At 72.9% G+C, this 461,373-nt stretch carries 386 protein-coding genes, 3 pseudogenes and 1 riboswitch (2 of these 390 only partly in view); of the genes and pseudogenes, 184 read left to right on the top strand and 205 right to left on the bottom strand.

Annotation, left to right across the window (positions count from 1 at the left end):
* Positions 1–75, top strand: the final stretch of a protein-coding gene (locus ACBJ32_RS07815; RefSeq protein WP_375126132.1) for a BTAD domain-containing putative transcriptional regulator. 777 nt of this gene lie to the left of the window's left edge; 75 of the gene's 852 nt are visible here — the last part of the coding sequence; its start codon lies beyond the left edge, outside the window; its stop codon occupies positions 73–75.
* Between the two features lie 92 nt (positions 76–167).
* Positions 168–617: a hypothetical protein gene (locus tag ACBJ32_RS07820; RefSeq protein ID WP_375126133.1), complete on the top strand. Its 450-nt coding sequence runs from the start codon at positions 168–170 to the stop codon at positions 615–617.
* Between the two features lie 12 nt (positions 618–629).
* On the opposite strand, the gene ACBJ32_RS07825 is transcribed toward ACBJ32_RS07820, so the two are convergent.
* Positions 630–1,514: a hypothetical protein gene (locus tag ACBJ32_RS07825; RefSeq protein WP_375126134.1), complete on the bottom strand. Its 885-nt coding sequence runs from the start codon at positions 1,512–1,514 to the stop codon at positions 630–632.
* A 162-nt stretch (positions 1,515–1,676) separates the two neighbouring features.
* Here ACBJ32_RS07825 and ACBJ32_RS07830 point away from each other — a divergent pair, with 162 nt between their 5' ends.
* On the top strand, positions 1,677–2,936 hold the full coding sequence (locus ACBJ32_RS07830; RefSeq protein WP_375126135.1) for an NAD(P)/FAD-dependent oxidoreductase: 1,260 nt from the start codon (positions 1,677–1,679) through the stop codon (positions 2,934–2,936).
* Between the two features lie 170 nt (positions 2,937–3,106).
* On the top strand, positions 3,107–3,832 hold the full coding sequence (locus ACBJ32_RS07835) for a DUF3152 domain-containing protein (RefSeq protein WP_375126136.1): 726 nt from the start codon (positions 3,107–3,109) through the stop codon (positions 3,830–3,832).
* Positions 3,833–3,849: 17 nt separating this feature from the next.
* On the opposite strand, the gene ACBJ32_RS07840 is transcribed toward ACBJ32_RS07835, so the two are convergent.
* Entirely contained in the window at positions 3,850–4,425 is a 576-nt protein-coding gene (locus tag ACBJ32_RS07840) for a TetR/AcrR family transcriptional regulator (protein ID WP_375126137.1), read from the bottom strand.
* 111 nt (positions 4,426–4,536) lie between these two features.
* Between ACBJ32_RS07840 and ACBJ32_RS07845 the strand changes: the two genes are divergently transcribed.
* From ACBJ32_RS07845 to ACBJ32_RS07855, 3 genes are all read left to right on the top strand, one after another.
* Complete coding sequence (locus ACBJ32_RS07845) at positions 4,537–5,325, top strand: oxidoreductase (protein ID WP_375126138.1); 789 nt, start codon at positions 4,537–4,539, stop codon at positions 5,323–5,325.
* An 89-nt stretch (positions 5,326–5,414) separates the two neighbouring features.
* Positions 5,415–6,536 carry an MBL fold metallo-hydrolase gene (locus tag ACBJ32_RS07850; RefSeq protein ID WP_375126139.1) on the top strand — a complete coding sequence of 374 codons (1,122 nt, stop codon included), beginning with the start codon at positions 5,415–5,417 and terminating at the stop codon, positions 6,534–6,536.
* Positions 6,537–6,561: 25 nt separating this feature from the next.
* Positions 6,562–7,476 carry a pirin family protein gene (locus tag ACBJ32_RS07855; RefSeq protein ID WP_375126140.1) on the top strand — a complete coding sequence of 305 codons (915 nt, stop codon included), beginning with the start codon at positions 6,562–6,564 and terminating at the stop codon, positions 7,474–7,476.
* A gap of 50 nt (positions 7,477–7,526) precedes the next feature.
* Here ACBJ32_RS07855 and ACBJ32_RS07860 read toward each other — a convergent pair whose 3' ends face one another.
* The 5 genes from ACBJ32_RS07860 to ACBJ32_RS07880 all read right to left on the bottom strand — a co-directional run bounded on the left by ACBJ32_RS07860 (position 7,527) and on the right by ACBJ32_RS07880 (position 14,632).
* A complete protein-coding gene (locus ACBJ32_RS07860) occupies positions 7,527–8,480 on the bottom strand; it encodes an ABC transporter permease (RefSeq protein WP_375126141.1) in 954 nt (317 codons plus the stop codon).
* The gene (locus ACBJ32_RS07865) at positions 8,477–9,448 is read right to left on the bottom strand and encodes an ABC transporter permease (RefSeq protein WP_375126142.1); all 972 of its coding nucleotides are present in this window, start codon (positions 9,446–9,448) and stop codon (positions 8,477–8,479) included. The genes ACBJ32_RS07860 and ACBJ32_RS07865 overlap by 4 nt, the downstream gene beginning before the upstream one ends.
* Positions 9,441–10,985, bottom strand: coding sequence for a sugar ABC transporter ATP-binding protein (locus ACBJ32_RS07870; protein WP_375126143.1), 1,545 nt, complete (start codon positions 10,983–10,985; stop codon positions 9,441–9,443). The genes ACBJ32_RS07865 and ACBJ32_RS07870 overlap by 8 nt, the downstream gene beginning before the upstream one ends.
* Before the next feature lies 1 nt (position 10,986).
* Complete coding sequence (locus ACBJ32_RS07875) at positions 10,987–12,054, bottom strand: ABC transporter substrate-binding protein (protein WP_375126144.1); 1,068 nt, start codon at positions 12,052–12,054, stop codon at positions 10,987–10,989.
* Positions 12,055–12,115: 61 nt separating this feature from the next.
* Positions 12,116–14,632 (bottom strand): PA14 domain-containing protein, encoded by a 2,517-nt coding sequence (locus ACBJ32_RS07880; RefSeq protein WP_375126145.1) that lies wholly within the window; start codon positions 14,630–14,632, stop codon positions 12,116–12,118.
* 276 nt (positions 14,633–14,908) lie between these two features.
* Between ACBJ32_RS07880 and ACBJ32_RS07885 the strand changes: the two genes are divergently transcribed.
* Positions 14,909–16,930 (top strand): hypothetical protein, encoded by a 2,022-nt coding sequence (locus ACBJ32_RS07885; protein WP_375126146.1) that lies wholly within the window; start codon positions 14,909–14,911, stop codon positions 16,928–16,930.
* 51 nt (positions 16,931–16,981) lie between these two features.
* Here ACBJ32_RS07885 and ACBJ32_RS07890 read toward each other — a convergent pair whose 3' ends face one another.
* Positions 16,982–18,946 carry a hypothetical protein gene (locus ACBJ32_RS07890; RefSeq protein WP_375126147.1) on the bottom strand — a complete coding sequence of 655 codons (1,965 nt, stop codon included), beginning with the start codon at positions 18,944–18,946 and terminating at the stop codon, positions 16,982–16,984.
* Between the two features lie 163 nt (positions 18,947–19,109).
* Here ACBJ32_RS07890 and ACBJ32_RS07895 point away from each other — a divergent pair, with 163 nt between their 5' ends.
* The 3 genes from ACBJ32_RS07895 (at position 19,110) to ACBJ32_RS07905 (ending at position 22,698) form a co-directional block, all read left to right on the top strand.
* Positions 19,110–19,910, top strand: a complete 801-nt coding sequence (locus tag ACBJ32_RS07895) for a DeoR/GlpR family DNA-binding transcription regulator (protein ID WP_375126148.1) — start codon at positions 19,110–19,112, stop codon at positions 19,908–19,910.
* Positions 19,911–19,975: 65 nt separating this feature from the next.
* Positions 19,976–21,466 carry a sugar ABC transporter ATP-binding protein gene (locus tag ACBJ32_RS07900; protein ID WP_375126149.1) on the top strand — a complete coding sequence of 497 codons (1,491 nt, stop codon included), beginning with the start codon at positions 19,976–19,978 and terminating at the stop codon, positions 21,464–21,466.
* 167 nt (positions 21,467–21,633) lie between these two features.
* Entirely contained in the window at positions 21,634–22,698 is a 1,065-nt protein-coding gene (locus ACBJ32_RS07905; protein WP_375126150.1) for a glycosyltransferase, read from the top strand.
* On the opposite strand, the pseudogene ACBJ32_RS07910 reads toward ACBJ32_RS07905, so the two are convergent.
* A pseudogene (locus tag ACBJ32_RS07910) lies at positions 22,662–22,784 on the bottom strand (hypothetical protein); the annotation flags it as partial. The gene ACBJ32_RS07905 and the pseudogene ACBJ32_RS07910 overlap by 37 nt on opposite strands.
* A 152-nt stretch (positions 22,785–22,936) precedes the next feature.
* On the opposite strand from ACBJ32_RS07910, the gene ACBJ32_RS07915 reads away from it, so the two are divergent.
* On the top strand, positions 22,937–23,677 hold the full coding sequence (locus ACBJ32_RS07915) for a class I SAM-dependent DNA methyltransferase (protein ID WP_375126151.1): 741 nt from the start codon (positions 22,937–22,939) through the stop codon (positions 23,675–23,677).
* 31 nt (positions 23,678–23,708) lie between these two features.
* Here ACBJ32_RS07915 and ACBJ32_RS07920 read toward each other — a convergent pair whose 3' ends face one another.
* The 6 genes from ACBJ32_RS07920 to ACBJ32_RS07945 form a co-directional block, all read right to left on the bottom strand.
* Positions 23,709–24,959: an iron-containing redox enzyme family protein gene (locus ACBJ32_RS07920; protein WP_375126152.1), complete on the bottom strand. Its 1,251-nt coding sequence runs from the start codon at positions 24,957–24,959 to the stop codon at positions 23,709–23,711.
* A 143-nt stretch (positions 24,960–25,102) separates the two neighbouring features.
* Complete coding sequence (locus tag ACBJ32_RS07925) at positions 25,103–26,119, bottom strand: coiled-coil domain-containing protein (RefSeq protein ID WP_375126153.1); 1,017 nt, start codon at positions 26,117–26,119, stop codon at positions 25,103–25,105.
* A 92-nt stretch (positions 26,120–26,211) separates the two neighbouring features.
* Entirely contained in the window at positions 26,212–27,933 is a 1,722-nt protein-coding gene (locus tag ACBJ32_RS07930; protein WP_375126154.1) for a protein kinase, read from the bottom strand.
* Between the two features lie 163 nt (positions 27,934–28,096).
* A complete protein-coding gene (locus tag ACBJ32_RS07935) occupies positions 28,097–29,155 on the bottom strand; it encodes an FAD-dependent oxidoreductase (RefSeq protein ID WP_375126155.1) in 1,059 nt (352 codons plus the stop codon).
* Between the two features lie 81 nt (positions 29,156–29,236).
* Complete coding sequence (locus tag ACBJ32_RS07940) at positions 29,237–30,259, bottom strand: LacI family DNA-binding transcriptional regulator (protein ID WP_375126156.1); 1,023 nt, start codon at positions 30,257–30,259, stop codon at positions 29,237–29,239.
* Positions 30,243–32,777 carry a glycoside hydrolase family 3 N-terminal domain-containing protein gene (locus ACBJ32_RS07945; protein WP_375126157.1) on the bottom strand — a complete coding sequence of 845 codons (2,535 nt, stop codon included), beginning with the start codon at positions 32,775–32,777 and terminating at the stop codon, positions 30,243–30,245. Before ACBJ32_RS07945 ends, ACBJ32_RS07940 begins: the two co-directional genes overlap by 17 nt.
* Before the next feature lie 411 nt (positions 32,778–33,188).
* Here ACBJ32_RS07945 and ACBJ32_RS07950 point away from each other — a divergent pair, with 411 nt between their 5' ends.
* The 3 genes from ACBJ32_RS07950 (at position 33,189) to ACBJ32_RS07960 (ending at position 36,325) form a co-directional block, all read left to right on the top strand.
* The gene (locus tag ACBJ32_RS07950) at positions 33,189–34,511 is read left to right on the top strand and encodes an extracellular solute-binding protein (RefSeq protein ID WP_375126158.1); all 1,323 of its coding nucleotides are present in this window, start codon (positions 33,189–33,191) and stop codon (positions 34,509–34,511) included.
* Positions 34,512–34,573: 62 nt separating this feature from the next.
* On the top strand, positions 34,574–35,419 hold the full coding sequence (locus tag ACBJ32_RS07955) for a sugar ABC transporter permease (RefSeq protein ID WP_357883343.1): 846 nt from the start codon (positions 34,574–34,576) through the stop codon (positions 35,417–35,419).
* Between the two features lie 3 nt (positions 35,420–35,422).
* Positions 35,423–36,325: a carbohydrate ABC transporter permease gene (locus tag ACBJ32_RS07960; RefSeq protein WP_357882743.1), complete on the top strand. Its 903-nt coding sequence runs from the start codon at positions 35,423–35,425 to the stop codon at positions 36,323–36,325.
* Here ACBJ32_RS07960 and ACBJ32_RS07965 read toward each other — a convergent pair.
* The 4 genes from ACBJ32_RS07965 to ACBJ32_RS07980 all read right to left on the bottom strand — a co-directional run bounded on the left by ACBJ32_RS07965 (position 36,294) and on the right by ACBJ32_RS07980 (position 39,109).
* Positions 36,294–37,076, bottom strand: coding sequence for a phosphotransferase enzyme family protein (locus ACBJ32_RS07965; protein ID WP_375126159.1), 783 nt, complete (start codon positions 37,074–37,076; stop codon positions 36,294–36,296). The two genes, ACBJ32_RS07960 and ACBJ32_RS07965, sit on opposite strands and share 32 nt — an antisense overlap.
* Positions 37,077–37,145: 69 nt before the next feature.
* Positions 37,146–37,844, bottom strand: coding sequence for a hypothetical protein (locus ACBJ32_RS07970; RefSeq protein ID WP_375126160.1), 699 nt, complete (start codon positions 37,842–37,844; stop codon positions 37,146–37,148).
* Positions 37,845–37,846: 2 nt separating this feature from the next.
* The gene (locus tag ACBJ32_RS07975; protein ID WP_357882752.1) at positions 37,847–38,614 is read right to left on the bottom strand and encodes a hypothetical protein; all 768 of its coding nucleotides are present in this window, start codon (positions 38,612–38,614) and stop codon (positions 37,847–37,849) included.
* A 354-nt stretch (positions 38,615–38,968) separates the two neighbouring features.
* Positions 38,969–39,109, bottom strand: coding sequence for a hypothetical protein (locus tag ACBJ32_RS07980; protein ID WP_375126161.1), 141 nt, complete (start codon positions 39,107–39,109; stop codon positions 38,969–38,971).
* Positions 39,110–39,273: 164 nt separating this feature from the next.
* Here ACBJ32_RS07980 and ACBJ32_RS07985 point away from each other — a divergent pair, with 164 nt between their 5' ends.
* The 5 genes from ACBJ32_RS07985 (at position 39,274) to menC (ending at position 46,303) form a co-directional block, all read left to right on the top strand.
* Positions 39,274–42,021, top strand: coding sequence for an AAA family ATPase (locus ACBJ32_RS07985; protein ID WP_375126162.1), 2,748 nt, complete (start codon positions 39,274–39,276; stop codon positions 42,019–42,021).
* Between the two features lie 79 nt (positions 42,022–42,100).
* The gene (locus ACBJ32_RS07990; protein ID WP_375126163.1) at positions 42,101–43,681 is read left to right on the top strand and encodes a Na+/H+ antiporter; all 1,581 of its coding nucleotides are present in this window, start codon (positions 42,101–42,103) and stop codon (positions 43,679–43,681) included.
* Between the two features lie 89 nt (positions 43,682–43,770).
* Positions 43,771–44,322 (top strand): acyclic terpene utilization AtuA family protein, encoded by a 552-nt coding sequence (locus ACBJ32_RS07995; RefSeq protein WP_375126164.1) that lies wholly within the window; start codon positions 43,771–43,773, stop codon positions 44,320–44,322.
* 116 nt (positions 44,323–44,438) lie between these two features.
* Positions 44,439–45,206 (top strand): GNAT family N-acetyltransferase, encoded by a 768-nt coding sequence (locus ACBJ32_RS08000; RefSeq protein WP_375126165.1) that lies wholly within the window; start codon positions 44,439–44,441, stop codon positions 45,204–45,206.
* Positions 45,203–46,303, top strand: a complete 1,101-nt coding sequence (gene menC / locus ACBJ32_RS08005; RefSeq protein WP_375126166.1) for an o-succinylbenzoate synthase — start codon at positions 45,203–45,205, stop codon at positions 46,301–46,303. The genes ACBJ32_RS08000 and menC overlap by 4 nt, the downstream gene beginning before the upstream one ends.
* Here the strand turns inward: menC and ACBJ32_RS08010 are convergent.
* Positions 46,293–48,170 carry a S9 family peptidase gene (locus ACBJ32_RS08010; RefSeq protein WP_375126167.1) on the bottom strand — a complete coding sequence of 626 codons (1,878 nt, stop codon included), beginning with the start codon at positions 48,168–48,170 and terminating at the stop codon, positions 46,293–46,295. The two genes, menC and ACBJ32_RS08010, sit on opposite strands and share 11 nt — an antisense overlap.
* Before the next feature lie 204 nt (positions 48,171–48,374).
* Here ACBJ32_RS08010 and ACBJ32_RS08015 point away from each other — a divergent pair, with 204 nt between their 5' ends.
* Positions 48,375–49,670, top strand: coding sequence for a UDP-glucose dehydrogenase family protein (locus tag ACBJ32_RS08015; RefSeq protein WP_375126168.1), 1,296 nt, complete (start codon positions 48,375–48,377; stop codon positions 49,668–49,670).
* Between the two features lie 223 nt (positions 49,671–49,893).
* The gene (tuf, locus tag ACBJ32_RS08020; protein WP_375126169.1) at positions 49,894–51,069 is read left to right on the top strand and encodes an elongation factor Tu; all 1,176 of its coding nucleotides are present in this window, start codon (positions 49,894–49,896) and stop codon (positions 51,067–51,069) included.
* 111 nt (positions 51,070–51,180) lie between these two features.
* Here the strand turns inward: tuf and ACBJ32_RS08025 are convergent, their stop codons facing one another.
* The 9 genes from ACBJ32_RS08025 to ACBJ32_RS08065 all read right to left on the bottom strand — a co-directional run bounded on the left by ACBJ32_RS08025 (position 51,181) and on the right by ACBJ32_RS08065 (position 68,459).
* Entirely contained in the window at positions 51,181–53,991 is a 2,811-nt protein-coding gene (locus tag ACBJ32_RS08025) for a glycoside hydrolase family 2 TIM barrel-domain containing protein (protein WP_375126170.1), read from the bottom strand.
* Positions 53,992–54,156: 165 nt separating this feature from the next.
* A complete protein-coding gene (locus tag ACBJ32_RS08030; protein WP_375126171.1) occupies positions 54,157–55,524 on the bottom strand; it encodes a M20 family metallopeptidase in 1,368 nt (455 codons plus the stop codon).
* Positions 55,525–55,628: 104 nt separating this feature from the next.
* Positions 55,629–56,774, bottom strand: a complete 1,146-nt coding sequence (locus ACBJ32_RS08035) for an amidohydrolase family protein (protein ID WP_375126172.1) — start codon at positions 56,772–56,774, stop codon at positions 55,629–55,631.
* 98 nt (positions 56,775–56,872) lie between these two features.
* Positions 56,873–60,283: a phosphodiester glycosidase family protein gene (locus ACBJ32_RS08040; RefSeq protein ID WP_375126173.1), complete on the bottom strand. Its 3,411-nt coding sequence runs from the start codon at positions 60,281–60,283 to the stop codon at positions 56,873–56,875.
* 185 nt (positions 60,284–60,468) lie between these two features.
* Positions 60,469–62,964 carry a hypothetical protein gene (locus tag ACBJ32_RS08045; RefSeq protein WP_375126174.1) on the bottom strand — a complete coding sequence of 832 codons (2,496 nt, stop codon included), beginning with the start codon at positions 62,962–62,964 and terminating at the stop codon, positions 60,469–60,471.
* A gap of 66 nt (positions 62,965–63,030) precedes the next feature.
* Positions 63,031–65,271, bottom strand: a complete 2,241-nt coding sequence (locus ACBJ32_RS08050) for a hypothetical protein (RefSeq protein ID WP_375126175.1) — start codon at positions 65,269–65,271, stop codon at positions 63,031–63,033.
* A 63-nt stretch (positions 65,272–65,334) separates the two neighbouring features.
* Positions 65,335–66,186, bottom strand: coding sequence for a carbohydrate ABC transporter permease (locus ACBJ32_RS08055; protein WP_357882797.1), 852 nt, complete (start codon positions 66,184–66,186; stop codon positions 65,335–65,337).
* Positions 66,183–67,166 carry a carbohydrate ABC transporter permease gene (locus ACBJ32_RS08060; RefSeq protein WP_375126176.1) on the bottom strand — a complete coding sequence of 328 codons (984 nt, stop codon included), beginning with the start codon at positions 67,164–67,166 and terminating at the stop codon, positions 66,183–66,185. The genes ACBJ32_RS08055 and ACBJ32_RS08060 overlap by 4 nt, the downstream gene beginning before the upstream one ends.
* A 3-nt stretch (positions 67,167–67,169) precedes the next feature.
* Positions 67,170–68,459, bottom strand: coding sequence for an extracellular solute-binding protein (locus ACBJ32_RS08065; RefSeq protein WP_375126177.1), 1,290 nt, complete (start codon positions 68,457–68,459; stop codon positions 67,170–67,172).
* A 380-nt stretch (positions 68,460–68,839) separates the two neighbouring features.
* Between ACBJ32_RS08065 and pulA the strand changes: the two genes are divergently transcribed.
* The 3 genes from pulA to ACBJ32_RS08080 all read left to right on the top strand — a co-directional run bounded on the left by pulA (position 68,840) and on the right by ACBJ32_RS08080 (position 73,580).
* Positions 68,840–71,665, top strand: coding sequence for a pullulanase-type alpha-1,6-glucosidase (gene pulA / locus ACBJ32_RS08070; RefSeq protein WP_375126178.1), 2,826 nt, complete (start codon positions 68,840–68,842; stop codon positions 71,663–71,665).
* A 151-nt stretch (positions 71,666–71,816) separates the two neighbouring features.
* Positions 71,817–72,464, top strand: coding sequence for a hypothetical protein (locus tag ACBJ32_RS08075; protein WP_375126179.1), 648 nt, complete (start codon positions 71,817–71,819; stop codon positions 72,462–72,464).
* Positions 72,465–72,857: 393 nt separating this feature from the next.
* Entirely contained in the window at positions 72,858–73,580 is a 723-nt protein-coding gene (locus ACBJ32_RS08080; protein ID WP_375126180.1) for a VIT1/CCC1 transporter family protein, read from the top strand.
* An 86-nt stretch (positions 73,581–73,666) separates the two neighbouring features.
* On the opposite strand, the gene ACBJ32_RS08085 is transcribed toward ACBJ32_RS08080, so the two are convergent.
* The 6 genes from ACBJ32_RS08085 to ACBJ32_RS08110 all read right to left on the bottom strand — a co-directional run bounded on the left by ACBJ32_RS08085 (position 73,667) and on the right by ACBJ32_RS08110 (position 80,064).
* Positions 73,667–74,293 carry a LysE family translocator gene (locus tag ACBJ32_RS08085; RefSeq protein ID WP_375126181.1) on the bottom strand — a complete coding sequence of 209 codons (627 nt, stop codon included), beginning with the start codon at positions 74,291–74,293 and terminating at the stop codon, positions 73,667–73,669.
* Complete coding sequence (locus tag ACBJ32_RS08090) at positions 74,290–74,829, bottom strand: hypothetical protein (RefSeq protein WP_375126182.1); 540 nt, start codon at positions 74,827–74,829, stop codon at positions 74,290–74,292. Before ACBJ32_RS08090 ends, ACBJ32_RS08085 begins: the two co-directional genes overlap by 4 nt.
* A 7-nt stretch (positions 74,830–74,836) precedes the next feature.
* The gene (locus tag ACBJ32_RS08095; RefSeq protein ID WP_357882824.1) at positions 74,837–75,190 is read right to left on the bottom strand and encodes a spore germination protein GerW family protein; all 354 of its coding nucleotides are present in this window, start codon (positions 75,188–75,190) and stop codon (positions 74,837–74,839) included.
* Between the two features lie 58 nt (positions 75,191–75,248).
* Positions 75,249–76,616 carry a glucose-6-phosphate dehydrogenase gene (gene zwf / locus ACBJ32_RS08100; RefSeq protein ID WP_375126183.1) on the bottom strand — a complete coding sequence of 456 codons (1,368 nt, stop codon included), beginning with the start codon at positions 76,614–76,616 and terminating at the stop codon, positions 75,249–75,251.
* A gap of 1 nt (position 76,617) precedes the next feature.
* Positions 76,618–78,249 (bottom strand): glucose-6-phosphate isomerase, encoded by a 1,632-nt coding sequence (gene pgi / locus ACBJ32_RS08105; RefSeq protein ID WP_375126184.1) that lies wholly within the window; start codon positions 78,247–78,249, stop codon positions 76,618–76,620.
* 108 nt (positions 78,250–78,357) lie between these two features.
* Positions 78,358–80,064, bottom strand: coding sequence for an IlvD/Edd family dehydratase (locus tag ACBJ32_RS08110; RefSeq protein ID WP_375126185.1), 1,707 nt, complete (start codon positions 80,062–80,064; stop codon positions 78,358–78,360).
* A gap of 53 nt (positions 80,065–80,117) precedes the next feature.
* On the opposite strand from ACBJ32_RS08110, the gene ACBJ32_RS08115 reads away from it, so the two are divergent.
* Positions 80,118–82,415, top strand: coding sequence for a phosphoketolase (locus tag ACBJ32_RS08115; RefSeq protein WP_375126186.1), 2,298 nt, complete (start codon positions 80,118–80,120; stop codon positions 82,413–82,415).
* A 26-nt stretch (positions 82,416–82,441) separates the two neighbouring features.
* Here the strand turns inward: ACBJ32_RS08115 and ACBJ32_RS08120 are convergent, their stop codons facing one another.
* From ACBJ32_RS08120 to ACBJ32_RS08130, 3 genes are all read right to left on the bottom strand, one after another.
* Positions 82,442–83,440: a PAS domain S-box protein gene (locus tag ACBJ32_RS08120; RefSeq protein ID WP_375126187.1), complete on the bottom strand. Its 999-nt coding sequence runs from the start codon at positions 83,438–83,440 to the stop codon at positions 82,442–82,444.
* A 140-nt stretch (positions 83,441–83,580) separates the two neighbouring features.
* On the bottom strand, positions 83,581–84,000 hold the full coding sequence (locus ACBJ32_RS08125; protein WP_375126188.1) for an ATP-binding protein: 420 nt from the start codon (positions 83,998–84,000) through the stop codon (positions 83,581–83,583).
* 94 nt (positions 84,001–84,094) lie between these two features.
* A complete protein-coding gene (locus ACBJ32_RS08130; RefSeq protein WP_375126189.1) occupies positions 84,095–84,739 on the bottom strand; it encodes a response regulator in 645 nt (214 codons plus the stop codon).
* A gap of 347 nt (positions 84,740–85,086) precedes the next feature.
* On the opposite strand from ACBJ32_RS08130, the gene ACBJ32_RS08135 reads away from it, so the two are divergent.
* From ACBJ32_RS08135 to ACBJ32_RS08150, 4 genes are all read left to right on the top strand, one after another.
* Positions 85,087–85,569, top strand: coding sequence for a cation:proton antiporter regulatory subunit (locus ACBJ32_RS08135; RefSeq protein WP_375126190.1), 483 nt, complete (start codon positions 85,087–85,089; stop codon positions 85,567–85,569).
* Between the two features lie 8 nt (positions 85,570–85,577).
* A complete protein-coding gene (locus ACBJ32_RS08140) occupies positions 85,578–86,741 on the top strand; it encodes a cation:proton antiporter (RefSeq protein ID WP_375126191.1) in 1,164 nt (387 codons plus the stop codon).
* A gap of 29 nt (positions 86,742–86,770) precedes the next feature.
* Positions 86,771–87,388: a pentapeptide repeat-containing protein gene (locus ACBJ32_RS08145; RefSeq protein WP_375126192.1), complete on the top strand. Its 618-nt coding sequence runs from the start codon at positions 86,771–86,773 to the stop codon at positions 87,386–87,388.
* 167 nt (positions 87,389–87,555) lie between these two features.
* Positions 87,556–89,460 (top strand): hypothetical protein, encoded by a 1,905-nt coding sequence (locus ACBJ32_RS08150; protein ID WP_375126193.1) that lies wholly within the window; start codon positions 87,556–87,558, stop codon positions 89,458–89,460.
* Positions 89,461–89,746: 286 nt separating this feature from the next.
* Here ACBJ32_RS08150 and ACBJ32_RS08155 read toward each other — a convergent pair whose 3' ends face one another.
* The gene (locus ACBJ32_RS08155; protein ID WP_375126194.1) at positions 89,747–90,604 is read right to left on the bottom strand and encodes a helix-turn-helix domain-containing protein; all 858 of its coding nucleotides are present in this window, start codon (positions 90,602–90,604) and stop codon (positions 89,747–89,749) included.
* 102 nt (positions 90,605–90,706) lie between these two features.
* On the opposite strand from ACBJ32_RS08155, the gene ACBJ32_RS08160 reads away from it, so the two are divergent.
* Positions 90,707–91,309, top strand: coding sequence for an NAD(P)H-dependent oxidoreductase (locus tag ACBJ32_RS08160; RefSeq protein WP_357882862.1), 603 nt, complete (start codon positions 90,707–90,709; stop codon positions 91,307–91,309).
* Positions 91,309–92,301 carry an aldo/keto reductase gene (locus ACBJ32_RS08165; protein ID WP_375126938.1) on the top strand — a complete coding sequence of 331 codons (993 nt, stop codon included), beginning with the start codon at positions 91,309–91,311 and terminating at the stop codon, positions 92,299–92,301. Before ACBJ32_RS08160 ends, ACBJ32_RS08165 begins: the two co-directional genes overlap by 1 nt.
* A 27-nt stretch (positions 92,302–92,328) precedes the next feature.
* Here ACBJ32_RS08165 and ACBJ32_RS08170 read toward each other — a convergent pair whose 3' ends face one another.
* The 3 genes from ACBJ32_RS08170 to ACBJ32_RS08180 form a co-directional block, all read right to left on the bottom strand.
* The gene (locus ACBJ32_RS08170) at positions 92,329–93,330 is read right to left on the bottom strand and encodes a hypothetical protein (RefSeq protein ID WP_375126195.1); all 1,002 of its coding nucleotides are present in this window, start codon (positions 93,328–93,330) and stop codon (positions 92,329–92,331) included.
* Positions 93,320–93,907 carry a copper resistance protein CopC gene (locus ACBJ32_RS08175; protein WP_375126196.1) on the bottom strand — a complete coding sequence of 196 codons (588 nt, stop codon included), beginning with the start codon at positions 93,905–93,907 and terminating at the stop codon, positions 93,320–93,322. Before ACBJ32_RS08175 ends, ACBJ32_RS08170 begins: the two co-directional genes overlap by 11 nt.
* Positions 93,908–94,118: 211 nt before the next feature.
* Positions 94,119–94,670, bottom strand: a complete 552-nt coding sequence (locus tag ACBJ32_RS08180; protein ID WP_375126197.1) for a hypothetical protein — start codon at positions 94,668–94,670, stop codon at positions 94,119–94,121.
* Between the two features lie 149 nt (positions 94,671–94,819).
* Between ACBJ32_RS08180 and ACBJ32_RS08185 the strand changes: the two genes are divergently transcribed.
* On the top strand, positions 94,820–95,110 hold the full coding sequence (locus tag ACBJ32_RS08185) for a hypothetical protein (protein WP_375126198.1): 291 nt from the start codon (positions 94,820–94,822) through the stop codon (positions 95,108–95,110).
* Here the strand turns inward: ACBJ32_RS08185 and ACBJ32_RS08190 are convergent.
* The 6 genes from ACBJ32_RS08190 to ACBJ32_RS08215 form a co-directional block, all read right to left on the bottom strand.
* Entirely contained in the window at positions 95,100–96,149 is a 1,050-nt protein-coding gene (locus tag ACBJ32_RS08190) for a fatty acid desaturase family protein (RefSeq protein ID WP_375126199.1), read from the bottom strand. The genes ACBJ32_RS08185 and ACBJ32_RS08190 overlap by 11 nt on opposite strands.
* Before the next feature lie 263 nt (positions 96,150–96,412).
* Positions 96,413–97,552: an FAD-dependent monooxygenase gene (locus ACBJ32_RS08195; protein WP_375126200.1), complete on the bottom strand. Its 1,140-nt coding sequence runs from the start codon at positions 97,550–97,552 to the stop codon at positions 96,413–96,415.
* A 26-nt stretch (positions 97,553–97,578) separates the two neighbouring features.
* Entirely contained in the window at positions 97,579–99,171 is a 1,593-nt protein-coding gene (locus tag ACBJ32_RS08200) for an MFS transporter (RefSeq protein ID WP_375126201.1), read from the bottom strand.
* A 103-nt stretch (positions 99,172–99,274) separates the two neighbouring features.
* Complete coding sequence (locus ACBJ32_RS08205; protein WP_375126202.1) at positions 99,275–100,675, bottom strand: FAD-binding oxidoreductase; 1,401 nt, start codon at positions 100,673–100,675, stop codon at positions 99,275–99,277.
* Between the two features lie 67 nt (positions 100,676–100,742).
* Positions 100,743–100,997: a hypothetical protein gene (locus ACBJ32_RS08210; protein WP_357882890.1), complete on the bottom strand. Its 255-nt coding sequence runs from the start codon at positions 100,995–100,997 to the stop codon at positions 100,743–100,745.
* Positions 100,998–101,062: 65 nt separating this feature from the next.
* Entirely contained in the window at positions 101,063–101,980 is a 918-nt protein-coding gene (locus ACBJ32_RS08215; RefSeq protein ID WP_375126203.1) for a hypothetical protein, read from the bottom strand.
* A 241-nt stretch (positions 101,981–102,221) separates the two neighbouring features.
* Between ACBJ32_RS08215 and ACBJ32_RS08220 the strand changes: the two genes are divergently transcribed.
* Positions 102,222–103,919, top strand: coding sequence for an exo-alpha-sialidase (locus ACBJ32_RS08220; protein ID WP_375126204.1), 1,698 nt, complete (start codon positions 102,222–102,224; stop codon positions 103,917–103,919).
* A gap of 121 nt (positions 103,920–104,040) precedes the next feature.
* Here ACBJ32_RS08220 and ACBJ32_RS08225 read toward each other — a convergent pair whose 3' ends face one another.
* The 4 genes from ACBJ32_RS08225 to ACBJ32_RS08240 all read right to left on the bottom strand — a co-directional run bounded on the left by ACBJ32_RS08225 (position 104,041) and on the right by ACBJ32_RS08240 (position 107,664).
* Positions 104,041–104,949: a DUF2382 domain-containing protein gene (locus ACBJ32_RS08225; protein ID WP_375126205.1), complete on the bottom strand. Its 909-nt coding sequence runs from the start codon at positions 104,947–104,949 to the stop codon at positions 104,041–104,043.
* Between the two features lie 137 nt (positions 104,950–105,086).
* Positions 105,087–105,629, bottom strand: a complete 543-nt coding sequence (locus ACBJ32_RS08230; RefSeq protein WP_357882902.1) for a DUF4142 domain-containing protein — start codon at positions 105,627–105,629, stop codon at positions 105,087–105,089.
* Positions 105,630–105,792: 163 nt separating this feature from the next.
* Positions 105,793–107,007: an alpha/beta fold hydrolase gene (locus ACBJ32_RS08235; RefSeq protein WP_375126206.1), complete on the bottom strand. Its 1,215-nt coding sequence runs from the start codon at positions 107,005–107,007 to the stop codon at positions 105,793–105,795.
* A gap of 381 nt (positions 107,008–107,388) precedes the next feature.
* Positions 107,389–107,664, bottom strand: coding sequence for a hypothetical protein (locus tag ACBJ32_RS08240; protein ID WP_375126207.1), 276 nt, complete (start codon positions 107,662–107,664; stop codon positions 107,389–107,391).
* Positions 107,665–107,777: 113 nt separating this feature from the next.
* Between ACBJ32_RS08240 and ACBJ32_RS08245 the strand changes: the two genes are divergently transcribed.
* Positions 107,778–108,764 carry an acetylxylan esterase gene (locus ACBJ32_RS08245; RefSeq protein WP_375126208.1) on the top strand — a complete coding sequence of 329 codons (987 nt, stop codon included), beginning with the start codon at positions 107,778–107,780 and terminating at the stop codon, positions 108,762–108,764.
* Positions 108,765–108,866: 102 nt separating this feature from the next.
* On the opposite strand, the gene ACBJ32_RS08250 is transcribed toward ACBJ32_RS08245, so the two are convergent.
* The gene (locus ACBJ32_RS08250; RefSeq protein WP_357882911.1) at positions 108,867–109,154 is read right to left on the bottom strand and encodes an iron-sulfur cluster biosynthesis family protein; all 288 of its coding nucleotides are present in this window, start codon (positions 109,152–109,154) and stop codon (positions 108,867–108,869) included.
* A 139-nt stretch (positions 109,155–109,293) separates the two neighbouring features.
* On the opposite strand from ACBJ32_RS08250, the gene ACBJ32_RS08255 reads away from it, so the two are divergent.
* A complete protein-coding gene (locus tag ACBJ32_RS08255; protein ID WP_375126209.1) occupies positions 109,294–110,547 on the top strand; it encodes a methyltransferase domain-containing protein in 1,254 nt (417 codons plus the stop codon).
* On the opposite strand, the gene ACBJ32_RS08260 is transcribed toward ACBJ32_RS08255, so the two are convergent.
* The 4 genes from ACBJ32_RS08260 to ACBJ32_RS08275 all read right to left on the bottom strand — a co-directional run bounded on the left by ACBJ32_RS08260 (position 110,544) and on the right by ACBJ32_RS08275 (position 116,760).
* Positions 110,544–110,999 (bottom strand): pyridoxamine 5'-phosphate oxidase family protein, encoded by a 456-nt coding sequence (locus ACBJ32_RS08260; protein ID WP_375126210.1) that lies wholly within the window; start codon positions 110,997–110,999, stop codon positions 110,544–110,546. The two genes, ACBJ32_RS08255 and ACBJ32_RS08260, sit on opposite strands and share 4 nt — an antisense overlap.
* An 87-nt stretch (positions 111,000–111,086) precedes the next feature.
* A complete protein-coding gene (locus tag ACBJ32_RS08265) occupies positions 111,087–115,097 on the bottom strand; it encodes a hypothetical protein (RefSeq protein ID WP_375126211.1) in 4,011 nt (1,336 codons plus the stop codon).
* A gap of 115 nt (positions 115,098–115,212) precedes the next feature.
* Positions 115,213–115,719 (bottom strand): isoprenylcysteine carboxylmethyltransferase family protein, encoded by a 507-nt coding sequence (locus ACBJ32_RS08270; RefSeq protein WP_357882923.1) that lies wholly within the window; start codon positions 115,717–115,719, stop codon positions 115,213–115,215.
* Positions 115,720–115,791: 72 nt separating this feature from the next.
* Complete coding sequence (locus tag ACBJ32_RS08275) at positions 115,792–116,760, bottom strand: NAD(P)-dependent alcohol dehydrogenase (RefSeq protein ID WP_375126212.1); 969 nt, start codon at positions 116,758–116,760, stop codon at positions 115,792–115,794.
* A gap of 59 nt (positions 116,761–116,819) precedes the next feature.
* On the opposite strand from ACBJ32_RS08275, the gene ACBJ32_RS08280 reads away from it, so the two are divergent.
* Both ACBJ32_RS08280 and ACBJ32_RS08285 read left to right on the top strand, forming a co-directional pair.
* Positions 116,820–117,473 carry a helix-turn-helix domain-containing protein gene (locus tag ACBJ32_RS08280; RefSeq protein ID WP_357882929.1) on the top strand — a complete coding sequence of 218 codons (654 nt, stop codon included), beginning with the start codon at positions 116,820–116,822 and terminating at the stop codon, positions 117,471–117,473.
* Between the two features lie 168 nt (positions 117,474–117,641).
* Positions 117,642–117,833, top strand: a complete 192-nt coding sequence (locus ACBJ32_RS08285) for a DUF1918 domain-containing protein (RefSeq protein WP_357882932.1) — start codon at positions 117,642–117,644, stop codon at positions 117,831–117,833.
* A gap of 2 nt (positions 117,834–117,835) precedes the next feature.
* On the opposite strand, the gene ACBJ32_RS08290 is transcribed toward ACBJ32_RS08285, so the two are convergent.
* Complete coding sequence (locus tag ACBJ32_RS08290; protein WP_375126213.1) at positions 117,836–118,360, bottom strand: hypothetical protein; 525 nt, start codon at positions 118,358–118,360, stop codon at positions 117,836–117,838.
* A gap of 159 nt (positions 118,361–118,519) precedes the next feature.
* On the opposite strand from ACBJ32_RS08290, the gene ACBJ32_RS08295 reads away from it, so the two are divergent.
* The 3 genes from ACBJ32_RS08295 (at position 118,520) to ACBJ32_RS08305 (ending at position 120,535) form a co-directional block, all read left to right on the top strand.
* The gene (locus tag ACBJ32_RS08295) at positions 118,520–119,065 is read left to right on the top strand and encodes a GNAT family N-acetyltransferase (protein ID WP_375126214.1); all 546 of its coding nucleotides are present in this window, start codon (positions 118,520–118,522) and stop codon (positions 119,063–119,065) included.
* Positions 119,066–119,127: 62 nt separating this feature from the next.
* Complete coding sequence (locus ACBJ32_RS08300) at positions 119,128–119,889, top strand: SDR family NAD(P)-dependent oxidoreductase (RefSeq protein ID WP_375126215.1); 762 nt, start codon at positions 119,128–119,130, stop codon at positions 119,887–119,889.
* Positions 119,890–119,947: 58 nt separating this feature from the next.
* Positions 119,948–120,535 carry a DUF4142 domain-containing protein gene (locus ACBJ32_RS08305; RefSeq protein WP_375126216.1) on the top strand — a complete coding sequence of 196 codons (588 nt, stop codon included), beginning with the start codon at positions 119,948–119,950 and terminating at the stop codon, positions 120,533–120,535.
* A gap of 190 nt (positions 120,536–120,725) precedes the next feature.
* Here ACBJ32_RS08305 and ACBJ32_RS08310 read toward each other — a convergent pair whose 3' ends face one another.
* Genes ACBJ32_RS08310 through ACBJ32_RS08345 form a run of 8 tightly spaced genes read right to left on the bottom strand, consistent with a single transcriptional unit; the run spans position 120,726 to position 129,448 of the window.
* Positions 120,726–122,147, bottom strand: coding sequence for an aldehyde dehydrogenase family protein (locus tag ACBJ32_RS08310; RefSeq protein WP_375126217.1), 1,422 nt, complete (start codon positions 122,145–122,147; stop codon positions 120,726–120,728).
* Complete coding sequence (locus ACBJ32_RS08315; RefSeq protein WP_375126218.1) at positions 122,144–123,328, bottom strand: P1 family peptidase; 1,185 nt, start codon at positions 123,326–123,328, stop codon at positions 122,144–122,146. The genes ACBJ32_RS08310 and ACBJ32_RS08315 overlap by 4 nt, the downstream gene beginning before the upstream one ends.
* 13 nt (positions 123,329–123,341) lie before the next feature.
* The gene (locus tag ACBJ32_RS08320) at positions 123,342–124,520 is read right to left on the bottom strand and encodes a M20 family metallopeptidase (RefSeq protein ID WP_375126219.1); all 1,179 of its coding nucleotides are present in this window, start codon (positions 124,518–124,520) and stop codon (positions 123,342–123,344) included.
* Positions 124,517–125,317 carry an ATP-binding cassette domain-containing protein gene (locus tag ACBJ32_RS08325; RefSeq protein WP_357882956.1) on the bottom strand — a complete coding sequence of 267 codons (801 nt, stop codon included), beginning with the start codon at positions 125,315–125,317 and terminating at the stop codon, positions 124,517–124,519. The genes ACBJ32_RS08320 and ACBJ32_RS08325 overlap by 4 nt, the downstream gene beginning before the upstream one ends.
* On the bottom strand, positions 125,286–126,200 hold the full coding sequence (locus ACBJ32_RS08330; protein WP_375126220.1) for an ABC transporter ATP-binding protein: 915 nt from the start codon (positions 126,198–126,200) through the stop codon (positions 125,286–125,288). The genes ACBJ32_RS08325 and ACBJ32_RS08330 overlap by 32 nt, the downstream gene beginning before the upstream one ends.
* Complete coding sequence (locus tag ACBJ32_RS08335) at positions 126,187–127,020, bottom strand: ABC transporter permease (RefSeq protein WP_375126221.1); 834 nt, start codon at positions 127,018–127,020, stop codon at positions 126,187–126,189. Before ACBJ32_RS08335 ends, ACBJ32_RS08330 begins: the two co-directional genes overlap by 14 nt.
* On the bottom strand, positions 127,017–127,955 hold the full coding sequence (locus ACBJ32_RS08340; RefSeq protein ID WP_375126222.1) for an ABC transporter permease: 939 nt from the start codon (positions 127,953–127,955) through the stop codon (positions 127,017–127,019). Before ACBJ32_RS08340 ends, ACBJ32_RS08335 begins: the two co-directional genes overlap by 4 nt.
* On the bottom strand, positions 127,952–129,448 hold the full coding sequence (locus tag ACBJ32_RS08345) for an ABC transporter substrate-binding protein (protein ID WP_375126223.1): 1,497 nt from the start codon (positions 129,446–129,448) through the stop codon (positions 127,952–127,954). Before ACBJ32_RS08345 ends, ACBJ32_RS08340 begins: the two co-directional genes overlap by 4 nt.
* An 88-nt stretch (positions 129,449–129,536) precedes the next feature.
* Here ACBJ32_RS08345 and ACBJ32_RS08350 point away from each other — a divergent pair, with 88 nt between their 5' ends.
* The 8 genes from ACBJ32_RS08350 to ACBJ32_RS08385 all read left to right on the top strand — a co-directional run bounded on the left by ACBJ32_RS08350 (position 129,537) and on the right by ACBJ32_RS08385 (position 136,949).
* A complete protein-coding gene (locus ACBJ32_RS08350) occupies positions 129,537–130,289 on the top strand; it encodes a FadR/GntR family transcriptional regulator (protein WP_375126224.1) in 753 nt (250 codons plus the stop codon).
* A 29-nt stretch (positions 130,290–130,318) separates the two neighbouring features.
* A complete protein-coding gene (locus tag ACBJ32_RS08355) occupies positions 130,319–131,284 on the top strand; it encodes an adenylate/guanylate cyclase domain-containing protein (RefSeq protein WP_357882975.1) in 966 nt (321 codons plus the stop codon).
* 104 nt (positions 131,285–131,388) lie between these two features.
* A complete protein-coding gene (locus tag ACBJ32_RS08360; RefSeq protein ID WP_375126225.1) occupies positions 131,389–131,868 on the top strand; it encodes a SigE family RNA polymerase sigma factor in 480 nt (159 codons plus the stop codon).
* Positions 131,868–132,854: a hypothetical protein gene (locus ACBJ32_RS08365; RefSeq protein WP_375126226.1), complete on the top strand. Its 987-nt coding sequence runs from the start codon at positions 131,868–131,870 to the stop codon at positions 132,852–132,854. Before ACBJ32_RS08360 ends, ACBJ32_RS08365 begins: the two co-directional genes overlap by 1 nt.
* Before the next feature lie 6 nt (positions 132,855–132,860).
* Positions 132,861–133,619, top strand: a complete 759-nt coding sequence (locus ACBJ32_RS08370; protein ID WP_375126227.1) for an aminotransferase class IV — start codon at positions 132,861–132,863, stop codon at positions 133,617–133,619.
* 29 nt (positions 133,620–133,648) lie between these two features.
* Positions 133,649–134,626 (top strand): MsnO8 family LLM class oxidoreductase, encoded by a 978-nt coding sequence (locus tag ACBJ32_RS08375; protein ID WP_375126228.1) that lies wholly within the window; start codon positions 133,649–133,651, stop codon positions 134,624–134,626.
* 33 nt (positions 134,627–134,659) lie between these two features.
* The gene (locus ACBJ32_RS08380; RefSeq protein WP_375126229.1) at positions 134,660–136,180 is read left to right on the top strand and encodes an acyl-CoA synthetase; all 1,521 of its coding nucleotides are present in this window, start codon (positions 134,660–134,662) and stop codon (positions 136,178–136,180) included.
* Positions 136,181–136,304: 124 nt separating this feature from the next.
* Positions 136,305–136,949: a class I SAM-dependent methyltransferase gene (locus tag ACBJ32_RS08385; protein ID WP_375126230.1), complete on the top strand. Its 645-nt coding sequence runs from the start codon at positions 136,305–136,307 to the stop codon at positions 136,947–136,949.
* Here the strand turns inward: ACBJ32_RS08385 and ACBJ32_RS08390 are convergent.
* Both ACBJ32_RS08390 and ACBJ32_RS08395 read right to left on the bottom strand, forming a co-directional pair.
* On the bottom strand, positions 136,928–137,056 hold the full coding sequence (locus tag ACBJ32_RS08390) for a hypothetical protein (RefSeq protein WP_375126231.1): 129 nt from the start codon (positions 137,054–137,056) through the stop codon (positions 136,928–136,930). The two genes, ACBJ32_RS08385 and ACBJ32_RS08390, sit on opposite strands and share 22 nt — an antisense overlap.
* Positions 137,053–138,069 (bottom strand): LysR substrate-binding domain-containing protein, encoded by a 1,017-nt coding sequence (locus tag ACBJ32_RS08395; RefSeq protein WP_375126939.1) that lies wholly within the window; start codon positions 138,067–138,069, stop codon positions 137,053–137,055. The genes ACBJ32_RS08390 and ACBJ32_RS08395 overlap by 4 nt, the downstream gene beginning before the upstream one ends.
* 66 nt (positions 138,070–138,135) lie before the next feature.
* Here ACBJ32_RS08395 and ACBJ32_RS08400 point away from each other — a divergent pair, with 66 nt between their 5' ends.
* Together ACBJ32_RS08400 and ACBJ32_RS08405 are read left to right on the top strand one after the other, a co-directional pair.
* Positions 138,136–139,401, top strand: coding sequence for an MFS transporter (locus ACBJ32_RS08400; RefSeq protein ID WP_375126232.1), 1,266 nt, complete (start codon positions 138,136–138,138; stop codon positions 139,399–139,401).
* 21 nt (positions 139,402–139,422) lie between these two features.
* A pseudogene (locus ACBJ32_RS08405) lies at positions 139,423–139,689 on the top strand (maleylpyruvate isomerase N-terminal domain-containing protein); the annotation flags it as partial.
* Here ACBJ32_RS08405 and ACBJ32_RS08410 read toward each other — a convergent pair.
* Positions 139,690–140,814: an acyl-CoA dehydrogenase family protein gene (locus tag ACBJ32_RS08410; protein WP_375126233.1), complete on the bottom strand. Its 1,125-nt coding sequence runs from the start codon at positions 140,812–140,814 to the stop codon at positions 139,690–139,692.
* A gap of 84 nt (positions 140,815–140,898) precedes the next feature.
* The gene (locus tag ACBJ32_RS08415) at positions 140,899–141,720 is read right to left on the bottom strand and encodes an aldo/keto reductase (RefSeq protein WP_375126234.1); all 822 of its coding nucleotides are present in this window, start codon (positions 141,718–141,720) and stop codon (positions 140,899–140,901) included.
* Between the two features lie 136 nt (positions 141,721–141,856).
* Here ACBJ32_RS08415 and ACBJ32_RS08420 point away from each other — a divergent pair, with 136 nt between their 5' ends.
* A complete protein-coding gene (locus ACBJ32_RS08420) occupies positions 141,857–142,564 on the top strand; it encodes a sulfotransferase family protein (protein WP_375126940.1) in 708 nt (235 codons plus the stop codon).
* Positions 142,565–142,571: 7 nt separating this feature from the next.
* Here ACBJ32_RS08420 and ACBJ32_RS08425 read toward each other — a convergent pair whose 3' ends face one another.
* The 8 genes from ACBJ32_RS08425 to ACBJ32_RS08460 form a co-directional block, all read right to left on the bottom strand.
* Positions 142,572–143,216 (bottom strand): response regulator transcription factor, encoded by a 645-nt coding sequence (locus ACBJ32_RS08425; protein WP_357883009.1) that lies wholly within the window; start codon positions 143,214–143,216, stop codon positions 142,572–142,574.
* Positions 143,207–144,409, bottom strand: coding sequence for a sensor histidine kinase (locus tag ACBJ32_RS08430; RefSeq protein ID WP_375126235.1), 1,203 nt, complete (start codon positions 144,407–144,409; stop codon positions 143,207–143,209). Before ACBJ32_RS08430 ends, ACBJ32_RS08425 begins: the two co-directional genes overlap by 10 nt.
* 77 nt (positions 144,410–144,486) lie before the next feature.
* On the bottom strand, positions 144,487–145,278 hold the full coding sequence (locus ACBJ32_RS08435) for an ABC transporter permease (protein ID WP_375126236.1): 792 nt from the start codon (positions 145,276–145,278) through the stop codon (positions 144,487–144,489).
* Between the two features lie 29 nt (positions 145,279–145,307).
* Positions 145,308–146,213 carry an ATP-binding cassette domain-containing protein gene (locus tag ACBJ32_RS08440; RefSeq protein WP_375126237.1) on the bottom strand — a complete coding sequence of 302 codons (906 nt, stop codon included), beginning with the start codon at positions 146,211–146,213 and terminating at the stop codon, positions 145,308–145,310.
* A gap of 147 nt (positions 146,214–146,360) precedes the next feature.
* On the bottom strand, positions 146,361–146,672 hold the full coding sequence (locus ACBJ32_RS08445; RefSeq protein WP_375126238.1) for a YbaB/EbfC family nucleoid-associated protein: 312 nt from the start codon (positions 146,670–146,672) through the stop codon (positions 146,361–146,363).
* A gap of 30 nt (positions 146,673–146,702) precedes the next feature.
* A complete protein-coding gene (locus ACBJ32_RS08450; RefSeq protein ID WP_375126239.1) occupies positions 146,703–147,581 on the bottom strand; it encodes a hypothetical protein in 879 nt (292 codons plus the stop codon).
* Positions 147,581–147,976, bottom strand: coding sequence for a hypothetical protein (locus ACBJ32_RS08455; RefSeq protein WP_375126240.1), 396 nt, complete (start codon positions 147,974–147,976; stop codon positions 147,581–147,583). The genes ACBJ32_RS08450 and ACBJ32_RS08455 overlap by 1 nt, the downstream gene beginning before the upstream one ends.
* 80 nt (positions 147,977–148,056) lie before the next feature.
* Positions 148,057–150,912 (bottom strand): response regulator, encoded by a 2,856-nt coding sequence (locus ACBJ32_RS08460; protein ID WP_375126241.1) that lies wholly within the window; start codon positions 150,910–150,912, stop codon positions 148,057–148,059.
* 155 nt (positions 150,913–151,067) lie between these two features.
* On the opposite strand from ACBJ32_RS08460, the gene ACBJ32_RS08465 reads away from it, so the two are divergent.
* The 7 genes from ACBJ32_RS08465 (at position 151,068) to ACBJ32_RS08495 (ending at position 157,147) form a co-directional block, all read left to right on the top strand.
* Positions 151,068–151,751 (top strand): response regulator, encoded by a 684-nt coding sequence (locus ACBJ32_RS08465; RefSeq protein ID WP_357883032.1) that lies wholly within the window; start codon positions 151,068–151,070, stop codon positions 151,749–151,751.
* 2 nt (positions 151,752–151,753) lie between these two features.
* The gene (locus tag ACBJ32_RS08470) at positions 151,754–152,590 is read left to right on the top strand and encodes a glutamate ABC transporter substrate-binding protein (RefSeq protein ID WP_357883035.1); all 837 of its coding nucleotides are present in this window, start codon (positions 151,754–151,756) and stop codon (positions 152,588–152,590) included.
* Positions 152,591–152,671: 81 nt separating this feature from the next.
* A complete protein-coding gene (locus ACBJ32_RS08475) occupies positions 152,672–153,415 on the top strand; it encodes an amino acid ABC transporter ATP-binding protein (RefSeq protein WP_357883038.1) in 744 nt (247 codons plus the stop codon).
* A 9-nt stretch (positions 153,416–153,424) separates the two neighbouring features.
* Positions 153,425–154,252: a glutamate ABC transporter substrate-binding protein gene (locus tag ACBJ32_RS08480; RefSeq protein WP_357883041.1), complete on the top strand. Its 828-nt coding sequence runs from the start codon at positions 153,425–153,427 to the stop codon at positions 154,250–154,252.
* A complete protein-coding gene (locus ACBJ32_RS08485) occupies positions 154,252–154,920 on the top strand; it encodes an amino acid ABC transporter permease (RefSeq protein ID WP_357883044.1) in 669 nt (222 codons plus the stop codon). The genes ACBJ32_RS08480 and ACBJ32_RS08485 overlap by 1 nt, the downstream gene beginning before the upstream one ends.
* Positions 154,917–155,744, top strand: a complete 828-nt coding sequence (locus ACBJ32_RS08490) for an amino acid ABC transporter permease (RefSeq protein ID WP_357883047.1) — start codon at positions 154,917–154,919, stop codon at positions 155,742–155,744. The genes ACBJ32_RS08485 and ACBJ32_RS08490 overlap by 4 nt, the downstream gene beginning before the upstream one ends.
* 35 nt (positions 155,745–155,779) lie before the next feature.
* Entirely contained in the window at positions 155,780–157,147 is a 1,368-nt protein-coding gene (locus tag ACBJ32_RS08495) for an amidase (protein ID WP_375126242.1), read from the top strand.
* Between the two features lie 4 nt (positions 157,148–157,151).
* Here the strand turns inward: ACBJ32_RS08495 and ACBJ32_RS08500 are convergent, their stop codons facing one another.
* Positions 157,152–159,260 (bottom strand): ATPase, encoded by a 2,109-nt coding sequence (locus ACBJ32_RS08500; RefSeq protein WP_375126243.1) that lies wholly within the window; start codon positions 159,258–159,260, stop codon positions 157,152–157,154.
* A 239-nt stretch (positions 159,261–159,499) separates the two neighbouring features.
* Between ACBJ32_RS08500 and ACBJ32_RS08505 the strand changes: the two genes are divergently transcribed.
* The 4 genes from ACBJ32_RS08505 to ACBJ32_RS08520 all read left to right on the top strand — a co-directional run bounded on the left by ACBJ32_RS08505 (position 159,500) and on the right by ACBJ32_RS08520 (position 163,981).
* Entirely contained in the window at positions 159,500–160,579 is a 1,080-nt protein-coding gene (locus tag ACBJ32_RS08505; RefSeq protein WP_375126244.1) for a dihydrodipicolinate reductase, read from the top strand.
* The gene (locus ACBJ32_RS08510; protein WP_375126245.1) at positions 160,576–161,082 is read left to right on the top strand and encodes a carboxymuconolactone decarboxylase family protein; all 507 of its coding nucleotides are present in this window, start codon (positions 160,576–160,578) and stop codon (positions 161,080–161,082) included. Before ACBJ32_RS08505 ends, ACBJ32_RS08510 begins: the two co-directional genes overlap by 4 nt.
* A complete protein-coding gene (locus ACBJ32_RS08515) occupies positions 161,079–162,686 on the top strand; it encodes a GMC oxidoreductase (RefSeq protein ID WP_375126246.1) in 1,608 nt (535 codons plus the stop codon). The genes ACBJ32_RS08510 and ACBJ32_RS08515 overlap by 4 nt, the downstream gene beginning before the upstream one ends.
* Positions 162,687–162,886: 200 nt before the next feature.
* Positions 162,887–163,981 (top strand): glycerophosphodiester phosphodiesterase, encoded by a 1,095-nt coding sequence (locus ACBJ32_RS08520; protein ID WP_375126247.1) that lies wholly within the window; start codon positions 162,887–162,889, stop codon positions 163,979–163,981.
* Between the two features lie 3 nt (positions 163,982–163,984).
* Here the strand turns inward: ACBJ32_RS08520 and ACBJ32_RS08525 are convergent, their stop codons facing one another.
* On the bottom strand, positions 163,985–164,806 hold the full coding sequence (locus ACBJ32_RS08525; RefSeq protein ID WP_375126248.1) for a DUF1206 domain-containing protein: 822 nt from the start codon (positions 164,804–164,806) through the stop codon (positions 163,985–163,987).
* Between the two features lie 108 nt (positions 164,807–164,914).
* Between ACBJ32_RS08525 and ACBJ32_RS08530 the strand changes: the two genes are divergently transcribed.
* From ACBJ32_RS08530 to ACBJ32_RS08540, 3 genes are all read left to right on the top strand, one after another.
* A complete protein-coding gene (locus ACBJ32_RS08530; protein ID WP_375126249.1) occupies positions 164,915–166,345 on the top strand; it encodes a tetratricopeptide repeat protein in 1,431 nt (476 codons plus the stop codon).
* Positions 166,346–166,356: 11 nt separating this feature from the next.
* The gene (locus ACBJ32_RS08535; RefSeq protein ID WP_357883073.1) at positions 166,357–167,184 is read left to right on the top strand and encodes a PIG-L family deacetylase; all 828 of its coding nucleotides are present in this window, start codon (positions 166,357–166,359) and stop codon (positions 167,182–167,184) included.
* 161 nt (positions 167,185–167,345) lie between these two features.
* Positions 167,346–169,037, top strand: a complete 1,692-nt coding sequence (locus ACBJ32_RS08540; protein WP_375126250.1) for a PQQ-dependent sugar dehydrogenase — start codon at positions 167,346–167,348, stop codon at positions 169,035–169,037.
* Positions 169,038–169,070: 33 nt separating this feature from the next.
* Here ACBJ32_RS08540 and ACBJ32_RS08545 read toward each other — a convergent pair whose 3' ends face one another.
* Positions 169,071–170,069, bottom strand: a complete 999-nt coding sequence (locus tag ACBJ32_RS08545; RefSeq protein ID WP_357883079.1) for a helix-turn-helix domain-containing protein — start codon at positions 170,067–170,069, stop codon at positions 169,071–169,073.
* A gap of 109 nt (positions 170,070–170,178) precedes the next feature.
* Here ACBJ32_RS08545 and ACBJ32_RS08550 point away from each other — a divergent pair, with 109 nt between their 5' ends.
* A complete protein-coding gene (locus ACBJ32_RS08550) occupies positions 170,179–173,586 on the top strand; it encodes a S8 family serine peptidase (RefSeq protein WP_375126251.1) in 3,408 nt (1,135 codons plus the stop codon).
* 136 nt (positions 173,587–173,722) lie between these two features.
* On the opposite strand, the gene ACBJ32_RS08555 is transcribed toward ACBJ32_RS08550, so the two are convergent.
* Genes ACBJ32_RS08555 through ACBJ32_RS08570 form a run of 4 tightly spaced genes read right to left on the bottom strand, consistent with a single transcriptional unit; the run spans position 173,723 to position 177,527 of the window.
* Entirely contained in the window at positions 173,723–174,721 is a 999-nt protein-coding gene (locus ACBJ32_RS08555) for a LacI family DNA-binding transcriptional regulator (RefSeq protein WP_375126252.1), read from the bottom strand.
* Positions 174,722–174,766: 45 nt separating this feature from the next.
* Positions 174,767–175,573, bottom strand: coding sequence for an ATP-binding cassette domain-containing protein (locus ACBJ32_RS08560; protein WP_375126253.1), 807 nt, complete (start codon positions 175,571–175,573; stop codon positions 174,767–174,769).
* Positions 175,570–176,532: an ABC transporter permease gene (locus tag ACBJ32_RS08565; protein WP_375126254.1), complete on the bottom strand. Its 963-nt coding sequence runs from the start codon at positions 176,530–176,532 to the stop codon at positions 175,570–175,572. The genes ACBJ32_RS08560 and ACBJ32_RS08565 overlap by 4 nt, the downstream gene beginning before the upstream one ends.
* Before the next feature lie 11 nt (positions 176,533–176,543).
* Entirely contained in the window at positions 176,544–177,527 is a 984-nt protein-coding gene (locus tag ACBJ32_RS08570; RefSeq protein WP_375126255.1) for a sugar ABC transporter substrate-binding protein, read from the bottom strand.
* A gap of 124 nt (positions 177,528–177,651) precedes the next feature.
* Between ACBJ32_RS08570 and ACBJ32_RS08575 the strand changes: the two genes are divergently transcribed.
* Positions 177,652–178,572 (top strand): carbohydrate kinase, encoded by a 921-nt coding sequence (locus ACBJ32_RS08575; RefSeq protein ID WP_375126256.1) that lies wholly within the window; start codon positions 177,652–177,654, stop codon positions 178,570–178,572.
* 23 nt (positions 178,573–178,595) lie between these two features.
* Here the strand turns inward: ACBJ32_RS08575 and rhaS are convergent, their stop codons facing one another.
* From rhaS to ACBJ32_RS08610, 7 genes are all read right to left on the bottom strand, one after another.
* Positions 178,596–179,660 carry a rhamnose ABC transporter substrate-binding protein gene (gene rhaS / locus ACBJ32_RS08580; protein ID WP_375126257.1) on the bottom strand — a complete coding sequence of 355 codons (1,065 nt, stop codon included), beginning with the start codon at positions 179,658–179,660 and terminating at the stop codon, positions 178,596–178,598.
* A 9-nt stretch (positions 179,661–179,669) separates the two neighbouring features.
* Entirely contained in the window at positions 179,670–180,701 is a 1,032-nt protein-coding gene (locus ACBJ32_RS08585) for an ABC transporter permease (protein ID WP_375126258.1), read from the bottom strand.
* Complete coding sequence (locus ACBJ32_RS08590; RefSeq protein WP_375126259.1) at positions 180,694–181,719, bottom strand: ABC transporter permease; 1,026 nt, start codon at positions 181,717–181,719, stop codon at positions 180,694–180,696. The genes ACBJ32_RS08585 and ACBJ32_RS08590 overlap by 8 nt, the downstream gene beginning before the upstream one ends.
* Positions 181,716–183,224: a sugar ABC transporter ATP-binding protein gene (locus ACBJ32_RS08595; RefSeq protein WP_375126260.1), complete on the bottom strand. Its 1,509-nt coding sequence runs from the start codon at positions 183,222–183,224 to the stop codon at positions 181,716–181,718. The genes ACBJ32_RS08590 and ACBJ32_RS08595 overlap by 4 nt, the downstream gene beginning before the upstream one ends.
* 157 nt (positions 183,225–183,381) lie before the next feature.
* Positions 183,382–187,560 (bottom strand): TIGR02680 family protein, encoded by a 4,179-nt coding sequence (locus ACBJ32_RS08600; RefSeq protein ID WP_375126261.1) that lies wholly within the window; start codon positions 187,558–187,560, stop codon positions 183,382–183,384.
* Positions 187,557–188,822, bottom strand: a complete 1,266-nt coding sequence (locus ACBJ32_RS08605; RefSeq protein WP_375126262.1) for a TIGR02678 family protein — start codon at positions 188,820–188,822, stop codon at positions 187,557–187,559. Before ACBJ32_RS08605 ends, ACBJ32_RS08600 begins: the two co-directional genes overlap by 4 nt.
* Complete coding sequence (locus ACBJ32_RS08610; protein WP_375126263.1) at positions 188,819–190,366, bottom strand: TIGR02677 family protein; 1,548 nt, start codon at positions 190,364–190,366, stop codon at positions 188,819–188,821. The genes ACBJ32_RS08605 and ACBJ32_RS08610 overlap by 4 nt, the downstream gene beginning before the upstream one ends.
* A gap of 141 nt (positions 190,367–190,507) precedes the next feature.
* Between ACBJ32_RS08610 and ACBJ32_RS08615 the strand changes: the two genes are divergently transcribed.
* The gene (locus tag ACBJ32_RS08615) at positions 190,508–190,927 is read left to right on the top strand and encodes an SRPBCC family protein (RefSeq protein WP_357883119.1); all 420 of its coding nucleotides are present in this window, start codon (positions 190,508–190,510) and stop codon (positions 190,925–190,927) included.
* A 189-nt stretch (positions 190,928–191,116) separates the two neighbouring features.
* Here the strand turns inward: ACBJ32_RS08615 and ACBJ32_RS08620 are convergent, their stop codons facing one another.
* Complete coding sequence (locus tag ACBJ32_RS08620) at positions 191,117–191,485, bottom strand: hypothetical protein (protein ID WP_375126264.1); 369 nt, start codon at positions 191,483–191,485, stop codon at positions 191,117–191,119.
* A 197-nt stretch (positions 191,486–191,682) separates the two neighbouring features.
* On the opposite strand from ACBJ32_RS08620, the gene ACBJ32_RS08625 reads away from it, so the two are divergent.
* The 7 genes from ACBJ32_RS08625 to ACBJ32_RS08655 all read left to right on the top strand — a co-directional run bounded on the left by ACBJ32_RS08625 (position 191,683) and on the right by ACBJ32_RS08655 (position 199,610).
* Entirely contained in the window at positions 191,683–193,053 is a 1,371-nt protein-coding gene (locus ACBJ32_RS08625) for an alpha/beta hydrolase (protein WP_375126265.1), read from the top strand.
* Positions 193,054–193,228: 175 nt separating this feature from the next.
* Complete coding sequence (locus ACBJ32_RS08630; RefSeq protein WP_375126266.1) at positions 193,229–195,985, top strand: Na+/H+ antiporter subunit A; 2,757 nt, start codon at positions 193,229–193,231, stop codon at positions 195,983–195,985.
* Positions 195,982–196,797, top strand: a complete 816-nt coding sequence (locus tag ACBJ32_RS08635) for a Na(+)/H(+) antiporter subunit C (protein WP_357883131.1) — start codon at positions 195,982–195,984, stop codon at positions 196,795–196,797. The genes ACBJ32_RS08630 and ACBJ32_RS08635 overlap by 4 nt, the downstream gene beginning before the upstream one ends.
* 38 nt (positions 196,798–196,835) lie before the next feature.
* Positions 196,836–198,416: a Na+/H+ antiporter subunit D gene (locus ACBJ32_RS08640; RefSeq protein ID WP_375126941.1), complete on the top strand. Its 1,581-nt coding sequence runs from the start codon at positions 196,836–196,838 to the stop codon at positions 198,414–198,416.
* A 54-nt stretch (positions 198,417–198,470) separates the two neighbouring features.
* Positions 198,471–199,004, top strand: a complete 534-nt coding sequence (locus ACBJ32_RS08645; protein ID WP_375126267.1) for a Na+/H+ antiporter subunit E — start codon at positions 198,471–198,473, stop codon at positions 199,002–199,004.
* Entirely contained in the window at positions 199,001–199,261 is a 261-nt protein-coding gene (locus ACBJ32_RS08650; protein WP_185106192.1) for a monovalent cation/H+ antiporter complex subunit F, read from the top strand. The genes ACBJ32_RS08645 and ACBJ32_RS08650 overlap by 4 nt, the downstream gene beginning before the upstream one ends.
* Before the next feature lie 25 nt (positions 199,262–199,286).
* On the top strand, positions 199,287–199,610 hold the full coding sequence (locus ACBJ32_RS08655; protein ID WP_357883140.1) for a monovalent cation/H(+) antiporter subunit G: 324 nt from the start codon (positions 199,287–199,289) through the stop codon (positions 199,608–199,610).
* Here the strand turns inward: ACBJ32_RS08655 and ACBJ32_RS08660 are convergent.
* The 4 genes from ACBJ32_RS08660 to ACBJ32_RS08675 are packed head-to-tail and all read right to left on the bottom strand — an operon-like array spanning position 199,553 to position 203,613.
* Positions 199,553–200,080, bottom strand: coding sequence for a DUF6328 family protein (locus ACBJ32_RS08660; protein ID WP_375126268.1), 528 nt, complete (start codon positions 200,078–200,080; stop codon positions 199,553–199,555). The genes ACBJ32_RS08655 and ACBJ32_RS08660 overlap by 58 nt on opposite strands.
* 49 nt (positions 200,081–200,129) lie before the next feature.
* Complete coding sequence (locus ACBJ32_RS08665) at positions 200,130–202,160, bottom strand: xanthine dehydrogenase family protein molybdopterin-binding subunit (RefSeq protein ID WP_375126269.1); 2,031 nt, start codon at positions 202,158–202,160, stop codon at positions 200,130–200,132.
* Entirely contained in the window at positions 202,157–203,128 is a 972-nt protein-coding gene (locus ACBJ32_RS08670) for a xanthine dehydrogenase family protein subunit M (protein ID WP_357883149.1), read from the bottom strand. The genes ACBJ32_RS08665 and ACBJ32_RS08670 overlap by 4 nt, the downstream gene beginning before the upstream one ends.
* Positions 203,125–203,613, bottom strand: a complete 489-nt coding sequence (locus ACBJ32_RS08675; protein ID WP_357883152.1) for a 2Fe-2S iron-sulfur cluster-binding protein — start codon at positions 203,611–203,613, stop codon at positions 203,125–203,127. Before ACBJ32_RS08675 ends, ACBJ32_RS08670 begins: the two co-directional genes overlap by 4 nt.
* Positions 203,614–203,709: 96 nt before the next feature.
* Here ACBJ32_RS08675 and ACBJ32_RS08680 point away from each other — a divergent pair, with 96 nt between their 5' ends.
* The 3 genes from ACBJ32_RS08680 to ACBJ32_RS08690 all read left to right on the top strand — a co-directional run bounded on the left by ACBJ32_RS08680 (position 203,710) and on the right by ACBJ32_RS08690 (position 208,329).
* Positions 203,710–204,843, top strand: coding sequence for an acetate/propionate family kinase (locus ACBJ32_RS08680; RefSeq protein ID WP_375126270.1), 1,134 nt, complete (start codon positions 203,710–203,712; stop codon positions 204,841–204,843).
* Between the two features lie 37 nt (positions 204,844–204,880).
* Positions 204,881–206,128 carry an erythromycin esterase family protein gene (locus ACBJ32_RS08685; protein WP_375126271.1) on the top strand — a complete coding sequence of 416 codons (1,248 nt, stop codon included), beginning with the start codon at positions 204,881–204,883 and terminating at the stop codon, positions 206,126–206,128.
* Positions 206,129–206,199: 71 nt separating this feature from the next.
* Positions 206,200–208,329, top strand: a complete 2,130-nt coding sequence (locus tag ACBJ32_RS08690; RefSeq protein ID WP_375126272.1) for an ATP-dependent RecD-like DNA helicase — start codon at positions 206,200–206,202, stop codon at positions 208,327–208,329.
* 9 nt (positions 208,330–208,338) lie between these two features.
* On the opposite strand, the gene ACBJ32_RS08695 is transcribed toward ACBJ32_RS08690, so the two are convergent.
* The gene (locus ACBJ32_RS08695) at positions 208,339–211,272 is read right to left on the bottom strand and encodes an FAD-binding and (Fe-S)-binding domain-containing protein (protein WP_375126273.1); all 2,934 of its coding nucleotides are present in this window, start codon (positions 211,270–211,272) and stop codon (positions 208,339–208,341) included.
* 124 nt (positions 211,273–211,396) lie between these two features.
* On the opposite strand from ACBJ32_RS08695, the gene ACBJ32_RS08700 reads away from it, so the two are divergent.
* Positions 211,397–211,939 carry an RNA 2'-phosphotransferase gene (locus ACBJ32_RS08700; RefSeq protein ID WP_375126274.1) on the top strand — a complete coding sequence of 181 codons (543 nt, stop codon included), beginning with the start codon at positions 211,397–211,399 and terminating at the stop codon, positions 211,937–211,939.
* Here the strand turns inward: ACBJ32_RS08700 and ACBJ32_RS08705 are convergent.
* Positions 211,918–212,490 (bottom strand): NADAR family protein, encoded by a 573-nt coding sequence (locus ACBJ32_RS08705; RefSeq protein ID WP_375126275.1) that lies wholly within the window; start codon positions 212,488–212,490, stop codon positions 211,918–211,920. The two genes, ACBJ32_RS08700 and ACBJ32_RS08705, sit on opposite strands and share 22 nt — an antisense overlap.
* Before the next feature lie 255 nt (positions 212,491–212,745).
* On the opposite strand from ACBJ32_RS08705, the gene ACBJ32_RS08710 reads away from it, so the two are divergent.
* From ACBJ32_RS08710 to ACBJ32_RS08735, 6 genes are all read left to right on the top strand, one after another.
* Positions 212,746–212,973: a DUF2945 domain-containing protein gene (locus ACBJ32_RS08710; protein WP_375126276.1), complete on the top strand. Its 228-nt coding sequence runs from the start codon at positions 212,746–212,748 to the stop codon at positions 212,971–212,973.
* Positions 212,970–213,305 carry a DUF3140 domain-containing protein gene (locus ACBJ32_RS08715; RefSeq protein ID WP_375126277.1) on the top strand — a complete coding sequence of 112 codons (336 nt, stop codon included), beginning with the start codon at positions 212,970–212,972 and terminating at the stop codon, positions 213,303–213,305. The genes ACBJ32_RS08710 and ACBJ32_RS08715 overlap by 4 nt, the downstream gene beginning before the upstream one ends.
* Before the next feature lie 201 nt (positions 213,306–213,506).
* Entirely contained in the window at positions 213,507–214,856 is a 1,350-nt protein-coding gene (locus ACBJ32_RS08720) for a TrkH family potassium uptake protein (RefSeq protein WP_375126278.1), read from the top strand.
* Entirely contained in the window at positions 214,840–215,511 is a 672-nt protein-coding gene (locus tag ACBJ32_RS08725) for a potassium channel family protein (RefSeq protein ID WP_375126279.1), read from the top strand. Before ACBJ32_RS08720 ends, ACBJ32_RS08725 begins: the two co-directional genes overlap by 17 nt.
* Positions 215,512–215,546: 35 nt before the next feature.
* The gene (locus ACBJ32_RS08730; RefSeq protein WP_375126280.1) at positions 215,547–215,990 is read left to right on the top strand and encodes a CBS domain-containing protein; all 444 of its coding nucleotides are present in this window, start codon (positions 215,547–215,549) and stop codon (positions 215,988–215,990) included.
* 84 nt (positions 215,991–216,074) lie between these two features.
* Entirely contained in the window at positions 216,075–216,680 is a 606-nt protein-coding gene (locus ACBJ32_RS08735; RefSeq protein ID WP_375126281.1) for a TetR/AcrR family transcriptional regulator, read from the top strand.
* A gap of 69 nt (positions 216,681–216,749) precedes the next feature.
* On the opposite strand, the gene ACBJ32_RS08740 is transcribed toward ACBJ32_RS08735, so the two are convergent.
* Complete coding sequence (locus ACBJ32_RS08740; protein WP_375126282.1) at positions 216,750–217,193, bottom strand: hypothetical protein; 444 nt, start codon at positions 217,191–217,193, stop codon at positions 216,750–216,752.
* A gap of 140 nt (positions 217,194–217,333) precedes the next feature.
* Here ACBJ32_RS08740 and ACBJ32_RS08745 point away from each other — a divergent pair, with 140 nt between their 5' ends.
* Positions 217,334–218,779, top strand: coding sequence for an MFS transporter (locus ACBJ32_RS08745; RefSeq protein ID WP_375126283.1), 1,446 nt, complete (start codon positions 217,334–217,336; stop codon positions 218,777–218,779).
* A 98-nt stretch (positions 218,780–218,877) separates the two neighbouring features.
* Positions 218,878–219,243, top strand: coding sequence for an STAS domain-containing protein (locus ACBJ32_RS08750; protein ID WP_375126284.1), 366 nt, complete (start codon positions 218,878–218,880; stop codon positions 219,241–219,243).
* A gap of 49 nt (positions 219,244–219,292) precedes the next feature.
* Here ACBJ32_RS08750 and ACBJ32_RS08755 read toward each other — a convergent pair whose 3' ends face one another.
* Positions 219,293–219,862, bottom strand: coding sequence for a TetR/AcrR family transcriptional regulator (locus ACBJ32_RS08755; RefSeq protein ID WP_375126285.1), 570 nt, complete (start codon positions 219,860–219,862; stop codon positions 219,293–219,295).
* A gap of 104 nt (positions 219,863–219,966) precedes the next feature.
* Between ACBJ32_RS08755 and ACBJ32_RS08760 the strand changes: the two genes are divergently transcribed.
* The 5 genes from ACBJ32_RS08760 to ACBJ32_RS08780 all read left to right on the top strand — a co-directional run bounded on the left by ACBJ32_RS08760 (position 219,967) and on the right by ACBJ32_RS08780 (position 226,869).
* Entirely contained in the window at positions 219,967–220,887 is a 921-nt protein-coding gene (locus tag ACBJ32_RS08760) for an NmrA family NAD(P)-binding protein (RefSeq protein ID WP_375126286.1), read from the top strand.
* A 106-nt stretch (positions 220,888–220,993) separates the two neighbouring features.
* Positions 220,994–221,521: a PadR family transcriptional regulator gene (locus ACBJ32_RS08765; RefSeq protein ID WP_375126287.1), complete on the top strand. Its 528-nt coding sequence runs from the start codon at positions 220,994–220,996 to the stop codon at positions 221,519–221,521.
* Complete coding sequence (locus ACBJ32_RS08770; RefSeq protein WP_357883205.1) at positions 221,518–222,246, top strand: ABC transporter ATP-binding protein; 729 nt, start codon at positions 221,518–221,520, stop codon at positions 222,244–222,246. Before ACBJ32_RS08765 ends, ACBJ32_RS08770 begins: the two co-directional genes overlap by 4 nt.
* Entirely contained in the window at positions 222,243–224,588 is a 2,346-nt protein-coding gene (locus ACBJ32_RS08775; RefSeq protein WP_375126288.1) for an FtsX-like permease family protein, read from the top strand. Before ACBJ32_RS08770 ends, ACBJ32_RS08775 begins: the two co-directional genes overlap by 4 nt.
* 7 nt (positions 224,589–224,595) lie before the next feature.
* Positions 224,596–226,869, top strand: coding sequence for a penicillin acylase family protein (locus ACBJ32_RS08780; protein ID WP_375126289.1), 2,274 nt, complete (start codon positions 224,596–224,598; stop codon positions 226,867–226,869).
* Positions 226,870–226,898: 29 nt separating this feature from the next.
* Here ACBJ32_RS08780 and ACBJ32_RS08785 read toward each other — a convergent pair whose 3' ends face one another.
* A complete protein-coding gene (locus ACBJ32_RS08785) occupies positions 226,899–227,666 on the bottom strand; it encodes a MerR family transcriptional regulator (protein ID WP_375126290.1) in 768 nt (255 codons plus the stop codon).
* 175 nt (positions 227,667–227,841) lie between these two features.
* Between ACBJ32_RS08785 and ACBJ32_RS08790 the strand changes: the two genes are divergently transcribed.
* Complete coding sequence (locus ACBJ32_RS08790) at positions 227,842–228,900, top strand: LLM class flavin-dependent oxidoreductase (protein ID WP_375126291.1); 1,059 nt, start codon at positions 227,842–227,844, stop codon at positions 228,898–228,900.
* Positions 228,901–228,949: 49 nt separating this feature from the next.
* The gene (locus tag ACBJ32_RS08795) at positions 228,950–229,102 is read left to right on the top strand and encodes a hypothetical protein (RefSeq protein WP_357883217.1); all 153 of its coding nucleotides are present in this window, start codon (positions 228,950–228,952) and stop codon (positions 229,100–229,102) included.
* Between the two features lie 8 nt (positions 229,103–229,110).
* Here ACBJ32_RS08795 and ACBJ32_RS08800 read toward each other — a convergent pair whose 3' ends face one another.
* Entirely contained in the window at positions 229,111–230,541 is a 1,431-nt protein-coding gene (locus ACBJ32_RS08800; protein WP_375126292.1) for an APC family permease, read from the bottom strand.
* A 49-nt stretch (positions 230,542–230,590) separates the two neighbouring features.
* Positions 230,591–231,223: a pyridoxamine 5'-phosphate oxidase family protein gene (locus ACBJ32_RS08805; RefSeq protein WP_375126293.1), complete on the bottom strand. Its 633-nt coding sequence runs from the start codon at positions 231,221–231,223 to the stop codon at positions 230,591–230,593.
* A gap of 179 nt (positions 231,224–231,402) precedes the next feature.
* On the opposite strand from ACBJ32_RS08805, the gene ACBJ32_RS08810 reads away from it, so the two are divergent.
* The 5 genes from ACBJ32_RS08810 (at position 231,403) to ACBJ32_RS08830 (ending at position 242,530) form a co-directional block, all read left to right on the top strand.
* On the top strand, positions 231,403–232,008 hold the full coding sequence (locus tag ACBJ32_RS08810; RefSeq protein ID WP_357883226.1) for a TetR family transcriptional regulator: 606 nt from the start codon (positions 231,403–231,405) through the stop codon (positions 232,006–232,008).
* Positions 232,009–232,123: 115 nt separating this feature from the next.
* On the top strand, positions 232,124–233,701 hold the full coding sequence (locus ACBJ32_RS08815; protein WP_375126294.1) for an MDR family MFS transporter: 1,578 nt from the start codon (positions 232,124–232,126) through the stop codon (positions 233,699–233,701).
* Positions 233,702–233,915: 214 nt separating this feature from the next.
* Entirely contained in the window at positions 233,916–237,866 is a 3,951-nt protein-coding gene (locus ACBJ32_RS08820) for a HAMP domain-containing protein (RefSeq protein ID WP_375126295.1), read from the top strand.
* A 22-nt stretch (positions 237,867–237,888) separates the two neighbouring features.
* On the top strand, positions 237,889–240,309 hold the full coding sequence (locus ACBJ32_RS08825) for a SpoIIE family protein phosphatase (protein ID WP_375126296.1): 2,421 nt from the start codon (positions 237,889–237,891) through the stop codon (positions 240,307–240,309).
* A gap of 94 nt (positions 240,310–240,403) precedes the next feature.
* Entirely contained in the window at positions 240,404–242,530 is a 2,127-nt protein-coding gene (locus ACBJ32_RS08830; protein ID WP_375126297.1) for a DEAD/DEAH box helicase, read from the top strand.
* 30 nt (positions 242,531–242,560) lie between these two features.
* On the opposite strand, the gene ACBJ32_RS08835 is transcribed toward ACBJ32_RS08830, so the two are convergent.
* From ACBJ32_RS08835 to ACBJ32_RS08865, 7 genes are all read right to left on the bottom strand, one after another.
* Positions 242,561–245,248 carry a CHAT domain-containing protein gene (locus ACBJ32_RS08835; protein ID WP_375126298.1) on the bottom strand — a complete coding sequence of 896 codons (2,688 nt, stop codon included), beginning with the start codon at positions 245,246–245,248 and terminating at the stop codon, positions 242,561–242,563.
* 15 nt (positions 245,249–245,263) lie between these two features.
* Entirely contained in the window at positions 245,264–245,758 is a 495-nt protein-coding gene (locus ACBJ32_RS08840) for a hypothetical protein (RefSeq protein ID WP_357883255.1), read from the bottom strand.
* The gene (locus ACBJ32_RS08845; protein ID WP_357883258.1) at positions 245,758–246,363 is read right to left on the bottom strand and encodes a sigma-70 family RNA polymerase sigma factor; all 606 of its coding nucleotides are present in this window, start codon (positions 246,361–246,363) and stop codon (positions 245,758–245,760) included. Before ACBJ32_RS08845 ends, ACBJ32_RS08840 begins: the two co-directional genes overlap by 1 nt.
* Complete coding sequence (locus ACBJ32_RS08850) at positions 246,363–247,958, bottom strand: S8 family serine peptidase (RefSeq protein WP_375126299.1); 1,596 nt, start codon at positions 247,956–247,958, stop codon at positions 246,363–246,365. The genes ACBJ32_RS08845 and ACBJ32_RS08850 overlap by 1 nt, the downstream gene beginning before the upstream one ends.
* Before the next feature lie 159 nt (positions 247,959–248,117).
* The gene (locus ACBJ32_RS08855) at positions 248,118–249,044 is read right to left on the bottom strand and encodes an alpha/beta hydrolase (protein WP_375126300.1); all 927 of its coding nucleotides are present in this window, start codon (positions 249,042–249,044) and stop codon (positions 248,118–248,120) included.
* Positions 249,041–249,781 (bottom strand): phytanoyl-CoA dioxygenase family protein, encoded by a 741-nt coding sequence (locus ACBJ32_RS08860; protein ID WP_375126301.1) that lies wholly within the window; start codon positions 249,779–249,781, stop codon positions 249,041–249,043. The genes ACBJ32_RS08855 and ACBJ32_RS08860 overlap by 4 nt, the downstream gene beginning before the upstream one ends.
* A 93-nt stretch (positions 249,782–249,874) precedes the next feature.
* A complete protein-coding gene (locus ACBJ32_RS08865; protein ID WP_375126302.1) occupies positions 249,875–251,674 on the bottom strand; it encodes a hypothetical protein in 1,800 nt (599 codons plus the stop codon).
* A 299-nt stretch (positions 251,675–251,973) separates the two neighbouring features.
* On the opposite strand from ACBJ32_RS08865, the gene ACBJ32_RS08870 reads away from it, so the two are divergent.
* Positions 251,974–252,948 (top strand): aldo/keto reductase, encoded by a 975-nt coding sequence (locus ACBJ32_RS08870; RefSeq protein WP_375126303.1) that lies wholly within the window; start codon positions 251,974–251,976, stop codon positions 252,946–252,948.
* A 24-nt stretch (positions 252,949–252,972) separates the two neighbouring features.
* Here the strand turns inward: ACBJ32_RS08870 and ACBJ32_RS08875 are convergent, their stop codons facing one another.
* Positions 252,973–253,449: a nucleoside 2-deoxyribosyltransferase domain-containing protein gene (locus tag ACBJ32_RS08875; RefSeq protein WP_375126304.1), complete on the bottom strand. Its 477-nt coding sequence runs from the start codon at positions 253,447–253,449 to the stop codon at positions 252,973–252,975.
* Positions 253,450–253,563: 114 nt separating this feature from the next.
* Between ACBJ32_RS08875 and ACBJ32_RS08880 the strand changes: the two genes are divergently transcribed.
* The 3 genes from ACBJ32_RS08880 (at position 253,564) to ACBJ32_RS08890 (ending at position 255,717) form a co-directional block, all read left to right on the top strand.
* Positions 253,564–254,688: a DUF418 domain-containing protein gene (locus tag ACBJ32_RS08880; RefSeq protein ID WP_375126305.1), complete on the top strand. Its 1,125-nt coding sequence runs from the start codon at positions 253,564–253,566 to the stop codon at positions 254,686–254,688.
* Between the two features lie 126 nt (positions 254,689–254,814).
* Complete coding sequence (locus tag ACBJ32_RS08885) at positions 254,815–255,276, top strand: DMT family transporter (RefSeq protein ID WP_375126306.1); 462 nt, start codon at positions 254,815–254,817, stop codon at positions 255,274–255,276.
* 3 nt (positions 255,277–255,279) lie between these two features.
* Positions 255,280–255,717 carry a DMT family transporter gene (locus ACBJ32_RS08890; RefSeq protein ID WP_375126307.1) on the top strand — a complete coding sequence of 146 codons (438 nt, stop codon included), beginning with the start codon at positions 255,280–255,282 and terminating at the stop codon, positions 255,715–255,717.
* A gap of 10 nt (positions 255,718–255,727) precedes the next feature.
* On the opposite strand, the gene ACBJ32_RS08895 is transcribed toward ACBJ32_RS08890, so the two are convergent.
* From ACBJ32_RS08895 to ACBJ32_RS08915, 5 genes are all read right to left on the bottom strand, one after another.
* Entirely contained in the window at positions 255,728–256,393 is a 666-nt protein-coding gene (locus ACBJ32_RS08895; RefSeq protein ID WP_375126308.1) for a hypothetical protein, read from the bottom strand.
* Between the two features lie 42 nt (positions 256,394–256,435).
* Positions 256,436–257,680, bottom strand: a complete 1,245-nt coding sequence (locus tag ACBJ32_RS08900) for an NAD(P)/FAD-dependent oxidoreductase (protein ID WP_375126309.1) — start codon at positions 257,678–257,680, stop codon at positions 256,436–256,438.
* A gap of 119 nt (positions 257,681–257,799) precedes the next feature.
* Positions 257,800–259,395: a PucR family transcriptional regulator gene (locus ACBJ32_RS08905; protein WP_375126310.1), complete on the bottom strand. Its 1,596-nt coding sequence runs from the start codon at positions 259,393–259,395 to the stop codon at positions 257,800–257,802.
* Positions 259,392–260,144: a rod shape-determining protein gene (locus ACBJ32_RS08910; RefSeq protein ID WP_375126311.1), complete on the bottom strand. Its 753-nt coding sequence runs from the start codon at positions 260,142–260,144 to the stop codon at positions 259,392–259,394. Before ACBJ32_RS08910 ends, ACBJ32_RS08905 begins: the two co-directional genes overlap by 4 nt.
* A gap of 190 nt (positions 260,145–260,334) precedes the next feature.
* Entirely contained in the window at positions 260,335–260,547 is a 213-nt protein-coding gene (locus tag ACBJ32_RS08915) for a hypothetical protein (protein ID WP_375126312.1), read from the bottom strand.
* Between the two features lie 271 nt (positions 260,548–260,818).
* On the opposite strand from ACBJ32_RS08915, the gene ACBJ32_RS08920 reads away from it, so the two are divergent.
* The gene (locus ACBJ32_RS08920; protein WP_357883305.1) at positions 260,819–261,859 is read left to right on the top strand and encodes an endo-1,4-beta-xylanase; all 1,041 of its coding nucleotides are present in this window, start codon (positions 260,819–260,821) and stop codon (positions 261,857–261,859) included.
* A 253-nt stretch (positions 261,860–262,112) separates the two neighbouring features.
* Here the strand turns inward: ACBJ32_RS08920 and ACBJ32_RS08925 are convergent, their stop codons facing one another.
* The 6 genes from ACBJ32_RS08925 to ACBJ32_RS08950 all read right to left on the bottom strand — a co-directional run bounded on the left by ACBJ32_RS08925 (position 262,113) and on the right by ACBJ32_RS08950 (position 267,466).
* Complete coding sequence (locus ACBJ32_RS08925) at positions 262,113–262,667, bottom strand: hypothetical protein (protein WP_375126313.1); 555 nt, start codon at positions 262,665–262,667, stop codon at positions 262,113–262,115.
* A 20-nt stretch (positions 262,668–262,687) separates the two neighbouring features.
* Positions 262,688–263,281 carry an Rrf2 family transcriptional regulator gene (locus tag ACBJ32_RS08930; RefSeq protein ID WP_375126314.1) on the bottom strand — a complete coding sequence of 198 codons (594 nt, stop codon included), beginning with the start codon at positions 263,279–263,281 and terminating at the stop codon, positions 262,688–262,690.
* Positions 263,282–263,289: 8 nt separating this feature from the next.
* On the bottom strand, positions 263,290–264,231 hold the full coding sequence (locus ACBJ32_RS08935) for a sulfite exporter TauE/SafE family protein (RefSeq protein ID WP_357883313.1): 942 nt from the start codon (positions 264,229–264,231) through the stop codon (positions 263,290–263,292).
* A gap of 387 nt (positions 264,232–264,618) precedes the next feature.
* Entirely contained in the window at positions 264,619–265,014 is a 396-nt protein-coding gene (locus ACBJ32_RS08940; RefSeq protein WP_375126315.1) for a hypothetical protein, read from the bottom strand.
* The gene (locus ACBJ32_RS08945) at positions 265,011–266,372 is read right to left on the bottom strand and encodes a hypothetical protein (protein ID WP_375126316.1); all 1,362 of its coding nucleotides are present in this window, start codon (positions 266,370–266,372) and stop codon (positions 265,011–265,013) included. The genes ACBJ32_RS08940 and ACBJ32_RS08945 overlap by 4 nt, the downstream gene beginning before the upstream one ends.
* Positions 266,369–267,466 (bottom strand): hypothetical protein, encoded by a 1,098-nt coding sequence (locus tag ACBJ32_RS08950; RefSeq protein WP_357883322.1) that lies wholly within the window; start codon positions 267,464–267,466, stop codon positions 266,369–266,371. The genes ACBJ32_RS08945 and ACBJ32_RS08950 overlap by 4 nt, the downstream gene beginning before the upstream one ends.
* Positions 267,467–267,716: 250 nt before the next feature.
* Here ACBJ32_RS08950 and ACBJ32_RS08955 point away from each other — a divergent pair, with 250 nt between their 5' ends.
* Positions 267,717–268,757: a PP2C family protein-serine/threonine phosphatase gene (locus ACBJ32_RS08955; protein WP_375126317.1), complete on the top strand. Its 1,041-nt coding sequence runs from the start codon at positions 267,717–267,719 to the stop codon at positions 268,755–268,757.
* A gap of 14 nt (positions 268,758–268,771) precedes the next feature.
* Here the strand turns inward: ACBJ32_RS08955 and ACBJ32_RS08960 are convergent, their stop codons facing one another.
* The 5 genes from ACBJ32_RS08960 to ACBJ32_RS08980 form a co-directional block, all read right to left on the bottom strand.
* Positions 268,772–270,103 (bottom strand): mannitol dehydrogenase family protein, encoded by a 1,332-nt coding sequence (locus ACBJ32_RS08960; protein ID WP_375126318.1) that lies wholly within the window; start codon positions 270,101–270,103, stop codon positions 268,772–268,774.
* Between the two features lie 41 nt (positions 270,104–270,144).
* Positions 270,145–271,173 (bottom strand): LacI family DNA-binding transcriptional regulator, encoded by a 1,029-nt coding sequence (locus ACBJ32_RS08965; protein ID WP_375126319.1) that lies wholly within the window; start codon positions 271,171–271,173, stop codon positions 270,145–270,147.
* 134 nt (positions 271,174–271,307) lie between these two features.
* Complete coding sequence (locus ACBJ32_RS08970; RefSeq protein ID WP_375126320.1) at positions 271,308–271,661, bottom strand: hypothetical protein; 354 nt, start codon at positions 271,659–271,661, stop codon at positions 271,308–271,310.
* Positions 271,559–271,831: an ATP-binding cassette domain-containing protein gene (locus ACBJ32_RS08975; RefSeq protein WP_375126321.1), complete on the bottom strand. Its 273-nt coding sequence runs from the start codon at positions 271,829–271,831 to the stop codon at positions 271,559–271,561. The genes ACBJ32_RS08970 and ACBJ32_RS08975 overlap by 103 nt, the downstream gene beginning before the upstream one ends.
* 29 nt (positions 271,832–271,860) lie before the next feature.
* Entirely contained in the window at positions 271,861–272,778 is a 918-nt protein-coding gene (locus ACBJ32_RS08980) for a DUF6282 family protein (RefSeq protein ID WP_375126322.1), read from the bottom strand.
* A gap of 341 nt (positions 272,779–273,119) precedes the next feature.
* Between ACBJ32_RS08980 and ACBJ32_RS08985 the strand changes: the two genes are divergently transcribed.
* On the top strand, positions 273,120–273,329 hold the full coding sequence (locus ACBJ32_RS08985) for a hypothetical protein (protein WP_375126323.1): 210 nt from the start codon (positions 273,120–273,122) through the stop codon (positions 273,327–273,329).
* Between the two features lie 150 nt (positions 273,330–273,479).
* On the opposite strand, the gene ACBJ32_RS08990 is transcribed toward ACBJ32_RS08985, so the two are convergent.
* Positions 273,480–274,688, bottom strand: coding sequence for an acyl-CoA dehydrogenase family protein (locus tag ACBJ32_RS08990; protein ID WP_375126324.1), 1,209 nt, complete (start codon positions 274,686–274,688; stop codon positions 273,480–273,482).
* Positions 274,689–274,791: 103 nt separating this feature from the next.
* Entirely contained in the window at positions 274,792–276,102 is a 1,311-nt protein-coding gene (locus tag ACBJ32_RS08995) for an MFS transporter (RefSeq protein WP_375126325.1), read from the bottom strand.
* Positions 276,103–276,187: 85 nt separating this feature from the next.
* On the opposite strand from ACBJ32_RS08995, the gene ACBJ32_RS09000 reads away from it, so the two are divergent.
* A complete protein-coding gene (locus ACBJ32_RS09000) occupies positions 276,188–276,763 on the top strand; it encodes a TetR family transcriptional regulator (RefSeq protein WP_357866938.1) in 576 nt (191 codons plus the stop codon).
* A gap of 184 nt (positions 276,764–276,947) precedes the next feature.
* Here the strand turns inward: ACBJ32_RS09000 and ACBJ32_RS09005 are convergent, their stop codons facing one another.
* Together ACBJ32_RS09005 and ACBJ32_RS09010 are read right to left on the bottom strand one after the other, a co-directional pair.
* A complete protein-coding gene (locus tag ACBJ32_RS09005) occupies positions 276,948–277,409 on the bottom strand; it encodes a class I SAM-dependent methyltransferase (RefSeq protein WP_375126326.1) in 462 nt (153 codons plus the stop codon).
* On the bottom strand, positions 277,345–277,656 hold the full coding sequence (locus ACBJ32_RS09010) for a hypothetical protein (protein WP_375126327.1): 312 nt from the start codon (positions 277,654–277,656) through the stop codon (positions 277,345–277,347). Before ACBJ32_RS09010 ends, ACBJ32_RS09005 begins: the two co-directional genes overlap by 65 nt.
* A 34-nt stretch (positions 277,657–277,690) precedes the next feature.
* Between ACBJ32_RS09010 and ACBJ32_RS09015 the strand changes: the two genes are divergently transcribed.
* Complete coding sequence (locus ACBJ32_RS09015) at positions 277,691–278,080, top strand: LysR family transcriptional regulator substrate-binding protein (RefSeq protein WP_375126328.1); 390 nt, start codon at positions 277,691–277,693, stop codon at positions 278,078–278,080.
* Between the two features lie 7 nt (positions 278,081–278,087).
* On the opposite strand, the gene ACBJ32_RS09020 is transcribed toward ACBJ32_RS09015, so the two are convergent.
* The 6 genes from ACBJ32_RS09020 to ACBJ32_RS09045 form a co-directional block, all read right to left on the bottom strand.
* On the bottom strand, positions 278,088–279,014 hold the full coding sequence (locus ACBJ32_RS09020; protein ID WP_357866927.1) for a glucosyl-3-phosphoglycerate synthase: 927 nt from the start codon (positions 279,012–279,014) through the stop codon (positions 278,088–278,090).
* Between the two features lie 116 nt (positions 279,015–279,130).
* The gene (locus ACBJ32_RS09025) at positions 279,131–280,036 is read right to left on the bottom strand and encodes a cation diffusion facilitator family transporter (RefSeq protein ID WP_375126329.1); all 906 of its coding nucleotides are present in this window, start codon (positions 280,034–280,036) and stop codon (positions 279,131–279,133) included.
* Positions 280,036–280,416 (bottom strand): metalloregulator ArsR/SmtB family transcription factor, encoded by a 381-nt coding sequence (locus tag ACBJ32_RS09030; protein WP_357866921.1) that lies wholly within the window; start codon positions 280,414–280,416, stop codon positions 280,036–280,038. Before ACBJ32_RS09030 ends, ACBJ32_RS09025 begins: the two co-directional genes overlap by 1 nt.
* Before the next feature lie 122 nt (positions 280,417–280,538).
* The gene (locus tag ACBJ32_RS09035; RefSeq protein WP_375126330.1) at positions 280,539–281,315 is read right to left on the bottom strand and encodes a DeoR/GlpR family DNA-binding transcription regulator; all 777 of its coding nucleotides are present in this window, start codon (positions 281,313–281,315) and stop codon (positions 280,539–280,541) included.
* Between the two features lie 17 nt (positions 281,316–281,332).
* Positions 281,333–282,331 (bottom strand): 4-hydroxythreonine-4-phosphate dehydrogenase PdxA, encoded by a 999-nt coding sequence (gene pdxA, locus ACBJ32_RS09040; RefSeq protein ID WP_375126331.1) that lies wholly within the window; start codon positions 282,329–282,331, stop codon positions 281,333–281,335.
* Complete coding sequence (locus ACBJ32_RS09045) at positions 282,328–283,686, bottom strand: four-carbon acid sugar kinase family protein (protein ID WP_375126332.1); 1,359 nt, start codon at positions 283,684–283,686, stop codon at positions 282,328–282,330. Before ACBJ32_RS09045 ends, pdxA begins: the two co-directional genes overlap by 4 nt.
* A gap of 133 nt (positions 283,687–283,819) precedes the next feature.
* Between ACBJ32_RS09045 and ACBJ32_RS09050 the strand changes: the two genes are divergently transcribed.
* From ACBJ32_RS09050 to ACBJ32_RS09065, 4 genes are all read left to right on the top strand, one after another.
* The gene (locus ACBJ32_RS09050; protein ID WP_375126333.1) at positions 283,820–284,740 is read left to right on the top strand and encodes an aldo/keto reductase; all 921 of its coding nucleotides are present in this window, start codon (positions 283,820–283,822) and stop codon (positions 284,738–284,740) included.
* 28 nt (positions 284,741–284,768) lie between these two features.
* A complete protein-coding gene (locus ACBJ32_RS09055; RefSeq protein ID WP_375126334.1) occupies positions 284,769–285,533 on the top strand; it encodes an HpcH/HpaI aldolase/citrate lyase family protein in 765 nt (254 codons plus the stop codon).
* Positions 285,534–285,730: 197 nt separating this feature from the next.
* Positions 285,731–286,762, top strand: coding sequence for a trypsin-like serine peptidase (locus ACBJ32_RS09060; protein WP_375126335.1), 1,032 nt, complete (start codon positions 285,731–285,733; stop codon positions 286,760–286,762).
* Between the two features lie 207 nt (positions 286,763–286,969).
* Positions 286,970–287,476: a hypothetical protein gene (locus tag ACBJ32_RS09065; RefSeq protein ID WP_375126336.1), complete on the top strand. Its 507-nt coding sequence runs from the start codon at positions 286,970–286,972 to the stop codon at positions 287,474–287,476.
* A gap of 22 nt (positions 287,477–287,498) precedes the next feature.
* On the opposite strand, the gene ACBJ32_RS09070 is transcribed toward ACBJ32_RS09065, so the two are convergent.
* The 5 genes from ACBJ32_RS09070 to ACBJ32_RS09090 all read right to left on the bottom strand — a co-directional run bounded on the left by ACBJ32_RS09070 (position 287,499) and on the right by ACBJ32_RS09090 (position 294,185).
* Positions 287,499–288,926, bottom strand: a complete 1,428-nt coding sequence (locus tag ACBJ32_RS09070) for a DHA2 family efflux MFS transporter permease subunit (RefSeq protein ID WP_375126337.1) — start codon at positions 288,924–288,926, stop codon at positions 287,499–287,501.
* Between the two features lie 40 nt (positions 288,927–288,966).
* Positions 288,967–289,596 (bottom strand): response regulator transcription factor, encoded by a 630-nt coding sequence (locus ACBJ32_RS09075; protein ID WP_357866898.1) that lies wholly within the window; start codon positions 289,594–289,596, stop codon positions 288,967–288,969.
* A 284-nt stretch (positions 289,597–289,880) separates the two neighbouring features.
* A complete protein-coding gene (locus ACBJ32_RS09080) occupies positions 289,881–292,076 on the bottom strand; it encodes an MMPL family transporter (RefSeq protein WP_375126338.1) in 2,196 nt (731 codons plus the stop codon).
* 46 nt (positions 292,077–292,122) lie between these two features.
* On the bottom strand, positions 292,123–293,181 hold the full coding sequence (locus tag ACBJ32_RS09085; protein ID WP_375126339.1) for a hypothetical protein: 1,059 nt from the start codon (positions 293,179–293,181) through the stop codon (positions 292,123–292,125).
* Between the two features lie 5 nt (positions 293,182–293,186).
* A complete protein-coding gene (locus tag ACBJ32_RS09090; protein ID WP_357866889.1) occupies positions 293,187–294,185 on the bottom strand; it encodes an aldo/keto reductase in 999 nt (332 codons plus the stop codon).
* A gap of 147 nt (positions 294,186–294,332) precedes the next feature.
* On the opposite strand from ACBJ32_RS09090, the gene ACBJ32_RS09095 reads away from it, so the two are divergent.
* Positions 294,333–294,962 carry a MerR family transcriptional regulator gene (locus ACBJ32_RS09095; RefSeq protein ID WP_357866886.1) on the top strand — a complete coding sequence of 210 codons (630 nt, stop codon included), beginning with the start codon at positions 294,333–294,335 and terminating at the stop codon, positions 294,960–294,962.
* A 124-nt stretch (positions 294,963–295,086) separates the two neighbouring features.
* Here the strand turns inward: ACBJ32_RS09095 and ACBJ32_RS09100 are convergent, their stop codons facing one another.
* Positions 295,087–295,743, bottom strand: a complete 657-nt coding sequence (locus ACBJ32_RS09100) for an HAD family hydrolase (protein WP_375126340.1) — start codon at positions 295,741–295,743, stop codon at positions 295,087–295,089.
* Positions 295,744–295,855: 112 nt separating this feature from the next.
* On the opposite strand from ACBJ32_RS09100, the gene ACBJ32_RS09105 reads away from it, so the two are divergent.
* From ACBJ32_RS09105 to ACBJ32_RS09145, 9 genes are read left to right on the top strand one after another with little or no spacing between them, the layout of a single operon-like run.
* Positions 295,856–297,565: a fatty acyl-AMP ligase gene (locus tag ACBJ32_RS09105; protein ID WP_375126341.1), complete on the top strand. Its 1,710-nt coding sequence runs from the start codon at positions 295,856–295,858 to the stop codon at positions 297,563–297,565.
* The gene (locus ACBJ32_RS09110) at positions 297,562–303,774 is read left to right on the top strand and encodes an SDR family NAD(P)-dependent oxidoreductase (protein WP_375126342.1); all 6,213 of its coding nucleotides are present in this window, start codon (positions 297,562–297,564) and stop codon (positions 303,772–303,774) included. The genes ACBJ32_RS09105 and ACBJ32_RS09110 overlap by 4 nt, the downstream gene beginning before the upstream one ends.
* Positions 303,767–306,754: a type I polyketide synthase gene (locus tag ACBJ32_RS09115; RefSeq protein WP_375126343.1), complete on the top strand. Its 2,988-nt coding sequence runs from the start codon at positions 303,767–303,769 to the stop codon at positions 306,752–306,754. The genes ACBJ32_RS09110 and ACBJ32_RS09115 overlap by 8 nt, the downstream gene beginning before the upstream one ends.
* Before the next feature lie 4 nt (positions 306,755–306,758).
* The gene (locus ACBJ32_RS09120) at positions 306,759–307,511 is read left to right on the top strand and encodes a thioesterase II family protein (protein WP_375126344.1); all 753 of its coding nucleotides are present in this window, start codon (positions 306,759–306,761) and stop codon (positions 307,509–307,511) included.
* Positions 307,508–308,446: an AfsA-related hotdog domain-containing protein gene (locus ACBJ32_RS09125; protein WP_375126345.1), complete on the top strand. Its 939-nt coding sequence runs from the start codon at positions 307,508–307,510 to the stop codon at positions 308,444–308,446. The genes ACBJ32_RS09120 and ACBJ32_RS09125 overlap by 4 nt, the downstream gene beginning before the upstream one ends.
* On the top strand, positions 308,443–309,810 hold the full coding sequence (locus ACBJ32_RS09130) for an MFS transporter (protein WP_375126346.1): 1,368 nt from the start codon (positions 308,443–308,445) through the stop codon (positions 309,808–309,810). Before ACBJ32_RS09125 ends, ACBJ32_RS09130 begins: the two co-directional genes overlap by 4 nt.
* Entirely contained in the window at positions 309,783–310,283 is a 501-nt protein-coding gene (locus ACBJ32_RS09135; RefSeq protein WP_357866865.1) for a thioesterase family protein, read from the top strand. Before ACBJ32_RS09130 ends, ACBJ32_RS09135 begins: the two co-directional genes overlap by 28 nt.
* Positions 310,283–311,704: a hypothetical protein gene (locus ACBJ32_RS09140; protein WP_375126347.1), complete on the top strand. Its 1,422-nt coding sequence runs from the start codon at positions 310,283–310,285 to the stop codon at positions 311,702–311,704. Before ACBJ32_RS09135 ends, ACBJ32_RS09140 begins: the two co-directional genes overlap by 1 nt.
* Positions 311,705–311,727: 23 nt before the next feature.
* Positions 311,728–312,102 (top strand): hypothetical protein, encoded by a 375-nt coding sequence (locus ACBJ32_RS09145; protein ID WP_375126348.1) that lies wholly within the window; start codon positions 311,728–311,730, stop codon positions 312,100–312,102.
* Between the two features lie 42 nt (positions 312,103–312,144).
* Here ACBJ32_RS09145 and ACBJ32_RS09150 read toward each other — a convergent pair whose 3' ends face one another.
* Positions 312,145–313,071: a cyclase family protein gene (locus ACBJ32_RS09150; protein ID WP_375126349.1), complete on the bottom strand. Its 927-nt coding sequence runs from the start codon at positions 313,069–313,071 to the stop codon at positions 312,145–312,147.
* Positions 313,058–314,653, bottom strand: a complete 1,596-nt coding sequence (locus tag ACBJ32_RS09155) for an FAD-dependent monooxygenase (protein WP_375126350.1) — start codon at positions 314,651–314,653, stop codon at positions 313,058–313,060. The genes ACBJ32_RS09150 and ACBJ32_RS09155 overlap by 14 nt, the downstream gene beginning before the upstream one ends.
* A 218-nt stretch (positions 314,654–314,871) precedes the next feature.
* On the opposite strand from ACBJ32_RS09155, the gene ACBJ32_RS09160 reads away from it, so the two are divergent.
* Positions 314,872–315,741 carry a BTAD domain-containing putative transcriptional regulator gene (locus tag ACBJ32_RS09160; protein ID WP_375126351.1) on the top strand — a complete coding sequence of 290 codons (870 nt, stop codon included), beginning with the start codon at positions 314,872–314,874 and terminating at the stop codon, positions 315,739–315,741.
* Here the strand turns inward: ACBJ32_RS09160 and ACBJ32_RS09165 are convergent.
* Genes ACBJ32_RS09165 through ACBJ32_RS09175 form a run of 3 tightly spaced genes read right to left on the bottom strand, consistent with a single transcriptional unit; the run spans position 315,636 to position 318,386 of the window.
* Positions 315,636–316,826, bottom strand: coding sequence for a ferric reductase-like transmembrane domain-containing protein (locus ACBJ32_RS09165; RefSeq protein WP_375126352.1), 1,191 nt, complete (start codon positions 316,824–316,826; stop codon positions 315,636–315,638). The genes ACBJ32_RS09160 and ACBJ32_RS09165 overlap by 106 nt on opposite strands.
* Positions 316,823–317,707, bottom strand: coding sequence for an FAD:protein FMN transferase (locus tag ACBJ32_RS09170; RefSeq protein ID WP_375126353.1), 885 nt, complete (start codon positions 317,705–317,707; stop codon positions 316,823–316,825). The genes ACBJ32_RS09165 and ACBJ32_RS09170 overlap by 4 nt, the downstream gene beginning before the upstream one ends.
* 1 nt (position 317,708) lies before the next feature.
* Positions 317,709–318,386, bottom strand: coding sequence for a DUF2271 domain-containing protein (locus ACBJ32_RS09175; RefSeq protein WP_375126354.1), 678 nt, complete (start codon positions 318,384–318,386; stop codon positions 317,709–317,711).
* A gap of 106 nt (positions 318,387–318,492) precedes the next feature.
* On the opposite strand from ACBJ32_RS09175, the gene ACBJ32_RS09180 reads away from it, so the two are divergent.
* On the top strand, positions 318,493–319,374 hold the full coding sequence (locus ACBJ32_RS09180) for a diacylglycerol/lipid kinase family protein (protein WP_375126355.1): 882 nt from the start codon (positions 318,493–318,495) through the stop codon (positions 319,372–319,374).
* A gap of 2 nt (positions 319,375–319,376) precedes the next feature.
* Here ACBJ32_RS09180 and ACBJ32_RS09185 read toward each other — a convergent pair whose 3' ends face one another.
* A complete protein-coding gene (locus tag ACBJ32_RS09185) occupies positions 319,377–320,849 on the bottom strand; it encodes a helix-turn-helix domain-containing protein (RefSeq protein ID WP_375126356.1) in 1,473 nt (490 codons plus the stop codon).
* A gap of 256 nt (positions 320,850–321,105) precedes the next feature.
* Here ACBJ32_RS09185 and aceA point away from each other — a divergent pair, with 256 nt between their 5' ends.
* Positions 321,106–322,392 carry an isocitrate lyase gene (gene aceA / locus ACBJ32_RS09190; RefSeq protein WP_357866836.1) on the top strand — a complete coding sequence of 429 codons (1,287 nt, stop codon included), beginning with the start codon at positions 321,106–321,108 and terminating at the stop codon, positions 322,390–322,392.
* A 501-nt stretch (positions 322,393–322,893) separates the two neighbouring features.
* Here the strand turns inward: aceA and ACBJ32_RS09195 are convergent.
* The 3 genes from ACBJ32_RS09195 to ACBJ32_RS09205 all read right to left on the bottom strand — a co-directional run bounded on the left by ACBJ32_RS09195 (position 322,894) and on the right by ACBJ32_RS09205 (position 326,570).
* Entirely contained in the window at positions 322,894–324,480 is a 1,587-nt protein-coding gene (locus tag ACBJ32_RS09195; protein WP_375126357.1) for a serine/threonine-protein kinase, read from the bottom strand.
* Positions 324,481–324,664: 184 nt separating this feature from the next.
* Entirely contained in the window at positions 324,665–325,501 is an 837-nt protein-coding gene (locus ACBJ32_RS09200) for a siderophore-interacting protein (protein ID WP_375126358.1), read from the bottom strand.
* Between the two features lie 91 nt (positions 325,502–325,592).
* Positions 325,593–326,570, bottom strand: a complete 978-nt coding sequence (locus tag ACBJ32_RS09205) for an alpha/beta hydrolase (protein WP_357866829.1) — start codon at positions 326,568–326,570, stop codon at positions 325,593–325,595.
* A gap of 200 nt (positions 326,571–326,770) precedes the next feature.
* Here ACBJ32_RS09205 and ACBJ32_RS09210 point away from each other — a divergent pair, with 200 nt between their 5' ends.
* The 3 genes from ACBJ32_RS09210 to ACBJ32_RS09220 are packed head-to-tail and all read left to right on the top strand — an operon-like array spanning position 326,771 to position 329,128.
* Entirely contained in the window at positions 326,771–327,595 is an 825-nt protein-coding gene (locus ACBJ32_RS09210) for an ABC transporter permease (RefSeq protein WP_375126359.1), read from the top strand.
* Positions 327,588–328,376, top strand: coding sequence for an ABC transporter permease (locus ACBJ32_RS09215; protein WP_375126360.1), 789 nt, complete (start codon positions 327,588–327,590; stop codon positions 328,374–328,376). Before ACBJ32_RS09210 ends, ACBJ32_RS09215 begins: the two co-directional genes overlap by 8 nt.
* 5 nt (positions 328,377–328,381) lie before the next feature.
* Complete coding sequence (locus ACBJ32_RS09220) at positions 328,382–329,128, top strand: ATP-binding cassette domain-containing protein (RefSeq protein ID WP_375126361.1); 747 nt, start codon at positions 328,382–328,384, stop codon at positions 329,126–329,128.
* A gap of 21 nt (positions 329,129–329,149) precedes the next feature.
* On the opposite strand, the gene ACBJ32_RS09225 is transcribed toward ACBJ32_RS09220, so the two are convergent.
* The 3 genes from ACBJ32_RS09225 to ACBJ32_RS09235 form a co-directional block, all read right to left on the bottom strand.
* Positions 329,150–330,127 (bottom strand): CU044_5270 family protein, encoded by a 978-nt coding sequence (locus tag ACBJ32_RS09225; RefSeq protein ID WP_375126362.1) that lies wholly within the window; start codon positions 330,125–330,127, stop codon positions 329,150–329,152.
* Positions 330,120–330,710, bottom strand: a complete 591-nt coding sequence (locus ACBJ32_RS09230) for an RNA polymerase sigma factor (protein ID WP_375126363.1) — start codon at positions 330,708–330,710, stop codon at positions 330,120–330,122. The genes ACBJ32_RS09225 and ACBJ32_RS09230 overlap by 8 nt, the downstream gene beginning before the upstream one ends.
* Before the next feature lie 142 nt (positions 330,711–330,852).
* Positions 330,853–331,326 (bottom strand): hypothetical protein, encoded by a 474-nt coding sequence (locus ACBJ32_RS09235; protein ID WP_375126364.1) that lies wholly within the window; start codon positions 331,324–331,326, stop codon positions 330,853–330,855.
* Between the two features lie 129 nt (positions 331,327–331,455).
* Between ACBJ32_RS09235 and ACBJ32_RS09240 the strand changes: the two genes are divergently transcribed.
* Both ACBJ32_RS09240 and ACBJ32_RS09245 read left to right on the top strand, forming a co-directional pair.
* On the top strand, positions 331,456–331,995 hold the full coding sequence (locus ACBJ32_RS09240; protein ID WP_375126365.1) for an MFS transporter: 540 nt from the start codon (positions 331,456–331,458) through the stop codon (positions 331,993–331,995).
* 47 nt (positions 331,996–332,042) lie between these two features.
* Positions 332,043–332,762 carry a YcnI family protein gene (locus tag ACBJ32_RS09245; protein WP_375126366.1) on the top strand — a complete coding sequence of 240 codons (720 nt, stop codon included), beginning with the start codon at positions 332,043–332,045 and terminating at the stop codon, positions 332,760–332,762.
* A gap of 67 nt (positions 332,763–332,829) precedes the next feature.
* On the opposite strand, the gene ACBJ32_RS09250 is transcribed toward ACBJ32_RS09245, so the two are convergent.
* Genes ACBJ32_RS09250 through ACBJ32_RS09260 form a run of 3 tightly spaced genes read right to left on the bottom strand, consistent with a single transcriptional unit; the run spans position 332,830 to position 335,955 of the window.
* Positions 332,830–333,807: an ABC transporter permease gene (locus ACBJ32_RS09250; RefSeq protein ID WP_375126367.1), complete on the bottom strand. Its 978-nt coding sequence runs from the start codon at positions 333,805–333,807 to the stop codon at positions 332,830–332,832.
* On the bottom strand, positions 333,794–334,780 hold the full coding sequence (locus ACBJ32_RS09255) for an ATP-binding cassette domain-containing protein (protein ID WP_375126368.1): 987 nt from the start codon (positions 334,778–334,780) through the stop codon (positions 333,794–333,796). Before ACBJ32_RS09255 ends, ACBJ32_RS09250 begins: the two co-directional genes overlap by 14 nt.
* Positions 334,777–335,955, bottom strand: coding sequence for an outer membrane lipoprotein carrier protein LolA (locus ACBJ32_RS09260; RefSeq protein ID WP_375126369.1), 1,179 nt, complete (start codon positions 335,953–335,955; stop codon positions 334,777–334,779). The genes ACBJ32_RS09255 and ACBJ32_RS09260 overlap by 4 nt, the downstream gene beginning before the upstream one ends.
* 127 nt (positions 335,956–336,082) lie before the next feature.
* Here ACBJ32_RS09260 and ACBJ32_RS09265 point away from each other — a divergent pair, with 127 nt between their 5' ends.
* Together ACBJ32_RS09265 and ACBJ32_RS09270 are read left to right on the top strand one after the other, a co-directional pair.
* Complete coding sequence (locus tag ACBJ32_RS09265) at positions 336,083–336,757, top strand: response regulator transcription factor (protein WP_357866796.1); 675 nt, start codon at positions 336,083–336,085, stop codon at positions 336,755–336,757.
* Positions 336,750–338,096: a sensor histidine kinase gene (locus tag ACBJ32_RS09270; protein ID WP_375126370.1), complete on the top strand. Its 1,347-nt coding sequence runs from the start codon at positions 336,750–336,752 to the stop codon at positions 338,094–338,096. The genes ACBJ32_RS09265 and ACBJ32_RS09270 overlap by 8 nt, the downstream gene beginning before the upstream one ends.
* 448 nt (positions 338,097–338,544) lie before the next feature.
* Here the strand turns inward: ACBJ32_RS09270 and ACBJ32_RS09275 are convergent, their stop codons facing one another.
* A complete protein-coding gene (locus ACBJ32_RS09275; protein WP_357866790.1) occupies positions 338,545–339,414 on the bottom strand; it encodes a LysR family transcriptional regulator in 870 nt (289 codons plus the stop codon).
* A gap of 538 nt (positions 339,415–339,952) precedes the next feature.
* Between ACBJ32_RS09275 and ACBJ32_RS09280 the strand changes: the two genes are divergently transcribed.
* A complete protein-coding gene (locus ACBJ32_RS09280; protein ID WP_375126371.1) occupies positions 339,953–341,011 on the top strand; it encodes a neutral zinc metallopeptidase in 1,059 nt (352 codons plus the stop codon).
* A gap of 134 nt (positions 341,012–341,145) precedes the next feature.
* Positions 341,146–342,993 carry an LCP family protein gene (locus ACBJ32_RS09285; RefSeq protein WP_375126372.1) on the top strand — a complete coding sequence of 616 codons (1,848 nt, stop codon included), beginning with the start codon at positions 341,146–341,148 and terminating at the stop codon, positions 342,991–342,993.
* Between the two features lie 65 nt (positions 342,994–343,058).
* On the opposite strand, the gene ACBJ32_RS09290 is transcribed toward ACBJ32_RS09285, so the two are convergent.
* The 3 genes from ACBJ32_RS09290 to ACBJ32_RS09300 form a co-directional block, all read right to left on the bottom strand.
* A complete protein-coding gene (locus tag ACBJ32_RS09290; RefSeq protein ID WP_375126373.1) occupies positions 343,059–344,255 on the bottom strand; it encodes a cytochrome P450 in 1,197 nt (398 codons plus the stop codon).
* 54 nt (positions 344,256–344,309) lie between these two features.
* A complete protein-coding gene (locus ACBJ32_RS09295) occupies positions 344,310–345,650 on the bottom strand; it encodes a hypothetical protein (protein WP_375126374.1) in 1,341 nt (446 codons plus the stop codon).
* 239 nt (positions 345,651–345,889) lie between these two features.
* Positions 345,890–347,839, bottom strand: coding sequence for a spermidine synthase (locus ACBJ32_RS09300; protein ID WP_375126375.1), 1,950 nt, complete (start codon positions 347,837–347,839; stop codon positions 345,890–345,892).
* 277 nt (positions 347,840–348,116) lie between these two features.
* On the opposite strand from ACBJ32_RS09300, the gene ACBJ32_RS09305 reads away from it, so the two are divergent.
* Positions 348,117–349,475, top strand: coding sequence for a S8 family serine peptidase (locus tag ACBJ32_RS09305; RefSeq protein WP_357866774.1), 1,359 nt, complete (start codon positions 348,117–348,119; stop codon positions 349,473–349,475).
* A 30-nt stretch (positions 349,476–349,505) separates the two neighbouring features.
* Here the strand turns inward: ACBJ32_RS09305 and ACBJ32_RS09310 are convergent, their stop codons facing one another.
* Positions 349,506–349,817, bottom strand: a complete 312-nt coding sequence (locus tag ACBJ32_RS09310) for a DUF4190 domain-containing protein (protein ID WP_357866771.1) — start codon at positions 349,815–349,817, stop codon at positions 349,506–349,508.
* Positions 349,818–349,932: 115 nt separating this feature from the next.
* On the opposite strand from ACBJ32_RS09310, the gene ACBJ32_RS09315 reads away from it, so the two are divergent.
* Positions 349,933–350,802, top strand: coding sequence for an ion transporter (locus tag ACBJ32_RS09315; RefSeq protein ID WP_375126376.1), 870 nt, complete (start codon positions 349,933–349,935; stop codon positions 350,800–350,802).
* 94 nt (positions 350,803–350,896) lie between these two features.
* On the opposite strand, the gene rpsD is transcribed toward ACBJ32_RS09315, so the two are convergent.
* Positions 350,897–351,511, bottom strand: a complete 615-nt coding sequence (gene rpsD / locus ACBJ32_RS09320; protein ID WP_357867078.1) for a 30S ribosomal protein S4 — start codon at positions 351,509–351,511, stop codon at positions 350,897–350,899.
* Positions 351,512–351,589: 78 nt separating this feature from the next.
* Between rpsD and ACBJ32_RS09325 the strand changes: the two genes are divergently transcribed.
* Positions 351,590–352,291, top strand: coding sequence for a DUF2470 domain-containing protein (locus ACBJ32_RS09325; RefSeq protein ID WP_375126377.1), 702 nt, complete (start codon positions 351,590–351,592; stop codon positions 352,289–352,291).
* A 105-nt stretch (positions 352,292–352,396) separates the two neighbouring features.
* Positions 352,397–352,933, top strand: coding sequence for a hypothetical protein (locus tag ACBJ32_RS09330; protein WP_375126378.1), 537 nt, complete (start codon positions 352,397–352,399; stop codon positions 352,931–352,933).
* A 36-nt stretch (positions 352,934–352,969) separates the two neighbouring features.
* On the opposite strand, the gene ACBJ32_RS09335 is transcribed toward ACBJ32_RS09330, so the two are convergent.
* From ACBJ32_RS09335 to ACBJ32_RS09350, 4 genes are all read right to left on the bottom strand, one after another.
* Positions 352,970–354,424 carry a multicopper oxidase family protein gene (locus ACBJ32_RS09335; protein ID WP_375126379.1) on the bottom strand — a complete coding sequence of 485 codons (1,455 nt, stop codon included), beginning with the start codon at positions 354,422–354,424 and terminating at the stop codon, positions 352,970–352,972.
* 78 nt (positions 354,425–354,502) lie between these two features.
* Complete coding sequence (locus ACBJ32_RS09340) at positions 354,503–356,578, bottom strand: sensor histidine kinase (RefSeq protein WP_375126380.1); 2,076 nt, start codon at positions 356,576–356,578, stop codon at positions 354,503–354,505.
* Complete coding sequence (locus ACBJ32_RS09345) at positions 356,569–357,174, bottom strand: DNA-binding response regulator (protein ID WP_375126381.1); 606 nt, start codon at positions 357,172–357,174, stop codon at positions 356,569–356,571. The genes ACBJ32_RS09340 and ACBJ32_RS09345 overlap by 10 nt, the downstream gene beginning before the upstream one ends.
* A 106-nt stretch (positions 357,175–357,280) precedes the next feature.
* Positions 357,281–358,054, bottom strand: a complete 774-nt coding sequence (locus ACBJ32_RS09350) for a TetR/AcrR family transcriptional regulator (RefSeq protein ID WP_375126382.1) — start codon at positions 358,052–358,054, stop codon at positions 357,281–357,283.
* Positions 358,055–358,173: 119 nt separating this feature from the next.
* Here ACBJ32_RS09350 and ACBJ32_RS09355 point away from each other — a divergent pair, with 119 nt between their 5' ends.
* Positions 358,174–359,748, top strand: coding sequence for an ABC-F family ATP-binding cassette domain-containing protein (locus ACBJ32_RS09355; protein WP_375126383.1), 1,575 nt, complete (start codon positions 358,174–358,176; stop codon positions 359,746–359,748).
* A 312-nt stretch (positions 359,749–360,060) separates the two neighbouring features.
* On the opposite strand, the gene ACBJ32_RS09360 is transcribed toward ACBJ32_RS09355, so the two are convergent.
* Entirely contained in the window at positions 360,061–360,804 is a 744-nt protein-coding gene (locus ACBJ32_RS09360; RefSeq protein ID WP_375126384.1) for a VOC family protein, read from the bottom strand.
* Between the two features lie 170 nt (positions 360,805–360,974).
* Complete coding sequence (locus tag ACBJ32_RS09365; protein ID WP_375126385.1) at positions 360,975–362,189, bottom strand: ROK family protein; 1,215 nt, start codon at positions 362,187–362,189, stop codon at positions 360,975–360,977.
* Between the two features lie 223 nt (positions 362,190–362,412).
* On the opposite strand from ACBJ32_RS09365, the gene zwf (ACBJ32_RS09370) reads away from it, so the two are divergent.
* The 6 genes from zwf (ACBJ32_RS09370) (at position 362,413) to ACBJ32_RS09395 (ending at position 372,595) form a co-directional block, all read left to right on the top strand.
* Positions 362,413–363,813: a glucose-6-phosphate dehydrogenase gene (gene zwf / locus ACBJ32_RS09370; protein WP_375126942.1), complete on the top strand. Its 1,401-nt coding sequence runs from the start codon at positions 362,413–362,415 to the stop codon at positions 363,811–363,813.
* Positions 363,813–365,744, top strand: coding sequence for a phosphogluconate dehydratase (edd, locus tag ACBJ32_RS09375; RefSeq protein ID WP_375126386.1), 1,932 nt, complete (start codon positions 363,813–363,815; stop codon positions 365,742–365,744). The genes zwf (ACBJ32_RS09370) and edd overlap by 1 nt, the downstream gene beginning before the upstream one ends.
* A 162-nt stretch (positions 365,745–365,906) precedes the next feature.
* Complete coding sequence (gene glk, locus ACBJ32_RS09380) at positions 365,907–366,872, top strand: glucokinase (protein ID WP_375126387.1); 966 nt, start codon at positions 365,907–365,909, stop codon at positions 366,870–366,872.
* Between the two features lie 82 nt (positions 366,873–366,954).
* Positions 366,955–367,566: a bifunctional 4-hydroxy-2-oxoglutarate aldolase/2-dehydro-3-deoxy-phosphogluconate aldolase gene (gene eda, locus ACBJ32_RS09385; protein ID WP_357866733.1), complete on the top strand. Its 612-nt coding sequence runs from the start codon at positions 366,955–366,957 to the stop codon at positions 367,564–367,566.
* 103 nt (positions 367,567–367,669) lie between these two features.
* Positions 367,670–369,268, top strand: coding sequence for an ATP-binding protein (locus ACBJ32_RS09390; protein ID WP_375126388.1), 1,599 nt, complete (start codon positions 367,670–367,672; stop codon positions 369,266–369,268).
* Positions 369,269–369,367: 99 nt separating this feature from the next.
* Positions 369,368–372,595: an NACHT domain-containing protein gene (locus ACBJ32_RS09395; protein ID WP_375126389.1), complete on the top strand. Its 3,228-nt coding sequence runs from the start codon at positions 369,368–369,370 to the stop codon at positions 372,593–372,595.
* On the opposite strand, the gene ACBJ32_RS09400 is transcribed toward ACBJ32_RS09395, so the two are convergent.
* The gene (locus ACBJ32_RS09400) at positions 372,592–373,500 is read right to left on the bottom strand and encodes a LysR family transcriptional regulator (protein WP_375126390.1); all 909 of its coding nucleotides are present in this window, start codon (positions 373,498–373,500) and stop codon (positions 372,592–372,594) included. The two genes, ACBJ32_RS09395 and ACBJ32_RS09400, sit on opposite strands and share 4 nt — an antisense overlap.
* A gap of 87 nt (positions 373,501–373,587) precedes the next feature.
* Between ACBJ32_RS09400 and ACBJ32_RS09405 the strand changes: the two genes are divergently transcribed.
* From ACBJ32_RS09405 to ACBJ32_RS09435, 7 genes are all read left to right on the top strand, one after another.
* Complete coding sequence (locus ACBJ32_RS09405) at positions 373,588–374,451, top strand: FAD binding domain-containing protein (protein ID WP_375126391.1); 864 nt, start codon at positions 373,588–373,590, stop codon at positions 374,449–374,451.
* 1 nt (position 374,452) lies between these two features.
* The gene (locus tag ACBJ32_RS09410; protein WP_375126392.1) at positions 374,453–374,914 is read left to right on the top strand and encodes a (2Fe-2S)-binding protein; all 462 of its coding nucleotides are present in this window, start codon (positions 374,453–374,455) and stop codon (positions 374,912–374,914) included.
* Between the two features lie 11 nt (positions 374,915–374,925).
* Positions 374,926–377,259 carry an aerobic carbon-monoxide dehydrogenase large subunit gene (locus ACBJ32_RS09415; protein ID WP_375126393.1) on the top strand — a complete coding sequence of 778 codons (2,334 nt, stop codon included), beginning with the start codon at positions 374,926–374,928 and terminating at the stop codon, positions 377,257–377,259.
* Positions 377,256–377,981: an XdhC family protein gene (locus ACBJ32_RS09420; RefSeq protein WP_375126394.1), complete on the top strand. Its 726-nt coding sequence runs from the start codon at positions 377,256–377,258 to the stop codon at positions 377,979–377,981. Before ACBJ32_RS09415 ends, ACBJ32_RS09420 begins: the two co-directional genes overlap by 4 nt.
* Before the next feature lie 100 nt (positions 377,982–378,081).
* A complete protein-coding gene (locus ACBJ32_RS09425) occupies positions 378,082–378,873 on the top strand; it encodes an IclR family transcriptional regulator (protein WP_357866715.1) in 792 nt (263 codons plus the stop codon).
* Between the two features lie 127 nt (positions 378,874–379,000).
* Positions 379,001–380,143, top strand: coding sequence for a cytochrome P450 (locus ACBJ32_RS09430; protein ID WP_357866712.1), 1,143 nt, complete (start codon positions 379,001–379,003; stop codon positions 380,141–380,143).
* A gap of 159 nt (positions 380,144–380,302) precedes the next feature.
* Positions 380,303–382,252 carry a protein kinase gene (locus ACBJ32_RS09435; protein WP_375126395.1) on the top strand — a complete coding sequence of 650 codons (1,950 nt, stop codon included), beginning with the start codon at positions 380,303–380,305 and terminating at the stop codon, positions 382,250–382,252.
* Here the strand turns inward: ACBJ32_RS09435 and ACBJ32_RS09440 are convergent.
* From ACBJ32_RS09440 to ACBJ32_RS09450, 3 genes are all read right to left on the bottom strand, one after another.
* The gene (locus tag ACBJ32_RS09440) at positions 382,249–383,154 is read right to left on the bottom strand and encodes a D-isomer specific 2-hydroxyacid dehydrogenase family protein (protein WP_357866707.1); all 906 of its coding nucleotides are present in this window, start codon (positions 383,152–383,154) and stop codon (positions 382,249–382,251) included. The genes ACBJ32_RS09435 and ACBJ32_RS09440 overlap by 4 nt on opposite strands.
* A gap of 210 nt (positions 383,155–383,364) precedes the next feature.
* Entirely contained in the window at positions 383,365–384,084 is a 720-nt protein-coding gene (locus ACBJ32_RS09445) for a FadR/GntR family transcriptional regulator (RefSeq protein ID WP_375126396.1), read from the bottom strand.
* Positions 384,085–384,089: 5 nt separating this feature from the next.
* Positions 384,090–384,710: a bifunctional 4-hydroxy-2-oxoglutarate aldolase/2-dehydro-3-deoxy-phosphogluconate aldolase gene (locus ACBJ32_RS09450; RefSeq protein WP_375126397.1), complete on the bottom strand. Its 621-nt coding sequence runs from the start codon at positions 384,708–384,710 to the stop codon at positions 384,090–384,092.
* Positions 384,711–384,916: 206 nt separating this feature from the next.
* Here ACBJ32_RS09450 and ACBJ32_RS09455 point away from each other — a divergent pair, with 206 nt between their 5' ends.
* On the top strand, positions 384,917–386,128 hold the full coding sequence (locus ACBJ32_RS09455) for an MFS transporter (RefSeq protein WP_375126398.1): 1,212 nt from the start codon (positions 384,917–384,919) through the stop codon (positions 386,126–386,128).
* On the opposite strand, the gene ACBJ32_RS09460 is transcribed toward ACBJ32_RS09455, so the two are convergent.
* From ACBJ32_RS09460 to ACBJ32_RS09470, 3 genes are read right to left on the bottom strand one after another with little or no spacing between them, the layout of a single operon-like run.
* Positions 386,110–386,994, bottom strand: a complete 885-nt coding sequence (locus ACBJ32_RS09460; protein ID WP_375126399.1) for a carbohydrate kinase family protein — start codon at positions 386,992–386,994, stop codon at positions 386,110–386,112. The two genes, ACBJ32_RS09455 and ACBJ32_RS09460, sit on opposite strands and share 19 nt — an antisense overlap.
* Entirely contained in the window at positions 386,991–388,016 is a 1,026-nt protein-coding gene (locus ACBJ32_RS09465) for a LacI family DNA-binding transcriptional regulator (RefSeq protein ID WP_357866692.1), read from the bottom strand. The genes ACBJ32_RS09460 and ACBJ32_RS09465 overlap by 4 nt, the downstream gene beginning before the upstream one ends.
* 5 nt (positions 388,017–388,021) lie before the next feature.
* Positions 388,022–389,482: a glycoside hydrolase family 13 protein gene (locus ACBJ32_RS09470; RefSeq protein WP_375126400.1), complete on the bottom strand. Its 1,461-nt coding sequence runs from the start codon at positions 389,480–389,482 to the stop codon at positions 388,022–388,024.
* A 240-nt stretch (positions 389,483–389,722) separates the two neighbouring features.
* Between ACBJ32_RS09470 and ACBJ32_RS09475 the strand changes: the two genes are divergently transcribed.
* The gene (locus ACBJ32_RS09475; protein WP_375126401.1) at positions 389,723–391,009 is read left to right on the top strand and encodes an ABC transporter ATP-binding protein; all 1,287 of its coding nucleotides are present in this window, start codon (positions 389,723–389,725) and stop codon (positions 391,007–391,009) included.
* 143 nt (positions 391,010–391,152) lie between these two features.
* The gene (locus tag ACBJ32_RS09480) at positions 391,153–391,776 is read left to right on the top strand and encodes an FMN-dependent NADH-azoreductase (RefSeq protein ID WP_375126402.1); all 624 of its coding nucleotides are present in this window, start codon (positions 391,153–391,155) and stop codon (positions 391,774–391,776) included.
* A gap of 53 nt (positions 391,777–391,829) precedes the next feature.
* Here the strand turns inward: ACBJ32_RS09480 and ACBJ32_RS09485 are convergent, their stop codons facing one another.
* From ACBJ32_RS09485 to ACBJ32_RS09515, 7 genes are all read right to left on the bottom strand, one after another.
* Positions 391,830–393,023, bottom strand: a complete 1,194-nt coding sequence (locus ACBJ32_RS09485; RefSeq protein WP_375126403.1) for a hypothetical protein — start codon at positions 393,021–393,023, stop codon at positions 391,830–391,832.
* Between the two features lie 426 nt (positions 393,024–393,449).
* A complete protein-coding gene (locus ACBJ32_RS09490; RefSeq protein ID WP_375126404.1) occupies positions 393,450–394,763 on the bottom strand; it encodes an acyltransferase family protein in 1,314 nt (437 codons plus the stop codon).
* 72 nt (positions 394,764–394,835) lie between these two features.
* Entirely contained in the window at positions 394,836–395,915 is a 1,080-nt protein-coding gene (locus tag ACBJ32_RS09495) for a cation diffusion facilitator family transporter (protein WP_375126405.1), read from the bottom strand.
* Between the two features lie 60 nt (positions 395,916–395,975).
* Positions 395,976–397,139 (bottom strand): acyl-CoA dehydrogenase family protein, encoded by a 1,164-nt coding sequence (locus tag ACBJ32_RS09500; RefSeq protein ID WP_375126406.1) that lies wholly within the window; start codon positions 397,137–397,139, stop codon positions 395,976–395,978.
* A 10-nt stretch (positions 397,140–397,149) separates the two neighbouring features.
* On the bottom strand, positions 397,150–397,662 hold the full coding sequence (locus ACBJ32_RS09505; protein WP_375126407.1) for a MaoC family dehydratase: 513 nt from the start codon (positions 397,660–397,662) through the stop codon (positions 397,150–397,152).
* Positions 397,663–397,731: 69 nt separating this feature from the next.
* A complete protein-coding gene (locus ACBJ32_RS09510; RefSeq protein WP_375126408.1) occupies positions 397,732–398,337 on the bottom strand; it encodes an ACT domain-containing protein in 606 nt (201 codons plus the stop codon).
* Between the two features lie 233 nt (positions 398,338–398,570).
* The gene (locus ACBJ32_RS09515) at positions 398,571–401,687 is read right to left on the bottom strand and encodes a bifunctional cytochrome P450/NADPH--P450 reductase (RefSeq protein ID WP_375126409.1); all 3,117 of its coding nucleotides are present in this window, start codon (positions 401,685–401,687) and stop codon (positions 398,571–398,573) included.
* Positions 401,688–401,740: 53 nt separating this feature from the next.
* Between ACBJ32_RS09515 and ACBJ32_RS09520 the strand changes: the two genes are divergently transcribed.
* Positions 401,741–402,352: a TetR/AcrR family transcriptional regulator gene (locus tag ACBJ32_RS09520; RefSeq protein WP_375126410.1), complete on the top strand. Its 612-nt coding sequence runs from the start codon at positions 401,741–401,743 to the stop codon at positions 402,350–402,352.
* Here ACBJ32_RS09520 and ACBJ32_RS09525 read toward each other — a convergent pair.
* Entirely contained in the window at positions 402,267–402,947 is a 681-nt protein-coding gene (locus ACBJ32_RS09525) for a DUF998 domain-containing protein (RefSeq protein ID WP_375126411.1), read from the bottom strand. The two genes, ACBJ32_RS09520 and ACBJ32_RS09525, sit on opposite strands and share 86 nt — an antisense overlap.
* A gap of 267 nt (positions 402,948–403,214) precedes the next feature.
* On the opposite strand from ACBJ32_RS09525, the gene ACBJ32_RS09530 reads away from it, so the two are divergent.
* Entirely contained in the window at positions 403,215–404,543 is a 1,329-nt protein-coding gene (locus ACBJ32_RS09530; protein WP_375126412.1) for a sensor histidine kinase, read from the top strand.
* A gap of 22 nt (positions 404,544–404,565) precedes the next feature.
* Positions 404,566–405,243 (top strand): response regulator, encoded by a 678-nt coding sequence (locus ACBJ32_RS09535; RefSeq protein ID WP_375126413.1) that lies wholly within the window; start codon positions 404,566–404,568, stop codon positions 405,241–405,243.
* A gap of 184 nt (positions 405,244–405,427) precedes the next feature.
* Here the strand turns inward: ACBJ32_RS09535 and ACBJ32_RS09540 are convergent, their stop codons facing one another.
* From ACBJ32_RS09540 to ACBJ32_RS09575, 8 genes are all read right to left on the bottom strand, one after another.
* Positions 405,428–405,730, bottom strand: coding sequence for a hypothetical protein (locus tag ACBJ32_RS09540; protein WP_375126414.1), 303 nt, complete (start codon positions 405,728–405,730; stop codon positions 405,428–405,430).
* 77 nt (positions 405,731–405,807) lie between these two features.
* The gene (locus ACBJ32_RS09545; protein ID WP_375126415.1) at positions 405,808–407,895 is read right to left on the bottom strand and encodes a protein kinase; all 2,088 of its coding nucleotides are present in this window, start codon (positions 407,893–407,895) and stop codon (positions 405,808–405,810) included.
* Positions 407,896–407,900: 5 nt separating this feature from the next.
* Positions 407,901–409,877 (bottom strand): protein kinase, encoded by a 1,977-nt coding sequence (locus tag ACBJ32_RS09550; protein WP_375126416.1) that lies wholly within the window; start codon positions 409,875–409,877, stop codon positions 407,901–407,903.
* A gap of 198 nt (positions 409,878–410,075) precedes the next feature.
* Entirely contained in the window at positions 410,076–411,332 is a 1,257-nt protein-coding gene (locus tag ACBJ32_RS09555) for a right-handed parallel beta-helix repeat-containing protein (protein WP_375126417.1), read from the bottom strand.
* A 58-nt stretch (positions 411,333–411,390) separates the two neighbouring features.
* Positions 411,391–413,169 carry a glycoside hydrolase family 13 protein gene (locus tag ACBJ32_RS09560; protein ID WP_357866647.1) on the bottom strand — a complete coding sequence of 593 codons (1,779 nt, stop codon included), beginning with the start codon at positions 413,167–413,169 and terminating at the stop codon, positions 411,391–411,393.
* A gap of 5 nt (positions 413,170–413,174) precedes the next feature.
* Positions 413,175–414,008 carry a sugar ABC transporter permease gene (locus tag ACBJ32_RS09565; RefSeq protein ID WP_375126943.1) on the bottom strand — a complete coding sequence of 278 codons (834 nt, stop codon included), beginning with the start codon at positions 414,006–414,008 and terminating at the stop codon, positions 413,175–413,177.
* Positions 414,009–414,010: 2 nt separating this feature from the next.
* Positions 414,011–415,579, bottom strand: a complete 1,569-nt coding sequence (locus tag ACBJ32_RS09570; RefSeq protein ID WP_375126418.1) for an ABC transporter permease subunit — start codon at positions 415,577–415,579, stop codon at positions 414,011–414,013.
* Between the two features lie 4 nt (positions 415,580–415,583).
* Positions 415,584–416,855 carry a maltose ABC transporter substrate-binding protein gene (locus ACBJ32_RS09575; RefSeq protein ID WP_357866641.1) on the bottom strand — a complete coding sequence of 424 codons (1,272 nt, stop codon included), beginning with the start codon at positions 416,853–416,855 and terminating at the stop codon, positions 415,584–415,586.
* A 297-nt stretch (positions 416,856–417,152) separates the two neighbouring features.
* On the opposite strand from ACBJ32_RS09575, the gene ACBJ32_RS09580 reads away from it, so the two are divergent.
* The 3 genes from ACBJ32_RS09580 to ACBJ32_RS09590 all read left to right on the top strand — a co-directional run bounded on the left by ACBJ32_RS09580 (position 417,153) and on the right by ACBJ32_RS09590 (position 420,913).
* Positions 417,153–418,646, top strand: a complete 1,494-nt coding sequence (locus ACBJ32_RS09580; protein ID WP_375126419.1) for a glycoside hydrolase family 13 protein — start codon at positions 417,153–417,155, stop codon at positions 418,644–418,646.
* A 64-nt stretch (positions 418,647–418,710) separates the two neighbouring features.
* A complete protein-coding gene (locus ACBJ32_RS09585) occupies positions 418,711–420,060 on the top strand; it encodes a sensor histidine kinase (RefSeq protein WP_375126420.1) in 1,350 nt (449 codons plus the stop codon).
* Between the two features lie 34 nt (positions 420,061–420,094).
* Entirely contained in the window at positions 420,095–420,913 is an 819-nt protein-coding gene (locus ACBJ32_RS09590; protein WP_375126421.1) for an SAM-dependent methyltransferase, read from the top strand.
* 54 nt (positions 420,914–420,967) lie between these two features.
* Here ACBJ32_RS09590 and ACBJ32_RS09595 read toward each other — a convergent pair whose 3' ends face one another.
* Positions 420,968–422,311, bottom strand: coding sequence for a cation:dicarboxylate symporter family transporter (locus ACBJ32_RS09595; protein WP_375126422.1), 1,344 nt, complete (start codon positions 422,309–422,311; stop codon positions 420,968–420,970).
* A 93-nt stretch (positions 422,312–422,404) separates the two neighbouring features.
* Between ACBJ32_RS09595 and ACBJ32_RS09600 the strand changes: the two genes are divergently transcribed.
* From ACBJ32_RS09600 to ACBJ32_RS09620, 5 genes are all read left to right on the top strand, one after another.
* A complete protein-coding gene (locus ACBJ32_RS09600; protein WP_375126423.1) occupies positions 422,405–423,901 on the top strand; it encodes an ATP-binding protein in 1,497 nt (498 codons plus the stop codon).
* Positions 423,898–424,563, top strand: a complete 666-nt coding sequence (locus tag ACBJ32_RS09605; RefSeq protein ID WP_375126424.1) for a response regulator — start codon at positions 423,898–423,900, stop codon at positions 424,561–424,563. The genes ACBJ32_RS09600 and ACBJ32_RS09605 overlap by 4 nt, the downstream gene beginning before the upstream one ends.
* Positions 424,564–424,634: 71 nt before the next feature.
* On the top strand, positions 424,635–426,677 hold the full coding sequence (locus ACBJ32_RS09610) for an N-acetylneuraminate synthase family protein (protein ID WP_375126425.1): 2,043 nt from the start codon (positions 424,635–424,637) through the stop codon (positions 426,675–426,677).
* Positions 426,678–426,705: 28 nt separating this feature from the next.
* Entirely contained in the window at positions 426,706–427,689 is a 984-nt protein-coding gene (locus ACBJ32_RS09615; protein WP_375126426.1) for a glycosyltransferase family 2 protein, read from the top strand.
* Between the two features lie 2 nt (positions 427,690–427,691).
* On the top strand, positions 427,692–428,933 hold the full coding sequence (locus ACBJ32_RS09620) for a polysialyltransferase family glycosyltransferase (RefSeq protein WP_375126427.1): 1,242 nt from the start codon (positions 427,692–427,694) through the stop codon (positions 428,931–428,933).
* Here the strand turns inward: ACBJ32_RS09620 and ACBJ32_RS09625 are convergent.
* Positions 428,917–430,083 carry a DUF6716 putative glycosyltransferase gene (locus ACBJ32_RS09625; RefSeq protein WP_375126944.1) on the bottom strand — a complete coding sequence of 389 codons (1,167 nt, stop codon included), beginning with the start codon at positions 430,081–430,083 and terminating at the stop codon, positions 428,917–428,919. The genes ACBJ32_RS09620 and ACBJ32_RS09625 overlap by 17 nt on opposite strands.
* 2 nt (positions 430,084–430,085) lie before the next feature.
* Positions 430,086–431,030: a hypothetical protein gene (locus tag ACBJ32_RS09630; RefSeq protein WP_357866615.1), complete on the bottom strand. Its 945-nt coding sequence runs from the start codon at positions 431,028–431,030 to the stop codon at positions 430,086–430,088.
* Positions 431,031–431,128: 98 nt separating this feature from the next.
* Here ACBJ32_RS09630 and ACBJ32_RS09635 point away from each other — a divergent pair, with 98 nt between their 5' ends.
* The 5 genes and pseudogenes from ACBJ32_RS09635 to ACBJ32_RS09655 all read left to right on the top strand — a co-directional run bounded on the left by ACBJ32_RS09635 (position 431,129) and on the right by ACBJ32_RS09655 (position 434,725).
* Entirely contained in the window at positions 431,129–431,950 is an 822-nt protein-coding gene (locus tag ACBJ32_RS09635; RefSeq protein ID WP_357866613.1) for an aldo/keto reductase, read from the top strand.
* A gap of 87 nt (positions 431,951–432,037) precedes the next feature.
* Complete coding sequence (locus tag ACBJ32_RS09640) at positions 432,038–432,991, top strand: Gfo/Idh/MocA family oxidoreductase (RefSeq protein ID WP_357866610.1); 954 nt, start codon at positions 432,038–432,040, stop codon at positions 432,989–432,991.
* Between the two features lie 117 nt (positions 432,992–433,108).
* Positions 433,109–433,245, top strand: a riboswitch (cyclic di-AMP (ydaO/yuaA leader).
* A gap of 12 nt (positions 433,246–433,257) precedes the next feature.
* Positions 433,258–433,968: a CHAP domain-containing protein gene (locus tag ACBJ32_RS09645; RefSeq protein ID WP_375126428.1), complete on the top strand. Its 711-nt coding sequence runs from the start codon at positions 433,258–433,260 to the stop codon at positions 433,966–433,968.
* Between the two features lie 159 nt (positions 433,969–434,127).
* Positions 434,128–434,217 (top strand): annotated as a pseudogene (locus ACBJ32_RS09650) (hypothetical protein); the annotation flags it as partial.
* Positions 434,213–434,725, top strand: coding sequence for a hypothetical protein (locus tag ACBJ32_RS09655; protein WP_375126945.1), 513 nt, complete (start codon positions 434,213–434,215; stop codon positions 434,723–434,725). The pseudogene ACBJ32_RS09650 and the gene ACBJ32_RS09655, both read left to right, overlap by 5 nt.
* Before the next feature lie 8 nt (positions 434,726–434,733).
* On the opposite strand, the gene ACBJ32_RS09660 is transcribed toward ACBJ32_RS09655, so the two are convergent.
* On the bottom strand, positions 434,734–435,627 hold the full coding sequence (locus tag ACBJ32_RS09660; RefSeq protein ID WP_375126429.1) for an alpha/beta fold hydrolase: 894 nt from the start codon (positions 435,625–435,627) through the stop codon (positions 434,734–434,736).
* 85 nt (positions 435,628–435,712) lie between these two features.
* Here ACBJ32_RS09660 and ACBJ32_RS09665 point away from each other — a divergent pair, with 85 nt between their 5' ends.
* A complete protein-coding gene (locus ACBJ32_RS09665) occupies positions 435,713–436,270 on the top strand; it encodes a CGNR zinc finger domain-containing protein (RefSeq protein WP_375126430.1) in 558 nt (185 codons plus the stop codon).
* Positions 436,271–436,338: 68 nt separating this feature from the next.
* Here the strand turns inward: ACBJ32_RS09665 and ACBJ32_RS09670 are convergent, their stop codons facing one another.
* From ACBJ32_RS09670 to ACBJ32_RS09680, 3 genes are all read right to left on the bottom strand, one after another.
* On the bottom strand, positions 436,339–438,354 hold the full coding sequence (locus ACBJ32_RS09670) for an ATP-binding cassette domain-containing protein (protein ID WP_375126431.1): 2,016 nt from the start codon (positions 438,352–438,354) through the stop codon (positions 436,339–436,341).
* Positions 438,351–440,036 (bottom strand): ATP-binding cassette domain-containing protein, encoded by a 1,686-nt coding sequence (locus tag ACBJ32_RS09675; RefSeq protein WP_375126432.1) that lies wholly within the window; start codon positions 440,034–440,036, stop codon positions 438,351–438,353. Before ACBJ32_RS09675 ends, ACBJ32_RS09670 begins: the two co-directional genes overlap by 4 nt.
* A gap of 490 nt (positions 440,037–440,526) precedes the next feature.
* Positions 440,527–441,153 (bottom strand): RNA polymerase sigma factor, encoded by a 627-nt coding sequence (locus tag ACBJ32_RS09680; RefSeq protein ID WP_375126433.1) that lies wholly within the window; start codon positions 441,151–441,153, stop codon positions 440,527–440,529.
* Here ACBJ32_RS09680 and ACBJ32_RS09685 point away from each other — a divergent pair.
* Positions 441,122–441,754, top strand: coding sequence for a response regulator transcription factor (locus ACBJ32_RS09685; RefSeq protein WP_357866589.1), 633 nt, complete (start codon positions 441,122–441,124; stop codon positions 441,752–441,754). The two genes, ACBJ32_RS09680 and ACBJ32_RS09685, sit on opposite strands and share 32 nt — an antisense overlap.
* A 51-nt stretch (positions 441,755–441,805) precedes the next feature.
* On the opposite strand, the gene ACBJ32_RS09690 is transcribed toward ACBJ32_RS09685, so the two are convergent.
* Both ACBJ32_RS09690 and ACBJ32_RS09695 read right to left on the bottom strand, forming a co-directional pair.
* On the bottom strand, positions 441,806–442,339 hold the full coding sequence (locus ACBJ32_RS09690) for a FixH family protein (RefSeq protein WP_375126434.1): 534 nt from the start codon (positions 442,337–442,339) through the stop codon (positions 441,806–441,808).
* A gap of 9 nt (positions 442,340–442,348) precedes the next feature.
* The gene (locus tag ACBJ32_RS09695) at positions 442,349–447,073 is read right to left on the bottom strand and encodes a hypothetical protein (protein ID WP_375126435.1); all 4,725 of its coding nucleotides are present in this window, start codon (positions 447,071–447,073) and stop codon (positions 442,349–442,351) included.
* A 327-nt stretch (positions 447,074–447,400) separates the two neighbouring features.
* Between ACBJ32_RS09695 and ACBJ32_RS09700 the strand changes: the two genes are divergently transcribed.
* The 8 genes from ACBJ32_RS09700 to ACBJ32_RS09735 all read left to right on the top strand — a co-directional run bounded on the left by ACBJ32_RS09700 (position 447,401) and on the right by ACBJ32_RS09735 (position 456,119).
* Positions 447,401–447,841: a YciI family protein gene (locus ACBJ32_RS09700; protein WP_375126436.1), complete on the top strand. Its 441-nt coding sequence runs from the start codon at positions 447,401–447,403 to the stop codon at positions 447,839–447,841.
* A 90-nt stretch (positions 447,842–447,931) separates the two neighbouring features.
* Positions 447,932–449,176 (top strand): RNA polymerase sigma factor, encoded by a 1,245-nt coding sequence (locus ACBJ32_RS09705; RefSeq protein ID WP_375126437.1) that lies wholly within the window; start codon positions 447,932–447,934, stop codon positions 449,174–449,176.
* 387 nt (positions 449,177–449,563) lie between these two features.
* The gene (locus ACBJ32_RS09710) at positions 449,564–450,901 is read left to right on the top strand and encodes an extracellular solute-binding protein (RefSeq protein WP_357866577.1); all 1,338 of its coding nucleotides are present in this window, start codon (positions 449,564–449,566) and stop codon (positions 450,899–450,901) included.
* 58 nt (positions 450,902–450,959) lie between these two features.
* Entirely contained in the window at positions 450,960–451,916 is a 957-nt protein-coding gene (locus ACBJ32_RS09715; RefSeq protein ID WP_375126438.1) for a carbohydrate ABC transporter permease, read from the top strand.
* Positions 451,913–452,743 carry a carbohydrate ABC transporter permease gene (locus ACBJ32_RS09720; RefSeq protein WP_375126439.1) on the top strand — a complete coding sequence of 277 codons (831 nt, stop codon included), beginning with the start codon at positions 451,913–451,915 and terminating at the stop codon, positions 452,741–452,743. The genes ACBJ32_RS09715 and ACBJ32_RS09720 overlap by 4 nt, the downstream gene beginning before the upstream one ends.
* Complete coding sequence (locus ACBJ32_RS09725; RefSeq protein ID WP_375126440.1) at positions 452,740–454,149, top strand: GH1 family beta-glucosidase; 1,410 nt, start codon at positions 452,740–452,742, stop codon at positions 454,147–454,149. The genes ACBJ32_RS09720 and ACBJ32_RS09725 overlap by 4 nt, the downstream gene beginning before the upstream one ends.
* Positions 454,130–455,128 carry a LacI family DNA-binding transcriptional regulator gene (locus ACBJ32_RS09730; RefSeq protein WP_357866570.1) on the top strand — a complete coding sequence of 333 codons (999 nt, stop codon included), beginning with the start codon at positions 454,130–454,132 and terminating at the stop codon, positions 455,126–455,128. Before ACBJ32_RS09725 ends, ACBJ32_RS09730 begins: the two co-directional genes overlap by 20 nt.
* 10 nt (positions 455,129–455,138) lie before the next feature.
* Positions 455,139–456,119: a phosphotransferase family protein gene (locus ACBJ32_RS09735; RefSeq protein ID WP_375126441.1), complete on the top strand. Its 981-nt coding sequence runs from the start codon at positions 455,139–455,141 to the stop codon at positions 456,117–456,119.
* A gap of 5 nt (positions 456,120–456,124) precedes the next feature.
* Here the strand turns inward: ACBJ32_RS09735 and ACBJ32_RS09740 are convergent, their stop codons facing one another.
* Complete coding sequence (locus ACBJ32_RS09740) at positions 456,125–458,347, bottom strand: M64 family metallopeptidase (protein ID WP_375126442.1); 2,223 nt, start codon at positions 458,345–458,347, stop codon at positions 456,125–456,127.
* Between the two features lie 47 nt (positions 458,348–458,394).
* Complete coding sequence (locus ACBJ32_RS09745) at positions 458,395–459,285, bottom strand: anti-sigma factor domain-containing protein (RefSeq protein ID WP_375126443.1); 891 nt, start codon at positions 459,283–459,285, stop codon at positions 458,395–458,397.
* 121 nt (positions 459,286–459,406) lie between these two features.
* Here ACBJ32_RS09745 and ACBJ32_RS09750 point away from each other — a divergent pair, with 121 nt between their 5' ends.
* Both ACBJ32_RS09750 and ACBJ32_RS09755 read left to right on the top strand, forming a co-directional pair.
* On the top strand, positions 459,407–460,603 hold the full coding sequence (locus ACBJ32_RS09750) for an FAD-dependent oxidoreductase (protein WP_375126444.1): 1,197 nt from the start codon (positions 459,407–459,409) through the stop codon (positions 460,601–460,603).
* A 91-nt stretch (positions 460,604–460,694) separates the two neighbouring features.
* On the top strand, positions 460,695–461,373 hold the 5' portion of the coding sequence (locus tag ACBJ32_RS09755; RefSeq protein ID WP_357866558.1) for a class II 3-deoxy-7-phosphoheptulonate synthase. 659 nt of this gene lie beyond the right edge of the window; 679 of the gene's 1,338 nt are visible here — the first part of the coding sequence; the start codon lies at positions 460,695–460,697; its stop codon lies beyond the right edge, outside the window.

The following is a 461,373-nucleotide window of genomic DNA, read 5'->3' on the forward strand; positions in this document are numbered from 1 at the left end:
GCGGGGGTGTGCGTGATCTCAGGGAGGGGCGAGGGGGACCGCAGGTTCCTGGCGTTCGTGTGGAGCCCGGGGTAATGGAGCCCGGTGTAACGGCGGGCACAGGCAGGGCGGCGGGCGCCGTCCAGGATGGGTGATCGGATTCCCCTCACACAACGGAAGGTGATGTCGTGCGTCTGCTCGCTGGGTTGACGATGACCGCCGTGCTCGCCGCCGGGCTGATGGCCGCCCCGCCCGCCATGGCCGCCGAGGCCGTGAAGTTCGCCGCGGACTCGGGCGACACGTGCCGCCGCGGGGCCGCGGAGGGCACGCTCGAACGGTACGACGGGCCGGTCATCCATCCCGTCGTCAACGTGGAAGGCTTACTGTCCGACGAGGCGCTCCCGACCGTCTGCTTCCCCGACGACCTGCACTCCACGGTCACGTTCCGCGGCTACCGGGGCGCCGATCTCGTGGACTCCGAGACGTACAAGGCGGACGACGAGCAGGTCAAGTTCGCCTTCGAGCTGAGCAACGGGCTGCTGAGCATCGACCGGGTGGTCGTGCAGGTGTGCCGGTTCAGCAACTCGCCCATCGGGATCAGCTACTGCGGGACGGCGCAGGAGTACAAGATCCCCTGAGGAGCCCGGGGATCAGGGTGACGGCGTCACGATGAGGGCGCCGGGCTGCCCCTCGGGGAACACCCAGACGTGCCTGCCCGCGGCGATCACCAGCGCGGGCGGCGCGTCCAGCCCCAGCTTGATCACGCGGAGCGGGGTGCCGGCGGCCGGGGCGAGCGCGAACAGGTCGCGGCCGCCGCCCGTCAGCACCCCGTTCGCGCACACCAGGAACGGCACGGGCCCCTCCGGCGCCCGCACGAGCCGTCCCGGCTCGCCCGACCACGCCGACACCCGCAGCAGCCCGCCGGTCACGCTGATCCATAACGATCCGGCGCACACGGTCATGGCGCCGCGCTCGCGCCGCCCGAGTTCCACCTCCTTGGGGCCGCCGCGCAGCACGTCGTCGCGCTTCGACGTCCACCACAGCCGCTCGCCCTCCACGGCGCACGCGTCCAGCGCGGGCAGCTCCAGCGGCTCGCCCAGCCGTCCCGGCTCGTCCAGCCGGCGCGCCACGCCGTCGCCGACGGCCCAGATCGCCCCGCCGCCGGCGACCACCCGGCCCTCGAAGCGGGCGCCCGCGATGGGGACACCCGACGGGTCGAGCCAGTGGACGCGGCCGGGCGCGGTGCCCGCGAGCGTGCCGTCCGGGAGCGAGTCGGCCGCCGGCGGCCCCGCGAACGCCCTGGGCACCAGCACGGTCTCCGCCAGCGTGCCCGGCACCGCGCCCGTGGCGGTCACCGTGCCCGGCACCGCCGCCAGGGAACGCAGCTCCGGCGCCGTGCCGCCGCCCTCCAAGGGGCGGCCTGCCGGCGTGTACACGCGTACCCCGTCGTCCGTGGCGCACCAGACGGTCGACCCGTCGGACGCGGCCGCGCGGACGGGGCGCGGCAGCTCGATCCTGGTGACCGCGACGTCCATGCGCTGAGACTAGACCCGCGCGGCACGGGCCGGACAGTCGTGATCGGGCCCCGCTCTCACGCCCCGGCCCAGGCACGGAGTAGACCGTGACGGGGTATACCGCGCGGCAAGTGCGCCATCCGGTCGTCGGCCCAGGTCACCCTGGCTGCGATCATTGTGACCATGCGTGTTGTGGTGATCGGGAGCGGCATCGTGGGGGCGGGCGCGGCGTACCACCTGAGCCGCCGGGGCGCGGCGGTGACCGTGGTGGACGCCGGCTGCCAGGGCGGGGCGACGCGGGCGGGCGCGGGCATCGTGTGCCCGTGGGTGGACCATCCGGAGGACGACGACTGGTACCGCCTGACCCGCGAGGGCGCCCGCGCCTACCCGGCGCTGGTGGAGGAGCTGGGCGAGGACATCGGGTACGCCAAGGTGGGCGCCCTGCTGGTGGCCGAGGACCCGGTGGACCTGGAGCCGGTGCGCACGCTGCTGCGCCGCCGCCACGCCGGGGCGCCCGAGATGGGCGACGTGGTGGACGTGGACACGCCGACGGAGCTGTTCCCGCCGCTGTCCGACGACCTGAGCGCGCTGCTCGTGCCGGGCGCGGCCCGGGTGGACGGCTGCTCGGTGCGCGACGCGCTCCTGCGGGCCGCCATGGCCAGGGGCGCGCAGGTGCGTACGGGCATCGCCACGCTCACCCGGGACGGCCAGGTGCTGCTGCACCAGGCGGACACCGGGGCCGGCACGCGGTGGAGCCCGGCGGTCGCGGCCACGCCCGCGGGCGAGGGCGAACCCGGGGGCGAGGGCGGGCTCGCGGGCGAGCACACGTCGTGGCGGCAGGCCGCGCCGCTGAGCGCCACCCCGGGCCCCGCCGCGCCCGCGAGCCCGGAGGCGATGCGGGTGACGGGTGAGGGCGTCCCGGTCGAGGCCGACGTGGTGATCGTGGCCGCCGGCGCGTGGACCGGTGAGGTGTGCCGGCCGCTGGGGGTCGAGCTGCCGGTCTTCCCCAGGCGCGGCCAGATCCTGCACGCCACCATGGAGGGCGTGGACACCGCGTGGTGGCCGATCATCCTGCCCAGGACCGGGCCGTACCTGCTGGGGTTCCCCGACTCCCGCGTGGTGGTCGGGGCGACGGTCGAGGACGTGGGGTTCTCCCCGCGGGTCACGATGGGCGGCCTGGACGAGGTGATCGAGGCGGGGTTGCGGGTGGCGCCCGGGCTGTTCAACGCGACGGTGACGGAGACCAGGGTCGGCCTGCGGCCCGTGTACGCCCCTGGGCGGGCGCTGATCGGGCCGCTGACCGACCGGGTGGTGGTGGCGACGGGGCTGAGCGCGTACGGGCTGACGGCGGGGCCGTTCACCGGCGAGATCGCCGCGGCGCTCGCTCTCGGCGAGGCGCCGCCGCTCGACATCGCGCCGTACGCTCCCGCGCAAACCGGCTGACCGGCGCCGCCCCCACGCGAGCTGGGTGACCGGCGCCCACCCCCATGCGAACCGGCTGATCGGCGCGCGGCCCAGGCGAATCGGACTATAGGCACCCCTGATCCTCAAGCAGGACAAGCGGCAACGTAGCATCGGATACCTCCCCACCGTGACGATGTGGGGAGGCCGCCTTGCCGTTGCTCGCACTGCTCCTGCTGCTGCTCGTGGCGGCCGCCGGCTGCGCGGCCGAGCCGTCGGCGCCGCCCCCGGCCCCGCCCAGGACCGTGCCACCGCCCAAGCCGATCGCCCCCGTCCCCGCCCCCGTCCCCGCCCCCGTCCCCGCTCCCGTCCCCGCTCCCGTCCCCGCTCCCGAGAAGGTGCGGGTCCCGCACTCGGCCTCCGGCCGCTACGCGGTCGTCCGGGGCGGCGCGCCCGCCAGGCGGGGCCGCGGACGGGTGGTGCGGTACCTCGTCGAGGTGGAGCGCGGCCTGCCGTTCGACCCGGCGCGGTTCGCCGCCGAGGTGCACCGCACGCTCAACGACGTGCGCGGCTGGGGCCGCTTCCAGCGGGTGGACCGCGGCCCGGTGCGGCTGCGGGTCGCGCTGTCCAGCCCCCGCCTGACCATCCGCCAGTGCCTGCCGCTGCGCACGGGAGGCGAGCTGTCCTGCTGGAACGGCCGCCGCTCGGTCATCAACGCCCTGCGCTGGGCCGAGGGCGTCCCGCAGTACGGCGGCGACCTGGCCGCCTACCGCCGCTACCTGATCAGCCACGAGGTCGGCCACGGCCTGGGCCACCACCACCGGCGTTGCCCCGGCCCGGGACGGCCGGCCCCGGTCATGGTGCAGCAGTCGAAGTCGCTGGGCCGCTGCCGGCCCAACCCGTGGCCCTTCCCCCACCGCGGCTCCGACGAGCGCTAGCAGGCGGCCACCGGCCCTCAGGCGAGGCCCTGCCCCGTGCCGACCCCGCGCAGCAGCGTGTCGATCAGGCGTGCCGCCAGGGCGTCGGGCTCGCCGTCGCGGGTCTGCGCCGCCTCGTGGCACAGCGCGTAGTAGACCCGCCTGGCCCACAGCGGGTCCACGTCGGCACGCAGCACGCCCGCCTCCCGCGCCCTGCGGAACAGCCGCTCGCAGCGGGCGTCGACCTCGGCGTGCACCCTGGCCACCTCCGGGTCGTCCGACAACATGCGGCTCATCGCGAAGCCCCAGTCGATCTTCACCCGCAGCACGTTGACGGTGGCCTGGTAGAGCGCGACGAGCGGCGGGGCGGTCTCGGGGTGGGCTGCGTCGATGGCCTCGGCGAAGCGCTGGTTGGCCCACGCCGCCATCGCGTCCACCAGCGCCTCGCGCGAGGCGAAGCGCCGGTGCACGGTGGTCCGCGCCACCCCGGCCGCCTCGGCGATCTGCTCCATGCTGGCCGCCGGGTTCTTGCTGAGCACGCGCTCGGCGGCCTCCAGGATCGTGCGCACCGTGCGCTCGGCGTCGGACCGCAGGGCTCGCGTCGTCTCACTCACACCGGACAGGGTACGGCATCGTCACCGTTCACCCAGAACTTGCATCATCGGTGTTGCAAGTTTTAGATTGAGCGCGTCAGAACTGATGCGATTTCTGGGGAGTATTCGATCATGGACATGCGACTGACCGGCAGGACCGCCGTGGTGACCGGCGCGAGCAGGGGCATCGGCCTCGCCATCGTGCGGGCGCTGACCGCCGAGGGCGTGCGGGTCGCGGCCGCCGCGCGGACCGCTTCTCCCGAACTGAAGGAGACCGGCGCCGTCATCCTGACGGCCGACCTGTCCACCCCCGAGGGGCCCGCCGGGATGATCGACCGGGCCACGGCCGAGCTGGGCGAGATCGATCTGCTGGTCAACAACGTGGGCGGCGGCGACTCTGACGTGGCCGTGGCCGGCGGGTTCCTGACCGTGAGCGACGAGGTGTGGCACCAGGTCCACGAGCTGAACCTGCTCAGCGCCGTGCGCGCCACCCGCGCCGCCCTGCCGAGCCTCCTGCGCCGCCGCGGCACAGTCATCAACATCTCCTCCAACAGCGCCCGGCTGCCGAGCGCGGGGCCGATCGCGTACACGACGGCCAAGGCCGCGCTGACCGCCTTCGGCAAGGCCCTGGCGGAGGAGTTCGGCCCGCAGGGCGTGCGGGTCAACACGGTCTCCCCCGGCGCCGTGCTCACCTCGATGTGGCAGGCCCCCGACGGGTACGGCGCCGCGCTGGCGCAGGCGCACGGCGTGGACCAGGAACAGTTCCTGGCGGGGCTGCCGTCGAACGCCGGGATGACGACCGGTAGGTTCGTCGAACCGGACGAGGTCGCCGCTCTGGTGACATGGCTGGCATCGCCGCACGCCGGAAGCGTCAGCGGCGCCGACTACGTCATCGACGGGGGGACGATCAAGACCGTCTGACCTATCGCGATATATCGTTGATGTAGGGAACACCGGGGAGTCCCGCCCGGCCGGAGCGGGACGGACGAAGATCCAGGGGAGAGTGGGCGATGGCAGGGATGCGGACGGCACGGCGGATCCTGGTGGGCGGCGCGGCCCTGGCCGCGGCCGGGTGGGCACTGCGCGAGGTGCCCGCCGAGCTGGGCGTGCGGCCGCTGACGTCGGGGCCGGACCGGGCGGCGCGGATACGGCGCTCGCCGCAGTTCAGGGACGGCTCGTTCGTGAACACGATGCCCGAGCAGACCACCCTCGTGACCGCGCCGCCGGTCGGGCTGCTCGGCGAGCTGGCCAGGGACAGGGAGCAGCGCCACCCCGCCGGCCTGGTCCCGCTGCGCGTCCCGCCCGCCGACCCGCCGCCCGCCGACGGGGTGCGTGCCATCTGGTACGGCCACGCCTCCACGCTCGTGGAGATCGAGGGCAAGCGGGTGCTGTTCGACCCGGTGTGGAGCAGGCGCCCCTCCCCCTCGCGGTTCGTCGGCCCCAAGCGGCACCACCCCGTGCCCGTGGAGCTGGGCGAGCTGCCCCAGGTGGACGCGATCGCGATCTCGCACGACCACTACGACCACCTCGACATGGCCACGGTGCGCTCGCTGACCCGCACGCAGAGGGCGCCGTTCCTGGTGCCGCTGGGCATCGGGGCGCACCTGGAGCGGTGGGGCGTGCCCGCGTACCGGATCATCGAGCTGGACTGGGACGAGGAGGCCCAGGTCGCCGGCCTGCGCTTCGTGGCGACCGCCGCCCGCCACTTCTCCGGCCGGTCCCTGACCCGCAACGACACGCTGTGGGGCTCCTGGGTCGTCGCCGGGCAGGCCAGGCGGGTCTTCTACGCGGGCGACTCCGGCTACTTCGAGGGATACCGCGGCATCGGGTCGGCCCACGGGCCCTTCGACCTGACGCTGATGCCGATCGGCGCCTACAGCCCGGCCTGGCCGGACATCCACATGAACCCGGAAGAGGCCGTCAACGCCCACCTCGACCTGGGCGGGAAGCTGCTGCTGCCGGTGCACTGGGCCACGTTCACCCTCGCGCTGCACCCGTGGGCCGAGCCGGTGGAGCGGCTGTGGCGGGAGGCCAAGGCCCGCGACGTGAAGATCGCCGTGCCGCGGCCCGGCGAGGCCGTGGACGCCTCGGCCGCTCCGGCCGTGGAGGGCTGGTGGGAGATGCTGCACTGACCGTCCCGGGACGTACAGTTCTGCCGTGAGCAACCTGGAGATTGACCCGCGGGAGATCCGCTGCGGCGCCGACGAGGGCGCCGGCCGCGAAGTGCTGGAGGGGCGCGAGGTGCCGCTGGGCGGGCCGCGCGCGATGGCCGTGAGCAGGACGCTGCCGGGCGTGCACCGGCGCATGATCGGCGCCTGGTGCTTCGTGGACGCCTACGGGCCGCAGCGGGCCACCATGCGGGTGCCGCCGCATCCGCACACCGGGCTGCAGACGGTGAGCTGGCTGGTCGCGGGCGAGGTGCTGCACCGCGACAGCCTGGGCACGCTGCAGGAGATCCGCCCCGGCCAGCTCAACCTGATGACCGCCGGGCGGGGCATCTCCCACTCGGAGGAGTCGCCCGAGACGGTGCTGCACGGGGTGCAGCTCTGGGTGGCGCTGCCGGGCGCGGCGCGGCACGTGGAGCCGGGCTTCGAGCACCACCCAGAGCTGCCGGTGCTGTCCGGGCCCGGCTACGCGGCGACCGTCGTCATGGGGACGCTCGGCGGGGTGACCTCGCCCGCCACCGCCTACACCCCGCTGGTGGGGGCCGAGGTCGCGGTGGACGGGGACTGCGAGGTGCCGGTGGACCCGGCGTTCGAGCACGGGCTGCTGCTGCTCGACGGCGAGGTCGCGGAGGTCGGGCGGGGGCCGCTGGTGTACCTGCCGCCGGGGCGGTCCGCGGTGCGGCTGTCGGGGCGCGGGCGGGTGCTGCTGATCGGCGGGGAGCCGTTCGGCGAGGAGATCGTCATGTGGTGGAACTTCGTCGGGCGCTCCCACGACGAGATCGCCGCCTTTCGCAAGGAGTGGATGGAGGGCGAGGGGTTCGGCGCCGTCGAGGGGTTCGACGGCGCGCCGCTCCCCGCGCCCGTCCTGCCCGGCACCCGCCTCAAGCCGCGGGGCCGGGTCCGCTGATCCGGCTCTCCCGCGCCCGCCATGGTGCGGTGGGAGCGGGCGGGCGCGGGTCACGTGAGCCGCTGGGCCTTGCTCAGCAGCCGCTGCGCCACCACCACGAGCGCCAGGAACGCCCCGCTGACCACCTGCTGGAACGCCGAGGTGAGGCTGCCCACCTGGTTGATCAGGCTCTGGATGACGCCGAGCAGCAGCACCCCGGCCACCGATCCGGTGATGCCGCCGGCCCCGCCGGTCAGCAGGGTGCCGCCGATCACGACGGCGGCGATGGCGTCGAGCTCCAGCCCGATGCCGAGGATGGTCACGCCGGAGGAGAGCCGGGCGGCGTTGAGCGCGCCCGCCAGGCCCGCCAGCAGGCCCGACATGACGTACACGAGCACCTTGGTGCGCGCGACGGGCACGCCCATCAGGGCCGCGGCCTGCTCGTTGCCGCCGATGGCGTAGACGTGCTGGCCGAAGCCGGTGCGCTGCAGGAGGACCATCGCGACCAGGGCCAGGGCGATCGTGACGTACACGGGGTAGGACAGGCCGAGGAGTTCGCCCTGGCCAAGAGCGGCGAATGCCTGGTCTTTCACGAGATAGGTGGTGGCGCCTTCGTCCGAGATGGCGAGCATCAGGCCCCGGACGCCCAGGAGCCCGGCCAGGGTGACGATGAACGGCGCCATGCCCGTCCGCGCGATCACCAGGCCCTGGAGCAGGCCGACGACACCGCAGGCCGCCAGGGGCAGTAGCAGCGCCATCAGCATGCCGTACCGGGAGCCGTAGGCCGCCAGCACCCCGCCGAGCACGAACAGCGACCCCACGGACAGGTCGATGCCGCCGCTGATGATCACGAACGTCATCCCGATCGCGATGATCGCCAGGAACGACGAGGACACGACCACGCTGGCCGCGTTCGCCGGGGTGGCGAAGGAGTCGAAGGCCAGGCTGCCCACGATCACCAGCAGCCCCAGCACCATGACGGCGCCGTGCTGCTGGAGCAGCCGGCTGGTCTGCTCCCGGTTCATCGGGTTCCCCGCTTCCTGGTGGCGTAGACGGCGGCCAGGATGATGACCGCCTGGACCATCTGGGTCCACGACTGCGGGAGGTTGTGCTTGATCAGCGTGGCCGCGAGGAGCTGCATGAGCAGCGCGCCCATGACCGTGCTGAGCACCCTGATCCGGCCGCCCGTCAGCGGGGTGCCGCCGACCACCACGGCGGTGATCGCCGACAGCTCGATGAACAGGCCGAGCGAGGTCGGGTCACTGGCCTGCAGGCGGGCCGTGGCGAGCACTCCGGCCAGGGCCGCGAGCAGGCCGGAGATCACGTACACGGTGAGCAGCACCCGCTTGACCGGCAGGCCGGACAGCTCGCTGGCCGGCCGGTTGCCGCCGATGGCGACGACCTGCCGCCCGAACGTGGTGCGGCGCACCACGAACAGCACGATCACGGTCAGCGCCGCCGCGATGAGCACGATGACCGGGACGCCGGCGACCGAGCTGCTGCCCAGCGCGATCAGGCCGGGGTTGCGGAACTCGACGAGCTGCGGCACCAGCACGTTCGCCAGGCCGCGCACGCCGACCAGCAGCGCGAGTGTCGCCACGATGGGCTGCACCCCGACGTACGCCACCAGCGCCCCGCCCGCGGCCCCCACGACCGCGCCGCCGATCACGGCCACGACGAGCGCGGGCAGCCAGCCGTAGCCGAGGTAGAGCACGGTCAGCGCGGCGGCCAGCGCCATCACCGAGCCGACCGACAGGTCGATGCCCTGGGTGCCGATCACCAGCGCCATGCCCAGCGAGACGATCACGATGGGGGTGACCTGGACGAGCTGGGTGCGGAAGTTGGCGGCGTCCAGGAAGTGCGGGGTGAACAGCACGTTGAACAGCAGCAGCGCCAGCACGGCCGCGTACACGCCGTAGTCCTGCACCCAGGCGTACACCTGCGGTCTGCGCACGGCGGCCGGGCCCGCCGGCCTGGATGTCAGCTCAGCCATCGGACTGCTCCGTGCCCGTCTGCTCGGCGATCGTGGCCATGATCCTCTCTTCGGTCACCTCGTCACCCGACAGCTCGCCCACGACCGCGCCCTCGCGCAGCACGAGGATCCTGTCGGCGCCCTCGACCAGCTCCTCCAGGTCGGAGGAGATCAGCAGCACGCCCAGGCCCTCCTCGGCCAGCTCGTCGATCAGCGCCTGCACCTCGGCCTTGGCGCCGACGTCGATGCCCCGGGTGGGCTCGTCCAGCAGCAGCACCTTGGGCCGCACGGCCAGCCAGCGGGCCAGCAGCACCTTCTGCTGGTTGCCGCCGGACAGCTCCGAGACGAGCTGGTGCGGCGAGGCGGCCTTGATCCTCAGCCTCCGCATGAAGATCTCGACCACCCGGTCGATCTTCGCCTCGGACACCACTCCGGCCCTGCCGAGGGCGGGCAGGGCGGCCAGGGCGATGTTCTCGCGGACGGACAGGGTGGGGATGATGCCCTCGGCCTTGCGGTCCTCGGGCAGCAGGCTGACGCCGGCCCTGATCGCCGCCGCGGTGGAGCCGCCGCGCAGGGGCGCGCCGGCCACGAGCACCTGGCCGCCGTCCAGCGGCAGCGCGCCGACGATGGCCTTGGCGGTCTCGGTACGCCCGGCGCCCAGCAGGCCGCCCAGCCCGACGACCTCGCCCGGCCTGACGCTCACGTCCACGCCGTCGAGCACGTGCCGCCGGGTCAGTCCGCGCGCCTCGACGACCGGGGCCTGCCCGTTCCGGTGCGGCTGCGCGGCCTGCTCGCGGGAGAAGCTGGTCAGTCCCTGGGAGCGGACCTCGTTCAGGTCGCGGCCGAGCATGAGCGAGATGAGCTCGATCCGCTCCAGCCCGGCCAGCGGCCCGGTGTGGGCCAGGCGGCCGTCCCGCAGCACCGTCACCTGGTCGCACACCTGGTAGAGCTCGTCGAGGCGGTGGCTGACGTACATGACGGCGATGCCGCTGTCGCGCAGCTTCCTGATCACCCCGAACAGCGTCTCGACCTCGCGCGGCTCCAGCGACGAGGTGGGCTCGTCCATGATGACCACCCGGGCGTCCACGGACACGGCGCGCGCCAGGGCGACCATCTGCTGCGCGCCGACGCCGAGCGTGCGCAGCGGGCGGCGGACGTCGGTCTCGACGCCGTAGCCGGACAGCACGCGCTCGGCCTCGCCGTACATGGCGGCGGCGTCGATCACCCCGAACCTGCCGCGCGGCTCGCGGCCGAGCAGCAGGTTACGGGCCACCGACATCATGGGGACGAGGTTGACCTCCTGGTAGATCGTCTGGATGCCGGCGCGCTGCGCCTCCATGGGGGTGGCGAAGGCGGCGGGGCCGCCGCGGTAGCGCAGCTCGCCGCCGTCCGGCTGGTGGACGCCGGTGAAGACCTTGATCAGGGTGGACTTGCCCGCGCCGTTCTCGCCGACCAGCGCGTGCGCCTCGCCCGGGCGCAGGGCGAGGGACACGCCGTCGAGGGCGAGCACGCCGGGGAAGCGCTTGCTGATCCCCTTGGCCTCGAGTACCGCTTCCAACTCAGTACGCCTCACCGAGGGAGTCCTTGGCGTTCTCCGTGGTGTAGTCCCGGTCGGAGATGATCACCTTGTCGGGGATGGCCTCGCCGTTCAGGAACTTCTGGGCGGTCTCGAACGCGAGCGGGCCGAAGCGCGGGTTCGACTCGATGACCGCGTACAGCCAGCCGTCGGCGATGCCCTGGACGGCGCTGCGGGTGCCGTCGACCGACACGATCTTGATGTCGCCCGGCTCCTTGCCGGCGCCCTTCAGCGCGGTGACCGCGCCCAGCGCCATCTCGTCGTTCTCGGCGTAGATGCCGTTGATGTCGGGGTTGGACTGGATGAGCTGCTCGGTGACCTGCTGGCCCTTCTCGCGGGCGAACTCGCCGGTCTGCTCGAAGGAGATCGTGATGCCGGGGGCCTTCTCCTTGACGCGGTCCTTGAAGCCGTTCGTGCGCTCGGTGGTGACGTTGTTGCCGGGCGCGCCGAGCAGGATGGCCACCTTGCCCTGGCCGTTCAGAGCCTCGATCATCCGGTCGGCGGCGCGCTTGCCCTGCTCGTAGAAGTCGGAGCCGATGAACGTCAGGTAGTCGCTGCACGCCTTGGCGTTGATCTTGCGGTCGACCGTGATGATGGGGATCTTCTTGGCGGCGGCCTGCTGGAGCACCGGCTCCCAGCCGTCGGAGTTGAGCGGCGCGATGACCAGGAGCTGCACGCCCTGGGCGATGAGCTGCTGCACGTCGGTGATCTGCTTGGAGAACTGCGACTGGGCGTTGGTGACCTTGAGGTTGGTGATGCCGAGCTTGGCGGCCTCGTCCTTGATCGACTTGGTCTCGGCGATCCGGAACGGGTTGGCCTCCTTCTCCGACTGCGAGAAGCCGACGGTGGCGGTCTTGAGGTCGAACTTCGTGCCGCCGAACTGCTGCAGCGTGCACGTCGGGCCGGCCGTGCCGGCCGGGCTCTGGACGACCTGCTGCCCGGCGGTGCTGCCGGCGGCGGGCGCGGCCTGCGGCTCCTCCGCCTTGGCACAGGCCGCCGCGGTGAGGAGGACGGCCAGCGCCAGGGCGGCCGTCCGGATGTGGGGGGTCATCGCGGTTCCTTTCCTATCAGGTGCCGCGCCCGGGGCACGAGGCCCCGGGCGCGGCGGTGGATCAGCTGCAGGTGGGGTTGATCGCGCCCGTCAGCGCCTTGTGGGCGTCGTGGACGCGCTTGACGTCCGGCTTGGTGATCGCCCGGTCGTACGTCATGAGGCCGTTGATCTCGGTCTCGACGTCGGTGGTCTGGGTGTAGATGGCGGCGCTGAGCTGCTCGCAGGCGTGCAGCTTCGCCAGTTCCCCGGCCATGCTCACGTAGCGGGTGGTGAGGGCCTCCGGGTCGGGCTCGACCGCGTAGCCCCAGCCGCCGCCGGACCAGGTGTGGCCGACGACGGGCAGGGCCAGGCCGCCGTACTCGCCGATCACGTTCGCCCTGCTGCCGGACGGCTTGCCGGGGTTGCCGGGGCCCGGGTAGATGTGGAAGTCCTTGACGTCGCCGTTGCCGCCGTCCACGGCGCCGCAGCAGTTGATCCCGCTCATGTTGTTGACCAGGCGCGAGGGGTCCCAGCTCTTGACCAGGTTGGCGACGCGCGCCTGGTCGTACTGGCCCCAGCCCTCGTTGAAGGGCACCCACATGATGATCGACGGGCTGCTGCGGTGCTGGTCGACCAGCTCCTTCAGCTCGGCCTCGAACTGCGGCCTGTCGGTGGTGCGGAAGGCCGACGGCATGTCCTGCCAGACCAGCAGGCCGAGCTTGTCGGCGTGGTGGTACCAGCGGTCGGACTCGACCTTGACGTGCTTGCGCACCGCGTTGAAGCCGAGGGCCTTGGTCTGCTCCAGGTCGTAGCGCAGCGCCTCGTCGGTGGGCGGGGTGTAGATGCCGTCGGGCCAGAAGCCCTGGTCGAGCGGGCCTATCTGGAAGACCGGCTGCCCGTTGAGCATCATGCGCCAGCCGGCGACGGAGATGGAGCGCATCCCGAAGTACGACTCCACCTTGTCGTTGTTGAGCCTGACCTCCAGGTCGTACAGGTGGGGGTCGTCGGGCGACCAGAGCTTGGGGTTCGGCACGGGCAGGCGCAGCTCCCTGCCGGTCTCGCCGCGGACGGTGCCGACGACCTTGCGGCCGTCCCTGGCGATCACGGTGGCGGTGCCGGGCGCGCCGTGGACGGTCACGTACAGGGCCTGGCCGCGCAGGTCGGGCTCGGTGTCCACGCGCTCGATGTGGTCCCTGGCGACCGGCTCGATCCAGACGGTCTGCCAGATGCCGGACACGGAGGTGTACCAGATGCCGCCCGGGTTGAGGCGCTGCTTGCCGATGGCCTGGGCGCCGTTGTCGGTCGGGTCGGTGACGCCGACCACCAGCTCCTGCTCGCCGGAGCCCTTGAGCGCGCCGGTGACGTCCACGCTGATCCGGTCGTAGCCGCCCTTGTGGGTGGCGACCCGCCTGCCGTTGACGTAGATCGTGGCGTCCCAGTCCACGGCGTCGAGGTGCAGCATCAGCCGCTCGCCGCGCCAGCCGCGCGGCACCTCGAACGTCCTGCGGTACCACATGCGCTCCTCGTGCCGGCCGATGCCGGAAAGCTGCGACTCCACCGGGTACGGCACGACGATCTTCTCGGCCAGGTCCTTGCCGATGGGCGCGGCCTCGCCCTCCTTGGCCGGCGCGAACTGCCAGATGCCGTTGAGGCTGCGCCAGCGCTCGCGGGCGAGCTGCGGCCTGGGGTACTCGGGCAGCGGGTTGTCCTTGTCCACCTGGTCGGCCCACTTGGTCCTGAGGACGTAGGTGGAGGCGTTGACCACGTGCGCGAACGGGTAGGCGGCCAGCGGGGTGCCGTCGGCGTGGGCGATGCCGCCGCTGCCGTCGTAGGAGGTGCGCACGGTGCTGCCGGCCTTGGAGGGGACCTGGGCGCCCAGCTTGAGCTCCACGGTCTCCGGGCTCTTCAGCGTCGCCGAGGTGACGGGCCAGGCGGCGGCGCCGACCGTGACGGCCAGCTTCTGCGCCGCGTTCGCGGGCAGCGCGGCGAGCGGCTTGGCGAAGGTCAGCGTGGCGACGTCGCCGGCGGCGTTCAGCCTGGCGTCGTACGGCCCGTCGGGCTGGAAGCCGGCCGGCACCGTGAGCGCGTCCATGGGCACGACGGCCTTCGGCTGGCTGGGGCTCTGCCAGCGCAGGCGCAGGTGGGCTCCGCCGAAGTGCTCGAAGTACTCGACCTTGATGTCGTACTTCTTGTTCGCCTCAAGGGCGATCGGGGTGCCGGCCTGCTCCTTGTCCCAGTCGTCCACCCAGTGGTCGATGATCGGCTGCCCGTTGACCCACAGGCGGAAGCCGTTGTCGCCGATCATCGAGAAGGTGTAGGTCTCGGAGTACTTGGGGGTGATCTGTCCCGTCCACCGGACGGTGACGTCGTCCTCCCTGCCGGTCAGCAACTTGAACGTGGGGTTCAGGTCGGCCAGCTCCAGGTTGGGATCGATGATGCTCGCCTTGAGCTCGGCGAAGTCGAACGTGCCCGCCGCCGAGGCGAGGTAGTAGTCGCCGCGCAGCCCGTTCCGCTCGGGAAGGGCCGCCGAGGCGGGTGCCGGCACCTGCCATAACACGGACATCAGTACGGCCAGCAGCAACGCGAGGCGCTTAAGCACGGGGGGTCCTTTCGCAACGCAGCCGATCAGGTTCGGACAGCTTTTGACCCTGACAGGCTCCAAAGTAAGCACCGGCGGCCCGAGATGGTCAAGATTTTCGATCAGATTCGCTCTTATTCGGTCAGAGCCGAACCGGCCGGGGCTCACGTGAGGCGCCGCCATCGCTTCGCGCGTCCGTTGCGGGCGCGAACCCGCCATGGACGGCCATCGCGGCATTAGTTCCATTGCCGTAATCGTCTATTGCCAGGACCGCTCGCACTTCCTTAGGTTTCGGTCATGACCCTAATCAAACGCTTAGCGGCGTGCGGCATGGCCGCCGCCCTCGCCGTGCTCGGCGGCGGCGCCACTCCGGCGGTCGCGGGAGCACCGCACGTGGTGGATCTCGGCGTCCCCCTGCAGGACGTCCTGCTGGTCGGCGGCGTGGTGGCCCCCGGACCCGGCGGCCGGACGGTGCTGTGGGGCGCGTCCTCGGGCGCCCCCGCCCACCTCAACGCCCTCGATCCCGTGACCGGAGCCGAGGTCGCCAGGTACGACCTGCCGGGCGCCGGCGGCTCCTGGGCCGTGGACGCCGCTCCGGACGGCAGCGTCTACGTCGGCACGTACGGCGACACCACCCCCGGCGGCCGCCTCTACCGCTGGACCGATCAGGGCGGCGTCCAGGACCTCGGCAAGCCCGTGGCCTCGGAGACCTTCGTCTGGTCCGTGGCCGCCGGCGAGGGCGCCACGGTGTACGGCGGCACGTCACCTGGCGGCCGGCTGTTCTCCTACGATCCCGCGACAGGCGTGCGCGACTACGGCAGGCTCTCGCCCGCCCACTCCTACGTCCGCAGCGTCTCCTACGCCGGCGGCAAGATCTACGCCGGCACCGAGGCCCCCGCCGCCGTCTTCGAGATCGACGCGGCCACCGGCGCGACCAGGCAGCTCCCCGTACCCGAGGGCCTGGACCCTGCCGACAAGTGGGCCTACGACGTGAACGCCGCGGGCGGCTACCTCTACGTCCGCTACGGCGGCGCGAGCCCCGGCCCGCTGCGCGTCTGGGACATCGCCGCCGGCCGGTGGACCGGCGCGCTGGAGTCCGTCCACGGCCTGGACGTCTCGCCCCCGGACGCCGACGGCGCCGTCTACCTGGTCAGGAGCGGCGAGCTGGTCCGCTACGACCCCCGGACCGGGGCCGTCACGGGCACCGGCATGCCGTTCACGGGCCGGGTGGCCAACACGCGCGGCATCGGCTGGGCCGAGCTGGGCCTGCCCGACTACCCGGGCAGGAGCGTCGTCGGCCTGCTCTGGCGCGGCCTGATGTTCCGCTACAACCCGCAGACCGGCGCGAAGTCGTTCGTGCAGACGGCGGTCAAGGGCGAGCCCATCGACGTGACGGCGCTCGCGCAGGGCCCCGACGGCCGCATGTACGCCGGCGGCTTCCTCAACGGCGGCTTCGCCGCCCTGGACCCGCGGACGGGGCAGCGGGAGGAGTTCCACACCTTCTCCCAGAGCGAGGACATGGTCGCCCACGACGGCAGGCTCTACGTCGGCGCCTACCCGGATGCCAGGGTCTACGCCTACGACCCCGCGCTGCCGTGGAACAGCACCGAGTACTCGCCCAGCCCCGAGCCGGGCCAGGCGCCGAACCCGGCCCGGCTGTTCGACCTCGCCGCCGACAAGCAGATCAGGCCGCGGGCGCTGGTCTCGGCGGGCCGCTACCTGGCCGCGGGCACCATGCCTGACCTCGGCCATCTCGGCGGCGTCCTGGCTGTCTGGGACCCGCGTACGGGAACGCTCAAGCACGCGGAGCGCAACGTCGTCCAGGACCAGAGCATCGTCTCCCTCGCCTACCGCGACGGCGTGCTGTACGGCGGCACGTCCATCTACAGCGGCCAGTCGGCCACGCCGCCGACGCAGCCGGAGGCCAAGCTGTTCGCGTGGTCGGTGAAGGAGGACCGGCTGCTGTGGGAGATCGTCCCCGCTCCGGGCAAGCCCGCCGTCCCGGCGCTGGCGTTCGACGGCCGGGGGCGGCTGTGGGGGATCGCCGGCGGCGAGGTCTTCGCGGTGAGCACGGCCGCCCGCAAGGTCGTCGAGCGCGTCACGCTGTCGGGCAGCAAGAGCGCCGGCGGGCAGCTCGCCTACAACGAGCGCGACCGCAAGCTGTACGGCGCGCACGCCGGCCAGGACCTCTTCTCCCTCGACCCGCGGACCGGGCGGCACACCGTGCTGCGGCAAGGGCCCGTGCAGCACCTCGCGGTGCACGGGTCCGGTGACGTCTACTTCGCCGAGGGGCCCCGGCTGTTCCGCCTGACCCGCTAGCCCCGCGGACGGCGGCGCCCCCTCCCCTCGCTGGAGGAGGGGGCGCCCCGGTCACGCGCAGATCCGGTAGGTGAAGAAGTTCTCGTAGCGCGACAGGTAGAGGTGCCCGTCGGGGCCGAGCGCCATCGTCGAGACCGGGCGGACGATGCGCGCGAACGCCATCGTCGCCGGATCGATCCGGTACGCCTTGCCCTGCACCTTGCCCCACAGGGAGCCCTGGTGGAAGACGAGGTGCGTGTCCAGCCAGACCTGGGTGGCGCCGGCCCAGGGATAGGACTCGTGCCGGACGGACCTGACGGTCCGCCCGGTGGCCGGGTCCAGCTCGAACAGCGTGTCCGGGCTCAGCCCCCACAGCCGCCCGGCACCGTCGAAGGTGATCGAGCCGAGCGCCAGGTCGCCGGCGACGGGGGTGGTCCGCCACAGCACCGAGTCCGTGGCGATGTCGTACGCGAACGCCGCGGCCTCGCCCGCCGGCGTGCTGGTGCCGCCGAAGGCCGAGGTGGCCCCGTAGACGATCCCGTCGCGGTAGGCCAGCCCGATGACGCTGTGGCCGGGCACGATGTCCCGCTTGATCACGCTGCGCCCGGTGGCGGGGTCGAGCAGCCCGAGCGCGCCGCCGTGGGTGCCTGCCCTGGGCACGGTGCCGACCGCCAGCCAGTCGCCCGCGGAGATCATCGCGAACGGGCGGTCCTGCTCCTGGGCGCCGAGGTCGAGCAGGAGCTCGGGCGCGGAGCCGGTCCACTCGTAGATGCGGGCCCCGGGGTAGACGCCGAGGTAGAGCCTGCCCTTGTGGGTGACCATGCCCTCGCTCTGGCCGACCTCCGGCCAGAACTCCGCCTCGCCGGTGGCCGGGTCGTAGGCGGCCAGGCCACCGGTGAAGAAGCCGCCCGCGTACAGGCGGCCGTCGGGGCCCGCGCCCATGGAACGGATGGTGACGTGCAGGGGGGTCAGCGTGCTCTCGATCAGCCGGCCCTGCCCGGTCCTGCGGTCGAAGTGCCAGATGTGGCCGGTGGAGCTGGTGCCGACGAGCACGGGCCCGAGCCAGCCGAGCGGGCGGGCGGCTCCCTTGCCGTAGCCGGTGAAGCCCAGCCGGGTGACCTTTCCGGAGCGCAGGTCGTACCTGACGAGCTCGTCGTCCTGGAACAGGTGGAGGTCGTGGCCGTGCCGGCCGCCGCCCACGGTGAGGTTGTCCACGTCGGGCACGACGTCCTTCCACCTGCGTGTGCGCAGGTCGTACACGCCCATGGGGTTGGTGCCCGTGGAGGTGGCGTAGCGGACCAGGAGGTAGCGGCCGGAGACGTGCACGTCGTAGGCGTAGCCGGTGCCCTCGATGGGCGGGTCGATCACCTGCCGCACCGTGCCGCCGCCGGGGGCGAGCACGGCGACCTTCATGCTGCGGGCGCCGACGCCGGCGTACACGGTGCCGTCCCCGCCCACGGCCAGGTCCCTGACGAGCTGGTCGCCCGGCACCGGGGTGCCCAGGTCGGCGTACGTCCCGGTGGCGGTGTCGTAGCGGAAGAGCTTGCCCGTGGGCGAGGTGCCTCCGTACACGGCCGAGCCGTCGGGCGACGTGGCCACCGTCCAGACGAAGGACTCGCCGGGGATGGCGATGCCCAGCTCGCTCACCCGGTCGGTGAACGGGTCGTAGCGGAACAGGCGGCCCATCGCGCCGGCGGTGCCGTTGTAGCTGCCCACGTACACCGAGTGGTCCGGGGCGACGGTGACGGCCCAGGAGCCCAGCGCGAGCGGCAGCGGCCGCTCGCCGATCAGGCGGCCGTCCCGGGCGTCCCTGATCCCGAGCAGCGCCTCGCGGGAGGCGGCTGAGGTGACGGAGTAGATCCGCGGGCCCCGCGGGTGACCGGCGTCCAGTGCGGTGCCCGCCGTGGTGATGCCCTTCAGCGGGAGCGTGCCGAGATTGCCGAAGCCGCAGCCCGTGGGCGGGGCCGCCGCGGATTCGGCCTGGGCCGGTGCGGTGAGACATAAGGCGACGAGGAGTATTGCGGCGATGACGCGCATGCAGACCTCCAAGGGGGATATAACGGTCTTGACCGTAATTTGCCGAGCGCATCATGTCCAGAGACCGGCCGGCTGGGCCGTGGCCGGGCCGGGGTCGATCGGCTTCGTTCTCGATCGATCACACGTGAACCCCGCCGGTTGCCCGATCGACTATGATCGGGCCGTGAGCGACACGCACAGTGACGGACGCAGGCCCGTGTTCGCCGCCGAGCGCCGGCAGCGCATCCTCGAGCTGGTGCGTGCCAACGGCGCCGTGTCGCTGCGCGAGCTGGCCCAGGCGGTGCACTCCTCCGAGGTCACCGTCCGCCGCGACCTGCGGGCGCTGGAGTCGGAAGGCCTGCTCAACCGCCACCACGGCGGCGCCACCCTGCCCGGCGAGCTGTCCCGCGAGGCCGGCTACGCGCACAAGGTCTCGCTGGAGGCGGCCGAGAAGGCCGCCATCGCCGACCTGGCCGGCGCGCTCGTCGAGGACGGCGACGCGATCGTGATCGGCCCCGGCACCACCACCCAGGAGTTCGCCCGCCGCCTGACCAGGCACTCCGAGCTGGCGGTGGTCACCAACTCGCTGCTGGTCGCGCAGGTGCTGGCCGGCTCGCCGCGCATCGAGGTGATGCTGACCGGCGGCTCGCTGCGCGGCCCGATCCTGGCCCTGGTGGGCAGCGCGGCCGAGCAGTCGCTGGCCGGGCTGCGCGTGCGCCGGGCCTTCGTCTCGGGCAACGGCCTGACCGCCGAGCGCGGCCTGTCCACGCCGAACATGCAGGTGGCGGGCGTCGACCGGGCGCTGGCGGCGGCGGCCGAGGAGGTCGTCGTGCTGGCCGACCACACCAAGGTCGGCGTCGACACGATGGTGCAGACCGTGCCGCCCGACCGCATCGACCACCTGGTCACCGACGACTCCGCGCCGCGCGACGTGCTCGACGAGCTGAGCGCGCGCGGGGTCCGGCTCCACGTCGCCCAGTTCTGATCGAATGTGACAATCCCGTTACGAAAATGTTTCCTTCCTCGACCACGATCGAGGCGGAGGCAACCGTGCTGCAGGTCGCTGGCGTTCTCAAGGCGTTCCAGGGTGTCACCGCCCTCGACCACGTCACCATGTCCGTGCGCACCGGCGAGGTGCACGCCCTGGTCGGGGGCAACGGCGCGGGCAAGTCCACTCTCGTGAAGGTGCTGTCGGGCGTGCACCAGCCCGACGCGGGCGAGCTGCGCCTGCTCGGCGAGCCGGTCAGGTTCGCCGGGCCCGCCGACGCCAGGCGGGCCGGGATCGCCACGATCCACCAGGAGACGAACCTCGTGCCGACCATGAGCGTGGCCCGCAACCTGCTGCTCGGCAGGGAGCCGCGGGGCCGGTTCGGGCTGATCGACGCGGCGGCCGTGCACGCCCGCGCCGAGGAGGTGCTGGCCGCGTACGGGCTGGAGGTGGACGTGCGCCGCCCGCTGGGGTCGCTGGGCGAGGGCGCCTGCCAGATCGTGGCGCTGGCGCGGGCCGCCTCCGCCGACGCCCGCCTGGTCATCATGGACGAGCCCACCACGGCGCTGGACCACGCCGAGCTGCGGACCCTGTTCGCCGCCGTCGCCCGGCTGCGCGAGCAGGGCCGCTCGGTCATCTACGTCACGCACCGCATGGAGGAGCTGTACGGGATCTGCGACCGCGTCACGGTGCTGCGCGAGGGCCGCGTCGTGCACACGGGCCCGCTGGCCGGGCTCGACCGGCTGCGGCTGGTCTCGCTCATGCTCGGCCGCCCCTTCCACCCGGTGGAGGCCGCGCCGCAGGCGGGCGAGCCGGACGTGCCCGCCGACGCGCCGGTCCTGGAGGCCAAGGGCCTGACCCGCCACCACGTGCTGGACGGGGTGTCGCTGGAGATGCGGGCCGGCGAGGTCGTCGGCCTGGGCGGCCTGCTCGGCGCCGGGCGCAGCGAGACCGCGCGCGCCATCGCGGGCGCGCTGCCGGTGGACGCCGGCCAGGTCACGGTGGCCGGGACGCAGGCGCGCAAGTGGTCGATCAGGAGCGCCGTGCGCGCCGGGATCGGCCTGGTGCCGGAGAACAGGAAGACCGAGGGCATCGTGCCGACCCTGTCGGTGCGCGACAACATCGCCCTGGCCGCGCTGCCCCGCCTGTCGCGCGCGGGGATCGTGTCGGACACGCAGGTGGACAGCATCGTGGCGACGTTCATGCGGCGGCTGGGCATCAAGGCGGTCTCGCCCCGCCAGCCGGCCGGCGAGCTGTCGGGCGGCAACCAGCAGAAGGTGCTGCTGGCCAGGTGGCTGGCCATGCACCCGAAGGTGCTGCTGCTGGACGAGCCCACCAGGGGCGTGGACGTGGCGACCAAGCTGGAGATGCAGGCGCTGCTCGACGAGCTGGCCGTGGACGGCCTGGCCATCCTGCTGATCTCGTCGGACGTGGCCGAGCTGGTCGAGAACTGCGACAGCGTGGTCGTGCTCAGGGACGGCGCCATCACCGAGCAGCTCACCGGCCCCGAGGTCACCGAGGACCGCCTGCTGGCCGCCCTCGCCAAGGACTGACGGCCCGCCGGCCGGTGGAGCCGCCGAGCCCGTGAACGGCCGGCACGCCCCAGCACGCCGCCCGCCAGGGCTTCGACGATGTTCCAGCTCCGCCATCATGATTACTCTTTGCAATCATCAGGTAGTTCTCTGTTACCGATCACGGATTCGAGAACGGAGGCCGGCCGATGGACTACGTGCTGCCCCTGCGCTGGGAGGACGACTCCGGCCTCGAGGAGCTGACCGCCTACCTGCGCGCGGTCCGCCGTCACGTGCGGGTCATCGTCGTGGACGGCTCGCCCCAGGAGCTGTTCGAACGGCACGCCGCCGCCTGGCGCGGGCTGGCGGCGCACGTCCGGCCGGCCGGCGACCTCCGCTTCGCCAACGGCAAGGTCAACGGGGTGATCACCGGCATGCGCCTGGCCACGGCCGAGCACGTCGTCATCGCCGACGACGACGTCCGCTACGACGAGCGCGCTCTGGCCAGGATGGACGCCCTCCTCGCCGGCGCCGACCTGGTCCGCCCGCAGAACCACTTCACCCGGTCCCCGTGGCACGCCCGCTGGGACACCGCCAGGACCCTGCTCAACCGCGCCTTCGGCGCCGACTATCCCGGCACGCTGGGCGTGCGCCGCTCGTTCTTCGCCCGGATGGGCGGCTACGACGGTGACGTGCTGTTCGAGAACCTGGAGCTCATCCGCACCGTCCGCGCGCACGGCGGCAGGGAGCTGCGGCCCCTCGACCTCTACGTGCCGCGCCTGCCGCCCGGCGCCGCGCGCTTCTGGGGCCAGCGCGTCCGCCAGGCCTACGACGACCTGGCGCAGCCCGCGCGCATGGCGCTGTTCCTGTCCGTGCTGCCCGCGGTGGCCGCGTGCGTGCTACGCCGCAGGTACGGTCCGGTGGCCGCCGGCGCGGGCGTGGCCGTGGCACTGGCGGAGATCGGGCGGCGCAGGGCGGGCGGCGCGCGGGTCTTCCCCCGTACGGCCGTGCTGTTCGCGCCGGTCTGGGTGCTGGAGCGGGCCACCTGCAGCTGGCTGGCCCTGGGGGCGGCGCTGTGCGGCGGCGTGCCGTACGCCGGGCGCAGGCTCCGGCGGGCGGCTCACTCCGTCCGGTGGCTGCGCCGGTCCGGCTCGCTGGCCGCCCGGAACCCGGCCGCCTTGTGCGAGCCGTCGCAGAAGGGCTTGGCCGACGAGAGCCCGCAGCGGCACAGCGCGACGGTGGCCCGGTCCGCGGGGATCGGCTCGCCGTCCTGAGTCACCAGCTCGAACGGTCCCCGCACCAGCAGCGGGCCGTCCTCGCACGGCGTCACCGTCACCCTGTCATCCCCCCGATGCGACATGCTCCTCCCCTTCCCCGCGGGAACACCCGTTCACCTGCGGGGTTGGCTCGCGAGCCGTCCGGGTACCAGAATCCGTGGCCCCCGCCGCCAACGCGAGGAGCCGCCGTGCGCCGATCATCCGTTCCGTCCCGCTCCGGCGAAGGGGGGCGGTGATGGCGTCCGCGTTCGACCCGTCGGCCTACGGGCGGAGCATCTCCGACATCTACGACGCGACCGTGGAGGACCTGCCCACCGACGCTGCCGTGGAGCAGCTCCACCGGCTGGCAGGCGACGGGCCCGTGCTGGAGTTCGGCATCGGCACGGGGCGGCTGGCGCTGCCGCTGGCCGCGCGCGGGGTCAGGGTGGCCGGCATCGACGGCTCCCCCGACATGGTGGCCGTCCTGCGCGCCAAGCCCGGCGGCGAGCACCTCCAGGTGGCCGTGGGCGACTTCGCCACCACCAGGGTCGGCGGGCTGTTCAGCCTGGTGGCGCTCACCACGAACACGATCTTCGCGCTGCCCTCGCAGGACGCGCAGGTCGCCTGCTTCCGCAACGCGGCCGCGCACCTGCGGCCGGGCGGGAGGTTCGTGGTGGAGGCGTGGGTGCCCGACCTGACGGCCTTCCACCGGGGCGCCTCCCTGCGGCTGCTGGCGCTCGGCCAGGACGTGGTGGTCGCGGAGGCGGCCAGGATCTCGCCCGCCGAGCAGCTCATGGCGACCACCAAGGTACGGCTGACCGGCGAGGGGGTGCGGCTGCTGCCCGCCAACCACCGCTACGCCTGGCCCGCGGAGCTCGACCTGATGGGGCGGTTGGCGGGGATGGAGCGCGAGCACCGGTGGTCCGACTGGAACAGGACCCCCTTCGGGGACGACAGCCGGGCCCACGTCACCGTCTACCGCGTCCCACCGGACTGACCGTCTCCCCGGCAGCCCGGCCGTCCTCCTGCTACCAGCCGCTCCGGGCGGCTGCGGGCCGGTCGGACGCGGATGCGGGCGGGGCGGGGTGCGCCTCGGCGTGCCTTCCGTTCCTTCCGTCAGGTGGCTCGGCCAGCGAGGTGGCTTCGCGTTCCCAGCAGGCCAGCACGTGCCCCGCCCACCGGCGCTCCAGCTCCAGCGCGCACGCGGCGCCGTACAGGACGTCTCCCGCGAGGGACGGGTGGGCGGTGGCGAAGCCGGCGCACAGGTCGTGCGCCGCGATCTGCTCGTGCACGGCGTCGGCCTGCACGTGCTCGTCGTAGAAGCGGACGGCGTCGGCGTCGCCGCCGAGCCGGCGCAGCGCGTCACCGTAGCGGCGGTTCGGCAGGGAGGAGGTCATCTCCAGCGCGGCCAGGTGCCCGGCCAGGGCGCCGCGCAGCCGCCGGTGCAGGCCGAACAGGGACATGACGTTGGAGATCGCGAGCGTGACGCCCGGCACCCGGTCCAGGTAGGCCCCGTAGGAGTCGTCCAGGCCGAGGCCGCGCATGGTGGCGCGGAACAGCTCGGAGTGCATGCGCTCGCGGCGTCCCCCGCCGTACTCGTCGGCCTGGATCTCCACCAGCGCGGCCTTCGGGCCGCCCGTCAGCCGGGGGATCGCCCAGGTGTGCGGGTCGGCCTCCTTCAGGTGGTAGATCGACCGGTGGATGACGAACTCCCGGAACTGGCGGCGGTCGGCCCGGCGTGCCAGGAACCCGGACAGCGACGGGCCGTCGTCCGCGGCGACCAGCTCGTTGAGCGCCCGCCGCACCCCCTGCGGCCCGTCGAGAGCCGGGCGCGGCACGGCCCGCGCGAGCGCCTCCTCGAAGCGCCGCTCCAGCACCGCCCGCGCGGCCAGCAGCGCCGGCTCCCACTCCCAGCGGTCGTCCACGTCGTCGAAGCCCTGGTAGTGCAGCTCGTAACAGGCGAACAAGGCGAGCTGGAAGTCGGAGCCGGCCAGGACGGCCCCAGCGCCGTCCGCGGTCAAGGCGTCCGGCGGCCTGACGTCCGGCCGCGTCACGTCCGGCGACCTGACATCCAGGCGCGTCACATCCGGCCGGGTCACGTTCGGCCGCGTCATCTCCGGCCGTGTCGCCTCCGGCGGCACGGGGTCCTGTCGCGTCAGGTCCAGCAGCGATGCGTCAAGCAGGCTCCCGTCCAGCGGGGACGGCCGGTGCTCCGGCGGGCGGGTCAGGTGGGCGAAGAGCATCGCGGTGATGGGCCCGCGCGCCGCCGGGAGCCTCATCGCGGGCTCCCGCCCGCCGCCGCCTCCCCGGCGCGGTCGCGTCCGTCCCCGGCAGCAGCCGTTCTCACGAGTGGCCCCCCTTCTCGCACCCAGCGAGTGCCCGCGATCAGGCGGTGCAAACCCGCTGGTCAGGCGGAGCGGGGCTAGTAGACCGAGATGTGCGGGTGATCGTAGTGGTTGGCCGTCGCGCCGCCGCGGTCGGACATGGTCCGCCACGAGCCGGTCCTGACGTGCCAGATGCGCTGCCGGTAGATCACGTACATGATCCCCAGCCGCTTGGCGTTCTTGATCGCCCAGGCGGAGATCTCGTCGCCGCGCTTCTGCTCGGCCACCGACGGGAACGCGCCGCCCCGGCTCAGCATGAAGTCGCAGGCCCGCCCGAGCGGGTGCTCGCCGCCGTCCTGGATCGCGCGGTAGCACCCGATCCCGTACGGCACCTCGAACCTCTCCTGGATGAGCTTCTTGACCAGCGCCATCCGGGGCGTGATGTTGTCGGGCCCCTGAGGCAGCTGCGGGACCCAGGTGCCGTCGGGCCGCCGGATCCCGGGAGCCGTGTAGAGCTGGTCGATCCTGTCCTTGATCTTCTCGATCTGCTTCTCGGCCTTCTTCTTGCCCTCCTCCAGGTCGCCGACGGTACGCTCCAGTTCCTCGGCGCGGTCGGCGGCCTCCTCCTCGGCCCGCGCGCGGGCGTCCCTGACCTCGGCGTAGCCGCGGAGCATGGCCTCTTCCTCGTCGATCACGTGCTGGGTCAGCGCCATCCGGCTGAGCAGCGTGGCGGGGTCCTGGCCGCCGGCGAGCAGGGCCATCGGGCCGGGGTCTCCGCCGACGTAGCGGGCGACGGCCATGGCGCGCAGTTCGGTGGAGTGCCGGTCGTAGACCTCCTGGGCGGCGGCCAGCTTCTCCTTGGCCGCCTTCTCGGCCCGCTCCGCCTTCTGGTGGGCGATGCGGCTGTTGTAGTACTCGGTGATGAGCTTGTCCGAGTCCTTCTGCAGCGTCGCCAGCTCCTTCTTGAGCTGCTTGACGGTGGGCTTGGGCTCGGCCTGCGCCGGAGCGGCGGCGAGCAGCAGCAGCACGGTGGCCGCGACGGCACAGCCGCGGCGCAGCCCGGGGGCGGAGGCCCAGGCAGGGTGCAACCGGACGGCGGAGGACGCAACCGCCACGCTTCTCCTTAGCCCGAGCCGCAGGGCAGATTCCGGTCATGAATTAATCAAGCCGGCGGAACGCCCTCTATTCGACGCACGATAGTAGAGGATCACCCATCCCTGCGCGCAACTTCTCCTATTTCCGCTTCACGGCTTCTGCGTACTCTGCGGGCCACGATCTGCCTGCCGACCAGCACCGAGCCCGGCACCACGATCAGGCCCAGCAGGCTGGAGCCGACGCCCAGGCCGACGTCGGCGTCCACCAGCCCGTCGCCGTCGCCGCCGAGCAGCGGCAGGCCCAGCGACACGCTGATCGAGAGCGAGACGAGCGGTCCCTTCGGCCGGGTGGGGGCGGGCTCCGGGTCGGGGGCGCGGGTCGTGGGGGCCTGGGTGGTGGCGGGCGGGTTCTCGCCGTTGCCCGGAGGATTGCGGGGCGGGTCGTCGTCCGGGGGTGAGGTGGCGGGCGGGCGGGTGCTCGGCGCCGGCGCGCCGGTCCTGGTCGGCTGGCCCGTCGGGTCCCGGGTCGGCTCGCGCGTGGGCCCCCGGGTGGGCTCCCGGGTGGTCGGCCCGCCGGTGGGCTGCCCGGTCCCCTGGGGCGGCCCTGCGCCGGTGGGCGCGGAGGTCGGCAGCCCGCCGTACGTGATGGGCGGCGTCACCACGATCGGCCCGCCCGACGTGGGGACCGGCTCCGCCGGGGTCTCCTCCGGCGACGGCGAGCCCGGCGCCTCGGTGGACGGCAGGCCGGACGGCAGCTCGGACGGCAGGGTGGACGGCCCGGCAGACGGCGGGGCGGAGGCGGCGGGCGGCAGCGCCGTGCCGCTCTCCGGCCCGGGCCCGCCGCCCAGGATCGCGAACGCCGACACCACCGCCGCCGCGGTCGCCATGACCAGCCCGCCGGTCACCGCCAGCTTGCCCACGGGCGAGAGCGCGTTGTGGAACATGCTCGTGGCGCCACTCCCGTCGGCGGCCGCCTGCGGCCTGGGCAGCAACGCGGCCAGCGGCAGGGTCAGGAGGCCGAGCGCGGTCCGCCCGCGCAGCTCCCAGCCCTCCCCGTACGCGCCGCGCGCGGCCTCTTCCAGCTCCTCCAGGAACGCCTCCGCCGACTCGGGGCGGTCCGCGGGGTCCTTGGCCAGGCCGTGCTCGACCAGCGGGCGCAGCGGCTCCTCGACGTCGGCCATCGGGGGCGGCACGTGCTGGTGCTGGTAGGCCAGGGCGGCCACGTTCTCGGCGTGGAAGGCGCGGTGGCCGGTCAGGCACTCGTAGAAGACCAGGGCGGCGGCGTAGACGTCGGTCTGCGGCCCGGCGGGGGCGTCGTCCCACTGCTCGGGCGCCATGTAGGAGGGGGTGCCCGACAGCTCGGCGGTCTCGCCGACGTGCGCGGCCACGCCGAAGTCGACGAGCTTGCTGTCGCCGTCCTCGGTGATCATGACGTTCTCGGGCTTGAAGTCGCGGTGCACGACGCCGTGCCGGTGCGCCTCGGCCAGGCCGAGCAGCGCCCCCTTCAGCACGGTGAGCGCGGCCTCCGCGCCGGTCGCGCCCTCGTGCTCCAGCAGCCGCCGCAGCGTGACGCCCTCCACCAGCTCCATGACGATGACGGCGTCGTCGCCGGACTCCACGTAGTCCAGCACGCGGGCGGTGTGCGGGCTGTCGATCTCCCGGATGACCAGGGCCTCGGAGCGGAACCTGGCGACGAAGGCGGCGTCTTCGCGTAACGGGTCGGACAAGTGCTTGATCGCGACGGCCATGCCGTCGGATTCGCGCACGGCGAGCATCACCCGGCCGGTCCCACCGTGGCCGAGTTCCCGGATCTCCGTGTAACCGGGAACCTCCATGAGGGGGACCTCCTGAGCCGATAAAGATCCTTATGTCAGGACGTTACCCCGGCGTCACGGCCCGTGTCGAGGCCCTTCGCGCGAGTCACCGGCGCACTACCGCAATCGGTATTTTTACTACCGCCGATAGTAGGTTTGCGCCTCCCAGGAACCACGGGTCCCGTCAGGCGGCGAGGCGGGCGGACAGCAGGGCGCGCACGTTGCGGGCGGCCGTGCGTCCGGCCCGGTTGGCGCCGATCGTGCTGGCCGTGGGGCCGTAGCCGACGAGCTGGAGGCGGGGCTCCTTGACGACCTGGGTGCCGTCCACGCGGATGCCGCCCCCGGGCTCGCGCAGGCGCAGCGGGGCGAGGTGGTCGAGGGCCGCGCGGAAGCCGGTCGCCCAGACGATGGTGTCGGCGGGCAGGTGCGTGCCGTCGTCCCACGACACGCCGTCCTCCGCGATGCGGTCGAACATCGGCAGCCGGTTCAGCACGCCCTTCGCCATCGACTCGCGGACGACCGCGCTGTAGGTGAGGCCGGTCACGCTGACGACGCTCTGCGGCGGCAGGCCCGCGCGCACGCGGGACTCCACCCTGGCCACGGCCTCGCGCCGCGCCTCCAGGCCGAAGTCGTCGTCCCTGAAGACGGGCGGCCTGCGGGTGACCCACGCCGTGGCGGCGGCCACCCCGGCCAGCTCGGACAGCACGTGCATCGCCGACGCTCCGCCGCCCACCACGACCACGCGATGGCCGGCGAACCCCGCCGGCCCCCGGTATCCCGCGTAGTGCAGCTGCCGGCCCGCGAAGCGGGCGGCACCGGGGTAGTACGGCCAGTACGGCCGGGTCCAGGTGCCGGTCGCGTTGACCACGGCGTCGGCCGCCCACTCCCCCGCGTCCGTCTCGATCGCCAGGCGGCCCCGCGGCCCTTCCCGGACGGCCGTCACCCGGACGGGGCGGACCACGCGCAGGCCGGTCGTGCTCTCGTAGGCGGCGTAGTAGGCGGGCACCACCTCGGCGGCGGGCCGCCCGCCGTCCCCGTCGCCCTCCTGCTGCGGCACGCCCGGCAGGTCGAAGACGCCGTGCACCTTGGCCATCGTCAGCGTGGGCGACCGGTGCCGCCAGGCCCCTCCGGCGCTCCGGCCGGCGTCCAGCACGACCGGCTCGATGCCGTACCGGCGCAGGAAGTACGCGCTCGACAGCCCCGCCTGCCCAGCGCCGATGACCACGACCTCGCTGTGCTCCACGACAGGCTGCAACCGTGATCGGCCGCCGCGTCTTCCCGCCTGGTGGCGGCGCGCGATCCCGGTGACGCCCGGCCGCCAGGCTCAGGCGCGGCGCGGGACCGGGGCGGTGGAGCCGCGGACGACCAGCTCCGTGGCCAGCTCCACGTGGTGGGAGTCGACCCTCTCCCCGGCCGCCAGCCGCAGCGCCGTGCGCAGGGCGACCCCGCCCATCTCCCGCAGCGGCTGCCGGACGGTCGTCAGCGGCGGCGAGGTGAGCTGGGCGATCTGCGTGTCGTCGAACCCCACGATGCTCAGGTCCTCGGGAATGCGCAGCCCACGCGCCCGGGCGGCCTCCATGATCCCCACGGCCACCTCGTCGCAGCCGGCGAAGATGGCCGTCGGGGCGTGCGGCAGGTCGAGCACCGCCGCCCCGCCGGTCATCCCGTCGTGGTAGCGGAAGTGCCCCGAGCGCACGAACCCGGGCAGCACCGGCGCCCCCTCCGACTCCATGGCCGCGCGGTAACCGTGCAGCCGCGCCTGGTTGCAGCCCGCGGTGGCCGGCCCGCCGATGTAGGCGATGCGCCGGTGCCCGAGCGAGAGCAGGTGCTGGGTGGCGGCCAGGCCGCCGGCGAAGTTGGTGGAGCCGATGCTGGTGACCCGGGCGCGCGGCAGGTTGAGCGGGTCGATGAGGACGAGCGGCAGCCGCGCCCTGGCCAGCGCCGCCGGTTGCCCGGAGGTGAGCTCCCCGGTGACGGCGATCAGCGCGCGCCGGCCGGCCGCGACGAGCCCGCGGGCCCAGGCGGTGGTGCGGGCGGCCCCGCTCCTGATGCTGACGACGATCCCGACTCCGGCCTCCGCGCCGGCGGCCACCGCGCCCTGGATGATCTCGGTGGAGTACGCGTTCAGGTCGGCGTCGAACTGCAGCTCGACCGTGGCCAGGCCGGGCGGCTCGCGGCGCGGGGCCGGCGCGACGTAGTCGTGCTGCTGCAGCAGCGACTGCACGAGCGAGCGGGTGGCGGGCGAGACGTCGCTGCGGCCGTTGAGCACCTTGGAGACGGTCGCGACCGACACCCCGGCCGAGGCCGCGACCGTGGCCAGCGTGGCGCGTCTAGGACTGGATGGCATCCGCACCCCCTCGCCCCCGCACCTCGGCGGGGGTGACGAGCCGCCGGTCGTGGCCGACGTGCCTGGACGGGCCGGTCAATCGTACGACGCCGCGGCACGGCAGGTCCGCCGCGGACGTGCCGGCCAGCACCTCGACGTCGCCGGGCTCGACGACGCGGCGCAGGTCGCGGCCGGTGAAGGCGGTGCGGTCGGCGTGCACGTGGAAGCGCACCTCGGCGCTCTCGCCCGGCTCCAGCCGCACCCTCGCGTAGCCGGTGAGCTGCCGCACCGGCCTGGTGACCTGGGCGAGGACGTCGTGCAGGTAGAGCTGGACGACCTCCTCCCCGGCCCGGCCGCCGGTGTTGCGGACGGTGACCGTCGCCGTGAACTCGCCGTCCGTGGGCACCTCCTCGTGGCTCAGGCGCAGGTCCGTGACCTCGAAGGTGGTGTAGGAGGCGCCGTACCCGAAGGGGAACAGCGGCGTCGGGTCGAGGTTGCTGATGCCGTGGCTGTCGGTGCCCAGCGGGGGTTGCAGGTAGGTGCCGGGCTGGCCGCCGGGGCCGCGCGGGATCTGCACGGGCAGCCGGCCCACGGGCTGGATGCGGCCGGACAGCACACCGGCGATGGCGGCGCCGCCCTCCTCGCCCGGCATGAACGCCTGGACCAGCGCGGCGGCGTGGGCGTGCGCCTCGCCGAGCGCGTACGGCCGGCCCGAGACGACGACCACGACCAGCGGCGTGCCGGTGGCGGCCAGCTCGGCGAGCAGGTCGGCCTGCACGCCGGGCAGCCGCAGGTCGTCGGCGTCGCAGCCCTCCCCCGACGTGCCCTGGCCGAACAGGCCCGCCAGGTCGCCCACCACGGCCACGCACACGTCCGCGTCGCGGGCGGCGGCCACCGCGCCGGCGAAGCCCGAGCGGTCCTCGCCCCGGACCTCGCAGCCCTTGGCGTAGCGGATCTCCGCTCCGGGCAGCTCGGCGGTGAGCGCGTCGAGCACGGTGGGCGCCTCGATGCCGAGGCCGAGGCCGGGGTGGCGGGGCAGCACGTGGTTGGGGAAGGCGTAACAGCCCATGAACGTGCGCGCGTCGTGCGCGGCGGGCCCGACCACGGCCACGCGGCGCGGCGGCGTGCGCTCCCCACCCGCGCTCGCACTCGCTCCGGCGCGCGCGCTCGCGCTCGTCTCCACGCCCGCGCCTGCGCCAGCGCCTCCTCCCGCACCGGCGTCCGCACCGGCACCGGCGTCCTCGCCGAGCAGGGGGAGCACGCTCCCGGCGTCCAGCAGGATGATCGACCGCTCGGCCAGCTCCCTGGCCAGGGCCCGGTTGGCGGGCGAGTCGAGGTCCACGGTCCCGGCTCCGGCGACCGAGCCCTCCGGCGTCCAGCCGGGGTCGAGCAGCCCGAGCTGCGCCTTCTGGGTGAGCAGGCGGCGTGCCGCCCGGTCCACCAGGGCCTCGGGGAGCTCGCCGCGCCGCACCCGCTCGGCCAGGTGCTGCCCGAACCCGAGCGTGTCGGGCAGCTCGACGTCGATGCCGGCGCCGAGCGCCAGCACGCCGGCCTCCTCCGCGCCGGCGGCGATCAGGTGCATGGTGGCCAGGAACGGCACGGCCCAGTAGTCGGAGACGACGGTCCCGGTGAACCCCCACTCCTCGCGCAGCACCTCGGTCAGCAGCCACGGGTCGGCCCCCGCCGGGACGCCGTCCACGTCGGCGTAGGAGTTCATCACCGAGCGGGCCCCGCCCAGCGCGATGGCGGTCTCGAAGGGCGGCAGGATCATGTCCATCAGCTCGCGCCTGCCCATCGGCACGGGGCCGTGGTTGCGCGCGGCGCGCGAGGCGGAGTAGCCGGCGAAGTGCTTGAGCGTGGCGATGACCCCGGCGCTCTCCAGCCCGCGCACGTAGGCGGCACCGAGCGTGGCGACGAGGTACGGGTCCTCGCCCATGGTCTCCTCGACCCGCCCCCACCGGTAGTCGCGCACCACGTCCAGCACGGGAGACAGCCCCTGGTGGACGCCCACGGCCCGCATGTCGCGGCCGATCGCGGCGGCCATCCGCTCGACCAGCCCGGGGTCGAACGTGGCGGCCCAGGCGATGGCCGCCGGGTAGACGGTGGCGCCGTAGGCGGTGAAGCCGGTCAGGCACTCCTCGTGCACGATCGCGGGGATGCCGAGCCTGGACGCCGCGACGACGGCGCGCTGCTGGCGGACCACCTCGGCCGCACCCTCGGCCGGGGTGACGGGGGCGCTGCCGTGCACGCGGGTCAGGTGCCCGAGCCCGTGGCGGACGGCCTCCTCCAGCGGCACGGTCCCCGAGGCGGCGAACACGTCCTGCATCGGCGCCACGTTCAGCGGCTCGGCGCCGGGCTCAGGCTCGGACGCGTCGTGGCTCATGTCGTTGCCGAGCCACCGGCTGCCGAGCTGGCCGATCTTCTCCTCCAGGGTCATCTCCGCAAGGAGGGCTTCGACTCGGTCGGCCACGGCGAGCGCCGGGTCCTGCCACGGGCGGACTGCCCGCTCCGCCGTCGGGGTCCGATCAAGAGCCGTCATCTACTGCGCTCCTTAAAGAGGTGCTGTCCTGCCGTAAGTTTTCGAAATGTTTCGACACCGATGGGCGACCTCCGCGCGGGCCTTCCACCGTGCCGCGGACCTGGTGAAGGCAGGCGCGAAGTTACCTTACACGTGGGCTCCAGGAAATCCAGTGGTTTCCTGATCGACAAGGTCTTGACACCTTTATTGCCGAAACCTAGATTGGCGAACCCCGCGGTCATGTCGAAAATGTTTCGATGAGCTGACTTTAGGAGGAGTGGAAAGTGGCATCGCGACGATGCCGATCCACGGCCGCCGGCCATCGCATGCAGTGATCAACGAGCCGCGAACCCCAGCCCGCGGCATACAAGTACGGAGATCAGCGTGGAGTCCAGGACAACCTCTCGCCGCAATTTCCTCAGCCTCGTCTCCATGGGTGTCCCCCTAGGAGCAGCACTCGCCGCCTGCGGCGGCACAGGACCCACCCAGACCGGCGCCGGTGGCGGGGGCGGCAACGCCACCACCGGCGGTGGCGGCGGCGGCAACAGTGCCACCTACTGGTACCTGTCGACGCAGCCCCAGGAGGGCGTGCGCACCAGGACCATGGAGCGGCACAACAAGGCCAACCCCAATGCCACGATCCAGGGCACGACCTTCCAGAACGACGCGTTCAAGACGAAGATCAAGACTGCCATCGGCGCCGGCCAGGCGCCCACCCTGATCTGGGGCTGGGGCGGCGGCACGCTGCGCAGTTACGTGCAGGCGGGCCAGGTCGAGGACCTGACCTCGTGGTTCGACCAGAACCCCGCCGTGAAGGACAAGGTGTTCCCCTCGGCCTTCGGCGCGGCCACGATCGACGGCAAGATCTACGCGATGCCGTGCGAGACCCTGCAGCCCATCGTCCTGTACTACGACAAGCGGGCCTTCGACAAGATCGGCGCCCAGCCGCCCCAGACGTGGGGCGACATCCTGGACCTGGTGCCCAAGTTCAACGCCAAGGGCATCGCGCCGTTCTCCCTCGGCGGCCAGTCCCGCTGGACGAACATGATGTGGCTGGAGTTCCTCTTCGACCGCCTCGGCGGCCCCGAGGTCTTCCAGGCCGTCTTCGACGGCGAGAAGGACGCCTGGAACAACCCGCTCGCGATCCAGGCCCTGGGCGAGGTGCAGAAGCTGGTCAAGGCCGACGGGTTCGTCAAGGGCTTCTCCTCGATCACCGCCGACTCCAACGCCGACCAGGCGCTGCTGTACACCGGCAAGGCCGCGATGATGCTGCACGGCGGCTGGACGTACGGCAGCATGTCCACCGACGGCGGCGACTTCGTCTCCGGCGGCAACCTCGGTTACATGAACTTCCCGCCGATCGACGGCGGCAAGGGCGACCCCGGCAACACGGTCGGCAACCCCGGCCAGTACATGTCCATCTCCTCCAAGGCCACGCCCGAGCAGAAGGAGATCGCCAAGAAGTTCTTCTCCGGCGCGCTGATCGACGACACGTCGATCAAGGAGTGGGTGGGGACCGGCGCCGTCCCGATCCTCAAGGGCGCGGACGCGCAGTTCGCCACCTCCAAGGACAAGGACTTCCTGACCTTCGTCTACAACATCGCCGTCAACGCCAAGTCCTTCGCCCAGTCGTGGGACCAGGCGCTCAGCCCGACGGCCGCCGAGGTGCTGCTGGACAACATCTCCAAGCTGTTCCAGCTGTCGATCTCGCCGCAGGAGTTCGCCACGAACATGAACGCGGTCATCGGCAAGTGAGCGCGGTCACGACAGCCGCCAGGCCCGCCTCCCGGGCGGGCCGTGGCGGCTCCCTCACGTGGATGACCGTCCCGGCGCTGGTGTTCTTCCTCGGTTTCGCCGTGGTCCCGCTGGTCGGAGTGCTCGCGCTGAGCTTCGTGCACTGGGACGGGCTCGGGGCGATGAGCGCCGCCGGCCTCAGCAACTGGGCCTCGATCCTGAGCGACCCCAGCCTGCCGCACGCGCTGTGGATCACGTTCCTCATCATGGCCGTGTCATGGCTGGTCCAGACGCCGGCGAGCATCCTGATGGGCGCGTTCCTGGCCGGGCACCAGCGGTACCGGGCGGTCCTGTCGGTGGTGTTCTTCGTCCCGCTGCTGCTCAGCTCGGCCGCCCTGGCGATCACGTACAAGGCGCTGCTCGACCCGAACTTCGGGCTGGGCGCGGGCCTGGGGATCGACATCCTGATCCAGGACTGGCTGGGTGACCCGGTGCTCGCCTTCAGCGTGGTGATCTTCGTGGTGTCGTGGCAGTACATCCCCTTCCATTCGCTGATCTACCAGGGCGCCATCCGCCAGATCCCGCGCTCGATGTACGAGGCCGCGGAGCTGGACGGCGCGGGCCGGGTGCGCAGGTTCTTCAGCATCACGCTGCCGCAGCTCAAGTACACGGTCATCACGTCCTCGACGCTGATGGTGGTCGGGTCGCTGACGCTCTTCGACCTGATCTTCGTGCTGACGGCGGGCGGCCCCGGCGACGCCACCCGGGTGCTCGCGGTCGACATGTACAAGCGCGGCTTCATGGCCAACCTCATGGGCCCGGCCAGCGTGATCGCGATCATCCTCGTTCTCGTCGGCCTCGCCCTGTCACTGCTGCTGCGCAGGCTCGGCGGCCGCGACTCCAGCCACAGCCAGCTAGAAGGGGCCTGACGCATGACGACCGTCCCCACCAGGGCCCCGGAGCACCTCGGCACCGCCAAGGCCGACCCGCGCCACCGCCGCGTCATCTCGCGCGGCAAGGAGCGCCCCAATTACCTGGCCGGGCTGACCAGCCTCCTGTGGCTGGTGGTCGTGATCGTGCCGATCTACTGGATCGTCATCACGAGCTTCAAGTCCCAGTCGAGGTACTACCTGGAGAACCCGTTCGCCCCGCCGTCGGAGCCGACGCTGGCGAACTACCGGCTGGTCATCGAGTCGGACTTCGTGCAGTACTTCATCAACAGCGTCATCGTCACGATCGGCGCCGTGGTGCCGGCCGTGGGGGTCAGCTTCATGGCGGCGTACGCGATCGTGCGCGGCGGCAGGAGCAGGCTGCTGCGCTGGACGAACTCGCTGTTCCTCATGGGGCTGGCCATCCCGCTGCAGGCCACGATCATCCCGGTCTACCTGATCATCATCCAGCTCGGCCTGTACGACTCGCTGATGGCGATGATCCTGCCGTCGATCGCGTTCGCGATCCCCCTGTCGGTGCTGGTCCTGTCGAACTTCATCAGGGACGTGCCGAAGGAGCTGTTCGAGTCGATGCGGATCGACGGCGCGACCGAGCGCGGGATGCTCTGGCGGCTGGCGTTCCCGCTGGTCCGCCCGGCCGTGGTGACCGTGACGATCTACAACGCGCTGCACATCTGGAACGGTTTCCTGCTGCCGCTGGTGCTCACCCAGACCCCGGACAAGCGCACGCTGCCGCTGGCACTGTGGTCCTTCCAGGAGGAGTACAGCATCAACGTGCCCGCCGTGCTGGCCTCGGTCGTGCTGACCACGCTGCCCATCCTCATCCTGTACGTGGTCGGCCGCCGCCAGCTCCTCAGCGGTCTGACCGCGGGCTTCGGCAAGTAGTGAGAGCGCTCTCGTGCCGGCGCAGGTGCTCGATGTTCAGCTCGTAGAAGCGGTCGTCCCCGCGGGCGACGTGGCCGGCGAAGGCCGCGTCGCCCGCGGCGGCGCGTTCGCGCATGAAGCCCACCAGATGTTCCAGGCGCTTGATCGCGGTCTCCACCAGCGCCTGCCTGCCGGCCTCGTCGAGCTCGTACGCGTCGGCGAACAGCCGTAGCCGGCGCGCCTGCTCCGCCACCGGGATCCCGTCGCCGTCGCCCGGATGGTGCAGCGGCACGAACCGGTAGGCCGCGTACGCCACGTCCCAGACGCGCGGCCCCGGGTGCGCCGTGTCGAAGTCGATGAACGCGACCGGCCCGCCCTGCCTGAACACGCAGTTGTACGGGGCCACGTCCCCGTGACAGATCACCTCGGCCGGTTCGACCGGCGGGAAGTACCAGGCGCCCTCGTGGGAGAGCCCCGCCGTGGCGTCGTGGTAGTCGCGCAGCAGCCGGGCCACGGCGACCAGCGCCTCGTCCGTGCGCACCCAGCCGGGCAGCGGGTAGTCGGCGGTCCGGCCCGGCACGAAGTCGAGGATCTCCCGCCCCCGCTCGTCGATGCCGTGGCTCCTCGGCGCGCCGGTGAACCCGCGGGCCGCCAGGTGCCGCAGCAGCGCGTGCACGGCCGGGGTCCAGGGGCCCGACGGCCGGCGTACGGTGTCACCGGCCCGGACCACGTGGTTGACGCCGCCACCCGTGAGCACCTCTTCCTCGGGCACCGCACCTCCTCGATCGCCGGGTCAGTGTGCCATGAGGCCTTCGGACTCCGCTCCCCATTTATCCCGGATTCACCGGCGCGCCCGGAACGCCACGGCGGTCGTGGAGGTGATCGCCGTCACCAGCACGACGGTGAGCAGGACGGTGTTCATCGGGTTGCGCCGGCGGCCGGGCGGCTCGGCCTGCCGGACGTGCCGCCGGGCCGAGGGTGTGGGGCTCGGGGTGCGGGTCGGGGTCGGGGTCGGCGTGGGCGGCGGCAGCACGCGGACCGGCACCACGGGCGGGGCGACGGCCCTGGGCGCCGCCGCCCGTGGCCGGTCGCGCGGGCAGTCCCCCAGCACGACCCCGCCCGCGCACACGCCGTCGGGGAAGATCGTCACCTGCGGCACCGTCACCTCGGGCGCCGCCCGCCGCTTCCCGCGCGGCATGGAGACCGACACCTTGGGGTCGGGCGATCGCCGCGTGAGCACCCGCGGCACCTTCACGGTCGGCCCGACGGTGACCCTCTTGGGCGGCGCGGGCCTGCGTACGGACACGCGGGGCACCGGCCGCGGCGAGGGCACCCTGGCGATCTTCGGCACCGGCCGCGGCGACGGCACCCGCCCCGCCATCGGCACAGATCGTGCAGCCGCCCCCCGCTCGTTCACCGGCGCCAGGCCGGCCCGCGCTTCAAGGACGGTGCGTGGTTCGAGGGCGGCCGCCGCCGGTCCTGCCGCGGCGGCCAGGGCGAGGGTGGCGGCGAGCAGGAGGGGCGCGCGCCTGACGCCCACGGTCACATCCCCCCGCTGATCCGCGCGAACTCCTCCAGCGCCCCCCGGAACGCCTCCGGCCCGACGGCCAGCGGCCCGTCGAAGGCGCGGGAGATGTCCCACGTCAGGTAGGTGCCGAACCCGATCAGCGCCGCCGTCGCCACCAGCGGCAGCATGGCCAGCCCGCGCGGCCTGGCCCCGGCCAGGAACGGGAAGACGACGACCAGCACCCCGGTGAGTACCGTCAGGATCAGCAGCCCGTCGGGCGGCCTGGCGCCGGCGTCGGCGGTCCGCTGCGCGCGTGCCGTGGAGATGGCGCTGACGTGCTCCAGCACGGTCGCCTTGGCGTCCTCCTCCTCGTCGTCGCGCGGCTGGAGCGCGTTGACCCGCCCGCGCAGGTCGTCCATGCGCTCGTCGCCGACGGGATGCATGTGCCCGCCGGCCATGAGCGGCCACTCGTCCTTCACCACGAAGGCGACGTAGTCACGCAGCGACCTGCGCACCTCCTCCGGCGCGGACCCGGGCAGCCCCGAGGCGGCCCAGTAGGCGTCCACCGAGGCCTGGCTCTCGGCGTGGGTGTTGAGCCTGGCGGCGTCGGCCGTGGTCCAGGGGACGATGATCGCGATGGCGAACACGAGCAGGAACATGGCCGACAACATCGCGCCGGCGTGCGCGGCCGACGGACCGTTGGGGTCGCGGTCCTCGCCGGCCGTCTTCACCCGCCTGAACAGCAACGCGGTGAGCGCCACCGCGCCCACCGCCGCCAGGATCGAGAGGATGTACGCCACCATGAAGATCTCCCGGATATCTTCGGATACGCAGTGTCACATTACTATCACACAGCGCAATGATGGCGTGAGGCCCTGAAAGGTAAAGTCCCGGGCAAGCACCACGGCCGTGAACGGGCCCGCGGCGGACTGCCGGGGAGCCGCCGCCGCGGGCGCGTGCGGGCGTGCGAGCACCGGTCCGATCACCGGCGTGGCAGCCGCTCCACGGTGGCCGGCGGGCACCTCCCTTGCGCGGCGAAGACCTTGGCCGTCCCTCCGCGAACGGCCGGAAGGTCTTCACCTGCGCCCCTCCCGAAGGGGGACGCCTCACATGTTCGGGCTTTCCCGCTCGCGGCGCTTCAGGGACCGCCCCAGGGATTACCCCTGGAGTGTGGGCGCTTCTAGCACGCGCAGCAGGTCCAGCCATCCGTGGAAGGGCTCGGGCCGGTCGCCGTCCTCCCGCGTCACCAGCCCGTGGACCCCGTCCGCGCCGTACTCCAGATCGACGATGAACCGCATCAGGCCTCCCGGCTCACCGCGAGCCTAGGAACGCGAGCCCCGGGAGGGCACCTGGGGATAACCCCTGATTTTCGCGCGGGTTCTGGACACGCGGACACGCAAGTCTTACTTGAGGGGGCCGCCGTGGCGCGCGAACGTGGGATACCCAGGATGCGGAGGCCGCCATGGCTGAGCCGATCGCGATGTTCGTCGGGAGAGATCACGAGCTCCGGTGCCTGGGAGAGGAGCTCGGGCGTGCCCGTGCCGGGCTGCCCAGGCTCGTGGTGGTGGAGGGGCCCGCGGGGATCGGGAAGACGAGCCTGGTCCGCCGGTTCCTGGAGACGTGCGGGCCGGCGGACGTGCTGTTCACCGATGGGGACGAGGGCGAGCAGCTGCTCCCGTACGGGACGCTGACGAGGCTGTTCTGCGCGCCGCACGGGCTGCCGCCGCGGCTGGCCGGGCTGGGGCTGGACGATCGCGCCCGGTTGCCCGACCCGCTGGCGGTCGGGGCGGCGCTGCTGGACGTGGTGAGCGAGCGGCCGCGCAGCGAGCCGCTCTGCCTGATCGTGGACGACGTGCACTGGGCGGACGAGCCGACGTTGCGGGCGCTGACGTTCTGCCTGCGCAGGTTGCGGGTGGACCGGGTGCTGGCGGTGCTGATGCTGCGTGACGCGGCTGCGCTGGCGGGCCCCGAGGGGCTGCTGCGGCTGGTCACCGCGGGCACGACGCGCAGGTTGCGGCTGTCCGGGCTGCGCGCGCCCGAGGTGGGGGCGATGGCCGGCGGGCTGGGCGCGGGGCCGGTGTCGCAGCGCGGGCTGGCGCGGCTGGTCGCGCACACCGAGGGCGTGCCGCTGCACCTGCGCGCGCTGCTGGAGGAGGTGCCGGCGGCGGCGCTGGACGACCTGGGGCAGCCGCTGCCGGCGCCGCGCTCGTACGGGCTGCTGGTGCTGGGCAAGGTGACCAGGTGCGCGCCGCCCGTGCGGGAGCTGGTCAGCGCGGTGAGCGTGCTCGGCCTGTCGTGCCCGCTGCACCTGGCGGCGGGGGTGGCGGGGGTGGAGCGGCCGTTGCAGGCGCTGGAGGAGGCGGTGCGCGAGGGGGTGCTGCTGGAACGCTCCTCCCCGCGCGGCCCGGTGGCGGCGTTCGCGCATCCGCTGGACCGCGCGGCCGTCTACCGCGACCTCGGCCCGGCGCACCGCTCGGCGCTGCACGCGCGGGCCGCGCTGGCGGCGGAGGGCGAGCAGGCGCGGCTGCGGCACCGCATCGAGGCGGTGGCCGGTCCGAGCCCGGAGCTGGCGGCCGAGCTGGCGGAGCTGGGCCGGGCCCAGGTACGGCTGGGCGCGTTCGGCAGCGCGGCCGCGCACCTGAAGGCGGCGGCGGAGCTGTCCGGCGATCCGGCTCCGCTGGCCGCGGAGGCGGTGGAGGCGCTGCTGCTCGACGGGCGGGTGGAGGAGGCGGCCCGGCTGACGGCGAGCCTGCCGGAGCGGGCCCATCCGGCGGTGCGCGGCTACGCGCTGGGGCACCTGGCGATGGTGCGCGGCCAGGTCGAGGAGGCACGCGCGCACCTCGTCACCGCCTGGGAACGCGCGGGCGCGCCCGAGTCGGGGCTGGCCGCGCGGGCGGCGCAGCAGCTCGCGCTGCTCTGCCTGGTCAAGGCGGAGGGCAGGCAGGCGGCCCGCTGGGCGGAGTGCGCCAGGAACTCCCCCGGCCACCGCTTCAGCATCGACTACAACCGGTACACGCTGCTGGCCGGGCTGGGCGTCTCCGGCCAGATCGACGCCGCCCTGGCCGCCACGACCGGCCTGCCCTCGCCCTCGTCGGCGTCGATCGCCGAGCTGGACGCGCTGCTCGGCCGCGGGGTGCTGCGCACGTGCAGCGACGACCTGCCGGGCGGGCTGGCCGACCTGTCGGGCGCGGTCGCGGCGTGCGGCGAGCGCTCGGTGCCCTTCCGCATGCTGGCCATGGCGATGCTGGGGCAGGCCGAGTACCGGGCGGGCCGCTGGGACGACGCGGGCCTGCACGCCGAGACCGCGGCCTCCGTGGCCGACGACGCCGACCAGCGATGGCTCTCGCCGGTCTGCCACGCGCTGGCCGCGCTGGTGCCGTCCGCCCGCGGCGACTGGCCGGCGGCGCAGGCGCACGTGGCGGCGGCCCTGTCGGCCAGCAGGGGCGCGAGCGTGGACGCGGTGGCCTCGCTGGCGTACGCGTGCAGCGCCGCCGCCCACCTGGCCGCCGCGCGCGGCGACCACGCCCGCACCGTGGAGGCGCTGGATCCGCTGCTGGCGGTGAAGGTGCACGACGTCGTCTACGAGCCCGGCATCGTGCAATGGCTGGACCTGCTGGTGGACGCCCTGGTGGCGCTGGGCGAGCTGGACCGGGCCGAGGTGCAGCTCGCCGGGATGGAGCGGCTGGCCGGGCGGCGCGGCAGGCGTTCGGCGCTGGCGGCGGCGGCCCGCTGCCGGGGCGCCCTGCACGCGGCCCGGCGCGAGAACGACCCGGCCGAGGCCGCCTTCATCGCCGGTCTGGCGCAGGCGGGGGTGGCGGGGCTGCCGTTCGACGAGGCGCGGCTGCGGCTGGCGTACGGGCGGTTCCTGCGCAGGCTGGGCCGGCGCAGGCAGGCGCAGACGCAGCTCGACCTGGGGCTGGCGCTGTTCGCCCGGCTGGGCGCGCTGCCGTACATGGACCGGTGCGAGCGGGAGCTGAGCGCGTGCGGGCTGCTGCGGGCGGAGCCGGGGGCCGCGCCGCTGCTGCGGCTGACGCCCCAGGAGCAGGCCGTGGCGCGCCTGGTGGCGACCGGGATGACGAACAGGCAGGTGGCCAGGGAGCTGGTGCTGAGCGTGAAGACGATCGAGTACCACCTGGGGAACGCGTTCGCGAAACTGGGCGTCAGCTCGCGGGTGGCGCTCACCACGAAGATCCAGGCGGGCGGCGGCTGACCGGGGTTTCCGGCCTCCTGCCCGCGGTTATGACGAGTGAGCTCGGTCACGCGGGTGCCGGCGATCGTCTGGGGGTGTCGTGGACCAGTTCGTGCTGCTCATGCTGGTGTTGCTGGGCGCCCTGGTCACGGTCCCGCTGGGCGAGCGGCTGGGCCTGCCGTCGCCGGTGCTGATGACGCTGCTGGGCATCCTGCTGGCCGTCCTGCCCTTCGTCCCGGACGTGGACGTCCCGCCGGGCATCGTGCTGCCCCTGCTGCTGCCGCCGCTGCTGTACGCGGCCGTGCAGCGCACGTCGTGGCGGCAGTTCGCGGCCAACTGGCAGCCGATCTTCCTGCTGGCCGTGGCGCTGGTGTTCGTGACGACGGCGGCCGTGGCGGGGGCGGCGCACGCGCTCGTGCCGGGGCTGCCGCTGGCGGCGGCCGTGGCGCTGGGCGCGCTGGTGGCGCCGCCGGACCCGGTCGCGGCCACGGCGGTGGCGGGCCGGCTGGGGCTGCCCCGGCGCCTGGTGTCGCTGCTCGAAGGCGAGGGATTGTTCAACGATGTGACCGCGATCGTGCTCTACCACGTGGCGGTCGCGGCCGCGGTGACGGGCACGTTCTCCTGGCCGGGGGCGCTGGCCGAGTTCGTGCTGTCGGCCGTGGTGGCCGTGCTGGTGGGGCTGGCGCTGGGCTGGCTGGGCGGGCGGCTGATGGCGCTGCTGGGCGACGCGACGCTGCAGGTGGGGCTGTCGCTGCTGGTGCCGTTCGCGGCGTACGCGCTGGCCGACGAGTGGCACGGCTCCGGGGTGCTGGCGGTGCTGACCAGCGCGTTCTACCTGAGCGACCGCATGTTCGAGGCCGACGACGTGTTCGGCAGGTTCGCCTCGACGACGTTCTGGCAGGTCGTGGACACGCTCGTGACGGGGGTCGCGTTCGGGCTGATCGGGCTGGAGCTGCATGCCGTGCTCGGCACCGTGCACGGCCGGCTCGGGACCCTGCTCGGCTGGAGCGCCGTCGTGGTCGGGGTCGTGGTGCTCGTCCGGCTGCTGTGGCTGCTGCCGGCCGCGTGGCTGGCGAAGCGGGTGGGCCGCGGCGACGACACCGAGATCCCGCTGAGCTGGCGCGAGACCGTGGTCATGTGGTGGGCGGGCATGCGCGGGGTGGCGTCGGTGGCGCTCGCGCTGGCCATGCCGCTGCGGACGGAGGACGGCACGCCGTTCCCCGAGCGTCCGGTCATCGTGTTCGTGGCGTTCGCCGTCATCCTGACGACGCTGATCGCGCAGGGGCTGACGCTGCCGTGGCTGGTGACGCGGCTCGGGGTCAAGGCCGACACCGCGGCCGAGCGGGAGCTGGAGAAGCGGCTGGCCATCGCCGCCGCCAAGGCGGCCAGGCGGCGGCTGCGGGAGATCGACGAGGCCGAGGAGCTGCCGGAGGACGTCGTCGAGGTGCTGAGCAGGCGGATGCTGGACATCGGGCTGCGGATCAGCCCGGAGGTGGCCGACGAGGAGCGGCGGGAGGCGTACGAGCAGCGGGCGCGGCGGGTCAGGCTGATGCGGCGGGTGCAGGCCGAGATGATGTCGGCCGCCAGGCAGGTGGTGCTGGAGGCGCGGCGCGACCCGGGCGCGGACCCGGTGGTGGTGTCGCGGGTGCTGCGGCAGCTCGATGCCAGGAGCCTGCGGTGATCGGCCTGTCAATGCTTCACGGCACAACCCCGGAAGCCTCAAGCGTGTAACGGTGTGTGACGGTTCGCGGCAAAGGGTAGTCAATAGACATGCTGCGTATCGGCACGTGGAGGTCGCCCGAGTCGGTCGATGTCATCGCCTGCGGCTGGCACGACGGCGGCCCCGGCCCTCTCGGGACGGGCGTCAAGCTCATCTACGGCACGCCCGGCCCCGCGCCGCACCTCCCCGGCCTCCAGGTCGGCGAGCTGATCGCGCGGAGCGCGGAGGAGATCGCCGAGCTGCTGGTGCAGGGCATGGACGTGGTCCGCACCGCGCCGGGCGGCTGCCCGGCCGCGCCGGTGGTGGCGGCGGGCATCTGGCACTACGGCTGGACGCGCCGCGACCGGGGAGCCCTGGCGGGGGCGACCGTGGCCGGGCTGGCGCTGGCGGCGCAGCCGGGCCCGTGCATGGTGGAGATCTGGCGCGACGGGCGCAGCTCGCTCGACGGCGACGTGACGGCGGCGGCGGTCCGCGCCGACCTGGCCGATCGCTTCGCGGGCGGCCGCTACCGCACGCCCGAGGTCACGGTCCCGCTGGAGTCGGTGCGGCTGAGCCAGGAGGCGCCCAGCCGGATCCGCATCGCCCTGGCCGCCGCCCACTGATCCGGCGCGGTTGGGCGGCGCGACGAAAAGGGCGCGCCCTGTTGGTGGTCCACGACGAACCGCACGCCCCCGCGATGGCATACCGTCGCAGGGGATCGTGACGGAAGGGTGGATCGTTGATCGAGGTCAGGGAACTCCACGAGATGGTGGAGCTCGAACGCGTCGACGCGCTGTTCGACGACATCTGGCATTTCGGCCCCGGCGCGCCGCCCATCACGATCGAGCTGATGCGGGCGCTGTCGCACGCGGGCGGCTACGTCGCGGGCGCGTTCGACGGCGACGTGCTCGTCGGCGGCTCGGTGGGCTTCCTCGCGGCGGACCGCACGCTGCACTCGCACGTCACGGGCGCGACCCGGCGCGGCGTCGGCCTCGACCTCAAGCTGCACCAGCGCCGCTGGGCCCTGGAGCGCGGGCTGGAGCGCATCACCTGGACCTACGACCCCCTGGTGCGCCGCAACGCGCACTTCAACCTGGCCAAGCTGGGCGCCAGGCCGGTGGAGTACCTGCCGTGCTTCTACGGGATCCTGGACGACGCGATCAACCAGGGCGACGAGTCGGACCGGCTGCTCGCCTCGTGGCCGCTGACCGCGCCGCACGTGGAGACGCCGGCACGGCGGGAGCCGTACGATCAGCCCGGCCCGGGGGACGCGGTGGTGGCGCTGGCCGACGAGGGCGGACGGCCGGTGGCCGCGCCGGTGGGCGGCGCCGATCGCAGGGTGCTGGTCGCGGTCCCCGAGGACATCGAGGGGCTGCGCCAGGCCGACCCGGGCGCGGGCAAGGCGTGGCGGCACGCCGTACGCGAGGTGCTCGGGGGTCTGATGGCGGAGGGCCACGCGGTCACGGGGTTCTCCGGGAAGCGGTACTACGTAGTGGAGAAAGCGTGAAGATCACTGGAGTTGAGCTACGGCGGATCGCGATGCCGCTGGTGGCGCCGTTCCGCACCTCGTTCGGCACCGAGACCGCCCGGGACGTCCTGCTGGTGCGGGTCGTGACGCCCGACGCGGAGGGCTGGGGCGAGTGCGTGGCCATGTCCGAGCCGCTCTACTCGGCCGAGTACGTGGACGGCGCCGCCGAGGTGATCCGCCGCTTCCTGCTGCCCGCGCTGCCGAAGAACCTCGGCGCGAACGACGTCGCCCGCGCCCTGGAGCCGGTCAAGGGCCACCGCATGGCCAAGGCGGCGCTGGAGACGGCGGTGCTCGACGCGCAGCTCAGAGCGGCGGGCGAGTCGTTCGGCCACTTCCTCGGCGCGGCCAGGACGCGGGTGCCGTGCGGGGTGTCGGTCGGCATCATGGACTCGGTCCCGCAGCTCCTCGACGCCGTCGCGGGCTACCTGGACGAGGGGTACGTGCGGATCAAGCTGAAGATCGAGCCCGGCTGGGACGTCGAGCCGGTCCGTGCCGTGCGCGAGCGGTTCGGCGACGACGTGCTGCTCCAGGTGGACGCGAACGCCGCCTACTCGCTGGCGGACGCCCCCCGCCTGGCCAGGCTGGACGCGTTCGACCTGCTGCTGATCGAGCAGCCCCTGGCCAACGACGACCTGGTCCAGCACGCCAGGCTGGCGCAGCGGCTCAGGACGCCGATCTGCCTGGACGAGTCGATCGAGTCGGCCGAGCACGCCGCCGCCGCGATCGCGCTCGGCTCCTGCTCGATCATCAACATCAAGCCGGGCCGGATCGGCGGTTACCTGGAGGCGCGGCGCATCCACGACCTGTGCCGGGCCAACGGCGTGGCCGTGTGGTGCGGCGGCATGCTGGAGACGGGCCTCGGCCGGGCGGCGAACGTGGCGCTGGCCGCGCTGCCCGGCTTCACCCTGCCCGGCGACACCTCCGGCTCGCGCCGCTACTTCGCCACCGACGTGACCGAGCCGTTCGAGCTGGTGGACGGCCATCTGGAGGTGCCCACGGGGCCGGGGCTCGGGGTGGAGCCCATCCCGTCGGTGCTGGACGAGGTGACGACGTCCACGGAGTGGATCACCCTCTGAGCCCGGGCGAAGCGCCGCTGACCCACCGCTCCAGCCACGCGATCATCCTCTCGTTGTAGTCGTAGCGGTGCGAGGGCCGGCCGCCGCCCTGGAACAGGTGGCTGGCCCCGGGGTAGCGCACGAGCGTCACGGGCACCCGCCGCTCGCGCAGCGCGGCGAACCACTGCTCGGACTGGCCGATGGGGCAGCGGTCGTCGCTCTCGCCGTGCAGGAGGAGGGTGGGCGCGGCGACCCGGCCCACGTGGGTGAGCGGCGACTGGGCGGCCAGGTCGCCGGGGCACTCGTGCTCCTTGAGCGCGAGCCCCATGTCGGACGTGCCGCTCATGCTGGTCAGGTCGGTGACGGCGCCACCGGCCACGGCCGCCTTGAACCGGTCCGTCGTGCCGGTCAGCCAGCACGTCATGTAGCCGCCGTAGCTGTAGCCGGTGACCGCCAGCCGCTCGGGGTCGGCGATCCCCTCGGCGACCAGGGCGTCCACGGCGGCGAGGAAGTCCTGAGTGTCGGCCAGGCCCCAGGCGCCGACGGCGGCGGTGTAGAACGCCTCGCCGTAGCCGTCGCTGGCGCGCGGGTTGATCGCCAGCACGGTCCAGCCGCGGGCGGCCAGGATCTGGCGGTAGACGCGGAAGCCGTCGAGCACGGGGGCCCAGGCGTTGTGCGGGCCGCCGTGGATGTCGAGCAGGAGCGGCCCGGGGGTGGCGGCGTTCCCGTCGCGCCAGACGAAGCCCTCGACGACGGTGCCGTCGGGGGCGGTGAACGTGCGGCGTTCCGGCACGTACAGGTCGGCGTCGCCGGGCGCGTGGGCGGTGAGCCGCCGCGCCTCCGGCTCGCCGGGTTCCAGCAGGTAGATCTCGCCGGCGCTGTGCGGGGTGGCGGCCACGTACGCGATGCGGCCGGCCGCGGTGCTCGCCCCGGCGACGCTGACCTCCTCGGGCACGATCTTGGTGGCGAGCTCGCCGCCGGGGATGCGGTAGAGGTGCGTGCAGCCGCCGTCGCGCGCGCAGAACACGAGGTCGTCGCCGAGCAGCGCCGGGGAGGCGCCGGGGTAGCCGGGGTGGCCGGTCATCACGTTGCGGTCGAGGCCGGTCTCGATCTCGGCCGCCCCGCCGGGGCCCAGCTCGTAGAGGCGGACGTGCCCGACGGGGCCGCCCTTCAGCGCGGCGGTGATCAGCCGCTCGCCGAGCCACCACACGCCGCCGCAGAGAAGTTCGGGGCCGGTCAGCCGCTCGGGCCGGCCGCCGGAGACCCGCACGGTCCAGGCGGCGCCGCCCGGCCGCAGGTCGCGGTCGGCGTCCAGGTCGGCCGCGAACGCCAGCCGCGTCCCGTCCGGCGACCAGGAGGGCTCGCCCGCGTGGAAGTCGCCGTCGGTGACCTGGGTGCTCTCCCCCGAGGCGACGTCGACCACGAACAGGTGCGTGGTGATCCCGCGCAGCAGCCCGGCCCCGTCGGCCTTGTAGTCCAGCCGGTCGGTGACGACGGGCGCGTCCGGGTCGGGTTCCGGGCCGGCCGGTCCCGCGTAGGCGATCCGGGTCCCGTCCGGCGACCAGCGCGCGGGCCCGGCGCCGAGCGGGGCCCGCGTCAGCGCGTACGGCTCGCCGCCGTCCATGGGCAGCAGGTGGAGCTGCGCCTTGCCGTCCACCGGCCGCAGGAACGCCAGCGTGCGCCCGTCGGGCGACCACCGGGGCGCGCTGCCCCGGGCCAGGCGGCGCGGCTCGGCCTCCGGGGCGGCGAGCCAGATCTCCGTGTGGTTCTCGTCGGCCTCCGGGTCTGCGGTGGTGAGCGTGTACGCGACCGCGCCGCCGTCGGGGCGCAGCGCCGGGTCGGAGGGCACGGCGAAACGATGGATGTCGTCGAGACCGATACGTGACATATCCGCACGGTAGGGCATCATCGCCCGCTCTGCTTCGGTCTGCCCGACGAACGGCGGGGCCCCGCGTTGTGCCACCCGCCAACCGGGTCGAGGACAATGTGGGGGAGGACGTTAAGGTGTGATGATCCTCCGCCGGTTTCGGCACCTCACTTCCCGAGCAGCGGGCCCGCCTGTCGCGGCGTTCGCGAGATTGGATGGTCAACGATGGTTGGCAAGCCGGAACGGCAGGTGGCCGTGTTCGGTGCCGGGTACATCGGTCTGGTGACCGGTGCCTGCCTCGCCGAGCTGGGGCACCGGGTGGTGGTCCGGGACATCGACCCCGACAAGGTCGCCCTGCTTCGCTCCGGCGACGTGCCGATCTACGAGCCGGGCCTCGGCGACATGATCGTCAGGAACAAGGAGCGGCTGACCTTCACGCTGGATCTCGCCGAGACGCTCGACGGCGCCGAGATCGCTTACGTGTGCGTGGACACGCCGCCCTCGGCCTCCGGCGACGCGGACCTGTCCCGGATCTGGTCGGTGGTGAAGTCGCTGGAGGGTGCCACGCACCTGAAGGCCGTGGTGGTCAAGTCGACCGTGCCGGTCGGCACCGGCGCCCGGGTGCGGGCCGCGCTCGACGCGGCGGGCCTGGCCCACGTCGGCTACGCCGCCAACCCGGAGTTCACCGCCGAGGGCCGCGCGGTCGCCGACTTCATGCGCCCCGACCGCATCGTCATCGGCGCGGGCGACGAGGCCACCGCGCAGCTCATCGCCGACCTGCACCACGGCGTGGAAGGCCCGGTCGTGGTGATGGACGTGCGCTCGGCCGAGATGGTCAAGCTCGCCTCCAACGCGCTGCTCGCCACGAAGATCAGCTTCATCAACGAGATCGCCACGCTGTGCGAGAAGACCGGCGCGGACGTCGAGGAGGTGGCCCGCGCCGTCGGCCTCGACCACCGCCTCGGCCCCCACTTCCTGCGGCCCGGCATCGGCTGGGGCGGCTCCTGCTTCCCGAAGGACTCCGAGGCGCTGCGCCAGCTCGCCAGCAACACCGGCTACCACCTGCAGCTCCTTTCGGCCGTGATCGAGGTCAACAACCTGCAGAAGCGCCGGGCGATCCAGAAGCTGAAGGACGAGCTGGGCACGCTGGCGGGCATGCGGGTGGCGCTGCTCGGGCTGACGTTCAAGCCGGGCACCGACGACATGCGCGAGGCGACCAGCACGGTGCTGGCCTCCCGGCTGCTGGCCGAGGGCGCCGAGGTGCGCTGCTGGGACCCGATGGCCCGGCCGGGCGAGGTGGAGCCGTGGATCTCGACGACCCGGCACGCGACCCCGGAGGAGGCCATGGCGGGCGCCGACGCGGCGGTCGTGGTGACCGAGTGGCCGCAGCTCAAGGAGGTCGACTGGGCGCAGACGGCCGCGGCCATGCGGCGGCCGGTGCTCTTCGACGGCCGCAACCTGCTGGACCCGGCGGGGATGCGCGCGCTCGGCTACACGTACATGGGCGTCGGAAGGCCGTAGCCCCCGCGGAATAATCCGTTGCGGTGCGGTGCTGATGCCCGCACTATGTTCCTCATGTTCCCGTACGCGCGCCTCGCGACCCCCGCAGCATCGCTGCCGGGCTCGTTCGCGTGCGACGGCCTGGAGCGCTGACCTCTTCCCGTTAGTTCCGGAGTGACCCGGCGGGGGGAGGTTGCCGACCCTGACGGGTCACCGAGGATCCAGGTTCTGGGAAAGGGAACCCATGGCCAAGCAGGCCTACGTACGGAACAAGCCGCATCTCAACATCGGCACGATGGGGCACGTCGACCACGGCAAGACCACGCTGACCGCCGCCATCACCAAGGTGCTGGCGCAGCGCGGGCAGGCCACGTACACGCCGTTCGAGCGGATCGACCGGACGCCGGAGGAGGCGTCCAGGGGGATCACGATCAACATCTCGCACGTCGAGTACGAGACCGCGACCCGCCACTACGCGCACGTGGACATGCCGGGGCACGCCGACTACGTGAAGAACATGATCACGGGGGCGGCGCAGCTCGACGGCGCGATCCTCGTCGTGTCCGCGCACGACGGGATCATGCCGCAGACCAGGGAGCACGTGCTGCTCGCCAAGCGGGTCGGCGTCGAGCACCTGGTCGTGGCCGTCAACAAGGCCGACGGCGCCGACCCGGAGCTGACCGACCTGGTCGAGCTGGAGCTGCAGGACCTGCTCGCCGAGCACGGCTACCAGGGCGTCCCGATGGTCCGGGTGTCCGGGCTGCGGGCGCTGGAGGGCGACCCGGTCTGGACGGCGTCGGTCGAGGCGCTGCTCGACGCGGTGGACTCGCACATCCCCGTGCCGGTGCGGTACGTGGACGCGCCGTTCCTGATGCCGGTCGAGAACGTGCTGACGGTCACCGGCCGCGGCACGGTCGTCACCGGGGCCATCGAGCGGGGCACGGTGCGGATCGGCGACACGGTCGAGGTGGTCGGCTTCGGTGACGGGTTCTCCGCCGTCGTGACGGGCGTGGAGACGTTCGGCAAGACGATGGAGCGGGGCGAGGCCGGCGACAACGCCGCCGTGCTGCTGCGGGGGGTGCGCCGCGAGCAGGTGCGGCGGGGCATGGTGCTGGCGGCGCCCGGCACCCAGCACGCCCGTGGCCGGTTCACCGCCCGCGTCTACCTCCTGACGCCGGAGGAGGGCGGGCGGCGGCGGCCCGTCACGTCGGGGTACCGGCCGCAGTTCTACCTGCGGACGACGGACGTGCCGGGCGAGCTCGTCCTGCCTGACGGCTCCGGTGCCCTGCCGGGGGAGACCGTGGAGGTGACGGTCGAGCTGGGCAAGGCGGTGGCGGTCGAGCCGGGGCTCGGCTTCGCCATCCGCGAGGGCGGCCTCACGGTCGGCGCGGGCACGGTCCTCGCCGTCCCGGACGCCTGACCCCCACGGTGCGGGACCGGCCCCCCGGTCCCGCACCGCCCAGCCGCCACCGCGCACTGCGCTCCGGCGAAGGCCGGGCCCCAGCACGCCGGGGTCCGGCCTTGGCAGGGGTCAGAGCTCGTCGAAGCGGACGCGGAGGGTGGCGCGGCGGGCCCTCAGGTCGTAGGCCGGCAGCGGGCCTGGACCGCAGGTGGCCGTGCCGATGCCCTGGTGGGCGAGGTCCAGGTGGACGTACGCCCGCTCCCCCGCCACCAGATCGGGCCGGTGGCGGGCGGCGGCCAGCTCCAGGGCGCTCCACCGCCGCACGGTCAGCCCGAACACCGGCTCGCCCGACACCCGGAAGCCGCCCAGCTCGGCCCACCGCACGTCGGCGCGGTGCCCGTTCTCCTGCGGGTACACGTACGGCGTCTGCATCGACTCCACCGTGGCCGACCACCGCCCCACCCGGGCGGCCATGCCCGTGTCCGGGTACACCTCCCCCGGCCCGAGCCCGAACCACGTCACCCGGTCCACCGCCGAGCCCGGCAGCGACATCGTGACCCCGAGCCGCGGGATCGGGTCGCGCCAGTCGCCCTTCGGCTCGATGTCCAGCAGCAGCCGCAGCCCGCCGTCGAAGCTCCACCGGTACGTCGCCACCATCCCGAGGTCGGTGTCCGCCGGCGCGACCCGCGTCCGCACGGTCAGCCCGTCGCCGAGCGAGATGTCGTCCACCCGGTGGGTGAGCCGGTGCAGGCCGAGCTCGCGCCACCGGGCCTCGAGGCCGGCGGCCCTGTCGTTGTCGGTCGGAGCCCGCCACAGGTCGAGCCTCGGGCCCTCCACCCGCGTGCCGAACAGCCGGACCAGCCGCCCGGTCGTCGCGTCGAACGCGCACCCGCCGACCGTCAGCTCGCCGCCGTCGCGAGTGCCGTCCCAGATGCCGCCGCGCGCGCCGTCACGCGTGAACGCCACGGTCGCCACGTGCTCCCAGGGCTCGTGCCGTGCCAGCAGCGCCTGCCCCCAGGCCACCTCGTGCCCGGCCGGCCCCCACGGCAGGTCCTCGGCCAGCACCGCGCGCACCGTGAGCCAGCGCTCGCCGTCCGGCCCGTCGGCCACCTCGGGCAGCTTGCACTCGCCGCCCGCCGCGGGCACGTCGAGCGGGTGCTCGGCGACCGTCTCCCCCTCGACCTGCACGGTGGCCGTGAACCGCAGGTGCGACAGGTCCGTGAAGCCGTAGTGGTTGACGACCCGCACCACCCCGTCACCGAACTCGAACCGGACCGGCTCGAACACCTTCTTCAGGTCGATCAGCCCGGGCGACGGCGTCCGGTCGGGGAACACGAGCCCGTCGATGACGAAGTTCCCGTCGTGCACGGGCTCGCCGTAGTCGCCGCCGTACGCGTACTCGTACGCGGGATGCGCCAGCCCGTGATCGATCCACTCCCAGATGAACCCGCCGGCCAGCCGCGGATACCGCTCGAACAGCTCCTGGTACTCGGCCAGCCCGCCGGGCCCGTTGCCCATGGCGTGGGCGTACTCGCACTGCATGAACGGCATCGCCCGCCGCCGCGCGTCCAGCTCGGGGTCGTCGAGCGGGTCCTCCTCGTGCCTGCCGATGGCCTCGACCTCGGCGTGGGAGGCGTACATGCGGGAGTAGACGTCCGTGTGCTCGCACGACCGGTCGCCCTCGTAGTGCAGCGGCCTGGACGGGTCGCGCTCGCGGGTCCAGGCGGCCATGACGGCCAGGTTGCGGCCCACGCCGGCCTCGTTGCCGAGGGACCACATGATGATGCTGGGGTGGTTCTTGTCCCGTTCGACCATGCGGCGCATGCGGTCGAGCAGCGCGTCGGCGTAGCGGGGGTCGTCGGTGGGGTTGGCGCGCCAGCCGACCTGGCCGAAGCCGTGGGTCTCCAGGTCGCACTCGTCGATCACCCACAGGCCCAGCTCGTCGCACAGGTCGAGGAAGTCCGGGTGGGGCGGGTAGTGGCTGGTCCTGACGGCGTTGACGTTGTGCCGCTTCATGAGCAGCACGTCCTCGCGCATCGTCTCGTACGGCACCGCCCGCCCGTGCTCCGGATGGAACTCGTGCCTGTTGACGCCCTTGAGCAGCAGCGGGCGGCCGTTGGCCATCAGCACGCCGTCCACGATGGAGATCGTGCGGAAGCCGACGCGCACCCGTACCGTCTCGCCGGGGCAGGTCACCACGGCCTCGTACAGGCGCGGGGTCTCCGCCGTCCACGGCTCGACCTCGACGGTGACCTCGGCGCCGGGCTCCAGGCCGTCGATGCCGAGCTCGGGGACGCTGAGCGTGCCGGCGCCCTCGAAGCTGAGCGTGCCGCGGCCGTCCTCGTAGGAGGCGTGCACGAAGACGTCGGCGGTGGATCGGGTGAGCGTGACGCCGCGGAAGATGCCGGGCAGCCACCACATGTCCTGGTCCTCCAGGTACGTGGCGGCCGACCACTGGTGCACGCGCACGGCCAGCACGTTGCGGCCGGGGCGCAGGTACGGGGCGGCGTCGTACTCGGCGGGCAGCCGGCTGCCGGTCGAGAAGCCCAGCTCGTGCCCGTTGAGCCAGACCCGGGCGAACGACTCCACCCCCTCGAACCGCAGCCGCCCGCCCGTCCAGCCCTCGGGCAGGTCGAAGGCGCGGCGGTAGTCGCCGGTCGGGTTCTCGTCGGGGACGTGGGGCGGGTCGATGGGGATGGGGAAGGAGACGTTGGTGTAGGCGGGGGCGCCGTGCCCCTGCAGGACCCAGTGCGACGGGACCGGCAGGTCGTCCCAGCCGGTGTCGTCGTAGTCGGGCCGGGCGAAGTCGTCGGGGACGCCGGCGGTGGGTGAGAGGCGGAAGCGCCACGTGCCGTTGAGGTCGAGGCACGGGGCGTCGGAGCGCAGTGCCGCCCTGGGTTCCAGCCGGCCGGAAGCGGGGGAGAAAGTTTCGAGGTCCATCTCCGCCGAGCCTAGAGGTTCGGGACGAATCAGTCAGCGATGGGGTCGGTGTCCGTCCCGGGCGCTCGCGCGAGCGGGCCGGAACGGAGCAATGCCGGAACGAAGCAGAGCCTGAACGGAGCAGGACCTGAACGGAGGCGCCGCCCCCGGCTCGCGAGGGGCGCGTCAGCCCCCGGGCGCCCGATGGCGGCAGGGCCGGATGGCCGCGGTGCTCGACGCGGCGGCCAGGTAGCCGGCCAGCAGCGCCTCCGCGACCGCGCCCACGGCGGCGTCGCCGGGCAGGAAGGCGGGGCTGTGCAGGCCGCTCTCGGTGTCCACGCCCACGAACATCATCAGTGACGCCGCCACGTCGCCGTAGCGGGCGAAGTCGTCGGCCCCGCACGAGCGCAGCTCGTCGTTCACCGACCACCCGAGCTCCCGCAGCCGCTCCCCCGTTCTGGCGGCCAGCGACCGGTCGTTGACCAGGACAGGCTCGCCGGGCATGATCTCGACCACGGCGTTGCATCCGTACGCCCTGGCCGTGTCCTCGGCGACCTGCTTGAACCTGCGGTGCAGCCGCCCGCGCCACTCCTGCGACATGGTCCTGAGCGTGCCCCGCGCCACCGCCTCGCCGGGGACGGCGTTGGGCGCGCTGCCCGCGTTCACCGTGCCGAACGTCACCACCGTCGGCGCCATCGGGTCGGCGACGCGGCTGACCAGCTGCTGCGCCGCCACGATCACCTGCGCCATGGCGAGCACGGGGTCGCGGGTGAGATGCGGGTACGCGGCATGCCCCTCACCTCCCTTGACGGTCACCCTGAACTCGTCGGAGGCGGCGTTCACCGGGCCGGGGGCGCAGGCGATCGTGCCTTCGGGCAGCACGGGCTGCACATGGGCGCCGATCATGGCCCGCACGTCGTGCCTGCGGAGCACGCCGGAGCTGACGACGTCGAGCGCGCCGGAGGGGAAGGTCTCCTCGCGCGGCTGCAGCACGGCGAGCAGCGGCACGAGCCCGCCCCCTGCCGCGGCCCGCGCCGCCCCCTCGGCCGCCGCCCCCTCTGCCACCGCCCCTGCCGCCGCCCCCTCGGCCGCCGCCAGCACGGCCTCGACGGCTTGCGCCGCGTCCGCGGCGGCCGTTCGGGGATCGGCGCCGGCGACGTCCCCCGAGGTGACGGCCGCGACGGCGCGGGCGAGCGCGACCACGGCGGCCAGGTGCACGTCGTGGCCGCAGGCGTGCATGGCGCCGTTGACGGCGGCCCATGGCACGTCGGTGCGCTCGGCGATCGGCAGCGCGTCCAGCTCGCCCCGCACTCCCACCGCCGGCCCCGGCCCGCCGACCCGCAGCACCGCGCCCGTGCCCGCCACGTGCTCGGCCACGCCGCCGGGCAAGGCCGCGAGCACCCGCCGCAGCGTCGGCCCTTCCTCCCCCGACACGCACGGCGCGGCGTGCAGCTCCCGCCGCAGCGCCACGGCTGCGGGCAGCTCGCGGCGCAGCGCCGTCCGCAACGCCACCTCCACGCCCACCTTGCGACCGTCGACGAACGTCCCCGCCATGAACCCCCCAAAATCGCAGCAGCTTCCTCCGGTCGAACCCGTCGAACCGGCCCAAATCCTTACCGCTTCCCCCGCCAGCGGCACTCAAGCCCCGAAATCACCTTTCAGCCCAGCCCGTAAACCCGCCGCGCGTTCTCCACCCCCACCATGGTGGCCACCCGCACCGCCTGGGCCGCCGACCACTCGCCGTCGGTCACGAAGCCGCCCAGCACCCGCGCCATCGCCCGCCGCCACAGCACCGACCCCAGATGGTGCAGCTCGGCCGGCCCCCACGCGTCGGAGGAGTAGAGCAGCTTCGCGAACGGCGCCACCTCCAGGCTCTCGGCCACCAGCGCCGCGCTGCGCGCCCCCGTGTAGTTGACGCCGAGCCCCACGTCGAAGAAGACGTTCGGGTACGCCTGCGCCAGGAACCCCGCGTGCCGCTGGTACGGGTAGCAGTGCAGCAGCAGCAGCGGCACCCCGGTCGGCTCGGCCAGCTCGATCAGCCCGCGCAGCAGCAGCGGGTCGGCCCGCCGCAGGTCCAGGTCCGGATCCCCGAAACCGGCGTGGAACTGCAGCGGCAGCCCGAGCTCCAGCCCCGCCCAGATGAGATGCCGTACCAGCACGGGGTCCGACAGCCGCCCGCCCCCGGCGGCCAGCCACCGCCCGGCGGCCTCGGCGACCTCGGCCCGCGACGGGGGCGCGGGGTCGAAGTCGAGCCCGCACCGGTAGGCGGCCACGCTCTTGAGCCCGCGCGCCGTCCCCGCCCGCTCCCGTAGCGCCTCGGCGAACCGCCCGGCGAACGCGTCGGCCGCGCACCCGGTGGCGGCCACCTGCTCGGCCACGCTCTCCAGGCGTACCACCTCGTCGGCGGGCGCCCCGCCGGCCTCCGCCATGCCCGAGGGCCCGAGCAGTTCCTCGCCCCGGTAGCCGGTCTCGACCAGCAGGTGCCCGAGCCCGGCGGCGCCGAGCAGCAGCCGGTTGACCTCGTCGGCGCCGAGCCTGGCCCGCCTGGCGAGGTACTCCTCGGGCGCGCAGAAGGGTTCGAGCCCGAGCACGGGCGCGCAGTGGCGCAGGATGGCGAAGCCGAGCTGGGAGTCGAACGGGGTCGTCCAGTCGGGCACGGGCCGGTCGGACTCGCTGATCATCTCCTCGAACGCCGTGCGCGACAGGTCGTGCGCCACCGCCCCGTGCGTGTGGTGGTCCACCAGCGGCAGTTCCTCGATGGCGCGGGCCAGCCCGGCGGGCACGAGGTCGAACTCCATGGTCATCGGCGAACCTCCCCCGCTGTCGTACCCGCGGCCCAGGGAGCGGACACGCGAAGGGCCCCGCGGGACGATCACCGTCCCGCGGGGCCCCGGAGCGGACGTCAGGCGGCCGCCTTGGCGGTCAGCGCCACCTGGGCCTGCTTGGTGACGCCGCTGACCGTGACGGCCACCGTCACCTGTCCCGGCCGCAGCGCCGTCAGCGTGCCGGACCGGGGGTCGAGCACGGCGACGTGCCACGGCTTGGCGGTCTTGCGGGTGCCGACGTGCAGGTTCGGCGAGCCGGACCAGGTGACCGACACCGGGTAGGCGGCGGGCACCGTACGGGAGGCCTGCTCGACCGCCGCCGTCACCGGGGCGGGCACGCCGACCGCGACCGTGGCCGGGGCGGTGAGCGTGAGGCCGTCCACGTGCGGCCGCACCTGCGTACCGATCCAGTCGGGCGCGTCGGCGAACCAGTTCCGCTTGACGTGCTCGGCCTCGGCCCGCGTCACGGGGTCCACGCCCCACAGCGACCATCCGGTGAACCCGCCGTCCTCGGGGGCGGTGGCGGGGTTCTTGCCGGAGTTGCCGTTGATGAAGTACGGCACCGCGTCCACGCGCTCGGCGTGGAAGGTCCCCACGTGCGCCCCGATGAACGCGGCGCCCTTGCCGGTGGCGCGCTGGAAGTCGGCCAGCCAGCCCTCGACGAGCGCGGCCTCCTTGCGGTCGCCGAGCTGGCTGCCCTTGCCGGGCGTGGGGTCGCGCGGCGGCACGTGGAACAGGACGGCGACGGACCCGATCGAGCCGTCCTCGGCCGCCGCGTCCAGCAGGGACCGCAACCGGGCCACCTGGTCGTAGCCGCCGCCCCTGAGGGTGAGGCGGGAGGTGTCCAGGGTGATGAAGCGGGTGCCCTTGTGGTCGAAGGTCTGGTAGGTGTCCCCGAAGACGGCCTTGAAGTTGTCGATCTTGCCGCCCATGACCTCATGGTTGCCCGGAATGTAGTGATATTTCACCGTTCCGCCGAGCTCCTCGTCGAGGATCTTCTTCGCCAGCGCGAAGTCCTCCGGCGACGCCTCGTCCACCAGGTCACCGTTGATCACCAGGAAGTCCGGCCGGGCCGCCCTGATCTCCTGAAGGGTGCGGCGCGCGTTCCTGACCAGGTCGCTGTCCGGGTTCCTGGCCACGAACTGCGCGTCCGACATGACCGCGAACCGCCACGGCATCGTGGAGACCTCGCTCCTGACCACGGGGTCGGCCTTCCTGGGCGCCGCCGGGGCCGAGACCGACGGCGGCACCTTGGCGACCAGCCCGTCGATGAGGATCTCGTTGGTGTACTTCACGTCGGCCTTCGTCTCGGCCACGTAGAAGCGCCGCAGCTTGAGCGGGTAGTTGACGCCCGGCGGCACGGTGAACTCGACGTACTTCCAGCCGGTCCACGTCAGGTAGGGGCCGCGCAGGATCTGCGACTGCCCGAGCGCGTCGTAGAACTCCAGGCTCGGCCACTCCCCCTTGCCGGTGGAGTTGATCCACAGCCCGAACGCCTGCGGCTGCCCCTCGACCACGATCTGCTGGGGCGGGCTGGCGTACGCGGCCCGGGTGGCGGTGGAGGTGGTGAAGTCGTACGACAGCTTGAGCCCGCCCCCGCTCTGCCCGGGCGCGGCCGACAGCGAGCCGGTGGCGCGGGCGGCGGCGAACGTCCACCCTGCCGCGTCCTCGAAGTCGGCGACCGGCTTGGACTCGAACCCGACGGTCACCGGCACCGCGGTGCTGATCCTGCCGACCTTGGCGGTGATCAGGCCGGAGCCGGTGGCCTGCCTGGCCTTGACGGTGAAGGAGCCGTGCTCGGTCGCGGTGACCTCGAACAGGTTTCGGTCGTAGTCGAGCGTGAGGTCGCCGGGCTCGATGGGCGCGGAGTTGCCGTTACGGTCGTAGCCGACCACGCCGAACGTGGCGGTGCCGCCCTCGCCGGCCATGCCGAGGCGGTCGGCGGTGGCGCCGAGCCGCTCCAGCGGCTGCAGCACGGTCAGCTCGATGGTGCCCTTGGCCTTGCCGCGCGAGGCGGTGACCGTGGTCGTGCCGGGCACCAGGGCGTGGAACCTGCCGTCGCGGATGACGCCGTGCACGGCCGGGTTCGCCCGCCAGGCCGGGGTGCCGGCGGCGGGACCGTACGTCTCGTCGTAGCCGGCGGCGGTCAGCCGCCTGGTCAGGCCGGGGAAGACCCGCTCGGGACGGCCACCGGCGACGGGCCCGACGCCGGGCGCCTTGGCGGGGTCGCTGGCGGTCTCCAGCCAGAAGCCCTTCAGCTTGCCGCTGCCCTCGGGCGCGTAGAGCGCCAGGCCGTTGGGGACGTGACGCTCGCCGCCGTCGGAGGGGCTGTTCTCCACCTGCACGTCGGCGGAGCCGGGCTCGCGGGCCAGCATGGTGGAGGAGCCGCCGCCGTCGAGGTTGAGCGCGTTGGCGGCGCCGAGCTCCTTCATCATGGCGGCCAGCTCGTTCAGCGTGACGCCGCGGCTGTCGACCTGGCGGCCGTCCACGGTCAGCAGGTACATCTTCCTGCCGTCCGCCGAGAACCCGACGGCGGTGCGCGGGTGCGCGGCCGGGTCGGTCGAGTTCTGCACGACGCCGTCCTTGACCAGCACCCAGTTGCCGCCCACGGCGGCCTTCACCGAGCTGCCGTCGGAGGGCTTCGGCTGGTACGCCACGTCCACCTTGTCGCCGGCCTTGAGCGCGGACAGGGCGGCGGCCCCCGCGTCCCGGCCAAGCAGGATCGTGGTGCCGGCGGGGATCGGGCCGGTGCCGGCGGAGCCGCGTACCTCGGAGACGACCCCGTCCACCAGCACGACCTCGGCGACGGAGGTGGCGCCCTCGACCGCGCGGGCCCGGTTGTAGGACCCCCACAGCGGCGTGAACAGGCCCACGCCGTCCCGCTGGATGATCTGGTTGAACTGGGTGAGCTTGACCGGCGCGCCACCGGACGGGGTGGCGGTGCCCTCGAAGTACATCTTGAGCACGCGACCGACCCCGTCGCCGGTGACCGCGACGGCGTTCTCGTGGCCGGCGACCGGCGACTGGATCAGCGTGCCGTTCTGCACGCCGATGCCCTGCGCGGCGCCGGAGTTGTTGATGTCGAAGAAGTCGCCGTTGACGGCCGCGACGGCCCGCGAGCGCTTGGCGGGCCCGGACAGCGGCTCGGTCTTGGACACCTCACCGGAGAAGACGTAGTCCGCCCTGTTCGCCGAGCCGTCACCGCCCAGATCGGCGGTGACGGCGTCCGCGCGCAGCCAGCCGAGCGCGTCGTAGGTGTCGAACGAGGTCAGCGAGATGCCCGGCGCCACCGGCCGGGTCTTCTTGGCGGTCTCCAGCCGTTGAGGTGCCGCGGCGGTGGGGGCGAGCAGCGTGGAGGAGGCCTGATAGGACGACGCCGTCTCCAGCGCGTCCTCTGCGGGAGGGGTGGGATCGGCCTGCGCGGGCGCGCTGAGGGCCACGGGGCCTAACACGAGCGCGGCGGCGGCCAGCAATCGGAGGGTCTGCACGACCGAACTCAATCGCTCGTGGATATAACTTTCAAGACATAAGGATGAACTAAAAGAAAATTTCAGATCTTGTACGCCTCCCACCTCGCCTTTCAGGATGGTTCGTAGCTCGACAGGCGCTCCACCGCGAGCTCGCGCCGGCCGCGATGGCGGGGCTGGAGCCGCTCGTCCGCGAGCTGCACGGCCTACACCTCGCCCGCGAGGACGTCGTCATGGCGGCCACGCTCGTCCACCGCGCGCCCGAGCGGCTCGTCCTCACCTGGAAGGCGCACCCCGGCGTGCAGCACCAGCGGCACGGCCAGCGCCACCGCCATGGACAGCACGGCCGTGCCGGAGTCGTTGACCAGCATGCCGACGACGCCGCTGGCCAGCGCGCCGACCAGCCCGGCCCGCAGCATGGGCGCCCGCGCGAACGCCCTGGGCACCAGGCCCGCGCTCACCTGCCCGGGCCGCAGCACCGCGAACACCAGGAACACCAGCCCGGCCAGCACGATCGGCATGAGGTTGGGCGAGAGCAGCGTGTGCAGCATGGCGCCGAGCTTGCGGCCGATCATGGGCCAGAACGTCCCGTCGAGCACCTGCCCCACGAACCTGCCCAGGTGCGTCTGCGACTGCGGCGGCCGCAGCCAGTCCAGCACCGCGATCACCGACACGGCGACCCCGCCGAGCGCGCTGAAACCCACCAGTTTCAGCAGCGACACCTTCCTGCCCGCCACCAGCAGCGCGGTCACGGCGATCCCGGGCGCGAACGCGATCACGCCGCCGAAGTCGCTGCCCACGCCCGGCCAGCCGGCCAGCAGCGTCGCGATCACGCCCAGGCCGGTCACCCCGGCCACGGCCAGGCGCCTGCGCCCGGCGCGCACCAGATGCTCGGCGGCCACGGCGGCGCCCATCAGCACGGACGTCGCCAGCAGCGCGAACGGGATGTTCGCCAGCCCGTAGTACCGCCCGCCGACCACGGCGGTGTATCCCATGAGCGCGTTGAACTGCAGGTGCGTCCCGGTCAGCAGGTCGCCGACGAGCACCGCGAAGTTGATCATGCAGACGGCCGCCGGCGGGCCGAGCGGGTCGCGCCGCCACGGGCCCAGCAGGGCGATCGCGCTGAGCGCCGCCGTCACCGCCAGCACGCAGCCGATCAGGGTCGGCGGGATGTTCGGGCTGTGGTCCCAGGGCAGCAGGTTCACCACGTACGTCGAGACGGGCAGGCAGGCCATCGCGATGGCGGCCACGCCGACGAATCCGAGCCTGCGCCGGCGGGAGAGCAGGAGGTAGGACGCGACGTAGAAGGCGACCGTGAGGGTGGCGAAACCGGTGAAGAAGTAGCCGGTCATCCCGCGCACGGTGGTGCCGGCCAGGTCGGCCCGCACGAGGTCGGCGGAGCTGATCGGCTCGCCGAGCCGCCACGGCAGCCCGATCACCTCCGGCGGGGTGGCGATGCCGGCGGCGGTCAGGACGGTCGGGGTGACGTCGGGCAGCAGCACGATGTCGTCCCGCCGCGCCGAGTTCCCCCCGATCCGCGGCCCCACCACCTCGCCACCGGCATCCCGCACACTCACATCCGCACCACCACCGGCCCACGCCCTCGCATCCGCGCCACCACCGGCCTGCATGCTCGCATCCACGCCACCACCGGCCCGCACCTCCGCATCGACGCCATCGCCGGCCCGTGTGCTCACATCGGCATCGGAGCGCATGCCCTCGTCGCCGCCGGAGCGCACGTGCGCATCGCTCCCGGAAGCGCCGTCGGGCCGCGCGGCCGGGGTGGCGCCGGAGCCGCTGCCACCGGGTGTCGTGGTCCCTGCGCGCTTCCAGATGGCCACGCGCAGGTGCGGCGTGGAGCCGTGGTCGCTGATGCCGGCCAGCACGATCTCGGTGCCGGCGGGCAACCGGTCCAGCGCCGCGCCGACCTCGGCGTCGGCCTGGCGGGCCAGATCGCGCCGCCGCTCGGGCGAGAGCACCTCGGGCTCCTGCGGCAGCCTGCCGTCCACCAGGTACGGCTCGATGAGCGCGGCCACGTCCACGGCGAGCACCCGGCAGCGCGACCAGTCGCTCAGCCCGGCGGGCGTGGCGGCGTACAGATCGACCTCGCCCTCCTTGTCGGCCAGCGCGAGCGCCGCGCCCCTGCCGACGGCGGCCGTGCAGTGGCCGGCGGCGTGCACGGCCGCGCCGAGCGTGCCCGCGTTGGCGCCGTCCCGCGTGGCGTGCAGCTCGCGCATCCCGGGGACGACCGCGCCCTGCCCTCGGACGATCGGCTCGGGGGAGAGCCCGCAGCGCCGCCCCACGGCCGCGCGCACGCCCGACGACACGCTCAGCCACCCGTCGTACGGGCAGGTCACGGTGCCGACGGCCTTGACCGACAGGGATCCGAGCCCGCTCTGCCCGGCCAGCTCCCACAGCCGCGGCGTGTCACGCGGATCGAGATCGTCCCACAACAGCCCCGGCACCCCGATGAACGCCACCCGCCCACCGGCCCCCTCGCCCGCCCCAGCCCCATGACCGGCCCCGGTCTCCTGGCCGGCCCCGGCCACCCGGCTCACCCCGGCGCCCTGACCGGCCCCGGCGTCCTGGCCCGCTCCGGCTCTCTGACCGTTCCCGGCCTCCTGGCCCGTCCCGGCGACGGCGACGGCCGGGCCCGACCACCACATCGTCCCGACCACCAGCAGCAGCAGTACCCACCTCACCGTCGAGCCCCCATCCGGATGCGGCGATCGATTCGGAACGCGGGCCACCCTACCCGTGCCGAGGGCTCAGGCGGCGGGTTTGACGGTGATCAGCCGATCCAGTGCCGCGTCGTAGGAGGGATCGAGCCAGTAGCCGGAGTGCCACCGCGTCTCGGGCAGCGGCTCCCCCGGCCCTGGCCGGAGCGGATCCCAGCAGAACCGGTCCACCGCGTCCCGCTGCCCGCCGGCGAGGGGATCGACGCGGCGGAAGGCGGGACCGCCGATGGGGTCGCTCAGCCGGTAGAGGTTGCACCAGCTCACGCGCTCCCGTACGGCGCTCAGGCCGGCGCCGCCGAAGTAGGCGGGGAAGAACGGCGCGTACAGGCGGCGCAGCGGCGACCCGTGCGTCAGCAGCCGGACGCGCGCCCGCTGCCCCGGATCGAGCTGCAGCACCAGGGCGGCCACGATGACGCTGCCCTGGCTGTGCCCGGACAGCACGACCTGGTCGCGGTCGGTGGGGGCGAGCCGGCCGACGCGCGTCATCAGCTCGGGGATGACCCGCTCGGTGTAGCAGGGCGGCGACAGGGGGTGGATGGCGCGCGGCCAGAACGTGCAGATGTCCCACAGGATCCCGACCGTCCTGCGCAGCCGGGTGTCACGGTACGTGCGCCGCCCGATCACCACCAGCGCCACCACGACGGCCACCATGGCCCAGCTCCCGATCGAGGCGAGCAGCCCGGCGATCCCGCCGTCCGGCGTGAACAGCCGCAGCCGGTGGATCACGGTCACGGCGGCGGAGCCCGCGACCCCGATCCCGGTGAGCACGCCCAGCACGAGCCCGGCGCGGTCGGTGAGCGCCGCCAGCGCCCACGTGCGCGCGACCACCCGGGCGTCGTCGCGTTCGAGGTAGTACGGCTTGAGCTCCGGCGCCAGCCGCCCCGCCTCCGCCCGGCGGCTCAGCCACAACCCGGCGGCCACGACGACGAGCCCGGCCAGCAGCAGCGGCACGAGCGCCGCCGTCCACCAGACGGCTTCGTCCAGGAACAGCTTCCCGCCGACGGGCTGCGGCGAGGCGGGATGCGCGGGGACGCCGAAGTACGCGGCCGTCCAGAACAGCAGCCCGAGCGCCATGACGTTCGCGCTGCCCACGGCCACCATCAGCACCACCCACGCGGCCATCCCGCCCAGCGCCCGTCCCTCCCCCCGCCCGCCGGGCTCGCCCTGCCGATCCATGCGGGCCAGCACGGCCGTGGCGACCAGGATGAACAGCGCCAGCCCGACCGTCACCGCGTACTGGAACGTTCCAATACCGACGCCGGGCAGCCACCACGCGCTCGTCCCCGCCACGCGGGCCGGCATTCCCGCCAGCGCCGCCCCGGCCGTGGCCAGGAACGCCACCGGCGCGGCCACCCGCAGCGCGTGGCACGCGAACGTCAGCCACGCGGGCGGCCGCTGCCCGGTGTGCGGATCCAGCCGCCGCGCGATGGACGGCAGCGCGGCCAGCACGGCGGCGGCGAGCATCACGCCCGCGTTGGCCACGGTCAGCGCGAGGCCGGTGGCCGTGCCCGCGAACGGCGCCGACACGGCCACCGCGATGGAGCCGATCGAGAAGGCCACGTGCACGACCCGCAGCCGCCACACCGGCGCGGCCCCGTGCCACAGCCTCGGCCTGGCCAGCAGCACCCCGTCCTGGAAGGCGGTCTCGGGCGGCACCGTGCGCTCGTCGCGCAGCCAGGTGCGCCGCGCGATCCACCACAGCAGCACCACGACCAGCAGCGGCACCAGCGCGGTGACGGCCAGCCGCCTGGACGGCTCGTCGCCCCACAACACGCCGAGCCAGCGCACCCACCCCGGCGCCGTGTCGTAGGTGCAGGCCCGCCCGGCGGCCGTGCACTGCCAGCCGACGAGGTCGACGCTGGCCCGGGTGACGGCGCCGACGAGCGTCCCGGTGAGCAGCAGCGCGAACAGCCGCTGCGCCGCCTCCGTCACGTGCCGCAGCCGCACGCCCCGCGCGGGCCTGGGCAGCATGAAGTAGGACAGGTTCGCCAGCGAGAACGGCAGCAGGAGCAGCCACAGCGCGATCGTGCGGCCCCCGGAGGTGAGATTCCCCCACGCGTACGCCTCGCGGCGGCGCACGCCGGGCACGTCCGGATGGTCGCCGGACGGCCGCCCGCCCTCCCACCACCGCCGGTAGAACCCGGTGGTGCCGTCGCCCGCGACGAGCCGGGGGTGAGGGTGGCCGAGCGTGCCGGCCGGGGGCGTGCCGGAGACGCCGTGCACGCGGAGCTCGGTCACGCCCCCGCAGGTCTCGTCGAGGAAACCGTCCATGTGACCAGGATCCAGCCAAGACCACGATTACGCAAAGTGATTGTTCGATTACCCGAAGGTCTGTCACGCCTTCGTGGCACCGGCCGTGAGACCGGTGATCAGATGCCGCTGGACCAGCAGGAACACCACGCCCGCCGGGATGGCGATGAGCACCGCCGAGGCCGTCATCAACCCCCAGTCGGACCAGTGCTGGCCGATGAACTGCTGCAGCCCCACGCCCAGCGTGCGCTTGTCCTCCTGCGACATGAACACCGTGGCGTACCCGACCTCGCCCCAGGCGGTCATGAAGCAGTAGAACGCGGTCACCGCGATGCCGGGCCGCGACAGCGGCAGCACCACCCGCCAGAACGTGCCGAACGGCGTCAGCCCGTCGACCATCCCGGCCTGGTCGATCTCGATCGGCACGGTGTCGAAGTAGCTCTTCATCATCCAGGCGCAGAACGGCACCGCGATCGTCATGTACGCGATCACCAGGCCCGGGATCTGGTTCAGCAGCCCGAGCCCGGCCATCAGGTTGTACAGCGGGACGATGAGGATGGCCACCGGGAACATCTGGGTGATCAGCAGCAGCCACATCACCGACCGGTGCCCGGGGAAGCGGAACCGGCTGACCGCGTACCCGGTGGTGGCCGCCAGGAACACGCCCAGCACCATGGTCAGCCCGGCCGTCAGCACGCTGTTGAGCAGCCACTGCGGGAACGCGGTCTCCGTCAGCACGCGCGCGTAGTTGTCCAGCGAGGAGTCGTTGAAGAACTGCAGCTCCGTCGACAGCCAGCCGTCGCGCGGCTTGAGCGAGGTCAGCACCAGCCAGACGACGGGGAACAGGGAGACGGCGACGGCCAGCAGCAGCCCGGCGTGCAGGCCGATGGAGGCCAGCGGGCCGCGCTCGCCGCGCCGCCGCGTTCTCGTGCTCACCACGGATCTCCTTGACTGCGCAGGGTACGGCGGTAGCCGACGGCCAGCACGACCAGCATGGCCAGGATGATCACGCCCCAGGCCGCCGACCCCGAGTAGTTGCGGATCCCGGTGAACGCCTCGCGGAAGGCGTAGGTGACCAGGATCTCCGTCTCGCTGCCCGGCCCGCCCCGCGTGACCAGGAAGATGATGGGGAACATGTTGAACGTCCAGATCGTGCCCAGCAGCACGACCGTGCTCGACACCTGGCGCAGCCCGGGCAGCGTGATCGCCGTGAACCGCTGCCAGGCGCTCGCCCCGTCCACCTCGGCCGCCTCGTACAGTTCGGCCGGGATCGACTGCAGCCCGCCGAGCAGGGCGACCATCATGAACGGCACGCCGATCCAGACGTTCACAACGATCACCGCGATCTTCGCCGTGGTCGGGTCGTCCAGCCAGCCGACGCCGCCCAGCCCGGCCATCTTGAGGAAGCCGTTGATCACGCCGTAGTCGCTGTTGTAGAGGTAACGCCAGATGAAGGCGGCCACGAACGCGGGCACGGCCCACGGCAGGATCAGCAGCACCCGGTAGACCGAGCGGAAGCTCAGGCGGCGGTTGAGCATCACGGCCAGGCCCAGGCCGATGCCGTAGTGCAGGGCGACGCAGGCGGCCGTCCAGACCACGGTCCACACCAGCTTGTCCCAGAACACGCCGCTGGTCAGGATGCGCGCGTAGTTCTCCAGGCCGACGAACTCGTAGCTCGCCGGGATGACGTTCACGCCGATGGTGCGGCCGATGTTGGCCTCGGTGGCGTCCGTCAGCGACAGGTGGACGCCGCGTGCCAGCGGCCAGCCGATCAGCACCAGCATCACCACGAGCACGGGCGTGACCATCGCCCACGCGTACCAGTGGGTGCCGAACGAGCGCCGCAGCGGCCCCGGTCGTTCACGGCCGCGGGCGGACTCGCCCGCGGCCGTCACCTTTCCGGTGGAGACCGTCACCGGTCAGCTCCAGTCCTTCATGATCCCGCGGTACTGCTCGTCGACGGTCTTGAGCATGTCCGCGGGCCCCGACTTGCCGCCCACGAGCGACTGGTAGCCCTCCAGCAGCGGCTGGAAGAGCTGCCCGCCCTCCGGGATCCACGGGCGCGGCACGGCGGTGTCCATGATCGGCTTGAACACCGCGACGTCCGGGTTGCCCTGCACGTCGGGGTCGCTGTAGGCGGAGGTACGGGTGGGCAGCAGGCTGATCTCCTTGGCGATCTTCGCCTGCGCCTCGGCCGTGGTCATGAACCGGACGAACTCGTAGGCGGCCGGGATGTTCTTGGAGCCGGCGTAGATGGCCAGGTTCCAGCCGCCCGTCGGAGCCGCCGCCTTGACCGAGCCGGCCGGGACCGGCGCGATGCCCAGGTTCTTCTTGTCCTGGAACTCCTTGCCCTGGTAGATCTCCGACAGCGCCCACGGCCCGTTGTAGATCATGGCCGCCTTGCCCTCCTTGAGGGCGGTCATGGCGTTGGCGTAGCTCTCGGTGGTGGCGGGCTTGGGCGCGGCGCCCGAGCTGATCAGGTCGGCCACGGTCTCCATGGCCTTCACGTTCGCCGGGGAGTTGACCACGATCTTCTTGTTGGCCACGTCGAGCAGGTCGCCGCCCTCGCCGTACATGAAGGGCAGCAGGAAGTAGGAGTCGACGTTCAGCGCCAGGCCGGCGGCGCCGGTCTTGGCCTTGACGTCGAGCGCGGTCTGCTTCAGCTCGGCGATGGTCTTCGGCGGCTCCTCGTGCCCGGCCTCCTTCAGCAGCCGCTTGTTGTAGATCAGCGCGAGCGTGTCGGTGACCTGCGGCACGGCGTACGTCTTGCCGTTGTACTCGGTGCTGCTCAGCGGCCCGGGCAGGAAGTCGTCAGGCCGGTCCACCGCGCGGGTGCCGTCCAGCGGCTGCAGGTAGCCCAGCGACGCGAACTGCGACGTCCACGCCACCTCGGACCTGATCACATCCGGCGCGCCGGCCCCCGCCTGGGCGGCCGTCTGGAACTGGTTCTGCGCCTGGTCCGAGGGCACGTTCACATAGTTGACCTTGACCTGCGGGTACTTCGCCTGGAACTCCTTGATCAACGCCTGGAACGTCGGCCCCTCGCTGTCGGGGCGCGTCGTGTCCCACCACGTCACTTCACCGCTCACCTTCGACGGGTCGGAGACCTGGGCGGGCGGAGCGGCGGTCTCACCGCCGCCGCCTCCACAGGCGGAAACCGTCAGGACGAGTGCCGCAACGGCCGCCGCGGACGGTAAGAGTCGTCGCATGTCCTTCTCCTCACAGCTCGGTCGGAGGTCGGAGTAAGCCGGAGGTTACGCCGACGTGACGCCGATCTCCAGATGGCGGCGCAAGGATTCTGCAAGTTGTTACACGAGGCCTTCCACGCCGGGATCCCCGCGCTGGCCGGCGTTTGCGCTGGTGGCAGAGTTCCGTTCGAAGGGCCGCCCTCCATGGTGAACGCGGGGCCGCCGTGCGTCAGCTCGCCCGCCCGTCAGCATGGGCTTACCTCATTTCAGTAATTTCCTGAAAGAGTTGCAAAGATCGGATCGGATGAGGATCTTCCAGGCGAACATGGCGCGGGCCGCCGACGAGAGCAGGCCTGCATCACCGCCGCCCGGACGGGAACCATGACGGCGGGGGGCTGCACGTGTGGGCAGGCGCCGCCGAGCCCACCGGCGGGTCCCCACCGCTGCCGCCGGCGCGTGCCGGCGGCTTCGGGGCCGTGTTCGAGGTGCCGCTCGCCGAGGGGGCGAAGAGCCTGAGTCACATCATCCACCAGGGCGACGACAAGGATCTGCCCGCCGGCCAGTCGCTCGACGTGTCCGCGCCGGGCCACGAGGGGTGGCGGCCGGCCGGCGCCGAGGGGCTCCCGCTGCCTCGGCCCGCCGCCACGGCCGCGGACGCCGACCTGAGCAAGGCCAGGGCGCACTGGATCGACCGCGACACGGTGGCCTGGCAGGCCGAGCCGTCGCTGCGGCACTCCCTGGCCTTCAGCGCCGCGGGCGGCATCGCGTACGGGAACGGCGACCTGACCGGCGACCCGCGGCTCATCCGGCTCGTGCCCGGCACGCTGAGCGAGGAGCAGCGGCGCGAGCGGCCGCACCTGGCCGCGTACCCGGCGCTGAAGGTGGACCCGCGCGACGCCGGCCTCGTCCGCGACGCGCTGCGCGGCCAGGTCGCGGCCGTGGCGCGGGACGCCGCCGGCACGCTGGTGGCCGCGACCGGCGTGCAGCTCCCGGGGGTGCTGGACGACCTGTACGCCAAGGCCGCCACCGCCACGCTCGGCCCGTCCGGTCAGGTCGTCCCGAGGCTCGCGCTGTGGGCGCCGACCGCGCGGAAGGTCGAGCTGGCCCTGTACGGCTCCGGCGGGCGTACGGAACGGCCGGTGGTGCACCGGATGCGGCGCGACGACGAGAGCGGCGTGTGGTCGGTGCGCGGGCTGCGGTCGTGGCTGGGGCGGGAGTACACGTACCTGGTCACGGTCTACTCGCCCAGGGCCGGCAAGGTCGTCACGAACGAGGTCACCGACCCGTACAGCCTGGACGTCACCGCCGACGGGGAGCGCAGCAGGCTCGTCAGCCTCGACGCCGCCGCGCACCGGCCGCCCGGCTGGGACCGGCTGGCCAAGCCCGCCGCGGTGCCGCTGGACAGGGCCTCGATCTACGAGCTGCACGTGCGCGACTTCTCCGCCTCCGACGCCACCGTCCCGGCCGCCCTGCGCGGCACGTACGCGGCCTTCCAGTGCGACGGCGCCGGCCTGCGCGAGCTGCGGGCGCTGGCCGCCGACGGCCTGACGCACGTGCACCTGCTGCCCGCGTTCGACTTCGCCACGGTGCCCGAGCGCGCGGCCGACCGGACGGAGCCGTCCTGCGACCTGGCCGCGCTGCCGCCCGACTCCGAGCTGCAGCAGGAGTGCGTGGCGCGCACGGCCGCGAAGGACTCCTTCAACTGGGGGTACGACCCGCTGCACTACACGGTGCCGGAGGGCTCGTACGCGACCCGGCCCGACGGGCGGATCAAGGAGTTCCGCGGCATGGTCGCCGGGCTCAACCGGGCGGGGCTGCGCGTGGTCATGGACGTGGTCTACAACCACACGCACTCCACCGACGTGCTCGACCCGATCGTGCCCGGCTACTACCACCGGCTCCTCGACGACGGCTCCGTGGCCACCTCCACCTGCTGCGCCAACACCGCGCCCGAGCACCTGATGATGGGCAAGCTCGTGGTGGACTCGGTCGTCACGTGGGCGAAGCAGTACAAGATCGACGGCTTCCGCTTCGACCTCATGGGGCACCACCCGAAGGCGAACCTGCTCGCCGTCCGCCGGGCCCTGGACGAGCTGACCCTGGCCGGCGACGGCGTGGACGGCACGTCGATCATCCTGTACGGCGAGGGCTGGAACTTCGGCGAGGTGGCCGACGGCGCCCGGTTCGAGCAGGCCACGCAGGCGAACCTGGCCGGCACCGGCATCGGCACGTTCACCGACCGGCTGCGTGACGCGGTGCGCGGCGGTACCCCGTTCGACGCCGACCCGCGCGTGCAGGGCTTCGGCTCCGGGCTGGCCGGGGCGCCCAACGGCTCCCCCGCCAACGGCACGGCCGAGCAGCAGCGGGCACGCCTGGCGAGCTACTGCGACCTGATCAGGATCGGCCTGACCGGGAACCTGCGCGACTACGTGCTGCCGTCCGGCAGGAAGGGCTCGGAGCTCGACTACAACGGCTCGCCCGCCGGGTACACCGCCGCGCCGGGCGAGGCGGTGACGTACGTGGACGCGCACGACAACGAGACGCTGTTCGACGCGCTGGCGTACAAGCTGCCGCAGGACACGCCGATGGCGGACCGGGTGCGCATGCACGCGTTGTCGCTGGCCACGGCGGTGCTGTCGCAGGGGACGGCGTTCGTGCACGCGGGCACCGAGCGGCTGCGCTCCAAGTCGTTCGACCGCAACTCCTACGACTCGGGCGACTGGTTCAACCGGCTGCTGTGGGACTGCGCGCAGGGCAACGGCTTCGGCGCGGGCCTGCCGCCCCGAGGCGACAACGGGGCCAGGTGGCCCTACGCCCGCCCGCTGCTCGCCGACCCGGCGCTGAGGCCGGGCTGCGCGGACATCGAAGCCGCCCGCGCGCGGTACGGGGAGCTGCTGCGGATCAGGGCGTCGTCACCGGCGTTCGCGCTGGGGTCGCTGGAGGAGGTGCAGCGGCGGCTGTCGTTCCCGGCCTCGGCGGAGGGCGTGATCGCCATGCACGTGGACACCGAAGGGCTCGACCCGCGCTGGTCGTCGGTGACGGTCGTGTTCAACGCGACCCCGTCGGAGCACACGCAGGCGATGCCGTCGCTGGCGGGGCGGCAGGTGGCGTTGCACCCCGTACAGGCGGGCTCGGCCGACGCGGTCGTCCGCACGGCGTCCGCCGACCGCGCCACGGGCACGCTGACCGTGCCGGCCCGCACGGTCGCGGTCTTCGTGGGCGTGTGAGTGTGACGCGGGCGGGTAGGGGGAACGCTCATCGAGAACACCCCGCATCACTGGCATTGAGCCGCACTCCGGCGCAGACTGGTTGGACGGCGCTGGAGCGACGGCGATCGCGTGGAGCAGTGGAGCACCCGTGGACAATCACCTTGATCACATGCCGGTCCTTTCCCGCGGCAGGCATCGCAACCCGAAGCGCGGCGCGTGTTTCATGGAGCTGGCCTCCTACCTGGCCGGGGAGCGCTGGAGCGACCATCCGGCCTGCACCCACCCGCTGCTGGCCGCACTCGCCCGCCTGGTGAACGACAACACCAGTGACGAGAGCCGGGCCAAGCTCGTCCGGCTGGTGCCCTCCATCATCGGCCTGGCCAGCGACGACCTGCGCGTGGACGCGCACATCGCGCTGCGCTGCGCCACCACGGCCCTGCCGGTGGCGGCGGCCGAGCGGCAGCTCGCGCTCGCGGTCTCGGTGCTGGCGGCCGAGGAGATGCTGGCCCGCCTCGACGGCGCCCCGTCGGGGCGGATGAGCGAGCGCAGCCGGCAGGCGATGGAGGAGGTGCCGCACGCGGCCGAGCAGGCCAGGCGCTTCAGCCGGGCCGCCAGGATCACGGAGAAGGGCTTCCGCCGGTACGCGGCGCCGAACGCGGTGCAGCTCGCGGTGGTGGGGATCGTGCAGGCCTGCATCGCCGATCCGGACGCGTTGCTGCGCAGGCTGCTGGAGGAGACGATCGCGGAGTGCGACGCGTTGATCCGCGGCGAGCGGAGCGCCGAAGCCCCTTCGGCTACCACCCCGGTCCACGCCTGACCAGGTCCGTGTCCCTGTAGCGCTGCTCAGCCGGCGCTACAGGGCAGACCCGCTACGGGACGGGCTCAGAGCAGCAGCTCAGCCGGATCGAAGGAGATGGGGAAGGGCTCGGGCAACGCCAGGTGCTCTCCGGCTCGTGCCTGGCCCATGTCCTCGCCACCTTCCATGAAGCCGAGTCTCGCACGCCGCGCCCCGTCACGGCCATATGCGTTCGCGCGATCACACGGAGTGACAGAGCGAGATTACCGGCGCATGACCCCCCTCGACACCTCTCCGAACACGACCGTTCACCCTCTGCGACACTGCGCAGGTCAGGCAAGCCTTTCCTTCGTTGCGAACCCATGTTCGCATATGTCAGATTTAAGGAAAGAGATCCGTATTTTGGAGGATTTGATGACCATCGAGCTTGTCCGGCCGGAATCCCCGGAGCAGCACCACAGCCACCGCGACGTGACCGGCGGCTGGCTGCGGCCGGCGGTGTTCGGGGCGATGGACGGGCTCGTGTCGAACTTCGCGCTGATCGCCGGTGTCGTGGGCGCCGCCGGGGCCGGGCAGGGGGCGGTGCTGGCGGGGTTCGCCGGGCTGATCGCCGGCGCCTGCTCCATGGCCGCCGGCGAGTACACCTCCGTGAAGTCGCAGACCGAGCTGATGCGCGCCGAGATCGCCGTCGAGCGGCGCGAGCTGGCCAGGAACCCGGCGGGCGAGCAGGCCGAGCTGGCGGCGCTGTACCGGTCGCGCGGGCTGGACCCGGAGCTGGCCGAGCGGGTGGCCGCGGGGTTGTCGGCCGATCCCGAGCAGGCGTTGCGGGTGCACGTGCGCGAGGAACTGGGCGTGGACGTCGACGACCTGCCCTCCCCCTACGTGGCCGCCGCGTCGTCGTTCGGCGCGTTCGCGGCCGGGGCGCTGGTGCCGCTGGCGCCGTTCCTGTTCGGGGCGTCCGGGCTGATGGTGGCGGTGGTGCTGAGCGTGGTGGCGCTGTTCGGGTTCGGGGCCGCCGTGGCGGTGATGACCGCCCGGCCGTGGTGGCTGGGCGGGCTGCGCCAGCTCGCCCTGGGCGTGGGGGCGGCCACCGTCACGTTCGGCCTGGGGCACCTGCTGGGGGTCACCGTCTCCTAGTCACGCCGGTTCGGGCACCCGCTGGCGGGCGCGGTTCCCTCGTCACGTTCGGCCCGGGGCACCTGCTGGGGTTTACCGTATCCCGGTCACGGGCGGGTGGAGGTGGCCAGCTTGACGCCGAGGCCGATCAGGGCGGCGCCCGTCAGGCCGTCCACCGTCCGCCGGACGGCGGGCCTGGCGAACACCTTGCGCAGGACACCCACCACGTTCGCCACCACCAGGAACCACGCGACCGTGCCCGCCAGCGCCACCCCGCCGAGCGCCGCCACCGAGACTCCCGCCCCGAGGAACTGCGGCACCAGCGCCACGAAGAACAGCGCCGCCTTCGGGTTGAGCACGTTCGTCAGCAGCCCCTCGGTGAACGCCGCCCACGAGCCGCGCCCGCCCGGGTCCGGGACGTCCAGCCGCAGCGCCCCGCTCCCGCGCCAGGCCGCCCGCAACGACCTGACCCCGAGGTAGAGCAGGTACGCGGCCCCGGCCACCTTCACCACCGTGAACGCCACGGCCGAGGCGGCCAGGAGCGCCGCGACGCCGGTGGCGGCGGCCACCACCCAGGCGAACACCCCCACCGCGATCCCCGCCGCGGCCGCCATGCCGTGCGCGCGGCCCGAGACGACCGAGCGCCGCACCACCACCGCGAAGTCAGGGCCGGGCGACATCGCCCCGAGCAGTACAACTCCACCGAAAGCCGCGATCTGCGCCATAACTGTCATGGCGTCCACCTTACGAGCACCCGGCCCTCCGGGATCAAGGCGGACCGCTCCCACGTCCAGGTCGGCACCGTGATCACCTCGGCGTCGCGCTCCAGCGGGATCGGCGTGTCGAGCAGCGCGGAGTGCGGCGTGAGCGGGAGGCCGCCGCGCGGGATGACGACGCTCTCCAGGGGCGTGCGCAGGGCCGGGCCGTCGGGTTCGTCCCGGTCGCTGCGCACCCAGGTGGCCTGGCCCGAGAAGGAGGTGAACGCCAGCGCGCCGTGCGGGGCGGCGCTCGAGTGGCGCAGCATGCCGGCGGGCAGCCAGCCGTGCTGCCCCGGCAGGTACGTGATGCCCGAGACGTGCAGCTCGCCCGCCAGCAGCACGAACTCCTCCCCGGCCAGGTAGTGGCCGCGCTCGGGCCGTGCCCAGCCGGGCGGGAAGCGGACGAGGGTGGCCGAGCCGCCCAGCCTCGCCAGCCGTACCGGCAGGTTGGAGCCGGGGACCAGGAAGGAGTGTCCGGGCAGCTCGGCGTCGTCGAGCAGATCGATCAGCACGGTCGCGTCAGCGCCTGCGGCGGCGCTTCTTGAAGATGGTCCGCAGGGTCAGCAGCAGCACGACCGCCACGAGCTGACCTCCGATGACGATGCGGTTGACGTCGACGGCGGGCCGCCACAGGGCGTCGCCGTTCTTGAGCACGAACACGCCGGCCGGCGTGGCGCCGAAGCCGAAGCCGCCGCCGCTGCCTCCTCCCTCCTCACCTTTCTCGCCCTTGCCCTGGCCCTGACCTCCGCCGCCGCCCTGGGCGACCCTGGCGACGGGGATGACGACGATGTCGCCGTGCTGGATCGGCTCGCCGAAGACGCGCTTGACGGTCGCGGCGTCCTTCGACTGTTCCACCAGTCCCATGATGTCCATCCCCCCATCGTCACCCCGGGACGCCGCCCCGTCTAACGCCCCGGTGAGGGGCCTGCGGTCAGTCGAACGTCGTGGAGATCTCGTGCCAGCCGCCCGGCGCGATCTCCGCCGCCGCCTCCGGCCCCCACGACCCCTTCTCGTACGGCATCGGCGCCTCGTCGAGGCCGAGCACCGGCTGCACGATCCGCCACGACTCCTCCACCAGGTCGAACCTGGCGAACCTGCGCGGATCGCCGCTGACGGCGTCGAGCAGGATGCGCTCGTAGGCCGCCTCCATGGGCCCGAGCACCTTGGTGAAGTCGACGCTGACCGGCACCGGCCGGGCGTGCTGCTTGCCCGGCTCCTTGGCCAGCAGGTCGAACGTCACCCCGGCGTCGGGCTGCAGCCGGAACCGGATGAGGTTGGGGCTCTCGGGCGCGCCGCCGTCGCTGAACATGGTCACCGGCGGCCGGCGCAGCTCGGCGACGACCTCCAGGTCGGTGGTCGGCAGGGCCTTGCCGGAGCGGATGCACCAGGGCACCCCGGCCCAGCGCCAGTTGTCGATGTAGGCGCGCAGGGCGACGAACGTCTCGGTGGTGGAGCCGGGGCGCACGCCGTCGGTGTCGAGGTAGCCGGTGTACTGGCCGCGTACGACGTCGGCGGGGTCGATGGCCTGGACCGCGCGCAGCACCCGCCACTTCTCGTCGAGCTGGGCCCGGGCGTCGGTGGACGGCGGCGGGTCCATCGCGAGGATGGCCAGCAGCTGCAGCAGGTGGTTCTGCACCACGTCGCGGACGGTGCCGTTGGCGTCGTAGAAGGCGCCGCGGTCGCGTATGTCGAAGTCCTCCGCCATGGTGATCTGCACGCTGCGGATGTGGGACCGGTTCCAGATGGGCTCCAGCAGCATGTTGGCGAACCGGAACACCATCAGGTCCTCGACCGGCTCCTTGCCCAGGAAGTGGTCGACGCGGCGCAGGTGGTCCTCGTCGAAGTGGCGCAGCAGCTCGCCGTTGAGCTCGCGCGCCGAGCCGAGGTCGTGCCCGAACGGCTTCTCCACCACCAGCCGCGCGTCGCGGTTGAGGCCGACCCCGGCCAGCCCCTCGGCGACGGCGGCGAACAGCACCGGCGGCACGGCGAGGTAGTGCACGAGGAAGCCCTTGCCCGAGGTCTCCTCGCGCAGCCGCTCGAACGTGGCGGGGTCGCGGTAGTCGCCCGTCACCAGCCGCAGGTTGCCCGCCAGCTTCTCGAACGCCGCGTCGCGCACGCCGCCGCAGGCCTCGCGGGCGTGCTCGCGCAGCCCGTCGAGGTCCAGGTCGGTCTTGGCCACGCCGATGACCGGCAGGTCGAGCCGGCTGTCGGCGGTCAGGCGGTAGAGCGCGGGCAGCAACATCTTGCGCGCCAGGTCGCCCGTGATGCCGAACAGGACGAGCGCGCCCGCCTGCTCCATCTCAGACGCGCCTTCCGCGCAGCTCCCGGTACCTGCGGATGAGCTGCTCGGTGGAGGTGTCGGGGAACGTGGCCGGCGGCTCGTCGGAGGTCAGCGCGGGCGCCAGGTCGAGCGCCATCTTCTTGCCCAGCTCGACGCCCCACTGGTCGAAGGAGTCGACGCCCCAGATCGTGCCCTCGACGAACACGATGTGCTCGTAGAGCGCGACGAGCTGGCCCAGCGTGGACGGGGTGAGCTTGGGCGCGAGGATCGTGGAGGTGGGGCGGTTGCCCGGCATCACCTTGTGCGGCACGATCTCGGGCGCGGTGCCCTCGGCGGCGATCTCCTCGGCGGTCTTGCCGAACGCCAGCGCCGTGGTCTGGGCGAAGAGGTTGGCGGTGAGCTGGTCGTGCATGCCCTCGCGGTCGTCGTGGGGCTCGGCGAAGCCGATGAAGTCGGCCGGCACGAGCCGGGTGCCCTGGTGCAGGAGCTGGTAGAAGGCGTGCTGGCCGTTGGTGCCCGGCTCGCCCCAGAAGATCTCGCCGGTCCTGGCCGTGACGGGGGTGCCGTCGGCGCGTACGGACTTGCCGTTGGACTCCATCGTGAGCTGCTGCAGGTAGGCGGGGAAGCGGTGCAGCCGCTGGCTGTAGGGCAGGACGGCGCGGGTCTCGGCGTCGAAGAAGTCGGTGTACCAGATCCCGAGCAGGGCCATCAGCACCGGCATGTTGGCCTCGAACGGGGCCGTGCGGAAGTGCTCGTCGATGGTGTGGAAGCCGGCCAGCATCTCGCGGAACCGCTCGGGCCCGATGGCGATCATCAGGGACAGGCCGATGGCGCCGTCGTAGGAGTAGCGGCCGCCCACCCAGTCCCAGAAGCCGAACATGTTGTCGGTGTCGATGCCGAACTCGGCGACCTTGGCGGCGTTGGTGGAGACGGCCACGAAGTGCTTGGAGACGGCGTCCTCGCCGAGCGCCTCGACCAGCCAGCGGCGCGCGACCCTGGCGTTGGTGAGCGTCTCCAGCGTGGTGAAGGTCTTGGAGCTGACCACGAACAGCGTGGTCGCGGGGTCGAGGCCGGCGAGGTTGCCGGTGATGTCGGCCGGGTCGATGTTGGAGACGAACCTGGCCGCGATGCCGGCGTCGGCGTAGTCGCGCAGCGCCTCGTAGGCCATGGCGGGGCCGAGGTCGGAGCCGCCGATGCCGATGTTGACGACGGTCTCGATCGGCTTGCCGGTGGCGCCCTTCCACTCCTTGGAGCGCACCCGGTCGGAGAAGGCGCTCATCTTGTCGAGCACGGCGTGCACGTCGGCCACGACGTCCTGGCCGTCCACGACCAGCTCGGCCTCGCGCGGCAGGCGCAGCGCGACGTGCAGGACGGCGCGGTCCTCGCTGACGTTGATGTGCTCGCCGGAGAACATGGCCGCGATGCGCTCGCGCAGCCCCGCCCGCTCGGCCAGCGCGGTGAGCAGGCCGACGGTCTCCTGCGTGGCGCGGTGCTTGGCGTAGTCGAGGTAGAGGTCGCCGGCGGACACCGACATGCGCCGCGCCCGGCCCGGATCCTCCGCGAACAGCTCACGCAGATGCCTGCCCGCCAGCTCCTCGTGGTGCTTGCCCAGGGCCGCCCACTCCTGGCTCTGGGTGATGTCGCCGTTCACGCGTTTCCTCCTCGCGTCGCCAAACCGATCATGCCTGGTTCCATCGTCCCGTAACTGCCTACCCCCCGCGGTTGATTCCGCGCATGGCGGAGCGGACTCTTTAGCCGCTCAGTGGGATTCGCGGCCCACGTGGTCACCGCTGGAGCCGGCGAGGAAGTCCAGGTCGGCCCCGCGGTCGGCCTGCAGGACGTGCTCGGTGTAGAGGCGCTCCCAGCCGCGCACGGGCCTGGCGTGCCCGGTCATGACCGGCTCGCGCGCGTTCAGCTCCGCGTCGGGGACGTCCACGTCCAGGCGGCGGGCCGCGACGTCGAGCACGATCGGGTCGCCGGTGCGCACCCTGGCCAGCGGCCCGCCGGCCGCGGCCTCGGGCGCGGTGTGCAGGACGACCGTGCCGTACGCGGTGCCGCTCATGCGGGCGTCGCTGATGCGCACCATGTCGCGTACGCCCTTCTCCAGCAGCTTGGCGGGCAGCGGCAGGTTGCCGACCTCCGGCATGCCGGGATAGCCCTTGGGCCCGCAGCCGCGCAGGACCAGCACCGAGGTCTCGTCCACGTCCAGGTCGGGCGAGTCGAGCCGGGCGTAGACGTCCTCGACGCTGTCGAAGACGACGGCGCGGCCGCGGTGGCGCAGCAGCTCCGGTGAGGCTGCGGCGGGCTTGATCACGGCGCCGGAGGGGGCGAGGTTGCCGCGCAGCACGGCGATGCCCGCGTCGGGCAGCAGCGGGTTCGAGCGGCGCCTGATGACGTCCTCGTCCCAGATCTCGGCGCCGTCGAGGTGCTCGACGAGCGGGCGCCCGGTGACGGTGATCGCGCCGGGGTCGAGCAGGTCCTCGACCTCCTTCAGCACGGCGGCCAGGCCGCCCGCCCTGAACAGGTCGTCCATGAGGTGACGGCCGGCCGGCTGGAGGTCCACCAGCAGCGGCACTCCGGAGCCGGTGCGGTCGAAGTCGTCCAGGCTCAGCTCGACGCCGAGCCGCCCGGCGATGGCCAGCAGGTGGACGACGGCGTTGGTGGAGCCGCCGACGGCTGCCAGGGTGACGATGGCGTTGAGGAAGGAGCCCCTGGTCATCACCTGGCTGGGGCGGCGGCCCTGCTCGACCAGCTCGACGGCCAGGCGGCCGGTCTCGTGGGAGCGTTCGAGCAGGCGGCTGTCGGGGGCGGGGGTGCCGGCGGTGCCGGGCAGGGTCATGCCGAGCGCCTCGGCCATGCAGGCCATGGTGGAGGCGGTGCCCATGGTGTTGCAGTGGCCGCGGCTGCGGATCATGGACGACTCCGACCGCAGGAACGCCTCGCGGGAGAGGGTGCCCGCGCGCACCTCCTCGCTGAGCCGCCACACGTCGGTGCCGCAGCCCAGCGGGGCGCCCCGGAAGTGGCCGGTCAGCATGGGGCCGCCGGGCACCACGACGGCGGGCAGGTCCACGGAGGCGGCCGCCATGAGCAGCGACGGGATCGTCTTGTCGCAGCCGCCGAGCAGCACCACCCCGTCGATGGGGTTGGCGCGCAGCATCTCCTCGGTGGCCATGGCGGCCAGGTTGCGCCAGAGCATGGCGGTGGGGCGCACGTTCGTCTCGCCGAGGGAGACGACGGGCAGGTTGAGCGGCACTCCCCCGGCCTCCCACACGCCGTGCATGACGCTCTGGGCCACCTCGTTCAGGTGGGAGTTGCAGGGGGTGAGGTCGGAGGCGGTGTTGGCGATGGCGATGTGCGGCTTGCCGCCCTCGAACGCCTCGGGCGGCAGGCCGCGCCGCATCCAGGCTCTGTGGATGTAGGAGTTCCGGTCGTTTCCTGCGTACCAGCGTGAACTCCTGAACTCCATGTTCGGCACCCTATCGGGGATTCATCCCGCCCTGGGGAGGAATCAGCAGGGGCATGGACCATATAGACGCGTACTGGCGGGCGGCGAACTACCTGTCCGTCGGGCAGATCTACCTGCTGGACAACCCCTTGCTCACCGAGCCGCTGCGGCCGGAGCACATCAAGCCGCGCCTGCTCGGCCACTGGGGTACGACGCCGGGCCTGAACTTCTGCTTCGCGCACCTCAACCGGGTGATCCGCGAGCGGGACCAGGACATGATCTACATCGCGGGCCCGGGTCACGGCGGCCCGGCGGCGGTGGCCCACGCGTGGCTGGAGGGGTCGTACTCCGAGCGGTATCCGGACGTGTCGCAGGACGTGGAGGGCATGCGGCGGCTGTTTCGCCAGTTCTCCTTCCCCGGCGGCGTGCCGAGCCACGTCGCGCCGGAGACCCCGGGCTCCATTCACGAGGGCGGCGAGCTGGGGTACGCGCTGGCGCACGCGTACGGGGCCGCCTTCGACAACCCCGACCTGGTCGTGGCGTGCATCATCGGCGACGGCGAGGCCGAGACCGGCCCCCTGGCCGCGAGCTGGCACTCCAACAAGTTCCTGGACCGCCGCCGCGACGGGATGGTGCTGCCCATCCTGCACCTGAACGGCTACAAGATCGCCAACCCGACCGTCCTGGCCCGCATCCCCACCGACGAGCTGATCAAGCTGATGGAGGGGTACGGATACCGCCCCCACCTGGTCGGCGCCGATCACGAGGAGATGGCGGGCACGCTGGACACCGCGTTCGAGGAGATGGCCGCGTACAAGGCGGGCGACGCCGACCGCCTGCCGATGATCATCCTGCGCACGCCGAAGGGCTGGACCGGGCCGAAGGAGGTGGACGGGAAGCCGGTCGAGGGCACGTGGCGCGCGCACCAGGTGCCGCTGGCCACGGTCAGGGAGAACGCCGGCCACCTGGCGATGCTGGAGGAGTGGATGCGCTCGTACCGGCCGGAGGAGCTGTTCGGCTCGGACGGCAGGCCGGTCGAGGACGTGCTCGCCACGGTGCCGCGCGGCGAGCGCAGAATGAGCGCCAACCCGCACACCAACGGCGGTGAGCTGCTGGAGCCGCTGCGGCTGCCGGACTTCCGCCGGCTCGCGGTGGAGGTCAAGGCGCCGGCCGAGCAGGCGAGCGAGCCGACGCGGGTGCTGGGCGGGTTCCTGCGGGACGTGATCGCCGCCAACCCCCGGACGTTCCGGCTGATGGGGCCGGACGAGACGGCCTCGAACCGGCTGTCGGAGGTGTTCGAGGTCACCGACAGGGCCTGGGACGCCGAGATCCTGCCGACGGACGAGAACCTGGGCGCGGGCGGCCGGGTCATGGAGGTGCTGAGCGAGCACCTGTGCCAGGGCTGGCTGGAGGGCTACCTGCTGACCGGGCGGCACGGGCTGTTCAACTGCTACGAGGCGTTCATCCACATCGTGGACGCCATGTTCAACCAGCACGCCAAGTGGCTGGAGTCGTCGCAGAAGATCCCGTGGCGGCGGCCGGTGGCGTCGCTGACGTACCTGCTGTCGTCGCACGTGTGGCGGCAGGACCACAACGGGTTCAGCCACCAGGACCCGGGCTTCCTCGACGTGGTGGTGAACAAGAAGGCCTCGGTGGTGCGGGTCTACCTGCCGCCGGACGCGAACACGCTGCTGTCGGTGGGCGACCACTGCCTGCGCTCCAGGGACTACGTGAACGTGATCGTGGCCGGCAAGCAGCCGGTGCTCGACCTGTTCACGATGGACGAGGCCATCGCGCACAACACGCGCGGGCTCGGCATCCTGCCGTGGGCCTCCACCGACGAGGGCACCGAGCCGGACGTGGTGCTGGCCTGCGCCGGGGACGTGCCGACCCTGGAGACGCTGGCCGCCGCCGCGCTGCTGCGCGAGCACCTGCCCGAGCTGAAGGTCCGCGTCGTGAACGTGGTCGACCTGATGCGGCTGCAACCGCCGTCCGAGCATCCGCACGGCATGCCGGACGCCGAGTTCGACACGCTGTTCACCACGGACAGGCCGATCGTCTTCAACTTCCACGGCTACCCGTCGCTCATCCACCAGCTCACCTACCGGCGGCACGGCCACGCCAACATCCACGTGCGCGGCTACAAGGAGGAGGGCACCACGACGACGCCGTTCGACATGTGCATGCTCAACGACATCGACCGCTTCCACCTGGTCATGGACGTGATCGACCGCGTTCCCGGGCTCGGCAGCAAGGCCGCGCACCTGCGCCAGCGCATGAGCGACGAGCGGCTGCGCGCCCGCGCGTACACGCGGGACCACGGGGAGGACCCCGCCGACATCAGGTCGTGGACCTGGCCGGGCACGTCCTGAACACCGGCCGGGGCCCGGGCGGCCGGCTAGGCCCGGGGCACGGCGGGAACCCAGAACTCCACCGTCGTGCCCGCGCCAGGCGGGCCGTCGATGGTCCACCAGCCGCCCGCCGCCTCGGCACGCTCGCGCATCTCGACCAGCCCGTAGTGCATCGCCTCGCCGTCCTTCGAGGTCAGGCCGGCGCCGTCGTCCCTGACGCGGACGTGCACGCCCCGGCCGAGCGAGACCAGCTCCACGCTGACCCGGCCGGCCCCGGCGTGCTTGCGCACGTTCGTCAGCGCCTCCTGGCAGATGCGGTAGACGGTCACCACGGCCTCGTACGGCGGCTCGGCGTCCAGGCGGTGACTCAGGTCGAAGGCCACGCCGCCGCCCTGCATCGTCTCCCGCAGGTAGGCGTCCAGGCTGGCCACCAGGCCGTCGCCCGGCGGGTGCAGGTCGAAGGCCAGCTCGCGCAGGCGGCGCACGGCGGCGTCCACGGCGTCGTGGAGCGCCCCCACCGCGCCGGCGTGCTCCTCGGGCAGCTCCTGCTGCCACATCCGCAGCCGCATGCCGACGCCGACCATGGCCTGGATCGTGTCGTCGTGCACGTCGGAGGCGATGCGCCTGCGCTCCCGCTCCTGCGCCTGCACCAGGCGGGACAGCAGCATGCCGCGCTCGTCCAGGGCTCTGGCCATGCTGCGCCGCTCGGTCAGGTCGCGCGTCACCTTGCCGAAACCGCGCAGGTCGCCGCTCTCGTCGAACAGGGCGGTGATGACCACGCTGGCCCAGAAGCGGGTGCCGTCCTTGCGCACCCGCCAGCCCTCCTCCTCCCACCGGCCTTCGGTGGCGGCCTCCTGCAGGCCCCTGGCGGGTTTGCCCTCCGCCACGGCCTCAGGCGGGTAGAAAACGGAGAAGTGGGTGCCGATGATCTCCTCGGCGGTGTATCCCTTGATACGTTCGGCCCCGATGTTCCAGCTCACGATCACGCCGCGAGGATCGAGCATGAAGATGGCGTAGTCACGGATGCTCTGGACGAGCAGCCGCATATCCTCCTGCGATTGGTCATGCGCGGGCATACCGCAGCCTTGCACGACATGACCGTAGCGCCAAACCCGATCAGAGCGATCGAGTCCGGCTCCTGCCTCGTCAAGCCCCTTGCGACCTTTTCACGCCTCTTCAGGCCTGTTCAGGCTTCGGAGGGGCTCGCCTGCACCGGAGCGAACCGCGCGGCCAGCTCGCACCACACCACCTTGCCGCTCTCGCCGGGCGAGATGCCCCAGCCGGTGGACAGCAGCCTGACGACGTGCAGCCCCCAGCCGCTCACCGGGCCGGGCTCGCGGGTCTCCGGGAGCGCCACCCCGGTGTCGCCCACCTCGATCCGCACCCGTGACGTGCTCGCTCTCACCCTCAGCACCGGCGGGCCGTCTCCATGGACGAGCGCGTTCGTCACCAATTCGGAGACCACCAGCAGGACGTCCTCGTGACGCCCCTGATAGCCGCTCTCCCGTAGGACCGTTCCCGCCAGGCGGCGTGCCACCGTGATGCTGCCCATCTCCTCCGGCAGATGAGTGTCCACCTGGTAACGCTCGGCCTCCTCACTTTCCACGCATCTACTCTCGGGGAGCCGCGTGGCTGGTCACGAGACGCAAGCGCTCCAGGCCACCTGGTGCACCTGTGGGACCTGGACTAGTGCAAATACGTCAATCCAACAGCCCGTCCCTCCGGGCCAGCGCCACCGCCTCCAGCTTGGAGCGGGCGCCCAGCTTCTCCAGCACGTGCTGGACGTGGTTGCGCGCCGTGTTGCGGGCCACGCCCAGACGGTCGCTGATCTCGTACGTGCTGGCGCCCTCGGCCAGGAGCAGCAGAGTCTCGCGCTCGCGGGCGGTCAGCGCGGACCCCATGTGCCCGGCGCGGCCGGTCAGCCGGTCGAGCACGCCGGGCAGCAGCCCGGGCGCGAACACCACGCCCCCGGCGGCCACCTCCCGCACGGCCGACTCCAGCTCGCCCAGCCGCGACGACTTCACCACCAGCCCGGCCCCTCCGGCCGCCACCACCCGGGCGGCCACGGACGCGGTCGCCTCCCCGGTCAGCACGAGCACCCGCGCCTTGGGCGCCACCGCCGCCAGCCGCCCGATCGCGGCCACGCCGTCGCCGTCGGGCAGCCTGCGGTCGAGCACCACGACGTCGGGCTGGCACCTGCCGGTGTCGGCCAGCGCGGCCGCGACGGTGCCCGACTGGGCGACCACCTCGATGTCGGGCGCCCTGCCCAGGGCCAGGCCGATGGCCTCCGCGACCATGGCGTGATCTTCCACGAGAACCAGCCGGATCGGAGGGGCGGTCGGCATGGTGCGTTGTCCCTTGTGGTGTTGCCTGCTTGCCGGAGGGTGCCTGCGCCGCGACCTCACCGGTCCGGGCAGCCAGGGGCAGTCTTGCACGTATGCGACTCCCCTCGCAGGGGAGCATGGCACGCCGGTCGCGTCCGAGGCGTCCGGGAGTGAAGTGCCGCAAGTGTCCGGCCGGGGCCGTCCGGAGCGGCCGGCCCGCCCGATCCGGGGCCCGGCGGAACGGGCGGGGCGAGGGGTGTGCCGTGCGGATCGAAGATGCAGCATGGCGGGCAATTGACCCAGAACAGACCGGGGTATGACGTTGGTAGGGTTATCCGGAAATGTGCGGATTGGGACGGGTGGGATAGGTGGAGGTCGAACAAACAGCACTGCCGGGTATCGGGCTACGACACGATTTCACCACCCGAAAAGGACAACGGGTAGGCGTCGTGTCCCACCGCACCGGCCGCCGGGACCTGGTCATCTACGACAAGGAAGACCCCGACGCCGTCTGCCAGACGGTCAAGCTCAACGACGAGGAGGCCGACGCCCTCGCCGAGCTCCTGGGCGCCCCTCGGATCGTGGCCCGGCTCAACCAGCTGCACCAGCAGGTCGAGGGGCTGGTCAGCGTGCAGCTCCCGATCCCGGCCGGCTCCCCCTACGCGGGCCGCCCCATGGGTGACGCCCGCGTGCGGACCCGTACGAGCGCCTCCATCGTCGCGGTGGTGCGCAGCGGCCAGGTGTTCGCCAGCCCCGGGCCCGACTTCCTCTTCAGCGCCGGCGACATCGTGGTCGTCGTGGGCGGCGAGGAGAGCACCGCAGAGGTCGCCGACATCCTGGCGAACGGGTAGGGCCGCGGGTGCACCATACCGCGATCATTTTCCTCGAGTTCGGTGCTGTCCTTCTTGGCCTGGGGATCCTGGGCGCGCTGGCGCTGCGCGTGGGCATCTCCCCCATCCCGCTCTACCTGATCGCCGGCCTGGCCTTCGGCACCGGCGGCGTGCTTCCGCTGGCCACCAGCACGGACTTCCTCGAGATCGGCTCCGAGCTGGGCGTGATCCTGCTGCTGCTCACGCTCGGCCTCGAATACAACGCCGACGAGCTGGTCACGAGCCTGACGGGCAACGCCCGCGCGGGCATCGTGGACCTGGTGCTCAACGCCGCCCCCGGCGCCATCTGCGCGTTACTGCTCGGGTGGGGCCCCGTCGCGGCCGTGGCGATGGCGGGCGTCACCTACGCCACCTCGTCCGGCATCACCGCCAAGGTGCTGTCCGACCTGGGGTGGCTCGGTAACAGGGAGACGCCGACGGTCCTGTCGCTGCTGGTGTTCGAGGACCTGACGATGGCGGTCTACCTGCCGGTCCTGACCACCCTGCTGGCCGGGCTCAGCTTCGTGCAGGGGGCGGTCTCGGTGGGCATCGCGCTGCTGACGGTGAGCGTGGTGCTGGTCGTGGCACTGCGGTTCGGGCGGGTCATCGAGGCGTTCGTGCGCAGCCCGAACTCCGAGGTGCTGCTGCTCAAGGTGGTCGGGCTGGCCCTGCTGGTGGCCGGTCTGGCGCAGCAGCTGCAGGTCTCGGCGGCGGTGGGCGCGTTCCTGGTGGGCATCGCGCTGTCGGGCCAGCTCGCCGAGGACGCGCACGCGTTGCTGGCGCCGCTGCGCGACCTGTTCGCGGCGGTGTTCTTCGTCTTCTTCGGCCTGCAGACCGACCCTGCGAAGATCCTGCCGGTGGCCGGGCTGGCCGCGCTGCTGGCCCTGGTCAGCATGATCACCAAGCTGCTGACCGGCATGTACGCGGCCAGGCGCGCGGGCATCGCCAAGGCGGGCCAGGCGCGGGCGGGCATCGCGCTCATCCCGCGCGGCGAGTTCAACATCGTCATCGCGGGCCTGGCGGTGGGCGCGGGCGTGCATCCCGACCTGGGCGCGCTGGCGGCGGCGTACGTGCTCATCCTGGCGGCGTTCGGCCCGCTGGCGGCCAAGCTGGTGCAGCCCTTCATCACCGCCATCGCCAAGCGTGCCGCCTAGGGGGCGGCCGGATCCGCTAGTTTGTTCGCATGGCAGAGCGCAGGCACGGAATCCAGGCGCCCCCTACGGAGACCACGATCAGGTCCGCCGACTGGGACGGCCGCGAGATCGACGGCGAGAGCCACCACCGGGTCCTGTTCCAGGACGTGGACATGACCGAGCTGGTCGACCACGGCTCCTCGTTCGAGGAGTGCCAGTTCAGGAACGTGCGGTTCAACGTGTCCGTGCACGAGGACGCGCGCTTCGTCAACTGCACGTTCTCGCGCTGCTCGTTCTTCGACGCCACCTTCAGCGGCTGCAAGCTGACGGGCAGCATGTTCGACGGCTGCACGTTCGGGCTGCTGAAGGTGACGGGCGGCGACTGGTCGTACGTCGGGCTGCCCGGCGCCGACCTGCGCGGCAGCGCCTTCCACGGCACCCGGCTGCGCGAGGCCGACCTGACCGGGGCCCGGCTGGAGGGCGCCGAGCTGCGGCGGGCCGACCTGTCGGGGGCGTGGCTGCACGGGGCCGACCTGACGAGATGCGACCTGCGGGGCAGCGATCTGAGCACGCTCGACCCGCGCGAGGTGACGCTCAAGGACGCGGTCATCGACGCGTTCCAGGCGACGGTGGTGGCGGGCGCGCTGGGCTTCGACGTGCGGGAGTGACGGCACCGCGAGCGTGCCCGGCCTCGACGCGCGGGAACGACGGCAACGCGGGCATGCTCGGCTCCGACACGCGGGAGCGACGGCAACGCGGGCACGCCCGGCCTCGACGTACAGGATGGACGACCTCGCAGGTTCGCGGAGGGGTGCGATTGCAGCAGGATGTGCGTGTGCCGAACGCCGAACTCACCGCCGCCGAGCAGGCCGTGGCCGCCGCCGTCCGCCGCGGTCACGACGTGGACCTGCGCTCCGGCGATCCCGCCCGCGACTGCCCCGACAACGCCGCCGCCTGGGGCGCCGACCGCACCGTACGGGCGGAGGTGCTGGCGGAGCTGCTGCTCGGCGAGTACACCGACCCGTCCGACAAGCCGGCCCTGCGCCTGTCGGGGGCCCGCATCACCGGCCTGTTACACCTGGCGTTCGGCGAGATCGACCTGCCGGTCACGTTCCGCGACTGCGCCTTCGACGAGACCCCCGACCTGTACCAGGCCCGCACCCGCTTCCTCAGCTTCGCCGGCTCCACCCTGCCCGGCCTGATCGCCTCCAACCTCCAGGTCGAGGGCGACCTGCGGCTCACCGGCTGCCACGTCACCGGTGAGCTGCGCCTGCGCAGCGCCCGCGTCAGCAGCAACTTCTCGCTGAACGGCGCGCGCCTGGAGCCCGCCGCCGGCGCCGCGCTCACCGCCGAGCACCTCGACGTCGGCAGCAACCTGCTGGCCCGCGACGGCTTCACCTGCGACGGCGAGATCATCCTCACCGCGGCCCGGATCGGCGCCGCGGTGAACCTCGAAGGCGCCCGCCTGCGGGCCCCGGGCGGCCTGGCGTTCGGCGGGTCGAACCTGGTCGTCCAGGTGGGCCTGTTCGCGCGGGAGGTGCACGCGGAGGGCGAGTTCTCGCTGCGGTTCGCCCGCGTCTCCGGCCCGCTCACCCTGCGGCGCTCGGTGCTGCGCAACCCGGGCGGCCTGGCCCTGCACGGCGGCGGGCTGAACGCCGAGAGCGGCCTGTACCTGTCGCTGATCGAGACCGAGGGCACCGTCTGGCTGGAGGGCGCCGCCGTCGGCCGCGCGCTCAACCTGGACGGCGCGTGCCTGCGCGCCCCCGGCGGCGTGGCCCTGCGGGGCGACCGTATCGCCGTGGACGGCGCGCTGCTGGCCCGCGAGGGCATGTCGGCCGAGGGGGAGATCAGCCTGACCGACTCCTCGGTGACCGGCCCCGCGCACTTCAAGGGCGCCACGCTGGTCAACCCCGGCGGGACGGCCCTGTCGGCGAACGGCATCACGGTCGGCAAGGTGCTCAACCTGTGCGAGGGCTTCTCGGCGCGCGGCCGGATCCGGCTGACGTACGCGCAGGTCGGCAGCCGCCTGTGCTTCGACGACGCCACGCTGGAGGCGCCGGGCGGCAAGGCGCTCACCTGCCGCCGGCTGGAGGCGCGGGAGCTGGCGATGCGGACGGCCACGCCGGTGCGGGGCGCGGTCGACCTGCGGCACGCCCGCATCGGGGTGCTGCAGGACGACGCCGCGGTGTGGCCGGACGAGCTGTGCATGGACGGGCTGTCGTACGAGGTGCTGGAGCCCATGCTGCCGGCCGCCGAGCGGCTGGGCTGGCTGCGCCGGGACCCTGACGGTTACCTGCCGAACGCCTACGAGCAGCTCGCCGCGATGTACCGGCGGCTGGGCAGCGAGGCCGACGCCCGCGACACGCTCCTGGCCGGGCAGCAGCAGCGCCGCGACACTCTGCCGGGCTACGCCAGGTTCTGGGGGCTGCTGCAGGACGTCACCGTAGGGTACGGCTTCCGCCCGCTGCGGGCGGCCGGCTGGCTGGTGGCGCTGCTGGCGGTGGGCACCGTGGTGTTCGGGATGGCCGAGCCGCCGCCGTTGAAGCGCGGGGAGGCGCCGGAGTTCGACCCGTTCGTCTACAGCCTCGACCTGCTGCTGCCGATCATCGACTTCGGGCAGGAGAAGGCGTTCAACCCCGGCGGGGGCACGCAGTGGCTGGCGTACGGGCTGATCGCGGCGGGCTGGGTGCTGGCCACGACGATCGCCGCCGGGCTGACGCGCACGCTACGGCGCGCCTGAGCCGATCACCGGCGGCCTGACGCGCACCCTGCGGCGCGCCCGAGCCGATCGCCGCCGGGCGGCACGTACGCCGCACCGGGCCGATCGCCGCCGGACGCGACCGCTCCCCCTCTGCGCGGGCACGCTCAGAGCAGCAGGTTGATGACGACCGTCAGCACCACCGACAGGACCAGCGATATGAGGATCATCGCCAGGCAGCCCATCCAGCCGCCCAGCGGTCTGACCTCCCAGTTCCCCCGCCTCATGCCGGTCCGCTACCCGGGCGGGCGCCGCTCAAGCAGCGGGCTCAGGCGCTGACCGCGCGCAGGGCCCCCGGATGGCGGCCGGTGAGACGGTCGAGGGCGGCCGCGGTCTCGGCGTCGGCCGGCAGGTAGACGAGGATCCGCTGGTCGTCGCCGAGCAGGTCGAGCGGCTCCCTGGCCAGCCGCAGCTCACCGGCCCGCGGGTGCGCCATGCGCTGCACGGGCGCCATGCGCGGCGGCCCGGCGGCGGCGGCCAGGCGCCCGGTGAACGCCTCGCCCGCCGCGAACGAGAGCACGTCGACCAGCTCCCCCGCCCACGGGTCGTCGGGCCCGGCCTCGTACTTGAGCGCGGTGGCCTGCTCGTCGGCCACCTTGTCCCAGTCGGGGAAGGCGATCCTGGCCCGCACGTCGGCGAACACGTACCGGGTCAGGCTCGGCGGCTCGTCGTCCAGCAGCCCGATGGGGCCGAAGAGCCGCTCGAACCCGGTGGTGCGGGCGATCACCTCGCCCAGCCGGTTGAACAGCGCGGCGGGCGCGGGCTCCAGCCGTTCCAGCAGCGCGCGCACGGCCGGGCGCACGGTGCGGGCGGGCGCCTGCGAGGCGGCCGGGCACAGCGCGATGCCGCCGCTGGTCACCTTGGCCAGGTGGCGCAGGTGGATGCGCTCGTCGGGCGTCATGCGCAGGGCGTCGGCCAGCGACACCAGCACCTGCACCGACGGGTTGCGGTCGCGGCCCTGCTCCAGCCTGGTCAGGTACTCGACGCTCACCCCCGCCACCGTGGCCAGCTCCGACCTGCGCAGGCCGGGTGTGCGCCGCCGGCCGCCGTCGGGCAGGCCGACGTCGGCCGGCTTGAGTGCTTCGCGGCGGGCGCGCAGGTAGGCGCCGAGCTCGTTCTCGCTCACGGCCCGAGTCTACGGATCGTGCCCGCGCTTATCGTGGCCCTGCCGGGGCCAGTCTGACGGCGGCCTTCCTCGGCGCGCGGCGGGGCGGCAAGGTTGGTGCCCATGACGCAGATGACATTGGCGGTGATCACGGGCAGCGTCCGCGAAGGACGGTTCGGCCCCACGGTCACCCGGTGGTTCACGGAGCAGGCGAGCGCGCACGGGCTGTTCGGCCTGGACGTCATCGACCTGGCCGGCACTCCGCTGCCGGCCGAGCTGCCGTCCTCCTTCGAGGCGCTGGCCGACGTGGACGGGCGCGCTCCCGAGCTGCGGCGGCTGGCCGGGCGGCTGGCGGCGGCCGACGCGTTCGCCGTGGTGACACCCGAGTACAACCACAGCTTCCCCGCCTCGATCAAGCACGCCATCGACTGGCATCCGACGCAGTGGCAGGCCAAGCCCGTCGCGCTCGTCTCGTACGGCGGCTACGGCGGCGGGCTGCGCGCCGCGGAGCACCTGCGGCAGGTCTTCAACGAGATGCACGCGGTGACGATCCGCGACTGGATCAGCTTCGACCAGCACTGGACGCGCTTCGACGCCGACGGCCGGCTGACCCGCGACCCCGAGGGCGCGCAGGCCGCCGCCAAGGTGCTGCTCGACCGGCTCGGCTGGTGGAGCGGCGCGCTGCGCCAGGCCAGGCTGGCCGTTCCCTACCAGGCGGCGGCATGATGCGGTACCGGCTGCTGGGCCGTACGGGGCTGCGGGTCTCGGAGCTGTTCCTCGGCGCGATGACCTACCGCGAGGTCTCGCCCGAGGTGCGGCGCGTCTTCGACCTGTACGCCGAGTCGGGCGGCAACGTCGTGGACACGGCCTCGATGTACGGCGAGAGCGAGAGCGTGGTCGGCGAGCTCCTCCAGGGCCACCGTGACCGCTTCGTCCTGGCCACGAAGTACACGCCCACCCGTGACCGCACCGACCTCAACGCCGCCGGCAACCACCGCAAGAACCTCGTCCTGTCGCTGGAGCAGAGCCTGCGGCGGCTGCGTACCGACTACATCGACCTGTTCTGGGTGCACGTGTGGGACCGGCACACCCCGATCGAGGAGACGATGCGGGCGCTGGACGACGTGGTCCGGTCGGGGAAGGTGCTCTACGTGGGCATCTCCGACGCGCCGGCGTGGGTGGTGAGCCGGGCCGACATGCTGGCGGAGTGGCGGGGGTGGACGCCGTTCGCGGGGCTGCAGGTGCCGTACAGCCTGCTCAAGCGCGACATCGAGCGGGAGCTGCTGCCGATGGCGCGGGCGCTCGGCATCAGCGTGGCGGCGTGGGGGGTGCTCGCGCACGGCGTGCTGTCCGGCCGGTACGCCGAGCCGGGGGCGGCGGCCTCGCGCGTGTCCCCCGAGTCGATCAGCGAGCGGGACCGGGCCGGGGTCCGCGCCGTGCTGGAGGTGGCGGGCGAGCTGGGCGTCACGGCCTCGCAGGTCGCGATCGCCTGGGCGCTGCGGCGCGGCGTGCATCCGATCCTCGGGACGAGCAGCGCCGAGCAGCTCAAGGACAACCTGGGGGCCTCGGACGCGGCCAGGGCGCTGCCGGAGGAGGCGATGCGGCGGCTGGAGTCGGCGGTGGAGTTCGAGCTGGGCTTCCCCGGCGACTTCGTCGGCGAGGTGGACCGCAGCCCGGACATCTACGGCGACGCCCTCCCCCGCCTCGACGGCCGCTGACCCCGGCCCTCTCTGTCCCGCCCGGGGTCAGCAGAGGGCCATGGCCGTCTGCCACAGGCCCGGCAGTGCCGCGAGGACCCGGTCGCCGCGGCGCCGCCGGGCGGTGAACGTCTCCGCCCCCAGGTCGGCCAGCAGCTCGTGGAACTCGTCCGCGTACTCCGGGGAGAGCCCGGCCGCCGCCCGCTTGGCCAGGCATCGCGCGTACGTGGCCACCAGCCAGAAGACCGCCTCCCTGTGCAGGCCGCGCTCGATGAGCTCCATGCTGCCGTCGATCGCGGCCGGCCGGGCGGCGGGGGAGATGTCGGAGTCGAACCGGTAGCCGGGGGCCCGCACCGAGGCGGTCGCGTCGAACGCCTTGGCCAGCGCCGCCAGGTGCCGCCGTACCCGGCCGGCGTCGAGGCGGGCGCAGCCGAGCAGGTCGAGCAGGTGCTCGTGGAAGTCGAGCCGGCCGTGCTCGGCGAGCAGCTCGCGGACGGCCGCGTACCGGCGGCGGACGGTGGGGTTGCGCAACCCGGCCACGAGCAGCACGTGCGCGGTCACCCCCGTGCCGAACAGCCAGGCGGCGACCTGGTCGGGCAGCGGCGCGGACTCGTCCATGCCGTTGATCCACCCCCGCACCCGGTCCATGGCGTTGGTGCAGCGGGCGAGGATCCAGGGGCGTTCGGCGAAGTCGCGGGAGACGACCTGCTGGAGCTCGGTCAGCTGCCCGGACGGGTCGGCCAGCACGCACGGCAGGTGGAAGCTGCCCGCCAGGTGGTAGTCGCTCAGCACCTCGTGCGAGGAGCCGAGGGGAGCCGTGGAGGAGACCTCCAGCAGCACCCCCTTATACGGAAATTTCCCGATGTGCCCGATGCGATCGGCCGGCTCCGCGACCACCATGACGTCCACGTCGGACGTGGGCGCCAGCTCCTCCCCCGGGTCGGCCCACAACGCCGACCCGGTCAGGAACGCCCCGCGGAACCCGGGCAACCCGGCGCCCTCTTCCCGCACCCACTCCCGCGCGACCTGCCTGGCCTGCTCAATCCGCATCCACTTCCTCCCGATCGGGCCTCCGGCGCGAGCTCCTGAACAGCACGAACGCGCCCAGCACCACCAGCACCGCCAGCGCGCCCCAGATCCAGCCGGGAACCCCGGCCGGCTCCGCGGCCGCCGCGGAAGGCTGCGCCGCCCCCGTGCCGGGAGCCGCGCTGGACGGTGTGACCGCCGCCGAACCGGCGGGCGAGGCCGATGCCGATGCCGAAGATGATCCTTTCACGCTGAAGGGAATTTCGCCCTCAATGGGATGTCCGTCGGAGGAAACGACACGCCAGGCGATCACGTACGAGCCGGGCGCGGGCGGCTCCGGCACGTCGGCGGACACCAGCGGCCCGTCGAGCCGAGGCTTGCCGAGCGCGACCTCCTTGCCGGTGGCGTCGTGCAGCACGACGAACGGGAACTTCACGCTCGCGCTGTACTCGAGCTCGATCTCCTCGGCCGAGGAGACCTCCGCGTTCTTGGCCGGCGAGCTGCGCTTGAGCGTGTCGTGGGCAAAGGCGGGCGAAGCGGGCAGAGTGAGCAGCAGGGCGCAGGCGAGCGCGGCTGTTGCGGCCTTGCGGAAAAGTGCCATGACGGGTCTCCAGAATGATTGTCCGGACGACCGCGCCCGTGGCGCCGGACGTCCGGACACAGGCAAGGGCGAAGGGAACGGCGGGCGTCGAAGCCGCCCAGAAGGGCAACGGCACCGCCCGAAGGGCGACGGCGCCGCTCAACGGGCCACGACGCCGCTCGAAGGGCCCTGGTGATGCCGGCCGTAGCGCGACAGCGACGCCGGCAGGGCGTCAGTGACGCGCCGCCGAGGGTGGCCCTCGCCTGCTGATCGTGCCGGAGACCGTCCGGCCGGTGCCCGTGGGAGCGCCGGGCGTCAGCGGCCGCCACCTGAGGGGCGGCACCCCGGCCCCCTCCTCCACGGGAGCGGTGACGAGCAGCCGGACGGCCGGGCGCGGCGCCCCGTACAGGCGGATCATCAGCCACAGCGCGCTCTCACCGCGATGCAGCCACCACGCCGTCAGCCCCGCCAAAACGAGGTGGACCAGCACCATGCCGGGCGCGGGATGCCCATGCGCGGGATCGAGCGCAGGGCCGGGCGCGAGCCGTTCGAAGAGCTGGTGCAGCACCGTCTGGGTGAAGACGGTCGCGGCGAGCACGGCCGCGAGCCCGCGCTCGCGCCCGTCGATCAGGTACGCGAGACCGAGCGCGGCCAGCACCCCGGCCAGGTAGCCGCCGAACGGCACGAGACCCCCGCCGCCCAGCGCGTGCCCGCCCGCCGACACGGCGCCGCAGACCGTCGCGAACACGACGGCCCGCGACAGCCTCAGCCCCGCGGACGCCACCGGCGACACCACCGGGGACGCCGCTGCTGGCGCCCCCGACGCTGCCGGGCGCGGCGCGAAAGACGACGGGGTGGACACAGCCGACATCTTTTCACAAGGTTCCCGGCCCGCCGAGGTTCGAAGGGCGCGTGTGAGGGCAGCGGACTTCGATGGACATCGCCACGAGCGCCGGCCAGGACCTGGAACGAACGGTCCGCCGGGAGCTGATGGACGCGGGCTTCACCGTCGAGCCGTCGCTGATGTCCGCCGACGGCGGGCTCGGAGTCTGGCACGACCCCACACGCGGGGTGATCGTCACCTGGGGTACCTCAGCCGACCAGCTCGTCCGGCACGCGACCATCCGCTTCGCGGTCCTGCTCGCGCTGCGGACGGTCCTGGTCGAGGCGGGCCATCAGGTCAAGGAGGACTTCAACGGTCTGGAGCTGGTCGTCACGGCCTGACCTCGCGCAGCGGCCGGCCCACCTCGTGCAGGTGGCGCAGGGCCTGCCCCCATGACTCCAGCAGGCCGCACTCGACGTAGTCGACGCCGAGCGAGGCGCAGTAGTCGCGCACGATGGGCTGCGCCCTGCGCAGGTTCGCGGTGGGCATGCTGGGGAACAGGTGGTGCTCGATCTGGAAGTTCAGGCCGCCGAGCGCGGTGTTGACCAGGCGCCCGCCGCGCACGTTGCGGGAGGTGAGCACCTGCTTGCGCAGGAAGTCCAGCTCGTCCTCGGCGGTGAGCACCGGCATGCCCTTGTGGTTGGGCGCGAACGTGCAGCCGAGGTAGACGCCGTAGCAGGCCTGGTGCACGGCCAGGAACAGCAGCGCCATGGGCAGCGGCAGCACGACGAACACCGCCGCCAGGTACGCCACCACGTGCGCGGCCAGCAGCGCGCCCTCGATCCCCCGGTTCTTCAGCGACGGGCGGCGCAGCGCGCGGAAGCTCGACACCTTGAGGTTCACGCCTTCGAGCGTGAGCAGGGGGAAGAACAGGAACGCCTGCCAGCGCCCCATGAACCTGGGTAGCCCCCGGCTGGCCTCGGCCTGCCGCTGCGACCAGATGAGGACGTCGGGCGATACGTCGGGGTCGTGCTCCTCGTGGTTGGGGTTGGCGTGGTGGCGGGTGTGCTTGTCCATCCACCAGCCGTAGCTGAGCCCGACGGCCAGGTTGCCCACGATCAGCCCGGCGATCCTGCTGACGCGCCGGGAGCGGGAGATCTGCCCGTGCGCCAGGTCGTGGGCCAGCAGCGTGACCTGGGCGAAGGCCACCGCCATCAGCACCGCGACGCCGAGCTGCCACCAGGAGTCGCCGACCGCGGCGAACAGTGCCCACGTGCCTCCGAACAGGGCGGCCACCAGGCCGATCCGCATGGCGTAGTAGCCGGGCCGTTTGTCGAGCAGCCCGGCTTCGGCGATGCGCCGCGAGAGCCGAGCGAAGTCGCTCCCCCGTTGCGCTCCTCGCTGTTCCGGGGCCGGGTAGGAGGTCTCTGCCACAGTCACGTTTCGTCTCCGATGCCGAGGAGGGGATGATCCCTTCTCAGCATCGCGGGAAACGGCGGCCTCGCGAACCCCGCTGTCACCCTTCCTCGCGGTAGTGCACGCCCTACCAACCGCTGCCGCGGCGGGGTGGTGCACGCCCTACCGACCGCTGCCGCGCAGTGGCGTCCCCGCCGCCTGGGGGTCGGGCCGGCCCATCGCACTCAGCGTGGCACTGGACGACGGCTCTCACCTGGTGGGGAATGGCGGGCGGCGGGGGCGCCGGCTCAGGCGAGTTGCAGGGCGGGCATCGGCCCTGGCGCCGCGGCCTCGCCGTGGACGTGCAACTCCGGGCGGAAGGCCGCCAGGTACGCCTCGCGGTCGCGGAAGGTCGCGGCCAGCGCGTCACCGTAGTCGATGAGCTGCCGGTGGGCGTGCCTGCGCGGCTCGTACCGGGCGTGGAGCAGCCGGTCGAGCAGCGTCACGTCGTCGCCTGCCGCGCAGATGACGTCCGCCAGGATCTCGGCGTCGTGCAGCGTGTAGCTCATGCCCATGCCGGTCATCGGGTGGCAGGCGAAGGCCGCCGAGCCGAGCAGGGCGGCGTTGCCCTTGTGGTACGCCTCCACGCGCAGCGACGACACCTTGATCCGCTGCCAGGTGGCGGGCTGCAGGAAGTTGAACGCGTCCGAGCTCTCGGTCACGAACTTCTTCAGCTCGTCGAGCAGCGCGGGGATGCCGTCCTGGAAGATCTCCTTGTCGTCCTCGGGCGGTAGGCCGACGAACACGCGGGCCTCGTCCCTGTTGATCGGATAGAGGTAGGTGAGCCAGCCCTCGGAGCTGAAGTAGAGCCGGTTGAGCTGGGCGACGCTGGCGCTCAGCGGAACGGTCGCCACCCTCATGAGCAGCCGCTCGTACGGCACCGTCCGCTGCTCGATGCCCAGCGCCTGGCGCACGGCGGACTTGGTGCCGTCGGCGCCGATCACCACCCCGGCCCGCAACCGCCGCCCGTCGTGGAGCATGAGCTCGTCAACGCGGTCCTCGCCCACCGCGATGTCGGCGATGCTGGCGTCGAACCAGAACTCGACGCCCTGCATCGCGCAGGAGGTGTAGATGAGCTCGACCAGTTCCCGGTAGGGACGGATGAGGAAGCCGCCGTCGGGGAAGCGGCACTCCTTGATGGGGTCGCCGTCGTGGTAGTAGCGGATGATGTCGCGTCGCAGGCCATGGCGTTCGACGAGGTCGGTCAGCCCGTGCCGGGCCAGCACCCGCAAGCCGGGGGGCTTGAGGAAGTCGGCGCCCGCGCTCGGGACGGAGGGTCCCTGCTCGATGACGACGACGTGCAGGCCGCGGCGGCCCAGCAGCAAGGCCAGGAAGCAGCCGCCGAGCCCGGCGCCGACGATGGCTACGTCGCAGGATGTGGTTGCCATGACGAGAGCCCTTCTGAATGGTTGAACTAGTTCGTGTGCCCGCGGGTGCCGGCGAGGGGGCCGGGTTCGGCCGTTCGCGGCCGCGGGACCGGGTCCATGTAGGGGTCTGCGGGGGGTGTGCGGGTCTCGACTGGCAGCAGCGCGTCGGCCTCCGCCGCCACGGTGGCGAGGGTCATGCGCAGCTCGAGCAGCAGCCGGCGGGGCACCTTGACCATGACGTCGTCCGGGTCCGGCCGCAGCCGGGTGATCTTGGTCAGGGCCAGCGCTCCGATCAGCACAGAGATGGCCACGCACAGGGCGAGTGCGCCGGCCAGGCCCGCGAAGGGGCCGGTCATGAACGGGTGGTCGATCACGACGGACACGACGGCGATGCCGACGGCGCCGCCGACCATGCGGGCCATGGTGGCCGCGCCGACGGCGGAGGCGTACTGGTGGGGGCGGGCGGCCAGGGTGGTGGCGACGGAGGTGCCGGGCGCGAGCGCGCCGACCCCCACGCCGACCACGACGCTGGCGACCAGGCCCCACACGGTGGGTCCCGCCTGCGTCAGCACGAGCACGCAGGCGCCGCCGCACAGCAGCGAGCCGGCGTAGATGAGGCCGTACGCGCCGACCCGCTTGACGATCTTTCCGGCCAGGAAGCTCGTCACGACGACGGCCACCGACGTGGGGGTCAGCCACATGGCCACTTCGAGCATGGGGTAGCCGAGGTGCAGCAGGTACAGCGGCTGCACGGTGAGCAGCCCGTACGACAGCGCGCCGAACCCCCAGGTGGCCAGCCAGCCCCAGACGAACCGGGGCCGCCGCCACAGGGCCAGGTCGATCGCGGGCAGGCGGTGGTGCCTGGCCTGCGCGAACGCGCCGCCGAGCAGGGCCAGCGCGGCCAGCGCGAGCCACACCACGTCCATGCCCCAGGCCATGGCCTTGGAGATGGCCAGGACCACGACGGCGATGCCGGCTGCCAGCAGCCAGGCGCCGAGCACGTCCGGCATGCCCTTGGCGGGGGTGCGCCGGCCGGACGGGAGCGCCACGCAGGCGACGAGCAGCGCCACGCCCATGATGACGTCGGGGACGAACAGGGCCCGCCAGCCGACGGTGGCGGCCAGCCAGCCGCCGCCCGCCTGCATGAGCAGGCAGCCCAGCCCGGAGGCGGAGCTCCACAGTGCGATCGCGCCGCGGCGCTGCGACTCCGGCAGCTCGCCGAGCAGCAGCCCGAGGCTGGCCGGGATCATCGCCGCGGCTCCGGCGCCCTGGACGGCCCGCGCGGCCAGCACGTACGACCACGGCTCCACGGTGACGGTGGCGATGCCGCCCAGCACGAACACCACGAGTCCGACCGCGAGCACGCGGCGGCGGCCGAACAGGTCGGCCCAGCGGCCGGCGGTGGCCAGCAGGGCGGCGATCGGGATGAACGCGGCGCTGGTCAGCCAGACCAGGTCGCCCAGCGGCATGGCGGCGCCGGCGGGCGTGTACCGCAGCACCCCCACTGCCAGGGTGGTGGCCGTGGTGTCGGCCATCACCGTCAACATGACACCCGCACCGACCAGGCGCAGCATCACACCGTGACGCCGGTCCGCGCCGGTCGTGCCCGTCCCCCGGACGGCCGCTGGTGACGAACGCACGTGTCCTCCTATGTGAGCTATGTGAGCGTCGGCTCGTCTCCGCTCCGCGCACACTCCGGCGGTGCGAGGGGCGGAGCTGACGTGAGTCTCCGAGGTAACGGGGTCAGGCGCCGTAGCGGCCGGGCGAGATCATGCCGTCCGGGTCGAGCGCCGTCTTGAGCCTGTGCAGCATGCCGAGGCCGGCGGTGCTGGTCTCGGACCAGACGTCGGCGGCGGCGTGATCGATGTCGGAACGGTAGATGGCGCAGCCGTGCCCGCGCAGCACGCAGTTGCCGTCGTTGCGGAGCTGGTGGGCGCGGTAGGGGGCGTCGGGCGCGCCGCGTTCGAAGAAGATCTGGATGACGCCGTTGGCCAGGTGCTTGCCGACCAGGTTCCACTCCACCATGAGGGCGGTGGTGTGGCGGTTCACGGCGGTCTGCATGGCGGCGAGGATCTGGTCGGTCCTGCGGGCGTGCATGGGCATCAGCGGCAGCAGCGCCAGGAAGCCCATCGCGCCCTCGTCGATCCGGTCGCACGACGTCACGCCGAGCGCGTTGTGCACGCCGCGGCAGGTGGGGATGCCCTGGGCCATGAGCGCCCGGGGGTAGAGCGGGTCGTCGGGGCCGACCTCGGCCGCGTCCACCACGCGCAGCGCCTCGGCGCCCTCGACCTCGATGAGCGCCTTGCGCAGCAGCTCCTCGGCCAGCTCGACCGTGGCGTCGCTGCCCATGAGCGGCCCGAGGATGGTGAACAGGCTCGGGTCCACGCCGGCGGGCAGCATCCAGTCGCCGTGGTCGGGCACGAGCGACAGCTCGCGCACGCGCAGCAGCCCGTCGGCCGGGTTGCCGCGGCGCAGGAAGTCGGTGACCGCGCCGAGCGCCACGCCGACCTGGTCGCGCGGGATCCGGCCGTGCACCAGCCCGATGGTCTCCGGGCGCGGCACCAGCGACACGGCCATGGCGGTGACGATGCCCAGGTTGTGCTGCACGAACGTCTGCGTCAGGTCGGGCCCGGCGACCCGCCCGTGATAGCGCCCCGCCGGGTCCAGCCCGCCGGTGGTGACCACGCTGCCGTCGGCCAGCACGGCCTCCAGCCCCGCCACGTCGTGGACGCGGGAGCGGACGCAGCCATCGCCGCGGTCGAGGGCGTTGCCGACGACCGAGGTGTCGGCGCACGAGGCGGTGACGTTCAGCATCCACGGGGTGTCGCGCAGCACCGCGGCGAGCTGCCGCTGGGTGACGCCCGGCTCGACGACCGCGAAGCCGGCCTCCAGGTCGAGGCCGCGGATGCGGTTCATGCCGCCGAGGTCCACGACCACGTTGTCGTCGGTGACCGGCATGGCCGAGCCCATGCCCCAGTTCCTGCCCGTGCTGATCGGGTAGAGGCGGCGGCGGCCGGCCATGGCCTGCCGTACGAGTGTGCGGACCTCGTCCAGGCTGCGTGGCGTCTCGACGCCCGCCACGGAACGCGGCTGGTGGCCCCCGACGTCACGCGACCTCAGCTCCGGTCGCGATAGTCCTTGCATGACTCTCCTCAAGGGGTGAGATTCGCTCTTCTGGCTCCCTGCGTCGGAGCCGCTGTGGGGGCACACGTCAGACGGTGTGCTGGAGCAGGTCGTCGATCGAGCCGATGGCCTGGTTGGACAGCTCCCTGATGCCGAGCAGGCGCTGCTCGACGTGGACGTTCTCCTCCGGGGGCGCCTCGGGGAGCGGGGCGGTGCCGGGGAAGTCGAGCGTGCCGCGGGGGGCGGTCTGCGCGGGCACCTCGTGCAGGCTGTACGGGTGGCGCCGGACGTGGTCGGTGTGCTCGCGACGGGAGCGGGCGGGCAGGTGCGGGGGGGTTCGCATGGAGCTCTCCTACCGGGCTCGAACGGGGTTTTCCTGGCGACCGCTCGCCGTTGAGCGGCTGGTGGTCAGCGCGCGCCCTCCTCGGTCTCCTCGAAGCCGGGGTAGCCGGCCCGTGGAGCGACGGCCGCGGGGGTGGCCGCAGGGGTGATTCGTGGCACGCCGTGGTTGATGACGCTCGCGGCGATGCGGCGCTCCGCCAGCCCCATGTGGGGACGGCCTGCACCGGTGGAGCCCGGCCGGGCGCCGGCCGAGCCTGTGATCATGGAGCTGGCGTGCACCCAGCGGCGCGACTCCGCCAGTACCTCACGCTGCGCGCGGCCCAGGTCCGAGTGCCGCGCGTAGTGCTCGCAGACGGCCCGCGCCAGCACCCGTGCCATCACGAGGTGCTCCTGGCAGGCGCCCGCGATCTTCGCTTCCAGGCCGGCGACCTGGGCGAGGAGCAGTTGCAGGTGCGGCAGGGCCGAGCTGCGCTCGAACCCGTCGATCTCGGCCAGCCGCTCCGGCCAGCGCAGCCGGCGCTCGATCGAGGCGCACACGGCGCTCACCACCTGGGCGGCGGGCTCGTCGTCCGGAGCGCGGCCGTCGAGCTGGACGGCGCGCTGTGCGGTCGGCTCGAAGTCGGTGAGCCGGCGCAGCCCGCTCTGCAGCAGGCGGATCCGGTTGTGCAGGCACGCGGCGCTCCAGCCGAGCACCAGCAGGCGGTCGGCGTCCGCCTCGCAGTGCCAGCCGACCAGCGCCACCTCGCGGGCCATGCGGTGGTGCAGCACCCATGACTCCTGCTCGCCCACCGGCACCGGCGTGTCGATCCATACTTGCAGGCCGCCGGGGGGCAGCTCCGCGACCCCGACGTCCATGCCCTCGGGCGCGACCCTGGCACAGATCCGCCGTACGACGCGTTGCTGGGCGGCTGCCTCCGGCGCCATGGGCGCCGGGCCTGGCAGCACGCGTTCCTGGGCCACTCTCGCCCTCGGCTCGATGCTCATCTGGGCCACCTCCTGACCCGACCTACGTAAATTGACACTTAATAGTGCCGTCCCGATCGTCGTTATGCGGGGGTTTCCTGTCAACTGCCACTTAACCGAGATGGCATGGATCACCGGCCGCCCGAGAAGGTCGAGTCGTGAACCCACGACTTCCCGCAGGTGAATACGCGGTTACGGGGCGTGGATGATCTAGAGTCCGTACGGTGCGGCAGATCGCGGACGACGGGCGAGGAGCGGGCCGATGGCGGTGACCAGAGCCATGGTCGCGGCCCTGTCGGTGGCCGCCGGGCTGCCCGCCTACCACGGCCCGGCGCAGGCCGGGGGCGGTTACTGCGTGCTACCTGATCGCCCCATTCAGTCCGGCCCTTACCTCGTGGCCACTGCTTCCTTCCTAGACTGGATTCATCCCAATCCGCCGCCGGCCGAGCCCGAGCCGGAGGGCGCGGAGCGGCTCGACTTCGCCGGGTTCCCGAACGTGTCGGCCCTCGACGTGACCGGCCCCCGCGGCCGTCCCGAGACGAAGGTGATCGCCACCTTCACCACGAACGTGGACAAGGTCGTCACCCTCACCAACGCCGCCGCCGTCTCGGAGGACGGCGGGCGCACCTTCGGCCCGGCCGGCCAGACGCCACTGCGGGAGTCGCCGATCGAGCTGCACGACGGCCGGTTCTTCGCCACGGAGTACTACCTGGCCAGGACAGGCCCGCACACGGCGCTCCTGGGCGTGCTCACCTCGTCCGCGCTGGAGGACGGCGAGAGCTGGCTGCGCTCGGAGGCCGTCCTGACCACGCCCGGCGACCTGCTGCCCGGCGGGGCCGCGCACGGGGCGCCGATCCAGCTCGCCGACGGGACGATCCTGATCACGGCGTACGCGCGCTACAGCGGCACCGGGGCGTACCAGTCGGAGGTGTACGCCAGCCGCGACGGCGGGCGCACGTTCGAGCGGCGCGGGGTGATCGCCGAGCCCGAGCCCGGGTTCGCCTACAACGAGGCGGCGATCGAGCAGGCGGTGGACGGCAGCCTGGTGGCGGTGCTGCGCCGCGACGGCGGCAGGTACTCCACGCTGCACCAGAGCCGTTCCACCGACGGCGGGCACACCTGGGAGCCCGTGCGGGAGCTGCGCCTGGCCGGCTACGACTGCGTGGTGCGCGGGGTGGCGCCCCGGCTGCTGCTGATGCCCGGCGGCGCGCTCGTGCTGAGCGCGGGGCGCCCGGACAACTGGCTCACGGTCTCGCCCGACGGCCTCGGTCGGGAATGGCTGGAGCCGCGGGTGACCTACCACAACCGCGACGGCATCGTGGACGTGCGCGGCTCCTCCGGCTACACCGGGCTGGCCGCCGTCGGGCCGCACCGGTTCATCCAGGTGTTCGACAACTGCAAGCTGGCCGGGGTGCGGCCGGACGGGCTGCTCGACGAGACGGCGTGCCCGGCCCACGGGCGGTTCGAGTACGGCGGCCGGTACGCGGTCAAGCGCCTGCTGTTCGACGTCGCCACCCCCGGCGTCCGCCTGGACCTGGCCGCGCTGCGCCGCCGCGGCGCCCTGCGCGTCTCCACCGACATGCGCTGGACGAGCCCCCGGCGGCCGAGGACGCGTCCCGGCGGCGCGCTGGACGGCAGCACGGGCTACTGGTCGAGCGCCGTCGCCCGGGGCAGCGGCCACTACGTGCTGCACCTGGACCGGCCTTACCCGCTGGCCAGGATCGGCCTGAGCCTGCGTCCCGGGCATCCGGCGAGCGCGCGCGTGTACGTGTCGGGAAACGGGCGCTCCTGGGGCGAGCCGGTCGTGACGATCAAGGACAGGATCGACCACGCGCTGCGCTACGACGAGATCGGCCGCACCGCCCGGCACGTCAAGATCGTCACCGAGCCCTCGGCGGGTTGCGATCCGGAAATAGGCCGCGAGTGCGCCGTGCTGAACGAGGTCGAGCTCTATTCATGAATGCCCCTGGCGGCCCGGACGGCAAAGTTTTCTGCCAGTCGGGGAACGCGGTCAGGCCGGGGAAATTCGAATACGCCCGCGGGGGCCCGATCCGGTGCCCCCGCGTGACTCCTGCGAACCCTTACCGCCCCGGCGGCATGTCGCCGCGACGGCCGTAGGGCATGTCCTTGTCGTCCCTGTTCATGTCCTCCTCGTCGATCTCCACCCGCTCCTTGCGGATCTTGCCCTCGACGATCTCCTCGTGCTGGACGTCCTGCTTGCGCACGTGGATGCGCTCGACCGGCTTGGTCTCCTTGCCGACGACGGCGCGCTCCTCGTGCAGGATCATCTCGCGGTCCTCGGCCTGGATCTCGTGCGTGCCGGTGGTCTGGCCGTCGCGGATGGGCTCGCGCTCGACCACGACCTCCTCGTGCGAGAGCGGGATCGTCTGCTGGACGTCCTCGGTCTCGACGTACTTGTGCAGGCGTACGCGGCCCGTCTCCCTGCTCTCCTTGCCGACGTGCAGCTGCTCCTCCGACCGGGTCATCTCGATGTCGCGCTCGTCGGTGACGCCGCCCATCCCGCCGGCCATGCCGGCACGTTCGCCGGTCAGCCCGGCCCGCTCACCGGCCATGCCGGTGCGCTCGCCGGCCAGGCCGGTGGGCTCGCCGATCAGGCCCTCCCGCTCACCCGTGACCGGGCCCCGCGTACGGGCCTCGCCGGCGCGCTGGCGCGGGATGTCGGTCGGCTGCATGCCGTAGTAGCGGTAGAGGTCGGCCTCCTCCTTCAGGGACAGGCGGTCGTCCACGTCGATGTTCGGCGCGCCCTTGATCATCTCCTTGTCGAAGGGGACCCGGATCTCGTCGCCCGAGCGGCGGGAGTTGGCCAGCGGGACGAAGGTCTGCTTCATCCCGAAGAACCCCGTGCGTACGGTCACCCACTCCGGCTCGCCCGAGCGATCGTTGAGGTAGATCTGGCCCACCTTCCCGATCGACTGTCCGTCCGACCCCACCACATGGCATTCGAGTAGGTGGCGGATCTCTGTTTGCATAGCCACGACGATCCCCCCGATGTGTCCGTCCTGGTTCAAAAGGGACAAATACCCTAAATCGCCACATAACCACACACGGGTAGGGAACGTTTCGCTCTATTTCCTGGAAACGGCTGGGGATCTGCCTGGCCGGCGGATCAGCTCTCCTGAGCTTTCTCCAGGGCGTCCAGATGTTGCTGCAAGGACTGCTGAGCCGTGCCGGCCAGCGCCTTCACCGTCTGGTTGGAGCCCTTGGAGACCTCGGTCCTGGTGGCCGCCAGCGCCTCCTTGTGCGCCTTGATCATGCCGGACAGGAAGTCCTGGTCGAAGTCCTGCCCCGTGGAGTGGCGCAGCCGCACCACCTCGGCCCGCTGCGCCTTGGACGGGGAGGTGGGCAGCTCGATGCCGAGCTGCGTGGCCGCCTGGGTGACCTTGGACCCCAGCTTGGTGTGGTCCTGGACGAGCATCTTGCCGACGGCCTTGACCTGCTTGGTGGTGCCCTTGCCCATCGCCAGCCGGCCCGCCTGCACCTCGGACAGGTTGCCCTGGTGGATGGTCCGCATCCAGGTCTTGTCCTGCTCGGACGGCTGGGTGTCGGTCCGCGCGGGCACCGCCGCGGTGTTCGGCGCCACGTCGGCGGCGCAACCGGTGAGAACGGCCAGCGTCGCGGCGGCCAGCGGCAGGGTCAGACTCGTGCGCATGAGGATTCCTAGGACAAGGTGATACGACTCCGATACAGAGAGTAACCATCATGGAGCCGATGACCTGGCATTCGCCCTGCTCAGGCGCGTCAGAGGACCGGCCCGCCGTTCCAGGACCGCCGATACGGGACCGCAGATACGGGACCGCGCCAGGAGACCGCCGTCATGGGGTCGCGGTTACGGGGCCGCGGTAGCCGGGCGGCGGGTCGTCGGCCGCGTAGGCGTTCGGCTCGCCGCCCGTGAGGAACGTGCGCAGCACCGCGAGGTAGGCGTCGGTGCGGCCGGGAGGGGCGCCGTCGCCGACGTAGGCGAGGCCGGCGTTCGGGAGCGCGCGGCGGTAGGCGATGGCGTCCGACCAGGGCTCGGCGTCACAGGCGCCCTTGACGATCAGCACGGGCACGGTGATCCGCACCAGGTCGTTCCTGAGCGAGGCGGGCGTGACGCGCCCGGCCAGGGCGACGTACCCCCCGTAGCCGGGGCCGGGCGGGGAGGCGGGACACGCAGGTGCGGCCTGGCGGCGGAGGAGAAGCGCGAGGTGGGCGTCCAGTTCGCGGTCGCCGGCGAAGGTACGGGCGGTGGCCGGATCCACCCGCAGCAGCGCCGAGACCGCCAGCGTGCGGGGGTGCGGCAGCGCGGCGGGCCCCAGGGGGACGGCCGAGGTGGCGAGACGGGACGAGGCGCGTGCGGGGGCGAGGCCGGTCGGCGAGTACAGGACCGCTCTGGCCACCCGGCCGGGATGCGCCGCCAGGTACGCGGCGGCGAGCTGGGCCCCGTGGTCGCGGGCGACGAGGTTGAGGCGCTCGGCGCGTACGGTCCGGCGGATCGCCTCCAGGTCGGCCACGTCCCGCGCCAGGCCGTACCCCTGGGGGTCGGCCAACCGGGCCGAGCGCCCGGCGCCGAGCTGGTCGTACACGAACACCCGGAAGCCCGCGGACGCGAGCCGCCCGTAGAACGCCGAGTCCCCCTCCAGGTCCCCCACGCCCGGGCCGCCGTGCAGGAAGACCACCGGCTCGGGCCGGGTGACCCGCTCGGGCACGATCCGCACGTACGCCAGCCGCGACCCCGTGGGCAGCCGCCACTCGCGCTGCCCCGCCACCGCGGCCGGGGCGGGCGGCACGGGGAGAGGGCTCAGCGTGACGGCGGAGACCTGCCACACCACCGCCGCCTCCACCCCGAGCACCACCGCCGCCCGCGACCAGCGCCCCCACGCCACCTGCGGCCTGGGCACGCACAGCAGCAGCCCAAGGAAGAGCACCGACGCGAACACCGCCAGCCCCACCACGGCGAACACCTCGGGACCGGCGCCCACCAGCGCCACCCCCGCCAGCGCGGCCAGCCCCGCGACCGGCGACAGCGCCACCACCAGCCCGCCCGCCACCACCCGCCCGGCCAGCCGCCGAACCCTACGCCCGATCCCACGCCCGATCCCACGCCCGGCCCTGCGCTCGGCCCCGCGCGCAGTCCCGTGCTCAACCCTGGGTCCGGTCCCGCGCTCGCCCCCGCCCTCGACCCTGGGACCGGCCGCCTGCCCGGGCGGGCGCTCGGCGGGGGTGCGGGCGGAAGGTTCCGCGGAGGACGATGTCCCGCCGGACGAGGCCGTCCGGGCGCGCGACGCCCCGGCGGTCGGGGGCGCAGCGGCGGGCGCCCGGTCCGATGGGGCCCGGTCCGAAGGGGCCCGGGCGGGTGAGGGGCGGCGGCCGGAGGGAGGCTTGGCGTTGGAAGCCACGAAAGGGACGTTAGTGCACACTTCCCTCCCAAGTCAGGGAAGTGACCGACCCAGGCGCAACCGGATGCGATCGCCCCGCCGTACGGACTCGCGCACGGTCCACACGCGCTCGTCGATGACCGTGCCCCTGGCCGTCATGTAGCCGCCCATCCTGAGCACCGGCCGTCCCGTGTCGTCGCGCAGCAGTTGCGCCCGCGACTCGGAGTCGTCGCCGAACAGCACGAGGAAGTCGTGCGCGCCGGCGGGGGCGTCGAGGATCAGGCCGGGATACAGGTGCGAGTGGGGGACCTCGATGACATGCTCGCTCACGCGTCAACGTCTACCCAGATTTCACGCTTCAAGCTTAAGCCGGGGCCGGGATAGCGCTTTCCGCCGACATGAGGTGAAATATCAGCAACCTTTCTACAGGCTGGAGTACCACTGTGCCACTGTTCGACCTGCCGCTCGATCAACTCCGCGAGTACCGCCCCGACCGTGACGAGCCCTCCGACTTCGACGCGTTCTGGTCCGCCACCCTGGCCGAGGCCGGGGAGTTCGACCTCGCGGCCGAGTACGTCCCCTACGACCTGCCGCTGGCGGGCGTGGACGTGTTCGACGTGTCGTTCGCCGGGTGGGGCGGGCACCGGATCAACGGCTGGTTCCTGCTGCCGCGCGGCGTCGACGGGCCGGTCCCGTGCGTGGTGCACTACATCGGCTACAGCGGCGGGCGCGGGTTCCCCAAGGACCACCTGCTGTGGCCCGCCGCGGGGTACGCGGTGTTCGTGATGGAGACGCGCGGCCACGGCGGCGCGAACGTCGGCAGCCCCGGCACCACCGGCGACCCGCACGGCAGCTCGGGACCGCAGGCGCCGGGCATGATGACCAGGGGCATCCTCGACCCCGCCGACTACTACTACCGGCGCGTGTTCACCGACGCCGTCCGCGCGGTGGACGCGGCGGCGGCGCATCCGGCCGTGGACGCGGAGCGCGTCGTGGTCGCGGGCGGCAGCCAGGGCGGCGCCATCGCCCAGGCCGCGGCGGCGCTGCACCCGGGCGTGCGGGCGGCGCTGATCGACGTGCCGTTCCTGTCGCACTTCCGGCGGGCCGTGGAGATCACCGGGCGGGATCCGTACCAGGAGCTGGTCAGGTTCCTGGCCACCCGGCGGGACGCCGCCGAGCAGGTGTTCCGCACGCTGGCCTACTTCGACGGGCTGAACTTCGCGGCCCGCGCCACGGTGCCAGCGCTCTACTCGGTGGCGCTGATGGACGACGTCTGCCCGCCGTCCACGGTGTTCGCCGCCTACAACCACTGGCAGGGCCCGAAGGAGATCACCGTCTGGCCGTGGAACAACCACGAGGGCGGTGGCGGCTACCAGTCGGAGGAGCAGGTGCGTTACCTGCACAAGCTCCTCGGCGAGGGCCAACGCTAGGAAGGGCTGACGGCTGAGGAAGAGCCCAGCCCGCGACAGGGCGAGGGCTGGGAGCGGGCCGCCGCGCCGGAGTGCCCATCGGCTCCGGCGCGGCGGCGTGCGTCAAACGGTCTGCTCGGTGACCAGGAACGACACGCTCCCCTGGTCATCGGCTCCGGCGTCCAGGGACTTGTCGTCCAGCACAGTCGCAGCCACCGGGTCGAGGTAGACCCTCGCCCCCTCGTTCTCGACCACCGCGTCCGCCGGTTCGGGGGCGGTGGCCAGGGTGAGGGTGAGCGAGCTGGCGCCCTCTCCCTGAGACGAGATGCGAATCCCGCTCTGAGTCGGCTCGGGCGCATTCGCGGTCAGGTCGCGAATGGCCTGGGCTGCGTTGGCTGTCAGGGTGAGCACTACGGCTCCTCCTCACGGTCGACGTTCAGGAGTTGGCTGCCCTTCCCTCCGCTTTCGGCCTCAACCCTCCTTGGCGTTTTCTTTACCAAGAATTCCCGGCCGGCCGTCTCCGGCCTCCGCCTGCGGGAACAATGGACCCATGGAGTTCGCGGCGCAGAGGCAGGCCCTGGTGGCGCACCTCAGGACGGCCCAGGACGTCAGCGAGCCCGTGGCCGAGGCCATGCTCGCGGTGCCTCGCCACCTCTTCGTGCCCGGCGTCGAGCCGGAGGCGGCCTACCGCGACGAGCCCATCGTGACCAAGCGCGACGCCGAGGGCCGGCCGATCAGCTCGTCCTCGCAGCCGGCCATCATGGCGACCATGCTCGGCCAGCTCGGCGTGGAGCCGGGGCACCGGGTGCTGGAGATCGGCGCGGGCACCGGCTACAACGCGGCGCTCCTGGCCCACCTGGCGGGGCCCGGCGGGCGCGTGGTGGCCCTGGACATCGACGAGGACACCGTGGAGCAGGCCAGGCGGCATCTGGCCGCGGCCGGGGTGACGGGGGTCGAGGTGCTGTGCCGCGACGGGGCCGGCGGCCATCCCGCCCTGGCCCCGTACGACCGGCTGATCGCCACGGTCGGCGTGTGGGACCTGGCGCCCGCCTGGCTGGCGCAGCTCGGGCCCGGCGGGCGGCTGGTGGCACCGCTCGACCTGCGGGGTGTGCAGGTGTCGGCGGCCATGGAGCGCGACGGCGAGCGGTGGGTGAGCCGGTCGGTGGCGCCGTGCGGGTTCATGCGGATGCGCGGATCGCTGACGGGGACCGAGACGCTCGAGGTGCTGCGCCGGGATCCCGAGCTGCTGCTGATGCTGCCCGAGGCGCGCGAGGTCGGCGACGTGCCCGCGGCGCTGGACGCGGCGCCCACCGAGATCACGGTGCGGCGCGAGGAGGCGGCGCCGCCGTTCACCGTCGCCATGGGGGTGGCGCTGTGGCTGGCGCTGCACGAGCCGCGCTGGTGCGTCGTGAGCGGCGACCTCGGCGGCGGTCCCGGCCTCACCCCCGGCATCGTGCAGCCCGACGGCATCGCGGTGCTCGCCGCGCAGGGCTCGCTGGTCGCGCGCGGCCACGGCGCGGGCGGGGCCAGGCTGGCGGCGGAGCTGGCCGCGCACGTCAGAGCCTGGGACGCGGCCGGCCGCCCCGAGGCGAGCGCCCTGCGCATCGAGGCCTACCCCGGCGACCCGGCCTCCCGCCGGAAGGCGGGCGGCCCGGCCACCGGCGGCACGGCGGGCGGCCAGGGCGGCCGCGACGCGACGCCCGCCGGCGAGCCCGAGCGCGGCGCGGTCACCAGCGGCGCGGTCACCAGCGGCACGGTCGTCATCGGCAAGCGGCACACCACCCTGGTGGTGGGCTTCGGCTAGACGGTCCAGGCTCCGTCGCGGATGAGGTCGCGCCCGGCGAGCTCGTTCGACTCGCGCCAGGCCTGCAGCCGCCGCGGCGTGATGTGGAAGTAGTGGTAGCCGTCCGCCTCCTTGCGCGGGTCGAAGCCCGCCTTCTCCGCGAACGCGTCACCGAGCTCGTCGGAGATCTCGGTCGCGGGCGTGGCCCTGGCCGTGCCCTCGATGAGCACGACGTCGCGCACCAGCCCGATCGCCACCCGCGTCCGGCCGCCGGCCAGCAGGTTGCGGGCGGTGGGGCTGGCGCTGGCCGTGGAGATGACCAGCGCGGCACCGTCCCACAGGAACGACAGCGGCACCATGTACGGCACCCCGTCGGCCCCCGCGGTGGCCACCCAGGCGTCCACGTCGTGCTCCAGGCGGTGCAGGGTGTCCTGCTTGCGCTGCTCGGCGGTGCGCGGGGTGGGCTGGGACATCGGGCCTCGCTTTCGAAGGTCACACGGCTCGTCGCCCTCGTCATTATCGAGGGTGATCAGGGGACGCATGTGACACGCGGTTCCGGACTACCGGTCGTCCGGGCGCGGCGGGCCGCCGCCGGCCGCGCAGGAGCCCGCCTTGGCGCCGGCCACCTTCCACTCCGCCCCGGGGAACGGGCTCATGAAGTGCGTCAGCAGGTCCACCGCGTAGTCCGGCACCTGCCCGCCGGGGTCCAGCAGGGAGAGCATCTGCGGCCCGTCGGCGCCGCGCAGCGTGATGGTGCCGCGCTCGGCGCCGGCGGCGAAGCCGGGTTTGGCGTCCACCGTGACGCAGGCCAGGCTGATCCCGGCCGCCCTGATCTCCTGCTTGGCTCCGATCCGGCGCATCCGCTGGTCGTAGCGGCGCAGGGCGAGGGAGGTGGTGGGGCCGATCCTGACCGATTCGCGGAAGACGTCCTCGCCGATCTCCCTGCTCAGCCTGACGTCGAGCCTGACGTCGGGCCGCAGGTTCACGCCCTTGGCGGCGACCTTCACGGTGCCGTAGTTCCCCTCGAAGCCGGGCGCGACGTAGCCGAGCGCCGGGGGCGCCTTCATGCCGAACGGGACCTTGCCGGGCCGGATCCGCAACCACGACATGCGGGCGATGGACAGGGAGAGCTGCTCGATCGAGCTCTGCCCGAGCCCGAACTGCCCGCCGACGTGGTAGGCGAGGAAGCCGGTCGTGTACGGGACCTCCTTGCTCACCGCCATCTTCTGGGCGGCCACGGGGTCCACCCTGAGCCCGGCGCGCAGGGCGATGCGGCCGGTGGGCACCGGCCGCGAGACCAGGTCGAGCGACTGGTCGGGGTTGAACCGGATCGTGGTGTCGGCGGCCAGGTCCCTGACCGTCACCGACACGTCCCCGAGCCGCCCCGACGGGTCCACCAGGCCGCCCTCCACGCCGAGGTGCCCGTCGAGGGTGCTGGCGCCGCCGGGCGCCTTGTAGGTGACGGCCGGCACGCTCAGCCCGGCGGCCGAGGCGTCGGCGTCCACGCCGAAGACGGCGGGCACGTCGGAGAAGCGCAGCTCGCCGGTGCCCTTGCCGGGGAGCGTGACCTTGGCGGTGAGGTGCTTGACGGCCGCGGAGTTGTTCACGCGGATGCGCGTCCTGGCCCCGTACGTGCCCTGGACGGTCACCGCCGCGGGCACCGGGTCGATCGCGACGTGCCCGCGCAGCCCGCCTGCCTCGGCCCGCACGTCGAGCGCGCCCAGCGTGGCGGCCGGCTCGATCCGGTACGAGGCCTGCACCGCGTTCCCCTGCCCCACCCCGAAGGGCCCCACCGACATGCTGGTGATCTTGGAGGGCAGGCCGGTCAGCGTGGCCCTGGCCTTGATCGGCACGGGCGACAGGACGCTGCTGGCCAGGTACACGCCGAGGCTGCGGCGTTTCGGGCGGAACCCGGAGAACGCGAACGTCTTGCCGGTCAGGTCCACCGTCACCTGGTCGGGCAGGCCCGTCACGTCCAGGTATCCCTGCAGGCCGAAGCAGCCGCGCTGCGGCACGCAGAAGGGGCCGGACACGCAGCCCGGCGTGCCGGCCGCGCACCCGCCGTCCACCAGCGACACGCCGCCGGCGATCGCGGGCGCGGCCCGCATGCGGTCCAGCGCGGCTGCCGTGCCGAGCCAGGCGCGGGCGCGCACGTCCAGGCGCGAGCCGGAGTAGGTGAGCTTGCCGCCGGCCGAGGTGACGGCCAGCCGTCCCGGCACGGGCCCGACCGTGCCGGCGATCCCGAAGCGGGTGTCGCCCTGCCGGACGTCGGCGTCCACGGCGAGGGTCTGCGTGGCCGAGCGGAAGTCGGCGGTGAAGCCCTGCGCGGCAGGGGTGAACTCGACGTGCGAGAGCCGGTTGACCAGCACGCTGGCGTCCAGGTCGCCGGTGGCCTGGTCGTAGTGGGCCGCCAGGTGCGGCCCTGAGGGGGCCTTGGCGCCGTCGTGGTTGGTGAAGGCCAGCGCGGCCGTCCGCACGGGGCCCGACAGGCCGCGGAAGCGGTACGAGGCCGCGTTCCACGAGGCGTCGAACTTCGCGGGCACGCCGGTGACCTCGGCGGCGGCTCTGGCGTACCGGTCGCCGAGCTTGGCTCTGGCCAGCGCGGACACCCGCTCGACCGGCCCGTCGGAGACCCAGCTCAGGGTCCTGGCCCCGGTGTCGGCGACGAGCTCGGCCCGCTTGCGCACGCCCTTGACGGTGGCGCGCAGGTCCTCGCCGGTCGCCCGGGTGACGTGCGCTGTATTGGCATAAATCCGCACCTCCTCGAGCGCGGAGGACGTGGCGACCTTGACCGTCGAGCGCTCGCCCAGCTCCCACGACGCCTTCACGTCGTCGTGCACGCCGAGCACGGTGCCGTCCACGGTGGGGCCCGACCTGAGGTTGGTGTAGGCGGCCCGCAGTTTCTCGATCACGCCGCTGGCCTGGTAGACGGCCTTCCGCGCGGCGGGGTCGAGCGTGACGTCCACGGTGGCGGGCGTGTTGGAGATCTCCATGCGGGCCACGTGGGTGCGGTCGATGCTGGCCGCGCCCACGAACGAGCGGCCGCCGGCGCCGACGGCGAGGTGGACGCGCGGCGCGGCCCCGTAGGTGACGTCGAACCCGGACAGCCCCGTCAGCAGCGCGGAGACCCCCACGGCGGCGCCGTCCTTGATCATGGTGACGTGGCCGCCGCGCGGGGTGGAGACGGCGCCCCCGTCGCGTTGCAGGACGACGGCGAACCTGCCGATGGGCGAGCTGGTCGAGTGCGTGACGCGGTGCGCGGCCAGGTCGTTGACCAGGCGTACCCTGGCGGGCAGCGCGCTGAGCTCGGCCTTGAGCACGGTCTTGGCCGCGGCCCGGTCGAAGTAGCGCAGGCTCGCCTCGCCCGCCCGGCCCGAGCCGGTGGCGACGGAGAGGGTCTGCTTGCCGTTCGCGGTGCCGTATCTCGCGGTGAAGGACGGCGGGAGGCGCCGGAGCGCGACCTCGGTCACCCTCGACAGGCTGCCGTCGCGGTAGGAGAGGTCGAGCACCTGGGCGCGGGCGACGGAGGACGGCCCGGAGAAGCGCACCTCGCCGCCCGACAGCCGCACCTCGGCGCGGGTGGGCATGCGGTCGAGCACGGCCCGGGTGAACCGGCGGCCCGTCACGGCCACCGCCTCCACCTCGGCGGGGGCGGAGGCGCTGACGTTCAGGGTGGGGGTGTCGAGCGCGGCGCTGACGGCGAGCTCGCTCGTGGCCGGCGTCTGGCGCAGGCTCACGGCGCTGCGCCCGGTCAGCCCGGCCACGACGGCGGCGCTCTGCCCCGGCTCCTTGCGCTCGACGACGGCCTTGATCCGCTTGCCCGCCAGGTCGACGGTGAACGTGCCCCGGTCGGCGGCCGACAGCGACGAGCCGCGGCGCAGGCCGTCGAAGCCGACCGAGACCTTGTCGTCGTACTCGGCCCAGACCTGCGCCTTGACGCTCTGCCTGGACAGCCGCTTGACCGCGAACGTGATCCCGGCCGAACCTGCACCGGGGTCGGCGGCGGGTACCAGGTCGGCGGCCAGGTCGGGCCTGGCGTCGCCGGTCACGTCGGCGGCCACCGGCACGCCGACCGGCTGCCGGATCGAGCAGGCGACCGGCACGGCGTCGCTCTCGACGCAGAGCCGGTACGTCAGCCCCGGCACGGCCTTGCCGAGCCCCTCGAACGTCCTGGCGATCGCGGCGAGCGGCTTGCTCAGGTTGAGGGGCTCGGCCTGCGACGTGTCCGGCAGCACGTCCCGCACGTCGGGCGCCTGCCTGCCGAACCCCTGCGCCTGCTGGACGGCGGTGGCCGCGGAGGTGATCTCGTCGCTCAGCTCCGGGCCCGCGGGCGTGGTGACCTCGGGCGCCTCCGGCCCGACCCGCTCGTTCCCCGCGGGCCGGAGGGCCAGCGAGGCGCGCTGCGGCACGGTGACGGTGGCGGCCGGCGGCTCCTGCACCGCGGGCACGGGCCGCACCTGTACGCGCGGATGAACGGGCTGGGCCTGGGCCCCGGCTGCGGACGGCACGCCGGCGAGGACCGTGCCGGCGATGGCCGTCGAAGTGAGCACGCGCATGAGGGCGTGCGGCATGAAACGTTCTCCCCCGGACCTGTCTATTTCATCCCATCAGAAACATAGGTCACGAGACGACCATATTTCCTCACTGGGCGTCAAACAGGATCCGACATGGGGCCCCAATTTTCTGTCAAGGACGGTACGGGCGCAGCCGCGGCCACCACCCCGGCACGTGGGCGCGATAGGCCTCGTAGTCGGCGCCGAACTTCCTGCGCAGGTGCGGCTCCTCGTACCAGTGCACGAAGGAGTAGACCGGGATCGCCAGGACGGCGGCGTAGACCAGCAGCCAGGCATCCCCGAAGAGCATGGCCTGGCCGATGACGGCCGCGAAGATCGCGACGTACATGGGGTTGCGGACGTACCGGTAGAAACCGCCGACCACCAGCCGGTCGGGCGGCGCGACCGGGATCGGCGTGCCGAACCCCTCGACCACGAACCTGACGAAGGCGTTGACCACCACGGCCAGCCCCGCGAGCACCAGGAGCGCGCCGAGCGCCCTGAGCGGGATCATGACCGGATCCGGGAAGGGGGCGCGCGAGCGCCATCCGCCGATCCAGTACGGGACGAGCACGGCGACGACTCCTGGACCGGCGGCGAAGAAGGTGGCGCTGACGGCGGCTGCGGGCGTTCTGCGCATGGCATCGCTCCTAATTCATTGTGTGATGAGTTTAGGAGGCGCAACGCGGCCGTGTCAACGCCTGTTGGCATTTCAGGCGATCCGGATGACGACCTTGCCCCGGACGCCGCCCGCCTCCAGCGCCCGGTGCGCCTTGGCGACGTCGTCCAGGGGGAACACCGTGTCCACGACCGGGCGGACGGCGCCGCTCTCGACGTACCGGGCAAGGTCGGCGAAGAGCCGGTGGGAGGGGTTGCCGCTGAAGGCCCGCACGCGTCGCCCGCCGTGGACGGCGGAGGCGGCGATGTACGCCAGGGACGCGGCGACCCTGGTGGTGTCGAAGGCGATCGCCACCATGCGGCCGGACCGCGTCAGCAGGCGGCGGTAGGCGGGGTGATCGGTGCCGACGGTGTCCATCACCACGTCGAAGGTCCCGAGGTCCGCCGGGGAGGTGGTGGCGTAGTCGTGGGCCTCGTCGGCGCCGAGGTCGCGTACCAGGTCGAGGTTGCGCGCGCCGGCGAGCGCGGTGACGTGGGCGCCGAGGGCCTTGCCCAGCTGCACCGCCACGACGCCCACGCCGCCGCTGCCGCCGCGTACCAGCAGCCGCTCGCCGGGCCGGAGCCGCGCCTTGTCGCGCAGCGCCGTGATCGCCGTCGTGCCCACGGGCAGCGCGGCGGCCTCCACCAGGTCGAGCCCCGCCGGGGCCAGGGACAGGTGGCGGGGCCTGACCGTCAGGTACTCGGCGTTGCTGCCGAACGTGCGGCCCAGCACGCCCCACACGCGGTCGCCGACCCGCGGGCCCGCCGTCCCCTGGCCGAGGGCGGCGACCTCGCCGGTGAAGTCCAGGCCCATGCGCTTGGGCCAGCCGCGCTGCATCAGCCCCGTCACCGGCCGCACCTTGCCGGCCCGGCCGTGCAGCTCGCCGCCGTTGACGCTGGCGGCGTGCACGCGCACCAGCACCTCACCGGGGGCGGGGACCGGCCTGGGCACCGTGCCCACGTACAGGACCTCCGGGGGGCCGTACCGGTCGAACAGGGCCGCGCGCATCTCGTTCGTCTCCATGCGAGTGAAGCTAGCGCGCTAAACGGAGGATGCCGTCCACTTAGGTTAATGTGAGAAACATGCCTGCTCATCCCTCTCAGATGGAGCCCGCCGAGGCGATGCGCGCCGACGCGCGGCACAACCGCGCGCGCATCCTGGACGCCGCCCGCGAGGCGTTCGCCACGCGCGGGCTGGACGTGCCGATGGCCGCCATCGCGCGGCGCGCCGGGGTGGGCGTGGCCACGCTCTACCGGCGCTTCCCCTCCCGGGAGTCGCTGATCACGGAGGTGTTCGGCGACGAGCTGGCGGCGTGCGCGTCGGTCGTGGACGAGGCGCTGGCCGATCCGGACCCGTGGCGGGGGTTCTGCGCGGCGATCGAGAAGGTGTGCGCGATGCAGGTCGCCGACCGGGGGTTCACCGACGCGTTCCTGACGGCGTTCCCCGACGCGATCGACTACGAGCGGACGCGGGCGCGGGCCGAGCGGGGCTTCGCCGAGGTGGTCCGGCGGGCCAAGGCCGCCGGGCGGCTGCGTGCCGACTTCGACCTGGCCGATCTGACACTGCTGCTCAAGGCCAACTGCGGCGCCGCCACCGGCACGGCGCAGACCGCGGCGGCGGCGTCACGTCGGCTGGTGGCGTACCTGCTGCAGTCGTTCCGCGCCGAGCACGCCGAGCCGCTGCCGCCACCGCCGCCCCTCACCCTCGGCCACCTGCACGCCCCGGCCGCCCGCTGACCGCGCGGGCGCGGATCGACGCGGCTCTCGGGGGCGCTCCCCCTTCCGGGCGACGCCGCCATCAGCGCCGCCGGCAGGCCGATCCGCCGCGCTTCCCGGAGCGGCCGGTCTGGTGCAAGGTGGGAGGGAACCTCGCGGTTGCCAGAGCCCAGCCTGAGAGGAATCCACATGCACGCGAACGCCGGTGACCTGCTGATCATCCACGGTCACGTGGTCGGCCAGGGAGACAGGAAGGCCGAGATCGTCGAGGTACGGGGCCCTGACGGCACTCCCCCGTACCTCGTGCGCTACGACGACGGCCACGAGCAGCTCGTCTACCCCGGGCCCGACTCCTTCGTGGAGCCGGCCGAACCGGAGTAGGTTCAGTGCGCCAGCGACCGCAGGGCCGCGGCGGCGTCCCGGCCTGAGCCGGCCGCGATCTCCTTGCCGTCCCGGTCGCGGGCGATGGCGGTGATCCCGTCCACCGGGCCGCGGGCCAGCGTGATCGTGTGCCCCCGGGCCAGCAGCTCGTCCGCGTCGGGCCCGCGCCGGGCGCCGGGCCGGTCCAGCAGGCGCGGGGCCGCGATCAGGGCGGCGACCGAGGTGCGGTGGCGGGTCAGCAGCACGGGCCCCTCGTCGTACGGGCCGGCGGTCTGGCGTACGAGGTCGCCGAGCCTGGCGCGGGCCGTCGAGAGCGAGACCACCGGCAGGCCGCTGAGCAGGCCGTACACCTCCGACAGGGGGATCAGCGCGGCCCACTCGTAGCGCTCGCGGGTGATCAGCGTGGTGGTGCCGCTCCTGGCGGCCCTGACGAGCGAGCCCCACTGGGCGCGCGCCTCCTCCACGCCGACGGGGGCGCCGTAGCGGTCACGCAGTGCTTCGTAGGCGGCCGGATCCGTGTTGATCATGGCAGAATCGTAAGCCGCCTTACAAAACTTCGGCAACCCGTTCCACGGATCCGGCGACACGGGCGGCCTTGATCGCGTCGACCAGCATGCGGGGGCCGGCCGGGCACGCGGGCGAAAAACCGGTCGAAGGGGCCCGGCGCCACCCACTAGGGTGCCCCGGTGCACACCTACCTGGAGACCGAGCGGCTGACCCTGCGCCGCTTCGCCGAGTCCGACGCGGACGACCTGTTCCACCTGCACAACGACCCCGAGGTGATGCGGTACCTCAACGGCGGCAAGCCCACCCCGCGCCAGGAGATCCTGGACAGGACCGTGCCCAGGCTCGTCAACGGCGGCTTCTTCGCCGCCGTTGAGCGGCGGTCGGGCGAGTTCCTCGGCTGGTTCCACCTGCGCCCGGCCGAGGGCGGGCCCGAGGAGGAGCCCGAGCTGGGATACCGGCTGCACAAGGCGGCCTGGGGCCGGGGGTACGCCACCGAGGGCTCCCTCGCGCTGATCGACAAGGCGTTCGCCGAGCTGGGCGCCCGGCGGGTGTTCGCCCAGACGATGGCGGTGAACCTCGGCTCGCGGCGGGTGATGGAGAAGTGCGGGCTGCGGTTCGTGCGCACCTTCCACCCGGACTGGCCGGAGCCCATCGAGGGCTCCGAGCATGGCGAGGTCGAGTACGAGCTGCTGCGCGCCGACTGGGAGGCCGCCCGCCGGCGCTGAGCCGGCTCGCCGGTCGAGCACAGCCTGGTGCACTGGTCGGACCAGTGGCTAGGGTGCGTCGTATGGGATATGACGCGCTGTTCCGCCTGGACGGGCGGCGGGCCGTGGTGATCGGCGCAGGAAGCGGGATCGGCAGGGAGGCCGCACTGGCGCTGGCCGCGCACGGCGCCTCGGTGGTGTGCGCCGACCGCGACCTGCCCGCCGCCCGGGAGACCGCCGCGGGCTGCGGCGGCGACGCCCGGCTGGTCGACGTGCTGGACACGGGGGCGGTGCGCGCGCTGGCCGCGGACGAGCCGGCCGACGTGCTGGTGTTCACCGCGGCCACGAACGTGCGCAAGCGGCTGCTCGACTACTCCGGCGAGGAGTTCGACCGGGTGGTGGGGCTGAACCTGCGGGCCTCCTTCGACGTGGTACGCGCGTTCGGCGCGGGCATGGTCGAGCGGGGCCGCGGCTCGATCATCGGGTTCGCCTCCATCAGGGCCTCGGTCACCGAGCCGGGGCAGGGCGTGTACTCGGCCACGAAGGCCGGGCTGGTGCAGCTCCTGCGCACGGCCGCCGCCGAGTTCGGCCCGCAGGGGGTGCGGGTGAACGCCATCGCGCCCGGCGTGGTGGAGACGCCTCTGACCAAGCAGATCACGGAAAATCCCGGCTGGTACGCCGCCTACGCCGCCAAGAGCGCCCTCGGCCGGTGGGCCACGGCGGACGAGCTGGCCGGGGCGGTGGTCTACCTGGCAGGCGACGCGGCGAGCTTCGTGACCGGCTCCGTGTTGTACGTGGACGGCGGCTGGACCGCCGTGGACGGCCGATTCGATCCGCCGAATTGAGCCGAATACTTCCGTCCGAATAGGGCAGCGGGCACGGGTCCCAGGAAAGGAGGGACCCATGAGAACAGCACGGAAGTTAGCACCCGCGGGCCTCGCGGCCGTGCTGGCACTGACCATGACCCCGACCGCCGCCCAGGCCCAGGCCCAGGCGGCAGCCCAGGACGTCTCCCGGACGGCCGGGCGTACCGTCGCCGACGTCAGCGCGTCGAGCGCGGCGCTGCACGCCTCGCCCCAGGACATCGCGTACCTGAGGGCGGCGCACCGCGGCCACCTCGCCGAGATCGAGGCGGGCAAGGCCGCGTTGCGCAAGTCCCGTGACCGGGACGTCCGCGGCATCGCCTGGCGGCTGATCCGCGACCACCGCAGGCTGGACGCACGCCTGCGCGGGGTCGCCGACCGGCTCGACGTCCGTATCCCGAGTTCCCCCACTGCCGAGCAGCGCCGCGACCTTCGTGCGGTGCTCTCCAGGTCCGGTCACCGCTTCGACCGCGCCTGGCTGCGGCTCCAGGAGGACGCGCACGAGCGTGCGCTCTGGCTGGGGCAGCGGGAGCTGCGGCGCGGGCACTCCCAGTGGGTGGAGGACCTGGCGCGCGACAGCGCCCCGGTGATCCGCCACCATCTCCGCATGGTTCGTGCCGAGATGTAGCCCACGTCCCCTGATCTGACCGGTCCAGCCGGTCGGCAGCCGTGCCCGGACCCGGTGCCGCCGAGAGAGGTCTCCCCGACCCGGGCGGCCCGGGCTCCGGGCACCGGGCGTCACGGGCTTCGAGCGTCACAGGCTTCGGGCGTCACAGGCTTCGGGCATCACGGGCTTCGGGCGTCACAGGCTTCGGGCATCACGGGCGGATGATCGCCATCCTGGTGACGGTCAGCTCCTCGATCGCGAACCGCGGCCCCTCCCGTCCCGCCCCCGAGTCCTTCACCCCTCCGTACGGCATGTTGTCGGCCCTGAACCCCGGCACGTCGTTGACCACCACCCCACCCGCCTCGATCCGCTCGATCGCCGCGAACGCCGTGGCCAGCGAGCGCGTGAACACCGCCGCGTGCAGGCCGTACCTGGACCTGTTGACCGCGGCGAAGGCGGCGTCGAGGCCGGGCACCTGGCGCACGCACACGACCGGCCCGAAGATCTCCTCGTCCCAGGCGGCGGCCCCGTCCGGCACGCCGGCCAGCACCGTCGGCGCGATGGCGCGCCCGTCGCGGTGCCCGCCCGTGACCACGTCGGCCCCGGAGGCGGCGATCCACTCCAGCACGCGGTCCGCGGCGGCCTGGTCGATCAGCGGGGCGACCCGCGTCCCCGGCAGCCGGGGATCGCCGACGGCGACGTCCTTGACCCGCTCGGCCAGCAGCGGCAGGAACTCCGCCGCCGCGGGCTCCTCGACCAGCACCCGCTGCACGGAGATGCACGCCTGGCCGGAGGCGTAGTAGCCGCCGCGCACCACCGCGTCGGCGGCGGCCTCGAGGTCGGCGTCGGCCGCCACCACGAGGGCCGCGTTCGAGCCCAGCTCCAGCAGCACCTTCGTCGGGGCGGCGGCCCGCGCGATGGCGTGGCCGGCGGCGGCGGAGCCGGTGAACGACACCGCGCCGATCCGCCGGTCCTCCACCAGCGTGCGGCCGACCTCGACGCCGCCGGTGACGACCTGCACGGCGGCGGGGGGCAGCGCGTCCCTGAGCAGGTGGACGAGCCAGAGCGTGGCCAGCGGGGTCGCGGGCGCCGGCTTGACGATCACCGGGCAACCGGCCGCCACCGCCGGGGCGATCTTGTGGGCGGCGAGGAGGAGCGGATAGTTGAAGCCGGTGATGCCGACGACGACGCCGATCGGCCGGCGCGTCCAGAACCCGATCAGGCCCTCGCCGGACGGCAGCAGGTCGAGCGGCACGGTCTCGCCGTGCAGCCGGGCGACCTCCTCGGCGGCGGTGGCGAGCGTCAGGAGCGTCCTGGCCACCTCGACCCGGCAGTCCACCAGCGGCTTGCCGGTCTCGAGCACGAGCAGCCGCTCGAACTCCTCCCGCTTGTCGCGCAGGGCGTCGTGGGCGCCCATGAGGGCGGCGCGGCGGGCGTGCGAGGGCAGCGCGGCCACGGCGGGGGCCGCGGCGAGCGCCTCGTCCACGGCCCTGGCGGCGTGCGCGGCCGTCCCGAGCGGGGCGGCGGCCACCGTGGAGCCGTCGTAGGGGAAGATCACGTCGGTGGTACCGGCGCTCTCCACCCAGCCGGCGCCGATGGGCAGGCCGGTGGGCCAGCTCTGGTCGAAGGTCATGGTCGGCTCCGCAGTGCGCTCGGGAAGACGTCGAGGTAGGCCGGTGCGCCCGGGCGCCCGGTGGCGGCCAGGACGGCGTGCGCCACGGCACGGCTGAACGCGTCCGCCGCGGCGGCGAGGATGTCCTGCAGCTCGTCGTGGCCGGGGGCGGGACGGGCGCAGGTGGCCAGGCCGAAGACGGTGTCGCCGTCGGTCATGGTGTGGGCCGGCCTGATGGCCCTGGCCAGGCCGTCGTGGGCGACCGCGGCCAGCTTGCCGCACTGGGCCTTGGTGAGGGTGCGATCGGTGGCCACGACGCCGATCGTGGTGTTGAAGGAGGGCGTGCCGGCGGGGCTCCAGGCGCCGGCCTCCTCCGGGGCCGGGGGGACGAGGTGGTCGAACTCGCCCGGCAGGCCGTATCTGGCGCCCGCGAGGGTGGCGTCGCGGTGGTCGAGGACGGATCCGACGGCGTTCACCACGGCGAGGGCGGCCACGGTGGTGCCGTCGGGGAGCACGGCGCTCGCGGTGCCCGTCCCGCCGGCCAGCCCGCCCGCCATGGCTCCGGTCCCGGCCCCGACCGACCCTCTCGCCGGTCCCGCGTGACACCCGACGCCGCCGTCCGGGGCCGTGGTCCCTTCGGTGAGAAGGGGGAGAGAAGCGGAGGCACCACCGCCCGCGGCTGCCTCGCCGTCGGAGGCTGAGGTTCCTTCGGGGAGGGCGGGAGAAGCGGCGGTGTGCGGGCCGGGGGCCGGGCCGCCGGAGGTGGCGGCGTCGTAGGCGGCGGCGCCCAGGGCGGCGTCCGGGACGGCGCGGAAGGCGCCGCCGCGGCCCAGGTCGAAGATGACCGCCGCCGGGACGATCGGCACCACGCCGCCCTCCACCGGGAACCCCACGCCCGCGTCCGCCAGCCGCGACATCACCCCGCAGGCGGCCCCCAGCCCGAACGCGCTCCCGCCCGACAGCACCACGGCGTGCACCCGCTCCACCAGGTTCCGCGGATCCAGCAGCTCCGTCTCCCGCGTCCCGGGTGCGGCGCCCCGCACGTCCACCCCCGCCACCGCGCCGCCGGCGGGCGCGAGGACGACGGTGGTCCCGGTGCGGAAGCCGCCCCCGACGAGCCGGGCGTGCCCCACCCGCAGCCCCGCCACGTCCACCAGCGAGTTCGTCGCCCCGGCCCGCACGGGAAGGTCCCTTCGCGTCACGAGCCCCGCCGCATCAGTAGTCCCCGTTCAGGAAGCGCCTGGCGGCCTCCGCGAACACCCGCGTGCACCGCACGATCTCCGCCACCTCCACGAACTCGTCGGCCTGGTGCGCGATCCACTTCCCGCCCGGCCCGTACACCACCGACGGCACCCCGCCCCAGTGGGTGAGCACGGTCCCGTCCGTCGTGCCCGGCACCCCGCCGTACACCGGCTCCTCGCCCGTCACGGCGCGATGGGCGGCGGCCAGCGCGGCGACGACCGGGTCCGAGCGCGGCACGTCCACCGGCGGCCGGTCCACCAGCACCGACACCTCCACCGAGATCCCCTCGGCGCGGGCCAGCGCGGCCACCCGGTCGGCGATCTCCTTGTGGTCGGCGCCCGGCACGGTGCGCACGTCCACGAAGACGGAGGCGACGGCCGGGATCACGTTGACCTGCTCCTCGGAGCCGGCCCGCAGCACGGTCGGCGTCACGTACACCTCGCCGAGGTGCTCGTGCGCCGGATGGCGCCGCTGCAGCTCCTCCTGCAGCGACCGCAGCCCGGTCAGCAGGGTGCCGGCGGCGGCGATGGGGTTGCGGCCGTGCTGGGGCATCGCGCCGTGGGCCATCCTGCCGGTGAGGTCCACGCGCAGCCGCAGCGCGCCCTTGGCCACGGCGCAGATCTCGCCCGCCTCGGGCTCGGCGACGATCGCCCCGTCCACGTCCGAGGCGAGCCCGGAGGAGACGAAGTGGTGCGCGCCGAGCATCAGGCCCTCCTCGTCGGCCAGCGCGCACACCTTGACGCGGCCCGGGAACGTTCCCGCGAGCTGCAGGGCGCGGGTGGCGTAGAGGGTGGCGGCCAGGCCGGACTTCATGTCGGCGCTGCCCCGCCCCCACAGCTTGCCGTCGCGGATCTCCCCGCCGAACGGGTCCACGGTCCACGAGGACAGGTCGCCCTCGGTGACGACGTCCGTGTGGCCCTCGAACATGAGCGTCGGCCCCGGCCCGCCGCCGCCCTCGACGACGGCGACCACGTTCGGCCGGCCGGGCGCGGCCTCGTACACGACGGGGTCCCAGCCCCACTCCCGCATCCGCGCCTCGACGAGCTCGGCCGCGGGCCGCTCGCAGCGGCCGCGCGCCGGGTCGTTGGTGCTGGGGATGCGGACCAGCGCCTGCGTGAACTCCACCACTCCATCGGCGTCGACTTCGATCACAGCAGTCCCTCCAGTGTCGGTACGGCCGCCAGCAGCGCCTGCGTGTACGGGTGGGCGGGCGCGGCCCAGACGTCGTCCACGGGCCCGGTCTCCACGATCTCGCCCTGGCTCATCACCGCGACCGTCTCGCACACGTGCCGCACCACGGACAGGTCGTGCGAGACGAACACGAGCGTGAGCCCCAGCTCGTCCACGAGGTCGGCCAGCAGGTTGAGTATCTGCCCTCGCACGGAGACGTCCAGAGCGCTGACGGGCTCGTCGGCGACCAGCACCTTCGGCCGCGGCGCGAGCGCGCGGGCGATGGCGATGCGCTGCCGCTGCCCGCCGGAGAACTGGTGCGGGAACCGGTCGGCGGCCGTGGCGGGCAGCCCGACCGCGTCGAGCAGCTCCGCCACCCGGTCGCCGGCGGGCAGGCCGAGGGCGGCTAGCGGCTCGGCGACGAGGTCGCGCACCCGCATGCGCGGGTCGAGCGAGCTCATCGGGTCCTGGAAGACGATCTGGAGGTTCTCGCGCAGGAAGCGCAGCCGGCGCTCCGGCCTGCCGGTGATCTCCTGGCCGTCGAAGCGGATGGTGCCGCTGGTCGGCTGGTCGAGGGCGCAGAGCAGGCGCAGCAGGGTGGACTTGCCGGAGCCGGACTCGCCGACGATGCCGTAGCGCTCGCCGCGCCGCACGGTCAGGGAGACGTCGCGCAGGGCGTGCACGGCGGCTCCCGGCCTGGTGAGCGAGGTGCGGGGGCGGCGGTAGACCCGGTTCAGCCCGCTCGCCTCAATCAGCGGGGTGCCAGCATGCGTAGGCATGGCCGTCTCCTGTCAGCGCCGGAGTCGTCTCGCAGGTGGGGGTGGCGTGCGGGCAGCGGTTGCGGAAGACGCAGCCGCCGGGGAAGCGGCCCGCCGGTGGCACGCTGCCGGCGATGGTGGGCAGGCGGGTGCCGCGCGGGGTGAGCCTGGAGGCGGCCAGCAGGCCCTGCGTGTAGCGGTGGCGGGGCCGGGTGAAGACCTCGCGGAGCGGGCCCGACTCGACGACGCGGCCGCCGTACATGACCAGGACCCGCTCGCACATGGAGGCGACCACGGCCAGGTCGTGGGTGATGAACAGCAGCGCGGGCGCGACCTCGGCGATCAGGTCGAGCATCTGCTTCTGCACGGTGACGTCGAGCGCGGTGGTGGGCTCGTCGCAGATGAGCAGCTCGGGGCCGTTGGCCAGGGCGATGGCGAGCATGACGCGCTGGCGCTGGCCGCCGGAGAGCTGGTGCGGGTACGCGCGGGCGATCTGGCCGGGCTCGGGCAGCCGTACGCGCTCCAGCAGCTCGATCGACCGCTCGCGGGCCTCCTGGCGGGAGCGGCCGTGCAGGGTCATGACCTCTGCGACCTGGGCGCCGATCCGCATGAGCGGGTTGAGCGCGGTCATCGGCTCCTGGAAGACCATGGACAGCTCGCGGCCACGCAGGCTCTTGAGCCGGCTCTCGGGCACGCCGACGAGGTCGCGGTCGCCCAGCCTGGCCCGGCCGGTCGCGGTGACGCCCTCGGGGAGCAGGCCCATGAGCGACAGCGCGGTGAGCGACTTGCCGGAGCCGGACTCGCCGATCAGCCCGACCCGCTCGCCGGGCTCGATGGTGAACGACACGTCGCGGACCAGTTCGACGGTGTCCGCGCGCACCCCGAGGCTCTCAACCTTCAGCACGGATCCTCCTGAGCCTGGGGTCGAGGTGGTCGCGCAGGCCGTCGCCGAGGAGGTTGAAGCCGAGCACGGCCACGGCGATCGCGATCCCCGGCCACAGCGCCAGGCGGGGGGTGGAGAAGAGCAGTTCCTGCGACTCCTGCAGCATGCGCCCCCACGACGGGATCGGCGGGCGGGTGCCGAAGCCGAGGAACGACAGCGCCGCCTCGGCCAGGATGGCGATCGCGAACGACACCGACGCCTGCACGATCAGCACGGAGCCGATGTTCGGCAGCACGTGCCGTACGGCGATGGCGGGCCGGCGCCGCCCGGCGGCCCTGGCGGCCAGGATGTAGTCGGTCACCATGACCTGGAGCGTGGCGGCGCGGGCCACGCGGGCGAACGCGGGCACGGTGGCCACCCCGATGGCGATCATCGCGGTGAGCGTGCCGGGCCCGTACACCGCGCCGAGCATGACGGCCAGCAGCAGCGCGGGGAAGGCGAACACGAGGTCGTTGACCCGCATGATCAGCTCCGACAGCCAGCCGCGCGGCGTCATCCCGGCGACCACGCCGAGCGGGGTGCCGATGACGGCGGCGATGCCGACCGCGACGACGCCGACGTAGAGGGTGGTGCGGGCGCCGACCATGAGCTGGCTGAAGGTGTCGCGGCCGAACTTGTCGGCGCCGAGCAGGTAGCCGTCGCCGGGCTCGCGCAGCTTGCGGGCGGCGTCCACGAGCGTGGGGTCGTGCGGCGTCCAGAAGAACGAGACGACGGCGGCGAGGGCGACGAGCCCGACGAGGGCGCCGCCGGCCAGCAGCGCGAGGTTCGGCCTGCCTCTCATCGCAGCCTCGGGTCGAGCAGGTGGTAGGTCACGTCGACCACGAAGTTGATCAGCAGCACGGCGGCCACCAGCACCATCACCACGCCTTGGACGAGCAGCAGGTCACGCCCGGCGACGCCGTTGAGCAGCAGGTCGCCGAGCCCGGGGATGACGAAGACCCGCTCGACCACGACCGCGCCGATGAGCAGCGTGGCCAGTTGCAGGCCGAGCACGGTGACGACGGGGACGGAGGCGTTGCGCAGCCCGTGCCGCCACAGCGCGCCGGTGCTGCCGCGGCCCTTGGCGCGGGCGGTGCGCAGGTAGTCCTCGCGCATGACGTCGAGCACGGCGCTGCGCACGTAGCGGGTGAGCACGGCGCCCTGCACCAGGCCGAGCGACAGCCACGGCAGCAGCAGGCTGCGCAGCCACTCCCCCGGGTCGTCGGCGATGGGCACGTAGCCGCCGGACGGCAGCACCTGGGCCTGCACCGCGAACACGAACACCAGCAGGATCCCGGCCAGGAACGCGGGGACCGCGATGCCGAGCTGGCTGACCGCGCTGATCGCCGCGCCCAGGGGATCGCGGTGGTGCACGGCGGCGAACGTGCCCAGCGGCACGGCCAGCACCAGGGCCACGGCCATGCCGCCGAGCACGAGCACGGCCGTGACGCCGAGCCGGTCGGAGATCTGCGGGCCGATGGGGGCGCTGGTCACGTACGAGGTGCCGAAGTCGCCCTGCGCCAGCCCGCCGAACCAGTCGAGGAACTGCACGCCGGGCGGCCGGTCGGTGCCGAACTGGCGGCGCAGCTCGGCCACCGCCTCGGGGGTGGCGTTGACGCCGAGCGCGATCTCGGCCGGGTCGCCGGGCAGCAGCGCCATGAAGGCGAACACCGCCACGGCGGCCACGACGGTGCTCGCGAGCAGCACCGCCAGCCGCTTGACGAGGTACAGGATCACTGCTTGGCGAGTCCGGTGAAGTCGAAGGACTCCGCGATGGCGTTCTTCGGCAGCCCGGTGACGCCCTTCTTCGCCACGATCAGGTTGGGGAACAGGAAGAGCCAGTCGGCCGCGGCGTCCTGCGACAGCAGCTTGGCGGCCTGCTTGAGGTCGCCGGCCTGCTCCTGCTCGGTGCCCGCGTCGGCGGAGGCGAGCAGCTCGCCGAACTCGGGATTGTCGTACCGGAAGTAGTACGACTTATCGGCGAATATGCCCATGTCGCGGGGCTCGACGTGGTTGATGATGGACAGGTCGTAGTCGCCCTTGGTGAACACCTGGTCCAGCCAGCGCGCGGGGAACTCCAGCGGCTCGATCTCGGCGTTGATGCCCACCTGGGCGAGCTGCGACTTGACGACCTGGGCGCTGTTGACCGCGTACGGCAGGTTGGGGATGCGCATCTTGACGTTGTACGTCTTCCCGCCCAGCAGTTCCTTGGCCTTGGCCGGGTCGTACGGGTAGTCGCCGGTGCGGTCCTCGTACCAGGGGTCGGTGGGCGGCACCATCGAGCCGATGAGCTGCCCGCGCCCGGCCCAGGCGGTGTCGAGCAGCGCCTTGTGGTCGATGGCGTGCCGCACGGCCTGCCTGACCTTCTTGTCGTCGAACGGCGGGCGCCCGTTGTTCATCGACAGCACGACCTCGCCGTTGGTGGTGCCCTCGATGGTCTCGAACCGGTTGGGGTCGGCGAACTGCTGCAGCGACTCGGGCGCCTGCACGCTGGAGATGACGTCGATGCCGCCGGTCAGCAGCGCGTTGTTCATCGCCGTGGCGTCCTTGAAGTACTTCAGCGTGACCGACGACAGCGCCGGCTTGGCGCCCCAGTAGGAGGGGTTGGTGTCCAGGCGGAGGGAGTCGCCGCGCCGCCAGGAGCCCAGCACGTACGGGCCGGTGCCGACGGGCTTGTTGGCCAGGTCGGCCACGCCGGTGCGGCTGAACATGGCGCCGAGCCTGCTGGTCATCGCGTACAGGAAGCCGTTGCTGGGCCGCTTGAGCGTGACGACGGCGGTGGAGTCGTCCTTCTTCTCGACCTTGTCGACGACGTCGAGCTGCGCCTTGATCTTGAGCTTCCAGTCGGTCCGCACCCGGTCGAGGGAGAAGACCACGTCGTCGGCCGTGAACGGCGCGCCGCTGCTGAACTTCACGTTCCGGCGCAGCGTGAAGGTGTAGGTCTTCCGGTCGCCGGAGACGTCCCACTTCTCGGCGAGCAGCGGCACGATCTCGCCGTTCTGGTCGAGCTTGACCAGGCCCTCGTAGACGTTGACGAGCAGGGCCTGCGGGATGGCGGCGCCCTCGGTGGAGGTGAAGTCGAGGTTGGCGGGCTCGGCCACCGCGCCGACCGACAGCGTCCGGGTCTTGGCCGGGCCCGCGGCCCCGCCGTTGCCGTCGCCACCGCCTCCGCAGGCTGCCGTGGCCAGCAGGAGACCGCCGGCGGCGATCCAGATCCCGATTCGCCTCATGTCCTACAGCCTCCTGGCTAGTGTACTGGTCGGACCAGTAGGCTACGCACATTGCCAGCCGGTGACGGCTCGGGTCAAGGGGGCTTGCATGGGTGGTCCGCGCTTCGAGCCGGTGCGTACCGTGCGCGCTTACGAGCGGGTCGTGGAGCAGATCGAGGAGGCCGTCGAGAGCGGCGCGCTGTCTCCTGGCGCGCGGCTGCCGAGCGAGCGCGAGCTGATGGTGCAGTTCTCCGTCAGCCGGTCCACCGTACGCGAGGCGCTGCGGGTGCTGCAGGCGCGCGGCCTGGTGCGCTCGCGGCCGGGGGATCCGCACGGGGCGGAGGTGCTGCCGTTCTCGCCCGCCGCATTACACAAGTCCATGACCACCCTGGCCAGGATGGCGGAGCTGTCGCTCGGCGAGCTGGTGCAGTTCAGGATGGTGCTGGACGGGTCGGCCGTGCTGCTGGCCGCGCGCCTGCGCACCGAGGAGCAGCTCGCCGAGATGTGCGAGGCGGTGGCCGCCATGCGGGCCGCCGTGGGCCGGGACGCGGAGGCGTTCGGGGCCGCGGACGTGGCCTTCCACGACGCGGTGGCGCGGGCCGGCGGCAACAAGCTGATCCAGGTCTGCACGGACGTGGTGCGCTCGATCGTGCTGAAGCTGATCGCGGAACGGATCGCCGCGGCGCCGGACCGCGAGGAGCTGATGCGGCGGAGCATCCGCCACCACGAGGAGGTCATCGCCGCCATCCGGGCCGGGGACGGCCCACTGGCAGCCCAATTGTCCAGAAAAGCGATGTATGACTATTACGCCGGGTATGTAGATGAAGGTGAGCGGAGTGCCCTGAGGGCACTCTTGGAGTGATCTGGCCCACAGGGTGTTATGTTGCCGAGGTGGCGCGGGTGGACGGGGACGGGCTGGCGGAAGCCTTTCTGCGCGAGCCGCGCCGATACACCAGTCACCAGGTCGCCGAGATGGCGGGGGTGCCGGTCTATCGTGCGCGGCGCTTCTGGCGTGCCCTGGGGTTCGCCAACGTGCCCGACGACGCCGTCGAGTTCACCGACTCCGACGTCGAGGCGCTCAAGACGCTGCTCGGCATGGTGACCTCGGGCGTCTACGACGAGGAGCACGTGCTGCTCATCGCCCGCTCGCTGGGCCGGGCCACGACCAGGCTGGCCGAGTCGCAGGCGGAGCTGGGCGCCGAGGCGCTGGACAACGCGGGCGTGCCGCTGGCCGAGCGGCCTCGGGCCTGGCGCAGGCGGGCCGAGCGGGTCGTGCCCGACCTGGCGCGGCTGCTGGTCTACGCCTGGCAGCGCCAGCTCGCCGCCGCGGCCGGGCGCCTGGCCGAGCAGGACATGAGCGCCGTACGGCTGGCCGTCGGCTTCGCCGACCTGGTCGCCTTCACCCGGCTCAGCAGGCAGATCACCGGCGGCGAGCTGGCCAGGCTGATCGACAGGTTCGAGGGGCGCTCGGCCGACATCGTGACGTCCTCGGGCGGCCGGGTGGTCAAGACGCTGGGCGACTCGGTGCTGTTCGTGAGCGACAAGGCGCACGTGGCGGCGGAGATCGCGCTGCGGCTGGTGGAGACGCACGCGCGCGGCAAGGACATGCCGGAGCTGCGGGTGGGGCTGGCCTCCGGACCGGTGATCTGGCGCATGGGCGACGTGTTCGGCACCACGGTGAACCTGGCCAGCAGGCTGACCGCGTTGTCCCTGCCGGGAACGATCCTGGCCGATCCGCAGCTGGCCGAGGAGCTCGAGGGCGATCGGGCCTTCCGGCTGCGTGAGGTCAACCGGCTGTCGGTGCGAGGGCTGGGCGAGCTGGCGCCGTACACGGTCATGCGGGCCGGGAGCGCCTGAGCCGTCCGGGCCGGCGCGCGCGAGTTCTCGCCCCCGGGCAACCTGACCGGGACGACGACGCGTCACCAGCGTCAGCTAGCCGCTCGCACAGAAGGAGCGCCGAGTTGGCAGATAGGGCGATTTTTCAGGACTTCGTGGTGGCGAGGTCGGACCGGCTGTTACGCACGGCGTACCTGCTGGCCCGCGACTGGGGCCTCGCGGAGGACCTGCTGCAGGAGTCGCTGGCCAAGGCGTGGTTCGCCTGGCCGGGCATCGACGAGCCCGAGGCGTACGTGCGCAAGGTGCTGGTCACCACGTACGTCTCCTGGTGGCGGCGGCGCTGGCGCGGGGAGGTGCCCAGCGGCGACGACCTGCCGGAGAGGCCGGCCCACGACGCGGCCGGCGACGACGAGGAGCTGTGGCGGGCGGTGGGGCGGCTGCCGGCCAGGCAGCGCGCGGTGATCGTGCTGCGCTTCTACGAGGACCTGCCGGTCGGCGAGGTGGCCAGGCTGCTGGGCTGCCAGGAGGGCACGGTCAAGAGCCAGACCGCCAAGGCGCTGGCCAAGCTGCGAGTGGACGAGTCGATCGTGAAGGAGAGGCGCTGATGAGCGTGCGGGAGTTGCGTGACGTCCTGCGGGAGCGGGCCGAGGGCCCGTCGCCCGCCAACCCGCACCGCCACGACCAGGTACGCGCCCGCATCCGCCGGACCCGCCTGCGCAGGAGGGCGTCCGCGGGTGCGGTGACGCTGGCGGCCGTGGCGGTGGCGGCCTACCTGGTCCCCGGCCAGGCCGGGCTGGTCGTCCCCGGGGAGACGCCGCCCGCCGCGTCGCGACAGGAGCTGCCCGAGCGGTTCACCTCCCCCGACGGCACCGAGTACCGCCGGGTGGGCCTGGTCACCCTCACGGGGACCGAGGCGTCGATCGACGTCCCGGTCTCGGGGAAGCCGCTGGAGGTGGCCACGCCGTGCGACGGGGACCGCAACCGCATGCCGGTGGTCCACGTCGACTCCCGCCGCGTCCACGTCCCCAGGTACGGCTGCGGCGACGGCCTGCCGTACCTGCTGCCGGTGGACGTGCCGCAGGGGTCCACCCGGGCCAGGCTGACGTTCGACAGGAGCGAGGAGGGCTGCGTCATCCCGGTCGAGGACGGGCCGTGCGTGCCGGAGCAGCCCGACACCGCGGTCCGCGACATCGGCGTCTACGAGTGGACGCCACCGGCCATGACCATCGAGCCCGCGCGGATCGGGGCCCTGCCCGGGCAGCTCGACGGCCGGCGGCTGGCCGACAGCGCGTCGGGAAGGTGGCCGGGGGCCTCCTCCGTCACGCTGACGGGCAGCGGCGCGGGCCCGGTCAGCGTCAGCCTGCTCTGCTCGGGCGACCTGGCCCAGCGGATGTGGTTCAAGTTCTGGATCAACGGCAAGGAGGGCCGCACGACGGTGGGCTGCCCCTGGGCGGAGGGCTCCTCCCCGAGCGCGGGCCTGGAGCTCGATGCGCCGGAGGGCGAGCGGGTGACGGTGACCGTTCAGACGGGCATGTGGGGCGAGTACACCAACCGCCCGGTTCGCTGGTCGGCCGGCCTGTACGTAAGGTAGATCGTCATGACGGGACGCACCGCCGTGGACGGCGAGCTGGTCGGCGCCGAGGCGCGCCTCATGCTGGACGCCCGCTATGGGCACTTCACCGCCATGCAGGTCAGGGACCGGCGCGTGCGCGGGCTCGACCGGCACTTCGAGCGGCTCGAAGGGGCCAGCAGGGAGCTGTTCGGGGCGGAGCTCGACCGGGCGGCGGTGCTGGCCTCGATCAGGGCCGTGCTGGGCGGCGGCGTGCGCGACGCCGGGGTGCGGGTGAACGTCGTGGAGCACGGCGGCCGGCCGCGCGTCGTGGCCGCCGCGTACCCGCCGCATCCGCCGCTGAGCGGCCCGCTGCACGTCAAACCGGTCGTCTACCAGCGGTACCTGCCGCACATCAAGCAGGCCTTCGGCTTCCAGCAGGCCCACATCGTGCGGCTGGCCGCCCGCGAGGGCTTCGACGAGGCGCTGCTCACCACCGAGGACGGCCTGATCAGCGAGGGCGCGATCACGAACCTGGGCGGCTTCGCGGACGGCCGGCTGGTGTGGCCGGACGCGCCGATGCTGCGCGGGATCACGATGAGCCTGCTGCAGGACCTGGACGTGCCGCAGGAGCAGCGGCCGGTCAAGGTGGCCGACCTGACCGGCTTCGACCTGGTGTTCCTCTGCAACTCCTGGGGGGTGATGCCGGTCGGCAGGGTCGACGGCGTGCCGCTGCGCCAGGACGCCGGGCTGCTGGCGCGGCTGGTCGAGCACTACGAGAGCGTGCCGGCCGATCCGGTGGATTGATCCGGCGGGCGGGCGTGTTGCACCCGTACATGACCGCCTACTCGATTCTCGACCGCTCACTCGTCCGCCGCGGCTCGACCCCGGCCGCCGCGCTGCGCGAGACCGTGGAGTTCGCGCGGCAGGCCGAGGAGCTCGGCTACCACCGGTTCTGGGTGTCGGAGCACCACAGCGTGCCCGGGGTGGCGGGGTCGGCGCCGACCGTGCTGGCGGCGGCCGTGGCCGCGGCCACCTCGCGGATCCGGGTGGGCACCGGCGGCGTGATGCTGCCCAACCATCGGCCGCTGGTCGTGGCCGAGCAGTTCGGCGTGCTGGAGTCGCTGCATCCCGGCCGCGTGGACATGGGTCTGGGGCGTTCCGTGGGTTTCACCGGGGGCATCCGCCGGGCGCTCGGGCACGGCAAGGACGACGCGGACCGGTTCGGCGACCAGCTCGCCGAGCTGCTCGGTTACTTCACCGGCGAGCAGAGCGCGCATCCGGGGGTGCACGCGCTGCCCGCGGAGGGGCTGCGGCCGCAGGTGTTCGTGCTGGCCATGGGGGCGGGGGCGGACATCGCGGCCGAGCACGGGCTGCCGATGGTGATCGGCGGCGGGGCGCGGATGCATGACGCCGTGGCGCGGTACCGGGCCGCGTTCCGGCCGTCGGCGTGGGCGGCGCGGCCGTACGTGATCGTCGCGGCGGACGTCGCGGTCGCCGCGAGCGCGCAGGAGGCGGCGCTGCTGCAGCTCCCGGAGGCGTGGGCCACCGTGCGCTCGCGCACCGGCGGCTCCTTCCCGCCGCTCGTGCCCGCCGGGGAGATCGCGGGGATGGAGCTGGCCGGGCGGGAGCGGGCGTACCTGGACGAGGCGCTCAAGGGCAAGATCCACGGCACGGAGCGCGAGGTCGCGGTGGCGCTCGGCACGCTGGTCGGGACGAGCGGGGCCGACGAGGTGCTGGTCACGATGAACACCTACGACCTGGACCGGCGGCTGGACTCCTACCGGCGGCTCGCGACCGTCTTCACGGGTTAGGATCGCCCGAACATCGTTCTGAAGGGTGTTCGCATGATCCGTCAGCACGCCATCGGTGACCTCCTGCGGCGCACGGCCGCCCGGCATCCCTCCAAGACCGCCGTCGTCTACGGCGACCTGCGGCAGAGCTACGCCGACCTCGACCGGGCGGTGAACAGGACCGCCAACGCCCTGGCCGCGCGCGGCGTGGGCAAGGGCGACCGGTTCGCCGTCTTCAGCCACAACAACCACGCGTTCGTGGTGGCGTACTTCGCGCTGGCGCGGCTGGGGGCGATCTCCGTGCCGGTGAACTTCATGCTGGGGGCCGAGGAGGTGGCGTACATCCTCCGGCATTCCGGCGCCACCGGGATGCTCGCCGAGGAGGCGCTGCTGCCGGTGGCCGAGGCGGCGCTCACGCCCGATGTCACGGTGCGCGGCGTGATCGGCGCCGGCCGGGACGGGTGGGAGCCGTTCACCGCGTGGTCGGCCTTCGAGGACGACTGCGAGCCCCGGGTGGAGATCGCCGACGACGACCCGATCCAGCTCATGTACACCAGCGGCACCGAGTCCCGCCCCAAGGGCGCCACGCTGTCGAGCAGGAGCCTGATCGCGCAGTACGTGACGTGCGTGGTGGACGGCGAGATGAGCGCCGACGACGTCGAGGTGCACGCCCTGCCCCTCTACCACTGCGCGCAGCTCCACTGCTTCCTGACGCCGGGCGTCTACCTGGGCGCCACCAACATCATCCTGCCCGGCCCCAGCGCGGCGGCGATCCTGGCCACGATCGAGGGCGAGCGGGCCACCAAGCTGTTCTGCCCGCCCACGGTGTGGATCTCGCTGCTGCGCCACCCGGACTTCGACCGCCGCGACCTGTCGTCGCTGCGCAAGGGGTACTACGGCGCCTCCATCATGCCGGTGGAGGTGCTGAAGGAGATCGCCGCGCGGCTGCCGGACGTGCGCCTGTTCAACTTCTACGGCCAGACCGAGATGGCGCCCGTCGCCACCATCCTCGGCCCCGAGGAGCAGCTCACCCGGCTGGGCTCGGCCGGGCGGCCCGCGCTGAACGTCGAGACCAGGATCGTGGACGACGCCGGGGAGCCGGTGCCGCCCGGCGTGGTCGGCGAGATCGTGCACCGCAGCCCGCACGCCATGCTCGGCTACTGGAACGACCCGGACAAGACCGCCGAGGCGTTCCGCGGCGGCTGGTTCCACAGCGGCGACCTGGGCGTGCTGGACGAGGACGGTTACCTGGCGGTGGTCGACAGGAAGAAGGACATGATCAAGACGGGTGGCGAGAACGTCGCCAGCCGCGAGGTCGAGGAGGCCCTCTACCAGCATCCGGCGGTCGCGGAGGCGGCGGTGTTCGGGGTGCCGGACGCGAAGTGGATCGAGGCGGTGACAGCCGCGGTCGTGCTGCGCGAGGGTGCCGGGGTGACGGAGCAGGAGCTGATCGTGTTCCTGCGGGAGCGGCTGGCGCCGTTCAAGACCCCCAAACGAGTTGTTTTTCTGGAATCGCTTCCTAAAAACGCCTCGGGGAAAGTACTCAAGCGCGAGTTGAGAAGCAACATTTCCTAATTTCATTCATGGTTACGGGCACGATTGGGCATTGCCCGCTCGTTTAGCGGGCATTCCCTTTCGACGACGACCGCACCTCAAGTCCCGGACGACCCCCCTTGTCCCCGACCGAGAGAGTCCGCACGTGCCCAACCTGCCCGAGCTCGCGCATCGTACGTTCTTCCGGACGCTTTCCCTGCTCTCCCCCAAGGGGCAGGGCGTGATCCTGCGCCGCTACTTCGACTGGTGGCATCGCACCCCCGATCCCTGGAAGCTGGCGACCGACGGCTACGAGCAGCACAAGTACCGGTCCACGCTCGACCACGTGCCGGCCCGGCCGTACCGGCGCATCGTGGAGGTCGGCTGCGCGGAAGGCGTCTTCACCCACGCGCTCGCCGCCACCTACCCGGAGGCCGAGATCACCGGGATGGACGTGTCGGGACGGGCGCTGGCGCGGGCCCGGGAGCGCGTGCCGGAGGAGCGCGGGCGGGTGCGGTTCGTCCAGGCCGACCTGCTCACGCATCCGGCGGAGCGGCGCTTCGACCTGGCGTTCTGCTCCGAGACGCTCTACTACCTGGGGCGGCACGAGCGGCTGCAGCGGGCTGCAGAGCAGCTCAGCGGGCTGCTGGTGCCCGACGGGGTGCTGGTGGCCGTCCATCCGTGGCCCGAGGCCAACCGGTTGCACGGATACCTGGACGCGCACGAGTCGCTGAAGCGGCTCGGCGAGGAGGTCTACACGGCCTCGGCCCGGCCGTTCGCGGTCACCGTCTACGGCGCGAAACCCTCCTGAGGCCAGCCCTTGTCCAGGCGGCCGGCGGCCGAGCGGCGCACCACCACGCGCCGGATCTCGCCGGTCGCCGTCACGTGTCGCGGGGACTGGGTCTCGCGCAACGTCACGCCTGCCCGGACGGCACCGCGCGGGGCGGGCGGAAGGCGGGGCCCAGGCCGGCGGGACGGGAGCAGACGTGGTCGCGGAAGGCGCGGACCGCCGGCGTCAGCCGCTCCCCAGCGGGCCAGCTCGCCCCGACCGTCCTGAACACGGGCGGCGACAGCGGGATCTCCACCACCATCGGCAACGCCGAGCCGGCGCCGCCGCCGTACCCGCCGCCATGCCCGCCGTCTGGCCTGCCTCCCGCGGGCGGCTGATCCGACCGCGGCAGTACGGCCACCCCCAGCCCCGCCGCCACCAGCCCGCGCACGGTCTCCGACTCCTGCCCCTCGAACGCGATCCGCGGCACGAACCCCGCCGCCGCGCACAGGTCGTCGGTGATCTGCCGCAGCCCGTACCCGTGCTCCAGCGTCACCAGCTCCTCCCCCTCCAGATCCGCCGCCCGCACCCGCGCCCTGGCGGCGAGGCGGTGCGACGGCGGCGCGCACAGCACGAGCTCCTGGTCGGCGAGCGGGCGGCTGACGAGGCCGGGGTCGTCGAGCGGCATGGGCGCGACGAACACCAGGTCGATCTCGCCCTCGTGCAGGGCGTCGAGCATGTCCTGCCGCGACCCCTGCGCCAGGCTGAAGCGGATGCCCGGATTGCGCTCCCGGAACCCGCCGATGAGCGAGGGCACCAGCGTGCGGCCGAGCAGGTGCAGGAAGCCGAGAACGATGCGCCCGCTGCCCGGGTCGATCTCCTCGCGCACCTCCCGGGCGGCTGCGGTCATGGTGGCCAGCGCGCGGGTGGAGGCGGCGGCCAGCGTGCGGCCCGCCCTGGTCAGGCGGATGCCACGGCCGGACGGGAGGACGAGCGGGGCGCCCACGAGCTCGGCCAGCGCGGCGAGGCGGCGGCTGGCGGTGGGCTGGGGGACGCCGAGCAGCTCGGCCGCGCGCGTCACGTGCCCCGTCTCGCCTACGGCGGCCAGCAGCGCGAGGGCCGGGGCCAGGCGGGCGGCCAGGCGATCGTCGGAATCATCCATCACGGTATGAATTATCCCCTATATGCGTATTAGACGTATTTATCAGCCTTGCTTAGCGTTTGGGGGGTGGTGGTTCTCCAGACTTCCGAGCCGGTCGTCGACACGCGGCGGGTGAGCGCCGCCGTGGCCGCGGCGGGGCTGTCGTCCTTCGCCCTGCTGTACGCGCCCCAGCCGGTGCTGCCCCAGCTCGCGGCCGCGTACCGGCTGGACCCGGGCAGCGCCTCCCTGGCGATCGGGGTGGCGACCGCCTGCCTGGCCGTCGCGGTGCTGCCCCTGGCCTGGCTGGCCGGGGTGGCCGGGCGGCGGCGGGTGATCCTCTGGTCCGTGGTGGTGTCGGCGGTGATCGGCCTGCTGCTGCCGCTGGCACCCTCCTTCCCGGCGTTCCTCGTGATGCGCGGGGTGCAGGGGGTCGCGATCGCCGGCTTCGCCGGGGTGGCGGCGGCGTACCTGGCCGACCAGGTCGGCACGGCGAGGCTGGCCGGGGCCGTGGGGGCGATGATCGCGGGCAACTCGGTCGGGGGGATGCTGGGGCGGCTCGGGGCCGGGTTCGCCGCCGGACCGCTGGGGTGGCACGGCGCGATGGTCGCGGTGGCGGGAGTGGCGCTGCTGTGCGCGCTGTTCACCGTCGCGACGCTGCCCGCAGGGGCGGCTGACGGCCACCGGGCGCCCTCCCGCAAGGCGGGCGCGCAGACCGGAGCCGGAACACAGGCCGGGGCCGGAACAGGGGCCGGAGCCGGAACAGGGGCCGGAGCCGGAACACAGGACGGCAGGGCGCGGCTCGGCGTGGGGCTGGTGGCGCCGTTCGCCGTGGGGGCGCTGGCCATGGGGGCGTTCGTGGCGCTGTACAACGCGGCCGGGTTCCGGCTGGCCGCGCCGCCGCTCTCGCTGAGCCCGGCCGCCGCCTCCCTGGTGTTCCTGTCGTACGCCATGGGCACCGCGTCCTCGGCCGCCGCAGGACGGTTGGCGGGTCGCATGGGACGGACGGGCGCGCTCGTGACGGCGCTGGCCGTGACGGTGGCCGGGGCGGCGCTGACCGCGCACCCGTCGCTGCCCGTCATCGCGATCGGCTTCGCCGTCCTGACCGCCGGGTTCTTCGCGGCGCACGCCATCGCCAACGCCTGGGTGACCGCCGACGCGCCCCCGGCCGCCCGGGGCAGGGCCGCCGGCATCTACACGCTCTGCTACTACTTCGGCAGCGGCGCCGGCGGCACGGCGGGCGCCGTCGTGTACGGCCACGCGGGCTGGGCGTGGCTGATCGTCATGACGTCGGCCTGGCTGCTGCTCGCCGCCCTCGCCGTCCTCCTGACGCACCGCCGGCGCACGGCTTCCTGACCGGAGCGCGAAGCTCACGCCGCCGCGGCCCGCACACCGCCCCGCCACGCGGTGTGGTCGTTCGTGGGCGTGGTGCCCGCCTCGTTCTGGCTGCGCAGGATGTGCTGCGAGGCCGCGATCCACCACTACGACGCGGCGGTGACGACCGGCGCCGCGTACGAGATCGCCGGCGAGCTGGCGGCGGAGGTCATCACCGAGGGCATGGAGCTGATGTCGCATTCGCGGGCGGAGACGTTCAAGCCGGAGCCGGCGCTGCTGGAGCACTGGCTCGCGCACAGCGCCTACTGATCAGCGGAAGGCCGGGACCGTGGGCGGCAGGCCCATGAGGACCGCGCCCGCGGCGTCGTACATCGCCGGGCTGAGGAAGGCGTGCTCCTGCGGCACCAGCGCGTCGCCGAGCAGCGCCTGCAGGGGGTGGTCGCGGTAGATCGCGGCGGTGCCCGACAGCGAGACGACCTTGGCCACCACCTCCGCCGCGGTCCTGGCCAGGTGGGCGGCGGACAGGCGCAGGTGCGCGTTCTGCTCGTCGCCGACCTGGCCGCCGGCGGCGAGCGCCTGCCACGCCTCCTGCGCGGCCTCGTAGAAGTAGGCGCGGGCGGAGCGGAGCGCGGCCTCGGCCTCGGCGATGCCGGCGCGGTAGTAGGGCCGGTCGGCCGGCCGCGGCGCGCCGGTGATGCTGCCCCGGCCGCTTCCCTCCCCCTCGGCGAGGTCGAGGGCGGCGCGGGCCACGCCGGCGGAGACGACCGACAGCGACTGGGCGGCGTAGGTGATGGCGGGATAGCGGTAGAGCGGCTCGTCGATCACCGGGGGGCCGCCGCGGATGAACGTCCACTCCCTGCCGATCTCGACGTCGTGGGCGACCAGGTCGAAGGAGCCGGTGCCCTGCATGCCGACGACGTCCCACTCGCGTACGATCTCCAGGCGCTCGGGCCGCACCAGCGCCCCCCGCGGCTTGCCGGAGGTGGAGTCGTCGCCTGGGATGCCGACGACGAGCACGTCGGCGGCCATGCAGCCGCTGGCGAACTTCCACCGGCCGTTGAGCAGGAAGCCCCGCTCGGTGGGGGTGGCCTCCTGGACCGGGAACAGGCCGCCGGCCAGGACGACGTCGGGGCCGTCGGCGTACAGGGCGGCCTGGGTCTCCAGCGGCAGCGAGCCCAGGTAGACGAGCTGGGAGCCGAAGCCGGCGACCCAGCCGGTGGAGCCGTCCACGGCGGAGATGCGCTCGATCTTCCGCAGGAACTCCGCGGGCGGCATCGGCTCGCCGCCGAACCGCATCGGCGTGGAGACCCGGTAGAGGCCGAGCCGTTTGAGCCGGTCGATGAAGTCCTTGGGGACGTAGCGCAGCTCGCGGAACTCCTCGCGGCGGCGGGCCAGCTCCGTAAGCATCTCCTCGAACGAGTCCTCGTCGCGCATCTGCGCCGCTCCTCGCAGCTCCGTCCGGCAGGAAGGGCGTTCCCGTTGTGGCGAGCGCTCCCCCCAGGCTAAGCGCGCACCGGCTCAGAGCTCGACATGGGTGTCGGGATCTCCGCCGAGGCGGTCGCCGGTGTCGAGGGTGCCGAGGCGGGCCAGGTCCTCCGGCGACAGGCTGAAGTCGAACACCTCGAAGTTCTGCCGCATGCGCTCGGGATCGGCCGACTTGGGGATGGGCACGGCGCCGAGCTGCACGTGCCAGCGCAGCACCACCTGGGCCGGCGTACGGCCGTACGCGGCGGCCAGGTCGGTGACGACGGGCTCGTCGAGCAGCTTGGAGCCGCGGCCGAGCGGGCTCCACGACTCGGTCTCGATGTCGTGCTCGGCGTGCCAGGACCGCAGCTCGCCCTGAGCGAAGCCGGGGTGCATCTCCACCTGGTTCACCGCCGGCCAGACGCCGGTCTCCGCCGCCAGCCGCCGGATCTGCTCCGGGGTGAAGTTGGAGACGCCGATGGAGCGCGCCAGGCCCTGCTCGCGCAGGTGCACGAAGGCGCGCCAGGTGTCGGCGTAGAGCCCGCGGCCGGGCAGCGGCCAGTGGATGAGGTAGAGGTCGACGTAGTCGAGGCCGAGCCGGGCCCGGCTCTCCTCGAAGCCGCGCATGGCGGCGTCGTAGCCGTGGTGGGAGCCGCGCAGCTTCGTGGTGACGAACAGTTCCTCGCGGGCCACCGGCGCGTCCGCCACGGCGGCGCCGACGCCGGCCTCGTTGCCGTAGCTCGCGGCCGTGTCGATGAGCCGGTAGCCGAGCGAGACGGCGTGGGTGACGGCCTGGCGGGCCTCCTCGTCGTTCATCGGCCAGGTGCCCAGGCCCAGGCGCGGCATCGGGCGGCCGTCGGCGAGCAGGACAGTCATGATCGTTCCCCCTTGGTGACGCGGACACTCCCCTTACCCCCGCGCCACACCGGCCAATCCGCCGCACCCTGTCACACTGGCGCCCGGGTTTCCGACTAGTACGGTAGACAACTCGTGGAGGTGCGATGTGCTGACCGTGATAGGCGCGGGGTTCCCGCGTACCGGAACCAGCTCCATGAAGGCCGCGCTGGAGCGGCTCGGATTCGGACCCTGTTTTCACATGTTCAACATCCTGACCGAGCCGGCTCGCGCCGGCGACTGGGCACCGCTGGCGGAGGGCGCGGAGGCCGACTGGGAGAAGCTGTTCGACGGGTTCCGTTCGACGCAGGACTGGCCGGCCTCCTACTTCTGGCGGGAGCTGGCGCAGGCGTACCCGGAGGCCAAGGTCGTGCTGACCGTACGCGACCCGCGCGCCTGGTACGCGAGCATGATGACGCTGATCGACAACGGGCCCCGGACCATCATGACCCAGGGCGCCCAGGCGGACCTGCCCCCGGCGGCGCGGGCCGTCTTCGAGGGGATGAACCGGATGCAGCCCGTGCTCAACCGCATGGCCGCCGGCACGTTCGGCCCCGGCAGGACGATGTCCGACGGGCCGGCCGACGAGGAGAGCGCCGTGGCGGCGTTCGAGCGGCACACGGCCACGGTGCGGGCGAGCCTGCCGCCCGAGCGGCTGCTGGTCTTCGACGTGCGCGAGGGGTGGGAGCCGCTGTGCCGGTTCCTCGGCGTGGACGTGCCCGACGAGCCGTTCCCGCATCTCAACGACGGCAAGTCCATGCAGGAGTTCCTGGGACGGCTGATGAAGGGCGACGTCTCCCGCCCGTCGTTCTTCCCCGGCGCGTAGGCGCCGCTCAGCTCTCCAGGTAACGCAGGATCGCCAGCACGCGCCGGCTGTAGCCCGGGTCGCGCGGCAGGTCGAGCTTGTCCATGATGGCGTTGACGTGCTTCTCGACCGTGCTGAGCGACACGTGCAGGCGCTCGGCGATGGCGGCGTTCACGAACCCCTGGGCGAGGTGCCGCAGCACCTCGCCCTCCCGGGGGCTGAGCCTGCTCAGCGGGTCCGTACGGGTGGTGCGGGCCAGGAGCTGGCGCACCACCTCCGGGTCGAACGCCGTGCCGCCCGCGCGCACCCGCTCCAGCGACTCCAGGAACTCGGCCACCTCCGAGACCCGGTCCTTGAGCAGGTAGCCGAGCCCCTCGGTGGATCCGGCCAGGAGCCTGGCGGCGTAGTGCGGCTCGACGTACTGCGACAGGACGAGCACGCCGACGCCCGGCAGCCGTTCGCGGATCTCCAGCGCGGCCCGCAGCCCGTCGTCCTTGTGCCCGGGCGGCATGCGCACGTCGACGACGGCCACGTCGGGGCGGTGCCGGGCGGCCGCGTCGAGCAGCGCGGGCGCGTCGCCGACGGCGGCGGCGACCTCGTGGCCGGCGTCTTCGAGCAGCCGGGTCAGGCCCTCGCGCAGCAGCACGGAGTCGTCGGCCAGGATCACCCGCACGGCGGCGCCTTCGGCAGCGTGGCGGCGATCCTGGTGGGGCCGCCGGGCGGGCTGTCGACGGTGAAGGTGCCGTCGAGCGCCAGGACCCGCCTGGCCAGCCCGGACAGGCCGCCGCCTGACGGGTCGGCGCCGCCCTTGCCGTCGTCCGATATCGCCACGCTCACCGTCCGCTCGTCCTCGGTCAGGACCACCAGGATGTCACGCGCGCCGGCGTGCTTGACCGCGTTGGTGATGGCCTCGCGGGCCACGAAGTACAGGGCGGTCTCGATCTCGGAGGCGGGGCGGGTGGCCAGGCCGTGGTGCACGGTGACGGGCACGCCCGCGCGCTCGGCGACGCCGGCCAGCGCGGCGCGCAGGCCGAGCTCGTCCAGCGCGGTGGGGTAGATCCGCCAGGCGACGCTGCGCAGCTCGTCGAGGAGCTGGCGGGACTCGGTGTACGCCTGGGCCACCAGGTCGGCGATCCCGTCGGGACCCCTCCCCTCCCCACCGGCCCTGTCAGACCTGTCAGCGGTCTTGGCGGCGAGGTCGATGCTGTGCCGGGCCCGGCCGAGCAGCATGGCCAGGGCGACGCCGCGCTGCTGCACCCCGTCGTGCAGGTCGCGCTCGATCCTGCGCCGCTCGTCGTCCACGGCCTTGACGATGCCGGAGCGGGTCTCGGTCAGCTCGGCGATGCGCCGGCGCATCATCGCCTCGCCGGTGGGGCCGAGGAAGTGCGCGGCCAGGCGGCGGTCGAGCGCGGCGACGGCCGCGACCATGAGCACCAGCGTGCCCGCCAGCGCCAGGCCGGCGGTGACGCCCACCGCGCCGCCGCTGGTGACGATCTTCACGCCGGGCAGCTCCAGCGGGACCGTCTCCGAGTCGCCCCAGATCAGGTCCCACGCGCCACCGAACAGCAGCAGGACGGTGAGGAACAGGGTGCTCGCGCAGGTGTACCCGCCGAGCACGCCCAGGGCGGCGCGGGCGGCCAGGAAGGCGTACCCGCCGTCGTGCCGCGCCGGCTCGTGCCCGAGCCACCGGGACAGGCGGGCACGTTCCAGCGCGGTCAGCCGGGCCCGCCCGCGCGCGGCGGCGGGCCGCAGCGCGGGGATCAGCGCGGCGGGCGCCGCCACGGCCAGGAAGATCAGCTCGGCCAGGCCGAGAGCCGTCCCGAGGAGGACTCCGGCCAGGAGGCGGGCGATGCGGGTGCCTGACACGGGCGTGAATTCTAGGCGTCCCGCGACGCGGCGGAACGACCGGCGGCTCGCGGCACGCCACGCCGCCCGGCCGCCCATCAGGCGTCGCGGCGGCGCAGGACGGCGTGGCCCGCCACCACGGCGGCCGCCGTCCAGGCCAGCAGCCACACCAGCCCCTCCCCCGGCGAGTACGGCATGGGCCCGCCGGTGAGGTTCTCCGTGCTGTCCATGAACGCCAGCCCGGCGAACATCGGCATCCGCAGCGAGGCGTCGAGCAGCGCCGGCAGCCCGGTCATGAGGATCACCAGCGGCAGCCCCATGAGCAGCATGAACATCACGGTCAGGGTGCCCGCCGCGCTGCGCATCGCCGCGCCGACCCCCACGGTCATCACCGACACCAGCGCGTAGAACACCCCCATGTCGAGCAGGTCCACCACGATGTCGCCGATCGGCAGCACCACGAGCCCGCCGAACACGTCGATCGACAGCAGCAGGTACACGGCCACCGTCGCCACCGCGCCCGTGACCACCCCCACCGCGAACATCACCGGCCCGACCACCAGTGCCTTGGCCGCCAGCACCACCCCTCGCACGGGCGTGGCCTGCAGCGTGACCCGGATGCCGCCGGAGGCGTACTCGGAGGTGATCACCAGCATGGCCATCGCCACCAGCGCGAACTGCACGAACGACGTACCGGAGATCACGGCCTCGCTGGGCACGATCCGCACGCCGTCCGCGCCGTCGCGCAGCGCCTCGGTGGCGGCCCCGCCGCCCAGGGTGACGGAGGTGAGCACGGTGAGCACGAGCGCGCCGGCCAGGCACCACCACGTGGACCTGACCGACCACAGCTTCGCCCACTCGGCCCCGACCGCCTGCCACAGCATCCTCATGAACCCTCCCCGCGTGCCCTCCCGCGTCCTCACCTGGTCGCCCCGTACTCGACGCTGCCCGCGGTCAGCTCCTGGTAGGCCTGCTCCAGCGAGGCCTCCTTGGCGCGCAGCTCGTGCAGCCGGATCCCGGCCTCGTACGCCAGGTCGCCGACCCGTTCGATCGCGGCCCCGGTGACCTCCAGCTCGTTCTCGCCGGACCGGTCCACCGTCATCCCGGCCCCGCGCAGCAGCGCCGCGAGGTCGCCGGCGTGCGGGCTGCGGACCAGCACGGCCGTCAGCGAGCTGCCCGCCAGGACGTCCGCGAGCGGCGCGTCCATGATGAGCCGCCCCTTGCCGATCACCACGAGGTGGTCGGCGGTGAGCTGCATCTCGCTCATCAGGTGGCTGGAGACGAACACCGTCCGCCCCTCGGCGGCCAGCGACCGCATGAGCCCGCGCACCCACCGCACGCCGTCCGGGTCCAGCCCGTTGACGGGCTCGTCGAACATCAGCACCTCGGGGTCGCCCAGCAGCGCCGCCGCGATCCCGAGCCGCTGGCTCATCCCGAGTGACAGCGTCCCGGCCCGCTTGCCCGCCGCGCCCGCCATGCCCACGGTCTCCAGCACCTCCTCCACGCGCCGCCGCGGGATGCCGTTGCTGCGGGCCAGCGCCACCAGGTGGGCCCGGCCGCTGCGGCCCGGGTGCACGGCGCGCGCGTCGAGCAGCGCGCCGACGGTGCGCAGCGGGTTCGTGATGCGGCGGTACGGCACGCCGCCGACGAGCGCGGTGCCGGAGGTGGGGTGGTCGAGGCCGAGGACGAGGCGCATCGTGGTCGACTTGCCTGCGCCGTTCGGGCCGAGGAACCCGGTGACGGTGCCCGGTCTCAGGTCCAGTGTCAGGTCGTCGACCGCGAGCCGGTCGCCGTACCGTTTGGTCAAACCCTTCAGACTGATCACGTCAGCTCACGCTAGGGACCTGCGGTCCCGGCGGCCATGGGGGCAGCCCGCCGACCTCGATGGCGGGAAACCGTAAATCGGCCGGCCGTTCCCTGGCACGTGTCGCGCCTCCCGAGGCGGGTCCGCCGCTTGCGGGCCCGGCGGGTGTCAGGTCTCGAAGGCGGTCCTGGCGAGGTCGTGGGAGCGGCCGGCGACGTCCTCCTCCGCCCGCCTGAACGCCTCCATGATGGCCTCGGCCAGCGCCTGCGAGCCGAGCCGCAGCGCGCGGGGGTCGAGGTGCAGCCCCGCCAGCGATCCCGTGGCCGACAGCTCGACGGCGACCTGGCCGCCGGCGCTCTCGCCACGCCCGGTCGTCTCCCGCAGCAGGCGGCTCACCTCCTCCAGGCGGGCCGTGCCGGCGGCCAGTTCGGCCAGGGCGCGGTCGAGCTCGGGGTCTCCGGTTCGCGGCGGTGTCGTCATGGCGGGCTCCTGGCGTACTGCGGGCTTGGGTCAGCGTTTGAACAGGAACGCCCTGGGCGCGTGGGCCAGCGCCGAGCGCAGGGCGCCCTCGTCGGACAGGTCCCCACTGGCGACGAGGGGGTAGACGGTGGCGGCCGACAGGGTGCGGCGGAAGAACTTGCCGGCGGGCCCGGTGCCGAGCAGCGTCTCGGTGATCCGCGCCGGGGGGAGGAACCTGCGGACGTCGCTCAGGCCCTTGATGCCGCCGTTGTAGGCCATCTCGGCGACGAAGTGCCTGCCCGCGTACTCCCAGAGGTTGCCCATGGGCTGCCCGGTGGCGGCCGAGCTCGCCGCGTGCACGCCGGTCTTGAGCCCGGCCCACAGCACGGAGTCCGCCAGCGCGTCGAGCCCCTCGCGCACCAGGTAGGTGCCGACGCGCCGGTTGCCGGCGCGCTGCTCCAGGATCGCCTTGGTGATCTTCTGGAAGATCGTGCGTTCCAGCCTGGCCCGGGCCACGAGCCACTTGAACGCCTGCTCCGCCGCGATCCTGGCGGCCGGGTAGAGGAAGCCGAACAGCATGGTGAAGGCCATGGCGGCGAGCTGGGTGCCGATGATCAGGAGCTGCTCGCGGTGCTGCTCGACGGCCTCGGCGTACTCGTCGCAGCCGGCCGCCAGGTCCTCCAGCTCCTCCTGGAGGGCGGCGTAGCGGGGGCCCAGCTCGTACGGCCACACGTCGGCGAAGCGGGAGACCGTCCGGCTGTCGTTGGCCTTGCGGGCCTCGGCGACGGCGGTCCCGGTGTCGCGGGCGAGCGCGCCGATGCCGGTGGCGAGCTCGCGCAGCGCGGTGGCCCTGGCCCGCAGGCTGGTGACGTCGGCCGCCGGCACGTGCACGCCGGCGAACCAGGCCAGCGCCTGGAAGGGGTCGAACATCAGGCGCCCTCCTGCCGGGGCGGGGCCTGCGGGACCGGTGGCTCGGGGAGGTCGGGGATCGCGGGCAGGGTGCCGATGATGTGCAGCTCCAGGTAGTCCCACAGGGCGTCGAGGTCGCGCAGTCCCGCGGCGGAGGTGAAGCTCTTGTCGGCGATGCGCCGCATGGCGTCGGCGAGGGAGTCGTAGCCGTCGGCGTACCACTCGGCGAACGCGCGCCCCTCGTCGTCGCCGCCGACCAGGCCGGAGGTGGTGGCCAGGGGCGAGGAGGCGCGCAGCAGGGCCGTCACGTCGTCGCCGGTCCGGTCGAAGCGCCGGGCGAGCTTGCGGATGGACGTCCAGTCGATGAGGACCCCGTCGCCGCTCGCGGCGGCCGACTCGCCGGACAAATCCGCCATTAACCCTCCATGCGGGAAGAAATAACTACTTACGCACATTAACGGCCGTAAATTTCCGCGGTGTTAAGGGTTGCGTTCATTCAGGAACAAGCGGCGTTCATCCACTCCGGCGCGGCGCTGAGCAGCGCGCCCAGCTCTTCCATGAGGTCGCCGTCCGCGGCGTCCCCCACCCTGGCCAGGTCCTCGATGCGCTGGCACAGCTCCGCCTCGCGGGTCGCGCCGACCGTCGCGCAGGCCCCCTTGAGCCGGTGCGCGAGCCCGGCCGCCGCCGCCTGGTCGCCGTCCCGCACGGCCTGCCTGAGCTCCTCGAACGTGCGGGTGGCGGTCGCCAGGTACGCCCGCGCCACGTCGGCCAGCGCCTCCTGCGACAGCCCGGCCAGCTCGGGCGGCAGCCCGGCGGAGGCCGCCCACTCCGGGATCCTGGCCAGCACGCGCGGCCAGTCGACCGGCTTGGCCAGGTGGTCGTCCATGCCCGCCTCCAGGCACCGGATCCGGTCGTCCGGCATGGCCGCGGCGGTCATCGCGATGATCGGGGTGTGCGCCTCCTCGCGCTCCCTGATCTCCTCGGTCGCGGCCAGTCCGTCGAGCACGGGGAGCTGGCAGTCCATGAACACCAGGTCGTATCGGCCGGCCAGCACGGCTCGCACGGCCTGCCTGCCGTCGTCCACCACGTCGACCTCGTGCCCGGCCTGGCTCAGCACGAGCATCGCCACCTGGCGGCTCACCTCGTCGTCCTCGGCCACCAGGATGCGCGCGCCCTCGGTCAGGCCGGTGGCCTGGGCGCTCTCGCGCTGCTCGCCGTCGCACTCCGCGATGCCCAGGGCGTTCTCCACGGCGGCGAGCAGGCGGCGGCGGCTGAGCGGCCGGGTGATCGACTGCACGGCCCGCTCCCCCGCCGCGCCCGGCCAGGCGAACCCGGCGCGGCCCGGAGTGACGACCACGATCACGCTGGTGGCCTGGAGCGACGGGTCGTTGAGGATGGCGTCGGCGAGCGAGTGCGGCGCGCTGAGGTCGGCGGGGTGCCCCGCACCCAGGTCGAGGGCGACGACGGCCAGCTCGTACGGCCGCCCGTCCGCGGCGGCGGCACGCAGGCGGGCCAGCGCCGTCACCTCGTCCCTGGTCTCCTCCACCTCGGCCCCGGCCTGCTCCAGGCAGCGCGCGGCCAGCGTGCGGTCCTCGGGCCGCGGGTCGGCGACCAGCGCGCGCCGCCCCTCCAGCGCTCCGGCGCCCGGCTCCGACCAGGTGAGCACGTCCACCGGCAGCGTGGCCCAGAACCGGCTGCCCACGCCCTCCACGCTGTCGAGCCCGATCTGCCCGCCCATGAGCTCGACGAGCTGCCTGCTGATGGCCAGCCCCAGCCCGCTGCCGCCGGTCCTGCGCGTGATGGGCGAGTCCACCTGGCGGAAGACGCCGAAGACCCGCTCCCGGTCCTGCGGCCCGACCCCGATGCCCGTGTCGGCCACCGCGAACCTGAGCACCACCCGCTCCTGGCCCGGCTCGCCCTCGTCGAGCGCCACGTGCAGGTCCACGCCGCCCTGGACGGTGAACTTCAGCGCGTTGCCGACCAGGTTCGTCAGCACCTGGCGCAGCCGCGCCGGGTCGCCCGCCACCTGGCGGGGCACGTTCTCGTCGAGCCGCAGCGTGAGCCAGAGCCCCTGCTCGTACGCGTGCGGCGCGAACGGCGCCACGACCTCGTCGCACAGCCGCGGCAGGTCGAACGGCACGGCCTCCACCTGCAGGTGCCCGGCCTCGATCCTGGACAGGTCGAGGAAGTCGTCGAGCAGGCGCAGCACGTTCTGCGCCGACTCCTGGGCGGTGCTGGCGTAGTAACGCTGCTCCTCGTCCAGGCGGGTGCCCATGAGCAGGGAGTTCATGCCGAGCACGCCGTTGATGGGGGTGCGGATCTCGTGGCTGATCTTGGCCACGAACTCCGACTTGGCGCTGGAGGCGCTGATCGCCTCGTCCCTGGCCGCGGCCAGCTCGGCGGCGTACGTGGAGAGCTGGGCCTGCGCCCGGCGGCGGCCACGGGTGCTGTGGATCTGCAGGCCGAGGCCGATGAGGATGAGCAGGGCGAGCAGGAGCGCGACGGTGAGCACGTTCGTGCGCAGCTTGTCGGCGGAGGCCAGCGCCTCGCCGGCGGAGACCTCGGCGGTGACCGTCCAGCCGATGCCGGGGATGGGCTCGGAGGCCGACAGGACCGTGCCGTCGATGCCGCGGAACTCGCCGCTCCACGCCCGCCCGGCCAGTGCGGCGTCCACCCGGGGGTCCTCGCGCAGGGACGTGAGCGCGAACAGCTTCCTGCCGGGGTCGGCGACCAGCACGCCCGCCCTGTCGGTGATGAGCAGCCGGATGTCCTGCGCCTCGGCGGCGTCCTCGGCGAACTCCTGGATGGCGTCGAGGCTGTAGACGACGGTGAGCATGCCGAGCATGCGGGTGCCGTCGGCGCTGGGGATGGGCGCGGCCACCGCGACGGCCCTGGACACGCCTACCATGGTGGGTGTGTACGCCTGCGAGACGTGCGCCTGGCGCCGGTCGCGCACCGCGCGGTACCAGTCGGTGGTGGTGATGTCCTGCGGGAGCACGGTCGGCGGCTCCGCGCCTCTGATCTTGCCCTCGGGGGAGTTCACGATCAGGCCGCTGACCCCGTCGCGCAGCCGCTCCAGCTCGCCGAGCCAGTCCCGCATCGTGGCGCTGGTGACCTCGTCCACCGCCTCGCGCACCTGGGGCCGCTGGGCGAAGGCGGTGACGAGCTGCTTGAGGGAGTCCATCTGCTGCTCCACCACGACCCGGCTGACGGACGCGGTGGTCCTGACACGCTCGCGGACCTCGTCGCTCATCGCGTTCTCCGACAGCGAGATGCTGGACGAGGTGAGCAGCGCCAGGGGCAGCAGGCCGAGCAACGTCCACAGGGCCGTCACCGCGAGCAACCATCGCACGGGCGTCCGTCCCTCCCCCCACTCGCTCGCGTACAGATTAGGAGGAAACCGGCCTGCGCGCCGGTTCCCGGTGAGCAGAACGAGCAAAAGGTGATCTTTTTTATTAAAACCCGCTTAAGCTGCAGTGATCTACCTGATTGACGAGGAGCGTGGCGGTGCCTGAGCTCAGGGACATCACCGTTCTCATCGTGGACGACGACCCGGTCGTCACGGCGGCCCTGCACGCGCAGGTCAACCGGGTGCTCGGGTTCAGGGTCGTGGGCATCGCGCACACCGGGCACGCGGCGCTGGCCGCGGCCGGGCGGTTCGCGCCGCGCCTGGTCCTGCTCGATCTGCACCTGCCTGACATGCCCGGTCTGGAGGTGGCGCACCGGCTGCGCCGCCCGGACCAGCCGCCCGCCGACGTCATCGTGATCTCCGGGCGCAAGGAGTCGGCCACGGTACGCGCCGCCATCCAGCGCGGCGCGCTCAACTACCTGGTCAAGCCGACCAGGGCGGGCACGCTGGAGCAGGCCCTGCTGCGCTACGCCGCCACCGTCAAGCAGCTCGAGTCCGAGTCCCGCTTCACCGACCAGCAGGAGATCGACAACCTCTTCCGCTCGCTCCACCTCGACGTGGGCACCCGCCCCAAGAGCATCTCCGCCTCCACCGAGCAGGCGGTGCTGGACGCGCTGTCGGAGGTCGAGGACGCCTCGGCCGACGAGCTGGCGGCCAAGGTCGGCGTCAGCCGGGCCACCGCCCGCCGCTACCTGGAGCACCTGTCCGAACGAGGGCTGGTCGAGGGCCGGCCGAAGTACGGGACCACGGGACGGCCCCAGCACCGGTACCGCATCCGATGAGGGTGCTCCGGGCGTTAGCCGTGGCCGTGCTGGTCGGCCTGCTGCCCGCCGCCTGCGGCGAGGCGAGCGCCTTCCCCGAGGACACCACGATGTCCCGCATCAGGGAGCGCGGCATCCTCACCGTGGGCATCAAGTTCGACCAGCCGATCTTCGGCTACAAGGACCCCGCCAGCGGGCGGATCACCGGGTTCGACGCCGAGATGGCGCGGCTGGTGGCCAGGGACCTGACCGGCAGCGAGCGCAACATCCGCTTCGTCGAGACGGTCTCGAGCGAGCGCGAGAACTTCATCGAGCAGGGCGTGGTGGACCTCGTCATCGCCACCTACTCGATCACCGAGACCCGCGCCCAGCGGGTCACGTTCACCGACCCGTACTACTACGCCGGGCAGGACCTGCTGGTACGCGTCGGCGACTCCACCATCAACCAGGTCTCCGACCTGAAGGGCAAGACCGTCTGCACGGCCCGCGGCTCCACCTCGGTCGAGCGGCTGCGCGCCACGGTGCCCGGCATTCACCTGGAGGTCGTGGACGCGTACAGCATCTGCGTGCCCGCGCTGATCGCCGGGCGGGTGGACGCGGTCAGCACCGACGACACCATCCTGCTCGGCCTCTACGCCCAGCACCCCGACACGCTGCGGCTGGTCGGCAAGCCGTTCGCGCGCGAGCCGTACGGGATGGGCATGCGCAAGCAGGACACCGCCTTCCGCGACTACCTCAACGGGCTGATCGCCCGCTGGCTGTGCAACGGCGAGTGGGACCGCGCCTACATGGCCACCGTCGGGGTCTCCGGCACCACCTCGGAATCCGCGAAACCGGCACCTCGCCCGGCCAATTGCTGAGCAGAACGATCACAAGCCTTTCCGCGCCACATGCGGCTCCTACGGTTACGCCAACGCTGACCGAGACAAGGAGCGTGACGCATGACCCAGGCGGACCTGATCGTCCTGGACCAGGTCAACAAGCGCTTTGGCGATCACCATGTGCTCAAGGACGTCAACCTGACCGTACGGCAGGGCGAGGTCGTCGTGATCATCGGCCCGTCCGGGGCGGGCAAGTCCACCCTGTGCCGCGCGATCAACCGGCTGGAGACGATCGACTCCGGCACGATCAGCCTCGACGGGACGCCGCTGCCGGCTGAGGGCAAGGAACTGGCCAGGCTGCGCGCCGAGGTCGGCATGGTGTTCCAGTCGTTCAACCTCTTCGCGCACAAGACCGTCCTGGACAACGTCGTCCTCGGGCAGGTGCACGTGCTCAAGCGGTCGAAGGACGAGGCCGTGCGCAAGGCCCGCGAGCTGCTCGACCGCGTCGGCATCGGCGGCCAGGCCGCCAAGTTCCCCGCCCAGCTCTCCGGCGGGCAGCAGCAGCGGGTCGCCATCGCCAGGGCGCTGGCCATGGACCCGAAGGCGATCCTGTTCGACGAGCCCACCTCGGCGCTGGACCCGGAGATGGTCAACGAGGTGCTGGACGTCATGACGGGCCTCGCCCGCGAAGGCATGACCATGGTCGTCGTCACCCACGAGATGGGCTTCGCCCGCCGTGCGGCCGACCGGGTCGTGTTCATGGCCGACGGCGAGATCGTCGAGCAGAACACCCCTGACACCTTCTTCGGCGCGCCCAGCAGCGACCGCGCCCAGTCCTTCCTCGCCAAGATCCTTACCCACTAAGGAGCCGTCATGTTCGGCAGATCCCTCTTCGCCGTGTTCGCCGTTGTGGCCGTCGCCTCCGGGTGCGGGGGCGGCTCCGAGAGCTACGCCTCCATCGTCGACAAGGCCAAGAACGACAAGAAGCTGGTGATCGGCGTCAAGGCCGACCAGCCCGGTCTCGGCCTGCGCACGCCTGACGGCAGCTTCACCGGTTTCGACGTCGAGGTGGCCAAGTACGTGGCCAAGCAGCTCGGGGTCGAGCCGAGCGGCATCACCTTCAAGGAGACCGTGTCCGCCAACCGGGAGGCGTTCATCGAGCAGGGCCAGGTGGACATGGTGGTGGCCACCTACTCGATCACCGACGCCCGCAAGCAGAAGGTGTCCTTCGCCGGGCCGTACTTCGTGGCCGGCCAGGACCTGCTGGTCCGCGCCGACGAGGCGGCGCTGACCGGGCCCGAGGCGCTCAACGGCAAGAAGCTGTGCTCGGTCGCCGGCTCCACGCCCGCGCAGAAGGTCAAGGCGGAGTACGCCAAGGAGGTGCAGCTCCAGGAGGAGCGCACGTACTCGGCGTGCGTGGACCGCGTGCTCGGCGGCCAGCTCGACGCCATCACCACCGACAACGTCATCCTGGCCGGGTACGCCGCGCAGCACACCGGCAAGCTCAAGGTGGTCGGCAAGACGTTCAGCACCGAGAAGTACGGCATCGGGCTCAAGAAGGACGACACGGCCGGGCGCAAGGCGATCAACGACGCCCTGGAGAAGATGTTCTCCGACGGGAGCTGGACCAAGGCGCTGCAGGCCAGCGTGGGCGCCTCCGGCTTCGCCCTGCCGCAGGCCCCGCAGCTCGAGCGGTACTGATGGAAGCACTGGTGACCGAAGGCGGCACCATCCTGGCCGCCTTCTGGATGACGGTGCGGCTGACGGCGGTCAGCGCGCTCGGCTCGCTGGTGCTGGGCACGCTGCTGACCGCCATGCGGGTGGCCCCGCTGGCCTCCCTGCGCGCCACCGCCACCGCGTACGTGACCGTGGCCCGCAACACGCCGCTGACGCTGGTGCTGCTGTTCACCGGCCTCGGCATCGGCGCGAACCTGGGCCTGGAGCTGTCCGACGACATCGCGACCAACAACTTCTGGCTCGCCGTCATCGGGCTGACCGCCTACACCTCGGCGTTCGTGTGCGAGGCACTGCGCTCCGGGCTCAACACGGTGCCCGTGGGGCAGGCGGAGGCGGCCCGCTCGCTGGGGCTCGGCTTCGTCAAGACGCTGGCGCTGATCACGCTGCCGCAGGCGTTCCGCGCGGTGGTGGCGCCGCTGGGCAGCATCCTCATCGCGCTGACCAAGAACACCACGATCGCCCTGGTGGTGGGCGTCGCGGAGGCGTCGGTGCGGATGCGCGAGCTCATCGAGACCTACGGTGACCAGGTCATCGAGATCTTCCTCGGCTTCGCCGCCGGCTTCGTGCTGCTGTGCCTGCCGATGGGGTTGCTGTTCGGCTGGTTGTCCAAGCGGATGGCGGTGGCGCGATGACGTACGCGAACCTGTACGAGCGGCCCGGCCCGCGCGGCGTGCGCCGCAACCGGGTGCTGACGGTCCTCGTCGCGGCGGCGCTGCTGGCGGTGGCGTACGTCGTCTACGTGCGCTTCGACGAGAAGGACCAGTGGGCCGCCGAGAAGTGGACGCCGCTGCTGCGCGGCGACGTCTGGGCCACGTTCATCCTGCCCGGCCTGGCCGGCACGCTGGCGGCGGCCGTCGTCGGGGTGGTGCTGGCCGCGCTGTTCGGGCTGGTGTTCGCCGTCGCCCGGTTGTCGGAGCACCGCTGGATCCGGGTGCCGGCGGCCATGGTGGTGGAGTTCTTCCGGTCCGTGCCGCTGCTGCTGCTGATCTTCTTCGCCTTCTTCGGGTCGTTCGTGCTCATCGGCGTGAACATCTCGGCGTTCGCCGCCGTCGTGTTCGGGCTGACCCTCTACAACGGGTCGGTCATCGCGGAGATCGTCCGGGCCGGGGTGCTGAGCCTGCCGAAGGGGCAGCGGGAGGCGGCGTACGCGGTCGGCATGCGCAAGGGGCAGGTGATGCGGCTCGTCCTGCTGCCGCAGGCCGTCAAGGCCATGCTGCCCGCGCTGATCAGCCAGTTCGTGGTGCTGCTGAAGGACTCGGCGCTGGGCCTGATCGTGGGTTACGACGAGCTGGTGGACAGGGGGCTGAACGGGATCGCGGCGAACTTCTCCAACGTCATCCCGGCGGCCATCCTCATCGCGGCCATCTTCATCGTGATCAACATGGCGCTGGACCGGCTGGCCCACCGCCTCGGCGCCTCCTCCACGGCGCGGGCGCCCAGGGTGCGATCCCGGTGACGACCGGCGGGTGAGCTGCCCGTCATGATGAGTTCATGGCGATCTCCCCCGGCCCCTTCTCCGGCCGTACCATCACCGAGCTCGCCCGGGACCTGCGCGCCGGGCACGTCACCGCCACCGGGCTGGCCGAGCAGGCGCTCGCCGCCGCCGGCTCGCTCGGCCCGGCGCTGAACGCGTTCGTCACCGTGGACGCCTCCGGGGCGATGCGGGCGGCGCGCCGGGCGGACGAGGAGCTGGCGGCGGGCACCGACCGAGGACCGCTGCACGGGCTGCCGGTCGCGGTGAAGGACCTGATCGCGGTGGCGGGGCAGCCCGCCACCATGGGGTCGCGGCACTTCGCGCGGTACGTCCCGGACACCGACGCCGGATGCGTGACGCGGCTGCGCCGGGCCGGGGCCGTCATCGTGGGCAAGACGACGACGCACGAGTTCGCGTACGGGCCCACCGGCGACCGCTCCGCCAACGGCCCCTCGCGCAACCCCCGGGACCCGGCGCGCATGTCGGGCGGCTCCAGCGGCGGCAGCGCGGCCGCCGTGGCGGCGGGCATCGTCCCGCTCGCGATCGGCACCGACACGGGCGGGTCCGTGCGCATCCCGGCGGCTCTGTGCGGGATCGCCGGGTTCAAGCCCGCGTACGGGGCGATCCCGGCGGACGGGGTGTTCCCGCTGTCGCGGAGCTACGACCACGTGGGCGTCCTGGCGGGCGGGGCGGAGGACTGCCTGATCGCCTACCGCTGCCTGGGCGAGGAACCGCCCGAGGTGGCCGGGGACGGGGATGTGGGCCGGCCCGACCCGTCCGAGGAGGCCGGCGGCGGGGATGTGGGCTGGCTCGACCCGGCCGGGCTGTTCGACGGTGATCCGCGGGTGACGCGGGCCGTGCGGGCGGCGGTGGCGGCCGGCGGGGAGGTGCGGCTGCCGGCGGGGTTCGCCGAGGAGGTGCGGGAGACGTACGTGGCCGTGCAGAGCTGCGAGACGGCCGCCGTGCACGCCGAGCGGCTGGAGCGGGCGCCCGAGCTGTTCGAGCCCGAGGTGCTGGAGCGGCTGCGCGCCGCCGCGCAGGTGCCCGGCTGGCGGTACGTGCGCGCCCTGGAGGCCAGGCAGCGGCTGGCCGAGGCGGTGGAGGTGCTGTTCGGCCGGCACGACGTGCTCGCGATGCCGACCGTGCCGATCGTCGCGCCGCTGGTGGATCAGCGGGAGTTGATGCTGGACGGCCGGACGGTCGCGGTGCGTCCCGCGTTGCTCGCCCTGACCAGCCCGTGGAACGTGCTCGGCCTGCCCGCGCTGACCGTGCCCGCGGGGACGGTGGACGGGCTGCCGGTGGGGCTGCAGCTCCTCTGCCGTCCGGGCGGCGAGCACCGGCTGTTCACCACCGCCGCCCGCCTCGCCCCCGCCGCGCTCCGCTGACGGGTCAGTGCTCGGCGGCCGGGCGGGCGGGGCCGGGGTCGAGGGCGTGCAGGATGCCGGTGTCCAGCCCGGTGTCGTAGCCGGCGGCGAAGGCCGTCCGGTACGCGCTGTCGCCGATCGCCGCGCGGGCCAGCCGCTCGCACATCTCCCGGGCGGCGACCCACTCGCGGATGCCGAGCCGCGCCCGGCCGATCGTGTCCCACACCTGCTGGGCCAGGCCGAGCCGGCGGGCGGCCGACTCGGCCTGGCCGGAGGCGGAGGCGGCACAGGCCAGCACGTCGAGGGCCATGGCGATGCCGATGCTGTCGTGCAGCCGGTGCTTGATCTCCAGCGCCGACCGGGCGTACGCCTGGGCCGCGTCGTTGCGGCCGAGCGACAGCTCTGCCTGGGCGCGGAAGAGGTCGGCGTACGCGCGCATCCAGCGTTCGCCGTGCTTGTCGCACTCGGCGCACATCTCCTCCAGGGCCTTGACCGCGTCCTCGACGCGGCCCTGCGCCGTGTGCACGTGGCTCTGCCCGAGCCGGGCCAGCAGCGTGGGCAGGGTCAGGCCGCGCTCGGGCCGGTGCACGGCCAGCAGGCTGTCGGCCAGCGCCAGCGCCAGCGCGAGGTCGCCCCTGATGGTGGCGGCGGCCATGACCATGGCCTGGGCGGCGAGCGCCGCGGCGGTGTCGCCGAGCTCCTCGGCGACGCCGGCGCACTCGGCCGCCCACACCATGCCGGCGCTGGGGTCGCCCTGCACCATGAGGGTCAGGCTGCACACCCACAACGCCCTGTTGCGCACCACGCTCGGCTCGGTGTCCAGGGCCAGGGCGCGCTCCAGGTAGTGCTGCCCCTCCCGGAGGAAGCCGCACGGGTACCAGAAGAACCACAGCGCGGCGGCCATCTCCAGCGCGGTGTGGTCACGGGGGTTGGCCAGGCAGAAGTCGAGCGCCGTGCGCAGGTTGTCGTGCTCGGCGTTGGTGCGGTCGTTCCAGGAGATCTGCTCGGGCCCCAGCCAGGCGGCGTCGCCGCGGCGGGCCAGCTTCAGGTAGAAGTCGCGGTGCCGGCGCCGCAGCCCGTCCTGCTCGCCGAGCGCGCGCAGCCAGATGGCGCCGTACTCGCGGATGGTGTCCAGCATCCGGTAGCGCTCGCCGCCGCCGGTGGGCGCCCAGATCACGATCGACTTGTCCACCAGCCCGGCCAGCAGGTCGGGGATGGCGGCGGCGGGCAGCAGCTCGTCGGCGCAGACCTCGGCCACGGCCGTGTCGTCGAAGCTGCCCGCGAACACCGACGTCCGCGCCCACAGCAGCCGCTCCTCCGGCGTGCAGAGCTGGTGGCTCCAGCCGATGGCCGTGCGCAGCGCCTGGTGCCAGGGCGGGTCGGCCTCGTTCACCTCGGCGTCGGTGTCGCCGAGCAGCTCGAACCGGTCGTCGAGCCGCTCGCACAGCTCGGCGGCGGGCAGGTCGCGCAGCCGGGCCGCGGCCAGCTCGATGGCCAGCGGCAGTCCTTCCAGGCGGCGGCACAGGCGGGCCAGGTCGGCCCGGTTGCCGTCGGTGACGGTGAAGCCGGGCAGGGTGCGGGCGGTCCGGTCGGCGAGCAGCTTCACCGCGTCCTGCCGCCCGCCGCCGGCGGGGTCGGGGACGGGGAGCGGGTCGATGATCAGCACCTGCTCGTCGGGCACGCCGAGCGGGCGGCGGCTGGTGGCCAGGATCGACAGCCGGGGCGCGGCCAGGAGCAGCTCGCGGGCCGTGACGGCGCACTCGTCGATCAGGTGCTCGCAGGTGTCCAGCACCAGCAGGAGGTGCCGGTCGGCGAGGTATTCGGTCAGCACCTCCATCATGGGCCTGGTCGTGCGGTCGGCCAGCGGCAGCGCCTCGGCGATGCTGTACGGCACCAGCGCCCCCTCGTCCAGCGCCGAGAGCTGGACGAGCCAGGCGCCGTCACCGTAGCCGGGTTGCATGAGGTCGGCGGCCCGCAGCGCCAGCCGGGTCTTGCCGACGCCGCCCACGCCGGTCAGCGTCACCATCCGGAACTCCCCGCACAACCGGCGGATCCGGGCGAGTTCTCCGCGGCGGCCTACCAGGCTGGTCGTCTCCGGCGGCAGATTCCCGGCATGCCGCCCACCCATGTTCATGATCCTCACCTGTCCGGCTCGGTCCACCGCCTTCGGTGACAGCAGCTTGCCGGACGCGGCCAGGATCCGCCACGAAAAGTGAGAAAGTGACTACGCAACAGACCGGGTTGCGGGCGTTTCCTAATGCCGTCCCTTCTTGAGGGGATCTGCCTGGTTCGTTCGAGGCTCCGGCTCGATCACGCGAAACCCCGGGTCGGCGGACCCTTCCCACTTAACCAAGCGCTTGCTACGCTCCGCCCATGGTGTCCACGATCGTCTGGGGTACCGGCAACATCGGCCGCGCCGCCATCCGTGCCGTCGAGGCCCATCCCGGGCTGAAGCTGACCGCCGTCCTCGTCCACGACCCCGCCAAGATCGGCCGCGACGCGGGCGAGCTGGCCGGGCTCGGCCACCGCCTGGGCGTCACGGCGACCGCCGACGCCGAGGCGGCCCTGGGCGCGGGCCCGGGCGCCGTCGTGTACGCGGCCTCCGGCGACGTCCGCCCGTCCGAGGCGCTGGCCGACGTGGTCCGCGCCCTGCGCGCGGGCGCCGTGGTCGTCACCCCCTCCCTGTACGCGCTGTACGACCACCGCGGCGCACCGCCCGAGATCCGCCGGCCGGTGCTGGCGGCCATCGCGGAGGGCGGCGGCTCCCTGTTCGTCTCCGGCGTCGATCCCGGCTGGGCCAACGACGTGCTGCCGCTGCTGGTCAGCGGGCTGGCCACGACCGTGGACGCCGTACGCTGCCAGGAGATCTTCGACTACTCCACCTACGACCAGCCCGACGCGGTCCGCTACCTGGTCGGCATGGGCCAGCCGATGGAGTACGAGCCGCCGATGCTGGCGCCCACCGTGCCCGCCATGGTGTGGGGCGGTCAGGTGCGGCTGATCGCCAGGGCGCTCGGGGCCGACCTGGACGGCATCCGCGAGCACGTGGAGCGCCGCCCGCTGGAGTCCGCGGTCACCACGGCGTCGATGGGCGCGTTCGAGGCCGGCACGCAGGGCGCGGTGCGGTTCGAGGTGCGCGGGATCGTCGGCGGCGCGCCGAGGATCGTGCTGGAGCACGTCACCCGCATCCACCCGTCCTGCGCCCCCGACTGGCCCGCCCCGCCAGGCGGCGCGGGGGCGCACCGGGTGATCGTCGAGGGCAGTCCGCGCATCGAGGTCACGGTGCAGGCCACCGACGAGGGCGGCAACCACTCCGCGGGCGGCAACGCGACGGCCGTGGGCCGCCTGGTGGGCGCCGTCGAGTGGCTCGTGGAGGCGGGGCCGGGGCTGTACGACGCGCTCGACGTACCGCTGCGGCCCGCCATCGGCAAGCTCGGAAGGAGGAGCGGGTGAAGATCGACATCCCGGAGGGCAAGGACGCGATCGAGTACGTGTGGGGTGAGATGGTGCCCGGCATCGGGCCCGCCGCCTCGCGCTTCTCGCTGGCGGTGTACGCGCACACGACGCTCGGGCTGCGCGAGTTCGAGGCGGCCAGGCTGCGGGTGGCGCAGCTCAACGGCTGCGCGTTCTGCCTGGACTGGCGGACGGAGCGGGACGGGCACACGGTCGAGGACGGCTTCGCCGACGCGGTCGCGGGCTGGCGCACGACCGGCGCCTTCGACGCGCGCACCCGGCTGGCCGCCGAGTACGCCGAACGGTACACCCTCGATCACCACGGGCTGGACGAGGAGTTCTGGGGCCGGATGGGCGCGCACTACAGCCAGCTCGAGATCGTGGAGCTGAGCATGTGCATCGGCTCGTGGCTGGCGTTCGGCCGGCTCAACCACGTCCTGGGCCTGGACACGATGTGCCGCCTCCCGAACGCCCCGTCACCGAAAGCGAGCCCGGCCTCATGAGCAAGATCGACGACGTCTCCCGCCGCGGCTTCCTGACCGCCACCGGCGCCCTGCTCGGCACCGCCGCCCTCGGCGTGCACTCCCCCGCCGCCCGCGCGGCCGGCCCCATCAGCTCGGGGGCGCACGTGGCGGCCCTGGTGATCGGCACCGGGTACGGCGGCTCGGTGGCCGCCCTGCGCCTGGCCGAGGCGGGCGTGCACGTCCACCTGATCGAGATGGGCCAGGCCTGGGACACCCCCGGCCCCGACGGCAAGATCTTCTGCAACACCCGCGAGCCCGACTACCGCTCCTACTGGCTGCGCACCCGCACCAAGGCCCCGCTCAACTACTTCCTCGGCTTCCCGATCGACCGCGACATCCCCCGCCACACCGGCGTCCTGGACGCCGAGGAGTTCGGCGGCATCACCGTCTACCAGGGCCGCGGCGTCGGCGGCGGCTCCCTCGTCAACGGCGGCATGGCGGTCACCCCCAGACGCGAGAACTTCGCCGCCGTCCTCCCCTCGGTCGACCCCGGCGAGATGTACGGCACCTACTACCCGCGCGCCAACGCCGCCCTCGGCGTGGGCACGGTGGACCCGGCCTGGTTCGACACGACTGCCTGCTACCAGTACGCCCGGGTCGGCCGCAAGCACGCCCAGCGCTCCGGCTTCCCGTTCGTGTTCGTGCCGGACGTCTACGACTGGGACTACATGAAGCAGGAGGCGGCCGGCACCGTCCCCCAGTCGGCGCTGGCCGGCGAGATCCTCTACGGCAACAACCACGGCAAGAAGTCGCTGCAGAAGACGTACCTCGCCCGGGCCGCGGCGACCGGCCGCGTCACCGTCTCGCCCCTGCACAGGGTCACCTCGGTAGCCCCGGCGGCGGGCGGCGCGTACACCGTCACGATCGAGCAGATCGACACGACCGGCGGCACCGTCGCCACCAAGACGGTCACGGCCGACCGGGTGTTCTTCGCCGCGGGCAGCGTCGGCACCAGCAAGCTCCTGGTCAAGCTGAAGGCCACCGGCGTGCTGCCGGCGCTCAACGGCGAGATCGGCAAGGGCTGGGGCGACAACGGCAACGTCATGTGCGGCCGGGCGAACCACCTGTGGGACCCCACGGGCAAGCTCCAGTCGGCCATCCCGTGCTGCGGCATCGACAACTGGGCGGCCGGCGGCGCGTTCGCCGAGGTGGCTCCGTTGCCGACCGGGATCGAGACCTACGCCTCGTTCTACCTGTCGATCACCGACAACCCGCACCGCGCGCAGTTCTCCTGGAACGCGGCCGCTGGGCGGGTGGAGCTGAACTGGCAGGCCGCCTGGAAGCAGCCGTCGATCGACATGGCCAGGACCATCTTCGACAAGATCAACGCCAAGGAGGGCACGATCTACCGGACGGACCTGTTCGGCGTCTACAAGATCTGGGGCGACCACCTGACCTACCACCCGCTGGGCGGCGCCGTACTGAACAGGGCCACCGACAACTACGGGCGGCTGACGGCCTATCCGGGCCTGTACGTCATCGACGGGGCGCTGATCCCGGGGAACACGACCGTCAACCCGTTCGTGACGATCACGGCGCTGGCGGAGCGGAACATCGAGCGCATCATCGCCGCCGATCTGTGAGCAGCGGTTCGCGATCGTGCGGGGACGACACGGCGGGACGGGCCGCGGCCGGGGCGTGCCGCGGCCGCGGTCCTCATGGCCGGCTCGCAGACGCACCTGGGCAAGGAGGTGGTGACAACCGTCTGGAGCCCTCCGTCCCGACCGTCACTGTGCGCCCGTCCGTAACTCGCGGTCCACCTCGGCGGTCTACCGTGCGCGGCATGAAGATGCGCAGGTTACTCGCGAGCGTGCTGTCCACGGTCCTGGCCGGCGGTACGGTCACCGTCGTGCTGACCCAGACCCCCACCGCCACGGCCGAGCGCCGGGCCCAGGATCCCATCGTGATCGCCCACCGCGGCGCCTCCGCCCACCGCCCGGAGCACACGCTCCTGTCGTACGAGGCCGCCATCGCGATGGGCGCCGACTACATCGAGCCCGACCTGGTCTCCACCAAGGACCACGTGCTGGTCGCCCGGCACGAGAACGAGATCTCCGGCACCACCGACGTGGCCGCGCGCCCCGAGTTCGCCGGCCGCCGCACCACCAAGACGGTGGACGGCCGGCCCGTCACCGGCTGGTTCACCGAGGACTTCACGCTGGCCGAGCTGAAGACGCTGCGCGCCAAGGAGCGGGTGCCCGACCTGCGGCCGGACAACACGGCGTTCGACGGGCTGGCCGAGATCCCGACGTTCGAGGAGGTCGTGAAGCTCGCGCTGGCGCACGGCGTCGGCGTCTACCCCGAGACCAAGCACCCCACCTACTTCGACTCCATCGGCCTGTCGCTGGAGGAGCCGCTGCTCGACGTGCTGAACCGGTACCGGGTGCGCAAGGCGTACATCCAGTCCTTCGAGACCGCGAACCTGCGTGACCTGCGCGGCAGGACGCGGCTGCCGCTGATCCAGCTCATCACGTCCGGCGGCGCGCCCTACGACTGGGTGGCGGCCGGCAGCACGCGGACCTACGACGACATGGTCAAGCCGGACGGGCTGCGCGAGGTCGCCGCGTACGCGAGCGGGATCGGCGTGGACACCAGGCGCGTCGTCCCGGTGGACGCCTCGGGCGCGACGACCGCGCCCACCACCCTCGTCGCCGACGCCCACCGCAGGCGGCTGGCCGTGCACGTGTGGACGGTACGCAACGAGAACTCGCAGCTCCCCGCCGACTACCGGCTCGGCGACCCGGCCAGCCCCGCCTACCCGCGGGCGACCGGGAACGTGATGGGCTGGCTGTCGCGGCTGCTCGAACTGGGCGTCGACGGCGCGTTCTGCGACGATCCGGGCATGGGCAGGGCCGTGGTGGCCAGGCACTCCGCCTGATCCTCAGGTACGGCGCCAGCGGGACTCGCCGAAGCAGTAACCGGCGAACAGCAGCACGCCCAGCGCCACCACCACGAGCAGCGAGGGCCCCGCCGGGGTCTCGGCGAACTGCCGCAGGGTGGCGTCGATGCCGCCCGCCTTGTCCGCGTCGTGGGTGATCGCCGCGTAGATGACGAAGATCCCGGCCATCCCGGCGATCGCCCCGCGGGCGGCGTACCCGCCGACCCCGAGCCGGTCCATGACCGTTCTGGCTCTGGGGGACATCCGCCCCTGGTCGAGCTCCTCCCTGAAGCCCTTGGTGGCGCCCCGGTGCACCCAGTAGACGCCGAGCGCCACGAGGCCGAGCCCGATCGCGCCCACGATCCACTCCCCGGCGGGCAGGCTGAGCAGCTTGCCCGTCACGTCCTGCGACTTCTGGTCGTCGGAGCCCGCCTTGCCGGAGGTGATCACGCTCCACAGCGTGTAGACCACCAAGACGTAGACGAGGACCCGCGCGACCGCCTCGGCCCGCTCGAACGCCTTCCCCCCGCCGAACAACGCCTCGGACGCCTGCCACAGGGCCAGCGCCGCGAACCCGGCGACCATGGTCCACAGCAGCACCTCACTGAACGGCAGCCGGGCTAAGGTGCTGATGGCCCCGGCCTTGTCGGCCTCGCCGCCCGACCCCTGGCCGAGGCCGATCTGCAGGGCCACCACGCCGATCAGCGCGTACAGCACGCCGCGGCACGCCAGGCCGACCCTGGTGAGCACGGCCATCGGCCGGCTGCGCGTCGCGCGCCGCGTCGCGGCCTTCGCCTCGTGCCCCGCCTGTTGCGCGGTATTCACTGTTACCTCCAACATGGTCCTTCCGGAGAACCCCGAGTGCCCGGGATTCGCGGCTCTACGCCTCGGCATGGCCCTGCCAGGGACGACGTGGCTGGTTACAGTGGTCCGGTGAGCCACGACCAGCACGGCCTGGCGATGACCGGGGCGAGTGCCGCGGCGGTGCGGCACTACGATCGCGCGATCGACGAGTTGCTGCACTTCAGGGCCGAGGTGGACGCCGAGGCGAACGCCGCGCTGGCCGAGTCGCCCGACTTCGCGATGGGCAACGTCCTGGCGGCGTACCTGGGGCTGCTGACCACGCAGGCCGAGGACGCGCGCACGGCGCGGGCGCGGTTCGGGGCGTTCCTGCGCAGGACCGACGGCGGCGCGCTGCTCCCCCGCGAGCGGGCGCACGTCGCGGCGGTGCGGGCGCTGCTCGGCGGCGACTTCCTGACCTGCGGGGCGCTGCTCGCCGACCTCACGGCCGAGCACCCGCGCGACGCGCTGGCGCTGGCCGTCGGGCACCAGATCGACTTCTTCACCGGCGACGCCCGCATGCTGCGCGACCGGATCGGCGGGGCGCTGACCTCCTGGCGGGAGGATGACCCGCACCTCGGGCACGTGCTCGGCATGTACGCCTTCGGCCTGGAGGAGGCCGGGCACTACGACCGTTCGGAGGAGGTCGGGCTGCGGGCGGTGGAGCTGAACCCGCGCGACGTGTGGGGCATCCACGCGGTGGTGCACACCTACGAGATGCAGGGGCGCTTCGGTGACGGGCTGCGCTATCTCGACGCGCGGGTGCCCGACTGGTCGTCCGGGACGTTCTTCAACATCCACAACTGGTGGCACTACTGCCTGTACGCCCTGGAGACCGGCGACGTGCCGCGCGTGCTGGCCGTCTACGACGCGGTGCTGGCCGGCGGGCAGTCGTGCATGGAGCTGCTCGACGCGGCGGCGCTGCTGTGGCGGCTCCACCTGGAGGGCTCCGAGCAGCACGAGCGCTGGCGGGCGCTGGCCGACGCGTGGCCGGCGCGGGTGGCGGAGCCGTTCTACGCCTTCAACGACATGCACGCGGTGATGTCGTACGTGGGCGCCGGGCGGGTCGGGGAGGCGGAGAAGCTGATCGCGGGGCGGGCGGCGTACGTGGCCGAGCCGCACCCGGGGGTCACCAACCACGACATGACGCTCAGGGTGGGGCTGCCGGTGTGCCGGGCGATCGTGGCGTTCGGGCGGGGCGACTACGGGGCGGTGGTGGATCTGCTCCATCCGATCAGGCACCGGGTCAACGAGTTCGGCGGCAGCCACGCGCAGCGGGACGCCGTGCAGCGCACGCTGCTGGAGGCGGCGCTGCGGGCCGGGCGGCGGGACGTCGCCAGGGCGCTGGTGAGCGAGCGGATCAGCATGCGGCCGTGCAGCCCGTACAACTGGCTCAAGCAGGCGGCGCTGGCCGAGGCGGTGGGCGACGGCGCGGCGGCGGCCGTCGCGCGCGGCCGGGCGGGCGAGCTCGCCCGGTCCGGAGGCGCGCTCGCCCGATCCGGAATTGTCGGAGCCGCAGGGTAGTTTCTGCTCACATGGATCGGCAACTCACCCTGATGGTCGTGCACGCCCACCCCGACGACGAATGTCTGAGCACCGGCGGCATCCTCGCCCGCTACACCGAGGAGGGCATCCGCACGGTCCTGGTCACCTGCACCAACGGCGAGCAGGGCGACGGCGAAGGCGGTGTCAAGCCGGGCGAGCCCGGTCACGACGACGAGGCGGTGGCGCGGCAGCGGCTGGGCGAGCTGCGCGAGTCGGTCGCCCACCTGGGCATCGACCATCTGGAGCTGCTCGGCTACCGCGACTCCGGCATGGACGGCTGGGACGGCAACGGCCACCCCGGCGCGTTCGCCAACGTGCCCGTCGAGACGGCCGCCGCCAGGCTGGCCGCGCTGATGGAGCACTACCGGCCGCAGGTCGTGGTCACCTACGACGAGACGGGCGGCGGCGGTTACGGCCACCCCGACCACGTGCAGACGCACCGCGTCACGGTGGCCGCCGCCGAGCGCACCGGCATCCCCGACAAGCTCTACTACACCGCCATCCCCCGGTCGGCGATCAAGCGCATGTTCGAGCTGATGCGCGAGACCGGCGTCGAGGTCGGCGACTTCACGCCCTCCGACGACTTCGGCACCCCCGACGAGCGGGTGACCAGCATCGTCGACGTCTCCCCCTACGTCGAGCGCAAGCTCAAGGCCCTGCGGGCGCACGAGAGCCAGGGGGAGAACATCTTCCTGCTGCGCATGCCGGAGGAGGCGCAGCAGCAGGCGTTCTCGCACGAGGCGTTCGAGCGGGTGCTGAGCAAGGTGGACACGCCGGCGCACGAGGAGGACCTGTTCGCGGGCCTGCGCGACGCCTGACCTTCTCCCCCATGGACGACCCGCGGTCACCGCCGCGATGTTGAAAGTTTCACCGCCTTCGCTCCTTCACCGCAGCTGGCCGGATCATCACCGGCGTACCGGTTGAGATCGGGCGCCGTGGGGTTTACGGTTCTGGCACCGATCCGGTCAAGGAGCCCGTCATGCGCGCCCGTGTCGTCCCGGCCCTGATCCTGACCCTGCTCGCCCCGCTGCTCGCCCTCGGCGCCGGCGTCCCCCAGGCCCATGCCCAGGTGGTGGGCGGGTTCGACTTCGACAGGGCGGAGGTGTCCGTCACGGGCCTGCAGGTGCCGTGGGCCATGGCGTTCCTGCCGGACGGCAGCGCGCTGGTCTCCGAGCGGAACACGGGCCGCGTCATGCAGGTCCGTCCCGGCCAGGCGCCCGCCCCGGTCGCCACGGTGAGCGGGGTGAGCGCCTCGGGCGAGAGCGGCCTGCTGGGCCTGGCGGTCTCGCCCACGTACGCGCAGGACGGCTGGGTGTACGCGTACTTCACCAGCACGAGCGGCGACAACCGCCTGGTCAGGTTCCAGCTCAGCGCCCCGCAGACGCAGACGGTGATCTTCTCGGGGGTGCCGAGCGCGGCCGTCCACGACGGCGGCCGGATCGCGTTCGGCCCGGACGGCATGCTGTACGTGGCCACCGGCGACGCGAACAACACCGCCAACGCCCAGAACCTCAACAGCCTCGCCGGCAAGATCCTGCGCATGACGCCCACCGGCGGCGTCCCGTCGGGCAACCCGTTCGCGGGCTCCCGCGTCTGGAGCTACGGTCACCGCAACGTCCAGGGCCTGGCCTGGGACTCCCAGGGCAGGATGTACGCCACCGAGTTCGGCCAGAACACCTGGGACGAGGTCAACCAGATCGTCGCGGGCGGCAACTACGGCTGGCCCACCTGCGAGGGCACCTGCTCCAGCGGCGGCTTCCGCAACCCGATCGTCACGTGGACCACGGCCGAGGCGTCGCCGAGCGGGCTGGCGTACGCCAACGACACGCTGTTCGCGGCGGCGCTGCGCGGCCAGCGGCTGTGGGCGGTCCCGCTGACCGCCGGCGGCGGGGCCGGCACGCCGGTGGCCGAGCTGCAGGGCGAGTACGGGCGGCTGCGCGCGGTGGCCGTCGGGCCCGACGGCTGGCTCTGGGTGGGCACCAGCAACCGTGACGGCCGCGGCAACCCGGTGGCGCAGGACGACCGCATCATCCGCGTCCCGCCCGCGTCGGGCGGCACCGACACGCAGGCGCCGACCGCGCCCGCGGGCCTGGCCGCCTCGGGCACGACCGCCACCGCGACCACCCTGACGTGGGCCGCCTCCACCGACGACGTGGGCGTGACCGGCTACGACATCCTGCGCGCCCCGGGCGCGTCGGGGGGCTCCTTCACGCAGGTGGGCACGTCCGCGACCGCCACCTACACCGACACGGGCCTGACGGCGGGCAGCACCTACCGCTACCAGGTGCGCGCCCGCGACGCGGCCGGCAACCTCTCCCCCGTGTCGGCAGCGGTCACGGTCACCACCACGACCGGCGGCACGCCGGGCGGCTGCACGGCCACGGCGACCACGCAGACGCAGTGGGGCACCGGGTACGTGATCCAGCCCGTCACCGTCGCCAACCCGGGCACCTCCGCCAGGAACGGCTGGACGGTGACGTTCACGCTGCCCGCCGGGCACACCGTCACAGGCTCGTGGAACGCGGCGCTGACCGTCTCCGGCCGGACGGTCACGGCCAGGAACACGGCCCACAACGGCACGCTGGGCGCCGGCCAGAGCACCACGTTCGGCTTCCAGGCCACCCGCCCCAGCGGCGACACCGGGCTCCCCTCCGGGTACGGATGCGCGTGATCCGGCTCCAGCCGCGCCGTGGCCGGCCCCGGCTCAGATCCAGCCGCGCCGGGTCGCCTCCATCGCGACCTGGAACCGGGTCTGCACGCCGAGGCGCCGCATCAGCTTGGTGAGGTGCCGCTGCACGGTCCGCTCGCTCCACCCGAGCGCGCGGCCGGCCGCCTTGTCGGTGGTGCCCGCGGCCAGCAGGGTCAGCAGCCGCTCCTCGTCCTGCGACAGGCCCCGCTCCGGGTCCTGCGCGGTCAGCCGCACCGGCCGGCTGCGCTCCCACAGCGCCTCGAACAGCGCCACCAGCGCGTCGAGCAGCGGTGACGGGTGGATCAGGTACGAGGCCGACACCACGCTGTCGCCTGCCCGCAGCAGCGGGATGATGGCCAGCCGGTCGTCGGAGATGCCCAGCTTCATCGGCAGGTTCGCGGCGATCCTGGCCTCCTCCCCGTGCTGCAGGCCCATCATGACGTCGTCCAGCCAGCCGGGCAGCTCCAGCACGCTGGTGTCGTAGATGACGCGGTATTTCACGCCGTGCCGGAGCAGGTGGAGCTCGACCGGGTTCGGCTCGGTGTGCTCCTGCGGGGCGGCGTACGGCGGCCGGTCGAAGCCGCGCATCTGCACCCGCGTGTCCTGCTGCATCCGCACCCACCGGTGGTTGACCTCCTCGCGCCCCGAGACCACCTCGATCAGCTCGCCGGGGTGGGCGAAGCGGGTGCCGGCGCGGTAGACGTCCATGAGCGCGCGGATGTGGGTGCGCACGTCGTCCAGCTCCCGCTCGCGCTCGCGCAGGATGGCCTCCAGGCTGCTGTCGGGCGAGACGGCGACGTAGCGGACGGGCCGGCCGGTCGAGCGGGTGGCCAGGCCCAGCTCGACCAGTGACTGCAGGACGCGACGGGCGGACGGGGGCGGCAGGTGGCAGTCGGCGACGATCTCGGCGACCGTCGCCTGGGTGCGACGGACGAGCGCGTCGTAGACCTCCTCGTCCTGATGGCCGAGTCCGATGGCCTCCAGCATCGCCGCCTCCGTGGGTGTCGGGTTCACGTCACATGACAGAAACTCGTCATCAACGGATCTTGTCAGGAAACATCGGAGGATGTCAGCGTTCTCGGTGCACCATCGGCCCCAGCGGCCACAGATATGAAGGAGCCCCATGCCGCTGACCTCCCGCCGTTCCGCCGGGCGGCGCCTGCTCGCCGCCGTCTTACCAGCCGTACTGATGACCTCAGGGACGTTCGGGATGATCGTCGCGAGCCCGGCGCAGGCGCAGGCCGTCACCGCCGAGCCCGGTGGCGAACCCAAGATCGACGCCAAGCTGGCGGAACAGATGAAGAGCGCCCGCGGCCGCCTGGAGGCGGTCGTCGTGCTGCGCACCGCTCAGGAGCCGCCGCCCGTGGACTCCGCCGCCGGGGCACGCGAGGCGCTGACGGCCGGCGCGCGGCCCGTGCAGGACCCCGTGGCCGCGTTCGTGCGCTCGCGCGGCGACCAGGTGGTCAACACGTTCTGGCTGAAGAACATGATCCTGGTACGGGCCACGCCCGGCACGCTCGGCGCCCTGGCCGAGCTCGACCTGGTCGACCGGATCATCCCCAACTTCACCCTGACCGCCCCCGCGCCGGACAAGGCCGTGGCTCCCGCGAGCGCCGGTGCCACGACCTGGGGCATCGCCAAGATCGGCGCCGACCGGGTGCGCAGCGAGCGCGGCCTGACGGGCAAGGGCGTGCGCGTGGCCGTGCTCGACACCGGCATCGACGTCACCCACCCCGACCTGAAGGGCAAGCTCGTCAGCGCCGACCCCGCGGACCCGAAGGCGCCGGGCGGCTGGATCGAGTTCGACGCCGAGGGCAAGCCGGTGGCCAGCGAGCCGCACGACAGCGCCTACCACGGCACGCACGTGGCGGGCACGATCGCGGGCGGCGACGCCTCCGGCACGCAGATCGGCGTCGCGCCGGGCGCCGGGCTGATGGCCGGGCTGGTCATCCCGGGCGGCCGGGGCACGCTCGCGCAGGTGGTCGCCGGCATGCAGTGGGCGCTGGCGCCGTACAAGGCGGACGGCACCCCGGCGGGCGAGCCCGCCGACGTCGTCAGCATGTCGCTGGGCGCCGAGGGGTACGCCGACGAGCTGATCGAGCCGGCCAGGAACATCTACCGCGCCGGCGCGTTCCCCTCCTTCGCCATCGGCAACGACTGCGCGCCCGGCGGCTCCGGCAGCCCCGGCAACGTGTACGAGGCCGTGGCGGTGGGCGCGACCGACGTCAACGACGACGTGCCGGACTTCTCCTGCGGCGGCACGGTCAAGCGCGCCGACTGGTTCGACGCGCCGCCGGAGTGGCCCAACGCGTACGTCGTGCCTGACGTCTCCGCCCCCGGCGTGGACGTGGTGTCGGCCATGCCCGGCGGCCAGTACGCCGCGCTGAACGGCACCTCGATGGCCACCCCGCACGTCTCCGGCACGGTGGCGCTGATGCTGGAGGCCCGCCCCGGCCTGAGCGTGGACGCGGCCGAGGAGATCCTGGCCGGCACGTCGGTCTCCGACGACCGGTACGGCCCGCGCCCGAACACCCGCGTCGGCCAGGGCCGCATCGACGCCTACGCCGCCGTCGCGGAGGCGGCGCTCGCCGGCGGCGTGCGCGGTGTCGTCACCGACGAGCGCAGCCGCAGGCCGCTGAGCGGCGTGAAGGTGGTCAGGGCCGACGGCCGCGGCACGGAGACCGACGCGAACGGCCGGTTCGAGCTGCGGCTCCCGGCGGGCGAGCACGCGCTCACGCTGTCCAGGTTCGGCTACGAGACCGCCTCGAAGACGTTCAGGGTGCGGGCCGACCGGCTCTCGGACGTGCGGCTGGAGCTGGAGCGCACCCGCTGGAGCACGATCTCGGGGCGGGTGACGTACGAGCCGACCGGCGCGAGCGTGCCCGGCGCCACGGTCACCGTGCTGAACGTCCCCGACGTGCTGACGGGCACGACCGGCGCCGACGGCCGGTACACGATCAAGGACGTGCCGGCCGGCGACCACCGGATCTCCGCGCACGCCACGGGCATCTCCAGGTCGGACCCGGTGGCCGTCACCGTCGGCCGGGGCAGCGCGGGCGCGGACGTCGTGCTGCCGCGGCGCCCGCGGACCGAGCGGCTGTCGCTGGGCTCGGACGGGCGGCAGGCCAACCACGACGCGTGGTGGCCCGAGCTGAGCGGCGACGGCAACGTCGTGGTGTTCGCCAGCTTCGCCTCCAACCTCGCCGACGACGAGGACACCAACGGCGAGCTGGACATCTTCGCCACCGACCGGCGCACCCGCGAGACGCGGCGGGTCTCGGTGCCGAGCGGCGGCGGGCTGGCGGACGGGTTCTCGCTGTCGCCCACGGTCAGCAGGGACGGGCGGTTCGTCGGCTTCAACAGCGGGGCGACCAACCTGGTGCCCGGCGACTCCAACGGCCTGTCGGACGCGTTCGCGCACGACCGGCAGACCGGGACCACCGAGCTGCTGTCGGTGTCGTCCGACGGCACGCCGGGCGACGGGATGTCGGGACCGCCCAGGTTCAGCGCGGACGGCCGGTTCGCGGTCTTCGACAGCGACGCGGCGAACCTCGTGCCGGGCGACACGAACGGGCGCACGGACGTCTTCCTGCGCGACCGGCAGGCCGGCACGACCCAGCGCCTGTCGGTCGCGCAAGGCGGCACGCAGGTGGACGGGAACTCGCGGGAGCCCACGATCAGCGCCGACGGCCGGTACGTGGCCTTCCAGAGCAGCGCCGACGCCCTGACCCCCGGTGACGCGAACGGCGTGATCGACGCGTACGTGCTGGACCGGCAGGCGGGGACGCTGACGCGGCTCGCGGTGCCGTACCCGGAGGAGGAGACGACCGGGCCGGTCATCAGCGCGGGCGGGAACGCCGTGGCCTTCTCCAACGGCGCCGGCCTCGGCGAGCTCTACGTCCAGGTGCTCGGCACCGGCACGTCCGAGCTGGTGTCGGCGACCACCGGCGGCAAGCCGGCGGGCGCCATGTCCTTCGCTCCCGCGCTCACCGCCGACGGGAGCCAGGTCGCCTTCTACAGCGACTCCGGCGAGCTGGTCGCCGGGGACACGGGCGGGCTCAACGACGTGTTCGTCCGCGACGTCGCGGCGGGCACCACCACCCGGATCTCCGCCGGCCTGCGGGGCGAGGAGGGCGACGGCCGCGCCGTGCTGCCGTCGATCAGCGAGGACGGCCGGTACGTGGCCTTCGAGAGCGGCTCGGCGAACCTGGCCGAGGGCGACACCAACAAGCGGGACGACGTGTTCGTGCACGACCTGGTGGCCGGGCCGGAGGCGCTGTTCACGGTGAGCGGCCTGGAGGTCTCGACGTCCCGCTCCGTGCGGGTGCGGGCGCTGGTGAAGAACGTGGGCGAGCGGGCGGGCTCGTACGAGGCCGTGCTGCGCGTGGACGGCGCGCAGGTGCAGCGGCGCAGCGTGCCGCTGGCGGCCGGCCGCAGCACGCGGGTCTCGTTCGAGCTGCGGCGCCCCGCGGCGGGCACGCACACGGTGGAGCTGGGGACGCTGAGCGGGCAGTTCACGGTGAAACGCTGAGCCCTTCGCGGCAGGGCCGTCCCAGGCGGGGCGGCCCCTTCGCGCCCCCGGGCCCCACCGCGCTCCTAGGGCCCACCACGCCCCCCGAGGCCCACCACGCTCCTGGGTCACCGCGCTCTTGGGGGCCCGCCGACGCCTACCCAGCTCTCGGCGGCAGTTCGCCCGAGCCGCGCACGATGAGCCGGGTCGGCACCGTGACGCGGCGGGCCCTGGACCGGTCGCCGTCCAGCCGCGCCAGCACCAGCTCCGCCGCCGCGGCCCCCACGGCTGCCGGGTCCTGGGCGACGGCGGTGAGCGGCGGGTCGAGCGCCTCGGCCAGCGGCAGGTCGTCGAACCCGACCAGCGCCACGTCCTTGCGCCCGGCCCGCGACAGCGCCACCACCACCCCCATGGAGGCGAGGTTGTTGCCCGCGAACAGCGCGGTCGGCGGGTCGGCCAGCGCCAGCAGCCGCATGGTGGCGCGGGCCGCGGCCTCCAGGTCGTGCCCCGTCTCCACCAGCGCGCGATCGAACGGCAGCCCCGCGGCGTCGAGCGCGTCCCGGTACCCCTGAAGCCGCTCGCGGCGCGTGTAGAGGGCGGCCGGCAGGTCGGCCACGAAGCCGATCCTGCGGTGCCCGTGCGCGATCAGATGCGCCACGCCGGCCGTCGCGCCCTCCCGGTTGGCGCTCACCACGCAGTCGGCGGTCAACCCGGCGGCGGGGCGGTCGAGGAAGACGATCGGCAGCCCGGCCACCCGCTCGGCGCGCAGGTGGCGGTGGTCGCCGGCGGCGGCCGGGACGACCATGAGGGCGCTGACCCGGCGCGCCAGGAACGTGGCGATGAGCGCCTGCTCGTGCCCGGCCGTCTCGCCGGAGGAGCCGACGATGAGCGTGAGCCCGCGGGCCCGCACGGCGCCCTCGACCCCGCCCGCGACCGTGCCGAAGAACGGGTTGCCCAGCTCGGGCACGACCAGGCCGATCGCGGCGTCCCGCGCGCCCACCCGCATGTTGCGGGCCATGAGGTTGGGCTGGTAGCCGAGCTTCCTGACCGCCTCCATGACCCGCTCGCGCGTCTCCACGGCGACCGGGCCCTCGTCGTTCAGCACCCGGGAGACGGTCTTCGCGGTGACTCCGACCTCACGGGCCACGTCAGTCATCGTCGGACGCCGCATCCCAGACATTTTGTCAGAGCCCGATCGTTGTCAGAGGCCGATCGCCTTCGCCGCGTCCTGGTCCGTCACCACGGACCTGCCGTCCGTCACCTGGATCGCGCCGGTCATGATGGCCACGACCTCGGCCATGCTGTGCTCGCGCGGGCTCAGCTCGGCGACCCTGCGGCCGAGCCGCTGGACGTGCACGCGGTCGGCGATCTCGAACACGTGCGGCATGTTGTGGCTGATCAGCACCACCGGCGTGCCGCGGTCGCGGACCTGCCTGATGAGGTCGAGCACCTGGCCCGACTCCTTCACGCCGAGCGCCGCCGTGGGCTCGTCCATGACCACGACCCGCGTGGCCCAGGCCACCGCCCTGGCCACGGCCACGCCCTGCCGCTGGCCGCCCGACAGCGACTCCACCGGCTGGGTGAGGGAGCGCAGCCCGATCTTGAGCTCGGCCATGTGCCGGGCCGACTCCTCGCGCATGCGCTTCTTGTCCAGCATCCTGAAGACCCGGCCGAGCAGGCCGGGCTTGCGCAGCTCGCGGCCGAGGAACATGTTCGTCGCGATGTCGAGCGAGGCCGCGATCGCGAGGTCCTGGTAGACGGTCTCGATGCCGTGCCTGCGGGCGTCGAGCGGGTCGCGCAGGCGCACGGGCTCGCCGTCGAGCCGGATCTCGCCCGCGTCCGGCTGCAGCGCGCCGGTCAGCGCCTTGATCAGGCTGGTCTTTCCGGCGCCGTTGTCGCCGATGACGGCGAGCACCTCGCCGGGCATGAGGTCGAAGTCGGCGCCGTCCAGGGCGGTCACGTGACCGTACTTCTTGGTCAGGCCGCGCGCCTGGAGCACGGGGGTCATCGCATCCTCCTGCGGGAGAGCTGGTCGACGGTGACCGCCAGGATCACCAGGACGCCGGTGATGAGCGTCTGGTAGATCGACGGTACGCCCATGAGCTGCAGGCCGTTGCGGAACACGCCCACGATGAGCGCCCCGACGAGCGTGCCGAGCACCAGGCCGCGCCCGCCGAACAGGCTGGTGCCGCCGAGCACGACCGCGGTGATGCTGTCGAGGTTGTCGGTCTGGCCCGCCTGCGGGTCGCCCACGCCGGTGCGGGAGACCAGGAGCAGGGCGGCGATGCCGTACACGAGGCCGGCCAGCGTGTAGACGCCGACGGTCAGCCGGTGTGTCCTGATGCCGGTCAGGCGGGCCACCTCGGGGCTGTTGCCGAGGGCGTACACGTGGCGGCCCCACGCGGTCGAGCCGAGCAGGTACGCGAACAGCAGGAACAGCAGGATCGTCAGCAGCGAGCCGTAGGTGACGTTCGTCTGCCCGAGCTGGAACGTCTGCCCGAGGAAGGTGAGCAGCGCGGGCAGCTCGGTCACCGTCTGCTCGTCGGAGTAGATGTGCGTCAGGGCGAAGACCACGTTCAGCATGCCCAGCGTCACGATGAACGGCGGCAGCGAGATCCGCGTCACCAGCAGGCCGTTGACCAGCCCGAACGTGGCGCACACGGCGAGCCCGGCGGCCAGCGCGAGCAGCGGCGGCAGGCCGGAGTCGACGGCCAGCTTGGTCATCACGATCCCGCCGAACGCCATGATCGCCCCGCAGGCCAGGTCGATGCCCGCGGTCAGGATGATCAGGGTCTGCCCGATGGCCAGCGTGCCGACCACCATGACCTGCTGGATGATGAGGGAGAAGTTGGGCCCGGTGAAGAACTGGTCGCTGTTGAGGCCGAAGAACAGGCAGGCGAGCAGGAGTGCCGCCAGGGGCCCGGCGACGGGGGTGCTGATCAGACGGCGCGGCAGCGGCGCTTCCATCACGGCCATGGTCAGCCCCAGCAGTTGGCCAGGCCGAAGGCGGTGTCCTTGGCCTCGACCCCGGAGACGGCCCGGTCGGTGATGAGCGTGACGCCGGTGTCGGTGTAGCCGGAGGCCTTCTGGCCGCTCCTGGCGAAGGCGGCGACGGCCTTGACGCCGTCCTCGGCCATCTTGAGCGGGTACTGCTGGCTGGTGGCCGCGATCTGGCCGGCCTGCACGGCCCTGGTGCCGGTGCAGCCGCCGTCCACGGAGACGATCAGCACGTCCTTCTCGCGGCCCTTGGCCTTCAGCGCCGTGTACGCGCCGAGCGCGGCGGGCTCGTTGATGGTGTAGACGAGGTTGATGTCGGGGGCCTTCTGCAGGCAGTTCTCCATGGCGGTCTGGCCCTTGGCCTGGTCGCCGCGGGTGTCCTGGGAGCAGACGACGGAAGGGTCGCCCTCCTGGACGCCGAAGCCCTTCAGGAACCCGTCGTGCCGGAGCTGGCCGACCGTGATGCCGGGGGCCAGGTCCAGCGTGGCGATCCTGGCCGGCTTGCCGGCCATGGCGGCCTTGGCGTACTGGCCGATCAGCTCGCCCGCCTTGAAGTTGTCGGTGGCGAACAGGGCGTCGGTGGCGTCCTGCGGCTCGGTGGGGGTGTCGAGGGCGATGACGAGCACGCCCGCGTCGCGGGCCTTCTTGATCGCGGGGACGATGGCCTTGGTGTCGCTGGGGGTGATGAGGATGCCCTTGACGCCCGCGGCGACCATGTTCTCGATGGCGGTGATCTGGGCGGCGTTGTCGCCGTCGAACTTGCCCGCGGCGCTCATCAGCTCCAGGCCGTTGGCCTGGGCCGCCTTCTGCGCGCCCTCCTTCATCTTGACGAAGAACGGGTTCGTCTCGGTCTTGGTGATCAGGCCGACCTTCGGGGTGGCGGAGGAGGCGCTCTGCCCGTTACCTCCGCAGCCGGCGAGCAGGAGTGCGGTGACGAGGAGTCCGGCCGGAAGCTTCGCGTTCATGGCGGTTCCTATCAGCGGGGATTGGATGTCATCGTTGACATATGTCAACGTTGACATCGGCCGTGCTGCGATGATGAACTCCGATCCGGGAATCGTCAATGCCCCACCGGAAAGGGCCGACCTGATGATCGCCGTCCTGGGCGAGTGCGTGGCCGACAGCTTCACCGGCCGCCCTTCGGCGGGGTCCGCCGAGCTGGTGCTGCGGGCGCTGCCCGGCGGCGGCCCCGCCAACACGGCGGTGGCGCTGGCGCGGCTCGGCACGCCGGCCCGCTTCCTCGGCCGGCTCTCGCACGACGTCTTCGGCGCGCTGTTCCGCGAGCACCTGTCCTCGTCCGGGGTGGACCTGACGGCCTGCGTCGAGGCCGGGGAGCCGAGCACGCTCGCGGTGGCCGCCCTCGACGAGCGCGGCAGGGCCGAGTACACCTTCTACGCCACGGGGACGGCCGACTGGCAGTGGACGCCGGGCGAGCTGGGCTCGGCCCGCCTCGGCCCCGCCTCCTGCCTGCACACCGGCTCGCTCGCGCTGGTCAAGGAGCCGGGGCGGGAGGCCGTGGAGGAGTTCGCCCGGGCGGCGTCCGCGCGGGCCACGATCTCGATCGACCCCAACGTGCGGCCCAGCCTGGCGGGGAAGGACGACTACCAGGTAGAGCGCTGGTGCGCGTTCGCCGACATCCTCAAGCTCAGCGACGACGACCTCGCCTTCCTGCTGCCCGGCGTGCCGCCGGAGCGGGCCTGCGACGGCTGGCACGCGGCCGGCGCGCGGCTCGTCGTCGTCACCCTGGGCGCGGCGGGGGCGCTGGTGTCGCTGGACGGCGAGCGGGCCACGGTCGCGGCGCCGGAGGTGGCGGTCGAGGACACGGTGGGGGCGGGGGACGCGTTCACGGCCGGGCTGCTGCACAGCCTGGAGGCGAAGGGGCTGCTCGGCGGGCGGCTCGACGGGCTGGACCTGGAGACGGTCGTGGCGGCGGCCGAGTTCGCGGCCCGGGTGTCGGCGCTGACCTGCTCGGTCGCGGGCGCGAACCCGCCCTGGGCGGACCAGCTCTGAGCCCAGGGCGGGGGCGCCGCCCGTCAGAAGTCGAAGTCGTCGATGTTGTCCTTGGTGAACACGAACGGGTCGCCGAGCAGCACGGTTCCGTCCTTGCCGACGGTGTACTCGCCCAGCTTGCCCGCGGTGAACTTCTCGCCCTCCTTGCCGGTGATCATGCCGGAGGCCAGCGCGCCACCGGTGTAGGCGGCCAGGTAGCCCAGGTCGGACGGGTTCCACAGGGCGAACGACTTGACCGTGCCGTCCTTGACGAAGGCGCGCATCTGGTTCGGCGTGCCGAGGCCGGTGAGCTGCACCTTGCCCTTGTACTCCGAGCCCGACAGGTAGCGGGCCGCCGCGGCGACGCCTACCGTGGTGGGCGAGATGATGCCCTTCAGGTTCGGGTGCTTGGCCAGCAGTCCCTGCGCCTCCTGGAAGGACTTCTGGTCGTCGTCGTCGCCGTAGACGGTGTCGACCAGCTTGAGCTTGCTGTTCTCGGGCTTGGCCAGCTCGGTCTTCATCATCTCGATCCAGGCGTTCTGGTTGGTCGCGTTGGCCGTGGCCGACAGGATCGCGATCTCGCCGCCGCCGGGGCCGACCGCCTCGGAGATGAGCTTGATCTGGGAGGCGGCGATGCCCTCGGGGCTGGCCTGGTTGATGAACAGGTCGCGGCAGGACGGGTTGGTGTCGGAGTCGTAGGTGATGACCTTCGCGCCGGCCTGGCGGGCCTCGTTCAGCGCGCCGCAGATGGCGTCCTTGTCGTTGGCCGACACCACGATCACGTCGGTGCCCTGCTGCGACAGCGTGTTGATGTAGCTGACCTGCGCCGACGGGCTGGCCTCCGAGGGGCCCGTCTGGCTGTAGACGCCCTTGAACTCCGCCACCGCGACCTTGCCGCCCTTGTTGTCGGAGGCGTCGAAGTAGGGGTTGTTGACCTGCTTGGGCAGGAAGGCGATCTTCAGGCCCTCCTTCATCGTGGCCGCCCCGCCGCTCGCGGCCGGCTGGTCCGCGGTGGTGGCGGGTTCCTCGCCGGCGCAACCGGTGACGGCGAGGGTGAGCGCGGTGAGCATCGCCAGGGCGACGGCCCGGCCTCCTCGAATACGTGACATGGTCTGTCCTCACTCCTGGGGCAGGGGGGTGGCGGGTCGTCGCCGGCGCCATCGCTCGCGCAGCATGCCGGCGACGTTGGGTCCCACGACGGAGACGATGAGCAGGGATCCGGTGATGATGGTGAGGGTGTTGGCCGGGACGTAGGCCAGTTGCAGGGCGTTGCGCAGGGTGCCGAGGAGGACGACCGCGGCGATGACGCCGATCAGGCCGCCCCGCCCGCCGAAGATCGACACCCCGCCCAGCAGGACGGCGGCCACGACGGCCAGCTCCAGGCCGTTGCCGTTGTCGGCGCGGGCGCTGGCGTACCGCAGCGTCCAGAAGACTCCGGCCAGCGCCGACATGGCGCCGGTGGCGACGAACAGCCAGAACTTCGTGCGGGCGACGGAGATGCCGGTGAAGCGGGCGGCCTCGGCGTTGTTGCCCATCGCGTACAGGCCGCGGCCGATCGGGGTGGCGTGCAGGACCAGGCCGAAGACGAGCGCGAGCACCGCGACCACGATGATCATCCAGGGGATGGTCAAGCCGGGGATCGCGGCGATCGCGCCGGTGGTCCACTCGGGCGGGTAGTCGGCCACCGCGCGGTCGCCGAGCACGACGTACGCCAGGCCGCGGTAGAGGGCGAGCGTGCCGATCGTGACCGCCAGCGACGGCAGCCCGAACGCGGTGACGAACAGCCCGTTGACCGCGCCCAGCAGCGCGCCGACCAGCAGGGCGACGGCGATCAGCACGGGCAGCGACGAGATGCCCCACAGCCACAGCTGTCCCATGACCGTGCAGGTCAGGCCGAGGACGCTGGCCACGGACAGGTCGATCTCGCCAGTGATGATCACCAGGGTCATGGGCAGCGCGATGAGCGCGATCGGGATGACCTCCAGCGTGACGAACCGCCAGAAACGCGGGCTGGCCACCCCCTCCACCATCACCGCGCCCACCGCCGCGACCAGGACCACGGCCACGAGCAGGGCGGCGTCCCAGGGGCCGATCAGCGACCGCAGCCGCTCGGCCATGGCCGCCCTTCCCGCCGGAGTCCGCTCAGCCATGGCCGTTCCTTCCTCTCAGGGATCGGGCGAGGCGGACGGCCAGCGCCCGGTCCAGGCCGATCGCGGCCAGGATCAGCGCGCCCACGGCGGCCCGCTGCCAGAACGGGCTCACCCCGAGCACCGGCAGGGCGCTGCTGATCGTGGTGAGCAGCACCGCGCCGAGCGCGGCGCCGTAGACCGAGCCGCTGCCGCCGAAGATGGCCACGCCGCCGACCACGACGGCCGCCACCACGTTCAGCTCGAAGCCGTTGCCCGCGTTGGCGTCGAGCGTGCCGAAGCGGGCCGCGTACAGGACGCCGGCCAGGCCGGCGAGCGCGCCGCTGACGACGAACGCGGCGAACACCCGCCTGCCGACCGGGATGCCGGCCAGGCGGGCGGCGGCCGGGCTGGAGCCGATCGCGTACAGCTCGCGCCCGCTGCGGTACGTGCGCAGGTAGTAGCCCGCCAGGACCAGCACGGCCACGGCGAACAGCGCGAGCACCGGCACGCCCAGCACGGTGGCGCTGCCCATGCGCAGGAAGCCCGGCGGCATGTCGGCGGCGTTGATCTGCCGGCCCGTGGCCCAGGTGTAGTCGGCGCCGCGGAAGACGTACAGGGTGCCGAGCGTGACCACGAGCGCGGGGACGCGGGCGGCGGCGATCAGCGCGCCGTTCACGACGCCGCACGCGGCGCCCAGCAGCACGCCGAGGACGAGCACGACCGGGATGGGCAGGCCCGGGTTCGCCACGAACAGGCTGCCCGTCGCGAACGCCGACAGGCCCAGCACCGAGCCCACCGACAGGTCCACGTTGCGGGTGATGACCACGATGCTCTGGCCGACCGCGAGCACGGCCAGGATGGTCGAGCCGAGCAGCAGGTCCTTGATGCCCTGCGCGGTCAGGAAGCGGGGGTTGACCAGCACGGTCACGCCGACGAGCAGGGCCAGCGCGGCCGCGATGCCCAGCTCCCTGATCACGAACAGGCGGTGAACCAGCCGGGTGCCCTCCTTGGCCCCGCCGAGCACGCCGGCCGCCGTCACGCGGCACCGCCGCTCTGGCCGGTGGCGGCGAGCATCACCGACTCCTCGCCGGCGCGCTCGCGCGGGATGTCGGCGGCCAGCCGGCCCTCGTGCATCACCAGGACGCGGTCGGCCATGCCGAGCACCTCGGGCAGCTCGCTGGAGATCATCAGCACCGCCACGCCCTGCCCGGCCAGCTCCGACAGCAGCCGGTGCACCTCGGCCTTGGTGCCCACGTCGATGCCGCGGGTGGGCTCGTCCACGATGAGCACCCCGGGCTCCGTCGAGAGCCACTTGGCCAGCACCACCTTCTGCTGGTTGCCGCCCGACAGGGTGGAGACGGGGTCGGTCAGCCGGGCCGTCTTGACCCGCAGCCGCTCGCTCCACTCGCGGGCCGCCGCGCGCTCGCCACCGCCGAACAGCAGCCCGAGCCTGCTCAGCGACCAGCGCCGGGTGAGGGTGGCGTTGCGTTCCACCGACAGCTCCATCACCAGGCCCTGCTGGCGGCGGTCCTCCGGCACGAGGGCCAGCCCGGCGGCGATGGCCGCGGCCGTGTCGCCCCTCGGCAGCCGCTTCCCGTCGACCAGCACCTCGCCCTCGTCGTACCGGTCGACGCCGAACACGGCGCGGGCCACCTCGCTGCGCCCGGCCCCGACCAGCCCGGCCAGGGCGACGATCTCCCCGCCGCGCACCGTGAACCCCACGTCCGCGAACACGCCGTGCCGCGTCAGCCCCCTGACCTCCAGCCGGGGTTCCCCGGCCGCCGTGTCCGCCTTCGGGTACAGGGACGACACCTCGCGGCCGACCATCCTGCGGACGAGCTCGTCCACGGTGAGCGCGGCGGCCGGGTCGGTGGAGACCCAGCGGCCGTCCCGCATGACCGTGACGCGCCGGCACAGCGTGAAGATCTCGTCGAAGCGATGGGAGATGAACAGCACCGCCGCGCCCGACTCGCGCAGCGAGGCGACCACCGAGAACAGCCGCTCGACCTCCACGCCCGACAGCGCCGCGGTCGGCTCGTCCATGATCAGGATGCGCGCGTCGAACGCCAGCGCCTTCGCGATCTCCACGAGCTGCTGGTCGGCGATGGACAGCCCGCGGGCGGGGCGGTCGGGGTCGAGGTGGATGCCGAGCCTGGCGAACAGCTCGGCCGTGGCGGCGCGCATGGCCCTGGCGTCGATGCGGCGCAGGGAGCGCAGGGGCTGGCGGCTCATGAAGATGTTCTCGGCCACGGACAGGTCGGGGAACAGCGTGGGCTCCTGGTAGATCACCGCGATGCCGGCTGCCTGGGCGTCCCCGGGGCCGGACGGTCTCAGCTCCTTCCCGTCCACCGTCAACGTGCCGGCGTCCGCGGGATGGGCGCCTGCCAGGATCTTCACCAAGGTCGACTTGCCGGCGCCGTTCTCGCCCACCAGTCCGTGGGCCTCGCCTGCCCACAGGTCCAGCCGCACCCCGCTGAGTGCCTGGACGGCGCCGAAAGACTTGCTCACGTTGCGAAGCGAAAGGATGGGAGGAGATTCACGCATGTGCCCTCCGGCAACGTTTTGGCAAAACGTTTTAAGGTGTCCAGAACGTAAAACGGGCCGGTGTACGGTGTCAATACCTCGTTAAGCTGGCGCGGCGCGGGTACATTTCCACGTTTGCGATCAAATTTTTAAATCGATTCAGTAACGGCGCCGGCGCTCACTCGGCCGGCACCGTCCGATAGCCGTTCCACACGAAACGGGCCGTCGTCACCGCGTCGTCGCCGTCCCCCGTGATGAGCTGGTGGATCGCGATCCCGTCCAGCTCGCGGTACTCGCACCACTCGTGGTCCGACGTCAGCACCAGGTCCAGCCCCAGATCCACCAGCAGATCGAACACCTGCCCCCGGTTCGTCCTGTCCACGCCCACGAACACCTCGTCGAGCAGGATGAACCGCGGGCACCCCGGATCGGTCTGGTAATGCGCCGCCACGGCGGCGAACAGCGGCAGGTGCAGCGCGATCGCCTTCTCCCCGCCCGACAGCGCCCCGTGCAGCTTCCTCGTCAGGTCCTGCCAGCCCTGCCCGTCGCCCCGGTCGAGCTTGACCACGAACCGGTGCCAGGCCGTGTAGTCGAGCACCTTCATGAGCTGGTCCTCCCAGCTCGCCGAGGAGTTGTCGGCCCGTGCCTCCTCCACCCGGTCCCTGAAGAAGGCGTACAGCGCCTCCCTGTCGGACTCCGTCAGCCCGGCCGGGTCGCGCAGCAGCAGGTCGCGGGCGGCGCGGGTGCCGGGCGACTGGGTGGGATCGACCTGCCACACCAGCCGCACCGCGACCCGGGAGGCGGTGCGGACCCGTTCCAGGCGCTGGTTCATGCCCTCCACCAGGGCCGTCGCCTGCTTGATGCGGTCGGCCAGGTGCCGCCGCGTGTCGCCGGCCAGCGTGCGGTCGAACAGATCCCGCTCGGCCTCGGTGATGTCCGAGCGCCGCTCGTCGCGCTCCTTGCGCAGCGCCTCGCTGAGCGCCGCCGCGCCCGCCCGCACCCCGTTGACGGTGGCGGTGAGCACCTGCACGTCCTCGTCCGGCGCCAGCTCCAGGTCCGCCCGGCCGGCCAGCACCTCCCTGGCGTGGTGGAAGGCGTCCTGCAGCCGCGCCTCGGCCTCCCTGACGTTCTTGTGCTCGTACGGCACGGACGCGAGCTGCCCCGCCGTGGCCCTGGCCGCCTCCAGGACGGCCCGCGCCCCCGCCTCGGGGGCCAGCTCGACGGTCACCTTCGCGTCCACCGGCAGGTGCCCGGCCGCCAGGCGGCGGAACCGGTCCGACACCTCGTCGCGCACCCGCCCCGCCTCCGCCTGCTTGTCCTCGGCGGTGCCGAGCTCGCCGCGGAGCTGCCCGAGCCGGGCGTTGAGCCGCGCCAGGTCGTCGTTGACCGACTTGATGAGGCGGCGGCAGGCCCGGTAGGCGTGCTGGGTGTGCTGGAGCCGCTCCAGGACGCGCTGGTGCTCGACACCGACGGCCGACTCGATCGCGCCCAGCCGCTCCGCCAGCACGACGGCGGCGGCCGCGGCCTCCTCGGCGCGCTCGACGGCCTCGATCGCGAGCTGCTCGTACCCGGCGGCGGTCTCGGCCGCCAGGCCGGCGCGCTCGCGGGCGGCGCGGGCGTCGGCGCGGCGGTCGTGCCACACGGTGCCGGCCGTCTCGGCCGTGCGCAGCGCCTCCTCCAGGTTGTCGAGCGCGGCCGGCGCCGCGGGCAGAGCGTGGCGGTCGGCCAGCTCGGTGAGGCGGCGCAGCGACCGGGTGACGTCCTGCTCGCGCTCCTGCAGCCGCCCCTCGTACGCCCTGAGCTGGTCCTCCATCAGCGCGACCCGCCGCACGGCCCCGTCGAGCGCCTGCACCGCCTCGGCGTACGGCCTCCTGTCGGGCCTGCGCCGCAGCTCGGCGGCCAGCGTGTCGCGGTCGCCGTCGACCACGGCGAGCAGGTGGTCGCACTCGGCGATCCGCCCGGCCAGCTCGCCGAGCCGGTCGTCCAGCTCGGCGATCCGCCGGCGGCGGGCGCGCTCGCGGGCGGTCGCGCCGATGTACGACGGCTCCGGCTTGACCCACCGGCCGGCCGCCGGGCCCAGCCGCCAGGTGCCGTCGGCGCCGATGACGGCCGGGTGGTCGACGCCGATCGCGGTGGGCGCGAACGCGATGCCGGCCAGCACGGTGTCGGCGGGCACCGGCGAGTCGGCCTCGGTGAACAGCACGTGCGCCAGGCTGTAGCCCGGGGCGGGCCTGGACAGCGCGGCCACGGCGATCGCGTCGTGCTCCCCCGGGTCGAACCCGCCGTCGGGCCGCAGCCACAGGTCGAGCAGGCCCGACGCCTCCAGCGCCGCCTCCACCCCCGCCTGGGCCACGGGGTCGAGCCCGGACCTGAACGCGACGGCCCGCCACAACGGCGTGCCCGGGCGTCCCTGCCTCGCGGCGGTGCCGCGGGTGTGCGGGGCGGGCGGCTCCAGCACGGTCCTGTCGCTCAGGCTCTCGCGCTCCCTGGCCAGCCCGGCGCGCTCGGCCGCCAGCCGCGCGCGGCGGCCCGTCACGTGCTGCTCGCGGGCCGCCAGCTCGACGGCGGCCATCGTACGGGCCGTGCCGATCAGCTCGCCCGCCCGCTCGACGTCGTCGGCCAGCCCGGCGAGCACGCCCGGGTCGAGCTGGAGCTGGGTGCAGCCCGCCGCCCAGTCGGCCAGGCCGGCGGCCAGGTCGCGGGCCCGGTCGTCGCGCAGGCGCTCGGCCCTGTCGTGGGCCTCCTGGGCGGTGGCGAGGTCGTCCCTGGCCCGATCGCGGTCGTGTTCGGCGGTGGTGCGGCGCCCGAGCGCCTCCTCGTGCCGGATCGCGACCGCCCTGACCTCCCTGATCTGGGCGGCCCGGCTGGTGACGGCGGCCCTGAGCAGCTCCCGCGCCCGCCGCACGGCCGCCTCGCTGTCCGCCCCGTCGCCGGCGACGTCCGCCTTGCCGGCGCCAGGCCCCCCATCGGCCGCCACGGCCGCGCGGGCCGTCACGCCGGGCGGCTCCCGGTGGGCGGGGGCCGTCACGCCGGATGGCTGCCGGTCGGCGCCGGGCGTCACGCCGGGCGGCTCCCGGTCGGCGCGGGCCCGTTCCGTCTCCTCGTGGACGGTGAGGAGGCCGGCGCGTTCGGCCGCGTGGCGGGCGTCGGCGCGGGCGCGCTCGGCGAGCGCCGCCGCGGCGCGGGCGTCGGCGGCGGCGTGGGCCGACAGTTCCTGCTTGGCCGTGACCGCCCGCGCCGCCTGCCCCGCCTGGTCGCGCATGCGGGCCGCCACCTCGTGCGCCGCCTGCGCCTCGGTACGGAGCCGGTGCAGGTCGCCGCCCGCCTGGTACGCCTCGCTCTCCTTGAGCCCGTCGATCTGCGCCGCGAGGGCCAGCTCCTGCGCCTCCTCCTCCCCCAGCCGCACGGTCGTCGCGTCGAGCTCCCGCTCGGCCTCCTTGAGCGCCTCCCGCTTGCCCTTCACCTCGGCGGCCAGCGCGTCCAGCGCGGACCCGGCGGAGATCACGGCCGCGGCGGCGGCCCGCAGCACCCGCCGGGCGTACCCGCGCTGGCGCCCCGCGAGCCGGTCGGCCTCCTCCACGTCGCGGTCGAGCAGCCGCAGCTCCTCCCGCTGCCGGTCGAGCCGCTCGAACCCCTCGGCGATCTCGTGGATCTCCCCCTCGCCGAGCGGCGGCAGCGCGCTCGACAGCAGGTCCGACAGCAGCCCCGGGTCCAGGCGCTCGGACAGCTTGGGCGTACGGAGCTGGCGCAGCGCGGTGAGCAGCGAGTCGTAGCGCTGCTCGTTCAGCTTCCGGTAGAGCGTCCGGCGCACGACGGTGCGGTAGGACTCGGCCGACTCGTGCACCTTGCCGGACGTGCCGAGCTCGTCGACGAGCTGGGCCCTGGTCAGCGGCTGCCCGGCCTCGCCGGTGAGCCGGATGCCGTCGGGGGTGTCGACGCGGGCCTCGGTGGTGAAGTAGGCGGCGGTGACGTTCTTGGTGTGGACGGTGGCCTGCAGCCGGGCGCCGCAGGTGAACCAGCGGCCGTCGGAGTGCCGGAACTCCAGCCACACGTACCCGACCCGGGTGGTGCCGGAGGCGCCGTCGCCCATGAGGTTCCAGTGCATGGTTCGCTCGGTGCCGCCGAACGTGGACAGCCTGCTCGGCTTGAGGCTGGCGTCCAGCACGTACGGGAAGAGCAGCTCCAGCACCTTGGACTTGCCGCTGCCGTTGGGGCCGCGCAGCAGCAGCCTGCCCCGGTGGAACTCGAACACCTCGTCGTAGTAGCGCCACACGTTCAGGATCCCGGCGCGTACGGGGGTCCAGCGGGCGTCCACTCCCTGCGCGGCACGCGGCAGGGCCAGCTCGGTGACTGTCACGAATCCTCCTGTACGGCGCGCTCGACCCGGTAGCGGGCCGCGGCGGGCAGGGCGGCGACCTGGTCACCGCTACGGCGGGCGAGCCCGAACTGCGTGAGCACCTCCAGCGCGTCGGCGGCCAGCCGCGGCCCGCCGCCGTCGGACTGGTACGCCCTGGCCCACTGCGGGAAGCGGCGCAGCAGCCTGGCGGCCTCGGCGTCCAGCCGCTCGGCGGTGACGGGACCGGAGGTGACGAGCAGATCGAGCATGAGCAGGGCGGCCACCTTGGCGTGACTGCCGTCGTCGGGGAACCTGGTGTCGGTGGCGATGGCGTCGGGGTCCACGAGCAGGAAGCCCTCGGCCCGCTCCTCCAGCACGAACCCGGCCTCCTCGGCGGCCCGGCGCAGCAGCCGGCAGCCGGTCAGGGAGGCGGCGTAGGCGGACTGGGCCGGGGTGAGCTCGTCACGGTAGACGACGGGCTCGTCGAGCAGGCGGCGGATGAGGGAGTGGCGGGCCCACAGGGTGCGCTGGGTCCCGGTCGGCTCGTCCCCGCCGTACCTGGCCTCGGCGGTGAGCTCCGCCGGCACACCCGTCCCCTGCGCCTCGGCAGAGGCCGCGCCCGTCCCGCCGTCCGGCGCGGCACCCGCCCCGGACGGCGGGACGGGCGCGGCGGCCACCCTGGAGGGCGGGACCGGCGCGGCCAGCAGCCGGATCACCCTCGTCGTGTCCACCCGATACAGCACCTTGGCGTCCTCATCGCCCAGGTAGGCGTCGGTGACCCCGTCCATCGCGGTGACCGCCCCGTAGTGCTCCAGCAGCTTGACCGCATCGACGAAGGCGGCCCGCTCCTCGTTCCTGACGGGGTCGAACGCGGGCACGTCCGGCTCCACCGCGGCCGCCTGGACCACCCGCTGGGCCAGCATCCCGATCGTGGTCACCGGCGAGGTCAGCAGTTCGGCGGAGCACAGGCACAGCAGCGTGTACCGGCGGCGGTCGAACGGCGCGCGGGTGGTGCGGCGGCGCCGCGCGGGGCGGCTCGCCGTACGCGGGCCCGGCGGGCCGGTCTTGACCAGGCGCGCGTACCCCTGGCGCGGCTCCACGATCAGCCGCCAGCCGCAGAAGTAGTCGAACCACTGGATCAGCGGCCCCCGCCGCTTCCTGATCAGGTCGAAGGCGGCGGGGTCGTCGTGGCGCGAGACGAGGGGCCGGCCGAGCAGCGTCCTGATCGCCCGCGCGATCTCCTCCTTCTCAGCCCTGACGAGCTGGTTGGCCAGGCTGCTCATGCGTTCGCCGCCCGCCCGCGGAGCCCGGCCTCGCCGAGGGTCCGCACGTCGATGAGGTAGTCGGGGCCGCGGAACCAGCCCTCGGGCGTACGCAGCACCGCCACCGCGCCGTCCTCGGGCGCCCGCAGCACGATCTCCACCCTCCCGTCCGAGGTGACGGCCCGCCGGAACCCGGTCGAGTCGGGCCGCTCGGCCAGCGCCCGGCCGAGCAGGTCGAGCAGCCGCCCGAAGGTGTCGTGGTCGAGCTTGCCGAGCTGTGACAGCCGCATCGCCCCGGTCGTGGCCAGCGCCGCCCAGGCGGCCTCCAGCTCCGCCCGCTCCTGCTCGGCCCGCTTCCTGCGCTCGGCCTTCAGCGTGGCCACGTCGCGCACCTTCCCCGTGCGCCCCATCCGCTCCGTGCGCCCGCGCGAGCGCAGCAGCGCCGACACCTCGACCGGCTCGGCCGCCGCCCACGGCACGCCGGCCGGGATGAGCTCGGCGTCGGCGTGCCCGAGATGCGCGTGCCTGGCCGAGCCGAGCCCGAACGCCGCGTCCCACAACCGGTGCGCGTCGTCCTCGCCGGGCGCGGTGGCGAACCAGCGGGCCAGCGTGCGGAAGTCGGCGGCGGCGCTGGACGAGCGGCGGCGCGAGTCGGTGATCCGGTCGAGCACCTGCAGCAACGACACGATGGCGCGCCGCGCCACGTCGTGCAGCCGCCGCACCCGCGGCGCGCTCCCGTCCTCGAGGGCGAACCACGACCGCAGCCCCTCCCACCGGGCCGCCCGCACCGCCAGCCACGCCGTCGCGTGCTCGGCGCCGGGCACCCTCGGCAGGTCGGCGCCGTCGAGCGCGCGGGCGTGCAGCACGCTGACGCCGTGGCCGGCGACCGACTCCAGCGCGGCGGCGATCGTCTCGCCCCGCTGCTCCAGGCTCGTCACGAACTCCTGCAGGTAGGCCACCGTCGCGGCCTTGACCTCGTGGAACGCCGCCAGATCCGCGCCCTCGACGCGCAGCAGCCGCTGCAGCTCGCCGTTGAACTGCTTGGTGTTGGCCCGCAGCCCGTCGAGGTGCCCCTCCAGCTCCTGCAGGCAGGTGAAGATCCGCCGGTTGCGCCCCGGATCCGGGTCGCGCAGCAACCCGTCGAGCTCGCCCAGCCGGTCGGCGAGCGCGTCGAGCACGGCCGTCTGCAACGCTCCGACGGAGGACAGCGCCGCCATGGCGTGCTGCATCCCGGCGAAGGCCGCCTCGCCCCGCCTGGTCAGCGAGTACTGCAGGTTCCTGCGCTCGTACTCCTCGGCGGTGGCGAAGCTCCCCGCGTGATTGAAGATCACGTCGAGCAGCCCCCAGCCCGCGAGTTGCTTGAGCGTCGCGGCCAGGTCCTGCTCGGAGACCGGCGCGTACCACCCCACCGAGCGCAGCCGCTCGCGCACCTCGTCGACCGTCAGCGCCGTCACGAGCCGCTCACCGGCCTCGCCGAACGCGTGGAGGACCGCGGTGTGCAGGTCTGCCCGCTCGGTGCTGGTGAACCGGAACATCTCCGGCGGCACCCGTGGCGGCTCCGCCATCGCCCCGCTCTCCCCTCGCCGCACGATTACCCAACGCAACGACACGGTAGCGGGAGACACCGGCGGGACGACCGCTGTTTGCGAGCAGATCACAGGGGTACGGCGCTGGCATTGGAACTCGGGTGCCTCTTGGGGGACGGTATGGCGGAGTTCGAGGCGACGCGCGGGATGCCGGCGGAGAGCATGGTGGTGTTCGGGGTGGCGTCCGATGTGGAGATCATGGACCGGTGGCTGCCGCAGGGCCTGTCGGTGCACGACAGCGGCCCCGGCACCGTGGAGGCCGGCGGCTCGCTGGTACCTGGGGACGGCAAGCACGAAGGGCTGTTCCGCGCCTCGGAGGAGCAGCTCCGGGTGGAGTGGGGCGGCCGGGACCATCCCGACTACTCGGGGTGGCTGCAGGTGGCCGACTCGGCCGCCGGGGCCAGCGAGGTGACCGTGCACATCAGCCTGCTGGACGAGGCCCAGTCGGGGCCTCGGGCCGATGAGGTGCGGGAGTTGCTGGATCGGTCGCTGGATCGGCTGGCGGACGAGGTGCAGCGGCGGGTGTCCGACGCGAGTTGAGGGGCCGCGAGTTGAGGGGCCGCGAGTTGAGGGGCGCGGTCCCTTGAGCCGTGCTCGCCGGAGAGGCGGCGTTTGTTGAGTTCCTGCCGCTGGTAGATCGCGGGCGTCACGCCCCGGCCCGGGGGCCGGGAGAGCGCGAGAGGGCCGGGCGGCAGCCGGGAAGCCCTCCCGCGCGGGGATCGCGCGCCCTCAGGCGTCCTCGCGGTCCGGGTTCTCCAGGCGGAAGAAGTTGCTCTGGTTCCCGTCCTTGCGGTGCTCCTGGTAGATGAAGTTCAGGCCGCGCTCGTCGAACGTCTCGAACCAGTCGTCCCAGGAGATCTCCTCCAGGTCGCCGCCGCCGTACCCGGGAAAGTCGAAGCGGAGCACTCCCGCCCGGCCGTCGTGTTCCGTTCCCGGGACTTTCGCGGGGCGGGCCTGGCGTTCTTCGGCCCATTGGCGGATGACGTCGTGGTCGGTGGTGATCAGGCTGCGGCCGGCGCGTTCCTCGTGCTCGTCCGTCGAGGTGATTTCCTGCTCGTACGGATGGTCGCCGCGCACCGGGCGATTCTGCTGCGACATGGGTTCTCGCTCCCCCTGGAATTGGCGTACGGAAGTCACCCCATCGTCGCTACCCTGGTGGAAACGCTTCTCGCAGTGAATCCATTCCGGTTTGCATCGGATCTCGTCGAGCGTCTATAAAGAACGTCGCAAGTGTTGCCTACGAATGTGCTCTTATGCGACGTCCAAGCAAAGTCCTTGCGCCTGTCCTCGCAGGCTTGATCGCCGTCACGGGTTCGACCGGGACGGCCGCCGCCACCCCCGCCTCGCTCGATTCCCACTACGGCCAGCGCCTGGCCTGGGCCGGGTGCGGCAACGGGTACGAGTGCGCCACGCTGTCCGTGCCGCTGGACTATGCCAGGCCCAGCGGCAAGCAGGTCGGGATCAGCATGGTCCGGCTCCCGGCGACCGGGAAGAAGATCGGCTCGATCGTGCTCAATTTCGGCGGCCCCGGCGGCTCGGGCGTGGATACGCTCAAGGCGACCAAGGACGTCGTCTCCGCCGACATCCGCGAACGGTTCGACGTCGTGAGTTTCGATCCGCGCGGCGTCGGCGCGTCCTCGCCGGTGCGCTGTTTCGACACCCTGGATCTCGACGCGTATTTCGCGATCGATCCGACGCCGGACACCAAGGCCGAGGTCAAGAAAGCGGAAAATTGGGACAAAGTTTTCGCAAACTATTGTGCCAAGAATTCCGGCAAGGACCTGCTGGCCCACGTGGGCACCGTGGATTCCGCGCGCGACATGGACGTGATGCGGGCCGCGCTGGGTGACGCCCGGCTGACGTATCTGGGTTTCTCCTACGGCACGTACCTGGGCGCCGTCTACGCGGACATGTTCCCGAAGCGGATCCGCGCGATGGTGCTCGACGGCGCCGAGGACCCCTCGGAGAACTCCAAGGACCTCATGGCCGACCAGGACGACGCGTTCCAGGTGGCGACGGAGTCCTTCATGAAGGACTGCTTCAAGTCCGAGGACTGCCCGTTCCGCGAGCGCACCGTCGAGGGCGCGCAGGAGCAGCTCGACGAGCTCTACGAGCAGGCCGACAAGTCGCCGCTGCGCAACGAGTACGACGGCCGGCAGGTCACCGAGGCCGTCGTGAGCGCCGCCGTGGACTACTCCATGTACGACCCCCGCTCCTGGCCGAGGCTGCGCCAGGCGCTGGCGGCGGCGTACCGGGGCGACGGCACGAAGCTGCTGCTGCTGGCCGACGAGAGCAACGGCCGCCGGCCCGACGGCCGCTACGACAACAGCTTCGAGGCGCTCATGGCCATCAACTGCGTCGACCACCCGGAGAACCCCTGCCCGCACTGGCCGGTCAAGGGCACCAGGTACCCGAAGAAGGTGCAGGCCAAGGGCTCGCCGCCGATCGTGGTGGTGGGCACGACGCGGGACCCGGCGACGCCGTACAAGCTGGCCGAGTCGCTGGCCGGGCAGCTCTCCAACGGCGTGTTGCTGACCAACGACGCCGACGGGCACACCGGGTACCGCCGCGGATCGGCCTGCCTGGACCGCAAGGTGGACCAGTACCTGATCACGGCGACGGCCCCGCGGGCCGGTTCCTGCCGCGATCCGCATCCCCAGGCCTGAGCTCCAGGTCTTTCACCAGTCCCGCACCTCGGCGAGGTGTGGGACTGGTGTCTTTCGGGTCAACCCCGGCCGCGCCTGCGTGATGAGCGTGGTGGCGGCGGGAGAGATTGGGCGGACGTAGCCGGAAATTCCCACCGGCCAGCCCCGTAACGCTGGGAGACCGCCCGAGGAGCCCATGGAGTCGCTGCTGATCCTGCACGCGGTCGCGGCTGCCTGCGCTCCCTGGCTCGCCGCCCGCCTGGGTCGCGCCTGCTTCGCCGTGCTGGCCGTTCCCCCGGCCGCGGCGTTCTGCTACACCATGTGGCTGGCGGTGCGCGGGCTGCCCGTGCGGGAGAGCACCCCGTGGGCGTCGGGCATGGAGCTGTCCTTCCGCGCCGATCCCCTGGCCGTGCTGATGATGTCGCTGGTCACCGGCGTCGGCGTGCTCGTGCTCTGCTACAGCGCCCGCTACCTCCCCGAGGGCGACGACGGGCTCGGCCGCTACGGCGGCGCGATGGTGGCCTTCGCCGGCTCGATGCTGGGCCTGGTCACCGCCGACGACCTGCTGCTGCTGTACGTCTTCTGGGAGCTGACCACGGTCTTCTCCTACCTGCTCATCGGCTACCACCCGGAGAGCCGCATGAGCAGGCAGGCGGCCATGAAGGCGCTGATGGTCACCACGTCCGGCGGCCTGGCGATGCTGGCGGGGTTCGTGCTGCTGGGGCAGGCGGCGGGCACCTACCAGATCTCGCAGCTCCGCCCGGGAGACCTCGCCCCGGCCGCGGTGGTGCTGGTGCTGGCCGGCGCGCTGTCGAAGTCGGCCATCTTCCCGTTCAGCACGTGGCTGCCCGCCGCGATGGCCGCCCCCACCCCCGTGTCGGCGTACCTGCACGCGGCGGCCATGGTGAAGGCCGGCGTCTACCTGCTGGCCCGGCTGGGCCCGGCGTTCGGCGACCTGGCGCTGTGGCGGGCGGTCACGGTGCCGCTGGGCGTGGTGACGATGCTGCTGGGCGGGTGGCGGGCGTTGCGGGAGACCGATCTGAAACGGCTGCTGGCGTACGGCACGGTCGGGCAGCTCGGCTTCCTCGTGGTGCTGTTCGGCTCGGGGACCGAGGGGGCGGCGCTGGCGGGGGTCGGCATGCTGCTGGCGCACGCGCTGTTCAAGGCGGCGCTGTTCCTGGTGGTGGGCATCGTCGATCATGCGGCGGGCACCCGGGACCTGCGGGAGCTGAGCGGGCTGGGGCAGGTGATGCCGTGGGTGTGCGGGGTGGCGGTGCTGGCCGGCGCGTCGATGGCCGGGCTGCCGCCGCTGGTGGGGTTCGCCGGGAAGGAGGCGGCGCTGGAGGCGCTGCTGGACACGCCGCTCGCGCTGGCCGGGGTGGTGGCGGGCTCGGCACTGACGGCCGCCTACACGTTGCGGTTCCTCTGGGGCGCCTTCGCGCGCAAGGCCCTGCCCGCGTCGGGGCCGGTGGGCCGCGTTCCGGCGGCGATGTTCGTGCCCGCCGCGCTGCTGTCCGCCCTGGGGCTGGTGCCGGCGCCGCTGGCCCCCTGGTACGCGGGCGCCATGTCCGCCTACACCGGCGCGTTCCGGGACCCGGGCCATCACTCCCACCTGGCGGTCTGGAGCGGCTTCACGTTCCCGCTGCTGCTGTCGGCGGTGTCCCTGGCGGCCGGGGTGGCGCTGTTCCTGGCCAGGGAGCCGGTGGCGCGGGCCGGGGCGGCGCTGCACGTGGTGGACTCCGGCCAGGTCTTCTGGTCGCTGATCCGGCGGCTGGACCGGTTCGCCATCCAGCTCACCGGTTTCATCCAGCGCGGCTCCGTGCCCGATTACCTGATGCTGACACTCCTCGCGACGGTCGGCGTGGGGCTGTTCTCGGTCGCCTACGGGGGCGAGCCCCACCTCGACGTGCCGGTCGTCGCCTGGCAGCGGCCCGAGCAGCCGGCCATCGTCGTGCTGCTCGCGGCCGCGGCGATCCTGGCGCTGTTCTCCCGCGCGTACGTGCTCCTCGCCCTGGTCATCGGCGTGACCGGGTACGGCACGGCGCTGCTGTTCCTCGTGCACGGCTCCCCCGACCTGGCGCTGACCCAGTTCCTGGCCGAGACGCTGAGCCTGGTGGTGTTCGCGCTCGTGCTGCGGCGGCTGCCGATCCAGCCGGAGAAGGGGCGGCTGGCGTTCCCGTTCCGGCTGGGGCTGGGGCTGGCGGTCGGGGTGGTGGTCACGGGGGCGGGCATGCTGGCGATGGCGGCGCGCCGCGCCGAGCCGATCGGCGCGTTCATGGGCGAGGCGGCGCGGGAGGCCGGTGCCCGCAACATCGTCAGCGCCATCATCCTCGACATCCGCGCCTGGGACACGCTGGGCGAGAGCGCGGTGCTCATCGTGCTGACGCTGGGCGTGACGAGCCTGGTGTTCCTGCGGCGCAGGTCGTACGCCATCGAGCGAGCCGAGCACGGGCACCGGGCGGAGGGGCGCACGCACTGGCTGGCGGCCACGCTGCCGCGCGGGCAGCGGGCGCTGGCGTTCGAGGTGGCGGCGCGGCTGACGTTCCACACGGTGCTGGCGTTGTCGGTGTTCCTGCTGTTCATCGGGCACAGCGGGGTCGGGGGCGGGTTCGCGGGCGGCATCGTGGCCGGGCTGGCGATCACCGTGCGGTTCCTGGCGGGCGGCAGGAACGAGCTGGCGGCGGCCGTGCCGGTGCACGCGGGCGTGCTGATGGGCGTGGGGCTGACGCTGTCGGCGGGCACGGCGCTGATCGGGCTGCTGTTCGGCCGGGCGGCGCTGGAGATGCTGGACACGGACCTGAGCGTGCCGCTGGTCGGGCACGTGCACCTGTCCACGGGGCTGCTGTTCGACCTGGGCGTGTACGTGTCGGTGATCGGCATGGTGCAGGACGTGCTGCGCGCGCTCGGCGCCGAGCTGGACCGGCAGATCGACGCCGAGGGGAGCACCCGGTGAACAGCGTCGCCCTGCTGCCGTTCGCCGCCTGCTGCGTGCTGATCACCTGCGGCGTGACGCTGCTGCTGGAGCGGAGCCTGGTCCGCGTGCTGGCCGGCGTCATCATGCTGGGCAACGGGGTGAACCTGCTCATCGTCACCACGGGCGGCGACGCGGGCGGCCCGCCCTTCCTGGACACCCCCGGCATCGCCGATCCGCTGCCGCAGGCCATGGTGCTCACCGCGATCGTGATCACCCTGGGGGTGACCGCGTTCCTGCTGGCGCTGGTGCACCGCTCGTGGCAGCTCACGGGCAGCGACGAGGTCCAGGACGACACGGAGGACCGGCGGGTGCGGCTGCGCTCGCGGCGCGGCGAGCTGGGCGACGCCGTACGGGCCCGGCGGGACGCCTACCGGCGGCTGGTCATCGAGCAGCGGGCCGAACTGGCCAAGCTGGAAGCCGAGCAGGCCGAGCGGGAGCGGCTGGAGGAGGCGGACCTGGAGCGGCGCATCTCGCGCGTGCACGACGAGCTGGGCCGGTGGATGCGCGAGCTGCGCTACGAGGGCCTGCCGGAGGAGGCGCTCCAGGAGCGCCTGGAGGAGGCGGGGCTGCGCGAGGATCCCGGCGCCATGTCGAACCTGGAACGGATCGAGCAGCTCCGCGAGGAGCACGAGCGGGGACGGGAGCGGCAGGCGGCCAGGGAGAAGGAGCTGCGCAGGAAGCTCAAGGCCCGCCAGCGGGAGGCGCGCAAGCAGATGCGCACGGCCATCAGGGAGGAGCGCGAGCGGCAGGCCCTCGCGCAGGACCCCGAGCTGGAGGGCGAGAACTCGTGACCGGCTCGATCCTGGCGGGGAGCCTGCTGGCGGACGGCATGCGGGAGAGCGCGCTCGTGAACGGCCCGCTGGAGAGCCTCGTCTGCGTGCCCGTGCTGCTGCCGCTGCTGGCCGCCGGGGTGAAGCTGGCCATCGGCGGGCGGCTGCGGCAGCTCCAGTCGATGATCAGCCTGGTCACGCTCGGCATCTCGCTGGCCGTCTCGGTGGTGCTGATGATCGCGGCCGACTCGCGCGGCCCGCTGGTGACGGAGCTCGGCGGCTGGCCGTCGCCGATCGGCATCTGCCTGGTCGCCGACCGGCTCTCGACGCTGGTGCTGGTCGTGTCGTCGGCGGTGACGTTCTGCGTGATGGTGTACTCGGTCGTCAACGCCTACGACGAGCAGGAGCACGACGCGCCCATGGCGCTCTTCCATCCGGCGTTCCTGGTGATGGTGGCCGGGGTGGCGGACGCCTTCCTGTCGGGGGACCTGTTCAACCTGTTCGTGGCGTTCGAGCTGCTGCTGAGCGGCTCGTACGTGCTGCTCACGTTCGGTGGCACGGAGTCCAGGATCCGGGCGGGCGCCACGTACACGCTGATGGCGCTGGCCTCGTCGATGTTGTTCCTGATCGCGCTGGCCATCACGTACGGCGCCACGGGGACGCTGTCGATGGCGCAGCTCGCCGAGCGCTTCGCCACGCTGCCCGAGCAGGTGAAGGTGCTGGTGGAGCTGACGCTGCTGCTGGCGTTCGCCATCAAGGCGGCGATCTTCCCCATGTCGGCGTGGCTGCCGGACTCCTACCCCACCGCGCCGGCCCCGGCCACGGCCGTGTTCGCCGGGCTGCTCACCAAGGTCGGCGTGTACTCGATCATCCGGCTGGAGGCGCTGCTGTTCCCCGGCGGGCCGGTGGCGACGCTGCTGATGTGGGTGGCGCTGGCGACCATGCTGGCCGGGGTGCTGGGGGCGGTCGCGCAGACGGACATGAAGCGCATGCTCTCCTTCACGCTGGTCAGCCACATCGGGTACATGGTGTTCGGCGTGGCGCTGTCCACGGTGGCGGGGCTGGCGGGGGCGGTGTTCTACGTGGTGCACCACATCACCGTGCAGACCAGCCTGTTCCTGGTGACCGGGATGGTGGAGCGGCGCACCGGCACGACGTCGGTGACCCGGCTGGGCGGGCTGATGAAGGCGTCGCCGGTGATCGCCGTGCTGTTCTTCATCCCGGCCATGAACCTGTCGGGCATCCCGCCGATGTCGGGGTTCCTGGGCAAGCTGATGCTGGTGCAGGCGGGGCTCGCCGCCGGCGGGTGGCTGCCGGTGACGCTGGTGGCTGCGGGGCTGGTGACGAGCCTGCTCACGCTGTACGCGGTGGCCAAGACCTGGGGGAAGGCGTTCTGGCGGGCGCCGCGGCCGGACCGGGTGGGCCGGATCCTGGAGAGCGAGGAGCACACCGGCGAGGACCCGACCGTGACCACCACCACCCTGCCGGTGGCGCTGCCGCTGTCGGTGGCGGCACTGGTCGCGCTGGGGTTGTCGTTCACGGTGCTGGCCGGGCCGCTGTCGGCGCTGGCGCGGCGGGCGGCGGTGGAGCTGATGGCGCGCGAGCCGTACATCACGGCCGTGCTGGGGAGGCAGCCGTGAGATCGGAAGCACCGGGGAGGCGGCCGTGAGGGCGGGCGTGCCGGGGAGGCGGCCGTGATCCGGGACGTGCTGGCGCCGCGGCTGCTGGGGCGGCGGGTGCCGCTGCCGCTGGTGGCCTGGCTGGCGCTGGTGTGGGTGACGTTGTGGGGCGACCTGACGGTGGGCAACGTGCTGGGCGGGCTGGCGACCGGGCTGGCCGTGACGTGGCTGCTGCCGCTGCCCATCCTCGATCCCGGCGTCAGGGTGCGTCCGGTGGCGCTGGTCAGGCTCCTGCTGTGGATCGCCTGGAACATGGTGACCTCGACGGCGCGGGTGGTGTTCTGGGTGGCGCATCCGGGGCCGCCGCCGACGCGGATCGTCCGGGTGCCGCTGCGCACGTCGTCCGAGGCCATGACCGTGCTGATCATGATCGCGCTGTCCACGGTGCCGGGGTCGCTGGTCGTGGAGAAGTACCGCGAGGAGCTCGTCGTGCACGTCCTGGGCCTGACCGGGGACGTCACCGGGACGGTCCTGGCGGACGTGGCCGAGCTGGAGGAGCGCATCGTGCGGGCGTTCGGGACCGTGCGGGACCGGGAGGAGCTGGGATGACGGCGGTCTATCTGGCGACGGTGGCGCTGCTGTGGTGCGGGGCGGCGGCCTCGCTCTACCGGCTGGTGCGCGGCCCTTCGATGCTGGACAGGGCCGTGGCCCTGGACGTGTTCACGGCGTTGTCGATGTGCGGCGCCGGGGCGTTCGCCGTGGCCAGGGACGACTACTCGGACCTGCCGATCCTGCTGGTGCTGTCGCTGCTGGGGTTCGTCGGGTCGGTGTCGCTGGCCCGGTTCTTCTCGGGGAGATCGCGGTGAACGCGGCAACGTCGGGGGGGCCGCGGTGAACGTGGCGGCGGCCGTCTGCCTGCTGCTCGGCTCGGCGCTGGCGCTGTCGGCCGGAGCCGGGCTGATGCGCTTCCGCACCACGCTGGACCGCATGCACGCCGGCACGAAACCTCAGGTGCTCGGCGTGCTGCTGGTGCTGCTGGCCATGTGGCTGCACCGGCCCACCTGGGCGTACGCGGGGCCGCTGCTGCTGGTGGGGATCTCCCAGGTGATCACCGTGTCGGTCGCCGCCTACATGGTGGCGCGGGCGGCCTACACCCGTCAGTCCTCCGACGACGACACCGAGTTCCCCTCGCCGGACGATCGGTCCGAGGACTGACCGTTGTTGCGGGTCAGGCCCGGCTGCCCGAACCAGGTCCACAGCGCCAGCGCGGCCAGCAGGCCCGCGGTGATCCACGCCAGCGTCGCCTGGAACAGGTAGTCGATGACGAACATCGTGGACGTGGTCATCGACACCGCCAGGGCCAGGGCGCCGAGGATGCCGTACAGGTTGGAGCGGCGTACCAGCGTCTCCTTGCGCCCCTGCCGGAACAGCACGCGGTGCTGCGCCGTCGGCGCGATGTAGCAGATGGACGCGATCGCCGCGCTGACCAGCGCCGCGTAGTACAACCACCGGTCCGCCTGGTCCAGCCGGGAGAACCCGGAGGAGAAGGGCACCGTGAGCAGGAACGCGAACAGCACCTGTACCCCGGTGACCGCCACACGCGCGCCCTGCAGCAGCTCGACGAAGTTACGATCCGCCCGCTCCTGCTCCGACTCGTTGCGCTCCCGCGCCATCTCGCTTGTCACGCCGCCTCCCGCTTCGGACGAGAGACTTCTTCTTCCATGCAAAGCCCGGCTAAAACCTCGCGGCGAGGATCTTCGGCGGCGTGATGGGCAGGTCGCGGAAGCGGTGCCCGGTGGCGTGGAAGACGGCGTTGCCGATCGCGGCGGCGGTGCCGACGATGCCGATCTCGCCGATGCCCTTGCTGCCCATCGGGTTGAGCTCGCCGTCCTGCTCGTCCAGCCAGACGGCCTCCACGTGCTGGGCGTCGGCGCAGGCCGGGACGTGGTACTGCGCCAGGTCCCGGTGGAGGAAGCCGCCGAACTCCTCGTCGGTGAGCGTCTCCTCCATCAGCGCCATGCCCATGCCCATCGTCATGCCGCCGAGGAACTGCGACCTGGCCAGCTTGGCGTCCACGATGTGCCCGGCGGCGAAGACGCCCAGCAGCCGCGACACGCGTACCTCGCCGGTCACCGCGCTGACCCGCACCTCGGCGAACTGGGCGCCGAAGGCGTGCCTGGCCAGCTCGGCGTCCGCCTTGACCTCGTCCGTGGTGTCGGCGCGGCCCTCCTTGCCGTCGCGCCGCAGTTCCTCGCAGGCGCGCACGACGGCCGTGCCCCAGGACGCGGTGCCCATGGAGCCGCCGGCCACCGGCGCCTCCGGCAGGTCGCTGTCGCCCAGCTCCACGTGCACCCGCTCCGGGTCGAGGCCGAGCGTGCCCGCCGCGATCCTCCTGAGCACCGTGCGGGCGCCGGTGCCGATGTCGGCGGCGGCCACCTGGATGAGGACGTCGCCGTTCCGCATCGTGGCCACGGCCTTGCACGGCGACCGCCTGGCCGGGTACGTCGACGCCGCCACGCCGGTGCCCACCAGCCACTCGCCCTCGCGCCTGATGCCCGGCTCCGGGTCGCGGTGCTCCCAGCCGAAGCGGTGGGCGCCCTCGCGCAGGCAGCCCACCAGGTTGCGGGAGCTGAACGGCAGGCCGCTGTCCGGCTCGGTCTCCGGGTCGTTGCGCACGCGCAGCTCGACCGGGTCGAGGCCGGCGGCGTAGGCCAGCTCGTCCATCGCGGACTCCAGCCCGTACATGCCGGGGCACTCCCCCGGCGCGCGCATCCACGACGGGGTGGCCACGTCCAGCCGGACCAGCCGGTGCCCGGTGCGCAGCGCGGGCGCGCCGTACATGACGCGGCTCGGGACGGCCGTCTGCTCGGCGAACTCGATCAGCGTGGAGCTCTGCTCGTACGCCAGGTGCTCCAGCGCCGTGAGCCGCCCCTCGCCGTCCACGCCGATCCGCAGCCGCTGGATCGTGGGCGTGCGGTAACCGGTGACGTCGAACATCTGCTGCCGGGTCAGCGCGATCTTGACCGGGCGGCCCACCATGCGGGAGGCCAGCGCGGCCAGGATCGCCTGCGGCCTGGTCGTGCCCTTGGAGCCGAACCCGCCGCCGACGTGCCTGGACACCACGCGCACCTGGTCCTGCGGCAGGCCGAGCGTCTTGGCGATGAGGGCGCGGCTGCCGGTGGTGCCCTGCGCGGTGTCGTACACCAGCAGCCTGCCCTCGGTGTCCCACAGGGCCAGCGCCGCGTGCGGCTCCATCGGGTTGTTGTGCAGGACGGGCGTCTCGTAGGTGACGTCCACGGTCGTGGCGGCGGCCGCCAGCCCCGCCTCCACGTCGCCCTTGTCGGTGTCGGACGGGAAGTTCGGGTTGACCACCTCGGGCTGGTAGAGGCCGGGGTGGTCGCTGCTCAGGCGCACGTCGTGGTCGTCGGCGTCGTAGTCGACGCGGACGTGCGCGGCGGCGTCGCGGGCGATCTCGTGGGTCTCGGCCACGACGGCGGCGACGATCTGGCCGCGGTAGGCCACCTCGCGGCTCTGGAACAGGGCCAGCTCGGGATCGGCGTCCTCGGCCAGGCGGGGCGCGGCCTCGCAGGACAGCACGGCCAGCACGCCCGGCAGTTCCAGCGCGGGCGCGGCGTCCACCCGCTTGACCCGGCCCTTGGCGATCTGTGCCTGCACGACGAAGGCGTAGGCGACGTTCTCGACCGGGTACTCGGCCGCGTACGTGGCCAGCCCGGTGACCTTGACGCGCCCCTCGGTACGGTTCATGCCGCGAGCTCCTCCAGCGTGGCGACGATCAGGTTGCGGGCCAGCGGCACCTTGAAGGCGTTGCGCGGCAGCGGGCGGGCCTGCTCCAGCTCGGCCTCGGCGGCCTGCAGGAACGCCTCGCCGGTCGCCGGGCCGCCGATCAGGGCCCGCTCGGCGCGCTCCGCCCGCCACGGCGCGTGGGCCACGCCGCCGAGCGCGATGCGGCAGCCTGCCACGGTGCCGTCCTGCCCGACGTCGAGCACGGCGGCGATGGACACCAGGGCGAACGCGAACGACGCCCGCTCGCGTACCTTGCGGTAGAGCGAGGCGCCCGGCGGCGCGGGCGGCAGCTCGACGGCGGTGATCAGGTCGCCGGGGGCGAGCACGGTGTCGCGCTCGGGCTCCTCGCCGGGCAGGCGGTGCAGCCCCGGCATGGGGATGATGCGGTCGCCGCCGGGGCCGGTGACGTGCACCTGGGCGTCCAGCGCGGCCAGGGCCACGGCCAGGTCGGAGGGGTGGGTGGCCACGCAGGCGTCGGACGTGCCGAGGACGGCCAGGTTGGCGTGGTCGCCGGCGATGGCCGGGCAGCCGGAGCCGGGGCGGCGCTTGTTGCAGGGCCTGGTGACGTCCTGGAAGTAGGTGCAGCGGGTGCGTTGCAGCAGGTTCCCGGCGACGGTGGCGACGTTGCGCACCTGGCCGGACGCGCCGGTCAGCACCGCCCGCGCCAGCATCGGGTAGCGGCTGCGGATCAGCGGGTCGGCGGCCAGGTCGGTGTTGCGCACGGTGGCGCCGATGCGGACGCGGTCGCCGGCGGGCTCGATGGTGTCGAGCGGCAGGCGGCTGACGTCCACCAGGCGCTCCGGCTCGGCCACGCCCAGCCGCATGAGGTCCACGAGGTTGGTGCCGCCGCCCAGGTACATGGTGCCGGGGCCGAAGTCGCGCACGGCCTCGGCGGTGCTGCCCGCGCGGGCGTACTCGAAGGGTTTCACCTGGCCACCTCGCCGATCGCGCTGACGATGTTGACGTAGGCGCCGCACCGGCACAGGTTGCCGCTCATCCGCTCGCTGATCTCCTCGGGCGTCAGCTCGGGGTCGAGGAGGATGTCCTCGGTGACGGCGCTCGGGCCCGGCTCACCCAGCATGCCGGCGGCCGAGCAGAGCTGCCCGGGCGTGCAGTAGCCGCACTGGAAGGCGTCGTGCTCCATGAACGCGCTCTGCAGCGGGTGCAGCTCCTCGCCCGCGGCCAGGCCCTCGACGGTGGTGATCTCCGAGCCGTCCACGGCCACCGCCAGGGCCAGGCAGGCGTTGGCCCGCCGCCCGTCGATCAGGACCGTGCAGGCGCCGCACTGGCCGTGGTCGCAGCCCTTCTTGGCGCCGATGAGACCGAGCCGTTCGCGGAGCAGGTCGAGCAGCGACATCCGCGGGTCCACGTCCACCGTGCGCGGCACGCCGTTCACCTGCAGGGTGATATCCATTTCGCACGACTACCCGAGCTCTCGGAGAGGCAACCCCTGAGCGCGGTAAAGGCCGCTCGTCCGTTTTGCCGGAATCTCGAAGGGTAGCCGGGCGGCATGGACCAGCAGGTGGTGGAGTCGGCGGCGATACTCACCGTCAACGCGGGGTCGTCGAGCCTGCGCCTCGACCTCGTGCAGGGGGGCAGCGTGCTGGACAGCGCGCACGCGGAGCGCGCCGTCGACCCCGGCTCGGCCAGGGAGGAGCTGTCGGCGTTCCTCGGCGGTCACTTCGACCGCGACATCAGGGCGGTCGCGCACCGGCTGGTGCACGGCGGCGACGTCGTGCGCGCGCCCGTGACGGCCGACGACGAGACGGCCGAGGCGCTGCGCGGGCTCACGGATCTGGCGCCGCTGCACCTGCCGCCCGCGCTGGCCCTGCTGGAGGCGGCCCGCGAGCAGCTGCCCGCCGTGCCGCACGTGCTCTGCCCCGACACGGCCTTCCACGCGGGCCTGCCGGACGAGGCCGCCGTGTACGCCCTGCCGCCCGAGTGGCGCGACCGCTACGGCCTGCGCCGCTACGGCTTCCACGGCCTGTCGTACGCCTGGGCCGCGGACCGGGCCTGCGAGCTGCTCGGCCGGCCGGCGAACGAGCTGGACCTGGTGCTGGCGCACCTGGGCGGCGGCTGTTCGGTCGCCGCGGTGTCGGGCGGGCGCAGCCTGGACACCTCGATGGGCTTCACGCCGCTCGACGGGCTGCCCATGAGCAAGCGCTCGGGCGGCGTGGACCCGGGGATGCTGCTGTGGCTGCTCGGGCCGGGGCGCCTGACGGTCAAGGAGCTGGGCGAGGGGCTGGAGCGCCGCTCCGGGCTGCTGGGGCTGTCCGGGGGCCGGTCCGGGGACACGCGGGAGCTGGTGGCGGCCGAGCGGGACGGCGACGCGGCTGCCGGGCTCGCGCTGCGCGTGTTCGCGCAGCGGGTGAGCCGGGAGATCGCCGCCGCGGCCACGTCGCTGCGGCGCGTGGACGCGCTGGTGTTCACCGGGGAGATCGGCTGGGACCAGCCCGAGGTGCGCGAGGCCGTCTGCCGCCGCCTGGGCCTGCTCGGCGTCGAGCCGCCGGTCACGGGCAACCGCCACGACGACGGGCCCGTCAGCGCGGCCGGCGCCGCCGTACCGGTGCTGGTGGTCCAGGTGCGCGAGGAGCTGCAGCTCGCCCGCGAATGCCTGGCGATGCTGGCCGAGGAGGAGACATGACGGACCTCAGCCGCTCAGCGCTCGCCGAGGAGGAACGATGACGAACCTGGACGAGGTGCGCCGCTCGGCGCTGCCGCTCGCCGCTTCCGACGACCTCGGCCCGCTGCTCGAACGCGTCGGCGAGGCCAGGTACGTGCTGATCGGCGAGGCCAGCCACGGCACCCACGACTTCTACGCCTGGCGGGCCGAGCTGACCCGCCGGCTGGTCGCCGAGAAGGGCTTCGGCTTCGTCGCCGTCGAGGGCGACTGGCCCGACTGCGAGCGGGTCGACCACGCCGTCACCACCGGCTCCGACCCCTTCGACGCGCTGTACGGCTTCGAGCGCTGGCCCACGTTCATGTGGGCCAACGAGGAGGTCGTCGCCTTCTGCCGCTGGCTGCGTGACTGGAACGCGCGCCGCCCGCCCGGCGAGCGCTGCGGCTTCCACGGCCTGGACGTCTACAGCCTCTGGGACTCCCTGCGCGCCATCCGCCGCTACGCCGCCGCCCACCTGCCCCAGCAGATGGAGGCGGTGACGCAGGCCCTGTACTGCTTCGAGTCCTACGGCCACGACCCGCAGCAGTACGGCCTGGCCACCCGGCTGGTCCCCGACACCTGCGAGGACGAGGTGGTGAACCTGCTGGCCACGCTGGGCGGCGGCGAGTTCGGCGTGCGGCAGAACGCCGAGATCGTGGCGGGCGCTGAGCGCTACTACCGGGCCATGGTCCGCGGCGGCCCCGACTCCTGGAACATCAGGGACGCGCACATGGCCGACACCCTGGACCGGCTGTCCGAGCACCATCAGGCCAAGGGCGTGGTGTGGGCGCACAACACGCACGTCGGCGACGCCCGCGCCACCGACATGTCCGCCGCCGGGATGACGAACCTCGGGCAGCTCGCCCGCGAGCGGCACCGCGAGGACGTGGTGCTCGTGGGGTTCGGCACGCACCGCGGCACGGTGGTGGCCGGCGACCGGTGGGGCGCGCAGCACCACGTCATGCGGGTGCCGCCGGCGCGGCCCGCGTCGCTGGAGGCGTTCCTGCACGAGGCGCTGCCCGGGCGGGACGCGCTGTTCCTGGTGCCGCCGCCCGGCCTGCGTGCCGACTGGTACGACGAGCCGATGGCGCACCGGGCGATCGGCGTGGTGTACCACCCGGAGCGGGAGCGCTGGGGCAACTACGTGCCCACGGTCGTGGGCCGCCGCTACGACGCCTTCCTGTGGCTGGACGAGACCAGGGCCGTGCACCCGCTGCACGGCGAGCCGTGGGGCGACGTGGAGCCGGAGACGTACCCGACGGCCATGTGAGCGGGGCGGCGGCCGGGTGGGACGACGGCCGGGTGAGGCGTTTGTCGGTCGCGGATGGTTTGATCTCCCCTGTGGAGGCCTCCGTCGAGCAGCTCGTCTACGTCCGTGACGACGAGTACACCGTCGCGCGCATGAGCGCCGACGGCGAGCCCGACTTCGTGGCCACCGGGCGCGCGCTGGCCGGGATCCAGCCGGGCGAGACGCTGCGGCTGTTCGGCGACTGGAGCCGGCATCCGCGTTACGGCCGCCGCTTCGCGGTCACCGGGTGCGAGCGGGTGACGCCGTCGTCCGTGCGGGCCATCCGCATCTACCTGGGGTCGGGCCTGATCAGGGGGATCGGGCCGCGGCTGGCGTACGCGATCGTCGACCACTTCGGCGAGGCCACGCTCAAGGTCATCGACAGCGAGCCCGAGCGGCTCATCGAGGTCGTCAACATCGGGCCGCAGCGGCAGGGCCAGATCGTGCAGGCGTGGCAGGAGCAGAAGGCCATCGCCGCGCTCATGGTGACGTTGCAGGGGCTCGGGGTCAGCCCGCTGCTGGCCGCCAAGATCTACCAGGTGTTCGGCACGGACGCCGACGAGGTGCTGGCCACCGACCCCTACCGGCTGATCGGCCGGGTCAGGGGCATCGCGTTCCGCATCGCCGACCGGATCGCCCTGCAGGCGGGGGTGCCCGAGCGCAGCCCGCAGCGGATCAAGGCGGCGCTGCTCGACCGGCTGGAGGCGGCGGGCAGCCGCGACGGCCACTGCTTCCTGCCGGTGTCCACCCTGGTCAGGGAGGCGGCCGAGCTGATCGAGCAGGATCAGGAGAGCGTGCGGCCGATGGTCGACGCGCTGGCGGCCGACCGGCGGCTCGTCATCGAGGCGGCGCCGGAGCAGCCGGGGCAGGTGGTCGCCTACGCCAAGCACGTGCACAGCCGCGAGGTGGCGCTCACCGCCCAGCTCACGGCGCTGCTGCAGGCCCGCTCGACGCTGCCGCTGCGCGCCTACCGCGAGGACCCCGACCTGCACGAGGACCAGCGCGCCGCCCTCACGATGGCGCTGACCAGCACCGTGTCGATCATCACCGGCGGCCCGGGCTGCGGCAAGAGCCACACGGTCAAGGCCATCGCCACCACCGTGCGGGCCGCGGGCGGCTCGGTGACGCTCACCGCCCCCACCGGCAAGGCCGCCAAGCGGCTGTCGGAGCTGACGGGGCTGCCCGCGATGACCGTGCACCGCATGCTCGCCCAGCAGCCCGACCCCGACCCCGAGACGCTGTTCGACGAGCGGCCGTCGCAGGCCGACCTGATCGTGGTGGACGAGGCGTCCATGCTCGACCTGCACCTGGCCACCCGGCTCACCTCGGTGGTCCGGCCCGGCAGCCACCTGCTGCTCATCGGCGACGGCGACCAGCTCCCCAGCATCGGCCCCGGCGACGTGCTGGCCGACCTGCTGCGGGTGACGGCGATCCCGCGGGTCCAGCTCACCCACGTCTTCCGCCAGGCCGACGGCAGCGGCATCATCGGCGCCGCCCACCGCATCCGCGCGGGCCGGCTGCCGGCCCTGCCGGGCGGGGGCGGGTTCTGGTTCGAGGAGCTCGACGATCCCGAGCAGGTGGCGCGGCGGGTGGCGCACCTGGCGATGGTGGCGATCCCCCGCAAGCAGGACGTCGAGCCCGGCCAGGTGCAGGTGCTGTGCCCGATGCGCAAGGGCGAGACGGGCGCCACGGCGCTCGGCCGGCTGATCCAGGACCAGCTCAACCCGGCCGCCGACGACAAGCCGGAGCACTGGTCGGGCGCCACGGTCTTCCGGGTGGGCGACCGGGTGATGCCGATCCGCAACAACTACGACAAGGGCGTCTTCAACGGGGAGACGGGCACGGTGACGGCCGTGGTGCGGGAGGAGCGGACGATCGAGATCCGCACCGACGACGGGGAGAGCGTGCGGTACGGCTTCGACGAGCTCGACGACCTGACGCACGCGTACGCGATCAGCGTGCACCGGTCGCAGGGCAGCGAGTACCCGTTCGTGGTGGCGCCGATCGTGGCCGAGTCCGGGGGGATCATGCTGCGCCGCAAGCTGCTGTACACGCTGGTGACGCGGGCCCGGGCGTGGGTGGTGCTGGTGGGGCAGCGGGAGGCGCTGGAGCTGGCGGTGCACCGGCTGGGGCATCGCCGCAACACGGGCCTGGCGCGCCGGCTCGCGCTGAGCCTCGGCTGAGGCCGGGCGCTAGCGCGGGCGGAGGGCGGCGGCCAGGATCTCGGCCAGGTGGCGTCCCTCGCGGCCGGTGCGGGCGGCGGCGATCTGGGTGCGGCAGGAGAAGCCGTCGGCGAGGATGGCCTCCGTGTCGCTCGCCGACCGCACCGCGGGCCACAGCCCCTCCTCGGCGCAGGCCACCGACACGTCGTAGTGCTCCCGCTCGAACCCGAAGTTCCCTGCCTGCCCGCAGCACCCGGAGTCGAGCACCTTCGTACGGAACCCGAACCGCGCCAGCACGGCCCGATCCGCGTCGTAGCCCATGACGGCGCTCTGGTGGCAGTGCACCTGGGCCAGCACCGACCCGCCGGAAGAGGACGGCCGCCAGTCGGGCGCCCGCCGCTCCAGCAGCTCCGACAGCGTCAGCGTGCGCTCGGACACGAGCCGCGTCTGCGCCGTGTTGAGCAGCTCCGGCGCGTCGGAGCGGAACACGGCGGTGCAGCTCGGCTCCAGCCCCACCACCGGCACCCCCGCCTCGGCCCACGGCAGCAGCGCCCGCACGCTGCGCGCCAGCACCCGGCGGGCGATCCCGAGCTGCCCCGTGCTGATCCAGGTCAGCCCGCAGCACAGCGTCACCGGCGGCACGTGCACCTCGAACCCGGCGGCCTCCAGCACCTCCACCGCCGCCCGCCCCACGCGCGGCTCGAAGTTATTGGAGAACGTGTCCGCCCACAGCACCACGCGCCCCCGCGTGCCGGGCCCGACCACGCCGCGCCCCTTGAACCAGTCGGTGAAGCGCTCCCCCGCGAACCGCGGCAGCGCCCGCCGCCCCGAGACCCCGGCGACGGCCTTGACCAGCCGTGACAGCCCCGGTGCCTGGGTGAGGACGTTCACCGCGTGCGGGGCGGCGGAGGCGAGCGCCGCCCACACCGGCAGCCACCCCATGGAGTAGTGCGCGGCCGGCCGCAGCCGGTGCCGGTAGTGGTGGGCGAGGAACTCGGCCTTGTACGTGGCCATGTCCACGTTCACCGGGCACTCGGCCCGGCAGGCCTTGCAGGCCAGGCAGAGGTCGAGCGCGTCGCGCACGGCCTCGGACCGCCAGCCGTCGGCGATCAGGTCGCCGCGCACCATCTCCTCCAGCAGCCTGGCCCGCCCGCGCGTGGAGTGCTCCTCCTCGCGGGTGACCCGGTAGCTGGGGCACATGACGCCGCCCTCGAACGTGTGCTTGCGGCAGTTGCCCGTCCCGACGCAGCGGGTGGCGGCGTGCCCGAAACGCCCGTGGTCGGCCGGGTAGTCGAAGAACGTGCGCCTGGGCTCCAGCGGGTAGAAGTGCCGCTGCGCGAGGTCCTGGTCGAGGCGGTGCGGGTGGACCACCTTGCCGGGGTTCATCCGGTCGCGGGGGTCGAAGATCTCCTTGAGGCGGCCGAACGCCTCCACCACGGGCTCGCCGAACATGCGCGGCAGCAGCTCGGCCAGCGCCTGCCCGTCGCCGTGCTCGCCCGACAGCGACCCGCCGTAGGAGGCGACGAGGTCGGCGCCCTCCTCGGCGAACCTGCGGTACCTGGCGATCCCGTCGTCGGTGTGCAGGTCGAGCGGGAGCCTGCCGTGCACGCAGCCCTGCCCGAAGTGGCCGTACAGGGCCGAGTGGGCGTAGCCGTGGCGGCGCCGCAGCCGGTCGTAGTCGCGCAGGTACGCGCCCAGCCGCCCGGGCGGCACGGCCGCGTCGGACCAGCCCTCGTACGTCTGCCGCCCGGTCGGCGGGTACGCCTCCACGCCCAGCCCCGACTCGCGCAGCCGCCACAGCTCGTCCTCCCTGGCCGGGTCGCCCAGGAAGGCGTGCGACGGCGCGGGCCTGCCGTCGCTGCGGCACAGGTCACGCATCATGTCCTCGGCCCGCTGGCGCGCCTCGTCGGCCGTGTCGCCGCCGAACTGCACCAGCAGCCATCCGGCCCCGGGCGGCAGGTCGCGCAGCGCGGGGTCGTCCGGGCGCTCGGCGCGGGCCAGCCGGTACATGGTCTCGTCCATGGCCTCCAGCGCCAGCGGCCGGTGCGCGGCGACGGAGGGGACGGCGTCGGCGGCGGCGAAGATGTCCTGGAAACCGAGGACCGCCAGCGACCGGGCGGCCGGGCGCGACACCACGGCCAGCTCCGCGCGCAGCACGGTGACGAGCGTGCCCTCGCTGCCGACGAGGGCGCGGGCCAGGTTGAAGCCGTTCTCGGGCAGGAGCTGGTCCAGGTTGTAGCCGGACACCCGCCGTTCGAGACGGGGGAAGCGGGTGCGGACCAGCTCCATGGTGTCGTCGCGCAGGTCGCGCAGCCGCCGGTAGATCTCGGCCAGGCGCCCGCCCTCGGCCTGGATGCGGGCGTACTCGTCGGCGCCGGTCGGCCCGACCCACGCGCGTACGCCGTCGTAGGTGAGGATCTCCAGCCGCAGCACGGAGTCGGCCATCTTCCCGTACGCCTGGGCGGAGGCCCCGCACGAGTCGTTGCCGATCATGCCGCCGATGGTGCAGGCGCGGTGGCTGGAGGGTCTGGGCCCGACCATCAGCCCGTCGCGCTCCAGGACATGATCGACCTGGTCCAGCACGGCTCCGGCCTGCACGACGATGCGCCGCCCCGGCACGTCCACGGACTCGACCCGGCCGCAGTACTTGGACCAGTCGATCACCACGGCCACGTTGCAGCACTGCCCGGCCAGGCTGGTGCCGCCGCCGCGCGACAGCACCGGCACGTCCCTGGCCCGGCACACGGACACCGCCGCCACCCCGGCGTCGAGGTCGCGCGGCACCACCACGCCGATGGGGACCTGCCGGTAGTTGGAGGCGTCCGTGGAGTAGGCGGCGCGGCTGCCCGTGTCGAAGCGCACCTCCCCGTCCACGGCCTCCTCCAGCCGCCGGCGCAGGGTCTCGACGTCGATCTCGCGTGGCGGGGGCGTGTGGGTGACGGGCGTTGTGACCTGGGTGTCCATGCCGGGCCCTTACCCGGGCCGCCCCACCCGAGCCCCAACGCAACGCCAAGGCCGCGCCCTGAATGTCCGCTATGGCGGGATAACGATTGGCGGCGGGGCGTCGCGCGCGGCACCATGGCCAGTGATGGACGAACGTCGCATGGTACGCGTTTCCAAGTATCTCGCCAGGCATCTGCGGCACGATCCGCAGCGCATCGGCCTCACGCTCGATCCGGCCGGGTGGGTGGAGGTGGAGGAGCTGCTGCGGGCCGCCTCCGCGCACGGGTTCCCGATCACGCATGAGGAGCTGCGGGCGGTCGTCGCCGCCAACGACAAGCGCCGGTACGCGATCGAGTCGGGGCGGATCAGGGCCAGCCAGGGGCACTCGGTGCCGGTGGACCTCGGGCTGCCCGCGGTCGAGCCGCCCGAGGTGCTCTACCACGGCACGGTGGGGCGGTTCCTGGCGGCGATCAGGCGGGAGGGCCTGCGGCCGATGAGCCGGCACCACGTGCACCTGTCGCCCGACCGGGAGACGGCCACGCGGGTGGGGGCGCGGCGGGGCGTGCCCGTGGTGCTGGTGGTGGCGTCCGGAGTGATGCACGCCGACGGGCACACGTTCCTGCGCAGCGCGAACGGGGTGTGGCTGGCGGACCAGGTGCCGCCGGGTTACCTGCGGTTCCCCTCCTGAAGGGTGTTCCTGGCGGCCATCAGGGCGAAGCCGAGCAGGTTGAGGCCCTGCCAGCGCTCGGGCGAGGCGGCGCGGTCGTCGTCGGCCGCCAGGCCGATGCCCCACACCCGGTCGCGGGGGCTGGCCTCCACGAGGACGCGCCGGCCGGTGCCGAGCAGGTAGCCGGCCAGCTCGCCGTGCTGGCCGAACTTGGCCACGTTGCCGCGTACGACGATGTCGAAGCGGCGCTCCTCCCACGTCGCCTGGTCGAAGCCCCGCACGGCGCGGCCGAGCTCCTTGGCCTGCTTGGGATGCCCGGCCGCGAGGATCCTGGCCGCGATCTCCTCGTCGCCGAACAGCCAGGCCTTGTGCGCCATCATGTAGTGCTCGGCCGAGGCGAACGTGTGCCCGTCCTCGGTGAACCTGACGGGCCACCACTGGCTCAGGCAGCCCTGGCCGACGCCGCCGTCACGGGCGGGCTGGTGCCCCCAGAAGTACAGGTATTTCAGGCGCTGGCCGCGCCGCTCGGCGGCGACCAGCTCCTCGACGGTCATGGGAAGGTCATCGGGCATGGCCCTCAGTATGCCCGGCAGCCCTGGTGAGGCGGTCGGCCACCTTCATCGCCCCGCTGCTCGGCCGGCTCGCGCCCGATCGTGTGCTGGGCGTGCACGTCAACGCGCTGCTCGCGTTCCCGCACCCCGAGGTCATGGGCTCGCTGACGGAGGCCCGGGGTGCTGGTCACGGAGCTGCGCGAGTTCTTCGGCTCGCTGCGGTAAAGAATCGGTGCCCGGCCGGTGGCGGGCGGCGCCGCGGGTAGCGCCGCCCGCATGGCCAAGAAGAAGAACAAGGAGCTGTCCCCGGGGGACGAGGTCTCCTGGAAGAGCCACGGCTCCACCGCCAAGGGCAAGGTCGAGAAGAAGATCACCAAGCGGCAGAAGGAGGCGGGACGCACGGTCGCCGCCTCCCCCGAGGAGCCCCAGTACGTGGTGCGCAGCGAGAAGAGCGGCGGCAAGGCCGTGCACAAGCCGTCGGCGCTGCGCAAGGACCGCGCATGACCTCCGACGAGGACAGGAAGGCGATCGCGGACGCGTTCGGCGAGGCCGTGAACATGACCGCGAGCGAGCTCGAACGGTGGCTGGCCACCGGCGAGTCGAAGTCCGTCGGGCAGAAGGACGGCGGCGGCGAGTCGGTGGGCCACGAGTCCGGCCGGAAGATCGTGGAGCTGCTGCGCGACAGGAGGTCCGACTGGTCGGACGGCGACTACGCGCACATGAACAAGGTCGTCGGCTACATTCACCGCCACCTCGCCCAGCGTCCGTCCGGGGACGTGACCGACACCCGGTGGCGGTACTCGCTCATGAACTGGGGTCACGACCCGCTCAAATGAACACCACCTCGCATCGTTTTCCCATAGTTTCTGCACCAAGAAGGCGTAGGTGCGCTGGCGCTCGCAGCTCCTGTTACGGTAGTGCGCGGTGCGCCGGGAAGTCTGGTCGGCAAGAGACTGCCGGTCGGATGTTCGGGGGAGGCGTTCGCGAATGCGTGGCCGAAGTCGTGGCTGCCGCTGTTGCCGGGGCGAGGTGCGGTGATGGGTGTGCTGACGCCGTTCACCTCCCGCTTCCGGCACCCCGCGCAGGTCGTCGTCGCCGCCTTCGGCCTGACCGTCGCGGTCGGCACGACCCTGCTCGCGCTGCCGATCTCCACCACCGAGGGCGTGTCCGCGGGCTGGGTGGCGGCGCTGTTCACCGCGACGTCCGCCGTCTGCGTGACGGGCATGGCCGTCGTGGACACCGAGTCGCACTGGTCGGTGTTCGGCGAGCTGGTGATCGCCGGGCTGGTCCAGGTCGGCGGCCTGGGGATCATGACGATGGCGACGGTGTTCACGCTGCTGCTGTCCGGCCGGTTAGGCCTGCGGGCCAGGATCGCGGTGCAGGCCGAGACCAAGACGCTGAGCATGAGCGACGTGCGGCACGTCCTGCGCAAGGTGGTCGTGTTCAGCCTGGTGTGCGAGGCCGTCGCCGCCGTCGTGCTCACCACCCGCTTCGTGACCGGCTACGACGAGCCGCTCGGCCGCGCCCTCTACCTCGGCGTCTTCCACGCGATCAGCGCCTTCAACGACGCCGGGTTCGCGCTGTGGCCCGACAGCCTCGTGCGGTTCGTGTCCGACGGGTGGATCTGCCTGACGGTGGCGATCGCCAGCATCCTGAGCGGGCTCGGCTTCCCCGTGGTGTTCGAGCTGGCCCGCTCCTGGCGGCGCCCGGGCAAGTGGACCATCCTGACGAAGATCACGGTGTGGGTGACCGCGGTCCTGCTGGTGCTCGGCACCCTGGCGTTCCTGGTGATCGAGTGGCGCAACCCCAGGACGCTCGGGCCGCTCGACGAGGGCGGCAAGGTGCTGGCGGCCTTCTTCGCCGCGGTCATGCCGCGCTCGGCCGGGTTCAACACCCTCGACATCTCCCAGATGCACCCGTCGAGCTGGCTGACCACCGACGTGCTGATGTTCATCGGCGGGGGCAGCGCGGGCACCGCGGGCGGCATCAAGGTGACCACGGTCGGGCTGCTGGCCTTCGTCGTGTGGGCCGAGCTGCGCGGCGAGGGCCGGGTGAACATCGGCCACCGCAGCCTCCCGGACGCCGCGCAGCGCCAGGCCGTGACGATCACGGCGCTGGGCGTCGCGATCGTGGGCCTGGCCACGTACCTGATGCTCGCCCTCACCCCGTACAGTCTCGACCAGGTCCTGTTCGAGGTGGTCGCGGCGTTCGGAACGGCGGGCCTGTCCACCGGCATCACCGCGAACGTCGGCACGGCCGGGCACCTGCTGCTGGTCGTGCTCATGTTCATCGGGCGGATCGGCCCACTCACCCTGGGCTCCGCCCTGGCGCTCAACAGGCGCGCCCGGCACTACGAGCTACCCGAGGAGCGTGTCATCGTTGGTTGAGTACAAGGGCGACCCGGTCGTCGTCATCGGTCTGGGCCGGTTCGGCACCTCGCTGGCGCTGGAGCTCACCCGGCGCGGCACCGAGGTCCTGGCCATCGACCACCGCCCCAAGATCACCCAGAGCCTCGCGGGCCAGATCACGCAGATCGCGACCGCCGACGCCACCGACATGGAGGCCCTGCGCCAGCTCGGCGTGCCGGACTTCTACCAGGCGGTGGTGGCCGTCGGCAGCGACATCGAGGCCAGCATCCTGACCACGTCCCTGCTGGTCGAGCTGGAGATCAACGACATCTGGGCCAAGGCCGTCAGCACCCAGCACGGCCGCATCCTCAGCCGCATCGGCGCCCACCACGTCGTCTTCCCCGAGCATGACATGGGCGAGCGCGTGGCCCACCTGGTCAGCGGCCGCATGCTCGACTACATGCAGGTGGACGAGGACTTCGCCATCGCCAAGACGAGCCCGCCGAAGGAGTACGTGGGCGTCCCCCTCGGCCGCTCCAACCTGCGCCGCAAGTACGGGGTCACGATCGTCGCGGTGAAGCCGCCGGACGAGGAGTTCACCTACGCCACGGCGGAGACGGAGCTGTCGTACGGCGACATCGTCCTGGTCTCGGGCCGCACCGAACAGGTGGAACGCTTCGCCGAACTCCCCTAGGCAGGCCGGGTTACGCTGGAGATCGGAGGCTAACGATGCGCGCACGCGAGCTGGCCGTCGACTTCCCGACGGTCACCCTGGACACCCCGGCGCTGGAGGCCGCCAAGCTGCTGGCCGACCGGGACCTGCCGGGGCTCATCCTGGTCGACGAGGCCGGGCGGCCGCTCAGCATCCTGCCCGGCACGCAGGTGCTGCGGCTGGCGGTGCCGGCGTACTGCCAGGACGATCCGGCGCTGGCCCGGGTGGTGGACGAGGCCCACGCGGACCGGTTCCTGCACCGGCTCGGCGGCAAGACCGTGCGGGAGTGCCTGCCGGAGCAGCCGCGCGAGCTGCCGGTGACCGACGCCAAGGCGACGGTGCTGGAGCTGGCGGCGCTGATGGCGCGTACGCGCAGCCCGCTGGTGGCGGTGGTGGACGAGGAGGGACTGGTCGGGGCGGTCACGCTGCAGTCGCTGCTCGACCACGCCCTCCAGCTCTGATCGCCAGACCACGCCGCGAACGGCGGCCCGGGCCCGGCGGCGTCCTTGCGGGGAGTCGGCGGCCGGGCGTCGTAGGGTGGTCTCATGGTCAAGGCCGCGGCACGACAGCCCGTACCCGCCAGGCGCGCGGACGCCGAGCGCAACATCGCCTCGATCCTCGAGGCCGGGACGCGGCTGCTCAGCGCCGACCCCACGGCCAGCGTGGCCGACATCGCCAAGGCCGCCGGGGTGGGGCGGGTCACCCTGTACGGGCATTTCCCCTCGCGTGAGGCGCTGGTGGACGCCGTGCTCGACCATGCGGTGGGCATGGCGGACGCCGTGCTGGAGGACGAGTCGATCGACACGGCGCCCGCGCCGGAGGCGATGGCCGGGCTGCTGCGCTCGTCGTGGGAGATCCTCGACCGGCACCGCCGGCTGTTCCTGGCGGCCGACCGGGTGCTGGCCACCGAGCGCATCAGGGAGCACCACGAGGCCCCGCTGCGGCGGGTCGAGCGGCTCATCGAGCGGGGGCGGCGGGACGGCGACTTCCGCGACGACCTGCCGCTGCCGTGGCTGGTGACCGCGTTCTTCTCCATCATCCACAGCGCCGCCCAGGAGCGGGAGGCGAACCGGCTCGCGCCGGAGGAGGTGGAGAAAGTGCTGATCAAGACGATGCTGTCGCTGCTCCGTCCGCCCGCCGCCGCGTCCTAGCGAGAGCGATCAGGCTCCGCGGGAGCAGGCCACGGGCGCCGGCACCCCAGCGCGAGCGACGTTGGCCGGCTAGCGCTGGGCCTGCTCGACGGCCTCGATCCAGAGCTCGTCGAAGGCCTGGACGTCCAGGCCGGCGAGCACGCGCGTCCGGCGCCCGCCGGGGTCGTGCTCGAAGCGCAACCGCTCCGCTTCCAGGACGGTCCGCACGCGCCGCTCCTGGACGACGGCCCCGCTCCAGCCGAGCGCCACGGCGCACGCGACGGGGTCCCAGTGGATGTTGACCAGGTCGTCGGGCAGCCCGGCGTGGGCGCGGCCGAGTTCCGTCATGCCGCTGTCCACGGCGTGGGCCCTGCACTGGCGGGCGAGCAGCTCGCCCAGGGGCCCGGAGGCGGCCAGACGGTCGCCGCAGGTTGTGATGCCGACGATCTCCACTTCCGGCCGGCCCAGGACCATCGCCAGGGCGCAGAGGTCATCGGGGTCCCCGCCCAGGTCGGTGTCGATGTGCAAGCGCATGCCAGGCATCCTGTCGCCTCTCGTGCCGGCCCTGCCACCGGCTTTCCGGCCGGTCGCCGCGAAGCCGCCCTCAACACGGTACCCCCGTACCGTTTGCATGTGTTAACTTGAACATCAGTGTTCAAGTTAAGGAGTTGCGGATGAGTCATCACGACATGCCCGGGGGCAGGCCGAAGGGTGGCGGGTGGGCCGCGCTGGTGCTGCTGTGCCTGGCGCAGTTCATGCTGATCGTCGACATCACGGTGGTGCAGGTCGCGCTGCCGTCCATCGGCACCGACCTGGCGCTCGGCCGGGAGGCGCTGACCTGGGTGGTGACCGCGTACACGCTCTGCTTCGGCGGGCTCATGGTGCTCGGCGGGCGGCTCGCCGACGTGCTCGGCGCGCGCCGGACGCTGCTGGCCGGGCTCGGGCTGTTCACGGCGGCGTCGCTGGTGTGCGGGCTGGCCGGGAGCGGGGGCGCGCTCGTCGCGGGGCGGGCGCTGCAGGGGGTCGGCGCGGCGCTGCTGTCTCCGGCGGCGCTGGCGGTGATCATCGACACCTTCCACGGCGAGCGGCGCGCACGCGCGCTCGGCGTGTGGGCGGCGATCGGCGGCACGGGGGCGGCGCTGGGCGTGCTCGTCGGCGGGCTGCTGACCGCGGGGCCCGGGTGGGCCTGGGTGTTCTTCGTCAACGTGCCGATCGGGCTGGCGGTGCTGGCCGCGGTGCCCGCGGTGGTGCCGGCCGCCGCGGGGCGGCGCGAGCCGGTGGACGTGCCCGGCGCCCTGGTCGTCACGCTGGCGACGGCGTTGCTGATCTACGGGGTGGTCGCGGCGGGCGACGCCGGGTGGGCGGCGGCGGGCACGGTGCTGCCGCTGGCCGGGGCGGTGCTGCTGTACGTGCTGTTCGTGGTCGTCGAGCGGTCCGTACGGTCGCCGCTCATGCGGGCCGGGACGCTCGCCCGCCGGCCGGTGATCTCGGGGACGTTCGTGATGCTGGTGGCGACCGGGCTGATGCTGGGCCTGTTCTTCCTCAGCACGCTCTACCTGCAGCACGTGCTCGGGTTCAGCGCGCTGGAGACAGGGCTGATCTTCCTGCCGGCGGCCGTCGCCATCACGGCGGGCGCGCAGCTCGGCGGCCGCCTCATCGGGCGGGTCGGCGGCAGGCCGGTGGCGGTGGCGGCGTTCGTCCTCACCGCGGCGGGGGCGGCACTGATGGCGCGGGTCTCCCCGGACGCGAGCGTCTGCACGACGCTGCTGCCCGGGTTCGTGCTGGCCTCGCTGGGCATCGGGCCGGCGTTCGTGACGGCCACCACGACGACCATGGCGAACATCCCTCCCGGCGAGAACGGCGTGGCCTCCGGGGTCATCAACACCTTCCACGAGCTCGGCGGCTCGATCGGGGTGGCCGTCGTGTCCACCGTGGCCGCCGCCGGCCTCGCCCCCGGGGCGGCGGGGGCCGGGGGGTTCGTGGCCGGTTTCACGCTGTGCGCGGTGGTGGCGGGGGTCGCCGGGACCGTCGCGCTCGGGCTGGTGCCGGGCGGGAGGCCCGCGGCGGCATTCGTCGGGCACGGGCACGGCCACGGCCACGGCCACGGCCACGGCGGCTGACGCGTCGCGCCAGCAAAAACCGGGATATCGCCGACGACTCCGGCGGACTATCCTTCATTGATGGTCAAGTTCTGCCGGCGGAAGCGGTGAATCCGCAGATGCCGCCATTAACGCTGGGGCACCAGCGCCTGCCCGGGGTGACCGTGATCGCGGTGACCGGCGAGATGGACGCCACCAATCGAGCCGACCTCGAGGCCTACCTCGCGGAGGCCGGTGCGGCGCTCGCGGGACGGCTGGTGTTCGACCTGTCGGGGGTGCCGTTCATGGACAGCTCCGGACTGCACGTGCTGCTGAAGTGTGCCACCGACTGCCTGAAGGCCGGTGGCGTCGTGCACCTGGCGGGCGTGCAACCCCTGCCCGCCAGGTTGTTCGAGATCACGGGCGTGGTGGCGCACATGCCGGTGCACGAGCGGGTCGAGGACGCCATCTCGGCCGCCCTGAACTCGTCGGAACGCTCCATTTAGCGACGGCGCGACCACGCAGGGCTCTCCAGCCCCGCCAAGAACACGGGCCTCACCCCTGACGAGGGCTCACCCCCGTGATGGTCAGCCCGAGCAGCCGCTCCGCCTCCGCCGCCGGGTCCGGATGGGGCTCCGAGGCCAGGGCGATGCCCGTGACCAGGGTGAGCAGGTCGCCGGTGGTCACTCCCGGGGTCAGCGCGCCGGCGTCGGCGGCGCGGCGTACCAGCGGGTCGGCCGCCTCGGTGAGCTGGGCGGAGCAGCAGGCCTCCTCCGCCGCGCCGGCGCCGGCCGCCCGTTCGCGGGTCAGCGCGATGGCCAGTCCCCTGATGGTCGCGGCGGCCGCGGTGAGGGCGCCCAGCCATTCCAGCAGCGCCGCCCGGGTGTCGGGCGCGGCGGCCAGCTCGCGGGCGTGGCCGCACAGGGTCTCGACCTCGTCGCGGAAGACCGCCTCCAGCAGCGCCTGGCGGCTGGGGAAGTGCCGGCGCAGGGTGGCCGATCCGACTCCCGCGGTGCGGGCGATCTGCTCCAGGGAGGCGTCGGGGCCGTACTCGGCGATCGCCTCCCTGGCCACGGTGAGCAGGAGCGCGTAGTTGCGCCGGGCGTCCGCGCGCTGGCCGGGCATGGCCTCACCTCACATTTGCTAAGTGGCGGGGTCCGCCGTATCTTACCGGAACATAAGCGGCGGGGTCCGCCGTTTAATCCGTTGCTCACGTCAGGAGATCCCTCATGCCCATCGACATCGCGCCCGTCCTGGTCACCGGCGCCACCGGTCAGCAGGGCGGCGCCACCGCGCGTGCCCTGCTCGCGGCCGGCGTCCCCGTCCGGGCTCTGGTCCGCGATCCCGCGACCGAGCGGGCGCAGGCGATCCAGGCGCTCGGCGCCGAGCTCGTCACCGGCGATCTCGACGACCGCGGCTCCGTGACCAGGGCCGCGACAGGAGCCCGAGCCGTCTTCTCCATCCAGATGCCCCCGATCAGGGACGGCGCCTTCGACTTCGGCGGCGAACTGACCCAGGCCGCCAACCTGGTCGAGGGCGCGCGGGCCGCGGGCGTGCCGCAGTTCGTGCACACGTCCGTCTCCGGCGCGGGGCGCCACATCGAGGCCCCCGGCTGGGCCGAAGGCCGCTGGGCGGCGATGGAGCCCGTCTACACCGCCAAGGCCGGCGCCCAGGACCTGGTACGCGAGGCCGGCTTCACGCACTGGACGATCATCAAGCCGGGCTTCTTCATGGAGAACTTCCTCCCGTCCGTGGCCTACCTGCTTCCCCGCGGCGTCGAGGGCGGCCTGGCGACCGTGCTGAAGCCCGGCACGCGGCTCTCCCTCGTCGCGGTCCAGGACATCGGCGCGGCGGCCGCCGCGGCCATCGCCGCGCCGGAGCGGTTCCACCGGGTCGAGCTGGAACTGGCCGGCGACCACCTGGCGATGACGCAGATCGCCGAGGTCCTCTCCCGCGCCCTCGGCGCCCCGCTGGCCGCGCCCGACATGACCGTGCGGGAGGCGCTCGCCGCGGGCATGCCGGAGTACGCCGTCACCTCGCACGAGTTCCTCAACGTGGTGGGCCAGCCGGCCCGGCCGGAGCACGCGCGGGCTCTCGGCATCCCGCTCACGTCCTTCGAGGAGTGGGCGGGCACGCACCTGAAGGCCTGACGCCCCAGGGACACCAGGCCCGTGGCGGCGAGGGCTGCCTGCGGTCGCCGGACGGCCGGGCGCGACTATACGCCGGGGTTATACCCCCGGTGTATAGTCTGCGGTCATGAGTGTTCCCCTGGCACTGCTCGGCCTGCTGGAGCGGGAGCCGAGTCACGGCTATGACCTGAAACGCGACTACGACGCCTTCTTCGGCCGCGGCAAGCCGCTGCCGTTCGGGCAGGTGTACTCCACGCTCGGCCGCCTGGCCAGGGACGGCAAGGTGACGGCCGGGCAGAGCGAGCCCGGCGACGGGCCCGACCGCAAGCGTTACGCCATCACCCCGCTCGGCACGCAGGAGGTGGAGGCGTGGCTGTCGGAGCCGGTGGCGGCGGAGCCGTACCTGCAGACGGTGCTGTTCACCAAGGTCGTGCTGGCGCTGATGCTGGGCCGGGACGCGGCGGGCTACCTCGACCTGCAGCGGGCCACGCACCTCCGGCGCATGCGGGAGTTCACCCAGATCAAGCGCACCGGCTCGCTGACCGACGCGCTGCTGGCCGACCACGGCATGTTCCATCTGGAGGCGGACCTGCGCTGGATCGACGTCACGCAGGCGCGGCTGGGCGCGCTGGCGGCCATGGTGCGCGAGTCGTGATCATCGAAGCGCGCGAGCTCAGCCGCTCCTACGGGCACACCCCGGCGCTGCGCGAGGCCGACCTGTCGGTGGCCGCCGGGGAGATCGTGGCGGTCATGGGCCCCAGCGGCTCGGGGAAGTCGACGCTGCTGCACTGCCTGGCCGGGATCTTCACTCCCGACAGCGGCGAGGTGTGGTTCCGCGGGCGGCGGCTGGACACGATGAGCGACGCCCGGCGCACGGAGCTGCGGCGCACCGCCTTCGGGTTCGTCTTCCAGTTCGGGCAGCTCGTGCCGGAGCTGACCGCGGCCGACAACGTCGCCCTGCCGATGCTGCTGGGCCGCACCAGGCGCAAGGACGCCTACCGGCGGGCCGGGGAGTGGCTGGAGCGGCTGGGGCTGGCTGAGCTGGGCGGGCGGCGTACCAGCGAGCTGTCGGGCGGCCAGGCGCAGCGGGTGGCGATCGCCAGGGCGCTGGTGACGGGGCCGCGGGTGCTGTTCGCCGACGAGCCGACGGGCGCGCTCGACTCGCTGACCGGCGAGCACGTCATGGAGCTGCTGGTCGGGCTGGCGCGCGAGGAGGGCACGACCGTGATCGTGGTGACCCACGACGCCCGGGTGGCCTCCTTCGCCGACCGGGAGGTCATCGTCCGCGACGGCCGCGTCACCGACCCCTTCGCCGACCGGCAGGGAAATGTCCGTGACCGCCGCGCCACCGATCCCCTCTCCGGTGAGGTCACGCGATGATCGCTCTGGGGCTGCGCCTGTCGCTGCGCGGCGGCAGGGAGGCGGTGGCCAGGCTGGTGCTGATCGTGGCCGGGGTGGCGACCGGTGTCACGGTGCTGCTGACCACGCTCTCCCTCTTCAACGCCTTCCAGGCCACCACCGCCCGGCCCTGCTGGGAGTGCACCACCGGCACCGCGCCCAGCGGCTGGGTTCTCGACGCCACCGCCACCGGCGCGCTGTGGAGCTACCGGAAGGACTATTACGCCGGGCAGGCGATCAAGCGGCTGGACGCCGCCCCGCTCGGCGGGCAGGCGCCGGTGATCCCGGGCCTGGCGCGCATGCCCGGCCCCGGCCGGTACTACGCCTCCCCCGCGCTGGCCGGGCTGCTGGACTCGGTGCCGCGCGAACGGCTGGGTGACCGCTTCCCCGGGACCCGCGCCGGGATCATCGGCCAGGCCGCGCTGTCCGGGCCGGACGAGCTGGCCATCGTGGTGGGGCGGACACCGCAGGAGGTCGCCGCCATGACGGGGGCGCGGCAGGTGGACACGGTGGAGACCGCGTCCGCTGCCGCCCTGCTCGACGACGACACCGACCTCTACCGGTTCGGTTTCGCCGTGGCCGCCATCGGCCTGTTCGTCCCGCTGCTCGTACTGGTGAACGCGGCCACCCGGCTGGCCGCCGCCCGCCGGGAGGCCCGATTCGCCGCGTTCCGGCTGGCCGGCGCCACGTCCCGGCAGGTGAGCGTGCTCGCCGCGGTGGAGTCCGCGCTCGGCGCGCTGCTGGGCGCGCTGCTCGGCGTCGCCCTGTTCCAGCTCGTACGGCCGGCCGTGGCCATGGTCCGCGTCACGGGCTCGCGCTTCTTCCCCGAGCTGGTCGTCCCGGCCTCCTGGCAGTACGCGGCCGTGCTCGCCGGCGTGCCGATCCTGTCGGGGTGCACGGCGCTCTGGTCGCTGCGCCGCGTGCGGATCTCCCCGCTGGGCGCGGCCAGGAAGGCCGTGGGGCGCCCGCCCCGGGCCTGGCGGGTGATCCCCCTGCCGGCCGGGCTGGCGCTGTTCGCCGGGCCGGTGTTCCGGGGCGGCGAGCGCGAGCCGGACGCGCTGCTCGCCGGCGCGGCCCTCGCGCTCATCATGATCGGGCTGATCCTGGCGGGCCCGTGGCTGACGATGCTGGCCGCCCGGCTCGCCGCCCGCGTGACCGGGGGCGCGGCGACCCTGCTGGCCGCGCAGCGGATGGCGGCCGACCCCAAGGCGGCCTTCCGCTCGGTGAGCGGGCTCGTGCTGGCGGTGTTCATGGGCACGGCGATCGCGGGGATCGTCCCGGCCGTGGTCTCCGGGCAGCAGGCGGTGGCCGGCGGCACGCTCAACGGGGTGCTGCGCGCCCCGCTCACCCGGCACCCCGGCGCCGGTGGCCTGGCTCCGCAGGCCGGAGCCGAGCTGCTCGCCCGGCTGCGCGCCCACCCCGGCGTCGACGTGCTGCCGATCTACGCCCTGCCGGACGACACGGACCAGCCGGTACGCGGCGACGCGCAATCGCCCGGCACCACGGACGCACCCGCGCCCAGCGGCGGCGCACAGCCGCCCGGCACCACGGACGCATCCGTGCGCGGCGGCGATCCCCCGCCGCCCGTTCCCGGCGACGGCCCTCCGCCGCCCAGGACCGCCGCCGACTGCGCGAGCCTTGCCCGCTTCCCCGTGCTCGGGCGGTGCCCGGCGGGCGCGCAGGCCGTGACGGGCTACTTCGAGCGCCTCGTCGAGGCCGACAACCCGCTCACCGTCGACAAGCTGCTCCCCTTCGCCGCGCCCACCGGCCAGGCCGTCTCCACGGACGGCCTCAGCCTGGCGGCCGTCCTGGTCGGCATGGACGACCCGGGCACGCTGGAGGAGCTGCGCACGCTGCTGGCGCGCCACGGCGCCGGCGCGCCGATGACCTTCGTCGAGGTCGCGCAGGCCAGGGCGACGATCTTCACGCAGGCCGAGAACATCGCGCTGGCCATGGTCGCGCTGACCCTGGTCACCGGAGGGTGCAGCCTGGTGGTGGCGGTGGGCGGCGGGCTGATGGAGCGCAGGCAGCCGTTCACCCTGCTGCGGCTGGCGGGCACGCCGGCCCGCACCCTGACGGCGGTGGTGCTGCTGGAGTCGGCGCTCCCCCTCGTCCTGGCCGCCGCCGTCGCCGCCGCCGCGGGCTTCGGCGTGGCGGGGCCGTTCATCGAGGAGCTCGCCATGAAGGGCGCGTCCCTGGCCATGCCGGGGCCCGTCTACTTCGCGACCGTCGGCGGCGGGCTGGCCGCCTCCCTGCTGGTGATCCTCACGGCCGTGCCGCTGCTGCGGCACATGACCGCGCCGGACAACGCGCGTTTCGAGTAGGAGCTCCATGAAGCTGCTGTCCACGGTCATGGCGCTCGCCCTGACCCTCAACCCCCTGACGCCGGCGCCCGCCGGGCGCTACACGGCCGAGATCCGCCGCACCGAGTACGGCATCCCGCACGTGACCGCCAAGGACCACGGCGGGCTCGGCTTCGGCTACGGCTACGCCTTCGCCCAGGACAACCTCTGTGTCCTGGCCTCGTGGGTGGTCACGCTCCGGGGCGAACGCTCACGGGTCTTCGGCCCCGAGGCGCGGTCGGACGACCCGGTCCGCCCGGTCGACAACCTCACCAGCGACGTCTACCACAGGAGCGTCGCCGACTCGGGCGTGATCCGGCGCGTGCTGGCGCAGCCGCCCCCGGTGGGCCCCAGCGCCGAGCTGCGCGAGCTCGTGGACGGCTACGTCGCCGGCTACAACCGCTACCTCGAGGAGACCGGGGTGGCGAACCTGCCCGACCCCACCTGCCGGGGCAGGTCCTGGGTCGGCCCCATCACCGCCGCCGACATGTGGGCCGGCCTTCTCGACCTCAACCGCATGGCGGGCAGCTCCGGGCTCAAGGAGGCCATCGCCGGAGGCGGGGAGCCTGAGGGCCCCGCGCCCGCCCCGGGCAGCAACGGCTGGGCGCTGGGCCGCCAGGCGACCCGCGACGGCCACGGCATGCTGCTGGCCGACCCGCACTTCCCGTGGGCCGGCATCCGCCGCTTCTACCAGGTGCAGCTCACGATCCCGGGCGTGCTCGACGTCTCGGGCGGCAGCCTGTACGGCACCCCCGTCGTCCAGATCGGCCACAACGCGCGCGTCGCCTGGACCCACACCGTCTCCCACGCCCACCGCTTCACCCTCTACCGGCTGCGGCTCGCGGGCGACGGCGCGTACCTGGTGGACGGACGGGCCGAGCCGATGGGCCGCCAGCGGATCGAGGTGCCGCTCCAGGACGGCACGATGACCGTCCGCACCCTCTACACCTCCCGCTACGGCCCCGTGCTGGCAGCCGGGCGGAGCGGCGAGTACGCCTACGCGCTCGCCGACGCCAACGCCGCCAACCTGCGCGCGGCCGACGAGTGGCTGGCCATGGCCAAGGCCGGCGACCTCGCCGAGCTGCGCGCCGCCCAGGACACCTACCAGGGCCTGCCGTTCGTCTACACGCTGGCCACCGACGTGAGCGGGACCGCCGCCTTCGCCGACGCCTCGGTCGTCCCCCACGTCGGCGACGATCGGGCGCGCCGCTGCGCCACGCCCTCGCCGGACCCGTCGCTGGAGGCGTTCACGCTGGACGGCTCCACCTCCGCCTGCCTGTGGGGCAGGGATCGCGACGCGGTCGTGCCGGGCCTGTTCGGGCCCGGTAGCCGGCCGAGACTGACCCGGGCCGACTACGTCGCCAACTCCAACAACACCCCCTGGATGACGAACCCCGCCGCTCCGCTCACCACGTACGGCCAGGCGTGGGGCGCCACCCGTACCGACGTCGAGCCACGCCCCCGCGTCAGCCTCGACATGATCGCGCGGCGGCTGTCCGGCGCCGACGGGCTGGGCGCGCCCGGCTTCACGCTGGACACCCTGCAGGCGACCGCGCGGTCCAAGCGCAACCACACCTTCGAGCTCATGCGCTCGGACGTGGCGGCGCTGTGCCGCGCCCATCCCAGGGCGACCGCGTCCGACGGCCGGCGCGTGGACCTGCGCCAGGCGTGCGAGACGCTGGCGGCCTGGAACGGGCGCGCCACCCTGGACGGGCAGGGGGCGATCCTGTGGCGCGAGTTCTACACCCGGCTCCAGCGCCCCGTCAGGCAGGGGGAGCCCGCCCAGCCCTGGTGGCGGGTGCCCTTCGACCCCGAGCACCCGCTCACCACCCCGCGCGGCCTCAGGCGTGGCGACCCGGCCGTGCGGCAGGCCCTGGCGGACGCCGTGCAGCAGTTCCAGACCGGCGGCATCCCGCTGACCCTCACCCCGGGCCAGGCCCAGCACTCCTCCTCCGTCCCCATCCCCGGGTGCACGGAGGGCGAGGGCTGCTTCGACCGGGTACGCACGGGCGGCCCGCTCGGCGCGGACGGGCGCTATCCCGAGGTGAACACCGGCTCCAGCTTCATGATGGCCGTCGAGCTCACCCCGGCGGGCCCCCGCACCCGCACGATCCTGACCTACTCGCTGTCCGCCAACCCCTCCTCACCGCACCACACCGACCAGACCACCCTGTTCTCGCGCGGGCAGTGGGTCACGGAGCGCTTCACCGAGGCGGAGATCGCGGCGGACCCGCACCTGCGCGTCACGACCGTGCGGGGCTGAACCCGGGCCCCTCACTTCAGGCGGGCCCCTCAGCTCAGGCGGGCCCGCGCGTACGCGGCCATGGCGTCGCGCATGTACGCCGCCAGCCCCTCCGCCACCCGCTCGTAGTTCGCCCTGAACTGATCGTCCTCGACCTGCATCCGCCCCAGATGGGTGTACTCCGCCGCGCTCGGCGTCCAGAACCGGGTCATCTGCCGGTAATGGCCGTCGAGCACGGCGAGCACCGCGGGGTCGTCGACCGCCGTGCCGGCGGCCATCAGCTCCGCCAGGCGGATCATCCCCGCCGTGGCCTCCTGCTGCATGCGGTCGATCTCCTCCGGGGACAGGGTGTCCAGGAGCTCCTGCTGCCCGGACCGCTCCCAGTGCTCCGGCCACCGTTCGCGGGCCTGCGCGCCGTAGCGCGCGGCGTCGAAGCCCTCGAACAGGTTCTCCGGTCTGCTGATTCTGGGCATGCCGCTCTTCCCTTCGCTCTGTTCGAGTTCGGTGATGGTGCGGGCGACCATGCGGGCCACCGCGTCGAGCCGGTCGCGCTCCCGCAGCAGCCGCCGGTGGTGCTCGCGCAGCGCCGCCGCGGGGTCGGTGTGCCGGTCGACGATCTCGGCGATCTCGGGCAGCCCGAGGCCGAGCTCCCGCAGCACGAGGATCTGCTGCAGCCGCAGGAGCTGGTCCTCCTCGTAGTGGCGGTAGCCGTTGGCGCCGACCCAGGCCGGCCGCAGCAGGCCGATCTCGTCATAGTGGCGCAACGTCCTCGACGTCACGCCGGACATCCGCGCCACCTGCGCGATCGACCACGCCATGAACCCACCCGTCCCCGCTCTTCACCGAGCCGGATCTTCCGGCTCGCTCACGACGGTAGGAGTTGACGTAACGGCGGAGTCAAGCGCGATCAGGCAGCGGGGAAGCCCCACTGTTGAACTTTACCTACTTGGATACTAGGTTTTTAGGGGCCGTAGCGCAGAACAGGAAGACCGCATGAGCCTCCAGTTCCTCTGGTACATCCCGAACCAGGCCCGGCCCGGGCATCGCGGCGACGACGCCGTCGCAGGTCACAACAGCCTGGCGACCCTCAGCAGCCACGCCGAGGCCCTGGAGCGGCACGGCTGGGCCGGGGCGCTCATCGGCACCGGCTGGGGACGGCCCGACACGTTCACGGTGGCCACCGCGCTGGCCGCGCGGACGACCACGTTCCAGCCGCTGATCGCGGTGCGGCCCGGCTACTGGCGCCCGGCCAACTTCGCCTCCGCCGCCGCCACCCTGGACCACCTCACCGGGGGCCGGGTGCTGGTCAACATCGTCTCGGGCAAGGACGACCTGGCCGCGTACGGCGACAGCGAGGGCGACCAGGCACACCGCTACGCCCGTACCAGGGAGTTCATGCGGCTCGTACGCAGGCTCTGGACCGAGGAGCACGTCACCCACCACGGTGAGCACTTCAGCGTCACCGCCTCCACCGTGGTGCCGCGCCCGGCGGTGGTGGGCGGGCGCAGGCACCCCCGGCTCTACTTCGGCGGCGCCTCGGAGGCCGCCGAGCGGGTGGCCGCCACCGAGGCCGACGTCCAGCTCTTCTGGGGCGAGCCGCTCGACGGCGTCGCGGCGCGCATCGAGCGGCTCAAGCGGCTCGGCGAGCGGCTCGGGCGCGACCTCCCGCCGCTGGAGTTCGGGCTGCGGGTCACCACGCTGGTGCGCGACACCACCGAGCAGGCCTGGGCGGACGCCGAGGCCAAGGTCGCCAGGATGGCGCGGGGCGCCGTCGCCCGCGACGTCGACTGGCAGGCCGCCGTCGGCCAGCGGCGGCTGCTCGGCCTGGCCGAGCGGGGAGAGGTGCTCGACGGCAACCTCTACACCGCCCCCGGCAGGTACGGCGGCGGCGGCGCGGGCACCACCTGGCTGGTCGGCTCGGCGGAGGACGTGGCGAAGTCGCTGCGCAACTACCAGGCCCTCGGCATCACCCACTTCGTGCTCTCCGACACGCCCTACCTGCCGGAGATCAAGCGCCAGGGCGACCGGTTGCTCCCGCTGCTGCGCGGCTGAACGAGTGCCGTACGCCCTGCCCCCGGGCCTGCCCTGTTAGCGTCGGAGCATGTCAGAGGGTGCGGAGCACGGCGCGACGCCCCCGCGGGAACCTGCCGGATGGCGTCGCGCGCTCGTCGTGATCGGCATGATCGCGCTGTTCGCGGTCCTGCTGGCGACCGGCGTGCTGTCGTTCCTCCTGGTCAACGCGACGACCAGGTGAGCCTCCGGTCAGCGGCCCGCGCTCTCCCTCCGGCGGGCGAGCCAGGTGACCAGCCACAGGACCAGGCCGATCGCGAGGAGCACGCCCGCGATCTGGTACTGGCCGGCCGGGCGGCCGGAGGACCAGGGCAGCACCAGGTACAGGCATGTGATCACGCCCAGCACGGGCAGGACGCGCCCGGCGTTGAAGTGCTCGGTCGCGGACTGGTCCTTGCGCAGGACGAGCACGGACACGTTGACGGCGGCGAAGACCGCGAGCAGGAGCAGCGAGGTGGTCCCGCCCAGCAGCGACACCACCGGGCTCTCCGGGTCCAGCGAGACGAAGGTGATGAGCCCCATGGCGATGACGGTGGTGAACAGGATCGACGCCTCCGGCGTGCGCCGCCTGGGGTTCACCTTCGACAGGAAGGCCGGCAGCACGCCCTGCTTGCCCATGCCGTACAGGAGCCGGCTGGCCATCAGCATGTTGATCAGCGCGGAGTTCGCGACGGCGAACATCGAGATGAACGGCAGCAGGTCGGCGATCGGGAAGCCGGGGGTGGCGGTCTGCACCACGGTCGCCAGCGGGGTCTCGCTCTCGGCGAGCGTGCCGACGGGGACCACCGCCACGGCGCAGATGGACACCAGGACGTAGATCACTCCGGTGATGCCGAGGCCGGTGAGCATGATCCGGGGGAAGATCCGCGCCGGGTCCCTGGTCTCCTCGGCCATGTTGACCGAGTCCTCGAACCCCACCATGGCGAAGAAGGCCAGCGACGTCGCCGTGCTCACGGCCAGGAACACGCTCTTGTCGGCCGCGGTCTCGAAGGCGACGACCCGGGAGAAGTCGGCGTTGCCGCCGGCGATGAACCACATGCTGAGCAGGATGACCAGCAGCAGGCCGGAGAGCTCGATCGACGTGAGCACCACGTTGATCTTGACGCTCTCGCCCACGCCGCGCAGGTTCACGGCCAGGACCAGGAGCATGAAGCCCAGGGCGATCGCCAGGATGACGCCGTTGCCGACGTCGAGGCCGAACCCGGCGGCGAGGTTCGCGGCGAAGGCGCGCGAGGCCGCCGAGGCGGAGGTGATGCCGGAGCACATCACGGTGAAGCAGACGAGGAAGGAGACGATGTGCAGGCGGAACGCCTTGTGCACGTAGAGCGCGGCACCCGCCGCCTGCGGATACTTCGTGACCAGTTCCAGGTAGGAGCAGGCGGTGATCGCCGCGACCACGAAGGCGATGGCGAACGGCAGCCAGGCCGCTCCTCCGACCTCACCGGCGACCTGGCCCGTCAGGGCGTAGATCCCGGTGCCGAGGATGTCGCCGATGATGAAGAGCAGCAGCAGGCCGGGGCCCATGACCCGCTTGAGGCCGGGCTGGTCGGCGTCATGCGCTTGCGCGGGACTGGAAGGACTGCTCTGGGAGGGGGCGGCCATGTGATCATCCCGGTCCGTCATCCCGCCAGCCTATGCTTTCACGGGCTTTCAGAGCTCGTGATTTCCGGAGTCAGTATTGGTTCATCTTGGCGTCCATGGCGAGCCCCGCGTCGATCACCTTCGCCGGCACGCCCTTGATGCCGATATGGTCCTTGGCGATCTGCCCGAGCGTGGGCAGGCTCTTGCGGTCGGGCCAGGTCTCCGGCTTCCACAGCGACGAGCGCAGGAACGCCTTGGCGCAGTGCATGTACAGCTCCTGGACCTCGACGAGCAGCGCCAGCCGGGGCCGCTTGCCCTTGACCACGAGGTCGTCGAAGAACGGGGCGTCCGACACGAGCGTCGCGCGCCCGTTCACGCGCAGCGTCTCGTTCATCCCCGGCACGATGAACAGCAGCCCGACGTGCGGGTTGAGCAGCACGTTGCGCAGGCTGTCGAGCCGCTGGTTGCCGGGCCGGTCGGCGAGCACGAGCCGCTGGTCGTCGAGGACCAGCACCGAGCCGGCGGGGTCGCCGCGGGGCGAGACGTCGCAGGTGCCGTCGGTGTTGGAGGTCGCGAGCAGCAGGAACGGCGAATGCGCGATGATCGTGCGCGCGTGCTCGTCGATCCGCGCGATGTCCTTGTCCCAGATGGTCTGCGGCGGCTCTTTCACGATCTCGCGGAGCTCGGCCTCGGTCGTCACCATACGGATCTCAGAAGGTTGCACCACCCGAATATAGGCAAGCCTAACCTTCATAGTCGAGCTACGGGGAAGGGTGCCGCCCCCGCCCGATCACGTCCCGCGAGGACCAGGCGGGCCCGTCACCGCTGTGATCTGCGGCACTTCAGACCCTGAAACATTGCAGATCCTGAAATTTTTCCCTTAATCTCAGCATTGTGACCATCGTGGACAGTGCAGAGGAGCTGGGTCGCCGGGATCGAAAGAAGCTCGAGACCCGTGCGGCGCTGGAGCATGCTGCCCTGACGCTGGTCGCCGAACGCGGCCTGGCGGCGGTCACGGTGGAGGACATCGCGGAGGCGGTCGACGTCTCCTCCCGTACGTTCTTCAACTACTTCCCGTCCAAGGAGGACGCGCTCATCGGCTCGGGCCAGGCCTCGGCCGCCGAGCTGTGCGAGCGGCTGAACGCCGTGCCCGCGCGGGTGCCCGTCCTGGAGGCGCTGCGCCTGATGGCGCGGGCCGAGGCCGAGCACCTGCAGGAGCAGCCCGAGCGGTGGCTGCTGCGGCTGAAGGTGTTCGAGCAGAACCCGTCGCTGCTCCCCCGGCTCGTCGCCAGCGGCAGCGAGACCGAGCGTGCCGTGTCGGCCGCCGTCGCCCGCCGGGCCGGCGTCGAGCCCTGTACGAGCGGCTATCCCGAGCTCGCCACGGCGGCCGCCATGGCGGCCTTCCGGGTGGCGATGCTGCGCTGGAGCGCCGCCGGCGGGCGCCCGTCGCTGGCCGGTCTGGTGGACGAGGCCTTCGACCAGCTCGCCGCCGGCCTGCCCAACCCGTGACCGCCCCGGTCGCCCGTCCCCTTCCGTAAACGTTTCCGTACTGCCGGTGTCCGCAGGAGCCCGCGGAGGGCGGGCCCTGCCCGCCTGAGAAATTCGCCTGAGAAATCGAGGAAAGATGACAGCCACCAGCGCGCAGCCCGAGCCCGCGGCCGCGACGCCCACGTCCAGAAGAAAGGTCCTGCAGGCGCTGTCAGGCCTGATGGTGGGCATGTTCGTGTCCATCCTGGCCTCGACCGTCGTGGCCAACGCCCTGCCCCGCATCATCACCGACCTGCAGGGCACGCAGACCGTCTACACCTGGATCGTCACCACGGAGCTGCTGGCCATGACGGCCACCGTGCCGCTCTGGGGCAAGATGGCCGACCTCTACAGCAAGAAGCTGCTGATCCAGCTCTCGCTCGGACTGTTCGTGGCCGGTTCCCTGATCGCGGGCCTGACGCCGAACGTGGAGATCCTCATCGTCAGCCGCGCCGTGCAGGGCATCGGCGCCGGCGGTATGACCGCGCTGTCGATGGTCGTGATGGCGGCCATGATTCCGCCGCGTGAGCTGGGCCGTTACTCCGGCATCTTCGGCGCCGTGTTCGGGATCGGCACCGTGGCCGGGCCGCTCATCGGCGGCGTGCTCGTGGACACCTCCTGGCTCGGCTGGCGCTGGTGCTTCCTGCTCGGCGTGCCGTTCACGATCGTGGCCATCATCCTCCTGCAGCGCACCCTCGACCTGCCCGTGGTGCGCAAGAAGGTCAAGGTCGACTACCTGGGCGCCCTGCTCATCACGGCGGGCGTCTCCACGCTGCTGATCTGGTCGTCGCTGGCGGGCAACCAGTTCGCGTGGGGCTCCTGGCAGACGGCCGTGCTCGTCGGCGGCGGTCTCCTCGTCCTCGCGCTGGCCGTCTTCGTCGAGTCCCGCGCGGCCGAGCCGATCATCCCGCTCGCCATCTTCAAGAACCGCACCGTCGCCCTCGCCACCATCGCCAGCGCGCTGGTCGGCGTGGCCATGTTCGGTGGCACGGTGTTTCTGTCGCAGTACTTCCAGGTGGCGCTCGGCAAGTCGCCGACGGTCGCCGGCCTGATGAGCCTGCCGATGGTGTTCGGCCTGCTGATCTCCTCGACCGTGGCGGGCCAGCTCATCACCAAGACGGGCCGGTGGAAGGGCTTCCTGGTGGCCGGTGGCGTCGTCATGCTCGGCGGGATGGGCCTGCTCGCCACCATCGACGGGCAGACCGGCTCGGTGATGCTCGGCGTCTACATGGCGGTGCTCGGCATCGGCGTGGGCATGCTCATGCAGAACCTGGTGCTGGCCGCCCAGAACGACGTGCCCGCCCAGGACCTGGGCTCCACCACCTCGGTGCTGACCTTCTTCCGCAGCATGGGCGGCACGATCGGCGTCAGCGCCCTGGGTGCCGTGCTGGCCAACCGGGTCACCACGCTGCTCACGGAGAAGCTCGGCCCGATGGCCGCCGCCGGCGGGGGCGGCGACACCCACGCCGTGCCCGACATCTCCAAGCTGCCCGCCCCGGTCGTCCGCGTCATCCAGGACGTGTACGCCACGGCCACGGCCGAGCTGTTCCTGATCGGCGTGCCGCTCACCGTGCTGGCGCTGGTGGCGGTGCTGTTCATCAAGGAGAAGCCGCTCGCCACGCTGTCGGGCGAGGAGCGGCTGGCCCGCGAGCGCGCCGCGGCCTCCGGCCACTGAGCCGGATCGGCCGGGCATCGCGATCCCCTGCGGGCCGCCGGTACGCGAGCCGCGCTCGCGTACCGGCGGCGGCGCGTCAACCCGGAAGTGCGCTCACCCCCCGTGTACGTCCTGTGATAGATAGATGACAACCTGGGGTTAGCGCGCGCCACGGGTACATCCGGCTAATGTCTCCGCTACCTGAGAAAGCACGGGCGAGTTCGGAGGACCGGTCATGGGCGACTCCACCGTCGGCACGTCCCATTCGTCCGCGCGTGGCAAGCGCGCCCGAGGTCCGGGAGAGGCAGGCGAGGAGCCGGAGCTGCGCCGGCTGCTGGCGGGGCTGACCGCCGTCAGGGACGGCGACTTCCGCACCAGGCTCCCCGACGACGCCGACGGGCTGCTCGGCGAGATCGCCTCGGTCTTCAACGGCATGGTGGACCAGCTCTCCCTGTTCACCTCCGAGGTGACCCGGGTGGCCCGCGAGGTCGGCACCGAGGGACGGCTGGGCGGCCAGGCCGAGGTGCCCGCGGTCTCCGGCACCTGGAAGGACCTCACCGAGTCCGTCAACGCGATGGCGGGCAACCTCACCGACCAGGTACGCAGCATCGCCCAGGTCACCACGGCGGTGGCCCGCGGCGACCTGTCGCAGAAGATCACCGTGCACGCGCGCGGCGAGATCCTGGAGCTGAAGAACACCGTCAACACGATGGTCGACCAGCTCTCCTCGTTCGCCGCGGAGGTCACCAGGGTGGCCCGCGAGGTCGGCACCGACGGCAGGCTCGGCGGCCAGGCCGACGTCAAGGGCGTGGCCGGCACCTGGCGGGCGCTGACCGACTCGGTGAACTTCATGGCCGGCAACCTCACCGACCAGGTACGCAACATCTCGCAGGTCGCCACCGCCGTGGCCCGCGGCGACCTGTCGCAGCGGATCACGGTCTCGGCCCGCGGCGAGATCCTGGAGCTGAAGAACACCCTGAACACGATGGTCGACCAGCTCTCCTCGTTCGCCGACGAGGTGACCAGGGTGGCCCGCGAGGTCGGCACGGAGGGCAACCTGGGCGGCCAGGCCACGGTCAGGGGCGTGTCCGGCACCTGGAAGGACCTGACGGAGAACGTCAACGTCATGGCCTCCAACCTGACCAACCAGGTGCGCAGCATCGCCCAGGTGGCCACCGCCGTGGCCCGCGGCGACCTGTCGCAGAAGATCACCGTCGAGGCCAAGGGCGAGGTCGCGGCCCTGGCGCAGACGATCAACACGATGGTCGACACGCTCAGCGCGTTCGCCGACGAGGTCACCAGGGTGGCCCGCGAGGTCGGCACGGAGGGCCAGCTCGGCGGCCAGGCCCGAGTCCCGAACGTGGCCGGCACCTGGAAGAACCTCACCGACAACGTCAACTCCATGGCCGACAACCTGACCAACCAGGTGCGCAGCATCGCGCAGGTCACCACGGCCGTGGCCAGGGGCGACCTGACCCGCAAGATCGACGTGGACGCCCGGGGCGAGATCCTGGAGCTGAAGACCACGATCAACACGATGGTCGACCAGCTCTCGTCGTTCGCCGCCGAGGTGACCAGGGTGGCCAGGGAGGTCGGCAGCGAGGGCAGGCTCGGCGGCCAGGCCGAGGTCGAGGGCGTCTCCGGCACCTGGAAGCGGCTGACGGAGAACGTCAACGAGCTGGCAGGCAACCTCACCCGCCAGGTCCGCGCCATCGCCGAGGTGACCAGCGCGGTCACCTCCGGCGACCTGACCAGGTCGATCACCGTGGACGCCGAGGGCGAGCTGGCCGACCTGAAGGACAACATCAACTCGATGGTGAAGTCGCTGCGCGAGACGACCAGCGCCAACGAGCAGCAGGACTGGCTGAAGTCCAACCTGGCCCGCATGTCGGGCCTCATGCAGGGGCACCGCGACCTGGCCACGGTGGCCGAGCTGGTGATGAACGAGCTGGCGCCGCTGGTCTCGGCCCAGTACGGCGCGTTCTTCCTGGCCGAGGAGAGCGAGCTGCAGCTCATCAGCGCCTACGGCTACCCGGCGGACCCGGAGCGGCCGACCCGGTTCAGGATCGGCGAGGCGCTGGTCGGGCAGGCGGCACGCAGCCGCAGGACGATCTCAATGACCGACCTGCCGCCCGGCTACATCACGATCTCCTCGGGGCTGGGCAGGACCGACCCCGCGTCGGTGATCGTGCTGCCCATCGTGGTCGAGGAGCAGGTGCTGGGCGTGATCGAGCTGGCCTCGGTGCAGGCGTTCACGCCGGTGCACCGGGCCTTCCTCGACCAGCTCATGGAGACCATCGGGGTCAACCTGAACACGATCGTGGCCAACGCGCGCACCGACGAGCTGCTCAAGGAGTCGCAGCGGCTGGCCTCGGAGCTGCAGGCGCGCTCGGAGGAGCTGCAGAGCCAGCAGGAGGAGCTGCAGCGTTCCAACGCCGAGCTGGAGGAGAAGGCGACGCTGCTGGCCCGCCAGAACCAGGACATCGAGACCAAGAACCTGGAGATCGAGCAGGCCAGGCAGGAGCTGGAGGCGCGGGCGCACCAGCTCTCGCTGGCCTCCACCTACAAGAGCGAGTTCCTCGCCAACATGAGCCACGAGCTGCGCACCCCGCTCAACTCGCTGCTCATCCTGGCCCAGCTCCTCGCCCAGAACCACACCCGCAACCTGACGCCCAAGCAGGTGGAGTACGCCGGGATCATCCACTCGGCCGGCTCGGACCTGCTGCAGCTCATCAACGACATCCTCGACCTGTCGAAGGTCGAGGCGGGCAAGATGGACATCAACCCCGAGTGGGTGCAGCTGCGCAAGCTGCTCGACTACGTGGAGGCCACCTTCCGGCCCATGACGGGCCAGAAGAGCCTCGCCTTCCGCGTCACCACCGCACCGGGCGTGCCCGCAGAGCTGCTCACCGACGACTCCCGGCTGCGCCAGGTGCTGCGCAACCTGCTCTCGAACGCCGTCAAGTTCACCGAGACGGGCAGCGTGGAGCTGCGCATCGAGCCGGCCGCGCCGGGCGAGCTGCCCGTCACCGTACGCCCGAACGGCCCCGCCATCGCGCTGCGCGTCATCGACACCGGCGTGGGCATCCCCGAGCAGCAACTGGAGGTCATCTTCGGCGCGTTCCAGCAGGCGGACGGCACGACGAGCCGCAAGTACGGCGGCACCGGGCTCGGCCTGTCGATCTGCCGCGAGATCGCCTACCTGCTGGGCGGCGCCATCACCGTGCAGAGCACGCCCGGGCAGGGCAGCGTGTTCACGCTGTTCCTGCCGGTGGCGCGGCCCGGGTTCGAGGTCGTGCCGGAGGAGGGCGAGCCCGCGCAGCCGGCGGAGCGGGCGCCGGTGGCCACGCGGCGGCTGCTGGTCATCGAGGAGCGCCGCAACGGGCTGCTGTCACTGGTGTCCGAGAGCGTCGTGGGCGATCTGGCCGGCACGCGCGACCACGACGGGACGATGGAGGTCGTCACGGCGGCGGGCGCGGAGGAGGCGGCCGTCATGCTGGGCGGCGAGCCCTGTCACTGCATCGTGCTGGACCTCAGCATGCCGGACATGTCGGCTTATCACCTGCTGGACCTCATGGACCGCGACCCGCGCCTGCACGGCGTGCCGGTGCTCGCCTACAACAGCTGGCGCTCGCACGCGCAGGAGGAGGTGAGCCTGGCGCACCAGCCGCTGGAGCTGCTGTCCAGCCTGGACGAACTGCGCGAGCGCATCGCGCTGCACCTGACCGCCAACCAGCCGGGCGACGTGCTGCCCCTGGTCAGGACCGGGACCGTGGGCGAGGCGGCGGCCCGCGAGATCGACAACACCCTCGCCGGGCGCACCGTCCTGGTGGTGGACGACGACGCCCGCAACCTGTACGCGCTGACGAGCATGCTGGAGATCCACGGCATCAACGTGCTGCACGCCGAGAACGGCCGCAAGGGCATCGACATGCTGACCGACCACGCCGAGACCGACCTGATCCTGATGGACGTCATGATGCCGGAGATGGACGGCTACACGGCGACGGAGACGATCAGGTCCATGCCGCAGTACGCCGACCTGCCGATCATCGCGGTCACCGCCAAGGCGATGCCGGGCGACCAGGAGAAGAGCCTGGCGGCGGGGGCCAGCGACTACGTGACCAAGCCGGTGGACGCCGACCATCTCATCGAACGCATCCAGCACTGGATGGACCCGTCCTGACGACCTCGCGAGGAGCGGCGACGTGCACTCAGACGACCAGGCGACTCCTCCCCACGCCCCCACGACCCCTGCCTGGGACGCCGGCGCGCCCGGCCAGGGCGGATGGCATGACGGATGGCATGACGGCGCCGCCCGGGGAGGCAGCGGCGGGGAGGCCGTGGGACGTGACAGCGGTGAGGAGGACGCGGGGGAAGGTGATCTGGAGAGGCTGGCGGCGACCGTCGAGCGGCTGCGGCGGCAGGCCGAGCGGGCGCGGCGGGAGGCCGCCGGCCACGCCCTGATCGAGCTGGCCAAGGGCGTGCTGCTGGAACGCCTGCAGTGCGGCCCGGCGCAGGCGGCCGAGCAGCTCGCCACGCTGGCCGGCAAGGCCGGGGTGTCCCGGCTGGAGGTGGCCGCCGACATCGTCAACGAGGTCGCCAGGGACCGCATCGGCGCGGCGGGCGAGTCCGACCCGGAGGTCTCGGTGCGGCTGCGCTCCGCCGAGAGCGCCGCGCTCGGCGCCCGCGACACCCAGGTGGTGGCCGTCGCGCTGCTGGAGCACGCGCTGACCCCGCTGGGCGCCACGGCGGTGGCGGTGTGGGCGGCCGAGCCGGGCGCCGCGCTCAGCCTGGCCGGGTACGCCGGCTTCGGCCCGGAGGAGGCCAGGCGCTGGCGGCACGTCCCGCCGGGCGTGATCACCCCTGCGGGGCGGTCGCTGACGGAGCGGCGGATGATCTGGCACGCCGGCGCGGGCCTGCCCGCCATCGGCCGGCTCGTCGCCGGCGGCGGCAGGGTCACGGTGCCGATGACGATGGCCGGCCGGGTGCTCGGCGTGCTGGAGATCTGCTGGCCGCACGCGCTGCCCCCGCACCCGCCCAGGCTCGAACGGCAGATCGAGGCCATGGCCGAGCTGTGCGCGCACACGCTGGACGCGCCGTTCGCGCCGCTGACGCCGTCCGCTCCCGCGCTGTCGGAGATCGTGGACCTGGCCGACGCGCTGCCCGACCCCGCCCTGGTGCTGCAGGCGCACCTGGACGCCAGGGGCGAGCCGACCGACTTCCGGATCAGGCACGTCAACGAGCGCATCGCGGGCGGTGACGGGCTGCTGCTGGAGGCGTACCCGCTGGTGCCGGGCGGGCTGCTGCTGGAGGCCTACCCCCGGGCGGCGGGCGGGCTGTTCACGCGGCTGCTGCAGGTGCACGCCACGGGCCGGCCGTTCCGCGCCGAACGGATGACGTTCGGCATGAGCACGACGGGGGTGGCCGACGTCAGCCTCACCCGGCACGGCGACAGCGTGCTGTTGGTGTGGCGCGACCACGACGAGGACGCGCGGCTGGCCGGGCTGCTGGCGCACGCCCAGCGGCTGGGCCGCATCGGCGGCTTCGAGGAGAGCGCGGTGACCGGCCAGATCACCTGGAACGCCCAGCTCTACTCCCTGTACGGCATGGCCCCCGGCGACCGGCCGATCCCGCTGGAGCGGCTGCGCGACCACGCCCATCCCGACGACGAGATCGCGATCGGCCGCTTCCTGCGCACGGTGCTGCACCACCGGCGCTTCGCGGCCGTGGCGTTCCGGCTGGTGCGCCCCGACGGGATCACCCGCCACATGCGGGTGGTGGCCGAGCCGGTCTTCGGGCCGGAGGGGCGGCTCATGGCGGTACGGGGCGCGTACCAGGACATCTCCTCGCAGCATTGGACGGAGGTCGCGCTGGCGGTCACCCGCGACCAGCTCGCCCACACCGAGGAGCGCTCCGCCGCGAGCAACCGCCTGGCCCTGCAGCTCCAGCAGGCGATCATGCCTCCCTCGCACGGCACGATGGACTCCTTCGGCCTGCACATCGCCGTGCGCTACCGGCCGGCGCAGAAGGAGGACCTGGTCGGCGGCGACTGGTACGACGCGGTCGCGCTGCCGTCCCGGCGCGTGCTGCTGTCGGTGGGCGACGTGGCCGGTCACGGCGTGGAGGCGGCCACGGGCATGGTGATCCTGCGCAACGCGCTGCGCGGCCTGGCCACGACCGGCGCGGGCCCCGCGCAGATCATGGACTGGCTGAACCAGGTCGCCCACCACCTCGCCAACCGGATGACCGCGACCGCCGTGTGCGCCCTGTACGACCCGCCCACCCGCGTCCTGCGCTGGGCCAGGGCCGGCCACCTGCCGCCCATCCTGCTGCGTGACGGGAACGGCTCGGAGCTGCCCATGGTCAAGGGGCCGCTGCTGGGCGCGTTCACCGACGCCCGGTACGAGGAGGGCCGGGTCCAGTTGCGGGCCGACGACACGCTGCTGATGTACACCGACGGGCTGATCGAGCGGCGCGACCACAACCTGCGCCACGCCCAGGACCAGCTCCTGACCATCGCCGGGCGCTTCGCCGCCACGCTCGACCACCGCCTCGACGACCTGCTCACCCACTGCAACTCCGACACCGACGACGACACCTGCCTCATCGGCGTGCACCTGAGCTGACCGCACCCGCCGCCCCGGTCGCCCGGCGAGGTTGCCACTCCCGGTCGCCCGGCCCCGTTGTCGGCCGGGTGGCTCACTGGGCATCCTTGGTCCGGTGGACTTCAGGAACGCCGACCTGCTCCTGGCCGACGCTCGGGCCCTGCTGGACGAGCATGCCTCCGTCCGCGCGCAGGCGCGGCACGCCCTCGACGCGCTGCGCCGCGACGTGGCCAGGGCCGGGCTGGAGGCGGTGCCGGTCTCGCGGCTGAAGGACGTGACCGGCGGGCGGCTGCGCGTCGGCGCGCTGGAGAAGGCCGGGCTCGCCACGGTGCGGCAGGTGCTGGAGGTCACGCCGTACGAGCTGCAGTTGCTGCCGGGGATCGGCGCGCGGACGGCGGGGCAGATCCACGCGGCCGCCCGGCAGATCGAGCAGGCCGCCGCCGAGGCCGCGAGCCTGCGCCTGGACGTGGACCGGCCCGACCACCACACCACGGAGCTGGTGGTCGCGCTGCACCGCCTGGTGGGTGCCGGCCCGGACCTGCCCCGGGCGCTCGGCGCCGCCGAAGACCTGGCGGGACGGCTGGCGCCGCTGCTCGCAGAGGCGCGGCCCGCGCGCAGCAGGCTGCGGATGATGGTCACGCTGCCGGCGCGGCGCCGCCGGGCGCGGGAGGCGGCCGGGGCCATCGAGGACCTGCTGGCCGGCGCCGCCACGACGCGGCTGCTGCTCGCCCAGGTCACGACCGACCTGCTGCGCCCGCCGGCCCGCGGCTTCGAGGCGTGGGCGGACTTCGAGTCCCGCTCTCCGGAGTACTTCGCCCTGCTGGCGGAGCTGGCCGGCGAGCCGCTCGGCACCGGGCAGGGCATGCTGCCGGACGACCTGGCGGCCAAGGTCGCCGCGCAGCCGCTGGACGACAGCCACCGGCGCGTGTCCCTGCGCGGCTACCAGGCGTTCGGGGCCCGCTTCGCGCTCGTCCAGGAGCGCGTGATCATCGGTGACGAGATGGGGCTGGGCAAGTCGATCGAGGCCATCGCGGCGCTGGCGCACCTGCGGGCTTCCGGCGACACGCACTTCCTGGTGGTCTGCCCGGCCAGCGTGCTGATCAACTGGGTGCGGGAGATCGGCTCGCGCAGCACGCTGCGCGCCTACCCGCTGCACGGGCCCGACCGGCTCGCGGCCCAGCGGGAGTGGCTGCGGCAGGGCGGCATCGCGGTGGCCACCCTGGACGGGCTGCACCGGGTCGGGAGCGCGGAGCCCCCGGAGCCCCCGGAGCTGCCGAAGCTCGGCATGCTGGTCGTGGACGAGGCCCACTACGTGAAGAACCCGGAGACCAAGCGGTCGCGGGCGGTCGCCGCCTGGTGCGGGCGGGCGCGGCGGGTGCTGTTCCTGACCGGCACGCCGATGGAGAACCGGGTGGAGGAGTTCCGGACGCTGATCTCGTACCTGCGGCCGGACCTGGCCGCCGGGCTGCGCAGCAGCGACGTGGTGGCGGGGGCGCAGGCCTTCCGCAAGGCGGTCGCGCCCGTCTACCTGCGGCGCAACCAGCAGGACGTGCTGGCGGAGCTGCCGGAGCGGGTGGAGGCCGACGAGTGGGTGGAGTTCAGCGGGGCCGACTTCGAGGCGTACCGGGAGGCGGTGGCCGCGGGCAACTTCATGGCCATGCGCCGCGCCGCCTACGCCGAGCCGGCCACCTCGGCCAAGCTCAAGCGGCTGCTGGAGCTGGTCGGGGACGCCGAGGCCAACGGGCTGAAGGTGGTGGTGTTCTCCTACTTCCGCACGGTGCTCGCCACCGTGGGGGCGGCGCTGGACGGGCGGGCACACGGGCCGCTGTCCGGGGACGTGAGCGCCGAGCGGCGGCAGCGGGTGGTGGACGAGTTCTCGGCCGCCGCCGGGCACGCGGTGCTGCTCAGCCAGGTGCAGGCGGGCGGGGTGGGGCTGAACCTGCAGGCGGCGTCAGTGGTGATCCTGTGCGAGCCGCAGGTCAAGCCGAGCATCGAGGCGCAGGCGGCCGGCCGGGCGCACCGGATGGGGCAGGTGCGCCCGGTGCAGGTGCACCGGCTGCTCACCGTGGACTCGGTGGACCAGCGCATGCTGGACATCCTGCGCCGCAAGTCGGCGCTGTTCGACGCCTACGCCAGGCGCAGCGACCTGGCCGACTCCACGGGCGAGGCGGTGGACATCTCGGAGCAGTCGCTGGCCAGGCAGGTGATCGAGGAGGAGCAGCGCCGCCTGCTGCCCGGCTGAACCCGGCTGCTGGGAGCGCCGGCCGGGCGATCAGCCCGCGCCGAAGCAGACGAACGTGCACGCGGGCTCCCCTTCCGCGGCCGCCGCGAGCGCGTCGGCGGGGGACGCGCCGAGCGCCACGCCCCGGTGGTAGGCCATCATGACCTGCTCGGCCACGGCGTCGGGCACGCGGGTGAGGCTGGAGATCACGGTGGAGGTGCCGAGGTAGAGCAGGGCCGCGGTGAAGCCCAGCAGCTCGTCGCCCGCCCTGACCACCGCCTGCCCCACGTCGCACGCCGACAGCACCACGTGTCCCGGTGTCCTGTCCAGGCGCTGCAGGTCGTGGGCCATGAGAGGGCCGTCGGCCAGGTCCAGGCGGGAGAAGAGCACGTTCTCGCGCTCGTGGTGGCCGTGGGTGGCGAAGTGGGCGAAGGACGCGCCGTCGAGCGCGGCCAGGGTGGCCGACACGGTGGCCAGCTCGCCCCGGAGCGTACGCGCCTTCGGATGCACCGCGCCCAGCCGCTCGATCTCCCGATCGGCGTGCTCCAGGTCAGGCCCGGCGACCAGGACGGAGGAGCTGCCGTCCCGGACGAACGGCTCCGCGGCGCGCCTGGCCGCCAGCCAGACCAGCGCGGACGGCGCCACCGCCAGCGGCCTGCCGCGCAGGACGGGCAGCAGCCCCCAGGGCACGGCGGACAGGCCCATGGTCGGGATCAGCACGATCCCCCTGGCGCCGGACAGCGCCTGCCGCAGCGGCGCTCCGAGCGCGTCTGTGAGCACGCCGAGCTGGCGCTGGACGGACGCCTCGATCACCGCTTTCAGCGCGGGCCGCAGGTTGCGTCCCGCCTGGGCGTTGAGGTCGCCCGCCAGGCGGCGCGCGGCCTCCGCCACCGGCTCGTACGCGCTGAGCCTGCGCAGGTGGCAGCGGCCGTCCACGAGCACCAGGGCGAGCAGCCCGCCGCCCACGTTGAGCAGGCTGACCATGGCGAGCCCGTCCTCGGCCAGCGCCTCCTGCACCGCCGCGACCGGGGCGGGGGCCAGCCGCTCACCGACGCCGGGGAGCTGCCAGCCACGCTCCCTGATCACCCGCTCCAGCTCCAGGCAGCGCCTGCGCAGGGCCGGGCGGCGGCGGCCCGCGGCCTCGTCGGCGTGCATCTGCTGGGCGAGCTGGCGCAGCTCGGCCAGCGCCTCGGCGGTCTGCTCGTCCTCGGGCGCCCGCGTCGGCCTGAACCTGAACGCCTGCGCCCTGCACCGCTCGGACCAGGCGAACACCTGCCGCGGCGAGCCTCCTGCCAGGGCCGCCCTGAGCCCGTGGCCGGCCAGGTCGGCGCCCAGGGCGGCGACGCCGGTGAGCATGTCGAGGCTGCCCAGCCGGCCGCGGTGGGAGTCGATGAGCGCCAGCCCTTCGCGCACCTTGCGCAGCGCCTGCCCGCGCAGGCCCTGGGCGCCGGCCAGCTCGGCCTCCGCCAGCCGCCGCATCAGCCGCACATCGAGCGGCTCCCCCTTGGACCGCCCGCCCGGACGCGAGGGCGGGGACGGGGCACCCAGCGGCAGACCGTCCGGCGGCCGAGCGTCCGGCAGCGGGGATGGGGGCGGGGGTTGGGCGGTGGCGGTGGATGCGGCGGCGGTGAGGTGGCCTGCGGCGATGAGGGCGCGTACCGAGACCAGGCGGGCCATCTCGCCGTCGTCGGGCATGCCGAGCTCGGCGAAGCGGGCCGCCAGGTCCCAGGCGCGCCTGGCCACCGACCGTGGGGCGGTGCCGCGGGCCAGGTCGGAGCGCAGGCGCATGAGCTCCGCGCGCCGGGCCCAGGTCGCGCTGCCCCGGCGGCGGAAGTGCGCCTCCGCCCGCCTGGCCCAGTCGCGGGCCTCGGCGTGCCGCCCGGCGTCGAGCGCGCACTGGGCCCTGGCCAGCTCGGCCTCGGCGTAGTCCTGCATCAGGCGCTGCCTGCGGAAGCCGTCGATGGCCTGGTCGAGCGTGTGCCCGGCCTCGTCGGTCAGTCCCACGGCGAGCAGCGCGCGGGCCCGGTCGAGTGCGAGCACGGGCAGGAAGCCGGGGTTGACGTCCTGGTAGAGCCGCTCCACCCGGGCGAACACGCTCAGCGCGGCCGGCACGTCGCCGAGCAGCAGGTCGCAGTAGCCGTCGTTGTGCAGCGCCTTGGCCGCGAGCACGGGATGGTCGTGGGTGTGCGCGAGCTGGGCGCTCCTGCGGGCGTCGTCCCTTGCCTGGCGGATGTGCCCGGTGGCGATGTGGATGACCGACCGGTTGAGCAGCACCCTGGCCAGCTCCACGCGGTCGCCGTCGAGCTGCAGCAGGGGGGCGGCGATGTCCAGCTCGCGCAGCGCCTGGGTGCTGGAGCCCAGGCGCAGGTGCATCAGGCCGCGCTGGGCGTGCACGATGGCCAGCTCCCCGGCGGGGGCCCGGCGCTGGGCCTCGTCGAGCAGTTCCATCCCGAGCTCGCTGCGGCCCTGCTCGGCCTCGGCGTGCGCGAGGCTGGTCAGCAGGCGGGCGAGCAGATCGTCGTCGGCGGCAACGAGGGCGCTGCCTCCCGAGGCACGGCCCGCCGTGGAGCCACCCGCGCGGGGGCCGTTGGCCGGGGCGGCCCAGCCGACCAGGGCGAGGGCCCGGCGGAGCCTGCGGGCGGCGAGGGCCGGGCGGCCGTTGTCGGTCGCCTCGACGCTGAGCCTGTGCAGGCGCTCCGCCTGCTCTCGGACAGTGCCCGCACGCCTGCTGTCGCGCATCCGGCCTCGCGGTGGTCAGAGGATGAGTGAGGGCGTCACCGCCAGTATCGTCGCCTGCGCCGGATCATCAAGCCCCTGGCGCACCACGAGTTGCGACAGCCCTCTCGGCACCACGTCGAGCACGAACCGCCCCTGGTCGTCGGCCCTGACGACGTGGGCGCCCCCGCCGCAGCGCAGCTCCACCAGGTGGTCGCCGGGGGGCGCGAGCCAGCCGTCCACGCGGACGGCGTGGTCGTCACGCGCGCTGACGCTGATCATGATGGTGAGGATCTCGCTGTCGAAGGTGATCGTCCGGCTGTCCTCGCCACCCCGTACGCCGGCGGGCAGCACGTCCTCCTCCTGCGGCCGCAGCACCTCGAACTCGGGCGATTCCAGGGCCAGGGCGAACTGCAGGCGTTCGACGAGCGTCGCGGGCACGGGATCGACGACGCGGTAGACGTTCGCGATCTCCTCGGCGAGGTGCTGGTCCTCGGGGGGGAAACGGGGGTGATCCCCTTGGGCCGTGTTCATCAGGAACTCCAATCCGGGTCCTTCGCGAGCAGGAGGCGCAACTTCGCGAAGCACCGGCCGCGCGTGGGCCCGATGCTGCCCATCGGCATGCCGAGCGCGGCGGCCACCGCGTCGTAGTGGGGCCGCGGCACGAAGGCGATGATCCTCAGCAGCTCGGCGCACCGCTTGGGCAGGCTCTCGACCGCGTGCCAGAGCGCCCGCCGCCGCTCGTCGTCCACGAGCAGCTCGTCGGGGGTGAGCACGCTGTCGGGCAGCTCGTCGAACGTGTCGTCCCCGGGGAGGTCGTCCTTGCGCGAGGCGCGGCTGACCCGCCACGCCTCGCGGCGGGTCGTGGTGACGAGCCATTCGATCAGCGCGGCGGGAACGGAGATGGCGTGCAGGTGCCGCAGCAGGGTGAGCCAGGTGGTCTGGATGACGTCCTCGGCGGCCTGCTGGGTCAGGCCCTGGTTCCGCGCGGTGTGCCAGAGCACGGGGGTCAGCTCGGCGACGATGGCGTCGAGCGCGCCGCTGTTGCCCTGCCGCGCCTCGATGAGCAGCGCGGCGAGCCGGTCGCGGCGCTGGCCGCGGGCGGTGGGCGCACGTTCGAGTGCGGGGTCGCCGGTCATCAGATCGGTACGACTTCCGGCCGCGCGGCCTTGTCGTTGATCATCGTGTCGACGACCGTCCTGGCCCGTTCGACCCGGTCGACGCCCACCTGCTGGACCGTCTTGGTCAGCTCGGCGGCGATGGCGCCCGCGACGATCGGCGCCGCGAACGACGTGCCGCTCCAGGCGCAGTGCGTCCCCATGGCGTCGCAGTCGAGCGAGGCGCGCTCGCCTGTGCTGAGCGTGGCGTTCTGGGCGCCCCGGAACTGGGGCGGGAACGTGCTGACGACCATGGCGCCGGGCGCCCGCCACCGTACGGCGGGGTGCTCGTTGCTGAAGATGGCGATCGTGCCGTCGGGGTTCTTGGCGGCGACGCCGAGCATGGGCGCGAGCGGCGGCCCGGGGACGGCCGTGTCCGACAGGGCGGCGAGGTAGAACGGCCGGGTGGTGGCGTAGTTGCCGGCGGCGTTGACGACGATGACGCCGCGCGCCCGAAGCTGGTTGACCTTGTCGAACAGCGCCTGCATGGCCGGGCTGCCGGTTTCCGCGAAGCCGCCGAAGGAGCAGCACAGCACGTCCACGGCCTGACCGCCGTCCAGCAGCTCCACCAGGCGGTCGAGCGCGGCGTGCACGGCCTCGCCGGGGACCACGCCGTCGCTGTGCATGACCTTGTACATCAGGACGCGGGCGTCGGGCGCGATCTGCGCGATGAGGCCGGCCAGCATGAGGCCGTGGCCGGTGTGCGAGTTGAGGGTGCCGACCAGCGGGTTGGGCAGCTGGCCGAGGTCCTCGTACCCGACGAGCTTGGCGATGTCGCGGCCCTGGTAGGCGGGGTGGGTGTCCTCGATGAGCTGCTGCCCGTCCGGGTCGACGGTCAGGAACGCGTCAGGGTCCGTCACGGGTTTGAACCAGGGGTGCGCGGCCACGCCGGTGTCCAGGGTGACCACGGTGATCCTGGGCCCGCCGAGCTCTTCGAGCGTGCGGCGGCGCGGCGGCCCGGCCACCACGGTGACGGGGACGCGGCCGTAGCCGGGGCGGCTGTTCCCGCCGTGCTCCTCGGTCACGGCGTGCCCGCTGGTGGCGGGCTCGCCGCCGAGGGCGAGCGAGCCGATGCCGCTGGTGGCCGAGCCCACGAACAGGTGGTCCAACGAGATCTTCTCCAGGCCCTCCCTGCCGGCCAGGGTGGCGTCCTGCTCGCGCAGGGCGCGGCGCACGGCCCGCAGGGCCGGCCAGGCGTCCGCCTTGACGTCGCGGGCTCCCCCGGCGACGGTCAGGACGGCGGGCAGCCAGGCGGTCTCGCGGCCCGGCTCCCTGCGGCGGGCGCGCTCGACGCTCTCCTCCGAGAGCTTGAGCCCGACATCGGCCAGCGCCGTGTTGATCCAGTCCGTGTCGTCCCGGCTGACGAGCAGGTGCGCGGGTACGAGGAGCACGTCCGCGCGGTAGACCGTCGAGTCGGGCCGGGTCTCGCCGTCGTCCAGGCCGACGGCCCACGGGTCGAGGACCTTGGCTCCGTGCCGGTCCAGGATCTCCCGGGGGAGGGTGAAGCCCTGCCAGGACGGCCCGAACTTCTCGGTGGGGTCGGCTTTGGCTGCTTCGGGGATGTAGTCGATGGTCATACGCCGTCTCCGTTCTTCCCTCTGTGGCCTACGAGAGCGGATCGGGAGCGCCGATACGCGCAGCCACATAACGGAATGGTCACGTTCTCCGCTGCCGCCGGCGCGGTCGCGGTCGTCGCCGGCGGCACGGCCGCGCCGCCCGCCCGGGTCGCGACCTGATCAGGCACCCATGGCGGCGCGCAGCATCGGCAGGGCCCGCTCCAGCGCCCGCTCCCAGTAGGGCCAGGTATGCGTGCCCGCCCCGTAGAAATCGGTGGTGATCTCCGCGCCAGCCGCCCGCGCCCGCTCGGCGAAGACCGTCGCCTGGTTCAGCAGCGCGCCCTCGAAGTCGCCCGTGGCACCCGGCGGGTCCAGCGGCCCGGGCTTCCCGTCGCCGCAGGACACGTAGAGCGGCACCTCGCCCAGCCTCGCCGCGAGGCGGGCGGGGTTGTGCTCGTCCCACGCCTGCCCGTCGGGCTCGCCCCACAGGGCGGCGGGGTCCTCGCCGTTCTCCCGGAGCAGCCGCCGCACGCCGGAGCGGTCGCCGGTGGTGTCGAGCACGCCGGAGAAGGACGCGGCGGCGCGGAACAGGCCGGGATGGCGGGCGGCGTACACCATGGCGCCCAGCCCGCCCATCGACAGCCCGGCGACCGCCCGGTCCGGCCCGGCCCCGAACTCGGCCTCGATCAGCGGGATCAGCTCCTCGATGTGGAAGGTCTCCCACTTCGGGCCGCGTACCCAGTCGGAGTAGAAGCCGACCCTGCCGCCCTCCGGCACCACCACGATGGCGGGCAGCTCGGCGGTGAGCCGCTCCGCGCCGCCCTCGTCCACCCAGCCGAGATGGCCGGCGCCGCAGCAGCCGTGCAGCAGGTAGAGCACCGGCCAGGGGCCGGAGCCGCGGGTCCAGCCGCGCGGGAGCAGCACGCGTACGGGGGTCTCGCGGCCGAGCGCGCGCGAGGTCACGGTCAGCGCCTGCCCGCGCTCGCCCGCCGGTTCCCGCTCGACGATCCGCACGCCGTCCACCTGGGGGGCGGGTGGCACCGGGGCGGGCGTGCAGCCGAGGGCCAGCAGCGCGAGCGCCAGAACGAGCGCGGCCCGGGCTCTCATCGCCCGGCCAGGGGGTCGAAGCCGCGCAGCATCATGCCCTGGCCCCTCGATCGGTGCACGTCGTCGGCGGGCCGGTCCTCGGGGTCGCGGAACTGGACGAGCAGCGTCGTCCGGGCCTGGTCCGACCGGTTGATCCCGGACCCGTGCACGGTCAGGTAGCCGATGAACAGCACGTCGCCCGCCTCCGCCTCGACCGGCACCGCCTCCTCCAGCGGCCACCGCTCCGGCGGCAGGTGCCAGCCGCCCTCCTCGACGTGCGGCAGCGGCCCGTCCTGGTGGCTGCCCGGCACGACCCGGACGCACCCCTTCTCCTCGGGCGCGTCGTCGAAGTGGAAGATGGCGGCGCCGACCGTGTGGCGGGTGTGCGGGAAGTGCGCGGCGTCCTGGTGCATCGGGAACGGCGAGCCCTTCCCGGCGGGCTTGACGAAGATCTTGGTGTGGTGGAGCTGGACGTTCTCCGACCCGATCAGGGCCGCCGCCACGTCGGTGAAGCGCGGGTCGAGCATGAGCCGGGCGAACGCGGCCGAGTGGAACTGCGCGTCGTGGCAGTGGCGCAGCTCGGTGGCGACCCCGGCCAGCCGCCTGGCGCTGCCCCAGGTGGGGTCGTACGGGCGTAACCGCGACAGCACCGCGTGGCACTCCTCGCGGTAGGCGCGCGCCTCGTCCTTGCCGATCAGCCCCCTGACGAGCAGGTATCCGTGATCCCGGTAGAACCGGGTCATCGAAGAATCGCTCATGCCACACTCCCGGTGCCGCGCGGTCCCCCTCACTGTGTGCCCGCGAAGCCGCCGGGGGAAGAGTGGCGGCCCGCGCCGCCACCCTTCCCCGCGCTACCGGCAGGTCACCGGGTAGGCCGCCTGCATGGTGGGTTTGTTGTGGTTGAGCACCTCCAGGGCGACCGTGCCGTCCTTGCGCTCGGGACGGTCCCAGTTGGCCGCCTGCACCTCCAGGATGCCGCTCTGGCCGACCTTGAGCGTCACGGGCCCGGTGGGGTGGCCGTCGGTGACCCAGCGGAAGGTGATCTCCGTGCCGGGGGCCGCGGCGAACGCGCCGTGCGCGGTCACGTACGGGGCATCCACGCAGTCACCGTGGTAGGCGACCGGCCACAGCTCGATGATCTCGACGGTGCCGGGCGACGGCTCCCGCTGCTTGCACGTCCAGGTGTAGTTCTCCTGCATGAACGGCTTGTTGTGGTTGAGCACCTCCAGGCGGACGACGCCGGTGCCGCTGGTGCGGGCGGAGCCGTACCAGAAGTCGCCGATCTTGCTCTTGACGCCGGGCCTGAGCACCTCGGTCCTGACCGGGCCGGGCTTGCCGTCGATGACCAGTCGGTACTTGACCTCGGCCTCGCGGTCGGTGGTCACCAGCCCGTCGGCGCGCAGGCCGTAGGAGCTGTCGCACACGCCGTGGAAGACCGGCGTCAGCAGGTAGCGGAAGGCGAGCCGGGCGTCGCCGGGCTGGTCGGTGCAGGAGAAGCCGAACTCGCGCGTCACCGGCTCCGCCGGGCCGCCCTCGGTCATCAGGCCGAGCGTGTGGCGTCCGGCGCCGGCCCGCTCCAGGGACCACGTGGCGGTGACGTCCTGGGCGCGGGGCCGGTCGGAGGCGGCGAAGTCGAGCACCTGCTGCTGCCACTTGTTGCCGTCCAGGATCCACCAGTACGTGACCTTCGCCGCCGGGCCCGCGGGCAGCGCGATGCGGCCGGTGGCCTGGTACGCGACCGGTTCGAGGCATTCGCCCGCGTAGTCGCCCGGGGTGAGAGCGGTGATGCTCGGCACCGGCTTCTGCGCCGGCGGCGGGGTCGGCGCGGGAGTCGTGGGCGCCGGGGTGGTGGGCGGGGGCGAGGTCGGCGGGGGTGACGTCGGCGGGGGTGACGTCGGCGGGGTGGACGCGCAGGTCACCTGGTACGCCGCCCGGCCCGAGTCATGGCCTGCCGTGATCAGCCGGATCGCCTTCCACCCGCTGGTGGAGCTGCCCACCCCCATCGGGAGCACGACCTGGCGGCTGCGCGGCCCGCCCGCGGTGAAGGACAGCGACTGCGCCGGCCCCTCACCGGTGGCGCTGTCGATCCACTGGTAGTCCACCTTGGCGGGGGTGCGCGAGACCTGGATCGTGCCGGTGAACCGCACGGTCGCCGGGCACGTGCCGCCGTACGAGGGCGGGTCGGCCGTCACGGACGCGGCGGCGACCAGTGGCTTGCCGGGCCGGGCGGGCAGGTGGTGCCGGTCGTCCCAGACCGTGACCCGGCCGGAGCAGGTGACGCTGAACCTGGCCTTGGCCGACAGGCCCTTCCTGCCCAGGATCTCGACCGCCTGCCAGCCGGAGGTGGTGCGGTCGAAGGTCTGGCGGTCCCGCACGACCACCGCGCGCGTCCGGCTCACGCGCACGCTCTTGACGGCGCTCCTGCTTCCGTCGCCGCGTACCCAGCGGTAGCGGACGGTGCCCGTGCCCTTGGCGGCCACCACGGCCGAGAAGCCGACGGTCGTGGGGCAGCCGCCGGACTGCCTGGCGGGGCTCGCCTTGACCTGGGCCACCTTGACGGCCGGCCCCGTGGTGGCGGCCGCGGCGGGCGGCGGGGCGGCCAGCAGACCGCTGAGCAGTGCGGCGCCCAGCAGCAACGCTGTCCTTGTCATCTCTGGGGGTCCCTTTCTCTGCTGTGGAAGGGACCACGATCCTCAACCGGTCTTGGACGTCACTTGGATCCCTCTTGCAACGTGCCGCGGATCGGGGCCGGATGGCCGCTTCCGGCGTCCGGGCGCGGCGCACCGTGCTCCGCGGCGCGGCGGGCCGGCGCGTGTACGGGAGCGGGTGGGGTGGATGCGCGGCGAGATCGCCGAGGCCGGAGGTGCCACGGCGGCGGCGGACGAGGTGGGGAAGGTGCTTAACTTGAGGTCGTAAAACGTTTCATTACGATCTCTGCGGAAGGTCACCCTTGGACTACGAACGCCAGCCGTACAGAAGGTGCGGCCGCAGCGGACTGCTCCTGCCCGCCGTGTCGCTGGGCCTGTGGCACAACTTCGGCGAGGGCAAGCCGCTCGACAGCCAGCGCGCCATCCTGCACAAGGCCTTCGACCTCGGCATCACGCACTTCGACCTCGCCGACCGTTACGGCCCGCCCATCGGCGCCGCCGAGGCGGCCTTCGGCAGGCTCTTCCCGCGGTCGCTGCGCGACGAGGTGGTGGTCACCACCAAGGGCTACAACCCCATGTGGGACGGCCCGTACGGCGTGGGCGGCTCGCGCAAGCACCTGCTGGCCACCCTCGACCGCTCGTTGCAGCGGCTCGGCCTCGACTACGTGGACATCTTCTACCTGCACCGCGACGACGAGGAGACGCCGCTGGAGGAGCAGGTGGCCACGCTGGACCACATGGTCCGCACCGGCCGCGCCCTCTACGTCGGCGTCTCGAACTTCTCCCCCGAGCGCACCGCCCAGGCCGCCCGCCTGCTGCGCTCCCTCGGCACCCCGCTGCTGGTGCACCAGCCGCCGTACTCGCTGCTGAACCGGCACATCGAGGAGTCGCTGCTGGGCGTGCTGGAGGAGGAGGGCGTCGGGTGCGTGGTGTACTCGCCGCTGGCGCAGGGCCTGCTGACCGACCGCTACCTGAACGGCATCCCGGCCGACTCGCGGGCGGCCGAGGGCCGGTTCCTGACGCCTGACCGGGTGACGCCCGAGGTGCTGGCGTTCGTGCGGTCGCTGTCGGAGCTGGCGGACTCGCGCGGGCAGACGGTGGCGCAGCTCGCGCTGGCGTGGGCGCTGCGCGACCCGCGGATCACCTCGGTGCTCGTGGGCGCCTCCAGCCCCGAGCAGCTGGAGGCGAACGTGGCGGCCGTGGACCGGCTCGACTTCACCGAGGACGAGCTGGCCACCATCGAGCGCGCCGCCAAGGAGTCCGGCGTCCAGGCGTGATCCCGGCAGGCGGGTGGCCGTGGGTCACCCGCCGCGCCTTCGGAGCAGGTCGCGGACGGCGGTCAGGGTGCCGGGGAGCGTCGTGCGCACCACCTCGCCGGGCCTGGCCAGGCGCGTCTGCCAGCGCACGTCCTCCGCCCGCGGGTAGCCCGGATCGGCCCCCACCACGATCCGCCGCGCCGGGTTGTCCAGCGCCGCCCCCAGCTCCAGCAGCGCGATCGGCTGCGTGCTGTCGCCCGGCGGGAACCAGAACATGGTCAGCACCCCTGGCAGGTGCAGGTGGTGGTGCTCCCAGGCGATCTGGACCGGCGTCTGCGCCGGATCCCCGATCGGGAAGTCGCGGCGGCGCGGGTTGAGCACGACCGTGCCGAGCCGCCCGAGCACCCGCGCCGCCTCCCGCTGCCAGTCCGCCACCCCCGTGATCCCGCCGGCCAGGAACACCGCGGGCGGGTCCCCTGGCGCGGGCTCGTAGTAGTCGGGCGCCTCGTAGTAAGGGCTCATGGCGGCTCCTCCTCATCCGCGACTTCGGTCGCGCACCGTACATCCATCGATGTACCGGCGATTTCGCTCCCCGGGACGATCGATGCCGGCCCGCGCGCCAGCACAGTTGAAGGTGTGGACAGACGCATCGACGCCCTCGACGTGTTGCGCGGCGTGGCCATCCTGGGCACGCTCGGCACCAACATCTGGATCTTCACCGATCCCGGCGGACCGCCGGCGATCCTGGGCTTCGGCGGGGACCCCGGCGTGGCGGAGACGTTCCTGCGGTTCCTGTCCAACGGCAAGTTCCTCGGCCTGCTCACGCTGCTGTTCGGCGTCGGGCTGGAGCTGCAGTACCGCAGCGCGGTGCGCAGGGGCCTGGCGTGGCCGGGCCGCTACCTCTGGCGGGCGGCGCTGCTGTTCGCCGAGGGGGCGCTGCACTTCGTCCTGATCTTCGAGTTCGACGTGCTGATGGGGTACGCGCTGACCTCGATGATCGTCGCATATCTGATCGGCAGGAGCGAGCGGGCCGTCACGGCCTGGATGGTGGGGGCGGGCACGCTGCTGGTGGCCCTGGTGAGCCTGGTGACGCTGGCCCTGCTGACGGCCCCGGGCCAGGCGGCGGGCAGTGCGCCGGCCGCGTACCCGGACGGCTGGCTCGACCAGGTGCGGCTCCGCCTGGACAACCTGGTGGTGTTCCGCGCGGAGCTGGTCCTCATCGTGCCGCTGGGCATCGTGCTGTTCCTGCTCGGGGCCCGCCTGCTGCGCGCCGGCGTGTTCGAGGAGCGGGGCGCGCGGCTGCGCGGCCGGCTGATGGCCGCCGGGCTCGGCCTGGGCGTGCCGCTGAACCTGCTCACCTCCTTCGCGGGCCCCGCCTGGTTCATGGTGGATCGTTACCTCATGGCCCCGCTGGTCGCCCTGGGCCTGCTGGCACTGGTCACCTCGATCGTGCTCGGCATGAAGGGCGCGCCGGGCGTGCTGCGCCGGGGGCTCACCGGCGTGGGGCGCACGGCGCTGTCCTGCTACGTGTTCCAGAATCTGGCCGCCGGGGTGCTCTGCTACGGCTGGGGGCTGGGCCTGGCCGCCCGTTTCGACGGCCTGCGGCCCTGGTGGGTGCCGGTGGCCTGGGGCGCGATCTGCCTGCTGTTCATGGTGCTGTCGTCGCTCTGGCTGCGCCGGTTCGCGCGCGGGCCGCTCGAGCTGGCCTGGCAGTGGGCGTATCTGGCGCCGTTCGGGACGCGCGCCCCCGCGGAGCGGTAGCCGGCGGACTTCCCCGCGCGGCCCCGCACCCCGGCTCCGCGCCGTCCCCCGGAACGTGTTTCAATGCACGGACATGAAACTCTCCAGCTTCGGGCCGGGCGGCGGGGCCGCGGCGGAGCCGGCGCCATGACCGGGCGCGCGCTCGACTGGCTGCTGGCGATCGCCGGCGGCGTGCTGCTCACGCTGATGACGCTGTCCAACGCCGTGCTCGCCCGCCACACCGACGCCCTGTACGCCTCGTGGGCCGCGCACGCCGTCGGAGCCGTGGTCGCGCTCCTCCTGGTGCCGGCGATCGCCCGGCGCGGAGCGCCGGCGCGGGCGGCGGGCGCGGCCAGGACGCCGCTGTGGTACTACCTGGGCGGCATCCCCGGCGCGCTCGTGGTCGTCCTGTCCGCCGTCGCGGTCAACAGCGAGCTGGCCCTGGCAGGGACCATCGCGCTGATGCTCACCGGTCAGGTGGTGTTCGGCACCGCCGCCGACCACCTGGGCCTGCTGCACACCCCCCAGCGCCGCGTCACGGGCACGGACCTGGCGGTCGCCGGGTGCGTGCTCGCGGGCAGCGTGCTGATCGTGCTCGGCGGAGCGTGACCCGTGCTCTTCTTCGTGTCCCTCGCGCTGCTCAACGGCGTGCTCATCGGCGCCAGCCGCACCATCAACGGCCAGCTCGGCACGCGGGCGGGGGCGTTCAGGGCCTCCGTGTGGAACCACGTGGTGGGTTTCGTCTTCCTGAGCGCGGTCCTGCTCGTCCTGCGGACCTGGCCGGACGTCACGGACGTGCCCGTCGCCGCGTACGCGGGCGGGGTGTTCGGGGCGCTGTTCGTGGCGGTCAACAGCTACGTGTTCCCGAGGCTGGGCGCGATGAGCGCCTCGGTGCTGGTGATCAGCGGGCAGGTGCTGTCCGCCGTGGTGATCGACTGCGTCCAGCAGGGGACGCTGCCCGCGCCGGTCAGGCTGGCCGGCGTGGCCCTCGTGCTCCTGGGGCTCAGCCTGCCGCGCATCACGGCCCGCCTGCGCCGCAAGGACCCGTGAGAGCCGCCCGTCATCGCCGGCGGGCGTCCCGACGGCGGCGCAGCGCGACGGCGGTGAACGCGCCCGCCAGCAGCAGGACGGCGGCCGCGCCCCCGGCGATCCATGCCCAGCCGGCGCCCGTGCCGCCCTCCGCCCGCAGCGGCTCCCGGACGGGGAAGGTCTCGCCGGCCGCCACCGGCGGCAACGGGGTGCCGAGCGCCTTGACGAGCCCGGCGTCCACGGGTCCCGCCAGGCTCTCGTGCCCGGCCTCCCGCTCGTCGCCGGGCCGCAGCGGCCCCGTGCCCGGGTCGACCGGCACGTTGCCCGAGCACAGGGTGGACGACAGCTCGACCCCCTCGGCCACGGGCCCCGTGGGGCTGGACGCCGCGAACACCAGGTAACGCCCGCCCCGCTCGAACGCGTAACCGCACGAGGCGCTGTCGGCGCTGCTCGCGACCGTGAACCTCTCCGCGGGCAGGCCCTTGTAGACCTGGTCGGCCCGGAACGTGTGAACGCGGGGCCCGCCCGTCCCCTCCTCCGCGCGCACGTGCGTCACGGTGCCGGTGAAGACGGCGTCCGCGTGCTCCACGGCCTGCGCCGGTGACAGGTCCGCGCAGCTGCAGGCGTGCGCGGCAGTGGACAGCCCGACGAGCAGGGCGGCGGCGAGGGCGAGGAGAGCGAGCAAGCGAAGCACCATGCCCTTACCACGTACCCGAGGGGACGAGCAGTTCAACGGGGGTCAGCGCAGCGGGTCGAACTCGGCCAGGGCGGCGGGCTGCTTGCCGGTGGTGATCTGCTCGGCCAGCAGCCGGCCCGTGATCGGGCCGTGGGTCAGGCCCCACATGCCGTGGCCGCCCGCGACGTACACGGTGGGAGCCGCCGTCGCGCCGATGAGCGGCCGCCCGTCCGGGGTGACGGGCCGGGAACCCACCCAGACGTCCGTCCGCTCCTCCCAGCGCACCCCGCGCAGGAGCGGGCGGGCGGAGGCGATGATGGCGTCCAGCCGGGCGGGCACCCGCGGGGCGTCCGGGTCGCGGAACTCCATGGTGCCCGCCACCCGCAGGCCGCCCCGGTACGGCGTGCACGCGACCCGCACGCCGGGCAGGTAGAGGGGGCCGGGAACGGGATGGTCGACCGGCACGGTGAAGGAGTAGCCGCGGCCCGCCCGCACCGGGACGCGTACGCCCCACTGCCGGGCCAGGCGGGGCAGCCAGGCACCGGTGGCCAGCACCACCGCGTCGGCCGACAGGACGGTGCCCTTGGCCGACCGGACGATCGCCTTCCGGTCGTCGGTGCGCACCTCGGTGACCTCGACGGCGTAGACGGTCGCGCCGCGCCGCATGACGGCCTTGCCCAGGGCGTGCACGAAGGCGCCCGGGTCGACGTAGCGCTGCCCGTCGATGCGCACCCCCGCGCCCAGCGGCTCGCCGGCGAGCGGGACCTGCTCGTGGAGCCGCCCGCCGTCCAGGACGGTGTGCTCGACCCGCTGCCCGGCCGACTCCAGCCTGCGCAGCTCCCGCAGCAGGCTCCCGGCCTGGCGCGAGGTGCGGAAGGCGGCGGTGATCGGCGCCGCCATGACGGGCGCGGTCACGCCGTCGGCCGCCAGCACCTCGTACGCCTCCACGCACTCGTCGTTGAGCGGCAGGTTGGCCCGCGCGGCACGGGTCCAGGACCGCCAGCCGCTGTTGGCGGCGAAGCGGGCCAGGAACGCCCACAGGCCGGGGTCGACGGTGGCGGGCACGTGCAGGGGCGCGGCGGGATCGAGCAGCGAGCGCAGGCCGTAGCGCAGCACGGCGGGCTCGTTCAGCGGGATGGCCAGGCCCGGCGCGATCCATCCCGCGTTGCCCCAGGACGCGCCGGCCGCCACGCCGCCGCGGTCGACCACGTCGACCTGAACCCCGCGCTCCTGCAGGAACCACGCGGTCGACAGGCCCACGATGCCCGCGCCCACCACGATCACCGATCGCGGCCAGTTGCCGGCCATGCTCACCCTCCAACGAGTACGGATCCGATGTCGCAGCCAGCATGGCCCGGGCGGCGACCGGCGGCGGTGTGGGCGGGCGACAATCGCGCAGCCGCCGCCTGTGGATCCGGCACAACGCGTCAGTGGCCGGGCTCGTCCTCGACGGCGGCCAGCATGATGGTCAAGGCCAGGCGCTTGCGGGCGTCGCCCAGGTCCAGCGGGCTGATCTCGCCCATCCTGCGCAGCCGGTTGCGCACGGTGTTGGGGTGCACCTCGAGCCGTTCGGCGGCCAGCGTGAGGTCGCCCTGGCTCTCCAGCCAGGCCCGCAGCGTGGCCACGAAGCGCGTGCCGTGGCGGGCGTCGTGCCGCAGCAGCGTGGGCACCGGGCCGCGGGCCGGCGCCCGGCCGGTGCGCGCGGCCGCGCGCAGCCGCCGCAGCAGGATGTCGTCCCATGACTCGTCGTAGGCGGGCGGCAGGGCGCCGGGCCGGCCACTCTCGTGCAGGGCCAGGCATTCGTCGGCCTCCTGGCGGCCCGCCGGCAGCTCCGCGACCCCGGCGGGGGCGCCGATCCCCGCCGCCAGGCGTACCTGTGCGGGGAGTTCGGCCTGCAGTGCCGTGATCCATCGGCGGGCCGCCTGCCCGGGGCCGGCCGGCAGGATCGTGTAGAGCGTGTCGCCGAGCAGCGTGCTGCGCCCGGGCCGGGACCAGCCGAAGCCGGTGGTGGCCTGCTCGAAGGCCAGCAGCAGCGCGGCGTGGCGCTCGCCGCCGCTGCCGGCCCGGACCGCGATGACGCGCATCTCCCGCTGGGGCAGGCCCAGCCGGCTGATCACCGTCGCCGCGTCGGCGCTGCCCTCCAGCAGCCGGATGACCAGGTCGGACTCCACCTGCCGCTCCAGGTCGGCGCTGGCCCGGGAGCGCAGCAGGTGCAGCGCGACCGTGCGGGCGCCGTCGGCCAGGGCGCGGCGGCCGGCCTCGTCCGGCGGGCTGCCGCAGCTCACCCACACCGAGCCGAGCAGCTCGCGGCCGGCCCGGACCGCCACCGCCATGCGCCCGGTCAGGCCGTTGGCGGCGTCGGCGGGGACGAACACCGGCTCGTCCGTGGTCGCCAGGCGGGCGAAGACCCCCTGCTGCTGGAACAGCTCGCGCAGGCGATCGGGCACGCGGCGGGCGAGGATCGTCTCCAGCCGGGCCGGGTCGCCCGCCTGCTGGGAACGGGAGTAGGCCAGCACCCGCGAGTGCCGGTCCTCGATGGTCACCGGCCCGCCGATGACGTCGGCCAGGCTGTCGGCCAGCGCGAACAGGTCGGTCGGGCCGCGTCCCGAGGCGGTCTCGCGGCTCTCCAGCACCAGCCCGTAGACCACGCCGGCCAGCTGGCTCCACGAGACGGCGGGGTCGGCCAGCAACACGGCCACCCCGTGCCGGTCGCCGAGCGCGGCGGCCTCCCGCTCGGCGGCCATGCCACCCCCGCCCCCGGCGACCCCCGGCTCCGGGGCCGCGCCGCTCCTGTTCGCGGCGGGGCGGACCAGGACCGCCGTGGCCTTGACCGCGGCCGCGCTCCGCACCGCCTCGTCGATCGAGGAGCTGCCGACGGCCAGGAGCAGGTCGCCCGTGACGTGGCGGTCGCCGGCTTCCGGCATCGCCACGCTGCGCAGCCAGGTCGAGCGGGTCTCGGGACGGCCGCACAGCCGCACGCCGTACCCCCCGAGCACGTTCACCAGGCGGTCCAACGTGATCATGATCGGCTCCGGTCCGGCTTGCCGCGGGCCGCTAGGTCCGGCTGCAGGCACAGCCGCATCAAGCCGCGGACGGTGGCGTGCTGCGGCTGCGCCGCCACGCTGATCGGCAGCCGCACCGAGGCGCGCAACCGGCGCAGCAGCCGCTCCTGACGCGCGCCGCCGCCGGTGACCACCAGCCCGCGGGCGCGCGCGGCGGCCGACAGGCGGCGGGCCAGGGCCGCCGTCATGTCCACGACCCCCTCCAGCGCGTACGACGCCAGCCCCGCGCCGGTGGTGGCACTGAGCTGGAGGGCGGCCGCGTCGATGACGGTCCCCTCGCTGAACGCGACCACCTCGACGATGCCCGCGCCGACGTCCAGCACCAGGCAGGGCCGCGTGTCGAGGACGTCCAGGCCGGCGCCGACGGCGGCGGCCAGCGGCTCGTCCACCAGCCGCACCTCGCACCCGGCGACCTCGGCGACCGCGGCGCGGACCGCCCCGCGATCGCTCCGCGACGCCGCCAGCGGCACTCCGGCCAGCACCCGCTCCAGCGGGCGGCTGTCGTAGAGGCGGGTGTCCCGCAACGCCAGGCGGACCAGCCGCAGGCAGGCGCCCGGGTCGATCACCATGCCGTGCCGGATGGGCCGCACCGCGTCCGGCCCCCTGGCGACCACAGACGCCCGGTCGGCCATGGCGTGCCCGTCCAGGGCCAGCGACCGGGTACGCGCGGTGCCCAGATCGAGCGCCACGAAGCGCCGCGCGGCGGTCACCGCGCGCTCCCGCACGGGGCCGGGCGGAGCTGACGTGCGAGCTCGTGCGGCCGCTCCAGCCGCGGCAGGGCATGAACGGATTCGGCGACGGACATGACGATGATCGGCTCCTGGCTGACGCCGGGGAAGGGCGGCACGACACAGCGCGCCCCGCCCCTGCTGTGTAAGGGAAAGGAAGAAGAGACGCCGGCTAGGCCGGCGGCGGGCTGCGCGACCCCGCGGTGCGCTGCGCGAGCTGTTGCGGATCGCGGACCGCGTCCGCGGCGGGGGACGCCAGCAAGGCCAGGTGTATGGGCTCGCCCTGGCGATCGCCGTGCAGCAGCGGCCACAGCGACAGCAGGACCGGGCCCATCACGCCGGCGAGCGCGCTGGACCCTCGTGGTGTCCGCCACGGCCCCGTCATGGGGCCGACCATAGCCCAGACCGCCGCCGAACGCGCCCTCCTCCACGCCCGCCGGCACCGGACACCCCAGGCTCAGCCGGCCCCGGCGAGGACACGGGTCGCGACGCGCCGCCCTCCCGCTGCCCCTCGGGCGCCCGCGAAGACAGGTGGTTGACGTGGCGTCCGCGAGCGCTTACGGTTCCGGCAGTCGGTGAAACTATCGACACAATTCCGAAACTTTCGGAAGTCGTGTCGCCGCCCCAGCCACCCCCACGGCACCGGAGGTCATTCGGTGAAGCCACTGATCATCGCCCTCGCGCTCGTCCTCGCCGCTCCGCTCCCCGCCTCCGCCCACCCGCGCCCGCCACGCGACCTGCGCCAGCTCGCGCAGCAGACCGGCATCAAGATCGGCTCAGCGGTGGACATCGCCGCCCTGCGCGCCGAGTCCGACTACCGCAGGGTGCTCAACCGCGAGTTCAACCACGTCACCGCCGAGAACGCGATGAAGTGGGAGTCGGTGGAGCCGCAGCGCGGCGTGTTCACCTGGGACGACGCCGACACGCTGGTCGAGAACGCGCGCCGCAACCGCCAGCAGGTACGCGGCCACACCCTCGTCTGGCACAACCAGCTCCCCGCCTGGCTGACCGCGGGCGTCGAGGACGGCTCCATCGACGCCACCGAGCTGCGGCAGATCCTGCGCGACCACATCACCACGCAGGTACGCCGCTACAAGGGCAAGATCCGGGCCTGGGACGTGGTCAACGAGGTCGTGGAGGAGGACGGCTCGATGCGGCAGAGCATCTGGCTCAAGCACCTCGGCCCCGGTTACATCGCCGACGCCTTCCGCTGGGCGCACCGCGCCGACCCGCGCGCCAAGCTGTTCATCAACGACTACAACCTGGAATGGAACGCCCCCAAGATCGAGACCACGCTGTCCCTGGTCAAGGAGCTCCAGGCGCAGGGCGTGCCGATCCACGGCGTCGGCTTCCAGGGCCACCTCGGGATCCAGTACGACTACCCCGGCGACTGGGCGAACGTCATGCGCCGCTTCGCCGACCTCGGCCTGGAGGTCGCGATCACCGAGCTGGACGTGCGCATGGAGCTGCCGGTGACCCCGGAGAAGCTGTCCACCCAGGCCACGTACTACAGCCGGGCCATGACCGACTGCCTCAGCGTCAAGGCCTGCCGCGAGCTCACTGTCTGGGGCTTCACCGACCGGCACTCGTGGGTGCCGGGCTGGTTCGAGGGGGAGGGCGCGGCGTGCCTGCTCGACGAGAACCTGGCGCCCAAGCCTGCCTACCAGGCGCTGCTGACGGTCAAGAGCCCTCGCTGACAGATCCCCCTCGCTCCCCGGGGGCGCGCTGCCGGGGGCGAGCGCCCCTGCCGAGCCTGGGGTGCCGGGCCGGCTCGGCAGCCCTGATGACCGGGATGCCGGGCTGACGCGGCGTTCCCGATGGCCGGGCACCTTCCGCCGACGGTGCCCGGCCGCCGCCCAGGTCCTCACGATCCTCACACCCGCGTGAGGACCTGGGCCCCGGCATCCCGGCAGGCCCGCCCGAACAGGGAGCCCGGTGTCCCGCCGCGCCTCACAGCGGGCCGGACGGTGCTCGTTCGAGGCGCTGGAAGAGGCCGTACACGAAGCGGGCGCGATGCGTCTCGCCCCCGTAGCGGAAGTCGACCGTCCAGTGGTGCGGGGCCGGGCCGTCGATCTGTACGGCGCCGGGGAAGCTCGCGCCGACGTCCCCCACGACGCACTCCCAGGGCACCAGGTCGGCGAAGGTCAGCGCGGCGGCCCCGGAGGGGCGGACGAGCCACTGGTTCCACAGCTCGCCGCCAGGGCCGACCAGCGCCTCGTACGCCAGGCCGGGCCAGGTCGGCAGCGGCCAGCGGAGCACGTCGCAGGTGAGGCTGCCGGCGGGCCTGCGGGCGCGGTGCGGCGGCGGGCCCAGCGCCATCCGCAGGGCGGCGGCCCCCTTCGGCGCCCTCGGGGCGTGGGCCAGCCTCGTCCAGTGGGCATGGGCCTCGCGCAGCTCGGCGCGGGAGGCGCCGATGAGGCCGAGGGTCTCCTCGACCTTCCCGGCGTTCACGTCGCGCATGCGGTGCAGCAGCGCCAGCTCGAACTCGCGTACCCCGAAAGCCACCGCCCCAGCTTGCCACTCCCCTACGGGGCCTCGCGCCCGGCCAGGCCATCGGACGCGAGCGGGCCATCGGACGCCAGCGGACCGTTGGCGCCGAGCGGGCCGTTGGGGCCGGACAGGCCATCAGCCCCCAGCGGACCGTCGGATCCGAGCAGACCGTTGAGGCCGGGCAGTCCATCGGCCCCTGGCAGGCCACCGGAGCTGGGCAGGCCGTTGGAGCCGGGCCGGCCGTTCGGGCGGTCGCGGGAGGCGACGACGTCCGCCAGGCTGATCTCGCTGAGCAGCGCGTCCTCGTGGCTGCGCAGCCGGTCCCAGATCTCGGCGAGCGGCGCGGCGGCCGGGGAGAACGGGCGCAGGGCCTGCTCGGCGCCCTCCGTGACGCGGATGACGTCGGCAAGCGCGATCTCTGCGGGCGGCCGGGCCAGCCAGTAGCCGCCGTCGGGACCGCGCTGGCTGCGGATGAGGCCGGCCCGGCGCAGCTGAAGCAGGATGTTGTCGCAGAAGCGACGGGGGATGTCCTGCGTGACGGCGATCCGTTCAGCGTGCACCGGGCTGTCGGCCACGGCCAGGGCGAGCATGGCGCCCAGGGCGTATTGGGTGCGGGCGGAGATTCTCATGGGCCGGCTCAGGCGGAGGCCGTCTCCTCCTCTGTCGTCGTACGCTGGCGCAGCTCGCTCTCCACCGCCTCGACCGACTCGTTGGCCTTGTCGCGGCGGTACTCGCGTACGGAGTAGGCGATCGCGGCGGCCCAGATGACGGCGATGACGATGTAGGCGACGGCCTGGACACCACCGGAGGCGTCGATCCAGTCGCTGCGCAGCAGCGTGCGGACGTTGGTCAGCACGATCACGCCGCCCACGGCCGAGCCGAGGATGCGCGGCGGGATGTGCCGGACGAGCCAGGCGGCGATCGGCGCGGCGATGACGCCACCGAGCAGCAGGACGGCGACCCAGGCGAAGTTGATGTTCTCGGAGCCGATGCCGACGAAGAAGCCGACGCTGGCGGCGATGGCGACGAGGAACTCGCTGGCGTCGATGGAGCCGATCACCTTGCGCGGGGCCAGGCGCCCGCTGGCCAGGATGGCGGGCGTGCCGACCGGGCCCCAGCCGCCACCGCCGGTGGCGTCCACGAAGCCGGCGAGCAGGCCGAGCGGCGCCAGGAAGCGCCTGCGCAGCGGCTTGCCCAGGTTCCCGCGCGGCAGGCCGAACGCGGTGAAGCGGATGAGGATGTAGACGCCCAGGGACAGCAGGATGAGCGACATGACGGGGGCGGCGATCTCGGTGGACAGGCTCGACAGGAACGTCGCCCCGGCGAAGGCACCGACGGCTCCGGGGATCCCGATCTTCGCGACGACCTTCCAGTCGACGTTGCCGAAGCGCCAGTGGGAGATGCCCGAGGCGAGCGTGGTGCCGATCTCGGCGAGGTGGACGGTGGCGGAGGCGGCCGCCGCGTTGGTGCCGATGGCCAGCAGCAGCGTGGTCGAGGTGACGCCGTAGGCCATGCCTAGGCTGCCGTCGACCAGCTGAGCGGCGAGGCCGACCAGCCCGAGCAGGATGAGCGCTCGCACGATCTCCCCTTCCCTACGATTCCTACTATACAAGTAGGAATAATCTAGTGCGCTGGGCGACCTGTCAACCCTCGGGATGGACACGGAACGATGACGACCGTCACCCGCATACGTGCGCCGGTGCGGCCCGGCGGTTCGCCACGCCGGCGCGGGATGCCGGAGACCACGTGCCGCGACGTCCTGCGGCGTCCTGCGATGTCCTGCGACGTGCTGCAACGTGCTGCGGCGTGCTGCGGCGTGCTGCGGCGTCCTGCGATGTCCTGCGACGTGCTGCAACGTCCTGCGACGTGCTGCGGCGTGCTGCGGCGTGCTGCGGCGTCCTGCGGCGTCCTGCGACGCGCGTCGCCGGCGGCGCTGCTGGGCGCCGCCGGCGATCGGCGGGCGGCGCTAGCCGGTGATCAGCGCCTTGACCGCGAGTTGCTCCTCACCCGCCGGGCCGTCGAGGCGGATCGACAGCTCCCAGACGCCGCTCATCGAGAACAGCTCGCCCTCGGCCAGGAAGCGGCCGGGCTCCCGCTCGGTGGCGGCGAGCTCGGGCGTGGAGTGCCCCATGTCGGCCATCACCGCGGACACGGCCACGCTGTCGGCGTCGCCCTTGCTCACCTTGACCTCCACGGCGACCCGCCCCGGAGCCGGGTCCTCGATCAGGACGGTGGCGGCGTAGCGGTCGCCGGTGGTGGTCAGGTTGATCGGGTCAGCCGCCGCACCCCTGCCCACGACGAACACCACCGCACCGGCGACCACGAGCGCACCGGCGACCAGGACCGGCTTCACCCTCGTCACCGGGCCTCCGCAGCTGTCACGTCCACGGTGAACGGCGCGGTCTCGATGCGGTCGGCGGTGGCGTACTGGATCCAGGCGAGGTAGCGGCCGGGCGCGGGGAAGCTGAAGGTGAAGCGCAACCGGGATCCGGGAGCGCCCATCTCGTGCACGTGGCCGAGGAAGCCGCCGTCCTGCTCGCGGATGAGCAGATGCCCGGTCATGCCGAGCCAGGGCCGCACGCCGGCGGGCACGTCCAGCTCGATCGTCGTGGGCCGTCCCGCGACCGGCACGCCGGGCTGCAGCCGCGGCACGACGCCCCCGGATCCCGGCTCCGCAACGACGCCACCAGGCCCCACCGCCTCCGCGCCTTCCGCGCCCTCCGCGCCTTCCGCGCCCTCCGCGCCTTCCGCGGTCTTCGCGGCGTCCGCGGGCGCCGACTCTTCCCCGACCTGGAAACCGGCCGTGACGAGCTGGCCGCCCGAATCCTCCCGTTCCAGCTCGGCATGCGCCAGGTACCGGCCGGACCGGTCCGCACGCAGGCGCACCTCCAGCCGCCCAGGTCCGGTGCGCAACGGATGCACATGGCGGAAGTACCGCCCGTCCTCGCTGGTGACGACCACATGAGCGAGCGCCTCGTGATGCACCGCGAGATCGTCGACGGGCCGCCCGGTCGAACCGTCGACGAGATCCAGCCGCAACGTGAACTCCTCCCCCGCCCCCGGCCGCGCGGGCACCGTCACCACCCGCGCCTGCGCGTACGGCCGCCCACCCGCCACCGGGCTCACAGCAGCGGGAGCCGCGCCCTCCGGCACCGGCGGCGGCAACCACGGCTCGAACACCACGACCATGGCCGCCACCGTCACCCCGGCAGCGGCCCCCGCACCCAGCGCCATCGCCCGCCCCGGACGAGCCGCAGCACCGGTCAGCAGACCGCCCACCAGCAGCGACGCGGCCACGAACAGGCCACCGTAGACGAGGAGGTCGCCCATCGACCCCCGCTCGACCAGGACCCGGAACGGGACGACGGCGACCTCGCCCCCCGCACGCAGCCTCAGCTCGTGCGGCCCGGTCCGCTCCACCCTGAGCTGGACGTAACGCGGATCCGCCGCCGCCTGCGCCGCGCCCGTCACCGCCCGGCCGTCCTCCACCGAACGCACCTCAAGACCCACGGACAGCCCGGCGACCGGCTGGTACGCGATCACCCCGATCCGCAGCGGCCCCGGCACCCGCGACGTCCCCTTGATCACCACCGTGATCTCGGCCCCGGCGATCGTCTGGGCGATCCGCAGATCCGCCCCCGCCGTGACGTTGTGCGCCACGGCGGGAACAGCCAGCGCCACCACCAGAACAGCGGCCAGGCACAGAGCTCGAACGATCATGCCCGCTCGGCGGCGGCCTCGCCGGGCCGGACCGGCTGGGCGGTGACCGCGTTGGGCAGGAACAACGCCCCGAGCGCGAGCCCGATGAGACCGGCGATGATCGGCGCCCCGGTCCACAACTCCGGCACCGCGGGCAGCCCACCCCCCGCGGCCGAGGAGATGCCGAGGTAGAGCGTCCAGGTGGCGAACGCCGACAGCCCGGCGAAGGCCCAGTAGGCGCCGCGCCGCTGAGCCGACGGGCGCAACCAGCGGATCAGCAGGTCGCTCACCAGCCCGGCGGCCACGAACGACAGCAGCACGGGCACGTTCTCGAACTCCGTCTGCGCTCCCGGCATGAGCACGGCGATCGCGTACATGACGGTCACCGAGCCGAACGGCAGCATCCAGCGGCGCACCAGCAGCAGCACGGGGCTGAGCACGACGACGTTGGTGACGACCATCGCCAGGGCGAGCCGGTCCGCGCCCGGGTCGTCCACCGAGGAGAACGCCTCGACGATGCGGGCCGCCCGGTACTGCATGGCGTCGCCGTACGACAGGAACAGCGACACCAGCGTGGTGGCGAACGCGAGCCCGATCAGGGCGGGCAGCAGCCGGCCGAGCGTCGGCTGGGGGCCGACGTCGGGGGCGTTCCACGCGGAGCGGAGCGGGGTGGTGATGATGAGGAGCATCGTCACCACGAGCCCGAGATGTGAGGGGCTGAAAAGAATGTCGAGGTTCGTCTCGATGCCCAGAATGGTGTGCCACATCATGTCCGCGAACCCGAACGCGGCGAACGCGGGCACGGCCACCAGCCCGGCGAGATAACCCGTCGGCACCGCCGCCAGCCCCTGCCTCCCCGCGCGTACGTTCCGCCAAACCTGCCAGAGGATCCAGCCGGAGACCACGGCGAACCCGGAGTAGAACACCGCATGCCACGGGGTGAAGAACGTCTCCAACTCCGCCAGATTGGTGTGCGCCCAGGCGTCGATCATCAACCCGACCCCGAACCACACCCCCAGCAGCGCTGTCACCAGGTCAGCCCTGGGGGACACCCATCCCCGGGGCTCCCCCGAATCCACCAGTAATCGCCGGATGCCGGCGTCGGCCAATGCCACGTGCTGACTCCTTTCCGTCAAGTCGAATCTATCGATATCAAGCGAAGAGAAGGAGCCCAAAAACAACTCGTTGATTTCACGGTGCGTGCTTGCGCGGATACGATTCACCGGAATACCCGGCAAAATCCCCATATGCCCGTGAGGGGATTTCGGGAATCGCCCGCCACCGGCCGACCTTGCCTCCCCGGGTTGAGAACGACGGGTTTCCTGCGCGATGCTGGTACGCCGGAAGAGTTCACTCGGGGGTCGGATGAGGTCACTGCGAATCCTGCGCTGGCTGCCGTTCGTCGTCATGCTGGGTGTCGCGCTCACCGACCTGCTGGCCGGCGAGAACCTCGTCTTCCTGCCGCTCCTCACCCTCGGCCCCGCCTTCGCCTCGGTGTCGGGCGGCGTGCGGCGCACCGCGGCCGTCGGGGCGGTGGCGCTGGCCGTGTGCGTGCCGATGGCCGTCTACAACGACCTGCTGTTCACGTTCGAGAACAACCTCACGGTCGTCGGCATCATGGGGGTGACGGCGGCGAGCATGCTGGCCAGCCGCCTGCGCCTGCAACGCGAGCGCGAGCTGGCCAGCGTCCGCCAGGTCGCGGAGGCCGCCCAGCGCGTCCTGCTCCGCCCCGTGCCCCGGCGGGCGGGCGACCTGCAGGTGGCGCTCTCCTACACCTCGGCGGCGGCCGAGGCCCAGATCGGCGGCGACCTGTACGAGATCGTCACGACCCCGCACGGGGTGCGGCTGCTGATCGGGGACGTGCAGGGCAAGGGGCTGGCGGCGGTCGAGACGGCGGCCTGGGTGCTGGGGGCCTTCAGGGAGGCGGCCTACGACGAGGCCGGCCTGCCCGACATCGGCGAACGGCTGGAGGCCAGCCTGGCCCGGCACCTGGGCGGGGAGCAGTTCGTCACCGCGATCATCGCCGAGATCCACGAGACGGAGATGACGCTGGTGAACTTCGGGCATCCGGCTCCCCTGCTCCTCCTGGGCGACGGCACCCTGCACACCGCCGACCCGCCCGACCCCGGCCTGCCCCTGGGTCTGGGCGTGCTGGAGCCGGCGGCGGTCAAGGCGCATCGGGTGCCGTTCGGGAGCGGGGATCGGATCCTGCTGTTCACCGACGGGGTCATCGAGGCGCGGAACAAGGACGGGGAGTTCTATCCGCTGGAGGAGCGCGTCCGGTTGTTGCGGCGCGACGATCCGCAGGCGGGGCTGGACGCGTTGCGGGCGGACCTGGTGCAGCACGCGGGCGGGCCGTTGCTGGACGACGCCGCGATGTTGCTGCTGCATCGGCCGGCCGACTGAGGCTCGGCCGTGGCCTAGGGATGCGTCCGCTGAGCCTCGGCCACGATCGCGTCGATCAGGCCGGTGTCGTTCGCCAGTGCGGGGTCGAGGGCGGCCAGGGCCGTGCGGGCGGCGTCCCGCAGAGGTCCATCGGCGGCCGGGGCCGCGGCGTCCCGTACGGGACCGGCCTCGCGCAGGTGCAGCAGCCAGGCGGCGAGCACCCGGACCGCCCCGGCGGGGAGCGCGCCTCGCGCCCGCTCGGCTCGCAGCACCGGCAGGATCCGTACGGGCAGCTTCCGCGAGCCGTCCTCGGCGATCTTGGCCAGGGTGTGCCGGATCCTGGGGTTGGCGAAGCGGTCCAGCAGGGCGTCCTGGTAGGCGGCCAGCTCCGGCTCGGGGAAGGCCAGGTGGCGGGCGGCCTCCGCCCACCAGTGCGCCAGCCACCCCCGGCAGGCCGGATCGGCGACGGCCTCGGCGACCGTGGTGTGGCCGCGCAGCGACCCGGCGTAGGCCAGCAGCGAGTGGCCGCCGTTCAGCAGCCACAGCTTGCGTTCCTCGTACGGGGCCGCGTCGGTGACGAAGCGGGCGCCGGCGTCCTCCCAGCGCGGCCGGCCCGCCGGGAAGTCCCCGCACAGCACCCATTCGGAGAACGGCTCGGTGACGACCGGGGCGGCGTCGGCGCGGCCGGTGACGCGGGCCACCAGGCCGGTGTCCTCCGGGGCCGGGTACGGGGTGATCCGGTCGACCATGGTGGTGACGTAGGCGGCGTCCGCGAGCCGCAGCCCCGCCGCCTGTGCCAGCTCGTCGACCATGCGCCGGGTCAGCTCGCCGTTGCCCGGCAGGTTGTCGCAGGACACGATCGCCACCGGCCCTCCCCCGGCCCGCCGTCGCGCCGCCAGCCCGGCCGCCAGGCGCCCCGCCACGGTCCCGAGCGCGGGGCCGGGGTTGGGGCCCGGCCCGCCGGTGGTCGATTCGCCCGCGTCCTGCCCTTCCTCGGAGTGGTGGCGCGCGTAGCCTGCCTCGGTGACGGTCAGCGTGACCACGGCCAGCTCGGGGCGCCGCCAGTACGCCAGCCACTCCTCGCGCTCGCCCCCGCCGTGCACCGCCGTGACCGAGCTGACCACCTCGAAGGCGTCCCCGCCCGCGCCCCGCGTGACCAGCGTGTAGATCCCGTCCTGGGCGGCCAGCCGCGCCGCGAGATCCGTGCTGCGCCCGGTGAAGGCGGCGATGCCCCACCGGGAGGCGTCGGGGGCGTGTTCGGTGTACCAGGCCTGGTGCGCGCGGAAGAAGCCGCCGAGCCCCAGGTGCAGCATGCGGACGGGCGCGGCGGGCCGGCCGTCGGCGGCTCGGGTCAGAGGTGGTGTCACGGTTTCGAAGGCCTCCGTGGCAAGAGCATAAGGCCGCCGTCTCACGAGTCCACCGGCACCAGCGGCACCGTCGTCGACTCCCGGACCACCAGGTGGCAGGGCCGGGCGTGCCGTCCCGGAGACGGCGTGCCGTTGATGGCGGCCAGCAACATCTCGGCGGCCGCCCTGCCGAGCCCTTCGAGGTTCATGTCCACGCTGGTCAGCGGCGGCTGGCAGGCCTCCGCCATCACGTCCCAGTTGTCGTACCCGATCAGCGCCACCTCCTCCGGCACCCGCCGCCCCACCGCCCGCAGCGCGTCCGCGACGCCGCGCGCGATCTGGTCGCTGCCGCAGAAGACGGCGTCGAACGAGGTCCCGCCCGTCAGCAGCATCCCCACGGCCTGCCGCCCCCAGGCCTCGCTCCACGCCCCGAACAGCGGCGGCCCCGCCAGGGAGAGCCCCGCCTCGGTGAGCCGTTCGACGGCGGCGGCCGAGCGCACGCGGGCCGAGTGGTGGTGCTCGGGCCCGGTCACGTGCGCCATCCTGGTGCGGCCGATGGCCAGCAGGTGCTCCACCGCCTTGCGCGCCCCGCCCTCCTCGTCGGGCACCACCGAGCAGTCGGCGGGGTCCGTCGAGCTGATGAAGGCGTAGACGACGGGGACGGGCAACCTGGGCGCGATCGGCGCGCGGGCCTCCGTGCGCCGGCCCGTCACGATGATGCCGTCCACGCGCCTGCTGAGCAGCGTCTTGACGTGGTACTGCTCCCGGATCGGGTCGTCGCGGCCGTCGCACAGGAACACCGACATCTGCCCTGCCCCGAGCGCGTCCTCCGCGCCCATCAGCACGGGGATGCTGAACCTGCCGATCGTGTCCGTGGTGATCATGCCCACGGTGTACGTGCGCCCGGAGTGCAGGCTCCGCGCTCCCGCGTTCACCTCGAAGTTGAGCTGCCTGGCCGCCTCCCTGACCCGGGTCCGGGTCTCCTCCCGCAGGGACCCGCGCCCGTTGAGCGCCTTGGAGGCCGTGCCCACCGACACCCCGGCGAGCGCCGCCACGTCGGCGATCGTGGCGTGACGCTCCAATTTCCCCATACTTTTCTCCGCTTTCCGAACATCTTGCCCGTAGCAACTCTACCCTCCGTTGACTCCGGCAATATGGCGTTGCCGCTTGAGGCAAACGATTTCCCAAGTTTCCGAGAGAGTGCTGGATGACTTCGCCGAAACCCTCAGGCAACCCCGTGGCCACCCGCGTCGCCGGCCCGGCGGCCCCAGGCCCCGGCGCGGTCACCACACTGCACCCGCTCGGCCTGGACCAGGTGCGGCTCGACGGCGGCGGGCGAGATGTAGCGGGTGCCGATGCCGGCCGCCGCGGCCTGCTGGGCGATGGGCTGGAAGAAGGCGAGCGCGTCCACCCGGCCGGCCCGGCCGAGCACCACGACGCGGTCGCCGAGCAGCAACGCCTCCTCGAGGTCGTGGGTCACGAACACCACGGTCTGCCCGCTGTCCTCCCACAGCCGCAGCAGCTCGGCCTGCAGCTCGGCGCGGAGCTGGGCGTCGAGCGCGCCGAACGGCTCGTCCATGAGCAGCGTCCCGGGGTCGCCCGCCGGCATCCTGGGCAGGCTGACCCGCCGGCGCATTCCGCCGGACAGCTCCCGCGGGTAGTGCCGCTCGAAGCCCTGGCGGCGGGCGTGGTCAGGCCGGCGAGCAGGTTGAGTATGGTCGACTTGCCGCAGCCGCTGCGGCCGAGCACGGTGACGAAGCTGCCTCACGGGCCGCTCATCACGCACCGGCCAGGCGGCGGGAGTTGTCCACGGCCATGGTGCGCACGTCCTTGTCGGTGAAGCCTTCGGCCAGCAGCCGGTCGGCGAGCAGGGCCAGCCCGTCCTCCACCGGCGGGTTGAACGGCTGACCGAGGTCGCTGGAGAGCACGGAGTGCTCCGGGCCCGCCGCCGCGATGTTCGCCAGCCAGGTCTCCCAGGAGATCTTGCCGCTGTGCGGGGTGGTGAAGCAGCGCTCCAGCAGGGCGCCCTTGGCCGCCAGGGCCCGCTGCCTGTCGACGGCGATCCGCTGGGAGGTGAACTCGGGATGGGTGATCACGATGCGCCGCACGCCCTCCGCCACGGCCGCGTCCACGACGGCGTCGATCTCGTCCGCACCGAGGTGTCCGGTGGCGAGCGTCAGGTCGTGCTCGGCGATCAGGCGCAGCACCTGGCGGGTACGGTCGAGCACGCCGCCGCCGGGCGCCACGACCGCCACCGGGTCGGCGGCCATGCCCGCCTCGCGCAGCTCGTCCTGCAGGCGGGCCCACATCGGCGGCGTCGCCCCTTCGGGGTCGGCGGCGGTGCAGGCCCGCTGGTTCGCGCTGTCCACGGTCGGCAGCCAGACGACCTGCGCGCCGCCGCGGGCGGCGATCTCGACGGCGACGGGGTTCATGCCGCCGACGGAGGCGTTGAGCGTGATGGCGCCTACCGCGCCGAAGCCGGGAACCGCGGCACGGACCACGGCGGCCCGCTCGGCGGTGGGGACGTAGTGGGACTTGAGCACGAAGCCGGCGAGCCCGACCTCGACGAAGCGCGCCGCGAGCGTCAGGTCGTCGATCCGCCTGCGCATCACGTCGGGCGCCACGTGGATGTGGATGTCGTAGGCGCCCGCGACCAGCTCACGGGCTCGCGCGGAGGGCTTGGGGTGATCGGGCATGCCTGTCTCCGATGGTCGCCATACTGCCGAAACAGATTGTCAACAATCGTGCACCACACGGACGCCCAGCTGCGCGGGGGGCGCGCCTGGCACCGCACCCCCGGTGACGACGGCGCTCAACACCCAGACCCGGCGGACAGCCCATGGACGGGGGCCGCCGTACCCGCTTCAGCGGATGGCCGAGCGCGCCGGAGGGGGCACGTCGTGCCGATGGACAGATCCAACGCGATCACCAGGCGGGGCGGCGCGAGAGCCACCCCGGCGACGCCGGCGCGCACAGCCACGGTAGATCACGTAGAGTACGCGACTGTCACGGTTAGTTATCGCTCATGGAGGCGCTCGTGAGACTCATCAGCCGGATGACCATAGCCCTGGTCGGTGGCGCACTGCTGGCTGCCTGCCTCACCGCACCCGCCTTGGCGTCCACCTCTACCTCGGCGCAGTCGGAAGACTTCCTCGGTTCCCTGGTGAGCCAGGTGGCCAAGATCACCGGTTCGCTCATGAGCGGAGGCGCAATGAACACGATCCTTCCCAACGGCGTACTCGGTTAGGAGCGAGACCCGACTGCGGCTACGCCGGCCGGCCTCTGGTCGCCGCCCCGCGGCCGCAGCGGCGCGCCCGCCAGCCGCGAGGGACCACGAAGGGTGCCGTGTCGCGAGGATGGTTCTGCGGACACGCTGCCCCTCCGACGTGCGGAGTTCTCAGCGAACAGGCAGGCCGGTCACCGCGCGGCCGATGATCAACCGCTGGATCTCGCTCGTCCCCTCGAAGATCGTGTAGATCTTGGCATCCCGGTGGAAGCGCTCCACCGGGTGCTCCCTGGTGTATCCCGCGCCGCCCAGGATCTGGATCGCCTGCTCCGACACCCAGACCGCCGTCTCCCCCGCCACCAGCTTCGACATCGAGCCCTCCGCCTGCTCGAACTGCCTGCCGTTGCGGGCCATCCACGCGGCTCGCCAGGTCAGCAGCCGGGCCACGTCCACCCGCGTGGCCATCTCGGCGAGCAGGAAGGCGATGGCCTGGTTCTCGCCGATCCGGCGGCCGAACTGCTCGCGCTCGCGGGCGTAGTCCCGGGCGTACTCGAAGGCCGCGCGGGCGATGCCCACCGCCATCGCGGCCACCGACGGGCGGGTGGTCTCGAACGTGCGCATCGCCGCCTGCTCGCCGGCCCGCTCGCCCCTGCGTACGCGCGCCAGCCGGGCCTCCAGCTTCTCCTTGCCCCCGAGCAGGCAGGAGCCGGGCACCCGCACGTCCTCCAGCACCACCTCGGCCGTGTGCGAGGCGCGGATGCCGTGCTTGCGGAACTTCTGGCCCATCGACAGTCCCGGCGTCCCCGGTGGGATCACGAACGACGCCTGGCCCCTGGTGCCCAGCGACGGGTCGACCGAGGCGACGACGACGTGCACGTTCGCGATGCCGCCGTTCGTGGCCCAGGTCTTGACGCCGTTGAGCACCCAGTCGTCGCCGTCGGGGACGGCGCGGGTGCGGATGGCGCCGACGTCGGAGCCGGCGTCCGGCTCGGACGCGCAGAAGGCGCCCAGCTTGACGTCGCTCTCCGTGCCGAACATCTGCGGCAGCCACTCCCCCATCTGCTCGGGGGTGCCGTTGGCGGCCAGCGCCGCGGCGGCCAGGCCGGTGCCGGTGATCGACAGCCCGATGCCCGCGTCGCCCCAGAAGATCTCCTCGAACGCCACCGGCAGCGCCAGCCCGCTCTCCTCGAACCACTGGGTGGCGAAGAAGTCGAGGGAGTACAGGCCGGCCTTGGCCGCCTCCTGGATGACCGGCCAGGGGGTTTCCTCGCGTTCGTCCCATTCGGCGCCCGCGGGGCGGATCACGTCGCGGGCGAACGCGTGCACCCAGTCGCGCACCTCGACCACGTCGCCGCTCGGCTCCGGGCAGAACCCCGCCATGTCTCCCCCTCAAGTTACCGGTGGTAACACCTTACCGGCCGGTAGCGCGCCACCGGAATGCCCATCCGCCTGCGAACCGCCGGCATCGTTCCGGCCCGGCGGCTCACCTCGTACGGGCCGGGCCCGGCGCGCCGGCCGGCAGCGGCTGCTCCGCCGCTCCGGCAGGCCGCTTTCCGGCCGTCCAGGTGGAGGCCAGGACGAACAGGGCGGCCAGCGCCATGCCGATCGCGAGGCCGTACATGAGCGGGGTGAAACCGCCGAACGCGGCGGCCACCTGCGGGCCGACGCTGCCGCCGACCGCCAGCGCGGTGGAGAACAGCGCCAGCGCCGTGCCGCGGGCCCGGCCCGCCTCTGCCGAGATCGACTCGTTCATGCTGGGCAGGCCGCCGGTGATGGCGGCGACGTACAGGGCGAGCAGGAGCACCAGGACGGCGGTGCCGGTGAGGCCGATGACGGCGAGCGCGAGCGCGGCGGCCCCCAGGAACACGACCGCCCTGGTCGTCATGCGGATCCTGGCCAGCCACGGCATGAGGAGCGGCATCAGGACGATCGACGGCAGCCCCGCCGCACGCAGCGCGAGCAGCTCGGCGGGCGAGCTGCCGCCGTAGATCTGCAGGCCGGTGTAGACCGCCACGAAGCCGACCATCAGCATGACCGTGGCCAGGTAGCGCAGGCTCAGCACCCGGTGGAACAGCAGGCCGGGCAGCGGCCGGTAGGCGGACAGCAGGGATCCGGCGGACTGGCGCGAACGATGCCGGGCACCGGCGGCATCGGACGCCGGGTGCCGGAGCTCGCTGGTCTCGCGGGGCAGGTCGGGCAGCATGACCGCGCGCACGCCCAGCGCGGCGAGCACGAACCCGGCCGCCGAGAGCCCGAACATGCCGCGCCAGCCGATCACGTCCACCAGGAGCTGGGCGGCGACCTGCAGCAACACGGCGGAGGCGAGGAACGCGCCGGTCACCGCCGCGATGGCGACCACGCGGCGGCGCGGTTCCAGCCGCTCCCCCAGGTACGCCATCCCGGCGGGCGGGAACATCGCCACCGCCACGCCCTGCACCGCCCGCAGGCCGAACGCCACCTCCGGCGACGGGCTCAACGCGACCAGCGCCGTCGTCAGGGCGGCCAGCGGCAATCCGATCATCAGCAGCCTGCGGCGGCCGTACCGGTCAGAAAGCGGGCCGAACACCAGGAACCCGATGCCGTAGCCGATGCCGAACGCGGTCACCAGCCACGTCAGCCCGCCGGCCGAGGACCCCCAGCCGGCGGCCATGTCGTGCAAGAGGGGGATCACGACGTACAGCTGGCCGCTGACCAGGATCGCGGTCAGCGTGAAGGCCGTCAGCGTGCTCGCGAACGGGGCGGCGGCCGGGGACGGGGGCCGCAGCCGCGGGGCCGGGGAAACGGTGAGCGTCATGGGCTGGGACGCTAGCCAACCAACTGGTTGGATGTCAACTAGATGGTTGGTTTGCAACCAACCAGTTGGTGGCTAAGATGTCGCCATGACACCCAAGGTCTCGACCGCCGCCACCCGCGCCGCCCTGCTGGAGGCCGCGCGGGAGGAGTTCGCCGCGTACGGGGTGGCGGGAGCGCGCGTGGATCGCATCGCCGAGCGCGCCGGAGTCAACAAGGAGCGCATCTACGGGCACTTCGGCAGCAAGGAGAAGCTGTTCGACGCGGTCATCACGGAGGCGCTCGACGACCTGACGGCCCAGATCGCCCTGCCCGGGGCCGACCCCGTCGACTACGTGGCCAAGCTGACGGACTACTACCACTCGCATCCCGACCTGGTGCGGCTGCTGATGTGGGAGGCGCTCAACTACCGGGGCCAGGAGCTGCTGGAGGGCCAGGAGGCCAGGGTGGAGCGCTGCGGCCGCAAGACGGCCTCGCTGGCGGAGGGCCGGGGCGAGAAGGAGCCTTCGGCGCAGACGGCTCGGATGTTGTTCATGCTGACGGGGCTGGCGCTGTTCCCGTCGATGATGCCGCAGCTCGCGCGCATCATCCTGCGGGAGGCTGCCGACGACCACGAGGCCATGCGCGACCAGATCGCCGCCTTCGTCACCGCCGCCCTCAAGTAACCTCTTCGGCAGGCCGGGGCAGCGCCGGCGCGCGATGATCAGCCAGGCGCGGGAGTCGAACCACACGCCTTCGCCGATGTCATGGGCGTCCAGCGCGGCCAGCAGCCGATCGAGGGCACGAGCGGTCGCCGCGGCGTCCAGGCCGGCGACCAGCTCCTTGACCATCCGCGGATCGAGGAGGGCGTCACGGGCGCCGGCCGCGTCCGGGCCGTAGTGGATCGGCCGGCGCACTTCGGTGATCTCGACGGCGCCGAAGCCGGCAGCGGTCAGCATGCCGGTCGCGGCGGTCCGATCCGCCAGCGAGAAGGCGCCATGGTCGAGTCCGGCAGGCACCGTCCGAGGCCCGTTCGAATCTGGCGTCGCGGATTCCCGCCTGCTCGCTCAGCCGGCGGGCGCGCTCCACCACCGGGCCGGGCACGTCCACGCCGAGCGCGCTTACCGACGGCGCGGATCGGGCCGCGTCCCGCGTGTTCTGCCCGGTACCGCAGCCGATGTCGAGCACGCGATCAGCGGTCCGGACGCCGGCAGCAGCTCGCAGCCGCTCGTTGTAGCGGCCCAGTTCGGAGTCGTAGTCGAACAACTCAATCGCCTCCCGGGCTCGCCGGGCCGTCGCGCAGTACGCCGCGCACCGTGTCGAGCCGTACACCGGGATCGAATTCCGTCAGCCACCAGGTCGCGCCGGCGGCGGCGTACGGCAGCGGGTCGGCGCCGGCGGGCAGGCTGACGGCGATCTCGTACGGTCCGGCCGGGTCGGCCTGGAGCCCGGTGAGGGTGGCGACGGCCTCGGCGAGCTGGTCCGGGTGCTGAAGATTGACCGGGAAGAAGCCGTCGAGCCGGGCGGCCCGGCGGATCGGCTTGACGTTGCCGGGGAACCCGGCGGCCCACACCGGCACGCCGGGCCGCTGAACCGGCCGGGGCAGGAACGCGATGTCGCCGAGGTGTAGTGCTCGCCGCGATGACGCACCGGCTCGCCGGACCAGGCGGCGGCCATGCGACCAGCCCTCGATGGAGCAGGCGGTCGCCCGCAGTGGCGCCCGTCCGCAGATCGTGTTCCGCACCGCGGTCAACGACACCCTGTTGTCGATGGTACGAGCCGGCCTGGGATCGGCGATGCTGCCCTGGCTCGCCATCCGCGGTGCCGACGTCGCCTCCGACGACAGGCTCCGCGTGCACGAGCTCCTGCCGCCACGGGAGATCTACCTGCACTGGCGGGCCGGGCGCACCCACTCACCGCTTGCCCGCCGGGCCATCGAGATCGCCATCGAGGTCGCGGCCGGGCTCGCGCCACCGCCGCCAGAGCGGGCCGGGGCCCGCTGACGGCCGGTCAGGCGGCCACGGTGACCATCGGGGGCCGTTCGCCGATGCCGACGTCCCTGATCAGGACATCGTGCCCGTCCTGCCCGCGGCGGAACTGGGCCAGCCGCACCGACGGCTCGTGGAACGACCGGATCTTCCCCTGGCGTTCCAGCCGGGACCAGGCGGCGAGCATGATCTGCCCGGCCATCCCGCCGAGCGCCTCCGTGGACTGCGGCGCGTGCTCGCGCGACCCCAGGTCCACCTGCGCGAAGGCGTCCAGCCCCGCCAGCTCCAGCAGGTCGATCAGGAGCCCCAGCTCGACCCCGTACCCGGTCACGAAGGGCACCCGTTCCAGGGCCGAGCGCCGCCCCGCGTACTCCCCCGCCAGCGGCTGGACGAAACCCGCCAGCTCGGGCCAGTGCAGGTTGATCAGCGGCCGGGCCACGAGCTCCGTGACGCGCCCGCCGCCGTTGCCGGCCGCGTCCAGCGGCCGGTCATAGCACCCCTTGGCGTACGCCACGGTGGGGTCACCCAGCAGCGGCCCCAGCACCCCAAGTACCAAAGAAGCCCGAAAATTCCGGATATCGGCGTCGACGAACACCAGCACGTCACCCGAGGTGACCGCCAGCGACTTCCACAGCGCCTCCCCCTTGCCGTCGAGCGGCTTGAGCTGCGGCAGAATCTCGTCCTGGGCATGCACCGTGGCCCCCGCCCGAGCCGCCACCAGCGCGGTGTCGTCGGTGGAACGCGAGTCGATGACCACGAGCTCGTCCACGAGCCCGCCCAGCTCCCGCCGGATCACGCCGACGATCTCCCCGACGGTCTCCCGCTCGTCGCGAGCCGGGAGCACCACGCTGACCGTGGTCTCCCCCTTGGCGGCCATCAGGTCACGGAGCGGCCAGTCCGCTGCGGATGAAGTACGGCGCCGCAACCACCCGCGCACTTCTGGAAGCATGCGACACCTCCCCCCGAATCCCCACGTTGCGACCTCAGTACGGTGTCCTACCCTTCCCCCGCTCTCACCTGCTTCTTTGCACCCAACGCCCAGTCCTGCCCACCGATCGCCGCTCCTCACCAACCCAGCTCGTCGCAGCCCCGGTGGTCGGCCGGCTCGACCTGGAGGGTGGCGTGCGCGACGCCGTGCCGGTGGCGGAGGAGGTCGCGGGCCTGGTCCAGGACGGCGTGGTTGTCGCTGTGGTCGCCGGTGACGAGGTGGGCGGTGGCGACGTTCATGCCGGAGGTCAGGGTCCACAGGTGCAGGTCGTGCACGTCGCGTACGCCCTCGATGGCCGCCAGGTCGTTCGCCACGGCGGCGGCGTCGATGCCTTCGGGCACGTGCTGGCCCAGCACCGCGAAGACCTGCCGGCCGAGGGAGATCGCCCGCACGGCGACGAAGACGCCGATGGCCAGCGCGATGACCGTGTCCCAGAGCGCCTGCCCGGTGGCGGCGACCAGCCAGCCGGCCACGATGACGCCGACGGAGCCGGCGGTGTCGGCCACGACCTCCAGGTAGGCGCCCTTGACGTTCAGGCTCTCGCCCGCGCCGGAGCGCAGCATCAGCAGCGCGATCAGGTTGACCACCAGGCCGATGGCGCCCACGACGAGCATCGGCCCGGAGGAGACCTCGGCGGGCCCGCCGAGCCGGCCGATCGCCTCCAGCACGACGTACAGCGCGACGCCGAGCATCAGCACGACGGCCAGCAGCGACGCGAACACCTCCGCCCGGTACGAGCCGTAGCTGCGCCGGCCGGTGGTGTCGGGGCGGACGGCGATCCTCGTGGCGACCAGCGCCGCGCCCAGCGTGACCACGTCGGCGGCCATGTGCCCGGCGTCCGACAGCAGCGACAGCGAGCCCGACAGCAGCCCGAAGACCAGCTCCACCACGAAGAAGGCGCCGATCAGGACGAACGACACCGCCAGCCGCCAGCGGTGACGGCTGCCCGCGTGGCCGTGGCCGTGCCCGTGCCCGGCGCCCATCAGGCGTTCCCGTCGCGTTCGGGGTGCAGCGCCTCGGTGTGCTCGGTGTGGGCGAGCGCGAGGTCGAGCAGCATGCGTACGTGCGGATCCTCCAGCCGGTAGTAGGCCATCCGGCCGGCGCGGCGGGCGGCCACGATGCGGTGGGCGCGCAGCAGGCGCAGCGCGTGGGAGGCGGCCGACTCGCTCTGGCCGGTCACCGCCGCCAGGTCGCACACGCACAGCTCGCCGTCCAGCAGGGCCACCAGCAACCGCAACCGGTTCGGGTCGGACAGCAGTCCGAAGACGTCGGCGGTGTCGGCCAGGTCCTCGGCGAGCGGCATCCGCTCCCGCACGGCGGCGACCCTGTCGGCGTCGACCACCCGGGTGGTACAGCTGTCCATCGCCAAAACGTGGTTATGTGAAGAGGTATTCATATGTACAACGATAGAGCTTCACGATGACGGGGTGTCAAGACTCCACGCCTCTTCGCCGGACTCCCGAGGCCGTCAGGCTCCCGGCTTCGTCAGGCGTGCGAGGGCACGGTCACGAGGTGCACGCCCCGGGACTTGAAGGGCTCCAGGGCCTCAGGGGTGGCGCTCGCGTCGGTCACCAGGGTCCAGGTGTCGGGCATGCGGGCCCAGGCGTGGAAGGGCCTGCGGCCCAGCTTGGCGGCGTGCACGAGCAGGTAGACGTGCCGGGAGCGCTCCATCATCAGCTCCTTCATGCGGGTCTGCTGCAGGCTGGCCTCGCAGATGCCGTCCTCCGCCGTCACCCCGTCGGCCCCCAGGAAGACCCGGTCGAACGTCATCCGGGTCAGCGCCGCCTCCGCGAGCGGGCCGACGAAGCCCTGGCTCACCTGCCTGAGCGTGCCGCCGAGACACTCCACGTGCACGCCCGTGGCGCCCACCAGCTCCTGGAGGGCGTTGAGGCCGGTGGTGGCGATCGTGAGGTCCGCCGCGTGACGCAGCTCGTGGGCCAGGGCACCGGTGGTCGAGCCCGCGTCGAGCAGGATCGTCTCGCCGGGGCGGATCTGCGCGGCGGCCCAGGCGGCGATGGCCCGCTTGGCCTCGAACGCCTCCCCGATGCGCTGCCGCAGCGACGCCTCCGGGTGGGTGACCACGGCCATCGCGCCGCCGTACGTGCGCGCCAGCAGGCCCGCCGCCTTCAGGTGGGCCAGGTCGCGGCGGATCGTGGAGGCGGTCACCCCGAGCTGGGCCGACAGCTCCTCGACACTGGCCAGCCCGGTGGTGGTGGCCAGGCGGACGATCTCGTCACGGCGAACCTGTGCTGCGCGGCCCATCGACGGTCCCTCTCCCCTCACACGCCCTGCGCGGACGACAGCTCGGCCGCCTGGCGGAGGGCCTCGATCATGCTACCCGCGTCGGCCACGCCCTTACCCGCGATGTCGAACGCGGTGCCGTGGTCGACCGACGTCCTGATCACCGGCAGCCCGACGGTGATGTTGACGCCCGCCTCCAGGCCCAGGATCTTGACGGGGCCGTGGCCCTGGTCGTGGTACATGGCCACGATGAGGTCGTAGTCGCCGCGGCCGGCCAGGAAGAACGCCGTGTCGGCCGGGAGCGGGCCGTGCACGTCCATGCCTTCGGCGCGCAGCCGTTCGAGCGCCGGGACGACCTTCTCCTCCTCCTCGCCGTACCCGAACAGGCCGTTCTCGCCCGCGTGCGGGTTGATGCCGCACACGCCGATCCTCGGACGGTCGAGGCCGGAGCCGCGCATGGCGGCGTGCCCGCGCCGGATCGTCCGCTCGACCAGGCCGGGCTCGATGCGGGCGACCGCGTCGATGAGGCCGATGTGGGTGGTGACGTGGATGACCTTCACCTTGTGGGTGGAGAGCATCATCGACACCTCCTGCGTGCCGGTCAGGTGCGCGAGCAGCTCGGTGTGGCCGGGGTAGACGTGGCCGGCGGCGTGCAGGGCCTCCTTGTTCAGCGGCGCCGTGCAGATGGCCCGGACCTGGCCGGACATCGCCAGCTCGGCGGCCATCCGCACGTACTCGTAGGCCGCGCCGCCGGCCACCGCCGACACCTGGCCCCACGGCAGGTCGCCGGGGAGCAGGCCGGGGTCGATGACGTTGACGCGACCCGGCTCGAACACGGCCTCGGCGACGCCGTCCACGGTGACCACCTCCGGCCGTACGCCGAGGCAGCCGGCGGCCTTGCGCAGGCGTCCCGCGTCACCGATGACGACCGGGCGGCAGAAGGTGGCGGTCTCGGGGGCGAGCAGGGCGCCGACGATGACCTCCGGACCTACGCCGGAGCCGTCCCCCATGGTGAGGGCGATGAGAGGTGTGCTCATGTCAGCCTTTCGGGTGCGAGATGGGCGGCTATGCGCAGGAGGCTGTCGCGGTCGCCGAAGCTGCCCGGTCTGGTGACGACCGAGCGGCCTTGGAGCGTGTGGCAGTGGACGGCGCCGTGGTGGATCTGGCCCACGGGGGTCAGCTCGCGCACCTGGAGCGCGTCGAGGACCCGCCGGGCCGTCTCCCCGCCGGTCAGGACCAGGTCGGGGGCGGGGGTGTGGCCGGTGAGCGCGGCGCCGACGATCCCGGCGAGCGTGGCCGCGGCGGTGGGCGGGGCCTGCCCGCTGACCGTCAGCACGACGACCGCGACGGGCATGCGAAGGGCTTCGCGCAGGCGCTGCGCGAGGTGCGCGCGGCGGGCGGGCGTGGCGTCGAGGTCCGTGGCGGCGTCGAGGGCGACAGGGTGGGCGCCGTACGAGAGGAGCAGGCGCGCCTGCTCGGCCGCTGCGGGCTCGGCGGTGCCGACGACGACCAGGAGCGGACGGTTCCCGGCGCCGCGTGCGCGGGAGCCGGCCGGGACCTGGGGGCCCATGGTGCCCGCGCGAGGGCTGGACGGAGGGTGGAGGTCCAGAGTGCCCCCGCAAGGGGGGTTTGCGTCCAGGAAGCGGCCGAGGGCGGAGGCGAGGCCGCCGGCGCCGATGAAGCGGGTGCGGTGATCGGCCGCGAGGGCCGCGCCGACGATCGCGCCGAGGTCGGCGTCGGTTTCCGCGTCGCACACGGCGATCCGCCCCGCGGTCCGCGACAGCGTCCGTGCGAGGGAGTCCCGGCCGGCGCGGACCGCGGCGAGCGGCACGAGCGCGGACGGCACGCCGCCCAGGGCCTCGGTGATGCAGGCGGGTGCGGGGCGGGGCTCCACCTGCCAGGCGCGCGTTTCACGCAAGGACAGGCCGCGGATGTACGGGACGCCGCCGACGGTCACGCGGCCGGCGGCGGGCAACGCCGGCGCTAGCACGACGAGTGCGGGCGCGGTCAGGTGCGCTGCCCGCGCGGGGCCACCGGCAGGCGCGAGGGAGGCGGAGGCGTCGAGCACCGCAGCATCGCGAACAGCGACGTCGTGAGATGTGGCCGTGTGGAGGGTCGCGGCGGCGGTGGCGGCCAGGTCGCCGCGGAGCAACGAGTCGATCTTGACGAAGACGCGGCGTTCGCCCGCGTGCCGCAGCGCCTGCCGTACCAGCTCCCCCGCCTCGTCCCGGTACCGGCAGTCGAGGTCGGCCACCACCACCGGTGCCGTGAACGCGTACGGCGGCCCGGTGAGCGCGATTCGCGCAGGACGCGCGGACGACATCAGCACCGCGGCCACCTCCGCCGCCCCCGAGAGGTCGTCGGCCAGGGCGAACACGGGAGCCGATCCCACGCCCACACCCCCGTCCTACAGAATTGCGCGATACGCGCGGCAAGTATTGCACGAAACGCGCACGGTCTGCCACAGTTGTCGGCGAGTGACCCGGACGCCTCCCCGCACCCCGGGAACGCGAGAGGAGCCCTCGATGAGCGCCGAGCCCGTGCTCGGAACCATGACCTTCGGCGACACCGTGGACGCGGACACGGCGGGGCGGATGCTCGACCTCGCGCTCGACGCGGGCGTCACCGGCGTGGACACCGCCAACGGCTACGCGGGCGGCGCCGCCGAGGAGATCCTGGGCACGCTGCTGCGCGGCCGCAGGGACCGGGTCGTGCTGGCGACCAAGGCGGGCATCCCGCATCCGGACGCCGCCGGGCACGCGCCCCTGTCCCCCGCCGGGCTGCGGCTGTGCCTGGAGGGCAGCCTGCGGCGGCTCGGCACGGACCACGTGGACCTGTTCTACCTGCACCAGCCCGACCGGGCCACGCCGCTGGAGTCCACGCTGGCCGCCGTCGCCGAGCTGATGGCGGAGGGCAAGATCGGCGGCCTGGGCGTGTCCAACTACGCGGCCTGGCAGATCGCGGGGATGAGCCCGCGCCCGGTGGTCGCCCAGCAGCTCTACAACCTGCTGGCACGGCGGATCGAGGACGAGTACGCCGAGTTCGCCGTCACCTCCGGGCTGCGCACGATGGTCTACAACCCGCTCGGCGGCGGCCTGCTGACCGGCCGGCACCGCTTCGACCGGGCTCCGGAGACCGGCCGGTTCGGCGACTCGCGGCTGGCGGCGATGTACCGGCAGCGGTACTGGGACGCCGAGCTGTTCAAGGCGGTCGAGGCGCTCGGCGCGATCGCGCTGGAGGCCGGGCTCCCCCTGGCCGAGCTGTCGCTGCGCTGGCTGCTCGGCAAGCCGGTGGTGAGCGCGGTGCTGCTCGGCGCCTCCGGCCTCGGCCACCTGCGCGCGAACCTGGCCGCCCTGGCCGCCGGCCCGCTCCCCGCCGAGGTGGCCGCCGCCTGCGACGCCGTGGGCGGCGCGCTGCGCGGCCCGATGCCCGCCTACAACCGATGAAGCCCCGCAAGCGAGGAGACGAGAGCCGATGACCGCCGCCGAGTTCGCCGCCAGGATCCGCAATCGCGAGCAGTGCGTGGGCTACTGGGTGGTGCTCGACGCGCCCGTCGCCACCGAGCGCGTGGCCAGACTGGGGTACGACTACGTCGCGCTGGACGGCCAGCACGGCCTGATCGGCAACGCCGGGCTGCTGAGCAACCTCATGGCCATCGACGCGGGCGGCCGGTCGGTCGGGCTGGTCCGGGTCGAGTCGGCCGAGCCTGCGGCCATCGGCAGGGCGCTCGACTTCGGCGCGGGCGGCGTGATCGTGCCGCTGGTCGACACCCCGGAGGACGCGGCCCGCGCGGTGTCGGCCGCCCGCTACCCGGCCGGGGGGCGCCGCTCGTACGGGCCCATGCGGTCCATGCTGCGCATCGGCCCGGCGCCGGCGGAGGCCGACGAGAGCGTGCTGGTCCTGGCCATGATCGAGACGCCAGACGGGCTGGCCAACCTCGACGGCATCTGCGCGGTGCCGGGCCTGGACGGCGTGTACGTCGGCCCCTCGGACCTGTGCCTGGCCGTGGGCGGCAGGTTCCCGAACGATCCCGAGGTGGCGGACGCCTTCGAGGCCGCGCTGGAGCGGGTCCGCACGGCCGCCGCGCGGGCGGGCATCGCGGCCGGCATCCACAACCCCACCGGCGAGCAGGCGGCCCGCCGCCTGGCCGAGGGCTTCACGTTCGCCACGGTCGCCTCGGACCTCGTCCACCTGGAGCAGGCCGCCGCCGCGCACCTGAAGGCCGTCAGGGGCGAGTAGGCGAGCCTTCTTGGCGGGTCCCACGTCGACCGGTGCGGCAAAAGCTGTTGATCACGACGTGGACGGCAGGTAGCGTCCTTGCTTGGCAGCGATCAAGTGTTTGAATCGTCGCCGGAATCCACCTGTTGAGCGGGAGAAGTCGTATGAGAAATCGAACATTAGGCGGATTAGCAATCCCCCTCCTCGCCTCCCTTCTCGTGGCCGCGCCTGCCCCGGCCGGCGCCTTCGGCGTGGCCACGGAACCGCTGGCCGCCACGCAGGCAGCAGCCGTCGAGGCCGCGTCGTTCTGGCTGGGCAACGGCGGCGCCAACCTGGCGGCCGCCACCCCGTACAGCGTCCAGACCGCCGTCGACAAGATCACCACCGGCGGTGGCATCGCGCCTGGCACCAAGCCGGGCTCCGTCCCGCCGTCGCTTCCTGCCGCCGCCACGGTGAAAGCCGTCACGGGGAAGGCCGTCACGGGGAAGGCCGTCACGCCCGCCACCGCGGGCAAGGTGTTCTTCATCGGCGCCGACGGACAGCCGCACTGGTGCACGGGCACCGCCATGCAGTCGCAGTACCGCAACGTCGTGGCCACCGCGGCGCACTGCGTGTACGACACCCAGAGCAACGGCTACCCGCTGGGCAAGTGGGTCTTCGTGCCGGGCTACGCCGGCGCGGGGGCCCCGTCGGGCCTCTACGTCGGCAAGCAGCTCTTCGGCCACTACGACTTCGACGTCTACCGCGACTACGACCGCGACTACGCCTTCGTCACCGTGTGGGAGGGCGTCGTCACCTCCCCCACCGGCGAGCCGGCCAACTTCGGCAGGCTGGGTGACAACGTCGGCGGGCAGGGTCTGGCCTGGAACCAGCCGCCGGTGGACGCGACGGTCGACGTCTTCGGTTACCCGGCCGGCCCGCACCCCGACGGCCGCCGGCCGTACACGGGCGAGACCCTGGAAACCTCCAGCGGCCGCACCACCACCGCCATGGCGCCCAGCCTGAAGGGCGAGGAGTTGCTCGCCGTCGGCTCCCCGTTCACCGGTGAAGGCGCCCTCGGCTCCTCCTGGCTGCTGAGCTACGACAAGGCCGGCGGCAGCGGTTACCTGAACGGGCTGACCATCAGCGTCGCCGACACCGACGCCGACCAGCGCTACGACACGAGCCTGTCGCCGTACTTCGACGGCGAGACGCAGGCCGTCTACGCCGCCGCAGCAGCCGCGTGGAGCGGCGCGGTCCTTCCCGGATAATCGGGCCGCCGCAGGCCGTCTCAGCCATCGCCGGGATCCGGCGATGGCTTCTCCTTTTGTCGCGCACGGCACCGGATCGTTTTCCCGGCGAAAATCCGCGTGGCTCGATTCAGCCTTTCATCCCGTCTTCCGTGAATGCTAAATTGGAAGGGCTCTTGAAGGCAGCCCCAAGGCGTCGATCAATGGCGCGCTAGAAAGGTGCGTGACATGACGTCGGCGCCCATCGGCATTCCTTTGGCGTGGACTCATCGCCTGCAATTTTTCACCTTCGCCTGCTCTTTCGTCCTCGCCGTCTGCGCCATCCTCCAGGGCTGGCTGGTCATCAACGACGAGACGGTGGAGGCCTCGTTACGCCTGGTCGGCAGGACGGCGGCGGAGGCCTCGGCCGAAGCGCCGGGCTTCGTGGACCGGTTCCGCGCCGTCATCGCGTACTACGTGGCGGGAAACTCGCTGGGCATGCTGGCGCTCCGCGGCGCGGCGTGGACATTCTGGGCCACGCTGCTGATCAATCTCACCCAGATCACCGGCCCGCTGGGGCTGATCCCGGCCCAGGTATATCGGGCGGCATTTCAGGCCTACGGGCCGATCGGATTGTTGCCCACGGTCGTCCTCAGCGGCGGAGCGCTCGTGCTGAGTGTCACGCTCATCTCCCGCATCATTCCCTGCAGGGAAATATGGGCCGATCTCAAAGCCGCCGCCAGGACGAATAGATAAATCGCATTTCCCGGGAAGGATCTCACGGCGCCAGCGGCTGTGCCGGCTGGTCGCCGCCGCTCGCCGCCGTCGTGAGAGCCTGCGAGCCGGGGCCCTTCCGGGCCGGGACGGCCGGGACGAGCCACGCCGCGACCGCCGCCACCGCCAGGATCGCGGCCCCCACCCACAGCGCCGGGCGCAGGCCGGAGACGAAGAGCGCCGGCGTGCCGTAACCGCCGCCGGCCGCGAACACGCCGGCCAGGACGGCCACGCCCAGCACGATCCCGATCTGCCGCATCGCGTTGTTCACGCCGGCGGCCAGCCCCTCCTCCGCGGGCGCGACGAAGTCGAGCGGCTGGCGGGCCGCGACCGCGTAGAACAGGCCCATGCCGGCCCCCGCCACGACCATCCCGGGCCACAGCAGCGCGTACGGCACCGCCGGCGCCACCACGACGGCGAAGCAGGCCAGCGCCGCCCCCTGCAGGACCGCGCTGGCCACCATCAGCCGCCTGACCCCGAGCCGCTCGCCGAACACGCCGGCGAGCGGGGCGACCACGGCGGGCAGCAGCGTCCACGGCAACGTCCGCACGCCCGCGTCGAGCGGCCCGTAGGCCAGCACGAGCTGCAGGAACTGGGTCAGCAGGAACACCGCGCCCAGCATGCCGCCCTGCACCAGCGTGGAGACGACGTTGGACAGCGTGAACCCGCGGCTGCGGAACAGGCGGGGCGGCAGGACGGGCTCGGGGGCCACGCGCTCCCACCACGCGAACGCCACCAGGACGGCCACCCCGGCCACGATCGGCGGCAGCACCTGGACGTGCGACCAGCCGAGCGTGACGCTGCGGATCAGCCCGAACACCACCCCGAACAGCCCCGCCATCATCAGCAGGATGCCGCGCACGTCGAGGCGCCGCTGCACCCGGCCGCCCTCGGCGAGCAGCAGCGCGGCCAGCGGCACGAGGACCAGCCCCACCGGCACGTTGATCCAGAACACGGCCTGCCACGACCCGTACTGGACCACGGCGCCGCCGATCCAGGGCCCGAGCGCGATGCCGAGCCCCACCATGCCTCCGAGGCCGGCGATCGCGGCGCCGCGCCGTTCCGGCGGGGTGGCGCTCACCAGGAGCGTCAGCGCCAGCGGGATGATCATCGCGGTGCCCAGCCCCTGGATCGCCCGGGCGAGCACGAGCAGGCCGATGGAGCCGGCCAGCGCGGCCGCCGCGGACGACCCGGTGAACAGCACGAGGCCCAGGACGAACACGCGTTTCCTGCCGAACCTGTCACCCAGCGCGGCGGCGGTCAGCAGGAAGACGGCGTAGCAGAGCGTGAAGACGTTGACCGTCCACTCCATGCTCTCCAGCGATGCACCGAACTGCTCCCGGATCGTGGGCAGGGCCGTGGTGACGACGAGAGTGTCGAGCGCCGCCATGAAGCTGGCGGCCCCCGCGATCAGGAACGTGCGCCGTTGCATCGCGGCCTCCCTGAGTATGGATAGCTAAGCTTACCACTATCTATAGACTCGCGGCAGACCAGGGATAGGTCGCGGATTCGCCGAGCGCCTTGTACTTGTTGACCGCGTCGATCCGCGACACGGCGCCCAGCTTGTGGAAGATGTTGCGCAGATGCCGCTTGACGGTGCCCTCCGTCACCGACAGGTGCGTGGCGATCTGGCGGTTGCTCATGGCGGCCGCCACGAGCGCGATGACCTCCTTCTCCCGCCTGGACAGCGGGCCCGCGTGGTCGGCGTCCAGGTTCGCGATCGTGCCGTGCGGAACCGTCAGCGTCACCTGCTCGCCGGCCCCCGCCACGCTCCGCAGTGATGCCACCAGATCCCGCCGTGTGATGCCCTTGTGCAGGTAGCAGCGGACCCCCGCCCTGATCATCTCCTGCACGATCCGGGCGTCGTCGTACATGCTCAGCACCGCCACGACCGAGCGCGGCGAGGCCTCCCGCAGCCGTCGCACGACCCCGCCCGGGCTGCCGTGCGGCTTGTCGATGTCGATCAGTACGATGTCCGGTCTGGTCCTGGCGATCAGCGCGACGGACGACTCCAGGTCCGCCGAGTCCGCCAGCACGCAGAAGTCGTCCTCCGCCAGCAGCACCTCTCCCAGGACCTCACGCAGCAGCGTGTGCTCGTCCACGATCACGATCCTGATGCCCGCCGGCCTGGGGAACCCCCCGTTCCATCCATGCGCTAACGATGGAGATTTCGTTCCCATTGCCCGTTCAGCCCACCGTTCCACAATTGGCAATTTGACTCAACGCGCCAGCTTCACAATGGAAGAATAGCCAAATCGCCGCCGGTGAAGCAATACTCCGAATGTCATTCCAATATGAAGATTGTCGATATCTATATGTCCTCGGTGTTTCCAATCACGAAAGAGCTCGTCCACCTGTGCACCAGGTGGACGAGCTCAATTCAGGTCTAGTTCCGGACAGCCGAATCGGGGACATTGACCGGGGCCGCCACGGGGACGACGCTCTGTTCGGGCTCGGGCATTCCGTGCCGCTCCCACCACCGGGCCAGCGGCCGCGGCGACCACCACGCCCAGCGGCCGAGCAGCTTCATGGACGCCGGGACGAGCAGCCCGCGCACGACGGTGGCGTCGACGACGAGCGCCACCACCACGCCGACGCCGATCATCTTCAGCACGGTGACGTTCGTGATGACGAACGCGCCCACCACCACGCCCAGCAGCAGCGCGGCGGCCGTCACGATGCGCGCGGTGTGCTGCACGCCGACCGCCACGGACTCCACCGGGTCGCGCGAGACCAGGTAGTGCTCGCGGATCCTGGCCAGCATGAAGACCTCGTAGTCCATGGCCAGGCCGAACGCGATCGCCGCGATCATGACGGGCATGTTGGCGTCGATGAACCCGGGCGCGGTGAACCCGAGCAGCCCCGACAGGAACCCGTCCTGGAAGATCAGCACCATCGCGCCGAACGCGGCCGACAGCGACAGCAGGTTCATCAGCACGGTCTTGATGGGCAGCGTGACCGACCCGAACGCCAGGAACAGCACCACGAACGTGACCACGGAGGTGATGAGCAGCATCCACGGCAGCCCGTTCGCGATCATGGTCAGCATGTCGACGATCGCCGCCGGCCGGTTGGCGAACAGCGCGGTGGCGCCCGGCGGCGGCGGCTCGGCCCGCAGCTTCGTCACCACGTCCCTGATCTCCTGCCCGTAGGGCGACAGGGAGTAGCCCAGGGTGATGCGGGCCAGGTCGCCCTCGGTGCCCGTCACCTCCGCGCGGTCGACGCCCTCGATCCGGTCGAGCCGCTGGGCGAACGCGTCGAGCTGGGCCGTGGCCTCCGGCGTGTCCGCCGGGCCGGGCATGCGGACGACCGTGCTGATCACCTTGGTCGGGTCGTACGGGAACTCCTCCGCGAGCTGCCTGGTCACCACGACGCTGTCGGTGTCGGCGGGCAGCGCCCACTCGGCCGGGCGAGTCCAGACCGCGCCCAGCAGCGGAATGCCGAGCGCGCCCAGCGCGAGGGTGATGCCCAGCACGACGGTGACCGGGCGCCGCATGACGCCGTGCGCCGTGCGGTACCACCTCGTGCCCTCGGACTCCGGACGGCGCCGCCCGAGCAGCGGGATGCGCAGCGAGTCGATGCGGCGGCCGGCCACCCGCAGCAGCGCGGGCAGCACGGTGAGCGCGCTGATCACGGCGAACAGCACGACGCTCACCCCGGCGTAGGCCAGCGAGGTCAGGAACCGGGACGGGAAGACGATCAGGCCGCCGAGCGTGACCGCGACCGTGATGCCGGAGACCGCGACGGTGCGGCCGGCCGTGGCGGTCGCCCGTACGACGGCGTCCTCGACGTCGCGCCCGGCGGCGAGCTCTTCCCGGAACCTGTTGACGATGAGCAGCGCGTAGTCGGTCGCCAGCCCCAGCCCGAGGATCACCACCACGTTGATCGCGGCGGTGGACAGGTCGACCAGCCCGCCCACGATGCGCAGCACCACGAGCGAGCCGACCGCCACCAGGACGGCGATGGCCAGCGGCAGCGCCGCGGCGACGAGGCTGCGGAAGACCACCAGGAGCAGGATGATCAGCAGCGGGAACGACAGCAGCTCCGCCCGGGCCAGGTCGCGGTTGCTGATCGCGTTGAACTGCTGGCCCACCGCGGTCAGCCCGCCGAAGCGCTCGGTGAGGCCGGGGGCGTCGAACAGCGGCAGGATCCTGTTGTAGACGACGACCTGTTCCTCCTCGACGGCGCCGGGGAGCTGCAGGGCGAGGTAGGTCTTGTGCCGGTCCGCCGAGACGAAGTCGGCCGAGCCGGTGGAGTAGTAGCTCTCCACCCACTCGTAGGAGTCCTTGGGCAGCTTGGCGACGACCGCCTCGACCTGCTGCCTGAACTGCGGGTCGTCCACGGACATGGTCTGGCTCTCGTACATGACCACGACGTCCGCGACGTGCCGGCCGAGCGTGCCGGCGAGCAGGCTGTTGGCCTGGGAGGACTCGCCATGGGGGTTGTCGAGCCCGGCGCCGCCGCCGAGGACGCCGCCCGCCCCCGAGCCCCAGACGCCGCCCAGGACGACGAACAGGATCGCGGCCAGGAACACCCATGTTCGGCGCCTTGCTGCGAAGCGGCCGATGGTCGCAAACATCATCTCTCCCTCGACGAGGTGACTCGGATACCGATAGTAGAGCTTTCCACTATCGATGGACAAGAGGACGAGCCGCGAGCCCGCCGAGCAGGCCACCGAGCAGCACGGTCAGCACGACCGTCCCCGCCCACATCTCCGGCGACCACCGCACCCCCGCCGCCAGGTGCAGCCCCACGAGCTGTCCCGCGCACACCAGCCCGGCGTAGAGCGCGCCCGCCACGGGCAGCCGCAGCGGCGCCCCCGGCCCCCGCACGGTGTCGAGGCGCACCAGGAGCCCGTCGGCGAGCAGCGCGGCGGCCACCGCGCCCGCGGCGACGGTGAGATGGGGCTGCGGGAACTCGTTGATCACCATCAGCCTGATCGCCACCCCGAGCACCAGCGCGGTGCCGGCGAACATGGTGGCGCGCCGCCGGTGCATCATGAGCAGCGGGATCGTCACCAGCAGCGTGGTGACGAGGTAGCTGAAGACGCCCTGTACCACCAGGAACTCGTCGGGCGTGTCGATGATCCCGCCGTAGTCGCCGAGCACGGGCTCGTACGGCCGGGTCGGCGCGACCGTCATCATCGACGCGCCGTAGTTGAGCAGCACCAGCATGCCCATCACCGCGTACGTCATGGCGGCGACGCCGGCCAGCGCGCGCAGGCCGCCCTCCCCCGAGGCCCACCAGGACCGCAGCGGGCTGGTGCCCAGGATGATGCCGCCGAGCGTGGCGATGATGTGGGTCGGGCTGAAGGACGGCAGCAGGCCGATCTCGATGCCGATCGCCTGGTGCCAGATCATGTCGCCGAACCCGCCGGCGAAGAAGATCAGCGCGCCGATCGCGCCCAGCCGGTAACCCTCGGGCCAGCCGTCGCGCCACCACTGCGGGTGGCGGTCGCGCCGCACGTACGCCAGCCGGAACGTCCAGGCGGCGGTCAGGCCGTAACCGAGGTAGAGGACCGCGTGGTAGGGGGTGAAGAACCCCTCCAGGGTGTCGATGACGTTCTTGTGGGCCCAGCCGTCGATGGCCAGGCCGGAGATCATGACGGCCCCGCAGAGGATGGTGACCAGGTCCTCGCGGACGCTCGCCCGCTCTTTGGTGGTGACGGCCGCGGTCGTCGTCGTCATCGCGGTCATCCTCTGCGCCGCAGGGCGGGATCGAGCAGCTCGGGCGGCCGCCAGCCGGCGTCGGCCGCGTTGATCGTCAGCCCGGGGGGCACGATCTCGTCGACGGCGTCCAGCACGTCGGGCGTCAGCCGGACGTCGAGGGCCAGCAGGTGGCTCTCCAGGTGATCCATCGTGCGCGGGCCGATGATGGCCGACGTCACCGCGGGGTGCTGCATGACGAACTGCAGCGCGAGCTGGACCAGCGACATCCCGGCCTGCTCCGCCAGCAGGGCCAGCCGCTCGGCCGCGGCGAGCTTGCGCCGGTTCTCCTCCAGCGTCATGTCGTAGCGGGCGGGCAGCAGCGCGGCGCGCCTGCTCTGCGGGAGCTCGGCGCCCTCGCGGTACCGCCCGGACAGCCAGCCGCCCGCCAGCGGGCTCCACGCCAGGACGCCCATGCCGTACTGCCGGCAGACCGGCAGGAGGTCGGCCTCGACGGCACGGGCCAGGATCGAGTACGGGGGCTGCTCGCTGGCGAACCGCTCGCGGTGCCGCCGCTCGGCGACCCAGTGGGACTCGACGACCCGGTGGGCGGGGAAGGTGGAGCAGCCGATGTAGCGCACCTTGCCGGCGCGTACGAGGTCGGTCAGGGCACCGAGCGTCTCGTCGAGGTCGACGGACGGGTCGGGCCGGTGGATCTGGTAGAGGTCGATCCGGTCGGTACGCAGCCGGCGCAGGCTGTCCTCGACGGCCCGCATGATCCAGGCGCGGCTGTTGCCGCCGCGGTTGGGCCCCTCGCCCATCTGGCCGTGGACCTTGGTGGCCAGCACGATCTCGTCGCGCAGGCCGCTCTCGGCCAGGAACCGGCCGATCAGCTCCTCGGACTCGCCGGCGGCGTAGACGTCGGCGGTGTCGATGAAGTTCACCCCGGCGTCGACGGCCCGCTGGATCATCTTCCCGGTCTCTTCCGGGCCGTTCTCACCCCACCAGCCGAACATCATCCCGCCGAGGCAGATCGGACTTACCATCAGGCCAGTCCGACCAAGTGGTCGGTAGTCCATTACGATCAACTCCCAGGCCGGTCGAAAAATGGATACGAGAACTGTCTACTATCCTTTTCGATGGGTTGGCAAGGGCCAGCTCGTGGGTACGAGTTGGGTGAAAGGGGAGGAACCATGCGCATCGCGGAGCTGAGCCGCAGGGCCGACGTGCCCGTCCCGACGATCAAGTACTACCTGCGCGAAGGTCTCCTGTCCCCCGGCGAGCGCACCAGCTACAACCAGGCCCAATACACCGAGGAACACGTCCGCAGGCTCCGCCTGGTGCGGGCGCTGCTGGAGGTCGGCGGGCTGAGCGTCGCCGCCACCCGCGACGTCCTGGAGAAGATGGACGCCCCCGGGATGAGCCTCATCGACCAGGCGGGCAAGGCCCAGTTCGCCATGACCGTCACCCCGAAGGTGGTCAAGGACGACGCCTGGCACGCGGCCGAGGAGGAGACCCAGGCGCTGATCGAGCGGCTCGGCTGGAAGGTGCGCCAGACCAACCCCGCCCGCCTGACGCTGGCCTCCGCGCTCGCCACGCTGCACCGCCTCGGCAAGACCGACCAGATGAAGCTGCTGGAGATCTACGCCAGGGCGGCCCGCGAGGTCGCCGAGGTCGAGCTGGGCCAGCTCATCCAGGACTCCGAGCCGGAGGCGATCCTCGAGACGGCCGTGGTCTGGACGGCGCTCGGCGACGTCGTCTTCAGCGCGCTGCGCAGGTTCGCCCACGAGGACGTGGCCTACGGCGACGCCGCCCTCGACTGACCCCGAGCGACACCCCCACACCGACACCCCCACACCGACACCGCCCTCGACCGACCCCAGCGACACCTGCGCCGACCACCTGCGCCGACGCCGCCCCCGATGCCTTCGATGGGTCCGGGCGGCACTACGGCGAGACCGCCGTCGGCTGGTCCAGCAGCGCGTCGAGTTCCTGCGCCGCCGCGGCGGCTCCGGTGAACTCGATCGCCTGCCAGCCCGCGGCCCTGGCGCCGGCGCAGTTCTTGGCCAGGTCGTCGACCAGCACGCACTGCGCGGCCGGCACGCCGGCGCGGGCGGCCGCCAGCTCGAAGATCTCCGGGTCCGGCTTCCGGCAGCCGACCTGCGCGGAGTTGACCACGTCGTCGAAGACGCCCTCCGGGGGCACCATGCGCCGCCAGTGCTTCTCCCACGCCGGCGGCATGTTCGACAACATCCCGACGAACAGGCCGCGCCCGCGCACCCGGTGAAGCTGGGCCAGCCACTCGACGTTGGTGCGCCTGCCGTCGAACCAGGCGTCGGCGAAGCTGATCATCGGGGCCTCGATCCCCTGGGCGTCCAGCTCGGCGGCGATCTGCCGCAGCCACTCGTCCTCCGTGACCAGCGGGGTGTCCAGCGGCAGCATGAAGTCGTCGGTGCCGTAGCGCGCGGTCACGGTCGCGACGGCGGTCAGCAACGGGCCGGGCGGCAGGCCCGTCCTCGCGCAGAAGGCCGAGAACGTCTCTCCGACGGGCGGCGTCAGCACCCCGCCGAAATCCGTCCAGACTGCTTTTATGGAAATCGTCACGCTCCTACCTTGACGCATTTCCCTCAGGCCGCCGTCAGGCCGTCATCAAACCCCGATCACGTCCGGATCAAAGGCATTCTCAGCATTTCCCGGGCTGGTTACATTGCTGCCCATGATTCCCTTTGCAGAGACACTCGGGGAGTTACTCGCTTTCCGGGCCCGGGAGAACGCCGCACAAACTGTCTACCGCTTTCTCCCGGACGGCGAGCGTGAATCCCACTCGCTCACCTTCGCCCGGCTCGATCTGGAGGTCCGCGCGCTGGCCTCCCGGCTCGCCGGACACGCGGCGCCGGGCGAGCGCGCCCTGATCCTCGCACCCGACTCGGCCGATTTCATCCGCGCGTTCCTGGCCTGCCAGTACGCGGGCGTGATCGCCGTCCCGATATATCCGCCGATGCCGTTCGACGCCCGGCGCGGAACGGCGAACCTGCGGGCCATCGCGCAGGACTGCGCACCCCGGGTGGTCCTCTTCGCGGGACCCGACGGATACGAGCGGTTCATCCGCGACAACTCCCCCGAGCTCGCGGCGCTGACGTGGATCGGGGCCGGCGAGGCCGGCGAGGACCGTACCGGCTTCCGGCCGGTGCCCGCCGACCCGGCGGGCATCTCGTTCCTCCAGTACACCTCCGGCTCCACCGCCTCGCCCAAGGGCGTCATGGTCAGCCACCGCGCGCTGCTCGCCCAGGAGCGGCTGCTGCACGAGATCGGCGGCTTCAGCCAGGACTCGATCATCGTCAGCTGGCTGCCGCTCTTCCACGACATGGGGCTGATCGGCAACGTGCTGCTCGCGCTCTACGCGGGCTGCCAGGCCGTGCTCATGCCGCCGCTGACGTTCGTGCAGCAGCCGGTCCGCTGGCTGCGGGCGATCTCCACCTACCGGGCGACGGTGTCGGGGGGGCCGAACTTCGCCTACGAGCTGTGCGTGCGGCGCGTGCCCGAGCAGGAGCGGCAGGGGCTCGACCTGAGCAGCCTGCGGGTCGCGTTCAACGGCGCCGAGCCGGTGCGGGCGAGCACCCTGGAGGCGTTCACCGCCGCGTACGCGCCGCACGGGCTCGACCCGCGCGCCCTCTACCCCTGCTACGGACTGGCCGAGGTGACGCTGATGGCCACCGGCTCCCCCGTCGGGGGCGGCCCCGTCATGCTGGACGCGCACCTCGGCGAGCTGCAGGAGGGCCGCCTGGTCACCGGCGGCGGCCACCGCATCGTCGGCTCCGGGCGCCCCGGCCCGCGGCGCCGGCTGGAGATCGTGGACCCGGAGACGTGCCTTCCGGTGCGGCCGGGCCACGTGGGCGAGATCTGGGTCGCGGGGCCCGACGTGACCGACGGCTACTGGGGCAGGCCGCAGGAGACCGCGGAGGTCTTCGGCGCCCGCCTGGCCGACACGTTCGAGGGGCCGTTCCTGCGCACCGGCGACCTGGGCGTCGTGCACGACGGCGAGCTGTTCGTCTCCGGCAGGCTGAAGGACCTGATCATCGTCGGCGGGCGCAACCACTACCCGCAGGACCTGGAGGCGACGGCCGAGACGGCGCATCCCATGGTCAGGCGCGGCTGCGTGGTCGCGTTCGGCGACGCGCCGCTGGTCGTGGTGGCCGAGGTCAAGCCCGGCACCACCGAGGAGCAGCTCGCGCAGGTCGGCCCGGCCGTGCGCACCGCCGTCGCCTCGGGGCACGGCGTCCAGGTCGACGAGGTCGTGCTGATCGCCGCCGGCACCATGCCGAAGACGTCCAGCGGCAAGCTGCAGCGGCGGGCCTGCCGCGCGGCCTACGAGAGCGGCACGCTGACGGCCGCCGCGCCCGCACCCCAGCTCGAAGGAGCGTCATGACCACGCACCAGGAGACCGTCGAGTGGCTGCTGCGGCGCACGGCCGAGCTGCTGTCGGCGCCGGCCGCCGACCTGTCGCCCGACACGCCGTTCTCCCAGCTCGGGCTCTCGTCCATGCAGGCGGTCGAGCTCGCGGGCGATCTGGAACGGTGGAGCGGCCGGTCCCTGTCGCCGACGATCGCCTACGACTACCCGACGATCGAGGCGGTGGCGGCGTACCTCACCTCGTCGGCGGAGCGGCAGCAGGCCGGACGCCCGGACGCGGCGCGCGGCGAACCCGTCGCCATCGTCGGCATCGGCTGCCGCCTGCCGGGCGCCGACGGGCCTGAGAGCTTCTGGAACGTGCTGCGCGAGGGTGTGGACGCCATCCGCGAGGTGCCCGCCGACCGGTGGGACGGCCAGGCGCTCTACGACCCCGACCCCGACCGGCCGGGCCGGATGAACACCCGGTGGGGCGGCTTCCTCGACGACGTGGAGAGCTTCGACGCCGACTTCTTCGCGATCTCCGCGCGGGAGGCCGCGCGCATGGACCCGCAGCAGCGCCTGCTGCTCGAGGTCGCCTGGGAGGCGCTGGAGGACGCGGGCGTGCCCGCGTCGAGCCTGTCGGGCGCGCGGGCCGGCGTTTTCGTCGGCGCCTCCACCTACGACCACGGCGCCTCCCTGCTCAGCTCGGGGGCCGAGCCGGAGGCCTACGACGGCACCGGCGCCGCGCTCAGCGTCATCGCCAACCGGCTGTCGTACTGCCTGAACCTGCGCGGGCCCAGCATGGTCGTCGACAGCGCCTGCTCCTCCTCGCTCGTGGCCGTGCACCTGGCCTGCCAGGCGCTGCGCGCCGGCGAGGCGGACCTCGCGCTCGCCGGCGGGGTCAACGTCATCACCAGCCCGCGGATCGCGCTCAGCTTCAGCAAGGGCAGGCTGATGGCGCCCGACGGCCGGTGCAAGCCGTTCGACCACCGGGCCAACGGTTACGTGCGCAGCGAGGGCGCGGGCGTGGTGCTGCTGCGGCCGCTGTCGGCGGCACTGGCCGCCGGTGACCGGATCTACGCGGTGATCCACGGCAGCGCCGTCAACCAGGACGGGCGCACCAACGGCCTGGCCGCGCCGAACCGGCCTGCCCAGGAGGAGGTGCTGCGCTCGGCCTACGCCGCCGCCGGCATCGACCCCGCGACGGTCGGTTACGTCGAGGCGCACGGCACCGGTACGGCGGTCGGCGACCCGATCGAGGTGGCGGCCCTGGCCACGGTCCTCGGCCCCGGCCGGCCGGAGGAGCGGCCGCTGCGGATCGGCTCCGCCAAGTCGAACGTCGGGCACCTGGAGGCGGCGGCGGGCGTGGCGGGGCTGATCAAGGCGGCGCTGTCGCTGCACCACGGGGAGCTGCCGCCGACCGTCCACTTCACCAAGCCCAACCCGCTGCTCGGCCTCGACCGCCTGCCGGTCGTCGTCCAGGACCGCGCCGAACCGTGGCCGTCGGCCCCCGGCCGGCCGCCACAGGCCGGCACGTCTCCGGCGGACCGAACCGAGCCGACGCACCGGACGGAACCTGCGGACCGAGCGGACGCGGCGGACCGAACCGAGCCGACGCACCGGACGGAACCTGCGGACCGAGCGGACGCGGCGGACCGGGCGGAGGCATGGCCGTCGGGGCATGCGACGGCCGGCGTCAGCTCGTTCGGGTTCGGCGGGACGAACTCCCACGTCGTGCTGTCGTCGGCGCCACCCCAGCCGGGCCCCGCCCGTCCTGCCCGCTCCGGCGGCGAGTCGTCGGCACCCCGGCCGGGTCCCGACCGCCCTGCCTGCTCCGGCGCCGAACTGCACCTGTTCCCGATCTCCGCCCGCTCCGAGGCGGCCCTGCGCCGCCGGGCGGCGGCGCTGGCCGCCCTGGCGCGCGGCAGGGCGGGCGACACGGCCTGGCTGGCCGAGGCGGCCGCCGCGGCGGCGCTGCGCGGCGACCACGACCGCCACCGCGCCGCCGTCGTCGCCGCCTCCCCGGAGGAACTCGCGGCCGGGATGGCCGCACTGGCGGAAGGCCGCGACGGGGCGAACGCGCGCAGGCGGCGGACCCAGCGGCCCACGCTCGTCTTCCCCGGGCAGGGCGCCCAGTGGGAGGGCATGGGCAAGCAGCTCGCCGCCGCCGTGCCCGCCTTCCGCGCGGCGATCCGCAGGTGCGACGCCGCGATCAGCCGCCGGCTGGGCGAGCCGCTGTGGGACGACGAACGCGGCCTGACCCCTCGCGGCACCGCCCACGTGCAGCCCGCGCTCTTCGCCTACCAGGTGGCGCTGGCCGAGACGTGGCGGGCGTGGGGCGTCGAGCCGGCCGCGGTGATCGGGCACAGCATGGGCGAGATCGCCGCCGCGCACGTGGCCGGCGCGCTGACGCTGGAGGACGCCGCCCGCGTCGTCTGCGAGCGCAGCAGGCTGCTCACCCGGCTCACCGGTCAGGGCGGGCTGGCGCTCGTCGAGCTGGACGCCGAGGAGGCGGACCGCGCCCTGGCGGGCCGCCGCGACCGGCTGTCGGTGGCGGCCGTCAACGGGCCGCGCGCCACGGTGCTGTCCGGCGAGCCGGCGGCGCTGGACGAGGTGATCGCCGAGCTGGAGGCGCGCGGGGTGTTCGCCCGGCGGGTCGCCGTCGACTTCGCCGCGCACAGCCCGCAGGTCGAGCCGCTGCAGGACGAGCTGTCCGCGGCGCTCGACGGGCTCGACCCGAGGCCCGCGACGACCCCGCTGTACTCGACGGTCACGGCGGAGCCCGCTGCCGGCCCCGAGCTCGGCCCCGCCTACTGGCGGCGCAACGTCCGCGAGCCCGTGCTCTTCTCGCCCGCGCTGGAGCAGCTCATCGCCGCGGGACACGAGCTGTTCGTGGAGGTGGCGCCGCACCCGGTGCTCACCCGCTCGGTGGCCGAGCTCGCCGGCCACCTCGACCGGCCCGTCGAGATCATCTCCTCGGTACGCCGCGACGAGCACGAGGCCCGCGCCCTGCTCGGCGCCCTCGGCGACCTGTACGCCGGCGGCGCCGCCGTCGCCTGGGACGCCCTGTACGCCCGCGCCGCCCACGTCCCCCTGCCGCCCCACGGGTGGGACCGGCGGCGCTTCTCCCTGCTCCGCGCCACGCCGGGCGCGGCCGCCGTACCGTCAGGTCACGGGGGCGCGCTGCTGGGTGCCCGCCTGAACGTGGGCGCCGAGCCCGGCCTGCGGCTGTGGCCGCTGTCGCTCGGCGGCGCGCCGGAGCTCGCCGACCACGTCGCCGACGGCGTGCCGCTGGTGCCGGGCGCCTACTGGCTGGCGACGGCCGCCCAGGCGGCCGCCTCGGCCCGTGACGGCGAGGCCGCCGGTCCCGGGCCCGTGCTGCTGGAGGACGTGGTCTTCGCGCACCCCTGCCCGGCCGACGGCGACCCAGGGCTCCAGCTCGCCCTGCGCCCGTCAGGACCGGGGCGGCTCTCCTTCGTCATCACCTCGGACCGCGGCGGCGGCCCGGTCGTCCACGCCCGTGGCGCCGTCACCGGGAACGCCGCCCCGCCCACGCCCCCCGCTGTTCCCCTCGACCTGCCGGGCGACGTGCCGGTGGCCGAGCTGTACGAGCGGCTGGCGGCGGCCGGACTGGACTACGGCCCGCGCTTCCGTGGCCTGACCCGGCTCCGTACCGGCAACCGGGAGGCGGTCGGGACGTTCGAGCTTCCCGGCGGGCTCGACTCCGATCGTGCGCCCCTGCACCCCGCCCTGCTCGACGCCTGCTTCCACACGGTCGCGGCGGCAGCGGGCGGCGCCCTTCCCGCCGGGGTCCTGCCCCTGCCCGCCGGGGCCGGGCGCGTGTGGTCGCGCGGCGGCGATGCCGTGCGGCGGGGCACGGCTCACGCCGTCATCCGCCGGCTCGCCCCGGACGAGCTGGTCGCCGACGTCACCGTACGGTCGGAGCCCGGCCCAGCGCCAGGCGCGGCAGCCGGCACGGCGGCGGGCGAGACGGCAGGCACGGCTATGGGCCAGGCGGGCACGGCTGCGGGCGAGGTGATCTGGGCGGTTTCCGGTCTGCGCATCCGCCTGATCCGGCGCCGCCCCGCCGAGGACGGCCGCCTCTACACGCTGCGCTGGCAGCCGCTGACCCCCGGCCCCGCCGTCACGACCGGGGGCGGCTGGCTGGTGCTCGCCGACCCGGCCCCCGCGAGCGGCCCCGCCTCGGTGGGCGAACGCCTGGCGGAACGGCTGGCCGCGGCGGGCGAGCCGTACCTCCTCGCCGGCGGGGACCGGCCGCTCGACGAGCTGCTCGACGAGGCCGTCACCCGGTACGGCGGCCTGCGCGGCGTCCTGGACACCCGCGCCACGACCGGCACCGGCCTGCGCGCCGCCCCGAACGACCGCACGGACAACGCCGGAACACCGGCACACGAGCACGCACCGCAGACCGGCAGCGCACCGCAGACCGGCAACGCGCCACCGACCACCAGCGCACCGCAAACCAGCGGCGCACCGCACACCAACGGCGCGCCACAGACCGGCGACGCACCTCAGGCCAACGGCGCGCCGCAAGCGCACGTGCGGGCACCGCACGAGCACGTGGGCACGGCCCCACCGCCCCAGCCCGCTGCCGAGGCGGGCGTGGGGGCGCTGCACGACCGCGCGTCCGAGGCGCTCCGGCTGGCGCGGGACCTGCTCCGCCGGACGTGGCTGGGCCGGCCGCCGCGCCTGTGGCTGCTGACGGCGGGCCCGGCGGGGTCCGTCGTGTGGGGCCTCGGCAGGGTGATCGCCAACGAGCATCCCGAGCTGGCCGCCGCGGTGGCGGACCTGCCCGGCTCGCCCACGCGGGCCGACCTCGACGCCCTGGTGGCGGCGCTGCGGGCACAGGACACCCCGGGACAGGTGCGGGTGCGCGACGGCGGCCTGCTGGAGCCGAAGCTCGTGCCGGCCCCGGCGGGGTCCGGCGACCCGGCGCCCATCAGGCCCGGCCGCCCGTACCTGATCACCGGCGGGCTCGGCGCGCTCGGCCTGCACGTCGCGCGCCGGCTGGTGGACAAGGGTGCGCGCAGGCTCGTCCTGACCGGCCGCACCGCCCCCGGGCCGCAGGCGCGGGCCGTGCTGGACGAGCTGCGGGAGGCGGGCGCCGAGATCAGGGTCGAGCTCGCCGACCTCGCCGACGCCGGGCAGCTCGCCAGGACGCTCCCCGCGGACCTCGCCGGGGTGTTCCACCTGGCGGGCGTCCTGGAGGACGCGCTGATCGCCACGCTCGACGACGGCCTCCTGCACCGCGCGCTGGAGGGCAAGGCGGCGGGCGCGTGGAACCTGCACACGCTGACGGCGGACCTGCCGGTGGAGCACTTCGTCCTGTTCTCGTCGCTGGCCGGCCTGTTCGGCTCGCCGGGTCAGGGCGCGTACGCGGCGGCGAACACGTTCCTCGACGGCCTGGCCGAACATCGCGCCGCCCTCGGCCTGCCCGCGCAGAGCATCGACTGGGGCACCTGGTCGGGCACCGGCCTGGCGGTGGCGGCCGGCGGCGTCGAGCGGCTGGCGGCGCGCGGCCTGCCGCCGCTGTCCCCCGAGGCCGCGCTGGACCTGCTGGAGGAAGCTCTCGGCAGCGGCCGGCGGCACCTGGTGGCGGCGGCGTTCGACTGGCCGGCGTTCGGCAGGGCCGGTCTGAGCCCGGACCTGGCGCGCATGCTGGAGGGGCAGGTGAGCGCCGACCGGCCGGTCGCGGGCGCGGAGCGCGGCGCCATCAGGAGGGCCGCGCTGGCCGCCACCGGCGCCGCCGGGCGTCTGGACGTCCTGCGCCGCTTCCTGCTGGAGCAGGTGGGCGCCGTCCTCGGCCGGGCCCCCGACAGCGTGGACACCTCCGCCCCGCTGCAGGAGCTCGGCTTCGACTCGCTGATGGCCATGGAGCTGCGCACCCGCCTGGAGACCGGGCTGGACCTGCGGCTGTCGGCCACCGTCGTCTACACCTTCCCGACCGTGGAGGCCCTGGCCGACGGCCTGGCCCAGCGCATCGCCGCCGAACGCCCCGCCGTACAGGACACCACCACCGCCCACGACAGGACCGCCGAGCCGGACATGTCCAGCAAGCGCGGTGTACCCGGCAAACACAGCCTTCTCAACAAGCCCGACGTGCCAGGCAAGCCCGAAGCGCCGGACGAGCCGGACGTGCCCGACGAGCTGGCCGCGCTCGACGAGCAGGAGCTGGCCGCGCTGCTGGCCGAGGAGCTCGACCTGAAGGGAGGACGGCATGACTGACCAGCGCAAGCTCCTGGAGCGCGCCCTGGTGCGACTCCGCGACACCCGGGCCCGCCTGGCCGCCGCAGAGCGCGCGGCCCGCGAGCCGATCTCGGTGCTCGGCGCGGGCGTGCGCCTGCCGGGCGACGTGGCGGACCTGGAGGCGTTCTGGAGCCTGCTGCGTGACGGCGTCGACGCCGTCACGCCGTCGGTCGACACGCTCGACGGCCACCGCCCCAAGCCGGCCGACCGCGCCGAGAACGGCCGCTGGGCCGGGCTGCTGACCGACGTGGACGGCTTCGACGCCGCCTTCTTCGGCATCTCGCCCGCCGAGGCGGCCAAGATGGACCCGCAGCAGCGGCTCGTGCTGGAAGTGGCCTGGGAGGCGATGGAGGACGCGGGCCTGCCGCTGGAGACGCTGCAGCGCGCCGGCACCGGCGTGTTCCTGGGCGTCTACAACAGCGACTACCTCACCCTCCAGTACGGCGAGCCGGGCACGATCAACACCTACACGGCCCCGGGCGGCGCGCACAGCGTGCTGGCCAACCGCCTGTCCTACCTGCTCGACCTGCGCGGCCCCAGCATGGCCGTGGACACCGCCTGCTCCTCCTCCCTGATGGCCGTCCACCTGGCGGTGCGGGCACTGAGGCAGGGCGAGTGCGACATCGCGCTGGCCGGCGGCGTCAACATCATCCTCAACCCCATCTCCACGCTGGTCACCGAGAAGGTGCTGCCGCTGGCGCCGGGCGGCCGGTGCCGCACGTTCGACGCCGCGGCCGACGGGATCATCCGCGCCGAGGGGTGCGGCGTCCTCGTGCTCACCCGGGAGTCGCTGGCCGCGGGCAGGCGGGTGCGCGCGGTGATCCGCGGCACGGCGGCCAACCACGACGGCCGCACCAACGGCCTGACCGCGCCCAACCCGCGCGCCCAGGCGGACCTGCTGCGCCGCGCCCTCGACGACGCGGGCGTACGGCCGGAGCAGGTCACCTACATCGAGGCGCACGGGACGGGCACGCCGCTGGGCGACCCGATCGAGGTGGAGGCGCTGCGCGAGGTGTACGGCGGCGGCTCCCTGCCGTGCGCGCTCGGCTCGGTGAAGACGAACTTCGGCCACCAGGAGGCCGCGGCGGGCGTCACCGGCCTGATCAAGGCCATGCTGGTGCTGGAGCACGAGCAGGTGCCGCCCAACGTGCACCTGCGGCGGCTGAACCCGGAGATCGACCTGGCGGGCAGCCGGCTGTCGGCGCCGGCCGCGCTCACCGGACTGGCCCGCGGCGAGCACGCGCCGCTGGCGGCGGTCAGCTCGTTCGGGTTCGGCGGCGCGAACGCCCACGCGATCGTGCAGGCGCCGCCGCCCCCGCAGGCGGGCGCCGACGCCGCCACGCCGGGCAAGCTCGTGCTGCCGCTGTCGGCCCGCGACCCGGCCGCGCTGGCCCCGCTGGCCAGGGCGTACGCCGAGCGGCTGGCCGGATGCGATCCGGTGCGCGCCGCGGCCGTGTGCGCGGCGGCGGGCACGCGGCGCACGCACCTGGCGCACCGGCTGTGCCTGACGGCCGCCGACCCGGCCGAGCTCGTGGCCAGGCTGGGCGAGGTGGAGGGCGGCGGCCCGGCGGTGCCGCCGCGCCCGCCCCGGGTGGCGTTCGTCTTCAGCGGCCAGGGCTCGCAGTGGGCCGGCATGGGGACCGAGCTGCTGCGGCGCGAGCCGGTGGTCGCGGCGGAGGTGGCGGAGTGCGACGCCGTCGTACGCGAGCTGGCCGGCTGGTCCGTCCTGGAGCAGCTCGCCGACGGCGGCCGGCTGCACGAGACGGAGGTCGCGCAGGTGGCGATCGGCGCGCTGCAGCTCGGGCTGGCCGCGCTGTGGCGGTCCTGGGGGATCGAGCCGTCGGCGGTGACCGGCCACAGCATGGGCGAGGTCACCGCGGCGTACGCGGCCGGGGCGCTGGACCGCGCCCAGGCGTTCGACCTGCTGCTGCGCCGGGCGCGGAGGGCCGAGGAGGGCGCGGCGGGCGGCGCCATGGCCAGCATCTCGCTGCCGCCCGACCGGGTGCGCGAGCTGATCGGCTCCGGCGGCTTCGCGTCGCCCGGGGGCTCCTCCGCGCGGACCGGTGGCCGGGTGGGGATCGGCGCGGTGAACGGGCCGCGCTCCACCGTCGTCGCCGGCGAGCGGCAGGCCGTGGTGGCCGTCTGCGACGCCGCGGAACGGCTCGGCGCGAGCGTGCGCCGGCTCCCCAGCCGCTACGGCTTCCACAGCCCGATGCTCGACGGGCAGGACGAGCGGCTGGCCGCCGAGCTGGCGGACCTGCGGCCCGGCCCCTGCACGGTGCCGATGTACTCCACCGTGACCGGCGCCCTCGTCCAGCCGGGACAGCTCGGCGCTGCGCACTGGGGACGCAACCTGCGCGACGCGGTGCGCTTCTCGCCCGCCGTCTCCGCGGTCGCGGCCACCGGCGTGACGGTGTTCGTCGAGCTCGGCCCGCATCCGGTGCTGCTGCGCGACCTCGGCGAGACGCTGGAGGAGGCCGGTGTCCGCTACCGGGCCGTGGGCAGCCTGCGGCGCGGCCAGCCGGCGTCCGCCACCCTGGACCGCTCGCTGGCCGACCTCTACCGCGCCGGGCTGGAGGTGGACTGGGAGGCGGTGCTCGGCGCCGCGCCCGCCGACGTTCCGCTGCCCGCCTACCCCTGGCAGCGGCGCCGCCACTGGCTGGGAGAGGCGACGCAGCGGGCCGACCTGGTCACGGCCGTGCCGCAGGCCGAGCGCACCGCGACGATCGCCCTGTTCGTACGGCGGCGCATCGCCGACGCCCTCGGCCTCGACGACGTCGAGCAGGTGCCCGAGGACCGGCCGCTGGCGGACTTCGCCCTCGATTCGCTGGTGATCGTCGAGCTGAAGGGCCAGGCGGAGAGCGAGCTCGGCGTCACGGTGCCGCTGCAGGCGCTGCTCCGCGTCATGCACGGCGGCACGGCACGCGACCTGGCCACCATGATCGCGAAGGAGAGCTGAGCCCGTGACCGCACTGACCTGCCTCGGCGAGAACCCGGCCGCCGCGCTGCGCCTGATCTGCTTCCCGCACTCCGGCGGGCAGCCGGGGATGTTCCGCCGCTGGGTCGCCGGCCTGGCCCCGGACGTGGAGGTGTGGGGGGCGACGCTGCCCGGCCGCGCCACCCGGGTGAGCGAGCCGTTCGCCCGCCGGTGGAGCCCGCTCGTCGCCGAGATCACCGACGCCGTGCTCGACCAGGTGCCCGGGCCGGTGGCGCTGTTCGGGCACAGCCTGGGCGCGCTGCTGGCCTTCGAGGTGGGGCGCGCGCTGACGCTGGCCGGGCGGGCGCCCGAGCACCTCGTGGTCTCCGCCCGCGCCACGCCCGCCACGCCGTACCCGCTGACGCTGCCGGACGGCGACGAGGAGCTGATCGACGCCGTCGACCGCGTCTACCAGGGCATCCCGGCGGCGCTGCGCGACTCGCCCGAGCTGCTGCGGCTGTTCGCGCCGGTGCTGCGCGCCGATCTGGAGCTGGCCGTCTCCTACGTCTTCCGGCCCGGGCCGCCGCTGTCGTGCCCGATCACGGCGCTCGGCGGCACGGACGACCCGACGGTCCCGGAGGCCGAGCTGTCCGCCTGGCGCCGCCACACCAGCGGCGCGTTCTCCTCCGCGCGCTTCCCCGGCGGCCACTTCTACCTCGACGCCGCCGAACGCCAGGTGCTGGACACGCTCTGGCGCTGCCTGGTGCCCCGCCACGCTCTGACGAGGAGTTCGTCGTGACCTCTGACCTGTACGGAAAGCTGACCTTCGACCAGACGGTGCCGCGCTCGCTGGCCCACAGGCAGGCGGTGGGCGAGGTGTTCGTCACCGACTCCGCTCCCGGGCCGGACGGCGACTTCCTGGTGGCCGTGCAGGTGCCGCGCGCGCACAGCCTCTGGTTCGACCGGCTCGTCCCCTTCCACGACCCGTTCTGCACGGCCGAGGCGGCCCGGCAGGGGTCGTTCGTCGTGCTGCACCGGTACTTCGGCGTGCCGGTCGGGCTGCCGTTCAGCCTGCTGCGCTGGCAGTTCCGCGTCCACGACCTGGCCGCCTACCGCGACGACGAGCGGTCGCCGTTGCAGGGGGTCCTGCGTTACCAGGTGGACAACAAGTCCAGGGGCGGCGAGCTGGGCGACCTGACGCTGTCCGGGGAGCTGACGGTCGGGTCGTCCACCGCCATGAGCTTCAACGGGGACGTGGTCTTCTTCGGCAAGGCGGACTACGCGGCGCTGCGCGAGTTCCAGCAGGCGAGCAAGCCGCCGCCGGACCCGGCCGCGAGCGCCGTCACGCCGCTGGACCCGGCGCTCGTCGGGCGGCGCGATCGGCGCAACGTGGTCATCGGTGACGGGGAGCGCTTCCCGTACGTGATCGACACCACCCACCCGTCCTACTTCGACCACGCCTACGACCACGTGCCCGGTCCGTTCATCGTCGAGGGGTTCCGGCAGGCTGCGGTGGTCGCGGCGGTGCGGTCCGGGGAGCTGGCCTCGCCGGCCGCCGCCGTGCTCGGCTGCTCGACGACCTTCGGGTCCTTCGGCGAGTTCGGGGCGCTGCTGGAGTGCTCGGCCGAGGTGACGGGGGCGGCCGGCGGGCGCGTCACCGTCGCGCTGGAGTTGCACCAGTACGGCAAGCGGCTCGCGACGGCGGGCATCGAGCTCGGGCCGTACCCGGCATGAGCCGCCTGCGTTCCCCGGTCGTGGCCGCCGGGCTGATCGCCTTCGCCCTGACGCTCACCCTGAGCGCCGGGAACGTCGTCCTGCCCGCGATCGAACGCGACCTCGGCGTCACCTTCGCGGTCAGCCGCTGGGTCGTCCTCGGCTACGCGCTGGCCTCCGTCCTGCTCATCCCCGTCGTCGGGCGCCTCCAGCGGCGGCTGGGCCTGCGGCGGGCGCTGCTCGCGGGCTCGGCGGGGTTCGCGGTGGCGGCGCTGCTGTGCGCGCTGGCTCCCGAGATCGTCACGCTCCTCGCCGGCCGCCTCCTGCTCGCCGCCTTCGCCGCCCTCCTCACGATCCTGACCACCGTCCTGGCCGTGTCGGGCCCAGGCCCGAAGCCCGAGGGCGCCGGACCGACGGCGCCCGGACCGAGGCCGGAGCCTACGAGCGCCGGGGCGGCGAGGCGTGGTACGGCGGAGTCCGGCGCAGCGCGCGCGTCCGAGGAGGCGGGTGGGCGGCGGGACAGCAGCGTCGGAGGGCTGGCGGTCGCGGCCGTCTGCGCCACGCTCGGCGGGTTCGTCGGGGCGGCGGCGGGCGGTGGGCTGGTGAGCCCGCTCGGCTGGCGACTGCTGCTCCTCCTGCCGGTCCCGCTCTGTCTCCTCGCCCTCACCGCCCGCATCCCCGGCGCACCGGCAGCGACCCCTGCCACCTTCCCGGCTACCTCCCCAGCCGCCCTTCCGGCCACCTCCCCGACCCGGCCCCCAGCCGCACGCACGCCGGCCCTGCTCGCCGTCACCATGCTCGCCGCCCTGGACGCGCTGGTCGTCGTGCTGTGCCCGTTCTTCCTCTTCCAGGGCCGGACCATGCAGTCCGCCCTCCCCCTGGTGGGCCTGACCGTGATCGCCCTCCCCGCAGCGCTCGTCGCGGGCGCCGTGACCGGCACCCGCCTGGCCCGCCGGATCGGCCCCCGCGCCGTCACCCTGGCCGGCGCCGCGCTGGCCGCCGCCGGGCTGGCGCTCCTGCTGCCCCTCTCCCCCGCGTGGTCCGCCGCCGAGGTGGCGTTCCGGCTCGCCGTGGTGGGCGCCGGGATGGGCCTGTACGGCGGCCCCGCCCACTCCCTGATCCTGACCGGTGGCGCACTCGACCGTGCGGCAAGCCACCTCCAGCTGGCCCGCGGCCTCGGCTACGTCCTGGGCCCGGCCCTGGCCGCCACCCTCTGGGCGGCCGAGGGCTTCGCGCGAGCCGGGGTGGGCACCGCGCTCCTGCCCGGGCTCGGCGCCGCCGCCGTGGCGGCGCTCGCCCTGACCCCCTTCCGCTCCATGACCACCCGACGACCTTCACCCCAACGACCGGGAGCACCATGGACACCCACGCGATCAAGAGTCTGATGACCGAGGCCGTCACCCAGCTCACGGCCCCCGCCCGCCCGATCGAGGTCCGGCACACGCCCAGGCGGCACATCTACCACCGCCAGGTGCGCTTCTCCGACATCGACGCCCACGGCCACGTCAACAACGTGCGCTTCCTGGAGTACCTGGAGGACGCCCGGATCGCCCTCTTCCTCGACTACGCGGGCACGCCGCCGGAGGACCGCAGCGGACTGCCCGCCGTGGGGGTCGCGATCGTGCGGCACGAGGTCGACTACCGCAGGCCGCTCAGGTTCCGCCACGGCTCGGTGCGGATCGAGTCGTGGGTGACCAAGGTGAACCGGGTCAGCTGCGAGCTGGCCGCGGAGATCTGCTCGGACGAGGGGGTGTTCGCCGAGGCCCGCTCGACGATCATGGCCTTCGACCCGCACACCGCCAAGCCGCGGCGCTTCACCATCCCCGAGCGCACCTTCCTCAAGCGTTACCTGCACTGATGCGGATCCTGTCCCTGAAGCCGCAGCGGCTGCCCCGCCGGCCGCTGTTGCTTCCCCCACCGCCGCGGCCGCTGCTCCTCCTGCCGCTGCTGCTGCTCCTTGTCCTCGCGCTGTGGCCGGCGCCGGCCGGCGCGCACGTGGTCGCTCCCGGGGCGGACCTGCGGCTCGCCCAGACGATCGCCGGCGCCGAGCTGACGATCACGGTACGGGGCGTCAGCAGGACGCCCGCACCCGCCGTCGTGGAGATCGAGGCGTTCCACCCGGTCCCCGACCTGCCGGTCGAGCTGACGATGCGCTCCACCGAGACCGGGCGGGCGACCCGCGCGTCGGTGCGGCTGGCGGCGGGCCGGGCGGGCCCGTACCGGGCGAGCGTGCAGGTCTTCAAGGCGGGCCCGCACGAGCTGGAGGTGCGCACGCCGGCGGAGCGCTCGGTCCTGCCGGTCCGCGTGCTGGTCCCGGTGACGTCGCCGTGGGAGCTGGTCATCCACGGTGGCTTCTACGCGGCCGGGATCCTGGTGGTGGGCGGGCTCCTGACGGGCGGGACGTCGCGCCGCGGCCCCGCCGCGGCCGTCCGCGCGGGCGCGCTGGTGGGAGTGGTGGCGCTCACCGTGGCGGTGCTCTCCCCGCGGCTTCCCGAACCCGTCCCTGACGGCGCCGCCCCCGTGGCCGAACCAGGAGGCGGCGGGCGGCCGTACCTGGTGGGGAGGTTCAGCACGCAGCCGGCGCGGCCGGCGGCAGGCGCGGAGTTCACGCTGCTGGTCGACCTGGTGGACGGCTCCACGGGGCGGCCGGTCGACGACCTCGTCCCGCATCACGAGGCCCTGGCCCACCTGGTGGTGACCAGCGCCGACGGCACGTACTTCCGCCACCTCCACCCCGTCAGGCTGGGCCCGGGCCGGCTGGCGGTGCGCCTGCGCGCCGGCCGGCCCGGCCGCTACCTCACCCACGCCGAACTGGAACGGACCGGCTCCGGCGGCCAGCTCGTCACCGGCACGTTCGAGGTCACCAGCACGCTCGACGCCACCGGCACGCTCGACGCCACCGGCACACTCGACGCCACCGGCACGTTAGGCGTCACCGGCATCCCTGCGGGCCCGGCGACGCCTCCAGCGTCTCGCGCGGCACCGGTGATCGTCCCGGCGCGGCCGGTGGCGGGCCGCCCCACCACCATGCGGATCGGCACGGCGGGCCGCCTCCAGCCGTGGCTCGGCATGCCCGGCCACCTGATCGTGCGCGACAGGGCGGGCGGCTTCCTCGGCCACGTGCACGCCGCGCCCGCGCCCGCCCGCGCGACCGCGCTGGCCTTCACCTTCAGCTTCCCCGCCCCGGGCACCTACCTCGCCTGGGCGCAGTACGTCAGGGACTCCACCATCGAGACCGTGCCCTTCACCGTCACGGTCGGATCGGAGGGCGGCACGTGACGAGACGGGCCGGAGGGCGGCACGTGATGAGACGTCTCCTGGCCGGCGCCTGCCTGGCCGCGGCGGCCGTGACCGTCGCCGTCGGCTGCCTGTCGCGGCCCGGCCCGGTGACGGCGCAGGGGGCGGGCGCGCGTTACGCCGTCACCCTGACGATCGGCGGGAGCGACACGGCCGACATCGTCGTGGACCGGGGCGAGGCCGAGTCGGTCGTGGTGACGGCCACGATGCCGCAGATGGGGCACATCACCCCGGAGGCGGCGGCGCGGCGCCTGTCACCCGGCCGGTTCCGCGCGGCAGGCGGGCTGTTCACGATGGACGGGGTGTGGGAGGTCTCGGTACGCGTGTCCGGGGCCGCGGGTGAGGAGGTCATCCCGCTGACCGTCCTGGTCACCTCATGACGGTGCCGGGGGACGGAGGCGAGGGCCCGGCGGGCCCTCGCCCTACAGCAGTGCCAGGGCCCTGACCGGCGCGCCGAACCCGCCGCGCAGCTTCGCCGCGCCCACGACCAGTTGCGCGCCCCGCTCGGGCACGGTGTCGAGCGCGGCCAGGTTCTCCAGCCCGTACCTGCCCGTGGTCAGCAACATCCGGTGGACGAGCGGCTCGCGCCTGGTGCCGACGTCGAGGCTGCTGGTGTCGGTGCCGAAGCCGACGATGGAGCGCTGGTTGATCAGGAAGTCGGCGGCCTCCGGGCTGATCCCGGGGAAGCGCATCACCTGGGCGAGCGCGTCGAACTGCAGGAACGCCGCGGCGTCGCCGACCCTCCTGTACCAGCCGCTGTCGAGGGCGACGAAGGCGCGCTCGGGGATGGGGCCGTTCCTGCGCTCCCATTCGCGCAGGTCCTTGACGGTGAGCTCGGTGATGTTGTCGCGGGCGGCGCGCTCGGCGATGCGGACGACGCACAGCGGGGCGACGAGGTCCTCGGGCCGCACCTGGTCGGCGGTGGGCAGGCCCTTCCTGGAGTGGGCGGGCACGTCCATGTGCGTCCCGGTGTGCTCGTTGAGCGTCCACTCGGCGGTGTTGAAGCCGATCACGTCCTCGAACATGACCTGGCGGCGCGCGGGCTTGCGCACGTACATCTCGAACACCGGGAAGTCGGGGCTGAGCGGGTGCGTCAGGTCCAGGACCCGGGAGGCGCGCACCCCGCTCGCGGCCTGCGCCCGCCGGGGCAGCACGGCGAGCGCGCCGACGCCGAACAGGCCGGCCAGCGCCCCGCGCAACACCTGCCGCCTGCCGGACGGCTGCTGCTCGACTTCCGCCGCCTGCCACCCGCCGGACGGCTCCTGGCCGTCCTCAGGCGCGTGCCGTCTGCCGCAGAACGGCTGCTGCTCGCCCTCCAGCGCGGCCATGATCGTCTCAGGCGCGCACACGGGGCGACCTCCCCCGGCCGGCCAGCGGCGCGAGCAGGGCGGCGACGTCCTCGCCGGTGGTGGCGTCGGCGACGTAACCGTCCGGGCGGACCAGGACGAGCTTCGCGCCGCGCAGCGGGCCCTGCGCCGCGAAGCCGCCCGGCACCCGGTACGGCTCGCCGTACGCGCTGCCCTTGGACACCAGCACGCGCGGCACGACCCGGTCGGCCAGCGGCTCCAGGTCCGGCAGCACCTTGAGCGGGTCCACGCCCGGCATGACGAGCAGGGTGTGCCGCGGGTCGGACAGCAGGTCGCTGAGCCGCACCGGGGCGCCGTCGCCGCGCAGCGGGGTCACGGTGACGTCGGGCAGGCCGCGGGCGCCGATCGCGCGGCGGCCGCCGCGCGGGCCGACCACGGGGCTCCTGCGGTAGTCGAGGTCGTCCTGCGCCAGGTTGGGGATGAACCGGCGTTCCAGCGCCCCGGCCGAGCCGAGCAGGCCGAGCAGCGCGTCGCGCAGGAAGCGGCCGATCGGGGAGCGCACGGTCCACAGCCGGGTCTGCTGGTGGGCGCCGCGCAGCACCTGCGCGGCCACGGGCGAGCGCTCGGCCTGGTAGCTGTCCAGCAGCCGGTCGGCGTCGCCGTGCCCGTTCAGGACGAGGGCGAGCTTCCAGCCGAGGTTGGCGGCGTCCTGGATGCCGGTGTTGAGCCCCTGGCCGCCCGCCGGGCTGTGCACGTGGGCGGCGTCGCCCGCCAGCAGGCAGCGGCCGGCCCGGTAGGCGGCGGCCTGGCGCATGTGCACGGGGAAGCGGGTGCTCCACCGCAGTTCCTTGATCTGCACCGGGTAGGGGGCGCGCTCGTCGGCGAGCCGCTGCAGCTCCTCGGCGCTGGGCGCGGAGTCGAGCCTGCCGGCCGTGCTGGCGTCGGCGAAGACGCGCAGGCCGCCGCCCGGCAGCGACACCAGCACGAGCACGCCGTCGGGGTGCAGGTGGTAGTGCGCCTCACCGCGCGGGACGGCGCTGGAGACGGTGCCGTCGCCGAGGATGAAGCTCTGCGTGTAGGTGGTGCCCGCGAAGGGGATGCCGGACAGCTCGCGGACGGCGCTGTGCGCGCCGTCGCAGCCGACCACGTAGGCGGTGGTGAGTTCCTCGAGCCCGTCGGGGCCGTCGAGCCGCACGCCGACGTGGTCGCCGTGGTCGGTGAGCCCGACGAGTTCCGTACGCCACTCCACCGCCACCCCCAGCTCGCGCAGCCTGGCGACCATGACGGCCTCGACGGCGGGCTGCGTGATGCCCAGCATGGTGGGGCCGCCGTTGCGCCAGTCGCCGAGGCGCACGGTCGCCACGTTCCTGGCGCCCGACCAGTAGCGGGCGGCGCTCATCCGCAGGCCGGCGGCGATCACGCCGTCGGCCGTGCCGTGCCGGGCCAGGACGTCCAGCGCGCCCGGCCACATCGCCACGGCTCTGGCCTGGTGGGCGGGCCTGTCGAGGGAACGGTCGATGATCCGGCAGGTGATGCCCTGCCTGCGGAGCTCTGTCGCGAGAGCCAGTCCGGTGGGGCCGGCGCCCACGACCAGGACGGGCAGGGAGATCTTCTCGGTGTCCACCGCGTCACCGTAGGCCGGGGGTGGTCCTGGCCGACTCCAGCGAAGGGTGACAGCGGCTGAATCTAACGGGTCAGCCCATGTATCGAAGGAAACATGCCCCTTCCGCTTTGGGGCAGCGTGCGCCGCCGGGCGGCCGGGTGGAACGCGACGGCCGTCGTACCATCCGACAGAACGGCTCTCTCTCGAGAGTACGCAAATGACGGGGAATAGAGCACTTGATGATCAAATTCAATGTTCTCGGTCCACTGGAAGTGCGCACGCAAGCCGATTCATCCCTGCCCAAGGGCCGCAAGGCACGCCAGGTCCTGGCGCTGCTGCTGCTTCGCGCCAACGAGGTCGTCGACGTGGAGACGTTCGCCGAGGAGCTGTGGGAGGGTCGCGGCGGGGGGGTCGGCGCGATCCGCACCCACGTCTACAACCTGCGCTCGGCGCTGGCCGCCCAGCCTGCCACCCGCGCGGTGGCCGACATGCTGGTCACCGAGCCGACCGGGTACCTGCTGCGGGTCGAGCCGGGGCAGCTCGACGCGGAGGCGTTCGCCGACTCGGTCGCCGAGGGCCGGCAGCTCATGAGCTCCGGCGCCACGGAGAAGGCGTCCCGGCGGCTGCGTGACGGGCTGAGCCTGTGGCGGGGGCGCGCGCTGGCCAACGTCACGCCCGGGCCTGTCGTGGCCCGGCATCTCACCTACCTGGAGGAGATCCGCAACCGCGCCGTCGAGCTGCGGCTGGAGGCGGACCTGCGGCTCGGCCACCACCGGGAGCTGGTGGCGGAGCTGCGCACGCTGATCGCCAGGAACCCGCTGAACGAGTGGTACCACCTGCGCCTCATCGAGTGCCTGTGCAGGTGCGGGCGGCGGGGCGAGGCCCTGCTCGCCTACCACGACCTGCGCAGGATCCTGGACGAGGAGCTCGGTCTGGAGCCGTCGGCGGAGGCCAGGCGGCTCCAGCACGGGATCCTGGCGGACGCCGGGCAGGCACCGGCCGATCAGCAGTCGAACCGCTCGGTGTACAACTGGTCCCTGCGCGCGCCGCTCGCCCGCAGGCCCGCGGCCGTCGTCTCGACGAAGCGGGGGCTGCCGCAGATGAAGTAGCGGGCGCGCGGCGTGACCGGGATGGCGGGCCGGTCGGGCCGCACCACCTCCTGGTAGCGCTCGCCGAGGCGGTGGCGCAGCTCCGCGGCGAACACCGCCTCCTGCGGCGAGGCCACCACGTGGACGAGCGACAGCGGCAGGTCGTCGCCCTGCCGCACCAGCTCCACGAAGGGGGTCACGCCGATGCCGCCCGCGATCAGCACCGCCGGCCGGCGGGGCCCGGCCAGGGCTTGGCGGGTGAAGGCGCCGTAGGGGCCGTCGAGGTGGACGACCGCGCCCGGCGCGAGAGCGCGCAGCCGCTCGGTGAACGAGCCGGCGTCCTTGACGGCGAAGGTCAGCTCCGTGCCGCCGCGTACGACGCTGAAGGGGTGGGCACGGCTGGCCAGGCTGGTCCGCAGGTAGCAGAACTGCCCCGGCAGGGGGTCGAGCGCGCGGCCCAGCGGCCTGAACGTGTAGGCGGAGACGGTCGGTGACAGCCGCTCGACCCTGACCAGCCGGTACGGCACCGCCCAGCGCGACACCGACAGCCGCCAGACCACCACCCCGGCGAACACCACGGCCAGCACCAGCCAGTACGCCTGCAGCCACGGCGTCTCGGCGAGGAAGCTGCCCAGCCCCCAGGAGTGCACGAACACCAGCGCCAGCAGCGGGTACGACAGGTAGTGCGCGTACCGCCAGACCCGGTGCCTGATCAGGTAGCGCGCCAGCGTGCTGGTCAGCCAGAGCACCAGGAACATGATGAAGGCCAGGCGCCCCATCGAGGCGTACGCCGACTCGGCCCACGTGAAGTCGGGCACCAGCACGTAGGCCCAGTCCTGCCGGTCGACGACGGTCTCCAGCAGCGGGTGGAGCAGCACGAGGAACGCGCCGCACCCGCCCAGCCACCGGTGCAGCGACACGGCGGCCAGCCGGTCGTCCCCCAGCCGGTGGGAGATCTGGCGCACGCCGAGCAGCACCTGCCACCACATGACGAGCGTGCCGGCCAGGCCGATCAGGTTGGCCACGTCGCCGAGGTCGGACGCCCGCAGGGCGAGGGGAAGCAGCGGGAGGAACGAGACGGCTCCCGCGATCGCGGCGCGGGTCATGCCGTCGCCACCGAGGAGCGCACCCGGCCGTCGCGGTCGACGGTGATCCAGCGCGCGTCCGGGTCCTGCCCGGCCAGCCACTGCGGCCCCTCCCGGGTGCCGAGCAGGACGAGGCAGGTGGCGTACACCTCGTCGGCGGCCAGGTCCCCGGTCATGACGGTGGCCTGCGCGCAGTCGGAGCCGGCCGGCGCGCCGGTGCGCGGGTCGACGATGTGGTGCAGCACGGTGCCGGCCCGGTCGCGCCAGCTGCGCCGCACGACGCTGCTCGTGGCCACCGCCACCGTGCCGGCGGGCAGCTCCAGCACGCCGACCGGCCGCTCGCGCAGCGGGTGCTCGACGCCGATCCGCCAGGGCCTGCCGCCCTCCGGCCGCCAGGCGACCAGGTCTCCGCCCGCGTCGATCATCCCGTACGGCACCCGCCCGGCCTCGCGCTGCGTCTGCGCGGCCCGCTGCACGCTCCATCCCTTGACGAACCCGCCGAGGTCGACCGCGAGGCCGGGCGAGAGCGTCACGGTGCGGTGGTCGTGATCGATGTGCACGGCGGCAGCTTGCGCGGGGAGCGGCGCGGGGGCCACCTCGGGCGTGCCCACCAGCGCGAAGTCGGTGTCGTAGCCGAGCCGGGCGAGCTCGGCGCCGAGGAAGGGGCTGAACAGGCCGCCGGTCGCGTCGAGGTAGCGGCAGGCCTCGTCGAGCGCCGCCAGGAACAGCTCCGAGACGGCGACCGGGCCGCCCGCGTTGACGCGGCTGGTGTCGCTGCCGGGGTCGAAGCGGCTGAAGGTGCGTTCCACGGTGCGCAGCCACTCCAGCACCGGGGCGTGCTGCCGCGCCGGCAGGACGAGCATGAGGTCGGTGCCCATCACCCGGTCGCGCAGGACCTTCATCTCACGACCCCCTCGTGAACGTCGTGACGGCGCCGGCGGGCAGCCGCCGGCCCGGGGAGTAGCCGGCGCGGACGTCGGCGACGAGCGCGGGCTCCTGCCCGGTGTCCGCCGGCAGGAACTCCACCCGCGGCCGGGAGGCGTGCGGCGCGTTCCCGACCTCGATGGAGCCGGTGAACAGCACCCGTTTCTCCCACACCACATTGCCCTCCACACGATAGGTGTACGAACCCGGCGGGACCGGCTTGCCGCTGCGGTCGGTGGTGTCCCAGTAGACGCTCTGCCTGCCGCTCTCCTGGGCGGGGCGGCTGGCCGCCTTGACCTCGCTGTCGGTGGCCGACTCCCACCCGGACGCCTCGCGCCACAGGGGCAGCGACATGGGCCTGCGCTCGAAGCCGCCGTTGGCGGTGAAGCTGGTGGCGAACAGGGTGCGCACGTAACGCCCCTGCGCGTCCTCGATCCAGATGGCGAGCTGGTTGCTGGCCAGCCGGGGTAACCGGTTGAGCTGGTAGTCGATGCGCACCAGGCCCAGGCGTCCGGTGACCGGCACCGACCAGGTGAGGCCCGCGGGCGAGGCGGGCGGCGGCTCGGGGCGGTAGGCGAGGTAGGCGGCGGTCGCGGTCGTGGCCACTCCGGTGATGACGACGATCGGCACGATCAGTCGGCTCGTCCGCTCCGACATGGTTGCCCTTTCCTGATGGATAGTGTGCATCAACACTACCTATTCTCGCGACGGGATGGATCCCGCCACAGGGATATCCGCGCGCGCCCAGGGTAGTGCCGAGCCCATGCCCCCCATCGTGGCCGTCGTGGCACACCGCAAGAAGACGCTGGGCGCAGGCCTGGACGCGCTCCGCGTGCTCATCAGCGAGCAGGACGTCGGCGACGTCCTCTGGCACGAGGTGTCGAAGAGCAGGAAAGCCGGCAAGAAGGTGCGCAAGGCGCTCGACGAGGGCGCCGAGCTGGTGTTCGTCTGGGGCGGCGACGGCATGGTGCAGCGCTGCGCCGACGCGCTGGCGGGCTCGGGCGTGCCGATGGCCATCCTCCCGGCCGGCACCGCGAACCTGTTCGCCGCCAACCTCGGCATCCCCGCCGACCTGGCGCGAGCCGTGCGCATCGGCTTCCACGGGCGGCGCGAGAAGCTGGACCTGGGCGTGCTGAACGGCGAGCACTTCGCGGTGATGGCGGGTGCCGGGTTCGAGGCCGAGATGATCGCCGACGTGGACGGGCAGGCCAAGCAGCGCTTCGGCAAGCTGAGCTACTTCAGGGCGGCCGTGCGGCACGTCGGCGGGCCGCGGGTGCCGATGAAGATCAAGCTGGACGGGACGACCTGGTTCGAGGGCCGGGCGAGCTGCCTGCTGCTGGGCAACGTGAGCACGATCGCCGCCGGCGTCGAGGCCTTCGACGACGCCCGGCCGGACGACGGCTGGCTGGAGGTGGGCATCACCACCGCCAAGGGCCCGGTGCAGTGGGCGCGGGTGCTCGCCAGGATGGCCGCGGGCCGCTCCGACGGCTCGCCGCTCGTGCGGGTCTCGCGCGCCAGGAAGGTCTCGGCCCGCTTCGGCCGCCCGCTGCGGTTCGAGCTCGACGGCGGCGAGCGCGGGCTCACCACCCGGTTCAAGGCCGAGGTCGCCGCGGGCGCGCTGACCGTCTGCCTGCCCGAGGACTGAGCTCAGGTGGCGGCCGCGTGCCGCTCCAGGAAGGTGTAGACGTCGGCCTCGTCCACGCCGGGGAACGAGCCCGGCGGCAGCGCGGCCAGCACGTGGGAGTTGGCGCGGGCCGACGGCCAGGCGTACCCCTCCCAGCGCTCGGCCAGCTCGGCGGGCGGCCGGCGGCAGCAGTCGCCGTTCGGGCAGCTGGACTTGGTGCGGTGGGTGGTCTCGCGGCCCCTGAACCAGCGCGACTCCTTGTACGGCACCCCCAGCGTGATCGCGAAGTCCCGCTCGCGCGACGGATCGACGTGCGCCACGCAGAAGTACGTGCCGGTGGGCGAGTCGGAGTACTGGTAGTACACCGAGAACCGGTCGGGCGAGGCGAACACCTGCCGCCCCGACCACTGCAGGCACATCCGCTGCCCCTCGATCGCGCCCTGCTCGTCGGCGGGGAAGACGATGCCGTCGTTCTCGTAGGCCTTGTAGATGGTGCCGCCGGCGTCGTTGCGCACGAAGTGGCAGACCAGGCCGAGGTGGTGGGTGGCGAGGTTGGTGAAGCGGTGGGCGGCCATCTCGTACGACACCGCGAACACGTCGCGCAGGTCCTCGACCGACAGCGCCCGGTCGGACTTGGCCTCCTGGAGGTAGAGCGCGGCGGCCTTCTCGGGGACGAGCACGGCGGCGGCGAAGTAGTTGGCCTCGGTGCGCTGGCGCAGGAAGTCGGCGAAGTCGCGGGGCTTGTCGTGGCCGAGCGCGAGGTGCCCGAGCGTCTGGAGCAGGATCGTGCGCGGAGTGTGCATGCCGAGCTGCTCGTGCTTGACGTAGATGCGGCGGTTGCGCAGGTCGGTGATGGAGCGCACGGAGCGCGGCAGGTCCTGCGCGGTGTGCACGGTGTAGCCGAAGTGCGTGACCAGGCCCTGGATGGTGCTCTGCGACAGGGCGCCCGTGCGGTAGCCGACCGCCTCCAGCGCCTGGGCGGCGGCCTTCTCGATGTCGGGGAAGTAGTTGCCCACCTCCCGCTGCCTGCGCCGCAGCTCGGCGTTGGCGGCCCTGGCCTCCTCGGGGGTGGCGGTGCCGCGGGCCTGGCGGGCGCGCAGCTCGCCGTACAGGCCGAGGAGGTGCTCCAGCACGTCGTTCGGCACGCGGGCGGAGACCTTCAGCCGGGGCAGGCCGAGCCCGGCGTAGACGGGGTCGCGCTGGGCCTCCTCCAGCGCGATCTCCAGTTGCGCGCGGCGGTTGGGCGGCTGGCGGCGCAGCAGCTCCTCGACCGGGACGCCCAGGGCGGCCGCCAGCGACTTGAGCAGGGAGAGCTTGGGCTCGCGCTTGCCGTTCTCGAGCAGGGAGAGCTGGCTGGGCGCCCTGCCGACGCGCGAGCCGAGGTCGGACAGCGTCAGGCCGCGCTGTTTGCGCAGGTGGCGCAGGCGCTGGCCAAACGCGATCAGATCAAGCTCCTGCGTCAAAGACAGCGGTTCTTCGCCCAGCAAGGAGGCCATGTCGGAATCTTAGACAGAAATTCGGCCCATTTTCTAGCCTTCCCGGCGTCACGGTTGCCGGCGTCGCGCCGGGCGTTCCCGGCACTCGATTGGTCTAGGCCAACGGTAAAACTTGCGATTTCTTCACCACTGAATACGCACGAGTAATGCACGTAAGCAGAAGATTCGCGATTCTTCTCCGCTCTTCGGGCTGTTTGGCGTGCTCGCCAGGGCAGAGACTCGGCGTGAGCCCCAGGGGACGACAAAGGAGTGAACAATGATCGATCGCCTCAAGGGAGCTGCCGAGCAGCTGCAGGACGAATGGGACAACGACCCTCGCTGGGCGGGCATCGAGCGCACGTACAGCGCCGAAGACGTGATCAGGTTGCGCGGCAGCGTCCAGGAGGAGCACACGCTGGCCCGGCTCGGCGCCGAGCGGCTGTGGCAGCTCCTGCACACCGAGGACTACGTCAACAGCCTCGGCGCGCTCACCGGCAACCAGGCGGTGCAGCAGGTGAAGGCCGGCCTGAAGGCCATCTACCTGTCCGGCTGGCAGGTGGCCGCGGACGCGAACCTGGGCGGGCAGACGTACCCGGACCAGAGCCTGTACCCGGCCAACTCCGTGCCTGCCGTCGTGCGCCGCATCAACAACGCGCTGCTGCGCGCCGACCAGATCACCTGGTCGGAGGGCGACGATGACGCCCCGTACTGGCTGGCGCCCATCGTGGCGGACGCCGAGGCCGGCTTCGGCGGCGTGCTCAACGCGTTCGAGCTGATGAAGGGCATGATCGCGGCCGGCGCCGCGGGCGTGCACTGGGAGGACCAGCTCGCCTCCGAGAAGAAGTGCGGCCACCTGGGCGGCAAGGTGCTGATCCCGACCGGCCAGCACATCAAGACGCTCAACGCCGCCCGCCTCGCCGCGGACGTCGCCGGCGTCCCCTCGCTGATCGTCGCGCGGACCGACGCCCAGGCCGCGACGCTCCTGACCAGCGACGTGGACCCGCGCGACCAGGTCTTCACCACCGGCGACCGCACCTCCGAGGGCTTCTACCGGGTCAGGAACGGGCTGGAGGCGTGCGTGGCGCGCGGCCTGGCGTACGCGCCGTACTCCGACCTGCTCTGGATGGAGACCGGCACGCCCGACCTGGACGTGGCCCGCGCGTTCGCCGAGGCGATCAAGGCCGAGTACCCGGACCAGATGCTGGCCTACAACTGCTCGCCGTCGTTCAACTGGAAGAAGCACCTGGACGACTCCACCATCGCCAAGTTCCAGCGGGAGCTGGGGCACATGGGGTACAAGTTCCAGTTCATCACCCTCGCCGGATTCCACTCGCTGAACTACGGCATGTTCGACCTGGCCCAGGGGTACGCGGCGGACGGCATGACGGCCTACGTCGAGCTGCAGGAGGCCGAGTTCGCCGCCGAGTCACGGGGTTACACCGCGACGAGGCACCAGCGCGAGGTCGGCACCGGCTACTTCGACCTGGTCAGCACCGCCGTCGCGCCCGACTCCTCGACGACCGCGCTGCGGGGGTCGACCGAGGAGGAGCAGTTCGGCCACTGATGCCGCCCTGATCCCGCACCGATCCGCACCGATCCGCACCGATCCCGCACTGATTCCGCACTGAGCTCGCCGGCCACCTCCAGGGCATGGGATGGTTCCCCCGGCGAACGCGGGCCGCGCCGGTCCCCCCAGCACCGGCGCGGCCCGCCCTTTTTCGTGCGCGGGGTGTCACCGGCGGCACAGCGCGGCTGTCACCGAGGGCACAGCAGTGCTGTGACCAGCGGCACAGCCGCTCGCGTGCCTCCTCACCACACTGGCACCAGCACCACCGTGAGTGTCAGGAGGCACCTTGCGACACCTCGCTCGGCACCCTGTCCGTCGCCTGGCCCGGCACCCTGGCCACCAGCGCGTCCGGCGCCTTGGCCACCACCTCGCCCGGCACCGCCCTGCCCGTGTCGCCACCCGGCCCGCCGCCGGCGCGAGACCGCTCGTGTGTCCCGGCGGCTCCTTAGGCTCCGGCTGAACGGCTCGGCGGGCCGGCGCCGCCTCCTCCCGGAAGTCTCAGGGGGTGGCGGTGCCGGTCGTCGCCGGGGTGTCGGAGGGCGAGCCGGACGGGTCCGGCGATTCGCCCGGGCCGTCCTGCGGGATCGTGCTGATCGAGCCCGACGGTTGCGGGCAGTCCCGCCTGGCCGCCGCGTTGCCGCGCCTGCGGGCCGCCGGGGTCGCGCACACCTCCCCGCCGTCCCCGCCCTGATCGCCGGGGCCGCTGGTCTGCGTGGGGCGGAACGTGCCGCGCCGCTCGCCGGAGGGCGTCAGCACGACGAGGGGCCCCTTCGTCCTGGTCTGCGTGACGAACACCGTGGGCGTCGCCGGCGCCGACGTCCGCGTCGCGAGCTGGACCGGAGGCGTCCTGCTGGTGACGGCCGTGGGACGGACGGTCGAGCCGGCGCTGCCCGAGGATCGTACGGCGGGCGGGTTGCCCGGCAGCAGCGAGCCGCCGCCCACGCTCAGGCCGTCCCCGCCCGAGGCGGCGATGACCGTGATGGCCGCGATCGAGACCGTGGCCAGCGCCGCGAAGCTGGCCTGCGAGAGCTGAGCCCGCGACCTCGCCCGTGCCCCGGCCCGGGACCCGGCCCGGGACCCAGCCCGGGACCCAGCCTGGGACCCAGCCTGGGACTTCGCGCGGCCGCGCCTCCTCCGCGTCCCGGAACGCTCCATGTCCTCTGCGGAGTGCTCCTGCACGAGGTGTACCAGCCCTCCTCCCGGCGGGTAGGGGACAGGCGTCCAGATCTTCCCCAGCACCTCCTCCACGGCCTGGCGCAACTCCCACGGGTCCCCCACTCCCCCGGCGGCCAGCAGCGCCCGCAGCAGGTCGGCGGCCTTGGGCCGGTCGGCGGGATCCTTGGCCAGGGCGGCCGAGACGGCGGACCTGAGCAGGGCCGGCACGCGCTCGACGCGCGGCGGGTCGAACAGGATGCGCCGGGTCAGCACGTCGGGCTCCCCGCCCCCGAACGGGTGGTGCCCCGTGGCGGCGAAGGCCACCAGGCAGCCCCAGGCGAAGACGTCGGACGCGGGCAGGGCGGCCCCGCCGGTCAGCCGCTCGGGCGCCACCCATCCGGGGCTGCCCATGACCTGCCCGGCCTGGGTGTGCGCGGCGAGCGTGTCCACGTCGCGGGCGATGCCGAAGTCGATGACGCGCGGGCCCTTCGCGGACAGCAGCACGTTGCCCGGCTTGAGGTCGCGGTGCACCAGCCCGGCCTCGTGCACCGCGACGAGCGCCGCCGCGACGCCGAGCGCGACCCCGTAGGCGAGGTCGGGTGCGAGCGGCCCGCCGGCCCTGACGACCTGGGAGAGGGCGGGGCCGGGGATGTACTCGGTGACGAGGTACGGGCGGTCCCTGTCGGTGCCGTCCTCGACGACCGCCGCCGTGCAGAAGGGCACCAATCTTCGCGAGAAAGCCACTTCCTCGGCGAAGCGGGCCCGTAACGTGGCATCGTGGAGATGCACCGCATGCGGCGTCTTCAGCGCGACGAGGCCCCCCTGAGGGTGCTCCGCCAGATACACCACTCCCATCCCGCCCGTTCCGAGGCGGCCGAGGAGCAGGTATCGGCCGATGATGACCGGGTCCCCCACCGTAAGCGGTCGCACGCCAGGAGGCGGCTCGCTCGCACCACGCGCCATCCGGTTTCGCCTCTCCTGATCAGTGTCATGGCAAGGCACACTGTGGCGGCATCCGGGGCGGGCTTCCGCATGTCTTACACAAGGGGTATCGCAGGGAAGGCGATCATTCCTTCGAGGTAAGTAAGGGGTGGGGAAGCAGGCGATTCTTGCGTCAGGAGGCGATTGCGGCGGCCTCCTCGGCCTCGACCTGACGGTTCCAGTCGCGCTTGACCTGGCGCCAGGCCTCGTCGTCCACGCCGAGCCGCCAGTAGCCGGAGATGGACAGCCGGTCGAGGGGGATCCCCCGCTCCAGGCGCAGGTGGTGGCGGAGCTCCTTGACGAATCCGGCCTCGCCGTGCACGAACGCGTGCACGTCGCCGTCGGGGAAGTCCAGCTCGCGCACGGCGGCCACGAGCCGCTCGCCGACCGGGCGGTCGCCCCGGTACAGCCACCTGATCCGCGCGTCGGCCGCGGTCTCCAGCTTCAGCTCGTCCTCCGGCGCGTCCACCTCGATGAACACGCGGGCGGGGGTGGCGTCGGGGAGCGCCTCCAGCGAGGCCGCGATGGCCGGCAGCGCGCTCTCGTCCCCCACGAACAGGTGCCAGTCCGCCTCGGAGTCAGGCGCGTAGCCGCCGCCGGGGCCCAGGATGAGCAGCTCGTCGCCCGGCCGCGCGTGGTCCGCCCACGGGCCGGCCAGGCCCTCGTCACCGTGCACGACGAAGTCGAGGGTGAGCTCCCGGGTGTAGGGGTCCCAGGCGCGTACGGTGTAGGTGCGCAGCTTCGGCCAGACCTCGGGCGGCAGGGTCTCGCGGCAGGCCTTCACGCTGAACGGCTGCGGGTACTCGACGCCCTCGCAGGGGAAGACCAGCTTGACGTAGTGGTCGGTGAGTCCCCGGGTGGCGAATTCCGCCAGCCCGTCCCCGCCCAGGACCACGCGGACCATGTTGCGCGAGAGGCGCTCGGTGCGCTGGACGACCCCCCGGTGGTGTTCCGTACGCTTGTCAGCCATAGGACAGCCCCCCTGAGTTAGGCATACCTAACCTTATACTGCCCGCAGGACCGGCCGTAGACCTATCGCCCCGAACGGGGCCGGCGAACGATCAGGCGGCCGCCGAGTCCCCCATCGGCTCCGGCATCTCCGCCACCGCCTGGAGGAACTGCGACATGTGCCGGAACGCCAGCCGCGCCTCGGGCAGCACGTCGGCCAGGATCGGGAAGACGTGCGGCATGCGCGGCCACTCCTCGTACCTGACCGGCACCCCCGCCAGCCGCGCCCGCTGCGCCACCCGCCTGGCCTCGTCCCGCAGCACCTCCGTCGAGCCCGTCACGATCATCAGCGGCGGCAGCCCCGCGAAGTCGCCGTGCACCGGCGAGACGAGCGGGTCCCAGGGGTCCAGGCCCGAGGTCCACCGGCGGGCCAGCCAGCGCACCCGGCTCGCCGGGAGCATGGGGTCCTGCCAGCGGTTCGCGCGGCGCGGGAAGTCGGTGAGGTCGGCCCACGGCGACAGGCAGATGGCCGCCGCGGGCAGCGGCAGGCCCCTGTCGCGCAGCGCCAGCAAGGTCGCGAGGGTGAGATGACCGCCCGCCGAGTCGCCCGCCAGGATCACGTCCTCGGGCGCGTGCCCGCGCCGGAGCAGGCAGTCGTAGGCGTCCAGCGCGTCGGCCAGGGAGTCGGCCAGCCTGTGCACCGGGCCCTGGCGGTAGTCCAGCGCGAGGACCGGCCGCCTGGTCACCGCCGACAGCCGCCACGTGATGGGCCGGTGGGTGCGCGGCGAGCAGGAGAAGTAGCCCCCGCCGTGGAAGTAGAGCACCACCTTGCGCTCGTCGAGCCCCTGCCCGCCGCGCACCCACTCCCCGCCGCACGCGGAGAAGGCCGCCGGGACGACCGCGACGTGCTCGGGGTGCGGCACGTGGACCACCCGGGCCAGCTCGCCGAGCCGGGCGGCTCCGGACAGGGCCAGCGGATGGCGCATCAGCAGGCTGGAGGCCGGTTTCACGGTGCCGCGCAGGAGGCCGGTGAGCGCCCGGGCCTGCCAGCTCAAGGGATACTCCGGGATCACATCCCTGTCGACTCGCATACCGCCCCCTCTCAGGAGGTTTCTTCCCCCTCCCGCGAAATCCCTACCGGCCAGTAAGTAACTCATCTCTTACGCGGATATTTCGGCACGATGATCCGCAGGTGCTCGGACCAGCCCCGTTTATCCCGTTGCGGCCCGCCGATCCTGCGACGGATAATCCGTGTTTCCCATCGCCAGACCCGTGCGCGGGTCCGGGCACGGTGCGTAACCGTGCCATCACCCCCTGGAGGTGCAAAACCTTTCCGCTCTATGCCCGGCTCGTCCGGTACGGCTTCCGCAAACACGCCACCTACGTCTGGGCCGCGCTCGCCGGAGCGTTCACCAACAGCGTCTTCGGCATCCTGCGCGCGTACACGCTGATCGCGCTCTGGCAGGCCCGCCCCGGCCTGGCCGGCTACGACATCACCGACGCCATCACCTTCTGCTTCGTCACCCAGGCCTTCATCGGGCCGATGCAGCTCTTCGGCGGCGGGCTGGCCATCCCCGAGCGCATCCGCAGCGGCGACATCGCGCTCGACCTGGTCCGCCCCGCATCGCTGCAGCTGTGGACGCTCGCCGAGGACCTCGGCAGGGCCGCCTACCTGTTCCTGGTGCGCGGCATCCCGCCCATGCTGCTCGGCGCCGCCGTCTTCGGCATCCACGTGCCGGCGGGCCCGGGCCAGTGGCCGGCGTTCCTGATCGGCTTCGCGATCGCGGTGGTCGTCAGCTTCGGCTGGCGTTACCTGGTCGCGCTGTCGGTGTGCTGGCTGCTCGACGACCGCGGTGTCGCGGTCCTGTCGCTGGTCCTGAGCACGTTCTTCAGCGGCATGATGGTGCCGCTGCACCTGTTCCCCGGCTGGTTCGGCGACCTGGTCATGGTGCTGCCCTGGGCCGCCATGGTGCAACTGCCCACCGACCTCTACCTCGGCAACGCCCCGGTGCTGGAGACGCTCGCCCTGCAGGCGCTCTGGGCCGTGGTCCTGCTCGGCCTGGGCGCGCTCGGCACCCGGGCGATCCGCCACAAGGTGGTGATCCAGGGTGGTTAGGACGTACTTCCTGCTGGTGTGGACCTGGACCCGCGCCGCGGCGGCGTACCCGCTCTCGTTCGCGATGATGACCGTGCTCGGCTTCGCCATCGCCGCGATCGACGTCGGCGTGATCCTGGTCGTCTTCGCCAACACCACCACCCTGGCCGGCTTCTCCCGCGAGGAGGTGCTGTTCCTGTACGGGTCGGCCGCCCTGGCCTTCTCCATCTGCGACACGTTCGTCAGCAACCTCGACCGGATCAGCGGGCACATCAAGGCCGGCACCCTCGACACGTTCCTGATCAGGCCGGTCAGCGCGTGGGTCCAGCTCGCCGCCGACCGGTTCATGGCCAACCGCGTGGGGCGCATCCTTCAGGCCGGGCTCGTGCTCGGCTACGCCGCCACCGCGCTCGGCATCGACGGGCGGCGCGCCTGGATGATCCCCGTCATGGTGGTGACGGGCATCGTCATCTTCGCCTCGCTGTGGACGATCGCCGGCGCGCTGCAGTTCGTGCTGACCGACGCCCCCGAGGTGGTCAACACCCTGACCTACGGCAGCAGCCAGCTCACCCAGTACCCGCTCAGCGTCTACGCCCGCGACCTGGTCAGGGGCGTGACGTACGTGCTGCCGCTGGCGTTCGTCAACTGGCAGCCCGGCCTGTACGTGCTGGGCAGGGCCGACCCCTTCGGCACGCCCGAGTTCATGCGGTTCGTCGGACCGGCCGCCGCGCTGGTCCTGGCCCTGCTGGCCGCGCTGGTCTGGCGGCAGGGCATCCGGCACTACCGATCCACGGGGAGTTGACGCGAATGATCGAGCTTGACCGGGCCGGACGCTCGTTCAAGGTGAAGAGGAACGTCGTGCACGCCGTGCGCGAGCTGTCGTTCACGGTGTCGGCGGGCGAGTTCGTCGGCTACCTCGGCCCCAACGGCGCGGGCAAGTCCACCACGATCAAGATGTTGTGCGGCATCCTGACCCCCACCTCGGGCAGCGTCAGGGTGGCGGGGCTGGACCCCTCGCGCCGCCGCACGACGCTGGCGCGGCGCATCGGGGTGGTGTTCGGGCAGCGAACGACGCTGTGGTGGGACCTGCCGCTGCGTGACAGCTTCGAGCTGATCAGGCACCTCTACCGGGTCGGCCGCGCCGACTTCGCCGCCCGGCTCGACGAGCTGACGCAGACCCTGGACCTGGGTGGGTTCCTGCGCACGCCGGTGCGGCAGCTCAGCCTCGGCCAGCGCATGCGCGGCGACCTGGCGGCGGCGCTGCTGCACGCGCCCGACGTGCTGGTGCTCGACGAGCCGACGATCGGGCTCGACGTGGTCAGCAAGGCCAGCATCCGCGACTTCCTGCTGCGCCTGAACGCGGAGCGGGGCACGACCGTGCTGCTGACCACGCACGACCTCGGCGACATCGAGCGCCTGTGCCGCCGGGTCATGCTGATCGACCACGGGCGGCTGGCGTTCGACGGCACCCTCGACGACCTGATGGCCACGGCCCCCGGCCAGTCGTCGCTGGAGGAGGTGGTCACCCGCCTCTACACGGGCACCGCCCGCTGACGGCTCCGGGCCGCCGCCGGATCAGCCCCGCTCGCCGGGGCGGTCCACGATGACCGAGGTCAGCAGGGCGGTGGCCCACACCGCACCCTTGCGGACGGCGGGCACGCTGTCGTCGCCGAAGTACTCGTCACGCAGCCAGACGTTCCTCTCGCCCAGGTAGCGGTAGGTCTGCGGGTCCAGGATGGTGTAGTTGCGCAGGGCGATGTCGGCCTCGCCGGTCTCGCGCCAGATGCCCAGGCCGCTGCGCCCGGCCGCGTCGGTGACGCCCTGCTCGATCCGGACGCCGGGGATCAGCGCCAGGGCCTCGAACAGGGCCGCCTCGAACTCGGGCGGCATGACGCCGTACCGTTCGAGGTAGAGCATGATCACCCGGTAGGCGCGGTCCGCGTCCGGTTCCGCGGTCACGGGGACACCCTCCTCCCTCGGGTAGTCGATCCAGTGCCGGTCCTTGGTCACCTTGGCGAGCAGCCGCTTCGGGTCGGTGGGCAGCGCGCGCAGCTTGCGGTCGTACTGCTGCGGCGACAGGTCGTCGTCGCCGGGGTCGGGCGGGACGTCCCGGATGGACAGCCTGCCGTCCTGGCCGAAGCCGGCGGTCTGCTTGCCGTCGTAGCGAATCCAGCGCTCCCTGGTGTCGATCGTGTCGCCGGTCGGCTGCTTGTCCAGCACCTTGGTGTACTGCCACTGCGTCGGCAGCGGCACCCCGGCGGCCTTGCGCCTGCCCACCGTGTCGGCCGCCCGCGCCAGCACCGTGCCCGGGTCGAGCTGGACGGTCCGCGGCCGGCTCGACGGAGCGGGCTCGGCAGGGGCCTGCGGCCGGACGACGACCAGGGCGACCGCGGCCGCGGTTCCCAGCGCGCCGGCCAGCAGGAGCGCGCGGCCGAATTCGCGCCGGCGCGCGCGCATCCGGCGCAGCAGCCGGCGGCGGCCCTGGGCCGTCCACTCCTCGTCCGGCTCCGGCACCACGGCACGCAGCTCGCGCAGGGATCGCAGGTCATCCACCGAGGGACTCCTCTCGTGCCGTGGTGGGGTCGCTTCCGCCGAGCGCCCTGCGGGTCCTGGCCCTGGCGCGGTGCAGGCGGGATCGGACGGTTCCGATGGGGATGTTCAGGGCGAGGGCCACGTCCTCGTACGTCATGTCCGCCCAGGCCACGAGTAACAGCACCTCGCGGTCGGCGGCCGGCAGGTCCGCCAGCGCCGCGGCCAGGCCCGCCTGCTGCGCCGCGACGCGGTCGTCGATCCTGTCGGCGTACGGCTCGGTGATCTCGTCCACCCCGGTGCGGGCCAGGGCCCGGTAGAGCCTGACCTCGACCCGACGGTGACGCTGGATGAGCCTGGCGGCGATGCCGTACAGCCAGGGGCGGGCGTCGGGATGGCTCGTGTCGTAGTGGCGGCGCCGGCGGAACGCGGCCAGGAACGCGTCGGAGACGACGTCGTCGGCCAACGACTCCCCGAGCCGCCTGGCGACGTAGCGCCGCAGGGCGGCCGCGTGCCGGTCGAAGAGCTCGGCGAAGATCTCGGGGACCTGCTCGGACCGCCGGATCAGCTCGGAGTCGGCCGGCCCGCCGGGCACTTCGTCGATCACATGTCGCTCCCGTCCGTACGGTGTGTTCGCTGGCTTTCGCCCGCACGACCGCGAGGAGTTCGCGCTTTCCGATGTGACCTGCATCACACAGGTAAGGCCGCCTCCCCGCGGGGAGACGGCCGCACCGAGGTCTTCGTGAAGGTCAGTAGTAGCTGCCCTCGGGGGTGGTCTCGTAGTCCTCGTCGAGCTCGTCGTCGCGGCGCGACCACCGCGAGGGCATCAGCACGGGGATGAACAGGGCCACGCCGAGCAGCGCGAACACGCCCGTCGTGAGGAGGGTCCTGGCGCCGAACCCGGCGTCGCGGATGATCTGGTTGACCGAGGGCTCGGTCGGGATGAAGGAGAGCGCCCGGTTCATGTCGAGCGCGTACACGACCGTCCAGGCCAGCAGCACCATGGACGGGACGAAGGTCGCCAGCGGGGAGATCCGGCCGGCCGTAACCAGGCCCGCGACGAGTCCTACCGCGGCCATCGCGCCGAGCGCGATCCACATCTTCTGGCTGTCCGGTGGGTTCGCCGCGGCATTGCCGACGGCCTGCTGCACCGCCCATCCGCCGCCCCCGAGCACGGCCGCCGTCACCACCAGGCCGACCAGCAAACCACCTAAGTGCCGCAACGTTCTCACCTCTATGTCAGCGCGATCGGCACGACCCTAGCGACAAATGCCATTTTCGGACCAGGCATTGACCAGCTTGGGACTCGAGGTCTCATCCTCCCTTGCCCCGTGAGAGCATGGAGCACACCCATGCGCGCGCGACTTCCCCTCCGGCTGGCGCGGACGGCCGCCTTCGCCGCTGTCTGCGTGACCCTGGCCGCGCTCGCCCACGTTCTCGGTGGCGGCGCCGCTCCCGCGCCATGGGCCGCCGCGCTCGGGCTCGCGGGCGTGTCCGCGCTGGGGCTGGCGCTGAGCGGCAGGGAGCGCTCGGCGGGCACGATCAACCTGATGCTGGTCGGCGCGCAGCTCGGGCTGCACGAGCTGTTCGCGGGCGAGGGCACCTTCTACGTCTCGGTGCACGGGCACGCCCAGGGCGGCCTGGCCGTCAACGCCGGCATGCTGCTCACGCACCTCACCGCCACGGTGATCACCGGCCTGTGGCTGTCGCGCGGCGAGGCCGCGCTCTGGTCGCTGCTGCGCCGCATCGGCCGCCGTCTCGTCGTCCTGCTCCGCCCGGCCGCCGCGCCCGTGTCGCGGCCCGGCGCGCCCGTCGTCCGCACCAGGGTGGTGCCGCCGCAGCCGGGTTTCCGGCACAGCGTGGCCAGGCGTGGTCCTCCACTTCCCGCCTGACCGTCTGACACCCCTTTTTCCCCCATCACCCAAGTGGAGCCTTCGACATGTCCTACGCACGCCGCGCGGCGACCGTGCTCGCCGCCGCCACCGCGCTCACCGCCGGCCTGGCCCTGCCCGCGTTCGCCCACGTCACCATCCAGCCGGGCACCGCCGAGCAGGGCGGGTTCACCAAGGTCGCGTTCCGGGTGCCGAACGAGCGCGACGACGCCTCGACCACCAAGATCGAGGTCTCCTTCCCCACCGACCACCCGCTGGCCTTCGTGTCCGTCAAGCCCGTGCCCGGGTGGAAGGTCAAGGTCACGGAGGGCAAGCTGCCCGCGCCGGTCAAGACCGAGTACGGCGACGTGGAAGAGGCCGTCACCAAGGTCGTCTGGGAGGGCGGCAAGATCAATCCTGGGGAGTTCCAGGAGTTCGAGGTGTCCATGGGGCAGCTGCCCGAGGTGGACTCGCTGATGTTCCCGACCAAGCAGACCTACTCCGGGGGCGAGGTCGTGGACTGGTCGCAGGCCCCGAAGGCCGACGGCACGGAGCCCGAGCACCCGGCGCCGCTGCTCAAGCTGGTGCCCGCCGCCGAGGACGGCGGCACGGCCACCATGTCCGCCACCGCACCCGCCTCCGCCTCGGCCGCCCCGTCGGTGGCGCCGGTGGCGGCCGCCTCGTCGTCGGACGGCACCGCCCGCCTGCTCGGCGGGGCCGGGCTGGTGGTGGGCGTCATCGGCGTCGTGATCGGCTTCCTGGGCCTGCGCCGCCGCCCGTCCGCCTGACGGCTTCCCCTCGTGCGCCCCGCCGGCCGTGCCTCGATCCCGGGCACGGGCGGCGGCGTGGCGGGGATCAGGACGTGATGTCCTTGCCGGAGAACCGTGCCCAGGCGATCGTGCCGAACAGCACGATGTACGCCCCGAACGTCAGCAGCCCGTCCCGCAGGGCCGCCACGTCGATCGGGCTGCGCAGCACCGCGTCGAAGTTCGTGAACCTGGTCGGCAGCAGGTACGGCGCGATCGAGCCCAGCTCCGGGATGGCCCGCAGCACCTGGCAGACGATGACCAGCACCACGGTCCCCGCGATGGCCCCGATGGACACCTCGGTGAACACCGACAGCGCCAGCGCGACCGCGGCCAGCGCCGCCATGCCGGCTCCCACGTACCCGACCGAGATGGCGATGCGCAGCAGCCCGTCGGCCAGCGGCACCGTGGTGCCGGAGAGCAGCGTCACGTCCCCCGCCGGGAACAGCACCAGCCCCGTCACCAGCGCCGACAGCGCGACCACCGCCGTCACCGCGTAGGCGTAGACGACCGCGTTGAGGTACTTGATCATCAGCAGCCTGGTACGGCCGGCCGGCGCGGCCAGCAGGTAGCGCAGCGTGCCGCCCCCGGCCTCCCCCGCGATCGAGTCGCCCGCCACCACGCTCACGGCCACCGGCATCAGCAGCAGCACCAGGAACGAGAACGAGACGAACGTCAGCATGAGGCTGTTGCCCGCCACGTCCTGGACGAGCCCGCTCATGTCGTCGTCGGACGAGCCGAACATGCGCAGCGCGACCCCGACCACGACCGGCACGGCACCCAGCACGGCCAGCATGACCAGGTTGCGCGGCCGGCGGAAGGTCAGGCCCAGCTCCGAGCCGAGCAGCCGCCAGAACGCCCACGTCGCCCTCGCCACCGGCTCGGACGGGGCCGCGGGCGAGGGCTCCGGCTCGTGGCGTTCGGTGGTGCGCATGGTCTCCGTCACCGGGACCAGCCCCGGCGTGCGCCGCGGCCCGAGCGTGGCAGTCCGCGCACCGCCCGCCCCCGGGTCCTCATCCGTCGACATCGAAGCCCTCCCCTGTCAGTCCCACGAACACGTCCTCCAGGCTCGGCCGCACCACGGCCAGCCCGCGTACGGCCACGCCCTCCCCCACGAGCGCGGCGTTGACCTGCTCGGGCGCGTGCCCGCCCAGCTCCGCCGTGACCTCGCGGCCCTCGGCGCGCACGTCGGCCAGGCCGAGCCCGGCCAGCACCCGCGCGGCGTCGTCAGGGTCGGCCGTCTCCACCCTGATGCGGGTGATCAGGCCGCCGGTGAGCGAGGCGATCGTGCCCTGGGCGACGAGCCTGCCGGTACGCATGATCGCGGCGTGCGTGCACATCTGCTCGACCTCGGCCAGCAGGTGCGAGGAGACGAACACCGTGGTGCCCTCGGCGGCGATCTCCTTGACCAGCGTGCGGACCTCGCGGGTGCCCTGCGGGTCGAGCCCGTTGGTCGGCTCGTCGAGCACGAGCAGCTCGCGCGGCCCCAGCAGCGCGGCCGCGATGGCCAGCCGCTGGCGCATGCCGAGCGAGTAGTTGCGGTAACGCTTGCCCGCGGCGGCCGACAGGCCCACCCGGTCGAGCGCGTCGGCGATCCGCCGCTTGGCGGTGCCGCGGTGCGCGGTCGGGTCGGCCGCGTCGAAGCGCATCAGGTTGGCCGTGCCCGACAGGTACGGGTAGAAGGCCGGCCCCTCGACCAGCGCCCCCACCTTGGGCAGGGCCTGCGCCTGCGGCAGCCCGAGCACGGAGTACGCACCCTCCGTGGGCGCGACCAGGCCGAGCAGCATGCGGATGGTGGTGGTCTTGCCCGAGCCGTTGGGCCCGAGGAAGCCGAACACCGAGCCGCGCGGCACGGTCAGGTCGAGCGCGTCCACGGCGACCTGGCCGCCCTTGAATCGCTTGGTCAGGCCCCGGGTGAGGATGGCGGCGTCCTCCCCTGTGTCCCCGGAGGGCGGGGCCGCCCCGAAGGGCGCCCCCGCTTCCTGCGTGACGGTGGTCACCTGACGCCCGCCGCCTTGGTGATCTCCTCCGGCGTCACGGCGCCGACCAGCAGCCGGCCGTCGTCGGTGAGCAGGGCCGTGACAAGCTTGGTCCTGATCAGCTTGCCGGAGCCCCACGTGCCGCTCACCGGGGTGGCGGACTTGAGCACGTTGTCGACCAGCGCGCTCGGGTCGCCGCCCTGGCCGTCGCCGAACCGCCCTTCGCCGCCCTCGGGCGTCTCGGCCTGCTGGGCCTTCGCCAGGTCCGACAGGGAGAACGGCACGACCGCGACGGCCGACCAGCCCTCGCCGACGACCTTCAGGTCGTCCGCGACCTCCTTGGCGTGCTCGGCGCGCTTCTCCGCGGTGGCGGTCTCGTCGGCGTTCAGGCCGAGCGTCCGCTCCTCCACCTTGGCGCCCGCGGGCGGGGTGAAGGTGAAGTTCTCCGCCGCCGGCGGGGTGAACGTCACCTGGGTGAACCCGATCTGGTACGCCGGCTCGGCCGAGCCCTTGGCGTACACCTGGACCTGGAGCGGGACGTACGTCTCGCCGTCGAGGGCGATCCGGATCTCCTGCACCAGGGAGCTCTCGTCCTTGGGCGCCAGGACGAGCTGGTAGACCGGGCGGCCCGCCACCTCCGCCGTGTTGATCACCCGGACCGCGGTGTGCTCGTCGGCGCCGGCCAGCAGCCGCTCGGCGAGCTGCTGCGGCGTCAGCTCGGTCTCCCGGGGCAGCGGCGTGGCGTGCGCCGCCGGGCCGCCGCTGCCCTGCTTGATGGTCAGCCTGGTGGCGGTGTTGGTCGCGCTGTCCCAGTACCAGGCCTGGCCGCCGTTCACGATCAGGTTGGTCTCGTTCAGCTGGGTCGGCATGGCCACGCGGAGCTTGTCCGTCGCGCCGTACCAGACCTTCACCTCGTGCGAGCCGGACAGCAGGCTGAGCGGCGAGACCGAGCCGGTCTGCGGCAGCGCCGGCAGGCCGAGCGAGGCCGTCTGCTGCACGGTGCCGGACATCGGCGGGATGCCGCCCTCCTTGCTGGTGGCCGCCACGGCGTCGGCGAGCAGTTGCTCGGCCGAACGCTCGGGCAGCACGGGGTCGCCGCTGACCGCGGCTATGACGGGGCCGGCGCCGATCGCGGCTCCGATCACGGCCGCTGCCGCGATCGGCACTCCCCACCTCACGAACGTGCCTCTGCGCATCTCACTCCTTAACGGTATGTCGATGCCCAGAGCCTGCGTCATCCTTCCTGTGGCAACCCTGAGACAATCTGAGATGGCTCTCAGGCTTCTCAGCGTTGTCTCAGCGCGGGGACGGGAGAATTGCCGTATGAGAGTACTTGTCGTCGAGGACGAGCGGCGGATGGCGGCCGCGCTGCAGCGCGGGCTGCAGGCGGAGGGGTTCGCCGTGGATCTCGCGCACGACGGCGAGGAGGGGCTGCACGCCGCCAGGCAGGGCGACTACGACGTCGTGGTGCTCGACATCATGCTGCCCCGGCTGTCCGGCTACAACGTGTGCAAGCAGCTGCGGGCCGAGGAGAACTGGGTGCCGATCCTGATGCTCTCGGCCAAGGACGGCGAGTACGACATGGCCGACGGGCTCGACCTGGGGGCCGACGACTACCTGACCAAGCCGTTCTCGTACGTGGTGCTGGTCGCCAGGCTGCGGGCGCTGATGCGGCGCGACGCGGGGCGGCGGCCGTCGGTGCTGGTGGCCGGCGACCTGTCGCTGGACCCGGCCCGGCGCAGGGTGGAGCGCGGGCAGAGCCCGGTCGAGCTGACGCCCCGGGAGTTCGCGCTGCTGGAGTACCTGATGCGGCGGCGGGACGAGGTGGTGTCGAAGTCGGAGATCCTGGAGCACGTGTGGGACACCTTCGACACCGACCCGAACGTGGTCGAGGTGTACGTCGGCTACCTGCGCCGCAAGATCGACGCCCCGTTCGGCAGGAACGCCCTGCAGACCGTGCGCGGCGCCGGCTACCGGCTGGCGGGCGACGGTGGCTGACTCGCCGCTGGTCTGGTGGCGGCGGCAGGGGCTGCGTTTCCGGCTCACGGTGGCGGCCGCGGCGGTGCTCGCGCTGGCGCTGGCCCTGTCGGCCACGGTGCTGGTGACCGTGCTGGAGCGGGCCCTGATGGACACCGTGGACGACTCCACCAGGGCGCAGGCCCAGGCGGTGCGGGTGGCGGCCGACGCGGGCACGCTGACCAGCCCGATCACCACGCACGACGGCACGATCGTGCAGGTCATCGACGCGCAGGGGCGGATCACGCACGTCACCTACGGCGCCGACCGGCTGGTGCCGATGCTGGACGCCCGGGCCAGGGCGCGGGTGCTGGAGAGCGGGCAGGCGACGCTGCTGGACGGGCGGCCGTACGCGATCCCGGGGTTCCTGCGGGTCGTCGTGCTCAGCGCGGACCACGGGCAGACGGTGGTGGCTGCCCGCCCCATCAGCGAGATCCAGACCAGCCTGGTCACGGCCGGGCGGGTGCTGCTGGTCGGCACGCCGGCGCTGGTGGTGCTGCTGGCGGTGGCGAGCTGGCTGATGATCGGCCGTACGCTGCGGCCCATCGCGGCGCTGCGCAGGGGCGCGGCGGACATCACGCACACCGCCAGGTCGCGGCGGCTGCCGGTGCCGCAGTCGCGGGACGAGGTGCACTCCCTGGCCACCACGCTCAACGACATGCTGGCCCGGCTGGAGGAGGCCGAGCAGCGCCAGCGCGCGCTCGTCTCCGACGCCGCGCACGAGCTGCGCAGCCCGCTGGCCAGCATCCGGCTGCAGCTGGAGGTGGCGCTCGGGCATCCCGACGGGCAGGACTGGCAGGAGACGGCCGAGGGCGTGCTGGAGGACACGATGCGGCTGTCCCGGCTGGCCGAGGACCTGCTCGCGCTGGCCAGGCTGGACGAGCGCGGCGGCGTGCCCGCCCGGCGCGAGCCGGTCGACCTCGACGAGGTGGTGCGGCAGACGGTGGACCGCTACGCCGAGGCGCGGCTGACCGTGTGCGACCCGGTCGTGGTCCGGGGCGACGCGCTCGACCTGAGCCGGGTGCTGACGAACCTGATGGACAACGCGGTCCGCCACACGGCCTCCAAGGTCGAGGTGGCGCTGACCGCCGACGGCGTGCTGACCGTCACCGACGACGGGCCCGGCATTCCCCCGCAGGATCGCGAGCGCGTCTTCAACCGCTTCACCCGGCTCGACTCCGGCCGCAGCCGGGACGAGGGCGGCGCGGGGCTGGGGCTGGCCATCGTGCGCGAGACCGTGCGGGCGCACGGGGGCACGGTGGTCCTGGAGGGCGCGGACCCGGGCCTGCGCGCCGTCGTCCGGCTCCCCGTGACCGGCTGACCCCGTCCGCACCCCCGGGCGGCGCGTCAGACCATTCCTGTCATGTGGCGGCCAGGGGCCCTGGTCACCGGGTGCCTGCCGTGTTACGCACGGGGCATGCGTACAGCACGTGTGGGGCGGCCGGCACCGGGCGAGCCGCCGGGCAGGGCCGGTTCACGCCCACAGGTGTGGCGGCCGGGCCGGACGGCGCGTGCTGCGGGTCCGGCAGGGGCACGCCGGCGGGGGTCCGGGGAGGTGGTGCCGATCACGGGCTGACGGTGGGGTTCTCCGGCGGCCGCCGGTCACTTCGCGGCCATCGGTTCCGGAGGCCGTCCTATTCGTGGTGGCCGTTCGGGTTCCCGGAGGCCATCAGGGGCGCGGCGCCGATGCCGGGCCCCACGTGGCTGCTGCTGTCGCGTGCCCCGTCAGGTCACGCGAGACGGGAAATGGATCGTTCCCAAAGGAGTCGTCAGGCGGCGGTTCCCTTCTCCGCGGTGGCCAGGAAGTCCTGGGCGATCAGCGGCAGGCGGCGGCGGGCGTGCACGACGGCGATGACGCGACGCACCGCGGGTTCGAGCGAGCGCACCACCAGGCCCGCGCGCCCGGCCTGCTCGGCCATGCCGCGGTACCACAGCAGCGACGCCTGCCCCGCGCGGACGGCGTTGAGCCAGCCGTTGCGTTCGTCGGTCTCGAGCACGACCACCGGGGTGACCGCGTACTTGCCGAACATCGCGTCGAGCTCCCTGCGCCGCATGCTGCCGCGGGCGGGCAGCGCCAGGCGCATGCCGTGCAGCTTGCCCATCGGCACCGGGTTGGGCAGGTCGAGCCCGGGCGGGGAGATCAGGACGATCTCCTGGCGTTCGAGGGGGTGGGTGATGAGGTCCGTGGGCACGGGCAGGTCCGTGAGGCCGAGGTCGGCCCGCTGGTCCCTGATGGCGCTGACGACGCCGTCTCTGCCGTCGCAGCGCACGATGTGCACGCGTACGCCTGGATGCTCGGCCGTGTAGGCGGGCAGCAGCCGCCCCGCGAGGCCGGGTTCGAGGCTGGGGGTGGACGCGATGCGGAGCTCCGCGTCGGTGGGGATGGTCTGGTTGGCCAGGCCCTCGATCTCGCGAACCGCGTCGAGTGCCTCCCTCGCCAGCTTGACCACCCGGCGTCCCTGCGCGGTGACGACCACCCCGCGTCCGGAACGGGCGAACAACGTCATGCCGAGCTCGCGCTCGAGATCGCGGATCGCGCGGGACAGCGCAGGCTGCGCGATGTAGAGCGACCTGGCCGCGTCGGTCATGGTGCGGTGCTCCGCAGTCGCGACCACATAGCGGAGCTGCTGGAGATTCATGCATCAGAAGCTAGGACAACGCCCGCCGCCCGGACCGGGAGATAGCGGAGATCACCTCGAATGATTTCGGACTGTGACCGAGCACTGCTACATCCGTGACGGGTGATAAATCAGTATGCTTTTGCCCCAAATTTGGCAAGGGTCCGACAAGTCGCACGGCAAATGCCTGCATTCCGGACGACGGGGCAAACGGGGAGACACGGTGACAGGGAACGGGCAATATCCACCCCCGCCACAAGGGCCAGGGCAGCCCCAGCGGCCCCCCTCGTTGCCGTGGCCGCCGCCCGGATACCGCCAGCCGCAGCCGCAGGGGGGCGCGTACCCGCAGCCGCCCCAGCCGCCGCCCCCGCCTCCTCCGCCACCGCCGCAGGGAAACCCTTACCAGCAGCAGCCGACGCTCCCGCAGGGGCAGCCTTACCCGCAACAGCCGTACGGGCAGCCGCCGTACGGGCAGCCGTCCTATGGACAGCCGCCGTACGGACAGCAGCAACCGTACCGGCAGCAGCCACCACCGCCGCCACCACCACCGCCGCCGCCCATGCCTCCGCAGCAGTGGCACCGGCCGCCGCAGCGCAGGAAGTCGGGGATGGGGGTCCTCGGGGTACTCGGCGCCGTCTTCGGCTCGCTGGCGGCGCTGTTCGTGCTGATCGTCATCGGGGCGGTGATGCTGTCCGCCTCGTCCAGCTCGGACACCTCGACGCCGGTGGCGATCCCGACGTACGAGCCGTCCGCCGAGCCGTCCTTCAGGGCCACCGAGGACGACGACCCGGACCCCGCCCCGTCGCGCAGCGAGCAGCCCACGCCGGCCCGGAGCCAGGACGACGAGCCGTCGACCACCGTCACGCCGCCCGCCCAGGTGACGGTCAACACGAGCCTGAAGAACAACAGCGTCTACCGGGCGGGCGTCCTGCCCAGGCTGAGCTGCCCGGCCGGCAACGCCAGCATCTTCAGCCACAGCCAGCTCAAGTCGCTGATCATCAAGACCGGCAGGTGCATGGACCGGGCCTGGAAGCCGGTGCTGGAGAAGCAGGGCTTCAGGTTCAGCCCGCCCAGGTACGCCATCGCGGCCGGGAGCGGCCGGGGCGCCTGCGGCGACTACCCGTCGCCGGGCAGCACGGTGCCGTACTACTGCCCGCAGAACAACACCATCTACGCGTCCACCTCGGCCATGGCCAGGGGCCGCGGCAACGCCGCCGGCTACGGCCAGATCATCACCTGGCACGGCGGCATCATCGGCATGATGGCCCACGAGTACGGCCACCACGTCCAGAACCTCACGGGCCTGATGAACTCCTGGTGGTCCGCGACGCTCGACTCCACCAGCCGGAGCGGCAAGCTGGCGCTCAGCCGGCGGCTGGAGCTGCAGGCCAACTGCTTCGGCGCCATGTGGATGCGGTCGGTCGCGGCGACGTACCCGGTGAACACGGCCAACCGCAGCCGGCTGTTCTGGTTCTTCAGCCAGGTGGGCGACCATCCGGGTTACCCGCGCGACCACGGCAAGCCGGTGAACAGCGGCCGGTGGTTCCGGCAGGGGTGGGAGAGGAACCAGGCGTACCAGTGCAACACGTGGCTGGCGCCGTCCTCGACGGTCTCCTGATGGACCCGTGGCGTTCATCTCAGCTTGGGCACATGTCTCTGATGTCCAGGTATGGGGACTAGAATCCTGGCAATCTTGTGCCGATCGGGGGGCAAAACGAGGGTTTTGCCTGGTAGGCGTGTAAGGAGCCAGGTGTGAGCAATCGCGATGGGGTAGACACCACGCCGGAAGGCAGGAAACGGCGCCCCACGCGACGATCGCGCCCGAATTCGGGCACGAACGGCAAGCCTGCCTCGGACGCGAACGGCGCCGCGGCGACCGGGGGGACCGGCAAGCCGGCTCCTGACGCGGCGGGCACCCCCGCCCCGAAGGCGCCCTCCGGATCCGCCCCCGGAAAGCTCGTCGCCGGGTCCGCCCGCCGCCCTTCCGGCCCCGGCACGTCCGACAAGCCCGGCAAGCCCTCCACGTCCGGTAAGTCCGGCAAGCCCCCCGCCGCCTCCCGCCCGGGCAAGCCCGGCAAGCCGGGCAAGCCGTCCGCCGCCTCCCGCCCCGGCAAATCCCGTTCCGGCTCGGGCGCGCCGCGCTTCGCCAGACCGCTGACCCCCGCCTCCGTGCTCGGCTGGACGGCCCTGTCCGCCATCGTGCCCGGCGCCGCTCACCTGCGGGCCGGGCACCGCCGTACCGGGCTGGCGCTGATCAGCGTGTACGCGGTGCTGCTGCTCATCGTGCTGGCCATGGGCCTGAGCGTGGCGGGGGACCTGGCGAACGCGTCCTGGCTGGCCAACAGCAGCAACATGATGCTGGTGGTCGTCATCGCCTCGGTGCTCGCGCTGGCGTGGTTCGCGGTACTGACGACCTCGTACGTGGCGCTCGGCCCGAACAGGCTCGACCAGCAGGGCCAGATCATCACCGGCATCGTGGTGGGCGTGCTGTGCGTGGCGGTCATGTCGCCGTTCGCCCTCACCGCCAACTACGTCGTGACCGCCCGCGACGCGATCAAGTCGATCTTCCCCTCCGTCCCCGACCCCGACAATCCGCAGGCGACCACCAACCCCGAAGACCCGTGGAACGGCAAGGACCGCGTCAACTTCCTGCTGATCGGCGGCGACGCGGCCGGCAACAGGACCGGCGTGCGCACCGACAGCATGAACGTGGCCAGCGTCGACCTCAAGACCGGCGCCACCGTGCTGTTCAGCCTGCCGCGCAACATGCAGCACGTGCGCTTCCCCGCCTCCTCACCGCTGCACAAGCAGTTCCCGAACGGGTTCATGGCCGAGCTGCCCAACGGCGGCCTGCTCAACGAGGTCTGGCAGTACGCCAACGACAACCCGCAGCTCATGGGCGGCAAGAACAGGGGCCCGCGAGCCCTGATGGACGCCATCGGTCACACGCTCGGCTTGAAGATCGACTACTACATGCTGATGAACATGTACGGCTTCGCCGACCTCGTGGACGCCATCGGCGGCCTCAAGATCAAGGTGGAGCAGGACGTCAAGTGGGGCGGCCTCTACGGCACCGCCGGCACCATCAAGGCGGGTTACCGGAAGCTGACCGGCGAGCAGGCCCTGTGGTACGGCCGTTCCCGCGTCGGCAGCGACGACTTCTCCCGCATGTCCCGCCAGCGCTGCGTCATCGGCGCCTTCGCCCAGCAGGCGACCCCTACGGTGATTCTCAGCAGGTTCGAGAAGATCGCCGGCGCGGCCAAGCGGCTGGCGCAGACCAACATCCCCGAGAGCCTGTTGCAGCCGCTGGTGGAGCTGGCGGTCAAGGTCAAGGACGCCAAGATCACCAGCCTGCAGTTCGTGCCGCCGGAGTTCTACTCGGGCCGCCCCGACTGGGCGAAGATCCGTGTGGCGACGAGGAAGGCGATCAACGACTCGCTCCGGCCCGCCCGCCGCGCCCAGACGGCCAACGTGAGCGCCTCCCCCAGCGTCACCGGCTCCACCCCCGCCAAGCCCCGCACGGCCACGCCCACGCAGACGCCCACCCGCAACACCCAGAAGGCGGGGGCCCAGTCCCTGGACGAGCTCTGCGGCCTCTGATCCCGGCCGTCCGGCTGAGCCGCCGTCCGGCCGGACAGCCGGGCGGCCGGCCGAACGTCGGGCGGCTAGCCGAACGTCACGGGCAGCTCGCGCGGCCCCCGCACCGTGAGGCTGGCGCGCCACCGCAACCGCTCGACCGGCACGGCCAGTGCGAGCCCCGGCAACCGGACGACCTCCGCCAGGGCCGCGCGCCCGACGAGGCGCGCCAGCAGCGCCCCCAGGCAGTAGTGCGGCCCGTGACCGAAGCTCAGGTGGGCGTTGTCCTGCCGGGTGAGGTCGGGCAGGTCGGGGTCGGAGAAGCGGAGGGGGTCGCGGTTGGCCGCGGCCAGCGCCACCAGGAGAGGCTGCCCGGCCGGCAGCACGACCCCGCCGATCTCCACCGGCTCCAGGGTGAACCGCCACGTGGCCAGCTCCACCGGGCTGTCGTGGCGCAGCAGCTCCTCCACGGCCGGCTCGATCAGCTCGGGCCGGGCGCGCAGCAGCTCCAGCGCGCCGGGGTGCCGCAGCAGCGTGTACGCGCCCAGCCCCACGAGCCCCACCGTCGTCTCGTACCCGGCCACGAGCAGCAGGAAGATCATCGAAAGCAGCTCGTCCCCGCTCAGCCGGTCCCCGTCCTCGGCCGCCGCGATCATGGCGCTGATCACGTCGTCCCCCGGCGCCCGCCGCTTGGCCTCGACCAGGTCGCCCACGTACGCGCCCAGCGCCCGCAGCGCGGCGGGCCTGGCGTCCGGCTCCCCCGGCTCCGACGACACCACGGCCGCCGTCCAGCGCTGGAAGTCCGTACGGTCGGCCGCGGGCACCCCGAGCACGTCGCAGATCACCCCGGACTGCAGCGGCGAGGCGAAGTCGCCCACCAGGTCGGCCCCGGGCGACAGCCCGGCGGCGAGCGCGTGGGCGGCGGACTCGATCCCCGGCCGCAGCCGCGCCAGCCTGCGCGGCGTGAAGAACCCCGACACCACGCGGCGCAGCCGGGTGTGCTCGGGCGGGTCGGTGGTGAGCAGGTGCGTGCCCAGCCCCGACCGGTCCTCCAGCGGCCGCCCGCGCCCCGCCTCCTGCCAGTCGGCGGGTGCGTGGCGCGGGTCCTTGCTCAGCCGCGGGTCGGCGAGCGCGGCGCGGGCGTCGTCGTAGCGGGTCACGAGCCAGCCGTACAGGCCGCTGCGCATGGTCACCAGGCGGGGGGCGCCGCAGGCCCGCAGGTCGGCGTAGGCCGGGTACGGGTCGGCCACCAGCCCGTCGTAACCGGGCAACATCTCGTTCAGCATGCGTGAAGGCTCCAGGGAGGACGGGCGGCGGGCGGCGGGCCCGCCGCGCCGCTCCTACTTGCCGAGTTGTCCCAGGATCCAGTCGGCGAGCACGCCTGTCACCTCGCCGTGCTCGGAGTTGTGCGAGTCGCACTGGTAGTCGTCGAGCTGGCTCTGCTCGGGCGACAGGGACGCGATGTCGGTGTAGAGGTCGACCGGCCACTCCAGCGGGTCGTACTGGAGGGCGACGGCGCTCACCGTGGGCACGAAGCAGGTGGATCTGTACCGGTTCGCGATCGGCGCGCCCAGCTTGTCGGCGAGCACGCCGTACAGGGGCAGCGTGCCGCCCGGCACGCCGTCGAACGCGCCGACGTCGCTGGTGTAGCTCTTGCTGGCCCACATCGGCACCGCGCGCATGCCGCCGACGTGCCGGTTGACGCCGCGCTCCGGCTGGGTGCGCACGGTGGCGCCGACGAGGCCGCCCAGCGCGCTCCACTCGAACACGAGGTGGTCGGGTGGCACGTTCCTGCCGGTGCCGTCGGCGGCCCCGTTGGCCACGCCGAGCTTGCGCGGCCGGACCGGGAACCAGCCGACGCGGCGCAGGTCCGCCAGGAACTCGGTGCGCAGCGGGCTGGAGGTCGCCACGGGCCCCGAGTAGCGGCCGCTCTCGACCCACGCCCACAGGAGCTGCTGGGCGGCGGGGCTGGCGATCAGGGCCGCCTGGCCGGGTTCCGCCGGGGAGAGGCTCTGGGCGAAGTACGCGAGCTGCTGGAGTATCAGCGGGATCCAGGCGCCGTTGTGCGGCGAGTCGTAGGACAGGTAGGTCGCGGTCTGGTGGTCCTCGCCGCGGTTCTCCATCTCGGCCAGCGCGTAGCGGGTGACGAGCCCGCCCATGCCGAGGCCGCCGACGATCAGCGGCGCGTTGCCGGCCCGCTCGCTGATGGCGCGGCGGATGCAGGTGGCGGCCACGCCGGCGTTGGCCTGGATGTGCGTGTGCCGGGCGCCGAAGCCGAGCAGGACGACGTCGATGCCCTGGGCGAGGAGCTGGTCCAGGAGGCGTTGCTGGTGGGGCGGGTAGGGCGTGTTGAGATGGTGCCACAGGCCCCGCACGTCGCTGGGCCCGTAGCCGAAGCCGTCGGCCAGGATCATCGGCCGGACGAGGCGCTCGTGACCGGCCGCGTAGTGGACGGCGGCGCCGCCGGTGGCGGTGCGGCCCTGGTAGGGCCAGGCGGAGGTGAGGGTCCACTCCATCTGCGGCACCCGCACCTGCTCTGCGGGCGGCGGCGCCGAGGCCGCGAACAGGACTCCCTTCGGGAGCACCGCGGCGATCTGCTCGGCACGACCGGCGGGCACCGGGTCGGACTCCTGCCGCAGGGCGAGCTCGACGTCTATCCTTGCTGCCCCTTGTGTCGCCATGATTACACCTTTGCTCGTGGGTTTACCGGACGTCACCCCCGATCTCTTACCTCCGTTTCGAGAAGATGAATTTTCGCTTTTCGCGGATGAACGATCATCGCGATCAAGGCATGGCTGGTATCTCTACCTCACCTCGCGGTCTCCGACAAATCAACCCGTCCCGGAAACCGTTCACCTGACCATCGGTCAAGGTAATAACGAGACTATTTCGGAAATGCCCGTCGGCATTTCCGGAGTGGTCACACCAGCGCGGAGTTCCTCCTGGGCAGCAGGGCCAGGGCACCGACGTACAGCAGGGCCGCCACGATGAGCAGGCCCTGGTAGCCGATCACCAGGGCGACGTACTCCAGGCAGCCGCCCACCATGGCGCCCAGCAGGTTCGCGCCGAAGGAAGTGGTCGCGTCGGCCGTCTCGGCGAAACGTTTGGCGAACACCACGTTCGCGGCGAAGATCGGCAGGAATGCCACCGTCACGGCGGCCACCGCGCGCAGCGGGACCGGGAGCGACAGCAACCATTCGTTCGGCACGAGCCAGGCCAGCAGCAGGCCCGCGAAAAGCACGCCGTACATGACCGCCAGCGGCGGGGTGCGGAAACGGCGGGTCACCTCGACGGCGGCGAGCACCGCGACGAGCACGCCGGCGAAGACGATCGCGTTGACCACCCACGTGGTGCCGAACAGCAGCGCGAACCCGGTCACGCTCTTGGTCTCCAGCAGCATGAAGCCGACGCCCAGCAGGAACAGGTCCGCGTACGGGCGCATCCGCCGGTACGGGCCCGCCACGACGCGCACGGCCAGCAGGCTCACGATGAGGATCAGGCCGAGCGTGATGACGTAGATCGGCGGGATCGTGCCCTCCTTCAGGTAGAGGAAGGGCCGGTCGTCGCCGGCGGGCTCGGGAGTGCCGGGGGCGGCGCCGGGCCATTCGGCGGCGCAGCGCTGGTCGGCGGCGGCCAGGCCGGCGGTGATGACGGCCTGCTGCCCGGCGGTGCTGACCACGTCCACGCAGGGCTTGTGGCCGAAGGCGCGCTGCATGGTGAGGGCCAGGCGGTCGACCAGCCAGCTCTCGCGGTAGTAGTTGTACATCGAGAACGTGCCGCCCGGCTTGAGGTGGGCGCGGGCCGCCCGCATGGCCTCCTCGGTGAACAGGTAGCTCTCCAGGCGCAGCGAGCTGGCGCCGGAGACGAGGGTGAGCGAGTCGGGCAGGGCGAACAGGATCAGGTCGTACTTCTGGCCGGTGCGCTCCAGGAAGGCGCGGCCGTCGGTGACGTGGGTGGTGACGCGCGGGTCGGCGTAGGGCCTGTCGGGGTGGACCGAGCCGCCGAGCTCGCGCAGCTTGGGGTCGATCTCGACGGCGTCGACGCGGGTGGCGCCCTTGGACAGCGCGATCGCCACGTCGGTGCCGCTGCCGGCGCCGACGATGAGCACGTCCTGGGGCTGCTTGCTCGCCCGCTCGTACGGCAGGCCGTACTGGGCCTCCCACTGCAGGCGGGCGTAGGCGGGCACGGCCTGCTGGTGCGGGATGCCGTTGACCGCGATGTCGGTGACGGGCACGCCGACCTGCACGAGCTGCTTGGTGGTGACCTTGTAGTACGGCGACCAGATCGCCCCGGCGGTGAGCGTCTCGGCCAGCAGCAGCCCGACCACGACCAGGGACGGCACGGTCACGAGCCCCACGTAGAGCACGCGCGGCCTGGGCACGAGCAGCGCGCCGTAGCAGATGGCCGCGATGAGCCCCCAGAACACCGGCGGAGCGCTGAGGAACGACAGCGCCGTGAACGCGGCGATGCCGGTCAGGCTGCCGATCAGGTCGTACCGGTAGGCCTCCAGGCGCGGCAGCTCGGGAAAGCAGCGCCCGACCAGCTCGGCGGGCCCCATGAGCACGACCGCGGCGGCGCAGAAGATCACCGGCAGGATCGCCCACGCGGGCGGCCCGCTGGTGGACAGGCTCGTCCAGTACAGGACGCCCTCGGTGTCGCGGTCGACGGTGACGGGGAAGGTCAGCACGACGATGGTCAGGACGGCCAGGACGATGGGCGAGTAGTACGGCTGCCGTCGCGAGCGCCCCACGCGCAGGAAACCGAGCCCGATGCCGAGGAAGGAGCCGAGCAGCACGAAATTGGTGAAATAGCTGAGATGGACGATGTTGGACCCGGTCCACCGGATCAGCGCCAGCTCGAGGAAGAGCATGAAGGCACTGGCGAGGACCAGCCTCGGCCGCACCGCCAACCAGTGGGCTTTTTCGCCGTCGTCAATCGGCTTTTGCGCCTGGAGCGTCATAACGCCTCACCGTAGTGAACAGACCGAAAACAAGGAAGTCTGACGACCCAGAACAAATGTCGTCCGCTTCGCCCCACTTAGGGAGTTTCCGCAGGTCAAAACACCTCAGATCCGCTGGACGCGGCCCGTGCGGATGAAGGAATGTTGGGAGGTTCGTTTCCCTCCACAAACGTCTCGGTGGTGACACATGCGGATCCTGATCCAGCTCCGTCCCTCCCCTGATCTGGTCGCGGCGGTCGTCGACCCCGGCCAGACCGCCACCACGGCCGACGTCGCCGACGGCCTGCCGGGCGTCGAGCTCGACCCCGCGTTCACGCCCGTGGCCGTGCCGCGCCCGGTGCCCGCGGCGGGCGGCGATCCGCTCTCGCTCAGCCAGCCGCTGGACTACTCCCTCGCCGCGGAGGACGCCTCGGTGCTGGTGCGGGGCACGATCTCGGACGACGAGCTGACCGCCAGGCTCGCGCTGCTGCCCGCGCTCAGGCCGGACGTGGTGGGCGTCTTCGCCGACCCCGTCATCGAGTCCACCCCGGTGTGCGGGGGCGACCCGCCATCCGGCGACTGGCACGACGTCGAGCGGCTGCTGAACGTTCCGGGGCTGCACGCCGAAGGGCTCGACGGCGACGGCGTGACGGTGGCCGTGCTGGACACCGGGATCAACGCGGCGCACGCGGCCAGGCAGCTCGGCAGGGGCGTCACGGTGGACGCCGAGCGGTGCTGGAGCCCCTCGGGGGTGGCCGGCAGGCCGGGCGAGTTCGAGATCGACCACGGCACGATGTGCGCCTTCGACGCGCTCATCGCCGCCCCGCAGGCCACGCTGATCGACCTGCCGGTGCTGCTGTCCACCCGGCCCGGCGGCTCGGCGCTGGACGGGCTGCTGTCGGACGCGGTGGCCGCCTTCGCGCACCTGCGCACCGTGCTCGACGCCCAGCCCGCCGGATCGCGGACGCTGGTGGTGAACAACTCGTGGGGGTCGTTCTCGCCCGAATGGGACTTTCCCGTGGGGCATCCGGGCAACTACTCCGACAACGCGGCGCACCCGTTCAACCTGATGGTCGCCGCGCTCGACAAGGCCGGCGCCGACGTGCTGTTCGCGGCCGGCAACTGCGGGCGCGACTGCCCGGACGGCCGCTGCGCCTACTCCGGGAGGCCCATCGTGGGCGCCAACTCCCATCCCAAGGTCCTGACGGTGGGCGGCATCGACGTCAACGGCGAGCGGGTGGGCTACTCCTCGCAGGGGCCGGGACGGCTGACCGCGCGCAAGCCGGACGTCTGCGCGTACACGCACTTCCTGGGCTCCAAGGCGTTCGGCGCCGGCCGGCCCGACTCGGGCACCTCGGCGGCGGCGCCGGTCGCGGCGGGGCTCGTGGCGGCGGTGCGCACCCGCTGGCCCGCGAGCAGGCTGTCGCCGGCCCAGCTCCGCGCCCTGCTGCGCAGGACAGCGGAGGACCGCAGCGAGGTCGGGTTCGACTACGACTACGGCTACGGCACCGTGGACCCGGCGGGGATCATCGCCGCGCTCCAGAAGCGGTCCAAGAACGGGGTCTGACACTCTCTCCCGGGGGCCGGGCCCGGCCCCCTAGGAGTTCTCCGTCATGGCGCCGATGATGCCCAGGGTCACGCCGAGGGCCACGAAGCAGAAGGTGATGATCAGCAGCACGGTGCCGATGATGCCGCAGATGCGCCCCGCCTGGACCATGCCGCGGTTCTCGTAGTAGTAGCCGCTCTCGTCGATCTCGCGCAGCGCCTTGTTCCCCATCGACCAGGCGAAGGGGCCGGTGAACATGCAGGCCACCAGGCTCACGATGCCCAGGACGAGGATGACCGTGCCGTTGGGATGGCTCTGCGGCGGCGGCCCGTAGTTGCCGGGACCGTAATCGGGATAGGACATGGTCGCGGCCTCACCTTCGAAAGCGACAGGTGCGCTTTATACCACAGTCTCCCCCTTGATCATCATGCGTCATCATGGTAGGGCCCATGATCCGCCCCCGAGGAGCCCTGCCCCCGTGCGTGAACGCACCCACGCCCTGCTCGCCCACCGCCACTTCCAGCGGTTCATCATCGGCGTCATCCTGATCAACGCGGCCACCCTCGGCCTGGAGACCTTCCCCGCCGTCGTCGAGGAGTACGGCACGATCCTTGCCGTGGTCGACCACGTGGCGCTCTACATCTTCACCGCCGAGCTGGTCGCCAAGCTCTACGTCGAGCGGGCCTCCTTCGTCCGCGACCCGTGGAACCTCTTCGACACCCTCATCGTCGCCATCGCCTTCGCCTCCACGAACGGCGGGCTGTCGGTGCTGCGCGCCCTGCGCATCCTGCGCGTGCTGCGGCTGCTGTCGGTGGTGCCCAGCCTGCGCCGCGTGGTGTCGGCGCTGCTGCGCGCGATGCCGGGGATGAGCTCGATCGTGGTGCTGCTGTCGCTGGTGCTCTACGTGGCCGCCGTCATGGCCACGAAGCTGTACGGGCAGACCGCGCCCGACCGCTTCGGCAGCCTGCCGACCTCGCTGTTCACGCTCTACCAGACGATGACGGGCGACGACTGGGGCAACATCGCCAGGGAGGTGATGAGCCGGCACCCGACGGCGTGGATCTTCTTCACCATCTTCATCCTCGTGTGCACGTTCGTCGTGCTCAACCTCTTCCTGGCGGTCGTGGTGAGCGCGATGGACGAGGAGAACGCCGAGGAGCGGGCGGCGCTGGAGGACACCTCCGCGCACATCATGGAGGACACCAGGGCCCACACCCAGCAGATCCTGGACGAGCTGTCCGAGCTGCGCAAGGAGGTCGCCGAGCTGCGCGCGCTGCGCGAGACGGCACCCCAGGCGCCGTCGGCGGGCATGAAGAAGGCCCGGGGGAAGCGGTCACGGTCCGCGTGATCGCTGCCCCCGGGCCCGCCCCGGCCGGGGCCGGCGCCTCACCGGCCGGTTCCGGCCTGCCGCTCCCAGGCCGGCGGGAGCGGACCCGGCCCGGTCAGCGGGAGTAGAACTCCACCACGAGCTGCTCGTCCACCGGGACCGCGATCTGCTCGCGCTGCGGCCGGTCGACCAGCGTGAACCGCAGCTCCTGCAGCTCGACCGACAGGTACGCGGCCGTGCGCTCGTCGGCGTACACGCCCTCCGCGGCGGCCACGAACGGCTGCATCCGGCGCGAGCGCTCCCGCACCGAGATGACCTGCCCCGGCCTGACCAGGTAGCTCGGGATGTCCACCTTGCGGCCGTCCACGGCGATGTGCCCGTGGCTGATGTACTGCCGGGCCGCGTAGATCGACGGCGCCAGGCCGGCCCGCAGCACGAGCGAGGCCAGGCGGCTCTCGAGGATCGTGACCAGCTCGGCGCCGGAGGCGCCCGACTTGCGCACGGCGAGGTCCCAGTAGCGGCGCAGCTGCCGCTCCGACACGTCGTAGTACCAGCGCAGCTTCTGCTTCTCCATCAGGCGCAGGCCGTAGTCGCCGGTGTTGCGACGGTTCGTCTTGCGGCCGTGCTCGCCCGGCGGGTAGGGGCGCTGTTCGAAGTAGCGGACGGCTTTCCTGGTCAGCGGGACGCCCGCGCGACGCGACAGTCGCACCTTCGGGCCGGTGTAGCGCACGTTCACCTCGATGTGATTAGGTAATCCTTACTTAGGTAAGGCTAACCTACCACTATTGATGCTCTCAAGGAGGCCGCCATGCTGCCGATCCCCGAACGGGTCCGCACCCTCGCCGCGACGGCCAACGTCGCCAAGCTCTCCGTTGACGGCGCCCCCTCCCCCGCGCGCGGCGGGGTGGACGAGCGCGGGCGCCCCGTCCTGCTCGTCCGGCCCGGCGAGAGCCTGCACGGGCTGCGCGGGGACGCGGTCGTGGCGGTGAACCTGACGGCGATGCGGCAACTGGGCACCGTCACCCACCCGCGCGGGCTGATCGAGGTGCAGGGCTGGGCGGAGGCCGTACCGGAGGCCGAGGCGCGCCCGGCGGCCGTGGCGGTGGCCGCGCACACCGCGGACGAGACCCTGTTCGACGCGCTGGAGCGCTTCGGGCAGCCGGACGCGCCCCGGTTGCTGCGGCTGGACGTGGGACAGGTGGTCTACCTGACCGGGCAGGAGTCGGGCGTGCTGGACGCCGACGACTACCTGGGGGCGGCACCCGATCCGCTCACCGAGACGGCGGAGCGGGTGCTCGCCCACGTCAACTCCTCCCACCGGACCCAGCTCGCGGCCGGCGTCGCCCAGCAGCTCGGGGAGCCCGCCGCGGAGGTGTGGCTGTGGGAGCTGGACCGGTTCGGGGCCACGGTGCGGGTGGACGAGTCGCTGGTGCGCTTCCCCTGGCCCACGCCCGCCCGTTCCGGCCTGTGCCTGGAGACGGCGCTGCGCGGGCTGCTGTGCACCTGCTGACACGCCGCTGTCAGAAGGAGCCGACGGCGGCGGTTGATCACATTTCGTCCGGCAAATTCCGTCTTCGGCCGGATGCGGGGGCCGCAGTCCCTACGATCTCTGATCGTGAGTGAGGCACGAAGGAGAACCGGCACGGCGGAAACCGCCGACCAGAGCGGGCGGCGCAGGCGGATGCTGACGATCGTCGGCGTGCTGTGCGGCACGTTGCTGCTCGCCTGCACCGCGGTCTTCATCGGCGGCGCGTTCAACGGCACCCGGGACGACGCGGGCGGCCCCGGCGCCGCCGGTTCCCGTTCCGAACCCGGCTCCGATGCCGACGCCGTGCCCGTACCCGGGCCCGGCTCCACCGGCGTGCAGTCACCCGGGCCGATGAGCGCCCGCCCCCTCGTCACCACCGCGCCGGCGGTGCGCAGCTCCGCGCCCGCGCCCGCCCGCACCAGGACCAGGACGGCCGCCCCGTCGCCGGCGACCAGCGGCACCCGCTCCCGCACCCCGGCCCCGACCCGGCCCGCGACGCCCACCGCGACGCGCCCGCCGACCACCGCGCCCGCCACCCCGACGGTCTCCACCTCCGGCCGCACGCCCCCCGGCCACACCAGGAATCCCCAGGGGAACGGCAAGACCCGGGGCCCGAAGGGGTGAGCCGGGAACCGCGCGGCCAGGCCGGGGGCCGGCTGGTCAGTGCGACAGGTGCGGGGTGGCGATCGTCCGGGACACCCGGCTCTCGGTGCCGGGCTCGACGATCACGAACTGGCCCATCATGCCGGAGTCCTCGTGCCGGAGGATGTGGCAGTGGTACATGTACGGCGTGGCCGGGTCCGTGAAGCCGCCGAACCGGACCGCGAGCCGGACGGTGCTCTTCGGCGGCACGTAGACGGTGTCCTTGTGGCCGCTCGCGTACGCCGCCGGCTTGTCCCCGTCCACGTCGAGCACCTGGAACGCCACCTCGTGGATGTGGAAGTTGTGGGCGTAGACGGTGTTCTCGATCTCCCAGATCTCGGTGGCGCCGGCCGGGACCACCTCGTCGATCCGGGACATGTCCATCTCCTTGCCGTTGATGGCGTCGTGGCCGTTGAGCCGGAACCGGCGGACCCTGGCGTTCGCGGGCGCCACGATCGGGCCGGGCGCGGCCAGGCGGGCCGGCAGGCGCGGTGAGGGGGCGAGCTGCCGCGCCGCGACCAGTCTCAGCAGGTCGAAGTCGCCCTCGTCGATGTCGTCACCGCCCGGGACCGTGCGCAGGAACACCTGCTCGCCGGGCGCGAACGCCACGACGACCTCGGCGCGCTCGCCCGGCGAGAGCGAGACCTGCTCCACCTCGACCGGGGCCGGCAGCAGGCCGGCGTCGTTGCCGACGACGTGGAACTTCCGGCCGTCGCCGAACACGAGGTGGTACCTGCGGGCGTTCGACCCGTTGAGGATCCGGAAGCGCACCCGCTCGGCGCGCACGTTCATGAACGGCGCATGGACGCCGTTGACCAGCATGTGATCGCCCAGGAGGCCGAAGGTGCCGCTCAGCACGTCGCCGGCCGGCGAGCCGTCCTCGGCGAGCTCCTTGTCCTGAAGGATCAGGGGCACGTCGTCGACCCCGTACTTCGAGGGGAGCTCCGGCGTGTCCCCGTCGTCGACGATGAACATGCCGGCCAGGCCGCGGTAGACGTGCCTGGCGGTCCCGCCGTGCGGGTGCGGGTGGTACCAGGACGTGGCGGCGGGCTGGTCGATCGTCCAGTGCGGGCTCCACGTGCCGCCCGGCTCGATCATCTGATGCGGGCCGCCGTCCATCTTCGCGGGCAGCCGCATGCCGTGCCAGTGCACGGTGCTCGCCTCGGCCAGACGGTTGGTGACCGTCATCCGCACCTGGTCGCCGCGGGCCGCCCGGATCGTGGGGCCGAGGTGCGGGCCGTTGAACCCCCAGGTCTCGACCGGCTTGCCCGGCAGGAGCTCGCTGCGGCCCCGCTGCATCGTCAGGGCGAAGTGCCGCGTCCCGTCCCGGTCCACCGCGGGCTCCAGCAGCGGTGGCACCCGCAGCTCCGTACGGAAGGCGGCCGGATCGGCCGTTGCGGGCCGCTCGCCGGAGCCGCAGGCGGAGGCCAGGCCGGAGAGAGCGGCGATGGCGAGGAACTGTCGACGGTTCATGGTCCCCGGATGATCTTTCGTGTGGGTGTGGCGGACCCACTGTGCGGCACCGACGGCTGCCCGGCACAGTCGCCGGGCTCACCTCGTGAGCGTGAGATCCTCATGATCGACTGGGGCGCGGGCGACCAGCTCGAACCGGTCGCCGGTCCGGGTGGTGGTGAGCTCGCCGCCGATGGCGGTCACGCGGGCGCGCAGGTTGCGCAGGCCCGAGCCGTGCGCCGGCTCCTGGCCGCGTGCCGCCCCGTCGTTGGTCACGCGGAGCCGTACCTGGCCGTCCTGGACCGCGATCTCGATCGCGCACTCGTCCGGGGTGCCGTGCTTGAGCACGTTGGTGACCGCCTCGCGCAACACCACCGCGAGCACGGACCCGGCCGGCACGCCCAGCCGCCCGGCGGTCCCGGCCGCGCCGGCGTCCGCCTCGACCGCCGGCGCGCCCGTCCCTCCCGGCACCGCCGTCCCGGTCACGGGCGTGGCGTCGATGCGTGCCCTCACACCCGCCGACTCCAGCACGGCCCTGGCGGAGTCGAGCTCCGCGGCCAGCGACAGGGGCAGGCCGGGAGCGCTCAGCCTCACGCTGTCCGAGAGCGCGGCGCGCACCGCCGCGGCCAGGCGTTCGAGCTGCGCGTCCGCCCGGTCCGGATCGGCGCCGAGCAGCCGCAGCGCCAGGTCCGCGTGCAGGACGATCGTGGTGAGGCCGCGGCCGAGCAGGTCGTGGACGTCCCTGCCCACCGCGAGCCGCTCGCGCAGGGCCGCCACCTCGACGAGCTCGGCCCGGGTGCGGCTGAGCTCGCCGACGAGATCCACCAGCCGGGTGAGGCCGTAAACCGCCATGGCGGTGTTCAGGACGCTGAGGAACGGGTAGACGCCGGCGATCGGGCCCAGGGTGAGCGCCTCCTCGACCGCGGCGACGCCGCTCATCGCCGCACAGAGCGGCCACGCCACCCGCCACGGCAGGTAGAGCAGGAGAACCCCCGCGAAGAACCCCGAGGCCAGCAACCCGGAGCCCTCGCCGAGTGCCAGCGGCGCGTAGATGGCGAGCGCGTGCGCGGCCAGGGTCCAGGCCAGCGTTCCGGGCCGGGGGCTGGACCGCAGCGCGGCCAGATGCCAGAACTGCAGGGCGAACGTCAGGGGAAAGAGCACGAGGTAGGCGGCGTGCGTGAAAACGGGACCGCGCTCCGCGCCGCCGGCGTAGTAGAACAGCGCCTGCCCGATGAACAGCACGTGGGTGGTGACGAGGATCGGCGTGGCCAGGCGCAGGATGCGGTTGTCGTCGTCGCGGGGCGGGACGGGGATCGCCTCGTCGGCCGGCGGCAGGGACCGTACCCGCTCCAACGCCTCCCGCGCCAGGGTCACCGCCGCCTCCACCGCCGTTCGCACCGCCGCCGCGTCACCCCGGCTCCCGGCCTCCCGCGCCTGCCGGGTCAGCCGCTCGACGGCGGCGACGTTCCGTACGACGAGGCCGTGTATCCGCCCCCACAGCCGCAGCCGCTCGACCGCCCCCGCCCTGGCGGCCAGCTCGGACCGTTCCCGTCCCACCTGGTGCAGCAGGACGGCGAGGCTGCTGATGCCGTACAGCATCAGGCCGACGTTGATCGGGGCGATGATCGCGTAGTAGACCAGGTACGGGAGGCGGTCATGGGCCAGCGCGACGGCGCCCTCGACGGCCGCGATCAGCCCGAGGATCACCCACGCGGGAGGACCGCTCACCACGAGCAGGGCCGAGGCCGCGACGAACCCCGAGCCGCCCACCTCCCAGCTCTCGGGCTCGGCGAGCAGCGGCAGGTAGTTCGCCACCGCCTGCACGGGGAAGAGCGCGGCGGACAGCCGCCGCCGGCCCGGCAGCGAGATCGGCACCTGGAGCGCGGCGACCAGCGCGACGCAGACCACGGTCAGCAGGTCGAACTCCTGCACGACGAAGTAGAAGCTCACCCGCAGCAGACCCGTCACGCCGATGAACACCACGACCAGGCGAACGGGGTTCAGCGCCCCCAGGCGCGTCGAGCCGGACAGGTTGAGCGCACCCGGCCGGGCCGAGCCTGCCGGGTTCAGCAGCCTCAGGCGGGCCGGGCCTGCCGGGTTCGGCACCCTCAGGCGGGCCGAGCCGCCCGGGTTCGGCACCCTCGGCCGGGCCGGGCCGTCCGGGCTCAGAGCCACCCGGCGTCCTGGGCGATCCGTACGGCGTGCAGCCGGTTGCGCGCGTGCAGCGTGGTGACGATCTGGGTGAGGTAGTTGCGGATGGTGCCCGCCGACAGGAACAGCGCCTGCGCGATCTGCTCCACGTCCTCGCCGTCGGCGAACCGCCGGAGCACCTCCAGCTCGCGCGGCTTGAGCGGGCTCTCGACCGCCTCCAGCGCCGCCACGGCGAGCTGCGGATCGACCACCCGCTCGCCCGCCGCGACCCTCCTGATCGCGTCGGCGAGCTGGCCGGGCGGGGCGTCCTTCACCATGAACCCGGCCGCCTGCGCGGCGAACGCCCTGCGGACGTTGCCCGGGCGGCCGTAGCTCGTCACGATCAGCACCCGGCAGCCCGGCACCCGCCTGCGCAGCTCGGCCGCGGCGGTGAGCCCGTCGAGGCCGGGCAGCTCGACGTCGAGCACCGCCACGTCGGGGTCGTGCTCCAGCGCCTTGGGGACGATCTCGTCACCGGTCGCCGCCTCCGCGACGACCTTGATGTCGGGTTCGAGGCCGAGCAGCGCGACCAGCGCGCCGCGGACCAGGTGCATGTCCTCGGCGAGCAGAACGCGGATCATTGCTTGCTCCTAGCCTCAAGGCCCTACTTTCGCCCCATTTCTACCATCTCGTGAGATCTTCATTGTGGATCATGAAAGATCCACGCGACGGGGGGAACGGGCCGCCTCAGGCGCGGGAGCGGGCCATGCCCTCCAGGAGGTAGCCGAGCCCCTCGTCGAACGTGGCGTCCCAGTCGTGCTCCAGCCCGTGCTCGGCCAGCGCCGGGTAGCGGTCGGCGCGCTCGCGCAGGAAGGCACCGGTGTCGGTGTCGCCGCCGCGGTCCCAGGTCACCTGCATGATCACGGAGCCCATCACGTAGTTCGACAGGCTGTAGGCGGCCGGCTTCGGGGCGGAGAACCCGGCGGCGGTCAGCGTCTCGTACAGGAACTCGGTGCGCCGCAGCGCGTTGGGGCCCATCAGCGGGCGGTCGAGGAGCGTCGCCGACCACGGGTGCCGCAGCAACGCCGCCCGCCAGCGCCGCATCAACCCCCGCACCGGCGCCCGCCAATCACCGACCGTCTGCGGGCCGCCACCTCCCGCTGGCCCGCCACCACCCGCTGGCCCGCCACCACCCGCTGCGGCGCCCCCTGCATCCCGCCCTGGAAACCCGCCGGCCGGATCGCCCCGGACGGCCAGTCCGACCCGCTCGACCAGTTCGACCAGGTCGTCCAGCCTGACCTCGCCGAACACCTCGTCCATGGCCAGGTCCAGCACGTCGTCCTTGGTCTTGACGTGCCAGTAGAGGGTGGTCGAGCCGGTGTCGAGGCGCTCGGCGAGGCGGCGCATGGTCAGCCGCCCCACGCCCTCCTCGTCCAGCAGCGCCATCGCCTCCGCCACGATCCGCTCCAGCGTCAGCGTCTGCCTGGGGGCCTTCTGACTGCGCGACCACACGTTGTCCACCCCGGGATAATACGTTGTACGACGACCGGATCAATGGTCTAGTTAATAGAACGACGATCCGGAAGCGATCGAACACCGGTCCGGCACGGTGGAACGCCGGTCGAGGAGGAGGGGTCAGGGTGGGGCATGTCGACGTGAGCGGGGTGACGTACCTGCTGCCCGATGGACGGCCCTTGCTGCTGGAGGTGTCGTTCAAGGTCGGCGACGGCGCCAAGGCGGCGCTCGTCGGGCCGAACGGGGCGGGCAAGAGCACGTTGCTGCGGCTCATCGCGGGCGAGGTGACACCGGCCGAGGGGCGGGTCGCCGTCACGGGCGGGGTCGGCGTCATGCGGCAGTTCCTCGGCGAGGGCACCGTACGGGATCTGCTGCTGAGTGTGGCGCCGCGTCAGATCAGGCAGGCGTGGGCGGCGCTGGAGCGGGCGGAGGCGGCGATCGCGGCACGCGACGACGAGGAGCGGCAGCTCGGCTACGCCCAGGCCATCGCCGACTACGCCGACGCCGGCGGTTACGAGCTGGAGCTGGTCTGGGACGTGTGCGCCACCGAGGCGCTCGGACTCCCGTACGAGGAGATCAAGGACCGGAGCCTGACCACGCTGTCCGGCGGGGAGCAGAAGCGGCTCATGCTGGAGGCGCTGCTGCGCGGGCCCGACGAGGTGCTGCTGCTCGACGAGCCCGACAACTACCTGGACGTGCGGGGCAAGCAGTGGCTGGAGCGGGCGATCAGGAGCTCGGGCAAGACGGTGCTGCTCGTCTCGCACGACCGGCGGCTGCTGGCCGAGGCCGCCGACCGCATCATCACGGTCGAGGGGCGGGGCGTGTGGGTGCACGGCGGCGGGTTCGCCGGTTACGCCGAGGCGCGCAGGCGGCGCAAGGAGCGGCTGGAGGAGCTGCGGCAGCGCTGGGAGGAGGAGCGGGCCCGGCTGCGGCGGCTCGTGCACGTCCTGCGGCAGCGCTCGGCCGGCAACGACGCGCTGGCGGGGGCGTACCAGTCGGCGGTGACGCGGCTGGACCGGTTCGAGCGGGCGGGGCCGCCCCAGCGCGCGCCGAAGGAGCAGAACGTCCGCATGCGGCTGCGCGGCGGCCGCACCGGCAAGCGGGCGGTCGTCTGCGAGGAGCTGGAGCTGAGCGGGCTGCTGCGGCCGTTCTCCACCGAGATCTGGTACGGCGAGCGCGTCGGCGTGCTCGGCATGAACGGCACCGGCAAGTCCCACTTCCTGCGCCTGCTGGCCGGCGAGCCGATCGCGCACACCGGCGTCGCCCGCCTGGGCGCCCGGGTCTTTCCCGGCCACTTCGCCCAGACCCATCTACGCCCGGACCTGCGCGGTCGCCCCGCGGCCGAGGTGGTCATGCACGAGCACGCGATGACCCGCAACGAGGCGATGGCGGCGCTGGCCCGCTACGAGCTGGCGCCGGCGGGCGGCCAGCCGTTCGAGACGCTGTCGGGCGGGCAGCAGGCGCGGCTGCAGATCCTGCTGCTGGAGCTGTCGGGCGCGACGCTGCTGCTGCTCGACGAGCCGACGGACAACCTGGACCTGGCCAGCGCGGAAGCCTTGCAGGCCGGGCTGGGCGGCTTCGAGGGCACGGTGCTGGCCGTGACCCACGATCGCTGGTTCGCCGACGACCTGGACCGGTACTTGATCTTCGGCGCGGACGGGCTGGTCCGGGAGAGCGACACGCCGCGCTGGGACCTCTGACGCCGACCGGCCGCAAGCCTGCGCTCCTGGCAGGCCACCGCGCCTGTCGTGACGAACCGACCAGGATACATCGCTCGACGACTCGAGGCTCGAGTGGGCCGCACTCTGGAAGGCGCTCCCCAAGGTGGTGTTCTCCACCACGCTGACGGCCGTGCAGGGCAACGCCCGCCTGGCCTCCGGCGACCTGCTGGAGGAGATCGAGGTCGTCCACCTCCGCCACCGCGTGGCGCGCCGGCGGTCCGAGGGCGGGGTGCCCGAGGGGAACACGGCGCGGGCGCGCTCGGCCAGGCGGTGGGGCGTGCGGCGACGCGGTCAGTGCGACTGCGGGGGCATGACGCAGAACTCGTGGCCGTCGGGATCGGTCATCACGACCCAGTCGGCCTCGTCGCCCTGGCCGATGTCCACGGGCGTCGCCCCGAGGGAGATGAGCCGGTCGACCTCCACTCGCTGATCACCGCCGGCGGCGGGAGCGAGGTCGAAGTGCAACCGGTACTTGCCGGTCTTCGGGTCCAGCGGCGGACCGCCCCAGGTGATCTTCGGGCCGCCGTGCGGTGAGCGGATGGCGGTCTCCTGGTTCTGGTCCCAGACCAGGGGCCAGCCGAGCGCCGCGCTCCAGAAGTAGCCCGTCTCCTGCGAGCCGTCGCACGCGAGCGCTCCGATGAACCCGCAGTCGGCGAGGAACTTGTTGTCCGGCTCGATGACGCAGAACTCGTTGCCCTCGGGATCGGCGAGCACGACGTGCGCCTCTTCCGGGCCCTGCCCGATGTCGATGTGGCGGGCGCCGAGTTCGAGCGCCCTGGCCACCGTCCGCTGCTGGTTCTCGAGGGACGTGCTCGTCAGGTCGAAGTGCATCTGGTTCTGGCCGGCCTTCTTCTCCTGCGAGGCGAGGAACCGGATCCGGAACCCGGTGTCATCGCCCGGCAGGAGCGTGAAGCCGCCGCGGGGGTCGTCGGCCGTCTCCCAGTCCAGGACGCCGGCCCAGAAGCGTGCGAGGCGGAGCGGGTCGTGCGCGTCGAAGCAGAGCGCGATGAGGCGGCAGGTCACTTCGCTCCGCACCTCCGATCTGTTGGAGCGATCAATGCCGGGAAGGCAGGGCATGTCGCCTCACGCCGTGGAAAGGTGACGCCGGTCACCCGCTGGGCAGAGGCGGCACCGGCCATGCTGGCACGCTCCCCGGTGATCCTCTACAGGTTTTCCGGTCCCGCCTGCGTGGGCCGGGGCCGCGCTCAGCCCGCTTCCGTGGCGGGCAGGCGATCCCGCCGCAGCGCCGTCAGCGTCATGGTCTCGTCCACGGCCTCGGGTGACAGCACGTGGTCCAGCACCATCACCGCACACCCGCTGATCCCGGCCCCCGCGCCGAGCCGGCTGGGCTCGATGCGCAGCCGCCGGGTGGCCAGGGCGGTGGAGCGGCGGTAGACGACCTCGCGGATGCTCGACACCAGCGGCCCGAACGCCTCCGCCACGTCACCTCCGAGCACCACCACGGACGGGTTGAGGATGTTGACGGCCCCGGCCAGCACCTCGCCGATCCGCCGGCCGGCCTCGCGGACCGTGGCCATGGTCTCGGCGTCGCCGGCCCGTACGAGCGCGGTCACGTCGGCGATCGTCTTGACGTCCTTGCCGCTCGCCCGCAGCTCGCGCAGGAGCGCGGTGCCGCTGGCGACGGAGTCGACGCAGTCGTAGTTGCCGCAGCGGCACAGCACGCCGCCCCCGTCCAGCACGGGGATGTGCCCGATCTCGCCCGCCGCGCCCAGCGCGCCGCGCAGGATGCCGCCGCCGGCGATCACGCCGGCGCCGATGCGGGTGGAGATCTTCACGAACATCAGGTCGTCGAGGTCGGGGTACGCGCCGCGGTGCTCGCCGATGGCCAGCACGTTCACGTCGTTGTCGACGAGCACGGGCACGGGGAAGCGCTCGCGGATGATCGGCGGGATGACGACGCCGGTCCAGGAGGCCATGACGCGGGCACTCTCCGTACGGCCCTGCGCGAACTCGACCGTGGCGGGCACGCCCATCCCGACGCCCTGGATCATCGAGCGCGGCCGGTCGCCGAGCAGGTCGTCCCAGGTGTCCATGAGCAGCGGCAGCACGATGTCGGGCCCCTGCTCCACGTCCATCGCGAACTCGCGCCCGGCAAGCTCGGCCCCGGAGAGGTCGCAGACCGACACCCGGGTCCGGGAGGCGCCGAGCGCCGCCACCAGCACCACGCCGCCCGACGCGTTGAACTCCAGCCGGACCGGCGGCCGCCCGCCGGTGGACGGGGCGTCGGTGCGCTCCACGACCAGGCCGCGTTCGAGCAGCTCGCCGACGCGCAACTGCACCGCGGGGCGCGAAAGGCCGGTCACCCGGCCGAGGTCGGCCCGCGTCACGGCCTCACCGGTGCGGATGAGGCGGAGCACCTCGCCACTGGTGGCGAGGGCGGCAGCGGTACGTCGAGGCATCGGCTAAGTGAACCACATGCGGTTGTGTCATGAAAAGTCGCGACTTTTTTATCTCAAATACCAAAACTCCGCTTGTGTGAGACCCAAACTCTGGTTAGTGTCCGTTCTGTCCCTGCTTGGTAGATCATCGGAGCCCCTCACCGTGTCCACCGCCGAAACCTCCACCGGCCCCGTCGCCCACACCGCCGATCTCGTCGTGTTCGGCGGCACCGGCGACCTGTCCATGCGCAAGCTGATCCCGGCGCTGTACCACAGCGACAGGGAGGGCAGGCTCTCCCCGGAGACGCGCGTCATCGCGATGTCCAGGGGCGGGCTGACCGACGCCGACTTCCGCGGCAAGGTGGACGCCGAGGTACGCAGCCAGCTCCCCGTGGAGGACGAGAGCCAGTGGCAGCGGTTCCTGTCCCGCCTGCACCACGTGTCGGTGGACGTCGGCCGCGACGACACCTCCGGTTGGAGCGCGCTGGCCGAGCTGCTGGCCGGTCACGAGGCCCGCGACCGGGTGTTCTACCTGGCCAGCCCGCCCAGGACGTTCGGCCCGTTCTGTCGCGAGCTGGAGCAGGCCGGCCTGGTGACGCCCCGCTCGCGCGTGGTGCTGGAGAAGCCGCTGGGCCACGACCTGACGAGCGCGCAGCGCATCAACGACGAGGTCGGCGCCATCTTCGACGAGCGCCAGATCTTCCGCATCGACCACTACCTGGGCAAGGAGACGGTGCAGAACCTGCTGGTCCTGCGCTTCGCCAACGCCTTCCTGGAGCCGATCTGGAACTCGCTGTGGATCGACCACGTCCAGATCACGGCCGCCGAGACGGTCGGCACGCCGGGCAGGCGCGGCTACTACGACCACGCGGGCGCGCTGCGCGACATGGTGCAGAACCACCTGCTGCAGCTCCTGACGCTGACCGCGATGGAGCCGCCGGCCCGCAACGACCGCGAGGCCATCCGCGACGAGAAGGTCAAGGTGCTGCAGGCGCTGCGGCCGATCGCGGGCGGCGAGGTGGACCGTTTCACCGTGCGCGGCCAGTACACCGAGGCCGGCGACATGGTGGGCTACCTCGACGAGCCCGCCTCCACCCCGCCGAACGAGGCCTCGCGGCGGGTGGAGACGTTCACCGCGATCCGGGCCGAGATCAAGAACTGGCGGTGGGCGGGGGTGCCGTTCTACCTGCGCACCGGCAAGCGCATGCCGTACCGGCGCTCGGAGATCGTGGTGCAGTTCAAGGACGTGCCGCACTCCATCTTCCCCGGCGGCGCCCCGAACCGCCTCGTGCTGCGGCTCCAGCCGGAGGAGGGCATCGAGCTGCACATCATGGCCAAGGAGCCGGGCGCGGGCGAGACGACGCTCAAGCCGGTGCCGCTGTCGCTGAACTTCGGCAAGACGTTCACGGCGCGCGTGCCCGAGGCGTACGAGCGGCTGCTGATGGACGTGCTGACCGGTAACCCGACGCTGTTCATGCGCCGCGACGAGGTCGAGGCGGCCTGGCGGTGGATCGACCCGATCCTCGACGCCTGGGCGGCCGACCCCGCGCTGCCCGAGCCCTACCCCGCAGGAACCACCGGCCCCGCCGGAGCCCACGAGCTGCTCGGACGCAGCGGTCGTGCCTGGCACGAGGAGGAAATGTGATGAACCACGTCATCCAGGAAATCACCGACCGGATCATCGAGCGCAGCGCCGCCAGCCGTACCGCGTACCTGGAGCGGATCCGCCGCGAGGGCGAGGCCGCCAGGGCGAAGGGCCCGGCGCGGGCGCACCTCGGCTGCGCGAACCTCGCGCACGGCTTCGCGGGCGCCCCGGCCGAGGACAAGCCGGTGCTGCGCGGCTCGGCCAAGCCCGGCGTGGCCATCGTGACCAGCTACAACGACATGCTGTCCGCGCACCAGCCGTACGAGACGTACCCGCCGGAGCTGAAGCAGGCCGTGCGCAAGGCGGGCGGCGTGGCGCAGGTGGCGGGCGGCGTGCCGGCCATGTGCGACGGCATCACGCAGGGCCGGGCCGGCATGGAGCTGTCTCTCTACAGCCGCGACGTGATCGCCATGTCCACCGCGATCGCGCTGTCGCACGACATGTTCGACTCCACGCTGTTGCTGGGCGTGTGCGACAAGATCGTGCCCGGGCTGTTCATCGGGGCGCTGCACTTCGGGCACCTGCCCGCGATCTTCGTGCCCGCGGGCCCGATGACCTCGGGCCTGCCGAACAAGGTCAAGGCCCGCACCCGGCAGCTCTTCGCCGAGGGCAAGGTCGGCAGGGACGAGCTGCTCGACGCCGAGGCCAAGTCGTACCACTCCCCCGGCACCTGCACCTTCTACGGCACCGCCAACTCCAACCAGGCGCTGATGGAGGTCATGGGCCTGCACCTGCCAGGCTCGACGTTCGTCAACCCGCACACCGAGCTGCGCCATGCCCTCACGCAGGCCGCCGGGCGCAGGGCGGTGGAGATCACCGCGCACGGCGCCGAGTACACGCCGATCGGCGAGCTGGTGGACGAGAAGGCGATCGTGAACGCCTGCGTCGCGCTGCTGGCCACCGGCGGCTCCACGAACCACACGCTGCACCTGGTCGCCATGGCCGCCGCCGCGGGCATCGTGCTGACCTGGGACGATCTGGCCTGCCTGTCCGAGGTCGTGCCGTCGCTGACCAAGATCTACCCGAACGGCCAGGCGGACGTGAACCACTTCCGCGACGCCGGCGGCATGCAGGTCCTCATCGGCGACCTGCTGGACGAGGGGCTGCTGCACGGGGACGTCATGACCGTGGCGGGCCCCGGCCTCGACCGTTACCGCGAGGCGCCGGAGCTGGTGGACGGCGAGCTGGTCTGGGCGCCGGTCACCGGCGGCAGCAAGGACCTGGACGTGCTGCGCCCGGCCGCCGACCCGTTTTCGGCCGACGGCGGCATCCACATGGTCGAGGGCAACCTGGGCCGCGCCGTCAGCAAGGTCTCGGCGGTCAAGCCGGAGCACCTGGTGATCGAGGCGCCGGCCAAGGTGTTCCACGACCAGCTCGACCTGCTGAAGGCGTTCGAGGCGGGCGAGCTGGACGGGCAGGACTTCGTGGCGGTCATCCGCTACCAGGGCCCGAGCGCGAACGGCATGCCCGAGCTGCACAAGCTCACCTCGCCGCTGGCCGTGCTGCTCGACCGGGGTCAGCGGGTGGCCATCGTCACCGACGGCCGCATGTCGGGCGCGTCGGGCAAGGTGCCGGCGGCCATCCACCTGTCGCCCGAGGCGGCCGACGGCGGGCCGATCGCGCTGGTGCGCGACGGCGACGTGATCAGGCTGGACTCGGCGGCGGGCACGCTGGAGCTGCTGGTGCCGGCCGAGGAGCTGGCCCGCCGCACGCCCGAGGGCCGGCCGCTGAGCGACGCGCAGTGGGTCGGCACGGGGCGCGAGCTGTTCGCCGCCTTCCGCCGGATGGCGGGTCACGCCGAGCAGGGCGCGGGCATCTTCGGGGTGAGCGGCGCCGAGTCGCCGCACCACGGCCCCGGGCTGGGCTTCCCCGCCGAGGCGGGCTCGTCCCACCTCGAGACGGGCGCGCCGGTCGGCGCGCTGGTTCGGTGACGGGGTATTTGCCGGTACGGTGCTTTGTGTCCGTTTGGCGCGCGCTGAACGCTCCTGAGCCCGTACGTCCGCACCACCCCGCATGGGGAGACGTGAACGATCGTGGGATCCTTCGGTGTATGGCGAGCGATCTTGACGCCGCCCCGAATGCCGGAGGTATCCGTGAATGCCTTTGACCTTCCGTGGCTCGTCGCCGACATCGGGGGGACCAACGCCCGGTTCGGCCTGGTCACCTCGCTGGGGGCGCGCCCGTCCAACGTCGCGGTCCTGCCCGGTGCCGACTACCCCACCCTCCCCGAAGCCGTAGCCGCCTATCTCGCGGAGCACGCGGGCGGAGTGCGACCGGGGGCGGCCTGTCTGGCGCTGGCGGGCCCGATCGACGGCGACCACTACCGGCTCACGAACTCCCACTGGGCCGGCTCCATCCGCGACCTCGGCGTGCCGTATGCCCGGCTGCTCAACGACTTCGAGGCGCTGGCCGTGTCGCTGCCCCACCTGGCGGGCGACGAGCTGGTGTCCCTGGGCGGGCCCGCGCCCGAGCACGGCGTCAAGGCGGTGCTGGGCCCGGGGACCGGCCTCGGCGTGGGCGGGCTGGTGCCCACCGAGCACGGCTGGACGGCGATCCCCGGCGAGGGCGGGCACGCCACGGTGCCGGTGTTCGAGCCGCGCGAGATCGAGATCGTCCGCGCGATGCAGTCGCAGGGCCTGCCGCACGTGGTGGCCGAGCACCTGCTGTCGGGCCCGGGGCTGGTGCGCCTGCACCGGGCGCTGGCCCTGGTGAACGGCGTCAGCGCGCCCGACCTGACCGCCTCCGACATCGTGGCCAGGGTGGACGACTCGCTGTGCGCGGAGACGGTCGAGGTGTTCTGCGGCATGCTCGGCACCTTCGCCGGCAACGTGGCCCTGACGCTCGGCGCCCGGGGAGGGGTGTACCTGGCCGGCGGGGTGCTGCCCCGGATCGTGGAGCGCGTGCGTGCCAGCAGCTTCCGTACGCGCTTCGAGGACAACCCCGACATGGCCGCCTACCTGTCGGAGATCGGCACCGTGCTGATCGTCGCGGCCCAGCCCGGGATGACGGGCGCGGCCGCCTGGCTGAGCCAGCACGCCCGCACGGAGCTGGTGGGCTGACTGAAGCCCACCAGGTGGGCAGGTGACCATGTTGTACAGGACAAGACGACGGCCGTGAGAGGCCGGCGAGGAGAGAAACCCCATGAGCCTGCTCGATCTCGCTCCAGTGATCCCCGTCGTGGTGATCGAGGACGCCGGGACCGCCGTCCCGATGGCCCGCGCCCTGGTGGCCGGCGGCCTGCCGGTCATCGAGGTGACCCTGCGCACGCCCGCCGCCCGCGAGGCCATCGCCAGGATCGCCGAGGAGGTGCCCGAGGCGACGGTGGGCGCGGGGACGATCCGGACCACCGACGACATCGCGGCCTCCGTGTCGGCGGGGGCGAAGTTCCTCGTCTCGCCGGGCACGACCCTGTCGCTGGTCGAGGCGCTGGACTCCAGCGGCGTGCCGTACCTGCCGGGTGCGGCCACCGTGTCGGAGATCATGGCGCTGGCGGAGCGGGGGCTCAAGGAGCTGAAGTTCTTCCCCGCCGAGGCCGCGGGCGGCATCCCGTACCTCAAGTCGCTGTCCGGGCCGCTGCCCGACGTGCGCTTCTGCCCGACGGGCGGCATCAAGCCGGAGACCGCTCGCGACTACCTCGCGCTGCCGAACGTGGGCTGCGTCGGGGGGAGCTGGCTGACCCCGGCCGACGCGCTGGCCGCCGGGGACTGGGGCCGCGTGGAGAAGCTCGCCGCCGAGGCGGCGGCTCTCAGGTAGCCCGCGAGAGCTGAGCCGGGGCGGTCACCGCGCCCCGGCCTTTTCGCACGCGGGCTACCTGAGAGCGGGGGACACCCACACTCGGTGATGACAGAATGCAGTCATGCGGCCACCCCGAGCGAAGTACTTCAACACCACCGGCCCCTGCGGCCCGCAGCACCACTACATGCTGCCCCCCGCGCAGCGGCTTCCCGAGGCGCGGGTGCTCATCGAGATGGATCGCTACTTCGTGCTGCACGCGCCCCGGCAGACGGGCAAGACGACCACGCTGCGCAGCCTGGCCTCCGAGCTGACCGCTGAGGGCGACATCGCCGCCCTGATGTTCTCCTGCGAGCGCGCCAAGTCGGCCGGCGACGACGTCGGCTGGGCGGAGTCCCTTCTGCTGGACTCCCTCCGCGAGGCCGCGGAACGGTCGGGATGGCCGAAGAAGCTGCTGCCGCCGGATTCCTGGCCGGAGGTCACGCCGGGCAGCCGGTTCGGTTCCGCGCTGAGCGCGTGGTGCCGCCGCTGCCCGCGCCGGGTGGTGCTGTTGCTCGACGAGATCGACGCCCTGCAGGGCAACAGCCTGGTCAGCATCCTCAGCCAGCTCCGTGACGGCCACAACGCCCGGCACGAGGGCCATCCGTTTCCCGCGTCCGTGGTGCTGTGCGGATTGCGTGACCTGCGCGACTACAAGGTCGCCTCGGGCGGCGCCCCCGGCCGGTACAACGCGGCCAGCCCGTTCAACATCGTCGCCGAGTCGCTGCGCCTGGGCGACTTCACCGCCGACGAGATCGCCGAGCTGTACGACCAGCACACGCAGGCGACCGGCCAGGAGTTCACCAAGGACGCCGTGGACCGGGTCTTCGAGCTGACCCAGGGACAACCCTGGCTGGTCAACGCGCTCGCCCATGAGATCACCTTCAAGATGGGAGTGACCGGCGCCATCACCGCCGGGCAAGTGGAGGAGGCCAAGGAGCGGCTGATCCGGAAACGGGCCACTCATCTCGACGCGCTGGTGGCCCGGCTGCACGAGCCCCGGGTCAAGCGGGTGATCGAGCCCATCGTGGCCGGCACGCTGCCGAGCATGGACAGCAGCATCGACGACGACGTCTCCTACGTCCACGACCTGGGCCTCATTCGCGGACCCATGGATCTGGAGATCGCCAACCCCATCTATCGCGAAGTCCTGCTCCGGGTGCTGGGCGATCGCGCGGCGCGGCTGGTCAAGGCCGACCCGCACAGCTTCGTGCTGCCGGACGGCCGCTTCGACCTGCCGCGCCTGCTGCAGGAGTTCGTCGTGTTCTGGCGCGAGCACGGCGAGGTGCTCATCCAGCAGGAGGGCTACCACGAGGCCGCCTGCCAGATCATCCTCATGGCCTTCCTGCACCGCCTGGTCAACGGCGGCGGCCAGCTCGACCGCGAGTACGCCGCCGGCACCAAACGCCTGGACGTCCTGGTCCGCTGGCCCTACCCCGGCCCCGCAGGCGACCGCCTCGTGCAACGCGAAGCCATGGAGCTGAAGGTCTGGCGGGCAGGCGAGAACGACCCCCTGCCCGACGGCCTCGCCCAGCTCGACCGCTACCTGGACCGCCTCACCCTCTCCACCGGCGTACTGGTGATCTTCGACCGGCGCCCCGAGGCCCCACCGTGGAAGGAACGCGGCGGTTTCGAGCAGGCGGTCACCCCGTCCGGCCGCCAGGTCACCGTCCTGCGGGTGTGACAGGTGCTTGCCCGCCGAGCCCTGATCCATCGCGAAGGCCGCCGAGCGAGGCAGGCGTGAGCGCGGCGGACGGCAGCGGAATGCCGGGATAATGATCCGGTGGCCCTGGAAACAGCCGCCCTGAAGGTGGGCACGGCGGTCGGCGAACGCGCCGTGCGCACATGGCTGACCGCCCGATCGGCCGGCGAGAGCAGCCGCCTGCCGCTCGTCGAGCTCATGCGCACGCGCTTTCCCGATCATCTGGTGCGCCGCAAGGCCCAGCGGCAGCTCGAGGACATCGCGGACGCCGTGACGACGCGGGTCATGAAGCTGTGCGGGCACGAGTTCCCCGGGCTCGGCGACGGGGACCGCGAGGTCGTGCTCGCCGAGATCCAGCACACGCTGGACCGCGCGGACCTGTCCGACCGCGCCCTGCTGGCCGCCGACGCCGACCCGGTGCGGCTCGCGCGCGAGCTGCGCCGGGCCATGCCCGCGCCCAAGGATCTGGACGAGGGGCAGTCGCGGCTGTACGAGGTCGTGCTCGACGAGTGCTGCGACTGCCTGGTCAGGGTCGTCCGGCACCTGCCCGAGTTCCAGCCGCGCGCCGCGGCCGAGACGCTCTCGCGGCTGTCGGGGCTCGGCGAGCAACTCGCCGCGATGCTGGCGCGGCTGCCGGTGCGCACGCTGGAGGCGCCCGACGGCACCGACAGGGACGTCGAGTTCCGCCGCCGCTACCTGGAGCACGTCTCGCGCACGCTCGACAACCTCGAGCTCCTCGGCGTGCGCACCGAGCGCTACCGGCCACGCCCCTCCCTGAGCGTGGCCTACATCAGCCTGTCCGTCACCGCCCGCCCCAGGCCGGTCCCCGGCTCGTGGCACGACCACGAGCCCGCCGCCATGCGGGTGGAGAGCGCGCTCGGCGGGGGACGGCGCATGCTGCTGCGCGGCGAGGCCGGCAGCGGGAAGAGCACGCTGCTGCGCTGGCTGGCGATCACGGCCGCGCGGGGCGCGTTCGAGGGCGAGCTGTCCGAGTGGAACGGCTGCGTGCCGTTCCTGGTGAAGCTGCGCAGCCACGCCGACCGTGATCTGCCGAGACCCGAACAGCTCCTCGACCTGACGGCCGGGGCGCTGGCCGGGCTCATGCCCGCCGGCTGGGCGCACCGGCAGCTCGCGTCCGGGCGGGCGCTGCTCATGATCGACGGCGTGGACGAGCTGACCGGCGCCCAGCGCAAGGCCATCAAGCCGTGGCTGCGCGGGCTGCTTGCCGAGTTCCCCGAGATCCGGGTCGTCGTGACGAGCCGCCCGCCGGCCGCCGGGGCGTCGTGGCTGGACGAGGAGGGGTTCGCACCCGCGTTCCTGGAGCGGATGACGCCGTCGGACGTGCGCGCGCTGATCGCGCACTGGCACGAGGCGATCAGGAACAGCCCCGATCTCCCCTGCCCGCCCGAGCACCTGCCCGTCGTGGAGGCGCGGCTCCTGGCCCACCTCGACAGCGCGCCGCACCTGCGCGCGCTCGCGGCCACGCCGCTGCTGGCCTCCATGTTGTGCGCCCTCAACCTCGACCGCGCCTCCCAGCTCCCGCCCGATCGCATGGGCCTGTACGCGGCGGCGCTGGAGATGCTGCTGGAACGCAGGGACGCCGAGCGGGTCATCCCGAGCTACGACGAGGTCCGGCTCAACCGCTCCCAGAAGCTGCAGGTGTTGCAGGAGCTGGCCTGGCAGCTCTCGGTGACCAACCGGGTGGAGCTGGCCAAGCCGGCCGCGCTGGCGTGGGTGGACAGGGTCGTCGCCACCATGCCCAGGGTTCAGGCCACGGGCGCGCAGGTGCTCGACTACCTGCTCGACCGCAGCGGCGTGATCCGGGAGCCGGTGGAGGGGCGGATCGACTTCGTGCACCGGAGCGTGCAGGAGTACCTGACGGCGCGGGCCGCGGCCGAGGTGGGAGACGTCGAGCCGCTGGTCCTCAACGCACACCGCGACCAGTGGCGCGACGTCGTGGTCATGGCCGCCGGCCACGCGAACGGACCCGTGCGGGAGGAACTGCTCGGCGGGCTGCTGTCCCGCATGTCGGCGGAACCCCGGCACGCGCGCCGGATCAAGATCGTGGTGGCCGCCTGCCTGGAGACGCTGCCCTCGGTGCCCGGGCGGGTGCGGGAGGCCGTGGACAAGTGCCTCCACGACCTCATCCCACCCCGGGACACCGCCGCGGCGCGATCGCTGGCGCTGGCCGGACAGGTCGTGCTCGACCGCTTGCCCAAGGACCTGCGGGGGCTCTCCCCCGCCGCGGCCCGAGCCTGTGTGCGGACGGCCTGGCTGGTCAACGGCCCGGAGGCGCTCGCCCTGCTGGCGGGCTACGCGGCCTGCGACCGGCCGGAGGCCAGGAACGAGCTGGCCAGGGGGTGGGCGTACTTCGAGCCGAACCTGTACGCCGAGCGAGTCCTCTCCGCCATGCCGACACAGCCGGAACACCTCTTCGTGAACACGTCCGGGCAACTGAACGCCGTGCGTGAGCTTCCACCGCAGCGGTGCATCACCGTCAACCCGGCGACCGAGGTGCTGGATCTCAGCCCGCTGCTCAGCCATCGCGACTCTCTGACCGAACTCGTGCTGGGCGAGGAGGTCCGCCGGGCGGATCTGCGCATCGTGGGCCACCTGCGCGAGTTGCGGCGCTTCGGCGCCATCGGGTGCGCGGAGCTCACCTCTCTCTCCGAACTTCACCACCTCACCAAGGTGAAGCTCATCCAAGTTCCGATATCGGATTTCTCCTGCCTGGGGAACCTTCCCGAGCTGCGGTACCTCCAGATCGCGGGAGCCGGTTCCCGGACGACGTGGGACCTCATGCCGCCGCTCGACGGCCTGCACGTGCTCCTGCTCTCCGGGCTGCCGATGGTGAACTCCGTGAGCGAGGTCGTCGATCGGGCGCCGCATCTGCGGACCTTGTGGCTGGCGGAGTACGACAGCCTGACGGATCTGGACGCGCTCGAACGTCTCGACCTCGAAAGGCTGCACCTGACAGGCACCGGGAACCTCGATGACCTCTCCCCCCTCACGGGGTGCCGCGGTCTCGCCTGGCTGACCCTGGACGAGACACCGGTGCACGATCTGCGGCCTCTGCAGAACCTCGACCGGTTGCAGCTCCTCGACCTGCGCGGCTGCCGCGCCCTGCGGGACCTCTCGCCTCTGGCCGGGCTGAGCGCGCTGGACGTGCTCGATCTCCACGACGCCTCCCCCGGCCTCGACCTGGCGCCACTCGCCGAGAACCCGAAGCTCCAGGTGCGGATCAAGCACGGGCAGGAGGTGCGCAACGGTCACCTGCTCGGCAAGCGGCTCAAGCGCACCACGTACTAACTCCAGATCGACACGTGCACCGGCGGACGGAAGCGGCTGCGCGGTATCCCCTCGTCCGGCGTGCGCATGGTCTGCGTGGCCGCCGGGGCGGTGAGGAAGTCGAGGAAGGTGCCCGCGGCTGCCGATCGGGTGGCGGGCTCCAGGGTGGTGGCGTACCAGTAGGCGGGCAGCGGGGTGGCGGGCGTCTCGATGGGGACGAGCTCGCCCCGGCGTAACTGCGACGACACCAGGTGCGCGGTGGCGGGCGCGACGCCCGCGCCCTCGGCCGCCGCCTTCCAGGCCGCCGTCTGGTTGGCGAAGACGCGTACCTGGGACTCCTGGACGCGCAGGAGGCGCAGCAGGCGGCTGGTGTCGCTGGCCGGGTCGGTGCCGGACGGGCCGACGAGCCACTGGTCGCGCCGCCCGCGCGGGGAGCCGACGACGATGAGGCGGCAGCGCAGGACCGGCCGGCTCACCAGTCCCTCACTCGTGGCCTGAGCCCCGAGCGCGACATCGGCCAGGCGGCTGGACAGCAGGAGCGGGACCTCGGCCGTGGCGGCCACCCCCGTGGTGGCGTCCACGGACTTGCGCTGGGTGAACAGGCAGAGCAGCGGGCCCGCCACGTACTCCGCCAGTCCGGCGTCCATGACGACGTGCAGGCGCGAAGGGCGGCCCTGCTGGACGGCGGCGACGGCCTCCGCGCCGAGGGCGACCATCTGGGAGGCGATCCCGAGCAGGCGCCTGCCGCCCTCCGTGAGCACCATGCGGTCGCCGGAGCGGGCGACCAGCGGGTCGCCGAGGTGCCGGCGGAGCTGGGCCAGCGACTGGGAGACGGCGGGCTCGCTGACGCCGAGCGCCCGCGCGGCGGCCTTGACCGAGCCGAGGCGGGCGACGAAAACGAAGGCGCCGAGCTGGCTGAGAGTCACGTCTCCCTTCTTAGTTCTCCGGACCACATTAAGGAAAGCCTTATTTGCGGATTGTCGCGACAAATCGGTAACCGCTTATGTGCTCTCATGCAGGTTCCCGCGACGTTCGAATACGAGAGAGCGAACAGCGTCCCGCACGCGCTGGAGCTCCTGGAGCACTACGGGCCCGAGGCGAGGGTCGTCGCAGGTGGGCACAGTCTCATCCCGATGATGAAGCTCCGCCTGGCCCAGCCGGAGGCGCTGATCGACATCAATGACCTGGCCGATGAGCTGGGCGGCATCGCCGTGGAGGGCGAGGAGCTGGCGATCGGCGCGATGGTGCGGCACACGGAGTTGCTGGAGAGCGCCACCGCCACCGACCTTTTCCCGATATTTCGGGATGCGGAGCGTGTTATTGCTGACCCAATAGTGCGAAATCGGGGGACCGTTGGCGGTTCTCTCTGCCAAGGGGATCCCTCGGAGGATTTGTCGGCCGTGTTCGCGGCATTGCGGGCGACCGCGGTCATCCAGGGGCCGGGCGGAACGCGTACCGTGCCTGTCAGGCAGTTCCACGAGGGTCCTTACGAGACCGCCGTCCAGCCGAACGAGCTGCTGATCCAGCTCCGCGTGCCCGTCGCGCCCGGCACGGGCAGCGCGTACGAGAAGGTCGAGCGGCGCGTCGGCGACTGGCCCGTGGCGGCGGCCGGCGCGGTGCTGCGGATCGAGGGCGGCACGATCGCGCAGGCCGGCCTCGGGCTGACGGCGGTCGGCGCCGGGCACTTCTGCGCCCCCGAGGCCGAGGCCTTCCTGGCCGGCCGGGCGCCGGACGAGGAGGCGTTCACGCAGGCGGGCCGGATCGCCGCCGAGCACTGCGAGCCGCACGCCGACCAGCGCGGCCCCGCCGACTACAAGCGCCACCTGGCCGCCGAGCTGACCCGGCGCGCGCTGGCCAAGGCCGCAGGGAGGATCTGAGATGCGGATCACGGTCTCCGTGAACGGGCAGTCGTACACCAGGGACGTCGAGCCGCGGCTGCTGCTCGTGCACTTCCTGCGCGACGAGCTGAGCCTGACCGGCACCCACTGGGGCTGCGACACCTCCAACTGCGGGGTGTGCACGGTGCAGCTCGACGGCGTGCCGGTCAAGTCGTGCACGGTGCTGGCCGTCATGGCCGACGGGCACGAGGTCACCACCGTGGAGGGGCTGGAGCGCGACGGCGAGCTGGACGCGGTGCAGAAGGGGTTCGTGGAGTGTCACGGGCTGCAGTGCGGGTTCTGCACGCCGGGCATGCTGCTGACCGCGCGGGCCCTGCTCGACCGCCACCCCGATCCCGACGAGGCGCAGATCCGCGAGGCGATCTCGGGCCAGCTGTGCCGGTGCACGGGTTACGAGAACATCGTCCGTTCGATCCGTTGGGCAGCGGAGGCGAAATCATGAGTTATGGGCGTATGCACCGCAAAGAGGATGCCCGCTTCATCCGCGGGCGCGGCAACTACACCGACGACGTACGCCTGCCCGGCATGCTGTACGGCGCCATCCTGCGCAGCCCCCACGCCCACGCGCGCATCGTCTCCATCGACACCAGCGCGGCCGAGGCGCATCCGAAGGTCAAGGCGGTCATCACCGGCCAGACCCTGGCCGGGCTGAACCTGGCCTGGATGCCCACCCTGTCGAACGACACCCAGGCGGTGCTGGCCACCGACAAGGTGCGCTTCCAGGGCCAGGAGGTCGCGTTCGTGGTGGCCGAGGACGCGTACTCGGCGCGCGACGCGCTGGAGCTGATCGACGTCGAGTACGAGCCGCTCGACGCGGTCATCGACGCCAGGAAGGCCCTCGACCCCGGCGCCCCGGTCATCCGCGACGACCTCGAAGGGCGTACCGGCAACCACATCTTCGACTGGGAGGCCGGCGACAGGGCGCGCACCGAAGCCGTGTTCGAGCAGGCCGAGGTGACGGTCGCGCAGGACATGATCTATCCGCGCGTGCACCCGGCGCCGCTGGAGACCTGCGGCGCGCTGGCCGACTTCGACAAGGTCACGGGCAAGCTGACCGTCTGGTGCCCGACGCAGGCGCCGCACGCCCACCGCACGCTGTACGCGATGGTGGCCGGGCTGCCCGAGCACAAGATCCGGGTGATCTCGCCGGACATCGGCGGCGGCTTCGGCGGCAAGGTCGGGATCTATCCGGGGTACGTCTGCGCGATCGTCGGCTCGATCGTCACCGGCAGGCCGGTCAAGTGGATGGAGGACCGCTCCGAGAACCTCATGAGCACGGCCTTCGCCCGCGACTACCACATGCGCGGCGAGATCGCCGCCACCCGCGACGGGAAGATCCAGGGCATCCGGGTCAAGGTGCTGGCCGACCACGGGGCGTTCAACGGCACCGCGCAGCCGACCAAGTTCCCCGCCGGGTTCTTCCACGTCTTCTCCGGCTCCTACGACATCGAGACCGCCCACTGCGAGGTCACCGGCGTCTACACGAACAAGGCCCCCGGCGGCGTCGCCTACGCCTGCTCCTTCCGCGTCACCGAGGCCGTCTACCTGGTCGAGCGCATGGTGGACGTGCTGGCCGCCGAGCTCGGCATGGACCCGGCCGAGCTGCGCATGCGCAACCTGCTCAAGCCGGAGCAGTTCCCGTACACCTCGCCCACCGGCTGGGAGTACGACTCGGGCGACTACCCGAAGGCGCTGCGGCTGGCCCTGGACATGGCCGGCTACGACAAGCTCCGCGCCGAGCAGGCCGACAAGCGGGCCAGGGGCGAGCTGATGGGCATCGGCGTCAGCTTCTTCACCGAGGCGGTCGGCGCCGGCCCGCGCAAGCACATGGACATCCTCGGCCTCGGCATGGCCGACGGCGCCGAGCTGCGCGTGCACCCGACGGGCAAGGCGGTGCTGCGGGTGTCGTGCCAGTCGCAGGGGCAGGGGCACGAGACCACGTTCGCCCAGATCGTCGGGCAGGAGCTGGGCATCCCGGCCGACGACGTGGAGGTGGTGCACGGCGACACCGACCAGACGCCGTTCGGCCTCGGCACGTACGGCTCGCGCTCCACGCCCGTCTCCGGGGCCGCCGCGGCCATCGTGGCCAGGAAGGTCCGGGACCGGGCCAAGATCGTCGCAGCGGCCATGCTGGAGGCCTCCGCGGACGATCTGGAGTGGGCCGACGGCAGGTGGTCGGTGGTGGGCGACCCGTCCACCGGCAAGTCGCTGGCGGAGATCGCGCTGGCCGCCCACTCGAACCTGGAGCTGCCCGACGGCGTCGAGGGCCACCTGGACGCGGTCACCGTCTACAACCCGCCGAACCTCACCTACCCGTTCGGCGCCTACATCTGCGTCGTGGACGTGGACCCCGGCACCGGGCAGGTGAAGGTGCGCAGGTTCGTGGCGGTGGACGACTGCGGGGTGCGGATCAACCCGATGATCGTCGAGGGACAGATCCACGGCGGCCTGGCCGACGGGGTCGGCATGGCGCTCATGCAGGTGATGGCGTTCGACGAGGACGGCAACCACCTGGGGGCCTCGTTCATGGACTACCTGCTGCCGACCTCGATGGAGTGCCCGTCGTGGGAGCTCGGCGAGACCGTGACGCCCTCGCCGACGCACCCGATCGGCGCCAAGGGCGTCGGCGAGTCGGCCACGGTCGGCTCGCCCGCCGCCGTGGTCAACGCCGTGGTGGACGCGCTCGGGCCGTACGGGGTGCGGCACGCCGACATGCCGCTGACGCCGGCGAACGTGTGGCGCGTCGTCAACGGCGACCCGTTCCGGACGGACCTGGCGATCCCATGACCGAGTTCCTGGGCATGCCGGCGTCCCGGCCGCGGCCTGCCGCCGACCTCGACACGAGGGTGGCGGGGCTGCGGTCGGGGCGGGAGCCGTACGTGATGGCCACCGTCGTGCGCGCACAGCGGCCGACCAGCGCCAAGGCGGGCGATCGCGCGCTGGTGCTGGCCGACGGGACGATCGAGGGGTTCGTCGGCGGCGTGTGCGCGACCGACACCGTACGCGCGCAGGGCCTGCGCCTGATGGGCACCGGCGCGGCCACGCTGCTGCGGATCACCCCCGAGGAGGACGCGCCGCGCGAGGAGGAGGGCCTGGTGGCCGTGGGCCAGCCGTGCCTGTCGGGCGGCACGCTGGAGATCTTCCTGGAGTCCGTCTCGCCGCCCGGGCTGGTGCGCGTGCACGGCGACAGCCCCATCGCGCGGGCCTTCGCCGAGGTGGGCCGGGCGATGGGGTACACGGTCGAGCAGGGGGCGGGCCCCGTCGCCGCCGGCACCGCCGCCGTGCTGGTGGCCTCGCACGGCGTGGGCGAGGAGCCGGTGCTGCGCGAGGCGCTGGCGGCGGGGGTGCCGTACGTCGGGCTGATCGCCAGCCGCAAGCGGGGCGCGGCGGTGCTGGCGCGGGTGGAGGGAGGCGAACGCGTCCACGTCCCCGCAGGCCTGGACATTGGGGCCAGAACGCCTGGTGAGGTGGCTGTTTCGGTGTACGCGGAGATCATCCGGCTCCGCTGAACGGCGGGTGTATCAGCGCGCGGCGACCGGGTACGCCAGGAAGTGTAAAGCCGAGCCCCGGGAAGCCCCTTCCGCTATCCGGAGAGCGAAAGGGATGCCGATGCCGACGGAAACGGTCAGCCAAGCGCAGGCGATGACGGACGAGCGCCCCGCGTCCCAGCCGGGCAGCCTCGAGCGCGGGATCGACATCCTGCTCGCGCTCGGCGCCGCCTCGCGTCCCGTCACGCTGTCGCAGCTCTGCCGCAGCACGGGCCTGCCCAAGTCGACCGCGCACCGGATCCTGGGCGTGCTCTGCTCGCGCGAGCTGGCCCGCCGGGTGGGCAACGCGTACCTGCCCGGCGAGCTGCTGGAGTCGATGGCGGGCATCACCCGCGCGCGCGTGCCCGGCACGCGCCGGGTGGTGCTCCCCTACCTGCTGTACCTGTTCGAGACCACCAGGCACACGGTGAACCTGGCCGTGCCGTCGGGCCTGGAGGCCCGCTACGTCGAGCGCCTGTACGGCCACAACCGCGTCGGCTCGCGCTCCGACGGCCTCGACCGCGCGCCGCTGCACTGCACGGCGACCGGCAAGGCGCTGCTGGCCTTCGACCCGAAGCTGCGCCAGGAGCTGATGGCGCGGGGCGCGTTCGAGCGGCTGACCCGCCGCACGATCACCAACCTGGCCGGGCTCGAACGGGAGCTGGCGCAGGTCCGCCGGCACGGCATCGCCTACTCGCAGGAGGAGTTCACCGAGGGCGTGGCCTGCGTGGCGGCCCCGGTGTTCGGGCCCGGCGGGCGGGTCTGCATGTCGGTCGGCGTGGCCGCGCCCGCCCACCTGGCTCCGCTGGCCAAGCTGGGCATCTCCGTACGGGGTGCCGCCCAGGCCATCTCCGCCGCGCTCCTCCCCGCGTGACCCCGTTCCGGTCACCGGAACACTCACAGATCTTGAGACCGAAAGTGTTCCACTGACCGAAACCCCTCATTGCGAACGCGTGCCCCCGAGCGATCACATCGACGCATGAGAGCGCGGAAGATCACACGTGCCTAGGGGGCTGCCCAGGGCCACCCTGCTGGAGAGCCTGCGCCTGGCGGCCACGCTCGTCCCGCCGGGCACGCCGCACCTGACGCGGGGCCGCGACCCGCTGCGGGCCCGCGCGCTGCTGGCCACCCTGGAGTCCCGCTACGGCGGCCGGCCCGTGCTCGTCCGCGGCCTGCGCGGCCGGGCGCTGCTGGTCTTGTCCAAGCGCGACGCCCTGCGCGTGCTGACCGAGGACGACGACGCCTACGCCCCCACCCTCCACGAGCGCCCGTTCGGCCTGCCCACGGACGTGCTGCGCCCCCGCTTCATCGAGATCGCCAGGCAGGAGGCCGCCGGGCTGACCGAGGGCGTGGTGGACCACGCGCGGCTCAACGCCTGCTGGCAGCGCGTGGCCAGGCGCTGCGTCTACGGCGACGGCGCGGCCCGCGACGAGGAGCTCACCCGGCTGCTGGAAGGCGTCACGCGGGCCGGCCGGTGGCGGGCCAGGCGCCGCCAGGAGATCCTCTCCGGGCGCTACGACGCCCGCATCATCGACCACCTGCGCCGCGCCGAGCCCGGCAGCCTGGCCGGGCTGATCGCCGAGACGCCGGAGAACGAGTCGCGCGCGCTGATGCACGCGGCGTTCTGGCTGATGGGGCTGGGCTCCACCGCGGCGGGCCTGACGCAGACCCTGGCGCTGCTCGCCGCCCACCCCGCCCACCGCAAGGCGGCCCGCAAGGACCCGGAACACCTGCGGGCGTGCCTGCGCGAGGGGCTGCGCCTGTGGCCGCCGGTGCCCGCCCTGGCACGGGTCACGACCGCCGAGACCGAGTGGTACGGCAGCGTCCTGCCCGCCGGCACCACCGTGCTCGTGCCCATCGCGGCGCACCAGCGCAGCCCGCGCCTGCCGTACGCGAACACGTTCGCGCCCGAGATCTGGCTGGACGGCACGGCCGCGGACGAGTGGTGGGCGCGGCCCGGCTGCGGCGGCGTGCACCTGACGCTCGCCGTCGGCACGGCCTTCCTCGGGGCGGTCCTGAGCGCGGCCCGCCCCAAGCCGGTCGGGCGGCTGATCTCACAGCACCGGCCGCTCCCCCACACGATCGATCTCGCGCGACTGCGGGTGGCCATGCGGCCCCTCCGGCGGGACGCTCCTGGGGGCTAGTGTCCTACGGACAGGCCCTTCCTCCGTTAGAGTCTGGGGTACAAACGGGATGCCGGGCGGCGGAACGGTTCGGGTTGCCAGAGGGTTGCCAGAGGAACGAACCGGCGGGAGGAACGGTTCGGGTTGAGACGGGATGACGACGGCGAGAGGACGGCGACGTTGGGGCGCTCCGCAGGCACTCCTCTTCAGCCGGAAGATCCGCCGGCGATCGGCCCCTACGAGCTGATCAGCCGTCTCGGCTCCGGCGGCATGGGCGTGGTCTACCTCGCCAAGGCCGCCGACGGCTCGCGCGTGGCGCTCAAGGCCATCCGGCGTGACTACACCGCCGACCCGGTCTACCGGGCGCGCTTCCACGAAGAGGTGTCCAACGCGCGCAAGGTGGCCTCGTTCTGCACGGCGCGCGTGCTCGACCACGGCGAGGACCGGGGCGTGCTCTACCTCGTCACCGAGTACATCGACGGCATCTCGCTGGAGGACCACCTCATCGAGCACGGCGCGCTGTCGCCGTCGGTGCTGCACGCCGCCGCCGTGGGCGTGGCCGCCGCGCTGACCGCGATCCACGCCGCCGGGCTGGTGCACCGCGACCTCAAGCCGGCCAACGTGATGCTGACGCTGGCCGGGCCGCGGGTGATCGACTTCGGCCTGGCGCGCTCGACGCACGTGCACTCCCGGCACACCAACGCCGGCATGGTGATGGGCACGCCCGGATGGATCGCTCCCGAGCAGGTCTTCGAGGGGGTGTCGAGCCCGGCTGGCGACGTGTTCGCGTGGGGGTCGCTGATCGCGTACGCGGGGCTGGGCGGGCATCCGTTCGGCGAGGGGGACGCGTACGTGATGGCGGCCAGGGCCCGCCAGGCGCCGCCGGACCTGCGGGGGCTGCCCGCGCCGCTGGACCGGCTGGTCGCGGCGGCCATCCACCCCGACCCGGCGCGCCGGCCCGCGGCCCGGCAGCTGCTGCTGGAGCTGGTGGAGGCCTCCGACGAGCCGGCCGCGCAGCTCGCCGCCACCAAGCACCTGACCAACGCGTGGAACCCGTCGGAGTTCGGCCCGCTGATGCCGCCGCCCGACCGCACGGGCCACGCCCCCAGGCCGCCCCACCATCCGGAGCAGCACCGGGCGCCCCAGCCGCCGCCCGCCGAGCGCACCGGCCCCACGCCGGGCGCCTCCCGTGCCCCGCAACCGCCGCCTCCGGCCGAGCGCACGGGCCCCACGCCCGGGATGAGCCACGCGCCCTCCCCCGCCGAACGGACCGGCCCCGGCCCGGGGATGGGTCACGCGCCGTCCCCCGCCGAGCGCACCGGCCCCACGCCGGGGGCGGCCCGGGGGCCGCAGCCCGCGCCCGGGGCGCCGCACGTGCCGCAGCAGCCGCCGCCCGCCGAGCGGACGGGGCCGACGCCCATGCCCGGCCGCGGTCCGTCACCGGCCGAGCGGACCGGTCCGACGCCCGGCTCCTCGCGCGGGCCCCGGCCGCGAGGTGCCGGCCGGGTGCCCTTACCGCCCCAGACCGGCCAGATGCCGCTGCCGCACCCGACCGGCCAGGCGCCGCTGCACCACTCGACCACCGGTCAGGGTCCGCTGCCCGACCCTTCGGCCACCGGCCAGGGGAGGCTGCCCGGTTACCGGCCGGCCCGGCCGAAGCGGGGCGTGTTCGCGGGCTGCCTGACCGCGCTGGTGATCGCCGTGGTGCTCGTGGTGGTGCTGCTGGCGGTGCTGGCCTGGGTGTTCCGCTCGCCCGCCGTCGGTGAGGACGGGCCGGTGCAGGACGGCAAGCTGCGCTTCGCCGTGACGAGCGCCAAGTGCCCCAAGCCTGCCAAGGCCGCGGCCGAGCGTACGTGCCAGATCGGCGTGCAGGTCAGGAACGTCGGCGAGGAGGCCCGGGTGCTCTACCCCGGCCAGCAGAAGCTCATCGACGAGGACGACGAGTTGCACGGCGGCTCCAAGCTGCTCGACAAGGGCGGCAAGGAGATCACGCCGGTCCGCATCGAGGCGGGCGCGTCGTTCACCGGCGCGCTGGTGTTCGAGCTGCCCAAGGAGCTCGAGCCCGTCGGGATCGAGGTGCACGACTCGGGGCTGAGCTCGGGAGCCCGGCTCAACCTCCCCAGGGGCTAGAAGCCGCGTGCCGGGGACACGACCCCTTCCAGGGGCTCGCCGTCGCCGAAGCGGCGCACGTTCGAGGTGACGCGCTCGGCCAGGCCGCGCCAGTAGGCGGCGCGCGGGTTCGCGGAGTGCGGCGTGATCAGGACGTTCTCCAGCGACCAGAGCGGATGGCCGTCCGGCAGCGGCTCGGGATCGGTGACGTCGAGCGCCGCCCCGCCGATGCGGCCCGCGCGCAGCGCCTCGACCAGCTCGCCGGTGACGACGAGGCCGCCTCTGGCCACGTTCACCAGCCACGCGTCCTGCCGCATGAGCCCGAACTCGTGCGTCCCGAACATGCCCCTGGTGCCCGGCGTGGCGGGCGCGGCGACGACGACGTAGTCGGCCTCGGGCAGCGCCTCGCGGTAACGGGCGCGCGGCAGCACCTCGGCGGCTCCCGGCACCTCGCCGCTGTCGCTGACCGCGACCACCCGGCACCCGAACGGCTCCAGCATCCCGATCAGCGCCCGCCCGATGCCGCCGGCGCCGACGACCGCGACCGTGGACCCGCTCAGTTCCCTGGACGTGTTCGGCCCCCACGTCGTGGCCCTGGCCAGCCGGTGCAGCCCGCGCGCCGCGGCCAGCATCAGGGCCAGCGCGTGCTCGGCCACGGGCCGCCCGTAGGAGCCGGTGGCGGCGGTGAAGACGGGGTGGTCGGTGATGACGCCGGCATCGGCCCACCGCTCGACGCCCGCGTGCGGGAGCTGCACCCAGCGGATGCCCTCGTGCAGCATGGAGCGCACCTCGCCGGGGTCGTCGCTGCCGTAGTAGACGATCGCCTCGGCCTCCGCCAGGGGCACGACGCGGGCGCCGGCGCGGCGTACGGCGTCGATGAGCGCGGGCACGGGTTCGGGGCCGACGTGGACGGCGACGGTCATCGGGGCAGCCTCCCGGTCATAGCACGTTGATCACGAGTGAGCATATATCGCACGCGATGTCCGGATCGACCGAGCCTCCCCCTCCTGCTGATCGCCGGCACGGCCCTGCAGATGGTCGCCTCGGCGGACGGGCTCCGCGCCGAGCCGGCGGCCCGGCGGTTCACTGCGCCACCCGCGCCGCGTGGCAGCAGTGCGGCCGCGCTCGCGCCATCAGGTGGCGAGAGGGCAGGCGGTGCCGTCGAGGATGCTCTCCACCTCGTCGCGTGCCGCCGCCACGATCGAGCCGGCCGCCCGCGCCGCGTCCTCGCCGCGGCCCTCGGCGACGGCCGCGGCCACGTCGAGGTGGCGGCGGACGGCGGGGTTGTCGAGCCGCTCGGGCAGGAGCAGCAGGTCGCGCCGGGCCACGAGCAGCTCCTCCGTCACCTCGGCGAGCTGGGCGAACATGCCGTTGCCCGACGCGCCGAGCAGCACCCGGTGGAAGGCGGCGTCGGCGCTCACGAAGCCCTCCTTGTCGCCGGCCCTGGCGGCGGCGGTCAGGGCGCGCGCGTGGTCCATGAGCTCCTGCCGCACCGCGGGCCCGGCGTGCTGGGCGGCCAGCGCGGCGGCGGCCGGCTCGACGGCGGCTCGCAGCTCGGCCAGCTCGCGCAGTTGCCCCTCGCGCCCCGGCGAGGTGAGCCGCCAGCGAATCACCTGGGGGTCGTAGAGGTTCCAGGCGCTCATCGGGCGCACGGTGACGCCGACGCGCGGGCGGCTGCTGACCAGCCGCTTGGACTCCAGCACGCGTACGGCCTCGCGGGCGACCGTGCGGGAGACGCCGAACCGCTCCTGGACGTCCTCCAGCCGCAGCACCTCGCCGGCGCGCAGCTCGCCGGCGGCGAGCGAGCGGCCGAGGCCGTCGACCACCTGTCCGTGCAGGCCCTGGAGCTTCATGCCCGTCAGCCCGCCTGCGCGAGGCGGGTGAGCAGCGCCGCGACCCGCTCCCCCGCCGCCTGCGCGCCGCCCGAGGTCAGCGCGGAGCCCATGCCGCAGGCCACGGCGCCGGCGGCGATCCAGCCGGGCGCGTTGTCGATGGTCACACCGCCCGTGGGGATGGCGGGGACCTGTGGCAGCGCGGCCCGCACGTCACGCAGCCAGGACGGCGTCACCGCCGAGGCCGGGAAGATCTTCACCGCGTCCGCGCCCTCCTCCAGGGCCCGTACGATCTCCGTCGGCGTGGCGACGCCCGGGAAGACCGGCACGCCGTAGCGGTGCCCGGTGCGGATCACCCCGGGGTGCAGGTTGGGCGAGACCAGGAAGCGCGCCCCGGCCTCGACGGCGGCCCGGGCGGCGGCCTCGTCGAGCACGGTGCCGGCGCCGACCAGCGCCTCGGGCCGCTGCTCGGTGAGCCGCGCGACGGCGGTGAGCGCCCGGGGCGTGGTGAGCGCCACCTCCACGGCCCGCAGCCCGGCGTCGAGCACGGCCTCGGCGGCGGCCACCGCCTCCTGCGGGCCGGCGCTCCTGACGATCCCGAACACCCGTTGTGCGGTGACCGCCTGAACGATCTCCCAGCGGTACATGGGACTCCTTTTCTCGGATGTCAACAGCGTCCGACTCCCCGCCGTCAAGCGCGAGCCCTGACGGTGAACGATCTTTTCGCCCGATCTCCCGAATCGTACTATCAAATCACCTTATTTACGACATGCCTACGCAAACACGCTCCCTTGACCACAAGCCGCCCATGAGGAACGCTGACAATCGGAATCGTTGCCCGGGGGCATACCGCGTGAGGCGTGCATTCATCACCTTGCTGGCCGCCAACGCCCTTTCCGTCACCGGAACCATGCTGTGCCTCCTCGCCGTCCCGTGGTTCGTCCTGGAGACCACCGGCAGCCCCGTGCTCACGGGGCTGGCCTCGTTCGCCACGACACTGCCCATCGTCATCTCCGCCGCCTTCGGCAGCACGATGGTGGACCGGCTCGGGTTCCGCCCGGTGAGCGTGCTGTCCGACCTGGTCAGCGGGCTGATCGTGCTGGCCGTGCCGGTGCTCTTCCTGACGACCGGGCTGAGTTACCCGCTGCTGCTGGCGCTGCTGTTCCTGCGCTGGCTGGCGGCCACCCCGGGCGAGACCGCGCGCAAGGCCATGCTGCCCGACCTGGCCACGGCGGCGGGCGTGCGGATCGAGCGGGCGACGTCCGCCTACGACGGTGTCCACCGCGGGGCCGCGATGGTGGGAGCGCCGCTGGCCGGGGTGCTCATCCTGTGGCTCGGGCCGAGCATGCTGCTGCTGGTGGACGGGGTGACGTTCCTGCTGTCCGCGGCGCTGGTCGCCGCAGGCGTGCCGCGGGTGAAGCGGGGGCGGCGCGACTCCGGCGGGTACGCGAGCAAGCTGCGGGCCGGGCTGGCCTTCCTGTGGCGGGACCGGCTGCAGCTCAGCGCCACCGCGATGATCGTGGTCGTGAACCTGCTGGACACCGGCGTGACCCAGGTGCTGCTGGCGCTGTACGCACGCGAGGTGACCGGCGACCCGCGGGCGTTCGGGCTGCTCACCGGCGTGCTGGGAGCGGGCGCGGTGGCCGGGACCATCGTGTACGGGACGGCCGGCGACCGGTTGCCCATGCGGCTGACGTACGGATGGTGCTTCCTCCTGGCCGGGGTGCCGCGCGTGCTGGTGCTGGCCATGGGCGCGCCGTTCCCCGCCGCGCTCGCCGTCACGGCGATGTCCGGGTTCGCGGCGGGCGCGATCAACCCCATCCTGGGCATCCTCCAGTACGGCCGGATCCCCGTCCCGCTGCGGGCCCGCGTGATCGGCGCCATGACGGCCGCCGCGTACGCGGGGATGCCGCTCGGCGGGCTGCTGGCCGGCTCGCTCACCGCGGTCATCGGCCTCGGCGCCACCCTGTTCGTCTTCACCGGCGTCTACCTGCTGATCTCCGTGCCGCCCTTCGTCTGCCGGGCCTGGCGGGAGCTCGACCGGCCTCAGCCGGCCGACGTCTGAGCCCTGGCCAGCAGCAGCGGCTCGCTGATCGGGGACTCGTGCGTGCCGGTGACCGTGCAGGCGTGCGCGCCGGCGACGGCGCCCAGCCGTACGGACTCCTCCAGCGGCCTGCCGCGCAGCAGGCCGTACAGGAAGCCGGAGACGAACGCGTCGCCCGCGCCGTTGCTGTCGGCCACCGGGCCGGGCAGCGGGGCGGCGGGGAAGGCGCGCACCTCGCCGGCGTCGCGGGTCAGGACGAGGCAGCCGTCGGCGCCGCGCGTGCACACGACCGTGTGGGCGCGCCCGCGCCGCAGGATGTCGCGCATCGCCGCGGCCGGGTCGGGGAGGGCGGTGGCCGACAGGAACACCAGGTCGGAGCGGTAGGCGAAGTCCTTGTGGTAGTCGTTGACGCCGTCCCAGTCGTGCAGGTCGGTGGAGACGGACCTGCCCTCCAGGTCGTGGTGGACGTCGCGGCAGCGGTCGGTGATCGACACGTGCACGTGCGCGGCGTCCACGCCGGTGTACAGCTCCCTCGGCAGGCGCTCGCCCGGCGTGGCCTTCGGGTCGTGCAGCGACAGCCGGCGCCCGTCGGGGCCGACGAGCAGGACGCTGCGCGTGGTGCCGGCCTCGGCCTGGCCCCAGCGGCAGTCGATCTCGCGCAGCGCGTGGCGGATCAGGGCGCCTTGCGGGTCGTCGCCGATGAGGTCGGCGAAGACGACGCCGAGCCCGAGCGCGTGGCAGCCGAGCGCGACGCCCGAGCCGGTGTTGCCGACCCTGTCGACGACCGGCGGCACGTGGTAGGTGTCGCGGTACGGCAGGGGCAGCTCGGGCACGTACACGGTGGTGTCGACCCCGGACCCGCCGAGGACGAGGACGTCGGCACTCACCGGTTGACCAGCGGCCCTGAGCCGGTGGAGCCGCGGACGACGAGCTCCGGCTGGAAGATCAGCTCGACGTGCTTGGCGGGCGCGCCGTTGACCTCTTCGAGCAGGGTCTGCACGGCCGCCGAGGCCATCGCTCCTATCGGCTTGCGCACCGTGGTCAGCGGCGGGTCGGTGAAAGCGATCAGCGGCGAGTCGTCGAACCCGACCACCGACACCTCCGCGGGCACCGACAGCCCCTTCTCCCTGCAGGCGCGGATCGCGCCCAGCGCCATCAGGTCGCTCGCGCACACGATGCCGGTGCAGCCGCGGGTCAGGAGCTGGGCGGCGGCGGCCTGCCCGCCCTCGACCGAGAACAGCGAGTGCGCGATCAGGTCGTCCAGGTCGGCCGCGCCGAGGAGCTGCGCCATGGCCTGCCGGTAACCCTCGATCTTCCTGATCACCGGCACGAACCTGCGCGGCCCCAGCGCCAGCCCGATGCGCTCGTGGCCGAGGTCGACCAGGTGCTGCACGGCCAGCCGCGCGGCCATGCGGTCGTCGGGCGAGATGAAGGGCGCGTCGATGTGCTCGCTGTAGCCGTCGACCAGCACGATCGGCAGCCCGCGGTCGGTCAGCCGGGTGTAGCGGTCCATCCGCGCGGTGGTGTCGGCGTGCAGCCCCGAGACGAACACGATGCCGCTCACGCCGCGATCGACCAGCAGCTCGGTGAACTCGTCCTCCGGCGCGCCGCCGGGTAGCTGGGTGCACAGCACGGGCGTGTAGCCGTGCTGGGTCAGGGCCTTCTCGATGGCCTGCGCGAACGCGGGGAAGATCGGGTTGTCCAGCTCCGGTGTCACCAGGCCGATCAGCCCGTTGCTGCGTTGCCGCAGGCGGGGCGGGCGTTCGTATCCCATCAGGTCGAGCGCTGTCATCACCGCTTGGCGGGTGGCGGCCGAGACTCCGGGTTTCCCGTTGAGGACCCGGCTGACCGTGGCCTCGCTCACCCCGGCCTGGGCGGCGATGTCGGCTAGGCGAGCGTGACCAGTCATGGCACTTACTTTACTTTCCACCAGGCCGCCGAATCCGCTGCTCCAGGGACATCGGAGGCGATCAGGAGCTCGCCGCCGACGCCGAGGTCCACGGGGGTCCCGGTCAGGTTGACGGCGCAGACGAACGTACCGCGGGAGAACACCAGCGTGCCCTCGGGCGAGTCGTGCCAGACCAGCTCGCCCTCGATCTCCTTGCGCAGCCGCAGGGCCTGGCGGTACAGCTCCAGCGTCGAGCCGGGCACGCCGCGCTGGGCCTGCACGCTCAGCTCGCCCCAGCCGGCGGGGATGGGCAGCCACGGGTCGGTCCAGCCGCCGTCGCGGGTCCACGGCATCGGCACGCGGCAGCCGTCGCGGCCGCTGTCGGGGTCGCGCAGCCGCTGCGGGTCCTGGCACAGCTCCGCCGGCAGGTCGAGGACCTCGGGCAGGCCGAGCTCCTCGCCGTTGTAGACGTAGGCCGAGCCGGGCAGGGCGAGCGTCAGCAGCGCGGCGGCGCGGGCGCGGGCCAGGCTGCCGTAGCGGGTGACGTGCCGCTTGACGTCGTGGTTCGACAGCACCCAGGTGGTCGGCGCGCCGACCGAGCCGGCCGTGGCCAGCGAGGAGTCGATCACGGCACGCAGCTGCGCGGCGTCCCAGGGGGCGAACAGGTAGTGGAAGTTGAACGCCTGGTGCAGCTCGTCGGGGCGGACGTACATGGCCAGCCGCTCGGGCGTCGGCGCCCAGGCCTCGGCCACGCCGATCCGCTCGCCGGGGTAGGAGTCGAGCACGGCCCGCCAGGCGCGGTGGATCTCGTGCACGCCGTCGTTGTCGAAGAACGGCACCGGCTCCCTGCCGACCATCCTGGCCTGGTTGCCGCGGCCGATGTCGGGCAGGCCGGCCGGCTTGACCATGCCGTGCGCGACGTCCACGCGGAAGCCGTCGACACCCAGGTCGAGCCAGAAGCGCAGGATCGACAGGAACTCCCCGCGCACCTCCTCGCTGTCCCAGTTGAGGTCCGGCTGGGCGGGGTCGAACAGGTGCAGGTACCACTGCCCGTCCGCCACCTGCGTCCACGCGGGCCCGCCGAAGATCGACTCCCAGTCGTTGGGCTGGTCGCGGAAGATGTAACGATCGCGCCTCTCGCCGCGCAGCGCCTGCTGGAACCAGGGGTGGGCGGAGGAGGTGTGGTTCGGCACGACGTCCACGATGACGCGCAGCCCGTGCTCGTGGGCCTCGTCGATGAGCGCCTTGGCGTCCGCGAGCGAGCCGAAAAGCGGGTCGACGTCGCGGTAGTCCGCCACGTCGTAGCCGAAGTCGGCCATCGGCGAGGTGTAGAAGGGCGTCAGCCAGATGGCGTCCACACCGAGGTCGGCGAGGTACGGCAGGCGATCGCGAACACCGATCAGGTCGCCGACGCCGTCACCGTTGCCATCGGCGAAACTGCGCACGTAGACCTGGTAGATCGCGGCGTCTCGCCACCAAGCGGTCATGGTTTCCCCCGAGTCATCCCCCGAACGTCCCGACTATGAAAGCCCTTTCCGCAATTTTACGCAAGTCCTTCCACGCCCCGCAGATCCGGAAATCTGGGCGTACGGACACCCAAAACTCCCGCCCGAAACGCACACGAAAGAGATTCTTTATGTCAAGGGTGGACATGTAGCGTTAAGGCGCGATGTACTACCTCATCAATCAGCCTCGTCACAGGTGACACGCGCGCAAGGTGTGGGCCCATGAGCTCGGTCGTTCTCGACAAAGTGTCCAAGGTGTATCCGGGTGACTACCTCGCAGTCGACCGGCTGAGCCTGCAGGCGGGAGACGGCGAGTTCCTCGTCCTTCTCGGCCCCTCGGGTTGCGGCAAGTCCACGCTGCTGCGCATGATCGCGGGCCTGGAGGAGATCACCGACGGTGAGCTCTGGTTAGACGGGCAGATGGCCAACCACCTCGCCCCGCGCGACCGTGACGTGGCGATGGTCTTCCAGAACGGCGCCCTCTACCCCCACCGGACGGTACGCGGGAACATCGCCTTCCCGCTGGAGATCGCCAAGTCCGACCCGGCGATGGTGCGCGAGCGCGTCACGGAGCTGTCGAAGGCGCTGCACATCGACGAGACGCTGGACCGCCGCCCGGGCACGCTCTCCGGCGGCCAGCGGCAGCGGGTGGCGATGGGCCGGGCGATCGTGCGCCAGCCCAAGCTGTTCCTCATGGACGAGCCGCTGTCGAACCTGGACGCCGGCATGCGCACCGAGCTGCGGATGGAGATCTCCTCGCTGGTCAGGTCGCTCGGCGTCACCACGATCTACGTCACGCACGACCAGGTGGAGGCGCTGACGCTGGCGGACCGGATCGCGATCCTGAATCGCGGCGTCCTTCAGGACGTCGGCACTCCGGCCCAGATTTACAACGATCCAGCGACGGCCTTCGTGGCCGCTTTCCTCAACTCCCAGCAGTTGAACCTGTTGGCGGCGGGTGTAAGGACGCCGCAGAACCAGTACGTGATGCTCGATTTCGGCCCGCACCGGCTCACGATGCCGTGGAGCGATCCCAGGGCGTACGCCATCTCGCAGCACACCGGCGGCCAGGTCCTGGTGGGGCTGCGGCCGGACGGGCTGGCGCCGGTGCCGGAGTCGTACGAGGGGCCGTCGTTCTTCGGGCGGGTGCGGGCACTGGAGTACCACGGGCACGAGTGGCTGGCGTACCTGGAGTGCGGGATGCCGGCCGTACCGGTGCCCGAGCCGCCGGACCCGCGCGGCCGGCGCGCCAACGGCGGCAAGAACGGCGCCGGCAAGCTGTCGGGCCTGGTGCGGCGGCTGTTCCCGCGCCAGGAGCAGGAGTGGCAGGACCAGGAGCAGGTCGGCGCGCATGCCAACAGCGGCATCCACCGCCGCTCCGACCTGATCGTCCGGCTCGGCAACCGGCCCATCTGGCGCGCCGGCGACGCCGCCAAGGTCGGGGTGGACCTGTCCCGCATCATGATCTTCACCATGGACGGCGCCCGCATCGACCCGCCGCGCCGCTAGCCCCCTCCCGCCTGCCTCCCAGGCCGGGCGCCCTCCGGCGGCGCCCGGCCTTCTTTTCGCTTGACCAAACGGACCGCAGTCCGTATTGTCGGCTCACGTAACCGGACCACGGTCCGCAACTTCCAGCGAAGGGACCCGGCATCATGAGCCGCCTGCTGCACATCTCCGCCTCACCGCGCGGAGCGGAGTCCATCTCCCTGGCCATCGCCAGGACGTTCACCGACGAGTACCTCGCCACCCACCCCGGCTCCTCCGTCGACCACTTCGACCTGTGGGACGGGACGCTCCCCGAGTTCGGTCCGGCCGCCGCGCACGCCAAGATGACCGTGTTCGGGGGCGGCACACCGGAGGGCGAGCAGGCGGCGGCCTGGGCGGCGGCCGTGCGCACGTTCGAGCGCTTCGACGCCTACGACCGGTACCTGTTCAGCGTGCCCATGTGGAACGCGGGGGTGCCGTACAAGCTGAAGCAGTTCATCGACGTCGTCAGCCAGCCCGCGATGGTCTTCGACGTGCACCCGGAGACCGGCTACCGCGGCCTCGTCACGGGCAAGCGCGCCGCCGTCGTCTACACCAGCGCCGTGTGGGGGCCGGGGCTGGGGCCGGAGTTCGGGATCGACTTCCAGTCCACGTTCTTCGAGGAGTGGCTGAAGTGGGCGGGGATCGGCGACGTGCGGGCGATCCGGCACCACCCGACGCTGACGGGCTCGTACGAGAACGAGCGCAAGCAGGCGGACGAGCACGCCAGACAGGTCGCCAGGACGTTCTAGCGGCGCAGGCCGGTGAACGCGGCGGGGAGTCATCCATGAAATACAGGCCGAGTTCAGGAGGCCGCAGACCACCGAGGGCCGTCGGGGGTGTCCTCGACCGCCACGCCGCCCCGCGCCATCGCGTCCCGCACCGCGTCCGCCACGTCGTAACACCCCTTCCCCCGCAGCTCCGCCCGCAGCTCCAGCAGCGGCTCCACCAGTGCGGGCAGCCCCTCGGAGCGCCGGCCCGCCGCCTGGGCGAGCTCGCCCAGGCGGGCGATCAGCAGCCGCATCAGCTCCCTGGCCTGCTCCACCCCGCCCGCGTCCTCCTCCGTGTCGGCGGCCCACTTGACGATCTCCGCCTCCAGGTCGAGCACGGCCTGCGCCGCCGCCACCATGTCGGGCCGGTCGGCGGCGGTCTTGAAGAGCTCCTCGCACGAGCGGATCGTCTCCTCCAGCGTCACCTCGGCGGGCGCGTCGGCCACGGCGTCCAGGGGTGGGAGCGGGACGGGGGCGCCGGCGCGGCCCTCGGCCAGGCGGCGCAGCTCGCCGAGGTCGGTGGTGGTGCCCGTGGGCAGGATCGCGAGCGAGCCTGGCCGCCGCACGGTCAGGCCGCCGCGGCCCGCGACGCGCACCGACTCGCTCTCCAGGTCGATGATCAGGGCGGTGTGCTCGTCGAGCCCGAGGACCGCCGTGCCGGGCGGCAGCTCGCGCTCCATGCGTGACAGCCGGCGCTCGCCGAGGTAGCAGTAGCGGGTGTCGTGGGTGCCGCCCTCGGCGTTGTCGAAGTGCGGGATCAGCACCGCCCGCAGCCCGAGCGGCTCCAGCAGGTCGATGCCCTCGCGCCAGTGGGGCTCGGCGCCGACCTTGTAGATCTCGTAGACCGGCACGGTCGCCAGGCCGGCGGTGCAGGCGGCGGCCGAGGCCAGCACGGTCACGCCCGCGCGGGCGCGGATCCTGGCCCGCAGGTCGCCGGCCACGCCGGAGCCGGCCCACCGGTCGAGCGCGTAGGTGGGGCTGCCGGGGCCGGAGAACACCCAGTCGGCGCCGGCGATCGCCGACGCCACCTCGACATCCAGGCCGACGCTGCGGGCGAAGTACCCGCGAGCGCGGGCGGAGATGTCGGCATGGTTCTCCTGGAAGGCGTACGGGGTGTCGAGCAGCACGGCCCGCGCCCCCGCGCGCAGCGTCCGCGCGGCGGCGCGGTGGATCTCCACCATGGTCGGGCTCGTCTCGCCCGACCCCATCAGCACCAGCAAACCGGGCATCAGTCTCGGCCTCTCTCTCGCACGCCCTCGACTACAACCCGGCCCGCCGCGAAGTTTCAAGACCAGGACACATATGCCTCACGGACGCAGTTGCATATGATTGGCAGTAAGTTGTCGTCGGTGACGGGGAGACACGTGGTCTCGGTTGAGACGCTCATGCTACGGGTGAGCACCGACAAGCGATGGTCCTACCGGCATGCCATTACCCAGCCACTACACGGGGAGAGCCCCGACGGGGCCGCCCGCAGGCTGGCCGGCGTCACGGCCGGCGACCCCGGCGTGGTCGTGCACTCCACGAGCTGGCGGCACGAGCCGGGCGGGAGGATCGTGCTGACGTACGCGATCTGCCCCGATCCGGAGCCCTGGCTGGCCGCCGTCGAGATACCGGTGCTGGAGATCGCCCGCGGAGAGGCCCCCGCGACGCCGTCACCCGAGCGGGTCCACCTGGCCAACGTGGTCGCGCACGCGGTCAGGCACCTGGCGTTCCTGATGGCTGAGGACCCGGTCGTGTCCGGAGTCCTGGCTCGCCACCCGCTGATCGCCTCCGCCCTGGAGCCCGTGACGGCGCCGGCGTGACACGCGGCGGCCCAGCTCCTGCATGGGCCGCTCGACGTACCGGTAGGTCAGCGCGCTGGCGCCGACGATCACGGCCACCGCCAGCACCGACATGCCGAGCTGGACCGGCAGGTCCGCCCGCCGCAGGTCTCCGGAGATCTCCACGAAGTACTTCAGCACCGGGTGGTGCACCAGGTAGAGCGAGTAGCTGATCAGCCCGAACCACACCAGCACCCGGGGCAGCCGCCGCCCGCGCAGCGCCATCCCGATCGCGAACGTGGCCCCGGCCAGCGCGATCGTGGTGATCCACACGTCGGCCCGCACCCACCACCAGCCGCTCTCGATCGCCCACAGGGGCGAGATCGCGACCAGCGCCGAGGTGACCGCGACCGGCCACAACCCGCCCGTCCCGCGCTCCCACCGGTGGATGGCCGTGCCCGCGAACATCACGGCCAGCACCGCCGTGCCCAGCCACGGCACCCGGCTGCTCAGCACCAGCAACGTCACCGCCATGAGGCCGAGCACGCAGGCGGACAGCGTACGGAGCCTGCCCACGAGCACCCCGGTCAGGCCGACGACGAACACCGCGCACGACACGTACGCCGGCCACCCGCCCTTGAGCACCGCGCCCGACGCCACCAGCCCCACCACCACGGCCCCCGCCGCGAACCCCATCGACAGCAGCCCGCTGCGGTCGTGCCCGCGGATCAGGAACAGCGCCGTGACCAGCAGGTAGAACACCATCTCGTACGACAGCGTCCACATGGTGTCGGCCACCCCGCCGACGCTGACGACGTCGAGCAGCATGGTCGCGTGCGCCGCCACCGCGCTCCCGTCGCGCGGCACCTCCCCCCGCACCGGCACCCACCACGCCAAGGCCAGGACCAGGGCGATGACGGCGAGGTAGAGAGGGTAGAGGCGGAAGAAGCGGCTGATCCAGAAGGCCCTGACGTCGCCGTGCCGCTCCAGGGACGTCGGGATGATGTAGCCGCTGACCAGGAAGAAGACCAGGATGCCGTAGACGCCCAGGCTGAACCAGTAGGGCCGCAGCGCGGGCAGGAACCACGGCAGCAGGTGCTCGGCCACCACGGCGAGCGCGCCGATGCCGCGCAGGGCATCCAGCCAGGCGAGCCTCGCGGCGGGCGGGGCGGAGGGCGTGGCGGCGGGAAGGGCGGCGGCGGACACTCGCCCCAACCTACCCTTTCCGGCCTCGGTGATGCCGGGATCGGCGGGGTCAGCGGTGCCTTTCACGGGTCTTCAAGGCTCGCGGTGGGCGGTGAGGCTGGCGTGGTGGTCGGCGCCGTCCGGGCCGTCGGGGTCCGTGTGGACGGTGGCGGCGCGCAGCCGTGGCAGGTCGTGGATGAGGCGGTGCTCGGCCTCGACGGCCACCTTGTGCGCCGCCACGACGGACATGTCGTGATCGACGAGGATCTCCACCTCGGCGTGCAGCGCGTGGCCGATCCACCGCAGCCGTACGGACTCCACCCCCCGCACCCCGTCCACCGTGGCCAGGATGCGCTCGGCGTCGTCCACGAGCGCGGGATCGACGGCGTCCATGAGCCGGTGGTAGATCTCGCGGGCCGCGTCACGCAGGACGAAGCCGATGGCGATCGTGATGAGGAGGCCGACGACGGGGTCGGCCACGGGGTAGCCGAGCGCGGCGCCGCCCGCGCCCAGGAGCACGGCCAGCGAGGTGAAACCGTCGGTCCTGGCGTGCAGGCCGTCGGCCACCAGCGCGGCCGAGCCGATCTCCTTGCCGACCTTGATACGGTAGCGGGCCACCCACTCGTTGCCGGCGAACCCGATCACCGCCGCCGCGGCCACCCAGCCCACGGCCCTGATCTCCTGCGGGTCGAGCAGCCGCCGGACCGCCTCGTACCCGGCCAGGGCCGCCGAGGCGGTGATGAGCAGCACGATGACGATGCCCGCCAGGTCCTCCGCGCGGCCGTACCCGTAGGTGAAGCGGCGGTTGGCGGCGCGGCGGCCCAGCGAGAACGCGATGGCCAGCGGCACGGCGGTGAGGGCGTCGGCGAAGTTGTGCAGCGTGTCGCCGAGCAGCGCGACGGAGCCCGAGGCGGCGACGATGACGGCCTGGACGGCGGCGGTGACCATGAGGGCGGTGAAGGAGATGGCCAGCACGCGCATGCCCCGGTCGCTGGCCTCCAGGGCGCTGTCGGTCTTGTCGGAGGTGTCGTGGCTGTGGGGGGCGACGGCGTGGCCGATCCTGCCCAGCACGGCCCTGATCCGGCCGCCACCGCCCTCCGCATGCCCGTGCCCGTGTCCATGTCCGTGCCCATGACCGTCATCGTGATCGGCGGGATCGTGCTGGTCGGACATGGCATCCCTCACTTGCGCCCTTCGTCCCTTTCCTCAGGATAAGGAGTCGCCGTCGGCCGCCTACCAGCCGACCTTGCCCTTCCCCGAGACGAGCGCGCGGGCGATGACCATCCGCTGCACGTCGTTGGTGCCCTCGCCGATCGCCATCAGCGGCGCGTCCCGGTAGAGGCGCTCGACCACGTACTCCTGCGAGTACCCGTACCCGCCGTGGATGCGCATCGACTCCAGCGACGCCTTGAGCGCCACCTCCGAGGCGAAGTACTTGGCCATGCCCGCCTCCATGTCCACCCGCCTGCCCCCGTCGGCCTGGGACGCGGCCCAGTACGTGAGCAGCCGGGCGGCCTGGATCTCCGTGGCCATGTCGGCGAGCTTGAGCTGGATGGCCTGGAAGTCGGCGATCGCCTGGCCGAAGGCGGTGCGCTCGCGGGCGTAGCCGAGCGCGGCGTCGTAGGCGGCCTGGGCGACGCCGACGGCGCGGGCGGCGATGTTGACGCGGCCCAGCTCCAGCCCGCCGAGCACCTGCTGCATGCCGCGCCCCTCGACGCCGCCGAGCAGGCAGGAGAGCGGCACGCGTACCTCGTCGAGCACCACCTCGCACGTCTCGGTGCCCTTGTAGCCGAGCTTGGGCAGGTCGCGGCTGACGCTGAAGCCGGGCGACGACGGGTCGACCAGCAGCACCGACATGCCCTTGTGGGCGGGCTCGGCGATCGAGGTCTTGACGAGGACGGGCAGCGGGTCGGCGTGGCGGGCGTTGGTGATCCACGTCTTGGTGCCGGTCACGACGTAGTGATCGCCGTCGCGGACGGCGCGGGTCTGGATGCCCTGCAGGTCGGTGCCCGCGCCGGGCTCGGTCAGCGCGATCGCGGTACGGCGCGCGCCGGTGGCCAGTTCGGGCAGGTGCAGCCGCTTCTGTTCCTCGGTGCCGTGGCGGGCGATCATCCAGCAGGCCAGCGAGTGGGAGCCGATGGTGCCCGCCACGCCCATCCAGCCGCGCGCGATCTCCTCGAAGACCAGCGCGAACGACACCATGTCGGCCGCCATGCCGCCGTACTCCTCGGGCACGGACAGCCCGAACAGCCCCATCTGCTTCATCTTGTCGACGATCTCGGCGGGATAGCGCCCGGAGTGCTCCCACTCGGTCGCGACCGGCACGATCTCCTTGTCCACGAACGCGCGCAGGGTCTCGCGGAACGCCTTCTGCTCGTCGGTCAGCTCGAAGTCCATGTGCGCCTCCTCAGAGCGGGCCGGTCCTGGCCTGGGGGAAGTAACCCTTGTCGTGCGGGGCGTCGCGCCGGTAGACCATGACGGTCCGCGTCCAGGACATGATCTCGTCGCCGTCCTGGTTGAGCCCGCGGGTGTAGCAGGTGACGATGCCGGCGTACGGGCGGGACCTCGACTCCCGTTTCGCGGTCACCTTCGACTCGGCGTACAGCGTGTCGCCCACGAACACCGGGTGGGTGAGCTTGATCTCCTCCCAGCCCAGGTTCATGATCGCGGTCTGGCTGACGTCGATGACGGACAGGCCGAGCACGATGGCCACGGTCAGCCCGGAGTTCACGATGATCTTGCCGGTGGGCGACCTGGCGGCCAGGTGGGCGTTGAAGTGGTTCTGGTTCGTGTTCATGGTCAGGAGCGTGAACCAGGTGTTGTCCGCCTCGCTGATCGTGCGGCCCATGGGGTGCTGGTAGACGTCGCCGACGGTGAAGTCCTCGTAGTAGCGGCCGATGGCGGGCTCGTGCACGGTCACGGGCTGCTCCTGTTGCTACGCGATCAGGAGGCCCACGTTAGTGACCAGATGATTGTTCGGTCAATCAGGTCAGGACGCGCGTGCCGCCAGCTTCGAGACCACGTCCACGATGCGGGCGGCCCGCTCCACCTCGGCACGGTGGAACACCGGGCCCTCCGCCCGCGCCACGACCACGTGCAGCCCGGCGGCGAGCACGGGCAGCAGCATCAGCCGCACCTCCTTGGCGTCCACGCAGATGGCCCGCGGGGGCGGCTCCGGCAGCTCGAACTCGGCGGGCGCGGCCAGCGAGGCGTGCCGCACGGCCCCGTCGGCCACCGCCACCGACCACTCCGCGCCGCACAGCGCGGGCAGGGCGTCCACGAGCGTGGCGAAACCCCTGGAGGGCTCGGCGGCCACGTGCATGAGCAGGTCGTAGTCGGGGGCCGAACCCGGCACCTCCTTGGTGGCCCACACGCCTTCCACCCGTACGCCGGGCATGGCGGACAGCCGCTCGCGCGCCTCGGCGGCGGTCACCGGGCCCGGCCAGGAGACGGTGAAGTCGTCCACGGCCCGGCCGGCCTCGCGTTCGAGCACGGTGACCTGCAGGATGTCCGCTCCCAGCGCGCCCAGCGCCTTGGCGACCTGGCCGAGACCGCCCGGCCGGTCGGGCAACGACACCCTCAGTCGCAGCAGCATTTCCGCCCCCTTTCCAGAGGCTCTCACAGTGCCGTGGAAAGGTTTCGAGCATGTTCCACGGATATGTCGCGCATGCTGCGGTTATATCCCAAGATGCAGTGTTAAGTCCGGATTGTCGATAAAGGGAAGTTGAGGTTTTCCGCCCGGCATCCTGTGCCACCGAGCCCCGGCCACGGGGCCGGGGCTCTCGCAGTCGCAGCCGTAGCCGCAGTCGCAGCAGTAGCAGCCGCAGGTCAGGCGAACACGTCCTGCTGGTAACGCCCGTCCGCCTCCAGCCGCGCCAGCCACGCCGCGCCGTCCTCGCCACCGGTCCTGCTCCGGTGGATGTCCAGCAGAGCCTGCCGTACGGCGGGCGCCATCCGCAGCCCGTCACCGCAGACGTACACGTGGGCGCCCTGCTCCAGCAGCTCCCACACCTCCTCCGCGTGCGCCGCGACGGCATCCTGAACGAACCGGTACGGATGCCCCGCCACGGCCGAGTACGCCCGGTGCACGCGCACCCCGCCGGCCGCCTCCCAGGAGGCCAGCTCATCGGCGTACAGCAGGTCGTGCTCGGGATGGCGGCACCCGGTGAACACCTCGGCCCGCCCCGTCGCCCCGCCCAGCGCCCGCTCCTCCAGGAAGCCGCGCAGCGGCGCGAACCCGGTGCCGGGGCCGACGAGGATCACCGGCGTGGCGGGGTCGTCCGGCAGCCGGAACGGCGGCGCGGGCACCCGGACGTAACCGTAGAACACCTCGCCCTCCTTCAGCCCCGCCAGGTACGCCGAGCACATGCCCTGGTAGGTGCCGGCGCCGGACCAGGCGGGGCCTTCGACGAGGCCGACGGTGAGCCGTACCACGCCGGGGTCGGCCAGCGGCGAGGAGGAGACGGAGTAGTAGCGCGGTTTGATCGGCCCGGCCATCTCCAGGAACACCGGCAGCGGCAGCTCGATCGCCGGGAAGCGCTCCAGCAGCGCCAGCGGGGAGACGCGCTTGGCGAGGATCTCGTCGGCGTAGCTCGCGGTCAGCTCGGCGAGCTGCCCCCTGGTCCACGGGCAGGCGGTGTGCGCCGCCAGCGCCTCCAGGTCGGCGCGGGTGGCCACCTCCTGCAGCTCGGCGAACTCGGTCAGCAGCAGCCCGGCGGTGACCGGCGTGTCCACGGGCAGGTGGGTCGTGCCGGCGGCGCGCAGCCGCACGACCTGCTCGCGGGGGACGCGCAGGCAGCGCAGCGCCCACTCCACCAGCTCGGGGTCGTTCTTGGCGAAGACGGCCACGTGGTCGCCCGCCGAGTACGTCACCCCCTCGGGCAGCCTGGCCACGATGGAGCGCACGCCGGGGCGCGGCGCCTCGGCCGAGAAGTCCCAGAGCCCCTCCGGGTCACCGGTCAGCTCCTCGTTCGAGATGACGGTGAGCGGGAAGGCGCGCTCCGACACCACCGACGGCCTGACCTCGGCCTCGCTGAGCACCTCCATCTCGTACCGCGGCCCCGCCGCCCCGGCGTCGGCGCTGTACTCCTCGGCCAGCGCCGCCCACAGGCGCGCCGTCCACGCGGACACGTCGCCGTCGAAGTCGCCGTCCGTGTCGGCCTCGCCCCGCTCGATGAGCGGGACGGCCCCCGCCGCCGTCAGCTTCTCGTACGCGCGCCGCGGGAAGTCCTGGTACGTGGGCCACTGCGTGTTGCCGCAGCCCAGCACGGCCAGCCGCACGCCGGACAGGTCGGGCAGCGCCTCCAGGGCGTCGAAGCGCTGCGCGTTGTCGGGCGCCTTGCCGTTGTAGGAGGAGGCCACCACGATCAGCAGCCCCTCGGCGGGCGGCGTCAGCTCGTCCAGCGTGGTCAGCGTGGTGGCGAACCCGGCCCGCCCGGCCCGCTCGGCCAGCCGCTCGGCGATGTCGGAGCTGGTGCCGAGGTTGGAGCCGTAGGCGACGGTGAGCGGCACGCCGGTCACCGCGATGTCGTGCTGCTCGCTGTCCTGCTCCGGCAGCGCGGCCACCACGGCCCGCTCGTGCGCGCGCCGCTCGCGGACCCTGAGCGTGAACCCGTCGGGCTTCAGCGTCAGCGTCTGCTTGGTCTTCATGCGGTAGACGTTCGGGTCGGACAGGGCGAAGCGCCGCAGGATCATCGCCAGCGCCAGCCTGGCCTCCGTGAGCGCGAACTGGCGTCCGATGCAGGCCCGCTCGCCGTTGCCGAACGGCTTGTACGCGGCGGGGTGATGGTTCTTCTTGTTCTCCGGCAGCCAGCGGTCGATGTCGAACTCGTCCGGCCGCTCCCACGCCTTGGCGCTGCGGTGCAGCGGCGGGAGCAGCACGCCGACGCCCTGGTTCCTGGGGATGAGGTAGGGGCCGATCATGGTGTCCCGCTCGGCGGTCACGCTGAAGGCGGGGATCGGCGACCAGATCCGCAGCGTCTCCTCCAGGATGCGGGGGATGACGTCCAGCTTCATGATCGTCTCGTACGCCGGCGGCTCGTCGCCCGGCAGCAGCCGGTCGACCTCCTCGTAGGCGCGGGCCAGCACGTGCGGCTCGCGCAGCAGGTTGTACAGGGCGAAGGAGAGCAGGCCGCTGGTGGTCTCGTGGCCGGCGATCAGGAAGGTGAGGACCTGGTTGCGGATGTTCTCGTCGGACAGGCGGGCGCCCGTCTGCGGGTCGGACGCCTCCAGCATCAGCCCCAGCAGGTCCTTGGCGCCCCCGCCGGCGCCCTCGGCGCGGCGCTGCTTGATCACCTCGTCCACGAGCTCCTGCATGGTGGCGATGTCGCGCCGGTAGCTCTCCTCGTTCCGCTTCTTGAGCTTGGTGACGAACGGGAGCTGCTGGTTACGGTGCATGGCCTCGGTCAGCGCCCCGCCCATGGCCTCCAGGAACGGGTGCAGCCGCGGCGAGTCGAAGGAGTTGAACCGGTAGCCGAATCCGGTCAGCGAGATCGTGTCGAGGGTCAGCCTGGTCATGTCGTCGGCGACGGGCAGGTCCTCCCCCTGGCGGGCTGCCCACGACGCGACGAGCTGCTCGGCGACCTCCAGGAACTGCGGGTAGTACGCCTTCATCGAGCGCTGGCTGAAGGCCGGCATCAGGATGCGGTGCGCGTGGCCCCACACCGGCTCGTCGTGATCGGCCGTGAACAGGCCGTCACCGCCGAAGTCGCGCACGATCGCCAGCGGCGGTCTGATCCGCTTGACGAACCGGCTCTCGTCACACACCTCGGCCACCAGGTCCGGGTCGTAGACGAGGATGACCCGGCGGCCGGCGATCTCGAGCTGGAAGATGCCCTCGTCGTACTGCGAGGCGACCTTGACGAAGTGCTCGACCGGCGCGTGCGAGGGGACCTGCAGCGTGTTGCCCACGAGGGGCAGGCCCGCAGGGGCGGGGATCCGAGCCATGAGTGCTCCCTTCCATAGCCATACACCGTATGGCTGACGCTACCATACGGTGTATGGCAGTGAGCGCGCGCAGGGGCGCACCCCTGACTCTCGGAGAGATCAGCTCCACCGCTCTGCGTCTGATGGACGAGGGCGGCGTGGAGGGGTTGTCCATGCGCAAGCTGGCGGCCGAGCTGGACGTCAACCCCATGTCGCTGTACCACCACGTGGACAACAAGGACGCGCTGATCAGGCTGATCTGCTCGACGGCCGCGCAGCGCATGGAGCTGCCGCCGGACGACGGCTCGCCCTGGCAGGACCAGCTCCGGGCGCTGGCCCTGGCCTACCACCGCAACGCGCTGGAACATCCGGCCATGTGGCACCACCTGCACAACCACCCCGAGATCATCGCGGACCGGGGGCTCGTCATCTGGCAGACCCTCTACCGCATCCTGCGCCTGGCCGGGGTGCCGGAGCCGGAGCTGCGGCGGACGAGCGACGTGCTGCACGCCTTCGTCACGGGCTTCGTCATCGCCGAGACGACGGGGCACCTGCCGGCCGAGGAGGTCGAGCGCGACTTCGACACGGCCATCAGGCTGATCATCGGGGGGTTGTCGGGGATGTCGGAGCGCTCGGGCTCCTCGGGCTCCTCGGAGTCGCCGGGGCAGTCGGGGCTGTCCGGCTGAGGCGCACTGCCAGGAGGGTGAGCCAGGTCCAGCCCGTCACGATGAGCACGCGCTGGATCAGGCCCGCGTTGGGCGCGTCCTGCGCGAACGCCTGGCCGTACGCGAGGAACAGCGCCACCGTGGCGAGCGCCGTGACCAGCGAGTACGCCCTCCACCACCCCTTCAGCCGGAACGCGGCGGTCAGGCACGCGAGCGGCAGCGCGAGGAAGACCAGCAGCGAGGCCAGGTCGTGGGCGCTGTTGTGCAGGCTCGTGACGGCCGGGACGCCGGGCGGCGCGCCGGGCGGGTAACCCTGCATCGGGTCCATCACGAACGCGCCCGCACCGATCAGGCCCACGCCGAACAGGGCGATCAGCACGGCCGTCCAGCGGGAGGCGAGCGCGCGGCGCACACCCTCGGCGTAGGGGAGCATCAGCAGGCCGGTCACGATGAAGCTCGCGATCTGGATCCAGCCGCGGTCGCCGAGGCTGAGCTGACTGCCCGAGTGGTAGACGGGGTCGTAGCCGGGGCGCAGAGCGCCCTCGGCGAGCAGCACGATCACGAAGAGCGGCGCGCCGGCGGCGCCGCAGAGCAGCAGCGTTCTGGTGGTCGTCATCGAGTTCTCCAGGGGATCCGGGGCAGGGGCGCCGGCCCGGCGGGAAGTGCCGGGCCCGCTTCGCCGGGCCGACGGGGAGCGCCAGGCCCGCCTTGCCGGGCCGGCAGGGAGCGCCGGGCCAGCCTTGCCGGGCCGGCAGCCGATCGGGGCGCCGGCCGGTTCTGCCAGTCCAGCAGGCCCGATCGGGGGCGTGCACTGGCCGGGTGGCCACGGTGTGTGGCCGATCGGCCAGTGATCGGCGGCCCGGGCTCGCATAGGCTCCCCGGCATGACGGTCGTGCCACGCCGGCTGCTGCCCGCCGAGCTCGCCGCGCTCGACGGGTGGCCCGCCGATCGCCGCACGGCACGCGACTGGGCCGCCGACGCCGGGCTGTTCGCGTTCGCCGTGATCATGGCGGTGGAGCAGGCCGCCGCCTACCCTCCCGCCGGGGTGGACTTCGTGCCCGCCTGGCACCTGGCGATCAACCCCTGGGTGGCGGCGGTGGCATGCCTGGCCCTGTGGTGGCGGCGGCGCTTCCCGGTGCGGCTCGGGGTGGCGATGGCCGTCGCGCTGGCCCTGTCTGCCTCGGCCATGGGGGCGGCGATGGTGGCCGGGCTCACCGTCGCCGTGCACCGGCCGTGGGGGCGGGCGGCGGCGGTCACGGGGGCGTACCTGCTGGTGTGCGGGTACTACGGGCTGTTCGCCGAGCCGCCGGGGGTGCAGCGGCCGGTGCTGGTGGCCACGCTGCTGCTGATGCTCGGCGGGCCGCTGTGCCTGGGCATGGCCGTACGGGCGCGCCGCCTCCTGGTCGTCAGCCTGCGGCGGGAGGCCGAGGTGGGCGCGCGCGAGCACCGGCTGGAGCTGGCTGAGGCCCAGCGGGCGGAACGGGAGCGCAGGCTGGAGCTCGCCGAGGCGCGCAGGGCCGAGCGGGAGCACCGGCTCGCGCTGGCGGAGGCGCGCAGGGCGGAGCGGGAACGGCTGGCCCGTGAGATGCACGACGTGCTGGCCCATCGGGTGTCGCTGCTGACCGTGCACGCGGGCGCGCTCGCCTACCGCAGCTCCCGCGCCGCCGCCGGGACGGGCCCGCCCCTGGACGCCGAGGAGGTGGGCGGTGCGGTGGAGGTGATCCAGGACAACGCGCGGCTGGCGCTGGAGGAGCTGCGGGACGTGCTGTCGGTGCTGCGCGACGGTGAGCCCGCGGACGCCCCGCCGCAGCCGGGCCTGGCCGACCTGCCGCGCCTGGTCGCCGAGGCGGAGTCGGCCGGGCAGCGGGTGCGGCTCGCCGTGGGGGACGAGGTGGCGGCGCGGGCGGGGTCGGTGCGGGCGCACGTGCAGCGGACCGCGTACCGGACGGTCCAGGAAGGGCTCACGAACGCGCGCAAGCACGGGCCGCCCGGTGCGGAGGTGCTGGTACGCGTGAACGGCGTCCTCGGGGACGAGCTGATCGTCACAGTGGAGAGCCCCGTCACGGGCACCGGCTCGCCCGCCGGGGCGGGCGGGGGTAAGGGGCTGATCGGGCTCGGGGAGCGGGTGGGACTGGACGGGGGCAGTCTGGAGCACGGGGTGCGCGGCGGGGTGTTCGTGCTGTCGGCGCGTCTACCGTGGCAGCAGACGTAGGGACGCATCTCCTGGAGGGCGTGTGGCTGAGCCGATTCGGGTCCTGCTCGTGGACGACGACCCGCTGGTGTGCGCCGGGCTGCGGCTGATGCTGCGCGGCGCGCCCGACCTCGAGGTGGTCGGGGAGGCCGCCGACGGGGCCGACGTGCCGGGGGCCGTCGAGCGGCTGGCTCCCGACGTGGTGCTGATGGACATCCGCATGCCGTACCTGGACGGGATCTCCGCCACCAGGGCGCTCGCCGCACGCTCGGGCCGCAGGCCGCAGGTGATCGTGCTGACCACGTTCGACGCGGACGGGACGGTGATCGAGGCGCTGCGGGCGGGCGCGTCTGGGTTCCTGGTCAAGCACACGCCGCCCGAGCAGATCGTCGAGGCGGTGCGGCGGGCCGCCGCCGGTGAGCCGGTCCTGTCCCCCGGGGTCGCCCGCACCCTCATCTCCCACGTCACCGGCGCCCCGGACGCCCGCACCAGGCGCGCCCGCGACGGCCTGGCCCGGCTGACCGGACGGGAGCGCGAGGTCGCCCTCGCCGTGGCGGAAGGCACCTCGAACGCCGAGATCGCCGCGCTCCTGCACCTGTCGGTGGGGGCCGTCAAGGCGCACATCTCCAGCGCCCTGGCCAAGCTGGGGCTGGTCAACCGCACCCAGCTCGCCATCCTGGCCCACGACGCCCGCACCGGTGAGGAGAGCCCCGGCCGCTAACCCCGGTCAGTGGCCCTCGGCCGCTGCCCCTGGGCAACTGATCCTGGGCCGCCGACGGCCGCCGCCCACCTGGGCCGCCAAGCTGGGCCGGCTGGCCTGGGCCGCCGAACTGGGCCGGCCGGCCTGGGCCGCTGATCCTGGCCGGTCGGCCTGGGCCGTATCGGGGGCCTCGGCGCGACGGGCCTCAGCCGGCGGCCTCCCAGACCGCCTCGAACGCCTCCAGGGTGATCTCGGTCAGCTCCCACACCTCCAGCGGCTGGTCGGTCAGGAAGCCGTACTCGTCCTGCAGGTGCCGCCACCAGTAACGGCGGGCACCCCGGTCGGCGCCCACCTCGACCTGCCGCACGGCCCACTGCTCGCGGTTGTCACCCTCGACGCTCTCGAACAACCACGCCCGCCCGTCCTCGTCGCCCATGTGCCAGTAGTGACGGGGCGTGTCGGACTCGGCGAGCTGCCGCACCAGCGGCTGGCGAAGATCTGGAACCACGGCGCCACTCTAGAGCGTGCGGGACGCCGCCGGTCGGACGGGCCGTCGCTCCCGCCGGCCCCGCCCAGGTGGGGTCATCACCGGATGGTCAGCGAGACCGTCACCTTGTCCAGCTCCTTCGCCGGGCCTTCGACGAGGGTGCGCACCACCTTGCCCCGCAGGTCCACCATCACCACCTTGGTACGGCCGCCACTGGAGGTCGTGGCGAGGTAGTGCTCGCCGTCCAGCCAGCCCTCGAACACGTGGCCCTCACCGAGCGGCACCTCGGCCGCGCGCCGGCCGGTGGCGGCGTCCCACAGGCACAGGTCGCGACCCGGCGGCGGGCACCGGGTGCTGAACACCGTGCCGTGCCTCGGGCTGGTCACCGCGTTGGCGGCGAAGAGCTCGCCCACTCCGGGGAACGAGCGCAGCTCGGCGCCTTTCAGGTCGTACAGGCGCACCGTGCCGTCCTGGCCCTGGTGCAGCACGCTGCCGCCCGGCCCCCAGACGAACGGGCCGGTGCCGCCGCCCGCCACGTCGAGGACGGTGACGGCCTTGGTGACCGGGTCCACCACGACGAATCCGGTGGCGCGCCGCTTCTCCCCCTTGCCCTCGCGGACGGTCAGGAGCAGGCGCTCGTCGTCGCTCCAGCGCAGGTCGGTGGTGTCGCCGGGCTTGTCGGATGTGCGGATCTGGACGTCCTCACCGGTGCGGCGGGTCACCAGGCGCAGCACGTTGAAGTCGGTGCGGGCCAGGGTGCCGATGCCCAGGGCGGCGACGTATCCGCCGCCGGGGGAGACCTCCGGCGTCTGGAAGTTGCCGAAGAAGGTGAACGTCCCCGAGGCGGGGTCACGGACGTACGCCGGGTTGCCCGCCGCGGGGTCGTCCGTCACGCCGAATATCGACGTCACCCACAGCGGGTCGTCCGGGTTGTCGTACACCTTGATCGACCAGTCGGGAAGACGGACGGTCGCCGTCGAGGAGGTCCGCATCGGCTTCGCGAGCGTGTGCACCGAGCGCCCCGGCGACGGCACCGAGCGCTGCGACGAGGGAGCCGAATGCTCCGGCGAGGGCGTGACCGCCTGGGCTGCTTGCTCGCCCGGCGTCCGCGTCAGCACGTACGCCGCGCCGCCCGCCACCAGCACCGCCAGCACCGCCGCAGCAGCCGAGTACCGGAGCCACCGTCGCCGGGGCGTCTGCGTCCCGCGCCCGGCGGACTGCGGCTCGGGCGGCACCGCAGCGGCCCCCTGCCCAGCCGCAGGCCGCGGGCCATTCTGCACCTCGGCCCCCTGCCCGGCCGCGGGTTGTGGCGCGGGCGGCGTCGCGGATTCCTGGCCGGCCGCGAGCAGGCGCTTGGCCGGTACGGGATGGCCGAGCAGCGTCAGCAACGCGCGCGAGGCCGCCGGCCGCTCGGCCGGTTCCTTGGCCAGGCAGCACAGCACCAGCTCCCGCAGATCGCCCTGGAGATCGCCCACCTCGGGTTCCGCCGTGAGGATGCGGTTGATCAGCGCCGGGAGGTGGGCGGAGCCGAACGGGGGCCGGCCCGTGCCCGCCGCCACGATCGTGCACGCCCACGCGAACAGGTCGGCCGGCGGGCCCGATCCCGCCTCGGAGAACTGCTCCGGCGCCATGTACGGCGGCGTCCCCACCAGCTCGGCGGCGGTGCGCTCGCCCGAGTCCAGCCCGCGCGCGATCCCGAAGTCGATGACCCGCGGGCCGTCCCGGCCGAGCAGCACGTTGCCCGGTTTGAAGTCGCGGTGCACCACCCCCGCCTGGTGGATCGCCGCCAGCGCGGTCAGCGTGCCGATCGCCAGCCGGCGCAGCTCCGCGCCGCGCAGCGGCCCCCGCTGGGCGATCACCTGGGCCAGCGACGGGCCGTCCACGTACTCGCTGACGATGTACGGCAGCCCGTTCAGGTCACCGGTCGCCAGCACGTTCGCGGTGCAGAACGCCTTCACGCGGCGGGTCAGCTCGATCTCCCGGGCGAAGTCCGCCCCGGCGCCCGCGCTGTCGTCCGCCCCGCCGGCCGCCGCTGGGCCGTGCCGCAGCACCTTGACCGCGACCCTCTCCCCCTGCGGTGACTCTCCCAGGTACACCACGCCCTGGCCGCCCTCGCCGAGCCGGCCCAGGATGCGGTACGACGCCACCTCAGCGGGATCACCGGCGAGCAGCGGTGTGGCGGGCATGGCCGTCACCGCGCCACGGGTGCCCAGTTCAGGGCGCCGTTGAGCGGGTTGACGTCCGCGAGCACCCGCGACACGTCCCCGACCAGGTTCAGGATGCGCACCTCTGCACGCTTGTCGTTCTTCTTGTCCGGCTGCTGGAGGAGCAGGTGTGCCTCGTCGAACCAGCCGAGCAGGTTCGCGTCGGAGCTGATGCCCGGAACGGTGGCCACCCGCACGCCCGTCTCGGCGTTCCACACGCACAGCTCCCCGCCCTTGGGGCAGACGGTGTAGAACAGCTTGCCGGAGGGGGAGAACCAGTCGCGGTTGCGCGGCTTGCCCACCCAGTGCATGCTCCGGGTCACCTGGCCGGCGTCGTTGTAGAAGTCGACGCCGTTGGTGTCGCCGTCGTGGTAGCCGCGGGCCAGCCCGCCGTCCGGGGTGAAGGTGAACGCCAGGCTGACGTCGTCGGAGTACTCCGCCTCCACCACCTTGGCGGTCCTGGTGGTCACGTCCACCACCGCGAAGCCGCTGATCTTGGTCCGTTTCTCGTCGGTGACCGACAGCACCACCCGCCGGCTGTCGCGAGACCACGCCGGGAACCACGTCTGCTTCGGCTTCTTCACCGTGTCGACCGTGAACCGCTCGCCCGTCCTGAGGTTGACGAACTTGACCTGGTCCATGTCGGAGTCCTGGAACTTCAGCCACGGGTTCAGCGCGACCCAGGCGCCGTCCGGTGAGACCACCGGCTCCTCGCCGAAGCCGACCTGCTGGAACGCGCCCGAGGCGTCGCGGGCGAAGGCGCTGAACGGCTCCTTGGTCTGCAGGTACGCGGCCAGGCGCACCGCGTCGGTGGCGTGCTCGTGCAGGGTGGCCCCGATGTCCGGCAGCTTGACGTCCTTGTCGGCCTTCTTCGCCACCGACGGCACGGGCGCGGCCGTCGCGCCCGCCGTGATCCGCGGCGCCGCCGTGATCACCGCTCCCGTGGGCTGCGCCGGCAGGGCGGTCGCGGGCAGGGCGGTCGCGGGCAGGGCGGTCGCGGGCAGGGTGGTCGCGGGCCGGGCGGCGGCAGGGGGTCCGGAGGGCGTCCCGCGCTGGCCTGTCAGCGCGTACACGCCGCCGCCCGACAGCACGGCTCCCGCGACGAACGCCGCCACCGCGACCAGCACCGTGCTCCGCCGCCGGCCGGGCGGCGCGACCGGTGGCGCGGGCGGCGCCGGCGCCGCGCCGTCCGCGGGCTCAGCCGCTTCCGTCCCGTCCCCCGGCACCGTACCGGTCAGGAAGCTCGTCTCCCCCACGAGGCGCAGCAGCACGTCGCTCGCGGCGGGGCGCCGCGCCGGGTCCTTGTCCAGGCAGGCCAGCACCAGCTCCCGCAGGTCGCCGAGGTCGGGCAGCTCCGGACCGGCGTTCGCGATGCGGTTGACCGTGCCGGCCATCGAGCCGCCGTCGAAGGGCGAGCGCCCGGACGACGCGTACGCGATCGTCGCCGCCCACGAGAACAGGTCCGCGGCCGGGCCCGCCTCGCCTCCCTGTAACCGCTCGGGGGCGGTGAACGCGGGAACGTCCACCGTGCGGGTGGTGGCCTCGCCGGTGGACGCCATCGCCCGGGCCAGCCCGAACCCGATCACCCGGGGACCGTCGGGCCCGAGCACCACCGTGTCCGGCCCCAGATCGCCGTGCGCCGACCCCAGCTGGTGAAGGGCGACCAGGGCGGTCACCGTCCCCACCGCGAACCGGTGCAACGCCGCGTCCCGCAGCCGCTGCCCCGCGGCGACGGCCTCCCGTAACGTCGGGCCGTCGATGTACTCGCTCACGACGAACGGCCGCCCGTCCTCCAGCACGCCGGAGCCGAGGACCTGCGCCGTGCAGAAGGCCGAGACGTCCCGCAGCGGCTCGACGGCCTCCAGGAAGCGGCCGGGATCGACGTCGGCGGGCAGGACCCTGACGACCACCCGCTCACCGTCGTCCGGCTCGCCGACGTAGGTGCTCGCGCCCAGCCTTCCCACGAGCCGATACGGCCCTGTTCCGGAGGGATCTCCCGCACGCAGCGGCTGGATCACCGGCATCTCCCGCGCCCCCCTCGCCCGTCCATCCCTCGATGATCGATCATGGTGGCTCCGCATCGCAACGGCCCGCGTCGGAGCGGTCCAAACCGGCCTGGGGCGGGCGGCGCCGCGGGGTGGCGCGGGCACTTGGAGGGAGGGTCAGTGCTGGTAAGCCCCGGCGTCCAGCGGGCCGGACAGGGCCTTGCCCTTGACGTCCTTGCCGAACGCCTTCCCGCCGTACCACTTCGGCGTCAGCGCCACCCCGCGCCCCAGCGCCGGCGAGCCCGGCCGCAGCCGCAGGTCGGTCCGGGAGACGAACTTGGGATCGGCCGCCACCGACTTGGGCCCCAGCTTGAACTTGGCCGTCCGCCCCTGGTAGACGCTGCCGTCCTCGTCGGCCCCGGCCCCGTCCTCCCAGCCGGCCTCGCCGCCGACCGCGATCACGTTGTTGCGCAGCTTCAGCAGCGACGGGGAGCAGCCGTCGTGGCAGGACCAGCCGATGGTGTTCTTGGCCGGCAGGTGGACGGAGTTGTGCACGGCGATCGTGCCCTTGACGGGGCCGACGATGTGGCGGGAGCCGCGGGTGATGAGGAAGGAGCCGCGGGTGCGGGAGGAGGTGACGACGTTGAAGGCGAAGAGGTTGCCGGTGGCGGTCTTGCCCTTCTGGGCGCCGAGCTCGGTGAACGTCTCGTTGTTCCTGGCGATGTTGTGGGTGACCCTGTTGCGGTCGCCGTTGAAGATCTCGACGGCGGCGCCGTCGATGCCGTAGTCGGCGCTCTTGGCGTAGCTGCCGGTGATGGTGTTGCCGGTCACGACGTTGTCGTCGCCGTTGAGGAGCACGCCGAAGGCGCCGGAGTCGTTGTCACCGCCGTCGTCGTTGACGCTCATCCGGTTGTTGTCGGTCAGGACGCTGTCGCGGATGGTGTTGCGGGAGCCGGAGGGCGAGACGAAGACGCCGGCGATGTTGCGGTCGGCCTTGACCCCGCTCAGCTCGTTGTTGTCGCCGTCGAGCTGGAAACCGGCCCAGCGGCAGTTGGAGGCGTGCAGGCCGCTGATGGCCCAGTGGTTGCCCTTGACGACGACGCAGTCGTCGTCGCTGCCGCTGATCTTGGCGAGCGCGCCGCTGCCGTACGCCTTGATGGTGATGGGCCGGGCGGCGGTGCCGCTGGCCTCCAGCGTGAACGGACCGGTGAAGCTGCCGCCGCGCTTGACGGCGACGGTGTCGCCCGGCTTGAGCTCGGCGGCGGTGACCTTCTCCAGGGACTTCCACGCGGTGGCCGCGCTGGTGCCGTCGGCGGCGTCGTCACCGGCGCGGGAGTCCACGTAGTAGGTGGTGCCCGCGCCCGCATGAGCGGCGGCTGCGGACGGTACGGCAGGCAGGAGCGAGGCCAGCACGGCTACGGAGAGCAACCTCATACGAGCACACCACTATCTAGTTGGGACGGGAGAGTCAGCAGAGGCCACCGTAGCGTGATCAGCGCGTGAGGCGCCACATACGCAGCGAAGGTCCCTCCCCCGGGATGACGTCGCCGTCCTGCGCGTTGTAGAGGCCGGTGGCGTGCGTGCCGATGGGGAGCGGCTCGCCGGGCGCGCGGCGGGCGGACACGAGGATCGTCTCGTCGTACGTCTCGCGCGCGAACACCAGGCAGTCGGCGTCGGCGTGCAGCCAGCGCAGGCCGCCGTGGCGCAGGGCGGGCTCGGCCCGGCGCAGCCCGAACAGGTCGCGGTAGCCGGCCAGCGTCTGAAGGTCCTGGTCGGCGGGCCGGTTCCAGGGCATGGGGGTGCGCGAGTGCTCGCCGTTCACGCCGGTCAGGCCGTACTCGCTGCCGGCGAACACCATGGGCGTGCCGGGCAGCGTGGCCTGCAGGCCGGTGGCGAGCAGGTGGCGCTCGCGCGAGCCGGTCACGGTGCGGACGCGGGGCGTGTCGTGCGAGTCGAGGAGCTGCCAGGAGTGCACGAGCGAGCGCCACGACATCTGCGAGGCGAACGACCTGAAGGCGGCCAGCGTGGCGGTGCCGTCGCGGTGCGGCACGCCGCCCGGCACGCCGAGGAAGTGCTCCAGGTCGCAGCCGGGGCCGCGCAGCCAGGCCCAGACGGGGCGGGTGAAGCCGCCGTAGTTCATGGTGCCCTGCCAGCCGTCGCGGTCGAGGTCGCGGGTGGCGTCGTGGTTGTGCTCGGCGATGAAGGCGGCGTCGGGGCCGAGCTCGGCGCGCAGCAGGGCGGCGACCTCGGCGGCGTAGTCGTCGGCGCCGCGCCTGCCGGTCATGTTGGCCACGTCCACGCGCCAGCCGTCGAACGGGCCGAGCCACTTCTTGAGCACGGCCGTCATCCCGGCGCGTACCAGCTCGCTGCCCCAGTTGAGCTTGGGCAGCGTCTTGATGCCCCACCAGGATTCGTAGTCGCCCGTCACCGGGTCGAAGTAGAACATCTCGCGTTCCGGCGCGTTCACGTCGGAGACGGCCGCGGTGAACCACTCGTGCGTGTCGCCGGTGTGGTTGGTGGTGATGTCGCCGAGCAGCCGCATGCCGCGCGCGTGCAGCGCGCCGGACAGGCGGTGCAGCGCCTCGTCGCCGCCGAGCAGCGGGTCCACGTGCTCGAACGTGGAGGCGTTGTAGCGGTGGTTGGAGCGGGCGGGGAAGATCGGCGTCAGGTAGACGGTGTCGGCGCCGAGGCTCTGGATGTGGTCGAGGCGCCCGGTGATGCCGTCGAGGTCGCCGCCGTAGAACTGCTGGGAGGTGCCGGCGCCGCTGGGGATGACCGGGTCGCGGTCCCAGTCGCGGGGCAGCGCCCAGTCGGGCAGGTCCGGCATGGGCCGGGAGCGGTCGAAGCGGTCGGGGAAGATCTGGTAGACGATGGCGTCCGACATCCACTCAGGCGGGGCCTGGTGGCAGACAAGGCGGAAGTCGCCGGCGTCGGTGAGGTCGTGCGCGGCGGGCCCGGCCGCGGTCAGCCAGCGCTGCCCGCTCGTGGTGTGGAGCAGGAAGCGGTACGGGGTGACGGGGTTGACCGCGGTGATCTCGGCCCGCCACCAGACGTCGGTCGGGCCGTACCCGCTCGCCTGCCTGCCCCGGTCGACCGTGGCCTCGAAGTAGCGCGGCTCCCCGTCGTGCACCGCGCGGACGTGCACGGCGGTGACCCCGGCGGCCAGCGGCGCGCGCAGCCAGAGCGTGACCCGCGCGCCGAGCCCGGGCCGCTGGTCGGAGACATACAGAGCCGAGCCGTCGTGATGCGGCTCCCCCAGAAATCGCAGCACTGCACCTATCCCTTGACTGCCCCGGCGGTCAGGCCGGAGACGATGTACTTCTGCAACCAGAGGAACACACCGACCGTCGGAACGGCGGTAATGAGGGTGGCGGCGGCGAACATGCCGAAGTTCGCGTTGCGGTGGTCGCCGGCGATCATGCCGTACATGCCGACGGCCAGGGTCTTGCTCTCGGGGTCGCGCAGGAACACGTTGGCCATGAGGAACTCGCTCATGGTGCCGATGAAGGCCAGCAGCGCGGTGACCGCGAGGATCGGCGTGACCAGCGGCATGATGACCCGCCAGAAGATCTGGGCGTGCGTGGCGCCGTCGACGGTGGCGGCCTCGTCCAGCTCCTTGGGCACGGTGTCGAGGAAGCCCTTCATCAGCCAGGTGTTCACGCCGAGCGCGCCGCCGAGGTAGAGCAGCAGCAGGCCCCACACGGTGTTGAAGCCGAAGGCGGGGTAGAGCTCGGTCACCTCGGTGAAGATCATGAAGATCGTCACGATGGCCAGGAACTGCGGGAACATCTGGATGAGCAGCAGCGCCATCATGCCGACCCGGCGGCCGGCGAAGCGCATGCGGCTGAAGGCGTACGCGGCGAACATCGACAGCAGCAGGCTCGCGAACGACGACACCAGCGCGATGAACACCGAGTTGAAGAACCACCGGCCGAACGGGTAGGTGTCGGAGGTCAGCAGGTTGGCGAAGTTGTTCAGGCTCGCGCCCGTGGGCAGCAGCTGGGTGGAGGCCAGCGTGCCCATCGGGTTGATCGCGGCGGAGAGCACGAACAGGATCGGGAACACCGCGAACGCGCACACGACGAGCACGAAGACGTGCCGGAGCGTCATCTTCACGCGTAGATCTCCTCCTGCTTGCGGGTGCGGCGGAACGCCACGGCCGAGATGACGGCCACGATGGCGAAGATGAACACCGAGATCGCCGCCGCGAAGCCGAACTGCGCGCCGCCCGCGCCGAACGCCAGCCTGAAGGTGTAGGTGATGAGCAGGTCGGTGCCGCCCACCTGCGGGCTGTCGGCGGGGAACGGGCCGCCGTCGGTGGTGAGCGCGATGGCGTTGTAGTTGTTGAAGTTGTAGGCGAACGCCGAGATCAGCAGCGGTGTCAGCGCGACGAGCAGCAGCGGCAGCGTCACCCGGCGGAACGCCTTGAACGGCGTGGCCCCGTCGATGGAGGCGGCCTCGGTCAGCTCGCGCGGGATGGCCTGCAGCGCGCCGGTGGTGACGAGGAACATGTACGGGAAGCCGAGCCAGATGTTGACCAGGAGCACGCCGAGCCTGGCGGTCCCCGTCTGCCCGAGCCAGTCGATCTCCGCGCCGAGGAGCTGGTTGATCAGGCCGAAGTCGCGGTTGAACATGTCGCGCCAGACCAGCAGCATGGCGAAGGCCGGCATCGCGTACGGCAGGATCAGCACGATCCGGTAGATCCGGGTGCCGCGCATGCGCGGGTGGTGCAGCGCGAGGGCGACGCCCATGCCGAGCCCGAAGCAGCCGAGCACGGAGGCCAGCGCGAAGACGAGGTTCCAGCCCAGGACGCCCGCGAAATAGCCGGAGATGGTGGGGTTGGTCAGCACGCGGGCGAAGTTGTCCAGGCCGACGTTGACCTGCCAGCCCTGCGCCAGGTGCTGGCCCCTGGCGTTGACGAAGTATCCCTGGCTCTCGTCGGCCGTCCAGGTGTCGCCGTTGCCGCGTACGCAGTCGCACGCGGCGTCGTACACCAGGGCGGCCTTGCCCTCGACGGCGCGGCTGAGCCCGTTGGCCTTGATCACGCCGTCGTCGGTCGGCACGGCCAGCGCCGTGATCTCCTGCCCGCGCGCGGCGGCCTCGGGCGCCTTGAGCACGGTCAGGCCGGGCGCGGCGAGCACCTTGCCGGTGACGCCGACCCGGGCGCCGTCCAGCGGGGTCAGCCCGTCGGCGGTGCCCAGCGAGACCTGCTTGGTCGCCGGGTCCACCAGCAGGAACACCAGCTCCTCGCCGCGCGTGGCGACGGACAGGGTGTACTCGGGCGAGCCGGGCGCCTGCCGGACGGAGCCGGTCTCGATGGCGGTGACGGCGGCGGCCTTGTCGCCGCGGTGCCCGTCGCCGAAGTTGGTGAAGGCGGTGGTCAGCGTGTAGACGACCGGGAACACCTGGAAGGCGATGAGGAAGACGGTGCCGGGGATGAGGTACTTGGCCGGGATGAAACGCCGGGTGAGGTAGAGGTAGGCGATGGCCGCGCTGACGGCGCACAGCAGCCCCAGCGCGACCCACGACCCGGCGGCGACCAGCGGTGGCGCGGCGTAGAGCAGGATCGCGGCCGCCACGGCGAGCACCGCGATCCTGCTCACCACGAACGCCGTGGTGATCTCCCGGCGGGGCCGCTGCCGCACTCCGGCGGAAGCGGCCTGACGCACGTCGAGAGCCATGTCGTCAGTTCTTGAGCGCGCCGTCGATGGCCTTCTGCGCCGCCGCGGCGGCCTTGGCCGCGTCGCCGCCCCTGACCACGGCGTTCTCGGCGATGCCGAACGGCTCCCAGATGGCGGCCATCTCGGGGATGGCGGGCATCGGCATGCCGTCCTTGCCGGCCTCCAGGAACTTGGCGGCGTCGGGGTCGCCCGCCTGGACCTCCTCCAGCGCGGCGGTCAGCGCCGGGGGCCGCGGGTCGGCGTCGTAGAGCGCCTTGGCGACGTCCTTGTTGGTCACGTAGTTGGCGACGAACTCCTGGGCCAGGGCCTTGTTCTTGCCCTTGGAGGCGACGAAGAAGCTCTGCACGCCGACGAACGGGGTGGCGGGCTTGCCGTCCTTGAACGCGGGGACGGCGCTGATGTCGTACTTGATGCCGCCCTTCTTGACCTCGCTGATCGCCCAGGGGCCCGAGACCAGGTAGGCGCACTTGCCGCCGGCGAAGTTGACGATGTAGTTCTCGTTGGTCAGCGAGGTGCGCAGCGCGCCGTCGCCCTTCTCGCCGAGCTCCTTCAGCTTGCCGAACGCCTTGACGGAGTCCTCGGAGCCGAGCAGCACCTGCTTGGGGTCGGGGTCGCCGCTCGCGGTGGCGCCGAACAGCGCGCCGCCGCCGGAGGCGAAGATCGGGTAGACGTGGAAGGCGTCGCCCTTCTGGCCGACCGGGATGCAGAGCACCTCCTTGACCTTGCCGGCCTCCTTGAGCTCCTTGCCCTTGGCGATCATGTCCTCGATCGTGGCGGGCGCGTCGGGGGCGAGGTCGGTGTTGCGGATCAGGGCGATGTTCTCCAGCGCGTACGGGGCTCCGTAGATCTGCCCGTCGAACGTCACGGCCTGGATGGCCTTCGCCGAGAACGATGCCTTCTGCTGCTCGGTGAACGTGACCGGGTCGATGGCGCCGTTCTGCACCAGGTTGCCGATCCAGTCGTGCGCGCCGATCATGACGTCCGGGCCGCTGCCCTGCTGGGAGGCGGTCAGGAAGGTCATCTGGTTGTCCTTGCTGATCTCCTTCACCTCGACGGTCACGCCGTTCTCGGTGCCGAACTGCTCGGCGAAGGGCTGCAGCGGCTTGACCCGCAGGGGGTCGGCCCAGATGACGAGCGTGCCGCCGCCCGCGGCCGCAGAGGCCGGGGCGGACGCGCTCGGCGCCGTCGTCGGAGAGGCCGACGGGGTGCTGCCGCACGCCGTCGCGGCGAACGCCAGGGTCGCGAGTGCTGCCACACCCAGTGCCCGCATGCGCATGGAGGACCTCCTGAGGTCACGGAGGAACGGCGGCGCCGCAGGCGCCGCCGCCGGAGAAGAAAGCTCGAACGTTTCCGGGACGTTAGCGGCTCTTTGCAAGAATTGGAAGAACTTGCGAAAGAGCGTTACCTGATCCACATCCCGCTCACCTCGGCCGACCTCGCGACCGAGGGTGCTTATGCTGAAGGCGGCGGTTCGCAACTTTCCGCAACTTGCACTTGACCGTTCTCTGGTGATCGCGACATCGTTGACCAGAACATCACCCGACATCTCGGGTCATCCGGGGGAAGGACAGCCATGCTCGGCAACGACGACTGGTGGCGTGACGCGGTCGTGTACCAGGTGTACCCGCGAAGCTTCGCCGACGCCAACGGCGACGGCATGGGGGACCTGGAAGGCGTCCGCCAGCACCTGGGGTACCTCTCCCGGCTCGGAGTGGACGCCATCTGGCTGAGCCCCTTCTACACCTCCCCCATGGCCGACGGCGGCTACGACGTGGCCGACTACCGGGACGTGGACCCCATGTTCGGCACGCTCGCCGACTTCGACGCGCTCATCACCGACGCCCACGGCCTGGGCATCAGGGTCATCGTGGACCTGGTGCCGAACCACTCCTCCGACCAGCACCCGTGGTTCAAGGCCGGCCTGCGCGACCGGTACGTCTTCCGCGACAAGCCCAACGACTGGGAGTCGATCTTCGGCGGGCCCGCGTGGACGCAGGTCGAGGACGGTCAGTGGTACCTGCACCTGTTCGCCCCCGAGCAGCCGGACCTCAACTGGGACAACCCCGAGGTGCGCGCCGAGTTCCGCGACATCCTGCGCTTCTGGCTCGACCGGGGCGTGGACGGCTTCCGCGTGGACGTGGCGCACGGCATGATCAAGGCCGAGGGGCTGCCGGACGTGGGCCAGAAGGACGGCCCGCAGGCCGAGATGCTGGGCGACGAGCGGGTGCCGTACTTCGACCAGGACGGCGTGCACGACATCTACCGCGAGTGGCGGCCGATCCTCGACTCCTACCCGGGCGGGCGCATGGCCGTCGCCGAGGCGTGGGTGTCGTCGCCCGAGCGGCTGGCCCGCTACGTGGGGCCGGACGAGCTGCACCAGGCGTTCAACTTCGAGTTCATGATGGCGGACTTCCACGCCAAGTCGTTCCGCAACGTGATCGAGAAGTCGCTGCGCGAGGCCGACCTGGTCGGCGCGCCCACCACCTGGGTGCTGTCCAACCACGACAAGCCGCGCCACGTCACCCGGCACGGCAGCCTGGCCCGCGCCCGCGCCGCCACCCTGCTCATGCTGGCCCTGCCCGGCTCGGCCTACCTCTACAACGGCGAGGAGCTCGGCCTGCCCGAGGTGCTCGACCTGCCGGACGAGCTGCGCCAGGACCCCGCGTTCCTGCGCCGCGGCGAGAGCCGCGACGGCTGCCGGGTGCCGCTGCCCTGGACGTCCACCGGCGACCTCGGCTGGCGCGACCCGTGGCTGCCGATCCCGGCCGGGTGGGCGGCGCTGTCGGCCGAGGCGCAGGAGGACGACCCCGGCTCCACCCTGAACCTCTACCGGGCCGCGCTCAGGCTGCGCAAGCAGCACCCGGCGCTCGGCGGCGGCACGCTGACGTGGCTCGACTCCCCCAAGGACGTGCTGGCCATCGAGCGCGACCCGGGGCTGGTCGTGGTGCTCAACACGGGCGAGGCGCCGGTGGCCCTCGACCTGCCGGGCGAGGTGCTGCTGTCCAGCGGCCCGCTGCCCGCCGACGGCACGATCCCGCCGGACACCACGGTCTGGATCCAGCGCTGACGATTGGTGAAACCTTTCCAGTTACGCGGCAATTGTCGGAGATCACTCTCGGTAGCCTCGTGGGATGGCACCCTGGTGGGCCAGGTCACTGCGCGGACGCTTCACCTTCATCGCGACGGCCGTAGCCGCCCTCGTGCTCATCCCCGTGGGCATCGCGGGAGTCCTGGTGACCAGGTCCGTGATCACCGCCGGCGTGTTCAGCGAGACCCGTGACACGGCCGAGCGGATCGCCTACGAGATGCGCGGCGGCGCCCTGCCCATGGGCGCCGCCATCCCGGTGCCGCACCCGCCGGTGGACCTGATCCAGGTGGTCGGGCCCGACGGGCGGATCCTGGGCGCGAGCGACGCCGCCAGGAACCTGCCGCCGCTCAGCGACGTGCGCCCGACCGCCAAGAACCGGGTCGTCAGCACCACGAGCTGCCTGCCGACCGAATGCGTGCACCTGACGGCGGTGCGGGTCAGCATGTTCGCCGACTCCCCCATCGTCTACGCCGGCCGCAGCACGCCCGAGGTGCTGTCCAGCCGGACGCTCGAGGTCATCGTGTTCGCCGAGGTCGCCCTGCTGATCGGGGTGACGGCGTGGGCCACGTGGCTCGTCACCGGCAGGGCGCTGCGGCCGGTGGCGACCATGCGGGCCGAGCTGGACGCCGTGCACGCGGGCGACCTCAGCCACCGCGTCACCCAACCGCCGGGCGACGACGAGGTGGCCCAGCTCGCCCGCTCCGTCAACGGCACCCTGGCCCGCCTGGAACGCTCGGCCGAGCAGCAGCGCCAGTTCGCCTCCGACGCCTCCCACGAGCTGCGCACCCCGATCGCCGGGTTGCGCGCCCAGCTCGAGAGCGCCCAGCTCTACCCGGACGACACCGACATGCAGGCGCTGGTGAACAGCGCGCTGCGCGACACCGACCGGCTGGAGGCGATCATCACGGACCTGCTGCTGCTCGCCAGGATCGGCTCCCGGGTGGACGTCGCCAAGGAGCCGGTCGACCTGGCCGACCTGGTGCGCATGGAGCTCGCCGTCCGCAGCGACAAGCTGCCCGTGCGGGTGGAGCTGGCCGACGGGGTCGTGGTCGAGGGCGTGCGGCTGCAACTGGCCAGGGTGCTGACGAACCTGCTGGACAACGCCCAGCGGCACGCCGAGAGCACCGTACGCGTCACGGTCTCCGAGCAGGAGCCGGGCATGGCGGTGCTGGCGGTCGAGAACGACGGCATGGAGATCGCCGAGTGCGACCGCGAGCGCATCTTCGAGCGCTTCACCCGCCTGGACGCCGCCCGCAGCCGCGACGCGGGCGGCACGGGCCTCGGCCTGGCCATCGCGCGGGACGTGGCCATGGCGCACCGGGGGGAGATCCGCGTGGACGACTACCGGGGCGGCGCCCGGTTCGTCCTGCGGCTGCCGATCGCGAATCGGTAGATTTCCCTCTCCACGGTCGTGGATCATGGAACGCATGACGGAACAGGCGCCGCAGGGCGTGAACCCCCACATCCCCAACGCGGCGCGGATGTACGACTACTTCCTCGGCGGCAAGGACAACTTCAAGGCCGACCGCGACCTCGGCGACATGGTGCTGAGCGTGATGCCGGAGGTGCGCGAGGGGACCAGGGAGAACCGGGCGCTGATCGGCCGGGTGGTGCGCTACCTCTGCGAGCAGGGCATCACCCAGTTCCTCGACCTCGGCTCCGGCCTGCCGGCCCAGGAGAACGTGCACGAGGTGGCGCTGCGCCACACCCCCGAGGCCCGGGTGGTCTACGTGGACAGCGACCCGGTGGTGGCCACGCACGGCAGGGCGCTGCTGGCCGACCCGAACCGGGTGGCGATGGTGCTGGGGGACTGCCGCAGGCCGGAGGAGATCCTGTCCGCCCCCGAGGTGCGCGGGCTGATCGACTTCGACCGGCCGGTCGCCGTGCTCATGATGTTCGTCCTGCACCTCATCGGCGACCAGGACGAGCCGCAGCGCTTCATGGCCGCCTACCGCGACGCCCTGGCGCCCGGCAGCTACCTGGCCATCTCGCACGTGACCAACGACGTGGCCTCGGAGCGGGCGGCGCAGGTCACGGACTTCTACCGCAAGGCCAACGCCGACTTCACGCCGCGGCCGGGGACGGAGATCCACGCCTTCTTCGGCGACTTCGAGCTCATCCCGCCCGGCCTGGCCACGGGGCTGCCGGCGCACCAGGTCTGGCCGTTCCACGACCCGCTCAACCCGGTCTTCGTGGACGAGGACATGGCGCGGATGGCGTACGCGGGGATCGGCCGCAAACCGTAACGCCGCCAACGCGGCGAACGCCGGGGAGGCCGCGGCCTCCCCGTGCCGGCACGGTTACGCCGGGGACATCTCCTTGGCCGGCTCGCGCGGCTCGCCGTCCTGACCGTCCGCGTCATCGTCGTCGTCCAGCAGCGTGGCCTCGTCGAACGGCGCCCGGCCGGCCAGGACCCGCTCCGCGCGGTCCCGGTCGAACTCCCCGGTCCAGGTGCCGACGAGCACGGTCGCCACCGCGTTCCCGGCGAAGTTGGTCAGCGCCCTGGCCTCGGACATGAAGCGGTCGATGCCCACGATCAGGCCCACCCCGTCGACCAGCTCGGGCCGGTGCGCCTGCAACCCGCCCGCCAGGGTGGCCAGGCCCGCCCCGGTGACGCCGGCGGCGCCCTTGGAGGCGATCATCATGAACAGCAGCAGCGCGATCTGCTCCCCGAACTCCAGCGGCGACCCCGTGGCCGTGGCGATGAACAGCGTGGCCATGGTCAGGTAGATCGCGGTGCCGTCGAGGTTGAAGGAGTAGCCGGTCGGCACGGTGATGCCGGCCACGGTCTTGCTGACGCCCAGGTGCTCCATCTTCGCGATGAGCCGCGGCAGGGCGGTCTCCGACGAGGACGTGGACAGGATGAGCAGGAACTCGCGGCCCAGGTAACGCAGCAGCGACCACAGGTTGATCCGGGCCACCAGCCACAGGATCGTGCCGAGCACCACGCCGACGAACAGCACGCACGTCACGTAGAAGGCGACCATGATGATGGCCAGGCTCTTGAGCGCCTCGAGGCCGGTGGCGCCCACGACGGCCGCGATCGCGCCGAACGCGCCGACCGGCGCCGCCCACATGATCATGGCGAGGATGCGGAACACGAGCCGCTGGAAGTGCTCCACGCCGCGCAGGATCGGCGCGCCCTTGGGCCCCATGGCCTGCAGCGCGAACCCGGCGAGCAGCGCGACCAGCAGCGCCTGCAGCACCGACCCGTCGGTGAGCGCGGAGACGACCGTCTCGGGGATGATGCCGAGCAGGAAGTCCACGGTGCTGGCGTCCGCGCCCTTGGCCGCCTCCGCCTCGGCGGCCTGCCTGGCGGTGTCGGTGAGCTGCAGCCCCGAGCCCGGGTCGATGACGTTGCCCACGATCAGGCCGATGACCAGGGCGACCGTGGACATGGCGATGAAGTAGCCGAGGGCGAGCCCGCCGACCTTGCCGACCTGGGCGGCCTGGCGTACGGAGCCGATGCCGAGCACGATCGTGCAGAAGATGATCGGGCCGATCACCATCTGGATCAGCGCCACGAAGCCGGTGCCCAGGGGTTTGAGTTCCTTGCCCACGTCCGGCCAGATGAAGCCGACCAGGATCCCGAGCAGGACCGCCACGATGACGGCCAGGTAGAGATAGCGAGTGCGATCGCGCATAGGGGGGTTCTCCGGCGGTTCTTGAGGGACCTTCTCGATGTGCGACTATGCGCCTCACGAGTGATGCAGGTCACCATTGCGTAAGTTTCGTACATGGAGGGGAACCCGATGCGGCGCTGGAGCCTGGCAGGTCAGATGCTGGTCCTGCAGCTGCTCGTGGTCGCCGTCACGGCGACGGGCGGCGCGGTGCTGGCCCTGCTGCAGGCCCACGAGCTGCTGCAGGAGGAGGCGGGCGCCACGGCCAGGGCCGTGGCGGTCAGCGTGGCGACCTCGCCCGACGTGCTGGAGGCCCTCGGCGAGCGGGACCCGACCGCGCGGCTGCAGCCGTACGCGCAGCGGGCGCGGGCGGCGACGGGGGTCGATTTCATCACCATCATGAAGACGGACGGCACCCGCTACACCCACCCGAACGAGGCGGAGATCGGCAAGCGCTTCCTCGGTCACATCGAACCGGCGCTGCGCGGCGAGACGTTCACCGAGACCTACACCGGCACGCTGGGCGCCTCCAAGCGGGCGGTGACGCCGGTCATGGCGGGCGGGCGGGTACGGGCGCTGGTCAGCGCCGGGATCACGATCGACAGGATCAGCGCCAGGCTGCGCGGCCAGCTCGCCTGGGGCGGCCTGATCGTGGCGCTGGCGCTCGGCCTGGGCGCGGCGGGCACCTGGCTGGTCACCGCGCGGCTGCGCCGCCAGACGCACGGCCTGGGGCCGGTCGAGCTGGGCCGCATCCACGAGCATCACGACGCGGTGCTGCACGCCGTCAGGGAGGGGCTGCTGCTGATCGGCAGGGACGGCACGCTGACGCTGTGCAACGACGCCGCGCGCCTGCTGCTCGGCCTGCCCGCCGACGCCGAGGGCCGTCACGTGCGGGAGCTGGGCCTGCAGGAGGTGCCGGCCGCCGGCGAGGAGCGGATCCACCTGGCCGGTGACCGGGTCCTGGCCGTCAACAGCGCCGCCAGCAGGCTCGGCACGGTCGTCACCGTCCGCGACCACACCGAGCTGCAGGCGCTGACCGGCCAGCTCGACGCCGAGCGCGGCTTCGCCGAGTCGCTGCGCTCGGCCGCGCACGAGGCGGCCAACCGGCTGCACACGGTCATCACGCTGGTCGAGCTGGGCCGTACCGAGCAGGCGGTGGCCCTGGGCACGGCGGAGCTGCGGGCCGCGCAGGAGCTGACCGACCGGGTGGTGGGCGCCGTACGCGAGCCGGTGCTGGCGGCGCTGCTGCTGGGCAAGAGCGCGGAGGCGGCCGAGCGCGGCGCCGAGCTGGTGATCAGCCAGGACAGCGAGCTGGACGACCTGGGCCTGGACGCCCGCGAGCTGGTCACGATCGTGGGCAACCTGATCGACAACGCCATCGACGCGGCCTCCAGGGTGGAGGTGCACCTGAGCGCCGGCGAGCGGCACGTGCTGATCAGGGTGTCCGACAACGGGCCGGGGCTGACCGGCACGGGCGCGTTCGAGAAGGGCTGGACCACCAAGGGCGACGGCCGCGGGCTCGGCCTGGCGCTGGTGGGCCAGGCGGTGCGGCGGCTGGGCGGCACGATCGAGGCCGAGGGCTCGACGTTCACGGTGAGGCTGCCGAAGCCATGATCTCCGTGCTGGTGGTCGAGGACGAGGAGATCACCGCCGAGGCCAACCGCATCTTCGTCGAGCGGGTGCCGGGCTTCGAGGTGGCGGGCGTGGCCAGGTCGGGCGCGGAGGCCCTGCGCTTCCTGCGCAGGCGGCCCGTGGACCTCATCCTGCTCGACCTCTACCTGCCCGACATGCACGGCCTGGACGTGTGCCGCGCGGTACGGGCGGGCGGCCTCATGTGCGACGTGATCGCGGTCACCTCCGCTCGCGATCTGGCCATGGTCCGTTCAGCGGTGTCGCTGGGAGTCTCCCAGTACCTGCTCAAGCCGTTCACGTTCGCGACACTGGCGGAAAAGCTGTCGCGTTACGCCCGGTTCAAGGAGGAGGCGGGCCTGGCCGTGGGGCAGGGCGACGTGGACCGGGTGCTCGGCACCCTGCGCGGTCCCTCGGAGCTGCCGAAAGGCATGGCACGGGACACTCTGGACACCGTGGCGGCACAGTTGCGCGCGCACCCGGAAGGGGTGGGCGCGCAGGCCGTGGCGAACGCGATCGGAGTGTCCCGAGTGACGGCCCGCAGATACCTGGAATACCTGGTCGAGGTGGGTGTGGCGGCCCGCGTTCCGCAGTACGGCGGGGTGGGCCGGCCAGAGTTGCTCTACCGGATCCCCATGGAAAGTTAATGGTGGTGACGCTGGCCGTTCAATCCGGCCCTCTAGCTTCTGGGTGCAATCCGATGCACTGAGGAGACACCTTGCGAGTCCTGGCCGTTGTTCCCGCCCGCGGAGGTTCGGCGGGCGTACCCCTGAAGAACCTCGCCCTGGTCGGGGGCGTCCCGTTGGTCACCCGGGCGGTGCGGGCCTGCCTGCGCGCCGAGCTGGTGGACCAGGTCGTGGTCAGTACCGACCACGACGGGATCGCCGAGACCGCCAGGGAGGCGGGCGCGATCGTGGTGGAGCGCCCGGCGGAGCTGAGCGGCGCGACCGCCTCCAGCGAGTCGGCGGTGCTGCACGCGCTCGACGCCCTCGGCGAGGACCCGGAGGTCGTCGTGCTGGTGCAGGCCACCAGCGCGTTCATCGACCCCGATGACCTGTCCGCGGCGGTGCGCAAGGTGCTCGACGGCGAGGCCGACTCGGTCGTGTCCGGGCTGCCCACGCACGAGTTCCTCTGGACGGCCACGGGCGCCGGCGTCAACCACGACCCGGCCGTCAGGCAGCGCCGGCAGGACCGCGCGCCGGAGTTCCGCGAGAACGGCGCCTTCTACGTCATGCGCACCGCGGGCCTGCGCGAGCACGGCCACCGCTTCTTCGGCGAGATCGCCGTCCAGCCGGTGCCCACCCAGCACGCCATCGAGATCGACAACCCGGAGGACCTGGAGCTCGTGCGAGCGCTCGCCCCGTTCATCGACCAGCCCGAGCCGATCGACGTGGACGCCGTCATCACCGACTTCGACGGCGTGCACACCGACGACCGCGCCTACGTCGACTCCGACGGCCGCGAGATGGTGCTGGTCAGCCGCTCCGACGGGATGGGCGTCTCGCTGCTGAAGCGCTCCGGCGTGAAGGTGCTGATCATGTCCACCGAGCAGAACCCGGTGGTGGCCGCCCGCGCCCGCAAGCTCGGCGTGCCCGTGCTGCAGGGCCTGGCCGACAAGCGCACCGTGCTGCGCGACTGGCTGCGCATCGAGGGCCTGGACCCGGCCCGCGTCGCCTACGTCGGCAACGACGTCAACGACCTGGGCCCGATGGGCGAGGTCGGCTGGCCCATCGCCACCCCCGAGGCGCACCCGCGGGTGCGCGCCGCCGCCCGCGTGGTGCTGACCACCGCCGGCGGGTCCGGCGCGGTGCGCGAGCTGTGCGACCGCGTCGTGGCCGCCCGGCCGGCGCCCGAGCCGGCTCCCGTGCAGGTGCGCACCAGGCCGCAGTTCGCCCCGGTGGCGATCGGCGACGTGCTGGTCGGCGACGGCGAGCCGGTGTACGTCATCGGCGAGATCGGCATCAACCACAACGGCGACCTCGACCTGGCCAGGCAGCTCATCGACGTGGCCGCCGAGGCGGGCTGCCAGGCGGTCAAGTTCCAGAAGCGCACCCCCGCGATCTGCGTGCCCGAGGAGCAGAAGGGCCAGATCCGGCAGACGCCGTGGGGCGAGATGACGTACCTGGAGTACAAGGAGCGCACCGAGTTCGGCCGCGACGAGTACACGCAGATCGCCAAGTACTGCGACGAGCGCGGGCTGCACTGGTTCGCCTCGCCGTGGGACGTGCCGTCGGTGGAGTTCCTGGAGGAGATGGACGTCCTGGTGCACAAGGTGGCCTCGGCCAGCGTGGCCGACCACGAGCTGCTGCGCGCCCTGGCCGCCACCGGCAAGCCGGTCATCCTGTCGACGGGCATGTCGACGCTGTCGGAGATCGACGCCGCCGTGGGGATCCTCGGCACCGACAAGCTGATCATGATGCACGCCACGTCCACGTACCCGCTGCCGCCCGAGGAGGCGAACCTGCGGACGATCACCACGCTCAAGGAGCGGTACGGCGTCCCCGTCGGCTACTCCGGCCACGAGCGCGGCCTGCAGATCTCGCTGGCCGCGGTCACGCTCGGCGCCGTGTGCGTGGAGCGGCACATCACCCTCGACCGCACCATGTGGGGCTCCGACCACGCCGCCTCGCTGGAGCCGTCGGGGCTGGAGCACCTCGTCCGCGACATCCGCATCATCGAGCAGGCCCTGGGCGACGGCGTCAAGCGGGTCTTCCCCGGTGAGGAGGCTCCGAAGGCCCGCCTTCGCCGGGTGACCGTCTGACCGTACCCACCAGGAAGAAACGACAACATTGATCACGCTCTCGGTCGTCGTGCCCATCCGGGACGGCGAGCGCTTCATCGCCGACGCGCTCACCTCGCTGTCCCGCAACGCGCGGGGCGACTTCGAGTTCATCATCGTGAACGACGGGTCCGTGGACGCCACGGGCGACATCATCGACGACTTCATCGGTGAGCTGCCCGGGCTGGTCGTGATCCGCAACCCCGCGCCGGTGGGGCTGGCGGACGCGCGCAACACGGGCCTGTCGGCCGCGACCGGCCGGTACGTCACGTTCATGGACGGCGACGACTGGCTGGCCCCCGGCTACCTGGCGCGGCTCGTCGAGGCGATCGACGGGCTCGGCTGCGACTTCGTGCGCGTCGACCACGTGCAGGTGGAGGGCCGTAAACGGGTCGTGCACCGGGCACCGCTGTCCGCGCCGAGGGGCACGGTGCTGGTCCCCCGCGACGCCATCCTGCCGGCCGAGGTGCGGACCATGGTGGACTACCCGTACGCCTGGGCCGGCGTCTACAGGCGTTCCCTGGGCGACCTGCTGCACTTCCCCGGCTCCCTGCACACCGCCGAGGACCGGCCGTGGATCTGGCGGCTGCACAGGGAGGCCGCCACGTTCGCGGTGGCGTCGCTGGCCGGGGTGTTCTACCGGCGCATGGTGTCGGGGTCGCTGACCCAGGTGGGCGACGAGCGCCAGCTCCACTTCTTCGACGCGTTCGAGCTGGTCTTCAAGGACCTGGAGCCGGAGTTCCTGCCCAAGGCCGCACGGAACTTCTGCGCGCTGCTCGCCCACCACCTGGAGATCGGCGACCGGCTCACGCCGGCGCTGCGCGCCCGCTTCGAGGAGCGCGGCGCGCAGATGGTGCGGGCGCTGCCGCCGGAGCTGGTGGCCGAGTCGGTGTCGCGGATGTCCGTCGAACGCGAGACCACCCTGCGGGCCCTGGTGCCCGACCTGCCCCCCAGCCCGCACGTCCGGGTCCGCCGCGACCGGGAGGAGTCCTAAAGGTGAAGGTCTTCTACGCCTCGACGCTGTTCGGGGCGATGTCGCTCGCGGCCGCCATCGACGAGGGCCGCTTCGGCGACGGCCGCCGCGTCCTGATCGTCTCGAACAACGCGGCCATCCCCGAGGTGGCGACCCCGCTGGACAGGACGCCCGGCTTCGCCGCCCTGCGCTCCCGCTTCGAGGAGGTGCACTCGTGGAACGAGCTGATCGCGCCGCTGCACCCCTCCGACTGGCGGGCCCGCGTCATCGAGGTGCCGATGATGGAGCGCCTCATCCGCTCCCACTGGCAGCTGGACGGGGTCGAGGAGCTGGTGCTGGAGTCGATCGCGGTGCCTCCGGCGCGCACGATCGCGGGCCTGGTGCGCGACTGCCCGATCTCGGTCTACTCCGACGGCCTGATGAGCTACGGCCCGACCCGCGACCCGCTGCCCGCGGAGATCTTCCGCCGCATCGAGCGGCTGATCCACCTCGACCTGGTGCCGGGGCTGAAGCCGCTGCTGCTCAGCGAGTACGGCGTCACCCCCGAGATCCTGCCCGACGAGCGGTTCCTGTCGATCGTGCACGAGGTCACCGCCACGGCGCCCGACATGATGGCCGGGCAGGCGATCATCCTCGGCCAGTACCTGTCGGCGCTGGAGCTGCTCACGCCGGAGGAGGAGGCCGGCCTGCACGAGACCATGCTCAGGGCCCTGGTCGCCCGCGGCTGCACCGACGTGGTGTTCAAGCCGCACCCGGCCGCCGGCCGCCGGCACGCCCAGCTCCTGCGCGCCGCCGCCGCGCCCCTGGGGGTGCGGCTGTCGGTGGCCGGGGAGAGCGTGCCCGCCGAGGTGTGCTTCGCGGCGCTGCGGCCCGAGCTGGTGGTGGGCTGCTTCTCCACGGGGCTGGTGACCGCGCAGCGCTACTTCGGGCTGCAGGTGGCCTCGTACGGCACGGACCTGGTGCTGGAGCGGCTGGCCCCGTACGAGAACAGCAACCGCATCCCGGCCACCATCGTCGACGCCATGCTCCCCAGGCTGTCGCCCGAGGGGCACATCGAGCGCCCGCCGGTCACGGACCTGCAGGCGCTCGTGCGTTCCGTCGGCTACTGCATGCAGGCCGAGACCTACCCCGGCCTGCGGCCGGACAGCATCGACTTCGACCCGCGCTACTTCAAGCGCAAGCGCCTGGAGACGCTGGGCTTCGTCTCGGGAGGCAAGCCCAGCGCGTTCACCAGGATCCGCAGGAAGATCAGGTCAGCGATCTGAGGTAGCGGCGCATGCGGCGCTTGGCCCGGTAGCCCACCCGCAACATCTTGGGCGGCACCTCCACGCGGAGCCGGGCCCGGCGCCGTCCCGCCGCGTGTTCCGGCCCGTCGAGCAGCGACCTGGCGGGCACGCGCGGCCGGGAGACGACCAGCCCGCTCAGCAGCCCCGCCCAGTCGTTGCGCGCGGCCGGGTGGAAGTAGTTGGCCGCGCACCAGGCCCCGGAGGCCTCGCGGAACTCGCCCGCCGCCAGCTCCTCCAGCGTGCCCAGCAGGTCGCTGCCCTCGAACACCAGGTTGATCATCTCGGCGCTGACGCCGAAGTCGCGCAGCACCAGCGACGGCACGCCCATCGCGATGGCCTCCAGCGCCGCCGTCGAGCTCACCGTCACGAACCCGGCCGCCCGCTGGAGCTGGTCCTGCATCGAACCGGCCTCGAACGCCAGCCGCCCCGGCTCACCCAGCTCCCGCCACAGCCGCTGGTAGTGGAAGCGCTCGTTGTGGGTCTGCCGCTCGTCCTCCAGCGCGCGCAGCTTGACCACCACGTCGAGGTCGGGGCGGCGCGCGGCCAGCTCGGCCAGCGACAGCAGGATGCGCTCGCGCTCCTCCCGCCCTCGCGGCACCTTGGCCTGCGTGGCGAACACCACCCGGTTGCCGCCCCGCGCGGCCGGCTCGGGCCGCAGGAACGGCAGCCGGGCCAGGCCCACCGCCCCTCCCCCGCCGAGCCTGGAGGCGATCTCGGAGAACTCGGCCACCTCCCGCTCGCTGTGCACCACGAACAGGTCGCAGCCGCTGCGGAACAGCCACGCCTTCTCCGTCGCCGGCACCGAGATGCCGGGCAGCCCGCTGACGAACACCGGCCGCGGCCGCAGGTCGTTCAGCACCTCTGCCACCAGCACGTCCACCACGGGGCCCGTGCAGGCCACGACGATCACGTCGGGCCTGGTCCGCTCGGCCAGCCGCCGCACGGACCGCGCGGACAGCACGGGCGGCGGGCCGCCCGCCCGGCCGTTGACCGCCGCGGCGATCTGCTCCGGCGAGGGGGCGATCGGCGTGCGCACCACGGCCAGCTCCGTCACGCAGCCCGCAGGCAGGTCACCGAGCAGGCAGGCCGCCCATTTCAGATACGAGTCGGAGTCGGCGACCGCCAACACTTTCAACTGGACACTCCGGTCAAATGCGATCGCAGGGCGGGGGCCGCCCTGCTGGTCCACCAGTCATCGGGAACGTCCACGGGCTCGACGGCGACGCCGCGCGGGCTGAGCAGCACCCGCAGCGAGGTGATCGCGGTCGAGGGAAGGCTGAGCACGCGCTGGCCCGGGTCCAGGCCGCGCAGCGTCAGCTCGGCGGGCGCGCCGGCGTCGTGGACGGTGATGCCGGGGCGCTCCCGGATCAGGGCGACGTCCACGGGGTCCTCGCGGCGGTGCGGGTAGTACGCCAGCGGCTCGCGCGCGGCCAGGTCGGTCAGCCAGCGCAGGTAGTGGTCGCGGTGCACGAGGCCGTTGCGCACTAGGGAGGTGCCGAGCACGACCGTGCGTTCGGCGGGGCCCTCGGCGCTGGGCGGCTGGGCCCGCAGCCAGGCGAAGTCGTGGCGGACGAGGTCGACGCCCGCCCGGCGGACGGCCGCCTCCAGCTTGTCGTCCACGCTCAGGGCGGTGAAGACGGACACCTTGCTCAGGCGCAGCCGCAGCGCCGCCGCCAGGCCGAGCGCGGCGCGCAGCCTGGTGCGGTTGGCGCGGGCGCGCAGCAGCGGCCGGTACGGGCCCGCGGCGAGCAGTTCGAGCAGCCGCAGCGTGGCCAGCCCGTCGTCGACGATGACGATGCGGCCCGGCATGGAGGTGAGCCAGCGCAGCTGCACCTTGCCGGAGAAGGCGTCCCCGACGGCCTGCACGCGCCTGGGCATGCGCTCGCGCGGCTCGGCCAGCACCAGCCCGTCGGGCAGCCCCAGGGAGCGCAGCTCGCGGCGCGTGGCCTTCAGCGGGCGCAGCCCCGCCCGGGGCACGACAGCCGTCTCGGGGCCGAGAAGCCCGGCGTGGTGGGCCTCGACGGCGCACAGCATCTGGAGCGGGGACTCCACCCAGGCCGACGCCTGTTCGACCACTCGTTGCCCTCCCAGCGGGGTGATGGCGCGTTAACGACCGCTTCAAGCTAGCCCCACCGCCTTAAGCCCTCAGAAACGCGGCGTGAACAATGGAGGGTATGAATTCGCTCATGCTCAACACCGACGGCGTGCAGATCCCGCAGCTCGGGTACGGCGTCTGGCAGGTCCCGGCCGAGGAGGCCGAGCAGGCGGTCGCCACCGCACTCCAGGCCGGCTACCGGCACGTCGACACCGCCGCCGCCTACGGCAACGAGGAGGGCGTGGGGCGGGCCGTGCGCGGGAGCGGGCTGCCGCGCGAGAAGGTGTTCGTGACCACGAAGCTGTGGAACGGCGACCACGGCCGCGCCGAGGCCGCCTTCGACGAGAGCCTGGCCAGGCTGGGCCTGGACCACATAGACCTCTTCCTGATCCACTGGCCGGTGCCGCAGCAGGACAGGTACGTGCAGGCGTGGAAGGCGATGGAGAAGATCTACCGTGACGGCCGGGTCAGGGCCATCGGGGTCTCCAACTTCACGGTGGACACGCTCACCCGGCTCATGGACGAGACCGGCATCACGCCCTCCATCAACCAGATCGAGCTCCACCCGTACCTGCAGCAGCGCCAGATGCGGGCCTTCCACGAGGCCAACGGCATCCTGACCGAGGCCTGGAGCCCGCTGGGGCAGGGCAAGGGGCTGCTGTCGGACCCGGCGCTGGCGGTGCTGTCGGAGAAGTACGGCAGGACGCCCGCGCAGATCGTGCTGCGCTGGCATCTGCAGCTCGGGAACGTGGTGATCCCGAAGTCCGTCACGCCCGCGCGGATCAAGGAGAACATCGGCGTGTTCGATTTCATCCTCGACACCGAGGACATGTCGGCCATCGGCGCCCTGAACAAGGGGCAGCGGCTCGGGCCGGACCCCGACACGTTCAACATGACGTAAAGTGACTGGCGTGACATTTGTGGCATCCCGCCATTAATGACATATCCCCCCATAACCCTTCCTTTACCTCCCCTATAACATCTCCGCGTGCGAGATTTCACTTGGGGAATTGCGGCGACCGGCGGCATCGCGCGTACGGTCGGGGCCGCCATCGCGGCCGAGCCCGGCATGCGGGTGGCAGCCGTCGGATCGCGGAGCCTGGCCCGGGCGCAGGCCCTGGCCGCCACGCTGGAGGCCGAGTCGGCGTACGGCTCCTACGAGCAGCTGTGCGCCGACCCGGGGGTGGACGCGATCTACGTGGCCACCCCGCACGCGCAGCACCTGCAGGTCGCCGAGCTGGCCATCGCCGCAGGTAAAGCCGTGCTCTGCGAGAAGCCGCTGGCGGCCACCGTGGACGACGCGGAGAAGATGGTGCGCCTGGCGCGCGAGGCGGGCGTGTTCCTCATGGAAGCCATGTGGATGCGGTTCAACCCGCTGGTCCAGCGCATCGCGGGCGATCCCCGCTTCGGCGAGCTGCGCTCGGTGCAGGCGTCGTTCGGCTTCGCGGCGCCCTACGACCCGGCCCACCGGCTGTGGGCGCCGGAGCTGGGCGGCGGGGCCCTGCTCGACCTGGGGATCTACCCGTTCGGGCTGGCCCAGCTCCTCCTGGGCATGCCCGCTGACCTGCGCATCACGGGCTCCCTGGCCCCGAGCGGGGTGGATGCGGAGGCGGCCGGCGTATTGCTCTACCCCGGCGGCAGACACGCTCTCGTGGCGACCTCATTGCTCGGGAATTACCCGAACACGGCCTGTGTTGTAGGTACTCGGATGCGGGCGGACCTCCAGGCGCCGTTCTGGGCTCCGCAGCGGATCGTTCTCACCGGGCCCTCCATGGAGCCGGAAGAGCATGTGCTCGATCCGGCGGACAACGGATACGCCGGAGAGCTTCGCGAAGTCCGCGCCGCCACGGCCGAAGGCAGGACCGAATCCTCGATCATGCCGCTTGACGAATCCCTTGCCATGCTGGGGCTTCTGGCCGACGCTCGCAGGCAGTTTGCCTAGCTGGGCTTTTATGGATTTGTAATCCTCTTGCCTCATGTATTACCTTATGGGGCATCTTGAGGCATACGCCCGGTTTGTCCGGCTATGTCAGACCATCGCACGACACATCGCAGGATCGTCCTGCGACCGCTGAATCCGCCTCAGGGCGGAACCGGGGACCCATGTCTTTGGGGCGAATCGGCACTCCGGTGCCGTAGGGCAGCTTCCACGCCCGAGCCCGTCAGCTAACCCGGTAAGCGGCATGGAAGCAAGGAGCACCTCCCTCGATGGCCAAGCACCGCATTACCGCTGTCTCGAAGAGCAACATCGCCCGCGCCGCCCTCGGCGCCACCGTCATCGCCTCGGCCCTCGGCGTCAACGCCATGACGGCCAACGCCGACACCGCCACGGGCGTCGCCGCGGCCACCGCCGCCAGGCACCCTGACACCGCCATCGCCGCCCACAAGGCCGGCGCGGCGGACGACCGCGCCGAGACCAAGATCAACGTCACTGCCGCCCAGGTCCTGGCCATGGCCAGGGCTCAGGTCGGCACCTCGGAGAACGCCGCCGGCGGCGGCACCAAGTTCCAGCAGTGGTACGCCGGCTCCCAGCGCGCCGCCGAGACCGTCGCCCGCGACGGCGGCAACCGCGCCGCGTACCTGAACGCCGCCTGGTGCTCGATGTTCGTCTCCTGGGTCGGCGAGCAGACCGGCGCCCGCCCGCAGGTCGGCTGGGACGCCTACACCGTCGCCCACGCCAAGTGGTTCGCCGCCAACGACCGCTGGGGCACCGTCGCCAAGCCCGGCGCCGTCGTGTTCTTCGCCTGGGACGGCGGCAAGAGCCTGAGCGACATCCAGCACGTCGGGTTCGTCGTGAAGGACAACCAGAACGGCACCATCTCGACGATCGAGGGCAACACCGGCAACGGCCGGGTCGAGGAGCGCATCCGTCCGAAGTCGCAGGTCGTCGGCTACGGCTACCCGCAGTACGCCTCCTGACGGAACGTTCCAGGCCGAGAGATCGCTCTTTGCCTTCCATGTGACGCGACGAGCGCGCGTCCCCACCGAGGGGACGCGCGCTCGTCGCGTTCCGGGGTTCTGTCGGACCGGCTCGCTACCTTGCCTCTTCATCCGCTTCCCTCACCCCCGGGAGCCCGCATGGGAGCCAAGACCGGCGACCTCGCCTACGCCACCAGCTTCCCCGGCGCCGAGCTCATCTGCTGCGCGCACTTTATGATCGACAATCCGTCGCGGCTCCCCGCCCACCTCGTCGAGGCGGGGCAGGGGCCGCAGGCTCGTGCTGCACGCCATGCACAGCGTCGTCGACTGGCTCGCCTTCGCCGTCTGGGAGGACGGCCGCCTCGTCCGCTCGCTCAGCCTGTCCCCGGGCAACGGCATCATCGAGGACATCGGCGAGCCGTACCCGTTCGAGCTGCCCTACTGGAACGGCGAACATCCGGTCCCGTCCACGCCCGGCCGGCCGGACGAGGGCCCGTACCCGCTGCCCGCTGGAGCTGGGCGAGGACGCGCTGCGCGAGCTGCTCGGCTTCACCGTCGAAGGCTCGGTCGAGCCCGGCGCGACGTGGACGCGGAGGCCGTGGAGCTGCTCGGCTTCACCGTCATCGACCCGGACGGGCCGACGCCGGAGGAGCGGCGCGCGGAGTTCGAGGCCGTCGTTGCGCGGATGGGCGAGCCCAGGATGTTCACCTACCGGCCCGACGGTTCCGTCAGGGAGGTCAGCCTGGACCTGGGCTGACGGGCCGTTCAGCCACGCGAACCGGACGACCGGCCCCACGTCCGGTCGAGGAAGGCGGCGATGAGCGGCGCGATCTCCGCCAGGTGAGTCTCCAGCGCGAAGTGCCCGGTGGGGAACAGGTGGAGCTCGGCGCCGGCCACATCCCGCAGGTAGGCACGGGCGCCGGGTTCGGGGAAGAACGGGTCGTCGCGGCCCCACGCGATGAGCGTGGGCGGGGTGTGGGCGCGCAGCCACGCCTGCCAGATCTCGTACCGCGCCACGTTGGAGTGGTAGTCGAAGGCCAGCGCTACCTGGGCCTCCTTGCGCCCCGGCAGGTCGAGGAAGTGCTGGTCGAGCGTCCAGCCGTCCGGGGCGATCACGGCGGGGTCGGGGACGCCGGTCTCGTACTGGCCGCGGGTGCCGTCCAGGGTGAGCAGGTCGCGGATCGTCCGCTCGGCGCCCGGTGTTTCGGGGCGCAGCGCGACGAAGTCGCGGGCCGCGTCGGACAGGCCCTCGCGGTAGGCGTTGCCGTTCTGGACCACGAGCCCCGCGATCCACTCCGGGTGCCGCTCGGCCAGGCGGAAGCCGACAGGCGCGCCGAAGTCGAACATGTACATCACGAAGCGTGTCAGACCGAGCCGCCGCACGAACCCTTCGGTGACGTCGGCGAGCCGGTCGAAGCTGTAGGTGAAGCCGGGCGGCGCCTGCGTGTGGCCGAAGCCGGGATAGTCCGGGGCGATCAGCCGGTAGCGGGCGCCGAGGGTGTCCATGAGGCGGCGGAACTGGTGCGAGGCGGACGGGAAACCGTGCAGGAGCAGCAGCACGGGGGCGTCGGCACGGTCGGGGTGCGACTCGCGGTAGAAGACGCGGACGCCGTCGACGTCGAGGTGGCGGTGGCTGACGCGGGCGATCGAGGCAAGCATTTCTAATTCCTTCTGGCGCAGTTGATGCATTAGGTATAGCGGCCGGGCGTCTAATGGGTCAAGAGGCGGATGTACCATTAGATGTATGAGTGAGCTCGGTCCGCTGACCGGGGAGCCGCTGGCTCTGGACCTGGTCAATACCCGGACGGCCGGTGGTGATCTGCTGACCACGCCCGCGGAGCTGCGGGCCTGGCTACGGCTCCAGGCTGACCGGCTCCCCCTGCCTGAGGTCCTGACCGAGGCCGACGTGATCGCCGTGCGGCGGGTCCGCGAGCATGTCGCCCGTGCCCTCGACCGGGCACGGCGCGGCGATGAGCCCCTGGCGGCCGATCTGGGAGCGCTCAACCGCGCCCAGCGCGCCGCGCCCGCCGTCACCGAGCTGTCCTGGAACGGCCAGGCCGTCACCGCGGCCCGCCGCCGCGTCACCGGCTCGGCCGGGGAGCGGCTGGCGGCGTGGCTGGCGGAGGCCGCCGCCGAGCTGCTGGCCGATCCGGCCGTCACCAGGGTGCGCGAGTGCGAGGCGGACGACTGCGTGATGGTGTTCCTGCCCGCCCATCCGCGCCGCCGCTGGTGCTCGGCCGCGCGCTGCGGGAACCGGGTCCGCGTCGCCCGCCACTACCAGCGCCACAAGCCGCCCGCCTGACGACCATCCGGACGGCCGCTCTGACGCCCGCTCAGGTGGCCGCTCAGATGGCCGCAATGGGCGGCTGCTCAGGTGGTGAACGCGTCGCGCTGGATGGTGTACAGGTCGGCGTACGGGCCGGGACGGGCGACGAGGTCGGCGTGGGTGCCCTGCTGGACGACGCGGCCGGCGTCGAGGACGACGATCAGGTCCGCCGTCCGCACCGTGGGGAAGCGGTGGGTGATCAGGAGGGTGACGGCGCCGGGGTGACGGCGGGCGGCCTCGGCGTAGCGGGCGAAGACGGCGCTCTCCGCCGGCGCGTCGAGCGAGGCCGTGGGCTCGTCCAGGACGAGGAGGAGCGGGGAGCGGCGCATCGAGGCGCGTGCCAGGGCGAGCTGCTGCCACTGCCCACCCGACAGGCGGTGGCCGCGCTCGAAGGTGTCGCCCAGCTCGGTGGACAGGCCGTCGGGCAGGGCCGCGACCAGGCCGGTGGCGCCCGCGCTGGCCAGGGCCGCCGCCACGGCGCGCCGGTCGCCGAGGCGAGGCAGGTCACCCACGCCGACCGTCTCGGCGGCGGCCAGCTCGAAGCGCGCCAGGTCCTGGAAGACGGCGCTGATGCGCTGCCGCCACGCCCGGGGTGTCAGGACGTGGAGGGGGACGCCGTCCGCCAGGATCTCGCCCCGGTCGGGGTGGTAGAGGGCGCACAGGAGCTTGGCCAGGGTGGTCTTGCCCGAGCCGTGCGATCCGACCAGGGCGACCGTGGCGCCCGCGGGCAGGTGCAGGTCGAGGTCGTGCAGGACCTGGCGGCTGGTGCCGGGGTAGGTGAAGGACACCTGGCGCAGGGTGATGCCGCCGGCGAGCCGCTCCGGCGGGGTGTGGAGGCGCGATCGGTGATCGGCGTTCCGGCCGGGCGGGGGCTGCCCGGTGCTCTCGTGCGGGACAGCCAGGCGGGCGCAGCCGCGAGGCCGGGCCAGGCGGGCGTAGTCGCGGAGCCAGGCCAGGCGGGCGTAGTCGCGGAGCCAGGCCAGGCGGGCGTAGTCGCGGAGCCAGGCCAGGCGGGCGTAGTCGCGGAGCCAGGCCAGGCGGGCGTAGTCGCGGAGCCAGGCCAGGCGGGCGGCGGCGCGCAGGCCCGCCGCGACCGAGCCGGCGTGGAACGCGAGCCGCGACGCCTGCGTGACGAACTGCACGCCGACCGTGGCCACCAGCACGATGTCCCCCGCCGTGGCCGCCCCCTGCCGCGCCAGCCAGGCGGTGTGGCCGAGCGCGCCGACGTACCCGGCCAGGAACGTGGCCGAGCCGGCGAAGGTGAGCAGCCCCGCCCGGATCCCGGCCCGCGTCTGGACGGCCGACACCTCCTCCCAGCGCCGGACGGCCATCCCGTCCAGGGCGGACGCGGCTGCGCTGAGGCGGACCTCCTTGGCGGGCTCCGCGCCCGTGACCGTCTCCGAAAGCTGCTGCTCCAGCCGGGTGGTCTCGGCGGTGCGTTCGGCGGCGGCGTCGAGATGGCGTGCGGCGCGGCCCCGTACGAGCAGCGACGGCAGGACGGCGCTCCCGAGCACGAGCGGCAGCAGCGGATGCACGGCGGCCATCAGCGCCACGCCCAGCCCGATCTGCACCGCGTGCTCCGCCACCAGTGCCAGCGCCCACACCGCGAAGTAGAGCTGCATGCTCTCCTCGCGCAGGGTCTGCAACCGGTCGAGGTAGGCCGGGCGCTCCAGGTGCTCGACCGTGGGGACGCCGGAGGTGAGCGTGAGGATCTCCTCCTGGACGGCCACGCCCATCCGCTCGGCCAGCTCCTGCATCAGGGCCAGCTCGGCCCGCCCCAGCGCGACGCCCGCCGCCAGCGCGCCTCCCGCCGCCAGCGCCCACAGCGCCGCCTGGACCGGACGGCCGGCGGTGGCGGTGTCGGTCAGCTCCCGCAGGAAGACGCCCACCAGGCCGTGGCTGACCGCGCCCGACAGGAGGAACGCGGCCAGGACGAGCCCGGCCCGCGGGTCCGTCCGCCAGGCCAGGAGCAGCAAGGTACGCAGGGTGCCCCACGATCCTCCGCCGGGCTCCCGGGCCGGATCGGGGGGCCGCCGCGCGCCCTCCGGGGCGCCGGTCATCGGTCGTCCCTGGCGATCAGGTCCGCCTGGAGGCGGTACCAGCGCGCGTAGTGCCCGCCGGCGCTCATCAGCTCGATGTGGCTGCCCTGCTCGATGATCGCGCCGCCCTCCAGGACCACGATCCGGTCGGCCCGCCGGACCGTGGCGAAGCGATGCGAGATGAGCACCAGGGTGCGCCCCCGGGTGCCGTCCAGGAGCCGCTCGAAGACCTCCCGCTCGGCGCGGGCGTCCAGGTGGGCGGTGGGCTCGTCCACGATCAGGGCGCGGTGGCGGCCCGCGTTCATGGCGTACACGGCCCGCGCCAGGGCCACCTTCTGCCACTGACCGCCCGACAGGTCGCTGCCGCCGGTGAAGGCGCGCGACAGCGGCGTGCCGAGGCCCTCAGGAAGGACGTCCAGCAGGTCGAGGGCGTCGACCGCCTCCAGCGCCGCGAGCACGTCGGCGTCCGTCCCCTCGAACGCCGGGTCCCCGAGGCGGATGTTGTCACGCAGCGGGAGCGGGTAACGCACGAAGTCCTGGAACACCACGGCCGCCGGGCCCGTGGCGGCGGTGCCGAGCCGCGGGGTGTAGAGGCCGGTGAGCAGCTTGGCCAGGGTGGTCTTGCCGGCGCCGTTGCGGCCGACGATCGCCAGCCGCTCCCCCGGCCGCACCCGCAGGTCCAGGCCGTCCAGGACGGGGCCGGAGGCGTCGGGGTAGGCGAAGGTCACGCCGGTGAGCTCGATGCCGCCGCGCCCGGGAGGCGGCGGAGCGGGCACAGGCTCCAGGAGGCGGGTGACGGCGCGGAACGGCTCGGCGCCGTGGGCGATGTCGAACATCTGGTGGCCGCCCGCCCCGTACGCGAAGACCAGCAGGGCGGCCACCACGCACTGCGCCAGCGCCCCCGCCTCCAGCCACCCCTCCCCGGCCTGCCGGCCCAGCACGGCGAACGTGCCGCACGCGGCGACCGCCTGCGTCCCCAGCACCCATCCGTACCCCCTGACCACGGCCCGCCGCCCGCGCGCCTGCGGGGCGAGGTAGGCGCGCATCGCCGTCACGTAACGCCCGACGAAGAACGACTCCAGCCCGAAGACGCGGATCTCCTTGGCGGCGCCACCCGGCCCGCCCGCCACCCCGGCCAGGTAGTCGGCCCGCCGCCGGCGCCGCGCCTGATCCGGGCTGTCGGCCAGCGACTCCACTCCCCCGGGACCGACCAGCATGGCCTCGATGCGCCGGTTCTGGGCCAGCGCGAGCACGAGCGCGGCTCCTCCCAGCCACCACACGTGCACCGACAGGACGACCGCGCCCAGCGCCGCCGAGGCCAGCCGGCCCAGCTCGCCCGCCGCGGCCACCGCCGCCGACCCCGCCGTCCGGCCCCGGTGCCCGTGGAGCGCCAGCCGCACGTCGGCCTGCACCCGCGGGCTCTCCAGGCGCTCCAGCGGCATGGCTACCGTCGCGGCGCGGACGCGCTCCCGCAGCACCCCGTCGATGCGGCGGGCCATCGCGGCTCCGGCCGGTTCGCGCAACGCCGTGCAGAGCTCCTGCGCGAGCAGCACCCCCAGTAACCCGGCCAGCGGAACGAGCCCGCCGCCGGAGGTCAGCAGGCCGAGCGGGACGGTGCTGAGCGGGCCCAGCACCGCCGCACCCGCCACGAGCACCGCGAACGGCACCACCCGCCGCACCCCGGCGAGCGGCAGCAAAGCCATCAATCCAATGTGACCACATCGGCCTGCCATGCACGCGACCGTAACCCGGCTCCCCCGCACAGGTCAAACCAATGTGATCACATCGGACAAGCTGCTCTCAGTCGCGGAACAATCTGGCCGGCGCCACGGCCGGGGTCGTTCTCCATGGGGATGTGACCCGCCCCCCGGGATGCGCACCAGCCGCGTGTTCGGCATCTCCGCGGCGAACCGCCCGGCGTACCGCACCTCCTGGGAAGGTGTCCGCCGGCCTGCACACCGCGCACCTCAGCACGCACGACATGGCCGGCGTGCCGCCGGCCGGCGACCCGCTCGCCGCCAGGACGGCCGTGCGCCTGTCCGACCTGGCCGGACAGCCGTGCGCCTGTCCGACCTGGCCGGACAGCCGTGCGACTGTCCGATCCGGCCGGACGGCTGTTCATCCTGACCACCGCCGGCTGCCGGCCACTGATCACGGACGCGATGCCGGCCGGCCGCCTTTACATTGTAGATCTCATCTGAGGGCGCCCCGAGGCCGGGCGCCGGAGGGGCCACGGGCAGGCGGCCCGGTGCGCCCGATCACGCGCAGCCCAGCTTCCTGGCGGCATCCGACAGGCGGGAGAACGCCTCCCGCACCTCGTGCGGCACCTGGTCGGGGGGTGGGGGCCTGCCAGGCGGCGAGCTCGTCGCGCAGGCGCTGGGCCAGGGCCGTCCTGCGGGACTCGCCGCGCCGGTGGTTGGCCAGGACGCGCCTGGCCACGCCGTACAGCCAGGGCCTGGCCTGATCGCCGCGCGGCACGTCGCCGAGCCGCCGCCAGACCGTCGTGAACGTCTCCGCGATGACGTCGGCGGTGTCGTCGGAGCGGTCGGTGCGCCGGTGGACGTAGGCGGAGACGGCCCCGTAGTGCTCCGTGTAGAGCTCCTCGAAGCGCCGCCGTCGGCTGCTCCCACGTCGTCTTCCTTCTGATCCGAAAATCTCACATGAGGGTAGATGTCCGGCTCTATCGGGATGTGACAGGCGGGGTTGACGGACGGCTTCTCCCGGGTCAGTCTCGACTTCAGACCGTACAGAATCATCGTCTTGGGGGCAGACGAGTGGAGAACGGGCATTGCATGACGAGCTGACCCGTGTCGTCGTCATGGTGGAGGGATCGCTGCTTCAGGCAGTGGCGTTCGGGGGACTCCTGCGGGAGATCTCCTCGGATCTGCGCGTGCTCACCGTGGTGCGCCGGCTCGACGAGTACCGCCGTGCGGTGGAGGCGCGCGTTCCGGACATCGCGCTGCTCGACGTGCGTTCGCTGCACCCGATGCTGATCAAGGTCGTCCGGCGGCTGCGGGAGACGGTGCCGACGGTGAAGATCGTGCTGGTGGTGGGCGTCATCGACCCGGGCGGCGCGCGGGAGGTGATGCGGCTGGGGGTGAGCGGGCTCTTCTCCGGCGAGGCCGACCCGCGGGGCCTGTTACGCGGGCTCAAGGTGATCGGCGCCGGCGACGTCGTGATGGACGGGGTCGCCTCCGGCCTGGTCTTCCGTGAGCCCGGCGGGGCCGCGCCCGAACTGACCGCGCACGAGCTGAGGATCCTGCGGCTGGTCGCGCGGGGCATGCGCAACGACGAGATCGCCCGGCAGCTCGCGATCAGCCAGTCGACGCTGAAGCGCAACCTCAAGCCGATCCTGACCAAGCTCGACGCCACCGACAGGGCGGGCGCGCTGCTGGCGGCCGCCAAGGCCGGCCTCCTCTGACACCGGATGGGGCCGCTCCCGGCACGGCCCGTGCCGGGAGCGGCGTGCGGGTCAGCCCCGCTCCGTACCCACCTCCACCCTGGCGTGCGCCTCCCCGGGAATCGGGCGCCGCACGGTCACCTGGATGTCGTACTCGCCGACCATCGGCACCGCCACCTCGGCCGCGTACCAGCCGGTCTTCCCCGGCACCTCGGTCATCGTGATCGGCCCCGTGCGATGGGCCATCGGCATCGCGACCATGTCGGCGTACATGGCCACGCTCGCGCGCCCGATCGGGTCGTAGGTCCTGGTGCTGACCTGGGCCTCCACCCTGACCTTGAGATCACCGAGGTGGCGGGCGGCGACGTGCACGGCCGGGACGCCCGCCGGCGCGGAGGCGGCCGGACTCGGCCCGGCTCCGGCGGGAGGCGGGGCGGCGGGGACCGGGTCCGTCACAGCGAACGCCAGCGCCGCGATCAGCGTGGCCACCGTCAGCCCCGAACCGGCGCCGACCAGGAAGCCGACGCGGAACGCGCGGGTGCGGGTCTGCCCGGCCGGGTCCGGCCTGGCGGGCCGGGCCCGCTTCGTCGTCTTCGTCATCGCCATCGGGCGCTCCTACTCTGCTCGCGATCGCGTGGCCCTGCCGTCCGCACCCGCCGTGCCCATCCGCATCCGCCGTGCCGTTGCCCCGGCGGCGCCGTTGGTCCCGGCGGTGCCGTTCGCACCCGCCGTGCCGTCGGCGCCCGCCGTCCCCTCCGCCGCCCTGCCGGGCGCCGTGCCGAACGGATGGTCCGGCAGCTCGATGAGGTCCGGCTGCTTGGCGCCGAGGACGCGGAGGATGCCCCACTGCCCGCCCGTGAGGTGGCGGGCCAGCGTCCCCGAGCGGTACAGGTAGTCGCCCGGGATGCCGGCGGGACCGCCGGCGCCGCCCGTCACGGCGGGATCGAGGTGGATGTTGTAGGCCACGCCCGGGTTGAACTGGCCCTGGAAGGCCGCGATCTGCGACTGCGGATCGTCCGGGGAGCGGCGCCAGGTGTGCCCGTGCAGGGCGAAGCCCGTCGAGCGGGGGTCGCCGACCACCTGCGCCACTCGCAGCCGTACCGGGTCCTTGGGGTAGGCCCGGAACAGCGGGGTCGCCGGGTCGCCGTGCACCGTGCTGGAGAAGATCTTCGCCAGATCCTGGTGGGCGGCGTACCGGTGGCTCCACGGCTCGTTGCTGTAGTTGATCGCGAACTCGCCCTGGTCCTCGGGGTCGTCGGCCTCGCGGCTCGGGGTGAGGGCCAGGTCGACGTTGTCGGGCACCGGCTGGTCGTCGGCGACGTTGCCGTTGGTGTCCTTGCGGAACAGCGACAGGTCGCTGTTCATGAGGATGACGTGCTCGCGGAAGTCCTTGCCGCTGGGGTCCACGATCACGGCGTCCACGCCGCTCTTCAGGTCGGCGCCGGTCCTCGGGTCCTTGTACGTCGATCCCTTCGGCTCGATCACCAGGCCGCCGAACAGGCCGCGGTGGCCGTGGCCGAGCGGGTCGGCGTAGTCCTGGAGCACCCCGAGGCCCGTCGCGCCGTCCTCCTCCGGCGCGTACCAGCGCAGCAGGCGCGACTGGCCCACGTCCACGAGCGTGTCCGGGGAGTTCCAGCCGACGTTGGACCCCGCGCCCTGGACGTGGTAATCGACCATGGCCGGTCGCAGGCCGACCTTTGCGCTGACCGGCATCGGTTTGAAGCCGGGCACGTTGTGCTCGTTCCTGGGCGGCTGGTCCAGGCACCCCGGCAGCGCGAAGCCGCCCTGGGACGGGTCGCGGAAGCCGAGCTGGCCGGGCTCCGTCCCCTCGAAGCAGTGGGGCTGCATCTTGGCCCGGTCGAGCTGGTTCTTCAGGGTGATCTCGATGCAGTCGCCGGCGTTCGCCCGGATGACCAGCGGCTCCGGCTTCCTGGTGCCGGCCTTGACGGCCGCGACGTCCTCCTCCAGCGCGTACATCGCGCCGCGCGGATCGTGGTCACCGGCCTTGTTGTAGGTGATGTCGTGGTTGAAGGCGACCACGGTGTACCTCTTGATCGGCGCCGTGATAGTGCCGTCGGAGGCCTGCGGGCAGGGGTTGTTCTCGCCGACCGCCGGTAGCCTGGCCGCCTGCCCATCGACCCGGACGGGGCCGGGATTGGCGCAGGGCGGCGGGTCGCTGCCGGGCAGGAGCTGGAGCCTGCCGGTGTAGGACTGGGCGCCGTTGCACCCGCGCACCTCCAGGATCCCCCAGGTGCCCAGGAACCAGTCGTCGGCGCCGCCGTAGTTGTAGAGGTAGGAGCGTACGAAGAACGGATCCATCGGGCTGGGCAGCTCGTAGCCCATGTCCAGGCGCATCTCGAAGTACTCCAGCATGCCGATGTGCTGCGCCTGCACCAGGGGGGACTGCGGGTCGTTGGGCTCGTGTCTCCACCGGAACCTGTCCAGGTTGAACCCGTGGGATTCCTCCTGCGAGAGCTGGAACAGCCGCCACTTGACCTTGTCGCCCTCGTACGCCCGGGGGATCGGGGTGTTGGGCAGGCTCTCCGCCCGGAACATGCCCGCCGGGTCGAAGGCACGCCAGCGCTCGAACGGCTCAAGACGGTAGTTGATGCCCATCACGCCCTGGTCGTCGGCGCTGGAGGGGAACTTGGCCGGGAAGATCGGCACGCCTTCCGGGGTGACGAACCGGTCGTCGTTGGGGTCGCTCGCATCGGGGGATTTGAACATCGGCACGTGGTCCTCGATGAAGAGCGAGAAGTTCCGGTAGGACTCCCCATCGGTGGGCTTGCCGTGGTAGTCGGTCGTGGGGGTGCACCGCACGTCGACGATGGTGCCGATGCTGACCTGCGCGCCCGACTCCGAGTCGTGGAACGTGCAGCCGGGCGGATGGATGGTGGCCCCGCCGAACAGGCCGTTGTCCTGGTGCACGTTGGGGAAGAAGTGGTCGTGGAAGGAGTTCGTCGCCGTGTCGGCGTGGACGAAGTCCCTGTAGGTGTACTCCTTGTTGGGGGCGGCGGCGTCGGCGCCCTGGTCGTAGTTCCAGCCGTTGGCCGCGCCGTCGGAGGACAGCACGTCGAACTGGACCATGTGCTGGTGGATGCCGACCTCGTTGGTGATCTGCCGGCGGTCGAACACCGTGCCGCCGAAATCGGCCGGCAGGTCGTTGCGCAGGTGGTAGACGACGCAGTCACCCACGTTGAGCAGTGGTGAGAAGGGCTCCGGTTTCTCGCCGTTCCTGATCGCGGTGACCTTGGCGTCCCGTTCGGCCGAGGTCGTGCCACCGACGTAGATGCGGCTCTGCGGGTTGTTCCAGTTGAGGGCGCCACCGGTGTAGCTCTGTTTGAGCTGGATGGCCGAGACGTGGAACGTCTTGACCGGGATCGGCTTGCCGTCGGAGCGCGCGGCCGGGCACGGGTCCTGGAAGAACCCGCCGGGCACCTGACCGCGGTCGTCGGCGGCGCGGATCTCGGCCGCGGTGGGCGGGAACGCGGCGCCGGTCTTCCGCTCGGCGACCGACAGCGGCGCCTTCGGCCCCTTGAAGCCGAACTTGCCCGGGATGAAGTGCGGGAATCCCGGCTCGTCCGCCGTGGGCGCCGGCGGCGCCGGATGGTCGGCGAGCGGGATGAGCCGGGGGATCTGCGTGGTGTCGGGGTTGCGGCGGGTGCCGTCCTCGAGCTTGTCGAACGTGCGGTTCAGCCCCCACATGCCGTTGGCGAAGTGCGGATACAGATGGCAGTGGAAGATGATGTCGCCGAAGGTCGCCGGCTTGCCGTCGTGGGCGCTGCCCGCGCCGCCCTCCATGATCAGCGAGTAGTGCGAGCCTGGGCTGACCGCCTGCACGTCCAGCGCGTTGGTGACCGCGATGTGGTGCGTGGCCTTGCTGATCTCGTCGAGGCCGCCCTCGTCCCTGGGGTCGAACGGCCACCGGTTGACGTGCTGGTGGAACGTGTGCGTCTCGAACTCGGCCGGATGGATCAGCCGGAACTGCGTCGGCTCGCCCCGGTAGCTCGGGAAGACCAGGTCGCCGCCGCCCGGATCGCCGAACGGCCAGGACGACAGGCTCGTCTCCTCGCCGATGCACTCGGCGGCGTTGAACCCCTGCGCGGCCCGGGTGGCGGCGGGGCAGCCCACCTCCTCCCGGTTGAACCCCGGCTCGGCGCGGTAGTTGAACGCGAACCACTCCAGCTTCACGGGCACCTCGCCCTGCACGAGCGCGTCGGCGTCGCCGCCCGACAGGTCCGGCAGCGTGCCGGCCTTCAGCTTGGCCAGCTCCGCCGCGGTCGGCTCGACGCAGCTCCCGCTCTCCCCTTCCTCGTCGCGGCACAGCCGCGTCAGGATGCCCGGCTGCGCCTCCACCTCGTCGTGCATGAACACGACCTGCTCGCGGAAGTCCTTGCCGTTCGGGTTCTGGATGACGGCCCGGGTGCCGGACTTGAGCGGCTGACCGGTCGAGGAGTCGATCCAGGAGGCGCCCGGCGGCTCCACCATGATCGCGCCGAAGGCGCCGAAGGCGTGCGAGCCGATGAAGTTGCCCGCGCCGGTCTGGTGCGAGCTCATGTCGGCGCCGTCCTTGAACTGGAACTCCCCCTCCACGCCGGCGAACAGCCGGTAGGCCACCGACGTGCCCGGCGCGGCCGTGGACGCCGCGTTGTTGCCGACGGCCGTGCCGTCCGAGGTGGTCACGTCGTAGGTCAGCCCGTCGAAGTGCATCGAGGCGTGCGGCGCCTTCGAGGTGTCGAACTGCACCTTGCGCGCCGACTTGGACGGGGCGAACTGGCGCTTGGCCGTGGTGACCGCGCCCGGGGTGGCGACGAGTGTCTCGCCCGGCAGCGTGAAGACCGACTCGCCGGGGTCGAACTCCAGGTCGGGGGCGGGCTCGTGCAGCCTGTTGGTGAAGTTGACCGCCACGCAGTCGCCCTTGTTGACCCGCAGGGTGAGCGGTTCGACGAGGTCACGCTGGGCGAACGGGTCGGCGGCCTTCTTGAACGTGGACCGTACGGCGGCGATGTTCTCGTCCAGGACGTACATGCGTCCTTCGGGGACGACGTCACCGAAGCGGTTGAGGAAGAGCGGGATGTTGATCAGGGACACGTCGAACGTCCTGACCGGGGCGCTCGACGTGCAGGGATCGGCCGCCGCGGCGGCGGGGGCCCGTTCGGCCAGCGCCGTGCTGAAGCTCCACATCCCCCCTCCGACCGCGATCAGCCACGCCGTGGCCACCGCTCCCAGGAGCAGACGCAGCCCGATGCCGCGGCGTCCGATCCTGATGAGCACCACGGCGAGGGCGATTCCCGCCAAGCCGACCGTGGACAGGTCGGCCACCGCATGGGAACCCACCATGCGCTCCTTTCGCTGAGGGGTGCAGGGGACTGGGCGTGAGGGCCGCCCCCAGTACCGCCCGCGCGGCGGGACGCGGGCAACGACGCGGGCGCAACCTGACCCTCCAGGTCCACAAGACGGCCCGCCCGTTCGGCCGGGGTGACCGGGCGGGACCACCGCGGCGAGCCGGATCGGTCACGGGGCGCCGGGGCCGGGTGGCCGCCGAGGGCGGCACTCCAGTACGTTCTGGGCGGCATCGCGGCCGGTTTTCCGGGGCGTGTCGATCCGCGCCACAGTTGTCCGACGCATCGGTGAGAGCCGGTACGAACCGAAGGAGACACGACACCGATGAAGTTCATGATCGTGGGCAAGGCGAGCGCCGAGACCGAGGCCGGGGTGCTGCCCAGCCAGGAGCTGGTCGACAACATGCACGCCTACAACGAGTCGCTGGCCAAGGCCGGGGTGCTGCTGGCGGGCGAGGGGCTCTACCCCAGCTCGTACGGCGCGCAGATCGCCTACAGCGGCGGCAGGGCGAGCGTGATCGACGGGCCCTTCACCGAGGCCAAGGAGCTGATCGCCGGATTCTGGCTGGTCCAGGTCAAGTCGCGGGAGGAGGCCATCGAGTGGGCCCTGCGGGTGCCCGTGCCGCCGGGGCACGACGGGGTCGGGCTGGACGTGTGGCGGGTGTTCGACGCCGCGGACGTGCCGGACGACACGCTGCCGCCGCAGGAGCGCGCCCGCGAGGAGGCCCTGCGCGAGCGCCTCGGCGTGGACGACTCGGACGCCTGACCCGCCTGCGCTTCACCGGCGACCCGGGCGGCTGACCAGGCGTGCCCGCCCGGGTTGCGTGGGCGCGCGCCCCACTGGTCTCATGGCCCGGTGACGGCTTCAGACACCCACCGTGCCATCGAGGCGGTATGGCGGATCGAGGCGGCCCGGCTCATCGCCGGGCTCGCCGGGCTCGTGCGCGACGTCGGCCTGGCCGAGGAGCTGGCGCAGGACGCGCTGGTCGCCGCCCTGGAGCAGTGGCCGGAGTCGGGCGTGCCGCGCAACCCGGGCGCGTGGCTGATGACGGTCTCCAAGCGCCGCGCCATCGACCTCATCCGCAGGAACGAACGCCTCCAGCGCAACCTCGTCGAGCTCGGCCACCGCCTCGACCTGGAGGAGGAGCTGCCCGAGGTCGACGAGATCGAGGACGACCTGCTGCGGCTGGTGTTCACCGCCTGTCACCCCGCGCTGTCGATGGAGGCCAGGGTGGCGCTGACGCTGCGCGTGCTCGGCGGCCTGACCACCGACGAGATCGCGCGGGCGTTCCTGGTCCCGGAGTCCACGGTGGCCCAGCGCATCGTGCGGGCCAAGCGCACGCTGGCCGACAAGCGCGTCCCGTTCGAGGTGCCGCAGGGGGCCGAGCTGGCCGGGCGCCTGTCGTCGGTGCTGGAGGTCATCTACCTGATCTTCAACGAGGGTTACTCGGCCACGGCCGGCGACGACTGGATGCGCCCCGGATTGTGCGAGGACGCGCTGCGGCTGGGCCGCGTGCTGGCCGGCCTGATGCCCAAGGAGCCCGAGGTACACGGCCTGGTCGCGCTGATGGAGATCCAGGCCTCGCGCTCGGCCGCCCGCGTGGGCCCGTCGGGCGAGCCGATCCTCCTGCTGGAGCAGAACCGGGCCCGCTGGGACCGCCTGCTCATCGGCCGCGGCCTGGCCGCGCTCGACCGCGCCGAGGAGCTGTCCGGCGCGCCGGGCCCGTACACGCTGCAGGCCGCCATCGCCGCCTGCCACGCCCGCGCCCTCACCCCCGGGGACACCGACTGGGCGCGGATCGCCGGGCTCTACGAGGCGCTGGCCAGGATGTCCCGCTCGCCCGTCGTGGAGCTCAACCGGGCGGTGGCCCTGTCGATGGCCTACGGCCCGGCGGCGGGGCTGGAGCTGCTGGACCAGATCGTGGCCGAGCCGTCGCTCCGGGGCTACCACCTGCTGCCCAGCGTACGGGGCGACCTGCTGTTCAAGCTGGGCCGGGTGGACGAGGCGCGGGCGGAGTTCGAGCGGGCGGCGGGGATGACGCGCAACGCCCGCGAGCGCGCGCTGCTGGAGGAGCGCGCCGCCGCCTGCCGCACCGGGTGAGCCTCAGGCCATGGGCGCCCGGGTGTCGCCGAAGGAGATGAACACGTCCACCGCGCCTACGGTACGGCCATCCGCGCGCCGCCGCGACCGGTGACCGGCCCTCGTGACCGGGGGAAAGGGGCGGCGGTGCGGGTGACATGCCCTTGATGTGACACGAAAGGTGCCTCTTGAGGTGGGAGCGCTCCCAATCGGCTCTTTGGGGTGTTTATCCCTATAAAGCCAGTTTCAGTAGTCCAAACTGCACCATTGGTAACGGTTACGTTTCGCGGGATTGACGTGCTCACCCGCTGAGTGCACCCTTTGTGGGAGCGCTCCCAAAGACTCCCACCGCGGCGGAGCGCGTGCCGCGGTGCACTCCCCCAACATTCACCCGAGAAGGGGTCCACCATGATGATCAGCAAGCGTCGCGGCGGCATCGCCGCGGCTTCGGCCTTGGCCGCGGTGGCGCTGACCGTCGCGTCCTGTGGTTCCGGCGGCACTTCGGAGTCCAGCGCTCCAGCGTCATCGGCGGCGGCTGAGCCCGTCACGATCAGGGTCCAGACGTTCGGCGGCGGCGAGAACTTCGGCTACAAGAACGCCATCGCCAAGTGGAACGCCGAGCACAAGGACATCCAGATCAAGCACGAGAACCTCACCGACCAGTTCGAGCAGCAGTACTGGCCGCAGATGATCCAGTGGCTGACCTCTGGCTCCGGTGCGGGCGATGTGGTCGGCATCGATGAGGGCGGCATGGGCCTGGCCAAGGCGCGCTCCGAGTGGTGGGCCGACCTGAAGGAGTACGGCCTGGAGTCGCGCAAGGCCGACTTCCCCGCGTGGAAGTGGGAGAACGGTGTCGCAGCCGACGGCAAGCTGTTCGGCCTGGGCACCGACATCGGCGGCATGAGCATCTGCTACCGCAAGGACCTGTTCGAGAAGGCCGGCCTGCCGACGAACCGCGACGAGGTCAGCGCCCTGTGGCCGACCTGGGACGAGTTCATGACCGTCGGCAAGAAGTTCCAGGGCAAGGTCAAGGACACCAAGTGGGCTGACGGCACCAACACGCTGTACCAGGTCGTCCTCTACCAGGAGGCGGCCAAGAACGGCAACGTCAGCTACTTCGACACGAGCAACAACCTCATCGTCGACAAGAACCCGGCGGTGAAGACGGCCTTCGACTTCGCCCAGAAGATGACCCAGCAGGGCCTGACCGCCAAGCTGCGCAACTTCACCGACGAGTGGGCGACGGGCACCCAGAAGGGCTCGTTCGCCACGCTCGGCTGCCCGTCCTGGATGCTCGGCGTGGTCAGCGGCAACGCCGGCGACGACGCCAAGGGCCAGTGGGACGTGGCCTCGGTGCCCGGTGGCGGCGGCAACTGGGGCGGCTCCTGGCTGGCCGTGCCGAAGCAGAGCAAGCACCCCAAGGAAGCGGCCATGGTGGCCGACTACCTGACGCAGGCGCAGACGCAGGCGACCGTCTTCACCGACTTCGGCAACATGCCGAGCAACACGAAGGCGCAGCAGGACCCCGCCGTCCAGGGCGCGACGAACAAGTTCTTCAACGACGCCCCCATCGGTGAGATCTTCGCCAAGTCCGCGGCGAGCCTCCAGCCGGTCTTCCTCGGCGTGAAGCACGCCCAGGTCAAGAACGCCATCGAGTCGGTCATCCAGGGCATGGACGACGGCTCCGTCTCTCACGACAAGGCCTGGCAGCAGCTGGTCGACGACGCGGTGAAGGCCGCGGGCTGATCATCCCCGCCCGGCCCGCCAGTCGCGGGCCGGGCATGTTGCCGCCGAAAGGTCTGTTATGAGCCTCGACACCCTTCCGCGGGCGTCACGGAACACCCATCGCCGTGAACGCCCGCCCGGCCGCCGCTGGCGTTCCCGACTGGACGTCAAAGCGATGCCGTACGCCCTGGTGTCTCCCTACTTCATCCTGTTCGCCGCCTTCGGGCTCTTCCCGCTGGCCTTCACGCTCTACTACTCGCTCTACGACTACGACCTGACCGGGACCACGGAGTGGGCCGGGCTGGGCAACTACACCGCGCTCCTGGGTGACGACGACTTCTGGCGCGCCACGGTGAACACGGTGGCCATGTTCCTCATCGCCACCGTCCCCCAGATGTTCCTGGCCCTGTTCCTGGCCAACGCGCTGAACAAGCACATGAAGTTCCGCCTGCCGATCCGGATGAGCGTGCTGCTTCCGCTCGTCACCTCGGTGGTCGCGGTCGCGGTGGTGTTCACGCAGCTGTTCGCCCGCGACTGGGGCCTGGTCAACTACCTCCTCGGCCTGTTCGGCGTCGACAGCACGAACTGGCGGGCCGAGCGCGTCCCGTCGTGGATCGCGATCGCCACCATGGTCGACTGGCGCTGGACCGGCTACAACGCGATCATCTTCCTGGCCGGCATGCAGACGATCCCGCGCGACCTGTACGAGGCTGCCTCGATCGACGGCGCCTCGCGGCGCAGGCAGTTCTGGCAGATCACGCTGCCGATGCTGCGGCCGACCATGATCTTCGTGGTGCTCAACTCCACGATCGGCGGCCTGACGCTGTTCTCGGAGCCGATGACGTTCTACAACGGCAACCCCGACGGCGGCTCCCAGGGCCAGTTCCAGACGGTGGCCATGTTCGTCTACAAGGAGGCCTTCCGGGAGTTCGACTACGGCTACGCCTCCGCGGCCGCCTGGCTGCTGTTCCTGCTGATCCTCGTCGGAGCAGCGATCAACTTCCTGTTCGTGCGCAGGATCGGGGGCACGCGATGACCGTCTGGAAACCGACCGTCCTGACCAGGGTGCTGCTGGGGCTGGCCATCTTCGTCTCGGCGTTCCCGCTGTACTGGATGCTGGTCATCGCCTCGCGGACGAACGCGGACGCGGTGGCCTCGCCGCCGAAGTTCCTGCCCGGCGGGAACCTGGGCGACAACATCGTGCGGGTTCTCACCCATCCGGAGGCGCAGTTCCTGCTGGGCCTGACGAACTCGTTCATCGTGGCGAGCGTCGTCACCGTCTCCGTCATCCTCATCTCGACGCTGGCCGGCTTCGCCTTCGCGAACCTGAACTTCAGGGGCCGCAACGCGCTGCTGCTGCTCGTGCTGCTGACGATGGCGGTGCCGCTGCAGCAGATGGGCGTGGTGCCGCTCTACCGGCTCATGGTGAGCCTGGAGTGGACCAACACCCTCAAGGCGGTCATCCTGCCGTACCTGCTCAACGGGTTCGGCGTGTTCCTCATGACGCAGTACACCCGGCAGTCCGTGCCGATGGAACTGGTCGAGGCCGCCCGGGTGGACGGCGCCGCCACGCTGCGCATCTGGTGGAACGTCGTGCTGCCGGCCGTGCGGCCCGGCATGGCCGTGCTCGGCATCAACACGTTCATGCTCATGTGGAACGACTACATGTGGCCGCTGATCGTGCTCAACCAGGAAAACCCGACCGTTCAGATCGCGATCAACGGGCTCAACGCGAGGTTCTCCACGGAGTACTCGCTGATCTTCGCGGGCACGGCGCTGTCCATCATCCCGCTCGTGCTGGTTTTCGTCCTCTTCGGCCGTCAGATCGTCGGCGGACTCATGGAAGGTGCGGTCAAGGCGTGACGACTCAAGAAGAACAGACGCGTGCCGAGCTGCGCTTCCCCGCGGGTTTCGCGTGGGGGGCCGCGACGTCGGCGTACCAGATCGAGGGTGCCGTCGCCGAGGACGGGCGCGGCGTGTCGATCTGGGACACCTTCACCAAGACGCCGGGCCGGGTGCTCAACGGGCACAACGCGGACGTGGCCATCGACCACTACCACCGCTACCGGGATGACGTCGCCATCATGGCGGACCTGGGCCTGTCGGCCTACCGGTTCTCCGTCTCCTGGCCCCGCATCCAGCCGTCCGGTTCCGGCGCCGTCAACCACAAGGGCCTGGACTTCTACAAGCGGCTCTGCGACGAGCTGCGCCAGCACGCCATCGACCCGTGGCTGACCCTCTACCACTGGGACCTGCCCCAGGAGCTGGAGGACAAGGGCGGCTGGCCCAACCGTGACACGGCCTACCGCTTCGCGGAGTACGCGGCGGCCGTGCACGACGCGCTCAAGGACTACGTCCACACCTTCAGCACGGTCAACGAGCCATGGTGCGCCGCGTTCCTCGGCTACGCCTCGGGCGAGCACGCCCCGGGCAGGCGCGAGCCGGAGAACGCGATCAGGGGCGCGCACCACCTCAACCTGGCTCACGGGCTGGCTGTTCAGGCGATGGACGCGCGCAGGGTCGGCGGCTGCGTGAACCTGTACGCCATCACCCCGGAGACCGACAGCGAGCGCGACCTCGACGCGGCCCGCCGCATCGACGGCCTGCAGAACCGCTTCTTCCTGGACGCCCTGCTGCTGGGCCGCTACCCGGAGGACGTGCTGGCGGACCTGCCGTTCGACAAGGACTTCATCGAGCCCGGCGACATGAAGACCATCAACGCGCCCATCGACGTGCTGCTCGTCAACTACTACAGCCGCTTCACGGTCTCGGGAGCACCGGGAGGCGCGCAGTCGGCGGCGGCGGCCCCCACGGACTCGGGTTCCCCGTGGGTCGGCAGCGAGCACGTGTCGTTCGTCAACGGCGGCCGGCCGGTCACCGCGATGGGCTGGGAGATCGACGAGGGCGGCCTGGTGGAGATCCTCACCAGGGTGGCGCGGGACTACCCGCCGATCCCGATGGTCGTCTCGGAGAACGGCGCGGCCTTCGAGGACGTGCTGGACGACGGCCGCATCCACGACCGGGAGCGGCTGGCGTACGTGGAGGCCCACCTGGGCGCCTGCAAGCAGGCCATCGACGCGGGCGTGCCCCTGGAGGGGTATTTCGCCTGGTCGCTGATGGACAACTTCGAGTGGGCGTGGGGCTACGGCAAGCGGTTCGGCCTGGTCCGGGTGGACTTCGAGACGCAGGAACGGCTGGTCAAGGACAGCGCGCTCTGGTACGCGGAGATCATCCGGCAGAATAGGCGCCATGAACCGACCGACTCTTGAGGCAGTCGCGGCTCGGGCCGGGGTAGGCCGGGGCACGGTGTCTAGAGTCATCAATGGCTCGCCGAACGTCAGCGCGAAGGCCCGCGAGGCCGTCGAGCTGGCCATCCGCGAGCTGGGCTACGTGCCCAACCGTGCGGCGCGGGCACTGGTCACGCGCCGCACGGACACGGTGGCCCTGGTGGTGTCCGAGTCCCAGTTCCGGGTCTTCGACGAGCCGTACTTCGCGGGCACGATCCGCGGCATCGGCTCGGCGCTGGCCGAGACCGGGTTGCAGCTCATCCTGGCGATGGCGCGCACCCCGGAGGAGCACGCGCGGCTCGAGCACTACCTGACGGGCCAGCACGTCGACGGCGTGCTGCTGCTGTCGCTGCACGGCGCCGACCCGCTGCCGGGCAGGCTGGAGGCGATGGGCGTGCCGACCGTGCTGGGCGGCCGCCCCGTCGGCCTCGACCCCTACAGCTACGTGGACATGGACAACAGGGCGGGCGCCCGGCAGGCGGTCAAGCACCTGCTGGGCCTCGGCCGCAGGGCGATCGCCACGATCGCCGGGTCCCAGGACATGGGGGTGGGCGTCGACCGTCTTTCGGGCTACCGCGACGCGCTGCTGCCGTCGGGCCTGCCGGAGCTGGTCGCCTACGGCGACTTCTCCGAGCACAGCGGCGCGACGGCGATGCAGGAGCTGCTGCGCACGCACCCCGACCTCGACGCCGTGTTCGCCGCCTCCGACCCGATGGCCCTGGGCGCGATGCGCGTGCTCAAGGCCGAGGGCCGGTCCGTCCCCCGCGACGTGGCGGTGATCGGGTTCGACGACTCCAAGGCGGCGCTGCACGCCGATCCGCCGCTGACCACCGTGCACCAGCCGACCGAGGCCATGGGCCGGCAGATGGCACAGTTGCTGGTGGCCAGGATCAACGGCGAGGAGCTGCGCCAGCCTGTCGTGATCCTCGACACGCATCTGGTGCGCAGGGAATCCGCCTGAGAGGGGTGACGTGGACAGCAGGACGAAGCGCCGGTTATCCGACGCTGAGCTCGGCGCGCTGGTGCGCCGCGCGGTGGGCGCGGACGTCACGGCCGCGACCGAGCTGACCGACGGCTACGCCAACGCCGTCTGGCGGCTGAAGCTGGACGACGGGCGCGAGGCGGTGCTCAAGCTGTCTCCCCCGCCCGAGCTGGAGCAGCTCAGCTACGAGCGCAACCTGCTGCGCATGGAGGCCGCCGCGATCGGCCTGGCCGGCGCGGCGGGCGTGCCCGTGGCGGGGCTGCTGCGGGCGGGCTACGACGACCCGGTGCTCGGCGGCGACTACCTGCTGCTGGCCGCGCTCGACGGCGTGTCGTGGAACGACGTCAAGCCCGACAACCATGCGGAGCTGCGCAGGGAGCTGGGCGGGCATCTGGCCAGGTTCAACGCGGTGACGGGCGAGGTATTCGGCTACCCGCACGCCGGGATCACGGGTGCCACGTGGCGCGAGGCGTTCCTGGCCATGACGGCGGCGCTGCTCGGCGACACCGAGCGGTACCCGACGCCGCTGCCGCTGCCCGCCGGGGAGGTCATGGCGGTGTTCGAGGCCGCGGCGCCGGCGCTGGACGAGGTGACCACGCCGCGGCTGGTGCACTTCGACGTGTGGGCGGGCAACGTCTTCCTCGACCTGAGCGGGACACCCAGGATCCAGGCGATCATCGACCACGAGCGGGCCTTCTGGGGCGACCCGCTGGCCGAGTTCGTCACGCCGACGATCTTCGGTGAGCTGGCGGAGGACGACCCGCTGCTGGCGGGCTACCGCGAGGTGACCCCGCTGGAGCTGACCCCGGCGGCGCACACCAGGCTCGACCTCTACCGCGCCTACCTGTACCTGATCCTGCTGATCGAGAACGGACCCCGGCAGTACCCGGCGGACGAGTACGCCAGGGTCCGCGATCTCGCGACGGCCTCACTGAGCGGCGTGCTGGACCGCCTCGCACGCGCGTCCTGACGGTGTCAGCGGCCGGTGTGCTGGACCGCCTCGTACGCGCGGTCTGACGGCCGTCCGCCGGTCAGGCCGCCGCACCGGCTGCCGCCCTTGACCGTGTTCGGCACGCCGAGGTCGGCGGGCGTGTTCCCGGGGCAGGCGAGCGCGCCCCTGATCGTGCTGCCCGACAGGATCGGCGCCGTGTTGCCGCTGAGCAGCGCGGCGCCGCGCAGGTCGGCGCCCACGATCGTGGCGTTGGCCGCGCCGCTGACGGCGAGCGCGCCGTCCACGCGGGCGCCGAGGAGGTGCACCTCGGCGGCCCTGGCGGCGCTGAGCGCGCCGGTGATCCGGCCGCCCGTGACGACCAGCGACGCGCCGGGCCTGACCGTGACGGCCCCCGTGACCTGGGCACCGTCGAGGCAGGTGACGCCGCCGGTTACGGTGAGCGGGCCGCGGTGGGCGCCCGTGACGGTCCTGGTGCAGGCGGGTGGCGGGGCGATGGTGGTGACGGTGAAGCTCTTCGCCCTGCCGTAGTTGCCCGCGGCGTCGATCGAGCGGTACTCGACGACGTGCCTGCCGCGCGGCAGCTTGCCGTACACGAGGGAGTCGATCACCGTGCCCTGCTCGGAGAACGTCCAGGGCAGCTCCGACGAGGTGGGCCAGCCGAAGTAGTTGAACCAGCCGTCGCCGTCCACCCGCGACTCCGAGACCACGTAGCCGTCGCGGTCGTCGGTGCCGGTGAGCCGCATGGTGAAGGGGCCGTTGTAGACGTAGGTGTCGCCGGACCGGGCCAGCGGCCGCGACAGCTCGTACGCCGTGCGCGGCCCGGTGGCGTCGATCGTCCAGGTGAGGGTCCTGCCGCCGAGGGTCGCGGTGAGCGTGCCCGGCTTCGCGTCCAGCTTCCCCAGGTCCAGGTCGGTCCCCTGGTAGGTGCGGCCGTTCAGGGTCCAGGTGACCTCGGGGACGGCGGCCGCGGGGTGGGTGGTCTCGACGTACACGACGTCCTCGCGGCCGAGCGGCCGGTCGGTGGGGGTGGAGGAGACGAACGCGGGCTCCAGGCCGTCCGGCGAGGTGGTGATCGCCGTGTCCACGGTCCAGGTGCGGGTCCTGGTCATGGCGGTCCTGATGGCCGGGTCCCGGACGAACTCGGTCGGGTCCGAGACGGTCGCGGTGACGGTGTGCGTGCCCGGGGCGAGGCCGAGGGTGCGCAGGTCGAGGGAGTCGCGGTCGCCGGGCAGGTCCTTGCCGTCCACGGCCCAGGTGGTCACCAGGGAGTGGCTGACGGGGCGCATCGGCTCGACCCAGAGCACGCGGTCGGCGCCGACCGGCGCGCCGGCGGGCGTGGCGTCCTGGATGAGCATGGTCTTGGCGGTGATGCGCTGCGTCATGACCTCGCGGCTGACCTGGTCGAAGTAGTAGCCGAGGGTCTTCATCATGGAGTGGGCGCTGGGCCGCCACACGCCGGCCGTGTAGTACAGGCCGCCCTCGTAGCGGCCGATCGGTCCGCCGGACTCGCTGGGCTCGCCCAGCCAGCGCCACCACTTCCTGCGCTGGTCGAGCATCTCCTGCTCGGTCAGCAGCGTGTGGTGGGCGCTGGACGGCTCTGGGCCGGTGTACGCGCCGCCGGGCACGCCACGCTGGTAGTAGTCGTACTCGTCCTGCAGGCCGCCCAGGGAGTGGCCCAGCTCGTGCGGGCTGATCAGGGCGGACATGCTGTTGCTGCCGGAGGCGGTGGCGTACGAGCCGCCGGCGCCGCCGTACGTGCCGCTGTTGCCCAGGGCGAGGATCTGCCGGTTGCCGGAGGTGGTGCCGGTGACCAGGTCGGCGTAGCGGGTGGCGGCGGCGTTGTCCATGGTGATCAGGCGCTGGACGCTGGCGGGGTTGCAGCGGCCCCAGAAGCCCATGCTGAGCGGCGTCGAACGGCGCGGCGCGTCGAGCCCGGGGTCGCAGCTGATGCCCGACTCCCCGGAGACGATGTCGACGCGGTAGACGTTGAGGTAGTTCCGGTAGGACTTGAACGGCTCGATCGACCACATCACGTTCAGGTGCCGGTCGGCGTCGGCACGGAATTTCGCCTGCTCGGCCTCGGTGTAGCCGTCACCGAGGATGATCAGGTTGAATCTCTTGGCCGGGGCGCCCGTCACCTGAACGGGCACGACCGTGGCCGAGCCGGGTTCGGCGGCGGAGGCGGGTGCCGCTGGGGACACGCATAACAGGGCGGCGGCCAGTGTCAGGGCGGCGAAGATACGCATGATCGAAACTATCGGGCCGCCGGGGCCGCTCGTCCATCCCCGTTCGATCACGCCTCGGGCAGCTCGGCCAGCATGATGGGCTGCGTGGTGGGCCGCTCGGAGCCGCCGGCGGGCTCGACCGTGAGCGCGACACGCCCGTCGCGGTCCAGCGGGGTCAGCATCATGAGGTGGCTCACGCCGTCCTGCCGCCGGTCGAGCAGGCCGGCCGGGCGCGGCCCGTCCGGGCCCATGAGCCACAGCTCGTACCCCTTGGTGTCGGGCAGGTCGGCCAGGCCCGACGAGGTGAACACCATGCGGCCCAGGTCGCGCGAGATCACGACGGTGGCGGTGCCGCCGGTGGTGACGGGCCGGCGCATGGTCCTGGCGTCGGGCGCGGCCAGCACCGCGGCCATCTCCTCGTTCCTGGTGCTCAGCTCGCCCAGGTCGCGGCGGGCGTCGAAGGCGACCACGCCGGACACGACGGCCGCCGCGGCGCAGACCGCGGCCAGCACCGCCGCCACCCTGGAACGCCGGCGCCGCATCGGCACCACCTGCCCGCCGCCGGCCGTCTCGGGGATCGCCGTTTCCCTCCGGTAGGGCCGCTCCCTCGGCGGCAACCCGAGCGTGGGAGCGTCGGGGGGCCCTGCAACGGGAGGCACAGCAGCGGGCGGGCGCGCCGGAGGGGGTCTCCAGACGGTCGGGCTGTCGTCGCGCACCTGCCCGCGCGGGTCCGCCAAGCCCCGTGACCGGGAGGCGGCGTCGAGCAGGCGCCGCCGCAGCCCGGCGGGCGGCCGCTCGGCCACCGTCTCCGCCAGCCTCGCGGCCGTCTCCCGCAGGTGCCGCACCTCGTCCGCGCACGTGCCGCACGCATGCAGGTGCTTGTCGAACAGCACCCACTCGGCGTACGGCAGTGCGTGCACGGCGTAGGCGCCAGAGAGGGTGTGGAGGTCGTCCTTCATGTCCACTCCCTGTGTGTGAGAGGCGGCTCACTGCATGTACTTCGGTGGCTCGGGCACGCCGGATGGCCGTGGGCCTTGCTCATTTCGGAAGAGATGACACAATCTCATTAGGTGATGAATTATGGGATGCGTGATAGCGGGCGGCGGGCCCGCCGGAGCGATGCTCGCCCTGCTGCTGGCCAGGTCGGGCGTCGAGGTGACGCTGCTGGAGAAGCACGGTGACTTCCTGCGGGACTTCCGGGGTGACACGATCCACCCCTCGACGCTGCAGGTGCTCGACGAGCTGGGGCTGGCGCGGGAGTTCCTGGAGCTGCCGCACCGCAAGGCGTACGACCTCACCATGGTCACCGACCGGGGCGACGTGCGGATCGCGACCCTGCGCCGGCTGCCCGGCCGCTACCGGTACATCGCGTTCGTGCCGCAGTGGGACTTCCTCGATCTCATCACGTCGGCCGCGGGGCGATACCCCGGGTTCCGGCTGCTGATGAACGCCGAGGCGTACGACCTGATCCGCGAGGGCGGGGCCGTGCGCGGCCTGCGCTACCGGGACGCCTCCGGCGAGCACGAGATCAGGGCCGGCCTGACGGTCGCCGCCGACGGGCGGCACTCGGTGCTGCGCGAGCGGGCCGGCCTCGTGCCGGAGGACGTGGGCGCGCCGATGGACGTGGTGTGGTTCAGGCTCCCCCGCGAGCCGGGCGACCGTGACGACACGTTCCTGCGGATCTCGCCGGGGCACATGATGGTCGCCATCAACCGGGAGACCTACTGGCAGCTCGCCTACCTCATCCTCAAGGGCGGCTACGACGAGATGGCCGGGCAGGGCATCGACGCGCTGCGCCGCCCGGTGGCCCGGCTGCTGCCGTGGCTGGCGGGCCGGCTCGGGCAGCTCGAATCGTACGACGACGTCAGCGTGCTCACGGTCGCGATCGACCGGCTGCGCCGCTGGTACCGGCCCGGCTTCCTGTGCATCGGGGACGCCGCGCACGCCATGTCACCGGTCTTCGGCGTGGGCATCAACCTGGCCGTGCAGGACGCCGTGGCCACCGCGAACCTGCTGGCAGGACCGCTCAGGTCGGGCGCGCCGATCCCCGAGACGGCGCTGCGCCGGCTGCAGCGCAGGCGCATGCCGCCGACCGTGGTCACGCAGGCCGCCCAGCGGCTGGTGCAGAACCGGTTGATCAGCCCAGCGCTGACGCGGCGGCTCGACCCGTCGAGGTTGCCGCGCGACCTGACGAGGATCCCGGTGCTCAACCGGGTGGCGCCGCGTTTCATCGGCCACGGCGTACGCCCCGAGCACGTGACCGTAAAGGAACCTTGACTCCCCCTGGATTCGTCTGCGTATAACCGCATTCTCACAACGTGGACAAGGGGGTCGGTGGTGCCGAGCCAGTGGAATACCCTCGTATCTCGTGAGCAGCAATCTAGTGGATCTCGATTCCTGGCGAGCCCTCCCCGCGGCGCAGCAGCCCGACTGGCCGGACCGCGGCGAGCTCGACAAGGTTGTCGCCGAGCTCGGCGGCCTGCCCCCCCTGGTCTTCGCAGGCGAGTGCGACCAGCTCAAGGAGCAGATGGCCGCGGTCGCCCGCGGCGAGGCGTTCGTCCTGCAGGGCGGTGACTGCGCCGAGACCTTCGCCGGCGCGACGGCCGACAACGTGCGTCAAAAGTTGAAGACGTTGCTCCAGATGGCCATCGTGCTGACGTACGCGGGCCGGGTGCCGGTGGTGAAGATCGGCCGGGTGGCCGGGCAGTTCGCCAAGCCGCGCTCCAAGGGCACCGAGACGCGGGGCGGCGTCGAGCTGCCCGCCTATCGGGGTGACATGGTCAACGGCTTCGACTTCACCGAAGAGGCGCGCACGCCCGACCCGTGGCGGCTGCTCAAGGCGTACCACTCCTCCGCCGTGACGCTCAACCTGGCGCGTGCCTTCACCAAGGGCGGCTACGCCGACCTGCGGCAGGTGCACGCGTGGAACCAGGACTTCGTGGCCGAGTCGCCCGCCGGGCGCCGCTACGAGCAGCTGGCCAGGGAGATCGACCAGGCGTTGGCGTTCATGCGGGCGTGCGGGGCCGACCCCGAGGAGTTCCACACGG

The organism is Nonomuraea sp. GTA35, assembly GCF_041950525.1.
Classification (GTDB): Bacteria; Actinomycetota; Actinomycetes; order Streptosporangiales; family Streptosporangiaceae; genus Nonomuraea.

Bases quoted from the DNA above. Each gene is read 5' to 3' on its own strand.
- ACBJ32_RS07825 (WP_375126134.1), bottom strand. From the start codon at position 1,514: ATGGACGTCGCGGTCACCAGGATCGAGCTGCCGCGCCCCGTCCGCGCG.
- ACBJ32_RS07830 (WP_375126135.1), top strand. From the start codon at position 1,677: ATGCGTGTTGTGGTGATCGGGAGCGGCATCGTGGGGGCGGGCGCGGCG.
- ACBJ32_RS07845 (WP_375126138.1), top strand. From the start codon at position 4,537: ATGGACATGCGACTGACCGGCAGGACCGCCGTGGTGACCGGCGCGAGC.
- ACBJ32_RS07850 (WP_375126139.1), top strand. From the start codon at position 5,415: ATGGCAGGGATGCGGACGGCACGGCGGATCCTGGTGGGCGGCGCGGCC.
- ACBJ32_RS07860 (WP_375126141.1), bottom strand. From the start codon at position 8,480: ATGAACCGGGAGCAGACCAGCCGGCTGCTCCAGCAGCACGGCGCCGTC.
- ACBJ32_RS07865 (WP_375126142.1), bottom strand. From the start codon at position 9,448: ATGGCTGAGCTGACATCCAGGCCGGCGGGCCCGGCCGCCGTGCGCAGA.
- ACBJ32_RS07875 (WP_375126144.1), bottom strand. From the start codon at position 12,054: ATGACCCCCCACATCCGGACGGCCGCCCTGGCGCTGGCCGTCCTCCTC.
- ACBJ32_RS07885 (WP_375126146.1), top strand. From the start codon at position 14,909: ATGACCCTAATCAAACGCTTAGCGGCGTGCGGCATGGCCGCCGCCCTC.
- ACBJ32_RS07890 (WP_375126147.1), bottom strand. From the start codon at position 18,946: ATGCGCGTCATCGCCGCAATACTCCTCGTCGCCTTATGTCTCACCGCA.
- ACBJ32_RS07905 (WP_375126150.1), top strand. From the start codon at position 21,634: ATGGACTACGTGCTGCCCCTGCGCTGGGAGGACGACTCCGGCCTCGAG.
- ACBJ32_RS07915 (WP_375126151.1), top strand. From the start codon at position 22,937: ATGGCGTCCGCGTTCGACCCGTCGGCCTACGGGCGGAGCATCTCCGAC.
- ACBJ32_RS07920 (WP_375126152.1), bottom strand. From the start codon at position 24,959: ATGAGGCTCCCGGCGGCGCGCGGGCCCATCACCGCGATGCTCTTCGCC.
- ACBJ32_RS07930 (WP_375126154.1), bottom strand. From the start codon at position 27,933: ATGGAGGTTCCCGGTTACACGGAGATCCGGGAACTCGGCCACGGTGGG.
- ACBJ32_RS07940 (WP_375126156.1), bottom strand. From the start codon at position 30,259: ATGCCATCCAGTCCTAGACGCGCCACGCTGGCCACGGTCGCGGCCTCG.
- ACBJ32_RS07945 (WP_375126157.1), bottom strand. From the start codon at position 32,777: ATGACGGCTCTTGATCGGACCCCGACGGCGGAGCGGGCAGTCCGCCCG.
- ACBJ32_RS07950 (WP_375126158.1), top strand. From the start codon at position 33,189: ATGGGTGTCCCCCTAGGAGCAGCACTCGCCGCCTGCGGCGGCACAGGA.
- ACBJ32_RS07955 (WP_357883343.1), top strand. From the start codon at position 34,574: ATGACCGTCCCGGCGCTGGTGTTCTTCCTCGGTTTCGCCGTGGTCCCG.
- ACBJ32_RS07960 (WP_357882743.1), top strand. From the start codon at position 35,423: ATGACGACCGTCCCCACCAGGGCCCCGGAGCACCTCGGCACCGCCAAG.
- ACBJ32_RS07975 (WP_357882752.1), bottom strand. From the start codon at position 38,614: ATGGTGGCGTACATCCTCTCGATCCTGGCGGCGGTGGGCGCGGTGGCG.
- ACBJ32_RS07980 (WP_375126161.1), bottom strand. From the start codon at position 39,109: ATGCGGTTCATCGTCGATCTGGAGTACGGCGCGGACGGGGTCCACGGG.
- ACBJ32_RS07985 (WP_375126162.1), top strand. From the start codon at position 39,274: ATGGCTGAGCCGATCGCGATGTTCGTCGGGAGAGATCACGAGCTCCGG.
- ACBJ32_RS07995 (WP_375126164.1), top strand. From the start codon at position 43,771: ATGCTGCGTATCGGCACGTGGAGGTCGCCCGAGTCGGTCGATGTCATC.
- ACBJ32_RS08010 (WP_375126167.1), bottom strand. From the start codon at position 48,170: ATGTCACGTATCGGTCTCGACGACATCCATCGTTTCGCCGTGCCCTCC.
- ACBJ32_RS08015 (WP_375126168.1), top strand. From the start codon at position 48,375: ATGGTTGGCAAGCCGGAACGGCAGGTGGCCGTGTTCGGTGCCGGGTAC.
- tuf (WP_375126169.1), top strand. From the start codon at position 49,894: ATGGCCAAGCAGGCCTACGTACGGAACAAGCCGCATCTCAACATCGGC.
- ACBJ32_RS08025 (WP_375126170.1), bottom strand. From the start codon at position 53,991: ATGGACCTCGAAACTTTCTCCCCCGCTTCCGGCCGGCTGGAACCCAGG.
- ACBJ32_RS08030 (WP_375126171.1), bottom strand. From the start codon at position 55,524: ATGGCGGGGACGTTCGTCGACGGTCGCAAGGTGGGCGTGGAGGTGGCG.
- ACBJ32_RS08035 (WP_375126172.1), bottom strand. From the start codon at position 56,774: ATGACCATGGAGTTCGACCTCGTGCCCGCCGGGCTGGCCCGCGCCATC.
- ACBJ32_RS08050 (WP_375126175.1), bottom strand. From the start codon at position 65,271: ATGGACGGTTTCCTCGACGAGACCTGCGGGGGCGTGACCGAGCTCCGC.
- ACBJ32_RS08065 (WP_375126177.1), bottom strand. From the start codon at position 68,459: ATGCGACGACTCTTACCGTCCGCGGCGGCCGTTGCGGCACTCGTCCTG.
- ACBJ32_RS08075 (WP_375126179.1), top strand. From the start codon at position 71,817: ATGCCGGTCCTTTCCCGCGGCAGGCATCGCAACCCGAAGCGCGGCGCG.
- ACBJ32_RS08080 (WP_375126180.1), top strand. From the start codon at position 72,858: ATGACCATCGAGCTTGTCCGGCCGGAATCCCCGGAGCAGCACCACAGC.
- ACBJ32_RS08085 (WP_375126181.1), bottom strand. From the start codon at position 74,293: ATGACAGTTATGGCGCAGATCGCGGCTTTCGGTGGAGTTGTACTGCTC.
- ACBJ32_RS08095 (WP_357882824.1), bottom strand. From the start codon at position 75,190: ATGGACATCATGGGACTGGTGGAACAGTCGAAGGACGCCGCGACCGTC.
- zwf (WP_375126183.1), bottom strand. From the start codon at position 76,616: ATGGAGCAGGCGGGCGCGCTCGTCCTGTTCGGCATCACGGGCGACCTG.
- ACBJ32_RS08110 (WP_375126185.1), bottom strand. From the start codon at position 80,064: ATGGAGTTCAGGAGTTCACGCTGGTACGCAGGAAACGACCGGAACTCC.
- ACBJ32_RS08115 (WP_375126186.1), top strand. From the start codon at position 80,118: ATGGACCATATAGACGCGTACTGGCGGGCGGCGAACTACCTGTCCGTC.
- ACBJ32_RS08120 (WP_375126187.1), bottom strand. From the start codon at position 83,440: ATGCGGCTGCTCGTCCAGAGCATCCGTGACTACGCCATCTTCATGCTC.
- ACBJ32_RS08130 (WP_375126189.1), bottom strand. From the start codon at position 84,739: ATGCCGACCGCCCCTCCGATCCGGCTGGTTCTCGTGGAAGATCACGCC.
- ACBJ32_RS08145 (WP_375126192.1), top strand. From the start codon at position 86,771: ATGGCAGAGCGCAGGCACGGAATCCAGGCGCCCCCTACGGAGACCACG.
- ACBJ32_RS08160 (WP_357882862.1), top strand. From the start codon at position 90,707: ATGACGCAGATGACATTGGCGGTGATCACGGGCAGCGTCCGCGAAGGA.
- ACBJ32_RS08165 (WP_375126938.1), top strand. From the start codon at position 91,309: ATGCGGTACCGGCTGCTGGGCCGTACGGGGCTGCGGGTCTCGGAGCTG.
- ACBJ32_RS08170 (WP_375126195.1), bottom strand. From the start codon at position 93,330: ATGCGGATTGAGCAGGCCAGGCAGGTCGCGCGGGAGTGGGTGCGGGAA.
- ACBJ32_RS08175 (WP_375126196.1), bottom strand. From the start codon at position 93,907: ATGGCACTTTTCCGCAAGGCCGCAACAGCCGCGCTCGCCTGCGCCCTG.
- ACBJ32_RS08185 (WP_375126198.1), top strand. From the start codon at position 94,820: ATGGACATCGCCACGAGCGCCGGCCAGGACCTGGAACGAACGGTCCGC.
- ACBJ32_RS08195 (WP_375126200.1), bottom strand. From the start codon at position 97,552: ATGGCAACCACATCCTGCGACGTAGCCATCGTCGGCGCCGGGCTCGGC.
- ACBJ32_RS08205 (WP_375126202.1), bottom strand. From the start codon at position 100,675: ATGCAAGGACTATCGCGACCGGAGCTGAGGTCGCGTGACGTCGGGGGC.
- ACBJ32_RS08210 (WP_357882890.1), bottom strand. From the start codon at position 100,997: ATGCGAACCCCCCCGCACCTGCCCGCCCGCTCCCGTCGCGAGCACACC.
- ACBJ32_RS08215 (WP_375126203.1), bottom strand. From the start codon at position 101,980: ATGAGCATCGAGCCGAGGGCGAGAGTGGCCCAGGAACGCGTGCTGCCA.
- ACBJ32_RS08220 (WP_375126204.1), top strand. From the start codon at position 102,222: ATGGCGGTGACCAGAGCCATGGTCGCGGCCCTGTCGGTGGCCGCCGGG.
- ACBJ32_RS08225 (WP_375126205.1), bottom strand. From the start codon at position 104,949: ATGCAAACAGAGATCCGCCACCTACTCGAATGCCATGTGGTGGGGTCG.
- ACBJ32_RS08230 (WP_357882902.1), bottom strand. From the start codon at position 105,629: ATGCGCACGAGTCTGACCCTGCCGCTGGCCGCCGCGACGCTGGCCGTT.
- ACBJ32_RS08255 (WP_375126209.1), top strand. From the start codon at position 109,294: ATGGAGTTCGCGGCGCAGAGGCAGGCCCTGGTGGCGCACCTCAGGACG.
- ACBJ32_RS08260 (WP_375126210.1), bottom strand. From the start codon at position 110,999: ATGTCCCAGCCCACCCCGCGCACCGCCGAGCAGCGCAAGCAGGACACC.
- ACBJ32_RS08265 (WP_375126211.1), bottom strand. From the start codon at position 115,097: ATGCCGCACGCCCTCATGCGCGTGCTCACTTCGACGGCCATCGCCGGC.
- ACBJ32_RS08270 (WP_357882923.1), bottom strand. From the start codon at position 115,719: ATGCGCAGAACGCCCGCAGCCGCCGTCAGCGCCACCTTCTTCGCCGCC.
- ACBJ32_RS08275 (WP_375126212.1), bottom strand. From the start codon at position 116,760: ATGGAGACGAACGAGATGCGCGCGGCCCTGTTCGACCGGTACGGCCCC.
- ACBJ32_RS08280 (WP_357882929.1), top strand. From the start codon at position 116,820: ATGCCTGCTCATCCCTCTCAGATGGAGCCCGCCGAGGCGATGCGCGCC.
- ACBJ32_RS08285 (WP_357882932.1), top strand. From the start codon at position 117,642: ATGCACGCGAACGCCGGTGACCTGCTGATCATCCACGGTCACGTGGTC.
- ACBJ32_RS08290 (WP_375126213.1), bottom strand. From the start codon at position 118,360: ATGATCAACACGGATCCGGCCGCCTACGAAGCACTGCGTGACCGCTAC.
- ACBJ32_RS08300 (WP_375126215.1), top strand. From the start codon at position 119,128: ATGGGATATGACGCGCTGTTCCGCCTGGACGGGCGGCGGGCCGTGGTG.
- ACBJ32_RS08305 (WP_375126216.1), top strand. From the start codon at position 119,948: ATGAGAACAGCACGGAAGTTAGCACCCGCGGGCCTCGCGGCCGTGCTG.
- ACBJ32_RS08310 (WP_375126217.1), bottom strand. From the start codon at position 122,147: ATGACCTTCGACCAGAGCTGGCCCACCGGCCTGCCCATCGGCGCCGGC.
- ACBJ32_RS08325 (WP_357882956.1), bottom strand. From the start codon at position 125,317: ATGCCTACGCATGCTGGCACCCCGCTGATTGAGGCGAGCGGGCTGAAC.
- ACBJ32_RS08335 (WP_375126221.1), bottom strand. From the start codon at position 127,020: ATGAGAGGCAGGCCGAACCTCGCGCTGCTGGCCGGCGGCGCCCTCGTC.
- ACBJ32_RS08345 (WP_375126223.1), bottom strand. From the start codon at position 129,448: ATGAGGCGAATCGGGATCTGGATCGCCGCCGGCGGTCTCCTGCTGGCC.
- ACBJ32_RS08350 (WP_375126224.1), top strand. From the start codon at position 129,537: ATGGGTGGTCCGCGCTTCGAGCCGGTGCGTACCGTGCGCGCTTACGAG.
- ACBJ32_RS08365 (WP_375126226.1), top strand. From the start codon at position 131,868: ATGAGCGTGCGGGAGTTGCGTGACGTCCTGCGGGAGCGGGCCGAGGGC.
- ACBJ32_RS08370 (WP_375126227.1), top strand. From the start codon at position 132,861: ATGACGGGACGCACCGCCGTGGACGGCGAGCTGGTCGGCGCCGAGGCG.
- ACBJ32_RS08375 (WP_375126228.1), top strand. From the start codon at position 133,649: ATGACCGCCTACTCGATTCTCGACCGCTCACTCGTCCGCCGCGGCTCG.
- ACBJ32_RS08380 (WP_375126229.1), top strand. From the start codon at position 134,660: ATGATCCGTCAGCACGCCATCGGTGACCTCCTGCGGCGCACGGCCGCC.
- ACBJ32_RS08395 (WP_375126939.1), bottom strand. From the start codon at position 138,069: ATGGATGATTCCGACGATCGCCTGGCCGCCCGCCTGGCCCCGGCCCTC.
- ACBJ32_RS08410 (WP_375126233.1), bottom strand. From the start codon at position 140,814: ATGCGCGACGAGGACTCGTTCGAGGAGATGCTTACGGAGCTGGCCCGC.
- ACBJ32_RS08415 (WP_375126234.1), bottom strand. From the start codon at position 141,720: ATGACTGTCCTGCTCGCCGACGGCCGCCCGATGCCGCGCCTGGGCCTG.
- ACBJ32_RS08435 (WP_375126236.1), bottom strand. From the start codon at position 145,278: ATGAGGATGCTGTGGCAGGCGGTCGGGGCCGAGTGGGCGAAGCTGTGG.
- ACBJ32_RS08445 (WP_375126238.1), bottom strand. From the start codon at position 146,672: ATGACGACACCGCCGCGAACCGGAGACCCCGAGCTCGACCGCGCCCTG.
- ACBJ32_RS08450 (WP_375126239.1), bottom strand. From the start codon at position 147,581: ATGTTCGACCCCTTCCAGGCGCTGGCCTGGTTCGCCGGCGTGCACGTG.
- ACBJ32_RS08455 (WP_375126240.1), bottom strand. From the start codon at position 147,976: ATGGCGGATTTGTCCGGCGAGTCGGCCGCCGCGAGCGGCGACGGGGTC.
- ACBJ32_RS08475 (WP_357883038.1), top strand. From the start codon at position 152,672: ATGACCCAGGCGGACCTGATCGTCCTGGACCAGGTCAACAAGCGCTTT.
- ACBJ32_RS08480 (WP_357883041.1), top strand. From the start codon at position 153,425: ATGTTCGGCAGATCCCTCTTCGCCGTGTTCGCCGTTGTGGCCGTCGCC.
- ACBJ32_RS08485 (WP_357883044.1), top strand. From the start codon at position 154,252: ATGGAAGCACTGGTGACCGAAGGCGGCACCATCCTGGCCGCCTTCTGG.
- ACBJ32_RS08490 (WP_357883047.1), top strand. From the start codon at position 154,917: ATGACGTACGCGAACCTGTACGAGCGGCCCGGCCCGCGCGGCGTGCGC.
- ACBJ32_RS08495 (WP_375126242.1), top strand. From the start codon at position 155,780: ATGGCGATCTCCCCCGGCCCCTTCTCCGGCCGTACCATCACCGAGCTC.
- ACBJ32_RS08500 (WP_375126243.1), bottom strand. From the start codon at position 159,260: ATGAACATGGGTGGGCGGCATGCCGGGAATCTGCCGCCGGAGACGACC.
- ACBJ32_RS08505 (WP_375126244.1), top strand. From the start codon at position 159,500: ATGGTGTCCACGATCGTCTGGGGTACCGGCAACATCGGCCGCGCCGCC.
- ACBJ32_RS08515 (WP_375126246.1), top strand. From the start codon at position 161,079: ATGAGCAAGATCGACGACGTCTCCCGCCGCGGCTTCCTGACCGCCACC.
- ACBJ32_RS08520 (WP_375126247.1), top strand. From the start codon at position 162,887: ATGAAGATGCGCAGGTTACTCGCGAGCGTGCTGTCCACGGTCCTGGCC.
- ACBJ32_RS08535 (WP_357883073.1), top strand. From the start codon at position 166,357: ATGGATCGGCAACTCACCCTGATGGTCGTGCACGCCCACCCCGACGAC.
- ACBJ32_RS08540 (WP_375126250.1), top strand. From the start codon at position 167,346: ATGCGCGCCCGTGTCGTCCCGGCCCTGATCCTGACCCTGCTCGCCCCG.
- ACBJ32_RS08550 (WP_375126251.1), top strand. From the start codon at position 170,179: ATGCCGCTGACCTCCCGCCGTTCCGCCGGGCGGCGCCTGCTCGCCGCC.
- ACBJ32_RS08555 (WP_375126252.1), bottom strand. From the start codon at position 174,721: ATGACTGACGTGGCCCGTGAGGTCGGAGTCACCGCGAAGACCGTCTCC.
- ACBJ32_RS08560 (WP_375126253.1), bottom strand. From the start codon at position 175,573: ATGACCCCCGTGCTCCAGGCGCGCGGCCTGACCAAGAAGTACGGTCAC.
- ACBJ32_RS08565 (WP_375126254.1), bottom strand. From the start codon at position 176,532: ATGGAAGCGCCGCTGCCGCGCCGTCTGATCAGCACCCCCGTCGCCGGG.
- ACBJ32_RS08570 (WP_375126255.1), bottom strand. From the start codon at position 177,527: ATGAACGCGAAGCTTCCGGCCGGACTCCTCGTCACCGCACTCCTGCTC.
- ACBJ32_RS08575 (WP_375126256.1), top strand. From the start codon at position 177,652: ATGATCGCCGTCCTGGGCGAGTGCGTGGCCGACAGCTTCACCGGCCGC.
- rhaS (WP_375126257.1), bottom strand. From the start codon at position 179,660: ATGTCACGTATTCGAGGAGGCCGGGCCGTCGCCCTGGCGATGCTCACC.
- ACBJ32_RS08585 (WP_375126258.1), bottom strand. From the start codon at position 180,701: ATGGCTGAGCGGACTCCGGCGGGAAGGGCGGCCATGGCCGAGCGGCTG.
- ACBJ32_RS08595 (WP_375126260.1), bottom strand. From the start codon at position 183,224: ATGCGTGAATCTCCTCCCATCCTTTCGCTTCGCAACGTGAGCAAGTCT.
- ACBJ32_RS08605 (WP_375126262.1), bottom strand. From the start codon at position 188,822: ATGAGCAGCCTGGCCAACCAGCTCGTCAGGGCTGAGAAGGAGGAGATC.
- ACBJ32_RS08610 (WP_375126263.1), bottom strand. From the start codon at position 190,366: ATGGCGGAGCCGCCACGGGTGCCGCCGGAGATGTTCCGGTTCACCAGC.
- ACBJ32_RS08615 (WP_357883119.1), top strand. From the start codon at position 190,508: ATGGCGGAGTTCGAGGCGACGCGCGGGATGCCGGCGGAGAGCATGGTG.
- ACBJ32_RS08620 (WP_375126264.1), bottom strand. From the start codon at position 191,485: ATGTCGCAGCAGAATCGCCCGGTGCGCGGCGACCATCCGTACGAGCAG.
- ACBJ32_RS08630 (WP_375126266.1), top strand. From the start codon at position 193,229: ATGGAGTCGCTGCTGATCCTGCACGCGGTCGCGGCTGCCTGCGCTCCC.
- ACBJ32_RS08640 (WP_375126941.1), top strand. From the start codon at position 196,836: ATGCGGGAGAGCGCGCTCGTGAACGGCCCGCTGGAGAGCCTCGTCTGC.
- ACBJ32_RS08650 (WP_185106192.1), top strand. From the start codon at position 199,001: ATGACGGCGGTCTATCTGGCGACGGTGGCGCTGCTGTGGTGCGGGGCG.
- ACBJ32_RS08665 (WP_375126269.1), bottom strand. From the start codon at position 202,160: ATGAACCGTACCGAGGGGCGCGTCAAGGTCACCGGGCTGGCCACGTAC.
- ACBJ32_RS08675 (WP_357883152.1), bottom strand. From the start codon at position 203,613: ATGGATATCACCCTGCAGGTGAACGGCGTGCCGCGCACGGTGGACGTG.
- ACBJ32_RS08680 (WP_375126270.1), top strand. From the start codon at position 203,710: ATGGACCAGCAGGTGGTGGAGTCGGCGGCGATACTCACCGTCAACGCG.
- ACBJ32_RS08685 (WP_375126271.1), top strand. From the start codon at position 204,881: ATGACGAACCTGGACGAGGTGCGCCGCTCGGCGCTGCCGCTCGCCGCT.
- ACBJ32_RS08695 (WP_375126273.1), bottom strand. From the start codon at position 211,272: ATGGACACCCAGGTCACAACGCCCGTCACCCACACGCCCCCGCCACGC.
- ACBJ32_RS08700 (WP_375126274.1), top strand. From the start codon at position 211,397: ATGGACGAACGTCGCATGGTACGCGTTTCCAAGTATCTCGCCAGGCAT.
- ACBJ32_RS08705 (WP_375126275.1), bottom strand. From the start codon at position 212,490: ATGCCCGATGACCTTCCCATGACCGTCGAGGAGCTGGTCGCCGCCGAG.
- ACBJ32_RS08710 (WP_375126276.1), top strand. From the start codon at position 212,746: ATGGCCAAGAAGAAGAACAAGGAGCTGTCCCCGGGGGACGAGGTCTCC.
- ACBJ32_RS08715 (WP_375126277.1), top strand. From the start codon at position 212,970: ATGACCTCCGACGAGGACAGGAAGGCGATCGCGGACGCGTTCGGCGAG.
- ACBJ32_RS08720 (WP_375126278.1), top strand. From the start codon at position 213,507: ATGGGTGTGCTGACGCCGTTCACCTCCCGCTTCCGGCACCCCGCGCAG.
- ACBJ32_RS08730 (WP_375126280.1), top strand. From the start codon at position 215,547: ATGCGCGCACGCGAGCTGGCCGTCGACTTCCCGACGGTCACCCTGGAC.
- ACBJ32_RS08735 (WP_375126281.1), top strand. From the start codon at position 216,075: ATGGTCAAGGCCGCGGCACGACAGCCCGTACCCGCCAGGCGCGCGGAC.
- ACBJ32_RS08740 (WP_375126282.1), bottom strand. From the start codon at position 217,193: ATGCGCTTGCACATCGACACCGACCTGGGCGGGGACCCCGATGACCTC.
- ACBJ32_RS08745 (WP_375126283.1), top strand. From the start codon at position 217,334: ATGAGTCATCACGACATGCCCGGGGGCAGGCCGAAGGGTGGCGGGTGG.
- ACBJ32_RS08750 (WP_375126284.1), top strand. From the start codon at position 218,878: ATGCCGCCATTAACGCTGGGGCACCAGCGCCTGCCCGGGGTGACCGTG.
- ACBJ32_RS08755 (WP_375126285.1), bottom strand. From the start codon at position 219,862: ATGCCCGGCCAGCGCGCGGACGCCCGGCGCAACTACGCGCTCCTGCTC.
- ACBJ32_RS08760 (WP_375126286.1), top strand. From the start codon at position 219,967: ATGCCCATCGACATCGCGCCCGTCCTGGTCACCGGCGCCACCGGTCAG.
- ACBJ32_RS08765 (WP_375126287.1), top strand. From the start codon at position 220,994: ATGAGTGTTCCCCTGGCACTGCTCGGCCTGCTGGAGCGGGAGCCGAGT.
- ACBJ32_RS08775 (WP_375126288.1), top strand. From the start codon at position 222,243: ATGATCGCTCTGGGGCTGCGCCTGTCGCTGCGCGGCGGCAGGGAGGCG.
- ACBJ32_RS08780 (WP_375126289.1), top strand. From the start codon at position 224,596: ATGAAGCTGCTGTCCACGGTCATGGCGCTCGCCCTGACCCTCAACCCC.
- ACBJ32_RS08785 (WP_375126290.1), bottom strand. From the start codon at position 227,666: ATGGCGTGGTCGATCGCGCAGGTGGCGCGGATGTCCGGCGTGACGTCG.
- ACBJ32_RS08790 (WP_375126291.1), top strand. From the start codon at position 227,842: ATGAGCCTCCAGTTCCTCTGGTACATCCCGAACCAGGCCCGGCCCGGG.
- ACBJ32_RS08795 (WP_357883217.1), top strand. From the start codon at position 228,950: ATGTCAGAGGGTGCGGAGCACGGCGCGACGCCCCCGCGGGAACCTGCC.
- ACBJ32_RS08800 (WP_375126292.1), bottom strand. From the start codon at position 230,541: ATGACGGACCGGGATGATCACATGGCCGCCCCCTCCCAGAGCAGTCCT.
- ACBJ32_RS08815 (WP_375126294.1), top strand. From the start codon at position 232,124: ATGACAGCCACCAGCGCGCAGCCCGAGCCCGCGGCCGCGACGCCCACG.
- ACBJ32_RS08820 (WP_375126295.1), top strand. From the start codon at position 233,916: ATGGGCGACTCCACCGTCGGCACGTCCCATTCGTCCGCGCGTGGCAAG.
- ACBJ32_RS08835 (WP_375126298.1), bottom strand. From the start codon at position 245,248: ATGCGCGACAGCAGGCGTGCGGGCACTGTCCGAGAGCAGGCGGAGCGC.
- ACBJ32_RS08840 (WP_357883255.1), bottom strand. From the start codon at position 245,758: ATGAACACGGCCCAAGGGGATCACCCCCGTTTCCCCCCCGAGGACCAG.
- ACBJ32_RS08845 (WP_357883258.1), bottom strand. From the start codon at position 246,363: ATGACCGGCGACCCCGCACTCGAACGTGCGCCCACCGCCCGCGGCCAG.
- ACBJ32_RS08850 (WP_375126299.1), bottom strand. From the start codon at position 247,958: ATGACCATCGACTACATCCCCGAAGCAGCCAAAGCCGACCCCACCGAG.
- ACBJ32_RS08855 (WP_375126300.1), bottom strand. From the start codon at position 249,044: ATGAGAGCCCGGGCCGCGCTCGTTCTGGCGCTCGCGCTGCTGGCCCTC.
- ACBJ32_RS08860 (WP_375126301.1), bottom strand. From the start codon at position 249,781: ATGAGCGATTCTTCGATGACCCGGTTCTACCGGGATCACGGATACCTG.
- ACBJ32_RS08865 (WP_375126302.1), bottom strand. From the start codon at position 251,674: ATGACAAGGACAGCGTTGCTGCTGGGCGCCGCACTGCTCAGCGGTCTG.
- ACBJ32_RS08875 (WP_375126304.1), bottom strand. From the start codon at position 253,449: ATGAGCCCTTACTACGAGGCGCCCGACTACTACGAGCCCGCGCCAGGG.
- ACBJ32_RS08885 (WP_375126306.1), top strand. From the start codon at position 254,815: ATGACCGGGCGCGCGCTCGACTGGCTGCTGGCGATCGCCGGCGGCGTG.
- ACBJ32_RS08895 (WP_375126308.1), bottom strand. From the start codon at position 256,393: ATGGTGCTTCGCTTGCTCGCTCTCCTCGCCCTCGCCGCCGCCCTGCTC.
- ACBJ32_RS08900 (WP_375126309.1), bottom strand. From the start codon at position 257,680: ATGGCCGGCAACTGGCCGCGATCGGTGATCGTGGTGGGCGCGGGCATC.
- ACBJ32_RS08905 (WP_375126310.1), bottom strand. From the start codon at position 259,395: ATGATCACGTTGGACCGCCTGGTGAACGTGCTCGGGGGGTACGGCGTG.
- ACBJ32_RS08915 (WP_375126312.1), bottom strand. From the start codon at position 260,547: ATGACGGGGCCGTGGCGGACACCACGAGGGTCCAGCGCGCTCGCCGGC.
- ACBJ32_RS08930 (WP_375126314.1), bottom strand. From the start codon at position 263,281: ATGAGAATCTCCGCCCGCACCCAATACGCCCTGGGCGCCATGCTCGCC.
- ACBJ32_RS08945 (WP_375126316.1), bottom strand. From the start codon at position 266,372: ATGATCGTTCGAGCTCTGTGCCTGGCCGCTGTTCTGGTGGTGGCGCTG.
- ACBJ32_RS08955 (WP_375126317.1), top strand. From the start codon at position 267,717: ATGAGGTCACTGCGAATCCTGCGCTGGCTGCCGTTCGTCGTCATGCTG.
- ACBJ32_RS08965 (WP_375126319.1), bottom strand. From the start codon at position 271,173: ATGGGGAAATTGGAGCGTCACGCCACGATCGCCGACGTGGCGGCGCTC.
- ACBJ32_RS08970 (WP_375126320.1), bottom strand. From the start codon at position 271,661: ATGGACGAGCCGTTCGGCGCGCTCGACGCCCAGCTCCGCGCCGAGCTG.
- ACBJ32_RS08980 (WP_375126322.1), bottom strand. From the start codon at position 272,778: ATGCCCGATCACCCCAAGCCCTCCGCGCGAGCCCGTGAGCTGGTCGCG.
- ACBJ32_RS08990 (WP_375126324.1), bottom strand. From the start codon at position 274,688: ATGGCGGGGTTCTGCCCGGAGCCGAGCGGCGACGTGGTCGAGGTGCGC.
- ACBJ32_RS08995 (WP_375126325.1), bottom strand. From the start codon at position 276,102: ATGACGCTCACCGTTTCCCCGGCCCCGCGGCTGCGGCCCCCGTCCCCG.
- ACBJ32_RS09000 (WP_357866938.1), top strand. From the start codon at position 276,188: ATGACACCCAAGGTCTCGACCGCCGCCACCCGCGCCGCCCTGCTGGAG.
- ACBJ32_RS09015 (WP_375126328.1), top strand. From the start codon at position 277,691: ATGTCGCCGAGGTGTAGTGCTCGCCGCGATGACGCACCGGCTCGCCGG.
- ACBJ32_RS09020 (WP_357866927.1), bottom strand. From the start codon at position 279,014: ATGCTTCCAGAAGTGCGCGGGTGGTTGCGGCGCCGTACTTCATCCGCA.
- ACBJ32_RS09025 (WP_375126329.1), bottom strand. From the start codon at position 280,036: ATGGGCGCCGGGCACGGGCACGGCCACGGCCACGCGGGCAGCCGTCAC.
- ACBJ32_RS09030 (WP_357866921.1), bottom strand. From the start codon at position 280,416: ATGGACAGCTGTACCACCCGGGTGGTCGACGCCGACAGGGTCGCCGCC.
- ACBJ32_RS09035 (WP_375126330.1), bottom strand. From the start codon at position 281,315: ATGGGCCGCGCAGCACAGGTTCGCCGTGACGAGATCGTCCGCCTGGCC.
- pdxA (WP_375126331.1), bottom strand. From the start codon at position 282,331: ATGAGCACACCTCTCATCGCCCTCACCATGGGGGACGGCTCCGGCGTA.
- ACBJ32_RS09050 (WP_375126333.1), top strand. From the start codon at position 283,820: ATGAGCGCCGAGCCCGTGCTCGGAACCATGACCTTCGGCGACACCGTG.
- ACBJ32_RS09055 (WP_375126334.1), top strand. From the start codon at position 284,769: ATGACCGCCGCCGAGTTCGCCGCCAGGATCCGCAATCGCGAGCAGTGC.
- ACBJ32_RS09065 (WP_375126336.1), top strand. From the start codon at position 286,970: ATGACGTCGGCGCCCATCGGCATTCCTTTGGCGTGGACTCATCGCCTG.
- ACBJ32_RS09070 (WP_375126337.1), bottom strand. From the start codon at position 288,926: ATGCAACGGCGCACGTTCCTGATCGCGGGGGCCGCCAGCTTCATGGCG.
- ACBJ32_RS09080 (WP_375126338.1), bottom strand. From the start codon at position 292,076: ATGATGTTTGCGACCATCGGCCGCTTCGCAGCAAGGCGCCGAACATGG.
- ACBJ32_RS09085 (WP_375126339.1), bottom strand. From the start codon at position 293,181: ATGACGACGACGACCGCGGCCGTCACCACCAAAGAGCGGGCGAGCGTC.
- ACBJ32_RS09090 (WP_357866889.1), bottom strand. From the start codon at position 294,185: ATGGTAAGTCCGATCTGCCTCGGCGGGATGATGTTCGGCTGGTGGGGT.
- ACBJ32_RS09095 (WP_357866886.1), top strand. From the start codon at position 294,333: ATGCGCATCGCGGAGCTGAGCCGCAGGGCCGACGTGCCCGTCCCGACG.
- ACBJ32_RS09105 (WP_375126341.1), top strand. From the start codon at position 295,856: ATGATTCCCTTTGCAGAGACACTCGGGGAGTTACTCGCTTTCCGGGCC.
- ACBJ32_RS09110 (WP_375126342.1), top strand. From the start codon at position 297,562: ATGACCACGCACCAGGAGACCGTCGAGTGGCTGCTGCGGCGCACGGCC.
- ACBJ32_RS09115 (WP_375126343.1), top strand. From the start codon at position 303,767: ATGACTGACCAGCGCAAGCTCCTGGAGCGCGCCCTGGTGCGACTCCGC.
- ACBJ32_RS09130 (WP_375126346.1), top strand. From the start codon at position 308,443: ATGAGCCGCCTGCGTTCCCCGGTCGTGGCCGCCGGGCTGATCGCCTTC.
- ACBJ32_RS09135 (WP_357866865.1), top strand. From the start codon at position 309,783: ATGGACACCCACGCGATCAAGAGTCTGATGACCGAGGCCGTCACCCAG.
- ACBJ32_RS09140 (WP_375126347.1), top strand. From the start codon at position 310,283: ATGCGGATCCTGTCCCTGAAGCCGCAGCGGCTGCCCCGCCGGCCGCTG.
- ACBJ32_RS09160 (WP_375126351.1), top strand. From the start codon at position 314,872: ATGATCAAATTCAATGTTCTCGGTCCACTGGAAGTGCGCACGCAAGCC.
- ACBJ32_RS09165 (WP_375126352.1), bottom strand. From the start codon at position 316,826: ATGACCCGCGCCGCGATCGCGGGAGCCGTCTCGTTCCTCCCGCTGCTT.
- ACBJ32_RS09170 (WP_375126353.1), bottom strand. From the start codon at position 317,707: ATGAAGGTCCTGCGCGACCGGGTGATGGGCACCGACCTCATGCTCGTC.
- ACBJ32_RS09175 (WP_375126354.1), bottom strand. From the start codon at position 318,386: ATGTCGGAGCGGACGAGCCGACTGATCGTGCCGATCGTCGTCATCACC.
- ACBJ32_RS09180 (WP_375126355.1), top strand. From the start codon at position 318,493: ATGCCCCCCATCGTGGCCGTCGTGGCACACCGCAAGAAGACGCTGGGC.
- ACBJ32_RS09185 (WP_375126356.1), bottom strand. From the start codon at position 320,849: ATGGCCTCCTTGCTGGGCGAAGAACCGCTGTCTTTGACGCAGGAGCTT.
- aceA (WP_357866836.1), top strand. From the start codon at position 321,106: ATGATCGATCGCCTCAAGGGAGCTGCCGAGCAGCTGCAGGACGAATGG.
- ACBJ32_RS09200 (WP_375126358.1), bottom strand. From the start codon at position 325,501: ATGGCTGACAAGCGTACGGAACACCACCGGGGGGTCGTCCAGCGCACC.
- ACBJ32_RS09205 (WP_357866829.1), bottom strand. From the start codon at position 326,570: ATGCGAGTCGACAGGGATGTGATCCCGGAGTATCCCTTGAGCTGGCAG.
- ACBJ32_RS09220 (WP_375126361.1), top strand. From the start codon at position 328,382: ATGATCGAGCTTGACCGGGCCGGACGCTCGTTCAAGGTGAAGAGGAAC.
- ACBJ32_RS09240 (WP_375126365.1), top strand. From the start codon at position 331,456: ATGCGCGCGCGACTTCCCCTCCGGCTGGCGCGGACGGCCGCCTTCGCC.
- ACBJ32_RS09245 (WP_375126366.1), top strand. From the start codon at position 332,043: ATGTCCTACGCACGCCGCGCGGCGACCGTGCTCGCCGCCGCCACCGCG.
- ACBJ32_RS09250 (WP_375126367.1), bottom strand. From the start codon at position 333,807: ATGTCGACGGATGAGGACCCGGGGGCGGGCGGTGCGCGGACTGCCACG.
- ACBJ32_RS09260 (WP_375126369.1), bottom strand. From the start codon at position 335,955: ATGCGCAGAGGCACGTTCGTGAGGTGGGGAGTGCCGATCGCGGCAGCG.
- ACBJ32_RS09265 (WP_357866796.1), top strand. From the start codon at position 336,083: ATGAGAGTACTTGTCGTCGAGGACGAGCGGCGGATGGCGGCCGCGCTG.
- ACBJ32_RS09275 (WP_357866790.1), bottom strand. From the start codon at position 339,414: ATGAATCTCCAGCAGCTCCGCTATGTGGTCGCGACTGCGGAGCACCGC.
- ACBJ32_RS09280 (WP_375126371.1), top strand. From the start codon at position 339,953: ATGCCTCCGCAGCAGTGGCACCGGCCGCCGCAGCGCAGGAAGTCGGGG.
- ACBJ32_RS09290 (WP_375126373.1), bottom strand. From the start codon at position 344,255: ATGCTGAACGAGATGTTGCCCGGTTACGACGGGCTGGTGGCCGACCCG.
- ACBJ32_RS09295 (WP_375126374.1), bottom strand. From the start codon at position 345,650: ATGGCGACACAAGGGGCAGCAAGGATAGACGTCGAGCTCGCCCTGCGG.
- ACBJ32_RS09300 (WP_375126375.1), bottom strand. From the start codon at position 347,839: ATGCTCTTCCTCGAGCTGGCGCTGATCCGGTGGACCGGGTCCAACATC.
- ACBJ32_RS09305 (WP_357866774.1), top strand. From the start codon at position 348,117: ATGCGGATCCTGATCCAGCTCCGTCCCTCCCCTGATCTGGTCGCGGCG.
- ACBJ32_RS09310 (WP_357866771.1), bottom strand. From the start codon at position 349,817: ATGTCCTATCCCGATTACGGTCCCGGCAACTACGGGCCGCCGCCGCAG.
- ACBJ32_RS09325 (WP_375126377.1), top strand. From the start codon at position 351,590: ATGCTGCCGATCCCCGAACGGGTCCGCACCCTCGCCGCGACGGCCAAC.
- ACBJ32_RS09335 (WP_375126379.1), bottom strand. From the start codon at position 354,424: ATGAACCGTCGACAGTTCCTCGCCATCGCCGCTCTCTCCGGCCTGGCC.
- ACBJ32_RS09345 (WP_375126381.1), bottom strand. From the start codon at position 357,174: ATGATCCGCGTTCTGCTCGCCGAGGACATGCACCTGGTCCGCGGCGCG.
- ACBJ32_RS09365 (WP_375126385.1), bottom strand. From the start codon at position 362,189: ATGCCTCGACGTACCGCTGCCGCCCTCGCCACCAGTGGCGAGGTGCTC.
- zwf (WP_375126942.1), top strand. From the start codon at position 362,413: ATGCGCAAGCTGATCCCGGCGCTGTACCACAGCGACAGGGAGGGCAGG.
- edd (WP_375126386.1), top strand. From the start codon at position 363,813: ATGAACCACGTCATCCAGGAAATCACCGACCGGATCATCGAGCGCAGC.
- eda (WP_357866733.1), top strand. From the start codon at position 366,955: ATGAGCCTGCTCGATCTCGCTCCAGTGATCCCCGTCGTGGTGATCGAG.
- ACBJ32_RS09390 (WP_375126388.1), top strand. From the start codon at position 367,670: ATGCGGCCACCCCGAGCGAAGTACTTCAACACCACCGGCCCCTGCGGC.
- ACBJ32_RS09405 (WP_375126391.1), top strand. From the start codon at position 373,588: ATGCAGGTTCCCGCGACGTTCGAATACGAGAGAGCGAACAGCGTCCCG.
- ACBJ32_RS09410 (WP_375126392.1), top strand. From the start codon at position 374,453: ATGCGGATCACGGTCTCCGTGAACGGGCAGTCGTACACCAGGGACGTC.
- ACBJ32_RS09415 (WP_375126393.1), top strand. From the start codon at position 374,926: ATGCACCGCAAAGAGGATGCCCGCTTCATCCGCGGGCGCGGCAACTAC.
- ACBJ32_RS09420 (WP_375126394.1), top strand. From the start codon at position 377,256: ATGACCGAGTTCCTGGGCATGCCGGCGTCCCGGCCGCGGCCTGCCGCC.
- ACBJ32_RS09425 (WP_357866715.1), top strand. From the start codon at position 378,082: ATGCCGACGGAAACGGTCAGCCAAGCGCAGGCGATGACGGACGAGCGC.
- ACBJ32_RS09440 (WP_357866707.1), bottom strand. From the start codon at position 383,154: ATGACCGTCGCCGTCCACGTCGGCCCCGAACCCGTGCCCGCGCTCATC.
- ACBJ32_RS09445 (WP_375126396.1), bottom strand. From the start codon at position 384,084: ATGAAGCTCCAGGGCCTGCACGGACAGGTGGTCGACGGCCTCGGCCGC.
- ACBJ32_RS09450 (WP_375126397.1), bottom strand. From the start codon at position 384,710: ATGTACCGCTGGGAGATCGTTCAGGCGGTCACCGCACAACGGGTGTTC.
- ACBJ32_RS09465 (WP_357866692.1), bottom strand. From the start codon at position 388,016: ATGACTGGTCACGCTCGCCTAGCCGACATCGCCGCCCAGGCCGGGGTG.
- ACBJ32_RS09470 (WP_375126400.1), bottom strand. From the start codon at position 389,482: ATGACCGCTTGGTGGCGAGACGCCGCGATCTACCAGGTCTACGTGCGC.
- ACBJ32_RS09475 (WP_375126401.1), top strand. From the start codon at position 389,723: ATGAGCTCGGTCGTTCTCGACAAAGTGTCCAAGGTGTATCCGGGTGAC.
- ACBJ32_RS09480 (WP_375126402.1), top strand. From the start codon at position 391,153: ATGAGCCGCCTGCTGCACATCTCCGCCTCACCGCGCGGAGCGGAGTCC.
- ACBJ32_RS09485 (WP_375126403.1), bottom strand. From the start codon at position 393,023: ATGCCCGGTTTGCTGGTGCTGATGGGGTCGGGCGAGACGAGCCCGACC.
- ACBJ32_RS09495 (WP_375126405.1), bottom strand. From the start codon at position 395,915: ATGTCCGACCAGCACGATCCCGCCGATCACGATGACGGTCATGGGCAC.
- ACBJ32_RS09500 (WP_375126406.1), bottom strand. From the start codon at position 397,139: ATGGACTTCGAGCTGACCGACGAGCAGAAGGCGTTCCGCGAGACCCTG.
- ACBJ32_RS09510 (WP_375126408.1), bottom strand. From the start codon at position 398,337: ATGCTGCTGCGACTGAGGGTGTCGTTGCCCGACCGGCCGGGCGGTCTC.
- ACBJ32_RS09515 (WP_375126409.1), bottom strand. From the start codon at position 401,687: ATGGCTCGGATCCCCGCCCCTGCGGGCCTGCCCCTCGTGGGCAACACG.
- ACBJ32_RS09520 (WP_375126410.1), top strand. From the start codon at position 401,741: ATGGCAGTGAGCGCGCGCAGGGGCGCACCCCTGACTCTCGGAGAGATC.
- ACBJ32_RS09525 (WP_375126411.1), bottom strand. From the start codon at position 402,947: ATGACGACCACCAGAACGCTGCTGCTCTGCGGCGCCGCCGGCGCGCCG.
- ACBJ32_RS09530 (WP_375126412.1), top strand. From the start codon at position 403,215: ATGACGGTCGTGCCACGCCGGCTGCTGCCCGCCGAGCTCGCCGCGCTC.
- ACBJ32_RS09545 (WP_375126415.1), bottom strand. From the start codon at position 407,895: ATGCCCGCCACACCGCTGCTCGCCGGTGATCCCGCTGAGGTGGCGTCG.
- ACBJ32_RS09555 (WP_375126417.1), bottom strand. From the start codon at position 411,332: ATGAGGTTGCTCTCCGTAGCCGTGCTGGCCTCGCTCCTGCCTGCCGTA.
- ACBJ32_RS09565 (WP_375126943.1), bottom strand. From the start codon at position 414,008: ATGACGCTCCGGCACGTCTTCGTGCTCGTCGTGTGCGCGTTCGCGGTG.
- ACBJ32_RS09570 (WP_375126418.1), bottom strand. From the start codon at position 415,579: ATGGCTCTCGACGTGCGTCAGGCCGCTTCCGCCGGAGTGCGGCAGCGG.
- ACBJ32_RS09575 (WP_357866641.1), bottom strand. From the start codon at position 416,855: ATGCGCATGCGGGCACTGGGTGTGGCAGCACTCGCGACCCTGGCGTTC.
- ACBJ32_RS09580 (WP_375126419.1), top strand. From the start codon at position 417,153: ATGCTCGGCAACGACGACTGGTGGCGTGACGCGGTCGTGTACCAGGTG.
- ACBJ32_RS09585 (WP_375126420.1), top strand. From the start codon at position 418,711: ATGGCACCCTGGTGGGCCAGGTCACTGCGCGGACGCTTCACCTTCATC.
- ACBJ32_RS09590 (WP_375126421.1), top strand. From the start codon at position 420,095: ATGACGGAACAGGCGCCGCAGGGCGTGAACCCCCACATCCCCAACGCG.
- ACBJ32_RS09595 (WP_375126422.1), bottom strand. From the start codon at position 422,311: ATGCGCGATCGCACTCGCTATCTCTACCTGGCCGTCATCGTGGCGGTC.
- ACBJ32_RS09600 (WP_375126423.1), top strand. From the start codon at position 422,405: ATGGAGGGGAACCCGATGCGGCGCTGGAGCCTGGCAGGTCAGATGCTG.
- ACBJ32_RS09605 (WP_375126424.1), top strand. From the start codon at position 423,898: ATGATCTCCGTGCTGGTGGTCGAGGACGAGGAGATCACCGCCGAGGCC.
- ACBJ32_RS09635 (WP_357866613.1), top strand. From the start codon at position 431,129: ATGAATTCGCTCATGCTCAACACCGACGGCGTGCAGATCCCGCAGCTC.
- ACBJ32_RS09645 (WP_375126428.1), top strand. From the start codon at position 433,258: ATGGCCAAGCACCGCATTACCGCTGTCTCGAAGAGCAACATCGCCCGC.
- ACBJ32_RS09660 (WP_375126429.1), bottom strand. From the start codon at position 435,627: ATGCTTGCCTCGATCGCCCGCGTCAGCCACCGCCACCTCGACGTCGAC.
- ACBJ32_RS09665 (WP_375126430.1), top strand. From the start codon at position 435,713: ATGAGTGAGCTCGGTCCGCTGACCGGGGAGCCGCTGGCTCTGGACCTG.
- ACBJ32_RS09670 (WP_375126431.1), bottom strand. From the start codon at position 438,354: ATGACCGGCGCCCCGGAGGGCGCGCGGCGGCCCCCCGATCCGGCCCGG.
- ACBJ32_RS09675 (WP_375126432.1), bottom strand. From the start codon at position 440,036: ATGGCTTTGCTGCCGCTCGCCGGGGTGCGGCGGGTGGTGCCGTTCGCG.
- ACBJ32_RS09680 (WP_375126433.1), bottom strand. From the start codon at position 441,153: ATGACGACGACACGGGTCAGCTCGTCATGCAATGCCCGTTCTCCACTC.
- ACBJ32_RS09690 (WP_375126434.1), bottom strand. From the start codon at position 442,339: ATGGCGATGACGAAGACGACGAAGCGGGCCCGGCCCGCCAGGCCGGAC.
- ACBJ32_RS09695 (WP_375126435.1), bottom strand. From the start codon at position 447,073: ATGGTGGGTTCCCATGCGGTGGCCGACCTGTCCACGGTCGGCTTGGCG.
- ACBJ32_RS09700 (WP_375126436.1), top strand. From the start codon at position 447,401: ATGAAGTTCATGATCGTGGGCAAGGCGAGCGCCGAGACCGAGGCCGGG.
- ACBJ32_RS09710 (WP_357866577.1), top strand. From the start codon at position 449,564: ATGATGATCAGCAAGCGTCGCGGCGGCATCGCCGCGGCTTCGGCCTTG.
- ACBJ32_RS09715 (WP_375126438.1), top strand. From the start codon at position 450,960: ATGAGCCTCGACACCCTTCCGCGGGCGTCACGGAACACCCATCGCCGT.
- ACBJ32_RS09720 (WP_375126439.1), top strand. From the start codon at position 451,913: ATGACCGTCTGGAAACCGACCGTCCTGACCAGGGTGCTGCTGGGGCTG.
- ACBJ32_RS09730 (WP_357866570.1), top strand. From the start codon at position 454,130: ATGAACCGACCGACTCTTGAGGCAGTCGCGGCTCGGGCCGGGGTAGGC.
- ACBJ32_RS09740 (WP_375126442.1), bottom strand. From the start codon at position 458,347: ATGCGTATCTTCGCCGCCCTGACACTGGCCGCCGCCCTGTTATGCGTG.
- ACBJ32_RS09745 (WP_375126443.1), bottom strand. From the start codon at position 459,285: ATGAAGGACGACCTCCACACCCTCTCTGGCGCCTACGCCGTGCACGCA.
- ACBJ32_RS09750 (WP_375126444.1), top strand. From the start codon at position 459,407: ATGGGATGCGTGATAGCGGGCGGCGGGCCCGCCGGAGCGATGCTCGCC.